The sequence below is a fragment of the Providencia sp. PROV061 genome (assembly GCF_011045655.1).
In the GTDB taxonomy this organism is placed as follows: Bacteria; Pseudomonadota; Gammaproteobacteria; order Enterobacterales; family Enterobacteriaceae; genus Providencia; species Providencia hangzhouensis.
The window spans coordinates 346,028-807,400 of sequence record NZ_CP042861.1; the positions used below are offsets into that span (position 1 = coordinate 346,028).

Consider the following 461,373-nt stretch of genomic DNA (forward strand, 5'->3'; position numbering starts at 1 on the left):
CGGTTGGTGATAACACTGGCGCGGTTGAGTTAACTCCTGTAGCGGTTGCGGCTGGTCGTCGTTTATCTGAACGTTTATTTAATAATAAACCGGATGAACACTTAGATTACAGTAATATCCCAACAGTGGTGTTCTCACACCCTCCAATTGGTACTGTCGGTTTAACTGAACCAGAAGCGATTGAAAAATATGGTGCTGATAAAGTGAAATGTTATAAATCATCTTTCACTGCAATGTATACCGCCGTCACTTCACACCGTCAACCTTGCCGTATGAAATTAGTTTGTGTTGGTGAAGATGAAAAAATCGTTGGCATCCATGGTATTGGTTTCGGAATGGATGAAATCCTACAAGGTTTTGCGGTTGCATTAAAAATGGGTGCAACCAAAAAAGACTTTGATAATACGGTGGCTATTCACCCAACAGCGGCAGAAGAATTTGTGACAATGCGTTAAGCATGGGTTATCTAAAATTAAAAGCTAAGTTCATCTGAACTTAGCTTTTTTTGTATTATTTTGCCAACAGCTCTGCAATCGCAGGAATGACTGCTAAGCTATCAAGGTATTTTTTCATCGCAGGAGTCGTTTCCATGATTTGGTATTTGACTAAAAACATGACAAACGCCCCGACATACACATCCACTGCGGTAAATTGCTCACCACAAATAAACGGTTTAGCGTTATTTAAGCCGATTTCTAAGCAAGCCATGGTGCGTTCGACAGAACCAAAACCAGAAGATTTTTGCTGCTCTTCATCTAATCGAATACCTAAGTTATTGATAGTGAATGCAGATTCAATTGGCCCTGCAGTAAATAGGAACCAGCGATAATAATCTGCACGTTTAGGGGCATTCAATGCAGGCGCTAAGCCTTTTTCAATAAATTTATCGGCTAGATAGAGACAAATCGCCGCCGTTTCCGTCACAATCGCATCACCATCAACAAGTGTGGGAACTTTCGCCATCGGATTAATTGCAAGATATTCAGCCGTATGCATATCTGCACCATAACCTAATTCAATACGCTTGTAAGGAACATCTAAAATTTTTAATAGTAGGTCGACCGTGTTGCCACGTGACATTGAATTAGTAAAAAGAACCAGTTCGCTCATGGTGATTTCCTTATATGAAGTTGAGTGCTTACTATAAGGGAGTGGAGTGTCAGAAATTGTCAGGAGAGACGCACAATACTTCTTTTTGCCAGCGCTCTAGTAGGTAATTTTTGGGGTAAGGTAGTTTATCTGAAAGTGCATGATAAGACTGAATGCGGTCTAAACGAAAATGGCGGTAACTTTCACGTAATTCACACCAAGCGGCTAATACTTGGGAATCTTTCATATAACCAATGGCAATTGGCCAAATAATTCGTTCACTAGGTTGATTTTGCCCATCAAGGTAAGTCATTTTGGCTTTGCATTCTTCTCGTAAACTTAAACGTAAGTCTTTAACAATGACGTCATTAATTTCATAGAAATGTGTGGTGGGGGCAAATAAGGTATTTTGATTTAGGATTTTCTGTGAATGACCTGCAACTACAGCATTAATTTTGCTTATCGCCCGTATTGCTGAGTTTTTTAGTTCAGTGTCTGCGTTACTTTTTACCCAACGTAAACCTAATATTAAGGCTTCAAGTTCATTTTCATCGAAAGCTAAAGGCGGTAGTAATAGTCCCGCTTTTAATTGGTAACCAATACCGGCTTCCCCGATAATTTCAGCACCTTGATCACGCAGGGATTCAATATCTCGATAGATAGAACGCACGCTGACTTGCAGTTGTGATGAAAGTGCTTCAGCCGTAATAGGATAGCGATTTTCTTTGAGTATCTGCAATAGGGTCAGTAAACGTTGAGTACGGGTCATGAGTGTTTTTAGGTTATTGTGAATGAATCTCTAAATTGCGTCTATTTTATCTAAACGATAGACGCAATATCAGACAGTTACTTGCTTTTTTGCCACCAAGACACAATGTAATCTGCGATTTGTTCTGGGTTATTGATATCTAATTGTGGCACGTTGGTATCAATGATTTCATTACTGGCAACAGCCACCACATAGTTATCTATCAAACCGTTGAGAGGTTTGCCCACTTCAGAGCGAAATAATGCGATTTTATCGATCGTTTCGTGCTTAAAGCCCTCAACTAAAATCAGATCTAATGAAGCGGGATCGAAACGGCTAGCTAGGTAACGTAGATCCATTTCATTAGCTTCGGGGGTTTCGGTCATCAGCGCCCAGCGCTTTTCACTGGCAACAAGCGTTTGGTTTGCGCCTGCTTTACGTAATTCAAAACTGTCTTTGCCCGGTTTATCCACTTCCATGTCATGGTGAGTGTGCTTAATTAAACCAACACGAACGTTACGCAGCTTAAGCAAAGGGATAACTTTTTTTAATAAAGTCGTTTTTCCTGTGCCGCTATAAGCGGTAATTCCAAGTAGGGGTAGAGTATTTTGCTTCATAATTCTTTTTGTTGTAACTCCCAGTTACGGCTATCTTCCAGTGTATTAAGATTCGCAAATGAACCTGATTCGGGTGAGAAAATAACACCTTTTGCATTAATTTCATGCATAAAGAGCATTAATTTACGGTCACCTCTTGCAAGGTAATCATCAAGTTGAGCTTTTAGTGAGCGATGCAATAAAGCAAACGTAGGGTGCTCTCGTTCTGTATCACAAGCGTAGCAGGCTAAATGTTTTTCTTTCTCATTGAACATTTTTTCCGCTAAATTGAGAGGGAAAGCAGGAACATCGCAAGGCACAAACAGTAACCAATCTGTTTTGGCATGGTGTAAAGCCGCTTGCATTCCTGCTAATGGGCCAGAAAAATGGTTATTTAAATCAGAGATAACCGTCAATTGGCTTTCGCTGTAACGTGCCTGATTACGGTTTGCATTGATGAGTACTTCGCCAACTTGGGGTTGCAAGCGTGCTAAAATATGTTGATAGAGCGGCTTTCCCGATAAAAGTACCAATCCCTTATCTTGACCACCCATTCGAGAGCCTCGGCCACCAGCAAGTATCACACCAGTTATTAACTGACGAAATGACATGTTCAATATCCTTGAATATCTTCAAGAAAATGTTTCAACATTCCTAGAAAACACTTTCGAGTATAGTAATTACTAAAATTTATTCTATTTTGCTATAAAATCAATGAATATTCGTGCGTATTGCAGTTAAACTTTACGTAGATTGACAACAGTTCGCTTTTTCTCTTGTATGATTATTGGTAACTTGTATCGAATATTCGTGATAAAGGAATAAACATGAAATGCCATCGCTTAAATGAAGTTATTGAGCTTCTGCATCCTGTCTGGAAAGATAATTCAGATTTAAACTTGGTAGAATTATTGCAAAAACTGGCTGATGAAGCAGGTTTTAAAGGCAGTTTATCTGAGTTAACAGATGATGTGCTAATTTATCATTTAAAAATGCGTGGTTCGGATAGCAATGAAGCGATCCCGGGTTTAAAAAAAGATTATGAAGATGACTTTAAAACCGCTATTTTGCGTGCCCGTGGCATTATTAAAGACTAAAACGCGATGGACGAAATAGAACATTCGAATTTCCATTTTAGTGGAATCTCCCCTGACTTAATTTTAGACGCCTTAATGGAAGTCGGGGTTTACCCCGAATCAGGTCTGCTTGAATTAAATAGCTACGAAAATCGGATTTATCAATTCCAAGACGAAAATCGGCAACGTTATGTGGTTAAATTTTATCGTCCTGAGCGTTGGAACCGTTCACAAATTCAAGAAGAGCACGATTTCACTTTAGAGCTTCGAGATGAAGGGCTGTCTGTCGCAGCGCCTCTTGAGTTTGCTGGGCAAACGGTATTGGAGTTTGGTGGGTTTATATTTGCAATTTTTCCGAGTATCGGTGGCAGACAATATGAAACAGATAACTTGTTTCAATTAGAAAGTGTAGGCCATTTGCTAGGACGTATACACCAAATTGGCCAGCGTAAAAACTTTGCATTTCGTCCGACAATGGGTCTTGATGAGTATTTGGCACAGCCTCGCCAAGTGATAGCTTCAAGCCCTTTGATTGCAGAACGCTATAAATCTCAATTTATAGAGTCTTTAGATGCATTGATTGCACAAGTAAAATTACACTGGACTGACTCAATTTCATCTATTCGCCTACAAGGTGATTGCCACCCAGGCAATATTCTGTGGCGCGATGAAGCTTGGCTGGTGGATTTTGATGACGCCCGAAATGGGCCAGCAGTCCAAGACCTCTGGATGCTACTTAATGGCTCTCGCCAAGAACAAGTCATTCAATTGGATACGTTATTAGAAACGTATAATGAGTTTTGTGATTTTGATGTAAAACAGCTGAAGCTTATTGAACCTCTTAGAGCAATGCGTATGGTACATTATCTCGGGTGGATTATCCGCCGTTGGCAAGACCCTGCGTTTCCTCGAACATTTTCATGGCTACAAGCTGATGATTTTTGGCAAAAACAATCGCTCGAATTTAATCAACAGATTGAACGGTTGCAAGACGCCCCTTTGCAGTTAACCCCTCAGTTTTAACTTTTAAGTTTTTGTTTTTGGAGAATGTAGTCTATGAAAAAAATTATGTTGGCTTTGCTTGGTATTGCCATGTCTTTTAGTGCTGCAGCGGCAAACTACACGGAAGGTAAAGAGTATACTGATGTTAAAGCTGTACCAAATTTACCTCAAGTTCTGGAGTTCTTCTCATTTTATTGCCCACACTGCTATCAATTTGAGAGCGTGTATAAAGTGCCTCAAACGGTAGAGAAAAACTTACCAGAAGGCGTGAAAATGGAGCGTTATCACGTTGATTTTCTTGGTCCTTTAGGTGCCGATTTAACTCAAGCTTGGGCCGTTGCGATTGTCTTGAAAGCAGAAGATAAAGTCACACCTATCCTGTTTGAAGGTATCCAAAAAACGCAAACTATCAACAGTAAAGCAGATATCCGTAATGCCTTTATCAAAGCAGGTATTTCTGGTGAAGAGTATGATGCAGCTTTAAACAGCTTCGTTGTGAAATCTATCGTTGCGAAACAGCAAAATGCAGCGCAAGACTTAAAACTACGCGGTGTTCCTGCATTATTTGTTGATGGTAAATACCAAGTTCGTAATAACGGCATCTCAGTTGATAACGCAGCGGACTACGGCAAAGAGTTCTCTAATGTTGTGAACTTCTTAGTAAATAAAAAATAATCGTAAATAGACGGTGGTATACTCGCCATCGTCTCTTTTTTTCTATTAATATCCACAATTCAAAGACTTTCTCTCACCTGTATTAAACCCATTCAATTATGCGCTAACCCATTGATTTTACTTTTCTGTTTATATTGTTAATATTCATATTACCTGTTGAATTTACTGAGTAACACAAATTTACACACAAGCTTATCCACAGGATGTTAGCCAGATACTTAGTTAATCGGCGTGATTAATTTTAATTAACTGTAATTAATGGTGTACTTATAATAGTGGATGATTTGGTGTGTTTTTAATTATCTAACTAAGCGGAATATAAAACTTGGGATGTATCTGAGGCCACATTATGGCATCCTATTGGTATTCGTTCCTGACTAAAAAGATGATGACAGATTATGGCTCAGATTGCAGAAAACCCTCTTATTTTGGTTGATGGTTCCTCTTACCTATACCGTGCTTACCATGCATTCCCTCCACTGACCAATAGTGCTGGTGAGCCTACAGGGGCAATGTATGGCGTGCTTAATATGCTACGTAGTTTAATTATGCAGTATAAACCTAGCCATGTAGCGGTTGTCTTTGATGCGAAGGGAAAAACATTTCGTGATGAATTGTTTGAAAGCTATAAGTCACATCGCCCACCTATGCCTGATGATTTACGCGCTCAAATCGCCCCATTACATGAAATGGTGGAAGCGATGGGCTTGCCTTTACTGGTGGTTTCAGGAGTGGAAGCCGATGACGTCATCGGGACATTAGCCTGTGAAGCAAGCCGAAAAGGTATGCCAGTGTTAATTAGTACGGGCGATAAAGATATGGCGCAATTAGTTGAGCCTAACATTACGCTTATCAATACCATGAATAACACTATTCTAGGGCCTGATGAAGTCAAAGAAAAATACGGTGTTCCCCCTGAACTCATCATTGATTTTTTAGCATTAATGGGGGATTCGTCAGATAATATTCCTGGGGTGCCTGGCGTTGGTGAAAAAACAGCACTCGCTTTACTGCAAGGTATTGGTAGCTTAGAAGCAATTTATAATGACCTTGAAGCTATTGCCCCATTAGGTTTTAGAGGTTCTAAAACGTTAGCTCCTAAAATGGCGGAAAACCGTGATGTTGCCTTTTTATCATACCAATTAGCGACGATTAAAACGGATGTTGAGCTGGAAAAAACGTGTGAAGAGCTACAAGTTGCTCAGCCAGATGTGGATAAACTGCATAAATTATTCAGCCGTTATGAATTTAAACGTTGGCTAGCCGATGTTGAAAATGGGACTTGGATGGAGGGGAAAGGCTCAAGTGCGAAACCTAGCCCAACACCAGCAGCGTCACCTGTGAAGCCATCAAACCCAACTGTGCCAACATTGTGTGCCGAAAATTACCAAACGATTCTAGAAAAAGCCGATTTAGAGCGCTGGGTTGAAAAATTAAGCAAAGCATCATTATTTGCTTTTGATACTGAAACCGATAGTTTAGATACCCAAGAAGCTCGTTTAGTGGGGATGTCATTTGCAATTGAGCCGGGGCATGCCGCTTATTTACCATTAGGTCACGATTACCTTGATGCGCCAGTACAGCTTCCTCTGGAAGAGGTTTTGGAACTTATGAAGCCTATCCTTGAGAGTGAAAACATCCTCAAAATTGGCCAAAACTTGAAGTATGATGCAGAAGTTCTTGAAAATTATGACATCGAATTAAAAGGTATCGGTTATGACACCATGCTGGAATCGTATGTGTTAAACAGTGTTGCGGGGATGGGACGCCATGATATGGACAGCTTGGCCGATCGCCATTTGAACCATAAAACCGTGAGCTTTGAAGAAATCGCAGGTAAGGGCAAAAAACAGCTGACATTTAACCAAATTGCTTTAGAAGAAGCCGCTAATTATGCGGCGGAAGATGCAGATGTCACGCTATTACTGCATCAAGCGTTATATCCACAATTAGAGGCTGAACCTAAGCTTAATCACATTTTCCAGAATATTGAAATGCCACTTGTGCCTGTGTTAGTCCGAATGGAGCGTAAAGGTGTTCTAATTGATGCTAACGTGCTTGCTGCGCAGTCAAAAGTGATTACCGCTCGTTTAGCTGAACTGGAAAAGGAAGCTTTTGAGCTTGCGGGGGAGGAGTTTAACCTCGCTTCACCAAAACAATTACAAACAATTTTATTCGAAAAATTGCAGTTGCCAGTGATCAAGAAAACGCCAAGTGGGGCAGCATCGACGAATGAGGAAGTGCTTGAAGAATTAGCGCTAAACCATGCATTGCCAAAATTGTTGCTTGAGCACCGTAGTTTAGCCAAATTAAAATCCACGTATACGGATAAACTGCCACTCATGATTAACCCGCGTACTCAGCGTGTTCATACTTCTTACCACCAAGCAGTTACAGCAACGGGGCGTTTATCTTCTCGAGATCCTAACCTACAAAATATTCCAGTTAGAACGGAAGAGGGTCGCCGGATCCGCCAAGCCTTTATCGCACGTGAAGGCTATAAAGTGATGGCAGCGGACTATTCACAAATTGAATTACGTATTATGGCGCATTTATCTCAAGATAAAGGCCTATTAACTGCGTTTGCGGAAGGGAAAGATATCCATAAAGCGACAGCCGCTGAAGTCTTTGGTGTACCACTGGAACAAGTCACCAGTGACCAACGCCGTAGTGCCAAGGCGATTAACTTCGGGCTTATCTATGGCATGAGTGCATTTGGTTTAGCACGTCAATTAGGGATCCCTCGTGGTGAAGCTCAGCGCTATATGGATCTCTACTTTGAACGCTACCCTGGTGTATTGCGTTATATGGAAAACACACGCTTACAAGCTTCTGAACAAGGCTATGTTGAAACACTTGAAGGCCGTCGCTTATATTTAGCGGATATTAAGTCGAGTAATGGGATGCGCCGTAAAGCGGCAGAACGCGAAGCGATCAACGCCCCAATGCAAGGAACCGCAGCGGACATCATTAAAAAAGCCATGATTGCCGTTGATAATTGGTTGCAAACTGAAAAGCCGCATGCAGATATGCTAATGCAAGTTCACGATGAATTGGTCTTTGAGGTCAAAGAGTCTGAATTAGAGCGTGTTCAAGCTCAGGTCCAGTCATTAATGGAACAAAGCATGAAACTGGACGTGCCATTAAAAGTGGATGTGGGAATTGGTGATAATTGGGATGAAGCCCACTAATTATTAATCATATTGAATATATAAAACCTCCATTATGAAGAGACCCCCAAGAGTTGGATAACCAATTACTGGGGGTTTTTTACGTTTAAGCGAAGGTATAACAGATAATTATGCATTTGAAATTATTAACTAGAAATTCAATATAACTCTGCAATAAATCAATTATTTTTGTGATGACAGTCAAGAAAATGATTAACATTTTTATGCGACATACATCTCATAAATATGTAATTAAAATCCGTTTTTTGGCTTATTTTATTCATATTTCCGTGCTGAATCGTAGAAAGCTTTGAAAAAAAATTACAAAAAGGCTTTTTTTCGAGCGAAAAATAAAGTACATTAATAGGCGTAGGGTACAGAGGTAAGATGTTCTATCTTTCAGACCTTTTACTTCACGTAATCGGATTTAGCTGAATATTAGCTGCTCCAGTCAATTTTTTTGACTGGAGCATTTTTTTATCTAAAATTCAGTGGATTAGAATACGTAAGGGTGTTATGAGCCATTTCTGACTCACAATAAAAGAAATCAAGCCGGTGTGTTATACCAACTATCTAGCTTAATGCGGAGTTTATCGATACCAATCTTTTTCAGTGCTGAAAAGTATTCGACTTCAATATCCCCTTCAAGTGGAGCCAATGCTTGGCGAACTTCCATCAGTTGTTTTTTTCTTGCTCCAGAGGCCAGTTTGTCTGCTTTTGTGAGTAAAACTAAAACGGGTACATTCATCGCAACAGACCATTCAATCATTTGCATATCGAGGTCTTTTAATGGATGACGGATATCCATTAAGACAACCAGCCCCTTAATGCATTCTCTTTTTTGGAGATATTCCCCGAGTGCTTGTTGCCATTTACGTTTCATTTCTTCAGGAACTTCGGCATAACCATAGCCCGGAAGGTCAACAAGGCGAACGCCTTCCTCAACTTCAAATAGGTTGATTAGCTGAGTTCTTCCTGGTGTTTTACTGGTACGTGCTAAGCTTTTTTGCTGTGTTAATGCGTTTAACGCACTGGATTTCCCCGCATTAGAGCGGCCAGCAAAAGCCACCTCAATTCCAGTATCTTTAGGTAGATGACGGATATCGGGTGCACTGATGACAAACTTTGCCATCTGGTAGTTATGATTTTTAATTGCCATTTGTCGTTCTCCCTGAGTTAGCCTCAAAAGGCTCGGGGATTATAGCTTTGCTTAGCGCTTCCCGACAACTCGAAATCTCCTCTCAACCGCTTTTCTCTTGGAATCAGGTAATATTTTTCCTGTGTTGTGAGCCGCGCAATTGTAATAATAGAAAAATAGCCATTATTCATGACGCCTTTTGCTGAAAGTGGTCTAGAATTTAACGCATTTGATGCACTTTTGTTTTTGGGCGTAAATATAGGTAAATCTTCAGCATTCTTGTTAGCTTCACTCTAGAATTGCTTGATTGCAGTTGTAATGAGCTATAACGAAAGGGACCTTACATGTTAAAACGAATTTTTGTGCCACTTTTGGCCGTCTGCGCAATGAGCGCATCTTCTCTTGCTTTATCTGCGGGTGAGACTTATGTCAAGTTAGTCACGTCGGCGGGTGATATCGAATTAGAACTGAATAGTAAAAAAGCCCCTGTTACGACAGAAAATTTCGTTCAGTATGTTAATGAAGGTTATTACAACGGAACTACTTTCCACCGTGTTATTCCAGGTTTTATGATCCAAGGCGGTGGCTTTAATAAAGATTTACAGCAAAAGCAAACCCGTGCCCCAATCAAAAATGAAGCAGATAATGGCTTACGTAATTTGCGCGGTACTATCTCTATGGCACGTACTGCAAATAAAGACAGCGCAACGAGCCAATTCTTTATTAATGTTGCTGATAACGCGTTCTTAGACCACGGACAACGTGACTTCGGTTACGCCGTATTTGGTAAAGTGGTGAAAGGGATGGATGTTGCAGATAAAATCTCTAAAGTAAAAACAGAGAACGTCGGCCCGTATCAAAATGTTCCTGTAGAGCCAATTACAATCATTTCTGCTGAAGTGATTAAAAAGCCTTAGTGATTAAAAAACAGTAGTAATTAAAAACTATCGTGTCGAATACAGTGGGTAGGTTGTTTTAACGTGCCCACTTTTTTTAAAATCCGCTTTTCCTTCCCCTTTGAGTTTCTCTTTATTCACTATGTTAGTTAAAATGTGTCAGTGCTTATTATGTTTTAATCGCCTTTTATTTCATTGTATTTAAAGTAATTCTCAATCAAAATGTGAGTTTGTTATAGGGATGTAAATATAATTCCATGATTTTTATATGGAAATTTTCTCTGAGAAAAAATAATCATTGACTTAAATAGGCTATTTTCCTGCTTTGGCTGTGCTATGATAGCCGCCCTTATTATTTTTATGGTGTTTTAATCACCGTTCTGATTGCCAACACAATAAAAATATGCATAAGAAATAATACATAATGATAAAAATCAGTCGGATAGGCTAATATGCTTCTACTTATTGATAATTACGATTCATTTACTTACAACTTATACCAATACTTTTGTGAGTTAGGGGCTGAAGTTGTTGTAAAACGTAATGATGAAATTACCATCGAAGAAATTGAACAGCTTTCGCCTACACATCTTGTGATTTCACCTGGGCCATGTACACCGGATGAGGCTGGCATCTCCCTTGAGGCGATAAAATATTTTGCAGGTAAGCTTCCCATTTTAGGTATTTGCTTAGGGCATCAAGCCATTGGGCAAGCTTTTGGTGCATCAGTTGTTAAAGCACGAGAAGTTATGCACGGTAAAACCTCTGCTATTCACCATAATCATCAAGGGGTATTCAAAGGCTTGAACCGGCCCTTGACGGTGACACGTTACCACTCTCTGGTAATTGCGGCAGAGACACTCCCTGTTTCTTTTGATGTATCAGCATGGTCACTGAATAATGGTGATGTTGATGAAATCATGGGAATACGGCACAAAACCTTGCCTATAGAAGGCGTTCAGTTCCATCCTGAAAGCATTCTGAGTGAGCAAGGCCATGAATTACTAAATAATTTTCTAAAATATTAATTTATAAATCTGGTTCAGAATAAATTAATTATGCATATTATGCCCTTTGCTATTGCTCTTTTTTGATTTTTTATTCATATTTAATGATTATATTTTCATTATCGCATTAAATAAGAGCAGGTGAGGGGTATGTCAGAACAATACGCAGCAGCAGAACAACACGCAGTTAATCGGCAGACTTTCGATCAAGTTATGTTGCCTATTTTTTCGCCGGCGGAATTTATTCCAGTTAAAGGTGAAGGGAGTCGCGTTTGGGATCAGCAAGGTAAAGAATATATTGATTTTGCCGGTGGGATCGCGGTTCTTGCTTTAGGGCATTGTCACCCTAGTTTGGTGGCTGCTGTGCGTGAACAAAGCGAAAAGCTATGGCATGTCAGTAATATTTTCACCAACGAGCAGGCGCTAAAGTTAGCACAAAAACTTACGAATGCGACATTTGCTGACCGTGCGTTTTTTGTGAATTCAGGCTCAGAAGCTAACGAAGCCGCGTTTAAATTAGCGCGTCGCTACGCTATCACTAAATATAACCCATATAAAACGAAGATTATTGCTTTCAAACAAGCCTTCCATGGGCGCACATTATTTACCGTTTCGGTGGGCGGGCAAGCGAAATATGCAGATGGCTTTGGGCCAAAACCCGCGGATATTATTCATGTGCCTTTTAATGACCTTGATGCAGTCAAAGCGGTGATTGATGAAAATACTTGTGCAGTTGTCCTCGAACCGGTGCAAGGCGAAGGTGGCGTAACCGCAGCAACAGCAGAATTTCTGCAAGGAGTTCGTAAGCTGTGTGATGATAATAATGCATTACTCATCTTTGACGAAGTGCAAAGCGGTATGGGGCGTACAGGTAAATTATTTTCTTATATGCATTACAACGTTGTGCCTGATATTTTAACCACGGCAAAAGCATTGGGTGGCGGTTTCCCTATCAGTGCAATGATTACTACTGAAGAAATTGCGAAAACGATGGAAGTGGGTTCGCATGGTACCACTTATGGCGGTAATCCATTAGCTTGTGCAGTAGGTAATGCAGCGTTTGATATTATTAATACTGAAGAAGTGTTAAAAGGTGTCGAAAAGCGTCGTGAGCTGTTTGTTGCCCATTTAAATAAATTGAACGATAAATACGGCATTTTTTCTGAGATCAGAGGAATGGGGCTCTTAATTGGTGCTGAGCTTGACGGCAAACTATTGAACCGCTCGAAAGATATCCTGCAAGCCAGCGCAGTAGAAGGGCTGATGATGCTCAATGCAGGCACTAATGTTTTACGTTTTACGCCTTCGCTGATTATTTCGGAAGAAGAAATTAATAACGGTATGGCGAAATTAGCAACGGCGATTGGTAAGTTATTGGGTTAAATTGTAGAGTAAAGTTGCAGAGGCATTTTGCCTCTGCAATAAACGTTTTATTGATTAAATGTTTTTATTTTCTACGATATCTTGTTTAGCCTCTAATACTAATTGTTTAATTTTTTTTTCATGTGTTGAAGTGATATTAGCCATTTCTTGGTATTCTTTTTTCTGAGCTTCCAACTCAGCAATTTTTCTATCAAGCTGATTTATTTTTTCAATTTGATTTGAGTTATTTATTTTATTTCGACGAGAGGGATGTATATAACCTGTTGAGCTTTTCCCTTCCGTTAATAGTTTCATTTTTTCGGTTTGTGTTTGCTTTTCAGGTCTTTTATTTATATCACTAAAATTTTCTTTATTATATTTTTTTTGATGCAATGATTCGCTTGAAGAATACTTTAAGATTTCATTATTTGAATTAAAATTAGTTAGATTATAATATTTCGTAGGGTTATTTATTATCAAGTCGATATTGGGATTTAAATTATCATTTTCTTGATGTAACGATTCGGTAGAGGAATATTCTGAACTGCGTAAGGGTAAGCTAGTATCTGAATGATAACCAGATGAATTCAAACTTTCGTCACTTGAATAAAGAACAGTTATTAAATCGTTAAATTCATCAGTATTATTAGATTCAAAATTTAAGCTTTCATTCTTTTGATGAGGGAACACTGCTGATCTATTATCTAAGTATGTAGGCTCCTGCTCGAAGTAATCCCATTCTAAGTCTATAGCTGAATTTTCTTTTTCGGTATGGTTAATTTCTTTATGTTGTTTCATTAATTCTTGTCTAGCGATAGTAGCCTTATCTGTAATCTTAGCCTCGCCATTTTCAAATTTAACACATAGTTCTTCATTGTTATTTTTTTTAAGTATATTTTTTAAATAACGAATGCCTTTTTCATGTGTTGATTTTATTTCTAATATTAAATTTGAAAATCGACCAGCTGAGCGATTTAAACGGAAATCTTTAAAAACTTTGGTTTCTGTAGTGCTTATTTTATTAAGTGGCATTAGCTCGGTATCCTTTTTTTCACTGATAAGTGAATCATTTTTTATTTCAATGCTATTTTTGAAGATATCTAATGAGGAAACTAAATCATCCTCATGATAGGTATAAGGTAATAAGAGCTTTTCAACAGGTGGTGAATAGGGTAGTTGATTTAGTACGGGCTGTGCACTTTCGTGAAATTCACTATTCTGAATTGCAAAGTTTATTTTATTATAACTCTCTGAGCTCAATGGCTTAATAATATTTAGATTATCAATGACTGAGGTTTTTTTGTATGGAATTACTTTGTTGTTAATGTTAATAAATATACTGGCTTGATTATTTACTTTAGTATCTAACGTCACGACTAATAATCTCCTAATAATGGTTAACTCCCATTATATTAGTTCGATAATTAGCTAGAAGAATATAAAGAAACGATACTCATTAATGAAAGTATATAAATAGGCTATGGATAAGCAAAAATAGCGTTATACCGGAGGTATAACGCTATTCTAAAGTGGGCGCCTCGCCAAGAGAGCGAGGCTGAAAGGTTAATTAGCGAGTACCATAAACAACGATTGTTTTACCGTGTGCGGAGATCAGGTTTTGGTCTTCTAACATTTTTAGAATGCGGCCGACTGTTTCACGGGAACAACCCACGATTTGGCCTATTTCCTGACGAGTAATTTTGATTTGCATACCGTCTGGGTGTGTCATTGCATCAGGTTGTTTAGCTAAGTTTAATAGCGTTTGAGCAATACGGCCTGTAACGTCTAAGAATGCGAGGTTACCGACTTTCTCAGATGTTGTTTGTAGGCGACTAGCCATTTGCGCAGAAAGGCGCATTAAAATATCAGGGTTAACCTGAATCAATTGACGGAATTTTTTATATGAAATTTCAGCAACTTCGCAGGCGATTTTTGCTCTAACCCACGCAGTACGTTCTTGCCCTTCTTCAAATAACCCAAGCTCACCAATGAAATCCCCCTGATTCAGGTAAGAGAGGATCATTTCTTTGCCTTCTTCATCTTTAATTAAAACAGCCACCGAACCTTTAACGATATAGTAAAGGGTTTCTGCTTTCTCACCCTGATGGATAAGAGTGCTCTTGGATGGATATTTATGAATATGGCAGTGTGACAAAAACCATTCAAGAGTAGGGTCTGTTTGTGGCTTGCCGAGAACCATTAGCGTTATCCTCTGTATGTTATTGCAGCCATTCAGAAAAACGTACTAGAAAGGCTGGCTTTAAAGTCACTAGCTTAGCATATTAATTTGCCTTATATACCTTTAAATAATCAAGGGGCTGATTACTTCAGCGCTTTTGATTGCTTTTGGTAACGCAAATTGATATCAACACTATAATATAATCAATTAAACCGTTGAGTTTTGATCTTAATCCTATCAACTAAGTATTGTTTGTAGCATATTCAATAAAGAAAGTCTTCCCTGTATCGCTTCAGCCAAATAAAGTTGATATAACATTCCTTATATCTATGGAACAATGTAGCCTTTAAACCGATTTCATTTCAAGGGGAAATACAATGGAAGCAAGAGTAAAGTGGGTTGAAGGGCTTTCTTTCTTAGGAGAGTCTGCGTCTGGGCACCAGGTGATGATGGATGGCAATGCGGGTGATAAAGCCCCAAGCCCAATGGAAATGGTGTTAATGGCAGCGGGGGGTTGTAGCGCGATTGATGTCGTTTCGATTTTGCAAAAGGGCCGCTACGATATTACGGATTGTGAAGTTAAATTAACCTCACAACGTCGTGAAGAAGCTCCTCGTTATTTTGTGAAAATCCATTTGCATTTTATTGTGACAGGGAATGAATTAACGGAAAAAGCAGTCGAACGTGCCGTTCAACTTTCTGCTGAGAAATATTGCTCAGTCGCATTGATGTTAGAGAAAACCGTTGAAATCACACACAGCTTTGAAATAAAAAACTAAAAATAAATTTAATTTTTATTAATATATTTGAATTGAAAGATGCTTACCTTAATTAATGATAAGCATCTTATTTTTTAATCAAAAAATAATTTAACTGTTGTTCTTTTGATTAATTAGTTTTTCGACTATTGGTGCCATAATTAATTCCATTGCTAAACTGAGTTTCCCTCCTGGGACGACAATTGTATTCATTGCTGAAATAAAAGAGCCGGATATCATTGACAGCAAATAGGGGAAATCAATTTGCTCTAGCCCACGAAAGCGGATCACAATAAAGCTTTCGTCTTGTGATGGGATAGCTTTAGCCGAAAATGGGTTAGAGGTGTCTACCGTAGGAACGCGTTGAAAATTGATATGGGTGCGAGAAAATTGTGGCGTGATGTAATTAATATAGTCTCCCATTGAACGTACAACAGAGTCCATAACCGCTTCGCGGGAGTGCCCTCTCTCTGTGGTATCGCGGATCAATTTTTGGATCCATTCGAGGTTGACAATAGGGACAACACCTACAAGCAAATCAACATGTTGTGCAACATTATGTTCTGGAGTGACAACGCCACCATGCAGCCCCTCATAAAATAAAATATCTGTTTTGTCTGGTAGTGGCTCCCAAGGGGTAAATGTCCCAGGTTGCAAGCCATACGGTACCGCTTCATCATAAGTATGTAGATATTTACGGGACTGTCCACAACCTGTTTTTGCATAGTCGATTAAGGTTTGTTCAAGCAACGCAAAATCATTCGCTTCGGGGCCAAAGTAACTGATGTGCCGGCCTTGTTCTCTGGCTTTACGGATAGCCATATCCATTTCAGGGCGTGTATAGCGATGAAAGCTATCCCCTTCTAATGTTGCTGGTTGGATATTTAATTGGTGAAAAACTTTACGAAATGCTTGGCTAGTTGAGGTTGTGCCAGCTCCGCTCGAACCAGTGATAGCAATGATTGGGTGCTTTTTGGACATCGTGGACTCCCTGTGTTGCGCTTATAAGCACTATTTTAATCAATAGTGCATGAAGCGGATTAACGGGTGTTAGGGTTTTGAGTTTTATTTGATGGTTTTACGACATGATTGTGTGGAAAACCTGTAACTTAATTCATGATAGATGATGACGTAAAAATGAACCATAGAATAAAAACATCAGACAGAAAAACTCCCCTTAGGCATGAAATTAACCGATTCATGCAATTCAGACCAGACTAGCACAATTTCACCAGAAACTAACTGCCGTTTCACATCGTTGACCTTATCTTGTAAGCTTTTTTCATGGGAGCCGTAGTCGGTTCCTTCCCGTAAGACATAGCTTTCAATTAGGTTTTCCAATGTTTCAGGTTCAAGTTCTTGCCAAGGAATAATCACATTATTTCCTTATCTAAATAAGGCGTTAACCATTGAGGGATGCGTGTTTCTAACCACATTTGCGGTTTTCTCAAGGTACCGCTCACAAAGCCTACGTGCCCACCATGTTCTGTCATTTGGTATTCCACATTGTGGGGTAAAAATGATAAATCAGGAACAACCTCAGGCGCCATAAATGGGTCATCTTTAGCGTGGATAATCAATGTTGGCTTCGTGATGTAAGCTAATTTAGGTAATGCGCTGCATTTTTGATAATAATCTGTCGCATCATCAAAACCATGAATACGAGCAGTGATCACATCATCAAATTCACGGATGCGTTTTAGTTGTTTAAGCTGCAGCAAGTTTAAAGGTAGTGAGCCAGGGTAGCGTACCAATTTACGCGTTGCATTACGTTTTAAGCCATTTAGTAAATAGCGTTGATAGAATTGAGATATTCCTTTTTCCATCCGCAAAGAACAGGCTTCTAGCATTAATGGGGCCGAAACCACGACGCCCGCATCTAAATCTGCATTTTGCCCACTTTCTGCGAGATAGCACGCTAACATATTACCACCAAGAGAATAGCCGACTGCGGCCGTCGGCGTATCACCATAGGTTTGTTTTAACCAACGGAGAAAATAGCGAGCATCACTGGTTTCACCTGAATGGTAAATTCGCTGTTGGCGATTGGGTTCACCGCTACAACCGCGAAAATGCATAATTACACCCAACCAACCATGCTTTTGGGCCGTTTCTAGCATCCCGTGGGCATAAGGGCTCTTAAAATTACCTTCGAGACCATGGAAGATCACTAAACGTGGCTTATGTGCCGCTAGCTCAGGTTTTTCACTCCAAGCGAGATCGATAAAATCGCCATCAGGCAATTCAAGCCGCTGCCATATAGGTTTGATTTTCGGTGTTCTACGGAAAATCCTTGGCAGTAATGTTTGGAGGTGTGGATTTTTAGCCCAACTTATTGGACGAAAGTTTTCTGACATAGCCTTATTTTTATTTAATGGAGACTCTTGTGAGTCACATAACATACTGTTATTTTTTTGTGATGCAAGTAAACAAATTTGAGTTTGAGGCTAAATTATAAATGACATTGGGGCTGGTTTTTTCTCTTTTTACGTTTTTATTCATTGCTGCAGTCACTCCCGGCCCTAACAATATGTTGCTAACGTCAAGTGCAGCAAACTACGGTTTTCGCCATACAATAATATTATGCCTTGGTATTATGTTAGGGATGCAGTCAATACTCTATCTCTCCGCATTCGGGGTTGCTGCACTTTTATTGCTCTATCCTGCGCTTCATGTCGCCTTAAAATTCGCCGGAAGTCTATATTTGCTATGGCTAGCATGGAAAACAGCGACGGCAAATTATGCACCACTGAAGACGAATAGCGAAGTTGCGAAAAGCATTACTTGGTATCAAGGCGGCTTATTACAGTTTTTAAACCCCAAAGCATGGATGATGGGGCTAGGCGCTGTCGGGGGATTTAGCCTCCCCGATGAATTATTTACCCAATCTATTTTAATGATGAGTATCGCATTTGTGATAGTTAACTTAGTGGCGGGTTTAATCTGGATGGGGTTTGGTTCATTAATCAGCCTATTTTTGCGTAGCCGCCGTGCTTGGTTTATTTTTAACTGGGTAATGGGGATTTTAACGGCTTTGTGCGTTCCCCTGATTTGGTTGGAATGATTTTCTGATAAAAGTGCAGTTTATATGACCCATCAAAAAGCAGCCCATGGGCTGCTTTTTACATGTAAGGGAGGCGATTAATCTAAATCGACGTTTTTAGTGCCGAAAAAGTAGGTAAAAATAAAACCGAATAAGTAGGAAACGAATAACCCGCCAACATAAACTAACATCCCTGGGAACACGCCATCAGCAGAGGTCATCATTGGGATAGCGACTAAGCCAGACGGGCCAAAGACAGTATTTAAACCAACTGGTAAACCCATCCAAGCCACGAGTCCAACAAAGAACCCCCCAGCAGCACCGCCTAAACATGCGGTGACAAACGGCTTCATTCGAGGAAGGGTTACACCGTAGATAAGTGGTTCACCGACACCTAAGAAACCTGGAATGATGGCCCCGCGAATCTGATTACGTAACACTGAATCTTTTGCGGCTTTAACATACAACGCCATTGCGGCACCAACTTGCCCACCACCAGCCATTGCTAGGATAGGGAAAAGTGAGTTAAAGCCTTGGGTTTCAACGAGTGCCATATATACCGGAACAAAACCTTGGTGCACGCCAAACATTACTGCAATTAAGAATAGCCCAGCAAGTATAGCGGTTCCGAATGGGTTGCTGCTTAAATGAACAAAAAGCCACGACATACCAGAGAATAACCAACTGCCAATTGGCATGATGAAGATAAACACTGCAGCACCAACAATTAACAAGGTAATTGTTGAAGTTAAAATCATATCAAGGTTGGCTGGAATAATTTTACGGACTTGTTTTTCGACCCATGCCCCAAAAATACACGCAATTAATACCCCAATAATGTTACCTCTTGGGTCGATAGCCAACCCGAAGAAGCTATTCATATCAGAATAGAACCCCTTAGCTATTTCAGGGTTGTACCCAAGAACAAACAGTGAAGCAATGATGGCGCCATTTACTGCGCTACCGCCAAAGGCTTTTTGAGTGTTATAACCGATAAGAATACTTAGGAAGCTAAACAGCCCTTTGCTAAATACCGACATATACAGAATCGTATGTACGAGTAGGGTCTGCTCTTCAGGTTTTGTCGGGAGCCCTGCTGGAAAATAGGTTTGTTTCGCCAGAGTTGCAAAACCTAATAGTAAGCCCGCAGCAATAAAACCTGGAATTAGCGGAGTAAAAATGGTGGCAAATTTGGATAAAAATCGGTGAACGGCACTGGTTTGTTTCTTTTTCAGTTGCTGCTTATTTGCGGATGCAATATCGTTCAGATCCTGAGGCTGGGCTGCTGCTTCGTGGTTATCCTCTTCATCACTATCTAAAAGTTGGTTCATCAAGTCCGCGGCAGTTTGCGCTTTACCTGGGCCAAGGATCACTTGCAGTTGTTCATCACTTTCAATAACGCCAAGCACTCCTGCAATTTGTTTGAGTGCAGCTTTATCGACTAGCTGGTCATTGTTGAGTGTGAGCCGCAAACGGGTCATACAATTACCCGCTAATTTAATATTACGGCGTCCTCCAACGTGTTGCAGGATCTGCTGTATCATTTCTATTGTTATTTTAGCCATACTATTTATCCCATTGAAGTCCGCAAGTTAGGCGGATGAGGCCATATTGAGAGCCGTACGAATAAAACCGTTGTTATCTAAGAGTAGTTGACGTGCGTCATCGGCATTTAAACCCGATAACACCATTAAAATGGCAGTTTTGCAGTGCCGGTTACATTGTTGAAGGGCGGTCTCTGCGGTAGTTCGGTCGCAGTCGGTTGCTTCCATCACAATTTTAGTTTGTCTTTCAATGAGTTTGGCATTTGTTGCTTCGACATCGACCATTAAATTACCAAACACTTTTCCAATACGGATCATCGCCCCAGTGGTGATCATATTCAGCACTAATTTTTGTGCTGTTCCTGCTTTCATGCGTGAAGAACCGGTGACAACCTCTGCACCTACAATGGGAGTAATAGCAATATCTGCGGCATTGGCAATTGGGCTATTTGGGTTACAGCTAATGGCCGCTGTTGTTGCACCAACAGCCTTCGCGTAAGCTAAAGCGCCTAATACATAAGGCGTTCGCCCACTGGCTGCGATACCAACTAACACATCATTATCATTAAATTGAATATCTTTGAGGTCTTGTTCACCCAGTTCAGGCTTATCTTCAGCATTTTCTACGGCACGGAAAATAGCTTGATGGCCACCGGCGATTAAACCCACAACTTGTTCATGTGGCGTCCCATAAGTTGGCGGGCACTCACTGGCATCAAGGATCCCTAAACGGCCAGAGGTTCCTGCACCTGAATAAATCAGACGACCGCCTTTTAAGAAAGCCTCTGAGACTTTATCAACCAGTTGAGCAATTTCAGGGAGCACTTTTTCAACCGCTAACGGAACGAGCTTGTCCTCATCATTAATGACCTTCAGCATTTCAGCCGTTGATAGTTGGTCGATATTAGTACTGGCTGCATTGCGGCTTTCAGTTACCATTTTGCTTAAGTCGATAGTCATAAAAATTGCTCCTAAATCAGTTATTGGGCTAATATAAGGAATTATTTATTCCTTATATGTGATTAACATCACGGTGCTATCTATTCTAACTTGTGAATATACAAGAATATTTTGTGATTAATTTTATAAGCTAAAGTCACGACTCTTTGAATTATAAGTATTATTCATCAGGTATCAGTGACTTGATTGAGGAATAATTTATTATTATTTTTTTATCTATAGGTCTGGCTATTACAATTATTATTAGAGGTCACCATGACATTATTGGACATCATTACCTACTCACTACCGCGATTAGCGGAAAACCAACGCAAAATTGCCCAATTTATCCTTGAAAATCCCGAAAATGTACTAAATTTGTCGTCTCAGCAATTAGCGGAAATTTTAGATGTTAGCCAATCAGCCATTGTTAAGTTTAGTCAGAAAGTTGGTGTAAAGGGGTATCCTGCCTTGAAACTTGCACTTAGCGAGATTATTGGGCGCCAACAACTTAAAGATGGAGCGCCTCATTCTGCTCTACATAACCGTATTGCGCCTGATGATAACTTGATGGTTGTTGCTCAGAAACTCGCAATGGAAAAAAATCACTCCATTACAGAAACAACAAAATTAATTGATTTCAAGCAGTTTGAACGCATTGTTGAGCGAATAGACCAATCACAACGAGTACAGATTGTCGGGATTGGTGGGTCAGGTTTAACCGCAAAAGACCTCAGTTACAAATTACAAAAAATTGGTATCACAACACTTGTGGAGTCAGACCACCATGTGCAAATTGCTGCGGCGCTGACTCTCAATACTCATGATGTACAAATCGTTATTTCTTTTACAGGAAGACGTAAAGACATGCTAACAGCAGCGAATATTGCGCGTAAGCAAGGGGCATGCGTCATCGCGATTACTCGTGATTGTGATTCCCCCTTGGGGCAACTTGCTGATTATGTTCTTGAAAGTATCGCGGAGGAAGATGAATGGCGTAGTTCATCAATTTCTTCAAGAACCGCACAAAATACGCTAACAGACTTGATCTTTATGGCGTTATTACAACGAAGAGAAGCGAAAGCGAAGTCGTTGGTTATGAATGCAAGAGTAGTAATTAATAAATTAGATGAATAGCTGGCGGCTTGAATTCTCATCGATAACTTTGCAATAAAACCTTATTTACGTTAAGACTAATATTATAAGTATTTTGATTTTAAAAAGTTAAAAGGGAGTTATTGATGAGAGCACTCATAGTTTATACGGAATTAACTGATGACGACTCCGTTATTAGCCATGCCGTAGCAAGACTCGCCAGTGAACTTAACGATGAGCACGTAGAAACCGTGATCATTCGTAATTTTGAAGATGGAATGGCATACATTCGGTCAAATACCAGCATTGACTGCTTGTTATATGGCCGTGATATGTCAGACAAGCAAGAACAAACTCAGGCACATCAGTTAATTACCCAACTTCACCGTAGGCAAGAAGATGTCCCCGTATTTTTATTAAGTGATCGTGAAGAAGCTTTGACGGCATTCGACCGCAAAATGATGGAACAAGTCGATGAATTTGCATGGATTTTAGAAGACTCCGCAGATTTTATTGCAGGTCGTGTCCTTGCCGCGATCATCCGCTACCGCGCCAATTTACTGCCCCCTTTGATGAAAAGTTTGATTAAATACAGTGATGTACATGAATATTCATGGGCAGCACCGGGGCATCAAGGTGGTGTTGGGTTCACCAAAACTCCCGCAGGTCGCATTTATCATGATTTCTTTGGTGAAAACTTATTTCGGACGGATATCGGTATTGAGCGGGTTGCTGTGGGTTCACTGTTAGACCATACCGGCGCATTTGGTGAGTGTGAAAGGAATGCTGCGCGTATATTTGGTGCTGACCAATCTTACTCCGTGGTTGTGGGAACATCGGGTTCGAACCGAACGATTATGCAAGCTTGTATGACAGATAATGATGTTGTTGTGATTGACCGTAACTGCCACAAATCTATTGAGCAAGGTTTGATCTTAACAGGGGCAAAACCGGTTTATATGACACCAAGCCGTAATCGTTATGGCATCATTGGCCCGATTTATCCTCAAGAAATGACACCCGAAGCGATTACTGAAAAAATCGCTAAAAATCCATTAACTTCGGATAAAATAGGCAAACGTCCTGCATATAGCGTCGTAACCAACTGTACTTACGATGGCGTGTGCTATCACGCACGTAAAGTACAGGATTTGCTGGATGAATCATTGGATAGAATCCATTTTGATGAGGCATGGTACGGCTACGCACGCTTTAACCCTATCTATCGCGACCACTTTGCGATGCGTGATGACCCTAGAAAAGACGATGAGCCCACCGTTTTTGCAACTCACTCTACGCACAAATTATTGAATGCACTTTCACAAGCTTCATTTATCCACATTCGAAATGGCCGTAATGCGATTGATTTTAATCGTTTTAACCAAGCCTATCATATGCATGCGACTACTTCGCCGCTATATGCAATTTGTGCCTCAAATGATATTGCCGCAGACATGATGGACGGTAATAGTGGGCGTTCACTCACTGATGAAGTCATCCGTGAAGCTATCGACTTCCGTCAATCACTGGGCTACCTATACAAAGAATTTATCAATGACGATGAGTGGTTTTTCAAACCATGGAATCAAGAAATGGTGAAAGACCCAGCAACAGGCAAACGCTATGCTTTTGAAGATGCGCCTGTTGAGCTGTTGATGAAAGAGCAAAGCTGCTGGGTGATGAACCCTGAAGATAAATGGCATGGTTTTAAAGATATCCCTGAAAATTGGGCGATGCTTGACCCGATTAAGGTGAGTATTTTGTCGCCGGGAATGGGAGATGACGGTAAATTACTGGATAGCGGCGTCCCAGCCGCGTTAGTCACGGCATGGTTAAACCACTATGGTATTGTACCAACCCGCACGACTGATTTCCAAATTATGTTCTTGTTTTCTATGGGGATCACAAAAGGAAAATGGGGAACCCTGGTCAATGCGTTGCTGTCGTTTAAGCGCCATTATGACAACAATACGGCACTGAAAAAAGTATTACCTGAAGTGGTTGAAGCGTCTCCTGAGATCTATGGCGAGATGGGGCTACGTGATTTAGGCAATAAAATGTTTGTGTATCTACAAAAAAATAACCCAGGTGGCCAGTTAAATCAGGCTTATGAGCAACTCCCCGCCGTGATGATGAGCCCACGCGATGCCTATCAAGAAATTGTTGCTAACCGCGTTGAGGCGATTCCTTTAGATAAACTTGCCGGACGTATTGCTGCTAACTCGATTATTCCCTATCCGCCGGGTATTCCTATGTTGTTATCAGGTGAAAGTTTTGGCGATAAAAACAGCCCGCATATCGGCTATTTGCATAGTCTTCAAGCATGGGATAGCGAATTTCCGGGTTTTGAACATGAAACCGAAGGTACTGAAATTATTGATGGCCAGTATTATGTGATGTGTGTGAAAGAATAAGATTCAGTAATGATAAAAACGAAAAGCTATCAAAAGATAGCTTTTCGTGATTTTAATGGATTGTGATGTTTTATAACGAATTAATTTAATTCAAACTCACTAGTCATGGTTTCTAGCTGCTCTTGCAGTTCCATCCACTCCATTTCCACATCTTCAAGAGCCGCTTTGTGTTCAGTTTGTTTTTTCAAACATTCCGTCAATTCGGCTTTTTTATCTTGTTCGTAAATGGTGGCATCAGAAAGTTTTGCTTCTAGCTCATTTAGGGCATTCGAGTGCTTATCCATTTGCTTTTCCAATTCCGTGATTTTTTTGCGGATCGGTTGAGTCAGTTGGCGGAACTCCGCTTCACGACGTTTTTGGTCTTTTCTATCTTGTGCCGTCACCGTTGCAGCGGCTGCTGGCTTGTCTTTTTCTTGTTGATCACGCGCTTGCTGTAATTCGAGCTTATTTTGCTCTGCTAGCCATTGTTGGTAATCTTCTAAATCACCATCAAACTGCTCTACAGAACCGCCGTGGACCAAATACAGTTCATCGGTAGTGGTGCGCAGTAAATGCCTATCATGGGAAACGACAACTAAAGCACCTTCGAAGGCCATTAAGGCTTCAGTAAGTGCTTGCCGCATATCTAAGTCCAAGTGGTTGGTTGGTTCATCGAGCAACAGTAAATTAGGGCGTTGCCAAACAATTAACGCGAGTACTAAGCGCGCTTTTTCTCCACCAGAAAAACGGCCGCTTGGGTCAGTAACTTGGTCGCCTTTGAAGCCAAAACCACCTAAATAGTCACGTAACTGCTGCTCAGTTTGCTCTGGTGCAAGGCGGGCAAGATGCTGCAAAGGTGACTCTTCAGGGTGTAAATATTCTAATTGGTGCTGGGCGAAATAACCGAGTTTAATCCCTTTTGCGAGGGCGATTTCTCCCTGTAATGGTGGTAAATCACCTGCTAACATTTTGATTAAAGTTGATTTACCCGCACCATTTCGGCCTAATAATCCAATACGTGAGCCTGGTACTAAGTTCAGCTTGATGGATTGTAAGATGACTTTTTCGCCATAGCCTGCGCTGACTTTTTCCATTTTTAATAATGGATTCGGTAAGCTTTCTGGTTTACGGAATGAAAAATGGAATGGGTTATCCACATGAGCTGGGGCAACCATTTCCATTCTTTCAAGCATCTTAATGCGGCTTTGTGCTTGTTTAGCTTTGGTGGCTTGCACTCTAAAACGGTCAATATAACTTTGCAAATGTGCAGCTTTAGCCTGCTGGCTTTCATATAGTGCTTGCTGCTGAGCCAGTTTTGTTGCGCGCTGACGTTCAAATGAAGAGTAGTTGCCCGTGTATTCGAACATGGTTTCTTGTTCGATATGCAGCACTTTATCAATAATCGGGTCGAGGAAATCCCTATCATGGGAAATCAAAATCAGGGTGCCTTGGTAGCTTTTTAACCATTTTTCTAACCAAATCACTGCATCTAAATCAAGGTGGTTGGTTGGTTCATCAAGTAGCAATAAATCTGAACGACATAACAAGGCTTGTGCTAAGTTCAAACGCATCCGCCATCCACCAGAAAATGATTTTACTGGAGAGTTTAATTGCGCTTGGCTGAAACCTAAACCATGTAGCAAACTGGCTGCACGGGAGCGGATGGTCCATGCATCAATGGCATCAAGTTGCCCATGAACCACAGCGATGGCATGGCCGTCATTTTTTTCATTGGCTTGTTGAAGTTTCTGCTCTAAAGCTCGGAACTCGCGATCACCATCAATCACATATTCAAGAGCGGGCACATCAAGGGCAGGGGTTTCTTGGTTCACCCATGCCATGGACCAATTGCTTGGAAAGGTTGCAGAACCTGCTTCAGCTTGTAATTCGCCTTTTAATAACGCAAGAAGTGTCGATTTACCGCAGCCGTTTTTACCCACTAAACCAACTTTTTGGCCGGGGTTAATAGTCGCAGTGGCATTGTCTAGTAGGACACGAACACCTCGGCGAATTTGGAGTGAAGAGAAAACAATCATAGCAACCGTCTATTAAAAATATGTTAGATTATCAACGTATATACTCTAAATAATTTACGGTGCTGTTAGGCGACAAGCACATGAGTCGCTAGGAGCCTACTTAAGTAGGTGACTAGTGCGAATGCGCGTAGTCAACAACACAGCAACGTGAAGTATGACGAGTATAGCAGGCTGCATGGTAACGGAAAATGTTCCGTCTGACACGCCTTTGAGGAGGGAAAGATGTCAAATACACCGAAAGTGCTGGTGGTCTACGCTCACCCGGACCCCGACGAATCGATGGCTAATAAGGCGTTATTGGAGGCAGTGCGTGATTTTGACCATGTGACTGTACACGATTTATACGCAATTTATCCAGATTATTTTATTGATGTAACCGCGGAACAAAAATTACTGTGCCAGCACGATATCATTATTTTTCAACATCCTCTCTATACATATAGTTGCCCTGCGTTGTTGAAAGAGTGGTTTGACCGCGTGTTAACCCGCCGTTTTGCGACCGATGTAGGGTACCAAAAATTAAAAGGCAAATACTGGCGTTCTGTGATTACCACAGGCGAGCCTGTTCACGCTTACCAATATGATGGATATAACCATTATCCACTTACAGAAATACTTCGCCCATTTGAATTGACCGCATTAATGTGTGATATGCAGTGGCTAGAACCAACCATTATTTATGCAGCACGTCGGCAGCCTAAAGAACGATTTGAACAGATTATCGATGACTACCGCCAATGGATGCAACAGCCGCTAGGTGCGGGAGGGTTATCCTAATGTCAGAACTAGGGCTATTTGAATCCGTTATCATCTTCCTCTGCGCAGGGGTAGTCATGGTACCTATTGCACAAAAAATCCGCTTAGGTGCTGTACTGGGGTATTTGCTTGCCGGGATCATGATTGGGCCATTTGTTTTTGGCTTTATTCGTAATGTTGATGATATTTTGCACTTCTCCGAAATGGGAGTGGTGTTCCTGATGTTTCTCATCGGGTTAGAGCTAAAACCTTCTAAATTATGGGAGCTTAGGCGCTCGATTTTCGGTGTAGGTACGCTTCAAGTGGTTGTCACTGCGGCTATCATGGCGTCACTGTTGTTTTTAGCCAAATTTTCTTGGCAAGCCGCCATTGTTGGTGGATTAGGAATGGCGATGTCATCAACGGCAATGGCACTTCAGTTGATGAACGAAAAAGGGATGTCCAACAAAGAAAGCGGGCAACTCGGTTTTTCTGTTTTGTTATTCCAAGATATGGCAGTTATCCCGATTATGGCGCTGATCCCATTGCTAGCCGGGGACTCAGCAACCAGTGATTGGCAAAAAATTGGCTTGAAGATATTGGCGTTCGCAGGTTTATGGGTAGTTGGCCGCTATTTATTACGGCCGATGTTCAGGCTTGCCGCTAAATCTGGCGTTCATGAAATTTTTACGGCTGCAGCATTGTTGGTGGTATTAGGTTCCGCACTCATTATGGAAAGCCTTGGCTTTTCTATGGCTCTGGGAACCTTTATGGCAGGGGTCATGTTAGCGGAAACAGAGTTCCGCCATGAGCTGGAAATTAATATCGAACCGTTTAAAGGTCTGCTACTGGGGCTATTTTTTATCTCAGTAGGTATGTCATTGAATTTAGATGTGTTGTGGGCCTATTTACCACAAGTATTGATTGCTGTTGCAGTATTAGTCGCAGTTAAAGCGTTAGTGCTTTACGGACTGAGTTTAGCCGCTAGGCTTCGAAATGGAGCAAGAGCTCAATTTTCCGGGGTGCTTAGCCAAGGTGGTGAATTTGCTTTTGTGATCTATGCAACTGCTTTTGGTGCAAGTGTGATAAATGAACGGCAGATGGACTTATTACTGGTAGTTGTCACACTTTCGATGATGACTACTCCACTTGTGATGCAGTTGATAGATGCCTATTTAAACTACCGTTATAATCAACAACCAGCCTCGAGCGAAAAACCATTTGTAGAAGACAATGACCCACATGTTATTTTGGTCGGTTTTGGTCGCATGGGGCAGGTGGTTGGCCGCTTATTAATGGCGAATAAGGTTAAAATTACAGTACTAGAACAAGATGTTACGGCGATTAGTACCATGCGTCGCTACGGCTATACGGTCTATTACGGTGATGCACGTGAACTGCAATTATTACGCTCAGCAGGAGCCGATAAAGCAAAATCTATCGTCATCACCAGTGATGTGCCTGAAGAAGTGATGGAAATTGTGCAAATTTGCCAAGAAAACTTCCCTAACTTGCATATTATTGCACGTGCTAAAGGTCGCCTTGAGGCCCATGAGCTATTACAAAGTGGAGTGACTGATTTTAGCCGTGAAACATTCTCGAGCGCACTTGAATTAGGAAGCAAAGCGCTTGTTAGTACAGGGATGCATCCACATAAAGCTTATCGCGCGAAGCAGCATTTCCGCCGTTTAGACATGAAAATGCTTAGAGATATTTACCCAGAGAATGAAAATAGTGACAGCGGGCAAATTTCACGCATTAAAGAGGCTCGTCGTGAACTGAATGAACTCTTTGAGAAAGAAATGCAAAGAGAACATCGGCAGCCTCATAGCTGGAATAATGAACAATAAGGGTTAGAAATGGCTTCAACACGTAAACGCTTTATTGCCGGGGCGACGTGCCCTAAGTGCAAGTCACAAGACACATTAATGATGTGGCGTGAAGATAAAATTGATGTTGTCGAGTGTGTCAATTGTGGCGATCAGCAACGCCAAGCAGGGGATGAAGCAACGGGACATGTTAGGCAAAAAGAGCAGGTTATTGGAATTTTTACACCTGAATAATAGAAATTTGTCAATTCTCAATACATCACTATAGTTTTTCGGTACAATTGGCAAAAATTTTTCCCTTACGGGTAGTAGGAGATGTCATGAAAGTAGCAAAAGACTTGGTGGTCAGCTTGGCTTATCAAGTAAGAACAGAAGACGGTGTTTTAGTTGATGAGTCGCCAGCAAGCGCGCCAATGGACTATTTGCATGGTCGTGGGTCTTTAATTTCAGGTTTAGAAAAAGCATTAGAAGGTCGCTCTGTCGGCGAAAACTTCGATGTTGAAGTCGCTTCAGACGATGCATATGGCCAATACGATGACAACTTAGTTCAACGTGTTCCTAAAGATGTATTTATGGGCGTTGATGAGCTAGAAGTCGGCATGCGTTTCTTAGCTGACACTGACATGGGCCCAGTTCCTGTTGAAATTACAGGTATCGAAGGTGATGAAGTTATCGTTGACGGTAACCACATGTTAGCAGGTCAAAACCTGAAATTTAATGTTGAAATCATGGCTATCCGTGAAGCAACAGAAGAAGAAATCGCACATGGCCACGTCCATGGTGCAGGTGGTCACGACCATGACCACGACCACGAAGGTGGTTGCTGTGGCGGTGGCGGTCATAGCCACGGTTCAGAAGGCGGTTGCTGCGGTGGCGGTGAAGGTCACGGACACGGTCACAAACAAGGCGGCTGCGGCTGCCACTAATACTTCGTATTAGTGTTTATAAAAAAAAGGAAGCGAAAGCTTCCTTTTTTTAATTTAAAATCAATAGGTTCACATTTTAAATTAATAATGTGGTGGCGGCGTTTCTTCTTCAGGCCTTGCTAAGTGAGAATCTTGGGATGATTTCAGCCTTTCAGCTACAATGCGTAAATGTTCCTGCAGACGGCTCATTTGCATTTGTTGGTCAGTAATAACCTGGTTTAGTTGTTCAATCGCCAGTTCTTGAAAGGCAACTTTACTTTCTAAAAGTTCTAAGCGTTGTTCAAATGTATCAGATGAGTCCATATTCGACTCTCCTTAAGCGTTTATATCGTAATTAAACCATCATAATAACTGAACATTACAAATCAATAGATAAGTTTTAGTTAAAGATATAGGCGACGAAACGACTTTTTGTTAATGTGGTCTCAGTAGTTATTATATTTTTTTAATACTCAATGGGGTAACGGGGTCTAAACTTAAAGAGCCCTACCCATAAAACGAATAGTTCGCTATTCGAATATAATCGAATAAAAGTTATCGGAGACTAGGATGAAATCACTGTTTAAGGCAAGCCTTTTAGCAACTACGCTAGCATTTACTTTTGCTGCTCCGCAAGTGATGGCAGCGGAAGCCAAAGCACAAAGCAGCGCATTCAAAAACGCAGAAGAGCGTAATGCGTATGCACTGGGTGCGTCTTTAGGCCGCTACATGCAGAATTCTTTAGAAGAACAAAAAACAATTGGTATTAATTTGGATAAGGCTCAATTACTTGCTGGTGTCCAAGATGCATTTAACGGCAAAAGCAAAATGACCGATGCAGAAGTTGAAGAAACATTGCGTCAGTTTGAAGGTCAAGTCAAAGAAGCTGCCGACAAAAAAATGAAAGAAGAATCAGCTAATAATGAGAAAAAAGGCGCTGAGTACCGCGAAAAATACGCGAAAGAAAAAGGCGTTGTTAAAACTAAATCAGGCTTACTGTACAAAATTGAAAAAGACGGTACAGGGGCGAAACCTAAAGCAGATGAAACCGTTGTGGTTCACTACAAAGGTTCTTTGATTGACGGTACTGAATTCGACAGCTCATATTCACGTAATGAGCCACTGACAATTCCATTAAATTCAGTTATTAAAGGCTGGACTGAAGGTTTAGTTAACCTGAAAAAAGGCGGCAAAATGCAGTTGGTTATCCCAGCTGAATTAGCTTACGGCGAAAATGGCGTGCCGGGTATCCCAGCAAATTCAACATTAGTCTTTGATGTTGAATTATTAGATATCAAACCTGCTGCTAAATAAGTCCTCACTAAGCATTAGCTAAGTGTATTTTGATGCCCAATGCATTCATGCCTTGGGCTTTTTTATATTTCTCATCAAAAAAACTCTCAAATTGTTTAAAACTTGTGATAAAACAGACTGTCTTGCATTCATTCGCTTGACGGCAACGCCGTGGAGTTTTAACTTCAGAAGACTCTATTTTATTTTTTATCATCACAATTGTTGGCTACAAACAAAGTAATGATGGCCAAATAGTCGAATAATGAACGCCTTTTTAGTCAACAGGATGAGTTTTTACATTAGAAGGATGATGTTGAAATGTCTGATTCTATACAATCACACGACCTCAGCGATATTAACATATTGGATAACCAACCTTTTTCTGAGACAGACCATGAGATTTTAAAATCGTATGAAGCTGCTGTGGATGGTCTGGCAATGCTAATCGGTGGGCACTGTGAAATTGTTCTTCACTCTTTAGAAGACCTAAACTGCTCTGCAGTCAGAATCGCAAATGGCCAGCACACTGGGCGTAAAATCGGCTCACCGATTACAGACCTAGCGTTGAGAATGCTGCATGATATGGCAGACGAAGAATCGAATGTCTCGAAGGCTTATTTTACGAAAGCGAAAAGCGGTGATTTAATGAAATCCGTTACTATTGCTATTCGTAACCGCAAGCAACGTGTGATTGGCTTATTATGTATCAATATGAACTTAGATGTGCCGTTCTCTGAAATTATTCAATCGTTTGTTCCAGAAACTAAGCAAGAAGTTACTTCAGATGTAAACTTTGCCTCTTCAGTTGATGACCTTGTCGCACAAACATTGGAGTACACAATTGAAGAAGTTGGCGGTGATCGTAATGTCTCAAATAATGCGAAAAACAAGCAAGTGGTTCTTAACCTATATGAAAAAGGCATTTTCGATATTAAAGATGCCATTAACCAAGTTGCTGACCGTTTGAACATTTCTAAACACACCGTTTATTTATACATTCGTCAATTCAAGAGCGGTGAATGAGTAATACAAATTCGTTAACCTACTGCTTAGTTGTGACTGGCCCTGCTTATGGTACACAACAAGCAGCGAGTGCGTATCAATTTGCAAAAGCCCTTCTTCAAGAAGGGCATATATTGAAAACACTCTTTTTTTATCGTGAGGGTGTTTTTAATGCGAACCAGCTTACGTCACCAGCAACAGATGAATTCAATTTAGTTTCAGCTTGGCAGGAACTGGCAAAACAATCTGGGTGCGAAATGCATATCTGTGTTTCTGCCGCGTTGCGTCGGGGGGTTGTTGACCAAGAACAAGCGCAAAGTTTATCTCTTCCAACGGCTAACCTTGCTGAGGGCTTTATCATGAGTGGGTTAGGAAGCCTTGCGGAAGCGATGATAACCACAGACCGAACAATTCAATTCTAAGAACAGCTCAATACAAGGTACCGTGTGAAAAAAATAGCTTTTGTCTTTACAACCATGCCCCATGGAAATGCCAGTGGCCGAGAAGGGTTAGATGCATTATTAGCAACTTCAGCACTGACAGAAGACATTCAGGTGTTTTTTCTCTCTGATGGTGTTTATCAGCTTCTAGCAAACCAACATCCCGCTGAAGTGCTTGCTCGAGATTACATCGTAACATTTAAAATATTGCCGTTATATGACATTGAAAAAGTTTATCTCTGCGGCTCTTCGCTACAAGAACGGGGGCTGGGAGAGCATTGTGAATGGGTTTTAACACCAACAATTCTTAGCAAGAAAGAGGTAAGCGCTAAAATAGCGGAATGTGATGTGGTGCTTAATTTTTAATCCATTGTGTGAATTTTGAGCTTGGGTTGTTTTTTGATCTATAGTAGGATCTTTTCTATGCTGTATACATTAGCAACATCTCCGTTTAAATGTGATTTTTCTACAATGGTAGGCTTTATTACGGCTGAAGATGTCGTTTTACTGATGCAAGATGGCGTGGTTGCGGCAGTCGCACAGTCGCCTTATCTTGTTGCACTACAAAAAACAGGGGCGCAGTTGTACGCTTTGGATGTAGACATCAATGCTCGTGGGTTGCAAAATACCCTATCAACCGCAGTTTCTGTAATCACATATCAAGGTTTTGTGAAGCTAACAGAAGTCCAAAAACAACATTTTGCCATATAAAGGCACTAAAAGTTGTATATTTCTTGACACCTGAGCCAGTCAGCAATAAAATTTCGCGTCCTCGTGTATCGTCATGTTGGCGAACGGGGTCAAAATCCGTGTTTACGAAGCAATAAAACCAGGAGCTTTTTTAATAATGGCAACTATTAATCAGCTGGTACGCAAATCTCGTAGCTCGAAAGTTGTTAAAAGCAACGTTCCAGCACTGGAAGCTTGCCCGCAAAAACGTGGCGTATGTACTCGTGTATATACTACCACTCCTAAGAAACCAAACTCAGCATTACGTAAAGTATGCCGTGTTCGTTTAACTAACGGTTTCGAAGTTTCTTCCTACATCGGTGGTGAAGGCCACAACTTGCAGGAGCACTCCGTTATCCTTATCCGTGGTGGTCGTGTTAAAGACTTACCAGGTGTGCGTTATCACACCGTTCGCGGCGCACTGGACTGTTCTGGTGTTAAAGACCGTAAGCAAGCTCGTTCTAAATACGGCGCGAAAAAACCTAAGGCTTAATGGATTTCCGTTAAGTAAGGCCAAACATTTTAATCTTAATGTCAAAATACTCTCGTAGAGTTTTGGACAAACCTGAATTAACAACGGAGTCATATCCATGCCACGTCGTCGCGTAATAGGTCAACGTAAAATTCTTCCAGATCCTAAGTTCGGATCAGAATTACTGGCCAAATTTGTAAATATCCTGATGGTAGACGGGAAAAAATCTACTGCTGAAGCAATCGTATATAACGCACTTGAAACCCTTGCTCAGCGTTCTGGTAAAACTGAACTTGATGCATTCGAATTAGCACTAGATAACGTGCGTCCGACTGTGGAAGTTAAATCCCGCCGTGTTGGTGGTTCAACTTACCAAGTTCCAGTTGAAGTTCGCCCGGTTCGTCGTAATGCCCTGGCAATGCGTTGGATCGTTGATGCTGCTCGTAAACGCGGTGATAAATCTATGGCGCTTCGCCTGGCAAATGAATTATCAGACGCTGCTGAGAACAAAGGTTCCGCTGTTAAGAAACGTGAAGACGTTCACCGTATGGCAGAAGCTAACAAGGCGTTCGCACACTACCGTTGGTAAGTTCTTACCCACATTAGTGATGTATCTCAGGGTAGCCATTTGCTACCCTTTATATGAAGCATTGAACGCCCACGAGAGAGGAAAAAATGGCCCGTCAAACGCCCATAGCACGTTATCGTAATATCGGTATCAGTGCACACATCGACGCCGGTAAAACCACAACTTCTGAACGTATTCTGTTCTATACTGGTGTAAACCATAAAATTGGTGAAACTCACGAAGGTTCTGCAACAATGGACTGGATGGAGCAGGAGCAAGAGCGTGGTATTACTATCACATCTGCTGCGACTACTGCATTCTGGTCTGGTATGGCAAAACAGTATGAGCCACACCGTATCAACATCATCGACACCCCGGGACACGTTGACTTCACTATCGAAGTAGAACGTTCTATGCGTGTTCTTGATGGCGCAGTAATGGTTTACTGTGCAGTTGGTGGTGTTCAGCCACAGTCTGAAACTGTATGGCGTCAGGCTAACAAATATAAAGTTCCACGTATCGCGTTCGTTAACAAAATGGACCGTATGGGTGCGAACTTCTTACGTGTTGTTGAGCAATTAAAATCACGTTTAGCTGCTAACGCAGTTCCACTGCAATTACCAGTCGGCGCAGAAGAGTCGTTCACTGGTGTTGTTGACTTGCTGAAAATGAAAGCAATCAAGTGGAGTGATGAAGACCAGGGCGTTACCTTCGAATACGAAGATATCCCTGCGAACATGCAAGAAGCTGCTGAAGAGTGGCACAACAACCTGATCGAAACCGCAGCAGAAGCATCAGAAGAACTGATGGAAAAATATCTGGGCGGTGAAGAACTGACTGAAGCAGAAATTAAAGCTGCATTACGTCAACGTGTTCTTGCAAGCGAAATTATCCTGGTTACCTGTGGTTCTGCATTTAAGAACAAAGGTGTTCAGGCGATGCTGGATGCAGTTGTTGATTACTTACCTGCGCCAACAGATGTACCTGCAATTAATGGTATTCTGGACGATGGTAAAGACACTCCTGCAGAGCGTCACGCAAGTGATGATGAGCCATTCTCATCATTAGCATTTAAAATTGCAACCGACCCATTCGTTGGTAACTTGACGTTCTTCCGTGTTTACTCTGGTGTTGTTAACTCAGGTGACACAGTACTGAACGCAGTTAAAGCGAAGAAAGAGCGTTTTGGCCGTATCGTACAGATGCACGCTAACAAACGTGAAGAGATTAAAGAAGTTCGCGCTGGTGACATCGCGGCTGCTATCGGTCTGAAAGACGTAACTACAGGTGATACTTTATGTGCAGTTGATGCACCAATCATCCTGGAGCGTATGGAATTCCCAGAGCCAGTAATCTCTGTTGCAATCGAACCGAAAACTAAAGCTGACCAAGAAAAAATGGGTATCGCATTAGGCCGTTTGGCTCAAGAAGACCCATCTTTCCGCGTATCAAGTGATGAAGAGACTAATCAGACTATCATCGCTGGTATGGGTGAGCTGCACTTAGACGTTCTGGTTGACCGTATGCGTCGTGAATTTAAAGTTGAAGCGAACGTTGGTAAACCTCAAGTTGCTTACCGTGAAGCAATCACTATGAAAGTGACTGATATCGAAGGTAAACACGCGAAACAGTCTGGTGGTCGTGGTCAGTACGGTCATGTTGTTATCGATATGTTCCCTCTGGACAAAAACGATAAAGACGGTGTTCCAATGGATTACGAATTTGCCAACGACATCAAAGGTGGTGTAATTCCTACTGAATACATCCCTGCGGTTGACAAAGGTATCCAAGAACAGCTGAAATCTGGTCCATTAGCTGGTTACCCGGTTGTTAACATGGGTGTTCGTTTACATTTCGGTTCTTACCATGATGTTGACTCCTCTGAATTGGCGTTTAAACTTGCGGCTTCAATCGCGTTTAAAGATGGCTTCAAAAAAGCTAAACCAGTTCTGCTTGAGCCAATCATGAAAGTTGAAGTGGAAACACCAGAAGACTACATGGGTGATGTTATTGGTGACCTGAACCGTCGTCGTGGTATGATTGAAGGTATGGATGACCTGCCTACTGGTAAAGTCGTTCGTGCACAAGTACCATTGTCAGAAATGTTCGGTTATGCTACTGACCTGCGTTCTCAGACACAAGGTCGTGCTTCATACTCTATGGAGTTCCTGAAGTACAATGAAGCACCAAACAACGTTGCACAAGCTGTAATCGAAGCTCGTAACGCTAAATAATCGATTTTTATCGGTTAACTACTTTAATTTAAGTTCCTTCTTTATCGTGAAGAGGGAACTCCATAAGGAATAGAGTCGTGTCTAAAGAAAAATTTGAACGTTCAAAACCGCACGTTAACGTTGGTACTATCGGCCACGTTGACCACGGTAAAACTACTCTGACAGCAGCTATCACTACTGTTCTGGCTAAAACTTACGGCGGTTCTGCTCGCGCATTCGACCAAATCGATAACGCACCAGAAGAAAAAGCGCGTGGTATCACCATCTCTACTTCACACGTAGAATACGATACTCCAACTCGCCACTACGCACACGTAGACTGCCCAGGACACGCCGACTATGTTAAAAACATGATCACTGGTGCTGCTCAGATGGACGGTGCAATTCTGGTTGTTGCTGCGACAGATGGCCCAATGCCACAAACTCGTGAGCACATCCTGTTAGGTCGTCAGGTTGGTGTTCCTTACATCATCGTTTTCCTGAACAAATGTGACATGGTAGACGACGAAGAGCTGTTAGAATTAGTTGAAATGGAAGTTCGTGAACTTCTGTCTCAATACGATTTCCCAGGCGACGACACTCCAGTTGTCCGTGGTTCAGCACTGAAAGCGCTGGAAGGCAACCCAGAGTGGGAAGCGAAAATTGTTGAATTAGCAGGTCACCTGGATACTTACATTCCAGAACCAGAGCGTGCAATTGACAAGCCATTCCTGCTGCCAATCGAAGACGTATTCTCAATCTCAGGTCGTGGTACAGTAGTAACAGGCCGTGTTGAGCGTGGTATCATCAAAGTTGGTGAAGAAGTTGAAATCGTTGGTATTCAAGACACGGTTAAAACAACTTGTACTGGCGTTGAAATGTTCCGTAAACTGTTAGACGAAGGTCGTGCAGGTGAGAACGTTGGTGTTCTGCTGCGTGGTACTAAGCGTGAAGAAATTCAACGTGGTCAAGTACTGGCGAAACCAGGTTCAATCAAGCCACACACTAAATTTGAATCAGAAGTTTATATTCTGAGCAAAGATGAAGGTGGTCGTCATACTCCATTCTTCAAAGGTTACCGTCCACAGTTCTACTTCCGTACAACTGACGTAACAGGTACTATCGAACTGCCAGAAGGCGTAGAGATGGTAATGCCAGGTGATAACATCAACATGATCGTTACCCTGATCCACCCAATCGCGATGGACGACGGTTTACGTTTCGCAATCCGTGAAGGTGGCCGTACTGTAGGTGCGGGTGTTGTTGCAAAAATTATTGCATAATACCGCTCTTTCTGAATAAGAAAGAACCACTTAGTAAAAAAGGGCGTCTAATAGACGTCCTTTTTATACGTTGCAAAATTCAGACGTTGCAAAATTAAGAACCTATCTCATCAATCATTTGTATAATTATTGGTGAGATAGGCTCTGAAACAACGAATTGATAACTGTGCGGGCTACTTTGCGCAGTTATATGAGATTTATTAAGGTTTTGCTCGGAAGATATGGTATATTTTACTGCTGCCACAAAAAGAAAGTCACTTTCTTGATTGGTGTAGTTAAAAAATTTACTGGGCATGCTGAAATTCCTGCAAAATGGAATAGCACTTGTGAAATGGGTAGCACTTGTAAAGTGATAGTACTGACGTACACGTAGTACTTGCGAAATAAAATGTTACTGCAACTTGTTATTTTTGCAGAACGAATAACGCTAATTACCTCCATTAACAAGGCTAATTACTTTTTAGATCGCAGGTGATGCTATTGATATCCCTATCAAATTTTTGCAGGCTTAGTTTGTAGTAATTGAGGGATATGTTGGCATATTCTATTGGTTTGGCTTGGTTGTCTTACCTTTGTAAACAAGCAAGCTTTGTACATACTTCATGGTAACAGGTTGAATTATGAGTGCGAATAGCGAAGCTCAAGGAAGTGGACGCAGTGCAGACATCTTCAAGTGGATCATTGTCTGTGCCTTATTAATAATTGCTATTGTTGGTAATTATTACTTCCGTCAATATAATCTCGCGCTGCGTGCTTTTGCAGTTGTGGCTGTTGTCGCTATTGCAGGTGCTGTCGCTTTATGGACCACAAAAGGTAAAGCAACACTGGCGTTTGCACGCGAAGCTCGCGTCGAGATGAGAAAAGTCATTTGGCCTACTCGCCAGGAAACATTACAAACTACTTTAATTGTTGCTGCAGTAACGGCTGTAATGTCATTAATACTGTGGGGACTAGATGGTATCCTGGTGCGTTTAGTTTCATTTATTACAAGCCTGAGGTTATTCTAAATGTCCGATTCACCTAAAAAGCGCTGGTATGTCATTCAGGCATTCTCTGGTTTTGAAGGTCGCGTAGCACAATCTTTACGTGAACATATCAAATTACATGCTATGGAAGATTCTTTTGGCGAAGTTATGGTTCCAACAGAAGAAGTTGTTGAAATCCGTAGCGGTCAGCGCCGTAAGAGTGAACGTAAATTCTTCCCAGGCTATGTCTTAGTCCAAATGGTCATGAATGATGACTCTTGGCACTTAGTGCGTAGTGTACCGCGTGTAATGGGGTTCATTGGCGGGACGTCAGATCGTCCAGCGCCAATTAGCGATAAAGAAGTTGATGCTATCATGAACCGCTTACAACAAGTTGGTGATAAACCACGTCCGAAAACACTGTTTGAACCGGGTGAAATGGTTCGTGTTAGCGAAGGTCCGTTTGCTGACTTTAACGGTGTGGTTGAAGAAATTGATTATGAAAAGAGCCGCTTGAAAGTGTCTGTTTCTATCTTCGGTCGTGCAACTCCAGTCGAATTGGATTTTGGTCAGGTAGAAAAAGCCTAATCTAAACGACAAAACTGACTTGCAAAAGGCGTGAAATTTGACTACAATTTCGCGCCTTTTGTTTTTATGTTCGGCGCAAATTAATGTGCGGGGCATGTTTAATGTAACGGGGAGCCTTGCAAACCGTAAGGCGCTATCACCCATCTAGAGGAAATATCATGGCTAAGAAAGTTCAAGCCTACGTTAAGCTGCAAGTTGCAGCTGGTATGGCGAACCCAAGTCCACCGGTTGGTCCAGCACTGGGTCAACAAGGTGTTAACATCATGGAATTCTGTAAAGCGTTCAACGCAAAAACAGACAGCCTGGAAAAAGGTTTACCAATTCCTGTTGTTATTACTGTTTACGCAGACCGTTCTTTCACTTTCGTTACCAAAACTCCACCTGCAGCAGTTCTTCTGAAAAAAGCAGCTGGCGTTAAGTCTGGTTCAGGTAAGCCGAACAAAGACAAAGTTGGTAAAGTGACCTCTGCTCAGATTCGCGAAATCGCTGAAACTAAAGCTGCGGACATGACTGGTGCTGATGTTGACGCAATGATGCGTTCAATTGAAGGTACTGCTCGTTCCATGGGCCTGGTAGTGGAGGACTAAGACAATGGCTAAACTGACTAAGCGCATGCGCAATATCCGTGAAAAAGTTGATGCAACTAAACAGTATGACATCAATGAAGCCGTTGCACTGCTGAAAGAATTAGCAACTGCTAAATTCGTAGAAAGCGTTGACGTAGCTATCAACCTGGGCATCGATGCTCGTAAATCTGACCAAAACGTTCGCGGTGCAACTGTACTGCCACACGGTACTGGCCGTTCAGTTCGCGTTGCTGTGTTCGCACAAGGCGCAAACGCTGAAGCTGCTAAAGCTGCAGGTGCTGAACTGGTAGGTATGGAAGATCTGGCTGATAAAATCAAAGCTGGTGAAATGGACTTTGACGTTGTTATTGCTTCTCCAGATGCAATGCGCGTTGTTGGCCAATTAGGTCAAGTTTTAGGCCCACGTGGTCTGATGCCAAACCCGAAAGTTGGTACTGTAACTCCAAACGTTGCTGAAGCAGTTAACAATGCTAAAGCAGGTCAGGTTCGTTACCGTAATGACAAAAACGGAATCATCCACACCACTATTGGTAAAGTTGATTTCGACGCTAACAAACTGAAAGAAAACTTAGAAGCACTGCTGATCGCGCTGAAAAAAGCAAAACCAGCTTCTGCTAAAGGTGTTTTCATCAAGAAAGTTAGCCTGTCCACCACTATGGGTGCAGGTGTTGCTGTTGACCAAGCTGGTCTGTCAGCGACAGTTTAATTGCGATAGCTTCGGCTAATTGGTAATTAGGCTTTACCTTTGCGTCAAATTTGTATAAAATTTGACGCCTTGAGTTTGTTGGGTACACAAAATGTATCCAACAAACCACGAATTTCGGTATGGAGTCTGGCCTTTCCAGACCCCGTCCAAGACCGCAGGTGTGGTTTATTAGTTATAATAGCTACTTAATTTACCTGCGTAGACGGTGACAGAGATACCTAGAATTTAATTCTGGATTCTATTCTGCTCACCGTGTTTTAGCGCTCTTACATAATGTTGTGTTTGAGTGATGTGAGTCCCGGGTTTTCCCGGTTAATCCAGGAGCAAGAAGCTAATGGCACTAAATCTTCAAGACAAACAAGCGATTGTTGCTGAAGTCAGCGAAGTAGCCAAAGGCGCGCTTTCTGCAGTTGTTGCTGATTCACGCGGCGTAACTGTAGCAAAAATGACTGAACTGCGTAAAGCAGGTCGCGAAGCAGGCGTTTATATCCGTGTTGTTCGTAACACACTGATTCGTCGTGCTGTTGAAGGTACTTCTTACGATGTACTGAAAGACGTGTTTGTCGGTCCAACCTTAATTGCTTTCTCTAACGAACACCCGGGCGCTGGCGCTCGTCTGTTCAAAGAGTTCGCGAAAGCGAATCCAGCATTTGAGATTAAAGCTGCGGCCTTTGAAGGTGAGTTAATCCAAGCGAAAGATATCGATCGTCTGGCAACTCTCCCAACTTACGATGAAGCAATCGCACGCCTGATGTCAACCATGAAAGAAGCCGCTGCCGGCAAATTGGTTCGTACTCTGGCTGCTCTGCGCGATCAGAAAGAAGCTGCATAAGCCCTTTCCTTCGTTGCTTTTTAACGTATAAACTATTTCTGAATTTTAGGAACACTTGTTATGTCTATCACTAAAGACCAAATCCTTGATGCAGTTGCAGAAATGTCTGTAATGGACGTTGTTGAACTGATTACTATGATGGAAGAAAAATTCGGCGTTTCTGCTGCTGCAGCTGTTGCTGTTGCTGCGGGCCCAGCTGAAGCTGCTGAAGAAAAAACTGAATTTGACGTTGTACTGTCAGCTGTTGGCGGTAACAAAGTTGCAGTTATCAAAGCAGTTCGTGGCGCAACCGGTCTTGGCCTGAAAGAAGCTAAAGATATGGTAGAGTCTGCTCCAGCGACCATCAAAGAAGGCGCGAGCAAAGACGAAGCTGAAGCTCTGAAAAAATCTCTTGAAGAAGCAGGCGCTTCTGTTGAACTTAAATAAGTTCAATTACAAGAACGCAGCCTAATCTAATTAGGCTGACGGCTGGTGATTTTTTAATCACCAGCCTTTTTGCGCTGTAAAGCGTGATGGGTGTTAACAGCTTTTCACGCAGTTTTAATGTTAACAACAACCCTCCAATACTTCTTTCTATTGACGACTTAATATACTGTGTTCTTCGCTACGACCCGCTCGGGTAGCTCGGTAGCAATGGCAACGCAATGAAATGATTTAAGAGTAATAGCAATGAGTATTAAGGAAAGTATTCATTTTCCGTTTCTTATAAAAAAACGCGTTGCGGTTCAGTCTCTTATACTAAGAGCTAACCACTTGGGTCACTGATCAACGAGCTGAGGAAACCTATGGTTTACTCCTATACCGAGAAAAAACGTATCCGTAAGGACTTTGGTAAGCGTCCACAAGTTTTGGACATACCTTATCTCCTTTCTATCCAACTTGACTCGTTCCAGAAGTTTATCGAGCAAGATCCAGATGGCCAGAATGGGCTGGAAGCAGCTTTCCGTTCTGTGTTTCCAATTCAGAGCTACAGCGGTAATGCTGAATTACAATATGTCAGCTATCGTTTAGGCGAGCCTGTTTTTGATGTTAAAGAATGTCAAATTCGCGGTGTAACTTACTCTGCGCCTTTACGTGTGAAATTGCGTCTCATCGTTTATGAGCGTGAAGCACCGGAAGGAACTGTTAAAGACATCAAAGAACAAGAAGTCTACATGGGTGAAATTCCACTCATGACTGAAAACGGAACTTTCGTTATCAACGGTACTGAGCGTGTTATCGTTTCTCAGTTACACCGTAGTCCTGGTGTATTCTTCGACAGCGATAAAGGTAAAACACACTCTTCAGGTAAAGTGCTATATAACGCACGTATTATCCCTTACCGTGGTTCATGGCTTGATTTCGAATTTGACCCGAAAGATAACCTGTTTGTACGTATTGACCGTCGCCGTAAATTACCTGCGACCATTATTCTGCGTGCAATGGATTACAATACCGAAGAAATCTTAAATCTGTTCTTCGAAAAAACTGTATTCCAAATCCGTGATAATAAACTGATGATGACGCTGGTTCCTGAGCGTTTACGTGGTGAGACAGCTTCATTTGATATCGAAGCGAACGGTAAAGTCTATGTAGAAAAAGGCCGCCGTATCACTGCACGTCACATTCGTCAGTTAGAAAAAGAAGAAGTGAATAGCATCGAAGTTCCTGTTGAATATATCGCAGGTAAAGTCGTTGCTAGAGACTATATTGATGAAAGTACTGGTGAGCTGATTTGTGCAGCGAACATGGAACTTTCTTTAGATATGTTGGCACGTCTGAGCCAGTCTGGTCATAAAACAATCGAAACATTGTTTACCAATGACTTAGACCATGGTGCTTACATTTCTGAAACCGTTCGTGTCGACCCAACTAACGATCGTCTGAGTGCATTGGTAGAAATCTACCGCATGATGCGTCCTGGTGAGCCACCAACCCGTGAAGCCGCTGAAAACCTGTTTGATAACTTATTCTTCTCTGAAGATCGTTACGACTTGTCTGCAGTAGGTCGCATGAAGTTCAACCGTTCACTGAACCGTGAAGAAATCGAAGGTTCAGGTATCCTGAGTGAAGAAGACATCATTGATGTTATGCGTAAACTCATCGATATCCGTAACGGTAAAGGCGAAGTGGATGATATCGACCACTTAGGTAACCGTCGTATTCGTTCCGTTGGTGAAATGGCAGAGAACCAATTCCGTGTCGGTCTGGTTCGTGTTGAGCGTGCAGTGAAAGAGCGTCTTTCTCTGGGCGACCTCGATGCATTAATGCCACAAGATATGATCAACGCGAAACCAATTTCAGCCGCAGTTAAAGAGTTCTTTGGTTCCAGCCAGCTGTCCCAATTTATGGACCAGAACAACCCGCTGTCTGAAATTACGCACAAGCGTCGTATCTCTGCGTTAGGCCCAGGTGGTCTGACTCGTGAGCGTGCGGGCTTCGAAGTACGTGACGTTCACCCAACTCACTACGGTCGCGTTTGTCCAATCGAAACGCCTGAAGGTCCAAACATCGGTCTGATCAACTCATTATCTGTTTATGCACAGACCAATGAGTACGGTTTCTTAGAAACCCCATACCGTTTAGTCCGCGATGGCTTAGTAACAGACGAAATCCATTATTTGTCTGCAATTGAAGAAGGTAACTTCATCATTGCTCAGGCGAATACCGTTTTAGGTGATGATGGTAGCTTTGTTGAAGAACTGATTACTTGCCGTAACAAAGGTGAATCAAGCTTATTCAGCCGTGAACAGGTTGAATATATGGACGTTTCGACTCAACAGGTTGTTTCTGTTGGTGCGTCACTGATCCCATTCCTTGAACACGATGACGCCAACCGTGCATTGATGGGTGCGAACATGCAACGTCAAGCGGTTCCTACTTTACGTGCCGACAAACCATTAGTTGGTACAGGTATGGAACGTGCAGTAGCGGTTGACTCTGGTGTTACTGCTGTTGCAAGACGTGGTGGTTCGGTTCAGTACGTTGATGCTTCTCGTATCGTTATCAAAGTTAACGAAGATGAGATGTACCCAGGCGAAGCTGGAATCGATATTTATAACCTGACTAAATATACCCGTTCTAACCAGAACACCTGTATTAGCCAGATGCCTTGTGTATCTTTAGGTGAACCTGTTGAACGTGGTGACGTGTTAGCGGATGGTCCTTCAACAGACCTCGGCGAATTAGCACTTGGTCAAAACATGCGCGTGGCATTCATGCCATGGAATGGTTATAACTTCGAAGACTCCATCTTAGTTTCTGAGCGTGTTGTTCAAGAAGACCGTTTCACAACTATTCATATTCAAGAGCTCTCTTGTGTGTCTCGTGACACTAAATTAGGGCCTGAAGAAATCACTGCAGATATTCCAAACGTCGGTGAAGCTGCTCTGTCTAAACTTGACGAATCCGGTATCGTGTATATTGGTGCGGAAGTGAAAGGCGGCGACATTCTGGTTGGTAAAGTAACACCTAAAGGTGAAACTCAACTGACTCCAGAAGAGAAACTGTTACGTGCTATCTTCGGTGAAAAAGCATCAGACGTTAAAGACTCTTCTTTACGTGTTCCTAACGGTGTATCTGGTACGGTTATTGACGTACAAGTATTTACCCGTGACGGTGTAGAGAAAGACAAACGTGCATTAGAGATCGAAGAAACTCAGTTACGTGATGCGAAGAAAGACTTAACAGAAGAGCTGCGTATTTTCGAAGCTGGCCTGTTTGCACGTATCCGTTCTGTACTGGTTAACGGCGGAATTGAAGCTGAAAAACTGGACAAACTGCCTCGCGACCGTTGGTTAGAGTTATCTTTAGCAGACGAAGAGAAGCAAAACCAGTTAGAGCAATTAGCTGAACAGTATGACGAACTGAAATCTGAGTTCGAGAAAAAACTCGATGCAAAACGTCGTAAAATTACTCAAGGTGATGACTTAGCACCGGGTGTACTGAAAATTGTTAAGGTTTATCTGGCTGTTAAACGTCAGATCCAACCGGGTGATAAAATGGCGGGTCGCCATGGTAACAAAGGTGTTATCTCAAAAATCAACCCAGTTGAAGACATGCCTTACGATGAAAACGGTAACCCAGTTGATATCGTTCTGAACCCGCTGGGCGTACCATCACGTATGAACATCGGTCAGATTTTGGAAACCCACTTAGGGATGGCAGCGAAAGGTATTGGTGAGAAAATCAATGCTATGCTTAAACAGCAAGAAGAAGTTGCCAAACTGCGTGAGTTTATCCAAAAAGCATACGATTTAGGTGATGATCCACGCCAGAAAGTTGATTTGAACACTTTCACTGACGAAGAAGTTATGCGTTTGGCTGAGAACCTGAAAAAAGGTATGCCAATTGCAACACCAGTATTTGATGGTGCGAAAGAGAAAGAAATCAAAGAACTGCTGAAACTGGGCGGTCTGCCGACTTCAGGTCAGATTACATTATTCGATGGTCGTACTGGCGAGCGTTTTGAGCGTCAAGTTACTGTCGGCTACATGTACATGCTGAAACTGAACCACTTGGTTGACGATAAGATGCATGCCCGTTCAACAGGTTCTTACAGCTTGGTTACTCAGCAACCGCTGGGTGGTAAAGCGCAGTTCGGTGGTCAGCGTTTCGGGGAGATGGAAGTGTGGGCACTGGAAGCATACGGTGCAGCCTATACTCTTCAAGAAATGCTTACAGTTAAATCGGATGACGTTAACGGCCGTACGAAGATGTATAAAAACATCGTCGATGGTAGCCATCAGATGGAACCTGGTATGCCGGAATCTTTCAACGTATTGCTGAAAGAAATCCGTTCACTGGGTATCAACATCGAGCTGGAAGACGAGTAATTCGTTTTATGCCGGAAAGCTTGCTTTCCGGCACATGTAAGCACTGGGATTTGGGGAGAGTGTCTTTGAATACTCACCTGACAGGTCTAACTCCGACAGGAGCATTTTGTGAAAGACTTAATAAAGTTTCTGAAAGCGCAAACCAAGACCGAAGAGTTTGATGCTATCAAGATTGCTCTGGCATCACCTGATATGATCCGTTCATGGTCATTCGGTGAAGTTAAAAAGCCAGAAACCATTAACTACCGTACGTTCAAACCTGAGCGTGACGGTCTTTTCTGTGCGCGTATTTTCGGGCCAGTAAAAGACTATGAATGTCTGTGCGGTAAGTACAAACGTTTAAAACACCGCGGTGTGATTTGTGAGAAGTGTGGCGTAGAAGTTACACAGACCAAAGTCCGTCGTGAGCGCATGGGTCACATTGAACTTGCATCTCCGACTGCACACATTTGGTTCTTAAAATCACTGCCATCCCGTATCGGTTTGCTGCTCGATATGCCACTGCGTGATATTGAACGCGTTCTGTACTTTGAATCATATGTAGTTGTTGAAGGCGGTATGACTAGCCTTGAGCGTGCACAGATTCTGACAGAAGAGCAATATTTAGATGCGCTGGAAGAGTTCGGTGACGAATTTGATGCGAAAATGGGTGCGGAAGCTATCCAAGGCCTGCTGAAAAACCTCGATCTTGAGAACGAGTGTGAAACGCTGCGCGAAGAGTTAAATGAAACTAACTCTGAAACTAAGCGTAAGAAGCTGACTAAGCGTATCAAACTGCTGGAAGCATTTATTCAATCTGGTAACAAACCAGAGTGGATGATCTTAAACGTATTACCAGTATTACCACCGGATCTGCGTCCATTAGTTCCACTGGATGGTGGTCGTTTCGCAACATCAGATCTGAACGATCTGTATCGTCGCGTAATCAACCGTAATAACCGTCTGAAACGTCTTCTGGATCTGGCTGCGCCAGACATCATCGTACGTAACGAAAAACGTATGCTGCAAGAAGCGGTTGACGCCCTGTTAGATAACGGTCGTCGTGGTCGCGCAATCACTGGTTCTAACAAACGTCCTCTGAAATCTTTGGCTGATATGATCAAAGGTAAACAAGGTCGTTTCCGTCAGAACTTACTTGGTAAGCGTGTTGACTACTCAGGTCGTTCTGTTATCACCGTAGGTCCATACCTGCGCCTGCATCAGTGCGGTCTGCCGAAGAAAATGGCTCTTGAGTTATTCAAACCATTTATCTATGGCAAATTAGAATTACGTGGTCTGGCAACAACCATTAAAGCTGCGAAGAAAATGGTTGAGCGCGAAGAAGCGGTTGTTTGGGATATCTTGGATGAAGTCATCCGTGAACACCCGGTCATGCTGAACCGTGCACCAACACTTCACCGTCTGGGTATCCAAGCTTTCGAACCTATTCTTATCGAAGGTAAAGCTATCCAATTGCACCCACTCGTTTGTGCGGCATATAACGCCGACTTCGATGGAGACCAAATGGCGGTACACGTTCCTCTGACTCTGGAAGCTCAGTTAGAAGCACGTGCGTTGATGATGTCAACCAACAACATCCTGTCACCTGCAAGTGGTGAGCCGATCATCGTTCCTTCTCAGGACGTTGTATTGGGTCTTTACTACATGACACGTGACTGCGTAAACGCGAAAGGCGAGGGCATGGTATTAGCCGGTCCTAAAGAAGCTGAGCGTGTTTACCGTTCAGGTCATGCGTCACTGCATGCCCGCGTTAAAGTCCGTATCACTGAAGAAGTAAAAGATTCGGAAGGTAACATTACAATCAACACTGGTTTAGTTGACACCACTGTTGGTCGTGCAATTTTATGGATGATCGTACCGAAAGGTCTGCCTTATGCTCTGGTAAACCAAGCGTTAGGTAAGAAAGCTATCTCCAAAATGCTGAACACCTGTTACCGTGTTCTGGGCCTGAAGCCTACTGTTATTTTTGCTGACCAAATCATGTATACCGGTTTTGCCTATGCGGCACGTTCTGGTGCATCAGTTGGTATCGACGATATGGTTATTCCAGAGAAAAAAGCTGGGATCATCGCCGAAGCAGAAGCCGAAGTTGCAGAAATTCAGGAACAGTTCCAGTCTGGTCTGGTTACAGCAGGCGAACGTTACAACAAAGTTATCGATATCTGGGCAGCAGCAAACGAACGTGTTGCTAAAGCGATGATGGAAAACTTGTCGACTGAAGCGGTTATTAACCGTGATGGCGTCGAAGAACAACAAGTTTCTTTCAACAGTATCTTTATGATGGCCGACTCCGGTGCTCGTGGTTCTGCAGCTCAGATTCGTCAGCTAGCAGGTATGCGTGGTCTGATGGCTAAGCCAGATGGCTCCATCATCGAAACACCAATCACGGCGAACTTCCGTGAAGGTCTGAACGTTCTCCAGTACTTTATTTCTACGCACGGTGCGCGTAAAGGTCTTGCCGATACCGCATTGAAAACAGCGAACTCCGGTTATCTGACTCGTCGTTTAGTTGACGTTGCACAGGACTTGGTTGTGACTGAAGACGACTGTGGAACTCACGAAGGTATCCTGATGACTCCGGTTATCGAGGGTGGCGACGTTAAAGAACCACTGCGTGAGCGTGTACTGGGTCGTGTGACAGCAGAAGATATCCTGATCCCAGGAACGGCAGACATTCTGGTTCCACGTAATACATTACTGCACGAAAAACTGTGTGACCTGTTAGAAGCTAACTCAGTCGACAGCGTTAAAGTTCGTTCAGTTGTAAGTTGTGAAACTGACTTCGGTGTGTGTGCTCACTGTTATGGTCGTGACCTTGCTCGTGGTCATATCATCAACAAAGGTGAAGCTATCGGTGTTATCGCGGCACAGTCAATCGGTGAGCCGGGTACACAGTTAACGATGCGTACGTTCCACATCGGGGGTGCGGCATCTCGTGCGGCGGCAGAATCTAGCATTCAAGTCCGTAACACAGGTACCCTGAAACTGGTTAACGCGAAATTCGTTACGAACTCAGAAGGCAAACTGGTTATTACTTCACGTAATACAGAACTGCGTCTGATTGATGAATTCGGTCGTACGAAAGAAAGCTATAAAGTCCCTTACGGTGCGCACTTGACGAAAGGCGATGGCGATGCAGTAACGGGCGGTGAAACTGTTGCGAACTGGGATCCACATACAATGCCAGTTGTCAGTGAAGTATCGGGTATTATCAGCTTCTCTGACATGCTTGATGGCCAAACAATGACGCGTCAGACTGACGAATTAACCGGTCTGTCTTCAATCGTTGTTCTGGATACTGCGGAACGTACCAGTGGTGGTAAAGACCTGCGTCCTGCACTACGTGTTATTGACGCAAATGGTAACGATGTTCTTATTCCTAACACGGACATGCCTGCTCAGTACTTCTTACCGGGTAAAGCAATTGTTCAGTTAGATGATGGCATCGCAATCAACGTCGGTGATACCTTAGCGCGTATTCCACAAGAATCTGTGGGTACTAAAGATATCACGGGTGGTCTACCACGCGTAGCTGACTTGTTCGAAGCACGTCGTCCGAAAGAGCCTGCAATCTTGGCTGAAATCAGCGGTATTATCTCGTTTGGTAAAGAAACCAAAGGGAAACGTCGTCTGGTTATCACACCATTAGATGGTAGCGATCCGTACGAAGAGATGATCCCTAAATGGCGTCAACTCAACGTGTTCGAAGGTGAGATCGTTGAACGTGGTGACGTGGTTTCCGATGGTCCAGAATCTCCACATGATATTCTGCGTCTGCGTGGTGTCCATGCTGTTACGCGTTATATCACTAATGAGGTTCAGGAAGTTTACCGCTTACAAGGCGTTAAGATTAACGATAAACACATTGAAGTTATCGTTCGTCAGATGCTGCGTAAAGTGACTATCGCGGATGCAGGAAGTTCTGAATTCCTCGAAGGTGAACAAGTCGAGTACTCACGTGTTAAAGTTTCTAACCGTAAACTGGAACAAGAAGGCAAAATTCCAGCGAACTTTGCTCGTGATCTGTTGGGTATTACTAAGGCATCTCTGGCAACAGAATCCTTTATCTCAGCAGCATCGTTCCAAGAAACGACACGCGTACTGACTGAAGCCGCAGTTGCGGGTAAACGTGACGAATTACGTGGTCTGAAAGAAAACGTAATTGTTGGACGCCTGATCCCAGCAGGTACTGGTTTTGCGTATCACCAAGACCGTATCCGCCGCCGTCATCTGAACGACGTTGTGGATGCACCACAAGTCAGTGCAGACGAAGCAACAGCAAACTTAGCTGAGCTGTTAAATGCAGGTTTTAGCAGTGACAACCAGAACTAATTTCTGATTTCACTGTAAAACGCCTGACAAAAGCCAGTGCCGAAAGGTACTGGCTTTTTTTATGTCTTAGGTTTATCTGAATATGTAACGCGTATTTCTATTTTTAAAATATATCCAGCAGTAAAAAAAATGAATAATAAATTGCTTGGCTAAAAATAAACGGTAATAAAAATTATTTTTAAATTATTTAATAGGAATATGCGATGGATAAAAAAAAGACAAATGAACAGGTTGATGTGAATCAAGCTAATCTCTCGGCTTATCATGGAATATTATCAGACTCATTAGGGGCCATAAATACATCTCAGATAGTGACGGGAAATGGGCAAATTGCATTAGATTTAGTTGTTGTTATTGATACTAGTGGCTCAATGTCTGATGAAGCAGGGGATTTAAGTAAACAGATTGATGCGACGATTGAGGCGGCATCAGCAAAGTGTCCATCTCACCTTCGGGCGACATTTTTAGGTATCGAAGGGACTTGGGCAAATACGAAGTTTGATCAATCTGCCAGTGAATATTTAATTAAGATCGGTGCGAACGAAAGGGATCTACAAGCAAGATTACCGTTTAAAGAATCCGATGGACGAGATCATGCTGGAAATAAAGAAGATTTATGTCGTGCGGTTATTGATATAAGTAAACACTTTGATTGGCGAGATGATGCGCGTAGGGCTATTTTTGTGCTGGGTGATGAAGGGATGGAAGGTGGCGGTGGAATTCTTACTCGTGCTGCGATTGCAAAAAATAATGAAGCCATATCTGTCGCTCAAGAAAGAGGAATTAAGGTGTATACCTACCAAGGTACACCGGATGATAGCCCAACAAATCTAGATCGTTTTCCGACTCTTGCTGATAGAGATAACGTGACGAGGGAGTATGAACGACTAGCCAAAGAAACCGACGGACGTGCGTACATTTACACCACAGGGATTGCAAATTTCTCGTTGGTTTTACAGGAAATATTATGTGATAGCTTAATACCACCAGCCAAACCAGATCGAAGGCTTTCAGAGTGTGATTCTGTCTGTGAAAACTTGCCACTCATTATAAATACTGTGAATACATTGTCTGATATTATAAAAAAGACCATAGATTCTTGCTGCCCTGATCCCAAGCATGATGACCCCTCAGATTGTCAGTGTAAACATTAGAATTGGTTAGCTAGAAAAAGTAAAAGCGGGAATATTTCCCGCTTTAATTATGTGAATGATAAATATAGTAATTAGTAAAAAATACCAATGATCGCACAGTGAGCCACAAAACCTACCATCAGCGGCACGGCGGTTCGTTTTACCACATCAAATGGCTGCAGTTTTGCACCACTGGATACGGCAATGATTACCCCCGCGACTGGGGACATACCTCGGCCCATGTGTGAGGCTTGTTGCATTGGTAAAATCATTGCAATAGGGTTAACGCCCATACTATGTGCAATTTGTGGAATTAACTCAACGAACGCGAGGAATGGCGCATTACCTGAACCCATAATAATAGCAGCGGCAAGTGTGACGAGTGCGAACACAATCGCCATGGCAAATGGTGGCAAGCCGACGGATTCAGCACCTAAAATCAGTTGGTCAATTGCTCCACTGACTTTAATACCATGAGCGAACACTCCAGCGGCAACCAATAAGCCAACTACATTACTGAATGCATGACCCATACCATTTAGAAATGTTTGGAAGCCATTACAAACCGCTTTAAAATTACGTACGCGAAGTGTTTCAATCACCATGCAAATGGCCATCGCAATCAGCACGATAGTCACAACATCTAAGTGAATACCGGAAAAGAACAAATTGGACGTTCCCACCGCCATAATAATGGGGAGCATAGGAAGAAGTGCATAATATCCAGGAACTGACTTAGTAATTTCTTCTTTTTCATGTGACTGAACGGCTTTACCAATTTCAGGTACGAAACCTTGTTTTCGGTCACAGTGACGTTGCCAGAAAATATGGGTAATACCGACGACCAATACAGTGGCTAATGCCGCTGGCCCTTGATAGTAAAGCACATACTCAACGACAGACATATCGACCGCTTTCGCACCACGAATGGCATCAATCGCGGTTGGTGTATAAGCCACCCCAAGAGAAGTTGCGATAACCCCAGCCGCAGAAGCAGGTGATAATCCCAAACCAATCATAATTGGGAACATGGTTCCCATTAATAATACGGCTAAGCCTGTTGCTGATGGGATAGCTAATTGCAAGATACTTGCCAGCAAGAAAGAGAAAAATAGCAGTACATAAGGTGAACGCATATTTTTCAGTGGTTTAGTTGCAACACGTACTACCGCTTCATTGGCACCGATATGGTCCATATAGTGCGCAAAGCCCATCAATGCCATGATCATTAAACCGAGATCCGCTGCGCGGCTACTGAATAAATCTCGCATGACTTCAAATGGGTCGAGCCAAGTGATACCAGTGGTGGCGACATTTTTAGGGAGGATTGGACCCCAGCCAAGGGCTAGGGTGAATATCATCAATACTAAGCCAGCGATTAATAGTACTGGCTCAGCTTTGTACCCCTTTAAAATAAATCGCGCAACCAAAACAACGATAATCAGAACCGTTAGAATTGGGATCATGCTTTAGCTCCTGGTTTGAAGCGTTCTGCGGTGATTTGTACCACTTGTTTTAATACATCGCTGGCGGCATGTAGGGATTTAACGGGTAAATATTCATAGATTGAATGGAAGTTATGTGCGCCTGTGAAGATATTAGGGCAAGGCAATCCATTTTGCGATAATGCAGCTCCATCATAACCCCCACGCATAGGAATGACTTTTGGTGTGATACCACAAGCTTGGTAGGCATCAACGGCAATATCAATAGGGTAACGGTTATCACCTTGTAGGCTATTGTAAACGTTAGAGTAGCGGTCTGATAGCTTACAAACAACACTTTCGCTTCCCCAAAGGCTTTCGCAGCTCTCTGCTAATTGTTTTAAGAAAGCCATACGTTTGCGATAGCCGTCTTCGGTAAAATCACGCACATCCATTTTTAAAACAGTACGGGCGCTGTTACCTGACATTTGTTTCACCCAATAATAGCCTTCGCGTCCATCGGTATACTCAGGAGCTTCACCACCCGGTAACATGGTAATAAATTTTTGTGCCATTAATAATGAGTTAACCAGTTTGCCTTTTGCGGACATTGGATGAGCCGATTTACCCGTAAAGATGATTTCGGCATCACCTGCGTTCCAGTTTTCATACACCAGTTCACCGATACCGCAGCAGTCCAAAGTATAGGCAAAATCAGCACCAAACTCTTTAACATCAAAGACTTTTGCGCCACGGAGGCCTTGCTCTTCATCTGGAACGAAACCAATTTTAATGGTGCCGTGCTTAATTTCTGGATTTTGCTTAAAGTATTGCAGCATATCCATGATAGAGGCAATTGCCGCTTTATCGTCAGCACCTAATAGGCTAGTTCCATCAGTGACAATTATGTCATCACCAATGTAATTCACTAATTCAGGGAACTCACTCTTACGTAGATAAATATTAAGCTCTTTATTCATGCATAAATCTTCACCGGTGTATGGCAAAATTTGTGCTTTAGTATCATTGGTTTGTTCTGCGCTAGTGTCTAAATGGCCGAAGAAAGCGACGGTTGGGACATCATAATCAAGATTGGAAGGCAAAGTTGCGGTGACAATAGCTGTGTCACGCAGCTTAATATCTTCAACGCCCAGAGCTTCTAACTCTTGGACCAGCTGTTTCGCAAGGACGCGTTGTCCTTCTGAGGAAGGCATAATTCCTGCCGCACCCTTTTCCCTATCAGTGGTGGTGTTAATTTTGGTATAAGAAATAAACCGCTCAACAATATTCATTCTTTTTATTCCCCAGCATCTTATAGAATGCATTTTACATTAGTTATATCTGTGGCTGTAATTTAATTTCACAGTATTATTCTTGTATCACAATTAAAGATATTCTGAATATCAGACCTGTTGAATTTTTCTAAGAAATGCTAGTGAGAATATAAAATTGATAATTAATAGTGGCATTATTCGAATAATGAATTAAAATGGACGACTTTACTCCTGCCTTATTTTTCATCTTAAATAATATTGTTAAATTATTGATATTAAATCGTAAGAATATTCTTTCGTGATGTGTTTTTTATTTAACACCTTATTTTAAGCTTATCCTATCTTAAATTTAATTAATATATATTGCTGTTAGATGTTCAAAAGATAATTTTTCCTAGAAATAAAAAATTTTAATTAGCAAAATTAATAGAAAATTAGATGGAATGAATGCTTAAAATCATATTTTGATATTTTATTTCTTTGCCTTTCATGTAGATAATTGAGTCAATTTTATAATGACTCTTATACTGACTGTTTTTTGCAGTATAGTGATAAAAATTTTCTTTTGTCTTGTTTCGTATCATCTCTACTTTTTTGCATTGAAAGCAAATGAAGATTTACTGGCAGGTATTTCTTCATCATTTGATATGTAATTTTCAAACAAAATTTTACTTCTGTGTTTAGCATCTCTGAATTATTTATTTTTATTAAAAATCAGTATGTTACTTTTGATTATCATAAGTTTGCATCATATCTTTATTGTGGGGCAATTGACTTATTTTCTACGAATTGATTACTTTTTGTGATCTCCACTTGAATTTTGATATTTTCGATCACTTACTTTTTGATATTATGCAAAAGTATAAATAATATGTTCTAATCAGAAACGAAAGAAAACGTAAACAAAAGAGGATGAAGCAATGACTGTTTCGCGCAGAACCTTTATAAAAGGATTAGCAGCCAGCGGTGCTGCAATGTCGGTTTCTAGTCCCATTTTAGCCAATGATGGAAAACCTTCAAATGTTAAGCCTTACCGACCCGATAACGCCCCTAACTTATTGATAGTATTCCCTGATGAGATGCGTGCCCACGCATTACAATTTATGGGAGAAGATCCGTCAATTACCCCTAATTTAAATAAATTTGCCAAACAAGCGAAAGTCATGACGCAGATGGCATCCAATTACCCATTATGTTCCCCATTCCGTGGCATGTTTATGACTGGGCAATATCCTGTTCGTAACGGTATTACAGGCAACGCACATGATTATGGTGGAAAGGTAGGGATTGATTTATCACCTTATGCCAATTGTTGGTCTGATGTTTTGAAATCATTGGATTACAGCACGGGGTATATTGGTAAATGGCATTTAGATGCGCCATATGCACCTTTTATTGAAAGCTATAATAACCCAATGGAAGGTCGTTATTGGAATGAATGGGCTGCTCCAAACCGCCGCCATGGCTTTGATTTTTGGTACTCCTACGGCACATATGATCTGCATATGAAACCGATGTATTGGGCCAATAATACACCACGGGAAAAACCGATTTATGTAGACCAATGGGGACCAGAGCACGAAGCGGATATGGCCATAAAATTCTTACAAAATAAAAATGGGCAGTACCGTGATAATACCAAGCCATTTGCGCTGGTTGTTTCTATGAACCCTCCGCATTCACCGTATGACCAAGTTCCACAAAAGTATCTCGATGCCTATAAAGGAAAAACCTCGCAAGAGTTAAATACTCGGCCAAATGTTAAATGGGATGTGGAATACCAAGAAGGCTATGGACCTCAATATTTCAAAGAATATCTGGCGATGGTAAACGGCGTTGATGAACAATTTGGTCGCATCGTTGATGAGCTTGAAAAACAAGGTCTTGCGGATAATACATTGGTTGTTTTTTTCTCTGATCATGGTAGTTGTCTTGGTGCAAATGGCCAGCCGACAAAAAATAACCCTTATGATGAGTCGATGCGTGTTCCGATGATGTTTCGGTTACCGGGTAAAATTCAACCAGGGCAAGATGATGCATTAATGTCAGCGCCGGATATCTACCCAACGATTCTAGGTTTGTTGGGGTTAGAGCAATGGATCCCTGGCTCAGTTGAAGGAAGTAATTTAGCTGAACGTGTAGTCACTGGTGAGGGGGAAGTCGCTAACTCTCAACTTTATTTATTTATTCCGTATGGTGAACCTTCGTTTGGTAAACGTGGCGTGAGAACGAAAACACATACATTGGTTATTGACCGTCAGGATGGGCAACCACTGAAATATACGCTTTATGATAATGTAAATGATCCTTATCAAATGAAAAATGTGGCAGATGAGAACAAACCCATTATTGATAAATTAATTAAAGAAGAGCTTATACCGTGGTTAGAAAAAACCGGTGATTCTTGGAGACCAACAGAGTTTATTACAGCAACAACAAATAAATTAAATAAAAAAGTTTCAGCTTGTGAAGTTAAATAAATCATTTTTTGCCACCTAATAAACTAGGTGGCATTAATTAAAAAAATGAAAATATTATTCTCTAATAAAACAGGGAATCACTATCCTCGTGCTTAAATAGTACACAGCTTTGGAATAAAGATAATGAAAAAATTAATTATTGCTAGTGCAGTATTATTTTCAATTTCATCACAATATGCTCTCGCAAATAACTATAAAACAACAATTGAATATCGTCATCAATATTTAGATGCATCAGGGAAAAGCGGAGATAGAATTAAAGCTTTTTTGGATACAGGGAAAAATATTGGATTTGAGTTAGATGCACGCTATGGAAATAAAGATGGTGCTTATGACGCAATGAAAATTGATGGTTCGGAATTTTCAGCTTTTTATTATACAAAATTGAATCCAAATTTAGTGGGGCTTGTCGGTGCTTCTCTTGATTTCGATAAATTAGGTTTAGTTTATGTTCCTTATGTCCGTTTAAATTATACATTCGATAATGGTATTCGTTTACAAGGCCGTTATAAATGGAAAGTGTGGGATTATGGTCAAGTAGGAGAAAATGGCAGTAATTATCACTCTAAAATCCAAGAGTTTGATAGCTGGATAGGTTACAAATGGGGTAACTTAGATTTACAGTATCAATTGGATTTAATGTGGGAAATGGCTGACAACGCTCAACCTCTTTACAATGATAAAAAATTCGATTATCAACACAACGTTCGCCTTCGTTATGATATTAAAGCAGATGATGGTGCGTTATGGCGCCCATTTGTTGAAGTGGGCAATGTGAAAGAAAATAGGTTTTCAAGTGACCGTCAAACACGATTCCGTGTGGGTATTCAATATACTTGGTAATATCATTTTCATATAAATATATATTTGCCCACGAGTGATCGTGGGTTTTTTATTGCCGGTTTGCAAAGAAGAGAAAAGAATAAATACTGAAAAATAAGAAAAATGGCCAATAAATTGGCCAAAAGAAAGTAATGAAATGACAACTTGAGCAATGGTAAATCGGGCTGTAATGAATTAAATTTTGAGTTTAATAACTTCACTTGCTGCTAATAAATAGGCTCCAGCTCCATAATCCATATTATGGTCATATTTGACATCTCGTGGGTTGAACGCCGGAAGCTGTACCCAACCTAGCATTCCATTGGGGTGAATACAGCTTTGTAGTGCACACCATGATTTTTCGAGCAGAGGCAGGTAGCGTGCTTCTTCCAGTAAACCTTGGTTTAAGCCCCACGCTAATCCATAGCAAAATAATGCAGTGGCACTACTTTCAGGGGCAGGGAAGCTTTGGGGATCAAGTAAACTAGTGCGCCAGAAACCATCTTCTTGTTGGTATTGAATGACAGTTTCCATTAGCTCGGTAAATAAATTTACATATTGCTGGCGGGCAGGGAACTCTTTAGGTAACGATTGTAAAATACGTGGGATAGACGCAATGACCCAACCAATACCTCGGCTCCAAAATACTTTTTCACCATTTTTTTCACGTAATTCACCACCCTTGCCATCAGGAATGTAGCGATAATCGCGATAAATTAAGCCAGTTTCAGGATCACGCAAATGTTCTATCGCATCCCAATAAGCGGTATGCATGTAGTCTAAGTAGCGATTGTCATTTGTTTTAGCTGATAACGCGGCAAAAGCAGGGGGAGCCATGAAGAGTGCATCACACCACCACCAGTCTTCTCGACCTGGTTTTGGCTCTACTAACATAAGGTTGAATGCATTAATAGTGGGTTCAAGGACTTCTGGATGATCAAATTGCGAACTTACAGCTAAATAGGCTTGAGTACAGACATGGTCATCGGCAAAACGTGGGTTAGGTCCTGTACGAAATCCAGTATGTAATGTGTAATCCAATACACCAGCGAGATATTCGTTATCCTGTGTTGCTTGCCATGCAGCAGCAACACAAGACCACAGAACACCACGTTCCCAGTCCGTATCTTTAATAAAACGGGTTTTGCCACTACGACGAAGTACACTGCGTACTTGGTTTTTTGATTGATAACGGTAAACCCGTTTCATACCATCTAAAACCGTATTACGTTGTAATGGTTTTGGTAATGATGATTGTTCCATTATTTTCTCCAGATGGGTTAGCGAGCTAACCAGCCACCATCAACAGCAATGGTATAACCATTAATATAGTCACTTGCTTTGGAGGCTAAAAAGATGGCTGGCCCTGCTAAATCCTCAGGAGTTCCCCAACGGCCCGCAGGAATGCGCTCTAAGATAGCTGCGTTGCGATCTGCATCAGCGCGCAGTGCTGCCGTGTTGTCTGTTGCCATGTAACCTGGGGCAATCGCATTCACATTAATGTTGTATTGGGAAAGCTCGGTAGCGAGAGCACGAGTGAGCCCCATGACGGCTGACTTACTTGCAGTGTAAGATGGAACCCGAATACCACCTTGGAACGAGAGCATTGAGGCAATATTAATAATTTTCCCACCATTACCTTGCTTCACGAATTGGCGTGCAACACGTTGAGATAAAAAGAATAAGGTTTTTTGATTAATATTAATCACATCGTCCCAATCTTTTTCACTAAACTCTAATAAGTCTTCACGGCGAATAATACCCGCATTATTGACAAGGATATCAATATGGCCCATGGCGGATACCGCATCATCAACCAAAGTTTGTAACCCGTCTTGTTCCATTAAATTCATAATAATGTAGTGAAACTTACGGCCTAAAGCTTCGACTTGAGCGCGTGTATCAGGAGCATCTTGGATGCCAACTCCAACAATATCTGCGCCTGCTTGGGCTAAACCAATTGCCATTCCTTGACCTAAACCGGTATTACATCCAGTGACAATCGCAACTTTTCCTGTTAAATCAAATAAGTTCATCTGTACCTCACTTACGATGTGACAGTACTGCCACATCGTTTTTTATTATGTTAAAAAAGATAAAAGGGTTATTTCAGATCTTTCATGGCGACATGATCCATATCGTGGAACACCTGATTTTCGCCAACCATTCCCCAAATAAATGTATAAGCAGCAGTTCCCACGCCTGAGTGAATAGACCAACTTGGGCTAATGACGGCTTGTTCATTACGAACAACAATGTGGCGTGTTTCCGAAGGCTCACCCATATAATGGAAAACAACGTTGTCTTCTTTCATATTGAAATACAGATACACTTCCATGCGACGTTCATGGGTATGGCATGGCATGGTATTCCATAAGCTACCGGGCTCGAGTACTGTCATGCCCATTGATAATTGGCAGGTTGGTAAAATAGATGGGTGTAAGAATTTATAGATGGTACGAACGTTACAATTCTCTACATTACCTAATTTTTCTGGTGAAGCTTGTTCGATAGTAATTTTGCGTGTTGGGTAGGTATGGTGTGCAGGTGCACAGTTCATATAAAAACGTGCAGGGGTAATCGCATCAGTACTGATAAACTCGACAGATTTGGCTCCCATACCAATATAAATAGCTTCTTTTGGTGCGATATCATAGGATTGGCCATCAACGATAACTTGACCTGCGCCCCCAATATTAATTGCACCCAGCTCACGACGCTCAAGAAAGAACTCAACGCCTAATGCTTTTCCTGCCATTAGAGCGAGTGGCTTTTGTGTTGGAACAATGCCACCCACAATAATGCGGTCGATATGGCTATAAGTGAGATTCATTTCCCCTTCACGGAACAAATTCTCGATCAGGAACTGTTTGCGTAAGCCTTCAGTATCAAGTGTTTTTGCATGCTCACTGTGAATTGGTTGACGAATTTCCATTATAAATACCTCATGATTTACTGATAGGTAACCGACTTTAATGGTCGGTATCCCCGAATACAGAGTGAACGTGTTCACCTCTGATGAATGTGTCTGTTAGATAAAAATTGTTATCAACAACGGCAAAATTAGCTTGAGCCCCAACTCGGATGTAACCAAATTGGTCATCGATTCCAAGGTATTGAGCGGGAACCGAAGTAGCCATTTGTACGGCTTCCCATTCAGGAACATGCGCGAGTTGCACCATGTTGCGCAATGCGTTATCAAGGCTACATGTACTACCCGCAAGAGAGCCATCAGCTGTGCGAGCTTGCCCTTGAGTGACCTTCACCGTCTGTGCCCCAAGGGCATAATCACCATCCGGTAGCCCACCAGCTCGCATACAATCCGTAATTAAAGCGAGCTGCTGATAACCTTTCATTCGATAAGCTAGCTGCATCATGACGGGGTGAACATGAATGCCATCGGCAATCAGCTCCGCAAGGACATCGTGGTACAACACTGAACCACAGCAACCGGGCTCTCTATGATGTAAACCCGTCATGCCGTTATAAAGATGTACGCCACAATCTGCACCATGTGAAAATGCGAGACTGGTTTGTATGAAATCAGCGGCAGTATGTGCAACACTGGTCTTAATATTGTGTTGTACTAACCAATCAATAGCCTCAATGGCACCTTCTGCTTCAGGTGCAACAGCAACTCGCAAAAGTGTGTGATTAGCACATTGCACAAGGTCTTCCAATTCATGAATGGTCGGCGATTTTAAGTACTTAACAGGATGTGAGCCTCGATGACGTTCAGTGAAGTAAGGGCCTTCTAAAAAACTGCCGACTAACTGGGCTCCTGATGTTTGCGGCTTGGCGATAAAGTCACTCACTTGGGTGAGTGCGCGTTTGATATCATCCATTGGTGCGGTGACGGTGGTTCCCACCCAAGCCACAACACCAGTTTTGACTAATGCATCAGCGATGGTTTGCAACCCTTGTTGGCTTGCATCCATGACGTCTGCGCCAGCACGACCATGAATATGGATATCAACAAACCCCGGTAGTAAGGAGCGCCCTTCAAGACGGATGACTGGGCAGTGTTCGGGGGCGGTATCCGTAATTTCCTGTATAACACCGTTGCACACTCGAACATACTGCTGATAGCGAATTCCCTCAGGTGTAAAGGTACGATCCGCTAAAATGGCATGTTGCTGTTTCATAGGCCATCTTCTTCACATTCAGGCTCTGACATCATAGCCAGTTGTTGGCGTAGATCTTGAATACTACTCGTGCCAATATCGTGTAAGATAGAAAGAAGTTCTTTTGCACCAACCCCTTCACGTTCCAATGCCGCATTGACAATCATCGGTAGATTAACGCCAGCTAAAACTTCAACGGATTTATCTTCCATCATAATTGCCATAGCGCGGTTACAAGGGGTTCCACCAGGAAGGTCGGTGAGAAAAAGTATTTGTTCACAATTCATGGCACTCATTGCTGCTCGCATTTGTTGTTCCAATTCGTCGGGAGAAAGGGTTTCAACAAAATCAATAAACACCATATTTTCCTGTTCACCTGCGATGGCTTTGACAGCGGAAGCCATACCGCTCGCAAAATTAATGTGCCCAGAAACAATCAAACCAATCATTGATAACTCCTTGCTGGTGGGTAACTTGGCTACCCACCTAAAAACAATTTAATACGATTCTGTTACATCACACCGAGTACATGGCCAATAACACCGAAGGCCAAGACAGAGAAGATAAGCACCGGCGGTTTTGCCCAGAAACCTGTCCCTTTCACCATTTTGAACATCAAAAAGACAAGGCACAGAGGGAGTAAGTTAGGCATGATTTTGTCGAACAAGGCGGTTTGTAGTTCGACCACCTTGCCACCTACCTCAACAGCAGCGGTGGTTTGTACTTTTATGAAAGTGGCGGAAAGTGCCCCAATCACAAAAATCCCCATGATGTTGGCGGCTTTCGCTAATTTTTCTGTTGCGTCGCTCATGTTAACCATCGCCGCAGTACCTGCGCGATATCCCATGAACATCAAGCCAAAATAGACAAAAAAGTGAACAATTTGGTACAAAAAGAAGAAAACAAATGGGCCGGCAATTGAGCCTTCCATTGCGATAGATGCACCTAATGCTAAAGTCAGTGGCATCAATGTCATATGGTCGATAGCATCGCCGATTCCACCTGTTGGCCCCATACCTGCTACTTTCATGACGTTGACAGTAGAAGGCTTCTCTTTGTTCTCTTCCATGGCAACGGCAGTACCAAGTAAGAAAGTAAATAATTTTGGACTCGCATTGAAAAACTGTAAGTGATTTTTCAGTGCAGTTGCATAATCGCGTTTGTTATTACCATGAATTTTGCGTAGGGCTGGTATGATGGAGAATGCAAAGCCTCCCCCCTGCATACGTTCAAAATTAAAGTTACCTTCCATAAATAGCCCGCGAAATGCACAACGCCATAGATCGCCTTTCGTGATGACTTTGCGGACAGTGGTATCTTGGTACTCATCAATGCCATCAACGTAGGATTCCACTGGTAAGTTTTTGGTTTCTACTGCTGTCTTGTTATCAGATACCATCTTCAAAATCCTCATTTTGTTGTGAGTTATTCTTGTTGTTACCGCTGAAGAAGTAATACAGGGCTGCCGCAGATGCGCCGAGTATTGCTACTGCCATAATTGGCAGTTTGAGATAAGTGGTCATAACGAAACCAACAAAGAACACACCAGCCACTTCTTTTGACCACATGATTTTCAACAACATCGCGAAGCCAATTGCTGGAACCATTTTGGCGCCAATACCTAAGCCTTCGAGGAGTACTTTTGGTGTATTTTCATCAATCCACTGTGCCGCGTGTTCACCGAAGTAAACCGTTACAAAGGCGACGATCGCGTAGAGTAAAGAACGAACGGTAATTGTGGCGATTAGTAACCGGGAGATCCCCGCCGCATCGGCTTTTTCAGCGTAGCGATCAGCTTTCCCCATAGTGAATGCGGTGATTGCAAAAAAGCCGATAATGATCATTTGCATGAGAACGGCAATTGGCATACCAATTCCCATTGCTACCGCTGGTGATTGATTGGTCATAATGGCGAATGCAACGGCGGCGATAGTGCCTAAGGTAACATCAGGTGGCTGAGCCCCTGCATTTGGAACAAGCCCCAGCCAAGCTAATTCTAATGTTGCACCCGCAATTAAACCGACTTGCATATCACCCATAATCAGGCCGACAACAGGCCCTGTGATCAGTGGACGATGGATATTGAGTGCAACGTCATACTTATCTATACCGCAAAAGAAGGCCCATAAAGCCACGAGAGAAGCTTCATAAATCATAATAGTTTTCCTTAAACGCCTTAGTGTTAAGTTGTTATCTCAATCTGCTTATGCTGTTGCGAGAGTAAGAACATTAACGGGGGTTTGGTCTGGAGTATTTTGAATTGTGCAAGCTACTCCTTTGTCGACAAGCCGACGAAATGCTTCTAAGTCGCGCTCATCCACAGACACTGTTTTGGCAATTTGGCGTTTTCCTTCATGGAAATGCATATTGCCAACGTTGCAGTGAGTGATAGGAACTCCACCTTCGACAAGGCGAGCAACATCTGTTGGGTTATTGCAAAGAATAAAGATTTTTTGACGAGGAGACGCTTTGTGAATGACATCGATGGTTTTTTCGATAGAGAAAAATCGGACGGCATATTCTCCACCTGCGGACGCTTTCATCCCTGCTTGCATAAAAGCAGAATTAGGACCTTCCGCAGCATCATCATTAGCGACAAGAATTAAATTTGCTTCAGTGTGTTTACCCCAAGTGATTCGAATTTGCCCATGTAATAAACGCTCATCGATTCGGGTCCAGACAATATTTGGTGCGTGCATATAATTGCTCTCTTATTATTAGCTATATTTATCATTAAGAAGGCATGAAGCCATCTTCTTGATATGAGAACGGGTAAATAGTGACACCTTGAACAACCCGATTAATTTCTCCAGTTGGAGATGGGTTATCTGGTGTATTCCCCAGTGCAATAGAACTATGGAATGCAAAGGCCTGCGCTAACATTAAATAAGGAAAAAATAGGGCTGAGTCTGAGCACTGCTCCATTTTTTTAATATAAACGAAACTTTCCTCTATTTGTGTGTCATCAGAAGAGGAGGTGACCGCGATCACTTTTGCTGAAGCATTATCGTGAATTACCTCTCTTAATAAGTCAGTCTCATACTGTCTGGTGTATTTATCGTTTGACAGAAACAGCACGACTAACGTTTCTTTATTGACGATAGATTTCGGTCCATGGCGAAACCCTAAAGGCGTGTCAAAGTTAGCAACGACCTTACCAGCCGTTAATTCCAACATTTTTAGGGCAGCTTCTTGTGCAAGACCCTGTAGGCCACCACTACCTAAATAAATGACTCGTTTAAATTTACCTGCATAATCTTCCCGGATACGGCGGTTAAATTGAGTGTAACTGTCGTGATAATCTTGGAAATAGGGTTTAATTTCATTCAAATAGAAGGATTCGGTTAAGAAAATACACAGCGCAGCCATCATCATGGATGAAAAGCTTGACGTCATTGCTAATGAACGGTCATTTGATTCTTCTGGCATTAAAATGGCTAATGCATTGGTATTATTTTGGCAATAACGATATAGCTGCCCTTGCTCGTTGCAGGTTAAAACTAAGTGGTAACACTGGGTTAGGCATTTTTCTGCCACATTAAGAGCAGCAACACTCTCGGGACTATTGCCAGAGCGAGCAAAAGAAATTAGTAACGTTGGTACGTTTTCCGCTAAATATTCTTTTGGGTCGGCGACTAGATCCGTGGTGGCAATGGCATCAATACGGCGTTTTAAATGGCCTGTTAGAACGGGGGCAAGGGCGCGGCCTGCGAAAGCCGATGTTCCAGCTCCCGTCATGATAATGCGTGCGTCTGGTGCCTGAAGCACTTTAGCTAAAAATGTATCAATTTCAGCACGTTGTTCTTGTATTAGCTGGTTTGTTTTTTCCCAGCATTCAGGTTGTTGCTCAATTTCTTTTGCTGTCCAGAATGCGTTTAGCTTTTCGAGTTCAGGTGTTTGATAGCTTAAATATTCCATGTCAAACCTCAGTGACTAAATTTACATGCATCGGCATATACCGAAAGTACGTCGCGAATTTTTGCAAAAATAAAGGATTTCGCTGAGCCATCGATCATGCCTTCTCTTAATTGTTGGAATTGATGTGGCATGTATTGGCTTAAAAGTGGTAACGGGATCGGTTTTGAAGATAAGTTAGCCATCAGCGTTTCTATGGCTTGGTTAATTTCTTTATCAGGCCAGTAATAACGAATACGGTCACTAAAACTATAAACGCGTGCAAAAGCTTGCTGCTGGGCATCACCATGGTAGTATTTTTGCCAAAATTCGGGCTCACGGCACATCAACTGTTCCATTTTCTCTTTTAAGTGAGAACACTGTTCTGCTGGGAACATTTCATTCTCAATTTCACACAGAGAATAGAGGGCTTCTCGCATAGCAAATGTTAAAGCCGGGCCCACTTTTAAAATAGCAAAGTGGTCTTGAACGAGTTGCTTATAAGCATCTGGTGTTTGGTAATCGGTTGAGTGTGCTTCAAAAACAAGATGAGGGTAGTCATCAACAACTTTACTTAATGCTTGTGCTTTTTCGGGTTGATAATCAATAACACCGGTATGGTCAAATTCCACGCCAGGTTGGACGACGAGGCCAATAACACGTGTCCAGCAGTCACCGACACCTGCTTTTTCGAACGCTTTCGCATGGCAGTCTAAGGTTTTTCTCGCGGCTTGTGGGTCTGTGACTTCAACACCTTCAAGCGCTTCAGTTGCTCCACCTGGTACGGGGACTTCCGTACCAATAACATAAACGATATCGCTGTAGCCAAATTTTTCTTTGGCGGTTTTTTCTGCAATAACTGCGAGTCGGGCGGCACGTTGTGCAACGATTTCATCCGTGAGTGGAACAGGGTCATCTGCACAGGACATACTGCAATCAAGGTGGATTTTTTTGAACCCTGCGGCAACGTAATGTTCAATTAGGATATCGGCATTATCCATGGCGTCAGCGGCATTAAGCCCTTGCCAACGGTTAGGACCTAAATGGTCACCACCAAGAATTAGCTTATTTAGAGGAAAATTGATTTTTTCTGCTTTCTCAACCACATAATTGAAAAAGTCAGCCGGAGTCATACCCGTATAGCCACCAAATTGGTCAACTTGATTGGATGTGGCTTCAATTAAAAGAAAGGAATCATTATCCAGCGCTTGGTGCAATGAAGCTTCAATAACAAATGGGTGGGCTGAGCAAACAGAATAAATGCCATTCTGTTTACCAAGTTTATTTTGCTGAACAATCTTTTCTAAAGGATGCATTAATACTAACTCCACAATCAACACGGTTGTATTGTTAATGGAGTTAGCGAGTTATTGCTCTTTATCGACGATGATCACTTCAATTTTATGGTTTTTCAACTCTTGGACATATTCATCAGGGATCCCAGAGTCTGTCACCAAAACATCAATATCAGCGAATTCACGGATCATATGACAGCTGCGCTTACCAAATTTCGTAGAATCAGCAACCGCAATAACAGTTTCCGAGATTTCACACATTAACCGGTTAAGGCTAGCTTCCTGTTCATTGTGTGTCGTGATACCAACGCGTAAATCGAACCCATCAACCCCAAGAAAAACCTTGTCAAAACGATAATTTCTGAGGCTATTTTCTGCTTGTGAGCCAGAAAACGATAAAGCATTTTTGCGCAATGCGCCGCCAGTCATTAGTACATCAACGCCAGCGGCTGTTGCTAACTCCATTGCGACATCTAAACCGTTAGTCATGACAACGACGCTATCCCGCGACTTTAAGTGTGTCGCAATTTCTCGTGTCGTTGTCCCCGAGTCTAAAATGATCGTATCGCCATCATTAATGAGCGCGGCGGCTGCTTTCCCTATTAATGTTTTTGTGCCCGCATTCTGCCCACGTTTTTCATGGATGCTAAGTTCAGCAATAAACCCAGTATTTGGAATTGCTGCCCCATGGGAGCGGACCACATAACCATTCTTTTCAAGAAAGCTTAAATCGCTACGGATGGTGACACTTGAAACTTTAAATATTTCGGCTAAATCTTCGACTCGTGCTTTACCTTGTTGGTTAATCATGTCGAGGATTTCCATGCGCCGTTCAACTGCCGCTTTCACTTTCATCTCCTTACGAAACCAAATGATTTTCTTTCATTTGATTTCGAATTAAGTTTACTACGCTAAAAAATACCGACAACGAAAAAAAACAAAACTTTTGATCTCTTTCACAAAGTTTCGATTTGTGTGTTGTTTGCTTACGGATATTTTCAAATTTTAAATATCATATCTTCGAATAAGAAAGTATCCAATCAATAAAGTAGCAATAATTGTACTTTTACTAAGCAACCCCTGTGTTTTGCATAAATATTAGCAATATTTGCAAAAAATTCGCTAAATATAAGCTCAAAAATTGGCATAAAGTGCGATGGTGGTAATTGAAGTTCGAAAGGAATAGAAGTTTCTTTAAAGCAAAAACAAAAGTTACTGGGCTACTGTGTGTTATTTATATGCTTTTCAACGTTTCTGACTCAAATTAAACGCTTTCAAATTCTTTCATTTTTTGATTTTGTGATTTCAATCTCTTTTGGTTTTTCGTGTTTTGCGTAATGCTATAAAAATAACCTGACTGTTTCGGATTAATTTAAATGCCTGCAAACCAACCCACTTATTTTCATATGATGGCGAAACCCACCAGTTATCGCTGCAATATTAAATGCGAATACTGTTTTTATCTTGAAAAAGAAAATGTGTTTCACGAGCAACCAAAGGAAGACCAGCATGACGTTATGCCTGATAACGTACTACGTCGTTATATCAAAGACTATATCCAGTCCCATGCTGGTGAACAGGTAGACTTTTCATGGCAAGGTGGGGAGCCAACCCTTGCAGGGCTCGAATTTTTTGAGCGTGTTGTTAAGTACCAAAAGCAATATGCCCAAGGAAAAATCATCACGAATAGTGTGCAAACTAACGCTATTGCGATTAACCGACAATGGGCGCAGTTTTTTGCAGACCACGGTTTTTTAATCGGTGTATCTATTGATGGCTTAGAAGCTGTTCATGATAAATATCGAATTTCCGTTAATGGTAACCCAACTTTTGAGCGTGTGAAGAAAGCGATTCAGCTCCTGATTGAATATGGTGTTGAATTTAATACCTTAACCGTTGTTAATGACCAAAATTGGCGAAAAGGAAAAGAAACGTATCGAGCTTTGAAAGCATTGGGTTCCACTTTCTTTCAGTTCATCCCCATTGTTGAGGTGGATAGGCGCTTTTCACATACTCAAGGTGGCCATTATGCCCCTGGGCCAAATGCCGCGATGGCACCATTTTCAGTACCCGCTGAGGGATATGGGCAGTTTATGGCTGATGTTTTTGATGAATGGATCTACCAAGGAGACATTGGCAAAATTTATATTCGTCTATTTGATAGCTTATTAGGCACTTGGATGGGCTATCCGGCATCAACCTGTGTGCAATCTAAAACGTGTGGGCAAGCGCTGATTATTGAATCTAATGGGGATGTCTACTCCTGTGATCACTATGTGTACCCTGCCAATCGGTTAGGTAACGTACAACAACACTCCCTTTCTCGTATTGTCTCCTCTAAACAGCAAGTCCGTTTTGGACAAAATAAATATGACAAGCTAACGAGTCTTTGCCAGCGCTGTGAGGTTCAAAGCCTTTGTTATGGCGGCTGCCCTAAGCACCGGATCACGGCGATAGAAGGTGAAAAATATCGCCATAACTATTTATGTCGTTCATATAAAAAGATTTTTCATCATACCGCTTTAGGTATGCAGTTAATGCGTCAAGCGATATCTGGTGGTGCTTTAGCTAGTGATGCACTTGGCGTAATACAGCGTGCTTACAAGCAATAATAATATTATCTGGAGATATTTTTGTGAGATTACCTTCTATGAAGAAAAGCCTATTGGCAGGGCTGATAGCAGCAAGTAGCTTAGTACCTCCCATTGTAGCGAATGCAGGTGGTACACCGGAAAAGCCGAATGTTTTACTGATTATTATGGATGACTTAGGAACAGGGCAGCTCGATTTTGTGCTTGATAGCCTTGATGTCAAAGAGCTTGCGCAGCGCCCATCACCACAGCGTTATCAAGGTGATATTAATAAGATGGTGGAAGCGGCCAGAACGGCGATGCCAAATGTTGCGGACATGGCTGCAGGCGGAATTAAGATGACCAATGCATTTGTGGCTCATCCTGTTTGTGGCCCATCACGAGCGGGTATTTTTACTGGGCGCTCTCCTGCAAGTTTTGGCACTTACAGTAACGATGATGCGATGTTAGGTATTCCTCAAGATATCAAACTATTACCCGCATTATTCCAAGAAAATGGCTATGCCACAGCCAGTATTGGAAAATGGCATAATGCGAAGGTATTGAAAAAACCTAAAATTGCACCAGAAAAGCAAACTCGCGATTATCACGATAATATGATTTCGACACCGGAGCCAGGTTTCGCACCTCATGAAAGAGGTTTCGATTATGCATATAGTTTCTATGCATCAGGGGCGGCACTTTGGAATTCCCCCGCAATGTGGCGAAATGGTGAAAATGTGCCTGCTCCTGGCTATACCACGCATTTGTTAACGGATGAAGCCATTAATTTCATTGATGGGCACAAAGACAAACCTTTCTTTATCAATCTTTCATACAGCGTACCACACATCCCATTAGAAGAAGCTTCACCAGCGAAATACATGGATAAATTCAATACTGGTAATGTTGAAGCCGATAAATATTTTGCTGCGCTAAATGCGGCCGATGAGGGAATTGGTAAAATTATCAATACACTAAAGGAAAATGGTGAACTAGATAATACGCTAATTTTCTTTATTTCTGACAATGGTGCGGTGCATGAGTCGCCAATGCCAATGAATGCGATGGATAAAGGCTTTAAAGGGCAAATGTTTAATGGTGGCGTACGCGTTCCATTTGTTGCTTATTGGCCGGGGCATATTCCCGCAGGTAAACACAGTGATGCGATGGTTTCTGCGATTGATATCTTACCAACTGCATTACAAAGTGCAGGGATCACCATACCCGATAGCATGAAAGTAGAAGGCAAAAATATTATGCCACTATTAACGGGTAAAACAGAAAAGTCACCACATGACTATCTGTATTGGACAGGTCCAGGGACGAAACATTACAGCGAAGAAAACCAAGATTTTTGGCATGGCTACCATGAATGGATCACTTATCAACGCAAAGAAATTCCAAACAACCCTAATTTAGAAAAACTATCGAAAGGCTCATGGGCTATCCGTGATGGGGAATGGGCGCTTTATTTTTATGATGATGGTTCTAACCAGCTCCAATTATTCAATGATAAACAAAATCCAGCCGAATCGAATAATTTAGCAGCTCAATACCCAGAAAAAGTAAAAGAGTTGAAATCTGCTTATTATCAATGGATTAAGGATAAACCAAAACCTGTCGTATGGGGACAAGACCGTTACCAAGTCCTGATTGAATCAGCAAAATAAATACAAACTTTTGTTCTAATCTGCGCGCAAGGATGCGCCAGCTTGCATCATAGAGAAACACGTATGACAATACCGACTGAACGCCCAAAGCTGCCTTATGAGCACCCAGATATAAAAATTTATCAGAAGTTATTCAAAGAGAATATCATTCGAAGATTAATTAGAAAGTCAGCCTATCAATGTAACGATAACCACATCATCAAAGCCTTTCAAGATGAAAATCAACCACTTTCAGTTCTTTGCGAATTATTAGTGCGCTATACCACGGAAGCTTTTGTTCATTATCAAACATGGGGTTACTCTCACGCATACTATCCTGGCAGCCCAGGCCAGCAAACGGTGCGGACAGATGCCCTTGAAGGGGTTAGTAGGGTACTGCCTTTACTTGCTTCATGGCTAGTTCATAGCCAAAAAGCAATATTGAATGGGTTAAATTTAGCATCAATTGACCTTTCTGAAATCATCAAAAATGCATTTTTACATGGTACAGACCCTGCTCATAAAGGCTATTGGGGAAGGCTTGAAAATTATGACCAAAAAATTTGTGAATCTGCAGATTTAGCGCTGACTCTCTGGTTGAGTCGTGAGTGGGTATGGGATAAATTGGATAACTCTGCGCAACAACGCATTATTGAGTGGTTCGAACAGGTTAATCATTGCGATATCGTTGATAACAACTGGCACCTTTTCCCTCTTACCGTGCAATTTGTGATCCGAGCTCTCACAGGTCGAGATACCATTGCAATGTGGCGGTATGAAAGAGTGAAACAATTTTACGTGGGTGATGGCTGGTTTCGGGATGGCGCGAAAGGTAACTTTGATTACTATAATGCATGGGGCTTTTACTATTCATTATATTGGCTGAACCAAATTTGCCCCCACTTCGATGATGAATTCATTCGTAGTTCATTAAATCAGTTTAACCATCATTATCGTTATTTTATGACACCGCAAGGCATTCCATTTTTTGGCCGCAGTGCATGTTATCGCCTCGCGGTGTCCGCGCCTTTATTAGCCGGTGTTGATTTAGGTGGGGATGCTGTGAGTGTGGGGGAGGCTAAAAACGCACTAGAAAGTACTTTGCGTTATTTTATTGGTCATGGTGCCTTAAAAGCGGGAGCGCCAACTCAAGGTTTATTTAGCTATGATGCCCGCCTAGTCGATAATTACAGTGGTCCTGCGAGTAGTTTTTGGTCATTACGTGCTGTAATTATTGCTTTGTATTGTGGTAATCGAATTCAACTTTGGGATAGCCCTTGTAGCCCACTGCCAGTTGAAAGCTCAGACTTTCATTTCGAAATACCATCAATTGCGGTAACGGTTATTGGTGTGAAAGAAACACAAGAGGTCACCGTGATATTTCGTGAAGATTACCTCAAACAGCAATCCCCATTGACGCGCCGTTTAGAGAAACAATTATGCTCTCAGAAAGTAATTGAAACGCTACTAGGCCAATCAAAACGACCTAAAAACAACTTGTTACGTAAAGGAGTGACAAGTTATAGCTCTAAAATGACTCACTACTTCTAATCTTCCTTTCATTTGCTTTCAGTGCGAAAGGAATAGAAATGTGATTTAGATCTTTTACCTTTCTGTTTCTTTCGTTTAATATTGTTCGAAATCAATCGAAAGGTGAGAGGCGATTATGTACTTGGTATCTACCCGTAATATGTTGAACAGAGCCCAACTGGGAGGCTATGCAGTTCCCGCATTTAATATTCATAATTTAGAAACCATTCAAGTTGTTATGGAAACTGCTGCAGAAATGGCATCTCCGGTTATTTTAGCAGGCACACCGAGTACGTTTTCTTATGCAGGAAGTGACTACTTGATAGCTATTTGCCAGCAAGCGGCTGAGCGCTATAAAGTCCCAGTGGCTTTGCATCTAGATCATCATGAAGATATTCCAGATATTTTCCAGAAAGTCTCCGCGGGTGTGCGTTCTGCGATGATTGACGCTTCTCATTTTCCGTTTGAAGAAAATATTCAAATAGTTAAACGGGTTGTTGATTTTTGCCATCAATGGGACTGCACAGTTGAGGCTGAGCTTGGGCGTCTAGGGGGGCAAGAAGATGACTTAGTTGTTGATGCCGCAGATGCACTTTTCACCGACCCTGACGCTGCGATTACTTTTATTCAAAGAACTGGTATTGATTCCTTAGCTGTTGCAATTGGAACCGCTCATGGCATGTATAAAAGTGAGCCACATTTGGATTTTGTTAGGCTGGACGCAATCCGTAAGAAAACGAATTTGCCTTTAGTTCTTCATGGTGCTTCGGGGATCCCTGATGCAGATGTCAGGCATTGTATTGAGCTTGGAATTTGTAAAGTCAATGTCGCGACAGAGCTAAAAATCGCGTTTTCTGATGCAATCAAGCAGTATTTCATTGAGAACCCAGAAGCTACTGACCCTCGCCATTATCTGGTTCCAGGAAAGGCAGCGATGAAAGCGGTGGTGATGGATAAAATTCGTGTTTGCAAAAGTGATGGAACACTTTAACAAGTAAAAATCATCTAGATTTGCTGGGGTATAACCCAAATTTATTGTTGATAGTCCGCAATAAATCGTTTTGAAAATAAAAGGAATATTATGAAACAAGTTGCTGTTTTGCTCGCAGATGGCTTCGAGGAAGGGGAAGCGGTCGTTTTCATTGATATCATGCGTCGGTTAGATATTCATGTCGATGTCTTATCTTGCATGGATTCGCTTATTTTAAATACGTATTTTGGTACTAAAATTAGTGCAGATTATCTGTTAGTCGAAAAGTTATCCCATACTTATGATGCAGTTATGATGCCTGGTGGGCCAAAAGGAACTGACCGTTTGTATGCGAATGAAAAAGTAGTTGATTTCCTTCGGCGGCATATAAATGAGGATAAGTATATTTGTGCGCTATGTTCTTCAGGTGCGAAAGTATTAGCAGCTCATGGGTTACTGGAAGGAAGGCATTATAGTACAGGGGACAAGTTGGCTGAGAAATTTGGTGATGGCATTTATGTTGACCAAGATGTTGTTATTGACGGAAAATTTATCAGTGCAAAAGGGCTTGGTGTAAGCTTTGAATTTGCATTTACCGTCGCAAAACATTTGCTGGCTGACAATGTTGATAAAGTGGATTGGCAAGCTAAGCATATATATTTTAAACATTGGCCACTTCCCTATCTATAACTTTTATCGGTGATCAAGATAAAAAATAAAGCGGGAATGATATTTTTTCCCGCTTTATTAATATTAGATAGCAGAATAATGATCAAAAATCAGAGTTAATAGTGTATGAAGCTAGTTCTCATCATGATAAGAATTAATTGTAATTTATCAGTATTATAACAGCTGGATTTAAATTAGAAATTTTCCGTTATAAACATTAAGCTGGTCAGATACATAATCGCCGGTAAGGAATGAATATGCGGAATATTGCTATTACAAAAAATAATATTATTTCTGGTTTTCAATGGTTCTTTTTTATCTTTTGTAATACGGTTGTTATTCCCCCGACTTTACAATCTGCGTTTCATTTATCACCACAAACCACGTTTGTTATAACCCAATATGCTTTTTTATTAACGGCTCTGGCTTGCTTGTTGCAAGCGTTTATAGGCCATAAACGCTCTGTGATGGAAGGGCCAACTGGGCTGTGGTGGGCAACAATTTTAACCGTAACCTTGTCAGAATCTATGCAAGGAACTTCTCTTGAGACGATAGGATGGAGCTTGGCTATAGGGATTTTTCTGTCTGGGATTATTACCATTTTTATTGGTTTAAGCGGTCTTGGTGGCTGGTTAGCTGGTTTGTTCAAGCCGGGAGTGCTTGTGGTGTTTATGTTTTTACTTGGTGCTCAACTGGTCACTATTTTTTTAAAAGGGATGTTAGGACTACCATTTGGTGTTGGCAGTGAAAATATTACAGTTAATTATCCTGTCTTCTTTTTAGCCCTCGCAGTACTGATATTCGTCATCGCGATGATCATTTATTTACCTATGAGTATCAGTAAATATGCATTATTGATTGGAACAATTACCGGATGGCTTGCTTATAGTGGGTTATTTGGCAGCACGGTATCACCTGTTTCATCAGGGCAATGGGTGTTATTTCCATTAGGTAGATCCGATGAAATCAATATAAGTATTGTGCTGACAGCGATTTTGGCTGGAATATTAAACACATCCAATACGTTTGGAGCGATGCGAGGAACTGATGTTTTTTATCCCAATTCATTACCCGTTAAATCCTTATATCGGCGTAGTTTTATGATGTCAGGGGTTGTAACAATATTAGCAGCGCCGATAGGCGTAGTGCCTTTTTCACCGTTTGTCTCATCTATTGGTCTAATTACTCAAACAAAAGACAGTTCACGTATCTCTTTTACTATTGGCAGCCTTATTTTCTTATGTGTGGGGGGCATTGCGGTATTGACTCAATTTTTCCGCTCTTTGCCGTTAGCCATTGGTAGCGCGGTTATGTTAGCGACTTATTTGCCGCTGCTATTTTCTTCATTTTCATTTCTTGCGGATATGAAACTGAATGCACGTAATATTTATCGCCTCGCATTACCTATTTTTATTGGCATCTTTTTGATGTCAGCACCTGCTGCGGTATTAAATTCTTTGCCAACAATGTTTAGTTCTTTACTAGGTAATGGGTTACTCATGGGCATTATATTGGCACTTATTTTAGAAAATACGATCAAGTGGGATAACATTGCTTAATGTTTTGATAAAAAAAGCAAAGATGAAGGAAAATCTTTGCTAGAAAAGAAATTAAAAGGGATGTGATTTCATTTGGGCGTTTATTTTTTAGTATAAACCCAATTTTTTATATCAATAGGCTTAGTGATAATTTTGTTATCAATCAAAAATTGTTGAGTTTGCTTTAACTTACGGATGTCATTATCAGTAATATTAACGGAATAGCGTTTAGAAAAACTATCTATACTATGAAAATCATGTATTTTTTTTATGATTTCAATATTAGTATCGCTTTCTTTAGCAAGTAAAATTTCTGCCTGATCGGGGTTATTTTGCGCATATTTACTTGCTTTTAATAAAGCAATATTCATTGCTTTAATCACCTTCTCATTTTGATTTATGAATGCTTCTCGCCCTACGATAACAGAAATACCTGAGAGTTCAGGTTCAGTACGGGTTGAATAAAGTGTTGTAATCGTCGGAGATTTATTTTCTAAACGGGCGGTACTTTGCTCAGTCCATACCATCGCATCAATTGCTCCGTTTAATAATGCGGATTCAGCATCATTTGTCATTTGAATAATATTGAAGTCAGATAATTTATATCCTTGTTGTTCAATAAATAGCGTGAAATACCGTTGCATATACGTTCCTCGTGGTAATGCAACTTTCTTGCCTTTAAGGTCAGCTAACAAGTGAATATTGCTCTCTTTTCTTACTGCGATATTAGCATTGATGGAAGAATCCTCTGACATGATTAATTTTAAGGGAACACCTCTCGATGTGGCTATAATTCCCGGAAAATCAGCATAAACAGCAATATCAATAGCATTTGTCGCTAGGCCTTCATTGACGGCTGGACCTGCTCCTGCAAAACCAGAAATGGAATATTGGTAATCAACTTTTTGTAGCTCTTCTTCAAGATATCCTAGCTGTTTTGCTAAACCGAGCAAACCACTTAAACGACCATTATTATCTGCTGTACCAATACGAACAATTTTTTCATTATTTTTACTGTCAGGTAGCCTTTCATCCCCACAACCAACTAAAATGAAGGAAATTAATACTATGATAGGAAATTTGATATAATTTAATAATGTCATGATATGTTCCTTCTAGATTTCATATTCACTTGAAAAAAGTTCTGCAGAATTATCAAAAAATTCTTGAAGAATAATTCTCTTATAATATGCGAAATCAGAACTACCTCGATTTCGTGGATAAGGAAGATTAATATCAATTATTTTTTTTATGTTTCCAGGGCGGGATGACATTATAATTACTCGATTTCCCAAATATATTGCCTCTTCAATATCATGGGTAACTAAAATCATCGTCAGTTGCTTTTCTTGTTTGATAGATAAAATCTCTCGTTGCATTTCAATTTTGGTTAAAGCATCAAGTGCGCCAAGCGGTTCATCCAATAACAATAGTTCAGGTTGGGTGATTATTGTACGGGCAATTGCTGCACGTTGTGCCATTCCTCCTGAGAGTTGTTTAGGATAAGCATTAGCAAACTCAGTCAAGTTTACGAGTTTTAAATAATTTTCAACTAAAATTTTCTTCGTTTTTTTATCTATATGGTCTAATCCGAAAGCGATATTATCAGCAATTGTTAACCAAGGTAGAAGCCTATTTTCTTGAAAAACCATTCCTCTTTCTATATTTGGTTCGGTTATCTCTTTATTTTTAAATAATACACTTCCACTATTGAATTGGTTTAAGCCTGCAATTATGCGTAGTAAAGTACTTTTCCCACAACCACTATGGCCAACGATAGCAATAAATTCACCTTGTTGAACTTGAAGGTTAATATCTTCTAAAACAGGAAGTAACTTATTATTGATAGTAAAGTTTTTAAATCCATTTTTGATTGACAGCATATTTATTTCCTTTCTGTTCTTAACCATGGCAGCAGGTAATAAGATATAATTAATAAAATCTTATCTAATAATAAACCGACTATACCGATAACAAGAATACCCACTATAACGACTGGAGAATCTAGCATAATTCGGGCATCATTGATGCGATAGCCAATACCTGAGTTAGCTGCGATCATTTCTGCTGCAACGACTGTTGCCCAAGATAACCCCATTGCAAGCCTTAAACCTGTAAATAGGTTGGGAAGTAGTGATGGAATATAAATTTTTCGTAATTTTTGCCAGATATTGAATTGATAAAGATTACCTAATTCAATATAAGTCATAGGTGTCGTTTGTATTCCATTGATGGTACTTAGTAATATAGGGAAAAAGGCACTTTTTATAATAAGAATAATTTTAGTTACTTCACCAATCCCAAACCATAAAGTTAATAATGGTATCCATGCTAGTGGAGGAATTTGACGTATAGCATTTAATGTCAGGTTGAAAATTTGGTTTGTTCGTAGCGACAATGCCATGATAATACCAAGAAAAAAAGCAAAAATAGCAGCGATAGCAAAGGCTATTAATACTCGGGATAAACTAATTGATAAATCTTGCCATAATTGCCCAGAATATAATTGGAAATTCAAAGAATGCCATGCTTGCGGAATAGATGGAAAAATAACAGGAGAAACACCTCCAATTGTTGTTGTAATATACCAAATTGTAAAAATAATGACTGGAAGTAGAAGTAAATAAAAACTGTTTTTCAACATGATATATAAACCTCAACTTATTTTATCGAAATATTGATTGAGGAAGCTCACATATGTTTTTGTATCCTGTAATCCAACGAGTTTATCCACTAATTTCCCATTATTTGAGACTGCAATAATAGGTATACTTCTAAGTGAATACTTTTGAAGAGTTTCAACAGAATTATCTACAGAGAGATAATTGATTTTATTTATTGAGTAAAGTTTCACTAATGAAGGTAATAACTCATTCAATACTTTACATTTATTGCACCAATTAGCACCGAAGAAAATCAAATTATTTTTATTTTCATTAATAATTGAATAGAATGTTTCACTATCTATTTCATATATTTTATCGGAAAAGAAAAATATGTCAGATTTTTTGGAGGAATGATTATCTCCAGTGCGAGCAATACATAAGATATCATCATCTGGAATTTTATGTTTTATTATCCCTTCGATATACACTCCTGTAATTGTATCTTTAGGGGCTGCATTTGGTAATCGAAATTGAGAGACATCCAGAGGTGCTATGCTATTTTCTTCAGGTATATCTAATTGAGGGATCCAATCATAAGGGATTCTATAGGCACGATAGATCATATTATTGCGTTTTTTTCCTTCTCGCCAGTAAGGTGAGACATATTCCCACACAATCTCATGTTCAGCTGTTATTTCAATCAATCGCCCATTTGAGCCTTCGGTAATTAAAGTATTACCATTTGGTAGACGCTGAGCGCTACTTACATATGGGCTATAGAATCGACTCGAATCCATGGGAGATGCAAAACCTAGTTTTTCTGCATCATGTTGCCAAATAATTTCGAGAGTAACTGGGTTTATTTCTAATACTCGAGAACTATCTCTCCATGCATTTTTTAAGCCATATACAGATGAAGGGTTTGGTGCTCCATAACCAGCCCAACCTCCATTATCAAAAATTAACAGATTTCCTGCACCTGGGAGGCCATGAGGTATAATATGAGCATGATGAGGTCCGATAATCCAACCAAGATGATGAACTTGTTTGTCGTTATAATCTGGTCCTAATTGCCAAACTATTTTTCCAGTTTTTCGACTAGTTATTCCGATTATATTTGCTTCTCTAGAATCCCAAATAATGTTATCAGGATGAAAACGTTCGTCTCCATTATCATAATGTAGATTTGGCCCTATACGAGACATGGTATTAATATGTAGATAATCTCCCATGCCTCCACCAGCATTACGCATATTTGGATCACGATATAAAACATTTCTAGCTTCTTCGCTGAAATTTAATTCTGAAAAGTGATCGCTAAATGCCCATTGCCAGATAATATTACCTTGCCAATCTACTTCGATAAAAATATCATCAAGTAGCCATTTATCTGATATTTCAGGTTTGTAAATATTTTGATGGCATAGTATTAGAGTATTTCCGCTATGGGTTTGTGATGTTAATGTAGGAGAATAATAACAAACAGGGTTTCCATCACGTTGAAAATCATGATGTTGTCTTGCCATCCATATTATTTCTTGATTAGGATCTTGTATTTTTTCTAATTTATTGAATGACCATATAATGTTACCATCCCAATCAAATTGAACTAAATCAACTTGATCTTGAACACCATATTTAGGTGATCGCAAACCATGACTACCAAATAAATATCCACCAGGTAAAATTTTATTAGGGAAACCATCAACTCCTTGCCATAAATGCACTTCTCGACCATTCATATCAATTAATAGCGCACCTTTTCCTGGTGCGTTAAAAAGGGTATAACCACTAAATGTTTTTTCTTTATTGAAAATAGTAGTTCCTGAAGGATAAATACTTGGATGCCCCATATTAAATATTCCTATAGTAAATTTTTTCTATGTGGAATAATGGTGTAAAGGTAATGGCTTTTGAAATATTTTTTATTATGGTGTTATAACTTAATAGAACAATACAGTAATGTTCTATTAAGTGCTTATATTTATAATATTAAGTGATAAGAATATAATACGTAATTAATACAAAAAGTTAAAAATATAATTGATTTTTTCCTAGTGATGGTATGAGTATTGTTCATATCTTATGATCAGTAACACAGTATGAATGATATTAAACTATACATTATGTTAATTCATTTACTGATCGTTATTTACGGGCTAACATTGCGTTAGCCCGTAAAATTTAACGGCCTAAATAACTATCCCAATCTTTCCAAACGGGCTGTAAACCGGCTTGCACAAGGGCATGTGCGACTTGAGCGGCACTGCGGTTATCATTTGGGGAAAACTGTTCTAGCTCTTCTTTGGTATCTGCATAGCCACCCGGTTGGGTTTTTGAGCCGGCACTGACGTTGTTAATTGCCAATGGCACCACGTGATCACGGAAATAAGGTGATTCACGGGTTGAGAGTGAAAGCTCGACATTCGGCGCCAGTAGGCGAAAAGCACAAATCAATTGCACTAATTCGGCTTCATTCATCAGTGATGCTGGTTCAACGCCACCTGCACAAGGGCGCAAGCGAGGAAAAGAGATAGAATAACGACTTTGCCAGTAGTATTGCTGTAAGTACAACAAGTGTTCTGCAACCATATAGCAATCGGTACGCCAACTGTTTGATAAACCAATTAACGCGCCAAGGCCGATTTTATCTATACCTGCTTCTCCTAAACGTTCTGGAGTGGCTAGGCGCCAGTGAAAATCCTGTTTTTTACCTTTGAGATGATGTAGTTGATACGTGAGCTCATGGTAGGTTTCTTGATAAACCATCACACCGTCTAACCCCAAAGTTTTCAACTCCTTATATTCATCTGTGCTTAGTGGCTGCACTTCCATCATTAACGAACTGAAATAAGGGCGAATGATGGGGAATGTGTGGCGGAAGTAGTCCATACCCACTTTACTTTGGTGCTCCCCTGTAACCAGTAATAAGCTATCAAAACCAATTTTGCGAATGGTTTCGCACTCATTGATGATTTCAGCGTCATTTAGCGTTTTTCGCTTAATTTTATTACTCATCGAGAAACCGCAATAAGTACAATCGTTTGCGCATAGGTTCGATAAATAAAGTGGCACGTAAAAGCCAACAGCATGGCCAAAGCGTTGGCGGGTGAGTTTCTGGGCTTTTTGTGCCATCAGCTCAATATAGGGACGGGCAGCAGGGGAAAGCAGAGCCATAAAATCATCGAGTGTGAGTATGTCTGTCGCCAAAGCGTGTTCCACATCGACAGGTGTTTTACTGTTTATCCGCAGTGTTGTATCGTCCCAATCCAGTGCTTGTAAGCGTTCTTGGAAACTTGGGATCATGATAAGGCTCCTAAAAAACGGGTCAATGGGCTGGACGCTTGCGCCTGTTGCTTCGGCGCAGCTAACCCGCTTTGATAAGCTAACTCAGCGGCTTCGACCGCGAGTTTAAACGCTTTTGCCATAAGTGCAGGTTGCTTCGCTACCGCGATTGCGGTATTGACTAAAACGGCATCGGCACCCATTTCGATGGCTTCTGCCGCATGGCTTGGCGCACCAATTCCGGCATCTACGACGACAGGCACAGAAGCTTGTTCAATAATGATACGGAGCATTTCTTTAGTTGCTAAGCCTTTGTTTGTGCCAATCGGTGAGCCTAATGGCATCACAGCGGCACAGCCTACTTCTTCCAAACGACGACAGAGTACTGGATCTGCGCTGCAATAAGGCAATACAACAAATCCCTCTTTAACGAGCTGCTCTGCGGCGAGTAATGTCTCGATGGGATCGGGTAGCAAATAACGCATATCTGGATGGATCTCAAGTTTGACCCAATTGGTACCGAGGGCTTCTCGAGCTAGGCGCGCTGCAAATACCGCCTCTTGGGCATTTTTCGCACCGGAGGTATTCGGTAATAGCTTCACACCCAATTCTTGCAGTGGCTGTAAAATACCATCATCTTGCCCACGTAAGTCAATACGTTTCATTGCCATTGTCACCAATTGACTGCCGGATGCCTCAATGGCGTCTTGCATTAGGTTGGCGCTGGCAAATTTACCTGTTCCAGTAAACAGGCGTGAGTGAAAAGTTAAATCTGCGATTTTTAACATTATTAGCCCCCAGCGATAGCTTGAAATAACAAGATATTGTCTTGGTCATTAATGAGATGTGAATCCCACTGACTCTTCGGAATGATCACTTGGTTGATAGCAAGTGCAGTTCCCACTATTGGCCGGTTGAGAGTGGAAAATAATTGATTAACCGTCAGTGGGGCGTCGAATTCCATAGGTTGGTCGTTAATTATGATATGCATGTTTCTTCCCGACAGATTGGACATTGCAATGACGGCGTTAATTGCAATGTATTCCATTGTTGCTGTTTCCCATCAAATAAACGCAATTTACCGCTCAGTGAAGAGGGAAGGCCGACAAGTAATTTAATGGCTTCTAGTGCTTGCAACGTGCCGATAATTCCAACTACAGGCCCTAATACCCCGGCAGTGCGGCAGTTGCGCTCGGGTTCATCTTTGTCTGGATATAAACAGGCATAGCAACCAGTACTAAATGGCGGCTCAAGTACCATTAATTGGCCGCCAAACCCAACCGCACTACCGCTAACTAAGGTTGTATTGGTCATGACACAAGCGGTATTGACCGCATGGCGAGTGGCCATGTTATCGCAGCAATCAAGCACTAAATCGACTTGTTCAGCTAAAGGAATTAAAGTCTCAACATCCAACTTCTGTGCGACAACATGGGTTCTTACCAATGGATTGAGCCGATGCAGCCTATCTGCGGCAAGCTGGGCTTTTGGCTGGCCGATATCATCGGTATCGTAAAGTACCTGCCGTTGTAAGTTAGAAACGTGCAAGTCATCGTGGTCAGCTAGCCACAATTCGCCGACACCAGCCCCCGTTAAATAAAGGGACGCGGGGGAGCCTAACCCCCCTAAGCCGACAATGAGGACTTTGCTATTTTTGAGTTTTTGTTGCCCCTCGGGACTAATGTCTTCGAGTAGTAGCTGACGGCTGTAACGCATGAATTCTTGGTCACTTAACATGATTGAATTCCTTAAATCATCACTCACCCTGTTTTATGATGACAAAGCAGGGCGAGTTATGTGATTAAAAATTTGCTAGTTGGCAGTATTTCGCTCAATTAAATCCAACAACGTTTCTGTTGCAGCGCGCCAATCATCGGCTTTGGTAATCGCACTGACCAGCGCAACACTACCTACCCCAGTTGCTAGCACTGCAGGGACTTTATCAATAGAAATTCCACCAATGGCGACAGTTGGGTAATCAGGCGTTGCTTCCACCATGGCTTTAAGCGTTTCTAAACCCTGAGGCGAAGAAGGCATTTCTTTCGTTTGTGTTGGAAAGATATGCCCCATAGCAATGTAAGAAGGACGCACGGATTTCGCGATAGCCAGTTCGTGCTCATCGTGCGTTGATATTCCTAACCGTAAGCCCGCTTGGTGGATTGCTAATAAATCGGTAGTTTCCAAATCTTCTTGGCCCAAATGTACGCCATAAGCACCCAACTCGACCGCTAAGCGCCAGTAATCATTAATAAATAAACGTGCGTTATGTTTTTTTCCTAGCGCAATCGCTTGTTGAATATCATCACGAACATCGGCATCAGGTTTGTCTTTGATGCGTAATTGGATGGTGGAAACACCTGCATTAAGCAAGCGTTCAATCCATTCAACGGAATCCACAACGGGGTAAAGCCCAAGGCGTTGTTCGGTCGCAGGAAAAGGACTATTTGGGATAGATATAGTATTTGGAATAGATATAGCACTAGGCAATTTTGGCATTTTCATCCACCTCTGCGTTCACAATTTCAGCACCATGGTAGAGCTCGCTGCCATGAGCACGGAAGGCTTCTGACATCTGTTCCATACCGGCTTCTTTTTGTGCTGCGTAGTCACGAACTTCTTGGGAAATCTTCATTGAACAGAATTTCGGTCCGCACATAGAACAGAAATGGGCAATTTTCCCAGAGGCTTGTGGTAAGGTTTCATCGTGATATTTGCGAGCAGTTTCAGGGTCTAATGCCAAGTTAAATTGGTCTTCCCAGCGAAATTCAAAACGGGCTTTGGACATGGCGTTATCACGGATCTGTGCACCAGGGTGCCCTTTAGCAAGGTCAGCGGCGTGAGCTGCAATCTTATAAGTGATTAGCCCTTGTTTAACATCGTCTTTATTCGGCAATCCCAAGTGTTCTTTCGGGGTGACATAGCATAACATTGCACAGCCAAACCAGCCGATCATGGCGGCACCAATACCAGAAGTAAAGTGGTCATAACCCGGAGCAATATCGGTTGTGAGTGGGCCTAAGGTATAGAATGGCGCTTCGTGGCAATGTTCCAATTCTTCCGTCATATTACGGCGGATCATTTGCATTGGTACGTGGCCAGGGCCTTCGATCATGACTTGGACATCATATTCCCACGCAATTTTGGTTAACTCACCAAGGGTATGTAATTCGGCAAATTGTGCTTCATCGTTGGCGTCTTGGATTGAGCCTGGGCGCAGGCCATCCCCTAATGACAAGGAAACGTCGTAAGCGGCACAAATTTCACAGATTTCACGGAAGTGCTCATACAGGAAGTTTTCTTGGTGATGAGACAAGCACCATTTGGCCATGATGGAGCCACCGCGAGAGACGATCCCTGTTAGGCGCTTGGCGGTCATCGGTACATAGCGTAGTAATACGCCGGCATGGATAGTGAAGTAATCGACGCCTTGCTCTGCTTGTTCTAATAATGTGTCACGGAACATTTCCCACGTGAGATTTTCGGCGATACCGTTTACTTTTTCGAGCGCTTGGTAAATCGGAACCGTACCAATAGGCACTGGGCTGTTACGTAAAATCCATTCGCGAGTTTCGTGAATATAACGGCCAGTGGATAAATCCATGACGGTATCCGCCCCCCAACGTGTTGACCAAATCAGTTTTTCGACTTCTTCTTCAATAGATGAGGTGACCGATGAATTACCAATATTAGCATTAACCTTAACCAAGAAATTACGGCCAATAATCATTGGTTCTGATTCGGGATGGTTGATATTGGCTGGGATAATGGCGCGACCTGCCGCCACTTCTTGGCGAACAAATTCAGGGGTAATATTCTCCGGTAAATTTGCGCCAAAGCCTTGGCCTGGGTGTTGTTGCAATAAAACTTCACCACGAATACGTTCACGCCCCATATTTTCGCGGATTGCAATAAACTCCATTTCAGGGGTTACGATGCCTTTACGTGCATAGTGTAATTGGGTAACACACTTGTTAGTTTGGGCTTTTAATGGGTGAGGGCGGTTGTTAAAGCGCAGATGATCAAGACCTGCATCAGCAAGGCGTTGTTGGGTAAAATCGGAACTTAAATTTTCGACAGGTACGGTATCAGCTCGTTCACTTATCCATGGCGCACGAATTTTTTTAAGACCTTTATGCACATTTAATTCAGAAACTGGGTCGCCGTAAGGGCCAGATGTATCATAGATAGGAACAGGTTCGTTATCTTCAAATTGAGGGTTATCTTTATCGCCACCAGTCAAGGTTTGAGAGAGCTGGATTTCTCGCATCGGGACTTGGATATCGTCTCTAGAACCTTGTAAATAAATACGCTGTGAATTAGGAAACGAAACGCCAGAAACGGTATTAATAAAATTTTCAGCGGCATCACGTTGAGCTTTACGGGTACGAGCGGGTGCTGCTTGTGGCGATAAATCAGCAGTAGGGATGATATTTTGTTCTGTATTATTGGACATAGCAATTTCCTGACATTGTCACGGCTATCACAGTTTTATGTGTAGCGGGTTTATCGAAAGAAAGTTGCTTGTCAGGAGTTCGGAGGAGTAATAAAAAGACGTTGCGGCTAATTTTTCACCAAATGTGAGGTGATAAACTAACGCTGAGTGATTACTCTTGTTCCCTTCGCGGGTATTAACCCGATCAGGTTCCGCGGATCCCGAATTAACGGTCTCAGCCTGATGCATTGCATACTAGGCACTCCGACAAGAGATTTCAGTATAAGCTTTCCTCGTTATTCTTCAAGCGATAAGTGCGTTGGCTGCTCTCGGCTACCCAAGTCACATACTTATGTATGCTCCTTGGGATATCCTCATTTGCCGCCTTCTTCTCACTTGAATAATTTAGAGGAAAGTAAAATGGAATAAGGTTATTTCCTTGTTATTTTTCAAGGAATAAGTGCTTCCTCGTCATTCTTCAAGCGATAAGTGCGTTGGCTGCTCTCGGCTACCCAAGTCACATACTTATGTATGCTCATCGGGATAATTCTATTTATCTCCTTCCTCTAGCACGAATAATTTAGAGGAACCTTTGAAAAGATTAGTTAGTTAAAACCAAAATTAAAACCAAGTTTGAAATTAAAATTGGGCTTACAAACCCCAAGTATATTGTGGCCAATTGTGTTCGAGTGCGGCTTGCGTTAGGCGTTCGTCACCGTTGATAATAAATACTTCATCGGCGAATTGGCACATCGGGAGATCGTTAGCGGAGTCGGTATAGAAATATACATATGCGTCAGTGATCGGCTGGTGGCGGACCCAAGCTAATAGGCGTTTGACTTTACCTTCCTTAAAGGTTGGAATGCCGTCGATCTCTGTGGTGTAGCAACCATCTTGTTGTTTGATATCGATCCCCATCGCGACATCCGCACCTAGTTTCGCAGCAATTTTTTTCACAATAAATGAAACGGTTGCGGAGATCACAATAATTGGCAGCCCCTTAGCTCGATAATTTGCGATCGTTCTAATGGCGTCAGGGTAGACTCGCGGTAAAATCACGTTTTGTACAAAATCATCCAACCAAATATCCACTTGCTCAGTTTTTACATTGGCGAGGGTTTGTAGGTTAAAATGCAGGTAAGTCGGCATATCCAAAGTGCCTGCATTATACTGCGCCATCATGGCTTTATCTGCCTCCACAAATTGTGGGTCGCTAATGATTTGCTTATCCCACAGATATTGTGTCCACAATACACTGCTATCACCTTGAATTAACGTATCATCTAAGTCAAAAATGGCCAGTCGGTTTTGCATTATATTCCTATCTACTTATTAACTAAGTGTGCGAATTTCATTTTTATTAAACATAAGTTCAAGGCGAGTTCCAGGTTCAAATAAACGCTCAGATGAGCGGTTAAGTAAATCCACCGTCATATCACCTGCAGGGGTATTCACACTATAACGAATAATATTGCCAAGCAACTGATGGTCCAATATCACGGCATCAACAGGGTGAGAAATATGGCTACCGTATTGGCGCCCCGCTTCTTTGACATATATAGACTCAGGGCGGATAGCAAGTGTACCTTGTAAATTAAGGCCTAACATCGTATTGGCCTTTTCGGAATCAACAAGGTTGTAATGGCCCATAAACCGAGCGACAAATTCTGTTGCTGGTTGGGTATAAATATTCTCTGCCGTATCACTTTGCACGATCTGCCCTTTATTCATCAAAAAGATCCTATCGGACATGATCATCGCTTCATCTTGATCATGAGTAACAAAAATGGTGGTTAAGCCTAATTCACGTTGAATTTGGCGAATTTGCTGGCGTAAGTGCTTGCGAATCCGTGCATCAAGAGCGGAAAGCGGCTCATCAAGTAACAAAATTTGCGGTTTCATCACTAATGCTCTTGCGAGTGCTACTCGTTGGCGTTGTCCCCCTGATAGTTGATGGGGAAATTGTTGTTCTTTTCCTTGTAATTCAACTAATTCAATCACTTCAGCGACTGCTTTAGATCTGGCTTGGCTATCAATTTTACGCATTTTTAAACCAAACGCGATATTGTCAACCACAGTCATATTGGGAAATAACGCATAACTTTGGAACACCATGCCAACGCCGCGTTGCTGTGCGGCTTGGTGGGTTACATTCTGGCGATTAATATAAAGTTCGCCATCATTAAGTTGTTCAAGCCCTGCGATACAGCGTAATAAAGTCGATTTTCCGCAACCACTTGGCCCAAGTAGGGTAATAAATTCGCCTTTTTCGATAGTAAATTGAATATCAGCAAATACCTGATTAGTGCCAAAAGACTTGGCTAAATTTTCCGCAATAACATAACTCATCATTCATCTCCTGAACGATTTAATCGCATTGCTAACCATGTCAGCAATAAGGTAAACAGAAAATATGACATCACCAGAGCAGAAGTGAAATGCCCGCTGGTTTGTCGCATATTGAAAAGATAGATTTGCAAGGTTTCATAACGTGTTCCCACAAGGATATTGGCAAACACAAATTCACCCATTAAAAATGAAAATGAAATTAATAATGAGACCAACATACCTTTGCGAATATTGGGTAACACAATCATCATAAAGGCTTGGAAGGTACTGGCACCGAGTAAATGCGCGGCATCCATTAAGTCATGTAAATTAATGCCTTGAAAGCTATTCGCAAGAGCACGATACATAAAAGGTAACGTGATGGTGAAATAAGTACCAATCAGGATCCAAGGTGTACCAACCAACATGAATGGTTCATCAGCAAATATTTGCAGCAAGCCAACCGATGAGACCACAGGCGGGATCGCAAAAGGCAAAATAATGAGTAAATCCATCATCCCTTTGAGTTTGGGGAACCGATAAAATACCGCAAACGTCATGGGTAAAATAATTAATGTGCTAACCAGTAACGTACCAAAGCAAATTATTAATGAACGACCAAATGCCATGAGAAAACGCGGGTCTTGCCACAATTGTAGATACCATTTAATCGACAAGGCATCAGGTAGCACAGTGGCTCCCCAAGAACTGGCGATGGAATACAAAAATGTGGCAATAATAGGTAGCGCTAATAGGCTAGCAACACTGATTAGTACTAACTTATGAAGCAATAATCCAGAGGGTTTATTGCTATTGGTTATAACTGGGCTAATCGCATTATTATTTTGCATGGTAGCTCCGCTTGATTAACCAATGATGGATAGCCGTGATAAAAGCTAAGATAGCGATAAGTAGCATTGATAAAGCCGCAGCCATATTCGGCTCCAGAAATAAATCACCGGAAACTAAACTGGCAATTCGGATAGTCACAAGGTTGTAATTACCACTTGTTAACGCATAGGTACTGGCGTATGCGCCCATTGCATTAGCAATTAGGATAATAAAGGTGCCAAGTAGAGCAGGGGAAAGCACCGGAATAGCAACTTTTAGCCAATAGGTTAGTTTGCTTGCTCCCATCGTTTTTGCTGCGTCTTCCCATTCAGGTTTTAGTGCGTCAAAGGCGGGATAAAGCAACAGAACACCTAATGGGATCTGAAAATATACATACAACAGCATTAACCCGCTGGCGCTGTATATATTGAAATCTTCGATAATCCCCCATGACTTGAGCTGCAAGGTAATCGCCCCATTGAAGCCCAAAATAATAATGAATGCGAAAGCAAGAGGAACACCGCTGAAATTACTGGCCATGGTGGTGAAGGAAATCATTATCCGGCGAATTTTCCCTTGCATTTTATAAATGGAAAATGCCGTGATACTGGAAATGAATAAGCCAATTACACTGCAAATAATGGAAAGCCATAAGGTATTTTCAAACGCTTGCAAGTAAAAATCATTATTGAATACTTCAAGATAGTTGCCTAATGACCATGCTTCTTCGTAGATAAAGCTATTAATGAGCACCCAAATCATTGGGGCGATTTGGAATAAACTAAATAGTACAAAGAATGGTAGCAGTAGCAGTGCAGCGCGCCAATGAAAACGAGCAAAGCGTTTTTTTAACATGGCAATTTTTCCCTGTGGTTGGAATGTCTGCTCACAGGAAGCAGGGATATCAGCCATTACAAACCTCCTCGTAATAGTGCATCACAAACAGGTTTATCCAGAGAGTTGGCACCAAGTAAACGACAGATGGTTCCACAAATCGCGGTTTGCTCAATATCGCAGGGTTGATGAGAAAATTGCGAACCGACGACAAACAATGGGACTAAACACTCTTCAGGAAGTGTCCCTCCGTGGCTACGATCATTATTCATCCCATGATCACTAGTGATCAGGATTTGATAACCTTGCTCAATCCATGTAGGAATATAATTCGACAGGATGATATCTGCATGGCGTGCTGCATTACGATATTGCGGCGAATCAAAACCGAACTTGTGCCCGGTGTCGTCTATATTCATAGGGTGAATCAATAAAAAATCAGGGTTAAATTGAGTGCGTAAATATTCCGCATCGACAAATAAGTGATCATCAGGGTAATGGTCTGCTTGATAAAAGCAGCCATGCTGGATAGCTAGCGATTCATCGTGAGTAAAACGGTCTCTTGTTGCGACGAAAGGCGCTCGGTTATACAGCTCACTCACCCAATAATAAGCGGCGGCGGCGGTCGTTTTGCCGGCAAGGCGCGCAAGAGAGAATATGCTGTCAAAATGGGATAAACGGATAATTTGGTTATTTACAATACCGCTTTTGACAGGAGGAACTCCCGTTAGTATGCACTCATATAAAGGGCGAGACATCGAAGGAAGCTCGCACTCTAATTGGTAAAGTGTTGCACTGTCGGCTTTAATTAAGCCGTTAAGATAGCCCATACAATGATGGGCTACTGAATAACTTAAACCGTCTAGGACAACAAGTATGACTTTCTCAGACATTAACTTTTCCTAAAATCAATACATTAAATTACTGCTGGTGGATCAAAACTTGCTGTTGCCACATTTTAGGGAGATTACGGGACGATTTTTCCCAACCTTCTGCATTCTTAATGGGTTGAACATTTTTATATTGTTCTTCTGGTAATAATTTGGCTTTAATATCGTCAGGTAATGTTAGATATTGTGCACGAATTGGCCGAGCGTAGCCTTCAGCAAGGTTTAATTGGCCTTTGTCACTGAAAATAAATTCACGAGCTAATTTTGCTGCATTTGGGTTTTTGGCAAATTTATTGATGATAGTGGTGTAACCTGAAATGACAGAACCGTCAGATGGGATCACAACCGTAAAGCGATCGCGGTTGATTTGATCACGGTAATTCAGTGCGTTAAAGTCCCATAAGATGCCAACTTCGACTTCACCTTTTTCGATATTTGCGACAGTTGGGTCATTAACGGATAGGCGTTTTTGTTTGGCGAGTTCAGCAAAAAATTCAATGGCAGGTTTTAGGTTATTTTCGTCACCACCACGGGCAAATGCGGCGGCCAGTACAGCATTATTGGCTTGTGCAGCGATTCCAACATCCCCAACGGTGACTTTATATTTTCCTTTTAATAGGTCATCCCAGCTTTTCGGCGCATCTTTCACTAGATCATTATTAATCATAAAAGCAATTGACCCTGTATAGGCTAAAGCCCAATGGCCGTCTTTGTCTTTTGCCCAATCAGGAATTTGTGCCCAAGTTGTTGGTTTATAAGGTTGAGTCACACCTTTTTGCACGGCAACAGGCCCAAAAGAGGCACCTACATCACCAATATCTGCGGTCGCATTATTTTTTTCTGCGGCAAATTTGGCAATTTCTTGGGCGGAGCTCATATCGGTATCTTGATGCTTCAACCCATATTGCGTCGCTAAGTCTTGCCAAGTTCCTTTCCAATTAGCCCAAGAGTCAGGCATTCCAACGCTGTAAACTTGCCCTTCTTTTTTCGCTGCATCGATTAACTCTGCTAAATTAGCATCAGCAGCTAATGTCACACTGGATGCAGTCAATGATAGTAAAATCGCAGGAACGATAGTTTTCATTATTTTCTCACTTTTGAAGAACGGTGAACCGTATTGGTTACTTAGCATCCTAATTTTAAGAGGTGACAGTTAGTTGACCCTTTTATGACAGTTTTTAGACATTTTATGGAATGGAACGTCTAAAAAGTGTCAAAATTGATAATGAAAAATAATGAAACAAACGTTTGAATGACATTGCGCCAAAGAAGTGTATTGTGTCATTAATAGATTTATTTTTTCGACAATAAAAACTAACAAAAGATATGAAAAATGAATAAGTTAAAATTATCAGGAACTGAAAGTGGTTGGTGGTTTATCTGTTTTTCCGGGCGTTTGTGGCTACCTCATGGAGATATTCCACGAGGCATGGCAAAGGACTATTTGTTAGAAGGAAAAATAGCGACACCAATTGGTGAGTGGCAAGGGGAAATTGTCTGGTTGATAGCCGAAAAAATGCCATCAGATATGGCATCTCCCCGTATTGTTGCTGCGCAAGATGAGGGTTTATTTCGTCTCGCTGGGCGAGGTGTGCAATTGGCGGAATTTTATCGTTCTCATCGTTATTGCGGCTATTGTGGTACTGCAATGCGCCATAGTGAAACAGAATGGGCGTGTTTGTGTGACCATTGCCATGAGCGCTATTACCCGCAGATTGCCCCTTGTATTATCGTGGGGATCCGACGTGATGACCATATTCTATTAGCTCAGCACCGGCGCCATTCGCAAAATCCATTATTTACCGTATTAGCGGGTTTTGTTGAAGTGGGTGAAACACTAGAAGAGGCTGTTATGCGCGAAGTCATGGAAGAGAGCAATATAAAAGTGAAGAATATTCGTTACGTATCTTCACAGCCATGGCCTTTTCCTCATTCTTTAATGATGGGCTTTCTCGCGGATTATGAGAGTGGTGATATTAAAGTAGACCCGAAGGAGTTGGTGAGCGCAAATTGGTATCATTACAATGAACTGCCTTTGATCCCACCCGCGGACACCATAGCTAGGCGTTTGATTGAAGATACGGTCGCATTGTGTCGTCAAAGTGATTATGAAACGGGAAAATAGCACAGCGCTGATATTGTTATCATTAACATGATACAATAATGAACTTCGCTCTTAGCCATTTGCGGCGGCCACTTATAATAATGGAGTAAATAATGACTGAGTTAAAAAATGACCGCTATCTACGTGCTTTGCTACGTCAGCCTGTAGATGTGACCCCTGTATGGATGATGCGTCAAGCAGGGCGTTACCTGCCTGAATATAAAGCAACTCGCGCTGAAGCTGGTGATTTCATTGCTCTGTGCAAAAACACCGAATTGGCTTGTGAAGTGACATTACAGCCATTACGTCGTTTTCCATTAGACGCTGCAATTTTATTTTCTGATATTCTCACTATCCCTGATGCAATGGGGCTTGGGTTATATTTCGAAACGGGTGAAGGCCCACGTTTTCATAAACCGATTATGAGCGCGGCAGATGTAAAAAACATCCCTATTCCTGATCCTGAAATGGAACTTGGTTATGTAATGGATGCCGTTCGTGCCATCCGTAAAGCCCTTGAAGGTAATGTGCCACTGATTGGTTTCTCTGGTAGCCCGTGGACACTAGCGACTTATATGGTGGAAGGCGGCAGTAGCAAAGCATTCACTAAAATCAAAAAGATGATGTACGAAGACCCGAACACATTACATTTGTTATTGGATAAACTGGCGGACAGTGTCATTTTATACTTGAATGCTCAAATTCGTGCAGGCGCACAGTCCGTGATGATTTTTGATACATGGGGTGGGGTGTTAACTAAGCGTGATTATTTACAGTTTTCACTGAATTATATGCATAAAATTATTGATGGCTTAATTCGTGAAAATGATGGTCGCCGTGTTCCTGTCACCTTATTTACTAAAGGTGGCGGTCAGTGGTTAGAGGAAATGGCGGCAACGGGTTGCGATGCATTAGGCCTTGATTGGACGACTGAAATTGCTGATGCTCGTCGTCGTGTTGGTGATAAAGTCGCTTTACAAGGTAATATGGATCCATCCATGTTATATGCACCACCTGCGCGTATAGAAGAAGAAGTGCAAAATATTCTATCTGGCTTCGGCCAAGGTGAAGGGCACGTATTCAATTTAGGCCATGGTATTCATCAGGATGTTCCACCTGAGCATGCAGGTGCATTTGTGGATGCAGTTCACCGTTTATCCCGCCAATATCATCAATAATTATCGTTTATTGATCTTCTAGGTTTGTGGTGTATTTATAGAATCTTGTAAGTACACCATTATCATCTATGATTAAGAATAATTTAATCTCATAAGCAATGGACGCATGATGGTTTTAGATACTCAATTGTTACGAAAAGAACAAACTAGGCAAGCTTCAAAAATCATTTTGCATGATGAACTTCCACCACTCAAACTGATTGGTGGAGCGGATGTGGGCTTTGAACAGCAAGGCGCTATTACGCGTGCAGTGGTAGCTGTATTATCTTGGCCACAGTTAGAACTTGTTGAGTATCAAATAGCACGAATACCGACTCAATTACCTTATATACCGGGGTTACTTTCTTTTCGTGAAGTCCCTGGGTTAATGGCGGCGTGGGAAAAAATACAAAATAAACCTGAATTAGTACTCGTAGATGGACAAGGGATTGCACACCCACGGCGCTTTGGTGTTGCCTGCCATTTTGGGTTACAAGCTAATATAGCCACAATTGGCGTTGCAAAAAGCCGTTTATGTGGTGATGCGGTTGAGTTAAGTGAAGAACCCGAAAGTGTTCAGCCATTAATGGCAGGTGAAAATCAACTCGGTTGGGTATTGCGGAGCAAAAAACGCTGCAAACCATTATATGTTTCACCTGGTCATAAAGTAGGTTTTTCCTCTTCCTTAGAGTGGGTAAAGCAGTGTCTAAAAGGTTATCGGTTGCCAGAACCGACGCGTTTTGCTGACGGAATTGCATCAAATCGAACGTTTTTTAAGCGAATGAATGAGAAAATCAGCTAATTATCAGCAAAATATGTGGCATTGACAGATTTTCAGGTAAACTGCGAAGTATTAAGATTGATGAGTCAGAAATTATGTTAAGAAATCCCATTCATTTGAGGTTGGAAAAATTAGAAAGCTGGCAACATACAACTTTCATGGCAAGCCTATGTGAAAGAATGTATCCGAACTTTCAAATGTTTTGTCAGCAAACTGAATTTGCCGATGCAAAAGTTTATCGTTCCATCCTTGATTTAGTTTGGGAAACTTTGGTCATTAAAGATAGCAAAGTCAATTTCGACAGTCAGTTAGAAAAATTAGAAGAAATTATCCCATCAGCAGATGATTTCGATATGTATGGTGTGTATCCAGCTATTGATGCCTGTATTGCGTTAGGTGAAATTATCCATTCGAAATTGAGTGGTGAAACCCTCGAACACGCAATATTGGTTAGCGAAGCATCCATTCGTACGGTTGCCATGCTCGAAATGACTCAAGCAGGGCGGGAAATGACAGAAGAAGAACTCAAAGAAATCCCGGCCGTTGAAGAGGAATGGGATATCCAGTGGGACATTTTCCGGTTACTGGCAGCTTGTGAAGAGCGCGACTTAGAGTTAATTAAAGGATTAAAATCTGACCTCCGCGAAGCGGGGGTGAGCAATATAGGTATTACTTTAAGCTGATTTTTGCATTTTCATTACCGAAAACGTGACTTGACGCAGTAATGCTGAGTACTAAGACTTCACATTTGCCCCTACTCTGGTCTACATTTAGGGGCGAGAAGAAGTGGCTATCGGGGGCGTGTATCAGGGGCTGTCAATTTGGCATATCCGACGCACTCGATGCTTTGCAAACGATAAACACACTGTGTAAGGATAATTTATGAATAAGACTGAATTAGTTGATGCTATCGCAGAATCAGCGGACCTGACCAAAGTTCAGGCAAAAGCAGCATTAGAATCTACTCTGAATGCTATTTCTGAAACGCTGAAAAAAGGCGAACAAGTCCAACTGGTCGGTTTCGGTACTTTTAAAGTTAGCCATCGTGCTGCGCGTACTGGTCGTAACCCACAAACTAAAGCAGAAATTCAGATTCCTGCTACAACTGTACCTGCTTTCTCTGCCGGTAAAGCACTGAAAGAAGCTGTAAAATAAGAACATTGTACAGCCGAATCACCAGAGGGGGTAAAAAACTACCCCTTTTGTTTATTCAAAAAGGGTTGCTGGTGTTGGGAACTATCTCAATGCTAAGCGCCTGTTCTTCTAATGCACCAAAGCTCCCTGAGTTTAGTGCAAGTGGTTTTATTGCCGATGATGGCGTCATTCGTATGTGGCGACTTAATAATGCAAAAAGCCAGCCTCTGGTCTTAATGGTGGTTTATAGCCCCTATAAAGGTACAGACACTTCCGTTAATTTCTTCGAATATCGTTCAGGCAATCTGTGGCAAATTCGCAGCCAAATCTTGAATCAAAAAAACGGTGATATCACCGAACAATTACGCTTCGATAAAAATAATGAGGTTATTTTTATGCAGCGTACTCAAGACGGCTATAAAACACCTCTTTCAACGGATGAAATTACGCGTTGGCGCTTTGAAGCTGAACGCATACTCGAGACAAACACCGCACTTATTGTTGGCGGCGTCAAACTCTATCAAGGTCGCTGGCAGCAAGGTAAAGTGACGACTTGTGAAGGTGATGTACGCGAAGTGACTTTTGAGCCCTATGCTGAAAATTGGTTACAGAGCCGTGCGAAAGTGTGGCATTCCCAGCTAAATTTAGCGTGGTTGGAATCTTCTGAGGGGAATCAGCTTTTGATGGTAGCGGATACAGATTTTTGCCGCTGGCAGCCTTCTAAAGATTCGTTGTAATATCTCCGCTCGTCGTCTTTCGACCCACCGCTCGTCGTCTTTCAATCCATAGCGTTGTTGGCTGCTCTCAGCTACTTAGGTCACATACTTATGTATGCTCCCTAAGATATCTTCGTTTGCCGCCTAGCTCTGAATTGAAATACTTAGAGCCGATATTTTTGCTCGTCAACTCGTAGCCTTTCGACCTTCAGCATTGTTGGCCGCGGTGACTTAGCCTAGTCACCTTGCCGTCTAGCTACGAACAGAAATCCTTAAAGTGCTTGTTTGATAGTACAAACAACAATAAAAAAGCTGATAAAAGTTTCCACTTATCAGCTTAGGGAATGGTTTAGTACTTTGTATTATTTTATACGAGCGATAGCGCGGTAACCGATATCGTTGCGGTAGAAGCTATCATTCCAGTGAATGGTTTTTGCCACTTCATAAGCTTTGGCTTGCGCTTTAGCGATATCATTACCTAATGCTGTTACGCATAGGACGCGACCACCGGCAGTCACGACTTCTCCATCTTTCATGCGAGTACCCGCATGGAAAACTTTGCTATCAGCCGCTTCGGTGGTTGGTAAACCCCAAATTACATCGCCATTGTGGTAGTCACCTGGGTAACCACCCGCAGCAATTACTACCCCTAAAGCAGGGCGCTCATCCCATAATGAATCTTTACCTGCCAGCTCACCTTTCGCCCCCGCTAAACATAAAGCGACTAAATCTGATTGCAAGCGCATCATGATAGGTTGAGTTTCAGGATCGCCAAAACGGCAGTTGAATTCGATAACTTTTGGGTTACCTGCTTTATCAATCATTAATCCAGCGTATAAGAAGCCTTGATAGCGGTTTCCTTCTTGGTCCATGCCTTTAACAGTTGGATAAATAACTTGTTCCATCACGCGCTGGTGTATTTCATCTGTCACAACAGGAGCTGGGGAGTAAGCGCCCATTCCACCTGTATTTAGACCTGTATCACCATCACCGACACGTTTATGATCTTGGCTAGTTGCCATTGGAATGACATTTTCACCATCTACCATAACGATGAAACTCGCTTCTTCGCCATCAAGAAACTCTTCGATCACGATACGATGTCCTGCATCACCAAAGGCATTCCCCGCTAACATGTCATGAACAGCTTCTTTTGCTTCTTGCAGAGTCATGGCTACGATAACGCCTTTCCCCGCTGCAAGGCCATCTGCTTTGATCACGATTGGCGCACCGACTTTATCTAAGTAAGCTAAAGCAGGTTCAATCTCAGTAAAATTTTCATAGGCCGCAGTAGGAATATGATGGCGAGCTAAAAAGTCCTTAGTAAATGCTTTAGAGCCTTCAAGCTGAGCAGCACCTTTGGTTGGGCCAAAAATAGTTAAGCCAGCAGCCTTAAATGCATCTACAACACCAATAACTAATGGTGCTTCAGGGCCGACAATCGTTAAACCAATTTGCTTTTCTTTAGCGAATTGTAGCAGCCCATCAATATCTGTCGCAGAAATATTAACGTTCTCAAGGGATGGTTCTAATGCTGTGCCTGCATTGCCCGGGGCAACATACACTTTATCTGCTAAAGGGGATTGAGCCGCTTTCCACGCTAAGGCATGTTCACGGCCACCGCCACCAATAATCAAAATATTCATTACTAGGCTCCTAATAATTAGTGACGGAAATGACGCATATTAGTGAAAAGCATTGCAATACCATGTTCATTTGCAGCTGCAATCACTTCTTCATCGCGGATAGAACCACCTGGTTGGATTACACAAGTTACTCCAACAGCAGCTGCGGCATCAATACCATCGCGGAATGGGAAAAAGGCATCTGAGGCCATTGCACAGCCAGCGACTTCTAAGCCTTCATCTGCGGCTTTAATACCTGCAATTTTTGCAGAGTACACACGGCTCATTTGCCCTGCGCCAATACCGATAGTCATATCATTTTTGGCATAAACGATAGCATTGGATTTCACAAATTTTGCGACTTTCCAACAGAATAACGCATCTTTTAGCTCGCGTTCAGTTGGTTGGCGCTTAGTCACAACGCGAAGTTCTTCTTTTTCAACCATTCCTAAGTCACGGTCTTGCACTAATAAACCGCCATTCACGCGTTTAAAGTCTAAACTTGCAACTGGTTTGCTCCATTCGCCACATTCAAGTACGCGAACGTTTTGTTTAGTCTCAAGAATAGGCAATGCATCTTTAGCAACAGAAGGCGCGATAATGACTTCTACAAATTGGCGGTCAATGATCGCTTGAGCGGTTTCTTTATCTAATTGACGGTTAAACGCGATAATGCCGCCAAAAGCAGACGTTGGGTCAGTTTTGAATGCGTTATCATAAGCTGTATGAATAGAATCACCGATAGCGACACCACAAGGGTTAGCATGTTTGACAATTACACAAGCAGGTTCTTCGAATGATTTAACACACTCAAGAGCCGCATCGGTATCAGCGATATTATTATAAGACAGGGCTTTACCTTGAATTTGTTGTGCAGTTGCAATAGAAGCTTCTTTTGGGTTTTCTTCTATATAAAAAGCAGCATCTTGGTGGCTGTTCTCTCCATAACGCATGTCTTGTTTTTTTATAAAATTTAAATTCAAGGTGCGAGGGAAACGGCCAGAAGGTTGGGTCGTATCACCATAATAAGGGGCAACTAATTCACCAAAGTAATTCGCAATCATGCTGTCATAAGCAGCTGTGTGTTCGAAAGCTTTTATTGCGAGGTCAAACCGAGTTGACCAATTTAGCGAGTTTTCGTGGTTATCCATTTCATCAATGATGGTTTGATAGTCATTACTATTCACCACAATTGCTACATCTTTATGATTTTTGGCCGCGGAGCGCACCATGGTTGGGCCGCCGATATCAATATTTTCTACAGCATCTTCAAGAGTGCAATTTGGTTTTGCCACTGTTTGGGCAAAAGGGTACAGATTAACAACAACCATATCGATAGGGGCAATATCATGCTGTTGCATAATGGCATCATCAGTACCGCGACGACCTAAAATTCCGCCATGCACTTTCGGGTGCAATGTTTTCACTCGACCATCCATCATTTCAGGAAACCCAGTGTAATCTGAAACTTCAGTTACGTTTAGTCCTGACTCAGCAAGTAACTTTGCAGTACCGCCAGTAGATAGAAGCTCAACACCACGTTGAGATAACGCCTTAGCGAATTCAACAACCCCTGTTTTATCAGACACACTAAGCAGGGCACGACGAATAGGACGAAGCAGTTGCATGAGATAGATCCCTTGGATTTGAATAAATAAGGCAATAACGAATATCAGTCAGTAAAAACTCAAAGAGCTTTTCTTATATACCTATTATATCTATTGATGAAAGCAAAGCGGAATTAGCCAGCTTCCCCTATAACAATATATAAGTCACTAACAATTTCAGAACATAAAAACAAAATCAATGCCGAAATTTCGAGCCAATTGTAACGCAAACGTTTGCGTAATGCGCGATAATTTTTAAATTATTTTCATGTTGTGGATAACTTCGTGTATAAGTCGGTATAAGTAGGGGTTTTGCTGTGTAATGCAGCAGTTGAATAAAAAAATGCAAAAAAGGGGTTGCCAGATTTTTCTGACTCCCTATAATGCGCATCCACTGACCGGGAACAAGACAACGCAAAGCGCGATGAACACTGAAACGGCAGCGAGAGATTCTGAAAAGAAAAAGCAAAAAATTGCTTGACTCTCACGGAGGAAAACGTAATATACGCCTCCTCGCAGCAACGACCGAAAGGTTGGTTTTTATAAAGAAAAGCTGCAATGCTCTTTAACAATTTATCAGACAATCTGTGTGGGCACTCACAGGACACTATCAAAAAAATATTTGATTTTAAGTCTTGAAGAGTGACTAACACGTTAATTCATATATATGAAATAAGGTAGTAACGCTTATTTTGGAAGGATAACGCGAAGGCAAGCAGAGATAACCCGAGACAGTACTTAGGTACGGCGAGGGGAAGCGATGCGAAGCCGACAAAGTTAGCCGAACAAAAGAACGTTACGGTCAGTAAGACATTCTTTGAGCATCAAGCTTTTTAATTGAAGAGTTTGATCATGGCTCAGATTGAACGCTGGCGGCAGGCCTAACACATGCAAGTCGAGCGGTAACAGGGGAAGCTTGCTTCCCGCTGACGAGCGGCGGACGGGTGAGTAATGTATGGGGATCTGCCCGATAGAGGGGGATAACTACTGGAAACGGTAGCTAATACCGCATAATCTCTCAGGAGCAAAGCAGGGGAACTTCGGTCCTTGCGCTATCGGATGAACCCATATGGGATTAGCTAGTAGGTGAGGTAATGGCTCACCTAGGCGACGATCCCTAGCTGGTCTGAGAGGATGATCAGCCACACTGGGACTGAGACACGGCCCAGACTCCTACGGGAGGCAGCAGTGGGGAATATTGCACAATGGGCGCAAGCCTGATGCAGCCATGCCGCGTGTATGAAGAAGGCCCTAGGGTTGTAAAGTACTTTCAGTCGGGAGGAAGGCGTTGTTGCTAATATCAACAACGATTGACGTTACCGACAGAAGAAGCACCGGCTAACTCCGTGCCAGCAGCCGCGGTAATACGGAGGGTGCAAGCGTTAATCGGAATTACTGGGCGTAAAGCGCACGCAGGCGGTTGATTAAGTTAGATGTGAAATCCCCGGGCTTAACCTGGGAATGGCATCTAAGACTGGTCAGCTAGAGTCTTGTAGAGGGGGGTAGAATTCCATGTGTAGCGGTGAAATGCGTAGAGATGTGGAGGAATACCGGTGGCGAAGGCGGCCCCCTGGACAAAGACTGACGCTCAGGTGCGAAAGCGTGGGGAGCAAACAGGATTAGATACCCTGGTAGTCCACGCTGTAAACGATGTCGATTTGAAGGTTGTTCCCTAGAGGAGTGGCTTTCGGAGCTAACGCGTTAAATCGACCGCCTGGGGAGTACGGCCGCAAGGTTAAAACTCAAATGAATTGACGGGGGCCCGCACAAGCGGTGGAGCATGTGGTTTAATTCGATGCAACGCGAAGAACCTTACCTACTCTTGACATCCAGAGAATTTAGCAGAGATGCTTTAGTGCCTTCGGGAACTCTGAGACAGGTGCTGCATGGCTGTCGTCAGCTCGTGTTGTGAAATGTTGGGTTAAGTCCCGCAACGAGCGCAACCCTTATCCTTTGTTGCCAGCGATTCGGTCGGGAACTCAAAGGAGACTGCCGGTGATAAACCGGAGGAAGGTGGGGATGACGTCAAGTCATCATGGCCCTTACGAGTAGGGCTACACACGTGCTACAATGGCGTATACAAAGAGAAGCGACCTCGCGAGAGCAAGCGGAACTCATAAAGTACGTCGTAGTCCGGATTGGAGTCTGCAACTCGACTCCATGAAGTCGGAATCGCTAGTAATCGTAGATCAGAATGCTACGGTGAATACGTTCCCGGGCCTTGTACACACCGCCCGTCACACCATGGGAGTGGGTTGCAAAAGAAGTAGGTAGCTTAACCTTCGGGAGGGCGCTTACCACTTTGTGATTCATGACTGGGGTGAAGTCGTAACAAGGTAACCGTAGGGGAACCTGCGGTTGGATCACCTCCTTACCATTGAAGTGTTTTGTGAAGTGCTCACACAGATTGTCTGATGAAATAGAGTAGCGGTATCGATAGGCTTGTAGCTCAGGTGGTTAGAGCGCACCCCTGATAAGGGTGAGGTCGGTGGTTCAAGTCCACTCAGGCCTACCAAAATCGAATTGATGCGTCGTTATAGATTAGCTCACTTACCTAAGTAAGCTTCGCCAATCTATGCCTTGCCTGAATTCGATTTGTCATTTAATGACTTATATTGATACCGAAAATACCTTTATGGGGCTATAGCTCAGCTGGGAGAGCGCCTGCCTTGCACGCAGGAGGTCAGCGGTTCGATCCCGCTTAGCTCCACCATAAATTTTTCTGATTATTCAGAATAGATTAGTAATAGTCTATTGCGAATAATTATGCTCTTTAACAATCTGGAACAAGCTGAAAATTGAAAACAACGCACATTGTTTATCGCTTAAACAATGTGAGAGTCTCTCAAAATTTCAGACCTGAAATTTTCGGTCACTTTAGCGAGTGGCATGAGCGAGCAGTCAGTCCTTCGCGGCGGCCAGCGCACAGCAAGCGCAGCATACATAAGTATGTGAGCATTGCGAGCACTGCCCAACAAAGAAGGAATGCACGCACAGCCATGACAGTAAGGTGAACGTTGAAACAATTTCGGGTTGTGAGGTTAAGCGACTAAGCGTACACGGTGGATGCCTAGGCAATCAGAGGCGATGAAGGACGTGCTAATCTGCGATAAGCGTCGGTAAGGTGATATGAACCGTTACAACCGACGATTTCCGAATGGGGAAACCCAGTGCAATCCGTTGCACTATCGTTTGATGAATACATAGTCAAACGAAGCGAACCGGGGGAACTGAAACATCTCAGTACCCCGAGGAAAAGAAATCAACCGAGATTCCCCTAGTAGCGGCGAGCGAACGGGGAGCAGCCCAGAGTCTTAATCAGCATTAGCATCAGGAGAACGGTCTGGAAAGTCCGGCAGTAAAGGGTGATAGCCCCGTATCCGAAGGTGTTAGTGTTGTGAACTCGACGAGTAGGGCGGGACACGTGTTATCCTGTCTGAATATGGGGGGACCATCCTCCAAGGCTAAATACTCCTGATTGACCGATAGTGAACCAGTACCGTGAGGGAAAGGCGAAAAGAACCCCGGCGAGGGGAGTGAAATAGAACCTGAAACCGTGTACGTACAAGCAGTGGGAGCCCCACCACCAAAGCATTTTCTGGTGTTGAGGACAACTTTGAAGTGGCATTCAACACGCGTTGGCGGAGCGCTTTTTGCGACGCCCAACACACAAAACAAGCAGTGAATGTGCTTTGGGGTGGGGTGACTGCGTACCTTTTGTATAATGGGTCAGCGACTTATATTCTGTAGCAAGGTTAACCGAATAGGGGAGCCGTAGGGAAACCGAGTCTTAACTGGGCGAATAAGTTGCAGGGTATAGACCCGAAACCCGGTGATCTAGCCATGGGCAGGTTGAAGGTTGGGTAACACTAACTGGAGGACCGAACCGACTAATGTTGAAAAATTAGCGGATGACTTGTGGCTGGGGGTGAAAGGCCAATCAAACCGGGAGATAGCTGGTTCTCCCCGAAAGCTATTTAGGTAGCGCCTCGTGAACTCATCTTCGGGGGTAGAGCACTGTTTCGACTAGGGGGTCATCCCGACTTACCAACTCGATGCAAACTACGAATACCGAAGAATGTTATCACGGGAGACACACGGCGGGTGCTAACGTTCGTCGTGAAGAGGGAAACAACCCAGACCGCCAGCTAAGGTCCCAAAGTCATAGTTAAGTGGGAAACGAAGTGGGAAGGCTCAGACAGCCAGGATGTTGGCTTAGAAGCAGCCATCATTTAAAGAAAGCGTAATAGCTCACTGGTCGAGTCGGCCTGCGCGGAAGATGTAACGGGGCTAAACTATGCACCGAAGCTGCGGCAGCGATATTTAGATATTGTTGGGTAGGGGAGCGTTCTGTAAGCCTGTGAAGGTGTGCTGTGAGGCATGCTGGAGGTATCAGAAGTGCGAATGCTGACATAAGTAACGATAATGCGGGTGAAAAACCCGCACGCCGGAAGACCAAGGGTTCCTGTCCAACGTTAATCGGGGCAGGGTGAGTCGACCCCTAAGGCGAGGCAGAAATGCGTAGTCGATGGGAAACGGGTTAATATTCCCGTACTGGTGATAATTGCGATGGGGGGACGGAGAAGGCTAGGCTATCCGGGCGACGGTTGTCCCGGTTTAAGAATGTAGGCAGGTGAATTAGGCAAATCCGGTTCACTACATGCTGAGGTTCGATGACGAGTCACTACGGTGATGAAGTAGCTCATGCCCCGCTTCCAGGAAAAGCCTCTAAGCTCTAGATTATCATTAATCGTACCCCAAACCGACACAGGTGGTCAGGTAGAGAATACTCAGGCGCTTGAGAGAACTCGGGTGAAGGAACTAGGCAAAATGGTGCCGTAACTTCGGGAGAAGGCACGCTGGCATTAGGTGAAGTGATTTACTCATGGAGCTGAAGCCAGTCGCAGATACCAGCTGGCTGCAACTGTTTATTAAAAACACAGCACTGTGCAAACACGAAAGTGGACGTATACGGTGTGACGCCTGCCCGGTGCTGGAAGGTTAATTGATGGGGTTATCCGTAAGGAGAAGCTCTTGATCGAAGCCCCAGTAAACGGCGGCCGTAACTATAACGGTCCTAAGGTAGCGAAATTCCTTGTCGGGTAAGTTCCGACCTGCACGAATGGCGTAATGATGGCCAGGCTGTCTCCACCCGAGACTCAGTGAAATTGAACTCGCTGTGAAGATGCAGTGTACCCGCGGCAAGACGGAAAGACCCCGTGAACCTTTACTATAGCTTGACACTGAACATTGAGCCTTGATGTGTAGGATAGGTGGGAGGCTTCGAAGCGTGGACGCCAGTCTGCGTGGAGCCAACCTTGAAATACCACCCTTTAATGTTTGATGTTCTAACGTTGCCCCATTATCTGGGGTGCGGACAGTGTCTGGTGGGTAGTTTGACTGGGGCGGTCTCCTCCCAAAGAGTAACGGAGGAGCACGAAGGTTGGCTAAGCATGGTCGGACATCATGCGGTTAGTGCAAAGGCATAAGCCAGCTTGACTGCGAGAGTGACGGCTCGAGCAGGTACGAAAGTAGGTCTTAGTGATCCGGTGGTTCTGAATGGAAGGGCCATCGCTCAACGGATAAAAGGTACTCCGGGGATAACAGGCTGATACCGCCCAAGAGTTCATATCGACGGCGGTGTTTGGCACCTCGATGTCGGCTCATCACATCCTGGGGCTGAAGTAGGTCCCAAGGGTACGGCTGTTCGCCGTTTAAAGTGGTACGCGAGCTGGGTTTAGAACGTCGTGAGACAGTTCGGTCCCTATCTGCCGTGGGCGTTGGAAGATTGAAAGGGGCTGCTCCTAGTACGAGAGGACCGGAGTGGACGCACCACTGGTGTTCGGGTTGTCATGCCAATGGCATTGCCCGGTAGCTAAGTGCGGAAGAGATAACCGCTGAAAGCATCTAAGCGGGAAACTTGCCTTGAGATGAGTCTTCCCTGACTCTTTAAGAGTCCTAAAGGAACGTTTAAGACTAAGACGTTGATAGGTTGGGTGTGTAAGCGTAGCGATACGTTGAGCTAACCAATACTAATGAACCGTGAGGCTTAACCTGACAACACCGAAGGTGTTTTAGAGAGATAGAGTTGTTTTCGAGAAGTGAGAAGCCGAAAGGTGAAGGACACACAGCTTGTTTGAGATTGAAGTTCTGGTTTGCGAAGAGTAATAAGCGCAAACGGGAACGAAACAGAATTTGTCTGGCGGCAATAGCGCGGTGGTCCCACCTGACCCCATGCCGAACTCAGCAGTGAAACGCCGTAGCGCCGATGGTAGTGTGGGGTCTCCCCATGTGAGAGTAGGGAACTGCCAGACATTAAATTAGTGAGAAAGCCACCCATTGGGTGGCTTTTTTGCGTTTGGAGAAAAAAGAAAAATAGTGGGTGTTGAGCTTAGGTGGGGTGCCTAAGCTTTAGTTCCTCAGTTCCTTAATGCTTTACTCCCTAATTTTAATCCCCTTTTTATCGCTTACTTTCTCATTAGACGATGTATTACACGTCTCTTCATCTTTTTTAACTACTCTTGGGGCTCCCCTCTATCTATCACCATCATTAATGAGCGTGCGTGATGCAAAGTAGTGAGTAACAGCTCACAGGTTGTTTAGGGTAGCGGAATTTTAATAAAATCAAATAAATATTGTGGATTGGGTGTTTCCCCATCACGGTGATGAATGACATCGCTTGAATCAAAGAAGTCAGTAACAACTCACCTCTTTTTTGACCGGGACGAGGTGGGTAGGAGGAAAAACTCAATTCCTTGTATTTAAATGATGGATGCGATTAATAAACATAAAGTAGTCAGTAACAACTCACTTGTTGAAGGAGACGGTGGCTGTTGGTGAAGGTGTGATAACAGGGGTAGGAGAAGTAATGGAGGGGGAGCGGTTATATTGGTGCGCTGAATGGATATTGTGGATGCAAAGAGTGAGTAACAACTCACAGATTGTTTAGGGTAGCGGAATTTTAAGAATATCACGAGAGTACTGTGGATAGGGTGTTTCCCCATCATGGTGATGAATGACATCGCTTGAGTCAAAGTAGTAAGTAACAACTCACTTGTTGAAGGGGACGGTGGCTGTTGGTGAGGGTGGGATAACAGGGGTTAGGAGAAGCAATGGGGGATAAGCGGTTGTATTGGTGTGACGAATAGATATTCTAAATGCAAAGTAGTGAGTAACAACTTCGGTTTAATATTTTAATTGAATTCAAATCGTCATCATAATTTGGAAGCCAGTATAGCAGCTAGAATAAGAGCCCAATCAAATAACAGTATCTTAGATATTATTCACAGAATAATTACTAATAGCTTATGGCAAATAAAAGTAGTAATCACTAATACAATATATTGAAGATAAGAAGGTTAATAGCTGTATATAATTATTAGAAATAAACTATAAGTTACAGTGCTTGAAATTATTTCATTTAACCTTGAAAGGCTCGACAAGACGGATAACATTAGTTAGATTATTTAGCATTCTAGAAGTCTAAACGTATAAACAGATAAAAGGGGGGATGAATGATGCCTATTCGTTTACCAGATGAACTACCGGCAGTTAATTTCTTGAGAGAAGAAAATGTTTTTGTTATGACAACAACAAGAGCAAGTCATCAAGAGATCCGTCCCTTGAAAGTATTAATACTCAATTTGATGCCGAAAAAGATAGAAACTGAAAACCAGTTTCTGCGTTTGCTGTCGAACACACCATTACAGGTTGATATTCAACTATTACGAATTGACCAGCGAGAATCAAAGAATACCCCAACGGAGCACTTAAATACCTTTTATTGTGATTTTGAAGATATACAGGATCAAAACTTTGATGGCTTAATTGTAACGGGAGCTCCGTTAGGTCTGGTTGAGTTTAATGACGTATTATACTGGCAACAAATAGAAAGGGTGATAGCTTGGGCGAAACAACATGTGACATCAACACTTTTCGTTTGTTGGGCTGTACAAGCGGCTTTAAAGGTATTGTATGACTTACCAAAATGGACTAGAGAAGAAAAACTATCTGGTATTTATCAGCATGATACGTTAGAGCCGTATGCTTTACTCACTAGAGGGTTTGATGGATCATTTTATGCACCTCACTCTCGCTACGCTGATTTTCCGGAAGACCTTATTCGCCAGCACACTGATCTAGAGATTTTAGCAAGTTCACAGGAGGCTGGTGCTTATTTATTTGGGTCAAAAGATAAACGCTTAGCATTTGTGACAGGCCATCCCGAATATGATGGGGACACTCTTGCACAAGAATATTGGCGTGATCTAGATGCTGGAATTTCTCCTCAGATCCCATGCAATTATTTTAAAAATGATGATCCCAACAACCCTCCGCTCGTGAGTTGGCGTAGTCATGGGCACTTGTTGTTCTCAAATTGGTTGAATTATTATGTGTATCAGATCACACCTTTTGATCTTACGAATATGGAACCAACGTTAGATTAAAAAAAGAAATATAAATTTAAAAATTATAATAAAATAAGTATTTTTACTGGTTATACCAGTTAAAGTTAGGCTTATATAGTAAAAGTGGTACCACAGTTAGTCTGAAAGCAGCTATTTATTAGCTGCTTTTTTTGTTTTCAAAGAAAAATTTTAAAAATACAGTTTTCTATAATTAGTTGATTTAACGACTATTTAACATTTTTGACTAGTTAAAGGAATGGTTAATCAATTTATAAATTTATTTAAAATTCATTATTATCAATAAGATATTTGATTTTTTAATTAAAATGGAAAACGTTTTTGATTTATATCTATTTTGATCTTATGCTTATTTCATAGTCAACGATGAATGAGGGTTTGGTCGATGGAGCAGCAATTATCTATATCGGAATTAACATTCACAAAGAATATTGAACAGTTTGAAAGACAAGTGTTACATATTGATTCTATTGCATTTCTTTCTAAACTAGTTGAAGAGTTTCTTCCTCGCCGGGAAAAATTATTAAAAGATAGAGAGGTCAGACAGCAAAAGATAGATGCTGGTTCTTTACCTAACTTTATTTCAGAATTTGATTCCATAAAAAAATCAGATTGGAAAATTCAAAGTATCCCTGAAGATTTACAAGATCGCCGTGTCGAAATTACGGGTCCGGTTGAGCGTAAAATGGTTATTAATGCTTTAAATGCCAATGTAAAAGTATTTATGGCAGATTTTGAAGATTCCCTTTCACCTTCATGGGAAAAATTGATCGATGGCCAAGTCAATTTAAGGGATGCGATCCGCGGTGATATTTCTTATACCAACGAAAATGGAAAGGTTTACCAATTAAAATCAAATCCAGCAATTTTGATTGCTCGTGTTCGTGGTCTTCATTTAGATGAAAAACATGTTTTATCAGGAAGTAAGCCTATTCCCGGAGGCCTGTTTGATTTCGCTATTTACTTTTTTAATAACTATCAAGCGTTATTAGAAAAAGGGAGTGGTCCTTACTTTTATATCCCTAAACTTGAGTCTTGGCAGGAAGCAAAATGGTGGAGCGATGTTTTTAGTCTGGCTGAAGACTCCGTGGGTATACCTCGGGGCACGATCAAAGCAACTGTACTGATCGAAACATTACCTGCTGTATTCCAAATGGATGAAATCTTATATCACATGCGTCACCACATTGTGGGGCTGAATTGTGGGCGTTGGGACTACATATTTAGTTATATCAAAACATTGAAAGAGCATGCTGACCGAGTATTGCCAGACCGCCAAGTTGTCACAATGACACAATCATTTTTAAGTGCCTATTCGCGCTTATTAATTAAAACGTGCCACCGCCGCGGAGCATTTGCGATGGGGGGAATGTCTGCTTTTATACCGAGCAAGGACCCCGAAGAAAATGAAACTATTCTAGCGAAAGTAAAAGCAGACAAAGAACTAGAAGCGAGAAATGGCCATGATGGCTCTTGGATTGCGCACCCAGGTTTAGCGGATACCGTTATGAACGTGTTTAATCAAGTACTTGGTGAGCGCCAAAACCAACTACATGTATCTCGTGATTTCGATGAAGAAATTACAGCTGACCAGTTATTAGAACCTTGTGCCGGTGAGCGAACTGAAGCGGGGATGCGGGCTAATATTCGCGTTGCTGTGCAATATATTGAAGCATGGATTTCAGGGAATGGCTGTGTACCTATCTATGGTTTGATGGAGGATGCTGCGACAGCAGAAATTTCACGCACTTCAATTTGGCAGTGGATCCGCCACGGTAAAACCTTGTCCACCGGTGAAAAAGTCACTAAGGCATTGTTTGAAGAAATGTTAGATGAAGAGTTACAGGTTATCCAAAAAGAACTTGGTGATAAGCGTTTTCAAAGTGGCCGTTTCCGTGAGGCTGCAGAACTGATGAGGCGGATTACTACACAGGATGAGCTTATAGAATTCTTAACTATCCCTGGATACCAATTATTAGATTAATCATTGTGAATAAAAAATTCGATAAACCCTACATATTCTTATAAAGGAAGTGGATCATGACAACATCGCGCTTAGAACAAATTGCCCAATTAGAAAATGAATGGAAACAACCACGTTGGAGAGGTATTACTCGCCCATATACAGCGGAAGAAGTGGTGAAATTGCGTGGTTCTGTGCATATCGAACACTCTTTAGCACGCAAAGGTGCAGAACGCTTTTGGGATCAACTACATGGCGGTTCAAAGAAAGGTTATGTAAATGCACTGGGAGCCTTAACGGGTGGGCAAGCGCTACAACAAGCGAAAGCCGGTATTGAAGCTATTTATTTATCAGGTTGGCAGGTAGCTGCGGACGCAAATACATCATCGAGTATGTACCCGGATCAATCACTTTACCCTGTCGATTCAGTACCATCGGTAGTTAAGAAAATTAATAATACATTCCGTCGGGCAGATCAAATTCAGTGGGCGAATGGTATTGGCCCTGACAATAAAGAGTATATTGATTATTTTTTACCTATTATCGCGGATGCGGAAGCGGGTTTTGGTGGCGTATTAAATGCCTTCGAGCTCATGAAAAATATGATAGAAGCTGGAGCAGCTGCGGTTCATTTTGAAGACCAATTAGCCGCGGTTAAAAAATGTGGCCATATGGGGGGGAAAGTTCTTGTGCCTACCCAAGAGGCGATTCAAAAACTGGTTGCTGCTCGTTTAGCGGCGGATGTTTCAGGTGTGCCAACTATTTTAGTTGCTAGAACCGATGCTGATGCAGCAGATCTTCTAACATCTGACTGTGATGCCTATGATGCGGCATTTGTTACTGGGGAACGCACTTCTGAAGGTTTTTTCCGAACCAAAGCAGGAATTGAGCAAGCAATTAGTCGTGGGTTAGCTTATGCACCTTACGCAGACCTTGTTTGGTGTGAAACGTCAAAACCTGACCTTGAAGCGGCAAGACAGTTTGCTGAAGCTATTCATGCTAAATTCCCTGGTAAATTATTAGCTTACAATTGCTCTCCTTCATTTAATTGGAAAAAGAATTTAGATGACAGCACGATCGCACGATTCCAAGATGAGCTTTCAGCAATGGGGTACCGCTTCCAATTCATTACGTTAGCAGGTATTCACAGTATGTGGTTCAACATGTTTGACTTAGCTCATTCCTATGCACAAGGTGAAGGCATGAAGCATTATGTTGAAAAAGTCCAAGAGTGTGAGTTTGCTGCAATTAATAAAGGTTATACCTTCTCTTCGCATCAACAGGAGGTAGGAACAGGCTATTTTGATAAAGTGACAACAGTTATTCAAGGTGGCACTTCATCAGTGACAGCATTAACTGGCTCGACTGAAGAAGAGCAATTCTAGTCAGATTATTTCCCTTTCAATCGGTGTTTCTATTGGTTAGCTGTATCTGTTAATTTTTCAGGCACGTTTAGTGCCTGTTTTTTATTCAAAATAAGTCTGTATTCTTATAGGAGTGGTTATGATATTGACGACAGAACAGATAATAGCTCAGACCATTTTACAGGGTTTTGATGCTCAATATGGTCGTTTCCTTGAGATAACCTCAGGTGCACAAGAAAGGTTTGAGCAGGCAGATTGGCATGCAATTCAGCATGCGATGAAAAGAAGAATTCAGCTGTATGATCACCATGTTGGTTTAGTTGTCGCTCAGCTACAGTTTATGGGGCTAGTTCAATCTTTAACACCCGATAAACTGGCTCAAATAAAAAATGTTTATAAAACCTTATTACCAGATTATCCAAGGTTTGAAATAGCAGAAAGCTTCTTTAATTCAGTTTACTGCCGGTTATTTCAGCATCGGGAGCTTACACAAGATAACTTATTTATTTTTACATCCCAGCCTGCAAGGCGTTTTTCTATTTCTCCTAGGCCACTAGCTCGAGAATACTTTGTTAATAATAATTTAGAGGGGGTATTGTTCACAATATTAAGTGGGTTACCACTAAGGCTAAAGTGGCGTAATTTGGATTTAGATATTCATTGTATTATCAATGTATTGAAAACAAAATTTCCTGATATTGAAACCCAAAAAGTCAGTTTTCATATTGCAAATGAGTTATTTTACCGTAATAAGGCAGCTTGGCTAGTTGGTAAAATTTATATTAATGATGAGGTTCACCCATTCTTACTTCCTATTCACCATGATGATTGTCAGCGCATTTATATTGATGCGTGTTTAACTGAGTTTGATGAAGCCAGTATTGTATTTGGTTTTGCTCGGTCCTATTTTATGGTGTATGCCCCTTTTCCAGCAGCACTGGTTTTTTGGTTGAGGGAGATCTTACCCAGTAAGTCAATTGCTGAATTATATATGGCAATTGGTTGTCAAAAGCATGGAAAAACAGAGTGTTACAGAGAATATCTCGCCTATATTAATTTTTCACGAGAGCAATTTACCGTTGCACCAGGTGTTAAAGGAATGGTGATGTTGGTCTTTACGTCCCCTTCTTTCGATCGTGTTTTTAAAATTATTAAGGATCAATTTGCGCCACAAAAGCAAGTAACACGAGAACGAGTTTTAGAATGCTATCGTTTGGTTAAAGAGCACGATAGAGTTGGCCGTATGGCTGACACCCAAGAGTTTGAAAATTTTGTGATTAGTAAGTCTTCCATCAGCGATGAGTTAATGGTGGAATTATTGAAAGAGGTTCCATCTCAAATTGAAGATTTAGGCGATAACATATTGATTCGTCATTTGTACATGGAAAGAAAGATGATCCCATTGAATATTTATATGGATAATGCCACTGACGCGCAATTACATAATGCATTAAATGAATATGGCTGGGCGATTAAACAGTTAGCGGCTGCGAATATTTTCCCCGGAGATATGTTGTTTAAAAATTTTGGAGTAACGCGGCATGGCCGTGTTGTTTTTTATGATTATGATGAAATCTGTTATATGACAGAGGTGAATTTTCGTAAAATTCCTGAGCCATTATACCCTGAGCAAGAATTATCTAGTGAGCCATGGTATAGCATTGGTGAGCAAGATGTTTTCCCTGAAGAGTTTGCTTCTTTTATTTGCCAAAATGAGAAAATTCGTCATTACTTGCAACAATATCATGCAGATTTATTTTCCGCAGATTATTGGCAAAAGTTACAAAATAGAATTTTGGCGGGGCACGTAGAAGATGTTTATGCCTATCGTGAGGAATTACGTTTTTGCCATAAATTCAGTGAGGTTGCATAACTATAATACGCAACTAATGGGAATAGTCGCGTATTAATTAAAGGCAATTAAAAACGACTCAGCAAGCATTGAGTCGTTTTTCGGGAATGCTATTTTTTTGCGCCTTGTACAGCTTCTTGAGCAAGTTGGGTAATTTTTTCATAATTGCCTGAATTCAAAGCCTCTTCAGGCACTAACCAAGAACCACCAATACACAGAACACTATCTAATTCTAAATAGTTAAGGTAATTATCTAGCGATATTCCACCGGTTGGGCAAAATTTGACTTGTGAGAAAGGGCCCGCAATGGCTTTTAGCGCCTTAACGCCACCATTGGCTTCCGCTGGGAAAAATTTGAACTCTTTCAGGCCATATTGCATACCAAGCATAAGTTCAGAAACAGTTGAAATTCCAGGGATTAAAGGAATATCTCCTTTGGTTGCTGCATTGAGTAATTCATCTGTTAAACCGGGACTAATTGCGAATTGTGCTCCAGCTTCAGTAACTTCAGCGAGTTGTTTTGCATTAATAACAGTACCTGCGCCAATAATAGCCTCAGGTACTTCTTTTGCAATGAGGCGAATAGCATCGATAGCACACTCCGTACGTAAAGTGACTTCTAACACTCTAATGCCACCTTTGACTAATGCTTTTGCAAGAGGAACCGCTTGTTCTAATTTTTTGATAACAATAACAGGGACGACAGGGCCTTGTTTTAATACGCTTTCAGCGGTCATTTTCCAATTATTCATTTTCTATTCCTATTCAATGAAAATAGATTAAAAATCAATACAACAAGCACCTTCTTCGGCACCTGATAAATGTCTTCTTAATGCACCGAAAAGCTCCCTTCCACAACCACTACGCTCAGCAGTTAAATCAGCCTCGAAGGGGTGGCGTTTATTGAGTTCTTCTTCATCAACTAGTAATTGTAATTCTCCAGTCAATGCATTTACCCTAATGATATCGCCATTTTTTACTTTTGCTAACAACCCACCATTATAAGCTTCAGGGGTGACATGAATTGCAGATGGTACTTTACCGGATGCTCCGGATAAGCGACCATCAGTAACTAACGCGACTTTGTAGCCTTTATCCATAAGTACACCCAGAGGAGGCATGAGTTTATGAAGTTCAGGCATGCCATTCGCGGATGGCCCTTGGAAGCGGACAACAATAATACAATCTTTATTAAGCTCACCTGCTTCAAAGTGTGATGCAATCTCATTTTGGTTGTTAAATACGACTGCTGGAGCTTCAATAACTTGATTTTCTTCAGGAACTGCTGATGTTTTCATCACGGCACGCCCTAAGTTACCAGAAAGTAATTTTGTGCCCCCATGAGGTGAGAATGGGTGTTCTATTTCAGCGATAACATCAGGATTAAACGAGGATTTAGGGCCTTCTCGCCATTCAAGTTGGCCATTATTTAGCCAAGGTTCCATGGTATAACGTTCCAGCCCGAATCCTGCTACGGTATGGACATCGTTATATAATAAACCTTTTTGTAATAGCTGGTGGATAAGCAAAGCTACGCCACCTGCGGCTTGGAATTGGTTGATATCCGCTTGGCCATTAGGATAGATACGGCAAATAAGTGGAACAATAGCTGAAATATCGGAAAAATCATCCCAATTGATAATGATCCCTGCGGCTCTTGCTATAGCAACAAGATGCATGGTTAAGTTAGTTGAGCCTCCCGTCGCGAGCAATGCGACGATACCGTTGACAATAACTTTTTCGTTAACCAGTTGACCGATAGGTAAGTACTGGCCCGATTGTTCAGTTAAACGCGTAATTTGTCGTGCGGCAGCCTCTGTTAATGCATCCCGTAGTGGAGAGTCAGGTGGTACAAATGACGCACCGGGTAGATGTAACCCCATGACCTCCATCATCATTTGATTCGAGTTGGCAGTACCGTAAAAAGTACAGGTGCCGATCCCATGGTAAGAGGCGGCTTCGGCTTCTAATAAAGCGAGTCGATCAACTTTGCCTTCAGCATACAGCTGGCGAATACGAACCTTTTCTTTATTTGGTAAGCCTGTTGCCATTGGACCTGCTGGGACAAATATTGCAGGAAGGTGACCAAATGAAAGTGCGCCAAGCATTAAGCCTGGAACAATTTTGTCGCAAATACCTAAATAGAGCGCACCATCAAACATATTATGGGATAGGCCAATGGCAGTTGACATGGCAATAACATCTCGACTTAGCATCGATAGCTCCATCCCATCTTGTCCTTGGGTTACGCCATCACACATTGCTGGGACACCCGCAGCGACTTGGCCAATTGAGCCAGCTTCTAATAATGCTTTTTTGAGTTGTTCAGGGTACTTGTCGTAGGGACGATGAGCAGAAAGCATATCATTGTAGGAATTGATGATTGCAATATCAGAGCGAGTCATGCTTTTAAGAATTTGTTTTTCTTCGCTTTGGCATGCTGCAAAGCCATGGGCAAGGTTACCGCAAGCGAGTGATGCTCGATGGACGGTCATACAACGAGCCTGCTCTATTTTTTTGAGATAAGCAGCTCGAGTTTTCAGTGAACGAGAAATGATACGTTGAGTGATGCGATCAAGTTCTTTATTGATCACTGAAGGATTTGTCTCTTTAGAGGTGGTCATGCTCATGATAATTGCTCCATAGTGCAGTAAAAAGATGAATCAAACTGCAAGTCAATTCGGGTTGTGCCTATCGTTATTTACTTGTGAACTATAGCATCAATGTTACCGGTAACATTGTTCAATGAAAGCGGAGGAGTTGCAATATAGAAAATGAACATTCGAAGCTATCTGTGATCTGAATCAAATTTATATTATGGTGTGGACAGGGTAGGAAATAGACAAATAAGCATGCTATAGTGGCTTAGTTGATGATTTTATCATCAAAATTCAATTAGATGATTGTCGAAGGTTAGGTTGTATTCATGAGAAGAGCGGCAGGATGTTAAGGCTAGTTATAGCTGCATTTATATTGTTATTGGCAAATTTTGTTAGGGCTGAGGTTATCTTAGCTTCGGGGTCATATAAAATTTTAACTGAAGTTTTTAATGAACAAACGGCAATGCAGTTACAGAATGTGTCACAAGCAGAAAAAATTGATGTATTGACCCGATATTTTTTAACTACACCTTACAATAAACAAACTTTGAATATGAGTCCGCTATCACCTGAAGAATTGGTGATTAATTTGAAAGAGATGGACTGTATGACATTCATAGAGTACATCGAGGCTTTTAAGCGTTCTAACAATTACGAGCAGTTTGTTTCAAATTTAATCAATATTCGTTATATCAACCAAAATATTACATTTAAACATCGGCGGCATTTTTTCTCTGATTGGGCGCAAGAACCTGAGGCGATTGTGGTAGATATTACTAGTGAAATAAGCCCACACGCTATTCAGGTAAAAAAACAACTTAATTTGAAAAATTATAACCAGCGATATATATCGGGCTTGCCTGTTAAAGGTAGGTTGATAAACTATATCCCAGTCAAATATGTGGATGATGATTTAGTATTGAGATTAAATGTAGGGGATTACATCGGCGTTTATTCAAAGGATAATGGGTTAGATGTAAGTCATGTGGGTGTTGTAATACGTAGAGGTAATAAAACAATATTTAGAAATGCCTCTTCACTACGTAGAAATCTTCAGGTTATTGATATCGAACTGAACGATTACTTAAAAGGGAAGGCCGGGATTGTTGTTTTTAGGCCGAAATCAGATTATTAGCCTGACTATAGAGAATATTATAATAATAAGATAAATTATTAATCTGTTTTTTGATATAAAAAAGGGAAAACACAATTTTTGCGTATGTAAAAATTTAACATATAGAGTGAAAATTATTTAATAATAAAAAACAGATAATTATTTTGATTGGTTACTAATTATTTCTAGTAACATTTAAAATGTAAAAGTATATTAAATTATCGATTTGATCAAAAAAAACATATAGAAATGTAATTTAATTATAAAAATAAAAAAACTTTTATAAAGCAATGGATTACTTTACATATATTATTTTTCTCATTTTTTTTGTATATAAAAATGATGTTTGTCTATCAATCTTGTTATCTTTGATTGCTCATAACTATTTTAAATAGTTATGATTAATTTTATAATGAATAATACTAGCTAAATTATTTTTCTTATTTACATTTAGGAGATGGTTATGCATATAGCTAAAAAGAAAAATATTTATGCATTACTAGGTAATCATTTACGTAAGGCTAGAGTGAGTAAAGGGTTATCAGGAAATGAGCTGGGTTCGATTATTCATTTGAGCCAACAGCAAGTATCACGATATGAGTTAGGTATTAATAAGTTGAGTTTAGATAAACTAATTGAAATTGTAATTTTTTTAGATATTGATATTAATGAGATTACTAAAATCATTGCTAAGCAGGTTGAGTATGAAAAAAATGAGTTAGCGATAACCTAAGCAAGATAATTTTTATTTTCTTTTTATAACATTTTATGAATAATTTATTCCCATTTAAAATGCCTAGTATAAAAAATAGGTTATAACTTATACGTTATAGAGAATTAGACGATTAATTTTGCATAGTACTCGAAAAAAAATATGTCTATGGTAACTACTTAAAATTAAAAATTAAATTCTAGAAATAAGAATAATCAATTCAATATGTCTCTATTTTAAGGAGGGGGAGCTTATTAGTGATCATAATTATAATTTTTTCTGGCGCTTCTCTCTCTACTTTTTCCAATGTTCCCTACCATTTAATAGAAGGGGATGTTTTTCGTTAATAAGAAAACCTTTTTTGTTTCTAATATGAGCTAAAAAGGTTTTAACATGATGTATTTAAACATTTATTTCATTTTCTGTTATCTATTTTTCTATAAAGAATAAGCATTGTGATATTGTTGGTGCATGAAAATTGATAGTATTGCAGACGACACAATGCTTAAATAAAGCTTAATGAATAATAGAGTAAGGCTATGGTTTGATGTTCAAATATATAGGGATATTGTTTGCTTTTTTACTATTAGGCTGTTCGGCCTCGAACAAAGGTTACTATCTCGATAACCGTTACCCATCAAAAAATAGTAGTCAACGCATTCAATATGTCATTATTCACTACACCGTTTCTGATGATGCGCGCTCCATAGCCACACTAACGCAAGGCAAAGTGAGCTCCCATTTCCTCATACCGAGTGTACCTGAAACTAAAAATGGCCAGCCTGTTGTATTACAACTCGTTCCTGAATCATTAAAAGCATGGCATGCAGGTGAAAGTTATTGGCTACAGCATAATGGTTTGAATGATATTTCTATTGGAATTGAAATCGTTAATGCAGGGGTACAAAAGGATGTTAAAGGAAAGCAACAGTGGGCTCCTTACAATGAAGCGCAAATTGTGGCATTGATACCTCTCATCCAAGATATTATGCAGCGCTATAGTATTCCCCCAGAAAATATTATTGGTCACAGTGATATCGCACCATTGCGCAAGCAAGACCCAGGCAAGGCATTTCCATGGCAACGTCTTGCTCAACATGGTATAGGGGCTTGGCCTGACCCAAAAACAGTCACTAAATTTCTGGCGGGGCGTAATGCCAATGAGCCCGCAAGCGTGTTACGCATTCAAAAAGCGCTTAATTTTTATGGATATTCAACAATCCCGCTATCAGGTAAGTTAGATCCACAGACGAAAAAAACATTGCGTGCTTTCCAATTGCATTTCCGACCGCGAGATATTGAAGGACAAGCGGACGCTGAAACAGAGGCTATCGCGTTGGCACTCATTGAAAAGTACCGTGATATGCAAAAATTTAAGTTATTTGAAAAGACTCTGAAGTTGCCTACTATTTCAACAAATCAGCAAGGTGATTAGAGGGCAGTAAAAAGCTTTGTAAGGTTAAGTGAAATACAGGTTGCTTTGTATTTCACTTTCACTGTTTAGCTAGCGGTTTGCACCATATTCATGGCTTATTTCTTTTGCGGCTTTGATAACCATAGCGCCTAATTCAGTAATACGGTCATCGGTGATACGTGATAATGGGCCTGAAATAGAAATGGCTGCGAAAGCTTCTTTGTGTTCATCATAAATACAAGCCCCAATACAGCGTAACCCTAATGCATGCTCTTCGTCATCATAAGAAAAACCTTGCTTTTTAGCCTGTTGTAAATTCTCTTTTAAAGCTGATGGGTTAGTTAATGTATAAGGCGTATAAGCATGTAAACCTTTACGGCTTAAAAGTGGAACCAGTTTGTCTTCTGGTAAGTTAGCAATGAATGCTTTGCCTGCCCCTGAGGCGTGTAATGGCAGTTTTCCACCGATTGGTGCTGACATTCTCATTAGCGCATTGCATTGTACTTGGTCAACAATGACGGCATCGTACTCTGTATGGTCTAGGATAGCTAAGTTGACAGTTTCCCCTGATTCATCCATTAAGCGGCGTAGTATTGGGTGGACGAGAGCTAACAAATTACGACTCTCTAAAAAGCTGCTACCAATGATAAAAGCATGAGAAGCAATAACCCATAGGCCTAAATCACCAGTTTGGCGAACAAAACCATGTTGTTCTAAAGTCATTAAAAGGCGATGTGTTGTTGAGTTGGGTAAGCCAGCTTGCATCGCAAGGTCAGTGAGGGCAATTCCCCCTGTCGATTCGGAAATATATTCCAATAGTGTTAATCCACGACTTAATGATTGAACTTGTCCTGCTGCAGCTGCGCCACTCGCCGGCCCTTTTGCTTTTTTAAGTTTCTTAGTAATTGGTGCCGTTGCCATTAAGTCTCTCCTGACTGTCATTTAGCTTCTATTATGAACTATTTCACTTGAAAATACTCATCGGATCAGTGAAAAGTGTGCTCTTGTGCAACCTTGAAAAACTCTCATCATAACAGCGAATTTTCACGCGAGAAGTTGTGATAGGATGTTAAAGGTAAAAATTTGACTTATTTCTCAGTGTTCCATTTTAGGAGGGCAGTGCAGTGTCCGCAAAAGTTAATCAATTAGAACAAGAATTAAAAAAACGTATATTGGTATTAGATGGTGCAATGGGAACAATGATCCAACAACATAAGTTGTCGGAAGCCCAGTTTCGCGGAGAACGATTTGCGGATTGGCCGAGTGATTTAAAGGGAAATAATGATCTATTAGTCTTAACTCAGCCAGATATTATTCGAGATATCCATTCTCAATACTTTGAAGCGGGCGCGGATATTGTTGAAACCAATACTTTTAACTCAACATCCATTGCGATGGCTGATTATAAAATGGAATCACTTTCCGCTGAAATTAACGAGGTTGCTGCACGCCTTGCCCGTGAATGTGCTGATGAGTGGACACGTAAAACCCCTGACCAGCCGCGTTATGTTGCCGGAGTTTTAGGCCCGACAAACCGTACTGCTTCTATTTCTCCTGATGTTAATGATCCTGCTTATCGCAATATCACCTTTGATCAACTCGTTGAAGCCTACCGTGAATCTACCCGATCTTTAGTAAAAGGTGGGGTGGATCTGATCATGATCGAAACCATTTTTGACACATTGAATGCGAAAGCCGCGATCTTTGCGGTAGAAACCGAACTGGAAGCTTTGGGAGTTTCTCTACCTATTATGATCTCGGGTACGATCACGGATGCTTCAGGCCGGACATTATCAGGGCAAACAACAGAAGCATTTTATAACTCATTGCGCCATGCGCAGCCGATATCATTTGGCTTGAACTGTGCATTAGGCCCGGATGAGCTGCGCCAGTATATTGCTGAATTATCAAGGATTGCGGAATGTTATGTCAGTGCGCACCCTAATGCAGGGCTACCGAATGCGTTTGGTGAATATGATCTTGATGCGCAAAATATGGCTGAACAAATTCATGAATGGGCAACCGCAGGGTTCTTAAATATTGTTGGTGGGTGCTGTGGAACGACGCCATTACATATCAAAAAAATGGCAGAAGCCGTAAAAGGTATCACACCACGTCAATTACCGTCACTACCTGTTGAATGCCGTTTATCGGGTTTAGAACCGTTAAATATTGGCGAAAAATCGTTATTTGTTAACGTTGGGGAAAGAACCAATGTGACGGGGTCGGCAAAATTTAAGCGGCTGATTAAAGAAGAAAATTACCAAGAAGCCTTAGATGTGGCACGCCAGCAAGTTGAAAATGGTGCGCAAATCATCGACATCAATATGGATGAAGGGATGTTGGACTCCCACGCGGCGATGGTGCGTTTCTTGAATCTGATTGCTGGTGAGCCAGATATTGCTCGCGTGCCAATTATGATTGACTCCTCAAAATGGGAGGTGATCGAGGCGGGGCTTAAGTGCATACAAGGTAAGGGAATCGTCAATTCAATCTCAATGAAAGAGGGGGTTGAGGCATTTATTGAGCATGCTAAATTATTGCGCAAATATGGTGCTGCGGTGGTCGTCATGGCATTTGATGAAGTTGGCCAAGCAGATACACGTGAGCGGAAAATTGAAATTTGTCGCCGTGCTTATCAGATCCTTACCGAAGAGGTGGGCTTCCCTCCTGAAGACATTATTTTTGACCCAAATATTTTTGCCGTAGCCACAGGAATCGAAGAGCATAATAACTATGCCGTTGATTTTATTGAAGTCTGCAAGGACATTAAGGCTCAGTTACCTCATGCGATGATTTCTGGCGGGGTTTCCAACGTCTCCTTCTCATTTAGAGGAAACGACCCTGTACGTGAAGCAATTCATGCTGTTTTCCTGTATTACGCCATTCGTAATGGAATGGATATGGGGATCGTTAATGCGGGGCAGCTCGCTATCTATGATGACCTGCCTGCTGAATTAAAAGATGCTGTTGAAGATGTGATTTTAAATCGCCGTGATGACAGTACAGAACGTTTGCTTGAACTGGCGGAAAAATACCGTGGAGCAGGGGCTGGAGAGCAGCAAGTTCAACAAGCGGAATGGCGTAGTTGGGAAGTTGAAAAGCGTCTTGAATACGCATTAGTGAAAGGCATTACCGAATTTATCATTGAAGATACTGAAGAAACACGCCAACGTGCTTCCAGCCCAATCGAAGTGATTGAAGGCCCCTTGATGAATGGTATGAATGTGGTTGGAGACCTATTTGGGGAAGGAAAAATGTTCTTACCTCAAGTGGTGAAATCTGCTCGGGTGATGAAACAGGCCGTAGCCTATTTAGAACCTTATATTCAAGAGCTTAAGCAGTCAGGTAGTAGTGCAGGAAAAATCTTACTCGCGACGGTAAAGGGCGATGTTCATGACATAGGCAAAAATATCGTTGGGGTTGTTCTGCAGTGTAATAACTATGAAATCATTGATTTAGGCGTGATGGTTCCGTGTGAAACTATTCTAAAAACAGCACGTGAAGAGAACGTCGATATTATTGGGTTATCCGGTTTGATCACGCCATCTCTTGATGAAATGGTGCACGTAGCTAAAGAGATGGAAAGACAAGGGTTTACCTTGCCATTACTGATTGGTGGGGCGACAACATCAAAAGCACACACTGCCGTGAAAATTGAGCCTAATTATAGTGGGCCAACGACTTACGTGCAAAATGCCTCTCGAACTGTGGGGGTTGTCGCAGCGCTATTGTCAGCAACACAAAAAGCAGATTTTGTTGCGCGCACTCGCCGTGAATATGAAACGGTTCGTCAGCAACATGGTCGTAGAAGGCCAAAAACACCGCCTGTGGCACTGGATGTGGCACGCGCTAATGCGGTTAATATTGATTGGCAACATTACCAACCACCTGTGCCAAAATTTCTTGGTATTCAAGAAGTCACCGCATCTATTTCAACGCTGAGAAACTATATTGATTGGACGCCATTTTTTATGACGTGGTCGCTGGCAGGTAAATACCCGCGGATCTTAGAGGATGAAGTGGTCGGTTCTGAAGCGCGTAAGTTATTGAAAGATGCTAATAATATGTTAGATAAGCTTGATAAAGAAAGCTTATTAACGCCAAAAGGTATTTTTGGCTTATTCCCTGCAAACCGGGTTGGCGATGATATTGAAATTTATACCGATGAGTCGCGAAATCATGTGCAAGTCATGGGGCTGAATTTACGCCAACAAACTTTAAAAACTGAGTTTCCAAACTATTGTTTATCTGACTTTGTCGCGCCAAAGGACAGTGGTAAAGCCGATTATATTGGGGCTTTCGCAGTGACAGGGGGCTTAGAAGAAGACGCGCTTGCTGATGCATATGAACAACAGCATGATGACTATAATAAAATTATGGTTAAAGCGCTGGCGGATAGGCTAGCGGAGGCATTTGCTGAATATTTACACCAACAAGTCCGCATGCAATATTGGGGTTATGCAGACGATGAAAACTTGAGTAATGAAGAACTTATTCGCGAAAATTACCAAGGGATCCGCCCTGCACCGGGGTATCCGGCTTGCCCTGAGCATACAGAAAAGGCAAAAATTTGGCAGTTACTGGACGTGGAAACGCAAATTGGTATGCAACTCACCAGTTCCTATGCGATGTGGCCAGGGGCCTCGGTATCAGGCTGGTATTTTAGCCATCCTGAAAGTAAATATTTTGCGGTAGCCCAGCTACAAAAAGACCAAATTGAGGATTATGCAAAGCGCAAAGGGATGTCGGTGACGGAGTTGGAGCGTTGGCTAGCGCCAAACTTAGCTTATGACCCTGAAGATTAAAACAAGATCAATACATTGATTTTTCATGCATTCGGCACCATCTTATAGGTAATACATTAGAGGGGGCCAATGATGAGCTATGAATTTATTATTGAAGAAGAACTGCCACGCTCGGTAGTTTTTCCTTATCAGATCCAAAACAGTGCGGCGCCTGAAACGTTCATGATGAGCGAAGACGCGGTGAGCGCTATGATGAGTGTTTTACAGATCATGGATAAGCTTGATACCGATGATTCACTGGATGAGCACTGTTTTAATCAGATTTGGTTAAGAAGCGAGCTAACACCTGCAAGAGCAGAAGAAATTTACCTATTTTTAGAAGAAAATTTAGCAGTAGAACCCGTGCCTTCAGAGGACGAAATCGCGGCTTTTCATCAAGCCCAAATCGATGAAAATAAGCTGTTATCTCAAGAAAGCCCGAAAGACGGTATGGTACCCGTGCATAAATTTTCGACCAATGACGGTTGGTTGGTGACCACGAAAGAGTGTGAATGGATTGCGGAAGTGTTTTCACCAGAACTGGTGAGTGAAAACCACTTTGTCGTTTCTCAGATCTCTGAACTGTGTAAGATTAGCCACCGCACATTGGAAGCTCTGTTAATTGAGTGGGGTAAATTTAATTTATTTGCCAGTAAACACGGTGGTTACCGCGTTAACTAAGTACTGCGACTTATTTCGGAGACAAAAGTTTCAGCAAGAAGCTGGCGTCTCCTCCGTTTTCTTAATAATTCCTTTGTTATTCTACTTTTTCAGCCAACATCCCTTATGAATTTTTTATTGGAGTGATATGTTAATGACATAACGCCAATAAATAGGTCATGGTGATGAAATTACGTTCTTTTCTGTTAGTTCTCTATGTTAGCGGTATTTCCCTTGCGCAAGCTGGCAATATCGTTGAAGCACCTTCTACGAAAGATAAACCGAATACGCTACAGGCGCAGCCTAAAAGCATGCCTATTCCTGATGAATTCAAAGCAAAATTGAAGCTAGCGAATGCCGGAGATGAAGAGGCAATGGTGGATGTTGGGCTTGCTTATATGGATGGGACTGAATTTTTAGCCGTCAATGAGCAAGAGGCTTATCGTTGGTTTAAAAAGGTAGCTGACCGAGATAATACAGATGGAGATTATTACCTTGGGATGTTATTGCAAAATCAGGAAAAATACCGACAAGCGGAACAATGGTATCGCCGAGGTGCTGAAAAAGGCGATGCTTATTGCCAATATGCGATGGGTTACTTATATGAACATGGCATTGGGGTTGAGCAAAATTTAAAGCAAGCGAAAGCATGGTATGCAGAGGCCGCGGAGCAAGAACATGCCAACGCACAGTTTGCGATGGGGTTGTTTTATCATGATGGGTTAGGTGGTGATATTGATTACCAGAAGGCTCGAGAGTGGTATGAAAGAAGTGCGGGAAATAATATTGCAGCCGCAGTGAATAACTTAGCGGTGATGTATGAAAATGGTGAGGGTGTAGAGCCGGACGCCGAAATGGCGATTTATTTATATCGTCAAGCCGCCAATATGGGCTCTGCGACAGCGCAAGTGAATATGGGTGATTTTTATCAAGAAGGTCATAGCGCAATAGAAAAGAATAGCTACCAAGCGATGTACTGGTATAAACGCGCTGCGCAACAGAACAATATTGCGGCCCAACTGGCGATTGCGAAAGCCTATGAACAAGGTAATGGCGTTGGTAAAGATCTCGCTGAAGCTTTTCTATGGTATGAACGAGCAGCACAAAATAAATCCCAAGAAGCTGGAATGAAGGTAGCTGAATTCTATGAAAAAGGGTTAGGGGGGATTAAAAAAGACCCCAAAAAGGCTATTGAGTGGTATATATCACTTGCCAACAGTGATGGTAAAACGGCTCAAATTAAGTTAGCGGAACTGTATGTGTCTGGTGAGCTGAAAAATGTTGATGTGAATGATATTTTGAGTTGGTTGCTGATTGCGCAAGAAAATAACATCGAAGCTCAAAACCAGTTAGCTATCTTTTATTTAACGGGAACGGGTGTGGCGAAAAACACACACAGAGCACGGCAATTGCTGGAAAAAGCGGCATTTAAGAAAAATAGCGATGCCCAAAACAACCTTGCGGTGATGTATGCACGAGGCGAGGGCGGTGAGAAAAATATTTTTCGTTCAGTAATGTGGTTTGAACGAGCGGTAGAACTCGGTAATGAAACCGCAAAAAGCAACTTGGCGCTTTTAAAACAGAATAAAGGCGTGACGGGAAAAATGTTGCAATACACTGGTAGTGTTGCGCAACCCAGCAAAGATGCTGGAGGGGATTAATTGTATAATCATAGAAGGCGATCGAAATGATCGCCTTCTAGTATTTTGATCAAACTTCCACACTATTCGAATAAGTTACTGTGCAAAGTACGAACGATCTCTTCAGCATCATTTCCAGGTACCAATAAACAAATATTGTGGCTACTTGCTCCATAGCTGATCATACGAATATTGAATGACTCAAGTGCCCCAAAAATTTGTCTTCCGAGGCCATTCACTTGCGACAGCTCATTACCAATGATTGCGACGAGCGCTAAATCTTCTTCCACTTCAACACGGCATAATGCGGATAGCTCTGTCATTAGCGCATTGGTGAGTAAACTGCCGTTAGTTCCCGTTGAACCTGTTGTGTCTAAGGTTAGGGCGACACTGACCTCTGAAGTCGTAATTAGATCCACTGAAATATTGTGGCGCAGTAAAATGGTGAAAATTTCCGCTAAGAAACCGCGTGCGTGCAGCATTTTTAGACTGTGCAAGGTGAGTAGCGTTTGTTTACGGCGCAGTGCTAATGCCCTAAATTGTGGTGGATTCGTGGTTTTATCACACACAATGGTGCCGCCGGCTTCGGGGGCTTTACTTGAACCGACAAAAACTGGGATCCCCGCACGTACTGCAGGAAGGAGTGTCGCAGGATGCAAAATTTTTGCGCCAAAGGTCGCCATTTCTGCCGCTTCATCGAAAGCAATTTCATCAATGCGTTGGGCACTCGGTACGACGCGAGGGTCAGTGGTGTAAATTCCAGGAACATCAGTCCAAATATCTACACGTGATAAATTAAGGACTTCAGCTAACAAAGCGGCGGTGTAGTCACTTCCACCGCGCCCAAGAGTGGTCGTGCGGCCTTTTTCATCACGACCAATAAACCCTTGAGTAATGACAACCGACTCAGTAAGGCGTGGCATGAGTTGTTGTTCTGACAATGCTTTTAGCTGAGCAAGTTCTGGTTCAGCACGGCCAAAGCTGTCATTCGTTCTCATCACTTTGCGTACGTCAAACCATTGGGAGTTAGCATTACGTTGGCGTAGTACTTCAACAAATAGTAAGGTTGACATTAATTCGCCGTGGCTCACCATTTCATCCGTTAATGCATCAGAAGTGGCTAAAGCAGCCGAATCAGCTAAATGAGCAATATTATCGAGTAATCGATTGATTTCCTCACGAATAACATCAGCAGTTTGTAAGTTATCAATAATTGCGTATTGAATATCCTTCACTTTTTTCAGCAGTTCATTACGTTTATCAGCATCGCAACCTTCGGCCAGTTCGATTAATAAATTGGTAATGCCAGCAGAGGCGGAAAGTACCACAACTCGCACATTTGGGTTGGAGAGAACAATATTGGCGCTGTTGTTCATCGCTTCAAAGTTAGCGACGCTAGTGCCGCCAAATTTGGCGATAACATACTGATGGTTGTCTGTTGAAGACGCTGCGATATTCATGGTGTCAATCCCTTTGGTTAAACCTAATCTTTATATAGATTTATCGGGTAAATAGGATTGCGTCAATCAAGAATCGAAGTAAATCAGTAATTCTAATGATAGGTAATTTATTATCGGTTTTCTCAATATACTCGTCATACTTCGAGCTGCATGGGTGTTGACTGCGCTCAGATAACCGAATCACATACTTTTGTATGCTCATCGGTCTATCTTCGCTTGTCGCCTACATGCAACTCGAATTATTTAGAGTATATACTCGTTATATTTCAAGCAGTTTGGGTGTTGACTGCGCTCAGATAACCGGATCATATACTTTTGTATACGTATCAGTCTAGAAAGTGTGTATTTTAATAAAATGGGTAATTAAGTCTGGAAAAGTGCGGCAGAATTGGGGAATATCAATATAACGCAGAAAACCGATAAGTCTCGTTTTCGTGACGGGGTACAATCTATTTCTATTTGAAATTATTTGGAGAGTGTTATCCATGAGAAGTATTAATCCAAGCCAGACGGCTGCATGGCGGGCGCTAGAGCAACATTTTGCGCAAATGAAAAATGTCCATATGCGCGATTTGTTTGCGCAGGATAAAGACCGCTTCACTCATTTTTCGGCAACGTTCGATGGTCAAATCTTAGTGGATTTCTCCAAAAATAGAATTACGCAAGAAACATTGGAACATTTATTGGCCTTAGCAAAAGAAACAGAGCTAGAAAGCGCCATTAACAGTATGTTCCAAGGTGAAAAAATTAACCGTACTGAAGACCGTGCGGTACTACATACTGCTTTGCGTAACCGCGATAACACCCCTATTTATGTTGATGGCAAAGATGTCATGCCAGAAGTGAATGCAGTATTGGAAAAAATGCAGCAATTTAGTCAGCGTATTATCAGCGGTGATTGGAAGGGTTACACCGGTAAAGCGATTACGGATGTGGTGAACATCGGTATTGGTGGTTCAGACCTTGGTCCATTTATGGTGACAGAAGCACTGCGTCCATACAAAAACCACCTAAACATGCATTTTGTATCGAATGTGGATGGTACGCAAATTGCGGAAACACTGAAAAAGCTGAACCCAGAAACAACACTGTTTTTAATTGCGTCAAAAACCTTTACAACGCAAGAAACCATGACAAATGCGCATTCTGCTCGTGATTGGTTCTTGGCTGCGGCAAAAGATGAAAGTCAAGTGGCTAAGCATTTTGTGGCACTTTCAACGAATGGTGAAGAAGTCGCGAAGTTTGGTATTGATACCAACAATATGTTTGAATTTTGGGATTGGGTTGGTGGCCGTTATTCATTATGGTCAGCGATTGGTTTATCCATTATTTTATCGGTCGGCTTTGATAATTTCGTTCAATTATTGAACGGTGCCCATGCGATGGATAAGCATTTTACCCAAACTCCGCTAGAAAAGAACATCCCCGTGTTGTTAGGTTTGATTGGTATTTGGTACAACAATTTTTTTGAAGCGGAAACTGAAGCGATTCTGCCATACGACCAATACATGCATCGTTTTGCCGCTTACTTCCAACAAGGTAATATGGAATCGAACGGTAAATATATTGGTCGTGATGGAAAACCTGTTACTTATCAAACAGGCCCGATTATTTGGGGTGAGCCGGGAACCAATGGCCAACATGCGTTTTATCAGTTGATCCACCAAGGAACTAAGATGATCCCATGTGATTTTATCGCACCTGCGGTAACCCATAACCCGTTAGGGGATCATCACGAAAAATTATTATCTAATTTCTTTGCGCAAACCGAAGCACTGGCGTTTGGTAAAACTCGTGAAGTGGTTGATGCCGAGTTTGCTGCGCAAGGTAAAAATGTCGCGGATATGGAATATGTTGCGCCTTATAAGGTGTTTGAAGGCAACCGCCCAACTAACTCTATCTTATTGAAATCAATCACGCCATATTCGTTAGGTGCATTGATTGCGATGTATGAGCACAAAATATTCACTCAAGGGGCGATTTTAAATATCTTTACTTTCGACCAATGGGGCGTGGAGTTAGGTAAACAACTCGCAAGCCGTATCCTGCCTGAATTAGAAAATAGTGATACCGTGAGTAGCCATGATAGCTCGACCAATGGTTTGATTAACAGCTACAAAGCTTGGCGATAAATTAATAACGTATTATTTAAATAGTTAAATGTAAGGTAGGAAGTTCCTACCTTACATTGTTTAACTGACATACTGTCCATCAGGCTATTTTTTAATTAAACAAATTCATTTTGTTACGATATTAATGAATTTTATTATTATCGATAACTTGCTAGTAATTAAAAAATTTTTCACTATATTTTTACATTTTGTGTTGAAAATGTGACTTTTTATATAAATTGTTAGCTAACTTTAACCTTGTCGTAAAACAACGTGATATCCTATTGCGTAAGAAATACAGTAAATCATAACCATAACCATGTTATTCATGGTGGAATTTTAAGTAATGGATGAAACGCTTTTTACTTCTCAGCCGATTCACTGGCTGGCGGAGAACGATAAAAACGATAAAATAGTGCCTGCCAATATACTAGATTGGCTACTAGAGCTTGGCTCCATGACAAAACGTTTTGAGCAGCATAGCCAGCAAGTTACCGTGATACCTTATTTAGAGCGCTATGTATCACAAGATAAGCTGAGCGCGGATGAAGTGCAGTCTCTACCTGAAAGCCCGCGTTATTGGGTCAGAGAAGTTGTCATGTATGGAGATGGAATCCCTTGGTTACTGGGCCGAACAATAATCCCTGAAGAAACACTGACTGATGATGACCAACAACTGGTGGATATTGGGAGAATGCCATTAGGGCGTTATTTATTTAGCCGCGAGAGTTTAACTCGAGATTATATCCATATTGGTTTTTGCGCAAACCGGTGGGTACGTAGTTCTCGGTTAAGACTATCGAATAAACCGTTGCTGTTAACAGAAATATTTTTACCTGAATCACCTGCATATCGCTAACTATCCTAAGTACTTTGAGTTTTCAGGTCTCTGCAATGACACTATGCCAATAAATATAAATCAGTAAGTTGCCGAGTTTGGTGGTATTAAAATATACCTAATTTGAAGTATGATGGAATTCGAAAAGGAGCACGATAAAGTGGAGGGAAGTATGACGCTAAGTAAATGGCATGCATACAGCCGTTTAATGCGTATAGATAGACCCATTGGCTCATTGTTGCTATTGTGGCCGACGTATTGGGCATTATGGATTGCGGCTCAAGGTACGCCAAGTTTACATCTTTTGATTGTATTTACTGCTGGCGTATTCTTTATGCGTGCTGCTGGTTGTGTCATTAATGATTTTGCTGACCGCCATTTTGATGGCCACGTAGAGCGGACTAAACACCGCCCACTCCCAAGTGGGGACGTAACAGAAAAAGAAGCAAAAATATTGTTTGCAAGCCTTGTTGGCCTCTCTTTTCTGCTAGTTTTGACACTCAATTCCATGACCATTTGGTTGTCGGTTGCAGGGTTGGCTTTGGCATGGGTTTATCCCTTTGTTAAGAGAGTCAGTAATTTACCCCAAGTGGTATTAGGTGCGGCTTTTGGTTGGTCAATTCCAATGTCTTTCTCTGCTGTTGGTGAAACTTTGCCAGTTGTTTGTTGGTTGCTGTTTTTAGTTAATATTATTTGGTCGGTGATCTACGATACTCAGTATGCAATGGTAGACCGCGATGATGATTTAAAAATTGGTGTGAAATCAACCGCTATTCTATTCGGGCAATATGACAAACTGATTATTGGTTTGCTGCAATTACTGATGGTTGGCTTATTATTGGTGATTGGCTCACTGGCGGGTTTAGGAACCCTTTATTATATTTCATTAGTCTTAGTTGCGGGTTTATTTATCTATCAGCAGCAATTGATGGTTAACCGTGAACGTGCGCCTTGCTTTAAAGCTTTTATGAACAATAACTTTGTTGGCTTAATATTGTTTATTGGTATTTTTATCAGTTATTTTTAAATTACAGTTATTGAGCCAAAGTGAAAAAGGTCATGTTATTTCTAACATGACCTTTTTTGTTTTATTGACTCGAGAAAAGGCGATTAGCTTTTCACTTGTTCCGGAGATTGCGTGCTTTCAGTTGGTTTTTTTTCAGAAAACTCATCATCTTGACTAACACTTTCAATAGTTAAGCGAATCTCAGGTGACATCAATCGAGCCAGAACGGCATACAGTTTTTGCGCATTGGTGACAAAGATATCATTTTCATTATTATCAATGTAGCCTTCTTCTCTTAGGGTATCGACCAATGTGGAGAATACCGCTTTATCAAAGAATTCAGGAGCGTTGATACCATGCAAAACAGAAAGGCGTTGTGCAAGGATACGGCTTTGTTTTTCCAGCGTATTACGGCTGATTTCAGGGCTCGCATTGAGTAATGATAATGTGATTGCATAACGTTGCAGAGTTTCACGTACGCCAGCAGCTAAGAGCTGTAATGGACGAATACGGCGAGGATTTAACACCACCATGTCGTCTTCTTTTAAGCAAATCAGCTTTTGGTTATTTAGCTCATCAATTAGCGTATCTACCGCCTCGTGTAGCTCATCACTGTTATAACGCATAAACAGTTCTGCTTTTAAGAACGGATAAATTTGGCCTACTTGATAGTGAATGTCTTGGCGACTAATGCGTTCATAGTGCAATACAATGCTAGCAATTAGTGATGGTAATACCAATAAATGATGGATATTGTTACGGTAATAGGTCATTAAGACAGCATTTTCGCGAGGAAGGATAATAATATCCCCCATGCTATCTTTTTCGACTTCGAATTTATCCATTTGCAAAGCATGTTCTAACAATTGCTCTGCTGTTTTATTTGGGGTCGTCGCATCTGCGGTGTATGGCACATTGCGCAATAATTGCAGGTAACAGTCGACTTGTTCAATCAGTTGCTCACGAGTGAGTGAGCGTTGACGAGAAGCCAGTAACGCAGTCGCACACAGGTTAATCGCATTGGCTGCGGCTGCATTATTAATATTGACCATAATGTTATCGGCTAACGAACTGACCGTTGGGTTTAGCCACGTTGGTCTTTGTGGTTCGATAGGGTCGATAGAGTCGCGCCAATCAGGCACGCGCTGGTTAAGGTAATGAGGTAATGAAATGGGTTGACCGAAGTTAACATACCCTTGGCCTAGGTTACGCAATTTACGTAAGCCGCGAACCATAGAGAAAAAGCCTTCTTTCTCTTTTTCTGCGCCGCGAAGTTCTTTGGCATAAGTTCCCACTTCCATCACATGCTCATATCCAATGTAGATAGGAACGATGGTGATAGGGCGTGAGTCACCGCGCAACATCGCTTGTAACGTCATTGAGAGGGTACCCGTCTTAGGCTGTAATAAACGACCGGTACGTGAGCGCCCACCTTCCACAAAGTATTCGATGGAGTAACCCCGAGCAAACAACTCACTTAAATATTCGCGAAAAACAGTCGAATACAGTTTATTTCCTTTGAACGTACGGCGAATAAAAAAGGCCCCTAAACGGCGGAAAATCGGCCCTGCTGGCCAGAAATTGAGGTTGATCCCCGCGGCAATATGAGGTGGAACTAGCCCTTGATGGTATAGCACATATGAGAGCAGTAAGTAGTCCATATGGCTGCGGTGAGAGGGGACATAAACGATTTCATGGCCGTCTTGTGCAAGCTGGCGGACCCGTTCAGCGTGCTGAACATTGATGCCTTGATAAAGACGGTTCCAAGTCCAACTAAGAACCCTATCCGTTAAACGTACGGCTTCATAAGAGAAATTGGCTGCAATTTCTTCCATCATCCCAACGGCATTTTGCTGGGCTTTTTTGAGTGGAATTTTTTTACTACGCGCTTCGTCTTCAACGGCTTTTTCAATCGCTTTAGACGTTAATAGCTTATTAAACAGCTCATAACGTGCAGGGAGTTTTGGCCCAACTGCTGCTAGACGTTGGCGCGAATAGTGAATACGCGCGACACGGGCGAGTTTGTTGGCAATAATGGAGTCTGTGCCGTGGTCTTGTGCCATTTTCCCAATTGAGACAATGGGTGATAAACGCACGAAGCTGTCACGCCCTAACCATAAAACTGCAAAGAATTTTTGAATCCCATTTAACAGTTTCAATGGTGGTGCTGGAGTATGGCCTTCACGACCCGGTGAGCGGCCAAACATCACGGATGCAGGTAGCATTTGAATATCTAGATTTGGATTGTTTTTATGCAAATCTAAATAAGCATGGAAAGTTTTTACTGAATCCTTACGTGGATTCGGTGAATAATAGCGAAAAACACGTGGGCCATCATCGATAAAAACGTACGCCGGAAGCTTCGTTCCATTGATATCATTGTCGACCAGAGGGTCTGGCAGACCAATAGCTAAGCATTGATGCCGTAGCGTGAGGAGGTCAGACTTCGAATGATAAGGTAATACGTATAGGGTTGGCCTGTTGACATCAAGCTGCAACTCAGTGACGGGATCCGAAGGAATTAGTTTACTTTTTACCAATAATTTAAGTGGTAAATTCAACGTGTTGTAATATATTTTACGCCATAGTGACATAAATGATTATAGCCTCTTGTTAACAATGCTGCGCAATCATACCAGAAATACATGGTTAGATCTGTTACTGACAATTCACTTTGACCGTAAAAATCGATTATTGTTTGCATTTTTTAAGGAATAAATATGGCGAGTCAAGTTAAGGGGTTCACGCGAGTGATCAAAGCGGCGGGATATTCCCTTAAAGGTTTGAAGGCAGCTTGGGTTAATGAAGCCGCATTTAGGCAGGAATCTGTTGCTGCGATTATCGCAATCTTTATCGCATTTTATTTAGATATCAGCTATATAGATAGAATTTTGTTAGTGAGTTCAGTTGTCCTCGTGGCAATAGTCGAATTATTGAATAGTGCGATAGAAGCCGTAGTTGACCGTATTGGTAGTGAGTATCATGAACTGTCAGGAAGAGCTAAAGATATTGGTTCCGCTGCGGTATTTGTGAGTATCGCCTTAGCGCTATTTATTTGGGCACTGGTATTATGGCAGCGTTATTTCTCTGGCTAAGGCGTTCGGGTGCTTAATAGGGTAAAAAGAAAGTAAATCGATAACAAATGCTTAAATTGAGCGATTTAACTGTTCCAAATCTTCATTTACCTGTATATACTCACAGCTTGACTGTATAAACAAACAGGGGAACGGAATGAAAGCACTGACGGCTCGACAACAGCAGGTTTACGATCTGGTGCGCGATCACATTTCGCAGACGGGTATGCCTCCTACACGTGCTGAGATAGCAGCAAGCCTTGGTTTTCGTTCGCCTAATGCGGCAGAAGAACATTTAAAGGCCTTAGCGCGCAAAGGGGTTATTGAAATCGTTTCAGGCGCATCCCGAGGTATTCGTCTGCTTCTTGAAGAAGAAACAGAAGACCTGGGGTTACCTCTGATTGGACGTGTTGCCGCTGGCGAACCATTATTAGCGCAGGAACATATTGAGAGTCACTATCAAGTTGACCCTGAGCTATTTAAACCACATGCAGATTTTTTGCTGCGTGTGAATGGGATGTCCATGAAAGATATTGGCATTATGGATGGTGATTTATTAGCTGTACATAAAACGCAGAATGTCCATAACGGGCAAGTGGTTGTTGCTCGTATCGAAGATGAGGTTACTGTTAAACGTTTTAAGCAACAGGGTAACCGTGTTGAATTAATAGCAGAAAACCCAGAATTCGAACCTATTATTGTTGACTTACGTCAGCAAAATTTCACTATTGAAGGCTTAGCCGTTGGGGTTATCCGTAATAGTGATTGGTATTAAGTTCCTTTAGTCGCTAGCCGTAATGGTAGGTTACAGGCGGGAAGGACTATTGCAGGCAGATTTCATAGTTTCATTCTGTGGTCTGCCTGTTTTGTTTCCTTTCTTTTATTTCTTTCTCTTCTCTATTTTTTTATTTCATCAAACTATTTATCAACGCAGCTACTTATTTCTTCTTCTGGGCGATTAGTTGTTCGTGGTTATGGTGACAATGTTCGTGATCTTGGCAGCTATTCACTTCGTCACAATTTTTACATAAGCCGTGGTTTTCTACCACTGTATGTCTTAAGCGGAATTGGTGTTCATCTGCTAAATTAATGATTGCAGCTTCTATTGTTGTGCAATCACTTTCCGTTACGCTTCCACACTGGTCACAAATTAACATAACAGAGATATGGCTCGGGTTATCAAAATGGTGACAGACGACATAACTGTTCGTTGATTCAATTTTATGGATAAAACCTTGCTCCATTAAAAACTCAAGGCCACGATAAACTGTAGGTGGTTTAGCTTGAGGTTCAATTTCACGTAGTAAGTCAAGTAAATCATAAGCACTGATTGCGCCATGCTGCTGTGCTATCAGGCGTAATACTGTTTCTCTTTGTGGTGTCAACCTGACGCCTCTTGATTGGCAAATATTCTCGGCCATTGCAAGGATTTTGTCTTCATTCATTCTTTTCATCTAATCGGCCTCAATATTCGAAAATGCAAACAATTACTGCTAATAAGCTTATCATATTTTTGAGATCAGGAATGCGCGGGGATACATTGTTTTATATTTATATTATTTCTATTTAAAGGGAAATATAAGCAAACGATTATCTGGAAAAACAGATAATTAGAATACTCAAAACAAGCCTATCCTCTTTGTTTTTCTTAAACAAAAAACTCGATGTTGTTTAACAAAAAACACACAAAACGTAAGGTTTTAGATTGCCATTTAGTGTAAATTTCAATTAAGACTTATCTTACGCTTATCTGTTGTAATGGTGTAATGAATCGTATATTAAGTTGTTTTTTCATTTCAATATTTTCAATGCATGTATTTATGGTTTTTAATATCATTTTTATCGGATTTTTAGAATTAAATAAAATGTGTGATTTTTACATAACTAAATACTACCTGAAATATTTATAAGTAAGTTGACTTTATAAATATAAATTAATCTAAATGGCGATCATTAGTTATAGTATTTCTTCATTTTCTGGTATTTATATCTATTTATATAATTATTTTAGACTAAAAAGCTAAATTTAGGTCTATTTTTGTGTTATTTTGACAATTAATATTGCTGTATTAATATTGGTATCAGAAAGAAACAAGGTATTTAAAAGTTCAGCATAATGTTTTTGTTTGTTTCGTTTTGTTTCAAACGGGAATAGCTAATGTGAATTTGAGATGAATTAAAAGTGTGGAATGCTTTTAAAGACAATTAGGTTTTATTCATACAGAATTCAAGTTGCAATAATAGCTGATTAAACTTTCATATATTTTATTTTTGTCCATTTTACTATTTCTATATTGATGTTGGTCTCTCATTTTCGGCGATACAGAAATAGTCTTTTTTTTAAAACCAGTTCAATAATTTGGTTTTAAAAAAGGGTATTGAACGGATTTTAATATCCCCCAATGTTGACTTAATTAAATAGGTTGACAGTTAGTTATCCAGGCTCATGAAAATGGCATAGGTATTTGTAAACAATTATTGTGAACTTGGTTTTTAATAAAAATTGTGTCTTTAACTACTTACATGACGACATAAATACAGAGGTATTTACATATGTTATTCAACAAAAAATTAGCGGTTTTAGCAGTATTAGCAGGTTCTATGGTAGCAGGTTCTGCATTAGCTGCAGATGGTAAGAAAGGTGCGGAAGTAACATTCAAAGCCCAATTACGTGCTCAATCTTGTGATGTGTCTTCAACTACTACAGGTTCTGTTGTTGACTGGGGAACTTTCACTAAAGATGTAACTGATGCTTTAGCACCAAATGCAGTTTTAGGTGATGAAAAATCTTTTGATTTAGTTCTGTCTAACTGTTCTGCTGACGCAGCTGATACTTCAATGAACGTATTCGCTCAAGGTCAAGCAGCAGCTGGTTTCCCAGCACTGTTTGCTAACCAAGAATCTAAAGCTTTAGCAGTTAAATTAGCTTCTGGTGCAGTTAATATTACTCCTAACGCAGATGCAGTAGTGGTTATCGACCCTAAAGTTGCTAAAGATGGTGGTGCTGTCATTCCTATGAAAGCTAATCTGATTCTTACCAAAACTGGTGTACCTACTGATAAATTATCCGTACCAGTAACATTTACTATATCTTATAACTAATAATATTAGTTAATACGAGTAAAGAGGCTTTTTAATTAAAAAGCCTCTTAATATTGTTTTTAATGATTGGACTAAGTAATGAAAGCAAAAGAATCGTTTTTAAGAAAAAAAGTAGTTAATGATTGTTATAGAGCTTTAATTCTACTGTTTTCATTAATTACTACTACTAACGTTTACGCTGCAGGTGGTGTTGGTTTAAATGCGACCCGAATAATATATGTCCAGGGTGAAAGTAGTGTATCGGTTGGTGCTCGAAATAATACAAATATTAATTATTTAGCAAAATTTTCGGTAAGCATGAATAATGATGGTTCAGCATCAAAAACGCCTTTTTCAGTTACACCTCCATTAATTAAAATCAACTCAGGGGCAACGCAAGATATTAGGATTTTTGCTCAACCGAATTCATTACCAACAGATAGAGAGAGTGTTTTTTATTTCTCTGCTACTATGATACCTGCTACTGATGGTCCTTTAGAAGGATCTGCAATGAATATTGGTTATAATAATATTATTAAGGTTTTTTACCGACCTTCAAAATTATCTATCTCACCATATGACGCATATAAAAACTTAGAGGTAAGCTCTAGTAGTACAGGTATTATTATTAATAATAATTCACCATACTATATTTCTTTAAATAAGCTCAGTGTTAATGGTGTTAAAATTGATTTAAATATGAAAAAGCGTAATACAATGATTTCTCCTTTTGACTCTTTCAGTTATATAACTCCGGCAAATGGCCGTAATGGTATAGTTAAATGGACAGTTATTAATGACTTAGGTGGCGAGGAGTCTTTTAGTGGAAAAATCAATTAGTAACAAAATAAAGGCATCTATTTTAAGTGCTATTTATATTGTAATAGGCATGTGTTTCTTTATTGGAAGAGCTTCAGCTTTAGATATTGAAGTTATCGGCAATGTATCTAAAGGAACGTGTGAAGTATCATATGAATCGATGACGGTTAAATTTGATAAACCATTATTAACACCTCAAATTAAACCGAATGTTGACGATGAAACCTATGTGAAACCCTTTTCTTTAAAATATAGTTGCACTGATTTTAATCTATCTGATGGTCCAGCACCATTTAAAATGAAAATAACGCCTGGGATAGGAACTTTAGTTGATAATAGTAATAAAATATATCCAACTAATAATATTACTGGAGCTGCGTTTGTTTTAAAAAACTGTGATGAGAATAAGCTCAATTGTAAAGTCGTAAACCTCAATGCTGGCGGTGAAATTAGTTTTGATGTTACAGCTAATAGCCAATTAGAGAATCATTTTGAAGTAAATGTTGTCCAGCTTGGAACTACTCAGCCAATACCTGGAGAACTAGTTGCCTCTGTTGATATAGTATTACTTCAACCATAAGAATTAATAGGTGGTATTAACTGTGAAGTCTCTAAATAAAATATGTTGTAGAGTTACATTGGCCTTTTACGTGATGTTTTTTTCTTATTCTTCAACAGCTTTAGTACCAGGTACACACGATTTTACGTTTGATTTAACTGTGCCTAAAAATACCTGTGATATTGCTGTCACTAGTGATAGTGGTAAAAAGAATATTGTTGATTTTGGAAATGTGCCTTTATCTAAGTTTGGGGTGGATGCATCTAGTGGAAAGATTAAGAAAGCTTTTGATGTTGTAATCAGTAACTGTAAAACTAATAGCTTTGATAATAACTATATTAAATTAACTGGCAACTACACAATAAATGATGGTTTTTTAGATAATCCAGGAAAAACGTTTGCTGTAAGAATCTCTGCAAATGATAATGCAAATCAATCATCTGCAGATTTTATTACAGAAACTAATAATGTTTTATGGTCGAATATTAAAACTCAAAATGTAACTAAAACATTTTATGCTTATGTCATGTGTAAGAACCAAGTTGCTGATTGCTCGATAGATCAAAATATTGGGGCATTTAAAGCAACACTAACATTGTCATATTATGCAGATTAAATAGGTAAATGTGATGATACGGTTGATATTAACAATAATACTAGCTTGGCACTTTACCCTTCATGCTGGAGGATTATCTTTAGGCCAAAGTAGAGTTATTTTCACAGATTCAGATAAGAATAAGGTTGTTAGTATCCGTAATGAGGGTGAAAGCCCTTTATTAATTCAAATGTTATTATTAGATATAAAGGATGAGAAGAATGCTGATAGTTTTATAATTAGCCCTCCTTTATTCAAAATTAAAAGTAAAACAGAACATGCAGTTAGGATATATCCTGATAATGTTTCTAAGCTACCTAAAGATAGAGAATCAGTATTCTATTTGAAAGTAAGGGGTATTCCACCGACTAGCAAAAAATTAGAGGAAGGGGATACGCCTGAAATAGTTTTTGTAACAGCTATAATTATTAAATTATATTATCGGCCTAATGGTATACCTGAGCCAAATAAGAATAATTTTGAACAGGTAAAGTTAAAAAATAAGGATGGAAGGTGGCAATTTCATAATCCAACCCCTTATTATATGACAATTGTTGATTTTAATATGAATGGTAAGAACTATAATGATTCCATTTTAGTTTCACCATTTAGTTATTATAAATTAGAAAATACTAATGAAAGTATAAATGTAGCAAGTTGGCGTTTTCTTGATGATAATGGTGCTGGAACTGAAGTGTTTAGAATTAATTGAAATTTCTTTTATATTTATTAAATAACATATAATGATTTTTCAGCGCTTGCATATTTTGAATGTAAAGATAATCTAAGGCTAGAGGAATGGAAAACAAAATATTAAAACTTGGTTTGCTATCTTCATTGATAAGCTTATCTCTGTATTCATATGGTGACGATTATTTTGATCCGAGCATGCTTGAAAGTCAGCTAGGAATTGATGCTAGCCAGTTAGATTTATCTCAATTTAATTCATCCAATACTATTCCGGCAGGTGTTTATCGCTTACAGATCGAAATAAATAGAAACATACTATCCGAACAAGATGTTAATTTTGTTGCAAACTCAAAAGGTCTTGTTGTACCTGAATTTGATAAGACAATCTTGGAAAATTGGGGGGTTAATGTAAAAGCACTGCCTGGGCTTAATAATTTATCTCCAGATGTTAAAATATTATCACTTAATGACTACATTAAAGACGCAACAGTAAGAGTTGATGTTAGTAAGTTAAAATTAATAGTCACTGTCCCTCAAATATACATGGACAATAAAGTTCAAGGATATATTGATCCATCAATGTTAGATACTGGTGTTTCTGCATTATTTTTGAATTACTTCATTAGTGGTAATAAAAATAAAACAGATTCATCGTCTGGAACAAATAAAAGTGATAGTTTATTTGGAACATTGAATAGTGGCTTAAATTTAGGTCCTTGGAGACTGAGATCCAATATGAGTTACTCTTATTCTAAGAGTAATGGCGATACTGAATCATCTACTGACTTTACTAATACATATATAATGAGAGCCCTTCACTCCATTAAATCTACAATGATGGTTGGTGAAATATCTACAGGTAGTGATGTTTTTGATTCTATTCCATTCAAAGGAGTTAAAATATCAAGTGATGAGGCAATGCTTCCTAATAGCCAACGAGGCTTTGCTCCTGAAGTTGCAGGTATTGCTCAGTCTAATGCGCAGGTTACTATTAGACAAAATGGCTATGTTGTTTATCAAACATATGTGTCACCTGGAGCCTTTAGAATTAAAGATATATATTCTTCAGGTAACGCGGGTAACTTAGATGTTACGGTCAAGGAAGAAGATGGAACTGAGAAAACCTTCACAGTTGCGTATTCCTCATTACCTGTGATGCTTAGACCTGGTGGCTATAAGTATGAGACCAGTGTTGGTCGCTATGATGGTGGGTATACCGTTGATTCTAAACGATCTGATTTCTTTTTAGGATCTTTAATTTATGGCCTGCCTACAAATAGTACATTATATGGTGGCCTATTATTTGCGGATAATTATTTTTCAGCAGTAGCTGGCTTAGGTGTATCACTAGGCACTTTTGGTGCTTTATCTATGGATATTACTCATGCTACGGCTAATATGGATGGCGATTTAGGAGACCGCGCTGGACAATCATACCGTGTTCGTTATTCGAAAAGTATGATGTCGACAGGGACTTCTATCGATTTAACTGCTTTACGCTATTCTACTCGATCTTATTTTAGTTTTGCTGATTTCAATAACTATGACTATAAGTTGAAGGATGGGGTTGCGCCTTGGATTAACCAACGTCAGAGAGCGAGTTTTACCACTTCTATAACGCAAAGATTGGGAGAATATGGTAGTGTTTTCTTATCAGGAAGCATCTCTGATTACTGGGAAATCAACCGTGAAGTTCGTCAGATGGTGATGGGATATAACGGAACTTATAACAAAATAAACTATGGTATTACATACAGCATAGATAGGATAAAAGATAATACATCTTGGCCTGAAAATAGAATGGTATCAGTAAATGTCAGCATACCGTTCAGCATATTTACCAACAATGTGTTAGCGAAGGATATATATAGTACTTATTCATTTAGCCAGAATAATGATGGCTATATTGATCAGCAAGCAGGAATTTCAGGTAACTTGTTAGATAATAAAATTTATTATGGTATTACGCAAGGGTATGGGAATAAAGGCGTCGGGAATAGTGGTTCTTTAAGTGCTGGTTATTCAGGTTCCTCGGGTAATATTTCCTCTGCATATAGCTATTCTAAGAATAGTCAATCAATGAACGCAAGTGTCAATGGCGGCCTATTATTACATTCGGGTGGTGTTCTATTCGGGCGTACTATGGGGGATAGTATGGCGATCATTGAAGCTGAAGGTGCAGCTGGTACTAAGGTAAGTAACCAAGATGTAGAGGTTAATAATCGAGGTTATGCATTGTATCCTTATATATCTCCTTATAACGCAAATGTTATAAATATGGATGTCAATACACTACCTAATGATGTTCTTCTTAGAGAAACCAGTAAAACGGTTTATCCCGCAGCAGGGGCAATTGTTAAAGTTAAATTTGATACTAAAGTTGGATATCAAGCTGTTATCAACTTAAAAATGTCGAATGGTACTGTGCTGCCGTTTGGGGCTGTAGCATCGTTAATTGAAGAAAATGCAACCGAAGAAAATACAGGTATTGTTGGCGATAATAATCAGTTATTTATGAGTGGGTTACCTGATTCTGGTAAATTGCAAATTCGTTGGGGTGCAAATAGCAACCAACAATGTTTAGCGTCATTCTCTAACTTAGGCAGCATTAATATAAGTAAAGGACAGGCAATCCGTACTATCTCTATTAATTGCCAATAATTTGTTATACCGGACTCTTACCTTATTAAAATTTTAAGAGGGGCTATGAAATTTTTTATTAAAAATAAGTCAATTAATTCACCGTTAATATTGTTGATATCACTGATTTCATTCTTTCCAATGAAATCGATGATAGCAGCTCAGAACGGCGGTACAATGACATTAACATTAGAAGGTATTATTGACTTAGAGCACCCGAAGGCAGCAACGGATCCCTACTTAGTCGAAGGTAGGCTGTCTGGTCGAACTTCTACAACCTATAACTATATTTATGGGTCCAAAACTCAAGCGTGGACATCACCGGATTTTGCGATTTTTTCTATTTCACCTCGCAGTACATCTTGTGTTGATGAGCCTATTGTGGAAGGGGGGCCGAATGCAACTGCAGCCCTGCAGAAAGTTCCTGGAGTCAATAAAGTTGGAATAAAACTTACTCATGCTAGCGGCGCTTATGCCTATATTGTTCCTAGTTTAGGTTTTTCTGTAAAACTTTCAGGAAATAACAATATAGGTTCATCAGGATTCGTTAAAGAAAGCTATAGTGGTGTAGTATTCGAAGATGTACCTAATTTGGTGGATAGAAGTACTAAAGGCAACCGTCAGTGGAAGCTTTGTTACACACCACCGGATGGGACAAGAGCTCCTGGTGGTTATAATTCAAAAAGGAATGTTAGTGTATATATAGCAGGTCCAATGCAAATGTATGCACCTGTGCCTATACAACCTGGCCGTTACTCATATAGTGGAATTCCATTATATGTTGGCTCTTATGGTCAAGATAATGATCAAGATGGTGTTAGTACATTACAAATTTCAACTAGCTTGAACGTTGTAAGGGTTTGTAGTATTTCTGATGTTAGCCAAGACAATTTTACTATTATTGCTGGTAGAGAAACTGAGTTTTTCAGACAATCCAGTTTTAAATATAAATGTACAGCAGATAATAAGCCAATTTACATTTCTGCGATCGCTCGTGAAGGAACTGTGGATTCAGCTAACCAACATAAGTTATGGTTCGACCGAACTGGTGGAAACATAACCTCTAATACGCCATATCTGTTAGCATTACCATATGCAGCTGGTAGTAGCGGAAGCTTAACTTGTAAGGACGAAGGAAAAGCGGGCTTATTGAATTTTGCTAACCAAGAAGAAACCTTATTAGGGTTAAACTCTGTTTCTAATGTAGTTCAAGATCTAAATATTAAGTGGGCTATTTGCTTAAATCCGAATACAGAGATAGGAAAGTATAGAGCACGTGTTGAAGTATCTATATATACTAAAGTTTAGCAATATCAGTGGAATTATTTTATTAAGAAAATTGGGTGATAAAATGTTTTTCCGTTCACTAGGGTTAGTTCCATTATTTTTATCTTTATTTTTTAGTTTTATAAGCGTCTCTTGGGGGGAGAATAGAACATTAGTTTTTTCCTACCAAAGAACAACATTTATTGAAGGTGAGAAAAGTGTGTCATTTAGAATTTTGAATGATACAGATAAAACACCTTATTTAATGCAATCATCTGTTGAATTATTAGATGAAGGTAGTGGTCTTGATATAAAAGAAAATAATATAAATATTCCTTTTATGGTCACTCCTCCACTTCATAAGCTGGAAGCTGGCAACTCTTATACTTGGCGAGTTATGTTTATTGGTGATAATGATAAATTAGCGAAAGATAGGGAAACGGTTTATATTGTAAAATATAGAGCTATCCCTCCATTAGACAAAAACATGCGAGAAAATAATAGTAGTATTGATGTCAATACTATTCAAGTCCTTCACTTTAAAGTTTATTATAGGCCTAAGCAATTTGCTAATTTAACCATAGAAAATGAGCAAAAAAAGATTTCCTTTAGGCGAGAAGGAAATAATATTATAGTTAAAAATAATTCACCAATTTATATGTCCTTTGAAAGTTTGGCTGTTAATGGAGTATCCGTTGGTTACAAAGAATTATTTAAGCCAATTAAGCCACTATCAGAGCAAATATTCATTTCAGATAGCAAAATCCGTGATGTAAATACGATTACATGGAGTGTGTTGGATGAATTAGTATTAGAATTGCCTAAAAATACATCCACACTGTAATTTACAGGTAATGTTATAGTATTTAGGGCTAGGAGTAACTTGATTTGTTTAATAATGTAATCCTATGTATTACTGAGAGATCCAAATGCAAGATATAATGTATAAACTGAAGGATTACGAGAAAGAAAAACTATCTACCTTTTTATTTTTTATTCTTTATTTTTTGTTTTTTTTCTCATCTCTAGCCTTTTCAAAATCCGATACTAACTTTCGTCTTGTCATCCATGGCGGAGCAGGGGATATTACAGAACGTTTACTCACTCTTGAATTACAAAAAGAGCATGAAGAGAAATTAAAGGAAGCATTACAGGCAGGATATTCCATTTTAGCTCAAGGTGGCGATAGTATAGATGCCGTTCAAGCGGCTGTGATCGTAATGGAAGACTCTCCGCTATATAACGCAGGTAAAGGGGCTTCTTTAACTACAAATAATAAAGTGGAATTAGATGCTTCTATCATGGATGGTCGCGATCTCAAAGCTGGCGCCGTAGCGGGTGTATCGAATGTAAAAAACCCTATCATGGCCGCCTATAAAGTGATGACTAAAACCCCTTATGTGATGATGGGAGGAACCGGAGCTGAACAATTTGCGAAATCAGAAGGGTTAGATATTGTTGATGAATCCTATTTTATTACTGAAAAACGCAGCGAACAATTAAAGAAAGTGAAAGAGATCAGCCGGAAACTCGATCAAGAAAAGGGAATTAACGCCTCGCTATTTATAGACCCGCTAATGTTTGATTATAAGTATGGCACTGTGGGTGCTGTTGCCGTTGATAGCCGCGGAAATGTTGCCGCAGCAACCTCTACAGGTGGCAGTACTAATAAACATTATGGCCGAATTGGTGATTCACCCATTATTGGAGCCGGAACATATGCGGATAACAATACAGTTGCAATTTCTACAACTGGTTTAGGTGAGGTCTTTATCCGAGGTGTTGCTGCTTATGATGTTGTTGCTCAAATGAAATACGGCAATACGCCATTGGCTGAAGCCACAATGAATACTTTGAATTCAGTGAAAGATATGGGAGGCACTGGAGGTATTATTGCAGTAGATAATAAGGGCAATTTTGTTATGCAATTTAATACTAAAGGTATGTTTCGCGGGATGATTGATCAAAATGGTGTTTCACAAGTTGCAATGTTTGGTCTTCAATAGATTATCTTTCTGATTTTACTTATTTTTTAAGAATCGAATTTGAAATTACTAGTTTCCCATGTTGACGGTTTTGCCTACTTAAGCGTAATTGTTGGTAGGCTTTTTTTTATTGGAGTTGGCATGTAAAAGCAGAAGATGATTCATCTTTGATAATATAAAGATTATCACTCATTTTAGTTATATTAATATAGTACTTAATTTTATCAATTTCTAATTGAATGAAATTAGAAAATAACTTCTCAGGTATATTATCTGAATTGGTTACTGATGAAGATTTAAAGGTAACAACATAGTTACCATTGTGGTCAATCGCTAAGTAATTAAAATAAATTGCTCTATTAAGCCGGTAGATTTTTTTATCATCTTTTAAGTAGCCATACATATTCATGCGACCATAATTTTTTGTTGAAATTTGTACATTAATCTTTGATTTTAAGCTCAACCCATTCTGTGTATTATTATCTTTAATCCATAATATTTCAGAATGGCAGATTTGAACATTGTGATTATTTTTATTGATAACAAAGGATGCGGTTGATGCGGTTGCGATTAAAAATAACGATACGGCAATATATTTTTTCATTCAAATTCTCTGATCATTAATCGATATGCAATCATGTTTAATGTTAATGCTGCTACAAATGCTGAGAGATATATTTTTATCAATAGAATAAGCTTGATTTAAGTCTGACAAAAGAATGATTCTTTTGGGTTCATCACATCGAATATTATATTTATCCAGCTTGCTATGTATTAGATTGATATTATCGCTAGAAACTTTAGCTAGCATATTAACCGGTGCTTGTATGATACATTTTTCACGTGAACTGACTGACAGGTAGTCACTCGTTGGATTTTCCTTAGCCATATAATACCAAAAAAATAAATTAATTAAATAGCATATCGCTATTGTTGAAATAGCTAATAGCAATATTTTTAAAGTTTTTTTGTTTAATATTTTTTTGTTTTTATTTTTAATCGCGAGTGTCGTATTGATATTGCTACTATCGTCTTCTCCAGTTAATAATTCCGAGTTATTGGTATTTTCATCAAGTGATAAGTTTTCTGATATTGTGTTATCAGGGAGTTTTTGAGATAACTCTGAATTTTCGATATAGTCATGCTTACTTATATGGAGGGGATTAATTTCATTATTTTGTTCGTCAGATTTTACGTGTATAACGATATGACTATCAAGACGAAATCCTTTTTTGGGTACTGTAACAATACACTTAGGATCAATACCGACCTGCTCTAATTTTTTTCTTATTTCACTAATGTAAGTATTTAAATTATTATTAGAACCGACAAGGCCATATTCTTCCCATACATTCGTTAAAAGTTCATCTCGTGTTGCGAGTCCTTTTTTTAAATTTAATGAGATAATCTCATCGAATAATCTAGCAGCAGGTTTAGATAATTCAATAAATTGATTTTTATCATCTTTTGAGTATATTAAGCTTGTGTTTTTTTCGAAAATATATTTTTCGTCAATAGTGTAGTCATGTGACTCGTTCATAGATGCCGTCTGCTCTCTAATTAAAATAGCGAATAGAAAATCTAAAAGTAATAACAGCCAATTCTAATAAATAGGCTGAATAAATATTATTATTTAACTTCTTGTTGTTATAGTTTAAATAGGGATTCAATTTACTGCAAGTTTTATGCGATGAGCTTTTTTGTAATTAATTAGCAAATTTATTGAATTGATACCTTGGTTGGGTTTAAAAACTGTATTAAAATAATTTTTAGGTGACTTAATTCATTTTGTCTACATATTTATTGTTAAAAAAATATATTAATCTAAATAAATCCATTCTTACCTATGGATGTTCTTTTGTGGGAATAATCCTAGGTATTTGCACTTAAATTAATGCCTTTGTTATTTTATGAGAGACAGAAGTTAATTTTGTAAAGTTTACACTTTATTAGGCGAAGAAATTAATCTTCGCCTAATATATTAAGGATTAATATTTATATTCAATACCTAACCAATAGTTACGGCCTTCTTCAATATAACCATTAGTGTATTCATAGGATTTATCAAATAGGTTGTTCACTGAGGTGTTAACAGAAATACCTTGGCCAAAATCATAATCTAAGCGCAGGTCAGTTTTAGCATAGCCTCGTACTTTGCTTTCTGCATCAACATAATTAAATGCCCAACTTCTTGCTTCTTCGGTAATGGTAATGCTAAATGGGTCGTATGGCGTGAATTTCACCCAAGCAAAGGCTTTGTGGGTAGGTAACTCGGCAACGTGTTTTACACTGTAGTGCTTAGGATCTGCGTGAATATATCCGTAGCTTAAACCAGCTTCCATCCAATCTGTGATTTGCCCGTTAGTCCCTAAATCAATCCCAAAGTAGTCAACTTTGCCACTATTGCGGTTTTCAAGCACGTATCCCCCATTTTTATTAGTGCCAACACGATGGGCCATAATCGCATCAGAGACATGGTTGTAATAAATACTTGATGTATATGACCAAACTGGGGAGATATGCCCTTTATAGGTCAAATCGTAAGTTAGGGCTCGTTCTGTATCAATATGAGGATTAATGATAAAGGTATCATCACTTTTCATTTTTTCTTTGGTATAGCGTTCTTTTTGTGTTGGGAAACGGCTTCTTTCTGATACCGAGAACTGTACGGTATCTTCATTTTCTAAATGGTAACGAGCCATCATTTCCCAGTTGAATGCATGTTGGCTATTGCCATCATATTTTTCAAAATCACCTGATTTGTAATCATAACGTTTGCCGTCGGCACTTTTGCGCCAATCGTAACCAATACCAGCGATAATATCGAGATTATCCATCGCAACCCATTGATATTCTGTAGCAATAGAATAGGTATTATCTTTATAGCGGTCGAATGGGACATCTCTCTTTGCACGTGCGCGGTGAACGTCTTCTTTCCAGTGTGCGGCAAATGACAGCATATCTAATTCACGCACGGTGAAGTCAACACGCATGTCAGCTCCATTACTGTAGTCATCATAGCGGCTGTAGTTATAGATACCGTCTTTATAGTCTTTAACAGACCTATATTGATGGAGTGTATTCTTAAATGTGTCGTGGTACAGACGGCTCTGTAACGCGATATCATTGGTTATTTGGGTTGTTCCATTGAAATAAATACTTTCTTTATCATAAGCTGGCCATTGCCAAATTTGAGGTTTGGTGTTTGTTACACTCGGCGGGCTGTTTTTATCACCATCTTGCTTTAGATAGGTAACCACATACTCGTCAGCTTCACGAGGTGTCCAGCCCACTTTCACCATCATACGTTTATCGTCTGTTGCAGAGTTAGGACGGCGTCCATTATTTCCCGCCAATGGGTTATCATTTTCTGAACTCGGGATCCCCATAAAACGTTGCTTATATTGGCTACCACTGACTTGAATAAAACCTAAGTCATTGCGGCCACCTAAGCGTGCACTAATATTGTGGGCATTATCTGCGCCACGAGCGAAACCTTGGTTTAAGCTGATATTGGCCTCAAAAGGTTTTTTAGGGGTAGCGGTGGTTAGGTTAATCGCTCCCCCCATCAAGTTTGGACCTTGTAATAGTGAAGTATATCCAGTTGATAGCTCAACGCTTGCGAGTTCGCTCGTCATAAAGCGCCCTAGGTCAAGGGTGCCATCATAAGGGACATAAGTTGGGATGCCATCAAAAAAGATAGGGACTTGGCGGCTATCAAATCCACGTACATTCACTTGGGTTTCGTTGCGATTACCTGATTTTTGAATGGATACACCTGGCATTGTACTCAGTGCTTGTGCAACGTTGGTTTTATTCAATTGTGTCATTTGCTCTTGCGTGATGACATTTGCATCCGCTGCTAATGGTGTACTCCAAACAGACATCACGTCAGTGTTTTTTTCTGCTTTAGGGTCAGACGCGGCGTGTCCCTGTGCTGCGAATAAAGCCATCCCAACCAAATAGGTAATTTGTTTTATTTTCATTATCTCTTTCCAGTTTTATGAATAACGATATATTATTTTTTATATAACGATATGCGTCATTAACCACAAGCGAATGCAGCCTACGAGGTAGGCTGTTTTTACAAATGATTTTTTTGACGCTAACTACTTAGGTTACTGCTTAAAAATATGTACTTTAATATCTCGCGGTGCTGCGTAGTAAGGGGCTGATGTAACCAATAATGGCACCCCTGTTTGTGCGAATGCTTCGATTGTTTTTAAATTAATTCCACCTGCAATGGACAGTCGACAAGGCCGACTTTGTTGCTTGGTGAGTTCTTGTAGCCGCTGAATTTGTTCAATGGGCAATTTATCTAGCTGAATAATATCGGCTTGCGCATTGATAGCGAGAATGGCTTGTTCATAGTCATCCGCCTCAACAATAATCATTTTTTCAGGGGCGGCTTGGCGTAGTGTTTTAATATGACTCACCCAATCATTTGGATTTTCAAGGCATTGGCGATGATTGGTGAACAGTAAAATACTTTCTGCACTACCTGCTCGGTGAATAATAGCGCCCCCAGCCAAAATCGCAGTTAAGGCAAGGGGTTTAGTATGAGGAATGGTTTTTCGCGTGCACGCAAGTTGCCCATCCGGTTGATATTGATGCAAAATATTTACCATTTGCTGGGTGTAGTGGCTGACACCTCCACACCATTCCAGTACGTTTTGTACCGCTTTCCAGCCCTGATGTAAGGCTTCAATCGGCCCAGTGGCGCGAATTAAAACGCTTTGTGGGGCAACTTGTTGGCCATCTTGAAAGTGACAATCACAAGTGATCCCAAGTTTCTCTAACATACGTCTGGCGATGGTGACCCCACTGATGCAGCCCCCAAATTTGGATGCAAAGGTCATCACCCCCATTTGAGCCTGCAAGCCGAGCGCACGGGTGGTAAGGTCGCCGTACTGGATATCATCTAGCAGTAGTTGGTCGATTAATGTATCAGGCACGTAAATCATAATGTCAGTTCCGATTCATCGACCACATCCCAAGAGACCATTGCCCAATCTCTGGATGGATAAGGGATTGTTTTGCCTAGTGCCGCTTGTTCATCATAATACTGACGTAAGATAGCGGTTTCTCCTGGTGTAATATTTTTAAGGGACCAATTGACACTGTCAGCGAAAGTGTCAAAGCTATCAAATCCACCTTTATTTGGACTTTTAATAAAATCAACGCGCGCATTGATGCCCATTTGATGCAATATATTCACTGCATAAATATAGGTGGGTAAACGAACCACTTCGCGGCCTATTTTGCGAATTATTTTTTCATCAATAAATGTTGGGTTGATGGTATGGGTCGTGTATACCCGCAATTTTGTTTGGCGATTAAGCTTCAGTAAGGCTGCTTTTAAATCATCAACGAGTGTTGAGCGTGACGCCACTGAAATATCGACTTTGGGTAATGAACTCCAGTCATCTTCCCATGCCAGTTGTTCAAAGCGTGCATGTGGAATAGCGAGTTCTTTTGCCCGCAGTTTAGCCATTTCGAGCATACCGCGGCTATAATCAATACCTATCGTTTCCTTGAATTCATTAGCAAGGCAAAGGCTAACTGAACCTGGGCCACAGCCCACATCAAGCAAGGTTTCAGCGCCTGCTAAATCCATTAATTCACGAAAGTGCACTAAGTATGGGTCATGGGGATTAGCGCAAGTTTGCGCCATTTGTTGTGCTTTTTTATCCCAATGCTCTGGCTCTTTGCGGCTTCGTTGAGCTTGTTGCATATGTTGCTGATACATTTTTGCAAAATTGATTTGATTAATTAACATGATCCCTGACCTTAACTAGAAAATGTTGATGGAAGCTGAAAGTGAGATTGAATGCTGTGTTTATCCACATTATAGAGGGCTGCTAAGTTAGTAAGTGTTAACATACATTTAGATGACCCTTGCCTCGCTTTGTGGTGCTTATCGAGCAAAATAACATTATCAGCGATAGCAGCGGCATGTTGTGGGTGATGGGTTGACATCAATATCGTCATACCATGGGATTTAAGCTTTTCAATTTGCTCAAGCAAGCGAATTTGGTTACCAAAATCAAGGCTAGCGGCAGGCTCATCCATAATTAGAAGTAATGGTTTTTGTATTAAAGCCCTTGCTATCAATACTAACTGTTTTTCTCCGCCACTAAGCGTGCTGTATAGCCGTGTTGCCAAATGTGAAATGCCAAGGTGCTTTAGTTGTTGATATGCTAAATTTTTTTCGGTCTCTTTAGGGACTGAAAATAATGAAATATGGGGAGTTAAGCCCATCATGACCATATCGACTACAGTGAAAGTAAAGGGGGTATCATGGGCTTGGGGAACATAGGCGACAGTTTTGGCTATTTCGCGTGGTTTAAAAGTTTGAATTCCTTGCCCATTGAGTAGGATCTCGCCTTTAATTGCAGGTAATAACCCCAGTAAAGTTTTCATTAAGGTGGTTTTACCGCAGCCATTTGCACCTAATAAGCAGCTAATCTCCCCCTTAGGTAATGAAAGATTAATGCCATCAATGATAGCTGTGCCATGATAACCAATTGCGACCTCTTGCAAAGATACAATGCTCATTTCACCCGCCTTGTCTGCAATAAAATAGCTAAAAAGAAGGGCGCACCGATTGCAGAGGTTAAAATGCCTATGGGTAATTCAATCGCGGCGATAGTACGTGCTAAGGTATCAGTAATGAGTAATAAAATAGCTCCAATTGCCAGTGATGCAGGGAGCTGATAGCGAAAGTTAGCACCCACTATCATTCGGGTAATATGTGGCACAATCAAGCCTATCCAACCAATAATTCCAGCAATAGAAACAGCGCTTGCCGTGAGCAGTGTTGCACAAATAATAAAGATAGCTCGAGTTAAACTGACATTGATCCCAAGGCTTTTAGCTTCTTCATCAGATAAGCTGAGTAAATTCATGCGCCAGCGCAATAATAATAGCGGAATAATACCGATAACCATCAGAGGTAATACTGACATTAAATCTGCTTGGGTAATTGATGATAACCCGCCTAAGAGCCAAAAAGTGATGGAAGGCAACTGGGTGTAAGGGTCTGCAAGAATTTTCATCAATGAAATTGCTGAACCACATAACGCACTGATAGCGACACCGACAAGAACCAAAGATAAAATGGGGTCATGTTGACGCGCTAGTCGGGCAATAAAGCACACTAAAGTAACGGTAATTAGGCCACCAATAAATGCACTTAGCTGAATGTAAAATAATGATTGCCCAAAAAAAATACCGATAACAGCCCCCACGCCAGCACCCGCTGAAACCCCTAAAATATCTGGTGAAACCAATGGGTTACGGAACATTCCCTGATAAGCAGCACCTGCAATAGCCAGTCCTCCACCAATAACAATAGCGGCTAATGTGCGCGGGAATCGTATTTGCCAGAAAACGGTTTCATGCCGCGGATTACTCAACTCGCTGTGAGAAGGTAACTGACTAGTGAGCAGGTGATAAAGCTCATTTAGCGTAAGTGAGTACTTACCACTTATCAAGGCGATAATAAAGCTTATTAATAAAATAACGATTAATAAAAGGGATTTTCCGCCTTGTTTCAATACACCATTCATGATTTTTCCATGAGCCAATCAATCTGCTCTAAAGTCAGTGGAGAATGGTAAAAATGGGTAAAAAATTCAGCAATATCATGCTTGATATTTTCGGCAATACTCTTATCGAAATGGCTCTGTAGCCGTCTCATGCCGAGTAAGCGGTTAACTCCCGGAGGCCCATCTAACCAGCCAAATGGCATACCGCTGAAAACCAGTAACTGGTTGTTAGTAATGGCATCTAGCCCTTTCCATAATGCAGAGTTTGTGATCAATTCAATGGCTTCGTCATATTGCGTTATAATGATGTCAGGGTTCCATTGATATAATTGCTCCATAGAAACCGTTGTCAGTCCATGGAAGTTAGGGATATCAACTACATTACGCAAACCAAGCATTTCAATGGCTTCAGTATGAATTGAGCCTTTAGCGCCGGTTTCTAAACCTTTTGCTCCTCTCGCGAGGTAAAAACTTAGTGATTTCTGTTGGTTTTGATGAGCAAATAAGGCAGCATCATCAATATAGCGTTGAGCAAGTTGGCCTAACTTTTGAGCTTGTGGGATAACGCCTAAAACCTCACCGAGTTGCATAAGCTGTTGTGGCGCATCTTTTAACCCTCCAGCCATTAATAAATAAGGTACATGGGTTTGTTGGGCAACCTTTTCTGCTTGTGAAAGATAGGTATCATTAATATTACCAGTATCAATAATTAAATCTGGGTTATAGGATAGAAGCTGTTCCAAGGAAAGCGTACTGCCTCGACCTGCTAAACGACCATATACGGGTAATTCGAGCCATTGCGCTGCAAAAAGGCCACTGTGTCCTTTTTTCAGTGAAATTGAGGAAAATCCCACCATTTTTTCGGGGGCTAATGCGAACATCAATAGATCAGAAGGGGGGCCAGAGCTGATGACGCGTTGAATATCCTTTGGCGTCGGAAGATGACCAAATAAAGCTTTTTCAACTGCTGGACGAGTTTGTGCGAAGCTCGGCAAACTGTAAAAAGCAGCAAGTACTGCACTTGATTTAAGGAACTGCCTACGATTGATCGCCATAGTCTAATTTCATCTATTCGTTATAATAATAATTATATAACGCGAAAATTAGCGGAGTCATGATAGAGAGTCAACTATAAAAATCGCATTGTTCGGAAAATTCGACATTTATGTGATGTAAATCAGTAACAAAGATTGCTATCCATTAACAGATAGCAGAACATGGTTATCGTTAACGAATTGGATATCGCTTTGAACTTATGAAGAAAAAAAGACCTTCTCTACAGGATGTTGCCGACCAAGTTGGCGTCACAAAAATGACGGTGAGCCGTTTTCTACGAAACCCAGATCAGGTTTCAGAAGCTTTACGTGAGAAAATCGCCCAAGCTGTGGAGGCTTCCGGATATATTCCAAATAAGGCGCCCGATATTTTATCGAATTCAACTAGCCATGCTATTGGGGTGTTGCTTCCTTCATTAACTAACCAAGTTTTTGCCGAAGTGATTCGTGGAATTGAAGCCGTGACAGACCGCCATGGCTACCAAACCATGCTCGCTCACTATGGTTATCAGCCCGAAAAAGAAGAAGAGCGGCTGACTTCACTACTTTCTTATAATATTGATGGCGTGATTTTAGCCGAACGAACACACACTGAACGAACGCTGCGCATGTTGAAAACCGCGGGGATCCCCGTTGTTGAGATTATGGATAGCGTTTCTCCTTGCCTAGATATTGCAGTTGGTATTGATAACTTTGAAGCGTCTCGCCAAATGACTCGGGCGATGATTGAGCGTGGCTGCCGTAAGGTTGTGTACTTAGGCGCAAGACATGATGAACGTACTTTTATCCGCTTGAAAGGTTATGAACAGGCAATGCTCGATGCTAATCTTGAACCACGTAATGTGATGACGCAGGCTAGCTCATCGTATTCGCTAGGTGCCCAACTACTGCACGACTGCCGTGATAAGTACCCAGATACCGACGGTTTATTCTGTACCAATGATGACTTAGCGATAGGGGCTATTTTTGAATGCCAACGTTTAGGGATTCAAATTCCGCAAGACCTTGCTATTTCAGGTTTCCATGGTCACGACGTAGGGCAAGTGATGACGCCAAAACTGGCGAGTATTTTGACGCCAAGAGACCAAATGGGGCGTAAGGCGGCAGAAGTCTTGTTGGCAAGAATGTCGGGTAAGAAGCTAACGGATACGCATTTTGATGTGGGGTTTTGTGTCCTTACTGGCGAAAGTATCTAATTATTCCTCGTCATACTTCGCGCTGTCGCGTTGTTGCCTGTACTCGCCAACCCTAGTCACATACTTATGTATGCTCCTAGGGCTTGACTCGCTTGGCGCCTAGCGACAACACGAACTATTTAGAGGAATGCTTTAAGGGGAGTAATAAAGTTTAAATATACTTTTTGTTTTTTGTTTCTATATTGATTGCGAGTTTTGCTTTGTCTTTCACCTGCCTCTTCTGAAGTCAGTTTGAGAGTATCATCACAGATCTGTTTTCTTCTTCACCAATTTGATTGCCAAATAAATCCGCACTGATGATAATGTTACCCGTAACTTGTTACCGGTAACAAAAGCCGGTTTTTAACTAAAGCCAGGACAATAGTGAATATCTGAGGAGTTTCCTATGAATGATACCCAAAAACAAAACTATACATTTGTACTAATGGGGGTATCGGGTAGTGGTAAGTCTGCTGTTGCTACCGGTGTTGCACAGCAACTACAAGCTGCTTTCCTTGATGGTGACTTTCTTCACCCTAAATCAAATATTTTAAAAATGGCATCTGGTCATGCATTAAATGATGACGACCGTAAACCTTGGTTAGTCGCACTAAATAATGCCATTTTTGCAATGCAAAGAACTAATAAGATATCGCTGGTAGTTAGCTCTGCACTGAAAAAAAGCTATCGTGATATCTTAAGAGAGGGGAACCACAACCTCTATTTTATTTACCTAAAAGGTGATGCGGTTGTTATTGAAGAAAGATTGAAAGCACGTAAAGGGCATTTCTTTAAGCCTGAAATGCTGAAATCGCAATTTGATGCCTTACAAGAACCTGGCGCGGATGAACCTGATGTGCAGGTTGTTGATATTCGCCCATCCTTAGAAAACGTGATTGAAAATACGTGTTCTACTATTCGTAAGATTGTCGCTGGAGATAACTAATGAATACCCCAGAAACATTAAGCACGTTAACGCTCGTGCTGACGGCAGTCGGCTCTGTCGTTTTACTACTTTTTTTAGTGATGTATGCTCGTTTACATGCTTTTGTTGCACTCATGATTGTTTCTATTGGTGCCGGTTTATTTTCAGGTATGCCAGTACAACAGATCACGGAAACCATGCAAAAAGGAATGGCGGGAACCTTAGGTTTTCTTGCTATCGTAGTCGCTCTTGGGGCAATGTTCGGTAAAATTTTACATGAAACAGGGGCATTAGATCAGATTGCGAATAAGCTACTTAACCTATTCGGTGAAAAGAATGCTCACTATGCAGTGGGTGTCGCAGGGCTGATTTGTGCGCTACCACTCTTCTTTGATGTGGCTATTGTCTTGTTAATTGGTGTGGTGTTTGCGGTAGCGAACCGCACAGGCCATAACGTTGTTCGCCTTGCTATTCCATTATTTGCTGGGGTAGCCGCTGCGGCAGCGTTTTTATTACCGGGGCCAACACCAATGCTAGTTGCATCACAAATGGGGGCAGACTATGGCTGGATGATTTTAATTGGTTTGTGTGCTGCTATCCCAGGTATGATTTTAGCAGGGCCATTATTTGGTAAGTTTATCAGTAACTTTGTTCATATTGATATTCCAGCAGATTATCAAGCGCCAAATACAGAACATGGCAAAATGCCAAGCTTTGGATTTAGCTTGTGTTTAGTGCTTTTCCCGTTGGTATTAGTGGGTTTAAAAACAATCGGAACGCATTTAGTTGAAAAAGGAACCCCCCTTGAGCATTGGTTAGAGTTTATCGGTCACCCTTTCACCGCATTACTGTTAGCGTGTTTACTGGCGATTTATGGCCTAGGTTTCCGTTATGGTATGGATAAAGAAAAAGTCATGGCGATTTGTTCCGCAGCGATTCAACCTGCTGGGATCATTTTACTTGTGACGGGTGCTGGTGGCGTATTCAAACAAATTTTAGTGGATTCAGGTGTAGGCCCTGCACTAGGTGACTCTTTAATTGGTGCTGGTTTACCAATTGCTGTTGCTTGCTTTGTATTAGCGGGTGCAGTGCGTGTCATTCAAGGTTCTGCAACGGTTGCATGTTTAACAGCGGTAGGTTTAGTGCTACCTGTTATCAGTGAGTTAGGTTACTCAGGAGCACAGCTGGCAGCATTAGCTATCTGTATTTCTGGCGGTTCATTGATCTTAAGCCACGTGAATGACTCTGGTTTCTGGTTATATGGAAAATTCACTGGTGCGACAGAAGCGCAAACGCTAAAAACATGGACGGTAATGGAAACTATCCTTGGTACGACAGGGGCAATTGTCGGTATGGTGTTCTTCATGTTCTTGTAATGTATTTTATGAAAATACATCAGAGCTAAATGTATTGAATTAAAACGCCCGCTATTAAGTGGGCGTTTTGCTTATTTAGCTTAGGCTAATTTTAGGGATGATAATTTTATTATGGTGTTGTGGCGAATTAATGTGTTTAGCATGACCCGGTGATAATGCAATATGCTTTGTAAAAAATGAGGTTAGTCCTAAGTCGTGAGTAGAAAAGAAAATAATTGATTTATCTAATTCAAACTCTTGCCTCATTAATTGTAAGAATGAGAGTGCATCAGAGGTCGCCATAAATGATGTCGATTCGTCTAAGAATATCATTTCAGGTTGTTTTATCAGAGTCAGAGCGAGCTGTAACTTTTGTTTTTCCCCTGTAGATGCGGCGATATCGGTGATGAGTGTATCGTCTAAGGTTTCCTTACTAATCAGTAAGGATGGGCAACATAATTTGGTAAGGTGAACAATTGTATTGTTATCGAATACACCGTAGAAATTAAAATTATCACGAATACTGCCATGAATAAATGTTGAAATACCATTATGGTAGGCAATTTTTTCTGTTAAAAAGCATTGGGAAATTTCATCGATACCAATACCATTGATTGTAATATCCCCTGATGAGTATTCTGAAATCCCACATAATGCTTTCATTAGTGATGTCTTTCCTACGCCTGAAATACCAGTAATACCAATAACATCGCCGGGTTTGGCTTCAACATCAAGCTGATTAATAATGGTTTTACCATTAATGCTAACGCTAAGATTTTTTGCACTAAAATGTTTTATTGAATCTGTTGTTATACCATCTGCTTTGAAATGGATAAGTGGGTTGTTTTTTAACTGATCAATACTGGATTTGATATGAAATAGATGTGTTTTCACCATAAATAAGCGATTAATGGCACTTGTAATTGCACCAGAAAGTCGACTATTAATGATCATCACGGCGATAACAGAAGCCAAGCTTAGACTGCCTTCACCAATAGCCAAATAGCTAGCTACGTACATTACTATCATAGATAAAAACGTATTTACTTTGATAATTTCCATCCAATGGTGATTGGCCTCATTTAGTTTTAATTTTATTTTTTCATCTTCATTAGTTTTTATACTGATGTACTGTTTAAAATGGTTATCTCTGGCAAAACAAAGCTCATGTTTTTTTTGTTCCAATGAGTAGTACATGGCTGATTTTTCATAGTTTAAGGTATTCGCTCGGAGCATATTTTTATAGGAAAGAAAGCGGATGTGTAGGCATAAAAAGATAAGCCCAGCGTAATAGCTCAATAGCAATAATGAATAAAAACCTAACATACCAAAAATGCAAAATGAAAATAAAATGGCTAACCCGACATCATAAATAATTTGAGGCTTAATTTCCCAAACTTGTAAGATTGATGCTTCTGCTGTTCTCACTTTAATTGAGGCACTTTTACAACTAGATTGTTTTAATAAATTAATAAAATAGCGATTAAAAGTACTGATGTTAAGCTTTATTTTTTTTGTGTTCTGTTCATGAATAATGTGTTTAATAAAAAACTCTAAGCCAATAACGACAATGAAAATAAAACTAATATATAAAAGTGAGCTTATAGATTCACTATAAACTAAGCGGGAGTTAAAAAGATTTGAATATAAAGGTAATAATAGTGCGAATACAATTAAAGGTAATGACAATAAGCTAGATTTTGGTGTTAACTTAATCAGTGATTTATATATGCTCTCTTCATTGAGTGTGTTTTCACTTGCAGGAAATGAAAACAAATGTTTATTTTCAATTAGTTGTTGTGTTATTGCTATGTCGGTTGTTAGATTAGTTAGCTGGCCTCTATGATTTTTGATGATAATATATTTCCCATCTGCTATCTCCATAATAAAGAGAGCTGGTAGCTTTTTTTCATTAAAATCTGAAATAGAAGTGTATTGATAAGTGAAAAAATCATTATTAATAAATTCATTTATATTATTTAAGATATATTTATTATCATAAGAGAGTGCTGGAGAGGAAAATGGTTCTCCTAATATCTTAAAGTATTGATTAATAACATCATGGAAACTACTTTCTTTCATTTTCTTCACTCTTTAGGAAGCAAGCGTTAACCCCTTGATTATCCTCAATAGGTTTTAAGGCTTTAATGTGTACATTAGGCGTGTTTTTTTTAATTAATACCGTGTTATAGATGGTATAGGTCATTGCTGCGTCAAAAGATATGTTATTTCCATAACTGCAATAAACATCAATAGATTTAACCTTTTTATGATCAATTAGTTTTAAGGTGTCATGGCTAAACATTAACGATGTCATGATGTTATTGCCATTGCCATTGCCATTGCCATTGCCATTTTTATTGTCATTATTACTATCGGTATTTATAGATGAAGACGCTTCGGTATTGTGGTTATCAATTCCTATCAATGCCGCCTTGCCTTTATTTTTTTCAGCAGCCATTGTGCTTGATAACACATTAGCTAAGAGCACAGCCATAAGTAATGTCATAGTTGCAACAGCAGCAGATAATGCAGAAATAAAACCTAGCATAAGTCACCAAACGTTAAATATAATGTTATCGCTAATTAATGCGGTTAAATAATGAAGTACTGAAATCTCTTTACTAGAGATATAGAGCATCACTGGCAAACCGTCATGTTCTGGAAGGAGCTCCGTATTTTGTTCTGGTGTAATTTGTACTGAATAATAGCGTTCTTGACTGTTCCGCTCCCTATCACTAAAGGAATCAGCGCTGATTTTTGTAACTTTCCCGTTAATGATTTTTTTAAACCCAGGGGAGTTCACCACAATTTTGGCTGGTAGCTGTGGCGCTATAAAAGGGCGATACTTCGCTAATATTTTACCTTCAATAACCCGCGTACTTTGCTGTTTTTTAATCACCATCACTAAATTTGAGGCTTCAACATACGAACCTTTCTCTAAATCTTTTTCGATACTTAATACAATCCCGTCTGCTGGTGATAACACACTATTCGCTCTTATTTTATTGCGCAGTAATTCCATCTGACCACTGTTTTCTAATTTCTCTTTTTTTAGTCGATTAAGTAAAGTTTCATTTTCTTGTATTTCCCCGATAAGTCGTGCGGTATACTTCTTTTCTTGCAGTGAGATTTCTCGCAATAACCCTTGAGCATTTAATTCACCTGATGCTATTAGCGCGGTGGTGCGGCTGATTTCAGCATTATTATTGAGTTTTTCAATTTCAGGAGCTCTTGCGTTTTTTAATAATAAGTCCTTCTTTTTCAGTATGTTAATTTGATTTTCTAGTTCGCTAGACTCTTTAATTTGTGAGATATATTTATCTCGTAAATTACTTATCTCCATGCGTAAGAGAATATGACCATAGAGTTCTCTATAGGCACTTAAAGTTTTACTTTGTAAGCCCTTTGCAAAGAAAAAATATTCAGATTCCGTATTTATGCTTCCATCAAGGATTTTATTTAACAGTTTTTTGTTTTCTTCTAATTCATTGATGCGTTCATTAGCAAAAGTAACGAGGCCGGATAAGGTTTTTTCTTGATGAAAGACATCTAAATTAGTATAGGAAAATAAAACTTGGTCTTTTTCTACCTTATCACCAGTTTTAATAGCGAACTGATTAATAAATCCAGAAGCCGGGCTCACTATTTCTAGTCGATTGGAGACTCCTGAGATAATCCCCTCTCCTGGAGAGGATATTTCTATTTTAGCTAATATAATATAACCGATAAATAATGACGTGATACCTAGAAATATTTTTAATTTTTTAGGTGCCCGGTTCAGTTTATTTAGATAACGTTTCAATTTCAGCTAACTTCCCTGTTAATTGGATATATTCCATTTTGTTTTTCATATCAGCAATCATTAATTCAGCAATGCGCCTTTCCATTGTTAACATATCAAATAGTGTGTTCACCATTTCATAGAAAGAAGATTGTGATATTTCATATTCCCTTTGTTGGCTTTTAATTATTGAGCGCATGGTCTTACGTTGTTCATGTAGCCCTGTAAGTTCAGTCGAATTTGAATTAGCGATTAATTTTAAATTTTTAATTTTAGCTGTGGATTCTTTATATTTATAATCAGCTTTTCCTTTTGTTGCTTCATACAGTTTCAGTTGAGATTTTTCATTCAGAACTTTATCAAGGTCAAAGATATTTAATTTAACCTCCATTCCCATATAAGACTCGTTACGACTTCTAACTTGATCAATAAATCGTTCTTCGGCGATAAGATTAACATTTAAGAAGGGATTTTGTTGATAAGCATTTTCTTTCATTGCATCAGCTTGCATACGTAGCAAGTTATATTCGCTATTCTGTTGTGCATTTTCACTATCAATAATAGTTTCTTGTAATTTTTTTAATAGATTTTTTGGAACCGTTACACCTTTAGAAGGAAAGGTAATGCCTGATAAAAGCTCAATATTAGACTTATATTGCTCAATCTCTTTTTCTATATTTTGTAGCTCTGTTTCAATCCTCTGCATCAATAAAGAAGCTTGTTCAACATCACTGTATTTTGCTATGCCACTTTTATAGCGATGAGTAATAAGTTTGAAAATACTTTTAGCATTGCTATTTAAATCAGCTGTTGTTTTTGTTAGCTCATTGAGATAATAAATACCAATTAAGTTGTTAGTTGTCGAGGTGTAAAGTTCTTCTTTTTCCTTGTTTAGTGAAAGTGCTGATATTTTTAATTTTAAATTTTTTTCATTAAACCGGTGACTTAACGTAGTGTCATAGATCAATGAACTGGCAGTAATATTACTGTTAGTGCTGCCATCATGGCTTTTTATTTTTCCTGAAGCGGATATTTTTGGTAGATAATAATAATCTGTTTGTTTTGCTCTGAGGTTTTCAGCTTCTAATTCTAACGCTTTTATTTGAACTGGATTGGAGTTTTTTAATACTCGGCCAATAAATGTTTGGAAGTTTTCTACATCTTGATTGGCTAAGCTACAAGTTGGTAGTGATAATGTTAATAATAAACCTAAGGTGATAGGACGCATGTGCTTACTCCATTGATAATAAAGTTAATAGTTTTTTTCTGCTCTCAATGGTATTTTCTTTTAGCCATTGTGTAGTTTGATCTATTTTTAATATTTCTTCTGAAATTTTTTCATTCTGATTGTTTTTGCTTATTTTTTCTTCTAATAAGTAGACGGCTAATTTTCTTTTCCAGTCATCGTCAGCTTCTTTTATTGATTGTAAAACCTCTAAGTGTTCTTGTGCTGTGGAGGATAAAGCCAGAAGATGTGAGGAAATATCAGTTGCTAGCTCATTGCTTTCGGTCACGGAAATCATTTTTTGCGCTATATTGATATTCACTTTCTGTAATGTGTTCAGGGTTTCTTGAATATGATTAAGTTCTTCTGAGTAGTTTGCAGATTGTTGTTGAGTTTTTTTATTTTCTTTTTGGTAAAAGAAATGAAAGAAATTCAAACTCACTAACAGTAAAACTGAAATAGAAACCCCAAGAATAGAGGTTAAGAATGCAAAGGACATTGAATTAAGTGCCATTGAGATAGATGAGATCATGGCGTTCATTTTTTCTGAGACATCACCTTCTCCTCCAAGTGATGCTGATATTGCGGTGATCATCCCTGTTAATCCAATAAATGTTCCTATTAATCCTAATGACACAGTAACGGATGCAGATAATTTCGTTTGGTTTGAGAGTAATGTATAATTGCTTTTTTTATTTTTATTAAATAATCGATGAAATAAAAATATAACTAAAGGATAAATATAAATCCCAATCATGGTGTAGCTGATTTCAGGGGCAAGTAATAGACATTGCTGAACCATTTCACGTACCGATTGTAATAAAAAACAAGCGAGAAACGTTGCGGCATAAAAAAATAATCCAAGATAATACATGTTATTTGTAATCCCAATAAATGCATGAGTTCCAACCTGGGCAATATTCACTTGTTCCTTGTTTTAGAACAATTTCTTTATTAATTCCCAGACTCTTAATTAGTGATGCCATATAAAGAAGGTTGTAGGTGTTTTTTTCTTTACTGTGGCTGATTTTATCATTGATGTAACCACTGATAATAATTTTATTACTTTTATTTTTAACTATTTCTTGTTTGATTAAAGAGGTTTCATTGCTTGATAAATGAATTCCACCTTTAAAATAAAGACGTTTATTTTGGATATCTATTTGTATTTTTTCAAATTTTAATTGTCCATAATTAATATGGGTTTCTGCAGTTTTCATTCCGCTGAAAATAAACACCATAGAAACTAAAATAATTATACATAGTGTTCCACTTAACCCATCAACCATTGGGGCTAGTTCTTCATCAGAGTTATCATCATTTTCTTCCATATCTAATTCTTTTATTTTAGAAACAATTTTATTAATTCAGGATTATATTATAATCGCTATTGAAATGAACTCACTGGAATTGGAGCTCAAAAAAAAAGATTGTCAGACCACATTATCTTAAATGACGTTTTATTTTTAATTAAATGGATATAATCGGTTTCATTAACGGCAGCTTATGGGTATATAGCTGATAACCCCATTTATTAATATAATGATATAGAACATGACAGATAAAACTATCACAGATAAATTAAAAAGCATAGAAATCCAAAAGTTTAAAGTTCAAGGGCTTGATTTAATTGTAACTAAGCCAGATGGTTCTATTGAGAACATTAAAAATGGGCTGTCTGAAGTTATTTTAGGAAATATGACATTATTGACTGAGCAGGGCGAGATTCTTTCACAAGATGAAATTCTATCATCAATAACATTAAATGTCGGTGCTGATGCTATTTATATCAAAGAGCAATTGACGAGTGACATCATTGAATATACTGATAGCCAAGCCTCAAAAAAGAATAATGAGCAAATTGAAGGTGAGGAACAGCAATATGATAACCGACAAGACGATAAACAAAGTTTCAGTGAAAAACTGGCGGAGTTAAATCAAAAAAACCAACAATTAGAAAAGGCGCTTCAGACCTTGTCTTCTGAGAAAGATGAAAAAGAGGTATTACTAAGTTCGTCATTAACAAAGCTCACAGAAGCGAAAAACCAGCTAAATCAAAAAAATAAAGCAGAGAAAGCACAAGTCGAAGACAGCAACTTAACTTTTCCTTCACCATCTGCACCCGTTGTTATGCCAATAAGTTCTTCATCACCCTCTCAGCCTGCAAATAAACCATTAGCACCTTCCCAGACAGCTAAACCTATAACACAGGTTTTTATTCAAGGAAAATTAAGCGAAGAATCCGACTCAGGGAAAAGGGGGGATAATATTACGAATATTAATACACCAATATTTACTGGGGTTATCTCTCCTGATAGTCAGGGTTATCTAACGATTAATGATAACAAATATTCGATCACAGCGGATAAAGATGGAAAGTGGTCATTAAAAATCACTGAACCGTTAGAAGATAAAGTATATGAATATTCATTAGTTGCTTTTTCCGGTGAAGGTAAGCCTGTGACGGTGAATGGCCAATTTGAAGTCGACACTCAGCTTGATAATCTCTCTGTTAGCCTTGATGGGCATTCGGATACCGAAACGTCGGCGGAGAGACTAACTAACAAGCAAGTTCCTACTTTTATAGGGAAAGCTGAAGCTGGTAGTACGGTAACGCTAACGATTGCAGGACAAACATTATCGGCAATTGCTGATGATAAAGGTACGTGGCGAATAACAGTCGAGAAACCATTGGCCGATGGAGTATCAAACTTCCAAGTCACTGCCGTGGATCCTGCTGGTAACCAAAAAATCATCACTGAGAGCGTTACTATCAAAACATCAAAACCAGATGCTAGTGTACTGCTTGATAACTCAACGGTTTTTTTGACCAGCAAAGTAAAGCCAACGCTTACGGGAAAAACAGATTCGAATTCCAATGTCATCGTTAAGGTAGCTGGAAAAGAGTACTTCACTAAGGCGAATGAACAGGGTGATTGGTCACTCACTATCAGTGATAACTTAGCTGATGGCTCACATATATTAAATGTTAAGGTAACAGATAGCGTAGGAAATCAGGGGGTTTTTATCCAAAGCTTGTTAGTCGACACGACGCTACCAGCTGCGACTGCGAAGCTCACCGAAAGCAGCGATTCCGGCGCCAAAGGGGACAATCTTACGCAGCACCAAGCGGTCACCCTGGAAGGGATAACCAAACCGCAATCGACGGTGGTGATCCAGTTTGCGGGGCAGGAGTACAGCACCCTTGTCGATAAAGACGGGCAGTGGCAAGTGGCATTACCCGCAGTCAATCAAGACGGTGAGTATGATTATCAAGTGAGTGTGACCGATACTGTCGGAAATATCGGGATGTCCAATGGACAATTCACTGTGGATACTCAGGTGGATAGCCTATCGGTCCACCTTGATACACTGTCTGATAGTGGCAAGGTTGGCGACCATATCACTCAAGAGTCGCGTCCGCATTTTTCAGGCAAGGCGGAAGCGGGAAGCCGTGTCGAGTTGACGATTGGCGGACAACCCGTGGTCACGACAGCGGATAGCCATGGGGCTTGGTCGGTGGTGACACAAAATGTACTCGCCGACGGCACCTATGATTATACGGTGAAAGCCACGGATGTGGCAGGTAATAGCACCGTGGTTACAGAGTCCGTGCAGATAAAAACCACATTGCAACCCACGACGTTACAACTCAATAACCAGTCTGATTTGATGACTAACCAACCGCTCCCGACATTATCCGGGCAATCCGAGCCCCACGCGACGATACAGGTTTCACTGAGTGGGGAAATTTACTCAACGGTGGCCGATGCACAGGGCGCTTGGTCGATTATGATCACCTCGCCGCTCGCGTCGGGAAGCCACTTGCTCAAGGTGCAGGTCACCGATATTGCGGGAAATAGCGAGAAAATCAGCGAGACGGTATGGGTCGACACGACGCTACCGGCTGCGACTGCGAAGCTCACCGAAAGCAGCGATTCCGGCGCCAAAGGGGACAATCTTACGCAGCACCAAGCGGTCACACTGGAAGGGATAACCAAACCGCAATCGGCGGTGGTGGTCCAGTTTGCGGGGCAGGAGTACAGCACCCTTGCCGATAAAGACGGGCAGTGGCAAGTGGCATTACCCGCAGTCAATCAAGACGGTGAGTATGATTATCAAGTGAGTGTGACCGATACTGTCGGAAATATCGGGATGTCCAGCGGGCAGTTTATTGTTGATACTCAGGTGGATAGCCTATCGGTCCACCTTGATACACTGTCTGATAGTGGCAAGGTTGGCGACCATATCACTCAAGAGTCGCGTCCGCATTTTTCAGGCAAGGCGGAAGCGGGAAGCCGTGTCGAGTTGACGATTGGCGGACAACCCGTGGTCACGACAGCGGATAGCGATGGGGATTGGACTATCGTCGTACAGCAAACACTCACGGATGGCACTTATGATTATACGGTGAAAGCCACGGATGTGGCAGGCAATAGCACGGTGGTTACAGAGTCCGTGCAGATAAAAACCACATTGCAACCCACGACGTTACAACTCAATAACCAGTCTGATTTGATGACTAACCAACCGCTCCCGACATTATCCGGACAATCCGAGCCCCACGCGACGATACAGGTTTCACTGAGTGGGGAAATTTACTCAACGGTGGCCGATGCACAGGGCGCTTGGTCGATTATGGTCACCTCGGCACTCGCGTCCGGAAGCCACTTGCTCAAGGTGCAGGTCACCGATATTGCGGGAAATAGCGAGAAAATCAGCGAGACGGTATGGGTCGACACGACGCTACCGGCTGCGACTGCGAAGCTCACCGAAAGCAGCGATTCCGGCGCCAAAGGGGACAATCTTACGCAGCACCAAGCGGTCACACTGGAAGGAATAACCAAACCGCAATCGGCGGTGGTGATCCAGTTTGCGGGGCAGGAGTACAGCACCCTTGCCGATAAAGACGGGCAGTGGCAAGTGGCATTACCCGCAGTCAATCAAGACGGTGAGTATGATTATCAAGTGAGTGTGACCGATACTGTCGGAAATATCGGGATGTCCAGCGGGCAGTTTACCGTGGATAGCAATATCACGCTGATTGCACACTTAGACCCTGCGAGCCAAGACAATTCGAATGCGTTGATAACCTACTTAAAACGACCACAAATTAGTGGAGAAGCTGACCCCGAAAGTAAAATTACCGCTGAGTTTAAAGGACAAATTAAAACGGCTTACGCCGATAGCCAAGGAAAATGGTCTCTGATTTTTGATGTTGATGCGAATGAAGGCAAGGATAATCACTACAAGGTCATCGCAGAGGACGCTGCTGGTAACAAAGAGACAATTAGTCAGAGTTTTACATACCTGCCCTCATCAGTAGGATCTGGAGACATTCACCCCCCGACTTTAACCGCCACATTAGATGCTGCGTATGATAGTGGAAAGCAAGGTGACTATATCACTAATATTAAAGCGCCTAAATTTACTGGGAACGCCACGGTGGGGGCTAAAGTTAGACTGACAATTGGGAATGAAAGTTTCTCTACATTGGCAGATAAAGTCACTGGAAATTGGGAAATCCAAGTTAAAGAGCTCGCGGAAGGGAATTGCCAGTATCTTGTGACGGCGGAACACCCAATAAATGGGCAAACAAAGGATATTTCTGGGAATATTTTTATAGATACTACTGCTCCTGTATCCACAATTGAACTAAGTACAGAAACGGATACTGGAACCAAAGGAAACTTTATTACTGCACATCGTAAACCTGTATTTACAGGAAAAAGTGAGCCGGGGAGTGAAATCACTCTGGAACTAAATAATGAGTCGGTTTCGACAGTTGTTGATAACAACGGCTTTTGGAGTTTATCTTTACCCAATGAATTACCAAAAGATTTTATTGGTGATTATAAAATCGTTGTTACGGATACAGCAAATAATCAATTTGAAAAAATAGATACACTGACGATTAATTCGAGTAAACCGGAGATTACCGATGCTGCTCTGGCTTCACCTTGGAATAAAGGTAAATTTTATGGTGAGAAATCGACTAATGATTTGATGGCGACTTTTCAAGGAAAAGTAACCCCTGGTTCAAGTTTACAATTTAAGTTTAGACTGAGTAAGAAGGATGAGCATATTTTCTCCATCTCAGACATTGATAAAAATGGAAATTGGTCTTTTAGCTTACCGCCAGGTTTTCTTAAAGTGGATCGCCGTTATGACCTTGATAATTTGGTATTAATTGCAACGTCTCCAGCTGGGTTGACGACAGAAAAGGTGATTGAAGAAAAAGGGATTCAAATAAAGGATTGCGTTTTAAATGTGGCATTTCAAGTTGCGGCAGAGTCGAGTAGTACTGGGGAAGTTGATAACTCACTAAGCTCAAGTCGTTCCCCAAAGTTACAGGGAAAGATTGTAGGTTCGTCGGATAGAGATGAGCTTGCAGGGACCATTTTTATTGGTGGAAAAACTTATTCAATAGCTTTTGGTAAAAGCAGAAGCTCATGGAATTTCAAAGTCCCCGACGATGTCCAGCTTCCTTTAGGAGAAGTCCCCTATACTCTCACATTTAAAGATGTTTATGGTTCGGTAAGGGAAGTATCTTCTTCTGTATTTATCAGTGATTTCAAGTTTTACCTTGACCCAGATACAGATTCTGGCCAAATCGGTAACCACTATACCAATCATAAAAAACCCGTTTATAAAGGCAAAATAACAGCCGGTGGCACGATCTCAGCCAAAGTAAATGGTAATAGTTATCCTATTCAAGCCAATGATCAGGGAGAGTGGCGCTTCGAAGTACCGATTAAAGGGGATGGCGCTTACCATATTAGTTTTATCCAAGACGATGGTACAGTTTCAGTTGGGCAAACAACACTTAATATCCTCACTAAGGCACCCATATTTAATCATTTTCAGGTTGCTGAGGAGCAACTTCATGCGGGTACACAAGTTGCGAATGTAACCAATCCTAAATTGGTTTTCACTTATAATGGAAATATGGATTATTACTTGATAAACGTGAATGGAAAAACGACTCGACATAATAAGCTAAAAACTAAATATAATGGCTCTAAAACAGTTTTTGCTAATGAGCTGGCATTACCTGACGGCGAGCATGTGGCAAAAATAACTGCATTTGATATCGCGGGTAATAAAACTGAGCATGAAGTAATTATTAAAGTGCTCAGTGATGAATCCGGTAAGACTGCCCCAAGTATTGAATTTGGTGTGAATGATAAACAATTAATTTCTGAGAAAGATGGCAAATTACTTTTCAACCAAAATGATTTAACACTCACGGGGACTACAAGCGTCGCAAGCCTAGTTACCATCAAAGACATAAATGGAAAAACACTTGGTACGACAAAGGCAAATAATCAGGGGAGTTGGCAGCTGAAATTACCTAGTGATGTTGTTCCTGTAGGTATTAAGGATGGTGAAAAAATTCAATTATCGGTTACGGCAAAGGATTTAGCTAATCGTGAAACGCAGTTTGAGTTTGATTTGGTATATGACATTACCCCGCCAGTATTGAATGCGGTATTAGACGAACAATCATCAAATGGCGGCACTATTCATGTTAACCAACCAACATTTAATGGAACAACCAAAGCTAATTCGGAAGTACGCTTGACGATCAATGGAAATATATATCGTACTACCGCTGATTATGATGGTAATTGGCAGATTAAATTGCCTGATAATGAAGCACTTGCTGATGGCGTGCATTTCTATGAAATAGAAGCAGTGGATGTGCTTGGACAAATAAACCAGAACAAAGTTTCTGGTAACTTTATTGTGAAAACAGTCGCCTCAGTGAGTGGGGAATTAGAAGAAGATTCAGACTCAGGTATTCAGGGCGATGACTGCACCAATGTAAATAAGCCTACATTTAGCGGAATTACCGAACCAAATGCGACAATTCGATTAGTGTTTGATAATAAAGTTACATCAATTTTTGAAACTACCGCCAATGAGAAAGGAGAGTGGACGATCCAGGTAGATACTGAATTGAGTGACGGTCTTCATGATTATGTCATTTTTGCGATTGATAATATTAAAGGTATTAAAGGACAAGTTTCTGGGCAATTGGTTATTGATACATTAGCACCTGACTACCTTATTGGTGGTGTGGTGGACCCTACAGACTCCAGCACTAAACAGAATATTTTAACCAGTATGACGAGGCCGACTTTTGCTGGGATTGCAGAGCCTAGCACTTATTTGGAAATCACAGTTGGTCAAGAGATCTACACGAATATCCTTGTTGATAAACAAGGGGAGTGGAGCTTTACGTTAACAGAACCACTAATCGATGGGACACATGATTATCATATAAGGGTAACTGACATTGCGGGGAACTTAGGGACAGACAATTTAACCGGAAAAATTACTGTTGATACTCAAGCGCCAGAAATTTTAGGGGGGCTAAATAACACCACTGACTCAAGCCACAAGGGCGATAATATAACGAATATCAATAAGCCAAAATTTAGTGGGGTGACAGAGGCTGAGGCAGTTATTGCGCTTGAAATTGACGGTAAAATCTATCAAGGGGTGGCGGATGAAAAAGGAAAATGGGCGATATCTGTTACTGATGCCTTGATTGATAAAACCTATGATTATCGTATTGAAGTTAAAGATGCCGTGGGAAATAGGCAGGCGCTTACAGGGCAAATGACGATTGATACTAAAGCCCCTGAGCTTGTTGGTCACTTAGATGTTATGACTGACTCTGGCGAAAAAGGCGATGATATAACTAATATTAATACGCCAAAATTCAGTGGGACAACGGAGCCAGACACTCAGGTATTTTTAACCATTGATAATCATACCTATGAACAAAAAGCGAATAAACTGGGTCAATGGGAAATATCGGTATTGAACCCATTAGCTGAAGGTGTGCATGACTATGAAATTAATGCATATGACAAAGCGGGTAATCAGGCACAGCAATCAGGAAAGGTGACTATTGATACCAAAGCCCCTGAGCTTGTTAGTGGCTTAGATGTTATGACTGACTCTGGTGAAAAAGGCGATGATATAACCAATGTAAATACGCCAAAATTCAGTGGGACAACGGAGCCAGACACTCATGTATTTTTAACCATTGATAATCATACCTATGAACAAAAAGCGAATAAACTGGGTCAATGGGAAATATCGGTATTGAACCCATTAGCTGAAGGTGTGCATGACTATGAAGTTAATGTATATGATCAGGCAGGAAATCAGGCACAGGTTAAAGGTAATCTTACTATTTATTCCGATTTGCCCGATGCAACTGTAAGGCCAATAGATAATACAGGCGGTACTCAGGTCGATATCCCGCCAATAGATACCTTAGCGCTTCCATCTGATATCGAGGAACACTATTTTTAATTGAATAATAGCCCTACCATGAAAATGGTAAGGCTAAAGTTTAAAGGTGAATAAAGTACTAAATCAAGGAATGGGGGAAGCTTGGCTGCGCATGAAAGCTTTTAAATGCCAGTAAAAAATAAGGGACATCATCATAGCCGACTTCTTGGGCGATACGTGTCATAGGCATATTTTCTGTTCTAGATAATATCATTGCTTTGTTCATTCGGGACATTAAGCTAATTTTGGAAAAACTTGTATGTTCACTGGCTAGTCGTCGTTTAAGGGTTGAAGGACTCATATGGAGTTTTTTTGCGATAGTATCTAGAGTAAGGCATTGTTTACCTGCGCTATGAAAAATTAAGTCATACACTTTATCTTTTATCGAGATATTCATTGAGGCATATAATGTAGAGGTAAATTCATTCACCAGTAAAAAAAATGATAGAATAAAGTTTAAATGAATATGAATAACATTATGGCTGGTCGGTGAGTTAGCTTCTTTAATTGCAGAATGAAATACATCTTCAATAATCGGGTTTTCTTGTAAGCTAGTACAACAAATTTGGCTTATTGAGTGTGTCTTTTTCTTATTAATAAATAATGCTGCATGCTGTTGGTAAAAGGATTTTAACATATCGGTGGTCATTGGAAGTACATCTACAGCCAGCAGATTGTGATTATCAAGATTGATTATCTCAATTGAAGATCCTTTGGGGAGAAAACAGATATCTGCAGCCGTTAGTATTTGCCATGGGCCTTCTTCTATCCGTATTTCAATTTCGCCAGACCTCACTTTAAATAGTAGAGAGTGAGTTAGATAAAAGCTATTTTTTATTTTATTTGATAGGGTTTCAATATAGGTATGAAACGATTTAACACAGAAATTAGTCGACATTTTTGAACCTAAATAAATATTACCTACGATTATTACCGTAAAATTATTCTGGTTGTGTCAAAGAATTGTTCACGGCTTCCATATTTTTAACAACAAACCTTGAGCTTGCATAAGCTGAAAGATCGATTTGTTATTACTTCCTGACTTAATAAACTTCAGTGTATAGCGATGTGGTTTATTAAAAGGAACGCAGGGATACTAATTTTATATAGGGTATATTGATTTAATTACTGGTCACGATTTTTTATGTTTTTGAGAGAGAACAATAAATTCTTAACGAGTCAGTAATATTCCGAGAGTCATTATTTTAACTTATTGTTTTTATTTAAAATAATTATTTTTATTTTAATATTGGAATTATGTTTTTAGAGTAAAAAAAAGATAAGTAAGAAAAAAACAAAGTGAAATGACAACTATTAGGTGCTTAACATTAAAAAATAGTAGGAGTAAATAAAAAGGCAGAGTACGTTGAATATACTTCTGCCTTATCGTGCGTTGGACCAGTAATCAATTCAATATTTGGTTTAACTGACTATATAGGCCTTGTGCGCTCTTCTTATAACCTTCGACGGAGAGGTGCACATTGTCAGGTCGTGCTAAATCTTGTGCTGCCCATGTGCGAATTGAACAAGGGCCACCCATGAAGGCTTGCCAGTCCCAAAATAGCGTATTTTCCTGAGCGGCAACCGCCTTTTGAATTTGAATCACACTCGTTAAATTCACTGGCATCTGAGCTTGGCAACTCGCCGCATCATTAAATTTAAGTGAATCATTCGGGCCGATAAGTAAAATAACGCTATTTGGCATTTGTTGGCGAATTAAGCGAATTTTGGCGCGTAAATTTTGCTCGTAAGCGGCTAAATCTAATGTATCGTTAAAAGCTTCATTGGTTCCATAGGCTAAAATCACCATATCAGGGGACATTTGAGCTAAGGTTTCGCTCCATTGTGGTTGCCATTTATCTGTCATACTCAGTGTTGCACCATTGAGCCCAAGAGCTGAAAACATTACTCCTGGTTTTTGCGAACGCACTAACCACCCACCAATTTTCAACCCATCACCTTTATTAACAGTAACTTGGGCTGGAAGCTGGGTATTTACAGGGGACGAAAATACCCACTGGTTGCCTGTGGCTGGCAATGCAACATTGGGGGAGACGGCAGGAGCGACACGCATTTGTGAGTCACTTGTGCTTTGGTATAGAGTTTGTAGCTGATAAGCACCTAGCGCAGGCTGTAAAGGCTTGAGCACTACTTTACTGTTGGCTGCTTGTGGCTCGGCAATTAGCCCACCAAGTGGGTAATCAAAGCGTTCATCTTTGCGGCTTGAAGCCAGTGACCACTCTTTCTTTTCGCTCATACGGTTAATGGTCGCTGTTCGTTGCCCAGGTACCGAAATCGGAGGAATGAAGCCTGGGCCCGCGTCACCATAACGTTGCTGAAATAATGTTCTTAAATTACCGCTGAAAAAGTCAGCGGCTGTATGTGAATCACCAATTTGGACAATGTGAACTTGTTGGTTGCCTTGGCGCAACTTATTTGCCAACTGCGGCAAATTAGGCTCTGCGTTATTGACCAACTGCCCTTGTGCAACGACTGGCTGGCCTTTAGGCAGGCTAGTCGTGCGAGTTTTGTCTGATGTGTTCTGGCAAGACAATAAGCCCAGCGACAAAAGCGCAATCACGCTACCCGCCAATATTTTGGACTTAGCTTGACACAGTTTGTTCAGTTTCATGAGGTTCCTTTTCTTCCTCTTCTTCGAAATGAATGAGTGAGAATACTTTTTCAGCGATCAATTGTTGACCTTTTCCGCTGAAATGGATCCCGTCACCACTTCGCAATTTAATGGTACTACTCGCATCACCGATATAGTCAGAATAGGTATCGCCTTTATATTTAAAGACATCATTGACCGAAAAGTAAATTTCACCGTTGTCTTCAACTTCAGATTGGTAGAGGCTACTTAAGAATTTCATGCCATCGGAGAGCGTATTTTTACGCATATTAGGAGGCCCAACCCAAATAACATCAACATTGTGCTGGCGAGCGGTCGATATTATATCACCAATTCGTTCACGGTACACTTTTTCCCAATCTTCACTTTTAAATTTGACGTATTTATAACCCGTCTGTGGTGGCATATCCCAAGGGTCGTTAGGTCCTAAAAAAATGACTAAAACCTTAATGTTGGGGTTATCATTCAATGCCTTAGCAATGGTTTGGGGCCAATTGAAAAAGCGTGGATACGCCAGTCCTGTACTTTGCTTGCTTAGATTAATGCTATCGATATTATATTTTTTCAAGAGCATGTTTTTAACATGTGGAGCGACGCCTTGCATCATGGAGTCCCCCGCGAACAGGACTTGTTGGCCCTTTTCGATATTGGCAATATGTTTTGCCACGATTGGCTGATCTTTTTTGATTGTAAAACCACCAAAGTTAATTTTCTGGTTTTTCTCTCTAACTTGTGGTCGTTTAAGCCGCTCAGGGAAAGTAATCGATAAGCTTTCAGCTGGATAAATATAGCCATTTACGAAATGAAGACCAATTTGAAACTCTTTGGGGAAACTGAGTTTTTTATCTTTATTGGCCAGTTCAAGCTCTGCGGCTTGTTTGTCTTCCTGCGCTTTTTGCCCTGATGCGTAATAAGTGAATAAGCTTCCTGCTTCAAGCGCACCATCATGTAAATAAGCACCATAATCCCAGATAGGATTCCCTGCCATTTTTGCCCATGGGGTATCTTGGTGATATTTTTGCTGCCAAAATCGTTCTAGTGAGCTTTGATTCAACCAAATTAATAATAGGCCAGCAATTAGGACAATAAATAAAATCTGCCCAACTTTGATTAGGGTATTTTTAAACTCAGAAGTTAGCATAAATAAACCCCGGCATACCTGAAGGAGAAAGCATAAACATAATAGTTAGAATAATCGCGAGCGGAATAGGATAATAATACCAAGGAATGGTTTGGTATTTTTTTGCCACATAATGGTAGCCTTGTACAAAATAAGGGTAGGTAATCAGTAGTAGCCAAAATGCGATTAGTAAGCCTAGGCTTGCATTAATTGAAGCAATAAAACCAGGTGCAATGATTTGATTGGCCATTAACAGGGCATCATCAAATGAGGGGCTACGGAAGAAAATCCATGCAAAGCAGACAAAATGGAAAGTAATAATTCGTGACACCCAAACGGATAATGTTTTATTAGGAATCACTTGGGTCCATCCTAATTTTTCCATGCATAAACTCTTAAGATTGAGTAGCACAATTCCTAATCCATGAATGGCTCCCCAAACTACAAATGTCATTGCTGCACCATGCCATAACCCTGAAATGACCATCGCAAGGAATACATTGGTATTCATACGGCTAAAACCTTTGCGGTTACCGCCTAGGGGGATATAAACATAGTCGCGAATAAATGTAGATAAGCTGATGTGCCAACGGGCCCAAAACTCTTTTAAATTTGCAGCTAAATAAGGCGCATTAAAGTTAACAGGGACTCTAAATCCTAATAATAACGCGATTCCCGTCACCAGATTGGTATAACCTGAGAAGTTAAAGTAAATATTCCAAGCATAGGCATAGGTTGCTACTAGGATCTCTCCCGCATTGTAACCCACGGGAGAATCAAAGACTGGATTTACAAAATTTTCAGACAAGTAAGAGCTAAATAAAAACAATTTCACTAGTGCTAATGAAATAAGCAATATCGCTTTTCGAGGATCTAAAATCTCACGGCTTTCCGCTTGTATTTGGGGAAGAAAGTTCTTCGCGCGGTTGATTGGCCCTGCGACGATGCTCGGAAAAAATGCAAGATACAATGTTACATCAAAGAAATCGGCTTTAGGAATTTCTTTGCGACAAACTGATACCGTATAGCTTACCGAATGGAATACATAAAATGAGAGTCCAAGTGGTGCGAGTATTTCCAATATAGGAAGACCAACACTAAAACCAAATTTATCGAGTGTTTGCTGAATAGTCTCTTGGAAGAATGAGTAATATTTAAAGGTGGTAAAGAAGCCAACAATGACAGCGGTAAGAATACCGTATATCCATCGACTAGAGAGCCAATTGGTTGCCACGTTGGTAAGCAAATAAATAATCAGTGTGTAGCTAAATAAGATATAAGCAAAGTCAGGACTAAATGAATAAACAAAAAAATAGCTAGCAGTGATTAATAAGCCATTTTGTAACTTTGCACTGGGCTGACAACCCCAATAAATAAGAAAAAAAATCAAGAAAGAGCCAAGAAACTCAAAAGAGAAGAAATTCATATTAGACTCAAAGATGTTAATTATTTTGTTAGAAGGTTAGGGTATATGATATTTGATCTCTTTTTCTATGCAATCAGAATATTGCTTGTCGTATTGCTCGTCATATTTCGAGCGGTGACTTTGTTGGCTACGTTCAGCTACCCTAGTCACATACTTATGTATGCTCCTAGGGATAGCTTCTCTTGCCGCCTCGCCACCACTCGAACTATTTAGAGCAATGTGGTGAAACTGAAATACCCAATAAAAGACAATTAAACCATCAGATTAAAAACGAGAGATAGCTTCTCTTGCCGCCTCGCCAACACTCGAACTATTTAAGGCAATAGAGTAAATCTAAAAAAACATAAAAAATGAATTAGTCGAATGAGTTAAGTAAGTTAAATACGGTTTGTGAGGGATAAAAAAATCCACTTAGTTAAGTGGATTTTTTATGTCTTGTACCTGGTGATACAAAATTAAATGCGAGTGGCTGCTCTTTGCTGAGCTTGTGTAATCAATTCTTCATTACTCGCGTACATCTCTTGTAAATAGCGGTTATAAGTAGAACCTAACTCTGAGTACCCTTTCATATCATTGATTAACTTTTTAGTATCTAGCTCATCTTTTGATAGACGCTGTTTTGCTCGTGAAGTACGTAATGACTCATAAGCATTATGGGTATTCATATTTTTCATATAAGCAGTCACGGTCTCTTCTACAGAAGAATATGTAGAATAGCCTTTAATCTTTCCTTGTTTGGTCTGGCAGCCACTACCGCAGCGCATACCAAATAAATTACCGTTTTGCAGAGCAAGTTGTGATGTACCCCAACCAGACTCTGTTGCTGCTTGTGTGGCAACTAAGTGTGTTGGCATGATGTCGACACGACTCAGTAGTTTGTTCCAATTTAAACGTTTTGGATTACTACATTTCATACCATAGCTATTACAGATTTGTTCAAGACGGCGCAACTCTTGTGCGCTCCACTTCTTATTAGCCCGTACTGATAGCAACCAAGTACGTTCAGCCATAATCTGCTTATTCACTTTTTCAATAACAGGGACAACCGTTTTCAAAAATGCTTTCTTTCGAGGCGTACCAGAAGGGTATTTACGCAAGTCAGGGAGTGAGGTTTTAGCCTGACTTACATTCTGTTGCACAGTTTTATTAGTATACTCTTTATTGAGCATTGTGCTGGTACTGGTGGAGCCCATACTCAGGCTCGAAAATAAAAGTAAAAATAAGAAAGCGAAGACGGCGTTTGTCCTCATCGTTCGAGAGGGCATTTGCTTCTCCTAAGTATCTCTGAACAAAATTCGAGCGAATATTAGCAGATTAATTTTTCACGAGCTACATTTATCCGGATGATATTAAGGAAACTTCTGTATTATTTTGTGGATTTTTTTATATTAATATGAATGTATTGATTTTAAATGACCTAATGGTTTCGTTTGGTATATTTTCATATGATGAATGATAAGTTAAACTGTTTATTCCCGTGGCGTTCGCGCTTTACTTAAGTTAAATTTGAGTAAAAAACACACAATTCATTTAGTTATTATAGGGTTATTTTGTCTGAAAAATAAGCAGTTGGTAGTCTATTTTTTGACCGAAATGAGTTCTCCATCGTTTTATTAAAGCCTATCGAGGCGACAAAAGTGAAATAAGATTATTATCTGCAAATGAGTAAAAAGTGACATTTACCTTAAATTTTAAGCGCAACAATGTCAGGATAAAGTCCTATAGGGTGAGTCATATGGATATCACAAATAGTCCCTTTAAGGTTTTAAAATTTGTTGCAGTAAATCTTGTTGCTTCGCATCTTCCGCCAGCTGTGGAAAATCTGCCACCGTCCAATAAGAGGTCGGTTTGGGGAGCTGTTTCATATTTCCAGTAGGGAGCAAACGCAGTTGTGCGAGTAATGACAAATCATATTTGAGATAGCGGTCAGGCAACGTTAAAAATAAGCCTTCAGATGGCATAATTTGTGGGGGCATCAGAGGATAACGTTGGTCACTTGTTTGGTAATCTCTTGTTAAAACAAGAAATTTCTCTGGTACTCTACGGTAACTGTTCCACCATAAACCATCAACGCTATCAAATATTTTTCGCGTGGTTTTTCTATCTTTGCTACCGAGTTGGTGAAGGGCCAGTGGAAGAATATTTTCCATTGATTGAGAGTAAGTGGCTAAAGAGCCTGCTCGGCCTTGTAGTATCAAAGTTAAGGCGAGACGGGAACCAAGTAAATTTGAGTACAGGTCTTCAGGGGAAAATGCGGAAACCCCTTCAGAAAACCCCGGTACAGATTGATAGCCATACCACTGTGCAATTTCATGCCATACCGCGAGTTGGAAAGCCAATTTTGCGGCTAAGTAGGCGCTTAGTGTATAGCGCTGTTTGGCGGATTTCGGCGGTTCAAATGCACTGAAATGTATTTGTCTATCCGCTAATTCTTCACTCAGTGACAACGACCATTGTTGGCCTAGACGTGGGTAAATTTGGCTAAATAAGTAAAAAGTATAATCTGCAGTATCTCTGACATGGGAAATATCAATAAACCCGCTTTTATCCGTATAGAGTAAGCCTATTTTTTCATTACTGAGCCCCATTAATGCCGCAGAGGCACCTAAAAAGCTGTCATTATAATGATGTTCTCCTAGGCTATCTGCTTCAACGATATTATCGATAGTGTAAAACGGGACAGGTAATCCCCATAGCTCAGCTTGCAAGTTGTAGCCAAAGGCGCAGCAAGCGCGCAAACCTTGTGGTGGGGCTAAGGAAGCAATAATAGGCCAATTTTGTGAGGCTTCTTCAAAAGTATAGGGGGTAATGACAGGCTCAATAACGGGCAAGTCCAGTTTGTCATGACTTTGGCAAGCGGCTAATAAAAGCCCAATCCCCATTGCCAGAACCCATTTGAACATTAAAACGCCTCCCCAACTTGAAAATATACCCCTGTACTGTTGCGGCCAACACCGAAATCCAAGCGAACATTCATTCTTGGTTTAAATTCAAAACGATAGCCTACGCCAACAGTGGGCAACCAATGCCCTTGGCCTAATTCAGATGCAGCATCACTCATGGTTCCTGTTCCTAGCCAACCCACAACGCCATGACGCCAATCGAGTTTATGGCGAAGTTCAATTTGGCTGGTGAATATATTGTTATCACGATAGCGGCCTTCGTAATACCCGCGCATACGGTTACCATTACCGAGTAATGATAGCTGGTTCCACGGTACATTTCCGGTTGAAAACCTCGCATAGTTGTCGAATGCAATAACAGTCTCTTCGGCTAAGGCATGGTAATAGGCATATTGTAATTGGGTGGTTTGGAAACGTGTATCGCTACCGAGGGTAGGCGCAAAATAAGTATAGATGGCCTCAAAAGCTTGCCCATGATAGGCATTGGGCAGAAAATCTCGTGTGTCATAACTGTAGTATGCACTGACGCCTGAATTTAACACCGAACGACCCCCAATTGAATTGGAGAAATACTGTTTGGCGCCATTATCAGGATCACTGGCATTGATTGATGAAAAGTTCCAACCAAGACCAATATAAGTCGAATTGGCTAATTGATATAAGACTCTTGGGGTTATTTGGAATTCTTGGGAATGGTACTTTTCTTTATTGTGATCGTTTTTCCCTGCAGAATATCCCTTACCCCAGTAATAAGTGGGAATATTGTTAATGGTGCCGGAAACAAATAACCGCCACTGGTCGTTATCAATAAAATTATAATTGGTAAAATTTAAGCCAAACGCGCCTGTAGACGACGCAAAACCGCTTAAGCCAATAGAAGACGGCTGGGTTTGTTTATCTTCTTTATCTATTCGATATAAACCAACCAGCGCAGTACCAATACCAACGCCCATTTCGGGGGTATAAAATGGCCCCGGTAATACGCCCCAATCGACAGTTTTACTTTCATCAAAGCTATTTTTTCCACCGAGATCGTTTAACCAGCCATCGATTTGCTGGCGATCAGGGAGTAAATCAGCTTTAGCGGGAAAAATAATAAAAAGGCTGAGCAAGGCCAGCCTTTGGATAATTGCCGAATGCCACATTAAAAACGGAATTCCCCAGAAATATAAAAACTATTTCGGTTATTAAAACCGACTTCTGTTAACACATTAAAGTTTCTAGTGAGTTCGACACGGGCACCGACAGTATTATTCCATTTATGGGCAAGATGCTGTTTAACATCGAATTTTGCATCGTCTGGCGCTAATGCCATCAACCCACTCAATTCAGGCGGTAAATCTAGTTTATTAATATCACCTTTGAATCGTTGGGTAATATCTTGATACATGGCTCCAGTCCAAATTTGTAGCTTTGTATTACCTTGACCAGGGATTAAAGGTTCAAAGATAAATTCATAACCAACCCGAGGAGTTACAACAAAAGCAGTAATGTCACCGTCTAAGATATCAAGGCTTGTTCTGGTATAGTTAAAATCTAATGTACTAAAGAATTGGTTATACCCACCAGCGAAGGTAACACCACCACCATACGTTTTTCCTTTATAGTCTAATTCAAAAGGTAGATTTTTACCGATATCAATTATATTTTCTTTGCCAAAAATTTTGACCCGAGCTTTTACACTATCAAGATTTGTGGTTGATGTTCCTTTGGTTTTTCCATAAACGCCATATACGTTCATAAATGGAAAGACCCAAGTATCGAGTTTTAACATATGTGATTCATTCTTACTGCGTGTATGTCCTGTTTTAATCATTAAGTCATCATTTAAATCGAATTTAACAAAAGGAATATTTACGCCCTTTTCTGATTTAAAGGCTATTTTGTCAACTTTTATATCTTGACGTAGGTTCATATATCCGTAGCCGATCCCAAAAGGTTCCGGTAAATCATACCCTCGAGCGCGGGCTTCATCGCCCCAAATCGGCAGTACTCGTGACTCTGTGGTAGAAGAACGAGTAATGCCGCCTTCGCTGTTACTTTGTGGGACTCCAGACTCACTTACAGAGACCGAAAATAACGGACGATCACTATCGGCAAAGCTCACAGACATGCTCATAATAGAAGAAAGAATCAGTGCAGTACTGAATTGAATGCGTTTCATAAAATTGGCTCAATCTTTAGATAATAGAGAGGTGTAGTTAGGTATATCTATAATAGTTGGAATTTTAACATTGATAATTTTTTTATCGATAGCGCTTAATGCTTTTTTATGAAGATCTAAAACTAGATACCTGTATGTTAATTATTTATTTAAGATTATCATTTTTCATACCTAAAATAGCTGCCGATGCAAGAAATAACATCGGCACGATAGGGCTGAAAATACTACTTTTTGTTTTGTTGATGAAACTTAACACGCTCATGAAAATAGGCTTTTAAATGGTCTTCCATTTGGTGAATCTTTTGTTCTAAGGCGTTGACCAGCACTTCATCGCTATTCATATCGAAAACGCGCTGCATCGCCAGTTCATCAACATATTCTTTTTGTGCCTTGGTTAAATCAGCCATATTTGAATTACCTTTATTGAAATAGAACTTTTGCTTTATCAATTTAAAGCAAATTAAAGAAAGTGCATTATTGTGCCTCAGTCAATACAGTATGAAAAGTAGAATAACTGATTGTCGAATAATGATTATTTATTAACTTAGTTGCAATACGAAGGATCAAATCACAATCTCTGTTTGTTAAGAATAATCACAATATTCTTAATGAATATAAGCTGATATCCTCGCCAGAGTCACTTATTAATAGGTCTGAAAATGAATAATAAACAACACTACCTTGATACCACAGCAGGTGAGGGTGAAAAAGAAGCATCAATGATGGTTGCTATCCCTGGTTCTGAGCTGACGTCTTTATTATTAGAGCAGCGTTTAGAAGAGCAAACTTATTTCACCGATGGTGAAATAGACTACATTCCTGAGGATGGCGGCTTTTTCTTTAGCTGTAAAAAAGATGAAGAAGAATTACGTTTTTATATCTCTTTAGTGGATAGCGACCCTGAATATACCATCAATCCTTATTTTGCCACTGATCCAATCAGCCCTGAGCTGTATGCAGAGGCCAGTGCTGCTCCTCAAGCAGTGATTGTTGAATGTTTATTTCAAGGGCAGCCATTAGCTAATTACCTTCAGCAGCTGAAAATTATTCAAATATTAGTGCCAGATTTATTACTAGGCTTGGATATTTCTGCCGCAGGGAAAGTGTTTACTCGTGAGTGGCTTAATTTCCAACTAATTGATGATTTGATGCCAAGCATTGATTCTTTGTATGTTGTTCATGCTATTTATGATCAAGAAGACAACGAAGACAAGCCGGAAGAAGAGCGTGCTCCGACCATGTATTGGTTCCATACTCACGGTTTGGCACGTTGTGGTTTATCGGAAGCAGAAATTATTATACCGCACCCGATTGCTTCTTATTATGGTATTCCCGAACTATTTTGGAGCTTCGTGAATAACAGTATTACTCACGGAAAAATCGTGTTTAATGAACCTATTTTTATTGGTCAAACCCAAGCAGGCTATGAGTATTTAGTTGCAGTACCGTTTGAAGAAGGGCTGTTGCATGTGGGTAAATCAACGCCAATTGATGATTTGAAGCCACTTGAAGAGATGAATTTCGAGTTTGGTGATGCGTCATCAGAGCGTTTCATGGGGGATTGGCATGATCGAGACGAATCTCATCAGCACCCATCCGCGATGTTGTTTCGTGTGACACAAGAAAACCCGGTATTAGAAAGTTTCTTTGAAGGCTTTGAAGATCAAAACGCGATGATGTTTATGCGTACCGATGAAGAAACCGCTGATATGTCCCGTAAAGCCAAATTACGTTGGGAATATTTTACCCATATGTTAGATAACTACGGGCCAAAGCCGGTCGCTCAGAAGAAAGGATTTTTTGCCAAATTCCTCGGTAAAAACGAAGAAGCTGAAGATTCGGAATGGCGCTTTTTAGTGAAATGCGGTATTGGTTACCATGATGCAGAAGAAGATTTCGATGGTCATGAACATATGTGGTTTGAACCTGTTTCTTGGAATGGAGACAAGTTTGAAGGGCGTTTAATTAACCATCCTTTTTATGTGAAAAATATGCAAGAAGGGGTAGTTTATCCATTAACGCGCGACGATATTACGGATTGGACAATTTATTTCCAAGACGGCAGTTATACCCCTGATACGATATATAAATTGTTAAGTGGCGCTCAAGTTCACTAACTTGTCATACTCGTCATACTTCAAGCTGTATGGGTGTTGACTGCGCTCAGCCAGCCGAATCACATACTTATGTATGCTCATCGGTCTGTCTTCGTTTGTCGCCTACATGCAACTTGAATTATTTAGAGTATATACGCGTCACGATTCAAACCGCATGGGTGTTGACTGAGCTCCGCCAGCCGAATCACATACTTATTCAAGCTAGAGTACAAAGGTTTATGTTAGACTGGGCGCGCAATGCGCCCAATTTAATGATGAAAATTTAACGCCATGAATGAATCCGAGCTTTACCAATATGCCTTGTTTATGCTTTCCCGCCGTGATTATGGGAAAGCAGAGCTATTTGCTCGTATGAAACGGCGTATGTATGAAAAAAATGAAGGTATTATTGATGAGCCTTTAATTGAATTGGTGCTTGAAAGGCTAAGTGAGCAACATTTTCTTGATGACGACCGTGTCGCGGGGTTATTAATGCAAGGTTATCTCCGTAAAGGGTATGGACCATTGCGGATAAAACAAGAAATGCGGCAGAAAGGTTTCACTGAAACGGTTGTGGAAAAGCATTTTGCTACTCTAGATGTAGATTGGTTTGAAAAGGCCGCATTGGTTCGTAGTAAAAAATTCGGTGATGACCTTCCTCATGATTTCAAGGAAAAAAGCAAACAAATTAGATACTTACAGTATCGTGGCTTTTTTGGCGATATGATTTATGAGTTATTCAATGGTTAGTTTCCATATTATTAATTTATAAAATCACTTACTTTTCAACTGGTTGAAATAAAATCTGAACATAGTTTTTGACGTTGTTTATTTTAGATTAATCAGTGAATTGTGAGTTCGATCTTTCTTTTATCAATTTCATGTTAACGTTAACATATCTTTAATTATATACTGTGTTCATGTTCTGGGCTGCTCACTTCACGATAAATCAAAAAAGAGAAGAAAGCGCTAGCAATGATGTTTATTGGTTTAATTCAAATAGGTATTAATATGAAGATGTTACCGTTATCTGCGATTGCAGCGGCTTTTGTCATCCTATTCCCTTTGGTGGGGGATGCTCAAACGGATTTAAGTCGTATTGAGGCAAGGCTGGAGGCGTTAGAGAAAAGAGCTGAGTTGGCAGAACGACGTGCCGAAGCTGCTGAACAGAAAGCAGAAAAGCTCGAACGAGTGATGAATATGCATGAAACTACCAAACAACACATATCAACCGTTGTTAAGGAGCCTATTTCCAATACAAATGTACCAAGGGAGAGTGAAGAAAAACCAACATCTGGGATCCAATACCACAATGATTACGGTGAACTTAAGCTTTATGGCGATGTTGAGTTCAATATGGATGGGGCGAGTCGTCAGGGACAAATTACATCTGTCAGAACGGCTCTTGGGAAAAACAACCAACCAAATAAGAGTGATAATTGGGATATTAATGGACGGATTTTGATTGGGGTAGATGGTAATCATTTGAAAGATAATGGAAATTATGCAGGGTTTTCTGTGCAGCCGCTTGCGGATATGACAGGAAAAATGAACCTTGATGATGCCGCTTTTTATTTCGGGCAAAAGGATCGCTGGCAAGTAAAGCTCGGCCGTTACGAAGCTTATGACATGTTCCCATTAGGACAAGATACGTTTGTACAGTATTCAGGCAATACGGCGAATGATTTGTACAGTGATGGGTTCGGTTATATTTATATGATGAAAGAAGGGCGGGGGCGTTCAGGTGATGGTGGTAGTGTTCAACTTTCCCATTCATTAGATGATTGGTATTTTGAAATTAACGCATTGGTTGAAGATGGTACCGCTTTATTCGATGATTCTAATTACCATGGTTATCAGCTAGATAATAAGAAAAATGTTATTTATTTAAGGCCTGTGGTGGCTTGGCAGCCGAATGATTTTAAAGTGGCTATTGCGATGGAATCCCAAGTTATCAACAATGCCTATGGGGATAACGTTGATGGTCATTGGAAGGATATGTCCAAACGTAATGGATATGGTATGACTTTAGGATGGAATAGCGTAGAAAAAGACTCAGATAATGGCGTGCAGCTAACATTCAGTACTGCATACCTAGATGCAATAGCAGAAACAGATTTATCGTTAGGTGGCTATGCTTTGTGGCGTCGCGCTCAACTAGGTTATATCTATGCGCATAATAATATTAAAGATTTTAATGCAGTAAATATTTCGACAGACCCTAATTCAGTGTTGAATAACATCCCAGGTAAATATGATGTTCATACTTTATATGCTTCTTATGAGTTACCTCAAATTTTAGCTATAGATAATTACAAAATTTATCTTGGTGCTTATTACTCTAAAATTAATGCAGATAACCCTAATTTGATTAGTCATCATGATGATGAACGCTATGGTGTTCGTGCTCGCTTCAAATATTTTTTCTAGTCTAAGTTAGGCCGTTCTTCCTATGTGTTGTTAATAAATAGGAAGATCGGCTGCAAAATAACTATCAAAAAGATTTTTTATTTATTTCTCTTGTGTTTTAACGCATTTCTATATTAAAAATCATCTGCTGACATGATCATTGTCAGTGAATTTTGCTTAATGATTAGGCAGAGTAATTTTTTTTATAATTACAAAATAAGACAGGCAGGAGAAATAAATGATTGAGCTCTTAATCGGCGTTATTGTCGCCATTGGAGTTGGGCGTTATATCATAAAAGGGTATTCCGCAACGGGTGTGTTAATGACAGGAGGGATTTTACTTCTAATCATTACCGCTATTATGGGCAAAAGTATTTTACCAGGTTCTGTTCCAGCGACGGGGTGGCGTGTAACAGATATTCTGGAATACATAAAATTCCTATTAATGAGCCGAGGTGGCGACCTTGGTATGATGATCATGGTGTTATGTGGGTTTGCATCTTATATGACTCACATTGGGGCGAATGATGTTGTGGTGAAAATCGCTTCTAAGCCATTAAAAATGATCAACTCACCTTATTTGTTGATGGTTGCTGCTTATATTGTGGCATGTTTGATGTCACTGGCGGTATCTTCTGCGACAGGCCTCGGTGTATTACTGATGGCGACATTATTCCCTGTAATGGTGAATGTCGGGATCAGCCGAGGTGCAGCAGCAGCAATCTGTGCATCGCCAGCGGCAATTATTTTAGCGCCGACATCTGGTGATGTTATCTTAGCGGCAAAAGCGGCCGAAATGCCATTAATCGACTTTGCATTTAAAACGACCTTACCGATTTCTATCGCGGCAATTGTGGCAATGTCAATCGCTCACTTCTTTTGGCAGCGTTACCTCGACAGAAAAGAAAATGTCACGACTGAAATGTTAGATGTGAATGAAATTAAAACCCATGCTCCTGCTTTCTACGCTATTTTACCTTTTACGCCAATTATCGGTGTTTTAGTGTTTGATGGTAAATGGGCGCCTGAATTGCATATTGTTACCATTATTGTTGGCTGTATTATTTTGGCTGCAATCATTGAATTCATCCGTAGCTTCAGCGCTAAACATGTCTATAGTGGCTTAGAAGTTTGCTACAAAGGTATGGCAGAAGCATTTGCAACGGTCGTTATGTTATTAGTGGCGGCTGGGGTATTTGCTCAAGGTTTAAGTACCATTGGCTTTATTAAAGGGCTCATTGACCTTGCACAGTCATTCGGTTCTGGCGCAATTGTGATGATGATTGCACTGGTGGTGATTACGATGTTAGCTGCGATGACCACAGGTTCAGGGAATGCACCGTTCTATGCATTTGTTGAACTAATTCCTCATTTAGCAAAACAAATGGGGGTCAATCCTGCTTACTTAGTGATACCAATGCTACAAGCCTCTAACTTAGGGCGGACTTTATCGCCGGTATCAGGGGTTGTCGTGGCCGTATCTGGTATGGCAAAAATCTCTCCGTTCGAAGTCGTGAAAAGAACGTCAATCCCAGTATTAGTTGGATTGGTTGTGGTTGTAATTGCGACAGAAATATTAGTGCCTATATATCTATAACATTTCAGTTTCTCAGGTAAAAAAAATGGCTGAGCGAATAACTCAGCCATTCCTCGAATTAAAAATTAAATACTTTATATCTAAAATTTACTCTTTTAATTGATTGCGAAATTATTTTTTTACAGAATAATTACGTGGTGTTTGTTCTTTTACGTTATTAACGAGATCTACCCCAAAAAGTTGAAAGAAATAGAGTAATTAAATTAGGTACTGTTGCCCATTTAATGCAAAATCTGCACATCTTATTTTAATAACGTTAATGATGAAGAACACAAGATGAGCACAATTGAAAAAGCAGTAGTTACAGAAGATAAACCTGTCAGTAAGTGGACTTATAAGGATTTTACTTGGGTACTTTCTTTATTTGGTACCGCCGTGGGGGCAGGCGTTTTATTCCTACCAATTAAAGCTGGTGCTGGGGGGTTTTGGCCATTAGTAGTATTAGCAATAATTGCAACGCCAATGATTTGGTTGGCTCATAAAGGGTTAGCTCGCTTTGTCTTATCCTCAAAAAATCCAAATGCCGATATTACCGATACGGTAGAAGAGCATTTTGGTAAAGTAGGCGCAAATATTATTACATTTGCCTATTTCTTTGCTATTTACCCTATCGTATTGATTTACGGTGTCGGTATCACGAATACTGTTGATTCGTTCTTAGTAAATCAATTAGGAATAGACCCACTACCACGATGGTTATTGTCTGGAGTATTGATTGCTGCAATGACTGCTGGTGTGGTATTTGGTCGCGACCTTATGTTAAAGCTCACCTCCCTAATGGTTTATCCTTTGGTATTCATTTTGTTAGCTTTATCATTGTATCTAATCCCTGAGTGGAATATGTCCATGCTAGAGGTGGCTCCTGATTGGAGTGCAATGCCTGTGATTGTTTGGATGGCGATCCCACTTATCGTATTCTCATTTAACCATAGCCCAATCATCAGCCAATTTACTAAAGACCAACGTCAGCAGTTTGGTGATAATGCAGTGGTAAAAACGGATATGATTACTGGTGGTGCAGCATTGATGCTGACTGGTTTCGTGATGTTTTTCGTTTTCTCTGTGGTGTTATCACTAAGCCCAGCAGAGCTTGCCGTTGCGAAAGAACAAAATATCAGTGTGTTATCACATATTGCGAATATCAACCCATCGCCAATCCTATCTTATTTAGGGCCTATTGTTGCTTTCGCTGCGATTGTATCAAGTTACTTTGGTCACTTCTTAGGCGCTCACGAAGGTTTGGTTGGGTTAATTAAATCTCGCTCTTCTTTCTCTGTGAAGAAAATTCAAACGGCATCCATGTTATTTATTGTGATAACAACCTGGATTGTGACTATTCGTAACCCAAGTATTTTAGGCATGATTGAAACGATGGGGGCACCAATGATTGCCGCTATCCTATTCATTCTACCTGTTGTTTCGATGAATATTGTTCCTGCAATGAAGAAATTTAGCACTTCAAAACTGGCACAAATCTTTACTTTTATCTGTGGATTAGCGTCTATTACTTCGGTTATTTATGGTGCATTTTTATAATGACTAAGTGATTCGTTAAGGGCTCTCACTCTATTTGTTGAGTGAGAGCCCCTTGTTGTTTAATTACTGTATATTTAATTAATCTTATTAAAGAATACTACTAACATGTTAAAGCCATCAATTTAGTAGTTATCAGGACGACCAAACCCAGGGTCGCTATAAGTTGGGTAGGTATCGAAAATATTGCCATTTCCTGTTGCTCTTGGATCGCCATGCTCTTTTAAAGTTGTCATCAATTGAGTATCTAGCTGTTCAAGAACGTCTGCATATTCTTTATTCTGAGCTAAATTATTGAGCTGATCTGGGTCCTTTAGAATATCATATAACTCAACATTAGGTCGTTTACCTGTCGCCAAGGTATAAAAAGGTTCTATTTCTTTCTTATCTTTTTCGGTAATGATGAATGCTTTTGTTGGGCTGGCATCAATATTAGCATAGCCGCTATAAACTTTATTGGCATATTCCTTAAATGTAACGTCGTCCTTGCCTGGTTTTCCTGCTGGCCAGCGGTTAGGTTCAAAGTTTTTGATATATAAATATTGATGAGTACGTAATGCACGAATAGGATAAGTTTCTAGTGGAACCTCTCCACCATCCATGTGCCTTTCCATAGCAGTAATAACCGATTCACGATGTGGCTGGTCATATTGCAAGGTTGGAAGCAGGCTTTTCCCAACCATTGATGATGGCGGATTAACTCCTGCTGCTTCTAAAAAGGTAGGAGCTAGATCGGTTAAGGATACAAGTGAGTCATTTGTACGTGATGGTTTGATGACATTATTCCACATAATGGCAAGTGGAACGTGTGTTCCTGCATCATATAGGGTTGCTTTCGCCCTTGGGAATGCCCAACCATTATCACCAGTAATAACAACAACGGTATTATCTAAAAGACCTTCTTTTTCAAGTTTATTAAGAATATCACCACAATTCTTATCAAATATCTGAGCTGCATCGATATAATCCGCGATGTCATCACGTACTATCTGGTTATCTGGTAAATAGTTAGGAACACCATCATCTTTAACTTTTATTCCTTTTTTAACTCCTTCTCCCGTTGTAAAAGGGCGATGAGGTTCAGGGCTACCGTACCAAAAACAGAATGGTGTATCTTTTGGTCGCTCAGCCATAAACGTATCAAAGTTTTTATATCGAGCGCCGGCTGGGTTTTGACTTCTTCCTCCTGGCTCAGTTTTACCAGGTGCCCAGCCTTTACCAGAGAAACCTACATAATAACCATTGTCCTTTAAGATATCGGTATATGTTAATAATTTTGAGGATAATGTACCTGCGAGATTAGCTCCTTGTTCTAGTTGGTAAATAGGTTTACCCGTTAAAATAGATCCCCGTGAGGCTGTGCATGTGGGGGCAGCGGTGAATGCATTAGGAAAATTAACTCCTGAGCGTTTAATTCGTTCAAAAGTTGGAAGGTTTAAACCAAGCTTATCAACGGCTTCGGAATTCTGCCAACTCCAATCATCTGCGATGAGAAAAAGAATATTTGGTCGAGGTCTAGCTGTAGCTGCAAAAACATTAGTGTTTGTTATTGCAAGTACAGATAAAGCCATCAACCCTTCACAAAGTGTTCTACGAGTGACATCTACCATTTTACAATCCTCATATACTTTACATTATCCCTTAAGGTAAATTAATACTGCTGATTTGATTTATATACTTATAAATAAAGAAAATATAATCTTTCTATTTGATATAGATTGGTATAGATTCATGAATATAATTACAAGTTAATTATGTATAGTAAAAATAATTAATTTGTAATTATAATATGTAATATAGTTCACATTTATTGTTCATGATCTATCAATAATAATATAAACTATCAAAATATGTTGGTGGGGGTAAAATGTTACCAAAGATTGATGTAAATGTATGTAAATCAGAGGATTGTAAGAATTTTGCACTAGTTGATTGCGCTGATTACGTTAAACCATCATTCAAACTTGGTTATAGAGCCATATATTGTCCTAAATGTGGCGGTAATAGTTATCTAATTAATAACGATGACTTAAAAAAAATATTTTATCCATATTGGTCTTTCTATATGAAAAATATAGAAAAAACTTGTCCAAGCTGCTATTCAACTGAAAATATAAAATATGGAACAACAGCAATTGGTACTGTTAGGTATCAATGTAAGAATTGTAATAATGTTTATTCATTAAAAAATCTAAACAAATTTGATGATGTTGATAACAAACTCATAGAAAGCTTATTAAAAAACACCAAGGTTAGTACTATTTTTAAAGAGTTAAAAATTACACCGGCATCTTTTTATCGAAGATTAGAAAATATAAATGAAATATTAGATATATTATGTAGGAAAGTTGAAAAATATAAAATAAAAAATAAACTTTCATCAATAGAGACAAGTTTATTTAATTTAAATTGTAGGGTTGAAAATAAAACGGGACTATCTAATAATTTACACTGTATAGTTAGTTGCTGTTCTAAAACAGGTTATGTATTGTCTATTACGACAAATTGGAATGATCAAGAGTTATCACTAGAAAGTATTTATAAATCACAAAATATCCCAGCGGAATCTATTAATTTATTAGAAGAAAATACAATAGAAAAAATATATAAGAAATATGAATCATTTCATAAGCGTCATAGCTTTGATCATATCCACTATACGAGTGATAATGTGTCAAAACATGTTATAGAGCCTGTTGTTGCTGGCCATAGTCATTTTAAAACATTAGAGATATTGTTAGCACCGAATGTAAAACATCACTTTATTCATCATGAGTTTTATATTCGAGGAGCAGTATTAACAGCTTATGGGAATGCAATTAGAAATGAGAAATGTGATGTTTTCTATGTTATTTCTAATGAAAATAGAGATGGCATTCAATATAAACATACTGGAAGCTATAAAGTTGGATGGTGGAAGAATATTTGGCATGAATATAAAGATATTAATGGGGAAGGGTATAAATATATTTGTAATTTGACTAGTTCTAAAAACAATCAACCCTATGAGTATCTAAAGTTAAACCCATCATTAAAATATTCTGAAGAATTTATAAAAACGTTCTTGTATTTCTTCCCAAGTAAAAGAATAAATTCACTATCACCAAAAATTTTAGTTAAAATTCTTTCTTTATTTAGTAAATATTATAATTACTGCTGTATTCCTCCAAATGAAACACTAACAGCTGCTCAGCGTATAGGAGTGGCAAAACAACAGTATGACTTAAGTATGATATTGAATGTAGACTTGTATTCTGATAGCGAAGAGTAAAATATAGAGATATACCAACATAAATTGATAGTATTTTTCTGTTGATGATGAAATCAGTGGTTAAACGTGACTAAAATCACATATGTTCCAGTACGATTATTATTAACTACAGTCATCAAAAATGATGGCAATATATTTATTCTGGAGCAATTGTTATGAATAAAAAGTTATTAGTTTTACCCATAATTATAGGTTCGCTATTAGGTAGTACTCTTTCATATGCAAAAGATATTACTATCTATCATACTAATGATTTACATGCTCATGTTTCACCATTTAAAGTTCCTTATATTAGTAAAGATAGACAAGTAGGCGGGTTTGCTAATATAGCTAGTGTAGTTAAAGATGCTAAAAATAAAGAACAAGGTGTTTTTTTCTTTGATGCAGGTGACTATTTTACAGGGCCATATATTAGTACGTTAACAAATGGTGAAGCTGTAGTTGATATTATGAATGAAATGTCATTCGACGCAGTTTCAATTGGTAACCATGAATTTGATCATGGTGTTCCTAATATGTTAACTCAATTAAATAAGGCTAAATTTCCTGTTTTATTAGGAAATGTTTTTTATGAGAATTCAGAGAAACCTGTCTGGGATAAACCGTGGACTATTATAGAAAAAGATGGTGTTAAACTAGGTGTTATTGGCTTACACGGAAAATTTGCTTTTTACGACACAGTGAATAAAGATAAAAGAGAAGGTGTAGAAGCTAGAGACGAAGTCGAGTATTTACAAAAATATATTAATGAGCTGAAAGATAAAGTTGATATTACAGTATTACTGGTACATGAAGGCGTCCCTGCTCGTCAATCAAGTTTCGGTGCGACTGATGTATCTAGAATGCTACAAAAAGATATTGACCTAGCTAAACAAGTCGATGGTATCGATGTTTTAATTACAGGCCATGCTCATGTAGGGACACCAGAGCCCATTAAAGTAAATGATACCTTAATTGTTTCAACAGATTCTTATGGCATTAACTTAGGTAAGTTAGTGTTAGACGTTGATGATAATACAAATAAGATCAAAGGATATAAAGGGCAACTAATTAATATGTTCGCAGATGAACATACGCCAGACCCTGCAACTCAAAAGAAAATTGATGATTGGACTAAAAAGCTAGAAACAATCACGCTAGAAAAAATTGGAAATGCGAACGTCGAATTAACACGTGCTTATGGTGAATCATCTTTATTGGGTAACTTAATTACAGATGCTTTCTTGCAAACAGATTCACGCGCGAAAATTGCTTTTGTTAATAGCGGTGGTATTCGAAGCGAAATAGAAAAAGGTAATATTACTCTTGGTGATGTAATCAGTATGTTCCCATTCCCTGATGAACTTACTTACATGGAAATCAGTGGAAAAGATCTTCGTTCATTAATGAACCATGCCGCAAACTTGACAAATGGCGTATTACAAGTCTCTTCAGGCTTAGAAATGAAATATGACAGTAAGAAAAATCCAGACAGTCGAGTCGTTTCATTAAAATTAAATGGTAAAGATATTAATGATAACGAATATTATCCAATTGTTGTTAATTCTTTCTTAGCAACAGGTGGCGATGGTTTTGAAGCATTTAATAACGGTAAAAATACTAAAACAATCCCAGGTATCAGTGCTGCTGATGCGGTAATTGAATTTATTAAAAAGCAACCAAATCAAAATCCAAAATTAGATTTACGTATTAGTGATGTAGCAAGTAAGTAATATATATAAAATAATGCCGATTAACTTCGGCATTATTATTAAATCTAACACTTAAATATATTTAAAATATAAATTCCTTCTGAGGGAAATATGAATAAATCAAATGTCCAGAGGCTATTTGCTATAAGCTGTCTGTCTTATTCATTCACTGGTGCATTAATTATAGTAACAGGAATGGTAATGGGTGATATTGCACAGTACTTTGGAGTGCCAATCACTAGTATGAGTAATACATTTACATTTCTAAATACAGGTATATTAGTTGCTATATTTCTTAATGTTTGGTTAATGGAAGTATTTGCAATTAAAAAACAACTAATATTTGGCTCTATTTTAATATTGTTATCTATAACGGGGCTTTTCTTTGGAAAATCCTTAATTATATTTTCTATTTGTATGTTTATTTTAGGTACCGTCAGTGGAATCACGATGTCTATTGGGACATTTTTGATCACTCAGTTATATGAAGGTAGACAGCGTGGTGCACGTTTATTATTCACCGATTCGTTTTTTAGTATGGCAGGAACGATATTCCCTGTTATTGCTGCTACGATATTGACTCGCCATTTAGGCTGGTACTGGGTATATGGGTGTATCGCATTAATTTATCTAGGAATAATGTCACTAACATTGCTCTCTGATTTTCCTGCCATTGGTAAAAAAGTTAATGCAGAAGAATCGTCTAAAAATGGAAGTAATGTATCAGTAAAGGTAACCTCTGAAAAATGGGGACTGAATGTTGTATTACTTTCCGCTGCTGCTGTTTGCTATATATTGGGACAGTTGGCTTTTATTCAATGGATACCTGAGTATACAACTAAAGACCTAGGAATGGATATCAGTGAAGCTGGCGTACTAGTGAGTTATTTTTGGACATCTTATATGATCGGTATGTGGGTGTTTAGTTTTGTTATCAAGTTTTTTGATTTACAAAGAGTCCTTGTATTTCTTGCGGCTTTAGCGACTATCGCAATGTATATATTTATTCACAGTGAACAAGTCAATCTATTACAATATATCATTTTTGGATTAGGTTTTGTTTCTAGTGCAATTTATCCAACTATTATTACTTTAGGTTCACAACAAACGAGTGTGTCATCGCCTAAATTAGTTAATTTTATTTTAACTTGTGGAACAGTTGGTACAATGTTAACTTTTGTCGTAACTGGTCCAGTGGTTGAGCACTTTGGTGTTCAGGCCGCATTAATTACAGCTAATATTTTATATTTTACTGTTTTTGCTTGTTGTTTCTTACTTGGTTTCTTTACTAAACATAGAGTATTAAATTTAAGTCAGTCACACTAATAATGATAATTTATTTAAGATATGGTTCATTGTTTATAATAAAACAGGGAGAGATGGAGTTATTTTAAAATAACTTTCTATCTACCGCGTAATTAATAAATACCTCTGATTTATCTATAATGTTTATTTTCAATAGTCTTTTTATATTTGTTTTGAAATAAGCAGGGGTATTTCAAATGAAATTAATAAAAGTTTTTATTCGGAGATTATAATGGCAACGCCTCATATCAATGCGGAACTCGGTGATTTTTCTGATGTAGTTATCATGCCAGGAGATCCATTGCGAGCTAAATATATAGCAACTAAATTTCTTGAAGAAGCTAAAGAAGTTAATAATGTAAGAGGAATGCTTGCTTATACAGGAAATTATCGCGGACGGAAAGTCTCTGTAATGGGGCATGGAATGGGTATTCCATCATGCTCTATTTATGCAAAAGAACTGATCACCGATTTCGGTGTTAAGAAAATTATACGTGTAGGTTCATGTGGTGCAGTGCGGCAAGATGTTAAGTTACGTGATGTAGTTATTGGGCTGGGTGCTTGTACTGATTCTAAAGTTAATAGAATGCGTTTCAAAGGGCATGATTATGCTGCAATTGCTGACTTCAATATGGTTTGTAGTGCTGTGCAAGCTGCAAGTGAGCATGGAATTTCTACTCAGGTTGGCAATTTATTTTCTGCAGATTTATTTTATACACCTGAACCGGATATGTTCGATATTATGGAAAAATACGGTATTTTAGGTGTCGAAATGGAGGCCGCGGGAATTTATGCTGTTGCTGCGGAATATGGAGCTAGAGCATTGACCATTTGTACGGTTTCTGACCATATACGAACTAATGAAAAATTATCAGCTGAAGAACGTCAAACTACGTTTGATGATATGATCAAAATTGCTATGGAGTCAGTACTGATTTGTGACGAGAAAACACCCTCATCCCGTAAAGGTTTTTCGTTAAATAGAGTTTTATTTCAAATTGAATAATGATAACTCAAACATGCTTAGGGCAGAAATTGCTCTAAGCATATTCGTTATTATAGGATCATTAAAGGTGTTATTTGTCTGATTTCTTGAATAGAGTGACCTTGTTGTAATAGCGCAGCTAAGGTCTTCATTGGGGGAATTGAATGCTTGAAAATACTTTTATATCCTTCACATAAATAATTATGCGCTTTTCCATTTATGGAATTAATTCTTAGTTTTGGGCATCCGCCTTGACAAACGAATCGGTAGTCACATTCTAAACATACTTTAGAAAAGTCACTTTTACTCATTCCAAAATTTTTTTGTTTTTTACTATAAACTAAGTCAGTGAGGTTATCAGTCAATATATTACCAAGTTTATATTCTGGATATACAAAGTGATCGCAACTATAGATATCACCATTTTGCTCGATAACTAAACTTAACCCACATGTTGCACGCATTACGCACATGCCAGGACTCTGTCCCATAACTGCTGCTAAGGTGTTCTCAAAAATCTGTACAAAAACACTGCCAATATCATTTTTGAACCAATAGTCAAAAATACTATTAATAAATGAAGCGTAAAGAGGGCCTGTTACAGACCATGGAGTGACATAAGCAAGAGTTTCAAGATTGGGACTAATTAGTTCACCTTGAAATACCCCCTGAGGTCGACGATCTACAGATGGGATAAACTGCAGATAATTCGCTTTCACTTCTTGTGTTAAATATTTATAGACTTCAAGCGGGTATTTGGCGGTATATTCATTTACTACGATCAATACATTAAATTCTACATTATATTTTTGTAAAATTCTCACTGCATTAACAACTTTATCATGAGTTGATTTCCCTGCATGAGTTTTTCTGTATCTGTCGTGGATGTGTTTAGTGCCATCAAGGGATATACCCACTAAAAAATTATTTTTTGAAAGAAATTCTCCCCAATTGTCATCAATCAAAATGCCATTAGTTTGTAGTGTATTGGTTATCTTTTTCCCGTTAGCATATTTTTTTTGTAGTGAAAGTGCTTTTTGATAAAAATCGATACCAGCCATTGTAGGTTCACCACCCTGCCATGCAAACTCAACTAATTGAGTTGGGTTTTGTATTATATATTTTTTTATGTAGTTCTCTAATACATCATCACTCATGAATCGAGAAGGCGTTTTTTGGCTTAATGTCCCACTATCTTTGCCTTGATAGAAACAGTAGACACAATCAATATTACAAGTATAGCTTGTTGGTTTGGCCATTAGGTGAAAAGCAGGTTTCATGCTCAAAATCTCAGTAAAAGAACAAAAGGTCATAGTCAAATTTTTCCAAAGAAAAATATGAGATCTTCGTCACATTGACAATGTATTTAGTATATAACATTTTGGGTGTTATCAGTTTATGTTGTTTCAATAAAATAAGTTTTACCCACACCAACATATAATGATAGTGGTTAATGAAATTTAAATTATGATTTTATTTTTTGTGATGCTCTTCAACTAATATTAAGAGACTGTAAATAAAATTATAGCGATGAGTTAGTTAATTTTTAGGCTTTATATGAAATATTTTAATAATAAAAAATACAGTTGGAGGTTTTAGTGAATAATAGAATTGGTTTTGCTATCCCTATTTTATCATTATTAATTTTGAGTCAGAATGCATTTTCTAGTAATGAGTCAAATGGATTTATTGACGGAGCTAAAGGTAATTTATTATTACGCAATTATTTCATTAATAAAAATTATGTTGGTGATTCAGCAGTTAAAAACTATTCTAGAGAATGGACTCAAAATTTCATATTAGAAATTAAGTCAGGTTATACACCAGGAGTCATTGGATTTGGGGTTGATGGGCTAGGGTTATTATCGGTAAAACTTGACGGAGGTAGAGGTACTACTGGTACAGGGCTTTTACCTGATGATTCACCGCATTCTTATGGTTATGTTGGAGCTACTGCGAAATCAAAATTTTCTAAATCAGAATTAAGATATGGAGACTTAAGACCTAGAAACCCGATGGTAATTGCGACAGATACTCGTTCTTTACCTCAGGTTTTTCGTGGACTAGATTTTTCTAGTAAAGAAATTGATGGCTTAGAATTACAATTTTCTGTACTCCAAAAAGGAAAGTCGAGAGTTTCAGAAGATATGGAAACACTAACATATAATAAAATCAAAGGTGGTGATTTTTATTATGGTGGTGGTAAGTATGTATACAGTAAAGATACATCATTTTCCCTTTGGAGTAGTAAATTCGAAGATATCTATCAGCAAAACTATGTAAATTTGACTCAGTTCTATAATATAGACAATGTAAGATTGGGGGCAGATTTAAATTATTGGTGGGGTAAGGATACAGGCAGTTCAAAAGCAGGGAAACTTGATAATAAAACATTCAGTTCTGCACTTACAGCTCAGTATGGCGGTAATAAATTAATTTTCGGTTATCAACACTTAGAGGGCAGTTCTAAATGGATGCGTTTAGATGGTGCTGGTGGTGGCTTTCTAAGCAATGACTCGTTGAGTAATAGTTTTGATTCGCCGAAGGAACGTTCTTACCAAATCAGACATGAATATGATTTCACTCATGTGGGTGTTCCAGGGTTGAAAATAATGAATCGATATACTAAAGGGACTAATATTCATAATAAGTTTACGGATAATGGTCGCGAGTGGGTCCGTGAAACAGAACTATACTATACTTTCCAGACAGGCGCTTTAAAAAAACTTTCTGTGAGTTATAAAAATATTACGTTAAGACAAACTCATGGCACAAGAAATGAAAATGAAAACAGAATAACATTTAATTATCCATTAGGATTATTTTGATGTTATACCGTTTCTGTTATAGGTAATGACTGATTGGTTTCGCATGATTAATTAGGAATAATATATTATTTAATGAGATTTTTAGTGTCAACTTTGAATTTTATTATTATAGAAACTATTCATTAGATTAAATATAGAAGGGCTCTAGTTTGATTTATGACTCATGATCCCTTCTTTATCTCTTTTCTGTATCACATGAAATAATTTCAAGTAGATCGGGTTGTCTGTAATACGATCTGGGGTAATATCTATTGTTATCATAGAAAAAATATAACGACGTAATAATTACGTCCTTTGGCCATATTTTTCTGATGTGCCATAACAAGGATAACTAATGAAATTAGAAACATTATCGATTCACGCCGGTTACTCTCCTGACCCTACCACTAAGTCCGTTGCCGTGCCAATCTACCAAACCACCTCTTATGCTTTTGACGATACTCAGCATGGTGCTGACCTCTTCGATTTAAAAGTCGCGGGTAATATTTACACTCGTATCATGAACCCGACTAACGATGTTTTAGAGCAACGAGTTGCAGCGCTTGAAGGCGGTGTCGCTGGCTTGGCCGTTGCTTCTGGTATGGCGGCAATTACTTATGCGATTCAAACTATCGCACAAGCTGGAGACAACATTGTTTCTGTAGCTAAATTATACGGTGGAACCTATAATTTATTTGCCCATGCTCTGCCGCGTTTAGGAATTGAAACACGTTTTGCGGAGCATGACGATCTCGCCGCATTTGATGCGCTTATTGATGATAAGACGCGGGCTATTTTTTGTGAGTCAATTTCAAATCCAGCGGGCTTTATTGTTGATATTGCGGCGCTCGCTGAAGTTGCACACCGCCATGGTATTCCTTTGATTGTCGATAATACGGTGGCGACACCTTATTTATGCCGTCCATTTGAACATGGGGCAGATATCGTCGTTCATTCATTGACAAAATATATTGGTGGTCACGGTACATCACTTGGCGGAATGGTTATTGATTCAGGTAAGTTTCCATGGACAAAATACCCGAATCGCTTTTCGTTATTGATAGAGCCGGATGTGGCATACCATGGTGTCAGTTATACCGAACATTTTGGTGCAGCGGCCTTTATTGCTCGTTGCCGTGTTGCGCCATTGCGCGGAACGGGGGCTGCATTATCACCGTTTAACGCATTCTTGATTTTACAAGGTTTAGAAACCCTCGCGCTAAGAATGGATAGACATACCGAAAATGCGCTAAAAGTTGCGAACTACCTGGAAAATCATCCACAAGTAGAGTGGGTGAAATATGCAGGGCTACCGAGTAACCCTGAACATGGCTTAGCGCAAAAGTATATGAACGGCAAGCCAGCAAGTATTATGTCGTTTGGTATTAAAGGTGGCCAAGAAGCAGGGGCACGCTTTATTGATGCCTTGAAACTGATTGTGCGGTTGGTAAATATTGGTGATGCTAAATCACTAGCCTGCCACCCTGCATCAACGACACATCGTCAACTTAATGATGCAGAGTTAGCGCAGGCAGGAGTTTCTCGGGATATGATCCGCTTATCAATTGGCATAGAACATATTGATGATATTTTAGCAGACCTTGAACAGGCGTTAGCTGCTGCCAAATAGTTTTACTTTGTATGAATAACAACCGGTTATGGTGAATACCCTGACCGGTTTTTGTTTATAAACTGCCGTACACTTTTTTGTATTAATGACTAATATTAAGAACGAATTAAATTTTCACCTTATTTTTAAATACTGAACTATTCTTTAAACACTCAGTCTTATTATTTGATTCTTATCTATTTTTGTACATGAATTGTAGTATTCATTTATTGATTGTTTATATACAGCGACCTTTCTACCAACTAACGTTCGATTTGTTTAAATGGGGTTTAATTGGCATAACGATAATAGCTAAATAAAAGAGCGTGTTTGCTCAAACGAAATAAATAAAATGATTAAATATCAATAAAAAAAATGGTTGAGATGAGATGATTATGGCAAACAATAGAATTGCCTACCTTAAATGGTGCCTGTTATTTGGTTTTGTCCTAGTGACCTATTTTTTACCCTTAAATGGTAGGTTACTGTGGCAACCGGATGAACTGCGGTATGCAGAAATTAGTCGGGAACTGATTATAAGTTATAACTGGAGTGTTCCTGAACTTTTAGATATTCGTTATTTTGAGAAACCTATTTTTGGTTATTGGGTAGGGGCTGTTTTCCAAATGTTATTTGGTGAAAATAACATTTCTGTTCGTCTTGGTGTGGTATTTAGTACATTAGCTAGTGGGCTATTTGTTTATCTTAGCGCTAAAATGGCTTGGAAAAACTCACGTCTCGCTTTCAACGCGGTGTTTATTTATCTTTCAATGTTGATGGTCTTTACCATCGGTACCTACAATATTCTTGACCCGATTGTGACAGCATTTATCACTATGGTGATTTTCTTTTTCCAATGGGGTTTAACGACAAAATACTTCTCTCATAAATTACTCGCTTTTATGATGATGGGAGTAGCCTGTGGGTTAGGGGTATTAACAAAAGGTTTTCTCGTTTTAGTGCTGCCAGTGCTTGTTTGCTCTGTTGCCGCTATTTACTTTAAGCAATTCAAAGAAGTATTTGTTTTCTCGTTTGTTTCGCTGTTCACTGCTTTTGTCGTGTGCTTACCTTGGGCCTTTGTTATTGCCAGCCGTGAGCCTGATTTCTGGAACTATTTCTTCTGGGTTGAGCATATTCAACGTTTTATGGCGAATAACGCGCAAAACAAATCCCCATTTTGGTTTTATATCCCTATCTTGCTCGCTGCGGTATTACCTTGGCTAGGGTACCTTTTTGGTGCGCTACGACACGCATGGCAGCAAAAAGGGTTACATATTTATTTTCTATTATGGTTTATCGTGCCATTTGTTTTTTTCAGTATTACTAAAGGAAAATTACTGACCTATATTTTGCCTTGTATTGCACCGATCGCGGTTCTTATGGCAGCCTACATTGAAAAAATACTGACTGAGAAAAACACACTCACTATTCGTTTGAATGCATTGATTAACACACTGATAGGTGGCGTTATTGCTGGTGGAATTATTGCTTCTGCTTATTACCCTAAACTGAATGTATATCAGGCCGATGAAAGTGGAAAGCTATGGTTAGCCGCTGGCGCATTTATTTTTTGGTTATTGGTTGCGTTGCTTTCTTTCAAACAACGGTTTTGGTATTTAGCCGCAGTGTGTACGGTGGCAATTAGCTTAACGGTAGGGCATGTGATCCCATCTCGTATTGCCAGTAATAATACGCCACAAGAGGTGATTGCGAAGTATCATCACCAGTTAGCTGATAAATCTGTATTGTTAACCAATAATGTCGGGCTAGGCACCACATTGGCATGGGTACTTAAACGCAGTGATATTACGATGCTTCACCAAACTGGGGAATTAGGCTACGGGCTAAAATACCCAGATGCCGCTAATCGGTTTTATAGCTTAAAGCAGTTACCTGATTTATTAAAAAATTATCATTATAAAGATGTGGCGGTGGTCGTAGAAAGTTCTCAGCGTGAATTGTTGGACGCATTACCCGGCAACCCAATTATTATTCGGGAAGGTAATCTTGTTTTAGCTTTTTATGAAGGCCAATAGAGACAGTACGTTGGGATGTTATTTGATAATAGCCGCCATACCATTTAGGTTTGGCGGCTATTTACATTAGCGTGTAGGCTTATTTAAAGTGCTCGAGTTTGACGCTGAATGAGATTTTTCCAGACCTGCGGGGAGACCATGATAAATTAATAGCATGGCCATGCTATTACTCATTGCATTCACTTCCACTTCGTTGACTGTACGGCTGTTACGTTGATGACGGCTAGTTAACGTATTTCTCATTGGGACGTCTCCTCAGTTTCTTTGATTAGGCGATTCGCTTCGGCAAGCTCATAGCGCCTTGGTGTTAGTGCGGTTGCACTGTGATTACGGGCTAGCAAGGTATAAATGGTTGGTAAAACAAACAGGGTAAATAATGTGCCAACTAACATACCAGTGACTATCACTAAGCCTAAGCCAAAGCGGCTATTTGCTCCTGCTCCAGTGGCGAATAGCAGAGGAACTAAGCCAATCACCATTGCTGCGGTTGTCATTAGTATTGGGCGTAAACGAATTTGTGCTGCTTTGAGAATGGCATGTCGTCTATCTAACCCTTCATTGGCTTGTAATTCATTGGCAAACTCAACCATCAATATTCCGTGTTTACTGATTAAGCCAATCAATGTGACTAAGCCGATTTGGGTGTAAATATTTAATGTTGCATAACCAAGTGCCAATGGAATTAATGCACCACAAATTGAAAGTGGAACAGTAATCAAGATAATCAATGGGTCGACTAAACTTTCATATTGTGCCGCTAAGACTAAGTAAATAATGATGAGCGCCGCCATAAAGGCAAAGGCGAGGGTGTTTCCTTCTTGTTTATATTGGCGCGAATCGGATTGCCAGTCATGGCTAAAACCTGCTGGTAGCTCATTGGCAATATTATCTAAATAAGCAACAGCTTGGCCTAATGTGACACCAGGAGCAGGTATTGCTTGGAAAATTGCCGCATTTTGCTGATTAAATTGCGTGAGTTTATTCGGTTCAACTTGGGTATTGATATCAACCACCGTTGACAGTGGGATCATAGTTCCCGCTTCCGATTTCACATAATGGCGTGAAAGGGCTTCCGGTGTTAAGCGTTGGCTACGAATACTTTGAGGGATCACATCATAAGAACGGCCATCCATCCCAAAGCGGTTAATATAGTTTTCCCCCACTAATAAGGTCAGTGATTCCCCGATATCTTGCATACGAATGCCTAAGCTATTCGCTTTTGAACGGTTAATACGGACTTCTACCACTGGGTTGTTGTAGTCGAGGTCACTATCTACCACCATAAACAGACCGCTTTCACGTGCTTGTTGCTTGATCTCTTCCATGGTTTTATAGAGTACCGAATAATCTTGCGGACTTCTGAGAACCATTTGGATTGGCAAGCCACCCGTTGAACCTGGCAAGGCGGGTAACTGGAAAACGAAAATACTGTTCCCTTCGACATCACCGACGCGCCCTTGTAAGTCACCTTGGATCTCAGATGCGGCGCGGTCACGCTGCTCCCATGATGTCAAGTTAGTTCCCCCAAAGCTGGCGGAGGGGCCATCGGTTCCGTTAATAATCCAAGTACTTTCTGTTTCTGGCAACTCCATGAAAACATCATGTAATTTACGCGAAAAACGTTCTACATACTCGAGGTTAGCGTGTTGCGGAGATTTGATCGCCGTTAATACACTAGACTGGTCTTCCACAGGGGCTAATTCACGAGGAGCTGATTGATAAAGCAGTGGTAAGCTAATGAATACACCAACGGCAATAACACCTGTTAACCAACGGTTTTTCAAAGAGAAATTCAATACAATGGTATAGTAATGGGCTAAGGTAGAAAAGAAGGTTTCTGCCATACGTGCCATACGCCCTTCATTCTGTTTTGAGTTCAACATAAACGAGCTCATTACAGGGGAAAGGGTTAATGCCACAATACCCGAAACAATCACCGCCCCGGCCAACGTGAGTGCGAATTCTTTAAACAAAGCTCCCGTTAAACCTGACATCAGCCCTATTGGAGCATATACCGCTGCCAAGGTGATCGTCATCGCGATAACTGGGCCTGCCACTTCACGAGCACCAATTAAAGCCGCTAAAACTGGTGATTTCCCTTCTTCAATATGGCGATGGACGTTTTCGACCACAACGATAGCATCATCGACGACGAGACCAATTGCTAATACCATGGCCAGTAGCGTCAGTAAGTTAATACTAAACCCAAATGCCATCATGAGTGCGGCTGCACCTAACATAGATAGCGGAATAGCTAAAATTGGGATGATGACGCTGCGAATTGACCCTAAACACAGGTAAATAACCGCAATAACAATCAGTAGCGCCTCAACTAATGTGCTAATCACTTGGTCAATAGACGCTTTAATAAAGCGCGAAGTTTCAAATGCCATTTCCACCTTAACACCGGGTGGTAAGGTTTTGGTGATGTCAGGCATTAATTGATTCATGCCGTCAACGATTACCAAAGGGTTACCCGTTGGTGTGGCAAATAAACCAAGGTAAATAGCAGGCTCACCATTCATTAAACCACTGGTTTCTGTGGAAGCGGCTCCTAATTCAATGGTTCCCACATCTTTTAACCGTACTAATCCATTGCCGTCGTTGCGGATCACTAGATCACGAAACTCATCGACATTAGTGAGGTCGGTATTAACATAGACATTAGAAATCACGAACTCGCCTTTGACTTTACCGGGTGCCGCTTGGTAGTTGTTTTGGCGAACTGCTTGTGCAACATCCGCAGCGGTTAGCCCTCGGCCAGCTAATTTATCGGCATCCAGCCATAAACGCATTGCTAATTGTTGGCCTCCAAAGACTTGAACTTTAGCAACACCATCAATTGAGGAATACATTGGCTCAATGACGCGAGAAATATAGTCTGTCAGGGCTGGAATGGATAAATTGGTGCTGGAAAAACCGATATAAGCAACCGCAGTGGATTCCCCAGAAGAAAGTTCAATCACAGGGTCATAAGCTTCTTTCGGTAATTTATAACGAACTTGGTTCACCTTCGCCATTACTTGCGCAAGGGCTTGAGTGGAGTCTCGGTTAAGTTCCATTCGTACGGTGACAAGGCTACTTCCTTGCACAGAAGAAGAAGACAGATAATCGACGCCTTCCACAGAGGAAACCGCTTGTGCGATGGGCTGTGTCACAAACCCTTGCATCAATTTAGCTGATGCGCCAGGGTATTGCGTAGTAATGGTGATCGTCGAGCTTTCAAGTTGTGGATATTGGCGAATAGGCAACTTACTCAACGCAAATAAACCAATTAACACAATCAGCGCACTGACCACGAGAGCCAGAACAGGTCGGCGAACAAAAATATCAGTAAATTTCATTACGCCTTCCTTATGAACCTTGAGCCGTATTAGTGACAGGTTCAGACAATGTATCTTGGGCAACAGGGGTGACAGCAGAGCCGTCGTTTAAGCGTAATTGCCCAGAAGTGACGACTTTATCGTTAGCACTTAAGCCGTGTTCTATTTCAATTTTGCCATCCCAACGTTGCCCCGTTTTTACGGACACCCGCTTGACGGTCATCGCATCCCCTTCACCTTGCGTAATAAATACGGTATCGCCATAGGCGGTATACGTAACAGCGGTTTCTGGGATTGTAATGACTTCATTACTGGCTTGGCGTACCACATTCACATTGGCGTACATCCCAGCTTTTAATGTGCCATCGCTATTTTCTAATGTGGCTTGCAGGGCGATAGTACGTGATTTACCAATGAGTGGGTCAATGGCCGTAATACGGGCTGGAAAAGTTTTATTGGGATAAGCATCAACTGTAATATCAACAATTTGGCCTTGATGCAGTTCCGGTGAGGCCTGTTCATCTAAGGAAAAGTTGAGCTTTAAGGTTTTGGTATCCACCAGGCTGGCAATGGCTTCCCCTGGGTTTAAATACTGTCCTTCATGGACTTGGCGAATACCTATCGTACCGTCGAATGGCGCTCGGATCGTCTTTTGCGCAATCAATGCTTGGGTTTGGCGGATCAGGCCTTGGGCAATATCACGTTCAGCACGTGTACTGTCCACTTGAGCCTCTGCCACTAAATGTTGCGCAGATAATGAACGTGTTCTTTCATATAAGCGAGCCGCATTGCGCAACTGTGTTTGGTAACGTGATAAATCAGCTTGTTCAACGGCATCATTGAGTTGCACTAATAATTGGCCTTTTTTGACTTGCTGGCCAGATTCAAATGCAATTTTTGTTATACGGCCATTGGTTTCTGCCGCGACTAAGACTTGGCTGCCAGCTTCTAACTCACCTACACCGTAAAAAGTACGAGGCGCGGTATCTAAGCTAACAGGTGCCAATGCCACTTTTACGGGTGGATATTGGTATGCTGCTTGTTCGTCTTCTTCATTTTGCGCATAGGTCGAATAAATCGCGCTACCCGCCCCAACAGCGATCAAAACGGAACAAAGTGTCATTATTGTTTTTTTATTCATTAAATTTTCCTTCTATTTCTGCGTCTTTAACGCGAAATAAAGACCTCGAAAATGCCCTGCAATGGCGATAGCGATTAAGCCCCCAATAACAGCGATATGTTCAATTGCCCAAAACATGGCGATTTGAGCTTGTTCTCCCGTGTAGCTCCAAAATGTGTGGACAACCACAATAGTGAGGAACAAAAACACGGCTAACGCGCCAGTTCCAAGCCATAAAAGACGGTTAAATAGCACAAGAACAGAGCCAATTAACATGACAGCAGCAGAAGCAATATTGAAAAACCAATCTGGGTGAAGACCTGCGGCACGCATTTCGGCCAGACTATTTTCATAATCAAAAACTTTGGCTAAACCAGATGAAATAAATAAAACCAAGACTAGTAAGCGAGCAATAACCCATAAGCTATTTCTTTCTAACATTTTGGTAATCACCGATGGCATAAACCTATCCCCTTTTAAAAAATAACCTCAATTGACAAACTAGCAGGGTGGCACTATAAAACCTTAAGTTAAGTTGAGGTCAAGCAAAGGTGAGCTAAAATGGCGGACAAAGACACAAAAACGATAAAACCTCAGAAGAACGAGGGGAAAAAAATTGATTTTACTCGAGCATTAACGGTGGGCGAAGTGGCAAAACGCTCGGGAGTGCCTGTTTCTACAGTCCATTTTTATGAATCAAAGGGGCTAATTCAAAGTACACGAACTCAAGGGAATCAGCGACGATTTCACTCTGTTGTACTTCGTTACATCGCCATTATTAAGGTTGCACAAAGTACGGGGATCCCACTACATGAAATTCAAGAGGCATTGGGGCGTTTTCCTGCAAATAGCGCGCTAACTTCGGAGCAATGGAAGGAGATGTCGACGCAATGGCGTAAATCTTTAGATAAGCGTATTCGGCAACTGACACGTTTACGTAATGAGTTGGATAACTGTATTGGTTGTGGTTGCTTATCACTCAGTGACTGTCCGCTGCGCAATCCTGATGATGTACTTGGTAGGAAAGGCCCTGGTGCCCGTATTTTAGAACGTCCATAAGTTATTTTATTAATTTCTGCGATTAATCATACTTTTCATTATTTGGATAGCCACTGCTGAAAGTGGCTATTTAACGATTTATATCATCACCTTACTATTTAAATTACCGCACATAATGGATATTTTTTGCGCCCATCGGCTACCCCTTTCCAGCATATTTGCGTAACTATTCGTTATGTTAATTTTTTGTGAACTCATTGTAACTAAATGAGAGAAAAAGAGGGTGACAAAGATGAAAGGCTTGAATAATAAGATTGCCATTGTGACTGGGGGAGCGACCAAAATTGGTGCAACCGTTGCGAAGGTATTAAGTGATTACGGCGTTAAAGTCACGATTTTTGACATTGATACCTTGAATGGTGAAAAGGTAGCTCAAAGTGAGCCCAATATTGATTTTCTTCCTGTCGATATCACTGACGACCAACAACTTAAACAAGGCATTGACCGTGTTGCGCAAAAATATGGGCAACTCGATTTTTTAGTTAATCTGGCTGCCACTTATCTTGATGAAGGCCAGTTATCTACAAGGCAGGATTGGCTCACTGCGTTGAATATTAATGTGGTGAGTGCAGTGATGGCTGCGCAGCTTGCAAAAGTACATTTCGCAAAATCGGGTAAAGGTGCCATCGTCAATTTTACCAGTATTTCTTCTTCTGTCGCCCAAACTGGTCGTTGGCTCTACCCTGCATCTAAAGCCACCATGTTAGAGGTAACTCGCAGCCAAGCAATGGATTATGCGGCTGAAGGAATTCGTGTAAATTCCGTTTCCCCTGGGTGGACTTGGTCCCGAGTTATGGATGAAATCACAGGGGGAGACCGTCAAAAAACAGACCGTGTTGCTGCTGATTACCACTTATTAAAACGCGTTGGTGACCCAGAAGAAGTCGCTCAAGTTGTCGCGTTCCTACTTTCTGATTTGGCCAGCTTTGTTACAGGTGCGGATTACGCTGTCGATGGCGGTTACTCCGCTATGGGGCCTGAACAGGCTAAACCGGCAATTCCCCGTCTTGCTGAATAAGACACCATTTTAACTATTTTGTAGAGGAAAATACTATGCGCCGTATTGCTATCGTCGGTGGTGGTCAAGCGGGTATGCCATTAGCTTTGGGTCTACTCAGTAAAGGTTATGAAGTCACTGTTGCAACAAACCGCACTCCAGATGACGTTAAAAATGGCCGAGTGATGTCGAGCCAGTGCATGTTCGATATTTCACTGCAATTTGAACGCGATTTAGGTATTAATTTTTGGGAAGAACAGTGTCCGCCGGTTGAAGGAATTGGTTTTACGGTTCCTCATCCCGAAAAAGCGGGGGAAAAAGTCATTTCTTGGCGTTCACGTCTCGATAATTATGCCCAAGCTGTCGACCAACGTATCAAAATGCCTTACTGGATGGAGTTATTTGCAGCGCGTGGCGGTAATTTACGCATTGAAGATGTTGGTATTGCAGAACTGGAACGCTTAGCGCAAACACACGATTTAGTCGTATTAGCGGGTGGAAAAGGGGAAATTGTTAAACTGCTTGAGCGCGATGCCTCCCGCTCACCTTATGACAAACCACAACGGGCCTTGGCACTGACTTATGTGCATGGCATGTTACCAACGCCAGAGTATTCACAAGTTTCTTTCAACTTAATACCCGGTGTTGGTGAGTATTTTGTGTTCCCATCACTGACGAATAGTGGTGATTGCCACATTATGGTGTTTGAAGGGATCCCCGGTGGGCCTATGGATCAGTGGAATGAAGCTCGTACTCCACAGGAACACTTGGCATACAGTAAAAAAATACTCAATACCTATTTACCTTGGGAAGCAGAACGTTGTCATAATGTTGAGTTAACTGATGATAATGGCATCTTAGCCGGAAGATTTGCACCAACAGTGAGAAAACCGGTGTTAACTTTACCATCAGGTAACATTGTGTTTGGTTTAGGAGATGCGTTAGTCACCAATGACCCACTAACGGGTCAAGGTTCGAATAACGCTACCAAGGCTTGTAAAGTCTATTATGACGCTATTTTAGCCCATGGTGACAAACCTTACACTGCAAAGTGGATGAATGACACATTTGAACAGTTCTGGAAGTATGGTCGCCATGTTGTGGAATGGACCAATTCCTTACTCGCCCCACCTGAGCCGCATATTTTACACCTATTGGGTGCAGCCCAGCAGTTGCCATCCCTCGCACATACCATCGCTAATGCCTTTAATTACCCGCCCGTATTATTCCCTTGGTGGAAAGATGAGGCTGCTTGTGAGGCGTATATTCAATCGCAAATGATGGAAGAAGCTCGAGCTTAATGGGAGATATCAGTATGTCTATGATTGCAGAGGATACACTCATGTGTGATAGGGAATGGGGCGATACCGAATTTGAATCAAAGATATTGCGTAATCTGTTGGGATGTTACCCAACAGGCGTGGCGATTGTTACCACCCGAACTGCAGATGGCCGTGATGTTGGGTTAACTATCAACTCATTTGCGTCGTTATCACTTGACCCACCATTAGTGCTATGGAGCTTAGTGAATCATTCACCAAACCTAGCGGTATTTCGTGATTGTACTCATTTTACTATCAATATATTAGGCCACGGACACCAAGAACTAGCGATGCGTTTTGCGAACCCACGTATCGAAAATAAATTTGCAGATGTGGCTACCCACCTAACACCAGAAGGCGTTCCTGCATTGCATGGTGCTATTGCTACATTGGTGTGCGAAAACCATAAGCAAGACACGATTGGTGACCACTTATTAATGGTGGGGCATGTTCGCCGTATCGGTAGTGAAGCGGGTAAACCGTTAGTGTTCCATGGCGGTAGTTTTACTGCATTACATGAAGCGCCTTAAGGAGGGAGTGACTATGAACCAGCAAATTTTAATGACATTCGCGACACAATTGCAGCAAGGGAACATCCAAGTTATCGACCTGACACAAACCTTATCGCCTTCATTTCCGGCACTGCAATTACCTGAACAATTTGGGCAAGTTTGGTCATTTAGCATGGAACAAATTTCTCGCTACGACGATAACGGCCCTGCATGGTATTGGAATAATTTTAGTTGCGGAGAACATACCGGCACGCATTTTGATGCACCAATTCACTGGATCAGTGGCAAAGACCAAATCAATAACACCGTTGATACTATTCCAGTGGAAAACTTTGTAGCGCCAGCCGTTGTGGTAGATGCCAGTGCGGAAGTGGCTCAAAACCCTGATTGGGTGTTAACTGTAGAGTTTTTGCAAAAATGGGAAGAAAAGCACGGCACAATTCCTAAAGCAGCTTGGGTACTTTTCAGAACGGATTGGTCGAAAAAGGCGAATGACCCGGTTGCCTATGTAAGTATGCGTGAAGATGGTGCACACACGCCCGGACCATCGCAAGAAGCGGTGGAATGGCTTATTCATCAGCGTGATGTCAAAGGGTTTGGTGTTGAAACCATCAATACAGATGCAGGGCAATCATACAGTTGGCCAGTACCTTACCCTTGCCATACTTTAATGCATGGTCACAATAAATATGGCCTGCAATGTTTGACGAACCTCGACAAACTGCCTGCGACAGGTGTCGTGATTGTTGCTGCGCCACTTAAAATTGAAGGTGGCTCTGGCAGCCCATTACGTGTACTCGCACTTGTGGGGTGAGGTATGACAGCAAGCTCAACTCCTCAAGTGATAGTCGTGGGCAGTGGAATGAATTCCTTGATGTGTGCAGCCTTGTTGGCAGTACGTGGAAAATCAGTCCTCGTTCTTGAGCGAAATGACCGCTTAGGGGGCTGTATCCGCACTGAGAATTTGTTTGAGGGCTATACCCACGATTTACTTTCTTGCTGGTACTCCTTATTTGTTGGTAGCCCTGGGTACCAAGAGCTCGAACCCTATTTAAAGCAGTATGGATTAGAATTTGCTCAATGTGATTATTCAACGGGGTTAGTGCAACCGGATGGTCAATCGATTGCGTTAAAACGGGATATTTCTGAAGCGGCTAAGCAACTCGACCAGTTGGCTCCGGGGGATGGCCTTGCATTTCGTAAGATGGCGGAACAGCTATTTACGCAAGATGCAGCGCTTACATTTGGCCTATTAGGGCAAAATCCATATAGCGCCAATATGCTGAAATTATTATTTTCAGAATGGCGAAAACGTGGAGTCGATGGCTTGCTTGATTTTGCAAAAGCAGGAATAGAAAGCTTTCGCCGTTGGTCAGAACGTGAATTACAGCACGACTTTAGCCGAGCTTTGATGGCGCCATGGGTATTACATACCGGACTTGGGCCGGATGAAGCCAGTTCTGCATTAATTGGGAAATTAACCTTTGCGGCGGTGGTGGCTGGTGGTATGCCAGTGGTGAAAGGTGGCAGTGCTCGTATCGTGGAGGCTTTTGCGAAGGTTATTGAAGCGCATGGTGGCCAGCTAAAAACGGGTATGAATGTTGAAAAAATCATCACTACAGGTGAGGGGAGAAACCAACGAGCAACAGGAGTGATGGCGAATGGGCAAATCATTGCTGCGTCTGAAAGCGTAGTTTGTAACGTTACCCCAACGCAGCTGTATGGGTCATTACTCGAAAATACTTCACTGCAAGTGAGGGAAAAAGCGAGAGGTTACCGTTATGGGCGTGCGGGTATGCAAATTCATTTTGCTTTAAGCGCCCCTCCCCCTTGGTGTAATCCTGAACTGTTAAATGTACCACTGGTTCATTTCACTGAAAGCATGGAGCAAGTGTGTTTATCGGTGACACAGGCAAATAATGGTTATTTACCAGATAAACCGACATTTGGTATTGGCCAACCTACCGCGCTCGATCCCAGTCGAGCCCCAGAAGGAGGGTGGATCTTATGGATCCAAATGCAAGAGTTGCCTCGAGTGTTAAAGGGGGATTCTGCTGGTGAAATTTCAGTACCGGATGACGGGGGTTGGGATGAGCAAGTGCGAGAGGCTGTTGCAGATCGAATTCAACAGCGTTTAGAGCTGGTAATGCCAGGCTTTTCTAATTTGATAGTGGGACGCAAGGCAATTTCTCCCGCCGACCTAGAAAATTATAATTGTAACCTTGTTGGTGGTGACCCTTATTCAGGAACTTGTTCACCTGATCAGTTCTTCTGGTTGCGGCCTTTTGCTGCGACTGGCCAGACGAAAACGCATCAAACCGCAGTCAAAAACCTTTTTCATATTGGCGCCTCAACCCACCCCGGTCCGGGTTTAGGTGGTGGTTCAGGTTACCTTGTTGCACAAAAATTAGCAGTCAAACGCAGGACATAATAAATCAGCAAAGGATTTGTGACTTAACAGGTAAAGCACACACAGTAAGCAACCCACTATGGCAGGAAACATGATGAAAAAAACAACAATCGGTAAGCTTGTAGCAGGTTCGTGTCTCAGCATATTTTCGTTTGGTGCGATTGCCACCGAAGGTGGCGGTTTAGGGGTATACCCCGATGGGCTAGAAAACTTTATGTCAGGTGCGCTGCCACCGCAAGGGGTACATGTACTGGTGTATGGTGGAAATGCACATTATGACAGTGTTCGCGATAACAAAGGCGATAAGATCCCTGTTCCGGGGTTTAGCGTCAATGTGAACGTACTCGCTCCTCGACTTATTTGGGTAACTGACCAAAAAGTCTTTGGTGGTGATCTGGCTTTTCATACGATTGTGCCACTATTGGATGTGACTGCAAAAGCGGCGGGGCAAAAAGATACCAGCCGCGGCCTCGGTGATATTACATTTGGCCCCGCATTAGGGTTTCATCCATCAGCCGATTTGCATTATGTGGTTGGGCTAGATGCGTATGCTCCAACAGGTAAATACAGCAAAACAGACCCATCAAGTTTAGGTAAGAATTATTGGGCGCTGCAACCAGTTTGGGCAATCAGTTATATTCCACCTGTTGGTGTAAATGCGGATTTGAAGATGATGTATGACTTTAACTTCCGCAATAACGATACGAAAACACGTTCAGGGCAAGCATTTCACGCTGATTATGCACTAGGTTGGGGGTTCGGCAATGGTTGGGTGGCAGGTATTGGGGGCTATGCATTTTGGCAAACGACAGATGATAGCGGACCAAATTCAGCTCAAGGAAAAGCTCGAGCCTATTCTATTGGGCCTTCAATTCGCTATGCTAACCCGCAAGGGTGGCTATTTACTGCTAAATGGGAAAAGGATTTTGAAGTCAGAAACCGTCCAGAAGGTTCCCAAATTTATTTGAAGGCATCGATACCTTTTTAAACACGTTTGTATATCAAAACCCCATATTGGTATTACATAACAATATGGGGGGTATTTCTAAGAAAGTGATGATTGGGAATTTAGGCTTTTTTCATACTCTGACTTGGAGTTTCACCATAGCGTTGTTTGTAATCTGCACTAAAGCGACCCATATGGGCAAATCCCCAACGTAAAGCTACCCCAGTGACGCTAGTTGCTTCCCCTGAAATGAGCTCTGCTCGAACTCGTTCCATCCGTAAATCACGTAAATACTGCATTGGGCTGATATCTAAGAACTCTTTAAAACCAGCATATAAACTGCGTAAGCTGACGCCTGCAATATGAGCTAGCTGCTCAACAGTGATAGGTTCATGGGCGTGAGCTTCTAAATATTCTTGCACTCTGCGTACGTGACGAGGACGAATTGTTGACCTTCGCATGCCTGAGTCTTCGATATAATTATGGCCTTGGGTAGAAAGTAAAGTGACAGAAACCAATTGTTCAACTTGAGTCGTGATCAATTTATGTTGTAAGAGATCGGGCGCGCGAGTTGCGCATTCAATCAGGTAATTCATTAAAGTGCGCCATGCAATGCAAGATTGCCAAGCAAAACCCAACTCAAAAACTAACGGTTTATCTAAAGTATGCCCTAGTTGGCCTACTAAGGATCTTTCGAGTAAAGAACGGGAAATACGTAACATAAATTGATCGTTATCGCTATTCCAACGCATTATTGTTGATTCTTCAGGGCTAAGAAGTGAGGCCATCTGAGGAGTTGATTCAATACATTTTCCACCACTTTCGATGACTGCTGTACCTGATAGAGGCATTTGAACCAAAAAAAAGTCCTGTAGTTGCCCTGGAATAATGGAGACATCGGCACCATAGCGTAAGCGGCTTAGAGAAATATCCCCCATAGGAATATAGTGCATACGAGCATCAAGGCGTTGATGTGGATTAAGTAAGTTAAATTGATGTGGCTTCATGACTCGGCCAACCATCGATTTAATCTCTTCAGGGTCAGCTGAGGTAAATAATAAACGCTCTGAAGAACAGAGCTGATTTTCAATCTGAGATGCAGATGAATGGGACCACGAGTTGCTCAACATCGGAGGTTCCTCCAAAATGATTTGCCAGCCCTGCTTTATAGAATAACCAAAATAGGGCCCGACTAATATTGCTTGTTATGTGTTTTTCTCAGTAAATTCAATTTATTATAATATTTTGCAATGACTTATTATATTAGGGAGGAATGCTTTCCATTTAAGTCAAATGAAGCCTTCCTTTTTGTTAACATTTTATTGACTATTTTTTAACTAGTCATGAGTTGAACATAACATAAACAAATTTTCTTACCTAGATAAAAACATGCAGAAACTATCCTAAAACTGCAAAAAAATAGAAACTATGCGGTTGTTGTGATAGCGATAACAATATAAAAAATAAAGTTATTTTTATTTCAATAACAGTAAAATATATATGATTTTTCATATTAAATTTTATGTTTACCTATCTTTTTCTTATTTAATTAATGTAATTCTCTAATTAATTATTTTATGGCGATGTTTTTTTCTGATTTGTTTGCTTTTGTGAGGCCTATTTTCTATTTAAACATGCTATTCAGTATTTTTTATTTATTTTATTGATCTTTTTTTTCTACGCTATTTGGCGGAAAAACTAATTTTCTAGTTGTTTTAACTCACTATTTGTCCCTTATCTGCAAGCCTTATCCACTCTCTGCATAAATCTAATTTACATGATTAATCATGGATTGACCCTTTATTAACAAAAGATATACAAATAATAAACACAAAAAAGATAAAAACGTTCTGATGTTGATTGGTGAGGTTAAAATGGCTGAGCGATCGTTTGTACAAGAAGTTCAAAAATTACGGCAAGGGCAAGGTGAAACCTTCAGTGGTGAAGGGATCCTTGCTGTTACAAAAGCGCTATTAGAGTCGGGTGTATCTTATGTTGCGGGATATCAAGGTGCTCCTATCTCCCATTTGATGGATGTCCTTGCTGACGCACAAGATATTTTATCTGAATATGGTATTCGCTTTGAAAATAGCGCAAGTGAAGCAACTGCAGCGGCAACCTTAGCAGCCTCAGTTAATTATCCACTACGTGGAGCTGTGACTTTTAAAGCAACAGTGGGGACGAATGTCGCATCTGATGCCTTAGCTAACTTAGCTTCGGGTGGTGTGTTAGGTGGTGCTTTAATTATTGTTGGTGAAGACTATGGTGAGGGCTCTTCTATTATGCAAGAGCGTAGCCATGCTTTTGCGATGAAATCGCAGATGTGGTTGCTTGACCCTCGGCCCAATTTACCGTCTATCGTTCAAGCCGTGAAAGATGGTTTTGAGCTCTCTGAAGCCAGTAATACACCCGTTATGTTACAAATGCGTATTCGTTCTTGTCACGTTCACGGGCAATTTGTTTGCGCAGATAATCAGCGCCCTAAATTTACCGTCAAAGATGCGCTTGAGAACCCAACTCGAGACGTCAGTCGCATAGTATTACCCCCTGCTAGTTTCTTACATGAAAAAGAAAAAATTGAAGCTCGCTGGCCCGCTGCAATTAAATTTATTCAACAACATGAGTTAAATGAATTTTTTTCAGAAGACTCGGATGATGTTGGAATTGCGCTACAAGGCGGTTGTTACAACACGCTGATCCGCGCATTAAATCAGCTAGGGCTAGCGGATGTTTTTGGTAATAGCCAGATTCCTTTATATGTGATGAATGTGGCTTATCCATTGATTGACGATGAATTTGAACGCTTTTGTCGTCATAAAAAAGCCATTCTAGTTTTGGAAGAAGGCCAGCCAAATTTTGTTGAGCAAAATGTGGCGAATATTTTGCGTCAACGCAAGATTGATATTGCCCTGCATGGTAAGGATATGCTGCCAATGGCGGGGGAATATAATACTGCAACAGTGCTTGCGGGTTTACGTTCGTTTTTTGAATGCTATGGAAAGATAGCTCCACAAGTCAAAGCGGCTGCAAAACAGATTCGTATTCCAACGATTAATATTGCCACTCAAAAATCTGAAGAATCTTTACCTGAATACGTGAATGCAGCAGAGCCAACATTAGATGAATCTGTCCATGCGCGCCCACCAGGGTTTTGCACAGGTTGCCCCGAAAGGCCTATTTTCACTGCGATGAAGTTGGTGGAGCGTGAATTAGGCGAACATCATGTGAGTGCGGATATCGGCTGTCATTTATTTTCTATTCTACCGCCCTTTAATTTGGGGAATACCACCATGGGCTATGGTCTAGGAGGCGCAGGGGCTGCGGCTTTGAATGCAAAGGCTGGGAAACGCGCGATTTCAGTGATGGGAGATGGGGGGTTCTGGCATAACGGTTTAACCAGTGGTATTGCCAATAGTGTTTTTAACCGTAGCGATAACTTAACTATTGTGGTTGATAACAGCTATACCTCTGCGACAGGAGGGCAAGATATTCTCTCTTCGACAGCGTTGAATCCAACCCGTAGTACTGGTCATGAAATTGAAAAAGCGGTGAAAGGGGTGGGTGTTAATTGGGTGAAAACCATTAAACACACCTATGACTTAAAAACCATGACAAATACGTTACGTGAAGCTTTAACAACCGATGAGCAAGGGCCCAAGGTTCTGATTGCGCAAAGCGAATGTATGTTGAACAAACAACGCCGCGAAAAGAAAAAAGTGCGTAGTGATGTTGCCGCAGGCAAACGAGTGGTACGTGAGCGTTTTGGTGTCGACCCTGATACCTGTACCGGGGATCACTCTTGTATTCGTTTATCTGGTTGCCCGTCTTTATCAATTAAACCAAGCCAAGACCCATTAAGAACAGACCCGGTTGCAACAGTGATGGATAGCTGTGTCGGTTGTGGGCTATGTGGTGAAGTCTCTCACGCTGCTGTCTTGTGCCCTTCTTTTTTTAAAGCTCAAATTATTACTAACCCTAATGGTTGGGACAAATTGCGCCATCGTGTACGCGGTTGGTTTATTGGCTATTTACAGCGTCGTGACGCACGTCGTCGTGAACAATTTAGTTTCTAAGGGGGATGCATGAATTCTTTATCAACTGCATTACCATCAACAAAAGTCGCATTACAGCCGATTAAAATTGCCATTTTAGCCATGGGCGGCGAAGGCGGTGGAGTACTTGCCGACTGGGTTGTCAACCTAAGTGAAGAAAACGGTTATTTTGCTCAAACGACTTCAGTGCCTGGCGTGGCACAGCGCACGGGGGCAACAATTTATTATGTGGAATTATTCCCAGGTGCTGATAACCCACAAACGCCTTCTCCTGTATTAGCGCTTATGCCGATGCCCGGTGATGTTGATGTTGTTTTGGCCTCTGAATTAATGGAAGCAGGCAGAGCAGTACAGCGCGGCTTTGTTACCCCAGAGCGCACAACATTGATCAGTTCAACACACCGTGTTTACTCTATCGCGGAAAAATCAGCCATGGGTGATGGGCGAGTCGATAGCCAAGCATTAATTCGCCACACTGCGGCATCTGCGCGTCAGTTTATTCACTTTGATATGGCACAAGCAGCACAAGAAAGTGGCAGTGTGATTAGTGCTGTTTTATTTGGTGCGCTGTTTGGTTCCGGTGTTTTACCATTTAGCCGCGCACAATTTGAAGAAACGATTGTACGTGGGGGCGTTGGCGTAAAACCAAGTTTGCGAGCTTTTACATTAGGGGCAGAAAAAGCGACTAAACCCGAAGATGCATATCGGCCGGAGTCCACAAAGAACACCGTATATTCACCAAAAAATAAGCAGGTATCGCAACTATTAGCTCGTATCCAACATGAATTCTCTCCTCATGTGCAGTATCTCGTGACTGAAGGGACTCGCCGACTTATAGACTACCAAGACCCTGCCTATGCCACTTTATATTTGGATCGCCTCAATAACCTCTTTGCGCAAGATGGCGGGCAAGATGAGCGTTTGCAACGTGCGCTTGCGCGCCACTTAGCCCTTTGGATGTCCTATGAAGACACCATCCGAGTGGCTGACCTTAAAATTCGTGATAGCCGCTTTTCTCGCGTTCGCAATGAAGTACAGGCAAAAGATAATCAATTATTGGAGATCAATGAATTTATGCATCCAAGAATTGAAGAAATTTGCGAAACGCTTCCCAAAAATTTAGGTCGTTGGTTAATGCGTCCACATTGGTTACACAAAGCGCTTCGCAAAATGACCGAAAAGGGGCGCACGATCACTACCAGTTCTTTATTAGGTTTTTTACAGTTGTATCTATTAGCCGCATGGCGAAAAGGCCGACGTTCGACGTTACGTTATCAACTAGAAACGCAGCGCATTGAAAAGTGGTTAGCTGCTGTAATTAAAGCAGCGAAAGCTAACCCTGCACTTGCAACCGAAATTACCGAATGTCAACGCGTGGTTAAGGGGTATAGCGACACTCATGCGAGAGGGTTGCGTAATTTTCAAATCTTAATGGACATCGTTGCGCAGCAAGGTAACAAACTCACCCCCATTAATTTACGTGAACTGCGTGAAGCCGCATTGGCTGATGAACATGGGAAAGAATTGGAAAAATGCCGTCAACGTTTAGCGATGAATTAAGGATAACATCATGAGTTTACTGACATTTACTAAGCCACATAAAATTCATTTTTCGGAGTGTGACCCCGCAGGGATTGTGTTTTACCCCCAGTATTTCGTGATGTTTAACAATTTACTTGAACGTTGGGTTGATGAATTAGTCCCTCAAGGCTTTGCGGGTTACATCATGGAACAACGCTTTGGCTTGCCGACAGTACACCTAGAAGCGGAGTTCAAGGCCATTAGCAAAATGGGGGATAACGTGATGTTAGAGCTACATGTACAGCGTATTGGTCGCAAGTCTCTGACGTTACATCAACGCTGTGTCGGTGTTGATGGAGTACTGCGCATGCAAGTGACGCAAACTTATGTCACGACGTCATTAGAAACGCATCAAGCCATCCCCATTCCAGACGCCTTGTATCAGGCATTAACCGCTCAGCAACCAGTGTAAGTAAAGGAGAAGTTCCATGAATATTGTGTGTATTGGCGGTGGTCCCGCAGGGCTTTATTTCGGGTTGCTGATGAAACTACAGAACCCAAAGAACCGTGTAGTGGTGGTGGAACGTAATCGTCCTTATGACACTTTTGGCTGGGGAGTGGTATTTTCTGATGCCACGCTCAGTAATTTGCGCCAAGCGGACCCAGTTTCTGCCAAAACGATTTCTGCAGAATTTAGTCACTGGGATGATATCGATGTGCACTTTAAAGGTGTATGTAACCGCAGCGGTGGTCATGGGTTTATCGGCATTGGGCGTAAAAAATTACTCAATATATTACAAGACCGTTGTGTGGAATTGGGGGTGGAGCTGGTATTCGAAACCCAAGTAACGGATGACCAAGCTATTGCTCGCGAGTACCAAGCTGATTTGCTTATCGCCTCTGATGGCATTAATAGTACGGTGCGTACGCGTTATGAAAACGTATTTAAACCAGATATTGACCCACGTCGTTGCCGTTTTGTTTGGCTAGGTACAAAGAAGATTTTTGACGCCTTTACCTTCTTATTCGCCAAAAATGAGCATGGATGGTTTCAAGTTCATGCCTACCAATTTCAAGAAGGGTTATCGACCTTTATTGTGGAGACGACGGAAGAAACTTGGCTTAAAGCCGGTATTGACCAAATGTCTCAAGAGGATGGCATCGCTTATTGTGAAAAACTATTTGCGCCGTGGCTTGATGGTGAAAAACTGATTGCTAACGCAGCGCATTTACGTGGTGCCGCAATTTGGATCCGCTTCCCTCGGGTCATTTGTGGAAATTGGGTGCATTGGACGCAGCCCACACAAGGTAAAGACGTTCCCGTAGTATTGATGGGAGATGCCGCTCATACCGCCCATTTCTCTATTGGCTCTGGAACTAAATTAGCACTAGAAGATGCTATCGAGCTGTGTGAAAGCTTGAAAACTTCAGGGGGTGATTTACGTAAAGGGCTTGAGCATTACCAGAAGGTTCGCAGTGTCGAAGTTCTGAAAATTCAGAATGCGGCACGCAATTCGACAGAATGGTTTGAAAATGTCTGTCGTTATGAAAATTTAGCTCCAGAGCAATTTGCCTACTCTCTCTTAACGCGTTCACAGCGTATATCTCATGAAAATTTGCGCGTGCGTGATGCTGTATGGTTGGAAAACTATGAGCAGTGGTTTGCGGAACAAACAGGTGTGACTTCAAAGGCAAAAGTGCCCCCTATGCTGACACCTTATCATGTACGAGGTATCACTCTTAATAACCGCGTGGTCGCGTCACCAACATTGTTGTATTGCGCTAATCAGGGTATACCCGATGATTTTCATTTGGTACATCTGGGAAGCCGCGCATTAGGTGGTGTGGGTCTAGTGATGACTGAAATGACGGCTATAGCCCCCGATGCCTGTGTGACAAAAGGCTGTGTCGGTATTTGGAATGACGAGCAAGTTACTGCTTGGCAACGTGTGACTGATTTTATTCATCAAAAAACGGATGCCAAAATTGGCATTCAATTAGGCCATGCAGGGCGCCGTGGTTCAACTCAGCGAGGGTGGGAGAAAGAAAATCACCCAATGGATGCAGATAACTGGCCGTTAGTTTCTGCTTCAGCGTTGCCTTATTTACCGAATATCTCACAAACTCCGGTAGAGCTATCCGAGGCACAAATGACTACGGTGATTGACCAATTTGTTGCTGCAGCAAAACGAGCAGAAACGGCTGGTTTTGACTGGCTTGAACTGCAAGCCGGGCACGGTTATTTGCTGTCGAGCTTTATTTCTCCATTAACTAATCAGCGTACAGATAACTACGGTGGAACGTTAGAAAATCGCTTACGTTTTCCGTTAGCCATCATTAGTGCTGTGCGTCAGGTGTGGTCAAAACCTTTGAGTGTACGTATTTCATCGACGGATTGGGTGGATGGCGGGACTACGGTTGATGACGCGGTGGAAATTGGCCGTGCAATGAAGCAAGCGGGCGCAGATATGATTGACTGCTCTTCAGGTGAAGTGTCACCGCAACAGCAACCGGTCTATGGTCGGATGTACCAAACACCAATGGCAGACCGTATTCGTAATGAAGCTGGAATACCGGTTATTGCCGTAGGTGTTATTACTGATGCTGACCAAGTCAACAGCATTATTGCCGCTGGGCGGGCGGATTTATGTGCTTTATCTCGGCCATTACTTTCTGACCCTGCATGGGTCTTACATGAATGTGCGCGTTATGGGTGGGAAACTCGTTGGCCGGCACCGTATGAATATGGGCGTCAGCAACTCGTTCAATCCTGGAAGTCGCGTTAAAGGCTTTGGCAAACAAAGAGGAAAATAGCATGAGTACACACTCCCATGACCAATACCGAGAAAATGTGGCAGGGCGTGCCGATGTGGCAGATACCCCTGAGCTAGTGGCGTATTACCAAGAACTAGATGCGTTGAAGACAGGTGCATTATGGACGGTCGCAAACAAGATTGAACCGTGGCAACCCAAATCAAGCTCAGTTCCTGTGTTGTGGCGCTACCGTGATTTACGCGAACATGTGTTGCGCTCAGTTGAACTGGTGACACCAGAAAAAGCGGGGCGTCGCGTAATCTATCTGAATAATCCCGGCCGCCAAGAAGTGGCTGCTGCAGTAGGTTGGCTGTACTCAGGTTTACAAGTCATGCACCCAGGAGAAGCCGCTTCGGCTCATGCCCACTCATCCTCAGCATTGCGTTTTATTATGGAAGGGCGTGGGGCATATACCATTGTCGAAGGGCAAAAAATGATGCTAGAAGCCAACGACTTTGTACTGACGCCGAATGGGACATGGCATGAACACGGCGTTGCGGAAGATGGTTTACCTTGTATCTGGCAAGATGGATTAGATATCCCGTTAGTCAATGCCATGGAAGCTGGGTTTTACAAAGTGCATCCTGACTTGCATCAAGCACAAACACGACCTATCGATTACCCCGTTGGTATGTGGGGAGGAACCGCATTACGTCCTCACGATATCGGCTGGGATAAACCTTATTCACCATTATTTAAATACCAATGGGGGCCAACCTACGAGGCGTTGTGCCGTGCAGCGAAGGCAGCGGATGGCTCAGTATTTGATGATGTTTTGATGCACTACACTAACCCGCTCACAGGAGGACCTGTGATGCCAACCATTGGAGCGAGTATGCAATTACTGCGTCCGGGCTTTGTTGGTAAAGCTCATCGCCATACGGGAAGTTTTATTTATCAAGTAGCGAAAGGGCAAGGGTATTCCGTGATCAATGGGCAACGCTTTGATTGGAAAGAGCGTGATATTTTCTGTGTACCATCGTGGATGTTCCATGAACATGTGAATACCTCACAAACCGAAGATGCTTGTCTGTTTTGCTTTAATGATTTACCCGTAATGCACTCTTTGGGGCTCTATTATGAAGAGGCTCTAGTAGAAAATGACGGTCACCAGAAAGTCGTTACCTAGGTGAGTATTATGTTTCTTATTGATTAATATAAATAATTTTATTATTCCAATTTACGTGAAGAAGTGAGTGAGGTAATCACCTCATTCAAGGAGAAAGAAAATGCGCTTAATAACTTATCGTTCTGATGTGACCTCGGCAGCCCGTTTAGGAGCAGTTGTTAATCAACAAGTAGTGGATTTAGCCCTTCTGGCACAAGAGCAAGGGCTATACTTGCCTGATAATATGTTGGACTTTATCGATTTAGGCCCACAAGGTGTGCGTGTTGGTACAGAACTTCTGAATACATATCAAGGGCAATTCCCAGCAGGGACTGCGTGGCCTGTACAAAATGTGAAAATTTTGGCGCCGATACCTCGCCCACGTAAAAATATTTTTGGTATTGGCTTAAACTATGTTGAACACGTGGCGGAATCCAGCCGTACATTGGACACCTCAAAAGACCTTCCAAAACAACCCGTTATCTTTTCTAAGCCCCCAACCACAGTGATTGGGCCGGGAGATGCCATTGAACATAACGCCAAAATTACCCAACAATTAGACTGGGAAGTGGAGTTGGCGGTGATTATTGGTACTCGTGCGAAAAGTGTCGCGGCAAAAGATGCTCTTAATTATGTGTTTGGCTACAGCTTGATGATTGATATGAGTGCGCGTGATTGCCGCCGTGCTGGGCAATGGATTTATTCTAAAGGGCAAGATACCTATGCACCATTTGGGCCATGCATTGTCACTGCTGATGAGATTCCAGATCCCCATACCTTAGATTTAAGCTTGAAGGTGAATGGTGTAACCAAACAATCCTCAAATACACGCCACATGCTATTTAATGTGAATATATTGATTGAAGATATTAGCCAAGGGATCACATTAGAACCAGGTGACATTATTGCAACAGGCACTCCTGAAGGGGTAGGGGCGGGAAGAACACCTCAAGAATGGGTCTGGCCGGGGGATGTGATTGAAGCATATGTTGAGAATATTGGTGAATTGCGCCATCCAGTTGTCGCCGTTTAAGGGGGAAGTATGCTTAATTTGCAGACGTTTAAAGCCGCTGCGGTACAAGCCGCTCCGGTGTTTCTCGATACCAATGCTACGGTAGATAAAGTTTGTCGTTTAATTGAAGAGGCGGCGGATAACGGAGCGAAATTGGTTGCATTTCCAGAGGTTTTTATTTCTGGTTACCCTTATTGGAGTTGGGTGATGAACCCGATAGATGGCAGTCCATGGTTTGAAAAACTGTGCAAATCTGCCATTGAAGTCCCAGGGCCTGAAATACAAAAAATTGCTCAAGCTGCCGCACGCCACCACATCAATGTTGTAATTGGTGTGAATGAGCGGAACCCTAATGGAATCGCTACGTTATATAATACATTAGTGACGATTTCTGATGAAGGAAGAATTCTGGGGCGCCATCGTAAATTAGTCCCAACATGGGCAGAAAAACTGACGTGGGCAAATGGAGATGCCTCTTCACTAAAAGTTCATCAAACCAGTATTGGGCCTCTTGGGGCATTGGCCTGTGGGGAAAACACCAATACATTGGCGCGTTTTGCTCTATTGGCGCAAGGCGAGTTAGTCCATATTGCGAGCTATATCGCCTTACCCGTTGCACCAAAAGACTATGACATGGCCGAAGCGATTCGTTTACGCGCATCTGCCCACTGTTTCGAAGGCAAAGTTTTTACGATTGTTTCCTGTTCGACAGTGTCAGAAGAGATTATGGATGCAATGTCTGCAACTCACCCAGAAGCACGTGAGTTACTGGCTCGGCCAAATAGCGCTTTCTCAGGAATTATCGGGCCTGATGGACGAGTTGTAGGCGAACCATTGGTTGACAAAGAAGGGATTGTTTACGGTGAAATTGATTTAAATCGCTGTATTCAACCACGACAAATGCATGATATTACAGGGCATTATAACCGTTTTGATATCTTTGATTTACAGGTGAACCGCCGGCCATTAACGGCAGCACGTTTTCACGGTAATGGGCAAGAAGATGAAGCTTTAAATGTATTTCCAGAATCAGGTGAGTCATTTGGGGAGAGGGAGATATGAGTTTAGCACGTACATATCGTATTGGGCAGATTGTCCCGTCATCAAATACCACGATGGAAACAGAAATTCCGGCTATATTACGGGCAAGAGAAGCTCTGTTTGCGGAGCGCTTTACCTTTCATTCAAGCCGTATGCGTATGCAAAAAGTTACCAAAGAGGAGCTGGCAAAAATGGACTCCGATAGTGACCGCTGCGCTATTGAATTGTCAGATGCTGCGGTTGATGTGCTGGGATATGCCTGTTTAGTTGCGATTATGAGCATGGGGAAAGGTTATCATCGCATTTCAGAAAAACGTTTGTTTCAACGTACGGTAGATAACGGCCATCCAGCACCTGTAGTGACTAGCGCTGGGGCATTAGTTGACGGCTTACATGTAATGGGCGCTAAAAAAGTGTCTATTTTAACGCCTTATATGAAGCCGTTGACGCAGTTAGTGATTGATTATATCGAAAGTGAAGGCATTGAAGTGGTAGATAGTATTTCATTGGAAATTCCAGATAATTTAGATGTGGGCCGGCAAAACCCATTAGCACCAGTGGAAATTACGAAAAAACTCAATACCCAAGTAGATGCAATTGTGGCTTCTGCATGTGTGCAAATGCCTTCGCTACCCTCAATACAATTAATTGAAGACCGAGTTGGTTTACCTGTACTGTCTTCTTCGGTGGCGACGACCTATATGATGTTAAAAAAGTTGGGTTTAGAAACTCGTGTTGATGGGTTTGGTTCATTGCTAAGTGGAAAGTTTTAGCTGAATTATCGCCGACTTCTGCTACTCTTGAGGGGTTGTAATCAAATGCAATAATTCAAGATGTTATCAAGGGGAGCGAATGGCAAACTCAAAGGTTTTTGTTGATAATTATTTGCCTGCCCTATTGGGGCAGGCTTGGATGTTGGTTTCATCTGAGTTTCATGCCATTGTTGAAGAAAAAGGTTTGTCAATATTAGAGTGGAGAGTGTTATCCACACTAGCAGGTAATGGCTCGATGGGGATTACAGAGCTCTCACAAAAAACAGTCAGTAAACAACCGACAATTACTCGCGTACTACAACGGCTAGAACAGCAAGGGCACGTGGTTCGCCACAGTAACCATAATGGTAGTGATAAGCGCATAACACTTGTCAGTGTGACATCAAGTGGAATGTCACTAGTTGATGGTTTACTTATTGCAGCTCAGCAACACGAAGAAGTTGTTTTAGCTCCCTTGGGGCTACGTAAAAGTAAGATTCTTAAGCAAGTGCTACAAGAATTAATTGAGCGGCATAGTATAGAAAACACCAATACTGCAGATAAAAGCAATTCCGATAAAAATAATGAAAAAAAGCTAAAAAGAAAAAAATCAGGTAGCCTAAATTTATCTAAAGAAACAACAAAATAGTCGATTAATGATGGTTTAGTTCTATTTTTGATGGCAATACATAACTTATTATTGATATTGCGTTTAAATATTTATTTATCAAATAGATAAATAAGTTTCTTATGGGGCATTTAAGTCAGTGGTAATTTTTGCAACCTGATGATAGATAGGCTATTTCTTAATTTTATTATTTTTGTATCGATTGATTAATTGCCACTTTACATTGATTCATTTTATCTATTTACTTCATAACTGATAATTAATGATTAGCTAAACATGGAGCAATCAATGTCAGTAGTGACACTTGTACTCGTTTTTTTATTAGCCGTTGTTGTGAGCGTTTTTGTTTCACGACTGCTCAAAGATATTATTCCATTACCCCTGATCCAGATAGCACTAGGGGCTGGCTTGTCTTTATACGGTTTTACAGTTGAATTTGAACCTCATCTATTTCTATTTTTATTTATTCCTCCTTTATTATTCCTTGATGGATGGCGTATTCCTAAAGAAGCCTTATTTCAAGAAATTAAACCGATCATGTCGCTAGCCATAGGTTTAGTGGTTGTAACAGTGATTGGTATGGGCTTCTTTATACATTGGTTAATCCCAGCCATTTCTTTAGCTGTTGCCTTTGCGTTAGCAGCCATTTTATCGCCAACGGATCCCGTTTCCGTGTCTGCCATGACTGTCAATTCCCCATTGCCATCTCGAATGGCGCATATTTTGGAAGGGGAGTCATTGTTGAATGATGCAACGGGTCTGGTGTGCTTTAGTTTTGCAGTGGTCGCTGCGTTAACAGGTACATTTTCCCTTGCTTCAGCGGCTGGGCAATTTGTATTAGTGGCATTTGGCGGAATTTTAATTGGTTTGCTGGTGGCTTGGGCAATTGGCTGGTTAAACCAACTGCTCGTTAAGCGTACTGGGGAAGAACCTGCAATTCAAATTATGATCAGCTTACTGATGCCATTTACGGCTTATTTATTAGCTGAACATTTGCATGTTTCCGGTATTTTAGCGGCAGTAGTTGCTGGTATTGCGATGCACTATGAAAAAATTGCAGGTCGCATGCAAGCAGCTACACGTATGCAAAGTAAAGCGGTGTGGGATACGGTACAAACTGCGTTGAACGGGATGATTTTCATTTTGTTAGGTGAACAGTTACCGGGTATGTGGACAAATATGCCTGCTGTAGCAGAGGCCGCGGGTGCGAGCCATCCTTGGATGCTGTTTGTTTATGTGGCGATTATTACCGTGGCATTGGCAGTTTTACGGTTTAGCTGGGTGTGGATCTCGATGACTTTAACCGTCTTCCATAAACGCCGTCGCGGTAAAGAAGCAGATGTTATGCATATTCGTATGATGGCAGTAATGGCGACAGCGGGTGTGCGCGGAGCGATTACGTTAGCGGGTATTTTAACGTTACCTTTATTGATGCCAGATGGTTCATTATTCCCGAATCGTGACGTGGCTATTTTCTTAGCGATGGGGGTGATTTTATGCTCATTATTGATTGCCAGTATCGCACTGCCTATTTTAACGAAAGGGTTAGTACAAGACTTACCTTATGATAATGACGAAATTCGAGCGCGTTTAGCTTTAAATGAAGCCGCGATGGCACATTTACGTGAATTAATGAACCACCCATCGGATGATATGGATGAAATTGCTATGCGTACTGAAGTTGGGGCGCAACTATTAGAAATTTATGGCAGACGACTCGATAATTCGGATGAAACTGAGTCAGATGTCTATGATTTACATAAGATGATTAATATGGAACGCGAAATGTCTAAGTCGGCGTTAAAAGCGAAACGCGACGCGTTATATCAAATGCGTAAAAGTAAAAATATCAATGAAAGGGTGTATCACCGTTTACGTGATGAACTTGATTTAAAAGAAGAGACTCTGAATCACCATAAAAATGGTAAACATTAATTAGCGAAAACAAACGACCTGAATTTATTCAGGTCTTTTGTTATTGTAATTCAACTGAATTTGACGGCTTGTATTGAGTTCTGATAGGTTGGTTACAATTCAATTTAGGAAATTTATATGTCACAGGTTGTAGCAAGCTTAAGCATTATTATTACCATCACATAGTGGTGGGGATAAGCTACATCCTAAACCCGCCAGATAAGGCGGGTTTTTTGTCCTTATCTGGTTAATTATTCAGTAAGGAACTATTTATGAATTTAACAGAAGCATCTCCATTATTAAAAAAACAACCTCGTTTGCATTTTCTTTGTGGGAAAATTGCCTCTGGGAAATCGACATTAGCGAAACAACTGGCTAACCTCCCTCGTACTATTTTGCTCTGTGAAGATGAATGGCTTGCCGCTCTTTATCCTAATGAAATTACTGAATTGGCTCACTATGTCGAAAAAAGTGCTTTAGTAAAACAGGTATTGGAAGGCCATATTAGGCAATTGATACAGGCTGGGAATAATATCGTGATGGATTTTCCCGCCAACACACCAATACAGCGTCAATGGTTAATGTCTTTGGCGCAATCATCTGATGTATCTTATGTATTTCATGTATTGCAGGTAAGTAATGATGAGTGTAAGGCAAGGCTTGCTGCTCGTAATTTAGCAGGGGAAAACCCATTTCAAACATCTGAAACGCAGTTTGATTTAATTACGGCACATTTTTCTTATCCAACAAGTAGCGAGCGGTTAATCTGTAAATTTTATCCATAAAGGTAACATACCTGAGTAATAAACTTATGGAGGAGACTTATTACTCAGATTTATGGTCACTTAGGTCGATACATTTTGAGGTTTTGCTGCTGTTCAATCCAATAGCAATCAGCTGGCCCTCCAGCACGCAATAGTGGTTTCTGGCTAGCACAATCATATAAGCCATTATTCAAGGCTGATTCATCAATATGCACCATGACGACTTCTCCCATCACCATCCAAGTATCCAATAGTTGCCCATCCGCCCGTTTAAGTTACTGATATTGTGTGACAACACATTCCATTGAAACGGGTGTTTGAGCGATACGAGGCGGTGAAACGAGTGTTGAAGGGAGGGGGGATAGCCCCGTTAATGCAAATTCGCTTTCACCATGTGCGAGTGTGGCACTACTCATATTTACGTGTTCACCGAGTGAAAGCGTGGCAAGGTTATAAACAAACTCCCCTGTTTCGATGGCATTAGTTACTGAATCTTTTTTACCAACACTCGAAAAGGCCAATATAGGTGGTGAATAATTGAAAATATTGAAAAAACTATAAGGAGCTAGATTGGCTCTACCTTTACTATCACAGGTTGATATCCAACCAATAGGTCTAGGACCAATGAGTGATGGGATAGGGTCATGGGGTAGCCCGTGACCCTGCTGTGGTTGGTAACTATAAAACTTTGCTATCATTTTGGAGTCCTTTTTAATATTACTTTAACGGATATTTGAACAAGGTGTTAGGTATTTAAATAATAAATGCTATTAATGCATAAAGAATGCAGTAAGTGGATATTTTATTTTTAATTTTTCTTATATTAACGTTTGAGGATGTAACTTAATATAATAATATTAAATTAAATAGTAATTGATGATTATCTTTATTTTATTTATGAGTTTTAGTATTGACTTTATTGCTTAACTCTATTTTTGTGTAAATCCAGTGGATTGATTTATTTTAATTAGAAGCTTTAATTTATTCTTTTAATTTCGTTATTTTCTGCATGTTAATATTTTTATATTTAATTAATCCGCCTTGCTATTATCTTGATTTATTTGTTTTTAACCTTTTGATTTTTAATATTTATTGTGTGTTCATCTAAGTTATATTACATGGGTTATATAATTTAATAGGAAATAGCTATCAAATTATATAAGTTCGATCGATACAAACGTATTTACAGAATTAATTAATAAACCTATATTTAAATTAAATCATTCTCTATTTTTATTAGATGTAAAAACAAACTGATTCTTAAGTTCGTAACGAGTCATTTAAAATTTCAAATGGGAGTTTTATTCATTGGAATTAATATGATAAAAACAAATGCGTTATTACGTCGGGATGTTGGGTTATTTTTAAGACAAGCCAGAATTGATAAATCATTAACAGGGTACCAACTAGCTAAAATACTAAAAATAAGTCAACAACAGGTTTCTCGTTATGAAAGAGGGGAAACCGGTATTAATGTTGAAGTATTGAATACTCTTTTGGGCGTATTAGAAAGAAATTGGCTAGAATTTTTTTTCAAAGTCCTAGTGAATCATTCGAATGAAATTGCAGATATAAGAATACAAAATGAATTTTTTAATCTCATCGAAAGATCACTTTTCTACTATTATGGGGAATCAAAAAAAAGATAATTTTCAATTGGGTATGTGGTTGGAGTAAAAAATCACTCATATGGTGATGCTTAGTTTTATGTCCTCTTTAATTGAATTAAATATCGAAATTAGATTTACGCTATTGAATATTTAATGGCGTATTTATTGTAGTTTAATTTTTTAATTGAAAGGAAAAATATATGCAATTTACCAAATTAAATATTGCACCCTATTTATCAAAATCATCTCGGTTATTTATTTTTACTGCATTAATAGCTGGTATTTTTTCAACAAATTCTGCTGCCGACAACACAGGTACAGTTGATTTCGAAGGTGTCGTTGTTAGTACTCCTTGTAATATAGCGCAATCCTCACTAAAGCAAATTATTGATTTTGGACAATTATCTCGTCGAGCATTGGAAAATGGTCGCGTGGCTGAGGTGAAATTTAATATTGAATTTACTGGGTGTGATTTCACTGACTTTGATATTGATACAGCTGGAAAACCTATTGCTGTTAAATCAATGGAATTAGTGTTTACAGGGCAAAGCTATGCGGATGCAGCAAATACTTTACTTTCTACTTCTGCGGGTAATACCAACAATGTAGGAATTGGTATTGATGGATTTGAGTTTGGAAAAGCTAAAGATGTGCTTTCACGTATCATCAATAAAAAAGGAGATAACGTATTATCTTTCAAAGCGTTAGCAAAAGCTGTTGATACAACGAAAAGTGTATCGGAAGGTAAGTTCAGCGCAGTAACAAACTTTCGTATTACCTATCAATAACTAAATGGTTTAACCGCCAGAATTGACTGGTGGTTAAATATTGATTCGCTAGAGGGGGGGGCATGGTTAGTTATCAAAGGGTTATGAATATAATAGTCTTGTCGATAATGCTTATTTTTAGTATTCACTCATATGCAGACCCCAAAATTATTAAGCCCTACAACGTCAATGCAAGAACATTACTTAAAGGCAGTGTTATCGATGCGCCGTGTTCAATAACGTTGAAAAATCGCTATCAAACTATTGATTTTTCTTCTTTGGCTCTCGCTTTTTTGTCAAATAGCTTGCAAAGAGAAATGCATGATCAGCCTTTTATTATCGAGCTACAAGATTGTGGTAGTGCTTATTCAACCATTGACCTAAAAACATGGAAAATACGCTTTGTCGGCCAACGTGCGCAATATATTGATGCTTTTACGCTACAAGGTGCTTCCGAAGGGCTAGGCGTATCGGTATTAGACAATTCAAAAATACGATTACAGCCTAATAAGGTTTATTCATTATCTGACAATGTGTTGTATCAAGATAAATCAGGATACAGCCTTTTCCTTCGCTATTTCTTACGTTTGGAATTAACCGGACAGCCGATTCAAGCGGGCCGTTATTACGGGCTGATCCGCTTTTTCATCGATTACCAATAACACGCATGAAGAATATGTTTTTATGAGCTTCATTTTGAAGATGAACTCTTATTGCATTTAATCTGGTATAGCTAGGATGGTATAGAGCATGGTGTTCAAAACTAACGAAAAATTGAAGCTAGCTTGGCTCATTGCTTTTCTGTTACCGAGTTTTATAGGATGGAAAGCATTTGCAACTGAATTTAATACAGATGTTTTAGATGCAGATGATATGCAAAATATTGATATGAGCCAGTTTTCGGTAGCAGGGTATACGCTACCGGGGGATTATGTTTTTACTCTCTTTGTTAATGGGCAACGTTTAGGGGCACCCCGCAATATCTCCGTTTATGAAAATAAGCCTATTGCAGGCGAATCAACCCAAGCGACACAAACTATTTGTATTCCTCCTGATATCTTTGAGTTAATTGGGTTAAAGCGTTCTGCGATGGAGAAAGTGACACTTTCTCATAGTGGAAAATGCCTCGATTTTTCTGCGCTATCAGGCGTTCAAACAGCCATAGAGCTCAGCACCTTATCGCTGAAAATGACTATTCCGCAAATATGGATGGAATATCGCGACCCTTACTGGGTTCCTGCTAATTTATGGGAAGAAGGAATAGGTGGCGCATTTATTGATTACAATGCGAATATTTCTGCAACCAAAGAAACGAATAGTAATCGGCAAATCTATTTATCAAGTAATGGAATCACTGGGGTAAATTGGGGGGCTTGGCGCCTACGTGGTGATTACAGTACATCTTATCAGAAGCAACGGGGTGATTATCCTCAAGAAAAACATAACTTTGATTTTACTCGTCTTTATGCATTTACTTCATTGAAAGATAGTGCCTCAATCTTTACGTTGGGAGAAAATTATTTTTATTCGGATATCTTTGAATCTTGGCAATATACTGGTTTTTCTTTAGAAAGTGATGACCGCATGCTACCGCCTAAATTAGTGGGGTATGCACCTGAAATTATTGGTGTTGCAAATACTAATGCGATTGTAATTGTTCGCAGCCAAGAACGCATTATTTCTGAAACGGCAGTGCCTCCTGGACCATTTCGTATTCAAACACTTGATAGTGGGATCCGTGGTGTATTAGATGTGACTGTGCGTGAAGAAAATGGGGAGGAGAGCAAGTTTAGTCTTAGTACAGCTTCGTTACCTTATTTAACACGTCCCGGACGCGTTATTTATAAAGTCGCAATGGGAAAGACGCGTTATGACAATCGGCATTTGACAGGTGAGCCTGTTGTAAGTGGTGAATTATCATATGGTGTTTCAAATGCATGGTCATTATATGGAGGAACTCAACTTAATGGTTATTACCAAAGTGCAGCATTAGGGATCGGACGGGATCTTTTTTCAATAGGCGCGGTTTCTTTTGATATCACACAATCTTTTGCCGATTTTTCAGATAAAAGACGCCAAGGCCGCTCTTATCGCGTTAATTACGCAAAATCTTTCGATGAGCTACGCACAGATATTACCTTTGCAGGCTACCGTTTTGCCGACAAAGAGTACCGAACACTAACGCAATTTATGGATGAAGAGAGAATAGGTTATGGTACTCAGGCAGCAAAAGAAAATTATCAATTATATTTAAATAAATATTTTGATGATTTTAATATTTCTCTTAATTATCAATATAGTACTTATTGGCAGCACGACTCACAAACGCAATACGGTTTATACATTAATGCGCCTTTAAATTTTCCTCTTCTGTCCCAGAATGCCGCAAATTTATCATTATCAGCAACTCGTACTGAACGGGACAATGGCAATGAAGAAGATGCAATTAATCTCTATCTCACAGTACCATTATTCCGCGGTCATAGCATCACATTTTCTGAACTCTACTCACGGTCAGCGGGTAATAATCAATTTAATCATCAGGTTGGCTATAGTGGTTATGGGGAACAAGATAATTACAATATCAATGTTGGTTATAACCACGGCCAACATATTGATAATCAAGTGAGTTTGAGTGGCTTTTATTCACGAGATATCTCTCAAGCAAGTACATCTATAAATGCGAGCTATGTGCCTGATCAATACCACAGCATTGGCGGGTCAATCAATGGTGGGCTCACATTAACCTCGAAAGGGGCGGCACTGCACCGCTCAGCGCATGGTGATACACGACTTATGGTTGAAACCCCCGACGTGAGCGGTATTCCTCTCGATAATGGGGTGATTAAAACCAATGCATTTGGGTTGGCTGTTATTCCCAATGTGAATAGTTATCGAAAATCAACTGCTTCAATTAATACCAGCCAGTTACCCGATGATATCGAAAGCCTCGATCCCTCGACAGATATTACGTTAACCAAAGGTGCCATAGGCTATCGCAGCTTATCGGTGATGAAGGGGCATAAATTATTTGTTGTTTTTGCTTTGTCAGATGGAAAGCACCCACCTTTTGGCGCCAGTGTACGTAATAAAAATAACCAAGAAGTAGGGCTAGTGGGTGAAGGCGGTGTGACGTGGCTAGTGGGGGTATCACCTCAAGAAAAGTTGTCGTTGTATTGGAATAACCAGCCACAGTGCGAGTTATCTCTACCTGAAAAATTAAATGAGCTTACGGATTTGTTGTTGCTGCCATGTTCTTCAGCCAAAGCGGTCCGTTCAGTTTATTCATCATCAAGTAAATGATTGTGAGGCTAATTATGTGGAAGTTAGATATTTGTTATCAATGGATTGTGAGAGTACTGCTTGTCATACCTATATTATCATTTAATACCTACGCAGCAGTGACCCTGGATCGAACTCGGATTATTTTTCCTGGGGATGTGAAATCGATTAATATCAAGATAACTAATGATAACCCAGAAGAGGCGTATCTCGCACAAAGTTGGATTGAAGACCAACAAGGTAAGAAGCTAACAAAAGGAGCGTTATTGGCTACGCCGCCACTACAACGCGTAGAGCCGAATAGCCAAAGCTTAGTTCGCTTGAGTCTGACGCCTTTATTTAGTCAGTTACCGCAAGATAGGGAATCCGTATTTTATTTTAATTTGCGAGAAGTCCCGCCTAAATCTCATGATGCGAATACCTTACAAATTGCTTTGCAATCGCGAGTGAAGCTTTTTTATCGACCTCCGTCCATTTTAGCCAAGTCAGAAACAAACTGGGCACATAAGGTCACATTAATGAAAACGAATAAAGGGTATCAGCTCAATAATTCAACGCCTTTCAATTTGACGGTTATTGGCTTGGGTAATAACCAAAAACAGTCGGAACAAAGCCAATTTGAAGTGGTGATGGTGCCGCCTAAATCGACTCAAGAGTTTATTTCCCAGCCACTAACAAGACCTCATTTAACCTATATCAATGATTATGGCGGAAAACCGACTTTGGCTTTTCATTGCCAACAAGACGTTTGCACAGTGGTGGATGAACATTAGTTAGCTGAGGGGGATATACGCCTAGCATCAATAATAGAAGGAGTAATGCATTGATAAAGCATATGCTTATTGGTCTATTTTTCATCAGTGGCATGATAGGAGTGATGGCTTCAGCGAACGGACTTTTAAATCATACTGCGGTGAATGAATCACATTATGAAGATTTAAATAGTGGATGGTTAGAAGTGAGCGCTCGATTATTCAATTCGCCTTGCCACTTAAAAATATCAACCTCAGCGGTGATGTTGACTCAATGTGGCGCAGGCGGTGCATTTTCTGCGGATAAAACGCAAACAACGCCCGCACAAATACGCTTCTATGATGTGCAGAATGGAAATGTTACGGCCATAGAGAAAATGAATTTATTAAACGGTAATAATTTTATTCACCCACCTGTTTCAATGCATAAATCGAATTTATTACGGTTGGAGGTGGTTTATGAGTAAGGCCATTTTACTTTTAAGCCTTGTGGTTCCTATTTTTGGTTGGAGTAAGGAAAGCCTAGATGTGGAATTTAGTGGTATTTTAGTCAATAAAACCTGTCAGTTAGCGGCTGATTCCATCAATAAGCGGGTAAAAATTGAAAATATACGTTTGAAGTCGATTAATGACAATATTCCTAGTGATATCACACCATTTTTTATCACGATTGAAAAATGCAGCCAAGCCGACCTTAATAAGATGATTAAGATTACCTGGAAAAGCCCAAAACAAGTCACTGTAGAGGGAGGGAATTACCTTGGAACGGATGGAAGTAGTGGTGTACTGCTTGGTGTAGTTGATAAGCAAGGCGAGTTTGTTACTTGGGATAAATCGATTGAGGTAACACCTGTTACGGTTACAGGTGGAAGTCAGCAATTGGAATTTGGTGTATTTGTGCGTAAAAATCCGTTGAATGAAGCAAAAAAAGGGGTTTTCTCAAGCTCAGCGACTTTTTCATTGGAGTATGAGTAATGAATACAATCAATTGGTTATCTAAATTTGTTTTGTGTTTTTTATTCCTCCCATTTATGTCTAAGTCGGATGTTTTAATCGATGTGAGCGCAACGTTAGTCGACCCAGCCTGCCATCTGCGTAGCGAAGATAACAGTACACCGTTAAAAATCAATTTTGGGGTGATTAATATACCGCATAACTCTGATGATATTTCCCAATCCCATACATTTCCATTGTATTTAACTGGCTGTAATTGGAATAAATCACTCGGTATTATGATTAACCCCAAAAATAGTAACACTATGGTTTATCAAGGAAAAAGTATTTTATCCACTAGTACTGATGGCCTTGGCATTAATATCAATAATATAACTGGTGGTGTGGCTCATCCACTTGAAGTTAATCAAATTCAACAAATATTTCCAGAACAAATAGATGCCACTTTACAGCGAATTATTTTACAAGCTGAGCTCGTCAATACCCTACCAGCGAGCCAACTCCGTGCTGGAAAATTTAGTGCTATTGCCATGATTTCGGTCACTTACTATTAAGGCGGTAATATCGGTTATGTCTAATTTTCAAATCCTGTTTCAGGCGGTTTCTAGCTCTATGGTGAAAATACCATTTCCCTTATTTTTTAAGGGAGAGTTTTTTAAACAACCATCTAGCTTATCAATGTATTTTCTGGTGGCCATTCTTAGTTTGTATGGAATGAATGCTCATGCAGATTATGCATCTCGAATACAAAATTCCAATTCAGGTTATTCAATTCGGATCGATAGTAATAGTGTTATTGAACCCGTTGCACGAGTTGGTTCTGATGGCAAAAATTATTATCGTGTAGGAAACCCTATTGTTATTGATGGTAATAGTGCTCAAGTGAGTGTGTCTGGCTTGGTTGATTGTGTTGGGAGACGATGGGGGAGCAGCAATACAAGAATTCATTCATCACAGGCATTTCATCGTTTGTTTATGTATGTAGCTTCTGCGGGAGTCACGATTGATGGAAAAACAGCCTACCGGATCAATAACAATTTAGTGATGACGGTGGAAACTCCGATAATGAATTGGATAAATATTGATGCAGGAATGTGCTCATATGCTTATGTGGGGCTTGTTAGGGCTGCCCAAGAGTTTACCAGTCAATTTCCAGTTACTATTACATTTTTTATTAATGAGCAAATTATTGATGGAAAACTGGTTATTCCTGCAATGGATTTAGCGGGCTATGTTCGCGCTTTTACTGAGCCTAAAGCAGTGCCACCCTTTGATAGCTGGCCTTTATCTGACTCAACAGTGCCAATGCGTCTTGCCGCTTCTCAGTTAAATGTGAAAGCAATGTGCTCCACGCAAACGAGCTCTGGGCAGGCTAGCACCGTCAATTTGCGACACGGTCAATTAAGTAGTATTCATTACGATAGCTTGGTGACGGAAAGTATCAGATACACGTGCAAATTTGCTGCCTTAACGAAGGTAAGGTTACGGTTAGACTATGTGACAGATGGCGACCCACAAAAGCGCTTGCCAATGAAAGATGCTTCAAATAGAACGATTTACAGTAAGTTAGACATTGTGGATGAACAAACCGGCGCGACAGGTACAGATATTCGTGTGGGAATTCATTCAAATCGCACTATTTATATTCGTAGTCGTATTCAAGGAAATAATGCAGACGCAGGAAGTTATCAAGGGTCTGCATGGTTAATTGCCACATTTGACTAAATTGAATTTTTGAATGGTTAGGTGTTATCCACTAATTCTCTGAATAAAACTGGATGGACTTTGCCCTAACCATTTTTTAAACATGGTCGAAAAAGACCCAACGCTGCTGTAGCCTAAATCAAATGCGACCTCAGTAATGGATTTACCTGCAGAAATATGGGTAATCGCACTTAATAAGCAAGCTTGCTGCCGCCAGTCAGAGAAAGATAACCCCGTTTGAGCACCAAAAAAACGGCTAAATGAGCGCTCACTTTTATGTAGTTTTGCCGCCCACTCCTGTGGTAATGAGGTGATTTGTGGCGCTTTTAGGAATTCCCGACACAACTGGGCTAAATGTTCATCTCGTGGGATGGGGGCGTAGAAAGGCAGGGGCTCTGCTTGTGCAATTTCATACAAAATCAATTGGTACATCACACCATCACGACCATTTAAATCATATTCAATTGGGGTATCAACTGCTTCAAGCAATAGCTGACGAAGTAAGGGGGAAACCCTGAGTACTTCGCATTTGTTTCCCCTACGTGGAGCGGCTTTGGGCTCAATGTATAAGCTACGCGTACTGACATTCAACATGCGCGTTTCATGAGGTGTATTACAGGGGATCCAAACACCACTATCAGGCGGTATGACCCACTCGCCATCTGCGGTACTCACTTCAATCAAGCCTGTCGCACCATATAGAAACTGGGCACGGCGGTGAACGTGAGAATCAAGCAGCACGTTTGGTAAATAGTCTGTTCCGATAGCTAAAACATCACGCGGAGTTGCATCGACAGTTTTCAGAGGAATATTTCGCATAGGAATTTTTCTTGGCTGAGATTCAAAAGTTATTATCTATTTTCTGAATATAGGCAATTTTTATTGATATAACCACATGTTTTCCGTGGTTGGCTGAAATTCCAATGTGTTTGGCAGGTTTTCGAAAGTTGATAAACAGGGAAATGTTTACCCTATCGCGGCAACTTAATGTATGCCAGAGGTAGAGTTATCATGGAAAATTATTACGATCAGGCGGATAGTGAGAGTCTGATTGAACCCCTAACCCGTCGTCGGTTTATTCAAGGCAGCTCTGCACTCATGGCTGTCCCATTTATTGCGACAAACACTGTTGCATCAACAGCAGAAAACCCGAATATCATCCCAACCACAACGCTGCAAAATGAAGGCGAGCGAGTGGTCTCCACCTGCAGTAGTTTTGACTGTGGTGGCAAATGTGATATTCGAGTACACGTTAAAGAAGGCGTGGTGACACGAATTAGTACCCGTCCAGATGCCGATTTAGACGAAGAGATGCCCATCATGCGTGCTTGCGTGCGTGGCCGCAGTTACCGGAAGTTCGTTTATCACCCAAATCGCCTGAAATACCCAATGAAAAGAGTGGGCAAACGAGGGGAAGGGCGCTTTGAGCGAATTAGCTGGGAAGAGGCGACAACCTTGATTGCTGACAACATGCAGCGCATCAACGCCCAATATGGCCCTGCATCGCGCTTTGTTAGCCTCAGCACTGGGGTGACTGGGGGAATTTTCTCCGGTGCCAATATGTTGCGTCGGTTGTTTAATATCACGGGTGGTTTTTTAGAAAATTACCACTCAGTGAGCAATGGCAATACCATGGCGGTTACGCCTTATACCTATGGCACGTCAGCAAGTGGTAGCACGCTAGACACATTAGAAAATACGCCATTGGTGATCTTGTGGGGACATAACCCGAACGAAACCATTTTTGGTCACACGAATCATTATTTCCAAAAAATGAAAAAAAATGGCACTAAATTTATTGTTGTCGACCCACGTTACTCGGATACCGCGTCGTCATTAGCGGATCAGTGGATCCCCATTTTGCCGACAACAGATAATGCGATGATGGATGCCATGATGTATGTGATCATCAGCGAAGGCCTGCATGATCAATCTTTTATCGACAAATTCACTATTGGTTTTGATGAGCACCAGATGCCCGACGGCATCCCTGAAAATGAGTCATTAGTGGCATATTTAATGGGGAAAAAAGATGGTGTGGTGAAAACTCCTGAATGGGCAGAACCTATCACCAAAGTCCCCGCTGATACCATTCGTCAACTGGCTCGCGAATATGCCAATACAAAACCGGCGGCCTTAATACAAGGTTGGGGGCCTCAACGTCACATCTGTGGTGAACGTTCCGCCAGAGGGGCCACTCTGTTAGCCACAATTACCGGAAATGTAGGCGTAAAAGGGGGCTGGGCTGCGGGCTATGGCATGGCAGTAACCCCTGATTTACGTAAAACGTTAGCGGGCCCGAGCCTATTTGAAAACCCAGTTAAAGCGAAAATCAATATCACCAATTGGGTGCAAGCTTGTGAAAACAAAGACCTTGTGACGCCAAATAATGGTTTGAAAAATGCGGAAAAACTCGATACGGAAATCAAAATGATTTTTTCGTTGGCGGGTAACTATATGACTAACCAGAACCCCGATATTTTGCATGCTGCTAAAGTTCTGGAAGATGAAAGTAAAGTTGAGTTTATCGTTTACAGTGACTTATACATGACACCCAGCGCCAAGTATGCCGATATTTTACTACCTGAAACCAGCTTCTTAGAACGCTGGAATGTGGGGGGAACATGGGGAACGGGCAACTACATTATTTTATCGGAAAAAGTCGTTGAGCCTGAATTTGAGCGGCGTAGTGACTATGAGTGGTTGCGAGAGGTCGCTGAAAAACTCGGCGTTGGCGAGAAATTCAGTGAAGGGCGTACAGAAAAACAGTGGATTGAGTATTTAGTCAATGACGCTCATCAAAAACGCCCAGAAGATGGCATTCCAACTTTTGATGAGCTACTGGTTAAGCGTCGCCATTTGTTAAAACACAAACCGCATGTGGGCCATGTCGCCTTCGAAAAAAATATTAACGATATCGAGAATAACCCGTTTGAAACACCATCTGGAAAAATTGAGATTTTCTCTCAGCGTCTTTATGAACGCAATGATGTGGATATCCCTGCGTTATCCCATTATGTGCCTGCCATTGAAGGACCAGAAGATGAACTAGCTTCCCGCTATCCATTGCAATTAATCACTTGGAAAGGTCGTAATCGTGCCAATTCAACGCAATTTGCTAACCCGTGGCTACAAGAAGTGCAGCGCCAAGAGTTGTGGATCAACCCAATTGATGCCAAACGGCGAAATATCACGGATGGAGAGCGCGTCAAAGTGAATAACGACCGCGGTATCACTATGGTGCCCGTCAAAATCACCCAGCGGATTATGCCCGGAGTGGTGGCTTTACAAGCAGGAGCATGGTGGCAACCTGATGAAAATGGCGTTGACCAAGGTGGTTGCGCTAACGTTTTAACATCAGCCCGTAGCACAGCAATGGCACATGGAAATGCCCATCAAACCTTATTGGTGGAGGTAAGCAAAGCATGAGTAAATTTCACGTTTATCCCGCGATAAGCAGCAAACAGCTTGGTTTTTATATTGATTCTGCACGTTGCTCAGGTTGTAAAGCCTGTCAAGTTGCCTGTAAAGACAAAAATAATCTTGATGTGGGGCGCAAATATCGTCGCGTATACGAAGTCGCTGGCGGTGAGTTTATTGAAAATGGTACGGGAGGACTGGTGAATAACGTCTTTGCTTATACGTTATCCATTTCCTGCAACCACTGCGCCGACCCAATGTGTGTGAAAAACTGCCCGACAACGGCGATGCACAAGCGTGAAGGGGATGGCATCGTGATGGTCAATACAGACAAATGCGTAGGTTGTGGAACTTGCGCTTGGTCTTGCCCATATGGCGCACCGCAAATGAACCCTGAAACCAAACAAATGTCGAAATGTGATTTTTGCATCGACCTGCAACTAAAAGGGGAGCAACCCGTCTGCGTCGCCACATGCCCATTAGGGGCCATTCAGTTCGGCCCAATAGATGAACTCAGACAACGTTATGGCGAGCTGGCGGATGTCCGTGGGTTACCGGACTCATCGATTACGCATCCCAATTTAGTGATCCACCCACATCTTGGGGCTGGCCGCACTCAAAACTCACAAGGAGAAGCCAAATGAATGAGTGGCCATTGTTATTATTCACATTTTTAATGCAAACATCCATCGGGTTGAGTGTGATGTTAGCGCTTTTCGCAAAAAAATTATCAGCGGCTTTACCTCATAAAACGAATACACAATTTTTGCAGCAATACGTGTTTGTTGCCTGTGTATTTGCGGGGGTAGGTTTATTGTCTTCAATCACCCACTTAGGGGTTCCTTTGAATGCGCCTAATTCTTTGTTGAATATCTTTTCATCGTGGCTAAGCCGTGAAGTGGTTTTGACTGCGACCTATTTTGCTTTTCTTGGGCTGACTTTTTTGTGGCTATGGTTCAAAAAGGAATTGTCATTTCTGCTGCTTGGTTTGGCTATCATTGCTGGGTTATGTGATGTGTATGCCATGGCTTCAATTTATCGTTATACATCAATGTTAACGTGGATGAATGATAATACTTATTTGATGTTCTACGGCACGATGTTAACTGCGGGAGCTGCTGGGTATTATTTATTAATCAATTTGTTATTGTGTTTTCATGCAGGATCGCCAGCGGCTCAAGTCTCAACGCGTGGGTTATGGGTGCTATGGACGGTTATTGGCATTAGCTTATTAGCCCGTTTAGCTTATCAACCTGCCTATGAAAATTACTTAGTTAGCACGAGTTATCATAATGAATCGATTACATTTCCTATCGACTCTATTCATGCCTACCAAAGGATTTGGTCGCTGCGTATCACTAGCTGGGTAGTTGGAATACTGGCGGTGATTTTATTGGGATATGGATTATTTCGCCATATGCGACAGACTGCGAGTGGGGTTATGACTTCGAGCAGCAAAGGGTATTTAGTGGTGGGTTTTGCGGCTGCCATAATTGCTGAATTTATGCTGCGTTACTGTTTCTATACTATTCATCTGTAAATAAATAACAGTTTATCGCTTAGGAAATTACCTTTTTTATGATCCATTTTTCACACTATGCAGCAGCGTTTAATATCTTAGGCACTTGCTATTTATTTTCTCCAAATGATGATGCAAGCCATTATGCGATAAGTTTCTTCAAGCTAAATGACTTTGCATCTCAGTGGCCTTGTAAAATCAGTACTCAGCTTAGCGAACGCATCTCGGCATCGCTAAGCATCGAAATAGCGACGCTGCATACTCAGTGGACAAATTTATTTATTGGGCCTGAAGCATTACCTGCTCCGCCATGGGGCTCGGTATACCTCGACCCTGAAGGCGTATTACAGGGCTCTTCGACACTGGCGCTGAGCGAGTTTTTACAACGAGAGCGTTTAAAAATTCAGACGCGTTATCCAGAGCCTTCTGACCATGTTGGTTTAATGTTATTTCAAGCGGCAGTTTTGGCTTCACAAGTCAGGGAGGCAGCATTAAAAGAATTGCTAAATGACCATTTGGGGAGTTGGTTACCCCAGTTTTCTCAGCAATTAAATCGAACAACATGTAGCCCATTTTATAACGCATTAACGGAATTAGCGCTGGTTACTGTAAGGTCATGTATATAATATTGTTCAGTATATTTGACCTTTTAATGGTTAATTAAACGTAATATTTGAATGGGTGAAAAGTTAACAAAATTTAATTAAATGAAAATTGATTTAGTTATAATAAATGCAAATTAAAATGATTCTTACTTTACCTTTCTAAGCCATAATGCATTTTTAAGTCATACTACTTAATGATGTTTTTGGATATCCATAGGGGGTATAAAGTGGTCAATTTATTAAATCGTTTGTTGTCCCATGAAGATGCTGGCAGGTTGTTATTACGTCTTTCCGTCGGTGGGCTCATGTTATTTCATGGTATGAGTAAATTAATGACAGGGGCGAGTGGTATTAAAGCGCTGCTAGCTTCTTATGGCTTACCTGAATTTATCGCTTATGGAACAATTTTAGGTGAAGTTGTTGCGCCTATTTTCATTATTTTAGGGATTTTAACTCGCCCATCTGCATTATTAGTTGCCTTCACTATGGTGATTGCATGGCTGATGATTGGGCTAGATAAAACATTCGTGCTTGATAAAACAGGTGCATGGGCGATTGAAAGTATTGTGTATTTCTTCTTGAGTGGTATCGCATTGGCATTTTTAGGTGCGGGTAAATATTCCATTATCAAAAACCCGAACTGGCGATAAATCCGTTTTTCTTTCGTGTTTGACATTGCCTTTGAAAAAAGACTATCAAAAATGTTCTGATGGTCTATTTTTTTGTCTAAAAAATGGTCGTTTCAAGATGAACGATATTTTTGAAATATTGCTAGTTTAAGCCATTTTGGCTATAATGGGCATTCAAGCTACTTTATATTGTAGGTGATGTATGGAAACTATCTCAGCACAAGTTGCTAAAAATCAATTTGGTGATTTATTGATGAAAGTTCAACGTGCACCTGTTGAAATAAGCAAGCACGGTAAACGTGTTGCTGTTGTTATCTCTCCGGACGAATATGACCAGCTTATGCAATTAAAATTACAGAGCCTAAAAACGGTTTTGGCGGAGTCTATTGCACAAGCAGAACGCGGTGAATTTCATAGCATTGATGATGTATTTGCCCCGCTAACCATGGACGAACTTGAAAATAAGGCTTAAGGATGAGCGTTAGGTTTACTCATAAAGCAAGAGAGCATATCCGCTCAATCAAGCTTTATTCTATGCGTCGTTGGGGAGTTAATGTTGCCGAAGCTTATGCCAACTCATTACGAGTAACAATGACAGACATACTTGCCCGACAGCCATCCCTTGGTCGTGATCGTAGTGAAGATTTGTATTTGGGCGTCTTTAGCTTCCCTGTTGAAAGCCATATTATTTATTATCGAAAAGCGCTTGAAGGCATTGAAGTGCTGGCGGTATTACATCATACACAGGATCCAAACTCTCATTTATAAAAATCTAGGTGGCAATAAGCTTTATTGTTAATTATTTAATATTATTAAAGAAAAAGACCATCAAAAATGTTCTGATGGTCTTTTTTTAATCATGATAGTCAATTAGTTGCTAGCACAATTGTACGCAAGAACTCGTCTAATAATCGGCTGTCACGGCAAGCGGGCTCAGGAAATTGCATGCGTTCTGCATTGGCTATGACTTCCAGAACGAGCTTATCAATAGCTGGGCGCCTCGCACCATAATCACTTTCAACCGCTTGGTGCTTAATAACCAGCAATTCATCTATCTCTGCAAGTACCTTGTTATCGGTAACTGTGGCCGCGACTAATTCAGAAAATGCCATTGGTGGCATACTCTTGCTTACTTCTATCCAACGCAGGGCTAATATCGCACGCAGCAGATAAAGGTATTTTTTCAGTTTAACGCACTCACTTTTAAAGTCAGTATGTAAATTACGCTTACTTATTGATAAATAGTGATAGCGTGATTTTAATGGTGAATAAAATTGCGCAGCCAGTTGCTCCAGTTGAGTAAAAAATGCCTCATCCTTAAAATAAACAATGGGTGAATGCAACCACTCTATTAATGCAGGGTTTGAGTTACGCATTAATTTCAATGCCTTGGACAGTTCCCAACCCGACACATCTAGCTCATCATCAATCGGTTTTTCTATCACATCGCGTTTTTTATCCAGTGTTAGGTACCAATCAAGTTTGTGAACATAGATAAATCGAACATCATAGTCGCTGTCGCGGGAGGCAAAGCCCCAACCGCGACTTCCAGACTCACACGCAAATAATATTTTAACGTGATGAGTTTCTTCTATTTCTTTGAGTGTTTTACCTATCCGTTCTTTCATCAGCACGGATACACTTTCATGGTCAGTTTCCATGCTTTCTCCTGTTACTTTTTATCTTTAACCCTTCACACACACCACTTGGCGTAGGGTATGAACAATTTCTACCAGTGATGATTGCGCAGCCATTACAGCATCGATGTCTTTGTACGCCATCGGTATTTCGTCAATCACATCACTATCTTTTCGGCACTCAACATGGGCGGTCGCCATTTTTTGGTCGCTGACTGAGAAACGTTTTTTGGCCTCTGTTCGGCTCATTACACGGCCTGCACCGTGGCTACAGGAGCAAAAACTTTCTTCGTCACCTAAACCGCGCACGATAAAACTTTTGGCTCCCATAGACCCTGGAATGATCCCCATTTGGCCTTTTCGAGCCGACACGGCACCTTTTCGGGTTACCAGTACTTCTTCACCAAAGTGCTGCTCTTTTTGCACATAGTTATGATGGCAATTTACGGCTTCTTGCTCTGTGATAAACGGTTTTGGAATTTCGCGTGATAGTGCTTCCAGAACGCGGTGCATCATCACTTCACGGTTATGGCGAGCAAAGTCCTGCGCCCAACCTACCGCTTCCATATAGTCATTAAAATGCACGCTTCCTTCTTCGAAATACGCGAGGTCTCTATCCGGCAAATTGGCGATATGCTGTTGCATATCTTTTTGCGCTAATGTGATAAACAGATTACCAATCGCGTTTCCTACACCACGTGACCCGCTATGTAGCATTACCCACACGCGGTCTTGTTCATCCAAACACAGTTCAATAAAGTGGTTTCCCGTTCCCAATGTTCCTAAGTGGTTGTAATGATTGGTTCCACGCAGTTTTGGGTACTTATCACAGATACGTTTGAACTCTTCATCCAAGTGTGCCCAGTGGGTATCGACAATATCTGGTGTACGATGCCAAGCCCCTTTATCACGTCCATGTCGATGTGTAGTTCGACCGTGCGGAACCGCCGACTCAATAGCAAAACGGATGTTTTGCAAGCTATCCGGCAAATCCGATGCGGTTAAGGACGTTCGCACGGCAATCATTCCACAACCAATATCCACGCCGACTGCAGCAGGAATAATGGCCCCTTTGGTTGGTATCACACTTCCAATCGTCGAACCTTTCCCAACGTGTACATCAGGCATTACCGCAAGGTGCTTAAAAATAAACGGCATTTTAGCGGTGTTTTGTAGTTGTGTTACCGCTTTCGGGTCTACAGGCACGCCGTTGGTCCACATTTTTACCGGCACGCCATTTTCTTGAATTAATTGATTAAATTTATTGTTATTCATTGTTATTCCTTAATTTTTACCAATCCGTTTAATACTTGATCTAATCCACCGTAAACGGAAATTTGGTCGATTCGATGTGCGATACTTTCTAAGGTCTCAAGTTCTTTTAAACGCAATGCAACCGGGTTGTTTTCCATTACTTTTGCGGTATTTAACAGTGAACGAGTCGCGGCAGTTTCTTCGCGGCGGCGGATCACGTTAGCTTGTGCCGATTTTTCGGCTTCAACGACTTGGGATAAAATAGTGCGCATATCTCCCGGCAAAATGATGTCTTTTACACCGATACTGTCAATTTCTAGGCCAAATTCAACCACGCATTGCGCGACTTGAGCTAACATCAGCTCATCGACTAATTGTTTGTTTTCTAATAGTTCATCTAAGGTTCGAGTCCCCACGATTTCTCGTATTGAAAACTGCAATTCACGATATAAATGCTCTACAGGCTGACTCAATTTTGAGAACGCCAGTAAAATATCGTGATAGCGCCAGTTGGCGCACAGGTTGATGCGTAATGTGACTTTGTCTTTGGTTAAAATCTCTTGTCCGCTAATTTCTAATGATTGTAAACGGGTGTCTATTATCTCAACTTCCGGTTTGTGGTTGATTTTCCAATAACCGTAAGTTCCCGGTTGTAATAAATCTTGTATCTCACCATCAATTTTTAACATACCGACATGCCATGCAGGTACTTGGCTAATCAAGGCCAACTCATTGCCTTTAATGCGTTTTTTACCCATCAGACGTGCAACGAATGCAGAGTCAATAACGCTATTTTCTAGCGACTGCGGCTCCACTTTTAAATTATTGCCATTTTTCCAATACAACCGACGGGTCGCTGGTGGCAATATTTCTGTCAAACTATTGTGCAAGTAAATAAAACCAATCTCGTCATCAGTCAAAGCGATGTCAATACAGTGGTCATCAACCCAATCAGGGTGAAATTGGCGTAAGTGGTCTGCTAGTTTTTCATCAATAGGTTCGTTATCAAGTGTGAACAATGACACAGTCAATCGATTGAACCAATCGTTTAAATGGTGCTCACCCGCAGTCAGTAATTGTTTAAAATCCCCATTTTTTGAGGTTAGTGCGATTTGTCCTTGAGCGATATTTATTTTTTTCATTATTTTTCCTTTTTCAATATTTATCCGGCACTGAAGAAAAAAGCGAAGTGGTGAGGGGAAAAGTAGAGTGCCAAAATTGGCTGTCTAAATTTCTGCTCATCACTCGGCAAAGCTCTCGAGTGGCGGTTTTAAGCTTAACTTCTGCTTAGTTTTATACAGTTGGATTTGTATTTTTTTCAGGAGTCGAACCTGATAGCTAGGCTATTACCAAGGTATCTTCCTGACGGCGGCATACAGACCATGTAGTGGCTAAGTCACCATGTCTGCACCGGTTGAACTTGCAGTTCATACAATTTCCGGCAGTGGATGAATATAGTATTGCCAGAAGCGTGCCAACTTTTTTAAAAATGAAATAAATAATTTTACTGCATTGAAAAATAAGTAAAAAATAATATTAAGAGAAAAGTGGGTAACATTGGCGTGGTAAATGGATTATGCTATTTATTATCTTTTTATATCGTAACTTATAAATTTATATAAATACTATGAGCAAGAAACGTAAGGTTGTGATTGGTGTATTGGGCACAGTACTCGATAGAAGAGGCAAAAAAGCCAATCGCTGGACAAAATGGCGGCCAACGGTTGGTCTTTGCCAACAGCCTGATTTGGATATTGGTCGTTTTGAATTACTGCATCAGGTGAATGACTATGGCATGGCGCACCGGGTGAAAGAGGATATTGAACAAGCTTCTCCCAATACGGAAGTGGTACTGCATGAGGTGGATATTGCTGACCCGTGGGATTTTGAAGAGGTTTATACCTCATTAATGGATTTTTCTTCGCATTATCAATTTGATACTGATAATGAAGAGTATCTTGTACATATCACTACGGGTACCCATGTGGTGCAAATCTGTTGGTTTTTATTAACGGAAGCTCATTATTTACCAGCCAAATTAATTCAAACTTCACCGAGCCAAAAAGGGCGAGAAAAAGACCCTATCGGCATTCATACCGTGATTGACCTTGATTTAAGCCGTTATACCCATATCACCAGCCGTTTCCAAACAGAGCAGCAACAGCAGGTTTCGTTTTTAAAATCGGGTATTGCCACCCGCAGCGCGGCATTTAATACCATGATTGAGCAAATCGAACGCGTCGCACTACGCTCTAAAGCCCCAATTTTACTCAATGGGCCAACGGGGGCGGGGAAGTCTTTCTTAGCTCGGCGAATTTATCAACTACGTGAAAGTCGCCACCAAGTTAAAGGGCGCTTTGTGGAAGTAAACTGCGCTACCTTGCGTGGTGATAACGCTATGTCAACGCTGTTTGGCCATGTAAAAGGGGCATTCACAGGGGCAATCAACCCAAGGCGTGGGTTACTGAAAGAAGCGGATGGCGGTATTTTATTTCTCGATGAAATTGCGGAACTTGGGCTAGATGAGCAAGCAATGCTATTGAAAGCCATCGAAGAAAAAAGCTTTTTCCCTTATGGTTCAGATGAAGAAATTCACAGTGACTTTCAATTAATTGCAGGGACTCACCGTAATTTGGCGCAGCAAGTGGAGGAGGGCAAATTTCGTGAAGACCTATTTGCCCGTATCAATATGTGGACGTTTGCGTTACCGGGCTTGCGTGACCGCCGTGAAGACATCGAACCGAATATTGATTATGAATTAGCCAAATTTTGCCAAGAGCAACAAAGCCAAATTCGTTTTGATAGCGAAGCTCGCAATGTGTATGTGAAGTTTGCCTGTTCCCCTCAGGCCCTGTGGCGTGGCAATTTTCGTGAGTTGGGTGCATCCATTAGCCGGATGGCAACGTTTGCCGAACGCGGGCGTATTACTAAAGCGGTGGCCGAAGAAGAAATTGGCCGTTTGCAAGCCCAATGGCAGTCAAAATCAACCAATACATTACCAAAGCAAATTGGTGAAATTGATTTATTCGACCAGCAACAGCTGGCAACAGTGCTGGAAGTTTGTCGCCGTTCATCTACCCTTTCCGAAGCGGGGCGTGAGCTGTTTGCCGTTTCGCGGCAACATAAAAAACAGCCCAATGATGCAGATAGGCTGCGAAAGTATCTCGCTAAATTTGGGTTGGATTGGGATGGGTTGAAGGGGAACGGTTGAAAAAATTTATAGTAGAAAGCCCCTATTAAGGGGCAAATTGTGACGCTGAAAGAGCAGTTAAATTAAGTCTATTTTATTGTTAGCAGTGTTATCCCATATTTTGATATAGCTCCCTTAGCAAACTTAACGGTGTGCGTGTAGGCCTATTTTGCTCATTTACTGTAGATTTAAAAAGAGTCCCAATACTTGGCTGAATATTTATCGCAGATCCATCTCTTAGAAAGTTAACTTGTATTGTTCGACTATCGCCATTCAGGGTGGCAATGATATTTATAGAACCTTCGACTAAGCTGCTGATTTCTAATTCTGTATTTCCATATTCATCAGTCAATTTAATTGGTGAGATAATGGCATTTGCTGCTTCAAAGTGAACGTGTGCTCCTGCGATGCTTTGTCGGCTATTATTCACAATATGCAGTTTAATTTTGTTTTTACTGATCCCATCTGCCACTGCATTGTTTTGAATGATATCGATGCTACCAATAAATGACTGGCTAATATCGGATTTAAAGTTATATATTTCATTAATTTCTGTACCATGCTCAATATTTGCTTTTATTGCATAACTTCCTGATACCAAACTAGTAAATTGAATGGAAGCTTCACCTTTACTGTTAGCGATGATGCTATGGGATTGGTCAGAAACTGATTTTTCTGCCTGAGCCTTCCACATAAAATGATTAAGTAATGAATAATATCCCGTATTTTTTTGATTAATAGAATTAAGATTTGCAGGCAATGTGAAATTGACTTTCGCATTGGGTACTGGGTGGCCAAGAGTACCTTTAATTACTACAGTGAATATATTTGTATTTTTACCATCAGCGACAGCATTATTTCTTTTTGCGGTATTCTTATGGGTGATAGTGAGAGCGCCTGTGTTGGTAACTTCAATTAACGTTTCTGCTTGTGGTGAGACATTTCCATTAGTGTCATAAGCCGTCACGGTTAAGCGATAAAGATTGAGTTGTGAGTTTTTAAATGAATGATTGGCAATTTTATAAGACGGTAGTTTTACTGAACTTTCTCTGCCATTAAGGTGTATTTCCCCCCCAGCGGCTATCAATTCAGGGGCTTCTATCACTATTTTTTCTAGCGGGTATTTCGTGGTTAAATTGCGGATAATAGAAAGTTCTTCTCCTGTCATACCCTGAATAACTTTCGGTAATGATAATGAAATTAAGCTTTTCTTTTGGTATTCCAACACAATGTTGTTATTACGGTTAATAAAATCATAACGATTGCTGGAAATATGGCGAGTGGCCGCTACCGCCGAAGTATCAAGATGTTGCGCTAAGCTCCTTCCTAGCAACCAATTAAACGCCACTTTTGCATTTGTCTCATTTGTTCCACTATTGCCTATTTTATGTTCTGCATTTATTGCGAGCAGGGGAAATGGAGACCAATTGACGCCGACGGTAGCCGCCATTGGGTCTTTCTGGCGCTCATTTTTGCCAAATAAAGCGACGTCATCTCCGTAATATTGTTCCAGTTTTAGGTTTGCACCTAAATTCGCATACGTGGATAGCCAACCTTCAAGTTGAATATCCCAGCCGTTGGCGGGGCGTGCGTTATAATCATCGGCTAATTCGGATGCACTGCGCCAAGTCGATAGTCCCAAATAGCTATTCGCACTCATTCGAACGTAATCTTGAGCATATTCCACACCAAGCCCTAAGCGCGAATGGTAATGGGATAAATCATGATCAAAGAAAGCATTTACCCCCATCATGCTATTTTGTTGGAAATGACGTAAACCAATACCGTTATTGGTCTGTAGCCGGCCATCAGTGCGGTGAATACTGTGCTGAGAAAATAACAACAAATCTTGTTGTTCATACCAAGGTACTAACCAATCTAATTGAGATGTCTTAATTGACAATTTTTTATCGAGATTAATATTTAGCCTGGCATTACCGGCTTTGGATAACCAATGTGTTATTTCATCCGTCGCCATATTTGCGGCTTTATGGCGAGCGTAATCTTGTGCCATATCTGCCAGATTTTTGGTGTTTTTTTCTTCAGAAGCAAAGTTTGCGGCATTTTGTCCATATTCCGCTAAAAAACGTTCAGTACTATCTTCAGGTTGGGTTCCTTCAAATTGAATGGCCTGACCACCGAGTGTAGGTAAATCGTCTAAATGGACGATTTGGGCATAACTTGGCACCATTGGCAAAATAGCCGTAGACCAAATTGCCGTAGAGAGGAGCAAACTGTTCGGTAGTTTAGGTTTCAATTTTGACGAAGGGGGATTCATCGAACATATTCCTGATATCAACATTAATATTGCTATTTTCAGGGCAGACAATGATCAGTGCTTGTGAATTGATCGGATGAATATGGAAATACGATTTGTATATTGGAAATATTTGGAATAACTGGCTTTGGTTGATAATCAAAAAATACGGAATACTATACAGATTAAAATAAATGATTTTTTTATTGGAAAAAATCTTACCATAATAAAAACAACAAATTAGATGAGGAAGTTATGGAGTTAACATTTTTAGGAACCAGTGCTGGGGTGCCGACAAAAGAGCGCAATGTCACCAGTATGATATTAAATTTAGTCGGTATCCGTAAAAGCTACTGGTTATTTGATTGTGGAGAAGGGACACAACATCGCATTTTAAATAGCCCATTTAAAACGCCAAAAATTGAGAAAATATTTATTACCCATTTACATGGCGACCATATTTTTGGTCTCCCCGGTTTGTTATGTAGCCGCTCAATGGGTGGGGCAACAGACCTACTGACTGTTTATGGTCCAAAAGGGTTAAAACACTATATTGAAACGGTATTAGCCGTGAGTGTGTCTTATATGACATACCCGTTGGAAATCGTTGAAATTGAAGCTGGGCAGTTATTTGATGATGGGGAGTTAATTGTGACGGCTTATGCTCTTGACCACCGTGTTGAGTGCTACGGCTATCGTATTGAAGAACATCCAAAAAGTGGTGCATTAGACGCAGTCAAATTAGCCAATGACAATATTCCTCGCGGCCCTTGGATGCAAGCGCTTAAAGCGGGTGAAACCATTGTTCTTGATGATGGGCGAGTCGTGAATGGGGCTGATTACCTTGGTGAGCCTATTCCCGGTAAAGTCGTTGCGATTTTTGGTGATACTCAACCGACAGAACAAGCACTGGAGCTTGCGAGAAATGCCGATGTGATGATCCATGAAACCACCTTAGAGGCTGAATTTGCTCAAAAAGCCAATGAGCGTGGCCACTCGACTACGGTACAAGCGGCTGAGCTAGCACGCGCGGCAGGGGTTAAGCGTTTTATCGCTACCCATATTAGTGGTCGCTACGTGAGCGAGGATATACCAAGATTGCTTGCAGAGTGCCAATCGGTGTTCCCTGCAACAGAAATCGCAGAAGACTATTTAACCGTGAAGATTTAATGTTAGCGGGCAAGATATTGTCCGCTAAATCTATTGGCGATTTTAATAAATTACTTTCACAAAGCCATTACGGCAATATGTTTCATATTCATCAGAAAGCTGCCTATTTGTGACTATCACATCAAATTGTGATAATTCCCCCATATTGGCGGTCGCGACTTCATCGAACAGGTTATAAGGGGCGAGTAAAATCTTACGGATAGATTTTTCCATCGCTTTTTTCTTCATTGGTAAATCATCGAGATTATAGCAAGTTACGCCAAAATTTCCGTGCACGCCAGCCGCTGAAATAAAGGCTTTTTTAGGGTTGATTGAATCAAGTAATGAAGGGAGTGAAGGGTTGTAAAAAGAATCACTTTTAGGGCGATACTCCCCACCACATAAAAGTGCGGTGGCATTTTTCTTTTGGCTAAGGGCGAGAAAAACGTTATGTGAGTAACAAATGCCAGTGAAATTAATCTCTTCGGGGATGAGTGAAATCAAGGTGGCCATTTCAATGCCATTATCAAAGAAAATCACATCATCTTCTGTCACCATACTAGCGGCAAGATTAGGGATATATAATTCTTCGGTTTGGTCAGGGGTAAAAACATCGGCTTGCGGCTCTTGGGTAGCTAAGTTGGCTGGTTGGGTAACAGAAACAATATAGCCGCCAAGGAGTGACATAGGAATGGGGCCTTCTGTGTCTGCGCTGAGATCTCGTCGGATAGTCATCTCTGAAACTTCGAGTATTCTAGCGGCTTCTTTTAAATGAATGCGTCCTGAACGTTTTAAACATTCACTTAAACGGCGAAGGCGTTCTTTTTGTTTAGTTTCTATCACCCTACAATCCTTTTTAAATGCACAAAATTGGCGCGGTTAGACCGCGCCCCATCACTTAGTAGTCACTCGGCTTGGTCGCCGTTCCTGTGACAATTGCTACACTCGCGCTGGCACCTACACGGTTTGCGCCAGCTTCAATCATTTTAATTGCGGTTTCACGGTCACGCACACCACCGGAGGCTTTTACACCGACTTCATCACCAACCACTTTACGCATCAGGGCGACATGGTGCTCTGTTGCACCCATTGTACTGAAACCTGTTGAAGTTTTCACAAAACCGACTTTAATTGTGCGGCAAATTTCACAAACTTGTGTAATTTCTTCATCAGTTAATAGGCAGTTTTCTAAAATAACTTTTAATGTTGCTTTGCCGCAAGCTGCAAATACCGCTTCGATATCACGACGGACAAAGTCTAAGTCGCCACTTTTTAGCATGCCAATGTTGATAACCATATCGACTTCATCAGCGCCACGGCGGACAGCTTCTGCGGCTTCAAATGCTTTGGCTTCAGTTAAGCATGCCCCTAGTGGAAAGCCTACCACACAGCAAACTTTAACGTCGCTGTTTTTTAAAAGTTCGCTGGCTAAAGGAACATAACCTGTGTTCACACATACAGAGGCAAAATGGTGTTCTGCAGCTTCCGTACACAGTTTAGTAATATCGCTGACAGTCGCATTCGCAGCAAGTAAAGTGTGATCAATATATTTTGCTAAGTCTTGCATTTTCAACTTTCCTATATAAATGTGGGAGAGACAACAAAGAATGAGGAAATGTGGTAGATATAACACTTGATCATTCGTTATTCGAGATCCTAATCACAAATGATATTTTTGCAACATGATAATGTTACTATCATATCATTATGTGATTTATTTAACACGAGGGACATTATGGATATAGCAGTTATTGGTTCAAACATGGTTGATTTGATCACTTATATCGATCAAATGCCAAAAGAAGGCGAAACGTTAGAAGCGCCAGCTTTCAAAATTGGTTGCGGTGGTAAAGGTGCGAACCAAGCGGTTGCTGCTGCTAAGTTAAATTCAAAAGTGATCATGTTAACCAAAGTCGGCGATGATATTTTTGCAGATAATACGATCCGCAATCTTGAGTCTTACGGTATTAACACTCGTTATGTGGAAAAAGTACCTTGTACCTCAAGTGGTGTCGCGCCTATTTTTGTTAATCAAAATTCATCAAATAGCATTTTGATCGTCAAAGGGGCGAATAAATTTTTATCACCTGAAGATATCGATCGCGCAGCGGAAGATCTGAAAAAATGTAAATTGATCGTCCTGCAATTAGAAGTCCAGCTTGAGACGGTTTATCACGCAATTTCATTCGGCAATAAACATGGGATCCCAGTGTTGCTTAACCCAGCTCCAGCGCAACGTACGCTCGATCTCGATTTTGCTTGCCGATGTGATTTCTTTGTACCTAATGAAACGGAATTAGAAATTTTAACCAATATGCCAGTAGACACGATGGATAACATTCGTCGCGCCGCACAGTCTTTGCTGGATAAAGGGTTAAAAAATGTCATTGTGACATTAGGCGATAAAGGGGCGCTATGGATGACTCGCGACAGTGAGTTACATATACCCGCAATTAAAGTGAATGCCATTGACACCAGTGGTGCAGGGGATGCCTTTATCGGCTGTTTCTCTCATTACTATGTCCATACGGGGAATATTGAAGAAGCACTGAAAAAAGCAGTGATGTTTTCGGCCTTCAGTGTGACAGGGAAAGGGACTCAATCTTCTTATCCAAGTGTTGAGCAATTTAATGAATTTGTGCAAATCAACACAGCTAATGAATAGCTAAATAATAATAGTCCAACGTAGCTATATACCCTTTGAATAATTAAGTGGTCATCAGAGCCGCATAGCCACTCATCGGGTATAAATTATAAAAATATAAGGGTTACTATGAACATTAAGAACATCACTCAGTTACCGGATGGCTACCTGAGTAAGACTCCTCTATTCCAATTTATCCTACTATCGTGCCTGTTCCCATTGTGGGGATGTGCAGCAGCATTAAATGATATTTTAATCACACAGTTTAAAAGTGTCTTTGAACTCAGTAACTTCGCCTCTGCTTTAGTGCAAAGTGCATTCTATGGTGGTTATTTCTTAATCGCTATTCCAGCGTCGTTAGTGATCAAAAAAACCAGTTATAAATATGCCATTATGGTGGGGCTGATCCTATACATCGCGGGTTGCAGTATGTTCTTCCCTGCGTCTCATATGGCGACTTACACCATGTTCTTGGCAGCTATTTTCGCCATTGCGATTGGTTTAAGCTTCCTTGAAACCGCAGCAAATACATATAGCTCAATGATAGGGCCTAAACAATACGCGACATTGCGTTTAAATATTAGCCAAACTTTCTACCCAATTGGCGCAGCGGGCGGGATCTTGCTAGGTAAGTATCTGGTATTTTCCGAGGGGGATAGCTTACAAAACCAAATGGCAGGAATGAATGCGGAACAAATTCATGAATTCCGTTTAGCCATGTTGGAAAATACCCTCGAACCTTACCGTTATATGATTATGGTATTGGTTGTGGTAATGATCTTATTCCTTATTACCAAGTTCCCTAAATGTAAAGTGGCAGAAACTCAAGATCATAAACGCCCAACCGCAGTAGAAACCTTAAAATATTTAGCGAAAAATAGTCGCTTTAGAAAAGGAATTATTGCCCAATTTTTATATGTCGGTATGCAAGTGGCTGTGTGGTCATTTACCATTCGTCTCGCATTAGAGATGGGGGATATTAACGAACGCGATGCCTCAAACTTTATGGTGTATAGCTTTGCCTGTTTCTTTATTGGGAAGTTTATCGCCAATATTCTAATGACTCGCTTTAATGCAGAAAAAGTCCTAATTATCTACTCGGTGATTGGGGCGTTGTTCCTGATTTATGTTGCGTTTATTCCGAGTTTCACTGCGGTGTATGCAGCGGTCATGGTGAGTATTTTGTTTGGACCTTGCTGGGCAACCATTTATGCAGGTACTTTGGATACCGTTGATAATGAGCATACCGAAATGGCTGGGGCGGTCATTGTGATGGCGATTGTCGGTGCTGCGGTTGTTCCTGCCGTTCAAGGCTATGTCGCAGATATGCTGCACTCATTACAACTTTCATTCCTCGTTTCCATGCTGTGCTTCGTGTATGTCGGTATTTACTTCGTTGGTGAACGCCGCTTTAAAGCCAAACAAGCTGCAAAATAGTGCTCAAATTGGGTAGTGTGAGCTACCCAATTCCATTTATCTTATTAAACCGTGAGTATGAAAATGAATACATTGATACCTCTTCACAAAAGCTTATTTACGGAAAACCCGACGCTTATTTTAAAAAATAACCAATTTACTGCCACTGCATTTCGTTACCAAACTGGCGTGGAAGGGCTACGAATTGAAAATCAGCAAGGGTATTTAACGATTTTACCTTTTTTAGGACAAATGATTTGGGATGCACAATTTTGTGGCCAAAATCTGAAAATGGAAAATATGTTTTCAGCGCCAAAACTGGTTCCAACGGTAGTTGAAACCTACGGTTGCTTTGCATTCCATTCAGGTTTAATCAGTAATGGTTGCCCTTCTCCAGAAGATTCACATCCATTACATGGGGAAATGCCTTGTGCAGCAATGGATAGCGCTTGGCTTGAACTGACTGGCGAAAGTTTAAAAGTCGTCGGCGAATATGAGTATGTGATGGGTTTTGGTCATCATTATCGTGCGACACCGTCAGTGCAATTAAACTCAGATAGTGCATTATTTGATATTCATATGTCAGTCACCAATTTAGCATCGGTGCCTATGCCTCTCCAATATATGTGCCATATGAATTATGCTTACGTGGAGAATGCAACATTGACACAAAATATCCCCGAAAATGCGATTAAATTGCGTGAATCAATACCGGGGCATGTACAGCCAACTGAAAAATGGCTCGCATTTAATGAAGCGTTGAAATCTGGCAAAGTCACATTAAATCAGCTTAATCAGCCACAAATGTGTGACCCTGAAATTGTGTTTTTTATGGATGATCTTAGCCAATATACCGCAACGCCTGAGTTTAGAATGGTTTCACCCGCAGGAGATACGTTTGTAACGCGTTTTAAATCTAATGAGCTAAATTATGCAACTCGTTGGATTTTGTATAATGGTGACCAAAAAGTTGGCGCATTTGTACTCCCTGCAACTTGTCGTCCAGAAGGTTTCCTTGCGGCGAAAAATAACCAAACACTGATTTGGTTAGAGGCAGGGCAAACTCGTGAATTTACTGTCACTACTGGTGTTGAAAAGTAGTTTTTTACTTTAAAAAGGCAGCACATTGCTGCCTTTTACTCATATTGCTGACATTCTTCTTCTAAATCGCGCAGAAGCGCCACTGCATCATAAACTAATGTTTTTTCCCCATCAGACTGCATCATCAATGCAACCTTAATATTTGCTTCATGCATATCAGGCAGAATTTCTGTCATCAGGTGTTTAAGGGTAAATAGTATTGGCGTAAAATTTGCCCATTCACCCGTTAAACACAACTCAACAAATGCTTTGGCAGGCCATAGGGGGAGAAAAAGACATTTTTCATCATTCCATGCGGTAACGAGATTTTTCCCATCACCGAGGCTCCATACCTGTTCCCAGTCAGCGATTTTACCGACAAAATAGTTATACTGTTGGTATGGTCTAAGCGCATGGACATTTTTTATTTCTTTATCATTTGGGGAAAATAGGTTGTTATTCATTATTGGATAATCTAAAAAGTACCTGATAATTATTGGGAAAATTATCTTTATAATTGTTATCTTAATAACAAGATAACGAAAAACAATACACAGTAAAACAAATAAAAATAAGATCTATCAGGTAAATTTTAGGGCGGTTAGAAATGATAGAAGCATTACTTGAAAAATATGCGATTGGTATGACCTTAATTGCGACTTTTCTCGCAATCTATTTAGCTTTTGAGATTGTACATAAACGCCGTAAGCATAAACATAAGCGTAAAAGTATTTTGATCAATGTGATTCAAACTGTTGTGCTGTGTGGCGTGGTTATTGTTATTGCTCAATATGTAGACATGGCCGCAAAAGATTTTGATTTAACCTTTATTTCCACTTCTCTGGTTAATTTTATTACCATCTCATTGATTGCATTGATTTTAATGCGAAAACTGTTCCAACTAGCGAACCGACTAGAAAAAGCACAGATTAAAAAAGGCAGTGACCCCACTTCGGCACGTATTGTTGCCCGCGTGTTTAAAACAGCGATATTTGTCATTATGGTACTGCTGTTTGGCGAGCATTTTGGGATGAGCCTTTCTGGTTTGATGGCGTTTGGCGGGATTGGCGGTATTGCTATCGGTATGGCCGGTAAAGATATCCTGAGTAATTTTTTCTCTGGGTTAATGCTCTACTTTGACCGGCCCTTCAATATTGGCGATTGGGTCAGCTCACCGGATAGAAACATTGAAGGCACGGTGGTTGAAATCGGCTGGCGGATCACTAAAATTATTACGTTTGACCACCGTCCGCTATACATTCCCAACTCGGTTTTTTCTTCTATTAGTGTGGAAAACCCGGGGCGCATGACTAACCGACGTATCAAAACTGAAATTGGTTTGCGTTACGAAGATTCAGACAAAATTGGAGCTATTGTCGATGATATCCGCACGATGTTACAACAAGATGTGAATATCGATACCAGCCAAACCTTATTAGTTTATTTCGATGCTTTTGCCGACTCTTCGTTAAATATTATGGTGTATTGCTTTACCAAAACAACGGTTTGGGCTGAATGGCTAGCCGCACAGCAAGCGGTGTATTTGAAGATCATTGAGATAGTTAAACGCCACGATGCTGACTTTGCATTCCCATCACAGACTTTGTATGTGGAAAAAAACAACTAACGTCCCATTACGGATAAATTGACCGATTAATTTGTGGTGTTCACAGGGTTAATTGGTTAATTTATCTTTTTATTATCTTTATGACGGCCTGAAGTATGGGGGAGTGGGGTGTGATGAGATAGAATTTTTATGCTATTAACCAGTGGCTTATAAAATATATTCGACTTTCCAAATCTTGCCCTCTTTTCTTACCATGCTAGTCATTTCAATTCCCTGATCTATCAAGTATATTGTCCGCCTCTTTTCCTCAGCTAACTAAGAGCCAGACTGCTATGAACAAAATCAATGTGGCATGTAGCCAGGGGGTCGCAATCTATTTCACTAATGAATTTCAGTGGGTAGATATTCGCGATGCACAGTTAAACAATATTGCCGCTGTCGTGCTATCTGAACAAGATGCCAACCAAGGGCTGTGGGAAAGAGTTGTTGAGAGTCAGCTGAGTATTCCGCTGTTTATCATTAGTGATAAACAGCTGCCAACCGATGAAAATTTACCACCTTATTTAACGGCGCTATTACCGCCAGCCCCGGCTGCTCGTGAAGAAAATAGTCGTCAATTGCTCGATGCTGCAAATCAGTACCTTGAGCAGTTATTACCGCCATTTTTTGCTCGAATGATGGATTATGCTGCGGGCCATAATGTGACTTTCGCCTGTCCGGGGCACCAAGGCGGCCAATTTTTCCGTCGCCACCCAACAGGGGAGCAGTTTTATCAATTTTATGGTGAAAACCTGTTTCGTACCGATTTATGCAATGCCGATGTGGCAATGGGCGATTTATTGATCCACGAGGGCGCAGCGAAAGAGGCACAAAAATTTGCCGCGAAAGTTTTCAATGCGGACAAAACTTATTTTGTCTTAAATGGCACCTCATCATCCAACAAAGTCGTGCTAAATGCGTTATTAACACCGGGTGATTTAGTTTTGTTCGATCGTAATAATCATAAATCAAACCACCATGGGGCGCTGATACAGGCGGGGGCAACACCGGTCTATTTAGAAACGGCACGTAATCCTTTTGGCTTTATTGGCGGTATTGATGCGCACTGCTTTGATGAAAGTTATTTACGTGGGCTTATCCAAGAAGTGATGCCTGAAAAAGCACAAGCCCAACGGCCATTTCGCTTAGCGGTGATCCAACTTGGAACTTATGACGGTACTGTGTATAACGCAAGGCAAGTGGTTGATAAAATTGGCCATTTGTGTGATTACATTTTATTTGATTCTGCGTGGGTGGGGTATGAACAATTTATTCCAATGATGCGCCAGTGCTCGCCATTACTATTGGAATTAAATGAAAATGACCCCGGTATTATGGTGACTCAGTCAGTTCATAAACAACTGGCTGGTTTCTCACAAGCGTCACAAATCCATAAAAAAGATAACCACATCAAGGGGCAAGAGCGCTTTGTTTCACACAAAAAACTCAACAATGCTTTTATGATGCACGCCTCGACGAGCCCATTTTATCCCTTGTTTGCCTCTTTAGATGTCAATGCACGTATTCACCAAGGTAATGCAGGCAAAATGATGTGGATGGACTGCGTGAAAGTGGGGATTGAGGTAAGAAAATCGATACTTCAGCACTGCCGTTATTTTAAGCCTTTTGTTCCTGAAATCGTTGATGGCAAGTTATGGCACGAATACCCAACAGAGCAAATCGCTGCTGAGCAACGCTTCTTTAACTTCATACCGCAAGAACGTTGGCATGCGTTTGATGGCTATGCACAGGACCAATACTTCGTTGACCCCTGCAAATTGATGCTAACGACGCCAGGTATTGATGTCGAAAGTGGAGAATATGACGCTTTTGGCGTGCCTGCGACGATTTTGGCGCATTTTTTACGTGAACACGGCGTGATCCCTGAAAAATGTGACTTAAATTCAATTTTATTTTTGTTAACACCCGCAGAAACCCGTGAAAAACTGGAACTGCTAGTATCCCATTTAGTCCGTTTCGAACAGTTACTGGATGAAGATGCGTTATTAGAAGATGTATTGCCTTCGGTTTATCAGCGTTATCAAGACCATTATCAGGGCTATACATTACGCCGTTTATGCCAAGAGATGCACCAACTCAGCGTTAATGACAATATTAAACAGCTGCAAAAAGAGATGTTCCGTAAAGCTCACTTCCCAGAAGTGAAAATGGCACCTCAACAGGCACATTTAGAGTTTATTCGTGGTAACTGTGAATTATTGCCATTAGATGAATTGGAAGGGCGTATTGCCGTTGAAGGGGCATTACCGTACCCACCGGGCGTATTGTGTGTCGTACCTGGGGAAGTGTGGTCGGGGCCAGTACTGCGTTATTTCAAAGCACTAGAAACGGGTATTAATGCATTACCGGGCTTTGCTCCTGAGTTACAAGGTGTGTATATTTCGAAAAATGAAGGTGAGAAAAAACGTGTCTATGCGCATGTTTTAAAATAAATTTCTAAGTATTCAGATATTAAGCATAGATTTTACCTTGCTAGCTGGTTAAATTGGGGTCAGTGCCATTTCTGACTCCAATTTTAATAAGGTAAGGTATGAGCAAAAAAATAATCCTCGATTGTGACCCCGGCCATGACGATGCTATCGCGTTATTACTGGCTTATGGTAACCCTGACATTGAGTTATTGGCGGTAACAACCGTTGCTGGTAATCAAACCCTCGAAAAAGTCACTCATAATGCACTAGCTATCGCTGAAATGGCGAAGATTAGCGGTATTCCATTTGCCGCAGGCTCGGTACGCCCTTTAGTTCGGGAAATTGAAGTTGCGCCTGATATTCATGGGGAATCAGGGCTTGATGGGCCTGTATTACCGACACCAACATTGAAGCTTGATGAAAGACATGCAGTTTCACTGATTATCGAAACCATTATGTCTCACCCGCCTAAAACGGTAACTTTAGTTCCTACTGGCGCATTAACGAATATTGCGCTTGCTGCTCGTCTTGAGCCTCGCATTGTCGAACGAGTTAAAGAAGTGGTGCTGATGGGAGGGGGCTATCATGTTGGGAATTGGAGTGCGGTAGCTGAATTTAACATCAAAATTGACCCAGAAGCGGCTCATATTGTTTTCAATGAAAAATGGCCGTTAACCATGGTGGGCTTAGACCTTACCCATCAAGCGCTAGCAACTCCTGATGTAGTGAAACAAATTGCTGCGATTGGCAGTGATTGTTCACAATTTGTCGTCGAACTACTGGATTTTTTTGGGAAAATGTACAAGCAAGCTCAAGGCTTTGATGCTCCGCCAGTACACGACCCTTGTGCGGTTGCTTATGTTATTGACCCTAACGTAATGACCACACAAAAAGTGCCTGTAAATATTGAACTGACTGGGACGCACACGTTAGGCATGACGGTGGCTGACTTCCGCCATCCTGCGCCTGAAAATTGCCATACTCAAGTTGCTGTTAAATTAGACCATCATAAATTTTGGCAGTTGATTATCAACGCATTAAAAAATATTGGGTAATAAATGGATAATGAAATAGAACAAATGCCTTATGAGGCATTAATTGAACGTAGCATGAATGCGTTACAGGCCAAAAACCAATTTCATTGTGATACATGGAAATTAGATGAAGCCGATTGGTCAGTGAACCAAGACGAAGGAACCATTATTTTTCATGCGCCTGACAATATAATGGTAACAGCGCCCGTTCAAATTGTTGGTACTTATGACCAAAGCCAAGGCAGTTGGATGTGGAGCTGGGCAAACAGTTCTATCGACAGCGCTTTAACACAAGATGCAATCGCGGTGAAAGCTTATGGCGAGCGGAAAGACAATGCATTATTAACCGCCCGCATTAGTCAAATCGAAGAGTATGACGCATGGCAATTAACGGCATTGGCTTGCGAACTCAATAATCAGCAAGGGGTGTACCGTGGAATTGCGGGGCACACTTTGGTATTTATGACATTTGGTGAAGTTTCTCTTAAACAAATTTAGGTTGTATTGGTGCTTTATCTCTGGTCGATAAGGCATTTTAGCGCCTTTATTCCATAACCTATCCGTTATACTCATTTTCTTTTTCAATGAGGAGCTTGGTCATGTTAAATATTGCACTCGAAGCCGCTAAATTAGTCAAAACCATGACAGTAGACGCTTTTGAAGGAGCGGGAAAGTTTGATTATAAACCCGATCGTTCCGTAGTTACGGAAACGGATACCCGAGTTGAAGAAGAAATTAGGGCATTCTTTGCACAAAAAACACCGAATATCGCTGTTTTAGGTGAGGAGTTTGGCTTTGTCGGTGAGCAGCAATTCAGTTCTGGTTGGGTAATTGACCCGATTGATGGTACGCGTGCATTTATTTATGGAGTGCCGTTATTTAGTACGTTAATTGCTTATGTGGAAAATGGGGAACCATTACTTAGTGTGATTAGTTTTCCCGCGATATCCACACTCTACTTTGCCTCACAAGGGGAAGGGTGCTGGGTGCAAACAGCTAGTCAGGCTCCAAGACAGCTTAAACTCGAAAGCCAATCGCCTAAATCATTATCAGAAGCAGTGGTAAGCGCATCAGGCATTCATAATAGTAATTATAATTCCCGAGAAGGGTCGCAAATTTATCATTTGGATGCGGTTGTGGGCCAAGCAAGGGACTTCATTTTTGCTAATGACGCTTATCAGCATGCCATGGTTGCCAGCGGTCGCATTCATGGTGCGATTGATACCATTATGAAACCTTGGGATAGTGCGGCACTTATTCCGTGTATCCGAGAGGCGGGCGGGGAAGTTTGTGCATTAAATGGACAGCGTAAGCAAGCCATGTTTGCGGGAAGCTTGCTATCAGCCGCAACGCCAGAATTAGCTGAGCAAATTATTGAGTTGATGAATAGTTGAAGATGAGAGCGTGAAGATAAGCCTCTTCACGCGATTTAGTTGATATAAATTAGCTAAAATCAAAATGCAAACGTAGTTTTTTGCAATGTAAACAACGGAATAAATAACCTTGAGCAGAGCTATCTTGATGGAGAATATTCGCGAGCTCTGAAATTGAAAAACCATAATCAGCGATATCATTTTCAAGGGAAACAAATTCATCGAGTCTATCTTTGATGTCATCCCAGTAAACATAGCCTATGAATTCACAAGGCTCTTGGCAGTGTGCGAGCCAAATTTCTTGTTGCCACCCTTGATAGCCCGGTGTTCGTTTAATTAGTTCATCAAACATTTCAGTAGGGTAGGGGTTTAGAGTATGTGAAAACTCGCCGTCCTCGTCATATTCGCAATCAATACCTTCAACACTGGCAGGGTCTTGAAACTCACCATCAAATTTTGCACTGGCAGAACCATCAGCAATACACCAAGGACACAAAGCATCAATATCCTCAGTAGAATAAAACGGGCTTTCATAATAAATATCAGTAGGTTGCTTACAACAATCACAGGTTACTGTTTTATCCGTCAGAAAAGCTTCTGTTTCAATAGGGTTCGGGTGGTACCTAAATGTAGGGAGTGTTCGGTTATTGAGTGGCATATACAGTTCCTATTAAAGGTTGCGCGAGAAGTAAACCAACTTTGGGAAAGCATACCATAAGGCTGCTTGATTATATCTTTCGGTTTTATTCCATGGTGAGTTTCAGATAATGTACTTCATTCAGTTAATTTGAATAAGTTGAGCTATATTATTAGCTTTAACCTAAATAACATTGTCGATATGATGCCTTCATCGCAGACAACAAGGGTTGTCTCATCGAATAAAAAATGAAGGAATTAGACTATGAACATGTTAAAAACTTTGATGGCAGCTTCTGTATTATCTTTCGTCGCATTTGGTGCATCAGCAGCAATAATCACCGCAACAGGTGATACGCTAGCTTCAACAGAAGCGAAAATTGCAGCTAAAGCTAAAGCAGCGGGCGCAGATAGCTATACAATTACCAGTGCTCGTATGGGGAATTTTGTCACAATGAGCGCAGAAACTAAATAACGAATTGTATGAATTCATCTTGTTGAAATATTTTTGATAAAAAGTGGTGTTTTAGGCGCGATAAGCAGATTAAATACCACTTTTGTTTTATCTGAACCCACATAGAGTACTTTTCTAATCATTGAGGAGTCGTTGATATGAGTTTCAAATATAACCGCCTAGATAAAGATAATGCAGCTGTATTACTTGTTGACCATCAAACGGGTTTGTTATCGCTAGTTCGTGATCAAGACCCAGATAAATTCAAGAACAGCGTGTTAGCACTGGCCGATTTGGCAAAGTATTTTAACTTACCAACTATTTTGACTACATCTTTTGAAGATGGTCCTAATGGCCCGTTAGTTCCTGAATTAAAAGAAACATTTCCTGATGCCCCTTTCATTGCTCGCCCTGGTCAAATCAACGCGTGGGATAACGAAGAGTTCGTTAAAGCTGTCAAAGCCACAGGTAAAAAACAGCTGATTATTGCCGGTGTTGTGACTGAAGTATGCGTGGCATTTCCTGCACTATCTGCACTGGAAGAAGGCTATGAAGTTTTTGTGATCACTGATGCCTCAGGTACATTTAACCCGATTACACGTGATGCCGCGTGGGATAGAATGTCAAAAGCAGGTGCTCAATTGATGAGCTGGTTTGGTGCTGCTTGTGAATTACACCGTGATTGGCGTAATGATGTGGAAGGGTTAGGCACTTTGTTTTCAAACCATATCCCTGATTACCGTAATTTAATGACCAGCTATGCACTGCTTTCTGCGAAAAAATAGTACGTAACTGGGTATTAAAATGACATAATTGGTTTAAAAATCCTCGATACGACCTTGCTCATATCGGGGGTTATTTCGTTAAATTAACTGAGTTCAGCCGCTCATTTTCGTCATCATCGCACTTAATTCGCTCTATGTTATAATAGCCTGCTGTTTTTGCTTGGCTCCTTACTTTTTGGGGCTATCCATTTGATTTCAATACACAAGACCACCATGCATCAAAATACCTCAAAACAAGGCTACACCAACCTAAACCGATTTTCCGTTGCGCCGATGCTCGATTGGACAGATCGCCATTGCCGTTATTTTCATCGCTTATTAAGCAAAAACACCTTGCTGTATACCGAAATGGTCACAACAGGGGCGATTATTTACGGAAAAGGGGACTATCTTGCTTTTAGTGAGGAAGAGCATCCTGTTGCATTACAGCTTGGTGGTAGCGATCCTGCCGCATTAGCGCAATGTGCCAAATTGGCACAAGAGCGTGGTTATGATGAAATTAACCTAAATGTAGGTTGCCCATCAGATCGTGTACAAAATGGGCGTTTTGGTGCTTGCTTAATGGGAGATGCGCAGCTTGTTGCTGATTGTGTGAAAGCCATGCAAGACGTGGTTTCTATTCCTGTAACCGTAAAAACTCGTATTGGTATTGATGAGCAAGACAGCTACGCGTTTTTATGTGATTTTATTGAAACTGTTTCTGATAAAGGCGGCTGTGAAATGTTTATTATCCATGCACGTAAAGCATGGTTGTCCGGCCTTAGCCCAAAAGAAAATCGCGAAATCCCACCACTTGATTACCCGCGAGTTTATCAATTAAAACGTGATTTTCCTCATTTGACCATGGCGATTAATGGTGGAGTCAAAACGCTGGAAGAAGCAAAAGAGCATCTTCAACACCTAGATGGCGTCATGGTGGGGCGCGAAGCCTATCAAAACCCGTCTATTTTAACGGCGGTTGATAACCAATTGTTTGGTGAGCACTTTCCTGTCACTAATGGTGTTGACGCTGTTAGAGCGATGTACCCTTACATCGAAAAAGAGTTATCGAAAGGCGCTTATTTAGGCCATATGACCCGCCATATGTTAGGGATTTTCCAAGGTATCCCCGGCGCACGTCAGTGGCGTCGTCATTTAAGTGAAAATGCGCATAAAAAAGGGGCTGACTTAGTCGTTGTTGAGCAAGCTCTCGAATTTGTGACGCGTGGTGAGTGAGTATAAATTACTCGTAAAGGCAAAACTCTAGCTCAATTACAGTTACTTTATGTAACTTTATGGATTGTATAATATTTGTTCAGTTTGAGTGCGATCTTAATTGAACAAGTATAGGAATGTTTAAATGCATACGGTTATGTAATTCATTGAAATACTAATATCTTATTGATTTCGCACGTTGCCAACACCTAAGCCAGCTTTCGCTGGCTTAGGTCTTTGAAAAGGGGTGACATATGCAGCGATCCTCTCTATTTTCTTTACTCATTTCATTCTTTATTTGATGGGCTTCCTTGGCGAAAATTCCATCGAGAGAATCGATTATGTAAAAGCCAATTATCGTCAATCGCAGACTGCAATGACATTTCTTGAATATAAAAGATCTAGTGAATGGTAAGTTCTATTTCTTGAATGGATATTTGTTACTATGTTTATTATATAATTTCATATTAAATATATGTGAATATTAATATCGAAATTTTGGTGTTTTTTGGATTAAAAAACTAATTGGTTATTGACAGAATAAAAATGTCGATGCTATAAGTGTTAATGAAATGTTTTTTTAATATTTCATTTCACCTTCATGACATAAACATACCTATATACTTTTTAATCTAAAGTAAGGAGCTCATATGAGCGAAATTCAAAATATAGCCCGCCTATACAAATCTCCAAAAAGTGTTGAAGTAATAAATGCAGAAGGAAATAGTTTTACTGACATGATCCTACAGACAAAATCTGTGGCAATTGTTGCTTTAGATAAGCTTGCTTATCTGGCTGGAATCTAAAATGCACCAGCAGATGATAAATATTATCAACTTAATACAAGTAGCCTAAGCGAACTAATAAAAAGTGCAGAAAGTGCAGGTTATGACATAGAAGTGGTCAATATTTAATTATCTTGGCGGCCTGTAGGTTAGGGCTGCCACCTTAAATGAGGTTTTATATGGATGAAATTAATGATCTCAACCAAAAAATAACTATTACAGGGTTACATTGGATCTCACGATGGAGAGTTAATAATGGAAAGTCAGACTCATATGTTATTCCTTTCGTTACTACCTACCCTATAAATATTATCTATCATGGTGAGCATGAATTTAAATACGGTCAGTATGGGATTCATTTAGGCCAGCAAGATACGCTGACTTTCATCGGAAATACAGAGCAAATCATAACTGCAAAATTCATCGATTGCCGTGCAAATTCCCCCACATTCAGAGTGTCATTGGAATTTAATATTACTCCATCTTCGGCAAAAACACTTGTAATTCCACCTGGCATTGCTCATACATTTCATAATCTGGAAAATATATTCACAATTAATTCCTATGCACTTTCTCTTCCTGATATTGAAACATTATCGCGACCTGACCTTACTTGGTTTCCTGACAATGATGTTATAAATATACCAGAAAATGTTCATCCTTTAGAGGTATCTGGCTACTTTCCAATGACAGAAGAAGCAGCTGATATTGTTTATCATCGTATTGCTGAATATCAGCATAAAAATTTAATGAAACACAAATTTCAACATTCTGAAACTCGAGAGCTTAACTTAGATGATGGAAGCAAAATAAATGTACGTATCAGAGAGAAAATTAATGATGATGAGGTTTTGGTTCTACCTAATTCAATAATTATTGGTGTTGAATTTAAAGAAATTCCATCAGTCAAAACAGGGAAATACAGTGGAATTGTCCCACTGACAAGAATGTCACCGATGTATATTGTAGAACATGGTTATGAACATTACGATTTTGATTCTTATGGATTACATTTGGGCCAAGAAGACCATTTAACTTTTCTGGGTAAAGCCGAACATCAAATTACACTAAAGCTAGTTGATATGAGGGAAGGTTCGGATACTATTTTCGTTGAAGATGAAATAACATTCACTCCTTTGCCTAATGTGGAATTAGTTATTCCATGTGGTGTAGCGCATGCCCTGATGAATATGGCTGGCGTGGTTACTGTTAATAGACCGATTATTTATATCAGTGAGGATAAAGAATATATTCCTGGTCATGATGTAATAGACTGGCCAATAAAAAATCTAAATTATATGAGTTATAAGACAAATAATATCAAAGCAGATAAAAAATACTATGAGTTTCTGATTGAGAAGCAGAAGGAAATAGTCAGAGAGGCACCCACGCACAACACACCTAAATCAGTAGTGGTATTTGATGATAAGTTAGGTCGATATGTTAAAGTGTTATTGAAGGAGAAGGTATAAAAATATAAGTTATGAGCAACCTATTCTTTTTAATGCTTTTTTGCGTACTTACTGCGGATGGCCTTATGGTCTTTCTCACGCCAGTTCTAGTTTACCAGTTAACAGGTAGTATTGAATATTCAGGTTTATCCTATGCTCTATGGTGGTTACCAAGAATATTAATTATTCCACTTATTGGTAAATACATTGATAGACTTGGAGTACGCCCACTTTCTATTTTATCTGATGTTATCAAATCAATAGGATGTCTATTTTTAGCTTTCAATGATTTTTCTTCAGACCTAATAATTGCAGTCGCATTTGGTATTGTGGGTAGCCTAATATCAATAGGAAACTCTCAAACTATTATTTCTTATGAGAAAATTATCTCATTAATAAGTTACAAAAAGGAATATCATGTTAATTTAATATCAAGAATGGACTTTTCTGGAATGATAGTAGGTCCATTGATTGGCATGATAATTATCGACTATGGGATTCGTACAGTACTTATCATTCCACTTTTACTTTATATTATTAATGCTCTTTTTTTTATTTTAAAGAAAAAAGAATTGAGCAATATGAAGCATGAAGATAATCAGAATGTTTCAGGTCAGGAAAATGGGCTGTTCAAACACCATTTTATCTATATTTTTTCTATACCAATATTGTTTTTAACCGTATTACTCGCCATTGGTAATAATATGTTTGATAGCATTATTGAATCGAGTGGTACAGCATTGATTGACAAAGAAATGGGGCTTCCTGCGAAGTATTTCGGTTTTATTGATGTTGCGGCTGGCCTTTGTGGTGTCACTGGAACCTATCTCTATAGTTCATTAACTCACTTTATTCAGCGGAAAAAACTTCTACTTAGCGCGGTTCTGATTATTACGGGGAGTTCGATTTTTTTAATATCATATCCTTCATCATTTATAATATTCGTTTGTTTCTACGCAATTTCTATTATTGGTAAAGTCTTTACAGGAAATATTTGTCGAATGGTACGTATAGAATGTATTCCGTCAAATTATTTTGCTGGAGTCTCATCTATTATTGTATTGCTTAATCAGTCTGTGCTCCCTTTTATTGGAATGGTTATATACTTTTTTGGCGATTCAACAACTGTTATTTATTATTTTATGTCAGTAGCAGTAATGATTTCTTTTATATCTGGCGTCTATGTTTATCGGCACATAGCTTCCTCTGTTTAAGCTCTAGAATTAAATCTTAAAAATAGATAAAGCCCCTTAACTAGCAAAAATGACTGGCTAATTAAGGGGGTTATTTATCACGGAATAAGCAAACTCGAACCTTGGGTTTTTCTTGATTCGATAGTGAGGTGAGCTTTCTGTGCATCTTTTAAAGCAAAAATTTGTGATTGCGGCACATCTACATTCACTTTTCCGCTTAAAATCATATCAAATAAGGCATTACTAGCTTGGTCTAGCTCAGCACGGTTAGTCACATAGACACCAAGTGATGGGCGAGTGACGTATAATCCGCCTTTTTGGTTTAAAATTCCTAAGTTTACACCGGTAACAGGACCAGAAGCGTTACCAAAACTCACCATTAAGCCGCGACGCTTGAGCGAGTCTAAAGAAGCAATCCATGTGGATTGGCCCACTGAGTCATACGCCACATTCACTTTCTCGCCATTAGTGATTTCTTTCACGCGAGCTGCAATGTCTTCTGTTTGGTAATTGATGACTTCCCATGCTCCGGCATCTTTTGCTCTTAATGCTTTATCTGCAGAACCCACCGTGCCTATCATCTTGGCGCCTAGCGCGTTTGCCCATTGGCAAGCTATCAACCCAACGCCACCTGCAGCGGCGTGGAACAGAAAGACTTCGTCACGTTTCAGTTGATATGTCTGATGGAATAAATAATAAACCGTCATGCCTTTTAATGAGCTGGCTGCGGCTTGTTCAAAGGTAATATCATCAGGAAGGTGTGCCACGGCACTTTCAGGGACATTATGGACTTCGCTATAAGCACCTAGAGGGCCTTGCGCATAAACGACACGGTCACCGGGCTTGAAACCTGTGACATGGGCACCAGTTTTCACAACAACACCTGCCGCCTCTGTACCAAGGCCACTTGGTAGCTTAGCAACAGGGTATAAACCGCTGCGAACATAGGTGTCGATAAAGTTAATCCCGATAGCACGGTTTTCTATTTGAATTTCATTATCTGCTGGGTTTGCTGGGGAATAATCTACTAAGTTAAGTACATCAGCGCCGCCATGTTGAGCGAATTCAATACGTTTTGCCATGACAATCTCCAATAAGGACTATTCATTTTAATTACAATAACAATCGTTTTATCATAACGCCATGTTTCAATCAGAAGAATTATAGGTTTGTGCTTTCAGTGATGTATTTTATCTTGTGATTACTTTGCGCAAAGACGCAAAGAAAACCACAAAAAAATAAGATTGGCGTATACTAAGCGCAGATCGTTAATTATAGACTTGGATATTAATGTATGGCTAAAAAACCCTCATCAAATTTCAAAACGGATACCCCACGAGACCACCAAATGGAAGGGTTAAAACTTCCACCACATTCTCTCGAAGCGGAGCAGTCTGTTTTAGGGGGGTTAATGTTAGATAACGAGCGTTGGGATACCGTTTCTGAACGTGTGACTCACGCTGATTTCTTTAGCCGCCCCCACCGTACCATTTTCTCACAGATGCAATTTTTGCTTGAGCAAGGCAAACCTATTGACCTTATCACTTTATCAGAATCACTAGAACAGCAGGGTGAGTTGGATAGCGTCGGTGGTTTTGCTTATTTGGCTGAGCTATCTAAAAATACGCCAAGTGCGGCGAATATTAATGCTTATGCAGACATCGTCCGCGAACGTGCGATTGTTCGCGATATGATTTCAGTCGCTAATGAAATTGCAGATGCAGGTTATGATCCACAAGGGCGAAGCAGTGAAGATCTCCTCGATTTAGCCGAAACCAAAGTATTCCAAATCGCCGAGTCAAGAGCGAATAAAGACGAAGGGCCAAAAGGTATTGAAGCCATTTTGTCTGAAACTGTTGAAAAAATTGAGCAACTTTACCAACAACCGCACGACGGTGTTACTGGGGTTTCAACAGGTTACCAAGACCTCGATAAAAAAACCGCAGGTTTACAAGGTTCTGATTTAATTATTGTGGCCGCGCGTCCATCGATGGGGAAAACCACTTTTGCAATGAACTTGTGCGAAAACGCGGCGATGACGGAAGAAAAACCTGTTTTAATCTTCAGTTTAGAGATGCCAGGAAACCAAATCATGATGCGTATGTTGGCATCATTATCCCGTGTTGACCAAACCCGTATTCGTACTGGGCAACTTGATGATGAGGATTGGGCGCGAATTTCAAGCACGATGGGTATTTTGATGGAAAAGCGCAATATGTACATCGATGACTCTTCGGGCCTGACTCCCACAGAGGTTCGTTCACGTGCGAGGCGTATTTATCGTGAACATGGTGGTTTAAGTTTGATCATGATTGACTACCTCCAATTGATGCGAGTTCCTGCTCTTTCTGACAACCGTACGTTAGAAATTGCCGAAATTTCACGTTCACTTAAGGCGCTAGCGAAAGAATTAAATGTACCTGTGGTGGCTCTGTCGCAGTTAAACCGTAGTCTTGAGCAACGTGCCGATAAGCGCCCTGTTAACTCGGATTTACGTGAATCAGGGTCTATCGAGCAGGATGCGGACTTAATCATGTTTATCTATCGTGATGAGGTTTATCACGATAATAGTGAGCTCAAAGGGGTTGCGGAAATCATTCTCGGTAAACAGCGTAATGGGCCGATTGGTACGGTGCGGTTGACGTTTAATGGGCAGTGGTCGCGCTTCGATAATTATGCAGGGCCAGCTTATAATGATGAGGACTAAATCCTCATCATAAATACTCGTCATATTTTGCGCTGTCACGGTGTTGGCTGCACTCGGCTACGCGAATCATATACTTATGTATGCTTCTTGGATTAGCTCAATCGCCGCCTAGCGACAATGCAAACTATTTAGAGTATTAAAGTTAAACTAGTTTGAATAATTTTTTCTTTATACAGAAACAAGATCGAATGGAAATTGATATTTTTTAGCGTATAACAAATAGAGAATATATTGGGCTGCCAAAGGGCAGCTTAATTTTTAGCGGGTTTAGAGAAAAAGAACGAGGAAACAATGAAAGCGGCAACCGCATTGATAAACCGCCGCGCTCTGCGACACAACTTGCAACGGGTGAAAGAAATTGCACCAAATAGCCAGATGATTGCAGTTGTCAAAGCAAACGCTTATGGTCATGGGTTAGTAGGGGTTGGTCAGGCAGTAGAAGAGCTGGTGGATGGCTTTGGTGTGGCAAGACTCAATGAGGCGCTACTATTACGGCAGCACGGTGTGATAAAACCGATTGTTTTACTGGAGGGTTTTTTTGAACAATCTGACTTGTTGTTAATGGCAGAACACCAGATTGACACCGTGATCCACTGTATAGAACAGCTTGAAATGCTAGAAGCTACCAAATTACCCTATCCTCTTAAAGTTTGGATGAAACTGGATACAGGTATGCACCGCCTTGGCATACTTCCTAAAGATGCCGAAGGCTTTTATCAACGTTTACAACGCTGCCAGCAAGTTCAGCTCCCTATCAATATTGTTAGTCATTTTTGCCAAGCGGATGCCCCCCATTTACCGACAACTGAAAAACAAATTGCCTGCTTTAAACAGTTTATTGACGGTAAAGAGGGTGAGAAATCCATTGCCGCCTCCGCAGGAATTTTACTTTGGCCAGAAGCTCACTATGACTGGGTTCGTCCAGGGATCATGATGTATGGCGCTTCGCCACAAGAAGGGAAAAGTGCAGAAGACTTCGGTTTGCTTCCTGTGATGACACTAAAATCAACATTAATTGCGGTTAGGGAACATGCGGCAGGACAATGTGTAGGTTATGGTGAAACATGGTGTAGTGACAAAGACACACTGCTTGGTGTTGTTGCAATCGGCTATGGTGATGGTTATCCACGTAACGTACCTTCAGGCACACCGGTGTTAATTAATGGGCGAAAAGTGCCTATTGTTGGGCGAATTTCCATGGATATGACAGTGGTGGATTTGGGACTAAATGCCGATGATAAAGTGGGGGATGACGTTATTTTGTGGGGAAATCAACTACCGGTTGAAGAAATTGCCACACAAACAGGCATTATCAACTATGAGTTACTGACGAAGTTAACCTCTAGAGTTGCAATGGAATATGTAGACGAATAGCCAGCAAAGGGTTATTTTCAGATAACAACGTAAAAATGGCGCTAAATATGGCAAATCATCGCTTGGTTTATTTAGCGTAAAATAATGATTAGGAGATGTCCTGTGTTCGAACATGTTGATGCTTATCCGGGCGACCCAATTCTGTCGTTAATGGATGAATTTAATAAAGACTCTCGTGAAAATAAAATTAATTTGAGTATCGGTCTTTACTATGATGGTGACGGGAAAACCCCTGAACTGGCGACAGTCGGTACGGCAAAAGCGGCGTTAAATAAACTGCCAGCAAGCGCATCACTGTATTTGCCTATGGAAGGTTTGAAAGATTACCGTACTGAATTACAAAAATTAGTATTTGGTGAGGATTGCCCGCTAATTGCACAGGAACGTATCGCTACCGTCCAAACGATTGGTGGTTCTGGTGCGTTAAAAATTGGTGCTGATTTTTTACATCAATATTATCCCGATTCCGAAGTGTGGTGCAGTGACCCAACTTGGGAAAACCATGCCTCTATTTTTTCAGGTGCGGGAACAAAAGTGCATTACTACCCGTACTTTGATGAAAAAACCAAAGGCGTTAAATTTGATGAGATGCTAGCGACATTCAAACAATTGCCTGCTAATAGCATCATCCTAATGCACCCGTGCTGTCATAACCCAACAGGCTCCGACCTGACTCCTGCACAATGGGATGAAGTCACTAAGGTAGCATTAGAACGCAAATTGATCCCATTTTTAGATATTGCTTATCAAGGTTTTGCAGAAGGCATTAATGAAGATGCTTATGCTATCCGAGCGATGGTTAAAGCTGGCTTACCCGTGTTTGTCAGTAACTCATTTTCTAAAATCTTTGGTATCTACGGTGAACGTGCAGGTGGCCTTTCTGTGATCTGTGAAAACCAAGATGAACGTGACCGTGTGTTAGGCCAGCTAAAAGCGGGTGTTCGCCGTTTATATTCTAGCCCGCCATCTAATGGTGCAAAAATTGTTGCTGCGGTATTAACCAATAGCGCTGAAAAAGCCAAATGGTTAGCGGAAGTGGAAGAGATGCGCTTACGTATTTTAGACATGCGTACGGTACTGGTCGATGAGCTAAAAAAATCATTACCAAACCAAAATTTCGATCACTTATTAAAGCAGCGTGGCATGTTCAGCTACACTGGTTTTTCTAAAGAGCAAGTGGCTCGCCTGAAAGACGAATTTGCGGTTTACTTGGTTGGAACTGGCCGTGTTTGTATGGCAGGTGTCAATCGCCATAATGTTAAACGCATTGTTGAAGCATTTGCTGCCGTTAGCCAATAATTCTTAGCTATCGTAATAATTATCAGGGAACAAAATGCTCCCTGATAATCTTCTTACTTATTTTTTAATGGCCTTTCTACTTAGTAGCCGCGTTCTAAAATCGTTTTTAAGAACCGTGCGGTGTGAGATTTTTCACACTCAGCCACTTCTTCTGGTGTGCCTGCAATTAAGATTTCACCGCCGCCACTACCCCCTTCAGGGCCTAAATCGACAATCCAGTCCGCTGTCTTGATGACATCAAGGTTGTGCTCAATCACCACAATGGTGTTTCCTTGGTCACGAAGCTGATGTAAAACGACTAAGAGCTGTTGAATATCAGCAAAGTGCAGGCCAGTTGTTGGTTCATCCAAAATATAGATAGTTTGCCCTGTACCGCGTTTAGATAACTCTTTAGCTAATTTCACACGCTGTGCTTCACCACCAGAGAGCGTCGTCGCTGATTGACCGAGGCGGATATAGGATAAACCAACGTCCATCAGCGTTTGTAACTTGCGGGCAAGGGCAGGTACGGCATCAAAAAATTCACGAGACTCTTCGATGGTCATATCCAGCACTTCATGGATATTTTTACCTTTATATTTAATTTCTAGCGTTTCGCGGTTATAGCGTTTGCCTTTACATTGGTCACAAGGGACATACACATCAGGCAAAAAGTGCATTTCAACCTTAATAACCCCATCACCTTGGCAAGCTTCACAACGACCGCCTTTAACGTTAAAGCTAAAACGCCCTGGGTTATAACCACGAGTCCGAGACTCAGGCACACCAGCAAATAGTTCACGTACAGGTGTAAACACACCAGTATAGGTGGCAGGGTTCGAACGTGGTGTACGGCCTATTGGGCTCTGGTCAATATCAATGACTTTGTCAAAGTGCTCTAAACCTTCTACATCTAAATAAGGGGCAGGGGTGATGGTAGTCGCCCCATTTAATTGGCGTTGAGCAATAGGGAATAGCGTATCGTTTATCAGTGTTGATTTGCCTGAACCAGACACGCCAGTGATGCAGGTAAATAACCCAACAGGGACTTTTAACGTCACATTTTTCAGGTTGTTGCCCTTTGCCCCAAACACCGTCAGCATTTTATCTTTATTTATTGGAACGCGTTTCTGTGGGATATCAATTCTGCGCTCACCACTTAAAAATTTACCAGTGAGTGAGTCAGGGTTTGCGACAATATCTTCCAGCGTTCCTTGGGCAACAATTTGCCCACCATGTACACCGGCACCCGGGCCGATATCAATCACATGGTCAGCAGTGCGGATCGCGTCTTCGTCATGTTCAACGACGATCACGGTATTCCCCAGATCACGCAGGTGGATCAAGGTTTCAAGTAAGCGGTCATTATCACGTTGGTGTAAGCCAATTGAAGGTTCATCAAGGACATACATCACTCCCACTAAACCAGCACCAATTTGGCTTGCTAAACGAATGCGTTGTGCTTCGCCACCAGACAAGGTGTCAGCAGAGCGTGAAAGTGTCAGATAATTAAGCCCAACATTGACGAGAAATTTCAGGCGATCGCCAATTTCTTTTAAAACTTTTTCTGCGATTTGAGCGCGCTGGCCTGTAAGTTTTAGGTTTTGGAAAAACTCCATTGCGTGGCCAATGCTGTAATCTGCAATTTCAGGCAATGTTGTATTTTCAACAAATACAAAGCGCGCCTCTTTACGTAAGCGCGTCCCATTGCAAGAGACACATGGACGGTTGCTGATATATTTCGCTAATTCTTCACGGACAGCCGTTGATTCTGTTTCTTTATAACGGCGTTCCATATTATTGAGCACGCCTTCAAAAGGGTGCCGGCGCACAGTGATGTCGCCACGGTCATTACGGTATTTAAACTCAATCGTTTCTTTGCCTGAACCATATAAAATAATTTTTTGAATGGCAGGGCTCAGAGTGTCATAAGGCGCTTCTACATCAAATTTATAATGCTCAGCTAATGACATCAGCATTTGGAAATAGTAAAAATTACGGCGATCCCAACCCCGAATTGCACCACCCGCGAGTGAGATTTCAGTATTTTGAATGACTCTTTCGGGATCAAAAAACTGCTGAACACCTAAGCCATCACAGCTTGGACAGGCCCCTGCAGGGTTGTTAAAAGAAAATAGGCGAGGTTCAAGTTCCACCATACTGTAGCCGCAAACAGAGCAGGCAAAATTGGCAGAAAAAACCAGTTCTTCTGCATTCGCATCATCCATATCCGCGACAATTGCGGTACCGCCAGAGAGTTCTAGTGCGGTTTCAAAGGATTCGGCTAAACGCTGAGCGATGTCATCACGAATTTTAAAACGATCGACAATGACTTCAATCGTATGTTTTTTCTGTAATTCGAGCTTTGGTGGATCGGATAGATCGCAAACTTCCCCATCAATTCGGGCACGGATATAGCCTTGGCTGGCTAAGTTATCGAGTAACTTAACGTGCTCCCCTTTACGTTCTTTAACGACAGGAGCAAGTAGCATCATTCGGCGATCGGTGGGTTGAGCCAGAACATTATCGACCATCTGGCTAACAGTTTGAGCCGCAAGCGGTATGTCGTGATCAGGGCAGCGAGGTTCACCAACACGTGCAAATAATAGCCGCAGATAGTCATGAATTTCTGTGATGGTTCCGACCGTCGAACGTGGGTTATGTGAAGTGGATTTTTGTTCAATCGAAATTGCAGGGGATAACCCTTCAATATGATCGACATCCGGTTTCTCCATTAAAGAAAGAAACTGGCGAGCATAAGCAGATAAAGATTCAACATAACGGCGCTGACCCTCTGCATACAGGGTATCAAAAGCTAAAGATGATTTCCCTGAACCAGATAACCCAGTAATAACAATGAGTTTGTCGCGAGGGATGATGAGATTGATGTTTTTCAGATTATGCGTGCGTGCGCCGCGGACTTCGATATTATCCATTTACCACTTCCCGGATGATTTGATATTGAACAATCGCAAGAGACTATTATCACATATTTATGGCTGAATGGATATACAGTATTTCCTATTCGTCATATTTCAAACCGTGGCGTTGTTGGCTGCTCTCAGCTACGCAGGTCACATACTTTTGTATGCTCCCCGCGATACCTTCGCTTGCCGCCTAGCCACAGCTTGAACTATTTAGAGTAAGATTTTAATGGTGAAACAGAAAAACAGAAAAACAGAAAAACAGAAAAACAGAAAAACAGCGATCTGCATTTATCGAAAAGATAGATGCTGTGCGAATTATTTTGTGTCTATACTGAAAATTGGCACGGTAGAATTTCACTAAAAGCTGGAAAGCGTTTCGCAAATTAACAAGCTTAATTTCAAATATTGGTGCAAATCAGCTCTGTCGTGGTAAACTTCACGGCTAATCCAGAGATTAAAATTCAATGCATCAGGAGTAATAAATGGCCAGCAGAGGCGTAAATAAAGTAATTCTTATCGGTAACCTAGGACAAGATCCAGAAATCCGTTATATGCCTAACGGCGGAGCTGTGGCAAACCTGACTCTGGCAACTTCTGAAAGTTGGCGTGACAAGCAAACCGGTGAGATGCGTGAAAAAACCGAATGGCACCGCGTGGTTATTTTCGGCAAATTAGCGGAAGTGGCGGGTGAATACCTGAAAAAAGGTTCACAAGTCTATATAGAAGGTTCTTTGCAAACACGTAAATGGCAAGATCAAAGTGGTCAAGACCGTTACACGACAGAAGTTGTTGTGAATATCGGCGGCTCAATGCAAATGCTAGGTGGCCGTGGCGGTGATGCAGCATCACAAGGTCAAGGCGGCCAAGGCGGTTGGGGCCAACCTCAACAGCCGCAAGCAGCACAGCAATTTAGTGGTGGCGGAGCTCCAGCCGCACGCTCATCAGCGCCTGCTCCACAGACTAATGAACCACCAATGGATTTCGATGACGATATTCCGTTCTAATTTATTTGCTGATTAGAATGCACAAAAAATAAAGGCTTCCTCGTGAAGCCTTTATTTTTTAATAAAGATAAATGTATAAAATTATATACCCCAAAAATTATTATTTTTTTATTAAGATAGTAAAGTAAATATAAAACTGAAACCTTAAGGTTTTATTAATTTTAAATTAAGGTTTTCTTAACTAAATGGGAAATAATAAAGCCCCAGTAGTTAACTTACATGGGGCTTTGTATTGGTAGTGTTATTAAAAAAGGAAATATAAATTTTATTTTCATATTAGCGTATCAAGCTACTTTAGGTTCCAGTAGTAATGGGTCATTTTGACTTTCACCCGATAGGCGATAGACTGACGGTGACGTACCTAAATAAGCTCTAAATCGCTTTGCAAAAGATTGTTGGGAGTCGAATTGGTATTTTAATGCAATATCAATAACTTGAAGCTCGGTGGAACATAGGTCTTTAGCGGCTTCACAAATTCTCCTTCGGCGAATATATTCACCTAAAGGCATACCTACGACTTTTCTAAATACTCTTTGTAAATGCCATTTTGTATATCCTGATCTGAGTGCGATATCATCGAGTAATAAACGACTGGTTAAGTTCATTTCAATCCAAACTAATATTTCATTAACAACTGTAGATTGAAATTCTGTGTATTTCCCATTACAGGGAACAGGGATTTCTTTATACATAATATCTTCCTATTAGTTACTTTTTAATCTTATCCGTCATTAAGTCAATAGCCAATAAATAAATGGTAAACAAAACCGAATACAGTTTGTTAATTTGTAAAATAGACAAAACACCGATTTTTAATTAGTTTATAGCCAGTAGAGTTTATCTTAAGGAGATATATTCATAATGATATCGATTAGCAACAGATGAAACTATTACGCCCTTTGAATATAAAAACACGGTACTATGGTAAAGTTCTTCATTGGTTGCTGGGGATATATTTCTTTAGCTTCCAGAAACTAATTAAAATTATGGCTGAGATGACGACAGATAGGGTATTCATCGTCTGCCAACCGAATGTGAAGAAAAGAACCCCTGCTCCTAAGCTACCTATTCCACCGAAGAAATAGATAAGAAAATCGGTCATTCCCTGCACTTTAGCGCGTTCATGAGCTTCATAGGTATGTGGTAATAGGTTAGTAGTGCTGATTAAAATTAAATTCCAGGCGACACCGATAAAAATACCCGCCAACAAGTAATTGTAAAAATGGTTACCTAGCAGGTTCATAGTCGCTGATAAAATTAACAATATGATACCGCAGAAAATAATGCGTTTTGTCCCTAAATGATGAATTAATGTTCCAGTGAAAAATGACGGTGCAAACATACCTAATACATGGAATTGAAATACAATTGCAATAGAGGAAAAGGCGAAATCATGTTGTTTCATAGATAACGGTATCGAGGCAAAGGTGAAAACCACAATGGCATATCCAACCGCGCTAACAATGGCGATTAATTTTAAAATAGGTTGTGAATACAATGCACTGTAGTCGCGTTTGACTAACACTTCATCCGATGGCGTTTTCACTATTTTCTTTAATGGCACAATTAATAATAGAATAAATGCGATTACATAAATGGCGGCTAACGTGATGAACGGCCCTGCAAACGGGTATTCTGTAAAAAATCGTTGGGTGGTAATAGCTAATGTTGGGCCGATTAAGGCTGCGGCAATGCCTCCACTCATAACTAGGCCAATGGCTTTTGCTCGTAAAGAAATGGGGGCTTCTTCAATTGCGGTAAAACGGAATTGTTGTGCAGTACCAATAGCAATCCCAGTAAAAAACAGTCCAATAGAAAAATAAATTAAATGGCTTTCTATCACGCCCAGAATAGAAAAGCCTGCGCCGATTAACCCACCGATGTTACCAATAATAAAGCCTACTCTTCTCGAATACTTTTGCATTAAAAACGCGATCGGAATAGTTGCTAGGATTAAGCCAACGTACTGGCTTACCAGTGGAATTGTTGCATAAGTTGGGTTGGTAGCCAGTTTTTCGCCAATAACCACTGCTACAGAAAGGACAATAGCATTTCCTGTGATAAATAATGCAAGTGTGATGGCTAACCACCAAACGGATTTTGGCATATATCCCTCTTTTTATTAATTAAAAATCAATTAGTTAATATTTCCATCAAGGGCGCAATCCCCTTGATTGGAGCAAAGGATACAACTTGAAGTTGACTTTAAGTCAAGGTTTTTTTGGTGATTTAAAATAGCGATTAATGCTGTATTTTTTTATTTTTGTAGATAATATCTCCATTAGAGTGGTGTGTGATGAATGTCGCAATTATCATTCCTTTGGAATAAAACAAGAAAAAATGATTGTCATCCTGAGAAATTTATGTTTTCTTAAGAAAAGAAATTGAAAAACAATAATCAATAAATTAGACAGACTAAACAGGAAAATCCCGTGAACATGATTACTAATCACTCAAACCTACTACTAACCGCGCCATGTGCCGCGGTGGTCGTGCGTGTGGTGGTGGTCGTGGGCTTAGCGCCGTAACGGGTACAAATCAACGCAGATTTAGAAACCCCGCCGGCGCAAACCGAGCGGGGTTTTTTATCACCTCTCGCTCGGATCCGCAGGCTAGCAAAGGATAATTATGATGAGCGAATCGGGCACCACAACACCACATAAAACCCGCTTTACGGGTGCGGAATTAATCGTACATTTACTGGAAAAGCACGGTATTACTATCGTTTCAGGCATTCCAGGTGGAGCGGCTTTACCTTTTTATGACGCATTAGGTCAAAGCCAGAAAATCCGCCACATACTGGCACGTCATGAGCAAGGTGCGGGTTTTATAGCTCAGGGAATTGCTCGTACCACGGGAAAAGCCGCGGTTTGTATCTCTTCAAGTGGCCCTGGTGCGACAAACTTAGTGACCGCTATCGCAGATGCAAAGCTGGACTCTATCCCGCTGGTTTGTATTACTGCTCAAGTTTCTTCATCAATGATTGGTACAGATGCTTTCCAAGAAGTTGATACCTATGGTATTTCGATTCCAGTAACGAAACATAACTATTTGGTTCGTAATATCAATGAATTGCCACAAGTGATATGTGATGCTTTTCGTATTGCAGAGTCAGGCCGCCCTGGACCTGTTTGGATTGATATTCCAAAAGATGTTCAAACAGCCACAATTGAACTAACTGAAATACCAGAAGTATTACCGAAAGATAAAGCCCCTGCATTTGACATGGAAAAAGTGCTACAAGCGGCTGAAATGATTAATAACGCGAAACGTCCAGTACTGTATTTTGGTGGTGGAGTAATTAGCTCCGATTCTACAGAAACGGCGATTGCATTTGCGGAAAAAGCATCATTACCGACAACCATGACACTAATGGCACTTGGTACTATCCCGATGCGAAACCCCTTATATTTAGGGATGTTAGGTATGCATGCTGCCGCAAGTACTAACATGATTATGGAAGAATCAGATTTATTAATTGTGATTGGCGCGCGTTTTGATGATAGGGCGATAGGGAAAGCTGAGAAATTTTGCCCTAACGCGAAAATCATCCATGTGGATATCGATAAAGCAGAAATCAGCAAAATTAAGCGCCCAGATATCGCAATTCATGCAGATGCGGGGCAAATATTGGAATTGTTATTGCCTTTAGTTGAACGTAATGAGCGCACAGAATGGATGGCGCAAGTTAATCAATTAAAAGAGAAATATCCATTGAATTTTAGCGAGGCTGATAACCCGTTAAACCATTATGGTTTAGTTCTGTCTACGGCACGTGCAGCAGGCGAAGATGCGATTGTGACAACGGATGTTGGTCAGCACCAAATGTGGGCAGCCCAAGCTTATCCTCTGTCTCGCCCACGTCAATGGCTGACATCAGGTGGGTTAGGTACCATGGGTTTTGGTCTGCCTGCCGCCATTGGTGCTGCACTGGCAAAGCCCGAAAAAACCATTGTGTGTTTTTCCGGTGATGGCAGTTTGATGATGAATATTCAAGAGTTGGCAACCGCAGCGGAGCATCAACTGAATATCAAAATCATCTTAATGAATAACCAAGCGTTAGGAATGGTACATCAACAGCAAGATTTATTTTTTGAAAACCGCATATTTGCTGCAGCTTATCCGTATCAAACGGATTTTATCAAGATTGCGGAAGGGTTTGGTCTGCAAACTTGCGATTTAAATAATGAAGCAGACCCAGAAATGGCATTAGAAGCGATAATGAATACCAAAGGTCCATGTTTGATCCATGCCTTGATTGATGTTAATCAAAAGGTATATCCAATGGTTCCGCCGGGTGCAGCTAACATTGATATGATTGGAGCGTAATTATGGTATTTGAACATCATCCGATTGCTTTAGAGCTAATTGTTCGTAACCACCCAGGTGTTATGTCACATATTTGTGGTTTATTTGCCCGTAGAGCATTTAACGTTGATGGCATTCTATGTATGCCGATTAAAGATAAAGATGAGAGCCGTATATGGCTATTAGTACAAAAAGATGAGCGCTTGTCGCAAATGATTAACCAAGTTGAAAAATTAGAAGATGTTCGGGAAGTACGCTTTAGTGATGATTTGCGTCTTTTCGAAACAATGGAAAATTATTTGCAGTAATTCTGATATTAAACTTTATGACTTAAATAGCCCATTCAATTGCATGGGCTATTTTCTTTTACATTTAATTATAGTGATAATTTAGGGTTTCCTAAAACGAACAAGGATGATATAAAATCAGCTACTGAATAATGATTCTCTGAATGTATTGCAGGTTTGTATTTCGCAATATGAATAATAAACAGGTATAAAATTATGCAAAATAATATCTATTTGTCGGACACCTATCAGTATGAAGTTGAAACATCCCTACTGGTACAAGGGCATGATGATGAAGGTCATTGGATAGCTTTAAAAGATAACATTTTTCACCCACAAGGCGGCGGACAACCCATGGATACAGCATGGGTGAATGATATACCTGTTCGTATTAAGAAACAATCGGGTGGGCTAATTGTAGGATACATACCTGAAGGTGTTACTTTTAGCCAAGAAAATAATGTGGTTGCAAGGGTGGACAAAGAAAAACGTCAGCGCTACGCTGCTCTTCATACCGCCGGTCATTTGTTGAATTGGGAATTGCGTCGTTTTGGCTGGCTTGCACAAAAAGGCCATCATTTTCCTGATGAATCTCGAGTGGAATTTAGCATGATGGAAGGGGATGTTACTCCTTTTGATGAACTCGATAGCCAATATATTGAAGATATTGTTAACCAAAGCATTCGTAGTGGACGCTCCGTTGCAATAAAGCAAAAGGATGATTTACGGATCAGTTATATCGACCAAACTGAAGAAATGCCTTGTGGTGGAACACATGTTTCTTCGCTAGATAATATTCAGCATTTTTCAATTAAGTCGATGAAATTTAAAAAGGGGACACTGCGCATTAGTTATGATGCACAACATGCCGTAATTTAAACGCTATCACTAAGATGGGAGTAGGTCATAACAACAGTTGCTTGAAGTTCTCCTTCCATACAGAGATAACTATGTGGGAAATCACCACTGAAAGCATAAAAGTCCCCCGCCTCTAAGACGATATTTTGGTCGTTATGCAGTCGTAACATGAGTGAGCCAGAATTCACCATAATGTGTTCATGGGTTCCACTCATATGGGCGGGGCTATTGATGATAGCGCCTCTCTTCATGGTCAATTGCCAAATTTCAGAGATATTTCCCATGCTAATGCGAAATTTAAACTGTTGTGAATACTCTTTTTCGCTGGGAGTGGCTTTGAGGAAATAGGGATAAGCCTCATGTTGCCGAGTAAACAGGTCGCTAAGTGGAAAGCGTAGGGCAATAGCAATCGACTCTAATGTATCAATACGTGGGTTTGAGTCACCGGACTCCAGCTTGGATAAAGCCGCTTTCGATATTCCTGATATACGCGATAGTTCGTTTAGCGAAAGGTCTCTTGCTTGCCTCAGTAAGCGAATTTTTTGCCCGATTTTTATATTGATTTTTTTATCCACAATGTGTCTTTACCTGAATTTTAATTTATTGTGCTAATTCTGTATTACTCAGAGAAGCAAATTATACACTCTTAATTGTATATTGTATTTAAAGCGGCTATTTTGTTTTTTGATATAGATTTGAAATTTAAAACCCTACAAAAATAAAACTATTTTCTGTATTTGAAAGAAACTATAGTGAGGATGTTAAAAAACGTCTGGAGTTTAGGTCATGCCGTTTGAATTATTATCACCAGAAATGGCGATTTGTTTCTCAACACTGCTTTTTGCTTATTTGGTTTTTGGCATGGCGGGCTTTGGTTCAGCCCTGATTGCAACACCAGTATTAGCCATGTATTTGCCGTTAAATATGATTGTTCCAATTTTGGCGTTAATTGATTTAGCCGCCGCGATTTTAAATTTATTTAAAGATGGTAAAAATGCGGATTATCAGGAAATTAAATGGATAATTCCACTAATGATAGTGGGGAGTTTAGTCGGTGCTGCGATTTTATTAAAAACCCGCCCCGATATACTCGTATTATTACTTGGGTTATTCGTTGTAGGTTATGTACTCCACGCTTTCTTTTCTAAAAAAGCAAAATCACCCTTTTCAAAAGCATTAGTTGTTCCATTTAGTTTAGTGGGTGGTGTTTTTAGTGCTTTATTTGGTAGTGGTGGCTTTATTTATGCCATGTATTTATCTAGCCGAATTGAAGATAAACAGCGTTTTCGTATCACTCAAATGACATTAATTGGGTTTAGCACACTAACTCGAGTAGTGATATTTTTAGTGATGGGGGTGTATCTCAATCTAGATATTTTATTGGTTGCTTTAGCATTTTCTCCCGCCATGTTAATTGGTACGTGGGCTGGACGGCATATAACATTAAGAATTTCACGTGAAAGCTTTTTAAAAGTTATTAATGTCATCATTTTATTATCAGGTGTTGTGCTGCTTTATCGGTATTTTTTCGTCCTTTAAGTATTTAGAACGTCAAAAATAGTTTCATAAAGATAAATAGCAGAATATATAAGTCGTGTTACAATCACCGCAAACATTATTAGTTTCACTAGTAATGATGTGGTTTTTTATTTTTCATAATAATCTATTTTATGGAGTTAAAATCTGTTCTTTTGTAAAAAAGAAACGGGTTAATTTCAACATGAGCTCTGATAATCAGCGTTTACAAAATTTTCGTCGTTCCCCATCTTTTGCTATTTTTACTATCACTATGAGTATTGCGGTCATTGGTATCGTTATTGGGCTAAGTATTCCAATGGTTGCGCTTAGGCTAAATAACTATGGTTTCAATGAGTTGTATATCGGCATTATTTCGGCGGCACCTGCATTAGGCATGTTTTTAATTGCACCAGTGGTTCAACGTATTGTGCGTTGGTCAGGTAAGCGAAAAGCAATGCTATTGGCAACGATTGTTTCTGCCATTAGCTTATTACCATTATTGAGTACGTTACCTCTTTGGTTATTATTTCCGTTACGGTTAGTAACGGGCTTAGCGAGTGGTGTGATGATTTGCTTGGGGGAAACGTGGATTAACGAATTATCGCCTGAAAATAAACGGGGCCGTATTTTGGCAATTTACACTACAGTCTTCACAGTAAGCCAGCTACTTGGGCCTTCATTTATTGCTTATTATGGTGTGGAAGATAAATCACCTTTATTGATTTGTACGTTGATCCATTTAATCTCTGTGGTGCTATTTATTTTAATGGATCAAAAAGTCGGTGACCGTTTAGCTGAAAATGCCGCGAAATCTAATTTTTCAATTATTCAATTTGTAAAAATCGCACCGGGTATTTGTGGTGGAATTTTATTTTTTGCCTTCTTTGATGGAACTATTTTATCGATGTTCCCGATTTATGGTATGGGAATGGGGCACACAGAGGCGGTTGCTGCATTAATGATTAGCGCCATTCTTGCTGGGGATGCCATTATGCAGTTACCTTTTGGCTGGCTAGCAGACCATATGAATAGAGAAAAACTATACCGAATTTGTGGCATTATCACACTTGCAGCCAGTCTATTATTGCCCTTCCTTATTACTCAACCTTATCTAATTTGGGTATTGCTGTTTGTTTTAGGGGCGACTGCGGGGGCAATTTATACCATTGCTTTGGTACAAATCGGCCAATATTTCAAAGGGAATGAGTTGATCATCGCTAATGCAGCTGCCGCTATGCTGTGGGGAATTGGCAATTTATCAGGGCCATTACTTGCTGGGGTTGCGACTTCAATCTCACCTGTAGGTTTACCGGTGTTATTGGTTCTGTCTGTAACAGTATTTTTATGGTTCACACGAGAAAAATACAGCGCCCAAACGGTTGAACAAGTTATCCAATAAGCTGATTTGCGGTGCTTTACTCAAATTAGCGAGCACCGCATATAAATTATTCAATAACTTTATACACAACTAGATTTTCTCGGAATTCATCTGGGCGGTGATTGTGCCAGAATAACTCCATGCCTTGTGGCGCAGGTTTAATCGTTTTTGAGAGTACAATTAGCCAGCGGCATTGTTCAGGTTTTTCAAACCGGTCTTGGCGTTGGTGTAATACGCCAGTGTAATAGTAGAGCATTGGCGCTTCAGATTCGCCAATATTATCAGAAGCCATACAATCATTTTCTGTAAATTGGCCAGATAAATGCTGGTTTAAATCGACAAAAATCCCTTCGAAACCTTTTGCGTAGTCTATCCACCCCAAAAACAAGGTTAAAATTACCCCCCAAACAGCACATAAGCCTAATAACCAGTTTTTCATCATATGAAAAGCAGGTGGTATAGGGTTTGGAATAATTTTATTGCGTAAAAACCATACCAATGTAATTAACAGAGCGCAGATAAATGCAATGGAAGAAAATGGCATTTGGTAGCTCATGGGGAGCCAGCGGCTAAATGGAGCTAGCCATTCTTGTTGATGACCAGTCAAGGCGATGAAATAGCAAGCCCATAAAAAAAGAATGAGTACAGACCATAAAATAGCCGCAAATCGGGCAATTCCATTAAGGATTTTTTCAGGGAAACTAAGTAGTGTTTGGGTTCCTAAAATGGCCATTGGGGCAATAAAAGGCAATAAATATAGTGAGCGACCAGAAGCTGATATCTGTAGGAAAACAACGCCTAATAAAGGAAATAGTGCTAACAGAAATTCGTTTGAATTAAATAAACGCTTAATTGGGTGCCTTAGAAAATAAGCGACAGCTAGTAAACCGGAAGGAAAGGCAAATAAGGAAACCGCTGCAGGGATCCGCGTTAGGTTAGCTTTTGCGCCTAATTTCTCAACAGAAAAACCAAAGAAACGGCCGATATTATTTTCCCAAAACCACACTATAAATAAATCAGGATGCTGAAGGTAGAGTTGGATAGGCCAAGGTAAAATAGTGATAAGGGCGATTAAGCCTGCGGTTAAGCTGTGCAACCAAAATTGCTTAGTCCGGCACTGAGCAAGAAAAATGGGAGATAAGAACAGGCAAATCCAGAGAACTCCGGGGATGAAAACGCCTTTTGACAACATGGTGACGATGGTTCCAAGAGATAACCAAAGTGCAGACATGCGCATTTTTTGTTGTTGTATCAGCCCCAATAACCCATACAGACCAATGGTTGCGCCTGCCATCAGTGCAACATCGGTAAACATATCATGACTATGCCTGATAATACCGGGGGCACAGGCATACAGTGCAAAAGCGACCCAAATGCGAGTATCAGTGAAGTCTGTGGCTTGGAAAAAACGACGTGCCAAAAGAATAAAAAATGAAAAATTGATCACCGAAAAAAATAAGCTTGCACTACGAGCTGCATCATAAAGTGGCATGAAGCTTGAAAATAAATGAGAGGTAATAGCTGCAACCCAATAATAAAGCGGGGGTTTTTCCATAAATGGCTCACCCGCATTTGTAGGTACTAACCATTTACCAGTCTCATACATAGTTTGAATAATACCAAAACTATAATTTTCATCTTGTTTCCAAGGGCTGTGGCTATATATTCCTGGTAATAAATACATAGCAAGAAAACTAATGAAAAGTAGTAAAATACTCCGCTGTAATATGATTAATGGTGCATTCTTATTTGACATTTTTAATATGTTTTATGTGTTTTTTACTTGATTAAATTGAAACTATAACTGCAGTTGATAATAATTCAGGTTATATACTTAAATATATATTTACTCAGCAAGTGATATTTATTTTTTAATAAAAAACAATAGGAACTGTTTTTTTAGCTCTATTTTTAGAAGACGCATATTACCACCAGTAAATAAGTTTTTAGCTATTGGTTTTGTAAGCAAATATTCTGGGATTGTATCAAAAAAATGATCCCCCTCTTTAAACAGACACTATATGAAAGGTATTTAGCTATTTTTACGTAAAGTAAATGTAACTAAAAAGAATCATTATTTGAAAATAATCTTTATTGCATAAGAATCTGCATATTTGGGTGCTAAAAACAGCAAATGGGTAAGAAATGCTAAAAATACTTGATCATTCCCCCTGTTTAGAATGATAATTACCCCCCTCACGATACGTTTTATTCTATTTTAAAAGCCAAACGATTGCGCAACTGTTTTTATTGGGTTTTTTTTCTCAGTTAGTTTATTTTTTCTTAAAAACGTAATCGTTTACGTCAACGTATAGGTTAGTTGTTAGCAGTATTTGAGAATCTTCGTTTTCCATTAACAGCAGAGGTATACCATGTCAGGCCAACAGGCTTCATCCAGTTGCAAATTGGATTCATTTTTCAAGATAACAGCGCGCGGCTCTTCAGTTCGCCGTGAAATCATTGCAGGATTAACCACATTCTTAGCGATGGTTTATTCTGTCATCGTTGTACCTGGCATGTTAGGGCAAGCAGGGTTCCCTCCAACTGCGGTCTTTATTGCAACCTGCTTAGTGGCTGGTTTTGGTTCTTTATTGATGGGGTTATGGGCCAATCTACCAATGGCGATTGGCTGTGCTATTTCACTGACTGCATTTACCGCATTTAGTTTGGTATTAGGGCAGCAAATTAGTATTCCTGTGGCATTAGGTGCCGTATTTTTAATGGGGTGTTTGTTCACCATCATTTCTGTTACAGGTATTCGTAGTTGGATATTACGCAATATGCCAATGGGTATTGCACATGGTACAGGTATTGGTATCGGTTTATTTTTACTGTTAATCGCTGCTAATGGAGTGGGTTTAGTGATCAAAAACCCAAATGCAGGCCTGCCTGTTGCTCTTGGTGAATTTACGTCTTTCCCTGTTTTGATGTCACTCATTGGTTTAGCGGTTATTTTTGGTTTAGAAAAACGTCGTGTTCCGGGTGGTGTACTCCTCGTTATTATTGCAATTTCAATTATTGGTTTAATTTTTGATCCCGCAGTGAAATATCAAGGTTTTTTCAAGTTGCCTTCATTGGGTGATGATGGGCTTTCATTGGTTTTCAATATGGATATCATGGGCGCATTACAGCCAATGGTATTGCCAAGCTTACTTGCATTAGTCATGACGGCGGTTTTTGATGCGACAGGCACTATTCGTGCGGTGGCGGGGCAAGCGAATTTATTGGATAAAGACGGTCAAATTATTGATGGCGGTAAAGCGTTAACCGCAGACTCTGTAAGCAGTATCTTTGCGGGTGCGATTGGTGCATCTCCTGCGGCGGTATATATTGAATCTGCAGCAGGTACCGCCGCTGGTGGTCGCACAGGTTTAACCGCCGTGGTTGTCGGCGTACTGTTCTTACTTATTCTCTTTTTATCGCCGCTATCTTATTTGGTGCCTGCCTATGCAACAGCTCCAGCATTGATGTATGTTGGGCTTTTAATGTTAAGTAATGTCTCTAAGCTTGATTTCGATGATTTTGTGGATTCAATGTCTGGCTTATTGTGTGCCGTATTCATTGTTCTGACTTGTAATATCGTCACGGGGATCATGTTAGGCTTTGCTGCTTTGGTTATCGGCCGCATTTGCGCAGGCGAATGGCGCAAATTGAATATTGGTACTGTGATTATTGCTGTACTTTTAGTGGTGTTTTACGCTTCAGGTCTGGCAATCTAAAGTGGATTATTTCAAAAAGGTGGCTAGTGTTGCCACCTTTTTAACTTATTGTATTAATTAATCGTAAAGTCTCAATTTTTTCCCCGAAAATGGATGGCTAGGGATAAAATAGAGAGAAGGCGGTTAATCAAGTGGATGTGCATGATTTCCACTGGTTACTGGCTTAGTCTTAATTATCATGGTCTGGACGGTGCTATCTCTTACTATGCGGCGGCAGGCAAAATTTTAGGTTCTAGTCGCTAGGTTAATTCAGTAAGGGCAACATGGAAATTTTCTTTACTATTCTTATTTTGATTTTAGCTGTCTCTGTTTCAGGGGTAGCCGCTAAAATTCTTCCTATTCGTATTCCTCTTCCTCTCATTCAAATTGCTATCGGTGCGCTGTTGGCTTGGCCTCAATTCGGCCTGCATGTCACCTTTGACCCAGAACTTTTTATGGTTCTGTTAATCCCACCTTTGTTGTTTGTTGATGGGTGGAAAACCCCAACACGCGAGTTCTTTCAAAATGGTCGAGAAATTTTTATTTTAGTGTTGGTTCTCGTGCTGGTTACAGTGATTGGGATTGGTTATTTAATTTACTGGTTGATGCCAGGTATTCCATTGATTGCTGCGTTTGCTCTAGCGGCTGTGCTATCTCCAACTGATGCCGTTGCGTTATCTTCAATTGTTGGAAAAGGGCGTATCCCTAAACGGATGATGAGTGTGCTAGAAGGGGAGGCATTGATGAATGATGCCTCTGGTCTGGTTGCATTAAAATTTGCGGTAGCAATTGCCATGGGAACCATGGTGTTTAGTGCTTCTGGCGTTACCATTGAATTTTTCAAAGTTGCGGTTGGCGGGCTACTCGCAGGTATTATCGTGACTTGGCTGTACAGCAAATCGTTACGTTTAATGAGCCGTTGGAGTGGTGATGACCCAGCAACCCAAATTGTATTTATGCTATTGCTGCCATTTGCATCATACATGATTGCGGAACATATTGGGTTTTCAGGTATTTTAGCCGCCGTAGCGGCGGGTATGACCATCACAAAATCGGGGGTTATCCGTAACGCTCCATTAGCGATGAGGCTACGTGCTGATAGCGTTTGGTCGATGCTTGAATTTGTCTTTAACGGGTTGGTTTTCATCATGTTAGGGCTTCAATTGCCCGGTATCTGGGAAACGTCTGTTATCCAAGCAGATCTCGACCCAAGCGTAGAAACGTGGATGCTATTTGCCGCGGTGGCAATTATCTATTTTGCTTTACTGTTATTGCGTTTTTGTTGGCTATGGCTGATGAAAAGGTTTAGCCGTTTATTCTTAAAGAAAAAGCCACTACAATTTGCGAACTATACCGTACGTGAGCTTTGGCTAGCCTCTTTTGCAGGGGTACGTGGGGCTATTACCTTAGCGGGTGTGCTCTCTATTCCGTTATTTTTAACGGATGGCTCGCCATTCCCTGCTCGTTACCAGCTCGTGTTTATTGCCGCGGGAGTTATCTTATTTTCCATTTTTGCAGGTGTGGTCGCTTTACCGCTTCTGCTGCGTAATTTTAAAGTGGGAGATAAAGAAGCGGATGCCAATGAAATTCGCATGGCAAAAGCCGCGATGGCGGAAGTGGCGATTGTCAGTTTAAATAAAATGCAGGAACGTTTATCTGCTGACGTTGATGAAAAACTCGATTCAGAAGATATCAGTGAAGTCGCTTCCCGCGTGACGGGTTATTTAAGGCGACGTACCGCAGGACAAGATGAAATTGACCATAATTTGCTGGTTGAAGACCTTGAACGGCGTTTCCGTTTAACGGCATTACGCGCAGAACGTGGTGAGCTTTATCACTTGCGCGCAACCAAGAAAATCAGTAATGAAACGCTACAAACGTTACTGGTTGACTTGGATTTATTAGAAGCCGTCTTGATCGAAAAAGAGCATTAAAACCAAAAAGCGAGTATTCTAGCCAACATTCTTAAGTTTGGGGCGAAATACAGCATTATGTGGTTACTTGTTATCACGACGCTGCTTTGGGCAGCGTCGTTTAGTCTTATCGGCGAATACCTTGCGGGTCAAGTAGATAGTTGGTTTTCAGTATTAGTGCGGGTTGCACTGGCTTCGCTGGTTTTTTTACCTTTCCTACGTTGGCGCCAATTTAGCGCTAAGGTGATTGCGCTCTATATGCTAGTGGGCGCTTGCCAACTAGGTATCATGTACCTGTTTGTCTTCCATGCTTATCAATACCTTACTGTTGCTGAATTTTTGCTTTTTACGGTATTAACGCCGCTATATGTCACGTTAATTTATGACTTATTAGAACGGCAAAAGCTGCGTAAAGGCTATTTGTTTAGCTCACTATTAGCGGTAATCGGCGCTGCAATTATTCGTTATGACCACTTGAGTGAATCTTTTTGGTTAGGTTTACTTTTTGTGCAGTTAGCAAATATCTTTTTTGCGATTGGGCAGGTGGGGTATAAACGTCTGATGGAGGTGCATCCAATCCCTCAACATCAGGCTTTCTCATGGTTTTACCTTGGTGCAACGCTAATTGCATTACTTGGATGGCTGCTATTTGGTAATAAATCGATGATGCCGACAACGACTCTCCAGTGGGGCGTCTTACTGTGGTTGGGTATTGCAGCTTCAGGCATTGGCTACTTTATGTGGAATTATGGCGCAACCAAAGTGGATGCTGGAACCCTTGCTATTATGAATAACATGATGGTCCCAGCGGGGTTATTAGTGAATTTTGCTATCTGGCAACAACATCCGGATTGGCTGAGTTTTACCATAGGATCGAGCCTGATAGTTGCTTCTCTTTGGGTGCATAAGCGTTGGATCCTTTCGCGGCCTTCACATAAGACAAGTTCTCCACGGCGTGGTCCGTCGTCGTCTCAGTAAACGCTTCAATAGCTGGCTGGCGCTGTTCTCCTTCACGGCAAGCTGCATACAGCCGGCTCCATAAACCGCTACCCAAGGTTTTGGTTTTTACTAGCCCTTGTTTTTCAAATGAATCAACCGCCCAGTGAGGTAGTGCGGCAATGCCCATTTTGGCTGCAACCATTTGGATTAAAATTAATGTGTTATCGACATTTTTCACATTAGGAGACACGCCCGCAGGTTGCAGAAAATGGCGCCAAACATCGAAGCGATCCCGTTGTACAGGGTAGATAAGCAACGTTTCATCTGCCAAATCATGGGGTTCAATATGCGGCCTTTTGGCTAACGGGTGGTCATTCGCTACAATCAATTTCACTTCATAATCAAACATTGGCGTATAGTGGATACCTTGATCTGGCAAAATGTCAGAGGTCATCACAATATCCAATTCCCTTGACAGCAATTCAGGTTGAGGGTCGAACGTCACCCCTGACTTAAAATCTACGCTGACTTGTGGCCAAGTTTGTCTGAATTGTTGTAATGCAGGGGTCAACCACTGAATGCAGCTATGGCATTCAATCGCGATGCGTAATGCACAAACCCCAGGCTCATTACATACCCGAATGGCATCTTTTACCAATGGCAGGACTTGTTGTGCTAATTGTAATAAGACTTCCCCTTGTGGCGTAAAGCGCAATGGCTGGCTTTTACGAACAAATAACCGGAAACCTAGCCGATGCTCTAAATCACTAAACTGATGTGATAAAGCAGATTGTGTCTGGTGCAAGTGAGTTGCTGTTGCCGCTAATGAACCGTATTGGCTGAGCGCTTGCAATGTTTTTAAATGTTTTAGTTCGATCATGAGAAACCTTCACGGTGACAATGAAAAATTTGCGCTTGTGCTTTATACAGTACCTGTTGATTATGGATGTGTAAACATCTAGACGGCTAAATATTTTAAGGGGTCAATATGTCTGTTATAAATCATACACTTGGTTTTCCACGTGTCGGTCTAAAAAGAGAGCTAAAACGTGCACAAGAAGATTATTGGGCAGGCAAGATTGACCAAGCCGCTCTATTAGAAACTGGTTATCAACTACGTGTACGCCATTGGCAGCAACAAAAAGAGGCAGGTGTTGAGCTATTACCCGTTGGTGATTTCGCTTGGTATGACCAAGTGCTGACAACCAGTTTGTTATTAGGCAATGTGCCGCCACGCCATCAAAATGATGATGGTTCGATTGATTTAGATACCTTATTTCGAGTAGCCCGCGGTCGCGCACCAACGGGCAAACCCGCTCCAGCAGGTGAGATGACGAAGTGGTTCAATACTAACTACCACTACATCGTGCCTGAATTTCAAAAAGGGCAACAATTTTCCCTGTCTTGGACACAGCTGCTTGATGAAGTCGATGAGGCATTAGCATTAGGCCATAATGTGAAACCGGTTATCATTGGCCCTATAACCTACCTTTGGTTAGGTAAAGTGAAAGGGGAACCATTTGACCGCTTATCATTATTGAATGAATTATTACCTGTTTATCAGGAGATCTTGTCGCGCTTAGCAGAAAAAGGTCTTGAGTGGGTGCAAATCGATGAGCCCGCATTAGTGTTAGATTTACCAGAGCAATGGCAGCAAGCTTATCAGCAGGCTTACCAAGCGCTATCAGGCCAAATAAAAATACTGCTAACCACCTATTTCGATGGTATTAGTCACCATGTAGACTTGATTAAGCAACTCCCTGTGCAAGGTCTACATGTTGATGTGGTTGCAGGTGCTGATAATATTGAAAAACTACACCAAATACTGCCAGCAGACTGGGTATTATCACTAGGAATTATTAATGGTCGTAACGTATGGAAGGCTGACTTAGGGGAAAAATTCTTACAGGTGAAGCCGCTCTTAGGTCAGCGTGATATATGGGTAGGAACGTCATGTTCATTACTGCACAGCCCAATTGACTTAAATGATGAGACACGTTTAGATGCTGAAGTGAAAAGCTGGTTTGCTTTCGCTATCCAAAAATGCGAAGAACTTGCTCTGTTAACAAAAGCGTTAAATCAGCCAACAGACAGCCATATTGCTGAATTAGATACATACAGCGCACCTATTCGAGCGCGTAAAACATCAGCTCGTGTAAATAATGCATCAGTGGCTCAGCGTTTGGCGGCAATCAGCGAAGGGGATACAGAACGTTATAGCCCCTATCCACAGCGAGCAGCGCGCCAACGTCAACGCTTTAACTTACCATTATGGCCAACAACCACGATTGGCTCATTTCCTCAAACAAGTGAAATCAGAACATTACGTTTAGACTTCAAAAAAGGGAATGTGGATAAAACCTACTATCGCACCAATATTAGTGAACATATTAAGCAAGCCATTAAAGAACAAGAAATTTTAGATATCGATGTCCTTGTGCATGGTGAAGCTGAACGTAATGACATGGTGGAATACTTTGGTGAGCACTTTGATGGCTATGTATTTACCCAAAATGGTTGGGTGCAAAGTTACGGTTCACGTTGCGTTAAACCGCCAGTGATTATTGGTGATATTAGTCGTCCAGAAGCCATTACGGTGGAGTGGGCAAAATATGCTCAATCCTTAACGAAGAAACCTGTCAAAGGGATGTTAACTGGCCCTGTCACTATTCTATGTTGGTCATTCCCACGTGAAGATGTTAGCCGTGAAACAATAGCGAAACAAATTGCGCTAGCGTTACGTGATGAAGTGGACGACTTACAAAAAGCGGGTATCGGTATTATTCAAATCGATGAGCCTGCACTGCGTGAAGGGTTACCATTGCGTCGAGACGAGTGGGCAGCTTACCTCAAATGGGCGGTTGATGCTTTCAAGCTCAGTGCTGCGATTGCGGATGACGACACGCAAATTCACACCCATATGTGCTATTGCGAATTCAATGACATCATGGATTCCATTGCGGCATTGGATGCCGACGTGATTACGATTGAAACATCACGTTCAGATATGGATTTGTTAGATGCATTCGAAGATTTTGATTATCCAAATGAAATTGGACCCGGTGTTTATGATATTCACTCACCAAATGTACCGAATGTGGAATGGATTGTTGCGCTATTAAGAAAGGCGGCGAAGCGTGTTCCGGTTGAGCGCTTATGGGTTAACCCAGATTGCGGCTTGAAAACTCGTGGCTGGCCAGAAACTCGCCAAGCATTAGCTAACATGGTTGAAGCAGCGAAACAGCTCAGAAATGATCAGTAAAATGGCGATTAGTTAGTGTGTCAAAAAGGCAGGTTTTCCCTGCCTTTTTAGAAAGTATTAACCAAATAATTTAGATTTCAGTAAGTTCATACCGATAGAAGCCAAATCGAGGTTTTCTGGGACTTCGCCATTTGGTGTGGCGCTATCAACCAACTGAGGAAGATATTTAGCAATCATTTCTGAGGTTGCTTGAGGCTCTAAGCCAACCTGTTGAGCTAATTCTTGGATATTTGCATTTCCAAAAACTTGCATTAATTGGCTGGCATCGATAGGTAAATTATTTCCTTCACTGATCCACGATGCAATAACACCGCCTAAGCCTTGCTCGTTAAATTTTTCGATAACACCTTGAAGGCCACCTTGCTCCTCAACCCAGTTTATTACTGATTGAAATTGTTGCATTTTATCGCCTGCAACCATACCCATCATTTGCTCAAATAACCCCATGTTATCTCCTAGGCAATCCGCCAATTTATGCTCTCATCCATAGTATGGAGCATTATTCAAAAAATTGTAGTCGGCTATTTTCAGCAATTTGAGTTTTAGGTCAATAGAAATGATGCATTGAATATAGCCCAGTAAAGAAACAAAGATTTTTCATTTGTGAATTAAACGTGAATAAACATAACGAGCGTCACATTTTCTATCACATTATTCTGTGAAAGCATGTTTAAGGTGAATTTTTATTTATTTTGTTTTAATTCAATTAGTTATGCTTTTATTGTTTGTTTTTTATATTATCTCAAATGTGATATTAGTCATGTGTTTGTGAATTTTATTGTGTGAAAATTCACAACAGTCACGAAGATTAACAACATCAGGGGTCATTATGGGAAATTTCGTTAATAAAATTGGCGTGATTGGCCTAGGTTCTATGGGGATGGGGATCGCACAATCTCTTATAAAAAATAACATTCCTACCTATGGATTTGATTTAAACCAAGGTGCATGCAAAAGCCTACTTAACGCAGGCGCAATTGCAGTGGGGCAAAATGCAGCGGAATTTGCCCATGAAATTGATGCTTTGTTGCTGGTGGTGGTTAATGGTCGTCAAGTTGAAGCCATTTTATTTTCGGGTGAACAGCCTTTAGTTGAACAACTACGCCCCGGTACGGTTATTGTGTTGCACAGTACCTTGGCTGCGGAACAAACTAAAAATATCGCTCGGCGCCTTGCCTCATATCAATTACCGCTTGTAGATGCGCCTATTTCAGGTGGCTCAATTAAAGCCGCTGAAGGGAAATTGACTGTAATGGCTTCAGGTGAACCAGCTCTATTTGAGCAGCTTTCACCTGTATTTAACGCTATTTCTGAGCGCTTATATCGCGTAGGGGATGAAGTCGGCTTAGGTTCAACCGTCAAAACGATTCACCAGTTATTAGCTGGGGTGCATATAGCTGTTGCCGCAGAAAGCATGGCTTTAGCCGCCAAGGCGGGTATTGACCTTGACGTAATGTACGACATTGTTACCCATGCAGCTGGAAATTCATGGATGTTTGAAAACCGTATGCAACATGTCTTAGACGGTGATTATACGCCAAAATCCTCAGTAGATATTTTTGTCAAAGATTTAGGGCTAGTGATGGAAACAGGGAAAGCATTAAATTTCCCGCTGCCACTTGCTTCAACAGCCCATCAAATGTTTATTTCAGCGAGCAATGAAGGCTTTGGTCAGCAGGATGACAGCGCGGTGATCAAAACATTTAAAGGTATTACTTTACCGGAGAAAAAAGCATGACAGTGAAGTTAGGCGTAATAGCGGATGATTTTACCGGTGCGACAGATATTGCAGGCTTTATGGTGCAAAACGGTTGGAAGGTTGTTCAGCTATTGAATGAACCTGATGAAAATACACCAGTACCAGAAGATGTTGATGCGATAGTGATCAGTTTGAAAAGCCGCTCTTGTCCTGTCGATGAAGCTGTTAGTGCATCGACCAATGCGTGCAAGTGGCTGAATCAGAAAGCAAATTGTCAGCAAATTTTCTTTAAATATTGCTCAACGTTTGATTCAACCGAAAAAGGCAATATTGGCCCCGTTACAGATGCATTAATGGCACAACTGGGAACAGATTTAGCATTAGTTTGCCCAGCGTTACCTGTGAACGGCAGAACGGTTATTCACGGTCATTTATTTGTGAATGGCCAGCTACTTAATGAAAGTGGCATGCAGCATCACCCTGTAACCCCAATGACCGACGCAAATTTATTGCGTGTGATGGAAAAACAATCAAAAGGTAAAGCAGGTTTAGTCAAACTTGAAGATATTCAAAAAGGCAGTGACGTTGTTAGCCAAAAGCTTGCCGAGTTAGCTCAACAAGGTGTGAGTTACGCGGTCGTTGATAGCTTAACGATGGATGATTTGCTTCCTATCGCACAAGCGGTTAAAGCCATGCCACTGTTAACTGGGGGCTCCGGCCTCGGCGCTGCATTAGCGAATGTGGATAGCCAATGCCCATGGGGCGGCACAACACAACGTGGCGAAAAACCAACAGGTAAAAACAGAAAAACGGTTGTTTTATCGGGGAGTTGCTCGGTAATGACCAACAAACAAGTGCAGGCTTATCAGCAAGTTGCTCCTGCAAAAATGTTGGATGTGGGTGAATGTTTAAATAACTCAGAGTATGCCAAAACATTAGCTGATTGGGTGCAAGCACAGCAACTAACCGGTTTAGCGCCAATGCTTTATGCCACTCAATCACCTGAATTATTGAAACAGACACAAGAAAAATATGGCGCAGCGGAATCAAGTTTCGCGGTCGAGAAGGTATTTGGTGAAGTTGTCGCACTGTTGCAAGCGAAAGGGTATGACACCTTTATTATTGCGGGTGGCGAAACCTCAGGAAAAGTGGTTCAAAGCCTTGGAACAGAACAATTAAGTATTGGTTCACCAATTGCCCCTGGTGTGCCATGGGTACAGGATTTAGCAAGCGGTAACTGGTTGGCGCTGAAATCAGGTAATTTCGGCCAAGAAAATTTCTTCCAGTTTGCACAGGAGATGTTTAATGAGTGATGAAAAGGCGCTGCGCCAAGAGTTAGTCGATTGGGCTAAATCAATGTTTAACCGCGGATACAGTAGTGGTGGTGCAGGAAATATTAGTGCTCGGTTACCTGATGGTTCGATTATTGTGACACCGACAAACTCCAGTTTTGGTGATTTAGACCCTAACAAACTGAGTAAACTCGATGCACAAGGCAATTGGATTGGGGGTGATAAGCCGACAAAAGAAGTTTCTATGCATATGGCGATGTATTTGCAACGCCCTGATTGCCAAGCAGTTGTTCACCTTCACTCACCTTGGTTAACGGCGTTGTCTTGCTTACCGGGGTTAGATACAACAAATTGTTTACCTCCCATCACACCTTATTATGTGATGCGAGTGGGGAAATTACCATTGATTGAATACTTGCCACCGGGGGATGACCGAATTGGTGAGGAAATTGCAAAATTAGCACCGACACATAATGCGGTATTGCTATCAAATCATGGTCCGGTCGTGGGTGGCAAAACGTTAAGACAAGCTTTCTTCAATGCAGAAGAGTTAGAAGATACAGCTCGCTTATATATCACATTACGCCCACATGGCTTTACAACATTAACGCAAGAGCAAGTTGAACAGCTCGAAAGTCGTTATCCACAAAAGTAGTGAGGCGAAAATGGCTAAATTTGCTGCAAATTTAAGCATGATGTTTACCGAAGTGCCTTTTATACAGCGCTTTGAACGTGCTGCAAATGCGGGGTTCAAAGGTGTCGAATACCTCTTCCCTTATGAAGAAGATGCCGATGTCATTGTGGGTGAGCTGAGTAAACACCATTTAACACAAGCTCTGTTTAATATGCCAGCGGGAAATTGGGCACAAGGGGAGCGTGGTATGGCTTCGATCCCAGGTCGTGAGAAAGAATTTGCCGAAGGCGTACAAACGGCCTTGAAATACGCAAAAGCCTTAGGCTGTAAACAAGTTCATGCGATGGCGGGGAAAGTGAGTGAAAACTATACACTTGAACAGCAAACTGCATGCTATATCAAAAATATTCAATATGCGGCGGATGTGATGGCTGAGCACGGTATTCGTGTGCTTATCGAACCCATCAATACCCGCGATATGCCTGGATACTTTTTGACGACACAAAAACAAGCTGAAGCATTACTACCTGAAATTGCTCGTGAAAATGTATTTATCCAGTTGGATTTATATCACTGCCAAATTATGGAAGGTGATTTATTGAAAACAATTGAACGTTTATGGGGTAAATTTAGTCACATTCAGATAGCGTCAGTTCCTTATCGTCATGAACCGGATAGCGGTGAAGTCAATTACCCATGGATTTTTAAGCAGTTGGATGAAATGGGGTATGAAGGCTGGTTAGGATGTGAATACCATCCTGCAGGCCGCACCGAAGATGGATTAGGCTGGCTTAAACAAGCAAATTCATAATTAGGAGAACCTATGCTCCCTTCTGAGCGTCGTGATTTTATTTACCGTTACGTGCATGAACATCAAACCGTATCGATCAGTGACTTGGTTGAGCTAATGAATGTCTCTCATATGACAGTGCGACGTGATATTCGGATGTTAGAAGAAGAAGGGAAGGTACTCAGTATTAGTGGTGGCGTTAAGTTAAATGATGTGCTGCGCCAAGAGTTACCTTGGAGTGAAAAAGCGCGGTTACATCATCGCCATAAGCGTGAAATTGGCCAGTTTGCCAGCTCACTAGTTGAAGATGGGCAAGTGGTTTATCTCGATGCGGGAACAACTACCTTTGAGATAGCACGCGTACTCGGCGAGCGTTTCAACTTAACGATTGTCACTAATGATTTTTCGATTATGCAGTACTTAATGAATAAGTCGCAGCTAAACCTATACCACACCGGGGGATTGGTGGATAAACGTAACCATTCTAGTGTAGGAAATACGGCTGCGATGATGCTGAAAACCCTCAATGTTGATATTGCTTTTATCAGCACCAGTTCATGGGATTTGCAGCACGGGGTTTCTACCCCGCATGAGGAAAAGGTTCAGATAAAACAAACGCTATTGGATGTTGCTCGCCGCTGTGTGCTGGTTTCAGACAGTAGTAAGTTCGGCAAATATGGCATGTTTCGTGTTTGCCCATTGAATCAATTGCACGACATCATTTGTGATGATCAGTTGCCAACTGATGTGGTGCAGCGGATAACAGAACAAAACATAAAACTTCATTTAATCAAGACATAAAACATAAATAATCTTACCTAAAACTGCATAGCCAGTTAAAAGGCTATAGCAAGGAGAATTACAATGAAAGTTATTATTACTGGTGGCGCAGGCTTTCTGGGCCAGCAGCTAGCCGCTGCTTTGCTTAAAAATAGCCAGGGCTTAAAATTTGACCACCTTGTTTTAGCCGATATTCAATGCCCTACATCACCGGTTGAAGATGCCAGAGTCAGTTGCGTCGCGTTAGATTTAACGCAAGCAGGCGCGGCTGATAAACTGATTGATGCACAAACCGACGTGGTTTTCCACCTTGCAGCTATCGTAAGTAGCCATGCTGAAAGTGATTTTGACTTGGGTATGAAGGTTAACTTCGAAGCCACTCGCCAATTATTGGAAGTCGCTCGTGCCAAGAACCCTGCAATCAAATTTATGTTCACCAGCTCCCTCGCTGTGTTTGGTGGTGAGCTACCTGATGTCATCACAGACTTGTGTGTCGTTAACCCACAATCGTCCTATGGTGCTCAAAAAGCTATGTGTGAATTGATGGTGAATGACTATTCACGTAAAGGCTTTGTTGATGGTCGAGTGATGCGTTTACCGACTATTAGCATTCGCCCTGGTGTACCCAATAAAGCAGCCTCTTCATTCGCAAGTGGCATTATTCGCGAGCCATTAAATGGGGTTGAAAGTGTTTGTCCTGTCTCCCCTGACCTCGCGTTATGGTTATCTAGCCCTGAAACTGTGATTAACAACTTTATTCATGCGGTCAGTATCCCTGCTGAAAAATTTGGTAAATCACGCACTGTGAACCTGCCAGGTATCACTGTTACCGTCCAAGGTATGATCGATGCTCTGCGTGATGTTGCAGGCCAAGAAGCTGTGGATCTTATTCGCTTTGAGCCTGATGAAGCCATTAACCGTATTGTGGCGAGCTGGCCGGGCAAATTTGATATCAGCCGAGCATTGGATCTCGGTTTTCGTGCAGATGGTTCGTTTGGTGATGCGATCCGTTCGTTTATCACCCACCACGGTTCGTCTAAGTAGGAGATAGCCTATGTCCTATATTCCTATTATTGGCCTCGCAGTGGCCATATTTGTCCTGATCTTCTTAGTATTACGAACGCGTGTTCATGCGTTATTAGCAATGCTAATTGCCGCAGCAATCGCGGGTATATCCGGTGGTTTGACCGCAGCAGAGACAGTGACAGTCATTACAAAAGGCTTTGGGTCAACACTCGGTAGCATCGGTATTGTTATCGGACTCGGGGTAATGATGGGAAGGGTGCTGGAAGTTTCAGGTGCTGCTGAACAGATCGCTTATAGCTTTATCAAATGGTTAGGAAAAAAGCGTGAAGAATGGGCGTTGGCAATTACCGGCTATATTGTCAGTATTCCTATCTTCGTTGATTCCGCTTTTGTGATTTTATACCCATTGGCAAAAGCATTAGCCAAAAATGGTAAACGTAGCATACTAACTTTAGGCGTTGCACTCGCTGGTGGGTTAGTGGTGACACACCACACCGTTCCACCAACACCTGGGCCTTTAGGCGTGGCAGGGATCTTTGGTGTCGATGTTGGCGCAATGATCCTGGCAGGAATGAGCCTCGCTATTCCTTGTGTTATCGGTATTGTTCTTTACGCAAAATGGTTAGGGACTAAATACCCTGAATTTATGCCAGATGAAACGGGTAGTGAAGACCTGAAAGAAGTTCACGCTCGTTATATGGAAGAAAAAGCGAATAAACCATTACCAAGCCTGTTCTTATCGCTTTTACCGATTATTACGCCTATTTTGTTAATTTTCATAAATGCAATTAATGGATTAATTCTTAAAACAGAATCTTTCCAAGGTATGGAAAGCAATTGGTATTTCCAAACATTTGAATTTTTAGGCGCACCCATTATTGCATTATCAATTAGTGTGTTGATCTCTGTTTACACATTAATGCCAAAAGCAACGAAAGAAGAAGTCATCGACCGTATGGAAGAAGGCTTACAAGCAGCCGGTATTATTCTGCTTGTTACGGGGGCTGGTGGTGCATTAGGCGCGGTACTTCGCGATAGTGGCACAGGAAACATTCTTGCTGAGCATGTAGCAAATCTGCCAATTACACCTGTATTGATTCCGTTTATCATCGCGACGTTGGTTCGTTTGATTCAAGGTTCGGGTACAGTAGCAATGATTACCGCAGCATCTATTTCTGCACCAATCATTAGCCAAATACCTGATATTAACTTATTGGTCGCAGCGCAAGCGGCAACCATGGGGTCTCTGTTCTTCGGTTACTTTAACGACAGCCTGTATTGGGTTGTGAACAGAATGATGGGAATTAAGGACGTTAAACAGCAAATCATTGTTTGGTCTATTCCGACCACCATTGCGTGGGCAATAGGTCTAGTTGGTGTCCTCGTTCTTGATGTAATTCTCTAATATAGCGTTACTACTTTTAGTTCTGCCAAATAATCAAAGCGCCCAGCAATCAGGGGCGCTTTTGTCGTTATGTCAAACTTTCATCTATACTGATGACAATGGATTTTAAAGAGAAATAAAACCAATGAATAAATGTGATGTAAATCACTTAATGATGAAATCAAACTTTTATTGTTTTCATTAAAAGTGACATTCATCACTAAAAAATTATGGCTTTATCGCTATATTATAAATAACGATTAATCAGTATTGACTGATTTAATGATGCCATTGTGTAAAGGAGTTTGAAATGTCTGACGTTTTCCACTTAGGTTTAAAGAAAAGTGACTTACAGGGTGCGACCGTAGCGATTGTTCCTGGGGATCCTAACCGTGTTGAAAAAATTGCACGTCTGATGGATAACCCTGTACACCTTGCGTCATTGCGTGAATACACCTCTTGGCGTGGTGAGGTTGACGGAAAAGCCGTCATTGTTTGTTCAACCGGTATCGGTGGCCCATCAACGTCTATTGCAGTCGAAGAACTTGCGCAGCTTGGTATTCGCACTTTCTTACGTATTGGTACAACAGGTGCAATCCAAGAAGATATCAATGTCGGTGATGTTTTAGTGACAACTGGAGCAGTACGCTTAGACGGTGCTAGCCAACACTTCGCGCCATTAGAATACCCAGCAGTTGCCGATTTTGATTGTACCAATGCGCTTTATGCCGCAGCGAAAGATGCAGGTGCAACCGTTCATGTTGGTGTAACTGCATCATCTGATACCTTCTACCCAGGTCAAGAGCGTTATGATACCTATACTGGCCGTGTGATGCGTCATTTCAGAGGTTCGATGAAAGAGTGGCAAGACATGGGCGTGATGAACTACGAAATGGAATCAGCCACATTGCTGACTATGTGTTCTAGTAGTAAAGGGTTACGTGCTGGTATGGTTGCGGGTGTTATCGTAAATCGTACCCAACAAGAAATTCCAAATGAAGCGTTACTGAAGAAAACTGAAGGTAACGTATTAAGTATTGTGGTTGAAGCTGCACGCCGCTTACTGTAGTCCGTGATTTACTGGCCCGTTTACTTGACTTTCACTCGGTTGTGGACAAAAAGTAAGCGGGCTTAGTCCTTTTACATACCTCTTATTTCTCTTCATTTCCTTTATAAATGTTACAATTGTTAATCAATTTACAGGAAATATTCTGATCCTCTTATTCGCTAGATCTGTTATTGTCATAAAAACAATTATCAATATTATGTGCCCTTAAATTGTTCAGGTTACATTTGTTTTATTGCTAACTGGAATGAAAGCTGTAGGGCGAAAAGGAATTATTATGTCAACAACACCTTATCTTCATCCTTCTGTTTTGCCTTTAAAAGGCGGTATTAACTTCCGCGATCTTGGTGGTAAAAAACTCGCTAATGGTGGGAAGATCAAGCCTGGAGTCCTGTTTCGTTCCGGTGCGTTAGACCGATTAACTCAAGAGGACGAAGCTGTTCTACGTTCACAAAATCTTTTCCAAATCATTGATTATCGTGATGAAGCTGAAATCTTAGATAAGCCTGATGTCATTTGGCAAGGCGCGCATTATGTGCATGCACCAGCAAATCCGTTAGCAAAAGAGGTCACAGCAAATTTAGATAAACTTACGCCAGAAATATTGGAACAATTTGACCCGCAAGCTTTTATGTTCCGTTTATATGAATTATTACCACTGAACAATCCTGCTTATCACCAATTGGTCAATTTACTCAAACAGCCAGAAAAAGGTGGTATCGTACAACACTGTGCGGTAGGAAAAGACCGTACAGGAGTCGGGTCCGCATTAGTATTATTTGCTTTAGGTGCAGATTTAGACACTGTAATGGAAGATTACTTACTGACTAATGAAACACTTGCACCATACCGCAAGCATTTACTCGAAGAACATGCAAAAACGATGGACGAAAGCATTGTGAAAAAATTTGAGTATGTCTATTCGGTACGTGAAGACTTTTTAAGAACGGCTCTAAACAGTATTGAAAGCCATTATGGCAATGTTGACCAATGGCTAGAAAAAGATTTTGGCTTAGGAAGGCAACAACGAGAAGCACTGCAGAGTCAGTTTTTGGACTAAGTTTCACTTACAGTAAGATGAGTTGTGGATAATCCATTTTTCCGTATCCACAACTTAGTTTTTCTAAAAATGTTTCTGCTTTGTTTAATCTTGATTTACCACTTTTTCGCTACAGTATTCTGATTATTCCCTAATGAAAGGAACTGACCGTGACACTCAATGAAATTGTCACCATAGTGACGGATTTTACACGCGAACATGAAGTATGGGCGCTTCCTATTATTTTCTTTTTGGCGTTTGGGGAATCTTTGGCATTTTTGTCACTCCTGTTACCAGCAACGGTTATTTTACTCGCGCTTGGCGCTTTGATTGGTGAAAGTAATATTACTTTCTGGCCAATATGGTTAGCAGCAGCTCTCGGTGCTTTCTTTGGGGACTGGCTCTCTTATTGGATTGGTTATCATTACAAAGAAAATGTACGCCATATGTGGCCGATTTCTCGTAACCCACAAATGATTGATAAAGGGCAGCGTTTCTTTGACCGATGGGGTATTTGGGGAATTTTCTTTGGGCGCTTCTTCGGGCCGTTACGAGCCATTGTTCCCTTGGTTGCAGGGATTTGCGCCATGCCACAACGGCATTTCCAACTTGCGAATATTGCTTCTGCGATGATTTGGGCATTTGGTATTTTAGCGCCGGGAGCGCTCGGCCTGAAATGGTTCGCAAGTTGGATAGGCTAAGCTTGCGAAGTGCTTCGCAAAATTTTCTTCGATGGCTAAATTACCTCTGGACACTTATACAGTATCCCATTACCTTACACTAGACTTTGTAAAGTAAGGATTTAACCGTGGATACCTCTCTTTTATATGCTGTTATTGGTGCGTTGAGTGGCGTTTTAGTTGGTGGTTTAGCCTCTTGGTTCTCTATTGCCCAAAAAATTGCGCAAAAAGATCAGGAACTACAACAACTCAACCGCCAACTTGCTGCAAGTGACGAAAAAAACATCCACCTTGCGCAATGGAAAGAAGAGTATGACAGGCTAGATCAAGAATTGCGCACTCAAAGGGATATTAACCGAGAACAAGAAGCTGAGCTTCGTGAGGTAATAACCCGTTTTGAACAGAACCAGCTAGCCAACGAAGAAAAACAGCGAATTTTACAAAATAGCGAACAACGGCTGACAGCACAATTCGAAAACTTAGCAAATCGTATTTTTGAACAAAATGAGCGTCGTGCATCAGAGCAACAACAAAAAAGCCTATTGGCGATGCTGTCACCTTTTCGTGAGCAATTAGAAGGTTTTCGTCAGCAAGTTCAGCAAAGTTTTGGTGAAGAAGCGAAAGAACGCCATACTTTAGCCTATGAAATTCGGCAATTACAGCAGCTCAATAATCAAATGACCAAAGAAGCGGTTAACCTGACACGAGCCTTGAAAGGGGATAACAAAATTCAAGGAAACTGGGGGGAAACTATTCTTACCAGGATCCTCGAAGTCTCAGGTTTACGTGAAGGAAGTGAGTTTGAAACCCAAGTTAGCATCAATACAAGTTATAATAACCGTTATCAACCGGATGTGATTATCCATCTTCCTGAAGGGAAAGATGTGGTTGTTGATGCCAAAATGTCGTTGGTTTCCTATGAACAGTACTTCAATAGCGAAGAGCCACATGAACAGCAACAGGCGTTAAAAAACCATGTGGCATCTATCCGCAATCACATGCGTATGCTAAGCCGCAAGGATTACCATCAGTTACCGGGAATTCGTTCATTAGATTACGTTTTAATGTTTATCCCTATTGAACCTGCGTATTTACTGGCTTTGAAAGAAGCTCCCGAGTTACTTGATGAAGGAATTAAACAGAATATTATGTTAGTTTGTCCTTCGACATTGTTAGTGGCGGTGAGGACAATTAATAATATTTGGCGGTATGAACGCCAAGGGCAAAATGCCCAGGAGATAGCAAATAGAGCAGCGAAAATGTATGACAAGCTGCGCTTGTTTGTGGATGATATGCAGGTTTTAGGCACCAGTCTTGATAAAGCAAATAATACTTACCTATCGGCAATGAAACGCCTTGCCGAAGGGCGTGGAAATTTAATTAGCCAGGCGGAAAGTTTTAAAGAGCTTGGGGTCGAAATTAAACAACCTATCCAGCCCCAATTGGTTGAGCGATCAGATACGTCTAATTGTGCGGAATCTTAGACTTCTGATAGGGTTTTGGCCCAAAGACTGTTACACTTCCTACAAAAGTTTGAATGATAAGCAGGCATAAGAGAAATGACTGAACCAACTAAAGAAACCATTGATTTCGGTTTCCGTACTGTCGGCAAAGAAGATAAAGCTGGCCTAGTAGCGAATGTTTTTCACTCAGTAGCATCAAAATATGACTTAATGAATGATTTGATGTCATTCGGTATCCATCGTATTTGGAAGCGTTTTACCATTGAAGCGAGTGGGGTACGTCGTAATCAACGAGTACTTGACCTTGCAGGTGGAACGGGTGACTTAACCGCTAAATTTTCACGTTTAGTCGGTGAAAAAGGTGAGGTCATACTCGCAGATATTAATGATTCAATGCTAAAAATGGGGCGTGAGAAATTACGTGACCTAGGCATTGTTGGTAATGTTAATTATGTACAAGCCAATGCAGAAGAACTGCCATTCCCTGATAACTATTTTGATTGCATTACTATCTCTTTTGGTTTGCGTAATGTCACCGATAAAGACAAAGCGCTACGCTCTATGTTCCGAGTGTTAAAGCCGGGTGGGCGCTTATTGGTGTTAGAGTTCTCTAAGCCAATTATTGAGCCACTGAATAAAGCTTATGATGCCTATTCATTCCATATACTCCCTCGTATTGGTCAGGCGATCGTTAATGATCCCGATAGCTATCGCTATTTAGCCGAGTCAATCCGTATGCATCCAAACCAAGAAACACTAAAAGGTATGATGGAAAATGCAGGGTTTGAACAGGTGACGTACACTAATATGACAGGTGGAATTGTCGCATTGCATAAAGGGTTTAAATTCTAAGATGGAAGCACCATCAACACATACCGAAAATCAAAATACAGTTTTGTATTCTTTGATAACAGCATTGATGGAAACCACTCTTAACCACATGTTGTTTAAAGAAAAAGTTCTACAGCCAGCTAGAATGCGCTTGGCCGGCAAGGTTATGGCTATTGAACTTAAAGAACTGAATAAAACGTTAACACTCGTTTTTGCTGAAAATCATGTTGATGTGTTAAGCCAGTGGGTTGAGCCTGCGGACTGTACCATTAAAACATCCATCTTTACGCTAGTTAAATTGAAAGACAAACAGCAATTATCTCAACTTATCAATCGTGGTGATATCGTGATTGAAGGGGATATGCAAATTGTACAGCACTGGTCTTCTTTACTTGACTTAGCAATTTGGAATCCTGCTCATTATCTATCACCTTACATTGGTGATGTTGCAGCCGAAGGTCTTAGCAAGTTCTTGAATAAAGGTGCTTGTCTTGCATCTCATTTAGTAAAACGGCAAAAAACGTATATCAAAGACGCAATAATTGAAGAATGGAAGATGGCGCCTAGCCAGCTTGAACTTGCTCATTTTAGTGATGAAGTTGAGCAAGTAGAAAATTCAATGAGTGCACTTGAGCTACGTTTAAGCCAGTTGGAGGAGAAGAATGACACCCGGTGAAATAAAACGACTTTACTTCATTATTCGGGTTTTTCTCTCTTACGGATTAGATGAGTTAATCCCCAAAACTAAACTAACGTTACCATTAAGAATAGGTCGCTTAGGTTTCTTTTGGATTAAAAATAAGCATAAAGACAAAACATTGGGCGAAAGGCTTCGTCTCGCCCTTCAAGAACTCGGGCCAGTTTGGATCAAATTTGGCCAAATGCTATCGACTCGCCGAGATCTTTTCCCACCTGCAATCGCAGATCAATTGTCATTATTACAAGACAAAGTGGCAAGTTTTGATGGCAAACTGGCACGAGGCTATATTGAGGAATCTCTCGAAGGGCCTTTAGAACAGTGGTTTGATGACTTCGATGAACAAGCTTTAGCTTCTGCGTCTATTGCTCAGGTGCATACCGCAACGTTAAAAGAAAATGGTAAAGATGTTGTCATCAAGGTTATTCGCCCTGATATTCTGCCAATTATTAAAGCTGATATTAAGTTAATGTATCGTATTGCAAATTGGGTTCCTTTGCTGCCAGATGGGCGGCGATTAAGACCCAAAGAAGTCGTGCGTGAATACGAAAAAACCTTGATCGATGAGCTGAATTTGCTCCGTGAATCGGCAAATGCCATTCAGCTTCGTCGTAACTTTGAAAATAGCGCCATGCTGTATATACCAGAGGTATATCCAGATTATTGCCGTGAAAACGTGATGGTGATGGAGCGTATCTACGGGATCCCAGTTTCCGATATTACTGCGCTTAAAGCGCAGGGAACGAATATGAAACTGCTGGCAGAGCGTGGTGTTAAAGTCTTCTTTACACAGGTTTTCCGCGACAGCTTTTTCCATGCTGACATGCATCCAGGAAATATCTTTGTTAGTTACGATCATCCAGAGGACCCTAAATACATAGGGATAGACTGTGGGATAGTCGGCTCATTAAACAAAGAAGATAAGCGTTATTTGGCAGAAAACTTCATTGCTTTTTTTAATCGTGATTATCGTAAGGTAGCAGAACTGCACGTTGACTCCGGCTGGGTTCCTTCAGACACAAATGTGGAAGACTTTGAGTTTGCTATCCGTACCGTATGTGAGCCTATTTTTGAAAAACCATTAGCTGAAATTTCGTTTGGGCAAGTATTATTGAATTTATTTAATACAGCACGTCGTTTCAACATGGAAGTTCAACCACAGTTGGTATTATTACAAAAAACATTATTGTATGTAGAAGGCCTAGGACGGCAGCTTTACCCACAGCTTGATCTCTGGAAAACCGCAAAACCATTTCTAGAGGACTGGGTTCATAGCCAAGTAGGGATACCTGCAATTACTCAAGCATTAAAAGAAAAAGCACCTTATTGGGCAGAAAAAATGCCTGAAATACCGGATTTAATTTATGGTGCATTACGGCAGCATAAGTACTTACAATCAAATATCGATCAACTAACTCAGCAACTGAAAAGTCAGCGTAATAAGCAGCGTAAATCTCAGTACCTTTTAGGTATCGGTGCTACATTTATTCTCTGTGGGACTCTATTCCTCATTTCTAATCTCACACCGTTTGGAATTGTATTTATGGTGGCAGGTGCACTGTCTTGGTTGTTTGGTTGGTGTAAAACCGGCGGAAATTAAGTAAACTTTGTTTTGCGACAAGTTTATAAGGCTGTGAACATTTCCGTATTTTGTGTTGGTTGTATATAATAGATCTAATAACAATTGATCCCAAAACTATATAGAGGTATTAACAATGGAATCAACTATTGCAATGGCTGCTTTCGGTAGTCCTTGGCAGCTCATTATCATTGCCTTACTTATTATTTTAATTTTCGGCACCAAAAAATTGCGTTCTTTAGGCTCAGATTTGGGTGAGTCACTCAAAGGCTTTAAAAAAGCAATGAACGATGACGAAAAAGCAAAAGCAGAACAAGAAAAGCAAGATGCTGACTTCGCACCTAAAAATATTACTGAACAACAGGCTGCTGAAAAGAAAGAAAGCCCAGTTGAGAGCAAAAACAAAGAGCAGGGTTAAACCGTGTTTGACATAGGTTTTAGTGAACTGTTGCTTATTGCAGTTATTGGTCTCGTTGTATTAGGCCCTGAGCGGTTACCAGTGGCAGTGAGAACTGTCGCTGGGTGGATCCGTGCGATGCGCTCTATGGCTGCAAATGTACAAAACGAGTTATCGCAAGAGTTAAAGCTGCAGGAGCTGCAAGAAACGCTGAAAAAGGTGGAAGAAAAAGCTAATTTAGAAGCGCTTTCTCCTGAACTTAAGCAGTCAATGGAAGAACTGCGTACAGCGGCACAATCGCTTAAAAGCGATTACCAAGCGACAACCAATGATATTGAAACAGAGTTAAACAAAGCAAAAGAGATCACTGACAGTTACGATAGTGCTGTAAAGGAAGCGAAAGATAATACTCAGCAGCCACCTGAAGAGTCTGATCCAAACCCTGAGCATGCTGCTAAAATGGCGGCTGTTGTTGAGGATGAAAAGCCAGAAGATTCAGTCGCCGTGAAAACAGTAGAATCACTCGATGCTAAAGTAAAAAACTCTAATCAAACTGAAAGTGAAAAATAACACATGGCTGTAAATGATACACAACCACTTATTAGCCACCTCATTGAACTTCGCAAACGGCTGTTAAACTGTTTAATTACAGTTTTAATTGTTTTTGCTGCGCTTGCTTATTTTTCAAATGATATCTATCGGCTGGTAGCAGCCCCTTTGATTGATAAGCTACCAGTAGGTTCGCAAATGAGTGCGACAGATGTGGCGTCAACATTCTTTACCCCAATTAAATTGACAATGATGGTTTCGGTTTTTGTATCGATACCGGTTATTCTCTATCAAATTTGGGCTTTTATTGCACCTGCCTTATACAAGCATGAACGCAAACTCATGTTGCCTTTGCTTGTTTCAAGTAGTTTCTTGTTTTATTTGGGAATGGCATTTGCCTACTTCGTTGTTTTTCCGCTCGCATTTGGTTTCTTTGTTAAAACGACCCCAGATAGCGTTAACTTTATTCCCGATATCAGTAAATATCTTAGTTTCGTCATGACATTATTCATGGCTTTTGGTGCGGCATTTGAAGTACCTATTGCAATTATTTTACTGTGTTGGACAGGCGTGACTACACCCGAATCTCTGAAACGTAAACGTCCTTATATTTTAGTTGGGGCATTTATCGTTGGGATGTTTTTAACGCCGCCAGATGTACTCTCTCAAACTTTGCTTGCTGTTCCAATGTATTTGCTTTTCGAGCTCGGAGTTTTACTATCCAATTTCTATGTTGGTAAAGGTAGAAACCGGCAAGAAGAGGCAGAGGAAGAAGAAAAAGAAGAGTCTTGATTTGCATTAAATTATCTTTAATTTGCAATGCAAAAAGGTGAAAAGCCCTTTAAGAAGGGCTTTTGATTGCTTAAAGCGTTCAATCTGTATTTTTTTTAAATTGCGTATTATCAACCACTTTAGGTACACTTTTATTTAAAATATTCAGTAAAAGAATAGAACGATACTCTCCATTAGGCTCATCAAAAATAGCTTGTACTCCCGCGAAAATACCTTCGGTAATTGTCACTTGGTCGCCATGTTTTGGTATATCTGGTGCGACGGAATAACTAACGGGGGTTTGTTGTAATAGCTCAATAATTTCTTCGGGGACTTCCGTCGGAAACTGGCCAAAACGAATAAAATGGCTAACCCCTCTTGTTGATTGGATGGTTGTCGTATGAATTTCATTATGATCAAATTTCACAAATAAGTAGTTTGGAAACAGGGCTTCTTGCACTGTCACCCTTTTCCCTCTAACCACCTTTTCCATTTCAGTCATGGGCGTCATACAAACAACATTCTGTCGGTTTAAATGCTCCATAGCCCGTTCAATTTGGCCGCGTTTGCAATAAAGCAAATACCATTTTTCCATTTTTTTGAATTCCATCTGACAAAACTATGTTTATGATAACAAATTACGACATAACAATGTGACTAATGAAGAGCAGCACCATATTATTGATATTCTTAGGTCTATATTAACCGAATATAGTCTTATGATAACTGTAATGCAAAAAACAAATCAGTAGGAGACATAATGGATATCTTTTTGTTGAGTAACGGTAAGCTACCAGGCAACCCGGTATGGCTCAGCTACGCCTTACCTCGAATCAAAGAAATGATTGTTCGTAAGAACATAAAGTCAGCAGTTTTGGTTCCGTATGCAGTTCTTCGCGGTTCACATGACGAAAGAGCAGAACAGCTTTCAGATGCGTTGGGAATAAAAGTTACGTCTATTGAGCACTTTTCTAGTCCTGTGGAAGCGATTGAGCAGGCAGAATGTATTCTTGTGAGTGGTGGTAACACTTGGTGGTTGAATAAATGCCTACACGAGAACGGGTTGATAGTTGCGATTCAACGTGCGGTTCGTGAGCGTGGTGTGCCATATATCGGCTGGAGTGCAGGATGCAATGTAGCAACTCCAAGTATCCGTACTACGAATGATATGCCTGTTAGTAATGCTGCAATTATGCCATCTCTGGGGCTATTTCCATTACAAATTAACCCTCATTATATTGATGCTCATATTTCTGGTCATATGGGCGAAACTCGTGATGAACGATTACAAGAATTTTGTGTGATTAATCCTCATGAAGTTGTTGTTGCGCTCAGGGAAGGAAGTGGGTTACAAATTAAAGGTAATGAACTTCATTATTTCAGCGGAAAAGATGAAGGTTTTAAACTATTTCAGCATAATAAAACATTCTCAGAACAATTTGATACTTTACTATTAGAAAAATTAGTCCCTTTTGATTGCCAGTAAAATGGTATACTAAACCAGAAAAAGATTGATTTTTAAGTGCTTTAGACAGCAACTTGTAACCTTGGCCGGACGTCTTATAATGGGACTCCCCCTGTAACAGTAAAAGAAGATAATGAAATACCGTGACCTTAGAGATTTCATCTCGCAACTTGAGAAACAAGGCGAGCTAAAACGCATTACAATGGAAGTCGACCCCTATTTGGAAATGACTGAAATTGCAGATCGCACACTAAGAGCAGGGGGACCGGCCCTATTATTTGAAAATCCCAAAGGCTATAACATGCCAGTCTTGTGTAATCTTTTCGGAACAACTAAACGTGTTGCAATGGGGATGGGGCAAGAAGACATAAAAGCATTACATGATGTAGGCAAATTACTCGCTTTTCTGAAAGAGCCCGATCCTCCGAAAGGCTTTCGTGACCTTTTCGATAAACTACCAAAATTCAAGCAAGTGCTAAATATGCCTGCAAAACGGCTAAGCTCTGCGCCTTGCCAGGAACAAATTTGGGCCGGTGAAGACGTTGACCTTACAAAAATCCCAGTTATGCATTGTTGGCCTGAAGATGCCGCTCCTTTAATTACATGGGGGCTGACAGTGACTAAAGGCCCACATAAAGAAAGGCAAAACTTAGGTATTTATCGTCAGCAAGTTCTTGGAAAAAACAAAGTTATTATGCGTTGGTTGTCTCATCGCGGTGGCGCTCTGGATTTTCAAGAATGGTGCCAAGCGCATCCCGGTGAAAAATTTCCTGTTGCAGTCGCCCTGGGTGCAGACCCAGCAACCATTTTAGGCGCGGTAACACCAGTCCCTGACACATTGTCAGAATATGCTTTTGCGGGGTTATTACGTGGTAATAAAACCGAGGTTGTTAAATGCATATCGAATGACCTTGAAGTTCCCGCTGGCGCTGAAATTATTTTAGAAGGGTATATTGAGCCAGGTGAAATGGCTCCCGAAGGTCCTTATGGTGACCATACCGGTTATTATAATGAAATAGACAGTTTCCCGGTATTTACTGTGACTCATGTGACTCAGCGTCGTGATGCAATTTATCATTCAACTTATACGGGAAGGCCACCAGATGAGCCCGCAGTATTAGGGGAGGCGTTAAACGAAGTCCTTGTTCCCATTCTTCAAAAACAATTTCCTGAAATTGTTGACTTTTATCTTCCTCCTGAAGGGTGCTCGTATCGTCTTGCCGTCGTAACAATGAAAAAACAATATGCAGGACATGCTAAAAGAGTCATGATGGGAGTCTGGTCATACCTGCGCCAATTCATGTACACTAAGTTTGTTATTGTTTGTGATGACGATATTAATGCACGGGACTGGAAAGATGTTATCTGGGCAATTACAACTCGGATGGACCCTGCCCGTGACACCGTGATGATGGAAAACACACCAATAGATTATCTCGACTTCGCTTCCCCTGTGTCTGGGCTGGGTTCAAAAATGGGGCTTGATGCCACCAATAAATGGCCGGGTGAGACAGATCGTGAATGGGGGCGTCCTATCGTAATGACAGAGAGCGTTAAATCTCGCATTGATGATATTTGGGAACAATTAAATATTTTTGACAAAAAATAAGAGGGAAACCATGGCAACTTTAAGCTGTAAAGTAACATCTGTTGAATCTATCACGGATACGGTTTATCGGGTGATTTTGTTGCCAGATGGTCCTTTTCATTTTAAAGCAGGCCAATATTTAATGGTCGTGATGGATGAGCGTGACAAACGACCATTTTCAATGGCTTCAACTCCTCACAATAAAGAAACTATTGAGTTACATATCGGTGCTTCTGAAATCAATCTATATGCAATGGCAGTAATGGATAGAATTTTGGATCAAAAACGTATTGATATCGACATCCCACATGGTAAAGCTTGGTTTCGAGAAAATAGCAGTAATGCCATGATCTTAATTGCTGGTGGGACAGGTTTTTCCTATACCCACTCAGTATTGCTTGCGGCTTTAGCTGAAAACCCGAATCGTGATATCACTTTCTATTGGGGTGGTCGTCAATTGAAACACTTATACGATCTTGGCGAATTACAGGCCCTTAGTGAAAACTATCCTAATTTAAAGATCACACCAGTTGTAGAGCAACCAGATGAACTATGGCGAGGCAGAACAGGAACGGTTCTGAGTGCAGTGCTAGAAGATTTCGGTGACTTATCAGGCCATGATATCTATATTGCAGGTCGTTTTGAAATGGCGAAAATAGCTAGAGAACGGTTTTGTAATGAGCGCGGAGGTAAACCGGAGCAGTTATTCGGTGATGCTTATGAATTCATTTAACCCGTCCTAGTTTGAATTGTAGGGGTGTTGGCTTCATTCATTCGCCCTAGTCACATACTTTTGTATGCTCCTAGGGGCTCATTCACTTGCCGCCTACCTACAATTCGAACTATGAGGGTTAAACTTGTTGTGGATATTTGGCTAGAAAGAGGCAAAAAAACCCCGCCCCTGACTAGGCGGGAACATCGACAAAATACAATGTTTGCGAAAACTAAAAATAAATTGTTAAACTCGTTCGATAATGGTGGCTATACCTTGGCCGAACCCGATACACATAGTGGCTAAACCAAACTGTTTATCGTTTTGTTCTAAATGATTAAGTAAAGCTGTTGAAATTCTTGCTCCTGAGCATCCCAAAGGGTGGCCAAGTGCAATAGCCCCTCCGCTGAGATTTACTTTATCATCTAATTGGTTTTCTGATAGCTTCAAGCCTTTTAGACATGCAATAGATTGTGCCGCAAAAGCTTCATTTAATTCAATAATATCAATATCATTTAAAGTTAGTCCTGCTCGCTTTAAAGCGAGCTCACTTGCTGGCACAGGCCCAAATCCCATGATTGATGGGTCACAGCCAACAACGGCCATTGCGCGTATTTTAGCTCGTGGTTTAATTCCTTGCTGAGTGGCATAACTTTCGCTGGTCAGTAACATCGCAGACGCACCGTCAGATAGAGCAGATGAATTACCTGCGGTCACCGTCCCACTAACAGGGTCGAAGGCAGGGCGAAGAACCGCTAAACCTTGCAAGCTTGCATCAAAGCGAATCACTTCATCATAATTTACTGAAATGAGGTTACCTGTGGCATCATGGCCATTAATTGGAACGATCTCGTTATTGAACTTCCCTTTTTCCGTTGCTAGGGCTGCAAGCTGGTGAGACCTTAATGCAAATGCATCTTGCTCTTCTCGGCTAATTTTATACATTTTGGCCAGCATTTCAGCGGTCAGTCCCATAGCGCCTGCGGCTTTAGCAACTCGTAAAGTCAGTTTAGGGTTGAAATCTATACCATGAGTCATTGGTACGTGACCCATATGCTCCACTCCACCAATGAGTACTGATTTTGCATCACCCGTCATAATTAACCGGCTCGCATCATGTATTGCTTGCATTGATGAACCACAAAGGCGATTTACTGTAACGGCAGGAACCGTATGAGGTATATCCGTGAGTAATGCTGCGTTTTTAGCAATATTAAACCCTTGCTCCAGTGTTTGCTGAACACAACCCCAGATGATGTCATCCAATTCTTTGTTACTTGCGTTTGGATTACGTTCAAAAATCGCATTCATGAGGTGTGCAGAAAGGTCTTCAGCTCTAACATGGCGAAATACCCCACCTTTTGAACGGCCCATTGGTGTACGTATTCCATCAATAATGACGACATTTTCCATAAAATTAACCTCTCGCAACTTTTTTGACATCAATCGCCACTACAGGTGGCTGTGGGTAATATCTTGCATTGGTAGCCGCTTTTTCTTTTAAGCCATTAGGCGCATGATATAGAGGACTTAAATGCTGTAAAGATTCCGTCGTTTTTAAGTAAGACTGGCTGCCTAAGGTATCTAAATAGCAGAACACCCCTCCTCTGAATGGTGGAAAGCCTAAACCATAAACTAAAGCAATATCTGCATCTGAAGGGCTCTGAATAATACCTTCTTCTAAGCAACGAACAACTTCGTTAATCATAGGAGCCATCATTCGAGCAATAATTTCTTCTTTGGTGAAAGTGCGCTTTGTTGGGCAAATAGTAGCAAGTAATTCATCAGCCCTAGGGTCATTAATTTTTTTCGGTTTCCCTTTTTTATCTTTTTCATATTGATAAAACCCTTGGCCATTCTTTTGACCAAATCGTTGTTGTTCATACATCACATCGATGGCATTTTTGCCTTTTTTCCCCATTCGTTCAGGAAAACCTTGAGCCATAACTTGCTCTGCATGAAAAGCAGTATCAATACCAACAACATCAAGAAGATAAGCAGGCCCCATTGGCCAGCCAAACTCTTTTTCCATGACTTTGTCTATTTCTCTAAAGTCAGCCCCATCCTGTAACAGTAAGTTAAAGCCCGCAAAATAAGGAAAAAGTACCCGGTTAACAAAGAAGCCAGGGCAGTCATTGACAACAATAGGGGTTTTCCCCATTTTATTGGCGTAGGCAACAACCTTGGCAACAGTGTTATCAGAAGTTTGTTCTCCTCGGATAATTTCAACTAATGGCATCCGATGCACTGGGTTAAAAAAGTGCATACCGCAGAAATTTTCTGGGCGTTTTAGTGATTTTGCGAGGGTTGAAATTGGAATAGTTGATGTATTTGAAGCCAGTATAGTTTCACTTGTTACTAAGGACTCAACTTCAGATAATACAGCGGCTTTGACTTTCGGGTTCTCAACAACGGCTTCAACGACGATTTGGCTATTTTCCACCCCGTTGTAAGATAATGAGGGATGAATAGATGATAAGGTTGCCGCCATTTTCGCTGCGGTGATTTTTCCACGCTCAAATTGATTATTTAATAGCTTTTGTGCTTCTTCAATTCCTAAGTCTAATGACTTAACATTAATATCCTTCATTAAGACAGGTACGCCTTTACTGGCAGATTGATATGCAATGCCTCCGCCCATAATCCCTGCACCTAATACGGTAGCATGCGTTGGAATATCAACATGTTGTGCGATTTTTTTACTGTTTGACTTAACTTGTTGGTCATTTAGAAAAATATTCACTAACGCACGTGCAACATCACTATGCGCTAGAGGAACAAATGCAGCTGTTTCATGCTTCAAGGCTTCATCACGAGTGCAATTTGCTGCCTTTTCAATCGTATTTACAGCAGTCATAGGCGCTGGATAGTGTTTGCCTGCAACCTTGTACACCATCCCCTTAGCGACATTGAAACTCATCGTTTGCTCAATAGGTTTCAATTGTAGAGGGCTAAGCTTAGGTTGACGTTTTTTATGCCAATTGAAGGCCCCAGCAATTGCAGATTCAATGACTTGCAGCGCTGACTGTGCGAGAGCTTCTGTATTAACAACCGCGTCAACAAGGCCTAGTTTTAAAGCTTGCGAGGCATCGACATCTTTACCCGCAGTAATAATTTCTAATGCGCTATCCAAACCAATTAATCGAGGAAGCCGAACGGACCCACCAAAGCCAGGCATGATCCCAAGTTTTGTTTCAGGAAGCCCAATTCGAGCATCAGGTGAAGCGATGCGAAAATCAGTGGATAAAATGCATTCACAGCCACCACCTAATGCATAGCCATTAATGGCACAAATCGTTGGAACAGGTAGGTCTTCAATGCGATTAAAAATACTATTAGCGTAGTGCAACCAATCGCTTAGTGTTTCTTTTGACGCTTCAAAGAGTGAAAGAAATTCTTTGATATCAGCGCCAACAATAAAAGCGGGTTTATCAGAACGGAAAATTACACCTTGCAGCTCGGTTTGTTGCTCAAGAACAGACACGGCTTCATCAAGTGAAGCAACGGTGTGGGTATCCAATTTATTAATTGGCCCTGGTGAGTTAAAAACCAGTTCTGCAATCCCTTGTTTCAACCATTGAATATAGATAGTGTCACTTTGATAAAGCATTCTGCTCTCCTCTACGTGGTAGTGTTATCTGGTACGACCAGATGAGGTGAGTGTGACTAGAATGTTAATTAATTGCAAACTTTTAATAACAAAAATGGAAGGTTGGTCACAGCAATTAAGCGAAATAATTAATGATTTAAATGATAAAGATATTATATATCAATTGATTAATGATGGTTTGCAACAGAGTGCATATCCGTTAATAACAGAACGTGGTAAGCTTGATTTTTCTAATTAATGCTGAAAGGTTGAAAGAAATGGAAAAACTGACTGCACTCTACGCTGAACACATTAAAACGTTACAAAACAGAACTCAGCAAGTTTTACAGCGCAGCAAATTAGATGCCATATTGATTCATTCGGGTGAACCCCTACGCATCTTTCTTGACGATAGCGACTATCCTTTTAAAGTTAATCCTCATTTCAAAGCGTGGGTGCCTGTTACTGATGTTCCACATTCATGGTTATTAGTTGATGGCGTAAATAAGCCTAAGCTATGGTTTTATTCACCTGTTGATTATTGGCATAGTGTTGAACCACTGCCGAACAGTTTTTGGACCAAAGATATTGAGTTAATCCATTTAAAAAATGCAGATGACATTAAAACCTTCCTAGCAAGTCTACCGAAAGAAAATGTGGCTTATATTGGTTCTGCAACTGCAAGGGCTGAGTCATTAGGGATTTCGCTACATAATATCAATCCCAAACCTGTTTTAGATTACTATCATTATCATCGTTCTTATAAAACAGATTATGAACTTTACTGCATGCGTGAAGCGCAAAAAATGGCTGTAAATGGGCACCTCGCTGCTCTTGAAGCATTTCTCGCAGGAATGAGTGAGTTTGATATTAATATCAGTTATTTACAATCAACCGGGCATCGAGATACCAATGTCCCTTATGGTAACATTGTTGCACTGAATGAAAATGCAGCTGTATTGCATTACACTAAACTACAGCAAACGGTACCGAACGAATTACGCAGCTTTCTTATTGATGCAGGTGCTGAATATAACGGTTATGCTGCTGATATTACGAGAACTTATGCTGCAAAAGGGAAAGATGAATTTGCTGAATTAGTTGCGGATGTCAATACGGAACAGCTCGCTTTAATTGATACAATCAAGGCGGGAGTACGCTACACAGACTATCATGTAGATATGCATCATAGAATTGCTAAGATACTGACTAAACATGATATTATTAAAGGTATTAGTGAAGAGTCAATGGTGGAAAGTGGTTTAACAACGCCATTTTTGCCTCACGGTTTAGGACATCCGCTTGGTTTACAAGTCCATGATGCTGCTGGTTTTATGCAAGATGACAGTGGTACATATCTCGCGGCTCCTAAAATGTATCCATTCTTGCGTTGTACTCGTGTTTTAGAACCTAAAATGGTGTTAACTATCGAGCCTGGGCTCTACTTCATTGAATCTCTATTATCTGAATGGAGAAATGGGGAGTTTAGCCAGCACTTTAATTGGGATAAAATCGAGTTCTTCAAACCTTACGGTGGTATTCGTATTGAAGATAATATTGTGATCCACGCAAATCGTATTGAAAATATGACTCGAGACTTACATTTACGTTAATGAAACCTTATTTAATACCGGCTGAAACTATTTCTTTTACAGAAGAGATCAAAAAAAGCCAATTTATTACGTATTTAGCTCATACAGATGGTATTGAAGCGGCAAAAGATTATATTCAATCAATTAAAACTCAATACCCAGATGCCCGGCACCATTGCTGGGCATTTGTTGCTGGCCGGCCTGATGATTCACAAAAGTTAGGGTTCTCTGATGACGGGGAACCGACAGGAACAGCAGGAAAGCCCATTATGGCGCAACTATTAGGTAGCAACCTAGGGGAGGTTACCTGTGTCGTCGTGCGTTATTTTGGTGGAATAAAGCTAGGGACGGGGGGGCTCGTTAAAGCCTATGGAAATGGTGCCCAGCAAGCATTAAAAATATTACCCACAAAGACAAAAGTACCACAAAAAATCTTTAACTTAGAGTGTGACTATTCATTGATTAATGCAATTGAACAACTGCTTGTTCAAGTGAATGGCACGGTTTTGCACAGTGATTATAATGAAACTGTCTCTTTACAAATTGCAATTCCTGCTACTCTTGAGCAGGAGGTCAATGATAAATTACGCGATGTAAGTCGTGGAGCCTTAACGCTCACGCCAGAATCGGAATAGTAAACAGTTTTATCAAGGAACCTGCCGAATGCATTTTCGTGCAATAACCCGTATAGTCGGGCTGCTTGTCATCATCTTTTCTTTTACCATGGTTATTCCTGGTATTGTTGCGCTAATTTATCGAGATGGTGCAGGGCGAGCTTTTAGCCAGACTTTTGTCACTGCTTTGCTAATTGGCCTTTTTTTGTGGCTACCAACCCGTAATAGCCGGCACGAACTTAAAGCAAAAGAAGGTTTTCTTATTGTTGTTTTATTTTGGACTGTGCTGGGAAGCGTTGGGGCATTGCCGTTTATTTTTTCGGAAAGACCCAATCTTTCGGTAACTGATGCTTTTTTTGAATCGTTTTCAGGCTTGACTACAACTGGTGCGACAACGCTAACAGGGCTTGATTCCTTGCCCAAAGCTATTTTGTTTTATCGGCAAATGCTTCAATGGCTTGGGGGGATGGGGATAATTGTACTCGCTGTTGCAATCTTACCGCTTTTGGGCGTTGGGGGAATGCAGCTATACCGCGCAGAAATGCCGGGTCCTTTGAAAGACAATAAAATGCGCCCTCGTATTGCAGAGACGGCAAAAACATTATGGCTTATATATGTACTACTCACAATTGCTTGTGCGGTGGCTTTATGGATAGCCGGAATGGATGTTTTTGATGCCATTTCTCACAGCTTTTCAACCATTGCTATCGGTGGGTTTTCAACTCATGATGCCAGTATTGGTTATTTCAACAGCCCTGCGATTAACACTATTATTGGTATTTTCCTGATTATCTCTGGTTGTAACTTCGGTTTGCACTTTGCTGTATTAACCGGACGTAGTTTGGGAATTTATTGGCGCGATCCCGAATTTAGAATGTTCATAAGTTTCCAATTTGTCTTAGTGGTCATTTGTACTTTAGTGCTTATGTTTCATTCTGTTTATAGTAGTTTTGGTCAAACGCTTGACCAAGCCTTCTTCCAAGTTGTTTCAATGGCAACGACGGCTGGTTTTACAACGGATAGCTTTTCGGGATGGCCTCTTTTCTTACCAATGCTTCTATTATGTGCTGCATTTGTTGGGGGGTGTGCAGGCTCGACAGGTGGTGGGTTAAAAGTTATTCGTATCTTGTTACTTTTCTTACAAGGTTCGCGTGAGTTAAAACGCTTAGTTCATCCTAATGCAGTCTACACAATCAAACTGGGGCAAAGAGCATTACCAGAAAGAATAATTGAAGCCGTTTGGGGGTTCTTTTCTGCCTATGCACTTGTTTTTGTTGTTAGCTTATTATTGCTGATCGCAACAGGTGTTGATGAGTTTTCTGCGTTCTCAGCAATAGCGACCACACTCAATAACTTGGGACCAGGTCTTGGGACTGTCGCAGATAACTTCACATCAATGAATCCAGCTGGGAAATGGATTCTAGTGGTGACTATGTTATTTGGGCGCTTAGAGGTTTTCACTTTATTAGTGTTACTGACTCCCACTTTTTGGCGTGAATAGTCGAGCGCAACTAATAAATAATATTACCTATATAGAAATGATAATAATCTAGGAACAATAATGAGCTATTTACTTTTACATTCCAGTACGGATGGGCAAACTAAAAAAATTATTTTAAAAATAGCAGAACAACTGAGGAATTCAGGTCGTGAATGCGATATTCGTGATTTAAATACTGACCAACAGCTTAATTTATCAGGTTACGATAAAGTATTGGTAGGAGCATCCATTCGTTATGGGCATTTCAATAAAAAACTACAACGTTTTGTGACCTCCCATCAAAATCAATTGAACTCAATGAAAACAGGTTTTTTTGCTGTAAATTTGACGGCAAGAAAAGAAGGTAAGAATACAGTAGAAACTAACGCATATACGCGGAAGTTTTTAGAAGCGTGCCCTTGGAAGCCAACATTGAAATCTGTTTTTGCCGGAGCACTGTTTTACCCTCGTTATACATGGTTTGATAGAATGATGATCCGCCTAATTATGAAAATGACAGATGGCCCAACCGACCCAAAAACAGAAGTTGAATATACTAATTGGGAAAAGGTAGCCGAATTCGCAACTGAATTTGATAGTTTGTAGGTCGTAATTTCAACAAAATGTAGTTATTTTATGTTTTTTGTTTAATAAATCATCGCTTGGTAAAATAAATCAAAAAAACACTTGCGAGAATTTTTCGACTCCCTATAATGCGCATCCGTTGTCACGACAAACCGGTTAGAAGAAAACTTCGTAACCCAGTGATAACAGAGGTGAGAAAGAAAAAAGTTGAAAATAAACGCTTGACTTTCTAAATAAAAAACGTATTATACGACACCTCGCGACAACGACCTGATTCACGGAATCCGGTTCAAAAATCGAAAGATTCAGTCGCAACGCTCTTTAACAATTTATCAGACAATCTGTGTGGGCACTCACAGGACACTATCAAAAAAATATTTGATTTTAAGTCTTGAAGAGTGACTAACACGTTAATTCATATATATGAACTAATAGGTAATATGTTTTCGCAAGAAGACATACGACAGTAAACATTCTTTGAGCATCAAGCTTTTTAATTGAAGAGTTTGATCATGGCTCAGATTGAACGCTGGCGGCAGGCCTAACACATGCAAGTCGAGCGGTAACAGGGGAAGCTTGCTTCCCGCTGACGAGCGGCGGACGGGTGAGTAATGTATGGGGATCTGCCCGATAGAGGGGGATAACTACTGGAAACGGTAGCTAATACCGCATAATCTCTCAGGAGCAAAGCAGGGGAACTTCGGTCCTTGCGCTATCGGATGAACCCATATGGGATTAGCTAGTAGGTGAGGTAATGGCTCACCTAGGCGACGATCCCTAGCTGGTCTGAGAGGATGATCAGCCACACTGGGACTGAGACACGGCCCAGACTCCTACGGGAGGCAGCAGTGGGGAATATTGCACAATGGGCGCAAGCCTGATGCAGCCATGCCGCGTGTATGAAGAAGGCCCTAGGGTTGTAAAGTACTTTCAGTCGGGAGGAAGGCGTTGATGCTAATATCATCAACGATTGACGTTACCGACAGAAGAAGCACCGGCTAACTCCGTGCCAGCAGCCGCGGTAATACGGAGGGTGCAAGCGTTAATCGGAATTACTGGGCGTAAAGCGCACGCAGGCGGTTGATTAAGTTAGATGTGAAATCCCCGGGCTTAACCTGGGAATGGCATCTAAGACTGGTCAGCTAGAGTCTTGTAGAGGGGGGTAGAATTCCATGTGTAGCGGTGAAATGCGTAGAGATGTGGAGGAATACCGGTGGCGAAGGCGGCCCCCTGGACAAAGACTGACGCTCAGGTGCGAAAGCGTGGGGAGCAAACAGGATTAGATACCCTGGTAGTCCACGCTGTAAACGATGTCGATTTGAAGGTTGTTCCCTAGAGGAGTGGCTTTCGGAGCTAACGCGTTAAATCGACCGCCTGGGGAGTACGGCCGCAAGGTTAAAACTCAAATGAATTGACGGGGGCCCGCACAAGCGGTGGAGCATGTGGTTTAATTCGATGCAACGCGAAGAACCTTACCTACTCTTGACATCCAGAGAATTTAGCAGAGATGCTTTAGTGCCTTCGGGAACTCTGAGACAGGTGCTGCATGGCTGTCGTCAGCTCGTGTTGTGAAATGTTGGGTTAAGTCCCGCAACGAGCGCAACCCTTATCCTTTGTTGCCAGCGATTCGGTCGGGAACTCAAAGGAGACTGCCGGTGATAAACCGGAGGAAGGTGGGGATGACGTCAAGTCATCATGGCCCTTACGAGTAGGGCTACACACGTGCTACAATGGCGTATACAAAGAGAAGCGACCTCGCGAGAGCAAGCGGAACTCATAAAGTACGTCGTAGTCCGGATTGGAGTCTGCAACTCGACTCCATGAAGTCGGAATCGCTAGTAATCGTAGATCAGAATGCTACGGTGAATACGTTCCCGGGCCTTGTACACACCGCCCGTCACACCATGGGAGTGGGTTGCAAAAGAAGTAGGTAGCTTAACCTTCGGGAGGGCGCTTACCACTTTGTGATTCATGACTGGGGTGAAGTCGTAACAAGGTAACCGTAGGGGAACCTGCGGTTGGATCACCTCCTTACCATTGAAGTGTTTTTGTGAAGTGCTCACACAGATTGTCTGATAGAAAGTAGAGCAATAGGCTATACGTGGGAGACTTATTCGAGAGAATAGGACTTACATGAGATACCGCAGCAGTATGTGCAATATCTTGTGTCCCCTTCGTCTAGAGGCCTAGGACACCGCCCTTTCACGGCGGTAACAGGGGTTCGAATCCCCTAGGGGACGCCAATTGCGCCGATATCGAGTGAAAGACGATGTCCCCAATAATGATTAAGCCAATTATATTGTAGTTGGTTTAACAATTATGCTCTTTAACAATCTGGAACAAGCTGAAAATTGAAAACAACGCACATTGTTTATCGCTTAAACAATGTGAGAGTCTCTCAAAATTTCAGACCTGAAATTTTCGGTCACTTTAGCGAGTGGCATGAGCGAGCAGTCAGTCCTTCGCGGCGGCCAGCGCACAGCAAGCGCAGCATACATAAGTATGTGAGCATTGCGAGCACTGCCCAACAAAGAAGGAATGCACGCACAGCCATGACAGTAAGGTGAACGTTGAAACAATTTCGGGTTGTGAGGTTAAGCGACTAAGCGTACACGGTGGATGCCTAGGCAATCAGAGGCGATGAAGGACGTGCTAATCTGCGATAAGCGTCGGTAAGGTGATATGAACCGTTACAACCGACGATTTCCGAATGGGGAAACCCAGTGCAATTCGTTGCACTATCGTTTGATGAATACATAGTCAAACGAAGCGAACCGGGGGAACTGAAACATCTCAGTACCCCGAGGAAAAGAAATCAACCGAGATTCCCCTAGTAGCGGCGAGCGAACGGGGAGCAGCCCAGAGTCTTAATCAGCATTAGCATCAGGAGAACGGTCTGGAAAGTCCGGCAGTAAAGGGTGATAGCCCCGTATCCGAAGGTGTTAGTGTTGTGAACTCGACGAGTAGGGCGGGACACGTGTTATCCTGTCTGAATATGGGGGGACCATCCTCCAAGGCTAAATACTCCTGATTGACCGATAGTGAACCAGTACCGTGAGGGAAAGGCGAAAAGAACCCCGGCGAGGGGAGTGAAATAGAACCTGAAACCGTGTACGTACAAGCAGTGGGAGCCTTGATTTATCAGGGTGACTGCGTACCTTTTGTATAATGGGTCAGCGACTTATATTCTGTAGCAAGGTTAACCGTATAGGGGAGCCGTAGGGAAACCGAGTCTTAACTGGGCGAATAAGTTGCAGGGTATAGACCCGAAACCCGGTGATCTAGCCATGGGCAGGTTGAAGGTTGGGTAACACTAACTGGAGGACCGAACCGACTAATGTTGAAAAATTAGCGGATGACTTGTGGCTGGGGGTGAAAGGCCAATCAAACCGGGAGATAGCTGGTTCTCCCCGAAAGCTATTTAGGTAGCGCCTCGTGAACTCATCTTCGGGGGTAGAGCACTGTTTCGACTAGGGGGTCATCCCGACTTACCAACTCGATGCAAACTACGAATACCGAAGAATGTTATCACGGGAGACACACGGCGGGTGCTAACGTTCGTCGTGAAGAGGGAAACAACCCAGACCGCCAGCTAAGGTCCCAAAGTCATAGTTAAGTGGGAAACGAAGTGGGAAGGCTCAGACAGCCAGGATGTTGGCTTAGAAGCAGCCATCATTTAAAGAAAGCGTAATAGCTCACTGGTCGAGTCGGCCTGCGCGGAAGATGTAACGGGGCTAAACTATGCACCGAAGCTGCGGCAGCGATATGTAAATATTGTTGGGTAGGGGAGCGTTCTGTAAGCCTGTGAAGGTGTGCTGTGAGGCATGCTGGAGGTATCAGAAGTGCGAATGCTGACATAAGTAACGATAATGCGGGTGAAAAACCCGCACGCCGGAAGACCAAGGGTTCCTGTCCAACGTTAATCGGGGCAGGGTGAGTCGACCCCTAAGGCGAGGCAGAAATGCGTAGTCGATGGGAAACGGGTTAATATTCCCGTACTGGTGATAATTGCGATGGGGGGACGGAGAAGGCTAGGCTATCCGGGCGACGGTTGTCCCGGTTTAAGGATGTAGGCAGGTGAATTAGGCAAATCCGGTTCACTATATGCTGAGGTCCGATGACGAGTCACTACGGTGATGAAGTAGCTCATGCCCCGCTTCCAGGAAAAGCCTCTAAGCTCTAGATTATCATTAATCGTACCCCAAACCGACACAGGTGGTCAGGTAGAGAATACTCAGGCGCTTGAGAGAACTCGGGTGAAGGAACTAGGCAAAATGGTGCCGTAACTTCGGGAGAAGGCACGCTGGCATTAGGTGAAGTCCCTTGCGGATGGAGCTGAAGCCAGTCGCAGATACCAGCTGGCTGCAACTGTTTATTAAAAACACAGCACTGTGCAAACACGAAAGTGGACGTATACGGTGTGACGCCTGCCCGGTGCTGGAAGGTTAATTGATGGGGTTATCCGTAAGGAGAAGCTCTTGATCGAAGCCCCAGTAAACGGCGGCCGTAACTATAACGGTCCTAAGGTAGCGAAATTCCTTGTCGGGTAAGTTCCGACCTGCACGAATGGCGTAATGATGGCCAGGCTGTCTCCACCCGAGACTCAGTGAAATTGAACTCGCTGTGAAGATGCAGTGTACCCGCGGCAAGACGGAAAGACCCCGTGAACCTTTACTATAGCTTGACACTGAACATTGAGCCTTGATGTGTAGGATAGGTGGGAGGCTTTGAAGTGTGGACGCCAGTCTGCATGGAGCCAACCTTGAAATACCACCCTTTAATGTTTGATGTTCTAACGTTGCCCCGTTATCCGGGGTGCGGACAGTGTCTGGTGGGTAGTTTGACTGGGGCGGTCTCCTCCCAAAGAGTAACGGAGGAGCACGAAGGTTGGCTAAGCATGGTCGGACATCATGCGGTTAGTGCAAAGGCATAAGCCAGCTTGACTGCGAGAGTGACGGCTCGAGCAGGTACGAAAGTAGGTCTTAGTGATCCGGTGGTTCTGAATGGAAGGGCCATCGCTCAACGGATAAAAGGTACTCCGGGGATAACAGGCTGATACCGCCCAAGAGTTCATATCGACGGCGGTGTTTGGCACCTCGATGTCGGCTCATCACATCCTGGGGCTGAAGTAGGTCCCAAGGGTACGGCTGTTCGCCGTTTAAAGTGGTACGCGAGCTGGGTTTAGAACGTCGTGAGACAGTTCGGTCCCTATCTGCCGTGGGCGTTGGAAGATTGAAAGGGGCTGCTCCTAGTACGAGAGGACCGGAGTGGACGCACCACTGGTGTTCGGGTTGTCATGCCAATGGCATTGCCCGGTAGCTAAGTGCGGAAGAGATAACCGCTGAAAGCATCTAAGCGGGAAACTTGCCTTGAGATGAGTCTTCCCTGACTCTTTAAGAGTCCTAAAGGAACGTTTAAGACTAAGACGTTGATAGGTTGGGTGTGTAAGCGTAGCGATACGTTGAGCTAACCAATACTAATGAACCGTGAGGCTTAACCTGACAACACCGAAGGTGTTTTAGAGAGATAGAGTTGTTTTCGAGAAGTGAGAAGCCGAAAGGTGAAGGACACACAGCTTGTTTGAGATTGAAGTTCTGGTTTGCGAAGAGTAATAAGCGCAAACGGGAACGAAACAGAATTTGTCTGGCGGCAATAGCGCGGTGGTCCCACCTGACCCCATGCCGAACTCAGCAGTGAAACGCCGTAGCGCCGATGGTAGTGTGGGGTCTCCCCATGTGAGAGTAGGGAACTGCCAGACATTAAATTAGTGAGAAAGCCACCCATTGGGTGGCTTTTTTGCGTTTGGAGAAAAAAAGAAAAACAGTGGGTGTTGAGATTAGGAGGGGGGCCTAAGCTTTAGTTCCTCAGTTCCTTAATGCTTTACTCCCTAATTTTAATTCCCTTTTTATCGCTTACTTTCTCATTAGACGATGTATTACACATCTCTTCATCTTTTTTAGCTACTCTTGGGGCTCCCCTCTATCTATCACCATCATTAATGAGCGTGTGTGATGCAAAGTAGTGAGTAACAGCTCACAGGTTGTTTAGGGTAGCGGAATTTTAATAAAATCAAATAAATATTGTGGATTGGGAGTTTCCCCATCACGGTGATGAATGATACCGCTTGAGTCAAAGTAGTCAGTAACAACTCACTTGTTGAAAGGGATGTTGGCTGCTAGTGATGGTGAGATGGCAGGAGTTAGGAGAAGTAATGGAGGGGGAGCGGTTGTATTGGTGCGCTGAATGGATATTGTGGATGCAAAGAGTGAGTAACAACTCACAGATTGTTTAGGGTAGCGGAATTTTAAGAATATCACGAGAGTACTGTGGATAGGGTGTTTCCCCATCATGGTGATGAATGACATCGCTTGAGTCAAAGTAGTAAGTAACAACTCACTTGTTGAAAGGGCGGTGGCTGTTGGCGATGGTGGGATGACAGGGGTAGGAGAAGCAATGGTGGAGAAGCGGTTGTATTGGTGTAATGAACGGATATATTAAATGCAAAGTTAGTGAGTAACAGCTCACTAGTGATGGGGAGTTGGACGTTTAAATACATAGCATTGTATACCATAGAATAGGTAATTTATTGTTAATGTATTGAAATGGGGAATGTCTCTAGCAGATATAAAGTAGTGAGTAACAGCTCACTAGTGATGGGGAGTTGGACGTTTAAATACATAGCATTGTATACCATAGAATAGGTAATTTATTGTTAATGTATTGAAATGAGGAATGTCTCTAGCAGATATAAAGTAGTGAGTAACAGCTCACTAGTGACGGGGAGTTGGACGTTTAAATACATAGCATTGTATACCATAGAATAGGTAATTTATTGCTAATGTATAGAGATGGGGAATGTTTTTAGTAGATATAAAGTAGTGAGTAACAACTCACTTGTTATGGTAATTAAAAACATATTTGGTAATTTAGATATATCTGGTAAAAGAATCAAAAAATATAGTTAGCAAGGTTGTAGTGAATTTTATATGATTACTTATTATATAAATAGGATAATATAATGGAATTTTACTGATAAATAGAATGTATTTGATAAGTTAAAGTTAAGAATAATATTTATTATTGAAGGTGGTGAAATATTAAATATTAACAAATTTATCATGCTTCTATCCTGAAATTAAACTAGTGCTATTATTAATTAATGATTTAAGAATAATTAATTAAATTATTTTTCATCTATAATGTGTTTTTTATAATATTTTTAGGTTTAGATAAATATTTTTATAATTAAAATGCAAGATTAGAAAATTAAGTTATAAATAAAAATATGATAAAACATATTTATTTGAAATCTAATAAAGGAAATTCTTCCAATATTTTTTTAAACCACGGTGTGAAAGCTTCAGGATTAAGAAGGATCTCTTGTTTTAATTGAGTAATATTTACCCACCTTATAGATGAGACTTCTTCTCTATTTGGTTGGATATTCTTGTTATAATGTCCAATAAAGATATGGTCATACTCATGTTCAATTAATCCTCCCTGAACATCAGCTTTATAAATTAAGGAACCTATATGCGTTAATGGAGTGGCAAAGCCTAGCTCCTCTTGAAGTCTACGTTCAGCGGCTTTCTGAGTATCTTCATTAGGTTTAGGATGGCTACAGCAAGAATTTGCCCATTGCCCAGCTGAATGATATTTATGAAGAGCTCTCTGTTGAATCAGTAGCTCGTTTTGCTCATTAAAAATAAATACTGAAAATGCTCGGTGCAGATGACCGAGTTGATGCGCCAATAATTTAGGCATAACACCAATAGGTTCATCATGTTCATTTACTAAAATTAATTCATCTTCCATTTATATTATTTTCCTTCATAAAAATGATTTCAGTAGTTTAGTATAATTAAAAATATAAGTTTGCATATTAGAGCTATTTACTAATAAACATAATTATTTTTTACTCGCAGCTATCATAAGGTTATATAGCTGCGAGTATAAAATTATTTTTGTTGTAAAACCCAAACTGCAGCTTCGACCCTTGATTTTAAATTGAGTTTTTTAAGTAAATGTTTAACATGTACTTTTACTGTGCTTTCTGCAATATCTAGTTTACGAGCTATCATTTTATTTGATAAACCCTGAGAGATCAGTTCTAAAATATCGGCTTCTCTTGGTGTCAATGAAGCAATATTATTGTCATCCTGTGTGGTGTTATCTCTTAGTGATTCAGCAAGTACAGATGCTAATGTTGGGCTAACAACTAACTTACCGCTTGCTGCTTCTTTAAGGGCTACGATAAGCTCTTCAGGTTCCATATCTTTTAGTAAATAACCATCTGCACCTCTTTTTAGTGCATTGACTAAATCATCACTATAGTTAGAAACGGTAAAAAGAATAATTCTACCTGACAACTCTCGCTTCCTAAGTTCATCAAGAGTTTCAAAACCATTCATGCCTGGCATGTTGAGATCCAGTAAGATAAGGTCAGGATCTTGCTCTTCAGCGATTTGGATACCTGTTTTACCATCTCCCGCTTCACCGATAACTTGTAATGAAGGTTCCAAACTAATCAATTGTTTGACTCCATTTCTTAGCATCGGATGATCATCAATAAGTAGAATGGTTGATTTTTCGTTCACTATATTTGTATTTTCCATAGATGATTTTTCCGGTATGTTAAGCGTCAGATAAAGGGAAGGTAACTTTTACCTCTGTTCCACCTTGAGGCCTAGGTGTAATACAACAGTTGCCATTAAGGCTTAATGCTCTTTCTCTCATAATAATAAGCCCATAATGATTAAGTTTATCAGTATTTGACGTGATCCCTGTACCATCGTCAGTAATTATAATAGTCACAATACCATCATACTGGTTTAATGAAACCTCAGCCCATTTTGCATTAGCATGTTTTAAAATATTGGTTAATGCCTCTCGGACTATTTGTATAATATGAATAGATTGATGCGGTGAAATACTTTTTGCGGGTAGGTCGTAATTTAAGTCTATTTTATACCCCATACGTTCGCTAAATTCATTAATGGTACTTTCTAATGAGGGGAGCAGACCTGGCTCCGTTAATTTAAGCCTAAATGTGGTTAATAGCTCTCTCAATTGACTATATGCGGTATTAATCTCGCTGCGCATTTCCGTTAACAACTGTTGTGGCTTTTCTGGTAATGGTTCAGGTTGTAATTGCAGGTAACTAATTTGCATCTTCAAGCAAGATAGAGACTGGGCGATAGAGTCATGGAGTTCTCTGGCAATAGCAGAACGTTCATCCATGATAAGCAACTGTTGCTGTTGTTCTATTTGGTGTTCCATTGCTAACATGCCAGAAATTTGTTTTGCTAAAACAGAAACGAGATTGTTTTGTTCATCTGAAAGTATTTGATTATCTTCAATCTCACCAATAATAATGCCATAACGATGCATATTGTCTGATAAATCCCATTGCAAGCTAAGAGGTTTCTCGGTTGTGACTTGTTGTTTTAGTTGCTTTGTATTCGCTTCAGATAACCCGGTTGAATGGCAGCATATTTCATGAAAATATGCTTCATTGCTTTCTTCATACAACCGTAAACTCAGATTTTTGAGTATGGTAATGTTTTCTAGTTCAATAAGAACTTTTTGTAATCGCAAGTAGAGGGGATCCGAGGAATGAAGGATTTGGTTTGATTGATATAAATAAGATAACACCTTATTTTTTGTGATTAAGTCTGCAGTTTTTTCTGCGACTCTTTCTTCAAGCTGATGATAACTTAGCGCTAATTCATCTGACATCTGGTTCAGAGTTTCTCCTAGCGCATTTAATTCATCTTGCCTATTATTTTTAGGGTAGCGTTGGCTAAAATCTTTTCGTCCAATCGCATTGACCATTGATAATAATTTAACCCATGGGTAATAAATTTTTCTTCTCAGGTGCCAGATAGTTCCCATAAGTAATAAGAATACTAAACTGATGAAAATCAGTTGTGTCATGGCAACATAAGCAATCTTTCTTTCCGTTTTCTCATCAATGTTATGAACTAATTCATCTAGTTTACTTACAAATGATATAACTTCGTATCTTGCATCGTTAGGTGTATTTGCTTCCATTAATGAGGGTTTTAAGATATGTAACCAATAATTGTAGAGTTCATCAAATTGAGGCGTTAAATTTTCGATCTTTACAACTTGAGTCAGCTCTGGGCTGATGAGGTCAGATTCTAATGCATCGAGATAACGCTGATTCTGGGTATTTAAAGGGACTAGAGAAAGCAATCTGTAGCTCTGCATTCGTAGTGAACCAGATTTATTTATTGCATGAGCGTTACCCTGCACACTTAAAATCATTCGATTGGAAATCGTCATCCCAATAATTCCTAAGATCGCAATAAGTAGCATAAGGCCGATCACTTGGTTAATAATTGAAAATCGACGATACAGTGTGGGCATGTGTCACTTCCTTAAAGAGTAGCGCTAGCGAACTTAAAATGCATATTTCTCGTATTGTTCATAAAGGGTCGAATATTAAATATACTACTTTGGTAGTAATTTTCTGGATCTATAACGATATAGATAATAAAAAATAAAATTTTTCTTTAAGTTTTATGCTTTTATTTATTGATATATAAGATTAAATTTGGTTTGACTGGAAATAGGTTTACGTATTATAGCGTAAATTAAAGATGAGTTTCTTTTGATTTAGATCAGTTTAAATATCGAAGTAAATCAATATGTAAAATAATATACATCGAAAGTGTCTTTGATAATCATATCAATGATAGAAAGAAAGGCAGCCCTAATCGATAGAGCTACCTTTTTGTTTTAAGCTTTTTTAAATTTTTTGAATAGTGAGATTATCGCAACAAGGATTAGGCCTGTTACTAGCCCAAAAAATAAATTAATTATAGTTGGTAAGATAAACTGCATAGTACTGCCAATGATAGGCGTTAAGGTTGCTGTAAAGGATATTTCGGTGATCCATTCTGAAATATAGCTGATACCGTGGGTTAGAATACCACCACCGACCATAAACATCGCGGCAGTCCCTACAACAGATAATGTTTTCATCAGATAAGGAGTGGCATAAATTAATGAATTACCACATTTTTTTAATAAAGAAGAGGTTTTTTTCTGTAAATAAAAGCCTAAGTCATCTAATTTGACAATCCCTGCAACTAAGCCATATACACCGATAGTCATTACGATAGCAATGATAGAGAGTACGGCCACTTGGTTGATAAAAGTGGTAGTGGAAACAATACCTAGTGTGATGGCAATAATTTCGGCTGATAAAACAAAATCAGTACGAATAGCCCCTTTAATTTTTTTACTTTCAAATTCCTTAAGTTGTTCTTCTGATAACTGTAATTGATTTTGGGAAACAGTATCTTTTACGTTAGAATGCAAGAGCTTATGAGTGATTTTTTCTGCGCCTTCAAAACAAAGGTAGGCTCCACCAATCATAAGTAGTGGTGTGATAGCCCAAGGAAGAAAGGCACTGATTAATAATGCTAAAGGAACAAGTATTAATTTATTAATAAATGACCCTTTAGCAACGGACCAAACAACAGGAATCTCTCTATCTGCACGAACACCTGTGACTTGCTGGGCGTTTAGCGCGAGGTCATCACCTAAAACCCCAGAGGTTTTTTTGGCAGCCATTTTCGTCATGACGGAAACATCGTCTAGTACAGCGGCAATATCATCAAGTAATGTGAGTAAGCTACTTCCAGCCACAGGGTTATCCTCAATATTTTTTAAGGTGTCATTAATGTTTATTAGGTCAGTTAATGGATAATTAGTTCACTACAACATAAACCATATGTACAAATAAGATAATTCCACTGCAACTGATAAGTCTGAATTTTGAATTATTAAATTTTTATGACAGTGGAACCAATATGGTTTTTTCTTTTCTAACTTATTAATTTTAGTAAAGTAACATATTGCTATCTGCTATTTTACTTTATATTCGGTTTAATTATTTAGTTTATAAATAAATTTTAATAGATAGGTATAGGGTTAATACATGTCTTCTCAGCCAGTTTTGAGTATTGTCGTTGCTGTATATAATGGTGAAAAATTTTTACCTCAGTTTTTTGATAGCTTAATTGCGCAAAAGTTAGAAAATTGGGAGCTGATCGTTGTAAATGACGGCTCTAAAGATAAAAGTGAAGATATCATTAAGTCTTATGCAGATAAATTTGTACATTTGAAAGTGCTTTATCAAGAAAACCAAGGTGTCTCAGTTGCTCGTAATACGGGGATGGCTGAGGCTACGGGAAAATACATTACATTTCCTGATATTGATGATGAAATTAGCCCACAAATGTATGGGCGTTTATTAGAAATCGCATTATCAAATGACCTCGATGTTGCAACTTGTAATGGGACTTATGTTTATACTAATGGCGATGCTCCAAAGGCAATTTTCCCACCGAATAAAGTCCCGTCAACTGGGGTGATTTCAGGCCCTGAGTGGCTTGAAATTGGCTTAAGTTCACGCAAGTTTTTGCATGTAACTTGGCTGAATTTATATCGTTTAGACATGTTGCGCCAACACAAATTTTTCTTTGAGCCCAAATTACATCACCAAGACATTCCTTGGACAACAGAAGTGTTGCTCGTAGCAAAGCGCGTGCAATTTATTAATGAACAATACTATCGATATTTAATCCATAACCAATCTGTTTCACACTCATTGAGTGGTGATGAGCGCTCAGTCCGTAAGATAAAAACCTATTTGAAGATTATTGATATGCTGTTAAATATTTACCAGCGTTATCCTGAACAAGTTAAACAAGCCCCTGCTTGTTTATGGCAGGTAGGAAAGGAAGGCTTAGGGGTGATTCAAGCGCTATTAGCCATCAAATCACCAGATGTACAGAAGGAAATGGTACAACTATTTTTTGATAAAGGTTATTGGCAAATTGTGTGGGCGCATGCAACTACAGTAAAATTAAAATGGCGATTAATTAGACGTTACACAAAACTAAAAGAAATTATCAAATCATAATTTACTGAAAAGGTAGCTATTTTTATAGGCTACCTTTTTTGTTTCTATTTTGCTAATTGCTTTAGAGAAGCAATAAACATATCCCATAACTTTGGGTTATCTAACTTTGTAGCGACTTGCGTGTGGCAATCTGCTTTAGCGGGGTGGCGAAAGTCAGTCACCGTCATACCCGTTGTTAAAGCACCTTGCAGTTCGATATCAATCGGAGCTTTAATCGTTTCCATTATGGATGGGTCGATAACATAAGCAACAGCACATAGGTCGTGGACAGGGGCATGGTTAGTATAGCCATTACGTCTGCGGTAACCTGCAGTGTAGTAATTTAGGGATTCAACAACAAAATCACTTACAGGTGTATTTAACGCTGCAATTGTTTCCATTATTTGGTCGTCTGGCCTTGCTTGATGTGTAAGATCTAACCCAATCATAGTGATAGGCCAAGTTTCATTAAACACGATATGAGCAGCCTCAGGGTCTATAAGGATATTGAATTCAGCGACTGCAGTTCGATTGCCTGTATGGTAGCCTCCTCCCATTAAAACAACTTCTTTTACTAATTCTACAATTTCAGGTGCTTTTCTCACTGCCAAAGCAATATTTGTTAGCCCACCAATAGGAACGAGAGTAATTGTTTTAGGCGGATGTGATTTGAGTGTATCAATAATTAGGTCAACAGCATGGCGCTGATCAATAGGGAGCTTGGGATCGGGGAGATGAGTACCGTCAAGGCCTGTTGTACCATGAACTTCTGGCGCAGTCTGTATTGTTCTCACTAGTGGCCTAGAGCAACCTGCGGCGATAGGGATATCATTTGCACTAACGAATTCCATAATTGCGCGTGCGTTATGAGTAACTTTATCTAATGTTTGGTTTCCGACGACTGTAGTTACCGCAAGTAACTCTATATTTGAATTGCCTAATGCTAAGAAAATTGCCATTGCATCATCGTGGCCGGGGTCACAATCGATAATAATTTTATTGTTAGACATTATTTCTCCATTTATTAGGTTATTTACGTTTAATTGACATAATATATGGATATATTTATTTTTATGTGATGTAAGTTCTATTTTTATGAATACTAATGTAATGAAATTATTCATTAGGGTTACTAATGGAGAGTGATGTGATTAACATATTAATAACAATCGTGTTGAGTTTATAAAGATAATGTGTTCTTTATGTAGTTTTAAGCAATATAAATGAAACCGCCCAGATGGTTTTATTAACGACTTAATGATTGAGGAGGCAGAATGGAGAACTATCTAGAAAGATTACCTGATGTTATTGATTCTGTTGCAACTAATCAGTTTTATCCTAATTTATTATCATGGTTGTCTTCACTTATTGCATTCGATAATGCGATTGTTTACTCCTTTGAAAAAGGAGCTCCACCTCGATTTCTTTCCAAAGTAGAGCGCCGTAATAGCGATAGTATTAACAGAATCTATCAACGAGGTGCTTATTTAATGGACCCATTCTACCAAGAAATCCAAAAAGGCGGGGCTTCTAAAGTATTAACACTAAAAGAACTCGCACCTAAAGGATTTTATCATACGGACTATTATCTCAATTTTTATCGTAAAACAGGGTGGTGCGATGAGGCAGGGTTGCTGTTAGATATTTCAACTAATAGGCAGTTAGGTATTTTTTTTGGTAATGAAGATAGGCCTTTTTTCTCGGAAAAATATACGCAAGCGCCACTTAAAGACGCCTTCGATATCATTCGTAGCATGGTCAAACTTCATAAAGATGTTTCTCCTTCTTCGGTGTCGAATCACTACCAAAATACAGACATGCAAACACGATTTGGGTTAACACCGAGAGAGTGTGAAGTTGTCGAATTAATCTTAGCGGGTAAAGGTTCACCACAAATTGCACAGGCACTTTTCATCAGTTTAGGGACAGTGAAAAATCACCGTAAGAATATCTATCAAAAATTAAGTATTAATTCACAGGTTGAATTGTTTAACTTATTAATTAATAGGTTAAGCTAAGTATAATATGCTTTTATATTTATTTTAACCTAATGATTTAAAAGTGTTTTATGGCTGTTATCTTTTTTATTGCTGCGTTATTTTTTTGTTTTTGTCTAGATGACCTTAATAAACTTAAATTCAATTAATAATCATCATTATTAATATGGTAATATTTGTATAACTAATTGTTTATAATCTTATATTTTTTGATTTTGTAAATTTTATTATTATTTAAATATTCTACTTGCATCACAATTGTTAACTTTATGTTTCGAATGTCCCTAAAGGGATATGTAATTGTTAATGTAAGGTTAAGATAATCAGGTTATCGAAAGATACTAAACAGGGTATCCATAATGAATAACCAAGTAGAATCATTGACTTACTATGCTGCGACTAAGAAATATGACTTACGTTTTCCTACATTAAAGGAAGATCTTGATGTTGACGTCGTGATTATTGGTGGCGGCTTTTCTGGGATCCATACCGCACTTGAGTTGTGTGAGAAAGGGATTACCAATATCGCTATTTTGGAAGGACGGCATCTTGGCTACGGTGGCTCAGGGCGTAATGGCGGCCAAGTGATGGCGGGTATTGGTCATGATATCGATGCAATTAAAAAATATGTCGGGCCAGAGGGTTTAGAAACAATTTTTAAACTCAGTAATATGGGCGCAGGGATCATGCGTGATCGCATCGCTAAATATGATATTGATGCAGACTTTTGCCGTGGTTATGCATACTTAGGAAGCAATAAGCGCCAAGAAAAGACTTTGCGTAGTTGGCTAAAAGATTTCAAGTCTGTCGATCCTGAGGAAGAAATTGAGTTTTACAGTGGCTCAGAACTAAAACAGATTATTGGTTCTGATGCTTATACCTGTGGTATCAAACACATGGGCGGTGGGCATGTACATTCATTGAACTTATTGTTAGGTGAAGCGAAAGCGGTTAGTGAAATATATGGCGCTAAAATATTTGAGAATAGTCAAGTATTAAATGTTGAGTATGGTAATACCATCAAGGTTAGAACTGCGATGGGAACGGTCAAAGCACAAAAAATGCTGTGGGCTTGTGATTCATTTTTAAATGGCCTTGAGCCGACGATTTACCCTAAGACCATTAATACTTATGCATATCAATTAATGACGGAAGAGCTGCCTGATGAATTGATCGAGCAAATTAGCCCAATCCGTGGTGCTTATAGTGATATTCGTCCAGTTATTGATTACTACCGAGTGACGAATGAAAATCGCCTCTTATTCGGCAGTTCAACGCATTTTCTTGAATACATTCCATCTGACCTTAAAGCATGGAATCGTAACCTAATGCTAAAAGTCTTTCCCTATCTCAAAGATGTCAAAATTGAATTAGCTTGGGGTGGACCAATGGCATGTAGTGCAAATTTATTTCCACAAATTGGTTCATTACCACAACATAAAAATGTGTTTTATGCGCAGGGCTATTCAGGTTTTGGTGTTACGCCTAGCCAGATTGTGTGCAAAGTCCTGGCTGAAGGGATGGTAGAAGGTTCTCATCGTTATGACTTAATGAGTTCTATCCCGCACGCCAATATTATTGGTAAAGATAGCATGCGTAATGTGATTGTTTCACTGGCAAAAATAATGCATCAAACATCCGGTTATTGGCAAGGTCGCCGTTAATTCGTTATCCGCCTAACTAGTTTATTTAAATCGATTAAAGGTAAAAAAATTATGATTAGTCCATTACTGTTAAACAAACCACTGCCAGAACTATTAAATATTGGTAGCGTGACAAATTTAGGTTCTGTGGTTGTTGAAGGCGACCCTCAAGCGAGTGTTGCGATGATCCACGGTGAACCAACGGATAATCTAACCTGTGGTATTTTTGCTTGCACTAAAGGTAAGTTCAAGATGGTGTATCCATTTGATGAAATGGCGACAGTCCATGAAGGTTCGGTGAAGTTAACGGATGTGAAAACAGGTGTGACGGTTGAATACCATAAAGGTGATACATGGTTTGCTGCGAAAGGTACCGAAGTTTTATGGGAAATTGATGCACCACGCTTCGTAAAACATTACCTAGCTTGTGTAAATGCCTAATTAGTTTCTATTGAGTGGAGTGATAACAATGAGTGAGTTAACCCTATTACCAGAAGTCAGCGAGTTCTTGAAGCGTCAACACGGCCATTTTATCAACGGGTTACCGGTTTCTGGCAAGGGCGATACTTTTTTTGATGTTGTTAACCCTGCCACTGAACAGGTTATTGCTAAAGTAAAAGAAGGGACTTTAGCCGAAGTTGATGCCGCAATGGATGCGGCTCATACTGCATTTAAAGGGGTTTGGGCAAATACCACACCAATGGAAAGAGGGAATTGCTTAAACCGCCTTGCTGACCTACTTGAAAAACACCTTGAAGAATTAGCCCAGCTAGAGACGTTATGTTCAGGTAAAACCATTCAATTATCTCGTTTTCTTGAAGTGGGCTCATCTGCCCAGTTCTTGCGTTATTTTGCCGGTTGGGCGACAAAAATCAGTGGAGAGACATTGAATGTCTCATTGCCTTCTTTTAATGGTGAGAAATATTCTGCATTTACTCAGCGTGAACCCGTTGGCGTTGTCGCCGGTATCATTCCTTGGAATTTTTCGATCATGATTTCCATTTGGAAATTAGCTGCCGCTTTAACATGCGGTTGCACGATTGTGTTGAAACCAAGTGAATTTACCCCGCTAACTATGCTAAGGGTGGTGGAATTAGCAAAAGAGGCAGGGGTACCTGACGGTGTAATTAATATCGTGAATGGTGGTGGTCGTGAAGTTGGGCCTGCACTGATTCATCATCCACTTTGTTCTAAAGTGACATTTACGGGTTCAGTACCAACAGGTCTGGCGGTAGGGCGCTCAGCGATGGAAGGTAAATTAACCCGAGTCACACTTGAACTTGGTGGGAAAAACGGCGCTGCATTCTTAGCTGACCTACCGGTTGAAAAAATTGTTAATGGGATTATTGAAGCGGGATATCTAAATCAAGGACAAATTTGTGCGGCTGCTGAGCGGTTCTATATTCCCTCTAAATTGATGGATGAAGTATTAGCGGAACTAAAAACACGTTTGTCTGCGATGAAAGTGGGTTCTCCATTAGATGAAACAACCGAAATGGGGCCGCTGGCAAATAAAGCGCACTATGAAAAAATCTTAGGTCTGTTTGAAAAAGCTCGCCAAGATGGCAGTGAAATTATTTATGGTGGTCAGCCCATTGCAGGTGCTGGGTATTTTGTGCCTCCAACCATTATTCGTGCTAATAGCCCAAATGATGTATTGATGAAAGAGGAAACATTTGGGCCAATAGGGACTTTCTTAAGCTACGATGATGAAGAAGAACTTATTGAGATGATGAATAGCACTCCATTTGGTTTAGCTGCGAGTTTATGGACAAATGATCTCAGTAAAGCGATGCGTATGATTTCACGCATTGAAGCGGGAACCGTATGGGTGAATATGCATACCTTCCTTGACCCAGCAGTCCCATTTGGTGGTGTTAAGTCATCGGGTATTGGCCGTGAATTTGGTAGTACCTTTATTGAGTATTACACAGAGTTAAAATCTGTCATGGTGCGTTATTAGTGTTCGATTTATATTTAATTAATCAACATTTCCCGGCCATCGTGCCGGTTTTTTTTGTATTTCAATACAGGAAAAGTAAAAGCGTGAGTTATGAAGAAGGTTGATAATGATTAATTGTCGAAAAAGCGATGAAAATAGATGCCGTAGGTGGTCGTTAAACAAATTAGAGCTTTTCTTGGCGAATGATAAACCCTGATGATACAAGCTCGGTTCGGTTCGTCACATTCGCTTTAGTGAAGATATTGCGTAAGTGAGTCTTCACTGTTGATAGTGAAACTCCCAATAATAATGCAATTCGCTTATTACTTGCGCCTTCCCGTACTAAATGGATGATTTCTTGTTCTTTAGGGGTATAAGACACTAGCGAGTCGGGTAACACATCGAATGTCATTAGTTCAGCGACAGGCAAGATAGCATTTAATCGCATGATTTCTTGCTGGCTAAATGGGCTGTCTCGCAGCACCGAAATCCCCGCAATAATTTTATTTTTACGGCGAATAAATATTTCTGCCATATCAGCCATGTTATTTGGCTGCATAAAATCATGGAAAAAAGCCTGATTTTGCTGGCGTATTTCAGAATCCATTCTCACTAAGCGTAAGTCATCACTGCGAAAATGGTCAGGGTGCAAAGGGTCTAATTGGTGAAAATAAGTGAGATATTCTTCGTGCATTTTTGCTGAGATCCCATGAAGAACGTAGTTATCTGGCTGGCAATGATCATTCACGAGGTAATACACCAATGCGGAAACCGGAATAATATGAGCAATGGTATTTAGGCAGCAATCAATTAATGTTTGTTGATGAGGCTCGAATAATGGTGAAGTCATCATATTCCCTTGCGTATTAATCGAATTATTATCATGCCTCTTAATGCGGTTAACATAAAATAAACATATTAATAACGTGAAGTTGATAACAGTATTTAAAACTGATGAAAACCCCATAAATATTGATTTGGTGCTTTTTGGTATCTTTAGGGAGTTGTTTATTAATATATTAATGAGTAATTTATTTGCTACATATTGATATTACTTTGATTATTTTTTTTGCCCTTCAGAATATGGGTACTTTTCGCGAGTTGCATTTTATTTCCCCTCTCTCTAGGTATCGTTCTTTAGGACGATAGCAGCCTGTTTAGGCTTATTTCTATAGTGGATATGTAGTTACTTTGTTTTTACAAAAAATTCACATTCATGACTGGGTAGAGAGTGAGAGGGATGTAAAATGAATTTATCCTCAAAATTGTCGACACATTTAGAAAAAGGGAAAGTTGGCTTTCCGACCACATTGGCGAGTTCTGCCGGCTTGATTATGGCTAGCCCCGTTATTTTAACCGTTACGAGTGGATTCGGTATTGGTGGTGATACATTCGCCCTAGCGGTGTTATTCAGCTTCATTATGATGCAAGCTCAGCTAACCACATTTTCGGAGGCTGCGGCTATTCTACCAACTTCAGGGTCGGTATATGACTATATATCGTGTGGAATGGGGCGTTTTTGGGCGATAACTGGCGCACTTTCGGCTTATTTGATTGTGCATGTGTTTGCAGGAACTGCCGAAACGATCCTTTCAGGAATTATGGCGCTCGTTAACTTTGAGCATCTCAATACTGTCCTAGAGACCAGAAATTCATCTTGGATGGTTGGCGTGGGATTAGTTGTCACGTTTGGGATTTTAAATGCATTTGGTATTGAAGCCTTTGGTAAGGTCGAGGTTGTACTAACATTCGCCATGTGGTCTACGTTAGTGATTTTTAGTGTGAGCGGTTTGATGTTGCCGTTTCATGTCGATATGGACGGCTGGTTTGGTCAGCCACTCAATACGGATCCAACGCTCATCCTTAGTTTTGTGGGGATGGCAATGTTCATGTTTGTTGGTTGTGAACTCGTTACTCCAATGGCGCCTGAAATTAAAAATTCTGCCAAAGTGATCCCTCGCGCGATGACCACGGGTTTATTCTGCGTCGCACTCTGTATGGTGTTATTCGGTGCAGCTCTAGCGAACCAAGTGGAAAATGTGGTCGTTGACCCGCAAACAGGCACACGCTTACTTGAAACACCGATGGCAATCCCTGCATTCGCTGAAATTGTCATGGGCGAGTTTGGGAAGTATTGGATAGGTGTCGCATTATTATTGGCTGGTGGAGCAACCATTAATACGTTAATGGCAGCGGTTCCGCGTATTCTTTATGGAATGGCGCTTGATGGGGCATTACCACGCATTTTTGCTTATTTACACCCGCGTTTCAAAACCCCGGTATTCGGTATTTTAGTCGCCGTGATGATCCCATGTTTGCATGCTTTTGCTATTCAAGGTGACCTTGACCGTATTATTCCATTGGTACTGGCGGCGGTGTGTTCTTGGGGGACGGCTTACTTGTTAGTAACGATTTCAGTGGTGTTATTGCGCATTCGTCGACCTGACTTACATCGTGCCTATCGTTCGCCTTTTTTCCCTATACCGCAAATTATTTCGAGTGTCGGAATTATTTTAGCTATTGTGTATATCACTCCTCCTGGCATGAATAAGTCGGATGTCTATATTCCCTTTGCCATTATGTTAGGTTTAACAGCAGGATATGCATTAATTTGGACTGTTTTCGTACAGAAAGTTAACCCATTTAAACCTGTAGATGTTGAATCCGTTTTATCGAATTCCTTTGCTGATGAAGAAATGGAAGGAGGCCAACTTGAGCCATTACGTAACCTCGCCTAAACCATCTTTGTGGGAAAGAATCGGTAAGCTCACTCAGCAACGTTTGCCTGCCGGATATCAAACAGGATTGACACTTAACCGTGTTGAAAAGGACATGGCACCTTATCCATGTGAATGGGGAGCACCCGGAGTGCTCCTTGTACAGCCTGAGCCTGAGTTAACCATTGAAGTGACTGAGCGACCAAGAAAATTGTTTCTCGCTTTTATCGTATATAGCCGCTTTGCGGTATCTGGCAAGTGCGCTGATAATATCAATGCAACAATTGAAGTAAAAACCCGTGGGAGTATAAAGAAAAAACATATCCATTTTGTATCGAAACAAATGGATGGTCATAAAGTTATCGAGTGGTTGAATGAATACCCCGTTATTCGGCAAACATTAGAAGAGCTGGAATTTAATCATTGCAAGATAGAGTTTAGCGGTGGCCGTTGGCGTTGTGAAATTGAGCCTTATACGGCATCAGAAATGGTGAGCCGCATCCCAGCGACTCGTCGTTATTTGAGATTAATACAAAAACAACGTTATTATTTATTGAGTGCGCTGCAGTTAATTAACCAACTGGTGGAAAAACGTGCTGTGAGCCATTGAGTTTAAAAGAGTTTTTTGATAGTAATAATTATTATCAATTGACTCGCTGGAATTTGATGTGAAATCTTTGCCTCTTTTAGGTTGTATGTTGTTGTCATCTGCTGCAATGGCAACGCATTCTGACTGCATACGTTTATCTGAGCTTTCCTTTGCTGAAGGGGTGCATGATAGCGAAGGTCATAGTTGCTTATCTTTTGAAGTATCACAGCAAGATTTTATAAAACAACGTGGTGAAGGTCTTTCCAAGGTCCTGTTATTGGATTCCAATAAGCAGCCAGTGCGTGCATTGCAAGAGTATGGTTCAGTACAAGAGCCCCATAGCGCGGATTATGTAGTATCAGAAAATGGGGTTTATTATTTAGCGTTGAATGGTGAGCCGGGTAAACCTTGGCAATTAAAGTTTGATATCAGCCAGTACCAGCCTTTAGCCATTAAAAAAGATGATGAACCTATTAGCCCGATGCTACAAAGTTTGCTTGATGAACATTACCAAAATGGTGATACAAGCGCATTTTGGCAAGCTGTCACCGCCCAAGGAACACCACTGGTTGAGGCGTTTTCAAATCGACAAAAACGCGTGACATTTCTTTGGCGTGGCGCGAAAGCAAATGCCTATATTCTAGGGGCGCCGTCAGGTAATCACGAAAGAATGGCCCACTTGGCGGGAACGGATATTTGGTATCGTTCTTTTATCATTCCTAATGATACGTTATCACAATATAAAATTGCACCGGATATACCTTCTGTGCCTGAGGGCGGCTTTGCTCAACGTAAAGCGATTTTAGTCACAGCGCAGTCTGATCCTTATAATTCTCATGTTATTCCTTCGCAACGCGTAGATAAATATAACCGTTTTTCGTTGTTATCATTGGTACCGAACATACGCCAATGTCACTTCCCTGATGTAGAAAACAGGCAGATTAAAGGCCGTTTAGAGACATTTACGTTGACGAGCCAGGTATTAAAAAACGAAAGAAAAATAACGGTTTATCAGCCTAATATACCAATGGAAGCTCCGGCGCTATTGGTGTTATTAGATGGGCAAATTTACCTGAAAGACTATCAGATGGAGAAATTTTTTGATAAGTGGATAAATCAGGGGAATTTTCCTGCTATGAATATTGTATTTGTGGATAGCATCAATTCAGCGCGTCGTGGTGATGAGCTTCCTCCTAATGATGCCTTTCCTAAGTTGCTGGCGGATGAACTTATGCCCCAACTCGCGGAAATGGGAATTCAAGCACCTGCAAGCCATACGATTATTGCGGGTTCCAGTTATGGAGGGCTTGGGGCGGCATGGAATGCGTTACAGCATCCTGAAGTTTTCGGTAATGTCATTAGCATGTCAGGATCTTATTGGTGGGCTCCGAAGGATAAAGACCCTGAATGGTTGATTCGTGAAATCGAAATGATGCCAACACAACCGATCCGTTTTTTCCTTGAGGCTGGCCTTTTTGAACAACGTGGTAGTTGGGGGGGAATTATTCAAAACCACTATCGGTTATTCGATGTTCTAAAACATAAAGGTTATCAAGTTGATGCCATTGAACTCCCTAGCGGGCACGACTACGTTTCTTGGTGTGAAACGCTTTATGAGGGAACAAACCAACTTGCGTCACAATGGTAAATAGCCCTAATGCTCATTTACAAAAAGCAGCTTATATTTAGCTGCTTTTTTACATTTATGACTAACGTCTTCATTTCGCCATAAAAGCGTCATTCAACTGTCATCTGGCTCCTTTAGCATGCCTTTCATTATTTGAAATATACATCTTCTCTTTTCATTATTGATTGGCAAGGAAACAGTTATGACTGGTAATTTTATGAAATCCCTTTTAGCTGTCACGGTAAGTGCTTTAATTTTAGGGAGTACAGTCCCTGCCTACGCGGCTGATAAAAATGATGCGGTGTCAGAAAACCGTGCGGCTCAAGGTGATATTACCAAATTTGGTGGTGCGCGTCGTTTAGCGACAGAGCAAACTGATATCATGAAAGCCGCACTTCACAATGGCCAAGCCAAAAATGTGATTTTATTTATTGGTGATGGTATGGGTGACTCTGAGATTACTGTTGCTCGTAACTATGCAGAAGGCGCTTCAGGGTTCTTTAAAGGTATCGATGCCTTGCCAATCACAGGCCAATATACCCATTATGCGTTAGATAAAAAAACACAAAAACCCGACTATGTAACTGACTCTGCGGCGTCTGCCACCGCGTGGTCTTCCGGTGTGAAAACCTACAATGGTGCATTAGGGATTGATGTATTTGGTAATGATCATGAAACATTAATTGAGATAGCTAAACGTAATGGTAAAGCGACGGGTAACGTCACAACTTCCGAGATTCAAGATGCAACGCCTGCCGCGCAATTTTCGCATGTGAGTGCGCGTAAATGTTATGGCCCTGAGGAAACAACAGAAAAATGTGCGGCTAACGCGCTAGAAAATGGCGGTCGTGGTTCAATTTCAGAACAACTGTTGGTAACTCGTCCTGATGTCACGCTTGGTGGTGGCGCTAAGAGCTTCAAACAAGAAGCAAAGGCGGGTGACTACAAAGGCAAAACTCTGGAACAACAGGCTATTGAGCGTGGGTACAATATTGTGCGTGATGCTAAAACATTAGATAGCATCAAAGTCGCAAATCAAGATAAACCCGTTCTGGGATTATTCCATGATGGTAACATGACCGTTGCATGGGAAGGCCCGAAAGCGGTTCACTACGGTAATATCAACAATGCGCCATTGGAATGTAAACCGAATGCGAAGTTAGACCCTAATGCACCAACATTGGCTCAAATGACGAAAAAAGCGATTGAGCTGTTAGAAGTCAATCCAAATGGTTTCTTTTTGCAGGTTGAAAGTGCCTCTATCGATAAGCAAGACCATAAAGCAAACCCATGTGGCCAAATTGGTGAAACTGTTGCTCTCGACCAAGCTGTACAAGTCGGCTTAGATTTCGCTAAAAAACATGGTGATACATTAGTTATCGTGACTGCTGACCATTCACATTCAAGCCAAATTATTCCAGAAGGAACAAAATCAACGGGCTTAACGCAAGCGTTGATTACTAAAGACGGCTCTGTGATGGTGGTAAATTACGGTAACTCTGAAGAAGATGATTCTCAAGAGCACACCGGTGCTCAGTTACGTGTGGCGGCTTATGGCCCACATGCGGCAAATGTAATGGGTCTAACTGACCAAACTGATTTGTTCTTTACCATGCGCGATGCAATGGGATTGAAGCAATAAACCAACCCTGTAGTGAAAATTCTCCGCAATAGGATGTTGCGGGGGATTTTTTTATTTTCTAGTATATTTTCTTCTTATTTTTCAACCGTTCCTCAATAAACTTACTAAATATTTGCACTTCTTTTTTTATCCGTTATCTTGAGAAATTGAATCATCTGATAACAATAAATGTGCTTCTTCATAGGCACAAATAATGAGAATGGCATAATGAGAGAAGTTCGCGAACTACAACGAGATGAAATCCCATCTGTTTGGTCTATCGACCGCACTGAATTAATTGAAAACCTTTATCTGTATCAAAATGGCGAATTGGTGCTATCCAAACAACGGTTTGATATGAAAGGTTGGCCAGAAGGTGAACCTGAAGCCTATACCCCTCACTTGTTGGAAAGTTATGACCAAGGGGCGATATTTCTTGGGGTTTTTGAGCAGGGCAAGCTAATTGCTGCCGCAAGTTTAGATAATGTGTGGCGCGGTGAGCAAAAAAATTTACTGCAATTATCTTTCCTGCATGTGAGCCACTCGTACCGTGGCCAAGGTTTAGCAGGGATGTTATTCCAACAATGCGCTGAAATGGCGATGCAAAAAGGGGCAAAGGGCTTATATATTTCTGCGACGCCTTCAGAAAATACAGTGCATTTTTATCAACACCTAGGCTGCACCTTAATTGCACAACCTGATCCTGAATTATTTGCATTAGAGCCCGAAGATATTCATTTTATTTATCTATTTTCGTAAGTTTTTATTTTGTAAAATAAGTGTTAATTTATAGGGGGTGGAATAAAAAAGCATTGAAATTTACTAAAAACTAGATATGATTGATAATCATTATCATTTAAGAGTGTTGAGGTCACTATGCCAACTAGCATATCAAAAACCACAGGTTTAAAGCGTATAGGCGCTGGCCTTTGGGGAGTCTTTGCTGTGATATTGTTGAGCATTGCTTATGTACTCAATAATATGGGCTTAGATAATCTAAAAATCATTATGATTATCATGATGGTAGCAACTGCAGGGATGTTATTTAATCGCGGTTCTCGTCGTTTATTGATTATCCCAGCTGTGATTTCACTTGCATGCTTTATGATGGCCTTTGTACTACAAAGGTAGCTCTATAATCTAATTAATAATTAAATAGAACAGAAGAAAGTGGTATCGAAAGATATTGATAATTGAATGGTATTCAATATAACGGTTTATTCAAATGATTTACTATTGTCTTATAGTAAATAGTCAGATAAGGCAGCGTTAGCATTACAGAGAAGGTCAAAAGGGCAAGACGTTATAAAAAAATGACTGACCAGTGGTGCGAAAGGGGGGACTTGAACCCCCACGTCCGAAGGACACTAACACCTGAAGCTAGCGCGTCTACCAATTCCGCCACCCTCGCAATACTGTCACATCAATACTACTGTCACATCAATACTACATTAATGTGATTTATCCAAAGTTAGTGGTGCGAAAGGGGGGACTTGAACCCCCACGTCCATAGGACACTAACACCTGAAGCTAGCGCGTCTACCAATTCCGCCACCCTCGCAATACCTAACTAAACTTTGATTCATCAATGCTTTTAACCAGCAATAATGTGGTGCGGATTTTAGGCTAATTTCGACGAACGTCAATAATTTTTTTATGTAGTATTTTTGATTGATGAAAAAATGGCCGGTGAGGGTTCACCCGCCATTAAGTCGTATGAAAAATTGTGCTTTAGTTTAATTCATTCGCGAATAAATTAACGCTTAACAGCTTGGTAAACTTTGAATTTTCCCGTTTTGGCAAGTACTTCATGGCTACCAAATGCTTTATCGAGTAAATCAGGGTACGGTAAGAAAGCATTCGCGACGATTCGCAAACGGCCACCTTTTTTCAGGTATTTAGGGGCTTGGTAAATCATATTTTCAACCGCACGATAACTGGTGTTTAGGCCATCATGGAATGGAGGGTTAGAAATAATCCAATCAAATTTATCGTTAATATCTGAGTAAGCATCACTCGCGATGACTTCGCCAGCCAGTTTGTTTGCCTCAAGAGTGGATGCAGCGGAATCTAGCGCAGACGCACTCACATCACTTAAGGTGAGTTTTAGCTCTGGGTTTTGCGAGCCGAGAACGGCGGCGATCACCCCATTACCACAAGCTAGATCAAGCAGATCGCCGCTCATTGGATCAGTTAGCGTTGATAACAGTAGATCACTACCGATATCAAGCTCATTATGGCTAAATACCCCTGGCAGTGCGTTAATTTTAACATTATCAATCTGATAATGACGCCACCAGCGAGCAATATCAAAGGTTGTCGGTTGTTCTAATTCACCATAGTACAAGCCACAGCGGCGTGCTGAGTCAATTTTTTGTAAGCTAGCGATCCCTTCCATAATGGATTCGGCGCTTTTAACACCACTACGGTTTTCGCCAACGATAAAAATTTGGCTACCCGCAGCGAGGTGAGTACAGAGGTCATCGAGTTGGAAACAGGCTTCTTGCTTGTTTTTTTGCCAAAAATAAATGAGAGTATCGCAAGGCTGGATAAATTCCGCGGGTGTTGTGGCAGCGAATAACGCCATATCGCCCATTAACGGTTGTAAGCGTTGCCAGTGATGATACTGGTTGGTGATGACACGAACACTAGCTGCTTCTAAGGTTGCAGCGAGTTCATCCTGAATGTCACCAGCCAAAATGACATGACGATCTGTAAAATGTTCGAGATGGCGTTGAATAACTTCGCTGGCAGGTGTCAGTAATGACATATTCTGTCAATCTCCTAAAAGAATAAAAAAACCGATGACCATCTTACCAAAGATAAGAGAAATAGCATTGCTCTGTTGGCGCTATTAATCCCCTTTGATAAGATGTGGTTGTAAAATTGCGACTGGAAAATCAAATGACACGACGTGACAGGCTTTTAGAACAAATGGGGATCACTCAATGGATGGTGAGAAATCCTGCCGTGTTACGTGGTGAACGTGGTGTAAGGATCCCAGCGTCGACTAAGCTTATTATTATTACTGATGAGAACCTTGATTTAAATAGCCAATTGCTAAAAGATATTTTTCTTTCCATGAATATTGCACAGGACGATGTGGTTTGTGTCAATTCAGAGCAATTAGGTTTAATCCCAACACCAATAATAACACCATGTTGGGTATTAGGTGATGAAATCCAGCCTGAAGGTTCAAAAGTCATGTTTACTTCACCTGTTTTGTCTGAGCTAAGTACAAGCTATAGCGCTAAACGGGCACTATGGAAACAAATTTATCAATATGATGAAAATTTCAACACTAAAGCAATCTGATCTCGCAACTGCTTACTTAATTGAAAAGTTAAGCCATGATTTTCCATGGACTGAGCGAGTTTTTTATGGTAACCAAGGGGAAAAATACCATAACATAAAAATATCCGTTAATAATCAGATTGTTGGTTATGCAATAACACAGTGTGTTCTTGATGAAGCGACCTTGTTTAATATTGCCATACATCCTGATTACCAAGGGAAAGGGTATGGCCGCTTGTTGTTAGAACAGCTTATCGAAGAACTTGTAAAGAAAGGCATTCTTACGTTATGGCTAGAAGTGAGGGAATCAAATGCATCTGCTTTGCATCTATACGATAAGCTAGGTTTTCACCAAGTTACGGTACGTAAAGATTACTACCCTGCTAAAAAAGGTCGAGAAGATGCTTTAGTACTTGCTTTGACTCTATTTTCTGATGAATAAATTTAAGTAACGAATAATTTATTATTAATATAATTAAAACCCCAATATGTGTCATAACATATCGGGGTTTTGTGCTGTTATAGACGACTATTTTTCAATTTCAGGAAGAATAGGTTTATTAATTAGTTGGATATTATCTTTTAACTCTTTTTTTGCCGCAGCTTGTGCGTTAACTTCTTCATTGAGGCCTTTGTATGTGGAATAACACATAATTAGCATCATGATGGATAACGGTACAGCCATGGCGACCAGTGCAGATTGCAAACCGGATAATCCGCCGGTCATAATTAGTACTATCGCGATTGCTGCAATAATGACCCCCCAAATGGTTTTAGTGACATGAGACGGATTTGGGTTGCCATTTTCACTGACCATTCCCAGTACAAATACCGCCGAGTTAGCTGATGTGATAAAGAAAATCAGTACCAAGGCAATAGCTAAGACACTAATAAATGTCGATGCAGGGAAATAATCTAAGAACTTAAACAGTGCAGATGTGACATCGGTTTTTACAGCATCTGCTAGTGCGGTTTGCCCTAAGTTTTGAATTAAATGGATGGCAGAACCGCCCATAACTGCAAACCATGCAAAAGCACTTAATACAGGAATAAATACTGCGCCAATCATAAATTCTTTGATTGTTCTTCCTTTCGAAATACGAGCCACAAAGCTGCCCACTAACGGTGCCCATGCTATCCACCAACCAAAGTAAAACAGTGTCCAGTTAGCAATCCAAGTACCGTCATTATAGGGTTCAGTACGAAATGACATACTGACAAAATTTTGGACGTAATCACCAATACCTTGGAATAAAACTTTTAAGATAGTTTGGGTTGGGCCAGATAGAAAGATAAATGCCATTAATCCGAGAGCAAGTATGATATTTAAGTTTGATAGATGTTTTATTGCCCCTTGTAATCCGGAAATCGTCGAAGCAATATAAACAACAGTAATAATAGCAATCAAACCAATTTGTACATAAATACTAATGGGCAATCCCCATAAGTAATTCATACCACTGTTAACTTGTAGTGTACCAAAGCCTAATGATGTGGCGATACCAATGACGACGGATAACATCACCAATATATTGATCCATTTCCCGACAGAGCCGTAGATCCGATCCCCAATCAATGGATAGAAAACAGAGCTGAGTGAAGATGGTAGTTTTTTTCTAAATTGGAAATAGCCTAAAGCTACACCGACAAGCGCATAACAGGCCCATGCAGAAACACCCCAATGCAGATAGACATATTGCATGGCTGCTTTAGCAGACTGTTCTGTTGAACCTTGGCCAATCGGCGGGCTGATATAATAGGAAACAGGCTCTGCTACCCCCCAGAACATCAAACTTATACCAATTGAGGCACTGAATAACATCGCAATCCAAGTGACTGTACGGTATTCCGGTTTGTCATTATCATCGCCAAGGCGTATGTGACCAAATTTGGAAAAACCAAGAAACATACAGAAGCTGAAAAAGATAAAAACGGAACCTAGAATAAACCAACCTAGATTGTTATAGATAAAACTTAAGGCGGAATTTGAAAAAGCTTCCAGCTTATCAGGAATAAATGCACCAAAACTGATTAACGCTAGGCTAAAAGCTAGCGACACGTAAAATACGGATTTTTTATGATTCATCATACCTCTTCTCCAGTTGCTCACTTATTTTTCTTTTATGAGAGTTGGCTTGCAGGGAATACTCGTTGTGTTTTAAGGATACTTTTTTATTAGATGCTACTTTTGGTTTACAAAGAATAGCCATGCAAAGATTGTGCAGTCAACAAGAAATTAACCAATTATTAACAGGTGAGTTAAGGGTGATTTATTTAACTGATTGTTATTATTAATTTAATCGTTTTTGGTTAAAAAATTATCAATATTTCATTTGATCATTAATGCGATCTGCATTAACATTCCTAAAAAAGATGTTAACTATAAGTTTACATAAGTGAGGGCAATTATGAGCAATGCAGCTAAAGTCATTTCGATTAATGATCACCTTGATATTGATAACGCATGGACAATCCCTGCGCGTTATTACACGTCTAATGATGTTTTTGAGTATGAAAAAGAAAAAATATTTGCTAATTCATGGGTTTGTGTCGCTCATGTTAGTGAAGTAAAAGAAAAAAATTCCTATATCACTCGTGAGCTCATTGGCGAAAGCCTTGTGATTGTTCGTGGTCGTGATGATGTATTACGTGGTTTTTATAATGTATGTCCACACCGTGGACACCAGTTGATCAGCGGTGAAAGTGGCAAAGTCAAAAATGTGATTACTTGCCCTTACCACGCGTGGGCATTCAAGCTAGATGGCCAATTAGCACATGCGACTAATTGTGAAAATGTGAATAATTTTGAAGCCGATGCAATGTCATTAAGTAGCTTCCATGTTATTGAACATGCAGGGTTTATCTATGTAAATATGACTGTAGGTGATCCTCAGCCTATTGAAGAGCAACTTCCTGGCTTAGCCGAAAAAATGCAAGAAGCTTGTGGAGTCATTAGCGATTTAAAATTGGCAGCGCGTTTTGTTAGCCACACTCCTGCTAATTGGAAAACTATCGTTGATAACTATATTGAATGTTATCACTGCCCAACCAATCATGTGAGTTTCGCCAGTTCCGTGGATGTCAACGTATACGAACACCAATTATTGGATAATTGGACTGTTCAAATTGGCAAGGCAAAACCCTCTGAATCCTCCTATCAGTTTGATGAATCTGTTTTAGACCCACGTTTCTTTGGTTTTTGGATTTGGCCAAGTACCATGTTCAATATGCCTCCAGGCGGGGATTTCATGACGGTAATTTATGAGTTTCCAGTGAACGCAGGGGAAACCTTGCAGCACTATGATATTTATTTCCTCAATGAAGAACTGACCGAATATCAGAAAAACTTAGTGGAATGGTATCGCACCGTATTCCGCCCAGAAGATCTGCGCTTGGTAGAAAGTGTACAAAAAGGATTACGCTCACGGGGTTATCGTGGCCAAGGCCGCATTATGGCAGATAGGCAACGTAGCGGGATCAGCGAGCACGGCGTTGCCCATTTCCATAAAATCGTCGCTGGTGCGCACACTGAGTAATCACGTTATTTATTATAAAAATAAAAGGAGAAGTCACAAATGCATCATTTAACTCACCCTGCACTATTTCGTCAGTCATGTTACATCAATGGGCAATGGGTTGATTCAGATAAAAAAATCCCTGTGACTAATCCTTTTGACCAATCTGTGCTGGGAACGATCCCCAGCCTGTCTGCAACACAAGTGGATGAGGCGATTGAATATGCCCATTCTGCAATGGAAGGTTGGAGTAAGCTGACTGCTAAAGCGCGTTCTATCATTCTACGCCGCTGGTTTGAGCTGATTGAAGCCCATGTTGATGATCTTGGGCGTTTAATGACGCTCGAGCAAGGTAAGCCACTGAATGAGGCAAAAGGTGAAATTCGCTATGCCGCTTCCTTTATTGAATGGTTTGCGGAAGAGGGGAAACGTGTTTATGGGGAAACCATCCCGCAAACAGTGGGAAGTAACCGCATTTCAACGATTAAACAACCGATCGGTGTGTGTAGTGCGATTACTCCGTGGAATTTCCCCGCAGCGATGATCACCCGTAAAGCAGCTCCAGCACTGGCCGCAGGTTGTAGTATCATCATTAAGCCTGCAACAGAAACGCCTTTTACGGCGCTTGCCTTAGCACAGTTAGCAGATGAAGCGGGCATTCCTGCTGGAATATTTAACGTCATTACTGGGGACTCTCGTGTTCTAGGCGAACGTCTAACTAAACATGAGCTTATCAGTAAATTTTCGTTCACCGGTTCAACGCAAGTTGGCCGAGTTCTATCTGAGCAGTGCGCATCGACGATTAAGAAAACATCACTCGAACTGGGAGGAAATGCGCCTTTTATTGTTTTTGATGATGCTGATATCGATAAAGCGGTAAAAAGTGCGGTTCAAGCCAAATTTCGCAATGGTGGGCAAACCTGTGTTTGTGTGAACCGTTTTTATATTCAAGATACGATTTTCGATGAATTTCAGGTCAAGTTCGTTGCAGAAGTCGCCAAATTGCAAGTCGGTAATGGCCTTAAAGCGGGAATTGATATTGGGCCTATGATAACGACACGTGCTATTGATGGTATGAATGAGTTGTTGCAGGATGCATTAGCGAGAGGTGCACGCCAATTAACCTTAGGTAATGAAGTAGCGGAGTATGGCAATTTCTTTAATCCAAAAGTCCTTGTTGATGTTGATGACTCAATGAAGATTGTTCATGAGGAAATTTTTGGTCCCATTGCAACATTGATTCGTTTTAGCGATGAAAATGAAGTGATTACTCGCGCCAATAATACGATTTATGGCTTAGCGGCTTATTTCTTTTCTCGTGATGTGAGTCGTGTATATCGTGTAGCTGAAAAACTACAAAGTGGCATGGTCGGTATCAATACAGGCTTAATTTCTAATGAAGTTGCTCCCTTTGGTGGAGTGAAACAATCAGGTTTAGGAAAAGAAGGCTCTCGATATGGTATTGAGGATTATTTAAGTACTAAGTATCTGTGTTTAGATATTGAATGATGAGAGGGGCACTGTGATGAACCAACAAAAAATTGCAGTCAATGTCAGTCGAATTGAGCAAATTAGCCCAAATATTAAAATGTTCGAGTTTGTTGCACAAGAGGGCGCGCTAATGCCTTTTAGCGCAGGCAGTCACATTACCGTTCATATGGGCGAGCAGGCTGGTTTGCAACGTGCATATTCGTTAATCAGCGACCCGCAGCAGTGTGGCAGTTATTGTATTTCTGTCTTGCGTGATGAAAACTCGAAAGGCGGTTCTGCATTTATGCATGAGCAGCTATCGCCAGGGGATAGCTTGTATTTGTCCCCAGCACAGAATTTTTTCTCGTTAGCACCGGATAACCAATGTAAGCATATTTTGATCGCCGGTGGGATTGGGATCACGCCTTTTCTCTCTTATCTCTATGAATTAGAAGAAAATGGAATGGATTTTGAACTTCATTACTGTTTTCGTGATAGTACAACGGCGGCATTTCTTGAACATTTACAACAGCGTATTGGCTCGCGTTTATTTCTTTATGACGGTAGCCAAGGGCAGCGAATGTCTGTCGAACAGTTAGTTAAAGCACAAGGAAGTAATAGCCACCTGTATGTATGTGGCCCTCAATCATTAATTAATGAGGTGATTGAAAAGGGTCATCAGCACTTGGGTGAATCACAGGTTCATTTTGAAAATTTTGGCGAAGTTGCCAGCGAAGGGGACTCATTTGAAGTCTATTTCCAACGCTCAGGCTTTAGTTTGGAAGTCGGTAAAGATGAGTCTATTTTGCAGGTAATCGAAGCAGATAAGCGCATTAATGTGGAATGTTTATGCCGTAATGGGGTTTGTGGAACCTGCGAAACGGCAATACTTGAGGGAGAAGCTGATCATCGTGACCACTACCTCGATGATGATGAAAAAGCTGAGCAGAAAACGATGATGTTGTGCGTTTCTCGAGCTAAATCTAAACGATTAGTCCTTGATTTATAATCAAAGTTGCCCCGCTTAGGCCATAAGTGGGGCAAAATACCTGTTTTAAATATCTTTTAATTCAAACATTAAAAAAGACTGTTTTTCATCATTAAAGTGTTGATAAGCCGTAATTTGCTTGTCTTGAAATACGATTTGACCACGCCCTGTACGAAATACTTCATCTAACCATGGCTTATGGTTGATCACTAATTGATATAATAAACGTTGTAGTTCAAGGTAATCTATTTCAGTCGATTGATTGTGTAAGTTGCTGGCTAATATTTCGCCTGCTTTATCTGTAAATACGACTAAATGATTGAAATGAGATAATAATACATCAAAATAGCATTTGATTTTACGTAGGCGTAGTTCGGTATTTTTACGTTCGGTGTTGTCTAAACTGATCCCAACCAGCTTTGTCACTTTGCCATTAGGGCCTCTGACTCCTGTTGCTCGGGATGTGATCCAACGGTAATCGCCTTCCCAGTTAATTTTAAAATCCATTTCATGGGCACCGCCTTCACGAATAATTTTGGAATAGCCATTAACCAATTTTTCTTTGGAGTCATGGCTCATTAAAGCCCAGAAATCTTCATTACTGGTGATTTTGATACCATAAACGGCTTCAACGTTGTCCGAGTAGTTCAATTCCCCAGTTAATAAGTCCCACTCCCAGGTCACGATATCTGCGGATTCTTGAAGATGGACTTCGTTGATGTTGCGCATGACGCCTGAATTGCTAACAGTGACTTGGTTATTGGTATACTCACCGTATTTCAACCATATCTTGTCGACATCCAATAACGTGGCGAGCTTTTCAAGATTATCTTCATCAATCATGCCGCCTTTCGTCCATTTGTTAACCGCCGTTCGGGAAACACCAAGGGCTTCAGCGGCTTTTAATTGACTCATTTTTTTCTGTTTTAGCAATTTCAACAAACGTTCTTTGAATGTCTCTGTTTCTGTCATCAATTCATGTTTACCTTATAACTTATGGAGTTAACTAAAAACCATGTGATAAGTGAGTAGCAAGGTATTGCTCTAGATTTTCGATAAAGACTCTAAGATTAGCACTCGTTCGGAGACTTCTCGAATATACAGCATAAACATCTGCAGTTTGATGCCATTGCGGTAACACTCGTACTAATTGGCCTGACTGTAACTCAGGCTGCACACTCCATTGGGAGCGCAATAGGATCCCTTCACCACTTAAGCACCATTGCTTGGCGACTTCACCATTATTGACGGTTAATTTGCTATTGGGAGTGACCGTCATACTTTCTTGCTGGTATTCAAGCTTCCATACCGCGGGGGCTTGGTTACGTTCTTTAATCGCAATACAAAAGTGCTTTTGTTCCAGTTCTTGTGGGTATTTTGGGTAGCCGTGTGTTGCTAAGTAGGTTGGAGAAGCGCACAGAATACGCTGGTTCCGAGCAATTCGCCTAGCAATAAATTGCTCAGCTATCGTACCGCCAATACAGATATCAACGTCAATGTTTTCACTAATAATATCGACAGACTTATCGGTCAAAGTGAGATCAATGCCTAATAAAGGATGACTCCCCCGGAGTGTGAGTATAAACGGGTTAATATAAGTACTGCCAAACCCTGTGCTACAACTGATACGTAGATTGCCGCGGATCTCTTCGCGACAGGCGTTCAGTTGTTGTTGCATCTGTTCCAGTTCAGCTAGCATCACTTCACTGCTACGTAAAATAATTTGCCCTTCGTGAGTCAGCTTAATTGAGCGAGCCGTTCTAAAAAATAAAGTTTGTCCTAAATTTTCTTCTAGCAACTTAATGCGTTTAGAAACATAAGCTGGGGATACCAACAGCTGTGATGCGGCTTGAGAGAAACTCATCAAACGGGCAACTGTGACAAAAACGCGGATATCCTCTAACGAAGGAAGCTTGTTCATAGTTTGTAAACCTAAGGATTACACTTCATATCTATACTTTATCACAGCAACCCCTAAACTGGAGAACAAACAGACATAATTCATTTATCAGAGGTTTTCACAATGTCACAATTTAACATAGCGGTTATTCCTGGTGATGGTATTGGTACCGAAGTGATCCCTGAAGGATTAAAAGTATTAGCAGCGGCAGCCAATAAACACAATGTAAAACTTAACTTTACCCATTTTGATTGGTCGTGTGAAACCTATCACCGTACAGGGCGTATGATGCCTGAAGATGGTTTAGAACAATTAAAGAAATTTGATGCGATTTTTCTCGGTGCGGTAGGGTTCTCTGGTGTTCCTGATCATATTTCGTTATGGGGGCTGTTATTACCTATCCGTCGTGCTTTCAACCAATATGTTAATTTGCGTCCTGTTCGTTTATTTGATGGCATTAAATGCCCATTAGCAGATAAAAAACCGGGAGATATTGATTTTTATGTCGTGCGTGAAAATGTTGAGGGGGAATACTCTGCGATTGGCGGTATTCAGTACGAAGGTACGGATGAAGAAATGGTACTGCAACAAAGCGTTTTTACCCGTAAAGGTACCGACCGTATCTTAAAATATGCTTTTGATTTGGCGCAGTCACGTGAGAAAAAACATTTAAGTTCAGCGACGAAATCCAATGGGCTATTTCATTCAATGCCTTATTGGGATAGCCGTGTAGCCGAAATGGCGAAGCAATACCCAGATATCAAAGTTGACCAATTTCATATTGATATCTTTGCTGCAAACTTAGTGAGAATGCCAGAGTTCTACGATGTGATTGTAGGGTCAAATCTATTTGGCGATATTTTGTCTGATTTAGGGCCTGCTTGTACGGGAACTATTGCGATTGCACCCTCGGCCAATATTAACCCAGAAAAACAATTCCCATCGATGTTTGAGCCGGTTCATGGGTCAGCACCTGATATCGCAGGGCAAAATATTGCTAATCCGATTGGTACGATTTGGGCAGCCGCCATGATGATGCAGCATTTGGGATGTCCTGAAATGCATGATTCGATTATGTCCGCAGTAGAAACAGCGATTAAACAACGCCAACATTTGACTCGTGATATGGGCGGCGATGCCAGTACGCAGGCGTTAGGGGATGAAATAGCCCGTTTGGTCAGTGCTTAGTTGATGCATAAAGACGGTGTTTATTGAGTCAATTTAGTGAGCCATCGAGGGACTGTTTTGCCTGTTCCTCGATGCTTTGATTGTTAATACCCCCAAGATCTGCGAAAATATCCGCCAATTTTGATTAACAAGACGGATTTGCGACGCCAAGAGCCACATTGAGCCTCTTCGAATGCTTATACAAATCTGTATATAAACGAAAAGAACGGTTAAATGACAGATCAGAACTTTCTCCATGAAGTTAGCACACGCAGAACGTTTGCTATCATATCCCACCCCGATGCGGGTAAAACCACAATAACCGAAAAAGTGTTATTGTTTGGGCACGCTATTCAACGTGCTGGTACGGTAAAAGGCCGTGGCTCTAACCAACACGCTAAATCTGACTGGATGGAAATGGAAAAGCAGCGTGGTATTTCGATTACCACCTCTGTTATGCAGTTTCCTTATAATGATTGTCTTGTTAACTTATTGGATACCCCAGGTCACGAAGACTTCTCTGAAGATACTTATCGTACATTAACGGCAGTTGACTGCTGCTTGATGGTCATTGACTCGGGTAAAGGGGTTGAAGACCGGACACGTAAACTGATGGAAGTCACTCGTCTACGTGACACTCCAATCTTAACTTTCATGAATAAGTTGGACCGTGATATTCGTGACCCAATGGAATTAATGGATGAAGTGGAAAATGAGCTGAAAATTGCTTGTTGTCCAATCACATGGCCTATTGGTTGTGGTAAATTATTCAAGGGTGTTTATCATTTATTACGTGATGAAACAATCCTATACCAAACAGGCCAAGGTCACACTATTCAAGAAGTCCGTATAATTAAAGGGCTGAATAACCCAGATCTTGATGCTGCCGTAGGTGATGAATTAGCGGCACAGTTACGTGATGAGCTGGAATTGGTTCAAGGGGCATCTCATGAATTTGACCATGACGCATTCTTGCAGGGTGAATTAACCCCTGTCTTTTTCGGAACAGCGTTAGGTAACTTTGGTGTTGACCATATGCTAGATGGCCTAGTGGAATGGGCTCCCCAGCCACAACCGCGCCAAACAGATTTACGCCAAGTTAATGCGACAGAAGAAAAGTTCACTGGTTTCGTATTTAAAATCCAAGCAAATATGGACCCGAAACACCGTGACCGTGTTGCGTTTATGCGTATAGTTTCAGGTACTTATGAAAAAGGCATGAAACTACGCCAAGTGCGCATCAAAAAAGACGTGGTCATTTCTGATGCTTTAACCTTTATGGCGGGGGATCGCTCTCAGGTCGAAAACGCCTATGCAGGGGACATCATTGGGTTACATAACCATGGTACGATTCAAATCGGTGATACCTTCACACAAGGTGAAGAGCTCAAATTTACGGGTATTCCTAACTTTGCCCCTGAATTATTCCGCCGTATTCGCTTACGTGATCCGCTAAAACAAAAACAACTGTTAAAAGGCCTCGTTCAGTTATCTGAAGAGGGCGCAGTACAGGTGTTCCGCCCGTTAACTAACAATGATTTAATTGTTGGTGCGGTAGGTGTGCTGCAGTTTGACGTGGTGGTTTCACGTTTAAAAAGCGAATATAACGTTGAAGCTATTTATGAAGCCGTTAACGTTTCTACTGCGCGTTGGGTTGAGTGTGATGATGCGAAGAAATTCGAAGAGTTTAAACGCAAAAATGAGCAAAACTTAGCCCTTGATGGTGGCGACAACTTGTCTTATATCGCACCGACTATGGTGAATTTGAACCTGACTAGTGAACGTTACCCTGACGTTAAATTCCGCAAAACACGCGAACACTAATTGTGTTTATGACCCACGACTAACATAGTTAGTGGGTCATCTTATTTCGAACTTCATTTAAAGCAACTTTCCCTGTTTTTTTATGCTTATCATCAAGAATATTCTGTCTTTATCACCTTTCTCTTTATTTTTTATGTTTTTTTACTTAGGCTATATTATTCGTTGTCCATTGCAGTGAAAGGAAGGTTTTTATGAAAAAAGCAAAACTATTGAGTTTGTTAGGAGTTATTGGGTTGAGCTGGGCGCTCGCGGCTTGTAGCTCATCATCAGATAGCGCTTTGAAAAAACAAGCCTCAGAAACCTGGGACAGTGCATCTAAGACCGTTGAAATGGCAGGTAAAGATACTGGGAATGCCATTTCGAGTGGCGCTAAAAACACCGGTGACTACATTGATGACTCCGCGATTACGGCGGATGTAAAAGGAAAATTACTGGGTACGAAAGGTATTTCGAGTAACAGCGTATCAGTAAAAACAGTCAATGGTGTTGTTTACTTATCAGGCTTTGTTAAATCAGCCGATCAAATTGATAAAATTACCCAAGTGGCATCGCAAGTCAATGGGGTAAAATCAGTACAAAATGGTTTAGTCATCGCTAACTAATCAGTAAATAAATGTCTCAATAGCTCATATTGCTGAATATTTATTGTACAATGCGGATAGAATGGGCTTTCAAAGGGAAGCTCATTCTGTTTTTGAGCTATTTAATGTGAACTTCTGTCATTCAGAGGCATTATGGGAAAACACGTTTCAGTTACACTCGGCACGATTGAGCCGCTTGCATTCTTTGATAATATCAACTCGGGAAAAACTGCCCTGATTTGTGAAGGTGGCGGTCAACGAGGAATTTTTACTGCGGGTGTACTGGATGAGTTTCTTATCTCTGATTTCAACCCTTTTGACCTGATGATAGGCACTTCAGCTGGGGCTCAAAATCTTTCTGCGTATATTTGTGGGCAAGCAGGTTATGCACGCCGTGTGATCACGCGTTATACGACTAATTCGGCATTTTTCAATCCACTGCGCTTTATCCGCGGCGGTCATCTGATTGATTTAGATTGGCTCGTCGACACCACAGCAAAAGAATTCCCATTACGTATACAAGCAGGGCTCGATTTATTAAATTCAGGCCGTGAATTCTATATGGGAGCAAGCCGCAGTGATGATTTTTCCGCTGCTTTTCTAAAGCCTGACGCAGACAACTGGCTCGATATTATTCGTGCATCCAGCGCTATTCCGGGCTTTTATCGTGAAGGTGTCGAATTTGATGGCACGCTTTACCAAGATGGTGGCATTAGTGCTGCTATCCCAGTTGAAGAGGCATACCGCCGCGGTGCAGAGACTATTGTGGTGATCCGTACCGTTCCTTCCCAAATGTATTTTACCCCTGAATGGGTGAAAAGAATGACTCGGTGGCTGGAAGGGGATAAAAATGGCCTACAACGTATGGCCGCGATGCTAAAAGTTCATCTGAAAAGCTACCGTAGAACACAAGAATTTATTGAAAACCCACCAAAAGATGTACAGGTCTTTGAGATTTATCCACCTGTTCCACTGAAAAGTAGTGCGCTGGGTAGTAAGGTATCTTCGCTTAATCAAGATTACCATACGGGGCGCCGGTGTGGTCGCTATTTTATTGCAGCACTGGGTGATGCCTTTGACCACAACACAAATCGCTTTAGCCATACTTTGGCACAGAAAATTGAGTCTAACCCATTAGATATTCAGCTTGAGCCACAAGTACCGAATGAGCTCATTCCTGAATTGGCGGCGGAGCCTGTTACCTCAATGCCTTTGGCCGCAATATCCGCAAATGAAAATCGTGATGGCTAAACGTCAATTTATTGATACTCATTGCCATTTTGATTTCCCACCTTTTAGTGATTCCTTCACTGAAAGTTTGCAGCTTGCTCAACAAAGTGGGGTGAGTGATATTATCATTCCTACAGTGAGTATGGATAATTTTGCACGAGTTTGGCAACTGGCACAGCAGTACCCGCAGTTGCATGCCGCTATGGGGTTTCATCCGTTATATTTGAGTCAGTTTCAAGAGCAACATATTGATATATTGACTGATTATCTAGCTAAAAAGAATAAAAAGTGTGTGGCGATAGGGGAGATTGGGCTTGACCTCTATATGCAAAACCCGCAATTTGAGCACCAGCAAGTGGTGTTGTCCGCACAATTAAAGTTAGCGAAACAGTTTGATTTACCAGTTATTTTACATTCACGTAAAAGCCATGACCCATTAGCTGCGATGCTACGTCGTTTTGATGTCCCAGCTCGTGGCGTTGTGCATGGTTTTGCCGGCAGTCTATCTCAAGCCCAAGCCTTTGTTAAACTTGGCTATTATATTGGTGTTGGTGGCACAATTACTTATGACAGGGCGAATAAAACTCGCCATGTGATGTCGCAACTCCCTTTGACTTCATTATTATTCGAAACGGATGCCCCTGATATGCCAGTTTCAGGTTTTCAAGGCGAACCAAATCGTCCTGAACGTATTGAGTGGGTTTTTCGTTCATTATGTGAGCTTCGCCACGAATCCCCTGCAGAAATAGCCCAACAACTTTACAACAATAGTTTGTCGTTATTTAATCTCACCAAGTAAAATCGCATACAGAATCATAAATAATATTTATATAATTTCACTAATTGGCTATTAAAATCTATTTAGTTTTTATTGTGCTTAATTGGGACTTTAGTGCCTTTACAGATTAAACTGAATAGTTTTTGTGACTTTTGTCACATTATGTGAATTTTTGTTGTTTATTGCAGTATGTATTTGTGATGAGTATTGCGGGTTATTGGTGATGACTAGGTATAATCATCAAATTAAGAGTCAAGGTGACTTACACGTTTCCTTATATATCAACCTAAAATAAAGTGAACAGGGATCCTTCCATGCAGCTCATTATGAGTATTATCGGAATGGCGGTACTTATCGCGATAGCTATTCTATTTTCCAGCAATCGCCGAGCAATTAGACTACGCACAGTTGGCGGCGCATTTTTAATTCAATTAGCCATTGGTGCATTTGTTCTTTATGTTCCAGCGGGGCGTAGTGTGCTCCAAGGGATGTCTGACGCGGTTTCTAAAGTTATTGGATATGGTCAAGATGGGATGAGCTTCATCTTTGGCGGCCTTGTTTCCGATAAAATGTTTGAACTGTTTGGTGGCGGTGGCTTTATTTTCGCTTTCCGCGTTTTACCAATTATTGTTTTCTTCTCATCGTTAATTGCTGTCCTTTATTATTTAGGGATCATGCAGTTAGTGATTAAAGTTCTTGGTGGTGGTCTGCAAAAAATATTGGGAACCTCAAGAACAGAATCGTTATCTGCAACAGCAAATATTTTTGTTGGGCAAACGGAAGCACCATTGGTTGTTCGCCCTTATATTGCAACAATGACGACATCAGAGCTGTTTGCCATTATGTGTGGTGGTTTAGCTTCTGTAGCGGGTTCAGTTTTGGCCGGCTACGCCCAAATGGGTGTACCAATGGAATACCTGATTGCTGCCTCCTTTATGGCCGCTCCAGGTGGTTTATTATTCGCCAAACTGATGGTTCCAGAAACAGAAGATGTAAAAGATAGGGTTGATGCGACAGATTTAGTCGCTGAAGATGAACGCCCTGCCAATATCATTGATGCGGCCGCTTCTGGGGCATCATCAGGGATGCAACTGGCGCTGAACGTAGGGGCAATGTTATTGGCCTTTATCGCTTTGATTGCATTGATCAATGGCATCTTAGGTGGTATTGGTGGCTGGTTTGATTACCCACAATTATCACTGGAATTATTATTAGGTTGGTTATTCGCTCCGATTGCCTTCTTAATTGGTGTGCCGTGGAGTGAAGCGACAATTGCCGGTTCTTTTATCGGCCAAAAAGTTGTTGTGAATGAGTTTGTCGCATTCATGAACTTCGGTGAATACATGAAAGCGGATGCTGAAGTGCTGGCGGCAGGCAAACAAGTGCTTTCCGACCATACTAAAGCAATTATTTCGTTTGCATTATGTGGTTTTGCTAACCTTTCATCCGTCGCTATCTTACTCGGTGGTTTAGGCGGAATGGCGCCAAATCGCCGTGGTGATGTCGCTCGTTTAGGTATGAAAGCGGTTATGGCTGGTACCCTGTCTAACTTAATGAGTGCAACCATTGCTGGCTTTTTCTTGACGTTAGGCGCAGCAGCCGTAATTTAATTTATATTTGCTATCAGCTAATCCAATTAAACGGAAGGGGATTAATCCTTCCGTTTTCATTTTGATTCGTTATATTCTTTTATGACTTTTTATATTAATCGTAAATTTTCAACTATTCTTAACTTAGTCAATTAATGATAAAGAAAATATTGAAAAAGCCATTTGAGAGAAGAATTGATGGCGATAGATGGTATAATTTGATCTATATCACATTTATTATTTTAATAATGTAACATTCAGTCGATTAATGTGATTTGTAGCACATAAAATGGCATCATTCCATGGTCAAATAGGCATTAGTAAGCTGCTATGGAACTGCTAGTTCTCAGAGTCTAGGACTCTAGGGCATGATGCGGTGAGAAGGATCTCAGCTGCTCAGTTCGGAAAGAATCCGACTAGCATCTTTAAGGAACCAAGCCCGCTCGCCAACAAAGAACGTGTCGTTCTGAAGAATTAACAACGTTGGAGAGTTATATGACTGATTTAAAAGCGGCCGCACAACGCGCGCTGTCACTTATGGATTTAACCACTTTAAATGATGACGATACTGATGCGAAAGTCATCGCACTGTGTCATCAGGCGAAAAGCCCAGCAGGCAATACCGCTGCAATCTGTATTTACCCTCGTTTTATTCCCATTGCACGTAAAACATTACGTGAGCAAGGTACTCCAGATGTGCGTATTGCAACGGTTACGAATTTCCCACACGGTAACGATGATATTGATATCGCATTAGCTGAAACCAAAGCAGCGATTGCTTACGGTGCGGATGAAGTTGATGTTGTTTTCCCTTATCGTGCGCTGATTGCGGGTAATGAACAAATTGGTTTTGATTTAGTGAAAGCCTGTAAAGACGCTTGTGCGGCTGCGAATGTGTTGCTGAAAGTAATCATTGAGACAGGTGAGTTAAAAGATGCAGCACTAATCCGTAAGGCTTCTGAAATTTCAATTAAAGCGGGCGCTGATTTTATTAAAACCTCGACAGGTAAAGTACCTGTTAATGCAACATTAGAAAGTGCGGAAATCATGATGCAAGTCATCCGTGATATGGGCGTTGAAAAAACAGTCGGCTTTAAACCTGCTGGTGGTGTACGTACCGCAGAAGAAGCAGCAGAATACTTAGCGTTAGCGGGACGAATTTTAGGTGACAATTGGGCAGATAGCCGCCACTTCCGTTTTGGTGCTTCTAGCCTATTAGCAAATTTATTAAATACGCTAGGTTTTGACGTTAAAAAATCAAGCAGCAGTTATTAATTTTCGCAATATTGTTAGCCGATAAATTCGACTTTAAAGGAGAATATTGTGTTTCTGGCACAAGAAATTATCCGTAAAAAACGTGATGGTAAGCCATTAAGCGAAGAAGAAATTCGTTTCTTTATCAATGGTGTTCGCGATAACTCAGTTTCAGAAGGTCAAATTGCTGCATTGGCAATGACTATCTATTTTAATGATATGACCATGCCTGAGCGCGTTGCATTAACGTTAGCAATGCGTGATTCAGGAACCGTTCTGAACTGGAAATCACTCAATCTCAATGGCCCATTAGTTGATAAACACTCAACTGGCGGCGTGGGTGATGTGACTTCACTGATGCTTGGCCCTATGGTCGCTGCTTGTGGCGGTTATGTACCGATGATCTCAGGCCGTGGTTTAGGCCACACTGGTGGAACACTAGACAAGCTTGAAGCGATCCCTAATTTCGATATCTTCCCGGATGACGTTCGTTTCCGCGACATTATCAAAGATGTCGGGGTGGCAATTATTGGGCAAACTAATTCATTAGCACCTGCCGATAAACGTTTCTATGCGACCCGTGATATTACAGCGACAGTGGATTCAATTCCGCTAATTACGGCTTCAATCTTAGGTAAAAAATTGGCTGAAGGCCTTGATGCTCTGGTGATGGACGTTAAGGTCGGCTCAGGCGCATTTATGCCAACTTATGAGAAGTCAGAAGAGTTGGCTGAGTCAATTGTGAAGGTCGCTAATGGGGCGGGTTGTAAAACTACGGCATTATTGACTGACATGAATGAAGTGCTAGCTTCCAGCGCAGGTAACGCAGTTGAAGTTCGTGAAGCGGTTCAATTCTTAACGGGTGAATACCGTAACCCACGTCTTTATGAAGTCACCATGGCGTTATGTGTAGAAATGCTGGTATCTGGTTCATTAGCAGCAAACCGCGAAGAAGCACGCCAAAAATTACAGGCAGTATTAGACAATGGTAAAGCGGCAGAAGTGTTTGGCCGTATGGTAGCAGCTCAAAAAGGGCCTGCTGATTTTGTTGAAAATTACAACAAATACTTGCCGACTGCGGTACTGAGCAAAGCTGTTTATGCACCAAAAGACGGCATTATCACGCAAATGGATACACGTGCGCTGGGAATGTCTGTCGTGACGTTAGGCGGTGGTCGCCGTAAAGCGACAGACCCAATTGATTATAGCGTTGGTTTGAGTGATATCGCTGCGTTAGGCGCCAAAGTGGATACCCAAACGCCACTGGCAATTATCCATGCAAACAGTGAAAAAGCGTGGGAAGAGGCGGCGAAAGAAGTGCGTGAAGCGATGGTGATTGGAGACAAATCTCCTGAAACAACACCAATGGTTTATCGCCAAATCAGCGAGTAATACAAATAGATTTTAGTGGTATATCGTTTTAAAAATACCGCAGGAGAAAAATATGAAACGCACATTTATTATGGTTTTGGATTCCTTTGGGATCGGTGCAGCACATGATGCACATAAATTTGGTGATGAAGGTTCCAATACATTGGGTCACATCGCAGATGCTTGCGCCCGTGGCGAAGCGGATATTGGTCGTAAAGGGCCTCTGCATTTACCTAATTTAACAAAATTAGGTTTAGGTAAAGCAGGAGAAGAATCAAGCGGTTCATTCCCTGCAGGTCTTGACCCTAATGCAGAAATTATTGGCGCATACGGCTATGCGAGCGAAATTTCTTCGGGTAAAGATACGCCTTCAGGCCACTGGGAAATTGCGGGAGTACCTGTGCTATTCGATTGGGGCTATTTCTCTGATGAAGAAAACAGCTTCCCGCAAGAACTGCTGGATACTTTAGTCGAAAAAGCAAACTTGCCGGGCTATTTAGGTAACTGCCATTCATCCGGTACAGTTATCCTCGATCAACTGGGTGAAGAGCACATGAAAACAGGGAAACCTATTTTCTATACCTCTGCTGACTCAGTATTCCAAATTGCGTGTCACGAAGAAACTTACGGCTTAGATAAACTGTATGAGCTGTGTGAAATTGCGCGTGAAGAGTTAACCAAAGGTGGTTATAACATTGGCCGTGTTATCGCGCGTCCATTTGTTGGCGACAAAGCGGGTAACTTCACACGTACAGGTAACCGTCATGACTTAGCGGTAGAGCCACCAGCACCAACCGTATTGAAAAAATTAGTTGATGAAAAACAAGGTGAAGTTGTTTCTATCGGTAAAATTGCGGATATTTACGCTCATGTCGGTATCACCAAGAAAATTAAAGCCACTGGTATCGATGCGTTATTCGATGCAACGGTAGAAGAAATGAAACTAGCGGGTGACAACACCATCGTTTTCACTAACTTTGTGGACTTTGACTCCGCATACGGCCACCGCCGTGATGTGGCAGGTTATGCTGCGGCATTAGAATTATTTGACCGCCGTTTACCTGAACTAATGAAATTAGTTAAAGAAGACGACATCCTAATTTTAACGGCAGACCACGGTTGTGACCCAACCTGGCCAGGTACTGACCATACCCGTGAGCACATCCCAGTGTTGATTTATGGTCCAAAAGTGAAACCAGGTTCATTAGGTCACCGTGAAACTTTCGCTGATATTGGCCAGACAGTCGCGAAATACTTTGATCTGTCGCCGATGGATTACGGTAAACCAATGCTCTAACACCCATTACCCGTCATACTTTGAGCTGTAGCGGTGTTGGCTGCATAAAATCCCCCTAATCACATACTAATGTATGCTCATAGGGATGATTTTCTTTGCCGCCTAGCTACAACTCAAATTATTTAGGGTAATGGCGGGGAATAAAAGGTAATGGGCAAGGCTTTGTCGTCATACTTTGGGCTGTAGCGGTGTTGGCTGCACAAAATCACCCTAATCACATACTGATGTATGCTCATAGGGATGATTTTCTTTGCCGCCTAGCTACAACTCAAATTATTTAGGGTAATGGCGGGGAATTAAAAGTAATGGGCAAGGCTTTGTCGTCATACTTTAAGTTGTAGAGTGGTGTTGGCTGCATAAAATCCCCCTAATCACATACTGATGTATGCTCATAGGGATGATTTTCTTTGCCGCCTAGCTACAACTCAAATTATTTAGGGTAATAGGTAAGTATGAAAGGTAGTGAGCGAGCTATTGAAGGGTAATAAGCTAGCTGTAGTTCGTTGGCTGCGATTCAAATTGCTTAGGCCAGTAAGATACAGATTATTAATAATAAGGTGGGAAGCCACCTTATTCATTTGAAAATATTTAATAGTTTAAAGGGAAATAATCATGGCAACTCCACATATTAATGCAGAAATGGGTGATTTCGCTGATGTCGTTCTGATGCCAGGCGACCCATTACGTGCAAAATACATCGCTGAAACTTTCCTTCAGGATGTTCGTCAAGTCAATAATGTGCGTGGCATGTTAGGTTTTACAGGGACTTATAAAGGCCGTAAAATTTCTGTAATGGGCCACGGTATGGGGATCCCTTCATGCTCCATTTACGCGAAAGAACTGATCACTGATTTTGGTGTGAAAGTGATTATTCGTGTTGGTTCATGTGGCGCAGTAATGGATGACGTAAAATTACGTGATGTCGTTATCGGTATGGGTGCCTGTACTGATTCGCGCGTTAACCGTCAACGTTTCAAAGAAAATGATTTTGCAGCGATCGCAGACTATGACTTAGTTCATAATGCAGTTGAAGCGGCAAAAGCAAGAAACGTGAATGTGCGTGTTGGTAACCTGTTCTCAGCAGACCTATTCTACTCACCAGACCCTGATATGTTTAAAGTGATGGAAAAGTACGGCATTTTGGGTGTTGAGATGGAAGCTGCGGGCATCTATGGTGTTGCCGCGGAGTTTGGCGCACGTGCGTTAACGATTTGTACCGTTTCTGACCATATCAAAACTGGCGAACAAACAACGTCAGAAGAACGTCAAACCACGTTCAATGAAATGATTGAGATTGCACTGGATTCAGTGCTGTTAGGCGACAAATAGTTCTTAGACGTTTTCATGATGCGCTAAATGCCACCTATTGTGTGGCATTTTTAATGGCTATTTTTTTATCCGACTCATCATGACGGCATCGACATATTGCCCATCACGAAATGCATAATCTCTCATGCGGCCTTCTAGTTCAAATCCAAACTTTTCATATAGTCCAACACCATTGCCATTTGCTGCAAACACTTCCAATTCAATGCGATGGACATTCAACCAGTTATCGCAGTAATCCACCATCACTTGCATCAGTTGTGAGCCAATACCTTTGCCTTGGTGAGCTTCACTGACGGTAATGCCGAAAGTCGCAACATGGCGACGGCGCACTTGGCTCGGTTGGTTGATCACTAGCAAACCCACAACTTCCTCACCAATGGTGGCAACAAATTGAGTGACGAGTGGGTCATTAGTACCAAGACGGGCTTCCCATGTTTTTTCTGTTGGGTATGGCAGTTGTAAGGTGTTGGCATACGCAGAATAGTCAGCGTGCATTTGGATGATTGCAGGCACATCGTCCAGCGTTGCTCTGCGGATGGTTACGTTGTTCATATCGAATCTCTTTGTCGTTATTTATTATAAGAATATTAATCACATTAAAACGATAACCTGTCAATCGATAGTCATAAACGTCATGAAAGGCATTACAAATTGAGTGACTGAAATTAGACAAAATCGCTATCTGATATCACAACATAATAAATAGATATACGATTTTGGCTATATAGCGTTCAGTAATTTATTCAGAGGAATTATTATGATTGTATCAATGAGCAAAAAAAAATTCACTAGTTTTATAATGACCAAAGTTCAAATAAAGAGTGCTCCAAAAAAAATTAAAAAATATGTTACTAAACAAATAAAAAATATTAAGCAGACTCCAAAATCATCACCTATAAATCTAAGAGGGAAGAATAATATTGATGATATTAAACATGCAGATATTCCTCTTCACAATGTATTTAAAGATAGTAATCGAATCGAAGCTGGACTTGAAAGAAATGAATATAGAATAAGAGTCATTGAGAAGCCGGAATGGCCACCATTAATGGAAGCGATTGCCATTCCCTATGAAATGGAAGAAAGCTTCTATAGCTTATTGAAAAATAATAAAGTAGATGAGAGAGATGTTGATTTAATTAAAGAAATAATTAGCAAAATGAAATCATCGGATGACATTGTTATTAAACTTTATGATTTTTATGAGCTTTTTTTAGATAAAGAATATGTTACAAATAAATTTATAATTAGCTATTTAGAAGAACCAATGGAGATAGCTAAAGATACACAGCGTAGTAATTTAGAATCTTTTCTTCCTCTACCACCACAAGAAACTATAACAATACCAGAACCAATTGATGTTGCTGATAAGTTATATGAAGAATTAGCTAAAACCATTTCTAAAATGAGTAGGTTAAAGAATGTTCCCGATGAACTATTTATCCACTTTAAAAATAATATTTTAAAATTAAAGGAAAATGAGAAACCAGATGTATTTATTGAGAAACTAAATGCGCTATTCGAATATGCATTTGATATCTTATCACAGACAACGCTGGATAGAATTAAGAGTAATCTTGGTGATTGCATAAAAATAGAGACTGAAATGGTCAATCCTGTCCATATATACGATGATGCCAAGATTAAACCTAAAAGCTTACGGGAGCGATTATTAAATGCTATTGAATGGAAATTATTTTTCTTTATAAAAAAAACAAGAGAGGTTTATTTAGAGATAAAAAAATTCTTTCGTTTTTGAATAGCAATAATGATAGTGCAGGATAGAAACAGCCAACAATATAGTGTTGGCTTTCTAGCCTTAATTTAGTAATCAAGGCGTCATCATAAACACTTTTGAATTCTGCCCTAAATATTGATGCGCTAAACGGTTAATATCCTCAACGGTGAGCTGGCGAATAATATCTTGTTCTTGGTTTAAACGCTGGTATTGCCCATCATCGCTGGCAATCTGCGCCAGCGCTTCAGTCCAGTAGCTTGAGCTATCAGTGACTTGTGAATTTTCAGTGAGCCAAATATTTTTTGCTTCGGTTAGCTCTTTTTCACTTACACCCGTTTGACGAATTTGACCTATTGTTTTTTGGGCGATTTGCGTCATTTCTTCAGCACGTTCAGGTGAGGTGGTGAAATTCAAGCGAGCGAGGTAGTACGGCTGGGTTTTTTTTGCGAGCATCTGAGAAAAGCCCAGTGCATAAATACCACTGGCTTTCTCACGTAGTTCACCACGTAAGCGTTGGCTAACAATGGTATCAATTAATTGAATCGCTAAGCTGTCTTGTTGGTTCCACACAGCGGGTGATGCGAATTGAATACTCACCATGCTTTTATCACTGCTGCTGATAGGATAGGTTTTATTAAAACTCGCCATTTTTGGCATGATCCCTTGGTCGCGAGATACCAGTTTTTGGTTACTTTGTGGTAATGATGCAACCCATTGCTCTAACAATGGTTTTAGCTCACGGCTATTCATTGCACCTGTAATGACCAGTGTCATATCTGCTGTTGAGGTGAGTAATTGGCGGTTAGCTTGCTGCAACTGCTGAGCCGTAAATTGCTGCCAGCTACCCTGTGGGTTAATCACCAAAAATTCACCATGGGTATAGCTTTCCCGATTAATATTATCAAGGAAAGTGCGTTCTACGGGGGTTTTGGCTAAATTTAAAGCAAAGGATTGTTTTTGTTGCTCTAATTTTTCACCACTAAATTGCGGAGCGGTGAGTTTTAAATTGAGTAACTGTAGCGCCGTTTCGAGGTTATCGACAGGGGCTTTTCCGCGAAAACCATGTGTGAGCAATTCGCTGTATGGGCGAACGCTAATTTGGTTTTGCTTTGCCAGCAGAGCCAGATCGCGCGCGCTGTAATTTCCATAACCGCTGCTTTCAGGAAGTTTCAACGCCCAATCCGTTAAACCTGCCGTTTGTTGTGTTTCTAACGAACGGCCACCCGGTAATTGCAAGTTAAATTGAATATCATCTTTCAGGTTTTTATCTGTTTTAACAATTACCTGAATGCCATTACTCAAAGTCCAATGTTCCGTTTTTTCAACGGGCAGCTTAGATTGATCAACAATACTGCCTTTTATGGATTGGGGTAATTGCAGTTGAATGGCTTTGGAGCGCAGCGTAAATGGCCCTGGTGTGCTTTGGCGTATTTTAAGCCATTGCTGATTAAATGCCGATTTATCAATAGTAGGGGCATCAGTATCAGGCCCAATTAATGCTAAACGCGGGGAAGCGGTTTGTAGGAATTTAGCGACATGCTGTTGTAAGTCCTGCGGCTTAACGGATTTCATTAACTGGTAGCTGTTATCTAACTGTTGGCGCTTATTCCACATTGGCATGTCGTATTCAAGCGCCGTCGTCAGTTGCCCTGCTAAATATTCATTACTATAACGTTGCTCTGAAGCGGCTTGCAGGCTGAATTTTTTCAACATCGCTTGCTTTGCAGAATCAAGTTCTTCTTGGGTAACTGGCTCAGTAGCAAGGCGTTGTAATTCTGTAAATAAAATCTCAGTTGCACCTTGGTAATCATTACCTTTCGGGTGGATGATCATCAACTGTTGTAAGCGCTGGTTATCTAACATTGCCCCTTGTCCATTGATGCTAATCGACGGCAAAATGCCGTTATCCACCATAACGGAGAAACGTTGGTTTAAAATGGCCAACCAGAGGTTATCCAGTAAATCTTCCGACTGCCCTAAACGGGTATTTAGCGGTGCGCTAACATCCTTTTGTAAGGCAAATTGCACATAACGCGCCCCTTGCTCTTTATCAAATACACCTTGCACTAACATATTGGTTGAATGGGCAAATTGTTTCCATTGCGGGTTATCTTCTGCCACTTTTTTGGGTTTAGGGAGCGCAAATAAATTATCAACCTGATTGCGTACTGATGAACTATTGAAATCACCAATAATTAATAGTGACATTCGCTGAGGCTGATACCATGTTTGATAATAGTCTTTCGCTTGCTCAATCGGAGCATTGCGTACCACATCTAATGAGCCAATTGGGTTGCGATCGACGTAACGGCTACCGTGGTAGCGTAATTTTTCTAAGCTGTCATTGATGCGATAGCCCATCCCTTGGCGTAAGCGCCACTCTTCGACAATTACAGGGCGCTCTTTTTCAAAGGCTTCTTGGTCAAAGGTCATATTTGACGCCCAATCGGCCATCACTTGTAAGCCTGTGGCGACTTGTGCTGTCGTGGCTTCGGGGAGTGATAATTTATATAGCGTGGAATTTAAACTCGTAATGGCATTCACATGGCTACCGAGTTTAAGCCCTTGGTGTTCCAGCTGTTTGAACCCCGTGGTTCCCGGAAAATGCTTGGTGCCTTTAAACGCCATATGTTCAGTAAAGTGTGCGAGGCCAAGCTGCTGTTCATTTTCTTGTAATGAGCCGCTACTGACCAATAAACGCAGTTCAACTCCGGGTTGATTACGTTGCAGAAGGTAAACTTGTAGCCCATTGTCGAGTTGATAGTGTTGAAGGTCACCGCGCACAGGTAACAGTGAGGTTGAATTTTGGCTCACCGATGTACTGCCTGCGCAGCCACCGAGCAGAATGCTTATCAATGTGGCGAAGGTAATTTTATGAAGCATATTCAGGCGTTCCTGTATTTAAAGATTTTTCACTCGTAGGCTCCACGAGCAATATGTGTTGTTCCGCAAATTGAGCAACGAAGCTCTGATGGCTAACCAAAACAATGGCGCTGTCATGTAACTCAGCTTTCAATAGAGCGAGGAGTTCTAATGCACTGTTTTCATCGAGGGCGGAGGTGGTTTCATCCAATAAAAGCAGTTTGGGTCTATTGAGCAATAAACGCGCAAACATAATGCGCTGCTGTTCTCCACCAGATAAGCGGTTGTTCCAATCGGTTTCGAGTGCTAATTGATGATGCAGTTTTTCTAAACCGACTAACATCAATGCATATTGAAAATCTTGCTGGCTAAATTGGGATGCCGCTTTGGGATAAGCCAATAAGCTATCAAGCCGACTGATTGGTAAATAGAGGCGCTGTGGGATCCACATAACTTTTTCTGTTCGGCTGATAGTACCGTTAAAGAAAGGCCAATGCCCACTTAGCGTGCGTAATAAGGTGGACTTACCAACACCAGAACGGCCACGAATCAAGGTTAATTCGCCTTGTTTGGCGGTTATATTCACGGAATTAATTAAGCAGCGGTTGTCTGCGGTAGAAACGGATAATTTAGCGATCAGAGGTGGCGATTTTTCGTCGATAGTAACCACCGCTTTGTTATCGTTTTCCAATAAAACCACAAAGTTGTATAAACGGGAGACTGTGGCTTGCCATGCGGCGATTTCTTTATAGGCAAAAATAAACCAACCAAGAGAAGTCGCAACACTGGTAAAGGCTTGGCGCAATTGCATTAAGCCACCCAACATGATTTCACCCGCAAGGAATTTAGGTAATGCGAGTAATACAGGCGCTAAGGCGGTAACTTGTTGGTAACCCACTGTGTAGAAAGAGAGGTTCCGCTCACAACGGATCAAGCGGTTCCAGTTGCTAATAATTTCACCAAAGCGCCCCATCAGTTCTTTTCTATCTTGAGTTTCACCACGCTGCCCTGCGATGGCATCACCGTGTTGGCGGCAATTAATTAATGAGCTACGGTAATCCGCTTCGCGGCGCTGTTTATCCATATGCAAGCGACGTAGTGGAAAACCTATCCATTGGGTGAGGGCGATACCAATCAAGGTGTAAATGATACAGGCCCAGAACATATAGCCGGGTATGGTCCAGTCGCTATCGGCAAAATTAAACAACAGGCTACCGGAAAGCGTCCAAAGAATGGCTGCAAATGAAATCAGCGTTAGCATTGAGTGAAGGAATGTCACCACTAAATTTAATGTTGATTCAATCAGTAAACGGATATCTTCAGCGATACGTTGGTCTGGGTTATCGGGTTCTTGTGATGTCAGCCTTAACAGGTAATGTTTACTGTTGGGGGATAACCAACGGCTAAGTACTTGCTCAGTCATGCCTTTGCGCCAGCGGATAATCAGCATTTGTTTTAGGTAATTACCCATAACGACGACAAAAATCAGCCCACTAACTAAGATCACAAAGTACTGCAACAGTCCATATAGGGCTTGGCCGTCGAGTTTTTGTAGGGCGTTATAAAAGTCGCCGTTCCACATGTTCATTTTGACGTTGAACCACACCGAGGACAAGGTGAGCCCGAGTGAGGCAAACAGCAGTATCCAGCACAAAAGGGCAGCACGCTGCCCCCAAAAAGGTTTTACTAAATAGAAAAATTGTTTCAGTGTCTTCATGACGTTTTATTCATTTGTTGTTTTAATTGTTTAACGAGTTTTATTGCTCACATTGCTGGGAATTACAGGTCGTAATTGACTTGTAACCAGAACTGACGGCCCGGATCGTAAGATTTCAATACGCGATCTTCAAATACGAAGCGGTCAGCAATATTTTTATTATTCAAGATATTATTCACTTCAACCGAGAAACCAAATCCATGAGCGAATTCAGGCTTCCAACCTAAGCGGGTATCCCACGTATATTTGCTGGCGAAGTTTTGTTTGGTGTACTTACGTAATTGACCAACTTCAGGGTCGCTATAGTAAGAGTTGTCATAACGGACGGCTTGACTACGTGCACCCCACCATTGCAATCGGTTATATAAAGTGAGGTCATATTCGTCCCAGACACTGGTCAGCTCAAAATTGAATTTTATTGGTGAGTTAAAACTGGTTGAAGGCAGTTTTGACGCATCGATGACCTTACCGTCATACCAGACTTTGTTAAGATTCACTTTATTGGCAGGATCGTAAGCGCTGTAGCCTGAGTCTTTTGGCGTATTACTTTCACTTTGTTGCCAAGTGAATGAGGCATTCATGACATGAGAAGCTTCTGCCCATTCCCACGGTTGACTATTTTTCACCGATAATGTAACGGTATCGTGGGAGCTGCGCCCACCGTTATCAAAGGTGCGAATACTACGAGTACTTGGGTCACGAGGGTTATCGTACTTAGTGCGATTTCTGACTTCGTCGTAGCCTTCACGGTGCACATATTGTAAACGCCATGTGGTAGAAAGAACTTCTTGTTGTAGCGCTAAAGTCAGCTCATCGTTATAGGGGGTTTTGAGTGAATCTAACCCTTCATAGTCTTTTTGATTATCCCAATTGTTATTGTCAGGGTTAAGTGAACACGCGAAATTTTTGTCCCAGCCCATGCAATTTTGCATACCGTCATTTTGTGCACCGTATAATGCATAAGTGAGCATTGAGCGGCCATAATAACGGTTAGCTCCCGCTATTAATTGGGTTGCGCCATCACCAAAGACATCGTAGGTTCCGCTTAAACGTGGGGCGATATTGGTACGATTGACAAAATCATCGCGATCCAAACGCACTCCAGGGCGCAGACTCAATTTGCCATATTGAATACTGTCATCAAGGAAGATGGCGTAATTGGTATAATCCGCAGAGTACGAGCCTTTTTTAAACCGAGTAACATTACTTAAGTAACCATCGTATAAATCATCATCAATGATATTGCCAGTGTAGGTGTAACGGAAATAGTCTTGATCACGAATATAGGTGCCTTTGGTGTAATTTACCTCAGCTCCGAGTGTTGGTTGGTGTGTTAATCCAAGCGCATCCTCTTGGGAATTAAAACGCATCACGGTTTTTAGTCCGTGAGTTTTTTGCTTAGACTCTAAGTCGCCAAGACCTCCGCTATTGCGTTCAATCATATTCCAATTGTCGTCGAATGCCCTGATCGTTAGGGAGTATTTCTGGTCGTTATTACGGTTATCTTTTAAGTCTTGTGTATTAGCAGTGATTTCAAATTGGCCTAAATCCAACTGATGTTTAAATACAGCGGTAAAACCTAATCCATCATGGGTTGAATCATAGCCAGAATTGCTGACAGACGAAGAAAATAAGCGGCTATCGTAAGAGGCGTAATTAGCAGATAAATCTAATGAACTTTTATCGGATAAATCCAGTGAATACTTTAAAAAGTAATTATCTGAAGTACGACGCTGATTTTTTTTACCTGAATCAGAAAAAATAGGCTCGACTTGGTTATTTTCCAGCACAAAGGCTTCACCCCCCGTGACTGTCATCGGAATAGTCGAACTACGACGTGAAGCGGAGAAAACTAATCCTGAATTTTCACTCACCCCTAATTCAAACCAGCCACCAAAGTCATTTTTATCGTAGCGGTTTTGAAAGCGAGCAGGGTTGGCGGTATCATTTTTAGTAGTATCAATACCTTGTGTGGAGTCATGAAACAAGTTGTTCCAACCGGAGCGAGTTAAGCGGTAATAGGCATGGGCGCTATTTTCCCCTTGCCAGCGACGGCTATTGACTTCAACGGTTCCCCCTGTAAACCCACCAAATTCGACAGGAATGTTATTGTCATACACTGTCATGCTGTCGATCAGACGGCTATCGATGTAGATCCCTTGGTCGCTACTGCTCAGACGGGTCGCTGTTTCACCGAGACCACTGTCTGCGGGGTCAAAATCATTATTAAAACTAACACCATCAAGGCGATAAGCATTTTGATAGCTGCTTGAGCCGTGGATTGAGATGCGGGAAGGCTTGATTTCTCCTTGGTTCATCGAGTTGCTGTCATTGTTAGCAAATTGGACAGCAGGGTTAGTTTTCATTAAATCGGTGATATTGCCATCACCGGTATTTTTCTGGCTAATCTCTTCAGACGTCACATATTGCGGTGCTGACATAACATCTGTTGCGGGGTGGTTCTGAACAACGCCAGAGACTTGAGTTTCCGGTAATACCAATGTGCCTTGGCTTAAATTTTGCTGACGAATAACGAAAACACCATTTTCATTGATTAACTCTAAGCCGCTACCGATGAGTATTTTTTGTAATGCGGTTTGTGCGGAGTAGTTACCAGACAAGGCAGGTGCTCGTAAGCCATTTAACTGACCTTTATCATAAATCAATTGAATTTGGCCTTGGCGGCTAATTTCAGCCACTGAGGTAGCAAGTGATTGTTCTGGTAATGAAAAATTCATTTCTTGCGCGAAGGCATTTTGACAAATAATGGCACTACTGGCCGCCACAGCAAGGGCGAGCGGCCTTAATCGGCTTTGAGTAAACTGAATAGACATGGTTATCCCTTATTCTTAAGCTGCACAAAAAGTGTGCGACAATAGGTCAGCAAAGTGATGACTAGTTAAGAAGAGGGTGAAATGAGAATTATCCTCACCTGCAAATGAAAATATTTTTTATTTATTTTTTTTATTTTGAATAATCAATACGTTATTTTTATCTCGATAGACGACTTGTACCGGAAGTAATGAAGGAAGGGCTTGAAAAAACTGTTCTGGCTGATGGGTATTGATGCGACCTGAGATTTTACTCTTCGCTAATTGAGCGGGAGAAAGCTCGATATTTATCGATGAATAGTTTTTAAGTTCATCGAGGACTTCTGAAAGTGGTTTATCGACAAAAATTAATTCACCAAAACGCCAACGAGCCACATCTAGCGGGTTGATGTGTTGGCGAGCGATTGGGCTGTTCGGCGATTGACTGACTGCACTGTCACCAGCAAGTAGGAAAACGGGTTGTTTGCTTGCTGCATCTTCAAAACTGACAATGCCTTGGCTGACATTAACGGCAACTTGCTGAGCGACTTTGTTCACTTCAAATTCTGTTCCCACCACTTGAATACGCCGGTTATCAGCTTGAATTATAAAAGGCCGATAGGGGTTGGATTTGACTTTAAAATAAACATTTCCCTGTTCCAGATACAGGTTACGTACTGGAGTTTCATAGGCAACATGAATCCGGGTATTGCGGTTAAGAAACAGCTGGGAACCATCAGGTAAAGTAACTTCTTTAGGCGTATCCGTTGCCACTAAGGTCATATTATTGAGCAACATCGAAGGTAAGTGGCTGTATGGCAAAAACAAAATAGCCGCAATAAAAAATGCTGCTAAGGTATTGCCCAAAGGGCGCCATAAGCGAAAAAAAGGGCGTTTTTCCTTGGGAAGTATTGTGCTAGCAGGGCGCGGCATGTGATCAAAATCGCGCCATAGTCCAGCAATGGCATCATACGCTTTTGCATGTTCAGGTGATGCAGCAATCCATTGTTTGAATTGCTCTGTTTCAAGGGCGCTGATACGTTGGCTGTGCATGCGGGTAAACCACAGCGCGGCTTCTTCATCAATGCGGCTTTCATCATCTGATGTTTGCAAAGAGTCGTGTGTCATTACGAATTATTGCCCTGATTATCAAGGTGTTTTTTACAGTGAACAAGCGCCGCCGCAATATGTTTTTCCACCATACTGATTGAAATTTCCATTCGCTCAGCAATCTCGCTTTGAGATAAGCCATCAAAACGATACAGCAAAAATGCTTCTCGTCGACGGGGGGGTAACGTTTCAAGTGCTTCGCTCAGCCGTTGGATGCGTTGCTGATGTTCCAAGATTTCACTGGGGTCAGCTTGGCTCTGTTCAAAATGTGGCTCATGAGTAACATCATCAATGGATGTTTCTGATTTAGTTTGGCGCTGGTTACGTCGCCAATGGTCAATCAAAACATGATTCGCAATTTTAAACAGATAAGCGCGGCTCTCTTTTACAGGCGTTTGTTCTTTACGGTTTAGCCATAGTGTAAACACATCCTGTGATAAATCATCAGCATCGTTGCTGTTATCTAGCCGATTGCGGAAAAAGCGCACAAGTTGGCTATATGTTGACTGATACGCACCGCTAATTTTACGGGCAAGAGATTTATCAATAGTCATTTTACTGGTGTTAATGTCTTAAAAGAGCACAATTGTGCTGATTAATAATCTGCTCAGATTACTTTATTATTTAAATCAATAAGTTGTTTTAATAATTATGTTTTTACTAATAATAATGAATATCATTTTTGTTTGTATTATGCCTATAATCTGCAAAAAATAAAGTCGTGAGGCAGAATATGAGCAGTATGACGGGCCAGTTAGAGCGCCCGATTTTCCGTCCACTAGGCGGTTTGGTTTTAAGTTGTCTTTTCCATGGAACACTGGCAATCATTTTTATTGGATGGTTTACCTCTTCAATTCCTAAGACCGGGGTATTACCACCAGCAATCTCGTTGCAGCTGGGTGTTTATCAGCTTGAACAGCAGGCTGAGCCTGAAATCAATCATGCCCCTAAACAACACATGACGACGCGTGAGGAATCATTACCTGAAGTGGTTGAAAAGGTGGATAAATTACCTGAAACTGCGATCGTAGATAATGGCACATTGACGAAAGTCAGTGAGAAAAAACGACCACCAAAAAAGACAATTCCACAAGAGAAAAAAGTGATCGACGAAGCACCTGTAACTACGCAGGAGTCGATGGTGACTTCCGCCCCTGCATCAGGGAGTGAATCCAGTAGCAGTGCGAATTTCTCCAGTAATGCGTCTGCGGCAGTGAGTGGGCACCAAGGCTGGCAAAGTGAGGTTCATCAGCGGATAGCCAAGACCAAACGCTATCCACGTGCAGCGTTGCGTTACCGCTCAACTGGGGTCTCTCATATAAAAGTGGTTTTGGATAGTCGGGGTGAAGTGATTGCCGCCAGTTTATTGAATTCATCCGGTACGAAAATACTGGATAAAGAAGCGTTGGCGACAATTTCACGTGCTGCGCCTTTTCCTACCCCGCCAGAGACATTGCTAGTCGATGGCCGGGTCGAGTTTATTGCGCCAATCGTATTCGATACAACGTCTATTTAAATTCAACTCAATAGCCCTTTTTAGGGCTATTTATCAGGTGAATTTGGTCTGTTTTTTGGGGTCGGTCGCTTAGGGCGATAAGGACGAGGTTCTTTTTTTCGTTTTAAACGCGCTGGCTTAGCGGCTGGCGTTCCTTTGCTCTCTTGCTTGCCATCTTCATTACTGTCGTCATCTCCATTATCATCTTGATTTTCCTCTGTATTAACGACGAGCGGAGGGGCTTGCTTGTGGCCTTTCTTTTTCTTTAAACGCAGTAATGTATTTGCTAAAACGAAGCCAATACATAAGGCAAGTAGAATAAAAATTCGTAATACATTGGTGCTGTTATCCGCTTGTTGAATTTCAGCGGCTAGGAGCTCCGTATCAATGGTTAAACGCAAATAGCCTTTTGGCTCTTTTGTGCCTTGGATGGGAACGACAAGCTGGTATTGAAAGTTTTGTAGTGAGGAGTTGTCATCGATGGCCAGCCGTTCTTTCACCGTTGTCGGCTCACCGACTTGAGTGACCAGTGTGCCACTGGCAGTATAGATACTGGCATCTAAAATATACCTATCTTTCACCACGTTATTTAAATTGGCATTAATTCGCTCTAAATTAAAATCTTTACTGCCGGGAACAATATAATCAGATAAGCTGAAAGCAACTTGCTCAGCAAGAACATAAGTCAATTGTTTAAATTGCTCAATTCTGCCTTGGTTTTGGCTATTTCCTAAATAAGAAATACCATGCATAAGTAAAGTTACCAACGCAACGCAGATAACGATAATGACTGTTTTGTGGAGCCTAAAGGTAAGTTTCATTGCTTTATTGGTGCTCTCGACTTATTTTGAGTATAAAGATGCCGTTATACTTTAGCGAATATGGGGTTATCTTCAGTTTTAACAGTAAATACATAAGGTCACAAAGCCTTAAAATTTAGTATAGTGGCTTCGTTCGGCTGCTCGCAACTTATCATTATAAAAAAGTTACACTCTAAATAATTCGAGTTGTATGTAGGCGACAAACGAAGATAGTCCGATGAGCATACATAAGTATGTGATTCGGCTAGCTGAGCGTAGTCAACAACCAGACAACTTGAAGTATGACGAGTATATCGATTACAGGAGCTAATTTTCATGTCAACGAGCTTGACCTATTGTTATCTACCCGACGAAATCCAAAAATGGCCAGGGTTGCCATTGTCATTAAGTGGTGAAGAAGTGATGCCATTGGATTATCGTGCTGGGGACAGTGGGTGGTTATTATATGGCCGCGGCTTAGATAAAGCGCGTATCAGTAATTTCCAACAGCGATTAGGGATCGCTATCGTAATTGTCTCTTCGTGGCGTATTGATGACTACCAAGTGGTCAGAATCGCTGGGAGTATTACACCTCGAATTAAAAAACTCGCTGACGAATGTTTATTAGATGTCGTGCCATTAGGGCAAATTCCACGTTTGCGTTCACCGGGCCTATTACTGATGGATATGGACTCGACAGCGATTCAAATTGAATGTATCGATGAAATTGCTCGCTTAGCAGGGGTAGGGGAGCAGGTTGCTGAAGTGACCGAGCGAGCCATGCTAGGGGAACTCGATTTTACGGAAAGTTTACGAGCACGCGTTAGCTTACTTGAAGGTGCCGACGCCGCTATTCTTGACCAAGTGATGGAAACATTGCCTTTAATGCCGGGCTTAACGAACCTTGTGCGTAAGCTACAAGCGATGAATTGGCACATTGCGATAGCCTCCGGCGGTTTTACTTTCTTTGCGGATAATTTACGTCAACGGCTAAAATTGGTGGCTGCAGTTGCTAACCAGCTAGAAGTGAAAAACGGTAAGTTAACAGGCAAAGTCAAAGGCCCAATTGTAGATGCTAAATATAAAGCGCAAACCTTGATCAAACTGGCGGAAAAACTGGAAATTCCCATTGAGCAAACTGTTGCCATCGGTGACGGGGCAAATGACCTGAAAATGATCCGTAAAGCAGGGCTGGGTATTGCGTATCATGCGAAACCAAAGGTGTATGCAAGGGCGAAGGTTGCGATTCGTCATGCAGATCTGATGGGGGTGATGTGTGTGTTGAGCGGGGGCCTCAAACACGAAGAACGCTAAATATTCTTCATATTTCGTGCTGTGGCGGTGTTGGCTGCACTCGGCTGCTTGGGTCACATACTTGTGTATGCTCCCCAAGACATCCTCTTTTGCCGCCTAGCCACAACCCGAACTATTTTGAATATTGATATCGATATTTTATGGTTTGTGCTGTGGCGGTGTTGGCTGCACTCGGCTGCTTGGGTCACATACTTGTGTATGCTCCCCAAGACATCCTCTTTTGCCGCCTAGCCACAACCCGAACTATTTTGAATATTGATATCGATATTTTATGGTTCGTGCTGTGGCGGTGTTGGCTGCACTCGGCTGCTTGGGTCACATACTGGTGTATGCTCCCCAAGACATCCTCTTTTGCCGCCTAGCCACAACCCGAACTATTTTGAATATTGATATCGATATTTTATGGTTTGTGCTGTGGCGGTGTTGGCTGCACTCGGCTGCTTGGGTCACATACTGGTGTATGCTCCCCAAGACATCCTCCTTTGCCGCCTTGCCACAACGTGAACTATCTAGAGTATTACGGCTAAAGTGTTATGGATAATAAGAACTAAGAACTAAGAACTAAGAACAAAATTGAATTTTATGAGGAGTTTGCTGTGGCGAAAGGGGTTAAAAGGGCATTTGTCTGTAATGATTGCGGGGCGGATTATCCGCGTTGGCAAGGGCAGTGTAGTGCTTGTCATGCATGGAATACCATTACAGAAGTGCGTCTGGCCTCCACAAATTCTTCATCACGTACTGACCGTTTAACGGGGTATGCAGGTAATGCGGCTGGGGTAAGTAAGGTTCAGAAGCTGTCTGAAATTAGCCTTGAAGAACTTCCTCGTTTTACTACGGGTTTTAAAGAGTTTGACCGCGTACTTGGCGGGGGAGTCGTACCGGGTAGTGCCATCCTAATTGGAGGTAACCCGGGAGCGGGTAAGAGTACCTTATTGCTGCAAACCATGTGTTTGTTGTCCCGTGAAATGAAAACCTTATATGTGACAGGGGAAGAGTCACTTCAACAAGTTGCGATGCGAGCGCACCGTTTAGGGCTACCGACTGACTCACTCAATATGCTGTCAGAAACCAGTATTGAGCAAATTTGTTTAACAGCGGAGCAAGAACAGCCCAAACTGATGGTGATTGACTCCATCCAAGTGATGCATATGGCAGATATTCAATCCTCTCCGGGCAGTGTGGCTCAAGTCAGGGAAACCGCGGCTTATCTTACCCGTTTTGCGAAAACCCGTGGCGTTGCCATTATTATGGTTGGCCACGTCACTAAAGATGGCTCATTAGCAGGACCTAAAGTCCTCGAACACTGTATTGACTGTTCTATCATGCTAGATGGTGATGCGGATAACCGCTTTCGTACCTTACGTAGCCATAAAAACCGCTTTGGGGCAGTCAATGAGTTAGGCGTATTTGCCATGACAGAACAAGGGCTTAAAGAGGTCAGTAATCCTTCTGCAATTTTCCTAAGTCGTGGTGACGAAATTACCTCAGGTAGCTCCGTGATGGTAGTATGGGAAGGGACAAGGCCGCTGCTGGTAGAGATCCAAGCGCTAGTAGACCATTCGATGATGTCTAACCCACGGCGTGTTGCGGTCGGGCTTGAACAAAACCGTTTGGCCATTTTATTGGCAGTATTACACCGTCATGGTGGCTTGCAAATGTCAGATCAAGACGTTTTTGTCAACGTCGTGGGTGGGGTAAAAGTAACTGAAACCAGTGCGGATTTAGCACTATTACTTTCTTTGGTTTCGAGTTTTCGCGACCGCCCATTACCTAGAGATCTGGTGGTCTTTGGTGAGGTGGGGCTTGCAGGGGAAATTCGCCCAGTTCCAAGTGGTCAGGAACGTATCTCTGAAGCAGCAAAACATGGTTTTAAGCGTGCTATTGTGCCCCATGCGAATATGCCAAAGAAATCACCGCCAGATATGAAAGTGTATGGCGTGAAAAAGTTAGCGGACGCATTAAGTATTTTGGATGAACTATAAGCTTTTAATCTAGGGTAAAAGGAAAATACATGGCTGAATTTGACTATCTTAAAAACGCAATCAAACGAGCGGGTTACACGCTCCAGCAAGTTGCGGATGCGACAGATATGACCAAAGGCTATCTCAGCCAGTTGATTAACGACAAAATTAAAAGCCCCAGCGCACAAAAAATCGCGGCATTGCATCGTTTTCTAGGCCTTGAGTACCCTATTCAGCAAAAAACGATTGGCGTGGTGTTTGGCAAATTTTATCCATTACATACTGGGCATATTTATTTGATTCAACGGGCATGTAGCCAAGTCGATGAGCTCCACGTCATTCTCTGCCATGATGAACCCCGTGATAAAGACTTGTTTGTTAACAGTTCTATGTCTCAACAACCCACAGTAAGCGACCGTTTACGCTGGTTATTACAAACTTTTAAATATCAAAAGAATATTCATATTCACTCATTTGATGAAAATGGCATAGAGCCATATCCACACGGTTGGGAAGTGTGGAGTGATGGAATGAAAGGCTTTTTGAAAAAGCATAATATTAATCCAAGTTTTATCTATTCAGGGGAAGTGAATGACGTGCCGCGGTATAAAAAATACTTAGGTATCGAAACCATCTTGATTGACCCTGAGCGCACGTTTATGAATATCAGTGGTAACCAAATTCGCCAAGCGCCATTTCGTTATTGGGAATATATTCCAACTGAAGTGAAACCCTTTTTTGTACGTAAAGTCGCTATTCTTGGGGGCGAGTCAAGTGGTAAATCCACATTAGTCAATAAGTTAGCGAATATTTTCAATACATCCAGTGCATGGGAATATGGCCGTGACTATGTGTTTAGCCACTTAGGTGGTGATGAGATGGCATTGCAATATTCTGACTACGACAAAATCGCCTTGGGACACGCTCAATATATTGATTTTGCAGTAAAATATGCTAATAAAGTCGCTTTTATTGATACCGACTTTGTCACGACTCAAGCTTTTTGTTTGCGCTATGAAGGCAAAGAGCACCCATTTGTTCAGGCATTGATAGACGAATACCGATTCGATTTAGTCATAGTTTTAGAGAATAACACTCCTTGGGTAGCTGATGGTTTAAGAAGCTTGGGGAGTGATAAAGACCGGAAAGCGTTCCAAGGCTTACTCATTGAAATGCTTAAGAAAAACAATATTGAATTTGTGCGTGTAGAATCTTCAGATTATGACACACGCTTCTTAGAGTGTGTCACCCTTGTTCAGCAGTTACTGATGTTGGATGACTTATAAAGCCTCACAATAAAAAACGGCATCTAATGACGATGCCGTTTTGATTCTATCTATATGATATCGATCCCTTAAATAATTTGAATTATAGGTAGGCGGCAAGAGAGTGAGTCCCTAGGAGCATACACCAGTATGTGACTAGGGCTCACGAAAGCAGCCAACACCGCTATAATTCTAAATTATGACAGGGATTATTTGGTCATACGCTTATACTTCATACGATGTGGCTGCAACGCTTCCGCGCCTAACGTCCGTTTTTTGTAATCTTCATATTCAGAGAAGTTACCTTCGAAGAACGTAATATTACCTTCGTCTTGGTAATCAATAATATGGGTTGCAATACGGTCAAGGAACCAACGGTCATGGGAAATAACCATAGCACAGCCAGGGAACTCTAACAGGGCGTTTTCCAGCGCACGTAAAGTTTCAACGTCGAGGTCGTTGGTTGGTTCATCGAGTAACAGGACGTTACCGCCCACTTGCAGTAATTTGGCTAAGTGTAAACGGCCACGTTCACCACCAGATAACTCACCAACACGTTTACCTTGGTCAACGCCTTTAAAGTTAAAGCGACCCACATAAGCGCGACTTGGAATTTCAAAGTTACCAATACGCATGATGTCTTGGCCGTTAGAAATTTCTTCCCAGACAGTTTTGCTGTCGTCCATCGCATCTCGGAACTGGTCAACAGAGGCAATTTTCACGGTATCACCTAACGTGATTGAGCCAGAGTCCGGTTGCTCTTGGCCCGATATCATACGGAACAGAGTGGATTTACCCGCACCGTTAGGGCCGATAATTCCCACAATTGCCCCTTTCGGGATTGAGAAATTCAGGTTATCAATCAGAACGCGATCACCATAAGATTTACTTAGGTTTTCAACCTCGATAACTTTATCCCCTAAACGCGGCCCAGGTGGAATAAATAGCTCGCTGGTTTCATTACGTTTTTGATATTCAACGCTATTGAGCTCTTCAAAGCGAGCCAAACGCGCCTTACCTTTAGCCTGACGGCCTTTTGGATTTTGGCGGATCCACTCAAGTTCTTTCTCGATAGATTTACGACGAGCGGCTTCTGTGGAGGCTTCTTGCGCCAAACGTTCATCTTTTTGCTCAAGCCAAGAAGAGTAGTTACCTTCCCAAGGAATACCTTCACCACGGTCAAGTTCGAGGATCCAACCCGCGACGTTATCTAAGAAGTAACGGTCATGCGTGATAGCCACAACAGTACCTTCGTAGTCGTGTAAGAAACGCTCTAACCAGGCAACAGACTCGGCATCCAAGTGGTTGGTTGGCTCATCGAGCAGCAACATATCGGGTTTTTCGAGTAGTAAGCGGCAAATGGCGACACGACGACGTTCACCCCCAGAAAGGTTTTCAATTTTAGCATCCCAAGCTGGCAGGCGCAGTGCATCCGCCGCTCGCTCTAATTGGTTGTCTAAATTATGACCATCTTGTGCGGAAATAATGGCTTCTAACTCGCCTTGCTCTTTCGCGAGTTTATCGAAATCTGCCCCTTCTTCCGCGTAAGCTGCATAAACTTCGTCTAAGCGTGTTAATGCATTTTTCACTTCGCTAACCGCTTCTTCAACAGCTTCGCGTACGGTGTGCTCAAGGTTTAGCTTCGGTTCTTGCGGAAGATAGCCGATTTTCAGACCCGGTTGTGGACGTGCTTCACCTTCGATATCGGTATCAATACCCGCCATAATACGCAGTAACGTTGATTTACCGGCACCGTTAAGACCTAAAACACCGATCTTAGCCCCCGGAAAGAAGCTCAGAGAGATATTTTTTAAAATATGACGTTTCGGTGGAACAATTTTTCCAACCCGATACATACTGTAGACGTATTGAGCCAATTTATTTACCTTTTGATTTGTAAAGGGAATTTTAGTTTTTTAGTCTATTTTTGCTTTAACAAGCTTAGGCTGAAAAGCATTTAATAAACAGCTATATAATTTTCTAGAACTATACCTGAACATCAGAAGATCATCCATCCCTCTCAGTGATACAAGCTTGATGACTTTCTATTATCAATTTGTGGGTGTATAGTGTGTCTATACGCTATACAAGGAGTTGGCCATGATAAAAAGTTTTAAACATAAAGGAATTGAACACTTTTTTAAAATGGGCATTACGTCTGGTATTCAATCGAAGCACATAACAAAGTTACGGGTACAACTGACTGCGCTCAATGTTGCTAAAAAACCACAAGATATGTCTGCACCAAGTTGGAATCTCCATCAATTAAAACGGGGAGATTTGCAGCATCATTGGGCAATATCAGTGAATGGAAACTGGCGACTCACATTTAAATTTGAGGGTGAAGATGCCATTCTCGTTGATTATCAAGATTATCATTAAGTAAGGTGAACATAATGAGCAAAATGCATAATCCAGTACATCCGGGTATCGTTTTACGTGAATATTTAGAGGGTATTTCAGTCACTGAAGCTGCAAAAGCATTGGAGGTAACACGTACAACTCTCTCGCGTATTCTCAACGGTAATAGCGGTATTTCGGCAGGTATGGCGATACGATTAGAAATGGCACTCGGAACCAGTGCTGAAATGTGGGTTGAGATGCAAGCCCAGTATGAACTTTGGCAAGCTTCTTTGGAAAAACGCCCCGCCATTAAACCTTTATTTCCGCGGAGGGAAGGTTGTAAGTCATTCATGGACTGAATGGTACGTAAAAGACTGTAAAGTCGAAAAATTCAAGAACTCTCTGCTGTTACTAAATAAAAACTTTCGGTAGCATTAACATTATTGATATATGTTTAATATACCTATAATCCTTCAAGTCGCAGCGCTTTTCGTTGAGGTATAAGTGACTACGCTCAGCTAGCCGAGTCGCATAGTTTATCTATGCCCCTGTCTATCTTCGCTTGTCGCTTGCCTGCAACTCGAATTATTTGGGGTATATATAGGTTAAGGTCTTTCCTGTATTTTGACTTTAGTTTAGCGATGGAGCGAGTGAATATGAAAGGTTGGTTAGCGGCAGTACCTGTGACAATGTTGCTGGTTTCCAGCGCAGTATGGGCGGATTCCTTACAGGCACAACGGGAGCGTTATCAGGCAATTAAGGTTGCATGGGATGCCAATAAAATGGATGAAGTCGAGCGCTTGCTGCCGACCTTGCATGATTATCCACTTTACCCTTATCTCGCTTATCGTGAGTTAACTCAAGACTTGGATATTATCTCGCCACGACAAGTTCAGGAGTTTATTAATACCTACCCAACCTTGCCTGTCGCTAAAAATCTCAAAACACGCTTTGTCAACGAACTAGCTCGCCGCCAAGAGTGGAAATCGCTGCTTGAATTTAGCCCTGAGGCGCCAAAACCTGCCGAAGCCCAATGTAATTTTTATTTTGCTAATTGGGCTGTGGGAAATAAACAAGTTGCTTGGCAAGGGGCAGAAAAAGCTTGGTTAAATGGCCGTTCAATGCCGAGTGCTTGTGATAAATTATTTAACGAATGGGAAAAAGCGGGTTATTTAACCCCTGAGATGACCCTTGAACGTATTAATTTAGCCATAAAAGAGGGCAATACATCGATTGCTAGTTATTTAGCAAAACGCTTACCAACCAGTTATAAAACGATTGGTGATGCGCTAGTGAAATTACAAAATGACCCAGCCTCAGTCGTGACATTCGCTAAAACGATGACGCCAACGGATTTTACTCGCCAAGCCACCATCGCGGCCTTTAGCCGTTATGCGCGCCAATCTCCTGATGCGGCTCGTACAGTACTTAATAGCATAAGTTCTGCACAAAAAATGAATATGGCAGAAAAGCAGTTACTTAAAGACAGTATTGCTTGGCAATATATGGGTGATGTGACCCCTGAACAGGCCCAATGGCGTGATGAGACCATTCAAGAAAGCAATTCATCGTCATTGAAAGAGCGTCGTGTTCGTTTAGCGTTGGGAGCTGGTGATAAAACCGGTGTCGCGTCATGGTTAAAACGCTTGCCAGCGGAAGTGAAAAATAAAGAAGAGTGGCAATATTGGCAGGCCATCACGTTAATTGATGCAGGTAAAAAAGCAGAAGGTGAGACGTTACTTCGCCAATTAACTGAAAAACGCGGTTTCTACCCAATGGTTGCAGCACAAGTCTTAGAAGTAGATTACCCTGTATACGTTAAAACGGCCGTTAAGCCAGACTCAAGCATTAATAAACTCCCAGAAGTTCAGCGGGTTAGAGAGTTAATGTATTGGGAGCTAGACAACCTCGCTCGTTCTGAATGGGTGAGTTTAGTGGCATCGCTGCCAGCAAACCAGCAAGAGCAATTGGCTCGTTATGCGTTTGATAATAAATGGGCGGACCTCAGTGTTCAAGCGACTATCACAGCTAAACTTTGGGATCACCTAGAAGAACGTTTCCCATTAGCATGGGATAAAGAATTCAATTTATATACCAAGTCGAAAGATATTCAAAAAAGCTATGCAATGGCCATTGCTCGCCAAGAAAGTGCATGGAACCCACAAGCTCGCTCGCCCGTTGGTGCGACAGGTTTGATGCAGTTGATGCCAGCGACAGCAAAACATACCGCACAAAAGCAAGGTATTAATTATGTGAATGCGAGCCAGTTGACCAATCCTACGACCAATATTGAACTAGGGACGGCGTATCTGGAAGATGTTTATCAGCAATTTGGTAATAACCGTATTTTAGCCAGTGCGGCTTATAATGCAGGCCCATCCCGTGTGACTCGTTGGTTAGGTAACAGTGGTGGGCGTATTGATGCAGTCGCATTTGTTGAAAGCATCCCGTTCTCAGAAACCCGCGGTTATGTGAAAAATGTTCTATCGTATGATTTATTTTATCGACATTTTATGGGGCAGAAGAATAGTAAGGTGTTGCTTTCGAATGAATGGAATATGAAATACTAAAAATACTCTTCATATTTCGAATTGTAGGGGTGTTGGCTACGTTTGCTAACCCTAGTCACATACTTGTGTATGCTCCTAGGGCTTAGCATCACTTGCCGCCTACCTACAATCCGAACTATTTTGAGTATTCATATTTTTATATTTCGATTTATAGGGGCTTCGTATGTTAGCTTTAGTTGCATACAGGTGTATGCTCCCCGAGCTATCCTCGCTGGTCGCCTAGTCACAACTCAAACTATTTAGCGTATTAACGCAGTAACTAAATGAAATTTGGTTATTTTTTGTATTGTTGAAGCTTGAAAAGCGTTTGGTTGATGATTTCTAATAAGAGTGTGTTATTATTTGTACTAGTTAAATAGTATGGGTGGATAAACGATGACAGCAAATCAACAACATGACCCGGCGCTGACTGCCGATGAGAACGCTGACTGGCTGCGCTTTGTGAATTTATTACAATTGGCATTTGAACAAGATATTCATCTGCCAGTTCTTCAGTTATTACTCACGCCAGATGAGCGTACAGCGTTAGCGACTCGCGTTAAAATTGTACAAGAACTGATGCGCGGTGAAATGAGCCAAAGAGAACTGAAAAATGAGCTAGGAGTGGGAATAGCAACTATTACTCGGGGTTCGAATAGCTTAAAGTCAGCTCCTATTCCTGTGAAGGAGTGGTTAGAGCAGCAACTTCTCTAAAATATGCGTCATATTTCAAATTGTAGGGGTGTTGGCTTCACTCATTTGCCCTAGTCACATACTTGTGTATGCTCCTAGGGTCTTATTCGCTTGCCGCCTACCTACAATCCGAACTATTTAGCATATAAATATGCGTCATATTTTGCGCTGTGGCGTTGTTGGCTGCATTCGGTTACCCGAATCACATACTTGTGTATGCTGCTGCTCTCTTGCCGCTTTTTTCCCACAATCCGAGCTATTTAGAATATAAAGGGTATTTATATTTTAGATAAATAGGCATAAAAAAAAGTATGGTTTCCCATACTTTAGTGTGAAAAGAGTGGTGTTTAATCGCACATGCAATTTTAATTATTTTAAGTATAATTAATCTTCTACTTGGTTTAGCTCTTTATAAATTTCATGCTTAATGGGAACTAAAGCCAATATCAAGGCTTGTTGGTAAACACTAGTGCGAGTTAATACCCCATCAGTGAAAAAACCAATGGCACCACCTTGTTGTTTGATATTATCGATGCCTGTTAAAAAGGCCATTTCATCACCGAGTTCGCGGCCTTCACGAATACCCGCCAGAATTTTTTCTGGGATCATAATACTGGCAGAGCGAGATTCGCCGCGTATTTGCTTATGCTCAATCACTATCCAAGCAAATGTCATATCGTCTTCGATACCTGCTTCAATACCAACCCAAAAATCCGCTTCGGGGCGAACTTGCCTAGAGGCCATAACGCGCTGTCTAGCCCCAGTACGGGTTTCATTATTACCGATAGGTTGCTGTGGAACACTGCTATCGACATTAATATCTTCAATTTGATAACTGCCAGCCCCAAAAACAGCATCGAAAGCAAGATGAATCGCTTTAATTTTGGCAGGATTAGTCGTTGCAGCTATAACTTGGTACATTAATTATTTTCCTTTGAACACATACTTCGAAAAGTAATAACGGAACACATCTATGTTACAGGTTTATCTTGTTCGCCATGGCGAAACTGAATGGAATTTAGCTCGTCGCATCCAGGGACAATCCGATAGCCCTCTGACCGCCACTGGACGACTGCAAGCAAGGCAGGTGGCTGAGAGGATAAAGTCAGAAGGCATTACCCATATTATCACTAGTGATATGGGACGCACACTGGAAACTGCACAAATAATTGCAAGTGTATGCGAATGTGAAATTACCACAGAACCGCGTCTACGTGAACTAAATATGGGCGTTCTTGAACAAAGAGCAATAGAGTCGTTAACGCCAGAGGAAGAACAGTGGCGCAAAAGCTTAATTGATGGGACTCGTGGAGGACGAATTCCAGAGGGTGAATCAATGGAGGAGCTGTATACACGTATGTTTGCAGCACTAAATAGCTGTTTAGATTTGCCTGAAGGTAGCCGCCCACTGATTGTTAGCCATGGTATTGCGCTAAGTACGTTAATTAGCCGTATTATGGGGGTTCCTGCCTATTCAGAACGCCGTCTACGTTTACGTAACTGTTCGTTATCTCGTGTTGATTACCAAAATAGCCCATGGCTTGCGAATGGTTGGATAGTTGAAACAGCCGGTGAGGTTACACACTTATCGCAGCCAGCTCTCGATGAGCAACAAGGTTAACTATTTAGAAAAAGGAGTTTCAACAAACTGAAACTCCTCTGCTTTAAGGGGTTATGGTCGAACCTGTTTTGATTGGTACATAATAATCAAAGGTATCGATGTGTGTCTTGGGGTCATCATTTTCTGGGGTGATATGACGTAAATCGATGTTTTTTAATCGATAATGTTCGATATCATAACCTGGTCGACGCGTTAAATTCAGCTTAGGCAAATATACGCCATAAATTTGGTACAAAAACTCTTGTAATGCATCTCGAGTTGGCGTCCCATTGAACGAAAATTTAACATAATGGCCACTTGGTAGCGTTAAACTCGTGTACTGGTCAGTGTTAAAACTCGCATCCTCAGGTTTTACCGCAGTGGTATAGAATACCGTTTGTTCATCTTCTTTTTCTGGATTATGAATGGCATGGTGCAAGCCAAAAACTTCAGACGCAATAGTCGTCGTATTATCCAAATAGTAGTGCCAAAATGTTTGGCGCATTTGGGAACAAGCGGTCGACCACTCTTCTAGCGCATAAGAGCAACTTTGTTCCAAGCCAACCAGCTCTTGTGCTGGCATTTGTAGGAATTCATGTTCAATATTGGTGTGATTATCTAAAATAATCGGTGGACAAATACCTGCAGCGCACCATTCTTCACTCCGACGATAAAACGCTGGAGTTAGGTTAAATTGCTTTTTAAAGGCTCGAGTAAAAGTTTGTTGCGAATCAAATCGATACTGCAGAGCAATATCAAGAATTGGTCGGCTTGTTAGCCGCAATGCAACCGCTGCACGAGAAAGCCTTCTAGCTCGAATATAAGCCCCAATCGCTTGGTCTGTCACCTCTTTGAACATTCTTTGTAAATGCCACTTAGAGTAGCCCGCTTTTGCGGCAACATTATCTAGCGAGAGTGGTTTATCCAGATTGTCATCTATCCAGCGAAGCAAGTCGCGAATAATATTAGTTTGATCCATGTATATCCCCAGCCAATGCGACTTATAGAACAGATATAATCTATCAATGAATTGCTATTCTATATCAAGTTATCTTTTTCGTTTATAGTAAATGAGTTGTATTTGATAATTAGTTAAGAAAGTGAATAATAAATCTTGTGCCACTACGAGGTTTTATCGATTTTTAGTTGAATAGGAAATTCAGTATGCGTCGTTCCAGATTAAAAAATATCGTACTTGCAGCATTATTATCAGCGTTGCCGAGCATCACATTTGCTGAAGAAATCGGTTCAGTCGATACTGTTTTTAAAATTTTCGGCCCTGATCATAAAATTGTTGTTGAAGCATTTGATGACCCTGATGTTGACAATGTGACTTGTTATTTAAGTCGTTCAAAAACAGGGGGGATCAAAGGGGGTTTAGGTTTAGCAGAAGACACCTCTGATGCTGCCATTTCATGTCAGCAAGTTGGGCCAATTGAGCTAAATGACCGTGTCAAACGCAAACCGACGAAAGGGCAAGTTGTCTTTCAAAAACGAACGTCTTTAGTCTTCAAAAAATTACAGGTTGTACGCTTTTACGATCCAAAACGTAATGCATTAATTTATTTGACTTATTCAGATAAGATGATCGACGGCTCACCAAAAAATGCGTTAAGTGCAGTACCGATTATGCCTTGGTGATTAATTAAGATGATAAAAAACCGGCTATTTAGCCGGTTTTTTGAATATCAATTCAAAATTGATTATTCGTCTAAATCACCGCAAAAGCGATAGCCTTCACCGTGGATGGTTGCAATGATTTCTGGCGTATCAGGTGTTGATTCAAAATGTTTACGAATACGACGGATCGTTACGTCAACAGTTCTATCATGTGGTTTCAATTCACGGCCTGTCATTTTCTTCAGCAGGTCTGCGCGAGTCTGAATTTTTCCTGGGTTTTCACAGAAATGTAGCATCGCACGGAATTCACTACGTGGTAATTTGTAGTGTTCACCAGCAGGGCTGACTAATGAACGGCTGTTGATGTCTAATTCCCAACCATTAAACTTATAGCTTTCCACTAAACGACGTTCTTCCGTACCACCCGCTAAATTCATAGTACGAGACAGTAGGTTGCGCGCACGAATAGTCAGTTCACGTGGGTTAAATGGTTTAGTGATATAGTCATCAGCACCAATTTCAAGGCCAAGGATTTTATCGACTTCGTTATCACGTCCTGTTAAGAACATTAACGCAATGCTTTCTTGTTCACGAAGTTCGCGAGCAAGTAGTAAACCGTTTTTACCTGGTAAATTAATATCCATGATGACTAAATTGATGTCATGCTCAGAGAGAACATTATTCATCTCTTCGCCATCAGTTGCCTCATGAACCACATAGCCTTCCGCTTCAAATATGCTTTTAAGCGTATTGCGTGTGACAATTTCATCTTCAACAATCAAAATGTGTGGGGTCTGCATAGTTGCTACCTAAAGTATTAAAATAAAAATACTGAACTCACAAGCCGTTTCCAGTTAGGTGGTTATTGATATTTTTCTCTGGAAAAACACGTTTATGAGTATAAATTTGTTTTGAAATTCAATAGTGCCATTATGTTGCCATCTTGGGCAAAAGACTTTAACAACAAGCCAAAATATAAGCACTTTCCCAATATTGTACTGTTAACAGCAATATAACAGCTAATACTGCATTTACCACCTAAAAAACTAACTTTTGTTGATACATATCAAAATCAATTGTAGCACGTTAACAAAAATTGTTAGGTAGATAATTATATAAATTAATGCAGTGTTTAGGAATCAGATAGCGTCTAAAAAAGGGGAATAGTTGATACCCAAGGGGGCTTCGGCTGGGTATTAATGAATATAGTCTTCAATGGGTTAAATATACCATCATAAATAATGTTTAATTTGTGACTTACCTCCAATTTTGAAATGTTATTTTGCTACAAAAAAAGGTGAAAAATTTATCTTGTTAGAGATAACGGGATGTAAATATTTAGTCTGTAATTTTTTGTTTCATTTAATTAGGAAAAATGCTTATTTTGTTTTGATGCGACTAATTTTTAACAACTCCATAACATTTGTTTGTAATTTAAACGAATGAAAAAATCATGAGGCTAAGTATCAATACGTACCTGTGTAATCTGTTGCTATTGGCGCTCATGTATTGATGAGCATGGGGGTAAATGATAAGAAATATAGCTGCTAAATGCATCAATTAACCTGGTCGTTGTTGCTCATCTTCTCATCTTGATTCTCTTCACAGGAAATTACTGAAGGCTATCTCTATTGCCTATTTAATAGTCATTTTGGTTTTTTATTGAGTAAAAAATTATTAATCTTTAAATATTTGTTATCTTGGTTTTTAACACTGCATTTGATGTAATGAGTGTCTTTTTGTGGATGAGTTTTTCGTGCTGGTAGATAATTTATCGAATAAAAAAAGGGAGATAAAAGGGATGTTTTGCAAATAAATTTGACAAAATATACCAATTGCTTTAACCGTATAGAGAGAAACTTAAAGAATCTAAGAGACAGACAGAATCTATGCGTAATATCAGCCTGACTATTATTACCACCACCACCGTAACCACAGGAAACGGGGCGGGCTGACGCATCCAAAAAATAAAAATGAAAAAGCCCGCATACTTAACCGATGCGGGCTTTTTTTTGGTGTTAATTCAGGAGAGAAATACCATGCGTGTGCTTAAATTTGGCGGTACTTCGGTTGCAAATGACGAACGAGTACTGAATGTTGCTGACATCGCTGAAAGTAAACTAGCAGATGGACAAGTGGCTTTGGTGCTATCTGCACCAGCAAAAATCACAAACCATCTGGTTGCTATGATTGAAAAAACGGTTGCAGGACAAGATGTCATCACGCATGTTAATGATGCTGAAATGATTTTTGCTAACCTTTTAAAAGGATTAAAAGAAAAACAACCTGGTTTTGAATATGATCGGTTAAAAAAACTGACAGAACAAGAATTCGCACAAATCAAACAAGTACTGCATGGTATTACTCTTCTCGGGCAATGTCCGGACAGCATTAACGCATCAATTATCTGCCGTGGTGAAAAGCTCTCTATCGCCATGATGGAATCAGTGCTAAAAGCACGCGGCCATAATGTGACGGTTATTAACCCAGTTGAGAGCTTACTCGCGAAAGGTCATTATCTTGAATCTACGGTTGATATAAATGAGTCAACTAAACGCATTGCCGATTTAAATATACCGAAAGATCATTTTGTTTTAATGGCAGGTTTCACAGCGGGTAATGAAAAAGGTGAATTAGTAGTATTAGGCCGTAATGGGTCTGATTATTCTGCTGCGGTTTTAGCGGCCTGCTTACGTGCTGATTGTTGTGAAATTTGGACTGATGTTGATGGGGTCTATACTTGTGACCCGCGTTTGGTGCCTGATGCGCGTTTGTTAAAAGGTATGTCATACCAAGAGGCCATGGAGTTATCCTACTTCGGAGCCAAAGTCCTTCACCCTCGTACCATCGCCCCAATTGCTCAATTCCAAATCCCTTGCCTGATAAAAAACACCACTAATTTAAGCGCTCCAGGTACTTTAATTGGTGATGGGCAAACCGATGAGAGCACGCCAGTGAAAGGGATCACCAACCTGAATAACATGGCGATGATCAACGTATCCGGCCCCGGAATGAAGGGGATGGTGGGGATGGCTGCTCGCATTTTCTCCGTCATGTCTCGCAAAGGGATCTCTGTCGTTCTGATCACACAGTCTTCATCGGAATACAGTATTAGTTTTTGTGTTCCGCAAAATGAGTTAGTGAGAGCTCGCGCTGCACTGGAAGAAGAATTTTACTTAGAGCTGAAAGATGGCGTACTTGATCCACTGGATGTGATGGAGCAGTTAGCGATTATTTCAGTTGTGGGGGATGGAATGCGCACTTTGAAGGGCATTTCGGCGCGTTTCTTCTCGGCTTTAACTCGCGGTAACATCAACATTGTCGCTATCGCACAGGGGTCTTCTGAACGTTCTATTTCTGCCGTTATTGCCAATGAGTCTGCCACAACAGCGGTACGCTTATGTCACCAAATGCTATTTAATGCAGAGCAAGTTATCGAAGCCTTTATCATCGGTGTGGGTGGTGTTGGTAATGCATTAATTGAACAAATTCACCGCCAGCAACAATGGTTAAAACAAAAGCATATTGATCTGCGTGTATGTGGTATTGCAAATTCACGTGCAATGTTAACGGATATGCAAGGGATTGATTTAGATAACTGGAAAGCGGAGCTAGCGGAAGCGAAAGAGCCATTTAGTTTAAGCCGTTTAATTCGCTTAGAACGTGAATACCATTTCTTGAACCCTGTCATTATTGATTGCACATCAAATCAGGAAATCGCAGAGCAGTATGTCAATTTCTTGAAAGACGGCTTTAATGTGGTTACACCGAATAAAAAAGCCAATACATTATCGATGGATTACTACCATCAATTACGTGCGGCAAGTGAAACCTCGAAACGTAAATTCCTCTATGACACTAACGTAGGTGCAGGGTTACCAGTTATTGAAAACCTACAAAACTTACTGAATGCAGGGGATGAATTGGTTCACTTTAGCGGAATTTTATCAGGCTCTTTATCATTCATTTTTGGTAAATTAGACGAAGGTATGTCTTTATCAGAAGCCACAACACTTGCGAAAGAAAAAGGTTTCACAGAACCAGATCCTCGTGATGATTTATCAGGTATGGATGTTGCGCGTAAATTATTAATTTTAGCGCGTGAAGCGGGTTATCATTTAGAATTGCAAGATATTGAAATTGAACCTGTTTTACCTTCGGACTTTGATAGCAGTGGCCCTGTTTCTGAGTTTATGGCACGTTTGCCACAACTGGACGAGCAATTTGCACAGCGTATAAAAGCCGCAGAAGCGGAAGAAAAAGTGTTACGCTATGTTGGGCTGATTGAAGAAGGGCGCTGCCAAGTGAAAATTGTCGCTGTTGATGGCAATGACCCACTCTTCAAGGTTAAAAATGGTGAAAATGCACTGGCTTTCTATACACGCTATTACCAACCAATTCCTTTAGTATTAAGAGGTTATGGCGCAGGTAATGATGTTACTGCTGCTGGTGTATTTGCGGATATGCTGCGTACCCTTTCATGGAAATTGGGAGTTTAATAAGTGATTAAAGTTTATGCACCGGCTTCAATTGGTAATGTGAGCGTCGGGTTTGATGTCCTTGGGGCGGCTGTTTCGCCTGCTGACGGTTCACTATTAGGTGATTGTGTAACAATTGAAGCTGCGGATACTTTTTCCCTGACGAATCAAGGAAAATTCGTTGCTAAGCTGCCGAAAAAAAATGAACACAATATTGTTTACCAGTGCTGGCAGTTGTTTTGTGAGCGCCTTGGTAGGCCATTAAATGTCGCGATGACGCTTGAAAAAAATATGCCAATTGGTTCAGGGCTCGGTTCTAGCGCCTGTTCTGTTGTCGCTGCACTGATGGCGCTTAACGAATTTGCAGAGAAACCATTCGATGATACTCAACTGCTTGGCATGATGGGGGTGCTCGAAGGGCGTATTTCAGGAAGTGTGCACTATGATAACGTCGCACCGTGTTTTTTAGGTGGTTTGCAGCTGATTATCGAACAAAATGGCATTATTTCTCAGCCTGTACCTGCATTTGAAAATTGGTATTGGGTTATGGCTTACCCTGGAATTAAGGTATCGACAGCAGAAGCGCGTGCGATCCTGCCTGATAGCTATCCACGCCACGATATAGTAAACCATGGCCGATACTTATCAGGGTTTATTCATGCATGCCATACAAACCAGCCGTTACTTGCCGCAACGATGATCCAAGATGTTGTCGCAGAACCTTATCGTACACAATTATTACCCGGTTTTGCGGCAGCACGTCAAAATGCAAAAGAAATCGGTGCATTGGCTTGTGGTATCTCTGGCTCAGGGCCAACATTGTTTGCTATTTGCGATGAGAAACATATCGCTGAAAAAATGGCGAGCTACTTGCAACAACATTATATTCAGAATGATGAAGGCTTTGTGCATATCTGCCGTTTGGATCTGGCCGGGGCAAGGACAATAGGGTAAATAATGAAACTGTATAATTTAAAAGATAACAATGAACAAGTAAGTTTTGCACAAGCGGTTAAGCAGGGGTTAGGTAAGCAACAAGGTTTATTTTTTCCTCAAGACTTACCTGAGTTTACAGCGGCTGAAATCGACGAATTATTAAAATTAGATTTCGTCACACGTAGCAGCCGAATTTTAAGTGCCTTTATTGGTGATGAAATTCCACAAGAAGAATTAGCTGCACGTGTTAAAACCGCGTTTGCTTTTCCTGCGCCAGTTTCTAAGGTTGAAGATGATGTAGCAACGTTGGAGTTATATCATGGGCCAACACTCGCATTTAAAGACTTCGGTGGCAGATTTATGGCTCAGGCATTGGGCCAAGTAGCTGGTGAGCAGCCGGTGACCATTTTGACTGCTACTTCTGGGGATACAGGAGCCGCGGTTGCACACGCATTCTATCGTCTTAAAAACGTGCAAGTTGTTATTCTCTATCCAGAAGGAAAAATTAGCCCGCTGCAAGAGAAACTCTTCTGCACGCTGGGTGAAAATATTCATACGGTTGCGATTAAAGATGACTTCGATGCATGCCAGGCATTAGTAAAACAATCATTTGATGATGAAGAGCTGAAAAAGGCGTTGTATTTAAACTCGGCGAACTCGATCAATATCAGCCGTTTATTAGCACAAATTTGTTATTACTTCGAAGTCGTCGCGCAGATCCCAGCAGAAAAACGTGATCAATTAGTGATCTCGGTTCCGAGTGGTAATTTTGGTGACCTTACGGCAGGTTTATTAGCTAAATCAATGGGCCTACCTGTTAAACGCTTTATTGCAGCAACTAACGTAAATGACACTGTGCCGCGTTACCTTGTTGATGGGCAATGGAAACCAAAGCAAACTGTGGCAACATTATCGAACGCCATGGATGTCAGCCAGCCAAACAACTGGCCTCGTATTGAAGAGTTATTCCGCCGTAAAGGTTGGTCCCTTGATGAATTAGGCCATGGAGCGGTGAGTGACGACGTGACTAAAGAGACAGTACGTGAATTAGATAAAAAAGGGTATTTATCTGAGCCACATGCTGCGGTTGCTTATCGTGTGCTTCGTGACCAGTTGCAAGAAGGTGAATACGGGCTGTTTTTAGGCACGGCACACCCAGCTAAGTTTAAAGAAAGTGTTGAAGAAATTCTTAATAAGGCAATACCTTTACCGAAAGAGTTAGCAGAGCGTGCGGAACTACCACTACTCTCACACTTTTTACCATCTGACTTTGCACAATTACGCGCATTTTTAATGAAATTAGCACCTAAGCAATAAAAATTGCAAGTGTACGAAAAACGGAAGCGAAAGCTTCCGTTTTTATTGGTAATACCATCTTTTATAAAGATAATTATATGGTTTCATATTGCCACATCACTTATTCACTTCTAACGGATTTATTTATCACATTGAGCTAATGCTAATACCATCGTGCCCATCTCTACCGCCATCAGGTCCACCGCGTCCTCCTTTTCCTCCTTGGCTACCATTGCCCCCATTGCCACCATTACCACTACCAGAGCCGTTGCCCCCATTACCTCCGTTACCGCCATTAGTTCCCCCGTGTCCTCCATTTCCCCCATTGCCATTTACAGTTCCATTCCCGCCGTTCCCACCACTACCACCACCATCTCCATCACCGCCATTTCCGCCATCACCTCCAGTTACACTGCCATTACCGCCATTTCCTCCATTGCCATTACTGCCTTTTTCTGCGTTTCCGCCATTGCTACCATTACCGTTATTTGATCCTGTTCCGCCATTCCCTCCATTTTGGCCATCACCACCGTGTCCACCATGACCACCGTTACCACCATGGCCACCTTGACTATCATTTCCAGCGTGACCCGAATTTCCGTTTTGTCCATAACTTACAAAGCTAAAAATTTTAGAATAGTAATATTGGCCATGGAGTATGGAACATACTTTATTATTAATTTCATTAATATTGAGTTCATTTTTTAATAAACAATTAGATGGGGTATTAAATAAGGAGTGAGAGTATGCTGAAAATGAAATAGAACTAATTAATAAGACGCCAAGTGAAATGTAATTTTTATACATGATAAATTCCTCTGTTCCCCCCTCATCGAGTGAGGAGGGAAATATTTAGTGACGAGATATATTATCTACCGTTGCCGCCATTACCGCCGTTACCACCATGGCCGCCATTCCCTCCATTACCACCATTTCCTCCATTACCACCGTGACCGCCATTCCCTCCATTTCCTCCATGGTTTTGTTCATAAATAGTAGAATAAGTCGAAGTATTGTCAGAATGTTTTTCTTGGAAAGAAGTTGCAGATGCTAGAATTGGGAATAATAAAGATACTATGACAATAGATGCTTTATACATATAAAATCCTCGATTAAAAGTTTAAATTGAAGTGAACTGCAAGGAAATTGTAATTCATGATTTTGAATAAGTAATTAATATTTTCATCTAAGAGTGAAATTAAATTTAGTTCACTGTTAATATAAAATAACATTATTTATTTTTTTTGTGCGTATTTTAAATGATTTATTAATAATGAATCATTTGAGATAATTAATTAATAATTTTCCAGGTAATGTTTTGTTTTAAAATTAATTATCATAAGATTAGGGTTTTATGGGGTAGGATAGTAAAGTGGAATATATTAAAATACAATTCCACTTTACCATTGATTTTAACAGCATATAGGCCTATGTTTCCTAATGTAGTATATTAAAAGGATATAAGGCTATATATTATGAAGGGAATTACCTTAAGCTTTGTTTGATGTCTTCTGAATTTTATTTGATGTTCAGCCAAACATCATCATCATCTCCTTTTACGTTAAACCAAACATCATCATCATCCCCGTTATAGGCTACGTTTACGTCTATATCTAGGATAGGTGGCTCTGGTGGGAAAGGAAGAATAGGAGTAGCGAAAGAGAGAGTTGGAAATAATAAAAATGCAAATATGATTGATTTTTTAAACATATAATCACCTTTTAAAGTTAGTATTGAAATGAACTGCTTAGAAATAATAACTTATTTTTCTTGATGTTCAATAAATATTCAATCAATTTAGTAATAAAAAATGAAATTGGTCAAATAAAATCTATTCGTTGTGTCTATATCTAAATTTTATTTTTTTAATTTAAAACCATATTAATATTTATTTAATAATATGGTTTTAAAGTTATAATTAATTATTTTTTGAATGTCCTATTATTTTACTTTGTATAGAAGCAGATGAACTATTTTTATGAAAGTTTAACATGGTGACGGCTTTTTCATTTTCATTCATATCGGAAAATGGTTTTGCAACTTTTACCATCGATTTTTTATAGTTAGGTGATTGGTTTTGGTGGCTACTGATCATATTCTGCATTGCTGGGGAGGTACTATTTTGAGTAAAATTCAATGCGGTAGCAGCTTGAGTATGTCTATCTAATTGAAGAAATGATTGGGTTGAGTTGATATTATCGTTGACTGAAATACCCGCCTTACTCAAGTGGTTATTAATCGATTTTTGATTAGAATACGATGTATTATTCTCAGTGAAATTTAATGCATTCGCTGCATTATAATGTATTTCTTTTTCTGTTTGAGCGGTTGCTACATGTGTTGTTACAGTTACAAGTGTTAAAGCAAAAATAATTTTTTTCATTACAAATCCTTATTAAGTTAGATAATTTATCTTGTAACTATAATAAGGTTTTATTTCTGTCTGAATACTGACAACAAGATGACAAAATTGCCATTTATGGTAGATATTTAATTTGGTTCCTTAGGTAAAAATACAGTAAAACGTGTTGAAAAATCATCTGATGTTACAGTGATTCTTCCCTTATGCGCTAATATGATTGATTTGACGATAGCCAACCCAATTCCGCTCCCTTCATTTTTTCTTTGTCTTGATTTATCTACTCGATAAAATCTGTCAAAGAGTTTTGCTAAATGTTCTTCTGGTATTTTCATGCCGGGATTGCTGATAATTAATTCAATACCATTTTTTACATTCGAAATATTAATACTGACAGAATCCCCCTTTGGGGTATAGCGGATAGCATTTGATATTAAGTTAGTAATTGCTCTTCTTAACATATCTTTATCGGCCATAATAGGGTCTGTATCACCAATTAGCTTAAGATTTATTTCATTCTCTTCCGCGAGATATTCAAAATAATCAAATATGAGCTCTATTTCAGTTTTAATATTAATAACTTTTTTCTCAGGGATAAGCCTATTATCATCTGCTTGAGCAAGAAAAAGCATATCAGAGATCATTCGTGATAGACGGTTATATTCTTCTAAATTAGAATATAACACTTCAACGAGTTCTTCTTTACTGCGATTTTTACTCAAAGATATTTGGGTTTCAGTCATTAAATTAGTGATAGGTGTACGCATTTCATGAGCTATATCTGCTGAGAAATTCGTTTGTCTTACGAAAACATCTTCAATTTTGACTAACATCTGATTAAATGATTTTGTTAATTGTTTTAATTCATTAGGTACAGAATCAGGGTCTAAACGCACACTTAAGTTTTCGGAAGTGACATTTTTGATTTCATCGCTCACATCTTTAAGGGGTTTTAATCCTTTAATTACAAGGAAATAAACGACAAGAATAGTAAATAAGCACAATATAATAGCGCTGACAATTAAATTATTTATTAATGAACTCAGATAATCATGATGAAAATTTAATGATAATGCAGTAACCAACCGATATTGTTTAGACTCTGAAGGGGAATCTACCTGAATAATAATTTCAGATAGGCGATAATTTTTAAGCTCTTCTTGGTTATTTTTATGAGGATCATAATTTTTTAAGTACGTAATGAGCTTATCTGTTGCATTGGGAGATATTAATTCATTTCCTTTTTTATCAATGAGATAAATAGTAATGTCTTGGTGCTCATTAATAATGGTTTTAATACGTGCATATTGTTCACTTTGTGAGTCTGTATTGTTATTTAACAAGCTACGGATCGTTAGGTTCAACTGGTTAAGTGTGTATTCATCTTGCTGTTTAAAATGCAACATAACCGAATTGATCATGATCGAGCTAAATAGTAACAAGGAGAGGGAGAGAGTAATACTGATCAAAACAATAAGACGAATTGAAATAGAGACAGGAGATCGAAAAAATTTAATCATTTTCAGGGATCTCAAGTAAATAGCCCATTCCCCTAATGGTATGGATCAATTTAGGTTCATAGCCTTGATCTATCTTAGCTCTTAATCTTTTCACTGCCACATCAATCACATTGGTATCACTATCAAAATTCATATCCCACACTTTTGAAGCGATAAGAGAACGAGAAAGCACTTCACCTTGATGAAGAATAAAAAATTCCAATAAAGAAAACTCTTTACTGGTGAGTATAATTTTATCATTTTCACGGGTAACGCGTCGCTTAATCAGGTCAACATGCAAGTTAGCAATGGTAAACTGTGTTTTTTGGATGCTGCTGTTGCCTCTGCGTAATAAAGTTCTTACTCGAGCGAGTAACTCCGAAAAATCAAATGGTTTAACGAGATAATCATCAGCACCTAACTCTAGTCCTTTGACTCGATGCTCAACATTACCTAATGCAGTGAGCATCAGTATTGGTGTATTTTTTCCTGAATTGCGTAAGTTCTTTGCAATTTCCCAGCCGTTAATATCAGGTAACATCACATCAAGAATAATTAAATCATAGTCTTCAGTTGTGGCCATATGCAGGCCAGTAATACCATTTTCGATTGCATCAACAATAAACCCGGACTCACTTAAGCCTTTAGACAAGTATTCTCTCGTTTTATGTTCATCTTCAACAATAAGTAATTTCATCTCAGACCTATCAGCCAGGTAAATAATGCAGCCATTCTAAGCACTACAGCAACGAAATGTAAAATGACAAATTTGTCATTTTCATGTCATCAATCTAACAGGAGGTCTTTTTTACTATAGCTCCAATTTTAATTACTAGAGGCATGGCTATACCATGTATTCCCCAAAAATATTAATAATAGCTTATGCCTTAACTTTGACGGGCTGTGTTTCGCTCGCTCCTGAATATCAACGCCCTAACCTTAATTTACCTCATCAATTCAATAGTCATGTTTCTGATGCAGCAAAGCAGGCTCAAACTGAATTATTGTTCCCTAGTTGGGAACAATTTATTCAAGACCCTCAAATGAAAAACGTGATAGAAATTGCACTAGAGAAAAACAGCGATTTATACCTTGCTGCGTTAGATGTAGAGGAAGCTCGTGTACGTTTTGGGCTCGCGGGGGCAGAAAAATATCCTCAAGTTAATTCATCGATGAGTGGTGATTATAGTCAGTCGTTAGAGAGCGGGTCATCCTTTAATAAGAAATACAGCGTAGGCATTGATATCAGCTATGAGCTGGATTTTTTTGGGCGTATCAAAAATTTATCTGATGCAGACAAAGCAAAGTTTATTGCTTCTCAAGAGATGAGCCGTGCGACACAAATTATCACGATTAAAACGGTAGCAGAAGCGTACTTAGATGTGGTGTATAACCAAAAGCTATTATTAATTGCACAAGAGACGAAACAAAGTTATCTCAATAGTCAATCAATTGTAATGCAAAAAGTGGCGGCAGGAAAAGCCGCACTATCAGACCTAGAACAAGCTAAAGGGCAAGTACAGTCTATTTCTATTAATATCGAAAAAATTGAAAGTGAAATTGCAAAAAATGAAAATTTACTGAATTTTTTGACAAATGACTATGCAACAAAAATAAACTTAGATCTAGGACGCTACGAGCCAAACTATCCTTTAATTACGACACCTCCAGATATTCCTTCTGAAATATTGCTAAAGCGCCCGGATATTATGGCTGCGGAGCAAAACATTATTTCTGAGAATGCCAACATCGGTGTAGCGAGAGCGGCTTTCTTTCCTTCTATTTCCTTTAATACGGGAGTTGCAAACAGTAATGATTCTTTAACGGGGTTATTTGACTCTTCAAATGGTATTTGGAATTTTATTCCTAAAATTACGTTACCTATCTTTACTGGGGGGACTAATAGCCGAAATTTAGAGTTGGCAAATATTAGAAAAAATAAAGCGATTGCTAATTACGAAAAAAGTATTCAAGTAGCGTTTCGAGAAGTGAAAGATGCCTTAGTGATCAAATTGAGTTTAGAAAAACAACTTATCTCCCAAGAGCAATATGTCAACACGCTGCAAAACGTCTTAACACAGAAACAAGCAAGTTATCGATATGGTGGTTTAAGTTATCTCGATGTTCTCGAAGCGCAGCGTAGCTTATTTACAGAACAGCAAAACTTATTGATGTTGAAAATAGAACAGCAGAAGAATGAAATAAATTTATTCTCTGCATTAGGTGGCGGATTAATCAAATCATGAGGGTAAAAATGAAAAAACTAAATACGGTATTTTTTGTAATTTCAATGGCGATATTAACAGCAACCAGCTATGCAAATACAGCTGAACATAATCACTCTATTTATCCAGAAAAAGCGGCGGAACCAACAATTAACACTGAAGGAAAGCTAATCTCGATTGACAAAGATAATAAAAAATTAACGATAAATCATAAAGAAATAGAAAGCATTGGTTGGCCACCAATGACGATGCGTTTTACATATGAAGATGAAAATATGATCAACGGTTTACAAGAAAATGATGAATTGAAATTTTCATTTGTACAACAAGGTAATCTTTCAATGTTGAAATCCGTCGAAAAAATAAACTAAATAGGTAGAGAGATGTTATGTCATTAGTTAACCTGACCAAATTGCTATTGGTAATTATTTTATCGAGCGTTATTTCAATTTTATTTTACCGTTATTTTTTCGTTATAGAAAATAATAGCCAATCAGTTGAAAAACAAGAACGCACCGTATTGTATTGGTATGATCCCATGTATCCCAATACCAAGTTTGATCAACCAGGGAAATCCCCTTTTATGGACATGGATCTTGTTCCTAAATATGCGGATGAAAACTTGGCTTCAGCGAATAGCAAAGGGGTAACAATTAACCCAACACAGACACAAAATTTAGGGCTTAAAACGGTGGATGTGAAGTGGGGGAAATTAAACTATGACTTAACATTTCCAGCCGAAATTGCGTTTAATGACCATCAATTTGCTATTGTACAAGCACGCGAAAATGGTTTTGTTGAAAAAGTTTATCCATTCACAGTAGGTGAGAGGATCCAAAAAGGTGTTCCTATTGCTGAGCTAACGATCCCTGCATGGGTTGAAGCACAAAGCGAATATCTTGCGCTTAAGCAAATGAATGCGAGCCAACAAGATCTTAATAGTGTCATTGAGCGTTTACGTTTAAATGGCATGCCAGAAGGCGCACTTTCTCAGTTTATTAAAACAGGAAAAGTGCAAACACGTTTTACTATTCAAGCTCCTATTTCTGGGGTAATTACTGCACTTAATCTACGTTTAGGGATGAACGTATCCAAAGAAGTCGTTATCGCACAAATACAAGGAACAGATCCATTATGGATTAATGCATCTGTTCCTCAATCAGTTGCTGAATTACTTAATCAACAAACACAATTTACAGTTTCTATTCCTGCCTATCCTTCGCAGTTATTTGCTGTAAAAAACTGGTTGATATTACCCAGTGCAGAGCAAGCAAGTCGTACAATTAACATTCGTACAGAAATTGCTGATCCTAACCATTTATTAAAACCGGGTATGACAGCATATTTAAATTTAGTTGCAGAAGGTAATGAAAGTTTATTGATCCCTTCACAAGCCATTGTGGACTCAGGGAAAGAACAGCACGTTATTGCTGTTGGTGAGAATGGTGAATTTATTCCCAAAAGGGTGCGAGTGCTGAGCGAATCTCAACAAATGACAGCAATATCTGAAGGCTTACAAGTGGGTGAGCATATAGTGACTCAGGGTATTTTCCTGATTGATTCTGAAGCGAATATTGCCGGGGCATTAGCCAAGATGGAAGCGCTTCCTGAAGCATCAGCGTCATCTAATCATTCATCACATAAATCTCAGGAGTAGAGTATGTTGGAATGGATTATAAGACGCTCGGTTGCTAACCGATTTCTAGTGTTAATGGGAGTCGTGTTTTTAGTCATTGCGGGTATTTGGAGCATTCGCAGTACACCAGTTGATGCATTACCTGACTTATCTGATGTACAAGTGATCATCAAAACCACTTATCCAGGGCAAGCGCCGCAACTGGTCGAAAACCAAGTTACCTACCCGATAACGACGACGATGCTATCTGTGCCGGGAGCAAAAACGGTGCGGGGGTTTTCTGCATTTGGTGACTCATATGTTTATGTTATTTTTGAAGATAATACAGATTTATACTGGGCTCGTTCACGAGTTTTAGAATATTTAAATCAAGTCCAAAACCAATTACCCAAAGGTGCAGTAGCCTCCATTGGCCCTGATGCGACAGGTGTTGGTTGGATTTTTGAATATGCTTTAGTGGATAAAACTGGAAAACATAATCTAGCAGAACTACGTTCATTACAAGATTGGTTTTTGAAATATGAATTGAAGGCTTTGCCTAATGTTTCAGAAGTGGCAACCGTTGGCGGTGTGGTTAAATCTTACCAAATCTTAGTTGACCCACTCAAGCTCAGCCAATTTTCAGTGACATTACCTGAAATAAAACAGGCCGTTGAAATGGCTAACCAAGAAGCTGGTGGTTCATCGATTGAAATTGCTGAAGCTGAATATATGGTTAGAGCAAGTGGTTATCTTCAATCTATTGATGACTTCAATAAAATCTACCTAAAAACGCCAGAAAATGGTGTACCTATTTACCTACAAGATGTTGCTCGAATACAGGAAGGCCCCGAAATGCGTCGTGGGGTTGCTGAGCTAAATGGAGAAGGAGAGGTCGTTGGGGGAATTATTCTGCTTCGCTCTGGTGAAAATGCACGTAATGTGATTCAGGATGTAAAACAGAAACTTGAAGATTTAAGTGCTAGCTTGCCGGAAGGCATCGAAATTATCACGACTTATGATAGAAGCATTCTTATTGATAACGCGATTGATAATTTAAGTTATAAGTTACTAGAAGAATTTATTGTTGTCGCATTAGTGTGTGCCGTTTTTTTATGGCATTTCCGTTCTGCTCTCGTGGCAATTATTTCTTTGCCCCTTGGATTATTTATTGCCTTTATCGTCATGCGCTACCAAGGAATAAATGCAAATATTATGTCGTTAGGGGGCATTGCAATTGCGATCGGAGCAATGGTGGATGCCGCCATTGTTATGATCGAAAATGCACATAAAAAATTAGAAAAATGGCAACATGAAAATGAAGATAAAGTCATTGATAATGCCCAGCGTTGGAAAGTTATTACGGATTCCGCTGTTGAAGTTGGGCCTGCATTATTTATCAGTTTATTAATTATCACATTGTCTTTTATTCCTATCTTTACGTTGGAAGGGCAAGAAGGCCGTTTATTTGGTCCACTTGCATTCACAAAAACCTATGCCATGGCGGGTGCTGCGGCTTTAGCGCTGATTGTTATTCCAATTCTAATGGGATATTGGATCCGCGGTAATATTCCAAATGAAAATAAAAACCCACTGAATCGTTGGTTGATCTCACTCTATAGCCCTATTTTAATTAAGGTATTAGCGTGGCCGAAAACCACCTTATTAATTGGTTTCTTATCTTTATTTACGGTGATATGGCCATTAAAACATTTAGGTGGTGAATTTCTTCCTGCAATTAATGAAGGTGACTTACTTTATATGCCTTCAACATTACCGGGTGTTTCGCCTGCACAAGCGGCATTTTTACTACAAAATACGGATAAATTAATCAAAACTATTCCAGAGGTGGATACGGTATTTGGAAAAGTTGGTAAAGCTGAAACAGCAACGGATTCAGCACCTATGGAAATGATTGAAACAACGATACGTTTGAAGCCGCAAGCACAGTGGCGAGAAGGAATGACACTCGAAAAAATTATTGATGAGCTCGATGAAACGGTGCGTTTGCCAGGGGTTGCAAACTTATGGGTTCCACCTATTCGTAACCGTATTGATATGCTATCTACGGGAGTCAAAAGCCCTATAGGTATTAAAGTATCAGGCAGAGATCTTGAAGAAATCGATGCATTAGCCCAACAAATTGAAAAAGTCACAAAATCGGTACCGGGGGTGGTTTCAGTTTTGGCTGAGAGGTTGGTAGGCGGACGCTATATTGATGTCAAAATTGATAGAGAAAAAGCAGCTCGTTTTGGTATGAGTATTAGCGACGTACAAGTGTATATCTCAATGGCCACTGGTGGGGAAATGATTGGAGAAACAGTTGAAGGGATTGAGCGTTACCCAATTAGCATAAGATATCCTCAAGATTACCGAAATAGTGTATCTGCGATGAAGTTATTACCAATTTTAACGCCAAGCAAACAGCAAATTGTGCTTAGTGATGTTGCTGATGTCTCCGTGAATATGGGCGCTCCCATGTTGAAAACAGAGAACGCCAGACCGACTAGTTGGATTTATATTGATGCACGTGATCGTGATATGGTTTCTGTTATTAAAGATATTGATGCAGCAATAAAAGATAATATTCAAATGAAACCGGGTCTTAGCTATTCCTTTACGGGGCAATTTGAATTACTCGAAAGGGCTAACCAAAAATTAATGTTAATGGTCCCCGCGACTATCATGATTATTTTTGTACTACTTTATTTAGCCTTTAGACGATTTAGTGAAGCTTTACTGATTTTATTAAGTTTACCTTTTGCTTTAGTGGGCGCTATTTGGTTCCTTTATTGGATGAACTTTAATTTATCAGTTGCAACAGGAACTGGATTTATTGCATTGGCAGGTGTCGCGGCTGAATTTGGTGTAGTTATGTTGATTTATTTACGCCATGCAATCGAAGATAAAGAAAAACAGAAAGGAATAAGCAAGCTATCAAACCAAGATTTAGACCGTGCATTATATGAAGGCGCAGTTTTACGTGTTCGCCCTAAAGCCATGACGGTTGCCGTAATTTTAGCTGGTTTATTGCCAATATTACTTGGAACAGGAGTCGGTTCAGAAGTGATGAGCCGTATTGCTGCGCCGATGATTGGTGGAATGATAACTGCACCATTATTATCCCTATTTATCATTCCTGCGGCTTATAAATTAATCTGTCAGTTACGCCATAAAAAATAGACACTTTTTAAGTACTAGTCATTATTATTGATAAGGTAAATAGCAATGAAGAAGATAATTTTAGGTGGAATGTTTTTACTGTCATTTTCTGCATTTTCTCAAAACCAGAGCGTGCAATTGTATAAAGATGCAAACTGTGGTTGCTGCCAATTATGGGGAGAAGGAGTTAAAAAAGCAGGGTATGACGTTGTGGTCAATGAAATCAGTTATGATGAGTTGAACAAACTGAATGATGAGCTGAATGTGCCTTATAACTTACGCAGCTGTCATATCGCTAAATACAAAGGTAAAGTGATTGTTGGCCATGTTCCTGTCAGCAGTCTTGATGCGATTGATGCCTTACCAGCGGATGTGGTAGGGATTTCTGTTCCGGGTATGCCAATTGGTAGCCTAGGGATGGAGCAGCCAGATGGCCGTACTCAGCCTTATTCTGTGGTGCAGTTTAAAGCAAATGGGGAATATCGTTAATTGAGATAAAATTTATTAAGTTGCAGGATATCCTGCAACTTGTGTGTTTTATTCGCCTTCTAATATTAATTCGATGGCTTTGAGCTCTTCTTGCGTAAAATTACGATTTTTTAGTATCCCCATTGCATCATCAATTTGGCTGATACGGCTTGCGCCAATGAGAACGGAAGTGATCCTGTCGTGTCTCAGTAGCCATGCTAATGCCATTTGGTTTAGCTTTTGTCCTCTTTTTGTTGCCAGTTCATTCAGTTGTTTAACCTTTGATAAAATGTTTGACGTGAGTCTTTCTGGGGGCAAAGAAGGATTACCTGCAGCACGTGAATCAGCAGGGATGCCATTAAGGTAGCGATCGGTTAATATCCCACCAGCCAATGGAGAGTATGCGATAGAGCCAACGCCTTCTTCTTCCAGTAAATCGAGTAAATCTTCTTCGGGAGTACGTTCTAGCATGGAATATCTAGGTTGGTGAATCAGGCAAGGGGTTCCTAATTCATTGAGAATATTAATGGCTTCTTTGGCTAAATTGGTTGGGTAATTAGAAATCCCCACATACAGGGCTTTTCCTTGGCGAACAATGAGATCTAGCGCTCCCATGGTTTCTTCTAGTGGGGTATTGGGATCAGGTCGATGATGATAAAATATATCTACATAATCTAATCCCATTCGCTTCAAACTTTGGTTTAGGCTTGCAACTAAGTATTTTTTACTTCCCCAGTCACCATAAGGGCCGTCCCACATAGTGAAACCCGCTTTTGATGAAATAACCATTTCATCGCGATAAGGCAGAAAATCCCGCTGCATAATTTTGCCAAATGTACTTTCGGCAGAGCCTGGTGGTGGCCCATAATTATTAGCAAGATCAAAATGGGTGATCCCAAGGTTAAAAGCATGGCGAAGCATGGCTTGGCAATTATCAAAGGGTTTGTTATCGCCAAAGTTGTGCCATAATCCTAATGAAATCAGTGGCAAGCGTAATCCGCTACGGCCACATAAACGATATTCCATTTCAGTATAGCGCTTTGATGATGCAACATAAGGCATACTTCACCTCCAAAATAGTGGGTAAAACTCAATTTATACTGTCATAAAGCTAAAAAGTAGGCTGAGGAATCAATGCTAATTTGTTCTTGACTAGAAGGTTTATGAGTAAATTGTGATAGAGCCCGAAAAAAGCGTGAAGTATTTTGGCATTCGTGGGTATCGGCTGCGTGCCAATCCCCACGTTTTATATATTAGGCTTGCTCTGAGCGGGTAAATACCAGCTCGTTACCTTTAGATTGGCTTTCATCAAATTGATAGCCTTCTAAATTAAAATCAGCCAGTTGGTCTGTTTTCGTTAATTTATTTTGGATGATAAAGCGGCTCATTAAACCCCGCGCTTTTTTTGCATAAAAACTGATAACTTTATATTTACCATTTTTTTCATCAAGGAAAATAGGCTTGATAATTTGCCCGTCCAGTTTTTTTGTATTCACTGATTTAAAATATTCATCTGAGGCAAGGTTGACTAATATTTGATCTTTTTGCTCCGCTAATGCGTGATTTAATTGCTTGGTAATGATGTCTCCCCAAAACTCATATAAATCTTTTCCACGGGTATTTTTTAATCGAATTCCCATTTCTAAGCGATAAGGTTGCATTAAATCTAGCGGTCTTAAGATACCGTAAAGACCTGATAATATGCGTAAATGAGATTGAGCAAACGCAAAATCGTCTTGAGAAAAGGTTTCTGCTTGCATACCCGTATACACATCCCCTTTGAAGGCAAGGATCGCTTGGCGTGCATTTTCTGGGGTAAAGTCCGCATGCCATTCTGCAAAACGGGCAGCATTGAGCCCCGCAAGCTTGTCACTAATTTTCATTAAACTGGCAATATCTGCAGGGGTTAATTTACGACAGACATTAATTAATTTTTGTGACTCAGTAAGTAATTCAGGCTGAGTAAACTGCTGTGTCGCAAGTGGGCTTTCGTAGTCTAATGTTTTTGCAGGTGAAATTGTAATAAGCATGACTTGACCCTTTATAAAGAATGATACTGCTTACTTTAGCAAAAATTCTTCCTAATTGGCTAATTGATACGATAAGCCAAACCAATATTATTCTTTAATTACAATGATAGCACAATATAACTAGCTAAAAGGATTCAGTTTCTAATTGGCTAGCGAAATCGATTGCCAATCAAATAGTTGCTTTTGACTAGATTTACTTGCTTGCAGCAATATGGATGCATGATATTATCTGTAGACGGTGCGGCGATAGCCACAATTCCTTTATAATACGCAAAGTAATTCAAGTTGCAGTTTGTTAGCCTACACCACAAGAGTCGCAAGAATTGTAGGTAGCTAACCACTGCTACAACTTGGAATATGACGGGTATAACAACGAGATTAAAGAAATGACCGATAAACTAACCTCATTACGTAGTCTGACAACTGTTGTTGCTGATACTGGCGACATCGAAGCGATGAAGCTTTACAAACCACAAGACGCGACCACAAATCCCTCGCTGATCTTAAATGCTGCACAAATTCCTGAGTACCGTAAATTAATTGATGAAGCGGTAGAATGGGCTCGTAAGCAAAGCAATAATCGCGAGCAACAAATTGTTGATGCTTGTGACAAGCTGGCTGTTAATATCGGTCTGGAAATTCTGAAATTAGTTCCGGGTCGTATTTCTACTGAAGTTGATGCGCGCCTGTCTTATGATGAAGAAGCTTGTATTGCTAAAGCGCGTCACTTAATCAAAATGTATAACGATGCAGGCATCAGCAATGACCGTATTCTGATCAAACTGGCTTCAACTTGGCAGGGTATCCGTGCTGCAGAGAAACTGGAAAAAGAAGGCATTAACTGTAACCTGACTTTATTATTCTCTTTTGCTCAAGCTCGTGCTTGTGCGGAAGCGGGTGTATACCTGATTTCTCCATTTGTGGGCCGTATTCTTGACTGGTACAAAGCGAATACAGATAAGAAAGAATTCGCACCACATGAAGACCCAGGTGTGGTTTCTGTTACTGAAATCTACAACTACTACAAAGCTCACGGTTATAAAACTGTGGTTATGGGCGCAAGCTTCCGTAACGTGGGCGAAATCATTGAACTAGCAGGTTGTGACCGTTTAACTATCTCTCCAGGCTTATTAAAAGAGCTGTCTGAATCACAAGGTGAATTAGTACGTAAACTGACTGATACAGGTAAAACTAAAGAGCCAGGCGCTAAGTTGACTGAAGCAGAGTTCTATTGGCAGCACAACCAAGACCCAATGGCGGTTGATAAACTGTCTGACGGTATCCGTAAGTTTGCAGTAGACCAAGAAAAACTGGAAAAAATGATTGCAGATTTACTGTAATTTGTTTCGTTTTTTCTTTCAAACCCAGCCAGTTGGTTGGGTTTTTTTATACCTATTTTTCATTGAGTTAGTTCTCAATTTCAAGATATAAAATCAAGGGCGCTTTATGCAATCGTTCATCATGGTATGATATTGCCCCTGTTTATTATTAAGTGAACAGTTTTTGATTGAATAATTTCTTTGAGGTTTGTATGGATGAATTGCGCATAGGTCTGGTTTCCGTTTCTGATCGTGCTTCGAGTGGTATTTATGAAGACAAAGGCATTCCCGCATTAGAAGAGTGGTTAGCGAAAACGTTGACAACCCCTTTTCGTATCGAAACTCGCCTGATCCCTGATGAGCAAATCATGATAGAGCAAACATTATGTGAGCTGGTGGATGAGTTTGCTTGCCATTTAGTCCTAACCACAGGCGGCACAGGACCTGCTCGCCGTGATGTCACGCCTGATGCAACCCTTGCGATTGCAGACCGTGAAATGCCAGGTTTTGGCGAACAAATGCGCCAAATTAGCCTAAAGTTCGTCCCTACTGCGATACTGTCACGCCAAGTAGGGGTAATACGCAACCAGGCTTTGATTTTAAATTTACCTGGGCAGCCTAAAGCGATCGCGGAAACTCTGGAAGGTTTAAAAGACAAAGAAGGGAATGTGGTAGTTTCTGGTATTTTTGCCAGTGTTCCTTATTGTATTCAATTGCTTGATGGCCCATATGTAGAAACAGACCCTTCGGTTGTGAAGGCATTTAGGCCTAAATCCGCAATTCGTCCTGAATAGTTTGCGATGTAATCAGGTGAGGCTTAGCTCACCTGATTAATAATATTTAATGCATAAAATCACATACGTTAGTTAAATTTAACCACGTTGGCCAATCGGTAATACCGTTTTGCCATATTGCTCATTTAATATTTCTGCGACCGCTAAATAAAATGCGCTAGCGCCACAGATAATTCCTTCAAAACCAGCAAATTTTAGTAATGCTGCATTTCCCGTAATATTGCCAATCGCTAATAAAGCGAATAATACAGTTAAGCTACCAAAGACAAATTGCAAAACAAAATTAGCTTTGAAGGTTCCTAAAAACATGAAAAAGGTAAAAATTCCCCAAATAGCGAGGAAAACACCTAAAAACTCAGGTGAAGTTGCTTCGGCTAATCCCATTGAAGGCAAAAATAATAACCCCACTAATGCAATCCAAAACATACCGTAAGAGGTAAATGCAGTTGCACCGAATGTATTGCCTTTTTTGTATTCAATCAGACCTGCAATAAATTGAGCAATACCACCATAAAAAATGCCCATACTTAAAATAACGGATGAAAGAGGGAAAAAACCTGCATTATGAATATTCAGCAGGATGGTTGTCATACCAAAGCCTAGTAAACCAAGTGGGCCTGGATTTGCAAGAGAGCTAGACTGCATATAACCTCTGGTAAAATATAAAAAATTCAAATAGATAAAAAACAAAAAGGTTTTGCCAAAGTGACAGCGGCGGCGCATCATACGCAGTTTTAATTGTTTAAACCATGATCACAAGACAGGTTTTTTTGCAATAAATGCAAATTTTTTTGATTCTCCCCCTTGATGAATGAATTTGTGACCCCATCTTAAAAGCATCAACTGATATCAATCCAAATTATTGCGTATTGAAAAATAATTTAGGCTCAGAGTGAAAACTCCCTTGAAAATGAAATATTGAGCCTCATATAGATTGATATCGAAATCATAGTGAAAAGAATTCCTTTGGAGGCGTTTTAGATGGGTAAAATCATTGGTATCGACTTGGGTACAACTAACTCATGCGTTGCAATTATGGATGGTACTACAGCTCGTGTTCTGGAGAACAGCGAAGGTGATAGAACTACTCCTTCCATCATTGCGTACACTCAAGATGGTGAAATTTTAGTTGGTCAGCCAGCGAAACGTCAGGCTGTGACTAACCCAGAAAATACTTTATTTGCAATTAAACGTTTGATTGGTCGTCGTTTCCAAGACGAAGAAGTTCAGCGCGACGTTTCTATCATGCCATATAAAATCATTGCGGCTGATAACGGCGATGCTTGGTTAGATGTGAAAGGCCAAAAAATGGCTCCACCACAAGTTTCAGCTGAAGTTCTGAAAAAAATGAAGAAAACAGCAGAAGACTATTTAGGTGAGCCAGTAACAGAAGCAGTTATTACTGTGCCTGCTTACTTTAACGATGCTCAGCGTCAAGCGACTAAAGATGCTGGCCGTATTGCTGGTTTAGAAGTAAAACGTATCATTAACGAACCAACAGCAGCTGCATTAGCATACGGCTTAGACAGAGAAGTTGGTAACCGTACTATCGCGGTTTATGACTTAGGTGGCGGTACATTCGACTTATCAATCATCGAAATCGATGAAGTTGATGGCGAAAAAACGTATGAAGTTCTGGCTACCAATGGTGACACACACTTAGGTGGTGAAGACTTTGATACACGTTTAATCAACTACTTAGTTGAAGAATTTAAGAAAGAACAAGGTGTTGACCTGCGTAACGACCCGTTAGCAATGCAACGTCTGAAAGAAGCTGCAGAAAAAGCGAAAATTGAGCTGTCTTCTGCACAACAAACAGATGTTAACCTGCCGTATATTACAGCAGATGCAACAGGTCCTAAACACATGAATATCAAAGTGACTCGTGCGAAATTAGAGTCACTGGTAGAAGATTTAGTTAAGCGTTCTATGGAGCCAGTTAAAGTTGCTCTGCAAGACGCAGGCTTAAGCGTGAGCGAAATCAACGATGTTATCTTAGTTGGTGGTCAAACACGTATGCCAATGGTTCAAAAAGTTGTTGCTGATTTCTTTGGTAAAGAACCACGTAAAGACGTTAACCCAGATGAAGCAGTTGCAATGGGTGCGGCAGTTCAAGGTGGTGTTTTAGCGGGTGATGTTAAAGACGTTCTGTTACTTGACGTAACTCCTCTGTCTTTAGGTATCGAAACCATGGGTGGCGTGATGACTTCGTTAATTGCGAAGAATACCACTATCCCAACTAAACATAGCCAAGTGTTCTCAACAGCTGAAGATAACCAAGCAGCGGTAACTATTCATGTTCTGCAAGGTGAGCGTAAACGCGCAAGTGACAACAAATCACTGGGGCAGTTTAACTTAGATGGTATTCAACCTGCACCACGTGGTATGCCACAAATCGAAGTGACTTTTGATATCGATGCGGATGGTATCTTGCATGTTTCTGCTAAAGACAAAAATAGTGGACGTGAGCAAAACATCACCATTAAGGCTTCTTCAGGTCTGAATGATGAGGAAATCGAAAAAATGGTACGTGATGCAGAAGCAAACGCTGAAGCTGACCGTAAATTTGAAGAGCTAGTTCAGGTTCGTAACCAAGCTGACCAATTAGTTCACGGTACTCGTAAACAAATCGAAGAAGCCGGTGATAAATTACCAGCTGAAGATAAAGCGAATATCGAAAAAGCAACTTCTGAATTAGAAGCAGCAGCAAAAGGTGAAGACAAAGCGGATATTGAAGCGAAAATCCAAGCTTTAGTCACGGCATCTGCAAAACTTCTGGAAATCGCACAGCAACAAGCTCAAGCGGGCGGTGCAGCTGGCGCAGGCGCAGAAGCGAAAAAAGATGATGATGTTGTTGATGCTGAATTTGAAGAAGTTAACGACAAAGACAAAAAATAATGCCCTTAGCGGGCGCAGTAGCTATAGCAAATGATAGTTAATGGTTACTGATACCGGATACGGGCGTCGAGGCAACTCTACGCCCGTTCCGCATGTTAAGGGTAAAATTAAATGGCAAAAAGAGATTTTTATGAGGTATTAGGCCTCGAAAGAAATGCATCGGATAAAGATATTAAGCGTGCTTATAAGCGCTTAGCGATGAAGCATCACCCTGACCGTAATCAGGGTGATAAAGATTCAGAAGATAAATTTAAAGAGATCAAAGAAGCTTACGAAGTTCTTTCTGACGAGCAAAAACGTGCGGCTTATGACCAGTATGGTCATGCTGCGTTTGAGCAAGGTGGAATGGGCGGAGGCGGTGGCTTCGGTGGTGCGGACTTTAGTGATATCTTTGGTGACGTCTTCGGTGATATTTTTGGAGGCGGCCGCAGACAGCAGCGCCCAAGCCGTGGTTCTGATCTACAGTACAACATGGAACTGACTCTCGAAGAGGCTGTCCGTGGAGTGACCAAAGAAATCCGTATTCCAACCTTGGAAACCTGTGACGTTTGTCATGGTAATGGTGCGAAACCAGGAACTAGTGCGGATACGTGCTCAACCTGTCACGGTATGGGCCAAGTCCATATGCGCCAAGGCTTTTTCTCTGTACAACAGCCTTGTCCAACGTGTCATGGTCGCGGTAAAGTTATCAAAGATCCATGCAACAAATGTCATGGCCATGGCCGTGTTGAAAGATATAAAACACTGTCAGTTAAAATTCCAGCAGGTGTAGATACAGGTGACCGTGTTCGCTTGTCAGGAGAAGGTGAGGCCGGAGAAAACGGGGCACCAGCAGGAGATTTATTCGTTCAGGTTCATGTATTGCCTCATAATATTTTTGAGCGTGATGGTAATAACCTGCACTGTGAGGTTCCAATTAACTTTGCTGATGCAGCACTGGGGGGCGAAATTGAAGTACCAACCCTTGATGGCCGTGTAAAACTGAAAATCCCAGCAGAAACCCAAACCGGTAAAATTTTCCGTATGAAAGGAAAAGGTGTGAAATCGGTACGTGGTGGTCTGCAAGGTGATTTAATGTGCCACATTGTTGTTGAAACCCCCGTTAAACTCAATGAGAAACAAAAAGAGTTGCTCAAAGAGTTTGGTGAATCACTAGGTGGAAAGAGTGGTGAGAAGAACAGCCCGCGCTCTAAAAGCTTTTTAGATGGCGTTAAGAAATTCTTTGATGATTTAACTAATAAATAATTAGTTAATAATTGGAAAAGTTAGAATGGCTGACTGAGCATATTGCCAAGTCAGCCATTTTTTTATCTTATTTTACGACTTCACCACTAGCAACCACAGTTTCGCGGACTTTACTGGCAAAATCTTGAGCTTCTTTGATAATTGTATTTTCATCAGCAGTCAGTATTTTACGGTCTTGCATTAATACTTTGCCATCAACAATAGTATGGCGAACATTGGCTCCATTTGCGCCATAGACTAATGCGGCATAGGGGCTATACATAGGAACCATATTTGGTGATTTGGTATCAATAACAATGATATCAGCTAATTTCCCTGCTTCGAGAGAGCCGAGTTTGTCTTCCATATGTAATACCTGCGCAGAGCCCATGGTCGCCATCTCAACAACAGTGATTGGTGGCATCGCTGCTCTATCTTTATTGGCTAGTTTGTGAATTTTACCGACTAAATTTAGCTCATTTAACGTCGTTAGCGTATTACTCGACATTGGTCCATCCGTTCCCAAACCAACGCGGATCCCTTTTTCCAGCATGGTTGTCACAGGGGCAACACCTTTAGCAGACTTAGTATTCGCACTGATATTATGCGCAACGCCGACATCATACTGCTTGAGTAGATCCATATCCTTTTCATCAACCATAATGGCGTGTGCTGCAATAACTTTATTATTCAGTGCACCAATGTCAGCCATATATTGTACAGGGCTTTTCCCTCCTGTACGTTTGGCTATCTCTTCTTGTTCACGGTCAGTTTCCGCCAGATGGATCATTACTGGAACATTAAGTTCTTGAGATAATTTTGCTATTTTCTGTAAATGCTCTGTTGTATTGGTATAAGGCGCATGAGGCGCAAAAGCAGGGGTGATACGTGGGTGATCTTTGTATTGATTGATAAAGTTGACTGCATAATCGATACCTTCATCTGCATTTTTTGCATCAGCGACGGGAAATTGAATCACTGATTCCCCAAGAATCGCTCTTAGTCCAATTTTATCAACGGTTTTAGCCACTTCATCTTCAAAGTAATACATATCAACGTAAGTTGTGACTCCACCTTTAATCATTTCAATATTCGCAAGGTTGGCCCCAACTCGTACCATTTCACGGGAAACCATTTTATTTTCTAATGGGAAAATATAACGGTGTAAACGGTCTGGCACATCATCAGCTAAGGAACGAAACACGGTCATAGATGCATGTGTGTGAGTGTTAATTAGCCCTGGCATGACAATATCGCCATTAACATTCAGGACATTAGGTGCTTGATAATTTTGAGCAAGTTCAGGGCCACCAACCGCAATAATTTTATTGCCTTTGATGACAACCGTGCCATGGTCAATAACCTGTTTTTTAGCATCCATTGTTAAGATGGTTCCATCTACGATTATGGTGTCCGCGGGGATAGCTGAAAAACTAGGAAAAGAAGCACTAATAATGGAAATAGCCAGTAAAGATTTTAAAAGCGACATTTTGGCCTCATATCTGGTGAGAAAATATAACAATTATGGGTAAATAAAAAGCAATAATACGATTTTGAATAAAGCTAAATTAGTTGCTTGATAACCAAACATTCAAATAATAACAATTTTATTAATGACTTAATTTTGCTAATAAAACACCAAAAACAATAACAACACAGGCAATGACTCGCATGACGTTGAATTTTTCTTTAAGAAAAGCAATGGATAAAAACATGGCAAAGAGTACGCTAGTTTCTCTAACTGCGGCGACCATGACAATCGGTGCTTGGCTCATCGCCCATATGGCAATGCCATAGCTAATGAGTTGCATTAACCCACCTAGCAACCCTGAACGCCAGTATTGTTGAATTCCAACAAGTAGGGTACCACGATATTTGATAAGGCCAGGTACAGCTAACACAATTCCATTTAAAAGAAACAGCCAAAGCGTGTACACGACAGGGTCTTCACTTGCTCTGGCGCCATAGCCATCGGATAGGGTATAGCAAGCCGTAAAGAAGGCGGTTGATAAGGCAAAAACTAGTGCTTTTCCCTTAATATTCAATGTGAATTTTTTACCTGCAAAAGCAATGAGCACTACGCCACTAATAATGCACAAAACACCAATAAGACCCATTAGTGGAATTAGCTCATTAAATAGCAAAGCACCTAGTACTGCTGTCATTAATGGCGCAGAACCACGTGATATTGGGTAAATTTGGCTTAAATCGCCATGTGTATAAGCCTGACTTAAAAAATAGGTATAGCCAATATGAAACAGTACCGATAACGCTAACCAATGGATAGCTTCTGGTGATGGTAGGCCTAACCAAAGTATTGCTGGTATCGCTAAGGCACCAGAAAAAACAGAAATCATGACTAGGCCGAAAAAACGGTCATTACCAAATTTAACTATAGCGTTCCAGCTTGCATGGCAAAAAGCTGCAAACAGCACAGAAAGTAATACGTAAGTTGTCATCGTTAAATTGTAATCATTAGTATTTTATTAGCAATCTAAACACATTGTTTTGCGAAACGTTTGGCAAATATTTTGTAAATAGTCTTCCATATTTATCGTTTTTACAAAAGGTATCGAAAAAAGAAACAGGCAAGTTTTTCTTGTGTAAATAAAAGGGATAAATTTTGATGTACTAGAAAAGTTGAATTTATAAAGTCTGTTTATCACAAAATTTATTATTTGTTTTTATAAAAGTTGTCTATAGTAAAATTAACGTTTTTTTCTCATTTGCCGTGATCTCTAACCCAAATAAATCGGTAATTCCGAGTGTTAAGCGATAAATAAACGATTTTTTACGAATTAATAATTAGCATAGTATTAACATTCAAAAAAACATTGGGGTTAACTATATGACAGCAATTATTCGTAAATTTTTAAGGTTAGAAGCAGCAGGGGGCTTACTTCTGATTATTGCTGCCATAGTCGCTTTAATAATGGCTAACTCACCATTACAAGGGGCTTATCAGCAATTTTTAGATATTCCTGTATCCATTAAAATATCAGAGTTTGGTTTAGATAAACCGCTGATATTATGGATTAATGACTTCCTAATGGCGATTTTCTTTTTGGTGGTCGGCCTTGAAGTAAAGCGCGAATTATTAGAAGGATCCCTTGCAGGACGTGATAAAGCGATATTTCCAGCAATCGCAGCCTTAGGAGGGATGATTGCTCCAGCATTAATTTACCTATTATTTAATGGTGGAGATGCAGTTACCCAGCAAGGTTGGGCAATACCTGCCGCTACAGACATTGCTTTCGCGCTAGGTGTGATGGCCTTATTAGGTAAGCGAGTACCAACAGAACTTAAGGTGTTCTTATTAGCATTAGCTATTATTGATGACCTTGGTGTTATTGTGATTATTGCCTTTTTCTATACAAGTTCTGTTTCCTTGGTTGCATTGGGGCTGTCAGCACTGTGTATTGCCATTCTCTGTATGATGAATTGGCGTAGAGTAGAGAATACAGCGGCTTACTTAGTTATTGGGTTAATATTATGGGTGTGCATTTTGAAATCTGGAGTGCATGCCACATTAGCAGGGGTCATTGTTGGCTTCTTGATCCCTTTACATGGTACTAACCAGACCAAGCCTTCAGAAGAATTGGAACACGTTTTACATCCATGGGTTGTTTACTTAATTCTACCTATTTTTGCGTTTGCTAATTCGGGTGTGCAACTTCAAGGTGTGACTTTTGAAGGTTTGTTGAGCCCACTGCCATTAGGAGTCGCTGCGGGGCTAATTTTGGGTAAGCCAATTGGGATTTTTCTGTTTAGTTGGATTTCGGTAAAACTTGGGTTTGCAAAATTGCCAGAGTCGATTAATTTAAAACAAGTTTTTGCCGTTTCTGTACTGTGTGGGATCGGTTTTACTATGTCTATTTTTATAACCGGCCTCGCATTTGATGGGTTGGATGAGGTGTATAGTACCTATTCACGCCTAGGAATCTTGATTGGTTCTACGTTAGCTGCATTTTTAGGTTACTTTATGTTAAGAGTAGTGTTACCGAAACAAAAAGAACTAACCTAGTACAAGCTTATTGTGTAATTTTGCAAATTATTAGTAAGAATTTCCGAACTAATAATCTATGATATACCGTAGTGTGTTTTTTAATACACTACGGTATTCATTTTAAAGGCTCTGAAAAGTATGAGCTGCGGGTAAATGTGTATGGTCAATAGCGGTTACATAGCTAGTGACGGTACCGAAGGAATCGATATGCGGGTTTCACATCTTAATTTTAACCATCTTTACTACTTCTGGCATGTATGTAAAGAAGGCTCTGTCGTCGGAGCAGCAGAAGCGCTTTACCTGACTCCTCAGACAATTACAGGGCAAATAAAAGCATTGGAAGAGCGATTAGGTGGAAAGTTATTCAAAAGGCAGGGGCGAGGTTTGGTGCCATCTGAGCTTGGGCAATTAATTTTTCGCTATGCAGATAAAATGTTCATGCTTAGCCAAGAAATGCTAGATATCGTCAATTACAGCCGTGAATCTAATTTATTGTTTGATGTTGGGGTTGCAGACACGCTCTCAAAACAGCTAGTTAGTAAAATATTAGAGACTACGGTTGTTGAGCATGAACAAATTCATTTACGTTGTTTTGAATCAACGCATGAATTGCTATTAGAACAGCTTAGCCAACATAAATTAGATATGATTTTGTCTGACTGCCCTGTGGACTCATCACAGCAAGAAGGTTTGTTCTCGGTGAAGTTGGGCGAGTGTAATATGAGTTTCTTTTGTCGTCAGCCGATCCCTAAAAAGCCATTTCCTGAATGTTTAGAGGAACGTCGCTTATTGATTCCAGGGCGGCGATATTTGTTAGGTAGGCATATCTTAGCTTGGATACGAAATAAAAACCTGCAAGTAGAAGTGTTAGGTGAGTTTGATGACGCAGCGCTTATGAAAGCATTTGGCATGCATTATAACGCGATTTTTGTTGCTCCATCGCAGTATACACCTGACCTTTTAGGTGGCGAAGATATTGTAGAGTTAGGCCGTTTAGAAAGCGTAAAAGAAGAGTACTACGTTATTTTTGCAGAAAGAATGATCCAGCACCCAGCCGTGCAGCGAGTGTGTAATAAAGATTTCTCAGATTTATTTTCAGTTCCGCTTGATAGCTTAGATAAAAAATAGTAACAAATAAAAAACCGGCATAAGCCGGTTTTTTTAAGCTAATCAAGAAGCAAAATTACATTGCTTTGATTTGAGCAACTAAGTTAGCTTTATGACGTGCTGCTTTATTTTTGTGGATCAGGCCTTTAGTAGCATGGCGATCAACAATAGGTTGCATGTCATTGAATGCTTTCTGAGCAGCTTCTTTATCGCCTGCAGCGATAGCAAGGTAAACTTTCTTGATAAAAGTACGTACCATAGAGCGACGGCTAGCGTTATGCTGGCGACGTTTCTCTGACTGAACGGCACGTTTCTTAGCTGATTTGATATTAGCCAAGGTCCAACTCCCAAATGTATTCTATTGAGGACAATTCAAAGGTCGAGGAATATGCCCTTTCGCCCTTCATTTGTCAATGGATTTGTGCAAATAAACATCGTGTACTTCGATGCTCATGCGTTGTGAATGGTGCAAGATTCTATCAGCAAATATAAGAAGAATACAGATCTTAGCGTGAAAAAATGCATAATTGATGGCAGAAATTTAAAAAGAACTAAGGGTAAAAATACTTTTTAGTCTGTCAATCAGTGGGTAGTATGAAAATTAAACATGTTGTGGTTGCTTTTTGTTCTTTTTAATCGTTTGGTTATAACCATTGAAGTGTAAAACATAAAAATATAATATTTTTAGAGACCTTGGAACAAATTTGTTGTATTGATAATCCATTGGTTACCCCAAAGTTTTTGATATTCGAATCCAATAGCTCTGCTTGGGAGCGTAATAACCCACTAATTGCATAAAAATAGTGCGGAAAAAATCGTGTAGAGATCAAAAAAATAGGGTTTAATGAAACCTTTTGCGAACTAAGGTTAACCTTATGCGTCGTACAAGGTATAATCCTGCAATTTCCTCGGTATTGAGCCTGTTATGGAGCTAATTCGCGGTATACAGAATATCCGGGCGTGCCACCATGGTTGCGTGCTGACTATCGGTAATTTTGATGGTGTTCATCGTGGGCATCAGGTTTTACTTCAAAATTTGAAACTTAAGGGTGCGCAGTTAGGGTTGCCAACTGTCGTGATGATATTTGAGCCACAGCCCCTTGAATTTTTTATTGGTGACAAAGCGCCAGCGCGTTTGACGCGTTTGCGAGACAAAGTTAAATACCTTGCAGATAGTGGTATTGATTACCTCTTATGTGTTGAATTTAACCAGCACTTTGCGTCATTAACACCTGCTGAGTTTGTTTCTGACTTACTTGTCAGTAAGCTTGGTGTAAAGTACCTCGCTATAGGTGATGATTTCCGCTTTGGGAAAAATCGCATGGGGGACTTTGCTTTTTTACAACAAGCGGGTAGTGAATTTGGTTTTGAAGTTGCAGATACAGAAAGCTTTTGTGATTCAGGGCTCCGTATCAGCAGTACAGCGATACGAAAAGCTATTCAAGAAAATAATCTCGAATTAGCAGAAAGCCTGTTAGGGCACTCTTATCGTATTAGCGGGCGAGTGGTTCATGGTAACCAACTTGGTAGAACAATAGGTTTTCCAACGGCAAACCTACCGTTAAAACGTTTAGTCACACCAGTAACTGGTGTATATGCTGTAGAAGTTTACGGTTTAGGTGATAAGCCTTTACCGGGTGTGGCAAATATTGGCACACGTCCGACTGTATCTGGAAAAGGAACACAGTTAGAAGTTCATCTGATTGATGCAAATATGGATTTATATGGGCGTCATATCGATGTAGTGTTACGTAAGAAATTACGTGATGAGCAGCGGTTTGCTTCGTTGGAAGCGCTTAAGGAGCAAATTGCTAATGATGTAATTGCAGCGAGAGAGTATCTTACTGCAATAGGAATCAGATAATTTAGCGGAAAATTGGAACTGAGAATCGATGAGTGACTATAAAAATACCCTGAATCTACCGGAAACAGGGTTCCCAATGCGTGGCGATCTCGCTAAACGCGAACCACAGATGTTAGAGCGCTGGTACAAAGAAGGTTTGTATCAGGCAATCCGTAAAGCAAAATCGGGCAAGAAAACCTTTATTCTGCACGATGGTCCTCCGTATGCTAACGGCAGTATTCATATTGGTCACTCAGTTAACAAAATTCTCAAAGATATTATTATTAAGTCCAAAGGGTTGGCGGGCTATGATTCTCCATACATCCCAGGTTGGGACTGCCATGGATTACCGATTGAACATAAAGTTGAACAAATCGTCGGTAAGCCAGGGGAAAAAGTTTCCGCTGCTGAATTTCGTGCACAATGCCGTCAATACGCTAAAGAGCAAATTGAAGGCCAAAAAGCTGATTTCATGCGTCTTGGTGTTTTAGGTGAGTGGGATAAACCTTATCTAACAATGGATTTTAAAACCGAAGCTCATATTATCCGAGCATTGGCTAAAACCATTGCAAATGGCCATTTAGTGAAGGGGGCAAAACCTGTTCACTGGTGTACTGCTTGCGGTTCTTCATTAGCGGAAGCTGAAGTTGAATATTATGATAAAACCTCGCCATCTATCTACGTTCGCTTCCCAGCCGTAGATGGCAAAGCGGTGTGCGAAAAATTTGGCATTGTTAGCGAAAAAACACCTTCGTTAGTCATCTGGACAACAACGCCTTGGACTTTGCCAGCTAACCGTGCGATTTCTTTAAACCCTGAGTTTAAATATGATTTAATCGAAGCAAATGGTGAGTTACTCATTTTAGCTGCTGACCTTGTCGAAGAGGTAATGAAAACGATAGGGGTTGAAGCGTGGGCAGTTCTAGGGGAGTGTGAGGGTTCTGCACTTGAACTTTTACGTTTCAATCATCCATTTATGGGCTTTGATGTGCCTGCAATTTTGGGTGACCATGTGACATTAGACGCGGGTACTGGTGCTGTTCATACTGCACCAGGCCACGGTCCCGAAGACTATGTGGTTGGTCAGAAATATGGCTTAGAAACAGCGAACCCTGTAGGGCCAGATGGTTGCTTCTTACCAAATACTTACCCAACATTAGATGGCGTGTTTATTTTTAAAGCTAATGACCTTATCGTTGAATTATTGAACGAAAAAGGCGCATTACTATACAAACAAGCGATTCAACACAGCTATCCATGCTGCTGGCGCCATAAGACTCCAGTTATCTTCCGTGCTACGCCACAGTGGTTTATCGGTATGGATAAAAACGGTTTACGTGAACAATCGCTGAAAGAAATTGATATTGTTCAATGGATCCCGGGTTGGGGGCGCGCACGTATTGAATCAATGGTTGAAAACCGCCCAGACTGGTGTATTTCTCGTCAACGTACTTGGGGTACCCCAATGTCGTTGTTTGTTCATAAAGACACTGAAGAGTTACACCCTCGTACATTAGAATTAATGGAAGAAGTGGCTAAGCGTGTTGAAGTGGATGGCATCCAAGCATGGTGGGATCTTGACCCAGCAGAGCTGTTGGGTGATGAAGCCGAAACATATCGTAAAGTACCTGATACCTTAGACGTATGGTTTGACTCAGGTTCAACGCACTTTGCGGTTGTGGACGCACGTCCTGAATTCCATGGTAATTCAGCGGATATGTACCTTGAAGGGTCAGATCAACACCGCGGCTGGTTTATGTCATCATTGATGTTATCAACTGCAATGAAAGGCAAAGCACCTTATCGCCAAGTATTGACACATGGCTTCACTGTTGATGGCCAAGGCCGCAAAATGTCTAAATCTTTAGGCAACACAGTGAGCCCTCAAGATGTCATGAATAAACTGGGTGCAGATATCTTACGTTTATGGGTTGCATCAACGGATTACACTGGCGAAATCGCGGTTTCAGATGAAATTTTAAAACGCGCGGCTGACTCATACCGCCGTATTCGTAATACTGCACGTTTCTTACTGGCTAACTTAAATGGTTTTAATCCTGAAACCGACATGGTGAAACCAGAAGATATGGTGGTTTTAGACCGCTGGGCGGTGAGCCGTGCTTTAGAAGCTCAGCAAGAGATAGCCAAAGCTTATGATGAGTACGATTTCTTATCTGTTATCCAAAGATTAATGCATTTCTGCTCCATTGAAATGGGGTCATTCTATCTGGATATCATCAAAGACCGTCAATACACCGCGAAAAGTGATAGCTTAGCGCGCCGTAGCTGCCAGACTGCGTTATTCCACATTGTTGAAGCATTAGTGCGTTGGATGGCTCCGGTTCTGTCGTTTACTTCTGATGAAATTTGGAATGAGTTACCAGGAAAACGCGCTCAATTTGTTCTTACCGAAGAGTGGTATGACGGCTTATTTGGTTTAGATGAATCAAATGAAATGAACAACAGCTTCTGGGCTGAGTTGTTAGCGGTTCGTGGTGAAGTGAATAAGGTGTTAGAACAAGCGCGTACTGATAAGCTTATCGGGGGCTCATTAGAAGCCGCTGTGACTTTGTATGCCGATAAAGCTCTGGCTGAAAAACTACAAAGCCTTGGTGATGAATTACGCTTTGTTTTACTGACATCACAAGCCCATGTCGCTGATATTGCAACGGCTCCAGCAGATGCGCAAGAAAGCGAATTGAAAGGCCTAAAAATTGCTTTCAGTAAAGCGGCGGGTGAAAAATGCCCTCGTTGCTGGCATTATGCAAGTGATATCGGTTCTTCGAGCGAGCAACCAGAAATTTGTGGTCGCTGTGTCACTAACGTAGCCGGTAACGGCGAAACGCGTAAGTTTGCTTAATGAAGACGCCAATTTGTTCTACCGGTTTGCGTTGGTTATGGTTGACCATTGTGATCATCGTTGCGGATTTAGGCATTAAGCAATTAGTGCTTAGTGATCTAAATCTGTACGAGCCACACCCGATAATGCCATTTTTCAACATAATGTACGCACAAAATTTCGGAGCGGCATTTAGTTTCTTGGCTGATGAAGGTGGTTGGCAACGTTGGTTCTTTGCAGGTATTGCAATTGGGATATCTGTAATCTTGATGGTTATGATGTATCGCCAAAGTGCACAAAAACGCCTATCAAATATTGCTTATGCATTGATTATTGGCGGTGCTATCGGTAATTTAAGTGACCGTTTAGTCCATGGCTTCGTTATCGATTACCTTGATTTTTACGTTGGTAATTGGCATTGGCCGACATTTAACCTAGCGGATATGGCGATATGTATTGGTGCGGCACTTGTCATTTTTGAAGGTTTTTTACCTGATAAATCAAAGCAAGAAAAAGCCAAATAAGATGGCAGCGTACTAGGTTAGAATGTAATAACTCACAGCCCAGATTTTCTGGGCTGAATTTTATGATAAATAGGTTTGGTTTATGTCTACTCAAATACAGGCACAGAGCTCTGTTTTACTGCATTTCACATTGAAATTGGAAGATGGCTCTACGGCTGACTCCTCGCACGCACAAGGAAAGCCTGCGTTATTTGTTTTAGGGAATGACTCCTTATCGCCAGAACTTGAAGCCCAACTGATTGGCCTTAATGAAGGTGAAAAGAAAAGTTTTTCACTGCCCGGAGATACTGTTTTCGGGAAACATAACCCTGACTTAGTTCAATATTTTTCATTGCGTGATTTTATAGAAACAGGCATTCCTGAAATTGGTACGATAATGCTATTTACGGCGATGAATGGCAGTGAAATGCCAGGTGTAGTAAAATCAATTGAAGGTGAGTCGATTACTATTGATTTTAATCACCCTCTCGCAGAGCAGCAGATTAGTTTTGATATCGAAGTGCTTGAAGTAGACCCGCAATTGGAGAATCACAATGCAAATATTAATGGCTAACCCTCGTGGGTTTTGTGCAGGCGTAGACCGCGCAATTAGCATCGTAGAAAGGGCGTTAGAAATATATGGTGCTCCGATTTACGTTCGTCACGAAGTGGTTCATAACCGTTATGTTGTTGATGATTTACGTCAACGTGGTGCTATCTTTATTGAGGAAATCTCAGAAGTACCAGATGGGTCTATTTTGATTTTTTCTGCGCATGGCGTTTCCCAAGCTATTCGTCAAGAAGCTCGCTCTCGCGATCTCACCATGTTATTTGATGCGACTTGTCCTTTGGTTACGAAAGTTCATATGGAAGTTGCACGAGCTAGCCGTAAAGGCAAAGAGGCTATTTTAATTGGCCACGCTGGGCACCCAGAAGTCGAAGGTACGATGGGGCAATATAGCAACCCTGAAGGTGGGATGTATCTTGTTGAAAGCCCAGAAGATGTTTGGAAACTGAAAGTGAAAGATGAAAATAATCTCTCTTTCATGACACAAACAACGCTTTCTGTTGATGATACTTCTGATGTCATTGATGCGCTGACATCTCGCTTTCCAAGTATCGTTGGACCCCGTAAAGACGATATTTGTTATGCAACGACTAACCGCCAAGAAGCAGCGAGAGAGCTTGCAGAACGCGCTGACGTTGTTTTAGTCGTCGGTTCTAAAAACTCATCAAACTCAAATCGTCTTGCAGAGTTAGCTTCGCGTATGCAAAAGCCTGCCTATTTAATTGATGGTGCGGAAGATATTAAAACGGAATGGTTAGCGGATAAAAATATTATCGGCTTAACAGCAGGGGCATCTGCTCCTGATATTCTAGTTAGGCAAGTTATTGATAGACTTAAAGAATTAGGGGCTGATTCTGTTGTTGAATTGCAAGGGCGTGAAGAAAATATCGTCTTTGAGGTCCCTAAAGAATTAAGAGTTGAGGTTAAAGAGATTAATTAATCATTTGATTTCAATTATAGGAACAGCCGCTTTATGATCCCGATTTCGCGGCTGTTTTAACCTTTCCATTCAAATAGTTCCTTTCGAATATCCTCTGAATTAAAACTTTTACTGATAATCCTTTCTCTCTCTACGCTTTTGTTAATAACGATACATTTTTGCTAGCGGAATATGGTCAGGATAGTTAATCTGTATCACAATCATTTCTAAACTATGGGTAAAAATAGTTTTTTTATCCTAAACAACAGTTCAAATTTATCGATTTGCATTAATTAAAAAAAGGATAAGCCATGGCAAATTCAATGGTACGAGTCGCAATAGTTGGTGCCGGTGGGCGTATGGGGCGCCAGCTAATTCAAGCCGCGCAACAACAAGATGGAATTCAATTAGGTGCCGCGATTGAGCGCGAGGGCTCATCACTTATCGGGACTGATGCAGGGGAGCTCGCAGGTATCGGTAAGCTAGGTATTGCCATTGTTGATTCACTTAATCAGGTTGTTAATGATTTTGATGTTGTCATTGATTTCACGCGCCCAGAAGGGACTTTACACTATCTTGCATTTTGTAAAGCAAACCAAAAAGCCATGGTAATTGGAACGACAGGGTTTGATGAGCAAGGTAAGCAAGCCATTGCCGAAGCGGCGAAATCTATTCCTATTGTCTTTGCGGCAAATTTCAGTGTTGGTGTCAATGTGGTGCTGAAATTACTGGAAAAAGCAGCAAAAGTGATGGGAAATTACACTGATATTGAAATTGTTGAAGCACATCACCGCCATAAAGTGGATGCGCCATCAGGTACGGCTTTGGCTATGGGAGAGTCTATTGCTAGTGCACTTGGGAAAGACTTAAAAGAGTGTGCGGTATATACCCGTGAAGGTTACACCGGGGAACGAGAACCTGGAACTATTGGCTTTGCAACTATCCGTGCTGGGGATATTGTGGGTGAACATACCGCAATGTTTGCAGATATTGGGGAGCGAGTTGAAATTAGCCATAAAGCCTCTAGCCGTATGACCTTTGCAAATGGCGCAATAAAAGCTTCAGGGTGGGTTTGTGCTAAAAATAATGGGTTATATGATATGAAAGATGTGCTTAGTTTGGATGATTTGTAGTTTTTTATTTTTTATTTTGTCTTTTAAATTATGGCCTTGTAATCTATATTTATTATTATAATATCGATTTGAATTATTTTTATTCAAATCGATATTAATTGGTGTTTTCATGGTTTTTATCTTCAATTTTGCTCGTTAATTATCCTTTCTTCCTTCTTTTAGCTGGGTTATTATCAATAAACTAGTTATCTTGCTTTGCAACCGTTTACTTATTCATATTTACTGCTATTTATACTACTCATCCAACTAAAAGTGAGGTAGTTAAGTAAAAAAGTAAGATAAAAGTGAAAAAAATGCATTTTTTTCTAGACAAGACCCTATCTCATCATTAGAATGCGCGCAATTTGCCAAAAATTTGCTTAAAAACTCATTTTGGCATTGATTTAGATCGCAAAATCTGAATTAATATGCAAAAAACGTGATTTATTATTCTCCGGAGGGTGTTTTGATTAAGTCAGCTATATTGGTTCTGGAAGACGGAACCCAATTCCACGGGCGTGCTATCGGTGCAGAAGGCGCTGCAGTTGGAGAAGTCGTTTTCAACACGTCGATGACCGGATATCAAGAAATAATTACAGACCCTTCCTATTCCCGCCAAATTGTTACTCTCACTTATCCCCATATTGGTAATGTCGGCACTAATGCTGATGACGAAGAATCCCCAAATGTTCATGCACAAGGCTTAATCATTCGTGACTTACCATTGGTTTACAGTAACTTCCGCGGGCAAGAAGGGTTATCCGAATATCTAAAACGCCATAATGTCGTGGCGATTGCGGATATCGATACACGTAAATTGACACGTTTACTGAGAGAAAAAGGCGCTCAAAACGGTTGTATCATTGCGGGTGATAACCCTGATGTTGCACTCGCATTGGAAAAAGCGCGTAGTTTTTCAGGTTTGAATGGGTTGGACTTGGCAAAAGAAGTCTGCACTAAAGAGATTTATAACTGGTCCCAAGGTTCATGGACGCTGGAAAATGGCCAGCAAGGCGCGAAAACTGCGGAAGAACTCCCTCTACATGTTGTTGCTTATGACTTCGGTGCAAAGCGTAATATCTTACGTATGTTAGTTGACCGTGGTTGCCGTTTAACGGTGGTGCCAGCAACTACACCAGCAGAAACCGTATTGGCGATGAACCCCGATGGTATTTTCTTATCGAATGGCCCTGGTGACCCGGCTCCTTGTGATTATGCAATCAAGGCAATTGAAACATTCTTAACCACAGAAATCCCAGTATTTGGTATTTGTTTAGGGCACCAATTACTCGCTTTGGCCAGCGGTGCTAATACCATGAAAATGAAGTTTGGTCATCATGGTGCTAACCATCCAGTTAAAGATTTAGACAAAGATGTGGTGATGATTACGGCGCAAAACCATGGTTTTGCGGTTGATGAATCGACACTTCCCGACACACTGCGCGTGACTCACAAGTCACTGTTTGATGGAACATTGCAAGGTATTCACCGTACGGATAAACCAGCATTTAGTTTTCAAGGCCACCCAGAAGCAAGCTCAGGGCCACATGATGCGGCAAATTTATTCGACCATTTCATTGAATTAATTAATGAATACCGTCAAAACGCACAATAATCGGGAGCAAAAAAATGGCAAAACGTACAGATATAAAAAGTATTCTGATTTTAGGTGCCGGCCCAATTGTGATTGGCCAAGCATGTGAATTTGACTATTCAGGTGCTCAAGCGTGTAAAGCACTGCGTGAAGAAGGTTACCGCGTAATCTTAGTCAACTCGAACCCTGCGACTATTATGACAGACCCAGAAATGGCGGATGCAACTTACATCGAGCCGATTCACTGGGAAGTTGTGCGTAAAATTATTGAAAAAGAGCGCCCAGATGCAGTATTACCGACCATGGGAGGCCAAACCGCATTGAACTGTGCGCTTGAATTAGAGCGTAAAGGCGTTTTAGCCGAGTTCGGTGTCACCATGATTGGGGCGACTGCTGATGCAATAGATAAAGCAGAAGATCGTCAACGCTTTGATAAAGCAATGAAAAAAATCGGCTTGGGCACTGCACGCTCAGGTATCGCACATAATATGGAAGAAGCATTTGCTGTTGCCGATGCGGTAGGCTTTCCCTGTATTATTCGCCCATCATTTACGATGGGAGGTACCGGTGGCGGTATCGCCTATAATCGCGAAGAGTTTGAAGAAATTTGTACTCGCGGTTTAGATTTATCCCCGACTAACGAATTATTGATAGATGAATCGCTGATTGGTTGGAAAGAATACGAAATGGAAGTTGTCCGCGATAAAAAAGACAACTGTATTATCGTTTGTTCCATTGAAAACTTCGATGCCATGGGGATCCACACAGGTGACTCTATCACCGTAGCACCAGCTCAAACACTGACTGATAAAGAATACCAAATCATGCGTGACGCATCGATGGCAGTATTGCGTGAAATCGGCGTTGAAACAGGTGGCTCTAACGTTCAATTTGCGGTAAACCCTAAAGATGGGCGCTTAATTGTTATTGAAATGAACCCGCGGGTTTCGCGTTCATCAGCGCTTGCCTCTAAAGCAACAGGCTTCCCAATTGCAAAGATTGCTGCAAAATTAGCCGTGGGCTATACCCTTGATGAGTTAATGAATGATATCACTGGTGGCCGTACCCCTGCATCATTTGAACCTTCCATTGACTACGTTGTGACAAAAATTCCGCGCTTTAACTTTGAAAAATTTGCGGGCACGAATGACCGACTCACAACGCAAATGAAATCGGTTGGCGAAGTGATGGCTATCGGTCGCACATTCCAAGAATCAATGCAAAAAGCGTTACGTGGGTTAGAAGTGGGCGCAACAGGCTTTGACCCGAAAGTGGCTCAAGAGGACCCTGAAGCTCTGACTCGTATCCGTCGTGAATTAAAAGATGCTGGTGGAGAGCGTATTTGGTTTATTGCGGATGCATTCCGTGCGGGGCTTTCTGTTGATGGTGTTTTCAATTTAACCAATATTGACCGCTGGTTCTTAGTGCAAATCGAAGAACTGGTACGTTTAGAAGAAGAAGTGGCTGAATTAGGTATCAATGGCCTGACCAAAGACTTCTTACGTGTACTCAAACGGAAAGGTTTTGCAGATGCCCGTTTAGCTTGTCTAGTCGGGGTTTCTGAAGCAGAACTGCGTAAATTACGTCAAGGCTATGATTTACATCCTGTATATAAACGTGTTGATACCTGTGCGGCAGAATTTGCAACAGATACGGCTTATATGTATTCCACTTATGAAGATGAGTGCGAGTCAAACCCAAATAATGCTAAACCGAAGGTGATGGTATTAGGCGGTGGGCCAAACCGGATTGGGCAAGGGATTGAATTTGACTATTGCTGCGTGCATGCATCTTTAGCGTTACGTGAAGACGGCTATGAAACCATTATGGTCAACTGTAATCCTGAAACCGTTTCAACTGACTATGACACGTCAGATCGTCTCTATTTCGAACCTGTCACCCTTGAAGATGTGCTGGAAATTGTGCGTATCGAGCAGCCAAAAGGCGTGATTGTGCAATATGGTGGTCAAACACCATTGAAATTAGCGAGAGCGTTGGAAGCTGCCGGTGTTCCTGTTATTGGTACGAGCCCAGATGCCATCGACCGCGCAGAAGATCGTGAACGTTTCCAGCAGGCCGTTAATCGCTTGAACTTGAAGCAACCACAGAACGCAACTGTCACAGCGATTGAGCAAGCCGTTGAAAAAGCAGCTGTTATTGGCTACCCACTGGTTGTTCGTCCATCCTATGTACTAGGTGGCCGAGCAATGGAAATTGTATATGACGAAATCGATTTACGTCGCTATTTCCAAACCGCGGTAAGTGTCTCTAACGATGCGCCAGTGCTACTTGACCGTTTCCTAGACGATGCGGTTGAAGTTGACGTAGATGCGATTTGTGACGGTGAGATGGTACTGATCGGCGGTATCATGGAACACATTGAGCAAGCAGGTGTGCACTCTGGTGACTCCGCATGTTCTCTACCTGCTTATACGCTTAGCCAAGAAATCCAAGATGTAATGCGTGAACAAGTTCGTAACCTTGCCTTTGAGTTACGTGTGCGTGGCTTGATGAACGTGCAGTTTGCAGTCAAAAATAATGAAGTTTACTTAATTGAAGTCAATCCACGTGCGGCAAGGACTGTGCCTTTTGTCTCTAAAGCAACGGGTGTGCCATTAGCGAAAGTTGCAGCGCGTGTGATGGTAGGGCAAACCTTGGCACAGCAAGGGGTGACGGAAGAGGTTATTCCACCATATTACTCTGTGAAAGAGGTGGTATTGCCATTCAATAAATTCCCTGGTGTTGACCCAATTCTTGGGCCTGAAATGCGTTCAACAGGCGAAGTAATGGGCGTCGGCCGGACATTTGCTGAAGCCTTTGCTAAAGCGATGTTAGGCAGTAGCTCGACGATGAAAAAATCAGGCCGTGCACTGTTATCTGTTCGTGAGGGAGATAAAACTCGCGTGGTTGATTTAGCTGCTAAGCTGTTAAAACACGGCTTTGAGCTGGATGCTACTCACGGCACTGCGATTGTGTTAGGAGAGGCTGGTATTAACCCACGCCTCGTCAATAAAGTTCATGAAGGTCGTCCACACATTCAAGATAGAATTAAGAATGGTGAATATGATTACATTGTGAATACCACCGCAGGGCGTCAAGCCATTGAAGACTCAAAATTAATTCGTCGCAGTGCATTGCGTTATAAAGTCCACTATGACACGACGTTGAATGGTGGGTTTGCCACTACGATGTCGCTCAGTGCAGACCCAACCGATACGGTAATCTCTGTACAAGAAATGCATGCATTAATTAAGTAATAATTTAACGTTATCTATATAAGCCTCAGTATTCAATCTACTGGGGCTTTTTTATTGCTATTCTATAAAGCCATCTCCTGACGAGAGGGAAATTGTCTGCTGATATAATGGATAAGATGGAATTTTAATAAAAAGTGCAAAGTGGTGATTGACTCTCACGTAACGTGAGGCACTAACCTTAGTCGCAATTACAGGAGGAACATATGCTATTTCAAGTTGGTGAGATCGCGGAAAAAACAGGATTAACCATCCGTACACTTCATCATTATGAAGAAATTGGCTTATTGGTACCAACTGCAAGAACCGATGCAGGTTATCGGCTTTACAACATGCAATGCATAGAGCGTTTAACGCAAATTCAATTGTTACGGCAAGTTGGAGTCAAACTGAAAAACATCGGTGAATTACTGGATGGCCAGAGTGGAGATATGACGAGTTTGCTGCAAGAGCGAATTGCATTATTAACGGAACAAATGGAGCAAATGGCGACATTACGTAATCGATTAGAGCAATTACACAGGCAAATGCAAACGGGAAATACTTTAACTCAGGCTGATTGGTTTTCTGTATTGGAGATGATGTCGATGTTTGATAAATATTTTACCCCTCAAGAATTGGAACAATTGCCATTATATACGGCGCATACGCTGAAAAACCAAGAGTGGCAACAGCGAGTAGCAACGGTAAGCAAGCTGATGGAACAAGGTGCAACACCTCAATCTACAGAGGTGCAACAAATTGCACATGAATGGATGACAGCGTTAGAAAGAGATACCGGAGGAAACCCTGATTTCTTTGCACGACTGAATCAAATTCATTTATCGGATAACACGTTAGCTTATTCATCAGGCATTTCTGTCGCAATGATCCAATTTGTTGCAGAGGGTTTTAGTGAATACCAATTATCACTGTTTAAACCCCATTTAACCGCGGAGCAATTTGCTTTTGTTCAGCAACATTATTTTGCTTCAGGGCAGGTGTGGCCTGAGTTAATTGCGGGTCTCTATAATGCATTAAAAGCCCAAAAATCCCCAGATTCACCTGAAGTACAACAATTAGCACAAACATGGTTAACGATGTTCAACCAGTTTACGGGGGGAGATCCTGAGCTACAAGAGAGAATTCGGGCTATTTATCGTGAAGATCCCAAAATTTCTCAAGGGACATGGATGACAGCAGAAATTGGTCAGTATTTATTTTCTGCTATTAGCAGTTTGATGACTGAATAAACCAAATGGCCGCTGACTAGCGGCCATTGAGGTTGTTGACAAAGCGGGATAAAAGCGTGGTTTTTCCCGCTTTGTGTTATCAGCCGAAAATCAATAAATTGATTTTTCTAGTTTATTTTCAAAACCTATTCGACTTGCCGCCAAACATAATATGTTTGTCAGCAGTCTGAATGGCTGCTGACTAGCGGCCATTGTTCAGTCATATTATGATTTCTCTTTGCTACTCGAGAGTGCTTTGCGGTGTTTCCAGTACATTACAATTGAGCCAATTAGGCCACTAATCAGTAGGATAACTGGGATAATCATCAACGCACTAATCACAATTTGCTCGTGTTCTTTCACAAAAGGAATTTGGTTTAGGGCATACCCTAAGGTGACAATCAAGCCAACCCATAACAAACCACTTAACCAGTTAAAAAACTGGAAACGGCGGTGGCTTAATTCAGATAACCCAGCAAGCAAAGGTAATATCGTTCTGACAAATGCAAGAAAGCGCCCTATAAGTAGCGCGTATAAACCTTGCTTATTAAACATATTGTTTGCTTTGGTGTGATATTCCTCAGGGATTTGTGCTAACCAGCGCTTCACAACCTTAGTTTCACTTAACCATCGGCCTTGCAGAAAGCCCAGCCAGCAACCTAAACTGGCTGCGGTTGTTAGCAATAATATCGTGGGTATAAAGTGCAAAACCCCTTTGGCAATTAATGCACCAGAAAGGATCAACAAGGTATCACCGGGTAAGAAAGCGGCGGGAAGGACGCCATTTTCTAAAACAATGACAACAAAAAGTACGGTATAAATAACCCAAAGCACTTCAGGGTTGGAGAGTTTAAGGAAATCGTGGTGCCAAAGTGCCAGTACGATTTCGCGTAGGACTTCCATAATTATTCCTGTATCTGCGTAAAAGCGAATTTCTTTATCATCTATATTACAGGAAAAAAAGGGCTCAAGTTTGATTTGTTTGAAGAATTAATCATTTAGTGAAAAAATTGCAGGAAACATTTAACGCAGCTCCTGCAATTAATATATTGATTTTTAATTTAAATTCTTTCGAAAGCTAATTGTAAGTCGTGAATTAAATCATCGGTGTGCTCTAGGCCTATATGCACTCGGAAGAAGGTTCCTTCTTTTGGTGAAAAATCATACTGCCGCATATTGAGTAAATCTTCTTTTTGGTATCCCAAAATTAGCGACTCAAAACCACCCCATGAATAACCCATTTTAAAATGATTAAAATTATCAAGAAAAGCGGTAAATTGCTCAGTGGTTAAGCGTGATTTTAGTTGGAAAGAGAAAAGGCCATTAGCACCTGTAAAATCACGGATAAAGAATTCATGGCCCGGTGAATTCTCAAGTGCAGGGTGAAATACCTGTTCAACTTCAGGACGTTGTTGTAACCAGTTAGCGACTTGTAAGCTATTAATTTGATGCTGTTTTAAGCGAGTCGGTAATGTATGCAGTCCTCGATTAGCCATATAAACGGTGTCTGGATCAGCCGTTTGGCCTAAGAGATATGAATTTTCGCGCAATGTTTCAATACAGCGTTGGTTTGCCACAGCAAGGCCGAGCATACCGTCGGAATGGCCATTGATATATTTAGTTGCTGATTGGATTGATACGTCAACATCAAATAATAAAGGTTTAAGTAAAACACCAGCAGCCCAAGTGTTATCAATCATAATCACAATTTCAGGGGATTTCGCACGTATTGTCTTTACGATTGTCGGTAAATCATGAACTTCCATGGTGATAGAACCGGGGGATTCTAAGAATACAATACGCGTATTAGGCTGAATTAAATCAGCGATACCCGTTCCGATGAGTGGATCAAAATACGTGGTTTGGATATTTAACTTAGTGAGAATATTGTCGCAAAAATTTTGAGTTGGGTCATAAGCTGAGCCTGTAACAAGGATATGTTCACCAGCAGAAATAAACGACAAAATGGCATTTGTGATAGCTGCTGCGCCTGATGGGTAAAGGACGCATCCAGCACCTGATTCTAATTCTGTCATGGCCTCTTGAAAAGCGAAATGAGTTTGCGTACCACGACGCCCATAAAATAATACGCTATTTGCACGATGGCGAGTTGCATGACGTTTCTCTTCGAGCGTATCAAAAATAATAGATGATGCTCTCTGAATTACGGGATTTACCCCTTTTTGCGTGTACTTAGGGTTCCGACCAATATGGACTAATTGTGTTTCAGGTTTTATTTCTGCCATGATTTTTCCCTACACAGAGTGTGAACTTGCTAAATTCAAAGGTGATTTATACTAAGACGTTAAATGATCCTGATAGAAATGTAACTTGAGTATTCTTCAACTTTCAAATCGTAGGTAAGTTTTATTTTGTAAAGTTAAATACGAACACTTAATTGAGCTGTGAATTATTAAGGAAAATAACCGCATAATAGAAAAGGGCATGTTTGTCTAAACGCAAAAAAATACAAAAAAAATCGCGAATACTAATGATAATTACTATCAATTCGCGCTGTGTTTGATATCATCAGCACCGTCTTTTTGAAAAGAGACGGACAGCGCGAGTCAAATTTCGCTTTTAAAGGTTAGTCGATGAATGGCACAATCATCGATATGAATTTTATTATACAACACTAAAAAGAGAGTAAAGGCCAACTGATGCGTAAACTAACAGCTTCTATTCTATTGGCGTTCGGCTTGATGGGTACGGCAGTCGCTGAAACCACACCTGCAACAACACCAGCTGCGTCTCAAAACACACCATCAACACAACCGGCAGTAAATTCAGCCGCACCAACAACAACGACACCAAGTGCTGAAGTTGCATCAGTACCTGCTGAGCCTGCGCAAGGCGAAGCCGTGAACACAACAGTTGTTAATGAAAACATTGAAATTGCAACAGAAGCACCAACAGGGGGTTTTGATCAAGACTTATCTGTTTGGGGAATGTACCAAAATGCAGATAACGTGGTTAAAACCGTTATGATTGGTTTGGTGATTGCTTCTGTCATTACATGGGCTCTATTTTTCTCAAAAGGTTTGGAAATATTAGTCGCTCGTCGCCGCTTAAAAGCAGAAGCAAAAGCGATTGCTGAGGTGAAGTCACTTGATGAGGCGGTCAGTATCGCAGAAGGCTTCAAAGCAAATAGCATTACACGTATGTTATTAAATGAAGCTGTTACTGAGCGGGCTTTATCCGCCAATAGCTCTGATTTATCAGGCACAAAAGAGCGCACATCATTCCGTTTAGAAAGAGCTGTTGCTGCGATTAGCCGTTATATGTGGCGTGGTAATGGCTATTTGGCGACTATTGGTGCGATTTCTCCATTTGTCGGTCTATTTGGGACTGTCTGGGGGATCATGAACAGCTTTATCGGGATTGCCCACTCGCAAACGACTAACCTCGCTGTTGTTGCCCCTGGTATTGCAGAAGCATTATTAGCGACAGCAATTGGTCTTATTGCCGCTATCCCTGCGGTTGTGATTTATAATATTTTTGCCCGTATGATCAACAACTATCGTGGTCAAGTAGGGGATGTCGCTGCTCAGTCCGCATTGTTACTGGGGCGTGATCTTGATCTGGCAAATAGCAAAGCAAGGTAATTATTATGGCAATGCGTTTAGGTGACGAACAAGACGATAGCGGTGAAATGCATGAAATTAACGTAACACCTTTTATTGATGTTATGTTGGTTTTATTGATTATCTTTATGGTTGCGGCACCATTGGCAACAGTTGATATTAAAGTCGACTTACCCGCCTCGACAGCGAAGCCGCAGCCGCGTCCTGAAAAACCTGTTTTTCTAACGGTTAAATCGGATAGCCAGCTTTTTATTGGTGACCAAGCTGTGACAAAGGAACAGCTTGCTTCTACACTTGACCAAGCAACGAGTTCCAATAAGGAAACAACAATCTTTTTCCAAGCGGACAAGAGTGTTGATTATGAAACTATGATGGATGTAATGAATGCATTGCGTCAATCAGGGTACTTGAAGATTGGTTTAGTGGGAATGGAAGCGACATCATCCTCAAAATAAGCTGATTAAGCCATATAAACGCGTTTTATCATTAAGGGTAAAACGCGTTTTTTTATGATCTAACCATACCATTAAGATAAGTTCGTGTCTTACTAACCTCCCTTAGGTACTATTTGTGAAAATCCAAGCGCATTTATTTATCTAATTAATTTTTTTTTAAAGAATTTTATTCTTATTTGACGCTTTTTATTCGCAATTTGATAAGGTAGCTTGACCATTGTGCCCATTTTTTTACTCTATTTTGGATGTTTTCGCTTGTATTCCCGATAAGTAATAAATATTTTCATTAATTTTTATAATGAATTATTGTGTGTTTTTCCTTTCTTATCATAGTAATTTCTATTGATATTACCTTTTTTTCTACCTACTCATTAGTCATATTGATTCATTTTCTTAGTTTTTTAATTTATAAATACGAGTTAAATAACCTATTAATTCTGGTTATTTTATCAATGACAATGCAATAATGATGTAAAACTTTATTAAAAATAAACCATGTTACCAATAAGGATTTATATAAGTATTATTTTTAATCTATTTTTGTATATTCCCTTATTAATAGGGCGGTTATTTAATAAAAGAGAGATTGGTCAAAAAATGATTGTTTATCATAGGTCTGGTTGTTTTTATTTTTAATTTTTAGGTTGATAAATCTTAATTACGTAAATACTACTAATAAATTATAATGAAAAATATGTTAATTTTATTAATGTTCAAAAAGTTTTATTATTCCAGGGAATATATTTTTAAAGCTAATTTATATATTTAATTAATATTAAATTTATTTTTAAATTTGAAATGAATTCTTTTTTATAAAAAATGTAAATTGTTTGTAATATCTTAACTATAGGTTAAATATTTTGCCTCATTCTTATGTTTTTTCTGTATCTTTTTGATTTGAATTGATTTTATGTTTTATTCTGTATCTTGTCATGAAAATGAAAAAACACTTGCGCAACAAAAGTGTTGCGCTATAATGCAATCAATAACATTTAGAAACACTTTTAAATACTTTATTATACTGAGTTATCTATTTTTATAATTTACTTATGCTAGGGAATTAATAAGGCCAACACTAATTTGGGAATCATACAAAGTTAGTGAATATTTAGGTCTTAACATTAAAAATAGATATAATTACTTAACAGTTAGCTCAGCTAAGTAAATGTATTTAGACCGTGATATAAGTGTTATTACTGGAGTGAAATGGGCTGACTACAGACTACGCATAGCAAGCGTCGCCGTAATACGGCAATTTCATATTATACTCTTCTATAGATAAAATAAGACTACACTTCCAGCGTTATCATTGAGATAGCGCTTTTTTTTTATTCCTAACTATCTCTTTAAATCTGGCTGTGCTCGAGATCAATTTGCCTCTCGTTTTATGGTGAAATAACTTCACGAAAAAATTTATCGGAGTATGATGTTGCCACTTCGCTGTGGGGATCGATATAAATACTTATAACGATAATTATACAACGGCGAGTTTCTCTGCCAAGGTCTGGCGTGAATGAATTGGAAGTAACAATGACTTGGTCTGATTTTAAATCTCGCTATCTCATCGGTTTTTGGAAACCATTACCTGCAGTTATTGCCGCAGGTATCTTATCAACCTATTATTTTGGCTTGACTGGCACGTTTTGGGCAGTTACGGGTGAGTTTACGCGTTGGGGCGGGCACATCATGCAATTATTTGGCGCTGAACCAGAGACATGGGGCTATTTCAAAGTTATTGGTTTTGAAGGTACACCATTGGATCGCATTGATGGTGTGATGATTATTGGTATGTTTGCTGGGTGTTTTGCCGCTGCGTTATGGGCAAATAATATTAAATTACGAATGCCTCAGCACCGTATCCGTATTTTTCAAGCTATTTTGGGTGGTATTATCGCTGGATTTGGTGCTCGTTTGGCAATGGGGTGTAATTTAGCCGCATTCTTTACTGGGATCCCTCAATTCTCATTACACGCGTGGTACTTTGCTGTTGCTACTGCGGCAGGGTCATACTTTGGTGCGAAATTCACACTAATGCCAATGTTTCGCATTCCTGTGAAACTGAAAAAAGTCAGCACCGCATCGCCGTTAACACAAAATCATAATGTGGCGAAAAGACGCTTTAAACTAGGAATGGTGATTTTCACATTAGCACTAGCTTGGGGTTTTTATACTTTATTAGACTCCCCTGTGATGGGTTTTGCTATCTTATGTGGTATTGGCTTCGGGCTACTGATTGAAAGAGCGCAAATTTGTTTTACCTCTGCATTTCGTGACCTGTGGATCACCGGACGCACACATATGGCTAAAGCTATCATTATTGGTATGGCAGTCAGTGCAATTGGTATCTTCAGCTATGTACAGTTAGGCGCAACGCCAAAAATTTTATGGGCTGGGCCGAATGCAGTGATTGGTGGATTACTGTTTGGCTTCGGTATTGTGCTTGCTGGTGGTTGTGAAACGGGCTGGATGTACCGCGCGGTCGAGGGCCAAGTCCATTATTGGTGGGTAGGTTTTGGTAATATCATTGGTGCTACGGTGCTGGCTTATTACTGGGATGATTTAGGTCCTTGGTTGGCGACTGATTTTGACAAAGTTAATTTACTTGAAACCTTTGGACCAGAAGGTGGATTGCTAGTCACTTATGGATTATTAGCGGTAGCATTTGTGTTGATGTTGGTCTGGGAAAAACATTTTTTCCGTAAACGTTCTCAAAAAGCATCTAATGTATCCGTGGAGGTAATATGAGTAATAAAGACATTATCCCTGATTATCGTTTAGATATGGTCGGAGAACCTTGCCCATATCCAGCAGTAGCAACACTAGAAGCAATGCCATCGTTGAAAAAAGGCGAAATATTAGAAGTGGTAAGTGATTGCCCGCAGTCGATTAATAATATTCCTCTAGATGCGAAAAACTACGGTTATACGGTGTTGGATATTCAGCAAGATGGGCCGACTATTCGTTATCTTATCCAAAAATAACGAATACGCGTCATATTTTGCACTGTCGCGGTGTTGGCTTCATGCGTTAGCCCTAGTCACATACTTGTGTATGCTCCTAGGTTCTAACTCATTTGCCGCCTTGCGACAGCACAAACTATTTAGCGTATTGGTATTGGTCATACTTCGCACTGTCGCGGTGTTGGCTTCATGCGTTAGCCCTAGTCACATACTTGTGTATGCTCCTAGGTTCTAACTCATTTGCCGCCTTGCGACAGCACAAACTATTTAGCGTATTGGTATTGGTCATACTTCGCACTGTCGCGGTGTTGGCTTCATGCGTTAGCCCTAGTCACATACTTGTGTATGCTCCTAGGTTCTAACGCATTTGCCGCCTTGCGACAGCACAAACTATTTAGCGTATTGGTATTGGTCATACTTCGCACTGTCGCGGTGTTGGCTTCATGCGTTAGCCCTAGTCACATACTTGTGTATGCTCCTAGGTTCTAACGCATTTGCCGCCTTGCGACAGCACAAACTATTTAGCGTATTGGTATTGGTCATACTTCGCACTGTCGCGGTGTTGGCTTCATGCGTTAGCCCTAGTCACATACTTGTGTATGCTCCTAGGTTCTAACGCATTTGCCGCCTTGCGACAGCACAAACTATTTAGCGTATTGGTATTGGTCATACTTCGCACTGTCGCGGTGTTGGCTTCATGCGTTAGCCCTAGTCACATACTTGTGTATGCTCCTAGGTTCTAACGCATTTGCCGCTTTGCGACAGCACAAACTATTTAGCGTATTGGTATTGGTCATACTTCGTGCTGTAGCGTTGTTGACTGCACTTATAGGCTTACTCTTCTTGTTCTTGCCAATTAGTAATATCTAGGACCAGCTCGCATTCATCATCCATATAAGCGCCTGTTGGTACAAAACCAAGTTTTTTGTAGAACTCAAATGGGCTTTCTTCCCCTTCACCACAGCTATTATAAAGGCGTGGGTATCCTTTTCTTTTTAAATAATGGATGACTTGAACTAGGGCTTCACGGCCGAATCCCAGCTTTTGGTAGGGTTCAGCAATCATAAAACGCCAAAGCATAATACCGTTATATTCTAATTCATCATCATCTAACCCAGAATGCAGCATGATGAAACCGACAGGGACATCATCGGCGTAAATGCCTCGATACCATGCGCAATCAGAAAACTGGGCTTCCACCATGGAATAGGCATTGTCAGCCACCATATTACGTTGTGCTTCACTAAGCGTATGACTTAGTAAGCAAATTTCAGAAAAATTATCGGCGGTGACTTTTTGTAGGGTAACCAGTGAATTTTCATCTAATTCAGGTTCGATGAGCTCTTTCATAACATTTCCTTCGACAGAATATTGACCATAATCATCAGTGATGGGCTATTTTTATTATTGTTGTTGAACATAATTAAATATTAGAAATTTGCGATATGGATATAAATCAATCAACCAGAGATTTCACTACCAGTCAATGACTTAATTGTGGCTATGTAAGCGGGATCTAAAAAGTGATGGCAACTTACTTAAGTGTGAGTTGCCATTGTGAGAGCGATAGAGGGGATAGAAACAAATTAGTGCTCGGCTTCGCCACCTAATACATCAATCAAGCGAGCGATTAATGCACTAAGTTCACCTGTCATTAATACGTAATCAGCATCAAATTTTTGCGCGTAGTCTTCTTTAGCGATGTCGTCATTTTGGTCTTTTAATGTATCGCTAAATTTGAGGCGCTTCAGGGAACCATCATCAGATAACATGAACTGGATACGCTCTTCCCAATCCAAGGCCAGTTTGGTAACGAGTTTACCGGCTTCAATGTGGGTGGCGATTTCATCAGAAATGAGTTCTTGCTTCTTACAGCGGATAATACCACCTTCTTCTAAGATAGCTTTTAGCTCCGCTTCATCCATGACGGCAAAACCTTGTGGTAATGAGCCCGAACGGATCCATTCAGTGAGTGTTAGCTCTATTGGGTCTTTAAAAGTCAGAGGGACGACAGGTAAGGAACCTAAGCTTTTGCGGAGTAAGGCTAAATTGTCTTCAGCGCGTTTTGCGCTTGCGGCATCAACAATAATTAATTGATTTACTGTATCAATCCAAATGTAGGTTTTACTGAATTTACTGAATGCACGAGGAAGGAGTGAGTGAACAACTTCATCTTTTAGTGAATCTTTTTCTGTTTTCTTTAGCTTACGGCCTTGGTCAGCTTCCAATTTTTCGATTTTATCCTGCAATTCTTGCTTAATTACAGGAGATGGCAGCATTTTTTCTTCTTTTTTAGCACAAATAAGGATTTGATTACCCGCAGCATGCGTCAATGCATCACCACCATTCATAGGGGAAACCCAGCCAGTTTGCATCATATCTTGGCTACCACAAGGGTGATAGGCGAGGGCGGCAAGCTGTTTCTCTAAATCATCTGCGGAGAGTGCCAAATCCCGATTCAGGCGATAGACCAATATATTCTTGAACCACATGAAAAACCTACCTTTGTTGATAAATAGCCAGTTAGAGCAGGGAGCTATGATAGCGAATTGTCTGTTATTAAGCGAAAAAAAATGCGCTATCGTTGAGGGCTGCTATCATTTCATTAGTTAGCTATTGATAATCCCCCTCAAAGCAAGCCATGATAGCTATAGAAGCCCTGACATAAAAACTTTAAATAGTAGAGAACATCATAATGAGAATAGGTATTGACCTTGGTGGAACCAAAATTGAAGTTATTGCATTAGATGACAGTGGCAATACTTTGTTTCGTAAACGTATTCCAACACCTCGTGGTGATTATGATGCGACACTTAAAGCGATAGCAAGTTTAGTGGCAGATGCAGAAACGGCGACTGGGTTGTCAGGTAGTGTTGGTGTGGGGATCCCTGGAACATTGTCTCCTGTGACTGGTAAAGTTAAAAATGCCAATTCCACATGGCTTAATGGTAAACCGTTTGATGCCGATTTAAGTCATCTATTAAACCGTGAAGTAAAAATGGCGAATGACGCTAATTGCCTAGCTGTTTCAGAATCGGTTGATGGTGCAGGTGCGGGTGAGAAGGTCGTGTTTGCTGTTATTATCGGAACCGGTTGTGGCGCAGGGATTGCGATAAATGGTCAAGTGCATTCAGGGGGAAATGGCGTTGCAGGGGAATGGGGGCATAACCCTTTACCATGGCAAGATGAGCAAGATAGGCAATTTCTAGCATCAGAAAGCTGTTATTGTGGGCTGACGGGGTGTACTGAATTATTTGTCTCAGGCACAGGGTTTATGGCGGACTACACGAAACTGTCAGGTTGCAAAAAAACGGGAATGGAAATCGTTGAATTAGCACAAATAGGGGATGAAC

General features: G+C 40.8%; 383 protein-coding genes, 5 tRNA genes, 6 rRNA genes, 1 pseudogene, 1 riboswitch and 1 other annotated feature (2 of these 397 only partly in view). Of the genes and pseudogenes, 253 read left to right on the forward strand and 142 right to left on the reverse strand.

What is annotated here, in order from left to right; translation table 11 throughout:
• Positions 1 to 455, forward strand: the final stretch of a protein-coding gene (gene gorA, locus FVA72_RS01595) for a glutathione-disulfide reductase (RefSeq protein ID WP_004266020.1). The gene continues 898 nt to the left of window position 1, outside the view; 455 of the gene's 1,353 nt are visible here — the last part of the coding sequence; the start codon falls outside the window, past its left edge; it ends in the stop codon at positions 453 to 455.
• 55 nt (positions 456 to 510) lie between these two features.
• Here the strand turns inward: gorA and FVA72_RS01600 are convergent, their stop codons facing one another.
• The 4 genes from FVA72_RS01600 to mobA form a co-directional block, all read right to left on the reverse strand.
• Positions 511 to 1,110, reverse strand: a complete 600-nt coding sequence (locus tag FVA72_RS01600) for a glutathione S-transferase family protein (RefSeq protein WP_110592667.1) — start codon at positions 1,108 to 1,110, stop codon at positions 511 to 513.
• A 49-nt stretch (positions 1,111 to 1,159) separates the two neighbouring features.
• Positions 1,160 to 1,858: a helix-turn-helix transcriptional regulator gene (locus FVA72_RS01605; RefSeq protein ID WP_096863561.1), complete on the reverse strand. Its 699-nt coding sequence runs from the start codon at positions 1,856 to 1,858 to the stop codon at positions 1,160 to 1,162.
• 77 nt (positions 1,859 to 1,935) lie between these two features.
• Positions 1,936 to 2,454 (reverse strand): molybdopterin-guanine dinucleotide biosynthesis protein MobB, encoded by a 519-nt coding sequence (gene mobB, locus FVA72_RS01610; protein ID WP_004262583.1) that lies wholly within the window; start codon positions 2,452 to 2,454, stop codon positions 1,936 to 1,938.
• Positions 2,451 to 3,044: a molybdenum cofactor guanylyltransferase MobA gene (gene mobA, locus FVA72_RS01615; protein WP_094960789.1), complete on the reverse strand. Its 594-nt coding sequence runs from the start codon at positions 3,042 to 3,044 to the stop codon at positions 2,451 to 2,453. The genes mobB and mobA overlap by 4 nt, the downstream gene beginning before the upstream one ends.
• A gap of 216 nt (positions 3,045 to 3,260) precedes the next feature.
• Between mobA and FVA72_RS01620 the strand changes: the two genes are divergently transcribed.
• The 4 genes from FVA72_RS01620 (at position 3,261) to polA (ending at position 8,377) form a co-directional block, all read left to right on the forward strand.
• Positions 3,261 to 3,530: a YihD family protein gene (locus FVA72_RS01620; protein WP_004262581.1), complete on the forward strand. Its 270-nt coding sequence runs from the start codon at positions 3,261 to 3,263 to the stop codon at positions 3,528 to 3,530.
• A 6-nt stretch (positions 3,531 to 3,536) separates the two neighbouring features.
• Entirely contained in the window at positions 3,537 to 4,532 is a 996-nt protein-coding gene (locus FVA72_RS01625) for a serine/threonine protein kinase (RefSeq protein ID WP_110592666.1), read from the forward strand.
• Positions 4,533 to 4,565: 33 nt separating this feature from the next.
• Positions 4,566 to 5,186 carry a thiol:disulfide interchange protein DsbA gene (gene dsbA, locus FVA72_RS01630; RefSeq protein WP_004262579.1) on the forward strand — a complete coding sequence of 207 codons (621 nt, stop codon included), beginning with the start codon at positions 4,566 to 4,568 and terminating at the stop codon, positions 5,184 to 5,186.
• A gap of 398 nt (positions 5,187 to 5,584) precedes the next feature.
• Positions 5,585 to 8,377 (forward strand): DNA polymerase I, encoded by a 2,793-nt coding sequence (polA, locus tag FVA72_RS01635; protein ID WP_110592665.1) that lies wholly within the window; start codon positions 5,585 to 5,587, stop codon positions 8,375 to 8,377.
• 526 nt (positions 8,378 to 8,903) lie between these two features.
• Here polA and yihA read toward each other — a convergent pair.
• The gene (yihA, locus tag FVA72_RS01640; RefSeq protein WP_036958591.1) at positions 8,904 to 9,515 is read right to left on the reverse strand and encodes a ribosome biogenesis GTP-binding protein YihA/YsxC; all 612 of its coding nucleotides are present in this window, start codon (positions 9,513 to 9,515) and stop codon (positions 8,904 to 8,906) included.
• A 323-nt stretch (positions 9,516 to 9,838) separates the two neighbouring features.
• Between yihA and ppiA the strand changes: the two genes are divergently transcribed.
• From ppiA to FVA72_RS01655, 3 genes are all read left to right on the forward strand, one after another.
• The gene (ppiA, locus tag FVA72_RS01645; protein WP_004262568.1) at positions 9,839 to 10,411 is read left to right on the forward strand and encodes a peptidylprolyl isomerase A; all 573 of its coding nucleotides are present in this window, start codon (positions 9,839 to 9,841) and stop codon (positions 10,409 to 10,411) included.
• Between the two features lie 431 nt (positions 10,412 to 10,842).
• Complete coding sequence (locus FVA72_RS01650; RefSeq protein WP_004265957.1) at positions 10,843 to 11,418, forward strand: aminodeoxychorismate synthase component II; 576 nt, start codon at positions 10,843 to 10,845, stop codon at positions 11,416 to 11,418.
• Between the two features lie 129 nt (positions 11,419 to 11,547).
• Positions 11,548 to 12,780, forward strand: a complete 1,233-nt coding sequence (locus FVA72_RS01655; RefSeq protein ID WP_110592664.1) for an aspartate aminotransferase family protein — start codon at positions 11,548 to 11,550, stop codon at positions 12,778 to 12,780.
• 54 nt (positions 12,781 to 12,834) lie between these two features.
• Here the strand turns inward: FVA72_RS01655 and FVA72_RS01660 are convergent, their stop codons facing one another.
• Together FVA72_RS01660 and crp are read right to left on the reverse strand one after the other, a co-directional pair.
• Positions 12,835 to 14,133: a hypothetical protein gene (locus tag FVA72_RS01660; protein WP_110592663.1), complete on the reverse strand. Its 1,299-nt coding sequence runs from the start codon at positions 14,131 to 14,133 to the stop codon at positions 12,835 to 12,837.
• A gap of 193 nt (positions 14,134 to 14,326) precedes the next feature.
• On the reverse strand, positions 14,327 to 14,959 hold the full coding sequence (crp, locus tag FVA72_RS01665; RefSeq protein WP_004262556.1) for a cAMP-activated global transcriptional regulator CRP: 633 nt from the start codon (positions 14,957 to 14,959) through the stop codon (positions 14,327 to 14,329).
• 356 nt (positions 14,960 to 15,315) lie between these two features.
• On the opposite strand from crp, the gene FVA72_RS01670 reads away from it, so the two are divergent.
• Positions 15,316 to 15,717, forward strand: a complete 402-nt coding sequence (locus FVA72_RS01670) for an OsmC family protein (RefSeq protein ID WP_110592662.1) — start codon at positions 15,316 to 15,318, stop codon at positions 15,715 to 15,717.
• Positions 15,718 to 15,807: 90 nt separating this feature from the next.
• Here the strand turns inward: FVA72_RS01670 and FVA72_RS01675 are convergent, their stop codons facing one another.
• The 3 genes from FVA72_RS01675 to FVA72_RS01685 all read right to left on the reverse strand — a co-directional run bounded on the left by FVA72_RS01675 (position 15,808) and on the right by FVA72_RS01685 (position 18,053).
• On the reverse strand, positions 15,808 to 16,677 hold the full coding sequence (locus tag FVA72_RS01675; protein WP_096863570.1) for a phosphoribulokinase: 870 nt from the start codon (positions 16,675 to 16,677) through the stop codon (positions 15,808 to 15,810).
• Between the two features lie 177 nt (positions 16,678 to 16,854).
• The gene (locus FVA72_RS01680; RefSeq protein ID WP_004262551.1) at positions 16,855 to 17,073 is read right to left on the reverse strand and encodes a YheU family protein; all 219 of its coding nucleotides are present in this window, start codon (positions 17,071 to 17,073) and stop codon (positions 16,855 to 16,857) included.
• Entirely contained in the window at positions 17,070 to 18,053 is a 984-nt protein-coding gene (locus FVA72_RS01685; protein ID WP_036958590.1) for a hydrolase, read from the reverse strand. The genes FVA72_RS01680 and FVA72_RS01685 overlap by 4 nt, the downstream gene beginning before the upstream one ends.
• Before the next feature lie 101 nt (positions 18,054 to 18,154).
• Between FVA72_RS01685 and FVA72_RS01690 the strand changes: the two genes are divergently transcribed.
• Positions 18,155 to 18,760, forward strand: coding sequence for a LysE family translocator (locus FVA72_RS01690; RefSeq protein WP_110592661.1), 606 nt, complete (start codon positions 18,155 to 18,157; stop codon positions 18,758 to 18,760).
• Positions 18,761 to 18,837: 77 nt separating this feature from the next.
• Here the strand turns inward: FVA72_RS01690 and murP are convergent, their stop codons facing one another.
• Complete coding sequence (gene murP, locus FVA72_RS01695; RefSeq protein WP_004262534.1) at positions 18,838 to 20,304, reverse strand: PTS N-acetylmuramic acid transporter subunit IIBC; 1,467 nt, start codon at positions 20,302 to 20,304, stop codon at positions 18,838 to 18,840.
• A 27-nt stretch (positions 20,305 to 20,331) separates the two neighbouring features.
• Positions 20,332 to 21,243 carry an N-acetylmuramic acid 6-phosphate etherase gene (gene murQ, locus FVA72_RS01700; RefSeq protein WP_110592660.1) on the reverse strand — a complete coding sequence of 304 codons (912 nt, stop codon included), beginning with the start codon at positions 21,241 to 21,243 and terminating at the stop codon, positions 20,332 to 20,334.
• A 255-nt stretch (positions 21,244 to 21,498) separates the two neighbouring features.
• Between murQ and FVA72_RS01705 the strand changes: the two genes are divergently transcribed.
• Positions 21,499 to 22,359: a MurR/RpiR family transcriptional regulator gene (locus FVA72_RS01705; protein WP_004262528.1), complete on the forward strand. Its 861-nt coding sequence runs from the start codon at positions 21,499 to 21,501 to the stop codon at positions 22,357 to 22,359.
• Positions 22,360 to 22,463: 104 nt separating this feature from the next.
• The gene (gene adiA / locus FVA72_RS01710; protein ID WP_094960779.1) at positions 22,464 to 24,731 is read left to right on the forward strand and encodes an arginine decarboxylase; all 2,268 of its coding nucleotides are present in this window, start codon (positions 22,464 to 22,466) and stop codon (positions 24,729 to 24,731) included.
• 80 nt (positions 24,732 to 24,811) lie between these two features.
• Here adiA and FVA72_RS01715 read toward each other — a convergent pair whose 3' ends face one another.
• Complete coding sequence (locus FVA72_RS01715; protein ID WP_110592659.1) at positions 24,812 to 26,746, reverse strand: ABC transporter ATP-binding protein; 1,935 nt, start codon at positions 26,744 to 26,746, stop codon at positions 24,812 to 24,814.
• Positions 26,747 to 26,968: 222 nt separating this feature from the next.
• Here FVA72_RS01715 and kefG point away from each other — a divergent pair, with 222 nt between their 5' ends.
• From kefG to slyD, 4 genes are all read left to right on the forward strand, one after another.
• Entirely contained in the window at positions 26,969 to 27,523 is a 555-nt protein-coding gene (gene kefG / locus FVA72_RS01720; protein WP_004262516.1) for a glutathione-regulated potassium-efflux system ancillary protein KefG, read from the forward strand.
• Entirely contained in the window at positions 27,523 to 29,331 is a 1,809-nt protein-coding gene (gene kefB / locus FVA72_RS01725; protein ID WP_137018867.1) for a glutathione-regulated potassium-efflux system protein KefB, read from the forward strand. Before kefG ends, kefB begins: the two co-directional genes overlap by 1 nt.
• Positions 29,332 to 29,340: 9 nt before the next feature.
• Entirely contained in the window at positions 29,341 to 29,544 is a 204-nt protein-coding gene (locus FVA72_RS01730; RefSeq protein WP_004262510.1) for a YheV family putative zinc ribbon protein, read from the forward strand.
• Positions 29,545 to 29,630: 86 nt separating this feature from the next.
• Positions 29,631 to 30,236, forward strand: coding sequence for a peptidylprolyl isomerase (gene slyD, locus FVA72_RS01735; protein WP_004262508.1), 606 nt, complete (start codon positions 29,631 to 29,633; stop codon positions 30,234 to 30,236).
• A gap of 81 nt (positions 30,237 to 30,317) precedes the next feature.
• Here slyD and FVA72_RS01740 read toward each other — a convergent pair whose 3' ends face one another.
• A complete protein-coding gene (locus FVA72_RS01740; RefSeq protein WP_004262507.1) occupies positions 30,318 to 30,539 on the reverse strand; it encodes a SlyX family protein in 222 nt (73 codons plus the stop codon).
• A 246-nt stretch (positions 30,540 to 30,785) separates the two neighbouring features.
• On the opposite strand from FVA72_RS01740, the gene fkpA reads away from it, so the two are divergent.
• The 9 genes from fkpA to tuf all read left to right on the forward strand — a co-directional run bounded on the left by fkpA (position 30,786) and on the right by tuf (position 38,215).
• Positions 30,786 to 31,529: an FKBP-type peptidyl-prolyl cis-trans isomerase gene (fkpA, locus tag FVA72_RS01745; RefSeq protein ID WP_004262506.1), complete on the forward strand. Its 744-nt coding sequence runs from the start codon at positions 30,786 to 30,788 to the stop codon at positions 31,527 to 31,529.
• A gap of 297 nt (positions 31,530 to 31,826) precedes the next feature.
• Positions 31,827 to 32,531 carry a helix-turn-helix transcriptional regulator gene (locus tag FVA72_RS01750; RefSeq protein ID WP_004262503.1) on the forward strand — a complete coding sequence of 235 codons (705 nt, stop codon included), beginning with the start codon at positions 31,827 to 31,829 and terminating at the stop codon, positions 32,529 to 32,531.
• A complete protein-coding gene (gene tusD / locus FVA72_RS01755) occupies positions 32,528 to 32,932 on the forward strand; it encodes a sulfurtransferase complex subunit TusD (RefSeq protein WP_110592658.1) in 405 nt (134 codons plus the stop codon). Before FVA72_RS01750 ends, tusD begins: the two co-directional genes overlap by 4 nt.
• A 24-nt stretch (positions 32,933 to 32,956) precedes the next feature.
• Positions 32,957 to 33,316 (forward strand): sulfurtransferase complex subunit TusC, encoded by a 360-nt coding sequence (tusC, locus tag FVA72_RS01760; RefSeq protein WP_004262499.1) that lies wholly within the window; start codon positions 32,957 to 32,959, stop codon positions 33,314 to 33,316.
• Between the two features lie 57 nt (positions 33,317 to 33,373).
• Positions 33,374 to 33,661, forward strand: a complete 288-nt coding sequence (tusB, locus tag FVA72_RS01765; protein WP_036958589.1) for a sulfurtransferase complex subunit TusB — start codon at positions 33,374 to 33,376, stop codon at positions 33,659 to 33,661.
• A 136-nt stretch (positions 33,662 to 33,797) separates the two neighbouring features.
• Positions 33,798 to 34,172: a 30S ribosomal protein S12 gene (gene rpsL / locus FVA72_RS01770; RefSeq protein WP_004265905.1), complete on the forward strand. Its 375-nt coding sequence runs from the start codon at positions 33,798 to 33,800 to the stop codon at positions 34,170 to 34,172.
• 97 nt (positions 34,173 to 34,269) lie between these two features.
• Entirely contained in the window at positions 34,270 to 34,740 is a 471-nt protein-coding gene (gene rpsG / locus FVA72_RS01775) for a 30S ribosomal protein S7 (protein WP_004262486.1), read from the forward strand.
• Between the two features lie 86 nt (positions 34,741 to 34,826).
• Positions 34,827 to 36,953: an elongation factor G gene (gene fusA / locus FVA72_RS01780; protein WP_004262483.1), complete on the forward strand. Its 2,127-nt coding sequence runs from the start codon at positions 34,827 to 34,829 to the stop codon at positions 36,951 to 36,953.
• Positions 36,954 to 37,030: 77 nt separating this feature from the next.
• Positions 37,031 to 38,215, forward strand: coding sequence for an elongation factor Tu (gene tuf, locus FVA72_RS01785; RefSeq protein WP_004264373.1), 1,185 nt, complete (start codon positions 37,031 to 37,033; stop codon positions 38,213 to 38,215).
• Between the two features lie 94 nt (positions 38,216 to 38,309).
• Here tuf and FVA72_RS01790 read toward each other — a convergent pair whose 3' ends face one another.
• Positions 38,310 to 38,510, reverse strand: coding sequence for a hypothetical protein (locus tag FVA72_RS01790; RefSeq protein ID WP_036958857.1), 201 nt, complete (start codon positions 38,508 to 38,510; stop codon positions 38,310 to 38,312).
• 325 nt (positions 38,511 to 38,835) lie between these two features.
• Here FVA72_RS01790 and secE point away from each other — a divergent pair, with 325 nt between their 5' ends.
• The 9 genes from secE (at position 38,836) to FVA72_RS01835 (ending at position 52,193) form a co-directional block, all read left to right on the forward strand.
• A complete protein-coding gene (gene secE, locus FVA72_RS01795; RefSeq protein WP_004264377.1) occupies positions 38,836 to 39,222 on the forward strand; it encodes a preprotein translocase subunit SecE in 387 nt (128 codons plus the stop codon).
• A complete protein-coding gene (nusG, locus tag FVA72_RS01800; protein ID WP_004264378.1) occupies positions 39,223 to 39,768 on the forward strand; it encodes a transcription termination/antitermination protein NusG in 546 nt (181 codons plus the stop codon).
• Between the two features lie 158 nt (positions 39,769 to 39,926).
• Positions 39,927 to 40,355 (forward strand): 50S ribosomal protein L11, encoded by a 429-nt coding sequence (rplK, locus tag FVA72_RS01805; protein ID WP_004264379.1) that lies wholly within the window; start codon positions 39,927 to 39,929, stop codon positions 40,353 to 40,355.
• Between the two features lie 4 nt (positions 40,356 to 40,359).
• Positions 40,360 to 41,061 (forward strand): 50S ribosomal protein L1, encoded by a 702-nt coding sequence (gene rplA, locus FVA72_RS01810; protein ID WP_004264380.1) that lies wholly within the window; start codon positions 40,360 to 40,362, stop codon positions 41,059 to 41,061.
• 334 nt (positions 41,062 to 41,395) lie between these two features.
• Positions 41,396 to 41,893: a 50S ribosomal protein L10 gene (rplJ, locus tag FVA72_RS01815; RefSeq protein ID WP_004264381.1), complete on the forward strand. Its 498-nt coding sequence runs from the start codon at positions 41,396 to 41,398 to the stop codon at positions 41,891 to 41,893.
• A 60-nt stretch (positions 41,894 to 41,953) separates the two neighbouring features.
• The gene (gene rplL / locus FVA72_RS01820) at positions 41,954 to 42,319 is read left to right on the forward strand and encodes a 50S ribosomal protein L7/L12 (protein ID WP_004264384.1); all 366 of its coding nucleotides are present in this window, start codon (positions 41,954 to 41,956) and stop codon (positions 42,317 to 42,319) included.
• Positions 42,320 to 42,678: 359 nt separating this feature from the next.
• Positions 42,679 to 46,707, forward strand: coding sequence for a DNA-directed RNA polymerase subunit beta (gene rpoB, locus FVA72_RS01825; protein ID WP_004264386.1), 4,029 nt, complete (start codon positions 42,679 to 42,681; stop codon positions 46,705 to 46,707).
• A 108-nt stretch (positions 46,708 to 46,815) separates the two neighbouring features.
• The gene (rpoC, locus tag FVA72_RS01830) at positions 46,816 to 51,039 is read left to right on the forward strand and encodes a DNA-directed RNA polymerase subunit beta' (protein ID WP_004264390.1); all 4,224 of its coding nucleotides are present in this window, start codon (positions 46,816 to 46,818) and stop codon (positions 51,037 to 51,039) included.
• A gap of 203 nt (positions 51,040 to 51,242) precedes the next feature.
• Positions 51,243 to 52,193 (forward strand): VWA domain-containing protein, encoded by a 951-nt coding sequence (locus FVA72_RS01835; RefSeq protein WP_110592657.1) that lies wholly within the window; start codon positions 51,243 to 51,245, stop codon positions 52,191 to 52,193.
• Positions 52,194 to 52,264: 71 nt separating this feature from the next.
• Here the strand turns inward: FVA72_RS01835 and dcuC (FVA72_RS01840) are convergent, their stop codons facing one another.
• Both dcuC (FVA72_RS01840) and pepT read right to left on the reverse strand, forming a co-directional pair.
• Positions 52,265 to 53,638 carry a C4-dicarboxylate transporter DcuC gene (gene dcuC / locus FVA72_RS01840; protein ID WP_004264398.1) on the reverse strand — a complete coding sequence of 458 codons (1,374 nt, stop codon included), beginning with the start codon at positions 53,636 to 53,638 and terminating at the stop codon, positions 52,265 to 52,267.
• Entirely contained in the window at positions 53,635 to 54,888 is a 1,254-nt protein-coding gene (pepT, locus tag FVA72_RS01845; protein ID WP_110592656.1) for a peptidase T, read from the reverse strand. Before pepT ends, dcuC (FVA72_RS01840) begins: the two co-directional genes overlap by 4 nt.
• A gap of 902 nt (positions 54,889 to 55,790) precedes the next feature.
• Here pepT and FVA72_RS01850 point away from each other — a divergent pair.
• Together FVA72_RS01850 and FVA72_RS01855 are read left to right on the forward strand one after the other, a co-directional pair.
• Entirely contained in the window at positions 55,791 to 57,350 is a 1,560-nt protein-coding gene (locus FVA72_RS01850; RefSeq protein WP_094962838.1) for a sulfatase-like hydrolase/transferase, read from the forward strand.
• Between the two features lie 123 nt (positions 57,351 to 57,473).
• Positions 57,474 to 58,193, forward strand: a complete 720-nt coding sequence (locus FVA72_RS01855) for an oligogalacturonate-specific porin KdgM family protein (RefSeq protein ID WP_004264412.1) — start codon at positions 57,474 to 57,476, stop codon at positions 58,191 to 58,193.
• Positions 58,194 to 58,367: 174 nt separating this feature from the next.
• Here the strand turns inward: FVA72_RS01855 and FVA72_RS01860 are convergent, their stop codons facing one another.
• The 11 genes from FVA72_RS01860 to agaR all read right to left on the reverse strand — a co-directional run bounded on the left by FVA72_RS01860 (position 58,368) and on the right by agaR (position 68,334).
• Positions 58,368 to 59,435, reverse strand: coding sequence for a glycoside hydrolase family 88/105 protein (locus FVA72_RS01860; RefSeq protein WP_110592655.1), 1,068 nt, complete (start codon positions 59,433 to 59,435; stop codon positions 58,368 to 58,370).
• A gap of 17 nt (positions 59,436 to 59,452) precedes the next feature.
• Positions 59,453 to 60,208 carry a 2-dehydro-3-deoxy-D-gluconate 5-dehydrogenase KduD gene (gene kduD, locus FVA72_RS01865; protein WP_036958862.1) on the reverse strand — a complete coding sequence of 252 codons (756 nt, stop codon included), beginning with the start codon at positions 60,206 to 60,208 and terminating at the stop codon, positions 59,453 to 59,455.
• 68 nt (positions 60,209 to 60,276) lie between these two features.
• Positions 60,277 to 61,107: a 5-dehydro-4-deoxy-D-glucuronate isomerase gene (gene kduI, locus FVA72_RS01870; RefSeq protein WP_096865042.1), complete on the reverse strand. Its 831-nt coding sequence runs from the start codon at positions 61,105 to 61,107 to the stop codon at positions 60,277 to 60,279.
• 37 nt (positions 61,108 to 61,144) lie between these two features.
• Positions 61,145 to 62,317, reverse strand: coding sequence for an N-acetylglucosamine-6-phosphate deacetylase (nagA, locus tag FVA72_RS01875; protein WP_110592654.1), 1,173 nt, complete (start codon positions 62,315 to 62,317; stop codon positions 61,145 to 61,147).
• Positions 62,314 to 62,745 carry a PTS galactosamine/N-acetylgalactosamine transporter subunit IIA gene (agaF, locus tag FVA72_RS01880; protein ID WP_096865040.1) on the reverse strand — a complete coding sequence of 144 codons (432 nt, stop codon included), beginning with the start codon at positions 62,743 to 62,745 and terminating at the stop codon, positions 62,314 to 62,316. Before agaF ends, nagA begins: the two co-directional genes overlap by 4 nt.
• A 62-nt stretch (positions 62,746 to 62,807) precedes the next feature.
• Positions 62,808 to 63,695 (reverse strand): PTS system mannose/fructose/sorbose family transporter subunit IID, encoded by an 888-nt coding sequence (locus FVA72_RS01885; RefSeq protein ID WP_036958865.1) that lies wholly within the window; start codon positions 63,693 to 63,695, stop codon positions 62,808 to 62,810.
• The gene (agaW, locus tag FVA72_RS01890) at positions 63,685 to 64,452 is read right to left on the reverse strand and encodes a PTS N-acetylgalactosamine transporter subunit IIC (RefSeq protein ID WP_110592653.1); all 768 of its coding nucleotides are present in this window, start codon (positions 64,450 to 64,452) and stop codon (positions 63,685 to 63,687) included. Before agaW ends, FVA72_RS01885 begins: the two co-directional genes overlap by 11 nt.
• Before the next feature lie 48 nt (positions 64,453 to 64,500).
• Positions 64,501 to 64,995: a PTS N-acetylgalactosamine transporter subunit IIB gene (gene agaV, locus FVA72_RS01895; RefSeq protein WP_110592652.1), complete on the reverse strand. Its 495-nt coding sequence runs from the start codon at positions 64,993 to 64,995 to the stop codon at positions 64,501 to 64,503.
• A gap of 34 nt (positions 64,996 to 65,029) precedes the next feature.
• Complete coding sequence (locus FVA72_RS01900; protein WP_004264442.1) at positions 65,030 to 66,214, reverse strand: SIS domain-containing protein; 1,185 nt, start codon at positions 66,212 to 66,214, stop codon at positions 65,030 to 65,032.
• Positions 66,215 to 66,222: 8 nt separating this feature from the next.
• Complete coding sequence (kbaZ, locus tag FVA72_RS01905) at positions 66,223 to 67,506, reverse strand: tagatose-bisphosphate aldolase subunit KbaZ (protein WP_004264449.1); 1,284 nt, start codon at positions 67,504 to 67,506, stop codon at positions 66,223 to 66,225.
• Between the two features lie 51 nt (positions 67,507 to 67,557).
• Positions 67,558 to 68,334 carry a transcriptional repressor AgaR gene (gene agaR / locus FVA72_RS01910; RefSeq protein WP_036958927.1) on the reverse strand — a complete coding sequence of 259 codons (777 nt, stop codon included), beginning with the start codon at positions 68,332 to 68,334 and terminating at the stop codon, positions 67,558 to 67,560.
• A 527-nt stretch (positions 68,335 to 68,861) separates the two neighbouring features.
• Between agaR and FVA72_RS01915 the strand changes: the two genes are divergently transcribed.
• From FVA72_RS01915 to FVA72_RS01940, 6 genes are all read left to right on the forward strand, one after another.
• Positions 68,862 to 70,097 (forward strand): anaerobic sulfatase maturase, encoded by a 1,236-nt coding sequence (locus FVA72_RS01915; RefSeq protein WP_110592651.1) that lies wholly within the window; start codon positions 68,862 to 68,864, stop codon positions 70,095 to 70,097.
• A 23-nt stretch (positions 70,098 to 70,120) separates the two neighbouring features.
• Positions 70,121 to 71,728: a sulfatase family protein gene (locus FVA72_RS01920; RefSeq protein ID WP_110592650.1), complete on the forward strand. Its 1,608-nt coding sequence runs from the start codon at positions 70,121 to 70,123 to the stop codon at positions 71,726 to 71,728.
• 63 nt (positions 71,729 to 71,791) lie between these two features.
• Positions 71,792 to 73,258, forward strand: coding sequence for a DUF2264 domain-containing protein (locus FVA72_RS01925; protein WP_004264467.1), 1,467 nt, complete (start codon positions 71,792 to 71,794; stop codon positions 73,256 to 73,258).
• A gap of 115 nt (positions 73,259 to 73,373) precedes the next feature.
• Positions 73,374 to 74,228 carry a tagatose bisphosphate family class II aldolase gene (locus FVA72_RS01930; protein WP_110592649.1) on the forward strand — a complete coding sequence of 285 codons (855 nt, stop codon included), beginning with the start codon at positions 73,374 to 73,376 and terminating at the stop codon, positions 74,226 to 74,228.
• 87 nt (positions 74,229 to 74,315) lie between these two features.
• Positions 74,316 to 74,897 (forward strand): DJ-1/PfpI family protein, encoded by a 582-nt coding sequence (locus FVA72_RS01935; RefSeq protein ID WP_110592648.1) that lies wholly within the window; start codon positions 74,316 to 74,318, stop codon positions 74,895 to 74,897.
• Positions 74,898 to 75,133: 236 nt separating this feature from the next.
• The gene (locus FVA72_RS01940; RefSeq protein WP_175427107.1) at positions 75,134 to 76,435 is read left to right on the forward strand and encodes a uracil/xanthine transporter; all 1,302 of its coding nucleotides are present in this window, start codon (positions 75,134 to 75,136) and stop codon (positions 76,433 to 76,435) included.
• 80 nt (positions 76,436 to 76,515) lie between these two features.
• Here FVA72_RS01940 and FVA72_RS01945 read toward each other — a convergent pair whose 3' ends face one another.
• The 16 genes from FVA72_RS01945 to FVA72_RS02020 form a co-directional block, all read right to left on the reverse strand.
• Positions 76,516 to 77,517, reverse strand: coding sequence for an ABC transporter substrate-binding protein (locus FVA72_RS01945; RefSeq protein ID WP_110592646.1), 1,002 nt, complete (start codon positions 77,515 to 77,517; stop codon positions 76,516 to 76,518).
• Between the two features lie 12 nt (positions 77,518 to 77,529).
• Complete coding sequence (locus FVA72_RS01950) at positions 77,530 to 78,297, reverse strand: ABC transporter ATP-binding protein (protein WP_228677527.1); 768 nt, start codon at positions 78,295 to 78,297, stop codon at positions 77,530 to 77,532.
• A gap of 2 nt (positions 78,298 to 78,299) precedes the next feature.
• Positions 78,300 to 79,058, reverse strand: coding sequence for an ABC transporter permease (locus FVA72_RS01955; RefSeq protein ID WP_110592645.1), 759 nt, complete (start codon positions 79,056 to 79,058; stop codon positions 78,300 to 78,302).
• Positions 79,059 to 79,070: 12 nt separating this feature from the next.
• Complete coding sequence (locus FVA72_RS01960) at positions 79,071 to 80,873, reverse strand: arylsulfotransferase family protein (protein WP_165119634.1); 1,803 nt, start codon at positions 80,871 to 80,873, stop codon at positions 79,071 to 79,073.
• Between the two features lie 331 nt (positions 80,874 to 81,204).
• The gene (gene thiH, locus FVA72_RS01965) at positions 81,205 to 82,326 is read right to left on the reverse strand and encodes a 2-iminoacetate synthase ThiH (protein WP_165119636.1); all 1,122 of its coding nucleotides are present in this window, start codon (positions 82,324 to 82,326) and stop codon (positions 81,205 to 81,207) included.
• Positions 82,323 to 83,093, reverse strand: coding sequence for a thiazole synthase (locus tag FVA72_RS01970; protein WP_004264496.1), 771 nt, complete (start codon positions 83,091 to 83,093; stop codon positions 82,323 to 82,325). The genes thiH and FVA72_RS01970 overlap by 4 nt, the downstream gene beginning before the upstream one ends.
• A gap of 2 nt (positions 83,094 to 83,095) precedes the next feature.
• Entirely contained in the window at positions 83,096 to 83,296 is a 201-nt protein-coding gene (thiS, locus tag FVA72_RS01975) for a sulfur carrier protein ThiS (RefSeq protein ID WP_004264499.1), read from the reverse strand.
• Entirely contained in the window at positions 83,284 to 84,042 is a 759-nt protein-coding gene (locus FVA72_RS01980) for a HesA/MoeB/ThiF family protein (RefSeq protein WP_096865030.1), read from the reverse strand. The genes thiS and FVA72_RS01980 overlap by 13 nt, the downstream gene beginning before the upstream one ends.
• A gap of 75 nt (positions 84,043 to 84,117) precedes the next feature.
• Positions 84,118 to 84,801 (reverse strand): thiamine phosphate synthase, encoded by a 684-nt coding sequence (gene thiE, locus FVA72_RS01985; RefSeq protein WP_153674192.1) that lies wholly within the window; start codon positions 84,799 to 84,801, stop codon positions 84,118 to 84,120.
• The gene (thiC, locus tag FVA72_RS01990) at positions 84,785 to 86,758 is read right to left on the reverse strand and encodes a phosphomethylpyrimidine synthase ThiC (protein ID WP_110592642.1); all 1,974 of its coding nucleotides are present in this window, start codon (positions 86,756 to 86,758) and stop codon (positions 84,785 to 84,787) included. The genes thiE and thiC overlap by 17 nt, the downstream gene beginning before the upstream one ends.
• Before the next feature lie 144 nt (positions 86,759 to 86,902).
• Positions 86,903 to 87,014, reverse strand: a riboswitch (TPP riboswitch).
• Between the two features lie 374 nt (positions 87,015 to 87,388).
• Positions 87,389 to 88,051 (reverse strand): HAD family hydrolase, encoded by a 663-nt coding sequence (locus FVA72_RS01995; protein WP_110592641.1) that lies wholly within the window; start codon positions 88,049 to 88,051, stop codon positions 87,389 to 87,391.
• A gap of 18 nt (positions 88,052 to 88,069) precedes the next feature.
• Positions 88,070 to 89,086, reverse strand: coding sequence for an ABC transporter ATP-binding protein (locus FVA72_RS02000; RefSeq protein ID WP_036958879.1), 1,017 nt, complete (start codon positions 89,084 to 89,086; stop codon positions 88,070 to 88,072).
• On the reverse strand, positions 89,086 to 89,916 hold the full coding sequence (locus FVA72_RS02005) for an ABC transporter permease (protein WP_004264512.1): 831 nt from the start codon (positions 89,914 to 89,916) through the stop codon (positions 89,086 to 89,088). Before FVA72_RS02005 ends, FVA72_RS02000 begins: the two co-directional genes overlap by 1 nt.
• Positions 89,906 to 90,808 (reverse strand): ABC transporter permease, encoded by a 903-nt coding sequence (locus FVA72_RS02010; protein ID WP_004264514.1) that lies wholly within the window; start codon positions 90,806 to 90,808, stop codon positions 89,906 to 89,908. The genes FVA72_RS02005 and FVA72_RS02010 overlap by 11 nt, the downstream gene beginning before the upstream one ends.
• A complete protein-coding gene (locus FVA72_RS02015; RefSeq protein ID WP_110592640.1) occupies positions 90,808 to 91,623 on the reverse strand; it encodes an alkaline phosphatase family protein in 816 nt (271 codons plus the stop codon). Before FVA72_RS02015 ends, FVA72_RS02010 begins: the two co-directional genes overlap by 1 nt.
• A 28-nt stretch (positions 91,624 to 91,651) precedes the next feature.
• Positions 91,652 to 92,704 carry an ABC transporter substrate-binding protein gene (locus FVA72_RS02020; protein ID WP_110592639.1) on the reverse strand — a complete coding sequence of 351 codons (1,053 nt, stop codon included), beginning with the start codon at positions 92,702 to 92,704 and terminating at the stop codon, positions 91,652 to 91,654.
• Positions 92,705 to 92,953: 249 nt separating this feature from the next.
• On the opposite strand from FVA72_RS02020, the gene nudC reads away from it, so the two are divergent.
• The 6 genes from nudC to FVA72_RS02050 all read left to right on the forward strand — a co-directional run bounded on the left by nudC (position 92,954) and on the right by FVA72_RS02050 (position 97,533).
• Entirely contained in the window at positions 92,954 to 93,745 is a 792-nt protein-coding gene (nudC, locus tag FVA72_RS02025) for an NAD(+) diphosphatase (RefSeq protein ID WP_004264517.1), read from the forward strand.
• Positions 93,746 to 93,837: 92 nt separating this feature from the next.
• Complete coding sequence (gene hemE / locus FVA72_RS02030; protein WP_004264519.1) at positions 93,838 to 94,902, forward strand: uroporphyrinogen decarboxylase; 1,065 nt, start codon at positions 93,838 to 93,840, stop codon at positions 94,900 to 94,902.
• A 109-nt stretch (positions 94,903 to 95,011) separates the two neighbouring features.
• Positions 95,012 to 95,683: a deoxyribonuclease V gene (gene nfi / locus FVA72_RS02035; protein WP_050763795.1), complete on the forward strand. Its 672-nt coding sequence runs from the start codon at positions 95,012 to 95,014 to the stop codon at positions 95,681 to 95,683.
• Between the two features lie 74 nt (positions 95,684 to 95,757).
• A complete protein-coding gene (locus FVA72_RS02040; protein WP_004264521.1) occupies positions 95,758 to 96,345 on the forward strand; it encodes a YjaG family protein in 588 nt (195 codons plus the stop codon).
• Between the two features lie 199 nt (positions 96,346 to 96,544).
• Positions 96,545 to 96,817, forward strand: coding sequence for an HU family DNA-binding protein (locus FVA72_RS02045; protein ID WP_004264522.1), 273 nt, complete (start codon positions 96,545 to 96,547; stop codon positions 96,815 to 96,817).
• 71 nt (positions 96,818 to 96,888) lie between these two features.
• Positions 96,889 to 97,533: a DUF1481 domain-containing protein gene (locus tag FVA72_RS02050; protein ID WP_310889357.1), complete on the forward strand. Its 645-nt coding sequence runs from the start codon at positions 96,889 to 96,891 to the stop codon at positions 97,531 to 97,533.
• Between the two features lie 341 nt (positions 97,534 to 97,874).
• Here FVA72_RS02050 and purD read toward each other — a convergent pair whose 3' ends face one another.
• On the reverse strand, positions 97,875 to 99,158 hold the full coding sequence (purD, locus tag FVA72_RS02055; protein ID WP_110592637.1) for a phosphoribosylamine--glycine ligase: 1,284 nt from the start codon (positions 99,156 to 99,158) through the stop codon (positions 97,875 to 97,877).
• A gap of 17 nt (positions 99,159 to 99,175) precedes the next feature.
• Positions 99,176 to 100,765: a bifunctional phosphoribosylaminoimidazolecarboxamide formyltransferase/IMP cyclohydrolase gene (gene purH / locus FVA72_RS02060; protein ID WP_004264527.1), complete on the reverse strand. Its 1,590-nt coding sequence runs from the start codon at positions 100,763 to 100,765 to the stop codon at positions 99,176 to 99,178.
• A 301-nt stretch (positions 100,766 to 101,066) separates the two neighbouring features.
• Here purH and FVA72_RS21910 point away from each other — a divergent pair, with 301 nt between their 5' ends.
• From FVA72_RS21910 to aceK, 10 genes are all read left to right on the forward strand, one after another.
• Entirely contained in the window at positions 101,067 to 101,225 is a 159-nt protein-coding gene (locus tag FVA72_RS21910) for a hypothetical protein (protein ID WP_164454916.1), read from the forward strand.
• Between the two features lie 353 nt (positions 101,226 to 101,578).
• Positions 101,579 to 103,118 (forward strand): 16S ribosomal RNA (locus tag FVA72_RS02070).
• A gap of 64 nt (positions 103,119 to 103,182) precedes the next feature.
• Positions 103,183 to 103,259, forward strand: a tRNA-Ile gene (locus tag FVA72_RS02075).
• A 122-nt stretch (positions 103,260 to 103,381) separates the two neighbouring features.
• A tRNA-Ala gene (locus tag FVA72_RS02080) sits at positions 103,382 to 103,457 on the forward strand.
• A gap of 326 nt (positions 103,458 to 103,783) precedes the next feature.
• Positions 103,784 to 106,801: ribosomal RNA gene (locus FVA72_RS02085) — 23S ribosomal RNA — on the forward strand.
• 141 nt (positions 106,802 to 106,942) lie between these two features.
• Positions 106,943 to 107,058, forward strand: a 5S ribosomal RNA gene (rrf, locus tag FVA72_RS02090).
• The 16S, 23S and 5S rRNA genes sit together here with 2 tRNA genes alongside, the layout of an rRNA operon.
• A 1,203-nt stretch (positions 107,059 to 108,261) precedes the next feature.
• Positions 108,262 to 109,191, forward strand: a complete 930-nt coding sequence (gene metA / locus FVA72_RS02095) for a homoserine O-acetyltransferase MetA (RefSeq protein ID WP_110592635.1) — start codon at positions 108,262 to 108,264, stop codon at positions 109,189 to 109,191.
• Between the two features lie 364 nt (positions 109,192 to 109,555).
• Positions 109,556 to 111,154, forward strand: coding sequence for a malate synthase A (gene aceB / locus FVA72_RS02100; protein ID WP_110592548.1), 1,599 nt, complete (start codon positions 109,556 to 109,558; stop codon positions 111,152 to 111,154).
• 56 nt (positions 111,155 to 111,210) lie between these two features.
• Positions 111,211 to 112,518, forward strand: coding sequence for an isocitrate lyase (gene aceA, locus FVA72_RS02105; protein ID WP_110592547.1), 1,308 nt, complete (start codon positions 111,211 to 111,213; stop codon positions 112,516 to 112,518).
• A gap of 118 nt (positions 112,519 to 112,636) precedes the next feature.
• Positions 112,637 to 114,370, forward strand: a complete 1,734-nt coding sequence (gene aceK / locus FVA72_RS02110; RefSeq protein ID WP_110592546.1) for a bifunctional isocitrate dehydrogenase kinase/phosphatase — start codon at positions 112,637 to 112,639, stop codon at positions 114,368 to 114,370.
• Positions 114,371 to 114,459: 89 nt separating this feature from the next.
• Here aceK and FVA72_RS02115 read toward each other — a convergent pair whose 3' ends face one another.
• On the reverse strand, positions 114,460 to 115,101 hold the full coding sequence (locus FVA72_RS02115) for a bifunctional 4-hydroxy-2-oxoglutarate aldolase/2-dehydro-3-deoxy-phosphogluconate aldolase (RefSeq protein ID WP_004261341.1): 642 nt from the start codon (positions 115,099 to 115,101) through the stop codon (positions 114,460 to 114,462).
• Positions 115,102 to 115,128: 27 nt separating this feature from the next.
• Positions 115,129 to 116,973: a phosphogluconate dehydratase gene (edd, locus tag FVA72_RS02120; RefSeq protein WP_405030031.1), complete on the reverse strand. Its 1,845-nt coding sequence runs from the start codon at positions 116,971 to 116,973 to the stop codon at positions 115,129 to 115,131.
• A 319-nt stretch (positions 116,974 to 117,292) separates the two neighbouring features.
• Here edd and FVA72_RS02125 point away from each other — a divergent pair, with 319 nt between their 5' ends.
• The 3 genes from FVA72_RS02125 to FVA72_RS02135 all read left to right on the forward strand — a co-directional run bounded on the left by FVA72_RS02125 (position 117,293) and on the right by FVA72_RS02135 (position 120,210).
• Positions 117,293 to 118,084 (forward strand): N-acetylmuramoyl-L-alanine amidase-like domain-containing protein, encoded by a 792-nt coding sequence (locus FVA72_RS02125; RefSeq protein WP_110592545.1) that lies wholly within the window; start codon positions 117,293 to 117,295, stop codon positions 118,082 to 118,084.
• 442 nt (positions 118,085 to 118,526) lie between these two features.
• The gene (locus FVA72_RS02130; RefSeq protein WP_231136087.1) at positions 118,527 to 118,796 is read left to right on the forward strand and encodes a helix-turn-helix domain-containing protein; all 270 of its coding nucleotides are present in this window, start codon (positions 118,527 to 118,529) and stop codon (positions 118,794 to 118,796) included.
• A gap of 526 nt (positions 118,797 to 119,322) precedes the next feature.
• Positions 119,323 to 120,210: an N-acetylmuramoyl-L-alanine amidase gene (locus FVA72_RS02135; RefSeq protein WP_110592544.1), complete on the forward strand. Its 888-nt coding sequence runs from the start codon at positions 119,323 to 119,325 to the stop codon at positions 120,208 to 120,210.
• 69 nt (positions 120,211 to 120,279) lie between these two features.
• Here FVA72_RS02135 and iclR read toward each other — a convergent pair whose 3' ends face one another.
• Positions 120,280 to 121,110 carry a glyoxylate bypass operon transcriptional repressor IclR gene (iclR, locus tag FVA72_RS02140; protein ID WP_036958355.1) on the reverse strand — a complete coding sequence of 277 codons (831 nt, stop codon included), beginning with the start codon at positions 121,108 to 121,110 and terminating at the stop codon, positions 120,280 to 120,282.
• A 203-nt stretch (positions 121,111 to 121,313) separates the two neighbouring features.
• Here iclR and metH point away from each other — a divergent pair, with 203 nt between their 5' ends.
• From metH to FVA72_RS02155, 3 genes are all read left to right on the forward strand, one after another.
• On the forward strand, positions 121,314 to 124,997 hold the full coding sequence (gene metH / locus FVA72_RS02145) for a methionine synthase (RefSeq protein ID WP_110592543.1): 3,684 nt from the start codon (positions 121,314 to 121,316) through the stop codon (positions 124,995 to 124,997).
• 69 nt (positions 124,998 to 125,066) lie between these two features.
• The gene (locus FVA72_RS02150; RefSeq protein ID WP_172974358.1) at positions 125,067 to 125,657 is read left to right on the forward strand and encodes a hypothetical protein; all 591 of its coding nucleotides are present in this window, start codon (positions 125,067 to 125,069) and stop codon (positions 125,655 to 125,657) included.
• Positions 125,658 to 125,821: 164 nt separating this feature from the next.
• Positions 125,822 to 127,297, forward strand: a complete 1,476-nt coding sequence (locus tag FVA72_RS02155; RefSeq protein ID WP_110592541.1) for an SEL1-like repeat protein — start codon at positions 125,822 to 125,824, stop codon at positions 127,295 to 127,297.
• Positions 127,298 to 127,359: 62 nt separating this feature from the next.
• Here the strand turns inward: FVA72_RS02155 and lysC are convergent, their stop codons facing one another.
• A complete protein-coding gene (gene lysC / locus FVA72_RS02160; protein WP_004261326.1) occupies positions 127,360 to 128,736 on the reverse strand; it encodes a lysine-sensitive aspartokinase 3 in 1,377 nt (458 codons plus the stop codon).
• Positions 128,737 to 129,221: 485 nt separating this feature from the next.
• On the opposite strand from lysC, the gene pgi reads away from it, so the two are divergent.
• The 3 genes from pgi (at position 129,222) to ubiA (ending at position 132,712) form a co-directional block, all read left to right on the forward strand.
• Entirely contained in the window at positions 129,222 to 130,868 is a 1,647-nt protein-coding gene (gene pgi / locus FVA72_RS02165) for a glucose-6-phosphate isomerase (RefSeq protein ID WP_110592540.1), read from the forward strand.
• Positions 130,869 to 131,193: 325 nt separating this feature from the next.
• Positions 131,194 to 131,706, forward strand: coding sequence for a chorismate lyase (gene ubiC / locus FVA72_RS02170; protein ID WP_110592539.1), 513 nt, complete (start codon positions 131,194 to 131,196; stop codon positions 131,704 to 131,706).
• Between the two features lie 151 nt (positions 131,707 to 131,857).
• Positions 131,858 to 132,712 (forward strand): 4-hydroxybenzoate octaprenyltransferase, encoded by an 855-nt coding sequence (ubiA, locus tag FVA72_RS02175; protein WP_036958350.1) that lies wholly within the window; start codon positions 131,858 to 131,860, stop codon positions 132,710 to 132,712.
• Positions 132,713 to 132,795: 83 nt separating this feature from the next.
• Here the strand turns inward: ubiA and plsB are convergent, their stop codons facing one another.
• The gene (gene plsB, locus FVA72_RS02180) at positions 132,796 to 135,285 is read right to left on the reverse strand and encodes a glycerol-3-phosphate 1-O-acyltransferase PlsB (RefSeq protein WP_096865064.1); all 2,490 of its coding nucleotides are present in this window, start codon (positions 135,283 to 135,285) and stop codon (positions 132,796 to 132,798) included.
• A gap of 126 nt (positions 135,286 to 135,411) precedes the next feature.
• Here plsB and FVA72_RS02185 point away from each other — a divergent pair, with 126 nt between their 5' ends.
• Together FVA72_RS02185 and lexA are read left to right on the forward strand one after the other, a co-directional pair.
• Positions 135,412 to 135,786 carry a diacylglycerol kinase gene (locus FVA72_RS02185; RefSeq protein ID WP_110592538.1) on the forward strand — a complete coding sequence of 125 codons (375 nt, stop codon included), beginning with the start codon at positions 135,412 to 135,414 and terminating at the stop codon, positions 135,784 to 135,786.
• A gap of 136 nt (positions 135,787 to 135,922) precedes the next feature.
• On the forward strand, positions 135,923 to 136,540 hold the full coding sequence (gene lexA / locus FVA72_RS02190) for a transcriptional repressor LexA (RefSeq protein ID WP_110592537.1): 618 nt from the start codon (positions 135,923 to 135,925) through the stop codon (positions 136,538 to 136,540).
• A 163-nt stretch (positions 136,541 to 136,703) separates the two neighbouring features.
• Here lexA and zur read toward each other — a convergent pair whose 3' ends face one another.
• Complete coding sequence (gene zur / locus FVA72_RS02195) at positions 136,704 to 137,219, reverse strand: zinc uptake transcriptional repressor Zur (RefSeq protein ID WP_110592536.1); 516 nt, start codon at positions 137,217 to 137,219, stop codon at positions 136,704 to 136,706.
• A gap of 1,099 nt (positions 137,220 to 138,318) precedes the next feature.
• On the opposite strand from zur, the gene FVA72_RS02200 reads away from it, so the two are divergent.
• The 9 genes from FVA72_RS02200 to FVA72_RS02240 all read left to right on the forward strand — a co-directional run bounded on the left by FVA72_RS02200 (position 138,319) and on the right by FVA72_RS02240 (position 147,421).
• Complete coding sequence (locus FVA72_RS02200; protein WP_110592535.1) at positions 138,319 to 138,867, forward strand: fimbrial protein; 549 nt, start codon at positions 138,319 to 138,321, stop codon at positions 138,865 to 138,867.
• Positions 138,868 to 138,945: 78 nt separating this feature from the next.
• A complete protein-coding gene (locus tag FVA72_RS02205; RefSeq protein ID WP_096865062.1) occupies positions 138,946 to 139,686 on the forward strand; it encodes a fimbrial biogenesis chaperone in 741 nt (246 codons plus the stop codon).
• Entirely contained in the window at positions 139,670 to 140,245 is a 576-nt protein-coding gene (locus FVA72_RS02210; protein WP_110592534.1) for a fimbrial protein, read from the forward strand. The genes FVA72_RS02205 and FVA72_RS02210 overlap by 17 nt, the downstream gene beginning before the upstream one ends.
• Positions 140,246 to 140,267: 22 nt before the next feature.
• Entirely contained in the window at positions 140,268 to 140,840 is a 573-nt protein-coding gene (locus FVA72_RS02215; RefSeq protein ID WP_232368713.1) for a fimbrial protein, read from the forward strand.
• A 13-nt stretch (positions 140,841 to 140,853) separates the two neighbouring features.
• On the forward strand, positions 140,854 to 141,531 hold the full coding sequence (locus FVA72_RS02220) for a fimbrial biogenesis chaperone (protein WP_110592533.1): 678 nt from the start codon (positions 140,854 to 140,856) through the stop codon (positions 141,529 to 141,531).
• An 86-nt stretch (positions 141,532 to 141,617) separates the two neighbouring features.
• A complete protein-coding gene (locus FVA72_RS02225) occupies positions 141,618 to 144,170 on the forward strand; it encodes a fimbria/pilus outer membrane usher protein (RefSeq protein WP_110592532.1) in 2,553 nt (850 codons plus the stop codon).
• 45 nt (positions 144,171 to 144,215) lie between these two features.
• On the forward strand, positions 144,216 to 145,457 hold the full coding sequence (locus FVA72_RS02230) for a hypothetical protein (RefSeq protein ID WP_094962855.1): 1,242 nt from the start codon (positions 144,216 to 144,218) through the stop codon (positions 145,455 to 145,457).
• 43 nt (positions 145,458 to 145,500) lie between these two features.
• Positions 145,501 to 146,259, forward strand: a complete 759-nt coding sequence (locus FVA72_RS02235) for a fimbrial biogenesis chaperone (protein WP_110592531.1) — start codon at positions 145,501 to 145,503, stop codon at positions 146,257 to 146,259.
• Between the two features lie 85 nt (positions 146,260 to 146,344).
• Positions 146,345 to 147,421, forward strand: coding sequence for an isoaspartyl peptidase/L-asparaginase family protein (locus FVA72_RS02240; RefSeq protein ID WP_175427109.1), 1,077 nt, complete (start codon positions 146,345 to 146,347; stop codon positions 147,419 to 147,421).
• 106 nt (positions 147,422 to 147,527) lie between these two features.
• On the opposite strand, the gene FVA72_RS21915 is transcribed toward FVA72_RS02240, so the two are convergent.
• From FVA72_RS21915 to FVA72_RS02280, 8 genes are all read right to left on the reverse strand, one after another.
• The gene (locus FVA72_RS21915) at positions 147,528 to 148,004 is read right to left on the reverse strand and encodes a FidL-like protein (RefSeq protein ID WP_110592530.1); all 477 of its coding nucleotides are present in this window, start codon (positions 148,002 to 148,004) and stop codon (positions 147,528 to 147,530) included.
• Positions 148,005 to 148,940, reverse strand: coding sequence for a winged helix-turn-helix domain-containing protein (locus tag FVA72_RS02250; RefSeq protein WP_110592529.1), 936 nt, complete (start codon positions 148,938 to 148,940; stop codon positions 148,005 to 148,007). It lies immediately after the preceding gene.
• 448 nt (positions 148,941 to 149,388) lie between these two features.
• The gene (locus FVA72_RS02255; RefSeq protein ID WP_110592528.1) at positions 149,389 to 151,386 is read right to left on the reverse strand and encodes a TonB-dependent receptor plug domain-containing protein; all 1,998 of its coding nucleotides are present in this window, start codon (positions 151,384 to 151,386) and stop codon (positions 149,389 to 149,391) included.
• 132 nt (positions 151,387 to 151,518) lie between these two features.
• A complete protein-coding gene (modD, locus tag FVA72_RS02260; RefSeq protein ID WP_096865054.1) occupies positions 151,519 to 152,364 on the reverse strand; it encodes a ModD protein in 846 nt (281 codons plus the stop codon).
• Positions 152,361 to 153,179 (reverse strand): class I SAM-dependent methyltransferase, encoded by an 819-nt coding sequence (locus FVA72_RS02265; protein WP_110592527.1) that lies wholly within the window; start codon positions 153,177 to 153,179, stop codon positions 152,361 to 152,363. Before FVA72_RS02265 ends, modD begins: the two co-directional genes overlap by 4 nt.
• An 11-nt stretch (positions 153,180 to 153,190) precedes the next feature.
• Positions 153,191 to 153,958, reverse strand: a complete 768-nt coding sequence (locus FVA72_RS02270) for an ABC transporter ATP-binding protein (RefSeq protein WP_110592526.1) — start codon at positions 153,956 to 153,958, stop codon at positions 153,191 to 153,193.
• Positions 153,955 to 154,971 carry a FecCD family ABC transporter permease gene (locus FVA72_RS02275; protein WP_165119638.1) on the reverse strand — a complete coding sequence of 339 codons (1,017 nt, stop codon included), beginning with the start codon at positions 154,969 to 154,971 and terminating at the stop codon, positions 153,955 to 153,957. The genes FVA72_RS02270 and FVA72_RS02275 overlap by 4 nt, the downstream gene beginning before the upstream one ends.
• On the reverse strand, positions 154,968 to 156,005 hold the full coding sequence (locus FVA72_RS02280; RefSeq protein WP_110592525.1) for an ABC transporter substrate-binding protein: 1,038 nt from the start codon (positions 156,003 to 156,005) through the stop codon (positions 154,968 to 154,970). The genes FVA72_RS02275 and FVA72_RS02280 overlap by 4 nt, the downstream gene beginning before the upstream one ends.
• Positions 156,006 to 156,205: 200 nt before the next feature.
• On the opposite strand from FVA72_RS02280, the gene gntR reads away from it, so the two are divergent.
• From gntR to gntU, 3 genes are all read left to right on the forward strand, one after another.
• Entirely contained in the window at positions 156,206 to 157,201 is a 996-nt protein-coding gene (gntR, locus tag FVA72_RS02285; protein ID WP_110592524.1) for a gluconate operon transcriptional repressor GntR, read from the forward strand.
• A 385-nt stretch (positions 157,202 to 157,586) separates the two neighbouring features.
• Positions 157,587 to 158,126: a gluconokinase gene (gntK, locus tag FVA72_RS02290; RefSeq protein ID WP_094962846.1), complete on the forward strand. Its 540-nt coding sequence runs from the start codon at positions 157,587 to 157,589 to the stop codon at positions 158,124 to 158,126.
• Complete coding sequence (gene gntU, locus FVA72_RS02295) at positions 158,126 to 159,481, forward strand: gluconate transporter (protein ID WP_004261235.1); 1,356 nt, start codon at positions 158,126 to 158,128, stop codon at positions 159,479 to 159,481. Before gntK ends, gntU begins: the two co-directional genes overlap by 1 nt.
• 75 nt (positions 159,482 to 159,556) lie before the next feature.
• Here the strand turns inward: gntU and FVA72_RS02300 are convergent, their stop codons facing one another.
• From FVA72_RS02300 to FVA72_RS02325, 6 genes are read right to left on the reverse strand one after another with little or no spacing between them, the layout of a single operon-like run.
• The gene (locus FVA72_RS02300) at positions 159,557 to 161,542 is read right to left on the reverse strand and encodes an ATP-binding cassette domain-containing protein (RefSeq protein WP_110592523.1); all 1,986 of its coding nucleotides are present in this window, start codon (positions 161,540 to 161,542) and stop codon (positions 159,557 to 159,559) included.
• Complete coding sequence (locus FVA72_RS21920) at positions 161,529 to 162,011, reverse strand: hypothetical protein (protein WP_110592522.1); 483 nt, start codon at positions 162,009 to 162,011, stop codon at positions 161,529 to 161,531. Before FVA72_RS21920 ends, FVA72_RS02300 begins: the two co-directional genes overlap by 14 nt.
• Before the next feature lie 3 nt (positions 162,012 to 162,014).
• Positions 162,015 to 163,265 carry an HlyD family efflux transporter periplasmic adaptor subunit gene (locus FVA72_RS21925; protein WP_110592521.1) on the reverse strand — a complete coding sequence of 417 codons (1,251 nt, stop codon included), beginning with the start codon at positions 163,263 to 163,265 and terminating at the stop codon, positions 162,015 to 162,017.
• Entirely contained in the window at positions 163,246 to 164,472 is a 1,227-nt protein-coding gene (locus FVA72_RS02315; protein ID WP_004261227.1) for a TolC family protein, read from the reverse strand. Before FVA72_RS02315 ends, FVA72_RS21925 begins: the two co-directional genes overlap by 20 nt.
• A 4-nt stretch (positions 164,473 to 164,476) precedes the next feature.
• The gene (locus tag FVA72_RS02320; protein ID WP_243154730.1) at positions 164,477 to 165,394 is read right to left on the reverse strand and encodes a hypothetical protein; all 918 of its coding nucleotides are present in this window, start codon (positions 165,392 to 165,394) and stop codon (positions 164,477 to 164,479) included.
• Positions 165,345 to 165,800: a hypothetical protein gene (locus FVA72_RS02325; protein WP_110592519.1), complete on the reverse strand. Its 456-nt coding sequence runs from the start codon at positions 165,798 to 165,800 to the stop codon at positions 165,345 to 165,347. Before FVA72_RS02325 ends, FVA72_RS02320 begins: the two co-directional genes overlap by 50 nt.
• 223 nt (positions 165,801 to 166,023) lie before the next feature.
• On the opposite strand from FVA72_RS02325, the gene FVA72_RS02330 reads away from it, so the two are divergent.
• Positions 166,024 to 173,802: an Ig-like domain-containing protein gene (locus FVA72_RS02330; protein WP_137018869.1), complete on the forward strand. Its 7,779-nt coding sequence runs from the start codon at positions 166,024 to 166,026 to the stop codon at positions 173,800 to 173,802.
• A 58-nt stretch (positions 173,803 to 173,860) separates the two neighbouring features.
• On the opposite strand, the gene FVA72_RS02335 is transcribed toward FVA72_RS02330, so the two are convergent.
• From FVA72_RS02335 to FVA72_RS02375, 9 genes are all read right to left on the reverse strand, one after another.
• Entirely contained in the window at positions 173,861 to 174,679 is an 819-nt protein-coding gene (locus tag FVA72_RS02335) for a helix-turn-helix domain-containing protein (protein WP_110592517.1), read from the reverse strand.
• A 507-nt stretch (positions 174,680 to 175,186) separates the two neighbouring features.
• Positions 175,187 to 176,413, reverse strand: a complete 1,227-nt coding sequence (locus FVA72_RS02340; protein ID WP_004261200.1) for an SGNH/GDSL hydrolase family protein — start codon at positions 176,411 to 176,413, stop codon at positions 175,187 to 175,189.
• Complete coding sequence (locus FVA72_RS02345) at positions 176,385 to 177,554, reverse strand: SGNH/GDSL hydrolase family protein (protein WP_094961456.1); 1,170 nt, start codon at positions 177,552 to 177,554, stop codon at positions 176,385 to 176,387. The genes FVA72_RS02340 and FVA72_RS02345 overlap by 29 nt, the downstream gene beginning before the upstream one ends.
• Positions 177,541 to 178,959 carry an MBOAT family O-acyltransferase gene (locus FVA72_RS02350; RefSeq protein WP_110592630.1) on the reverse strand — a complete coding sequence of 473 codons (1,419 nt, stop codon included), beginning with the start codon at positions 178,957 to 178,959 and terminating at the stop codon, positions 177,541 to 177,543. The genes FVA72_RS02345 and FVA72_RS02350 overlap by 14 nt, the downstream gene beginning before the upstream one ends.
• A gap of 455 nt (positions 178,960 to 179,414) precedes the next feature.
• Positions 179,415 to 180,224 (reverse strand): protein bax, encoded by an 810-nt coding sequence (locus FVA72_RS02355; protein ID WP_036958345.1) that lies wholly within the window; start codon positions 180,222 to 180,224, stop codon positions 179,415 to 179,417.
• 492 nt (positions 180,225 to 180,716) lie between these two features.
• Complete coding sequence (locus tag FVA72_RS02360) at positions 180,717 to 181,862, reverse strand: DUF4056 domain-containing protein (RefSeq protein WP_110592516.1); 1,146 nt, start codon at positions 181,860 to 181,862, stop codon at positions 180,717 to 180,719.
• Positions 181,862 to 183,007, reverse strand: a complete 1,146-nt coding sequence (locus tag FVA72_RS02365) for a BamA/TamA family outer membrane protein (RefSeq protein WP_137018871.1) — start codon at positions 183,005 to 183,007, stop codon at positions 181,862 to 181,864. The genes FVA72_RS02360 and FVA72_RS02365 overlap by 1 nt, the downstream gene beginning before the upstream one ends.
• Positions 183,007 to 184,026, reverse strand: a complete 1,020-nt coding sequence (locus FVA72_RS02370; RefSeq protein ID WP_110592514.1) for a hypothetical protein — start codon at positions 184,024 to 184,026, stop codon at positions 183,007 to 183,009. The genes FVA72_RS02365 and FVA72_RS02370 overlap by 1 nt, the downstream gene beginning before the upstream one ends.
• Positions 184,027 to 184,250: 224 nt before the next feature.
• A complete protein-coding gene (locus FVA72_RS02375) occupies positions 184,251 to 184,433 on the reverse strand; it encodes a hypothetical protein (RefSeq protein ID WP_004261179.1) in 183 nt (60 codons plus the stop codon).
• A 252-nt stretch (positions 184,434 to 184,685) separates the two neighbouring features.
• Between FVA72_RS02375 and FVA72_RS02380 the strand changes: the two genes are divergently transcribed.
• From FVA72_RS02380 to FVA72_RS02400, 5 genes are all read left to right on the forward strand, one after another.
• Entirely contained in the window at positions 184,686 to 186,143 is a 1,458-nt protein-coding gene (locus FVA72_RS02380; RefSeq protein ID WP_137018874.1) for a DUF4026 domain-containing protein, read from the forward strand.
• 270 nt (positions 186,144 to 186,413) lie between these two features.
• Positions 186,414 to 186,872 (forward strand): regulatory protein RecX, encoded by a 459-nt coding sequence (locus FVA72_RS02385; RefSeq protein WP_004261175.1) that lies wholly within the window; start codon positions 186,414 to 186,416, stop codon positions 186,870 to 186,872.
• A gap of 261 nt (positions 186,873 to 187,133) precedes the next feature.
• Positions 187,134 to 188,552 (forward strand): carbohydrate porin, encoded by a 1,419-nt coding sequence (locus FVA72_RS02390; RefSeq protein ID WP_110592629.1) that lies wholly within the window; start codon positions 187,134 to 187,136, stop codon positions 188,550 to 188,552.
• A 217-nt stretch (positions 188,553 to 188,769) separates the two neighbouring features.
• Positions 188,770 to 190,128 carry an anaerobic C4-dicarboxylate transporter DcuC gene (gene dcuC, locus FVA72_RS02395; protein WP_110592512.1) on the forward strand — a complete coding sequence of 453 codons (1,359 nt, stop codon included), beginning with the start codon at positions 188,770 to 188,772 and terminating at the stop codon, positions 190,126 to 190,128.
• A 276-nt stretch (positions 190,129 to 190,404) separates the two neighbouring features.
• Positions 190,405 to 191,664, forward strand: a complete 1,260-nt coding sequence (locus FVA72_RS02400) for an aromatic amino acid transport family protein (RefSeq protein ID WP_004261167.1) — start codon at positions 190,405 to 190,407, stop codon at positions 191,662 to 191,664.
• 122 nt (positions 191,665 to 191,786) lie between these two features.
• Here FVA72_RS02400 and FVA72_RS02405 read toward each other — a convergent pair whose 3' ends face one another.
• Positions 191,787 to 193,271 carry a sulfatase family protein gene (locus FVA72_RS02405; RefSeq protein WP_004261164.1) on the reverse strand — a complete coding sequence of 495 codons (1,485 nt, stop codon included), beginning with the start codon at positions 193,269 to 193,271 and terminating at the stop codon, positions 191,787 to 191,789.
• A 257-nt stretch (positions 193,272 to 193,528) separates the two neighbouring features.
• Here FVA72_RS02405 and FVA72_RS02410 point away from each other — a divergent pair, with 257 nt between their 5' ends.
• From FVA72_RS02410 to deoD (FVA72_RS02425), 4 genes are all read left to right on the forward strand, one after another.
• Positions 193,529 to 194,932, forward strand: a complete 1,404-nt coding sequence (locus tag FVA72_RS02410; RefSeq protein ID WP_110592511.1) for an IS1/IS1595 family N-terminal zinc-binding domain-containing protein — start codon at positions 193,529 to 193,531, stop codon at positions 194,930 to 194,932.
• A 155-nt stretch (positions 194,933 to 195,087) separates the two neighbouring features.
• Complete coding sequence (locus FVA72_RS02415; RefSeq protein WP_110592510.1) at positions 195,088 to 196,644, forward strand: bifunctional metallophosphatase/5'-nucleotidase; 1,557 nt, start codon at positions 195,088 to 195,090, stop codon at positions 196,642 to 196,644.
• Positions 196,645 to 196,734: 90 nt separating this feature from the next.
• Positions 196,735 to 197,949: an MFS transporter TsgA gene (gene tsgA, locus FVA72_RS02420; RefSeq protein ID WP_110592509.1), complete on the forward strand. Its 1,215-nt coding sequence runs from the start codon at positions 196,735 to 196,737 to the stop codon at positions 197,947 to 197,949.
• Positions 197,950 to 198,160: 211 nt separating this feature from the next.
• Positions 198,161 to 198,934, forward strand: a complete 774-nt coding sequence (deoD, locus tag FVA72_RS02425; protein WP_110592508.1) for a purine-nucleoside phosphorylase — start codon at positions 198,161 to 198,163, stop codon at positions 198,932 to 198,934.
• 50 nt (positions 198,935 to 198,984) lie between these two features.
• Here deoD (FVA72_RS02425) and FVA72_RS02430 read toward each other — a convergent pair whose 3' ends face one another.
• Positions 198,985 to 200,193 carry an anaerobic sulfatase maturase gene (locus FVA72_RS02430; RefSeq protein WP_110592628.1) on the reverse strand — a complete coding sequence of 403 codons (1,209 nt, stop codon included), beginning with the start codon at positions 200,191 to 200,193 and terminating at the stop codon, positions 198,985 to 198,987.
• Positions 200,194 to 200,511: 318 nt separating this feature from the next.
• Between FVA72_RS02430 and FVA72_RS02435 the strand changes: the two genes are divergently transcribed.
• The 3 genes from FVA72_RS02435 (at position 200,512) to arnT (ending at position 205,365) form a co-directional block, all read left to right on the forward strand.
• Positions 200,512 to 201,741 carry an OprD family outer membrane porin gene (locus tag FVA72_RS02435; RefSeq protein ID WP_004261143.1) on the forward strand — a complete coding sequence of 410 codons (1,230 nt, stop codon included), beginning with the start codon at positions 200,512 to 200,514 and terminating at the stop codon, positions 201,739 to 201,741.
• Positions 201,742 to 202,075: 334 nt separating this feature from the next.
• Complete coding sequence (locus FVA72_RS02440; protein WP_096864568.1) at positions 202,076 to 203,350, forward strand: bifunctional O-acetylhomoserine aminocarboxypropyltransferase/cysteine synthase; 1,275 nt, start codon at positions 202,076 to 202,078, stop codon at positions 203,348 to 203,350.
• Between the two features lie 368 nt (positions 203,351 to 203,718).
• Complete coding sequence (gene arnT, locus FVA72_RS02445; protein ID WP_110592507.1) at positions 203,719 to 205,365, forward strand: lipid IV(A) 4-amino-4-deoxy-L-arabinosyltransferase; 1,647 nt, start codon at positions 203,719 to 203,721, stop codon at positions 205,363 to 205,365.
• A gap of 66 nt (positions 205,366 to 205,431) precedes the next feature.
• On the opposite strand, the gene FVA72_RS02450 is transcribed toward arnT, so the two are convergent.
• From FVA72_RS02450 to FVA72_RS02465, 4 genes are read right to left on the reverse strand one after another with little or no spacing between them, the layout of a single operon-like run.
• A complete protein-coding gene (locus FVA72_RS02450; RefSeq protein WP_004261134.1) occupies positions 205,432 to 205,608 on the reverse strand; it encodes a hypothetical protein in 177 nt (58 codons plus the stop codon).
• Positions 205,605 to 208,709 (reverse strand): MexW/MexI family multidrug efflux RND transporter permease subunit, encoded by a 3,105-nt coding sequence (locus tag FVA72_RS02455; RefSeq protein WP_004261131.1) that lies wholly within the window; start codon positions 208,707 to 208,709, stop codon positions 205,605 to 205,607. The genes FVA72_RS02450 and FVA72_RS02455 overlap by 4 nt, the downstream gene beginning before the upstream one ends.
• Before the next feature lie 10 nt (positions 208,710 to 208,719).
• On the reverse strand, positions 208,720 to 209,829 hold the full coding sequence (locus FVA72_RS02460; protein ID WP_137018876.1) for an efflux RND transporter periplasmic adaptor subunit: 1,110 nt from the start codon (positions 209,827 to 209,829) through the stop codon (positions 208,720 to 208,722).
• 12 nt (positions 209,830 to 209,841) lie between these two features.
• Positions 209,842 to 210,270, reverse strand: coding sequence for a DoxX family protein (locus FVA72_RS02465; RefSeq protein ID WP_110592506.1), 429 nt, complete (start codon positions 210,268 to 210,270; stop codon positions 209,842 to 209,844).
• Positions 210,271 to 210,369: 99 nt separating this feature from the next.
• On the opposite strand from FVA72_RS02465, the gene soxR reads away from it, so the two are divergent.
• The 7 genes from soxR (at position 210,370) to FVA72_RS02500 (ending at position 217,096) form a co-directional block, all read left to right on the forward strand.
• Positions 210,370 to 210,867 carry a redox-sensitive transcriptional activator SoxR gene (gene soxR / locus FVA72_RS02470; protein WP_004261125.1) on the forward strand — a complete coding sequence of 166 codons (498 nt, stop codon included), beginning with the start codon at positions 210,370 to 210,372 and terminating at the stop codon, positions 210,865 to 210,867.
• A 232-nt stretch (positions 210,868 to 211,099) separates the two neighbouring features.
• Positions 211,100 to 211,885 carry an SDR family oxidoreductase gene (locus FVA72_RS02475; protein ID WP_004261123.1) on the forward strand — a complete coding sequence of 262 codons (786 nt, stop codon included), beginning with the start codon at positions 211,100 to 211,102 and terminating at the stop codon, positions 211,883 to 211,885.
• A 35-nt stretch (positions 211,886 to 211,920) separates the two neighbouring features.
• The gene (locus tag FVA72_RS02480; protein WP_110592505.1) at positions 211,921 to 213,165 is read left to right on the forward strand and encodes a styrene monooxygenase/indole monooxygenase family protein; all 1,245 of its coding nucleotides are present in this window, start codon (positions 211,921 to 211,923) and stop codon (positions 213,163 to 213,165) included.
• Between the two features lie 14 nt (positions 213,166 to 213,179).
• Positions 213,180 to 213,716, forward strand: a complete 537-nt coding sequence (locus FVA72_RS02485; RefSeq protein WP_226617123.1) for a flavin reductase family protein — start codon at positions 213,180 to 213,182, stop codon at positions 213,714 to 213,716.
• 13 nt (positions 213,717 to 213,729) lie between these two features.
• A complete protein-coding gene (locus FVA72_RS02490) occupies positions 213,730 to 214,512 on the forward strand; it encodes a cyclase family protein (RefSeq protein WP_036958343.1) in 783 nt (260 codons plus the stop codon).
• Between the two features lie 3 nt (positions 214,513 to 214,515).
• Positions 214,516 to 216,129, forward strand: a complete 1,614-nt coding sequence (locus FVA72_RS02495; RefSeq protein WP_096864573.1) for a phytoene desaturase family protein — start codon at positions 214,516 to 214,518, stop codon at positions 216,127 to 216,129.
• Positions 216,130 to 216,202: 73 nt separating this feature from the next.
• On the forward strand, positions 216,203 to 217,096 hold the full coding sequence (locus tag FVA72_RS02500) for a SphA family protein (protein WP_243154731.1): 894 nt from the start codon (positions 216,203 to 216,205) through the stop codon (positions 217,094 to 217,096).
• An 80-nt stretch (positions 217,097 to 217,176) separates the two neighbouring features.
• Here FVA72_RS02500 and FVA72_RS02505 read toward each other — a convergent pair whose 3' ends face one another.
• On the reverse strand, positions 217,177 to 218,184 hold the full coding sequence (locus tag FVA72_RS02505; RefSeq protein ID WP_110592503.1) for an AraC family transcriptional regulator: 1,008 nt from the start codon (positions 218,182 to 218,184) through the stop codon (positions 217,177 to 217,179).
• 744 nt (positions 218,185 to 218,928) lie between these two features.
• On the opposite strand from FVA72_RS02505, the gene FVA72_RS02510 reads away from it, so the two are divergent.
• The 11 genes from FVA72_RS02510 to FVA72_RS02560 all read left to right on the forward strand — a co-directional run bounded on the left by FVA72_RS02510 (position 218,929) and on the right by FVA72_RS02560 (position 232,681).
• Positions 218,929 to 221,127 (forward strand): indolepyruvate ferredoxin oxidoreductase subunit alpha, encoded by a 2,199-nt coding sequence (locus FVA72_RS02510; protein WP_094961459.1) that lies wholly within the window; start codon positions 218,929 to 218,931, stop codon positions 221,125 to 221,127.
• A gap of 9 nt (positions 221,128 to 221,136) precedes the next feature.
• Positions 221,137 to 222,666, forward strand: coding sequence for an indolepyruvate oxidoreductase subunit beta family protein (locus FVA72_RS02515; protein ID WP_110592502.1), 1,530 nt, complete (start codon positions 221,137 to 221,139; stop codon positions 222,664 to 222,666).
• Between the two features lie 10 nt (positions 222,667 to 222,676).
• Positions 222,677 to 223,099 carry an acyl-CoA thioesterase gene (locus tag FVA72_RS02520; protein WP_102139150.1) on the forward strand — a complete coding sequence of 141 codons (423 nt, stop codon included), beginning with the start codon at positions 222,677 to 222,679 and terminating at the stop codon, positions 223,097 to 223,099.
• Positions 223,100 to 223,115: 16 nt separating this feature from the next.
• The gene (locus tag FVA72_RS02525; protein ID WP_110592501.1) at positions 223,116 to 225,413 is read left to right on the forward strand and encodes a bifunctional salicylyl-CoA 5-hydroxylase/oxidoreductase; all 2,298 of its coding nucleotides are present in this window, start codon (positions 223,116 to 223,118) and stop codon (positions 225,411 to 225,413) included.
• A 29-nt stretch (positions 225,414 to 225,442) separates the two neighbouring features.
• The gene (locus FVA72_RS02530) at positions 225,443 to 226,570 is read left to right on the forward strand and encodes a cupin domain-containing protein (protein WP_110592500.1); all 1,128 of its coding nucleotides are present in this window, start codon (positions 225,443 to 225,445) and stop codon (positions 226,568 to 226,570) included.
• Positions 226,571 to 226,670: 100 nt separating this feature from the next.
• Complete coding sequence (locus FVA72_RS02535; RefSeq protein ID WP_110592499.1) at positions 226,671 to 227,582, forward strand: fumarylacetoacetate hydrolase family protein; 912 nt, start codon at positions 226,671 to 226,673, stop codon at positions 227,580 to 227,582.
• A gap of 9 nt (positions 227,583 to 227,591) precedes the next feature.
• Positions 227,592 to 228,623, forward strand: coding sequence for a carbon-nitrogen hydrolase family protein (locus FVA72_RS02540; RefSeq protein WP_110592498.1), 1,032 nt, complete (start codon positions 227,592 to 227,594; stop codon positions 228,621 to 228,623).
• Complete coding sequence (locus FVA72_RS02545) at positions 228,620 to 229,375, forward strand: maleate cis-trans isomerase family protein (RefSeq protein WP_004261087.1); 756 nt, start codon at positions 228,620 to 228,622, stop codon at positions 229,373 to 229,375. Before FVA72_RS02540 ends, FVA72_RS02545 begins: the two co-directional genes overlap by 4 nt.
• Positions 229,376 to 229,454: 79 nt before the next feature.
• The gene (locus tag FVA72_RS02550; protein ID WP_110592497.1) at positions 229,455 to 230,003 is read left to right on the forward strand and encodes a MarR family winged helix-turn-helix transcriptional regulator; all 549 of its coding nucleotides are present in this window, start codon (positions 229,455 to 229,457) and stop codon (positions 230,001 to 230,003) included.
• Positions 230,004 to 230,270: 267 nt separating this feature from the next.
• Complete coding sequence (locus FVA72_RS02555; protein WP_036958339.1) at positions 230,271 to 231,917, forward strand: Na+/H+ antiporter; 1,647 nt, start codon at positions 230,271 to 230,273, stop codon at positions 231,915 to 231,917.
• Between the two features lie 251 nt (positions 231,918 to 232,168).
• Positions 232,169 to 232,681, forward strand: coding sequence for an AAA family ATPase (locus FVA72_RS02560; protein WP_096864579.1), 513 nt, complete (start codon positions 232,169 to 232,171; stop codon positions 232,679 to 232,681).
• Positions 232,682 to 232,737: 56 nt separating this feature from the next.
• On the opposite strand, the pseudogene FVA72_RS02565 reads toward FVA72_RS02560, so the two are convergent.
• Positions 232,738 to 233,358: pseudogene (locus FVA72_RS02565) on the reverse strand (flavin reductase family protein).
• A 621-nt stretch (positions 233,359 to 233,979) separates the two neighbouring features.
• Here FVA72_RS02565 and FVA72_RS02570 point away from each other — a divergent pair.
• The 9 genes from FVA72_RS02570 to FVA72_RS02610 all read left to right on the forward strand — a co-directional run bounded on the left by FVA72_RS02570 (position 233,980) and on the right by FVA72_RS02610 (position 241,750).
• Positions 233,980 to 234,309 carry a helix-turn-helix domain-containing protein gene (locus FVA72_RS02570; RefSeq protein ID WP_036958338.1) on the forward strand — a complete coding sequence of 110 codons (330 nt, stop codon included), beginning with the start codon at positions 233,980 to 233,982 and terminating at the stop codon, positions 234,307 to 234,309.
• Positions 234,310 to 234,470: 161 nt separating this feature from the next.
• Positions 234,471 to 235,058, forward strand: coding sequence for a fimbrial protein (locus tag FVA72_RS02575; RefSeq protein WP_153673210.1), 588 nt, complete (start codon positions 234,471 to 234,473; stop codon positions 235,056 to 235,058).
• A gap of 62 nt (positions 235,059 to 235,120) precedes the next feature.
• Positions 235,121 to 235,699 carry a fimbrial protein gene (locus FVA72_RS02580; protein WP_096864581.1) on the forward strand — a complete coding sequence of 193 codons (579 nt, stop codon included), beginning with the start codon at positions 235,121 to 235,123 and terminating at the stop codon, positions 235,697 to 235,699.
• Positions 235,700 to 235,787: 88 nt separating this feature from the next.
• The gene (locus FVA72_RS02585) at positions 235,788 to 238,340 is read left to right on the forward strand and encodes a fimbria/pilus outer membrane usher protein (protein WP_110592496.1); all 2,553 of its coding nucleotides are present in this window, start codon (positions 235,788 to 235,790) and stop codon (positions 238,338 to 238,340) included.
• A 14-nt stretch (positions 238,341 to 238,354) separates the two neighbouring features.
• Positions 238,355 to 239,092 (forward strand): fimbrial biogenesis chaperone, encoded by a 738-nt coding sequence (locus tag FVA72_RS02590; protein ID WP_226617120.1) that lies wholly within the window; start codon positions 238,355 to 238,357, stop codon positions 239,090 to 239,092.
• Positions 239,093 to 239,142: 50 nt separating this feature from the next.
• The gene (locus FVA72_RS02595) at positions 239,143 to 239,538 is read left to right on the forward strand and encodes a fimbrial protein (RefSeq protein WP_136134395.1); all 396 of its coding nucleotides are present in this window, start codon (positions 239,143 to 239,145) and stop codon (positions 239,536 to 239,538) included.
• Positions 239,531 to 240,046 carry a fimbrial protein gene (locus tag FVA72_RS02600; protein WP_004261028.1) on the forward strand — a complete coding sequence of 172 codons (516 nt, stop codon included), beginning with the start codon at positions 239,531 to 239,533 and terminating at the stop codon, positions 240,044 to 240,046. The genes FVA72_RS02595 and FVA72_RS02600 overlap by 8 nt, the downstream gene beginning before the upstream one ends.
• Entirely contained in the window at positions 240,046 to 240,579 is a 534-nt protein-coding gene (locus FVA72_RS02605) for a fimbrial protein (protein ID WP_004261024.1), read from the forward strand. The genes FVA72_RS02600 and FVA72_RS02605 overlap by 1 nt, the downstream gene beginning before the upstream one ends.
• A gap of 16 nt (positions 240,580 to 240,595) precedes the next feature.
• On the forward strand, positions 240,596 to 241,750 hold the full coding sequence (locus FVA72_RS02610; RefSeq protein ID WP_004261020.1) for a hypothetical protein: 1,155 nt from the start codon (positions 240,596 to 240,598) through the stop codon (positions 241,748 to 241,750).
• A gap of 24 nt (positions 241,751 to 241,774) precedes the next feature.
• Here FVA72_RS02610 and FVA72_RS02615 read toward each other — a convergent pair whose 3' ends face one another.
• The gene (locus FVA72_RS02615; RefSeq protein WP_094961426.1) at positions 241,775 to 242,548 is read right to left on the reverse strand and encodes an AraC family transcriptional regulator; all 774 of its coding nucleotides are present in this window, start codon (positions 242,546 to 242,548) and stop codon (positions 241,775 to 241,777) included.
• Positions 242,549 to 242,740: 192 nt separating this feature from the next.
• Between FVA72_RS02615 and FVA72_RS02620 the strand changes: the two genes are divergently transcribed.
• From FVA72_RS02620 to FVA72_RS02650, 7 genes are all read left to right on the forward strand, one after another.
• A complete protein-coding gene (locus tag FVA72_RS02620; protein ID WP_110592494.1) occupies positions 242,741 to 245,158 on the forward strand; it encodes a DMSO/selenate family reductase complex A subunit in 2,418 nt (805 codons plus the stop codon).
• Positions 245,155 to 245,793, forward strand: coding sequence for a DMSO/selenate family reductase complex B subunit (locus tag FVA72_RS02625; protein ID WP_110592493.1), 639 nt, complete (start codon positions 245,155 to 245,157; stop codon positions 245,791 to 245,793). The genes FVA72_RS02620 and FVA72_RS02625 overlap by 4 nt, the downstream gene beginning before the upstream one ends.
• Positions 245,790 to 246,689, forward strand: coding sequence for a dimethyl sulfoxide reductase anchor subunit family protein (locus FVA72_RS02630; protein WP_110592492.1), 900 nt, complete (start codon positions 245,790 to 245,792; stop codon positions 246,687 to 246,689). Before FVA72_RS02625 ends, FVA72_RS02630 begins: the two co-directional genes overlap by 4 nt.
• 38 nt (positions 246,690 to 246,727) lie before the next feature.
• Positions 246,728 to 247,294, forward strand: a complete 567-nt coding sequence (locus tag FVA72_RS02635; protein WP_094961423.1) for a molecular chaperone TorD family protein — start codon at positions 246,728 to 246,730, stop codon at positions 247,292 to 247,294.
• A 173-nt stretch (positions 247,295 to 247,467) separates the two neighbouring features.
• Positions 247,468 to 247,923: a DoxX family protein gene (locus FVA72_RS02640; RefSeq protein ID WP_004260983.1), complete on the forward strand. Its 456-nt coding sequence runs from the start codon at positions 247,468 to 247,470 to the stop codon at positions 247,921 to 247,923.
• 181 nt (positions 247,924 to 248,104) lie between these two features.
• Positions 248,105 to 248,374 carry a type II toxin-antitoxin system Phd/YefM family antitoxin gene (locus tag FVA72_RS02645; protein ID WP_110592491.1) on the forward strand — a complete coding sequence of 90 codons (270 nt, stop codon included), beginning with the start codon at positions 248,105 to 248,107 and terminating at the stop codon, positions 248,372 to 248,374.
• 2 nt (positions 248,375 to 248,376) lie between these two features.
• Positions 248,377 to 248,670 (forward strand): type II toxin-antitoxin system RelE/ParE family toxin, encoded by a 294-nt coding sequence (locus tag FVA72_RS02650; RefSeq protein ID WP_110592490.1) that lies wholly within the window; start codon positions 248,377 to 248,379, stop codon positions 248,668 to 248,670.
• Between the two features lie 98 nt (positions 248,671 to 248,768).
• Here the strand turns inward: FVA72_RS02650 and FVA72_RS02655 are convergent, their stop codons facing one another.
• The 3 genes from FVA72_RS02655 to FVA72_RS02665 are packed head-to-tail and all read right to left on the reverse strand — an operon-like array spanning position 248,769 to position 251,935.
• On the reverse strand, positions 248,769 to 249,563 hold the full coding sequence (locus FVA72_RS02655) for a nucleotidyltransferase domain-containing protein (RefSeq protein WP_110592489.1): 795 nt from the start codon (positions 249,561 to 249,563) through the stop codon (positions 248,769 to 248,771).
• A 24-nt stretch (positions 249,564 to 249,587) separates the two neighbouring features.
• Positions 249,588 to 250,814: an RtcB family protein gene (locus FVA72_RS02660; protein WP_110592488.1), complete on the reverse strand. Its 1,227-nt coding sequence runs from the start codon at positions 250,812 to 250,814 to the stop codon at positions 249,588 to 249,590.
• 2 nt (positions 250,815 to 250,816) lie between these two features.
• Complete coding sequence (locus FVA72_RS02665) at positions 250,817 to 251,935, reverse strand: slipin family protein (RefSeq protein WP_110592487.1); 1,119 nt, start codon at positions 251,933 to 251,935, stop codon at positions 250,817 to 250,819.
• Between the two features lie 485 nt (positions 251,936 to 252,420).
• Between FVA72_RS02665 and rtcR the strand changes: the two genes are divergently transcribed.
• Positions 252,421 to 254,004 (forward strand): RNA repair transcriptional activator RtcR, encoded by a 1,584-nt coding sequence (gene rtcR / locus FVA72_RS02670; protein ID WP_110592486.1) that lies wholly within the window; start codon positions 252,421 to 252,423, stop codon positions 254,002 to 254,004.
• A gap of 88 nt (positions 254,005 to 254,092) precedes the next feature.
• Here the strand turns inward: rtcR and FVA72_RS02675 are convergent, their stop codons facing one another.
• Entirely contained in the window at positions 254,093 to 256,261 is a 2,169-nt protein-coding gene (locus FVA72_RS02675) for an inverse autotransporter beta domain-containing protein (protein WP_165119640.1), read from the reverse strand.
• Between the two features lie 234 nt (positions 256,262 to 256,495).
• Here FVA72_RS02675 and rnz point away from each other — a divergent pair, with 234 nt between their 5' ends.
• Entirely contained in the window at positions 256,496 to 257,410 is a 915-nt protein-coding gene (gene rnz / locus FVA72_RS02680; protein WP_110592484.1) for a ribonuclease Z, read from the forward strand.
• Positions 257,411 to 257,452: 42 nt separating this feature from the next.
• Here the strand turns inward: rnz and deoR are convergent, their stop codons facing one another.
• Both deoR and deoC (FVA72_RS02690) read right to left on the reverse strand, forming a co-directional pair.
• Entirely contained in the window at positions 257,453 to 258,232 is a 780-nt protein-coding gene (deoR, locus tag FVA72_RS02685; RefSeq protein WP_004260957.1) for a DNA-binding transcriptional repressor DeoR, read from the reverse strand.
• A gap of 55 nt (positions 258,233 to 258,287) precedes the next feature.
• Positions 258,288 to 258,956, reverse strand: coding sequence for a deoxyribose-phosphate aldolase (gene deoC / locus FVA72_RS02690; RefSeq protein ID WP_096864595.1), 669 nt, complete (start codon positions 258,954 to 258,956; stop codon positions 258,288 to 258,290).
• A 168-nt stretch (positions 258,957 to 259,124) separates the two neighbouring features.
• Here deoC (FVA72_RS02690) and rbsK point away from each other — a divergent pair, with 168 nt between their 5' ends.
• The 3 genes from rbsK (at position 259,125) to FVA72_RS02705 (ending at position 262,550) form a co-directional block, all read left to right on the forward strand.
• A complete protein-coding gene (rbsK, locus tag FVA72_RS02695) occupies positions 259,125 to 260,054 on the forward strand; it encodes a ribokinase (RefSeq protein ID WP_094961414.1) in 930 nt (309 codons plus the stop codon).
• 108 nt (positions 260,055 to 260,162) lie between these two features.
• The gene (fucP, locus tag FVA72_RS02700; protein WP_004260949.1) at positions 260,163 to 261,470 is read left to right on the forward strand and encodes an L-fucose:H+ symporter permease; all 1,308 of its coding nucleotides are present in this window, start codon (positions 260,163 to 260,165) and stop codon (positions 261,468 to 261,470) included.
• 63 nt (positions 261,471 to 261,533) lie between these two features.
• On the forward strand, positions 261,534 to 262,550 hold the full coding sequence (locus FVA72_RS02705; RefSeq protein WP_165119642.1) for an aldose 1-epimerase family protein: 1,017 nt from the start codon (positions 261,534 to 261,536) through the stop codon (positions 262,548 to 262,550).
• 35 nt (positions 262,551 to 262,585) lie between these two features.
• Here FVA72_RS02705 and FVA72_RS02710 read toward each other — a convergent pair whose 3' ends face one another.
• Positions 262,586 to 262,993: a DUF2750 domain-containing protein gene (locus FVA72_RS02710; protein WP_110592482.1), complete on the reverse strand. Its 408-nt coding sequence runs from the start codon at positions 262,991 to 262,993 to the stop codon at positions 262,586 to 262,588.
• Between the two features lie 143 nt (positions 262,994 to 263,136).
• Between FVA72_RS02710 and FVA72_RS02715 the strand changes: the two genes are divergently transcribed.
• The 5 genes from FVA72_RS02715 to FVA72_RS02735 all read left to right on the forward strand — a co-directional run bounded on the left by FVA72_RS02715 (position 263,137) and on the right by FVA72_RS02735 (position 268,995).
• Positions 263,137 to 264,156 (forward strand): mechanosensitive ion channel family protein, encoded by a 1,020-nt coding sequence (locus FVA72_RS02715; protein WP_004260937.1) that lies wholly within the window; start codon positions 263,137 to 263,139, stop codon positions 264,154 to 264,156.
• Positions 264,157 to 264,428: 272 nt separating this feature from the next.
• A complete protein-coding gene (locus tag FVA72_RS02720; protein ID WP_110592481.1) occupies positions 264,429 to 266,588 on the forward strand; it encodes an ornithine decarboxylase in 2,160 nt (719 codons plus the stop codon).
• A 98-nt stretch (positions 266,589 to 266,686) separates the two neighbouring features.
• Entirely contained in the window at positions 266,687 to 267,622 is a 936-nt protein-coding gene (locus tag FVA72_RS02725) for a nucleoside hydrolase (protein ID WP_096864600.1), read from the forward strand.
• A 3-nt stretch (positions 267,623 to 267,625) separates the two neighbouring features.
• Positions 267,626 to 268,099 (forward strand): DUF6882 domain-containing protein, encoded by a 474-nt coding sequence (locus tag FVA72_RS02730; protein ID WP_110592480.1) that lies wholly within the window; start codon positions 267,626 to 267,628, stop codon positions 268,097 to 268,099.
• 101 nt (positions 268,100 to 268,200) lie between these two features.
• Positions 268,201 to 268,995, forward strand: a complete 795-nt coding sequence (locus tag FVA72_RS02735) for an inositol monophosphatase family protein (protein ID WP_094961407.1) — start codon at positions 268,201 to 268,203, stop codon at positions 268,993 to 268,995.
• A 49-nt stretch (positions 268,996 to 269,044) separates the two neighbouring features.
• On the opposite strand, the gene cbrC is transcribed toward FVA72_RS02735, so the two are convergent.
• Complete coding sequence (gene cbrC, locus FVA72_RS02740; RefSeq protein WP_096864603.1) at positions 269,045 to 269,632, reverse strand: PF03691 family colicin E2 tolerance protein CbrC; 588 nt, start codon at positions 269,630 to 269,632, stop codon at positions 269,045 to 269,047.
• Positions 269,633 to 269,875: 243 nt separating this feature from the next.
• Here cbrC and FVA72_RS02745 point away from each other — a divergent pair, with 243 nt between their 5' ends.
• From FVA72_RS02745 to FVA72_RS02770, 6 genes are all read left to right on the forward strand, one after another.
• Positions 269,876 to 270,085 carry a YdgH/BhsA/McbA-like domain containing protein gene (locus FVA72_RS02745; RefSeq protein ID WP_096864604.1) on the forward strand — a complete coding sequence of 70 codons (210 nt, stop codon included), beginning with the start codon at positions 269,876 to 269,878 and terminating at the stop codon, positions 270,083 to 270,085.
• A 137-nt stretch (positions 270,086 to 270,222) separates the two neighbouring features.
• Positions 270,223 to 270,849, forward strand: coding sequence for an isochorismate family cysteine hydrolase YcaC (ycaC, locus tag FVA72_RS02750; RefSeq protein WP_004260919.1), 627 nt, complete (start codon positions 270,223 to 270,225; stop codon positions 270,847 to 270,849).
• 213 nt (positions 270,850 to 271,062) lie between these two features.
• Positions 271,063 to 272,064, forward strand: a complete 1,002-nt coding sequence (dusA, locus tag FVA72_RS02755; RefSeq protein ID WP_109912593.1) for a tRNA dihydrouridine(20/20a) synthase DusA — start codon at positions 271,063 to 271,065, stop codon at positions 272,062 to 272,064.
• Between the two features lie 629 nt (positions 272,065 to 272,693).
• Positions 272,694 to 272,849 (forward strand): hypothetical protein, encoded by a 156-nt coding sequence (locus FVA72_RS21620; RefSeq protein ID WP_231136011.1) that lies wholly within the window; start codon positions 272,694 to 272,696, stop codon positions 272,847 to 272,849.
• 158 nt (positions 272,850 to 273,007) lie between these two features.
• Positions 273,008 to 274,300: a dTDP-4-dehydrorhamnose 3,5-epimerase family protein gene (locus tag FVA72_RS02765; RefSeq protein WP_243154732.1), complete on the forward strand. Its 1,293-nt coding sequence runs from the start codon at positions 273,008 to 273,010 to the stop codon at positions 274,298 to 274,300.
• An 11-nt stretch (positions 274,301 to 274,311) separates the two neighbouring features.
• Positions 274,312 to 275,493 (forward strand): MFS transporter, encoded by a 1,182-nt coding sequence (locus FVA72_RS02770; protein WP_036958321.1) that lies wholly within the window; start codon positions 274,312 to 274,314, stop codon positions 275,491 to 275,493.
• A 77-nt stretch (positions 275,494 to 275,570) separates the two neighbouring features.
• On the opposite strand, the gene FVA72_RS02775 is transcribed toward FVA72_RS02770, so the two are convergent.
• A complete protein-coding gene (locus tag FVA72_RS02775) occupies positions 275,571 to 276,554 on the reverse strand; it encodes a quinone oxidoreductase (protein WP_110592478.1) in 984 nt (327 codons plus the stop codon).
• A gap of 212 nt (positions 276,555 to 276,766) precedes the next feature.
• On the opposite strand from FVA72_RS02775, the gene dnaB reads away from it, so the two are divergent.
• From dnaB to FVA72_RS02790, 3 genes are all read left to right on the forward strand, one after another.
• Positions 276,767 to 278,179 (forward strand): replicative DNA helicase, encoded by a 1,413-nt coding sequence (dnaB, locus tag FVA72_RS02780; protein WP_110592477.1) that lies wholly within the window; start codon positions 276,767 to 276,769, stop codon positions 278,177 to 278,179.
• A gap of 291 nt (positions 278,180 to 278,470) precedes the next feature.
• Positions 278,471 to 279,553 carry an alanine racemase gene (gene alr / locus FVA72_RS02785; protein WP_004260901.1) on the forward strand — a complete coding sequence of 361 codons (1,083 nt, stop codon included), beginning with the start codon at positions 278,471 to 278,473 and terminating at the stop codon, positions 279,551 to 279,553.
• A 102-nt stretch (positions 279,554 to 279,655) separates the two neighbouring features.
• Positions 279,656 to 280,852, forward strand: a complete 1,197-nt coding sequence (locus FVA72_RS02790) for an aromatic amino acid transaminase (protein WP_110592476.1) — start codon at positions 279,656 to 279,658, stop codon at positions 280,850 to 280,852.
• Positions 280,853 to 280,932: 80 nt separating this feature from the next.
• Here the strand turns inward: FVA72_RS02790 and uvrA are convergent, their stop codons facing one another.
• Positions 280,933 to 283,767, reverse strand: coding sequence for an excinuclease ABC subunit UvrA (gene uvrA / locus FVA72_RS02795; protein WP_110592475.1), 2,835 nt, complete (start codon positions 283,765 to 283,767; stop codon positions 280,933 to 280,935).
• A gap of 473 nt (positions 283,768 to 284,240) precedes the next feature.
• On the opposite strand from uvrA, the gene FVA72_RS02800 reads away from it, so the two are divergent.
• Positions 284,241 to 284,762, forward strand: coding sequence for a single-stranded DNA-binding protein (locus tag FVA72_RS02800; protein ID WP_094961402.1), 522 nt, complete (start codon positions 284,241 to 284,243; stop codon positions 284,760 to 284,762).
• 284 nt (positions 284,763 to 285,046) lie between these two features.
• Here the strand turns inward: FVA72_RS02800 and FVA72_RS02805 are convergent, their stop codons facing one another.
• Complete coding sequence (locus tag FVA72_RS02805; protein ID WP_110592474.1) at positions 285,047 to 285,454, reverse strand: helix-turn-helix domain-containing protein; 408 nt, start codon at positions 285,452 to 285,454, stop codon at positions 285,047 to 285,049.
• 242 nt (positions 285,455 to 285,696) lie between these two features.
• Positions 285,697 to 286,869: an MFS transporter gene (locus tag FVA72_RS02810; RefSeq protein WP_110592473.1), complete on the reverse strand. Its 1,173-nt coding sequence runs from the start codon at positions 286,867 to 286,869 to the stop codon at positions 285,697 to 285,699.
• 331 nt (positions 286,870 to 287,200) lie between these two features.
• On the opposite strand from FVA72_RS02810, the gene ivbL reads away from it, so the two are divergent.
• The 4 genes from ivbL to FVA72_RS02830 all read left to right on the forward strand — a co-directional run bounded on the left by ivbL (position 287,201) and on the right by FVA72_RS02830 (position 290,236).
• On the forward strand, positions 287,201 to 287,290 hold the full coding sequence (gene ivbL, locus FVA72_RS02815; protein ID WP_099975407.1) for an ilvB operon leader peptide IvbL: 90 nt from the start codon (positions 287,201 to 287,203) through the stop codon (positions 287,288 to 287,290).
• Positions 287,291 to 287,393: 103 nt separating this feature from the next.
• Complete coding sequence (gene ilvB / locus FVA72_RS02820; protein ID WP_110592472.1) at positions 287,394 to 289,091, forward strand: acetolactate synthase large subunit; 1,698 nt, start codon at positions 287,394 to 287,396, stop codon at positions 289,089 to 289,091.
• Between the two features lie 2 nt (positions 289,092 to 289,093).
• Positions 289,094 to 289,378, forward strand: coding sequence for an acetolactate synthase small subunit (gene ilvN, locus FVA72_RS02825; protein ID WP_004260877.1), 285 nt, complete (start codon positions 289,094 to 289,096; stop codon positions 289,376 to 289,378).
• Between the two features lie 195 nt (positions 289,379 to 289,573).
• Entirely contained in the window at positions 289,574 to 290,236 is a 663-nt protein-coding gene (locus FVA72_RS02830; RefSeq protein ID WP_004260874.1) for a hypothetical protein, read from the forward strand.
• Here FVA72_RS02830 and FVA72_RS02835 read toward each other — a convergent pair.
• Positions 290,233 to 290,790: a helix-turn-helix domain-containing protein gene (locus FVA72_RS02835; protein WP_004260872.1), complete on the reverse strand. Its 558-nt coding sequence runs from the start codon at positions 290,788 to 290,790 to the stop codon at positions 290,233 to 290,235. The genes FVA72_RS02830 and FVA72_RS02835 overlap by 4 nt on opposite strands.
• A 211-nt stretch (positions 290,791 to 291,001) precedes the next feature.
• Between FVA72_RS02835 and FVA72_RS02840 the strand changes: the two genes are divergently transcribed.
• Both FVA72_RS02840 and FVA72_RS02845 read left to right on the forward strand, forming a co-directional pair.
• Complete coding sequence (locus FVA72_RS02840) at positions 291,002 to 291,754, forward strand: sulfite exporter TauE/SafE family protein (RefSeq protein ID WP_110592471.1); 753 nt, start codon at positions 291,002 to 291,004, stop codon at positions 291,752 to 291,754.
• 94 nt (positions 291,755 to 291,848) lie between these two features.
• Entirely contained in the window at positions 291,849 to 293,132 is a 1,284-nt protein-coding gene (locus FVA72_RS02845; RefSeq protein WP_110592626.1) for an MFS transporter, read from the forward strand.
• Between the two features lie 46 nt (positions 293,133 to 293,178).
• On the opposite strand, the gene FVA72_RS02850 is transcribed toward FVA72_RS02845, so the two are convergent.
• The gene (locus tag FVA72_RS02850; RefSeq protein ID WP_137018883.1) at positions 293,179 to 294,867 is read right to left on the reverse strand and encodes an ArnT family glycosyltransferase; all 1,689 of its coding nucleotides are present in this window, start codon (positions 294,865 to 294,867) and stop codon (positions 293,179 to 293,181) included.
• Positions 294,868 to 295,483: 616 nt separating this feature from the next.
• On the opposite strand from FVA72_RS02850, the gene FVA72_RS02855 reads away from it, so the two are divergent.
• The 3 genes from FVA72_RS02855 (at position 295,484) to FVA72_RS02865 (ending at position 299,700) form a co-directional block, all read left to right on the forward strand.
• The gene (locus tag FVA72_RS02855; protein ID WP_004260863.1) at positions 295,484 to 296,830 is read left to right on the forward strand and encodes an NCS2 family permease; all 1,347 of its coding nucleotides are present in this window, start codon (positions 295,484 to 295,486) and stop codon (positions 296,828 to 296,830) included.
• A 263-nt stretch (positions 296,831 to 297,093) separates the two neighbouring features.
• On the forward strand, positions 297,094 to 298,743 hold the full coding sequence (locus FVA72_RS02860; protein WP_110592469.1) for a Na+/H+ antiporter: 1,650 nt from the start codon (positions 297,094 to 297,096) through the stop codon (positions 298,741 to 298,743).
• Between the two features lie 57 nt (positions 298,744 to 298,800).
• Positions 298,801 to 299,700 (forward strand): carboxylate/amino acid/amine transporter, encoded by a 900-nt coding sequence (locus FVA72_RS02865; protein WP_004260860.1) that lies wholly within the window; start codon positions 298,801 to 298,803, stop codon positions 299,698 to 299,700.
• On the opposite strand, the gene metR is transcribed toward FVA72_RS02865, so the two are convergent.
• Positions 299,585 to 300,541, reverse strand: a complete 957-nt coding sequence (gene metR, locus FVA72_RS02870) for an HTH-type transcriptional regulator MetR (RefSeq protein ID WP_004260859.1) — start codon at positions 300,539 to 300,541, stop codon at positions 299,585 to 299,587. The genes FVA72_RS02865 and metR overlap by 116 nt on opposite strands.
• A gap of 108 nt (positions 300,542 to 300,649) precedes the next feature.
• Between metR and metE the strand changes: the two genes are divergently transcribed.
• Positions 300,650 to 302,923, forward strand: coding sequence for a 5-methyltetrahydropteroyltriglutamate--homocysteine S-methyltransferase (metE, locus tag FVA72_RS02875; RefSeq protein WP_110592468.1), 2,274 nt, complete (start codon positions 300,650 to 300,652; stop codon positions 302,921 to 302,923).
• A gap of 57 nt (positions 302,924 to 302,980) precedes the next feature.
• On the opposite strand, the gene FVA72_RS02880 is transcribed toward metE, so the two are convergent.
• The gene (locus tag FVA72_RS02880) at positions 302,981 to 303,370 is read right to left on the reverse strand and encodes a YidB family protein (protein ID WP_004260854.1); all 390 of its coding nucleotides are present in this window, start codon (positions 303,368 to 303,370) and stop codon (positions 302,981 to 302,983) included.
• A 382-nt stretch (positions 303,371 to 303,752) separates the two neighbouring features.
• Between FVA72_RS02880 and ltnD the strand changes: the two genes are divergently transcribed.
• The 17 genes from ltnD to tatC all read left to right on the forward strand — a co-directional run bounded on the left by ltnD (position 303,753) and on the right by tatC (position 319,621).
• The gene (gene ltnD / locus FVA72_RS02885) at positions 303,753 to 304,661 is read left to right on the forward strand and encodes an L-threonate dehydrogenase (protein ID WP_110592467.1); all 909 of its coding nucleotides are present in this window, start codon (positions 303,753 to 303,755) and stop codon (positions 304,659 to 304,661) included.
• Positions 304,658 to 305,935, forward strand: a complete 1,278-nt coding sequence (otnK, locus tag FVA72_RS02890; protein ID WP_110592466.1) for a 3-oxo-tetronate kinase — start codon at positions 304,658 to 304,660, stop codon at positions 305,933 to 305,935. The genes ltnD and otnK overlap by 4 nt, the downstream gene beginning before the upstream one ends.
• Positions 305,928 to 306,569, forward strand: a complete 642-nt coding sequence (otnC, locus tag FVA72_RS02895; protein WP_110592465.1) for a 3-oxo-tetronate 4-phosphate decarboxylase — start codon at positions 305,928 to 305,930, stop codon at positions 306,567 to 306,569. The genes otnK and otnC overlap by 8 nt, the downstream gene beginning before the upstream one ends.
• 10 nt (positions 306,570 to 306,579) lie before the next feature.
• Complete coding sequence (gene otnI, locus FVA72_RS02900; RefSeq protein ID WP_110592464.1) at positions 306,580 to 307,359, forward strand: 2-oxo-tetronate isomerase; 780 nt, start codon at positions 306,580 to 306,582, stop codon at positions 307,357 to 307,359.
• A gap of 12 nt (positions 307,360 to 307,371) precedes the next feature.
• Positions 307,372 to 308,139 carry a DeoR/GlpR family DNA-binding transcription regulator gene (locus tag FVA72_RS02905; RefSeq protein ID WP_004260836.1) on the forward strand — a complete coding sequence of 256 codons (768 nt, stop codon included), beginning with the start codon at positions 307,372 to 307,374 and terminating at the stop codon, positions 308,137 to 308,139.
• A 63-nt stretch (positions 308,140 to 308,202) separates the two neighbouring features.
• Positions 308,203 to 309,162 carry a D-erythronate dehydrogenase gene (gene denD, locus FVA72_RS02910; protein WP_004260834.1) on the forward strand — a complete coding sequence of 320 codons (960 nt, stop codon included), beginning with the start codon at positions 308,203 to 308,205 and terminating at the stop codon, positions 309,160 to 309,162.
• Between the two features lie 10 nt (positions 309,163 to 309,172).
• Positions 309,173 to 310,549, forward strand: a complete 1,377-nt coding sequence (locus tag FVA72_RS02915) for a GntP family permease (protein ID WP_094961394.1) — start codon at positions 309,173 to 309,175, stop codon at positions 310,547 to 310,549.
• A 289-nt stretch (positions 310,550 to 310,838) separates the two neighbouring features.
• The gene (udp, locus tag FVA72_RS02920; RefSeq protein ID WP_004260826.1) at positions 310,839 to 311,597 is read left to right on the forward strand and encodes a uridine phosphorylase; all 759 of its coding nucleotides are present in this window, start codon (positions 310,839 to 310,841) and stop codon (positions 311,595 to 311,597) included.
• A gap of 274 nt (positions 311,598 to 311,871) precedes the next feature.
• On the forward strand, positions 311,872 to 312,654 hold the full coding sequence (locus tag FVA72_RS02925) for a tyrosine-protein phosphatase (protein ID WP_096865127.1): 783 nt from the start codon (positions 311,872 to 311,874) through the stop codon (positions 312,652 to 312,654).
• A gap of 149 nt (positions 312,655 to 312,803) precedes the next feature.
• On the forward strand, positions 312,804 to 313,334 hold the full coding sequence (locus FVA72_RS02930; RefSeq protein WP_004260821.1) for a DedA family protein: 531 nt from the start codon (positions 312,804 to 312,806) through the stop codon (positions 313,332 to 313,334).
• Between the two features lie 107 nt (positions 313,335 to 313,441).
• Entirely contained in the window at positions 313,442 to 314,797 is a 1,356-nt protein-coding gene (rmuC, locus tag FVA72_RS02935; RefSeq protein WP_110592463.1) for a DNA recombination protein RmuC, read from the forward strand.
• A gap of 75 nt (positions 314,798 to 314,872) precedes the next feature.
• Entirely contained in the window at positions 314,873 to 315,628 is a 756-nt protein-coding gene (gene ubiE, locus FVA72_RS02940) for a bifunctional demethylmenaquinone methyltransferase/2-methoxy-6-polyprenyl-1,4-benzoquinol methylase UbiE (RefSeq protein WP_004260818.1), read from the forward strand.
• 1 nt (position 315,629) lies between these two features.
• Entirely contained in the window at positions 315,630 to 316,283 is a 654-nt protein-coding gene (locus tag FVA72_RS02945; protein WP_110592462.1) for a ubiquinone biosynthesis accessory factor UbiJ, read from the forward strand.
• Positions 316,270 to 317,904, forward strand: coding sequence for a ubiquinone biosynthesis regulatory protein kinase UbiB (ubiB, locus tag FVA72_RS02950; RefSeq protein ID WP_004260814.1), 1,635 nt, complete (start codon positions 316,270 to 316,272; stop codon positions 317,902 to 317,904). The genes FVA72_RS02945 and ubiB overlap by 14 nt, the downstream gene beginning before the upstream one ends.
• A 115-nt stretch (positions 317,905 to 318,019) precedes the next feature.
• Positions 318,020 to 318,301: a twin-arginine translocase TatA/TatE family subunit gene (gene tatA, locus FVA72_RS02955; protein WP_004260812.1), complete on the forward strand. Its 282-nt coding sequence runs from the start codon at positions 318,020 to 318,022 to the stop codon at positions 318,299 to 318,301.
• A gap of 3 nt (positions 318,302 to 318,304) precedes the next feature.
• Complete coding sequence (gene tatB / locus FVA72_RS02960; RefSeq protein ID WP_004260808.1) at positions 318,305 to 318,850, forward strand: Sec-independent protein translocase protein TatB; 546 nt, start codon at positions 318,305 to 318,307, stop codon at positions 318,848 to 318,850.
• 3 nt (positions 318,851 to 318,853) lie between these two features.
• Positions 318,854 to 319,621, forward strand: coding sequence for a Sec-independent protein translocase subunit TatC (gene tatC, locus FVA72_RS02965; protein ID WP_110592461.1), 768 nt, complete (start codon positions 318,854 to 318,856; stop codon positions 319,619 to 319,621).
• Positions 319,622 to 319,700: 79 nt separating this feature from the next.
• Here tatC and rfaH read toward each other — a convergent pair whose 3' ends face one another.
• Positions 319,701 to 320,195, reverse strand: a complete 495-nt coding sequence (gene rfaH / locus FVA72_RS02970; protein ID WP_036958310.1) for a transcription/translation regulatory transformer protein RfaH — start codon at positions 320,193 to 320,195, stop codon at positions 319,701 to 319,703.
• 165 nt (positions 320,196 to 320,360) lie between these two features.
• Between rfaH and pepE the strand changes: the two genes are divergently transcribed.
• The 3 genes from pepE to fre all read left to right on the forward strand — a co-directional run bounded on the left by pepE (position 320,361) and on the right by fre (position 323,386).
• Positions 320,361 to 321,086, forward strand: coding sequence for a dipeptidase PepE (gene pepE, locus FVA72_RS02975; RefSeq protein WP_004260803.1), 726 nt, complete (start codon positions 320,361 to 320,363; stop codon positions 321,084 to 321,086).
• Between the two features lie 112 nt (positions 321,087 to 321,198).
• On the forward strand, positions 321,199 to 322,674 hold the full coding sequence (gene ubiD / locus FVA72_RS02980) for a 4-hydroxy-3-polyprenylbenzoate decarboxylase (protein WP_004260801.1): 1,476 nt from the start codon (positions 321,199 to 321,201) through the stop codon (positions 322,672 to 322,674).
• 10 nt (positions 322,675 to 322,684) lie between these two features.
• Positions 322,685 to 323,386 carry an NAD(P)H-flavin reductase gene (fre, locus tag FVA72_RS02985; RefSeq protein WP_110592460.1) on the forward strand — a complete coding sequence of 234 codons (702 nt, stop codon included), beginning with the start codon at positions 322,685 to 322,687 and terminating at the stop codon, positions 323,384 to 323,386.
• A 225-nt stretch (positions 323,387 to 323,611) separates the two neighbouring features.
• Here the strand turns inward: fre and fadA are convergent, their stop codons facing one another.
• Positions 323,612 to 324,778: an acetyl-CoA C-acyltransferase FadA gene (fadA, locus tag FVA72_RS02990; protein WP_110592459.1), complete on the reverse strand. Its 1,167-nt coding sequence runs from the start codon at positions 324,776 to 324,778 to the stop codon at positions 323,612 to 323,614.
• 4 nt (positions 324,779 to 324,782) lie between these two features.
• On the reverse strand, positions 324,783 to 326,975 hold the full coding sequence (fadB, locus tag FVA72_RS02995) for a fatty acid oxidation complex subunit alpha FadB (RefSeq protein WP_094961385.1): 2,193 nt from the start codon (positions 326,973 to 326,975) through the stop codon (positions 324,783 to 324,785).
• 52 nt (positions 326,976 to 327,027) lie between these two features.
• Between fadB and FVA72_RS03000 the strand changes: the two genes are divergently transcribed.
• The 9 genes from FVA72_RS03000 to rrf (FVA72_RS03040) all read left to right on the forward strand — a co-directional run bounded on the left by FVA72_RS03000 (position 327,028) and on the right by rrf (FVA72_RS03040) (position 336,983).
• Positions 327,028 to 327,213, forward strand: a complete 186-nt coding sequence (locus tag FVA72_RS03000) for a hypothetical protein (RefSeq protein ID WP_137018885.1) — start codon at positions 327,028 to 327,030, stop codon at positions 327,211 to 327,213.
• 19 nt (positions 327,214 to 327,232) lie between these two features.
• The gene (pepQ, locus tag FVA72_RS03005) at positions 327,233 to 328,567 is read left to right on the forward strand and encodes a Xaa-Pro dipeptidase (RefSeq protein ID WP_110592458.1); all 1,335 of its coding nucleotides are present in this window, start codon (positions 327,233 to 327,235) and stop codon (positions 328,565 to 328,567) included.
• Positions 328,567 to 329,181, forward strand: a complete 615-nt coding sequence (locus FVA72_RS03010; RefSeq protein ID WP_094961383.1) for an IMPACT family protein — start codon at positions 328,567 to 328,569, stop codon at positions 329,179 to 329,181. The genes pepQ and FVA72_RS03010 overlap by 1 nt, the downstream gene beginning before the upstream one ends.
• A 28-nt stretch (positions 329,182 to 329,209) precedes the next feature.
• Positions 329,210 to 330,661, forward strand: coding sequence for a Trk system potassium transporter TrkH (trkH, locus tag FVA72_RS03015; protein ID WP_096865118.1), 1,452 nt, complete (start codon positions 329,210 to 329,212; stop codon positions 330,659 to 330,661).
• A gap of 60 nt (positions 330,662 to 330,721) precedes the next feature.
• Entirely contained in the window at positions 330,722 to 331,246 is a 525-nt protein-coding gene (gene hemG, locus FVA72_RS03020) for a menaquinone-dependent protoporphyrinogen IX dehydrogenase (protein WP_004260786.1), read from the forward strand.
• Positions 331,247 to 331,719: 473 nt separating this feature from the next.
• Positions 331,720 to 333,259, forward strand: a 16S ribosomal RNA gene (locus FVA72_RS03025).
• Between the two features lie 133 nt (positions 333,260 to 333,392).
• Positions 333,393 to 333,468, forward strand: a tRNA-Glu gene (locus tag FVA72_RS03030).
• A gap of 349 nt (positions 333,469 to 333,817) precedes the next feature.
• Positions 333,818 to 336,726 (forward strand): 23S ribosomal RNA (locus FVA72_RS03035).
• A 141-nt stretch (positions 336,727 to 336,867) separates the two neighbouring features.
• Positions 336,868 to 336,983 (forward strand): 5S ribosomal RNA (gene rrf, locus FVA72_RS03040).
• Between the two features lie 1,541 nt (positions 336,984 to 338,524).
• Here the strand turns inward: rrf (FVA72_RS03040) and idi are convergent.
• The 4 genes from idi to FVA72_RS03060 form a co-directional block, all read right to left on the reverse strand.
• Entirely contained in the window at positions 338,525 to 339,040 is a 516-nt protein-coding gene (idi, locus tag FVA72_RS03045; protein ID WP_110592457.1) for an isopentenyl-diphosphate Delta-isomerase, read from the reverse strand.
• A 143-nt stretch (positions 339,041 to 339,183) separates the two neighbouring features.
• Entirely contained in the window at positions 339,184 to 339,840 is a 657-nt protein-coding gene (gene narL, locus FVA72_RS03050) for a two-component system response regulator NarL (protein WP_004905790.1), read from the reverse strand.
• 19 nt (positions 339,841 to 339,859) lie between these two features.
• Positions 339,860 to 341,617, reverse strand: coding sequence for a nitrate/nitrite two-component system sensor histidine kinase NarX (gene narX, locus FVA72_RS03055; protein ID WP_110592456.1), 1,758 nt, complete (start codon positions 341,615 to 341,617; stop codon positions 339,860 to 339,862).
• A 372-nt stretch (positions 341,618 to 341,989) separates the two neighbouring features.
• Positions 341,990 to 342,904, reverse strand: a complete 915-nt coding sequence (locus FVA72_RS03060; RefSeq protein WP_110592455.1) for a DUF808 domain-containing protein — start codon at positions 342,902 to 342,904, stop codon at positions 341,990 to 341,992.
• 292 nt (positions 342,905 to 343,196) lie between these two features.
• Here FVA72_RS03060 and FVA72_RS03065 point away from each other — a divergent pair, with 292 nt between their 5' ends.
• The gene (locus tag FVA72_RS03065; RefSeq protein ID WP_096865187.1) at positions 343,197 to 344,183 is read left to right on the forward strand and encodes a glycosyltransferase; all 987 of its coding nucleotides are present in this window, start codon (positions 343,197 to 343,199) and stop codon (positions 344,181 to 344,183) included.
• Positions 344,184 to 344,227: 44 nt separating this feature from the next.
• Here FVA72_RS03065 and FVA72_RS03070 read toward each other — a convergent pair whose 3' ends face one another.
• Complete coding sequence (locus FVA72_RS03070) at positions 344,228 to 345,172, reverse strand: nucleoside hydrolase (protein WP_094962712.1); 945 nt, start codon at positions 345,170 to 345,172, stop codon at positions 344,228 to 344,230.
• A 264-nt stretch (positions 345,173 to 345,436) separates the two neighbouring features.
• Between FVA72_RS03070 and FVA72_RS03075 the strand changes: the two genes are divergently transcribed.
• The 4 genes from FVA72_RS03075 (at position 345,437) to FVA72_RS03090 (ending at position 349,765) form a co-directional block, all read left to right on the forward strand.
• The gene (locus FVA72_RS03075) at positions 345,437 to 346,180 is read left to right on the forward strand and encodes a helix-turn-helix transcriptional regulator (RefSeq protein WP_110592454.1); all 744 of its coding nucleotides are present in this window, start codon (positions 345,437 to 345,439) and stop codon (positions 346,178 to 346,180) included.
• Between the two features lie 338 nt (positions 346,181 to 346,518).
• A complete protein-coding gene (locus FVA72_RS03080) occupies positions 346,519 to 347,823 on the forward strand; it encodes an NAD(P)/FAD-dependent oxidoreductase (RefSeq protein ID WP_004905784.1) in 1,305 nt (434 codons plus the stop codon).
• A gap of 51 nt (positions 347,824 to 347,874) precedes the next feature.
• Positions 347,875 to 348,243: a cupin domain-containing protein gene (locus FVA72_RS03085; protein WP_094962713.1), complete on the forward strand. Its 369-nt coding sequence runs from the start codon at positions 347,875 to 347,877 to the stop codon at positions 348,241 to 348,243.
• A gap of 28 nt (positions 348,244 to 348,271) precedes the next feature.
• The gene (locus tag FVA72_RS03090) at positions 348,272 to 349,765 is read left to right on the forward strand and encodes an aldehyde dehydrogenase family protein (RefSeq protein WP_110592453.1); all 1,494 of its coding nucleotides are present in this window, start codon (positions 348,272 to 348,274) and stop codon (positions 349,763 to 349,765) included.
• Positions 349,766 to 349,928: 163 nt separating this feature from the next.
• Here the strand turns inward: FVA72_RS03090 and FVA72_RS03095 are convergent, their stop codons facing one another.
• Positions 349,929 to 350,594 (reverse strand): helix-turn-helix transcriptional regulator, encoded by a 666-nt coding sequence (locus FVA72_RS03095; RefSeq protein ID WP_094962715.1) that lies wholly within the window; start codon positions 350,592 to 350,594, stop codon positions 349,929 to 349,931.
• A gap of 397 nt (positions 350,595 to 350,991) precedes the next feature.
• On the opposite strand from FVA72_RS03095, the gene FVA72_RS03100 reads away from it, so the two are divergent.
• From FVA72_RS03100 to FVA72_RS03125, 6 genes are all read left to right on the forward strand, one after another.
• Positions 350,992 to 352,482, forward strand: coding sequence for an APC family permease (locus FVA72_RS03100; protein ID WP_110592452.1), 1,491 nt, complete (start codon positions 350,992 to 350,994; stop codon positions 352,480 to 352,482).
• A complete protein-coding gene (locus FVA72_RS03105; protein WP_243154733.1) occupies positions 352,457 to 353,071 on the forward strand; it encodes a DUF3156 family protein in 615 nt (204 codons plus the stop codon). The genes FVA72_RS03100 and FVA72_RS03105 overlap by 26 nt, the downstream gene beginning before the upstream one ends.
• 58 nt (positions 353,072 to 353,129) lie before the next feature.
• Positions 353,130 to 354,698 carry an alpha/beta hydrolase-fold protein gene (locus FVA72_RS03110; protein WP_243154734.1) on the forward strand — a complete coding sequence of 523 codons (1,569 nt, stop codon included), beginning with the start codon at positions 353,130 to 353,132 and terminating at the stop codon, positions 354,696 to 354,698.
• Between the two features lie 181 nt (positions 354,699 to 354,879).
• Positions 354,880 to 356,319, forward strand: a complete 1,440-nt coding sequence (gene phoA, locus FVA72_RS03115) for an alkaline phosphatase (protein WP_110592450.1) — start codon at positions 354,880 to 354,882, stop codon at positions 356,317 to 356,319.
• A 207-nt stretch (positions 356,320 to 356,526) separates the two neighbouring features.
• The gene (locus FVA72_RS03120) at positions 356,527 to 357,057 is read left to right on the forward strand and encodes a GNAT family N-acetyltransferase (RefSeq protein WP_110592449.1); all 531 of its coding nucleotides are present in this window, start codon (positions 356,527 to 356,529) and stop codon (positions 357,055 to 357,057) included.
• A 117-nt stretch (positions 357,058 to 357,174) separates the two neighbouring features.
• Complete coding sequence (locus tag FVA72_RS03125; RefSeq protein WP_004905763.1) at positions 357,175 to 357,429, forward strand: DUF1435 family protein; 255 nt, start codon at positions 357,175 to 357,177, stop codon at positions 357,427 to 357,429.
• 194 nt (positions 357,430 to 357,623) lie between these two features.
• Here FVA72_RS03125 and FVA72_RS03130 read toward each other — a convergent pair.
• The 3 genes from FVA72_RS03130 to rsmC all read right to left on the reverse strand — a co-directional run bounded on the left by FVA72_RS03130 (position 357,624) and on the right by rsmC (position 359,068).
• A tRNA-Leu gene (locus FVA72_RS03130) sits at positions 357,624 to 357,709 on the reverse strand.
• 64 nt (positions 357,710 to 357,773) lie between these two features.
• Positions 357,774 to 357,859, reverse strand: a tRNA-Leu gene (locus tag FVA72_RS03135).
• Between the two features lie 195 nt (positions 357,860 to 358,054).
• On the reverse strand, positions 358,055 to 359,068 hold the full coding sequence (gene rsmC, locus FVA72_RS03140) for a 16S rRNA (guanine(1207)-N(2))-methyltransferase RsmC (protein WP_110592448.1): 1,014 nt from the start codon (positions 359,066 to 359,068) through the stop codon (positions 358,055 to 358,057).
• A gap of 134 nt (positions 359,069 to 359,202) precedes the next feature.
• Between rsmC and FVA72_RS03145 the strand changes: the two genes are divergently transcribed.
• Positions 359,203 to 359,613 carry a DNA polymerase III subunit psi gene (locus FVA72_RS03145; protein ID WP_036958569.1) on the forward strand — a complete coding sequence of 137 codons (411 nt, stop codon included), beginning with the start codon at positions 359,203 to 359,205 and terminating at the stop codon, positions 359,611 to 359,613.
• Entirely contained in the window at positions 359,582 to 360,034 is a 453-nt protein-coding gene (gene rimI, locus FVA72_RS03150; protein ID WP_102140296.1) for a ribosomal protein S18-alanine N-acetyltransferase, read from the forward strand. The genes FVA72_RS03145 and rimI overlap by 32 nt, the downstream gene beginning before the upstream one ends.
• A gap of 87 nt (positions 360,035 to 360,121) precedes the next feature.
• Here the strand turns inward: rimI and FVA72_RS03155 are convergent, their stop codons facing one another.
• Positions 360,122 to 361,681, reverse strand: coding sequence for a BCCT family transporter (locus FVA72_RS03155; RefSeq protein WP_197739766.1), 1,560 nt, complete (start codon positions 361,679 to 361,681; stop codon positions 360,122 to 360,124).
• Between the two features lie 319 nt (positions 361,682 to 362,000).
• On the opposite strand from FVA72_RS03155, the gene FVA72_RS03160 reads away from it, so the two are divergent.
• The 3 genes from FVA72_RS03160 to FVA72_RS03170 are packed head-to-tail and all read left to right on the forward strand — an operon-like array spanning position 362,001 to position 365,586.
• Positions 362,001 to 363,128 (forward strand): aromatic ring-hydroxylating oxygenase subunit alpha, encoded by a 1,128-nt coding sequence (locus tag FVA72_RS03160; protein WP_094962720.1) that lies wholly within the window; start codon positions 362,001 to 362,003, stop codon positions 363,126 to 363,128.
• A 39-nt stretch (positions 363,129 to 363,167) separates the two neighbouring features.
• Positions 363,168 to 364,616 carry an NAD-dependent succinate-semialdehyde dehydrogenase gene (locus FVA72_RS03165; protein ID WP_110592447.1) on the forward strand — a complete coding sequence of 483 codons (1,449 nt, stop codon included), beginning with the start codon at positions 363,168 to 363,170 and terminating at the stop codon, positions 364,614 to 364,616.
• Between the two features lie 16 nt (positions 364,617 to 364,632).
• Entirely contained in the window at positions 364,633 to 365,586 is a 954-nt protein-coding gene (locus tag FVA72_RS03170) for a PDR/VanB family oxidoreductase (RefSeq protein WP_036958568.1), read from the forward strand.
• Between the two features lie 45 nt (positions 365,587 to 365,631).
• On the opposite strand, the gene FVA72_RS03175 is transcribed toward FVA72_RS03170, so the two are convergent.
• Both FVA72_RS03175 and FVA72_RS03180 read right to left on the reverse strand, forming a co-directional pair.
• Positions 365,632 to 366,537, reverse strand: coding sequence for a helix-turn-helix domain-containing protein (locus tag FVA72_RS03175; protein WP_110592446.1), 906 nt, complete (start codon positions 366,535 to 366,537; stop codon positions 365,632 to 365,634).
• A gap of 34 nt (positions 366,538 to 366,571) precedes the next feature.
• Positions 366,572 to 367,486 carry a LysR family transcriptional regulator gene (locus FVA72_RS03180; protein ID WP_004905744.1) on the reverse strand — a complete coding sequence of 305 codons (915 nt, stop codon included), beginning with the start codon at positions 367,484 to 367,486 and terminating at the stop codon, positions 366,572 to 366,574.
• Positions 367,487 to 367,588: 102 nt separating this feature from the next.
• Between FVA72_RS03180 and FVA72_RS03185 the strand changes: the two genes are divergently transcribed.
• The 10 genes from FVA72_RS03185 (at position 367,589) to deoD (FVA72_RS03230) (ending at position 379,885) form a co-directional block, all read left to right on the forward strand.
• Entirely contained in the window at positions 367,589 to 368,653 is a 1,065-nt protein-coding gene (locus tag FVA72_RS03185) for a tartrate dehydrogenase (protein WP_110592445.1), read from the forward strand.
• Between the two features lie 213 nt (positions 368,654 to 368,866).
• Positions 368,867 to 370,456, forward strand: coding sequence for a peptide chain release factor 3 (gene prfC, locus FVA72_RS03190; protein ID WP_094962725.1), 1,590 nt, complete (start codon positions 368,867 to 368,869; stop codon positions 370,454 to 370,456).
• A gap of 191 nt (positions 370,457 to 370,647) precedes the next feature.
• Complete coding sequence (locus FVA72_RS03195) at positions 370,648 to 371,058, forward strand: BON domain-containing protein (RefSeq protein ID WP_004905738.1); 411 nt, start codon at positions 370,648 to 370,650, stop codon at positions 371,056 to 371,058.
• 132 nt (positions 371,059 to 371,190) lie between these two features.
• Positions 371,191 to 372,288: a patatin-like phospholipase family protein gene (locus tag FVA72_RS03200; protein ID WP_004905737.1), complete on the forward strand. Its 1,098-nt coding sequence runs from the start codon at positions 371,191 to 371,193 to the stop codon at positions 372,286 to 372,288.
• Positions 372,281 to 373,066, forward strand: coding sequence for a TatD family hydrolase (locus FVA72_RS03205; protein ID WP_243154735.1), 786 nt, complete (start codon positions 372,281 to 372,283; stop codon positions 373,064 to 373,066). The genes FVA72_RS03200 and FVA72_RS03205 overlap by 8 nt, the downstream gene beginning before the upstream one ends.
• 305 nt (positions 373,067 to 373,371) lie before the next feature.
• The gene (locus FVA72_RS03210) at positions 373,372 to 374,655 is read left to right on the forward strand and encodes a NupC/NupG family nucleoside CNT transporter (RefSeq protein ID WP_172767538.1); all 1,284 of its coding nucleotides are present in this window, start codon (positions 373,372 to 373,374) and stop codon (positions 374,653 to 374,655) included.
• A 474-nt stretch (positions 374,656 to 375,129) separates the two neighbouring features.
• A complete protein-coding gene (gene deoC, locus FVA72_RS03215) occupies positions 375,130 to 375,909 on the forward strand; it encodes a deoxyribose-phosphate aldolase (RefSeq protein WP_094962728.1) in 780 nt (259 codons plus the stop codon).
• Between the two features lie 48 nt (positions 375,910 to 375,957).
• The gene (gene deoA, locus FVA72_RS03220) at positions 375,958 to 377,280 is read left to right on the forward strand and encodes a thymidine phosphorylase (protein WP_004905729.1); all 1,323 of its coding nucleotides are present in this window, start codon (positions 375,958 to 375,960) and stop codon (positions 377,278 to 377,280) included.
• Positions 377,281 to 377,332: 52 nt separating this feature from the next.
• Positions 377,333 to 378,556 carry a phosphopentomutase gene (gene deoB / locus FVA72_RS03225; protein WP_004905728.1) on the forward strand — a complete coding sequence of 408 codons (1,224 nt, stop codon included), beginning with the start codon at positions 377,333 to 377,335 and terminating at the stop codon, positions 378,554 to 378,556.
• A 612-nt stretch (positions 378,557 to 379,168) separates the two neighbouring features.
• Entirely contained in the window at positions 379,169 to 379,885 is a 717-nt protein-coding gene (deoD, locus tag FVA72_RS03230) for a purine-nucleoside phosphorylase (RefSeq protein WP_004914779.1), read from the forward strand.
• 57 nt (positions 379,886 to 379,942) lie between these two features.
• Here the strand turns inward: deoD (FVA72_RS03230) and FVA72_RS03235 are convergent, their stop codons facing one another.
• Positions 379,943 to 380,437 (reverse strand): GNAT family N-acetyltransferase, encoded by a 495-nt coding sequence (locus FVA72_RS03235; protein WP_110592443.1) that lies wholly within the window; start codon positions 380,435 to 380,437, stop codon positions 379,943 to 379,945.
• Positions 380,438 to 380,642: 205 nt separating this feature from the next.
• Between FVA72_RS03235 and FVA72_RS03240 the strand changes: the two genes are divergently transcribed.
• Positions 380,643 to 381,644, forward strand: coding sequence for a hypothetical protein (locus FVA72_RS03240; protein WP_110592442.1), 1,002 nt, complete (start codon positions 380,643 to 380,645; stop codon positions 381,642 to 381,644).
• Between the two features lie 72 nt (positions 381,645 to 381,716).
• Here the strand turns inward: FVA72_RS03240 and FVA72_RS03245 are convergent, their stop codons facing one another.
• From FVA72_RS03245 to FVA72_RS03265, 5 genes are all read right to left on the reverse strand, one after another.
• Positions 381,717 to 384,506, reverse strand: a complete 2,790-nt coding sequence (locus FVA72_RS03245) for a M16 family metallopeptidase (RefSeq protein WP_110592441.1) — start codon at positions 384,504 to 384,506, stop codon at positions 381,717 to 381,719.
• The gene (locus FVA72_RS03250) at positions 384,496 to 386,202 is read right to left on the reverse strand and encodes an ABC transporter ATP-binding protein/permease (protein ID WP_110592440.1); all 1,707 of its coding nucleotides are present in this window, start codon (positions 386,200 to 386,202) and stop codon (positions 384,496 to 384,498) included. Before FVA72_RS03250 ends, FVA72_RS03245 begins: the two co-directional genes overlap by 11 nt.
• 62 nt (positions 386,203 to 386,264) lie before the next feature.
• Positions 386,265 to 389,036 (reverse strand): secretin and TonB N-terminal domain-containing protein, encoded by a 2,772-nt coding sequence (locus FVA72_RS03255; protein WP_110592439.1) that lies wholly within the window; start codon positions 389,034 to 389,036, stop codon positions 386,265 to 386,267.
• 117 nt (positions 389,037 to 389,153) lie between these two features.
• Entirely contained in the window at positions 389,154 to 390,140 is a 987-nt protein-coding gene (locus FVA72_RS03260; protein WP_110592438.1) for a FecR family protein, read from the reverse strand.
• Positions 390,140 to 390,676, reverse strand: a complete 537-nt coding sequence (locus FVA72_RS03265; RefSeq protein ID WP_096864546.1) for an RNA polymerase sigma factor — start codon at positions 390,674 to 390,676, stop codon at positions 390,140 to 390,142. The genes FVA72_RS03260 and FVA72_RS03265 overlap by 1 nt, the downstream gene beginning before the upstream one ends.
• A 179-nt stretch (positions 390,677 to 390,855) precedes the next feature.
• Here FVA72_RS03265 and FVA72_RS03270 point away from each other — a divergent pair, with 179 nt between their 5' ends.
• Positions 390,856 to 391,638, forward strand: coding sequence for an energy transducer TonB (locus tag FVA72_RS03270; RefSeq protein WP_036958564.1), 783 nt, complete (start codon positions 390,856 to 390,858; stop codon positions 391,636 to 391,638).
• 26 nt (positions 391,639 to 391,664) lie between these two features.
• On the opposite strand, the gene FVA72_RS03275 is transcribed toward FVA72_RS03270, so the two are convergent.
• Complete coding sequence (locus FVA72_RS03275; protein WP_110592437.1) at positions 391,665 to 392,438, reverse strand: AhpA/YtjB family protein; 774 nt, start codon at positions 392,436 to 392,438, stop codon at positions 391,665 to 391,667.
• A 315-nt stretch (positions 392,439 to 392,753) separates the two neighbouring features.
• Here FVA72_RS03275 and serB point away from each other — a divergent pair, with 315 nt between their 5' ends.
• From serB to nadR, 3 genes are all read left to right on the forward strand, one after another.
• Positions 392,754 to 393,731, forward strand: coding sequence for a phosphoserine phosphatase (gene serB / locus FVA72_RS03280; protein WP_094962739.1), 978 nt, complete (start codon positions 392,754 to 392,756; stop codon positions 393,729 to 393,731).
• Positions 393,732 to 394,327: 596 nt separating this feature from the next.
• A complete protein-coding gene (radA, locus tag FVA72_RS03285; RefSeq protein WP_110592434.1) occupies positions 394,328 to 395,713 on the forward strand; it encodes a DNA repair protein RadA in 1,386 nt (461 codons plus the stop codon).
• Between the two features lie 29 nt (positions 395,714 to 395,742).
• On the forward strand, positions 395,743 to 396,978 hold the full coding sequence (nadR, locus tag FVA72_RS03290) for a multifunctional transcriptional regulator/nicotinamide-nucleotide adenylyltransferase/ribosylnicotinamide kinase NadR (protein WP_094962742.1): 1,236 nt from the start codon (positions 395,743 to 395,745) through the stop codon (positions 396,976 to 396,978).
• Between the two features lie 188 nt (positions 396,979 to 397,166).
• Here nadR and ettA read toward each other — a convergent pair whose 3' ends face one another.
• Positions 397,167 to 398,834, reverse strand: coding sequence for an energy-dependent translational throttle protein EttA (gene ettA, locus FVA72_RS03295; protein WP_004914750.1), 1,668 nt, complete (start codon positions 398,832 to 398,834; stop codon positions 397,167 to 397,169).
• A 223-nt stretch (positions 398,835 to 399,057) separates the two neighbouring features.
• On the opposite strand from ettA, the gene FVA72_RS03300 reads away from it, so the two are divergent.
• The 4 genes from FVA72_RS03300 to trpR all read left to right on the forward strand — a co-directional run bounded on the left by FVA72_RS03300 (position 399,058) and on the right by trpR (position 402,563).
• Entirely contained in the window at positions 399,058 to 399,339 is a 282-nt protein-coding gene (locus FVA72_RS03300) for a type II toxin-antitoxin system RelE/ParE family toxin (protein ID WP_004905698.1), read from the forward strand.
• Between the two features lie 14 nt (positions 399,340 to 399,353).
• Positions 399,354 to 399,659: a HigA family addiction module antitoxin gene (locus FVA72_RS03305; protein ID WP_110592433.1), complete on the forward strand. Its 306-nt coding sequence runs from the start codon at positions 399,354 to 399,356 to the stop codon at positions 399,657 to 399,659.
• A 297-nt stretch (positions 399,660 to 399,956) separates the two neighbouring features.
• Positions 399,957 to 401,870 (forward strand): murein transglycosylase, encoded by a 1,914-nt coding sequence (gene sltY / locus FVA72_RS03310; RefSeq protein ID WP_164454971.1) that lies wholly within the window; start codon positions 399,957 to 399,959, stop codon positions 401,868 to 401,870.
• Positions 401,871 to 402,245: 375 nt separating this feature from the next.
• Entirely contained in the window at positions 402,246 to 402,563 is a 318-nt protein-coding gene (trpR, locus tag FVA72_RS03315) for a trp operon repressor (RefSeq protein ID WP_094961916.1), read from the forward strand.
• Between the two features lie 363 nt (positions 402,564 to 402,926).
• On the opposite strand, the gene yjjX is transcribed toward trpR, so the two are convergent.
• On the reverse strand, positions 402,927 to 403,463 hold the full coding sequence (gene yjjX, locus FVA72_RS03320) for an inosine/xanthosine triphosphatase (RefSeq protein ID WP_004914743.1): 537 nt from the start codon (positions 403,461 to 403,463) through the stop codon (positions 402,927 to 402,929).
• Between the two features lie 52 nt (positions 403,464 to 403,515).
• Between yjjX and gpmB the strand changes: the two genes are divergently transcribed.
• Positions 403,516 to 404,163, forward strand: a complete 648-nt coding sequence (gene gpmB, locus FVA72_RS03325; protein WP_004905690.1) for a 2,3-diphosphoglycerate-dependent phosphoglycerate mutase GpmB — start codon at positions 403,516 to 403,518, stop codon at positions 404,161 to 404,163.
• A 43-nt stretch (positions 404,164 to 404,206) separates the two neighbouring features.
• Here the strand turns inward: gpmB and robA are convergent, their stop codons facing one another.
• Positions 404,207 to 405,121 carry an MDR efflux pump AcrAB transcriptional activator RobA gene (gene robA / locus FVA72_RS03330; protein ID WP_004905689.1) on the reverse strand — a complete coding sequence of 305 codons (915 nt, stop codon included), beginning with the start codon at positions 405,119 to 405,121 and terminating at the stop codon, positions 404,207 to 404,209.
• Between the two features lie 185 nt (positions 405,122 to 405,306).
• On the opposite strand from robA, the gene creA reads away from it, so the two are divergent.
• Positions 405,307 to 405,783 carry a protein CreA gene (gene creA / locus FVA72_RS03335; RefSeq protein ID WP_004905686.1) on the forward strand — a complete coding sequence of 159 codons (477 nt, stop codon included), beginning with the start codon at positions 405,307 to 405,309 and terminating at the stop codon, positions 405,781 to 405,783.
• A 62-nt stretch (positions 405,784 to 405,845) separates the two neighbouring features.
• Here the strand turns inward: creA and arcA are convergent, their stop codons facing one another.
• Entirely contained in the window at positions 405,846 to 406,562 is a 717-nt protein-coding gene (gene arcA, locus FVA72_RS03340) for a two-component system response regulator ArcA (protein ID WP_004905684.1), read from the reverse strand.
• A 1,089-nt stretch (positions 406,563 to 407,651) separates the two neighbouring features.
• Between arcA and thrL the strand changes: the two genes are divergently transcribed.
• The 4 genes from thrL (at position 407,652) to thrC (ending at position 412,493) form a co-directional block, all read left to right on the forward strand.
• Positions 407,652 to 407,717 carry a thr operon leader peptide gene (thrL, locus tag FVA72_RS21930; RefSeq protein ID WP_110592623.1) on the forward strand — a complete coding sequence of 22 codons (66 nt, stop codon included), beginning with the start codon at positions 407,652 to 407,654 and terminating at the stop codon, positions 407,715 to 407,717.
• Positions 407,659 to 407,777 (forward strand) — a sequence feature (Thr leader region). Its footprint overlaps the gene before it by 59 nt.
• Before the next feature lie 24 nt (positions 407,778 to 407,801).
• Positions 407,802 to 410,261 (forward strand): bifunctional aspartate kinase/homoserine dehydrogenase I, encoded by a 2,460-nt coding sequence (gene thrA / locus FVA72_RS03350; RefSeq protein WP_110592622.1) that lies wholly within the window; start codon positions 407,802 to 407,804, stop codon positions 410,259 to 410,261.
• A 3-nt stretch (positions 410,262 to 410,264) separates the two neighbouring features.
• The gene (gene thrB / locus FVA72_RS03355; protein ID WP_110592431.1) at positions 410,265 to 411,194 is read left to right on the forward strand and encodes a homoserine kinase; all 930 of its coding nucleotides are present in this window, start codon (positions 410,265 to 410,267) and stop codon (positions 411,192 to 411,194) included.
• 3 nt (positions 411,195 to 411,197) lie between these two features.
• Positions 411,198 to 412,493 (forward strand): threonine synthase, encoded by a 1,296-nt coding sequence (gene thrC / locus FVA72_RS03360; RefSeq protein ID WP_110592430.1) that lies wholly within the window; start codon positions 411,198 to 411,200, stop codon positions 412,491 to 412,493.
• Between the two features lie 126 nt (positions 412,494 to 412,619).
• Here the strand turns inward: thrC and FVA72_RS03365 are convergent, their stop codons facing one another.
• From FVA72_RS03365 to FVA72_RS03390, 6 genes are all read right to left on the reverse strand, one after another.
• Entirely contained in the window at positions 412,620 to 413,279 is a 660-nt protein-coding gene (locus tag FVA72_RS03365; protein ID WP_004905676.1) for a hypothetical protein, read from the reverse strand.
• A gap of 61 nt (positions 413,280 to 413,340) precedes the next feature.
• A complete protein-coding gene (locus tag FVA72_RS03370) occupies positions 413,341 to 413,571 on the reverse strand; it encodes a hypothetical protein (RefSeq protein WP_036958562.1) in 231 nt (76 codons plus the stop codon).
• A 419-nt stretch (positions 413,572 to 413,990) separates the two neighbouring features.
• The gene (locus tag FVA72_RS03375) at positions 413,991 to 414,182 is read right to left on the reverse strand and encodes a hypothetical protein (protein WP_004905671.1); all 192 of its coding nucleotides are present in this window, start codon (positions 414,180 to 414,182) and stop codon (positions 413,991 to 413,993) included.
• A gap of 208 nt (positions 414,183 to 414,390) precedes the next feature.
• Entirely contained in the window at positions 414,391 to 414,855 is a 465-nt protein-coding gene (locus tag FVA72_RS03380; protein WP_110592429.1) for a hypothetical protein, read from the reverse strand.
• A gap of 107 nt (positions 414,856 to 414,962) precedes the next feature.
• Entirely contained in the window at positions 414,963 to 416,351 is a 1,389-nt protein-coding gene (locus tag FVA72_RS03385) for a Cu(+)/Ag(+) sensor histidine kinase (RefSeq protein ID WP_110592428.1), read from the reverse strand.
• Entirely contained in the window at positions 416,344 to 417,027 is a 684-nt protein-coding gene (locus FVA72_RS03390; protein ID WP_110592427.1) for a heavy metal response regulator transcription factor, read from the reverse strand. The genes FVA72_RS03385 and FVA72_RS03390 overlap by 8 nt, the downstream gene beginning before the upstream one ends.
• Before the next feature lie 154 nt (positions 417,028 to 417,181).
• Between FVA72_RS03390 and FVA72_RS03395 the strand changes: the two genes are divergently transcribed.
• The 5 genes from FVA72_RS03395 to FVA72_RS03415 are packed head-to-tail and all read left to right on the forward strand — an operon-like array spanning position 417,182 to position 423,821.
• Positions 417,182 to 418,576 carry an efflux transporter outer membrane subunit gene (locus FVA72_RS03395; protein ID WP_110592426.1) on the forward strand — a complete coding sequence of 465 codons (1,395 nt, stop codon included), beginning with the start codon at positions 417,182 to 417,184 and terminating at the stop codon, positions 418,574 to 418,576.
• Positions 418,577 to 418,584: 8 nt separating this feature from the next.
• Positions 418,585 to 418,926 (forward strand): copper-binding protein, encoded by a 342-nt coding sequence (locus FVA72_RS03400; RefSeq protein WP_243154736.1) that lies wholly within the window; start codon positions 418,585 to 418,587, stop codon positions 418,924 to 418,926.
• 17 nt (positions 418,927 to 418,943) lie between these two features.
• The gene (locus FVA72_RS03405) at positions 418,944 to 420,212 is read left to right on the forward strand and encodes an efflux RND transporter periplasmic adaptor subunit (protein ID WP_110592424.1); all 1,269 of its coding nucleotides are present in this window, start codon (positions 418,944 to 418,946) and stop codon (positions 420,210 to 420,212) included.
• Between the two features lie 3 nt (positions 420,213 to 420,215).
• Positions 420,216 to 423,353, forward strand: coding sequence for an efflux RND transporter permease subunit (locus FVA72_RS03410; RefSeq protein ID WP_110592423.1), 3,138 nt, complete (start codon positions 420,216 to 420,218; stop codon positions 423,351 to 423,353).
• A gap of 45 nt (positions 423,354 to 423,398) precedes the next feature.
• On the forward strand, positions 423,399 to 423,821 hold the full coding sequence (locus FVA72_RS03415) for a DUF411 domain-containing protein (RefSeq protein WP_004905661.1): 423 nt from the start codon (positions 423,399 to 423,401) through the stop codon (positions 423,819 to 423,821).
• A gap of 48 nt (positions 423,822 to 423,869) precedes the next feature.
• Here FVA72_RS03415 and FVA72_RS03420 read toward each other — a convergent pair whose 3' ends face one another.
• Both FVA72_RS03420 and yaaA read right to left on the reverse strand, forming a co-directional pair.
• Positions 423,870 to 424,862 carry an aldo/keto reductase gene (locus tag FVA72_RS03420; RefSeq protein WP_110592422.1) on the reverse strand — a complete coding sequence of 331 codons (993 nt, stop codon included), beginning with the start codon at positions 424,860 to 424,862 and terminating at the stop codon, positions 423,870 to 423,872.
• A 191-nt stretch (positions 424,863 to 425,053) separates the two neighbouring features.
• Positions 425,054 to 425,830, reverse strand: a complete 777-nt coding sequence (gene yaaA, locus FVA72_RS03425) for a peroxide stress protein YaaA (protein WP_004905658.1) — start codon at positions 425,828 to 425,830, stop codon at positions 425,054 to 425,056.
• A gap of 386 nt (positions 425,831 to 426,216) precedes the next feature.
• Here yaaA and tal point away from each other — a divergent pair, with 386 nt between their 5' ends.
• Together tal and mog are read left to right on the forward strand one after the other, a co-directional pair.
• Entirely contained in the window at positions 426,217 to 427,170 is a 954-nt protein-coding gene (gene tal / locus FVA72_RS03430; RefSeq protein ID WP_036958561.1) for a transaldolase, read from the forward strand.
• 191 nt (positions 427,171 to 427,361) lie between these two features.
• Positions 427,362 to 427,943 carry a molybdopterin adenylyltransferase gene (gene mog, locus FVA72_RS03435; protein ID WP_110592421.1) on the forward strand — a complete coding sequence of 194 codons (582 nt, stop codon included), beginning with the start codon at positions 427,362 to 427,364 and terminating at the stop codon, positions 427,941 to 427,943.
• 78 nt (positions 427,944 to 428,021) lie between these two features.
• Here mog and satP read toward each other — a convergent pair whose 3' ends face one another.
• Positions 428,022 to 428,588: an acetate uptake transporter gene (gene satP, locus FVA72_RS03440; protein WP_004905651.1), complete on the reverse strand. Its 567-nt coding sequence runs from the start codon at positions 428,586 to 428,588 to the stop codon at positions 428,022 to 428,024.
• A gap of 336 nt (positions 428,589 to 428,924) precedes the next feature.
• On the opposite strand from satP, the gene dnaK reads away from it, so the two are divergent.
• Together dnaK and dnaJ are read left to right on the forward strand one after the other, a co-directional pair.
• Positions 428,925 to 430,841 (forward strand): molecular chaperone DnaK, encoded by a 1,917-nt coding sequence (dnaK, locus tag FVA72_RS03445; protein ID WP_004905650.1) that lies wholly within the window; start codon positions 428,925 to 428,927, stop codon positions 430,839 to 430,841.
• Positions 430,842 to 430,952: 111 nt separating this feature from the next.
• Entirely contained in the window at positions 430,953 to 432,086 is a 1,134-nt protein-coding gene (gene dnaJ, locus FVA72_RS03450; RefSeq protein WP_110592420.1) for a molecular chaperone DnaJ, read from the forward strand.
• A gap of 67 nt (positions 432,087 to 432,153) precedes the next feature.
• Here the strand turns inward: dnaJ and FVA72_RS03455 are convergent, their stop codons facing one another.
• Both FVA72_RS03455 and FVA72_RS03460 read right to left on the reverse strand, forming a co-directional pair.
• Positions 432,154 to 433,554 carry an amidohydrolase gene (locus FVA72_RS03455; protein ID WP_110592419.1) on the reverse strand — a complete coding sequence of 467 codons (1,401 nt, stop codon included), beginning with the start codon at positions 433,552 to 433,554 and terminating at the stop codon, positions 432,154 to 432,156.
• Positions 433,555 to 433,675: 121 nt separating this feature from the next.
• Positions 433,676 to 434,524, reverse strand: a complete 849-nt coding sequence (locus FVA72_RS03460) for an EamA family transporter (protein ID WP_094961932.1) — start codon at positions 434,522 to 434,524, stop codon at positions 433,676 to 433,678.
• Positions 434,525 to 434,913: 389 nt separating this feature from the next.
• On the opposite strand from FVA72_RS03460, the gene nhaA reads away from it, so the two are divergent.
• Both nhaA and nhaR read left to right on the forward strand, forming a co-directional pair.
• On the forward strand, positions 434,914 to 436,089 hold the full coding sequence (gene nhaA / locus FVA72_RS03465; protein WP_004905642.1) for a Na+/H+ antiporter NhaA: 1,176 nt from the start codon (positions 434,914 to 434,916) through the stop codon (positions 436,087 to 436,089).
• A gap of 189 nt (positions 436,090 to 436,278) precedes the next feature.
• Complete coding sequence (gene nhaR, locus FVA72_RS03470; protein ID WP_004914690.1) at positions 436,279 to 437,199, forward strand: transcriptional activator NhaR; 921 nt, start codon at positions 436,279 to 436,281, stop codon at positions 437,197 to 437,199.
• A 55-nt stretch (positions 437,200 to 437,254) separates the two neighbouring features.
• On the opposite strand, the gene rpsT is transcribed toward nhaR, so the two are convergent.
• On the reverse strand, positions 437,255 to 437,515 hold the full coding sequence (rpsT, locus tag FVA72_RS03475; protein ID WP_004914688.1) for a 30S ribosomal protein S20: 261 nt from the start codon (positions 437,513 to 437,515) through the stop codon (positions 437,255 to 437,257).
• 588 nt (positions 437,516 to 438,103) lie between these two features.
• Here rpsT and ribF point away from each other — a divergent pair.
• The 9 genes from ribF to FVA72_RS03520 all read left to right on the forward strand — a co-directional run bounded on the left by ribF (position 438,104) and on the right by FVA72_RS03520 (position 451,042).
• Positions 438,104 to 439,042 (forward strand): bifunctional riboflavin kinase/FAD synthetase, encoded by a 939-nt coding sequence (gene ribF / locus FVA72_RS03480; protein WP_096864532.1) that lies wholly within the window; start codon positions 438,104 to 438,106, stop codon positions 439,040 to 439,042.
• A 28-nt stretch (positions 439,043 to 439,070) separates the two neighbouring features.
• Positions 439,071 to 441,881: an isoleucine--tRNA ligase gene (gene ileS, locus FVA72_RS03485; RefSeq protein ID WP_110592418.1), complete on the forward strand. Its 2,811-nt coding sequence runs from the start codon at positions 439,071 to 439,073 to the stop codon at positions 441,879 to 441,881.
• Positions 441,881 to 442,384, forward strand: a complete 504-nt coding sequence (gene lspA, locus FVA72_RS03490) for a signal peptidase II (RefSeq protein ID WP_110592417.1) — start codon at positions 441,881 to 441,883, stop codon at positions 442,382 to 442,384. The genes ileS and lspA overlap by 1 nt, the downstream gene beginning before the upstream one ends.
• Positions 442,385 to 442,466: 82 nt before the next feature.
• The gene (fkpB, locus tag FVA72_RS03495) at positions 442,467 to 442,937 is read left to right on the forward strand and encodes an FKBP-type peptidyl-prolyl cis-trans isomerase (RefSeq protein WP_004905629.1); all 471 of its coding nucleotides are present in this window, start codon (positions 442,467 to 442,469) and stop codon (positions 442,935 to 442,937) included.
• Entirely contained in the window at positions 442,918 to 443,871 is a 954-nt protein-coding gene (gene ispH / locus FVA72_RS03500; RefSeq protein ID WP_004905626.1) for a 4-hydroxy-3-methylbut-2-enyl diphosphate reductase, read from the forward strand. Before fkpB ends, ispH begins: the two co-directional genes overlap by 20 nt.
• A gap of 290 nt (positions 443,872 to 444,161) precedes the next feature.
• Positions 444,162 to 444,983 carry a 4-hydroxy-tetrahydrodipicolinate reductase gene (dapB, locus tag FVA72_RS03505; protein WP_110592416.1) on the forward strand — a complete coding sequence of 274 codons (822 nt, stop codon included), beginning with the start codon at positions 444,162 to 444,164 and terminating at the stop codon, positions 444,981 to 444,983.
• Between the two features lie 445 nt (positions 444,984 to 445,428).
• Complete coding sequence (gene carA, locus FVA72_RS03510; protein ID WP_165119646.1) at positions 445,429 to 446,577, forward strand: glutamine-hydrolyzing carbamoyl-phosphate synthase small subunit; 1,149 nt, start codon at positions 445,429 to 445,431, stop codon at positions 446,575 to 446,577.
• Positions 446,578 to 446,591: 14 nt separating this feature from the next.
• Positions 446,592 to 449,813, forward strand: a complete 3,222-nt coding sequence (gene carB / locus FVA72_RS03515) for a carbamoyl-phosphate synthase large subunit (RefSeq protein WP_110592414.1) — start codon at positions 446,592 to 446,594, stop codon at positions 449,811 to 449,813.
• A gap of 203 nt (positions 449,814 to 450,016) precedes the next feature.
• The gene (locus FVA72_RS03520; protein WP_004905612.1) at positions 450,017 to 451,042 is read left to right on the forward strand and encodes a MerR family transcriptional regulator; all 1,026 of its coding nucleotides are present in this window, start codon (positions 450,017 to 450,019) and stop codon (positions 451,040 to 451,042) included.
• A 204-nt stretch (positions 451,043 to 451,246) separates the two neighbouring features.
• On the opposite strand, the gene FVA72_RS03525 is transcribed toward FVA72_RS03520, so the two are convergent.
• Positions 451,247 to 451,924 carry a DedA family protein gene (locus tag FVA72_RS03525; protein WP_004905610.1) on the reverse strand — a complete coding sequence of 226 codons (678 nt, stop codon included), beginning with the start codon at positions 451,922 to 451,924 and terminating at the stop codon, positions 451,247 to 451,249.
• 158 nt (positions 451,925 to 452,082) lie between these two features.
• On the reverse strand, positions 452,083 to 453,267 hold the full coding sequence (metC, locus tag FVA72_RS03530) for a cystathionine beta-lyase (protein ID WP_110592413.1): 1,185 nt from the start codon (positions 453,265 to 453,267) through the stop codon (positions 452,083 to 452,085).
• A gap of 414 nt (positions 453,268 to 453,681) precedes the next feature.
• On the opposite strand from metC, the gene exbB reads away from it, so the two are divergent.
• The 4 genes from exbB (at position 453,682) to yedF (ending at position 458,041) form a co-directional block, all read left to right on the forward strand.
• Positions 453,682 to 454,626 (forward strand): tonB-system energizer ExbB, encoded by a 945-nt coding sequence (gene exbB / locus FVA72_RS03535; RefSeq protein WP_110592412.1) that lies wholly within the window; start codon positions 453,682 to 453,684, stop codon positions 454,624 to 454,626.
• A 5-nt stretch (positions 454,627 to 454,631) separates the two neighbouring features.
• On the forward strand, positions 454,632 to 455,060 hold the full coding sequence (gene exbD, locus FVA72_RS03540; RefSeq protein WP_094961939.1) for a TonB system transport protein ExbD: 429 nt from the start codon (positions 454,632 to 454,634) through the stop codon (positions 455,058 to 455,060).
• 1,530 nt (positions 455,061 to 456,590) lie between these two features.
• Positions 456,591 to 457,805 (forward strand): selenium metabolism membrane protein YedE/FdhT, encoded by a 1,215-nt coding sequence (gene yedE / locus FVA72_RS03545; protein ID WP_004905600.1) that lies wholly within the window; start codon positions 456,591 to 456,593, stop codon positions 457,803 to 457,805.
• On the forward strand, positions 457,802 to 458,041 hold the full coding sequence (gene yedF, locus FVA72_RS03550) for a sulfurtransferase-like selenium metabolism protein YedF (protein WP_004905598.1): 240 nt from the start codon (positions 457,802 to 457,804) through the stop codon (positions 458,039 to 458,041). Before yedE ends, yedF begins: the two co-directional genes overlap by 4 nt.
• 813 nt (positions 458,042 to 458,854) lie before the next feature.
• Here yedF and FVA72_RS03555 read toward each other — a convergent pair.
• Both FVA72_RS03555 and rdgC read right to left on the reverse strand, forming a co-directional pair.
• Positions 458,855 to 459,370 carry a GNAT family N-acetyltransferase gene (locus FVA72_RS03555; RefSeq protein ID WP_004905596.1) on the reverse strand — a complete coding sequence of 172 codons (516 nt, stop codon included), beginning with the start codon at positions 459,368 to 459,370 and terminating at the stop codon, positions 458,855 to 458,857.
• Between the two features lie 236 nt (positions 459,371 to 459,606).
• The gene (gene rdgC / locus FVA72_RS03560; protein WP_004905595.1) at positions 459,607 to 460,512 is read right to left on the reverse strand and encodes a recombination-associated protein RdgC; all 906 of its coding nucleotides are present in this window, start codon (positions 460,510 to 460,512) and stop codon (positions 459,607 to 459,609) included.
• Positions 460,513 to 460,715: 203 nt separating this feature from the next.
• Here rdgC and mak point away from each other — a divergent pair, with 203 nt between their 5' ends.
• Positions 460,716 to 461,373 carry the 5' portion of a fructokinase gene (gene mak / locus FVA72_RS03565; protein WP_110592410.1) on the forward strand. It continues 248 nt past the right edge of the window, so 658 of the gene's 906 nt are visible here — the first part of the coding sequence; it begins with the start codon at positions 460,716 to 460,718; its stop codon lies beyond the right edge, outside the window.

Bases quoted from the DNA above. Each gene is read 5' to 3' on its own strand.
- FVA72_RS01600 (WP_110592667.1), bottom strand. From the start codon at position 1,110: ATGAGCGAACTGGTTCTTTTTACTAATTCAATGTCACGTGGCAACACG.
- FVA72_RS01605 (WP_096863561.1), bottom strand. From the start codon at position 1,858: ATGACCCGTACTCAACGTTTACTGACCCTATTGCAGATACTCAAAGAA.
- mobB (WP_004262583.1), bottom strand. From the start codon at position 2,454: ATGAAGCAAAATACTCTACCCCTACTTGGAATTACCGCTTATAGCGGC.
- mobA (WP_094960789.1), bottom strand. From the start codon at position 3,044: ATGTCATTTCGTCAGTTAATAACTGGTGTGATACTTGCTGGTGGCCGA.
- FVA72_RS01620 (WP_004262581.1), top strand. From the start codon at position 3,261: ATGAAATGCCATCGCTTAAATGAAGTTATTGAGCTTCTGCATCCTGTC.
- FVA72_RS01625 (WP_110592666.1), top strand. From the start codon at position 3,537: ATGGACGAAATAGAACATTCGAATTTCCATTTTAGTGGAATCTCCCCT.
- dsbA (WP_004262579.1), top strand. From the start codon at position 4,566: ATGAAAAAAATTATGTTGGCTTTGCTTGGTATTGCCATGTCTTTTAGT.
- polA (WP_110592665.1), top strand. From the start codon at position 5,585: ATGGCTCAGATTGCAGAAAACCCTCTTATTTTGGTTGATGGTTCCTCT.
- yihA (WP_036958591.1), bottom strand. From the start codon at position 9,515: ATGGCAATTAAAAATCATAACTACCAGATGGCAAAGTTTGTCATCAGT.
- ppiA (WP_004262568.1), top strand. From the start codon at position 9,839: ATGTTAAAACGAATTTTTGTGCCACTTTTGGCCGTCTGCGCAATGAGC.
- FVA72_RS01650 (WP_004265957.1), top strand. From the start codon at position 10,843: ATGCTTCTACTTATTGATAATTACGATTCATTTACTTACAACTTATAC.
- FVA72_RS01655 (WP_110592664.1), top strand. From the start codon at position 11,548: ATGTCAGAACAATACGCAGCAGCAGAACAACACGCAGTTAATCGGCAG.
- crp (WP_004262556.1), bottom strand. From the start codon at position 14,959: ATGGTTCTCGGCAAGCCACAAACAGACCCTACTCTTGAATGGTTTTTG.
- FVA72_RS01670 (WP_110592662.1), top strand. From the start codon at position 15,316: ATGGAAGCAAGAGTAAAGTGGGTTGAAGGGCTTTCTTTCTTAGGAGAG.
- FVA72_RS01675 (WP_096863570.1), bottom strand. From the start codon at position 16,677: ATGTCCAAAAAGCACCCAATCATTGCTATCACTGGTTCGAGCGGAGCT.
- FVA72_RS01685 (WP_036958590.1), bottom strand. From the start codon at position 18,053: ATGTCAGAAAACTTTCGTCCAATAAGTTGGGCTAAAAATCCACACCTC.
- FVA72_RS01690 (WP_110592661.1), top strand. From the start codon at position 18,155: ATGACATTGGGGCTGGTTTTTTCTCTTTTTACGTTTTTATTCATTGCT.
- murP (WP_004262534.1), bottom strand. From the start codon at position 20,304: ATGGCTAAAATAACAATAGAAATGATACAGCAGATCCTGCAACACGTT.
- murQ (WP_110592660.1), bottom strand. From the start codon at position 21,243: ATGACTATCGACTTAAGCAAAATGGTAACTGAAAGCCGCAATGCAGCC.
- FVA72_RS01705 (WP_004262528.1), top strand. From the start codon at position 21,499: ATGACATTATTGGACATCATTACCTACTCACTACCGCGATTAGCGGAA.
- adiA (WP_094960779.1), top strand. From the start codon at position 22,464: ATGAGAGCACTCATAGTTTATACGGAATTAACTGATGACGACTCCGTT.
- FVA72_RS01715 (WP_110592659.1), bottom strand. From the start codon at position 26,746: ATGATTGTTTTCTCTTCACTCCAAATTCGCCGAGGTGTTCGTGTCCTA.
- kefG (WP_004262516.1), top strand. From the start codon at position 26,969: ATGTCAAATACACCGAAAGTGCTGGTGGTCTACGCTCACCCGGACCCC.
- kefB (WP_137018867.1), top strand. From the start codon at position 27,523: ATGTCAGAACTAGGGCTATTTGAATCCGTTATCATCTTCCTCTGCGCA.
- FVA72_RS01730 (WP_004262510.1), top strand. From the start codon at position 29,341: ATGGCTTCAACACGTAAACGCTTTATTGCCGGGGCGACGTGCCCTAAG.
- slyD (WP_004262508.1), top strand. From the start codon at position 29,631: ATGAAAGTAGCAAAAGACTTGGTGGTCAGCTTGGCTTATCAAGTAAGA.
- FVA72_RS01740 (WP_004262507.1), bottom strand. From the start codon at position 30,539: ATGGACTCATCTGATACATTTGAACAACGCTTAGAACTTTTAGAAAGT.
- fkpA (WP_004262506.1), top strand. From the start codon at position 30,786: ATGAAATCACTGTTTAAGGCAAGCCTTTTAGCAACTACGCTAGCATTT.
- FVA72_RS01750 (WP_004262503.1), top strand. From the start codon at position 31,827: ATGTCTGATTCTATACAATCACACGACCTCAGCGATATTAACATATTG.
- tusD (WP_110592658.1), top strand. From the start codon at position 32,528: ATGAGTAATACAAATTCGTTAACCTACTGCTTAGTTGTGACTGGCCCT.
- tusB (WP_036958589.1), top strand. From the start codon at position 33,374: ATGCTGTATACATTAGCAACATCTCCGTTTAAATGTGATTTTTCTACA.
- rpsL (WP_004265905.1), top strand. From the start codon at position 33,798: ATGGCAACTATTAATCAGCTGGTACGCAAATCTCGTAGCTCGAAAGTT.
- rpsG (WP_004262486.1), top strand. From the start codon at position 34,270: ATGCCACGTCGTCGCGTAATAGGTCAACGTAAAATTCTTCCAGATCCT.
- fusA (WP_004262483.1), top strand. From the start codon at position 34,827: ATGGCCCGTCAAACGCCCATAGCACGTTATCGTAATATCGGTATCAGT.
- FVA72_RS01790 (WP_036958857.1), bottom strand. From the start codon at position 38,510: ATGCCCAGTAAATTTTTTAACTACACCAATCAAGAAAGTGACTTTCTT.
- secE (WP_004264377.1), top strand. From the start codon at position 38,836: ATGAGTGCGAATAGCGAAGCTCAAGGAAGTGGACGCAGTGCAGACATC.
- nusG (WP_004264378.1), top strand. From the start codon at position 39,223: ATGTCCGATTCACCTAAAAAGCGCTGGTATGTCATTCAGGCATTCTCT.
- rplK (WP_004264379.1), top strand. From the start codon at position 39,927: ATGGCTAAGAAAGTTCAAGCCTACGTTAAGCTGCAAGTTGCAGCTGGT.
- rplA (WP_004264380.1), top strand. From the start codon at position 40,360: ATGGCTAAACTGACTAAGCGCATGCGCAATATCCGTGAAAAAGTTGAT.
- rplJ (WP_004264381.1), top strand. From the start codon at position 41,396: ATGGCACTAAATCTTCAAGACAAACAAGCGATTGTTGCTGAAGTCAGC.
- rplL (WP_004264384.1), top strand. From the start codon at position 41,954: ATGTCTATCACTAAAGACCAAATCCTTGATGCAGTTGCAGAAATGTCT.
- rpoB (WP_004264386.1), top strand. From the start codon at position 42,679: ATGGTTTACTCCTATACCGAGAAAAAACGTATCCGTAAGGACTTTGGT.
- FVA72_RS01835 (WP_110592657.1), top strand. From the start codon at position 51,243: ATGGATAAAAAAAAGACAAATGAACAGGTTGATGTGAATCAAGCTAAT.
- dcuC (WP_004264398.1), bottom strand. From the start codon at position 53,638: ATGATCCCAATTCTAACGGTTCTGATTATCGTTGTTTTGGTTGCGCGA.
- pepT (WP_110592656.1), bottom strand. From the start codon at position 54,888: ATGAATATTGTTGAGCGGTTTATTTCTTATACCAAAATTAACACCACC.
- FVA72_RS01850 (WP_094962838.1), top strand. From the start codon at position 55,791: ATGACTGTTTCGCGCAGAACCTTTATAAAAGGATTAGCAGCCAGCGGT.
- FVA72_RS01855 (WP_004264412.1), top strand. From the start codon at position 57,474: ATGAAAAAATTAATTATTGCTAGTGCAGTATTATTTTCAATTTCATCA.
- FVA72_RS01860 (WP_110592655.1), bottom strand. From the start codon at position 59,435: ATGGAACAATCATCATTACCAAAACCATTACAACGTAATACGGTTTTA.
- kduD (WP_036958862.1), bottom strand. From the start codon at position 60,208: ATGAACTTATTTGATTTAACAGGAAAAGTTGCGATTGTCACTGGATGT.
- kduI (WP_096865042.1), bottom strand. From the start codon at position 61,107: ATGGAAATTCGTCAACCAATTCACAGTGAGCATGCAAAAACACTTGAT.
- nagA (WP_110592654.1), bottom strand. From the start codon at position 62,317: ATGAAACAGCAACATGCCATTTTAGCGGATCGTACCTTTACACCTGAG.
- agaF (WP_096865040.1), bottom strand. From the start codon at position 62,745: ATGATTGGTTTGATTGTTTCTGGGCACATTAATTTTGCGAGCGGTATG.
- FVA72_RS01885 (WP_036958865.1), bottom strand. From the start codon at position 63,695: ATGGTATCTGATAACAAGACAGCAGTAGAAACCAAAAACTTACCAGTG.
- agaW (WP_110592653.1), bottom strand. From the start codon at position 64,452: ATGATTTATGAAGCTTCTCTCGTGGCTTTATGGGCCTTCTTTTGCGGT.
- agaV (WP_110592652.1), bottom strand. From the start codon at position 64,995: ATGCACGCACCAAATATTGTCTGGACCCGAATCGATGAGCGTTTATTA.
- FVA72_RS01900 (WP_004264442.1), bottom strand. From the start codon at position 66,214: ATGGAATATTTAAGCTATCAAACACCTGAACTCGAAAAGCTAAACGCA.
- kbaZ (WP_004264449.1), bottom strand. From the start codon at position 67,506: ATGCATCCTTTAGAAAAGATTGTTCAGCAAAATAAACTTGGTAAACAG.
- FVA72_RS01915 (WP_110592651.1), top strand. From the start codon at position 68,862: ATGCCTGCAAACCAACCCACTTATTTTCATATGATGGCGAAACCCACC.
- FVA72_RS01925 (WP_004264467.1), top strand. From the start codon at position 71,792: ATGACAATACCGACTGAACGCCCAAAGCTGCCTTATGAGCACCCAGAT.
- FVA72_RS01930 (WP_110592649.1), top strand. From the start codon at position 73,374: ATGTACTTGGTATCTACCCGTAATATGTTGAACAGAGCCCAACTGGGA.
- FVA72_RS01940 (WP_175427107.1), top strand. From the start codon at position 75,134: ATGCGGAATATTGCTATTACAAAAAATAATATTATTTCTGGTTTTCAA.
- FVA72_RS01945 (WP_110592646.1), bottom strand. From the start codon at position 77,517: ATGACATTATTAAATTATATCAAATTTCCTATCATAGTATTAATTTCC.
- FVA72_RS01950 (WP_228677527.1), bottom strand. From the start codon at position 78,297: ATGCTGTCAATCAAAAATGGATTTAAAAACTTTACTATCAATAATAAG.
- FVA72_RS01955 (WP_110592645.1), bottom strand. From the start codon at position 79,058: ATGTTGAAAAACAGTTTTTATTTACTTCTACTTCCAGTCATTATTTTT.
- FVA72_RS01960 (WP_165119634.1), bottom strand. From the start codon at position 80,873: ATGGGGCATCCAAGTATTTATCCTTCAGGAACTACTATTTTCAATAAA.
- thiH (WP_165119636.1), bottom strand. From the start codon at position 82,326: ATGATCCCAAGTTTCCAAGAACGCTTACAAGCACTGGATTGGGACGAT.
- FVA72_RS01970 (WP_004264496.1), bottom strand. From the start codon at position 83,093: ATGTTAAAAATCGCAGATTTAACTTTTCACTCACGCCTGTTTACTGGA.
- thiS (WP_004264499.1), bottom strand. From the start codon at position 83,296: ATGCATATCATAATTAACGACCAACCTATGGAATTCGACGCCCCACTG.
- FVA72_RS01980 (WP_096865030.1), bottom strand. From the start codon at position 84,042: ATGTTAAGTGACCAAGAATTCATGCGTTACAGCCGTCAGCTACTACTC.
- thiE (WP_153674192.1), bottom strand. From the start codon at position 84,801: ATGCCAAAATTGCCTAGTGCTATATCTATTCCAAATACTATATCTATC.
- thiC (WP_110592642.1), bottom strand. From the start codon at position 86,758: ATGTCCAATAATACAGAACAAAATATCATCCCTACTGCTGATTTATCG.
- FVA72_RS01995 (WP_110592641.1), bottom strand. From the start codon at position 88,051: ATGCAAAACCGACTGGCCATTTTTGACTTAGATGATACGTTAATTCAA.
- FVA72_RS02000 (WP_036958879.1), bottom strand. From the start codon at position 89,086: ATGAGTTATGTTATTGCGGAAAATTTAGCCAAGTCTTTTGGCACTAAT.
- FVA72_RS02005 (WP_004264512.1), bottom strand. From the start codon at position 89,916: ATGCAAAATAATAATGCGATTAGCCCAGTTATAACCAATAGCAATAAA.
- FVA72_RS02010 (WP_004264514.1), bottom strand. From the start codon at position 90,808: ATGGCTGATATCCCTGCTTCCTGTGAGCAGACATTCCAACCACAGGGA.
- FVA72_RS02015 (WP_110592640.1), bottom strand. From the start codon at position 91,623: ATGTCTGAGAAAGTCATACTTGTTGTCCTAGACGGTTTAAGTTATTCA.
- FVA72_RS02020 (WP_110592639.1), bottom strand. From the start codon at position 92,704: ATGAAAACTATCGTTCCTGCGATTTTACTATCATTGACTGCATCCAGT.
- nudC (WP_004264517.1), top strand. From the start codon at position 92,954: ATGAATAAGTTAAAATTATCAGGAACTGAAAGTGGTTGGTGGTTTATC.
- hemE (WP_004264519.1), top strand. From the start codon at position 93,838: ATGACTGAGTTAAAAAATGACCGCTATCTACGTGCTTTGCTACGTCAG.
- nfi (WP_050763795.1), top strand. From the start codon at position 95,012: ATGGTTTTAGATACTCAATTGTTACGAAAAGAACAAACTAGGCAAGCT.
- FVA72_RS02040 (WP_004264521.1), top strand. From the start codon at position 95,758: ATGTTAAGAAATCCCATTCATTTGAGGTTGGAAAAATTAGAAAGCTGG.
- FVA72_RS02045 (WP_004264522.1), top strand. From the start codon at position 96,545: ATGAATAAGACTGAATTAGTTGATGCTATCGCAGAATCAGCGGACCTG.
- purD (WP_110592637.1), bottom strand. From the start codon at position 99,158: ATGAATATTTTGATTATTGGTGGCGGTGGCCGTGAACATGCCTTAGCG.
- purH (WP_004264527.1), bottom strand. From the start codon at position 100,765: ATGCAACTGCTTCGTCCTATTCGTCGTGCCCTGCTTAGTGTGTCTGAT.
- FVA72_RS21910 (WP_164454916.1), top strand. From the start codon at position 101,067: ATGCAGCAGTTGAATAAAAAAATGCAAAAAAGGGGTTGCCAGATTTTT.
- metA (WP_110592635.1), top strand. From the start codon at position 108,262: ATGCCTATTCGTTTACCAGATGAACTACCGGCAGTTAATTTCTTGAGA.
- aceB (WP_110592548.1), top strand. From the start codon at position 109,556: ATGGAGCAGCAATTATCTATATCGGAATTAACATTCACAAAGAATATT.
- aceA (WP_110592547.1), top strand. From the start codon at position 111,211: ATGACAACATCGCGCTTAGAACAAATTGCCCAATTAGAAAATGAATGG.
- aceK (WP_110592546.1), top strand. From the start codon at position 112,637: ATGATATTGACGACAGAACAGATAATAGCTCAGACCATTTTACAGGGT.
- FVA72_RS02115 (WP_004261341.1), bottom strand. From the start codon at position 115,101: ATGAATAATTGGAAAATGACCGCTGAAAGCGTATTAAAACAAGGCCCT.
- edd (WP_405030031.1), bottom strand. From the start codon at position 116,973: ATGACCACCTCTAAAGAGACAAATCCTTCAGTGATCAATAAAGAACTT.
- FVA72_RS02125 (WP_110592545.1), top strand. From the start codon at position 117,293: ATGTTAAGGCTAGTTATAGCTGCATTTATATTGTTATTGGCAAATTTT.
- FVA72_RS02130 (WP_231136087.1), top strand. From the start codon at position 118,527: ATGCATATAGCTAAAAAGAAAAATATTTATGCATTACTAGGTAATCAT.
- FVA72_RS02135 (WP_110592544.1), top strand. From the start codon at position 119,323: ATGTTCAAATATATAGGGATATTGTTTGCTTTTTTACTATTAGGCTGT.
- iclR (WP_036958355.1), bottom strand. From the start codon at position 121,110: ATGGCAACGGCACCAATTACTAAGAAACTTAAAAAAGCAAAAGGGCCG.
- FVA72_RS02150 (WP_172974358.1), top strand. From the start codon at position 125,067: ATGATGAGCTATGAATTTATTATTGAAGAAGAACTGCCACGCTCGGTA.
- FVA72_RS02155 (WP_110592541.1), top strand. From the start codon at position 125,822: ATGAAATTACGTTCTTTTCTGTTAGTTCTCTATGTTAGCGGTATTTCC.
- lysC (WP_004261326.1), bottom strand. From the start codon at position 128,736: ATGAATATCGCAGCGTCTTCAACAGACAACCATCAGTATGTTATCGCC.
- pgi (WP_110592540.1), top strand. From the start codon at position 129,222: ATGAGAAGTATTAATCCAAGCCAGACGGCTGCATGGCGGGCGCTAGAG.
- ubiC (WP_110592539.1), top strand. From the start codon at position 131,194: ATGGATGAAACGCTTTTTACTTCTCAGCCGATTCACTGGCTGGCGGAG.
- ubiA (WP_036958350.1), top strand. From the start codon at position 131,858: ATGACGCTAAGTAAATGGCATGCATACAGCCGTTTAATGCGTATAGAT.
- plsB (WP_096865064.1), bottom strand. From the start codon at position 135,285: ATGTCACTATGGCGTAAAATATATTACAACACGTTGAATTTACCACTT.
- FVA72_RS02185 (WP_110592538.1), top strand. From the start codon at position 135,412: ATGGCGAGTCAAGTTAAGGGGTTCACGCGAGTGATCAAAGCGGCGGGA.
- lexA (WP_110592537.1), top strand. From the start codon at position 135,923: ATGAAAGCACTGACGGCTCGACAACAGCAGGTTTACGATCTGGTGCGC.
- zur (WP_110592536.1), bottom strand. From the start codon at position 137,219: ATGAAAAGAATGAATGAAGACAAAATCCTTGCAATGGCCGAGAATATT.
- FVA72_RS02200 (WP_110592535.1), top strand. From the start codon at position 138,319: ATGTTATTCAACAAAAAATTAGCGGTTTTAGCAGTATTAGCAGGTTCT.
- FVA72_RS02205 (WP_096865062.1), top strand. From the start codon at position 138,946: ATGAAAGCAAAAGAATCGTTTTTAAGAAAAAAAGTAGTTAATGATTGT.
- FVA72_RS02220 (WP_110592533.1), top strand. From the start codon at position 140,854: ATGATACGGTTGATATTAACAATAATACTAGCTTGGCACTTTACCCTT.
- FVA72_RS02225 (WP_110592532.1), top strand. From the start codon at position 141,618: ATGGAAAACAAAATATTAAAACTTGGTTTGCTATCTTCATTGATAAGC.
- FVA72_RS02230 (WP_094962855.1), top strand. From the start codon at position 144,216: ATGAAATTTTTTATTAAAAATAAGTCAATTAATTCACCGTTAATATTG.
- FVA72_RS02235 (WP_110592531.1), top strand. From the start codon at position 145,501: ATGTTTTTCCGTTCACTAGGGTTAGTTCCATTATTTTTATCTTTATTT.
- FVA72_RS02240 (WP_175427109.1), top strand. From the start codon at position 146,345: ATGCAAGATATAATGTATAAACTGAAGGATTACGAGAAAGAAAAACTA.
- FVA72_RS21915 (WP_110592530.1), bottom strand. From the start codon at position 148,004: ATGAAAAAATATATTGCCGTATCGTTATTTTTAATCGCAACCGCATCA.
- FVA72_RS02250 (WP_110592529.1), bottom strand. From the start codon at position 148,940: ATGAACGAGTCACATGACTACACTATTGACGAAAAATATATTTTCGAA.
- FVA72_RS02255 (WP_110592528.1), bottom strand. From the start codon at position 151,386: ATGAAAATAAAACAAATTACCTATTTGGTTGGGATGGCTTTATTCGCA.
- modD (WP_096865054.1), bottom strand. From the start codon at position 152,364: ATGATTTACGTGCCTGATACATTAATCGACCAACTACTGCTAGATGAT.
- FVA72_RS02265 (WP_110592527.1), bottom strand. From the start codon at position 153,179: ATGTTAATTAATCAAATCAATTTTGCAAAAATGTATCAGCAACATATG.
- FVA72_RS02270 (WP_110592526.1), bottom strand. From the start codon at position 153,958: ATGAGCATTGTATCTTTGCAAGAGGTCGCAATTGGTTATCATGGCACA.
- FVA72_RS02275 (WP_165119638.1), bottom strand. From the start codon at position 154,971: ATGAATGGTGTATTGAAACAAGGCGGAAAATCCCTTTTATTAATCGTT.
- FVA72_RS02280 (WP_110592525.1), bottom strand. From the start codon at position 156,005: ATGGCGATCAATCGTAGGCAGTTCCTTAAATCAAGTGCAGTACTTGCT.
- gntR (WP_110592524.1), top strand. From the start codon at position 156,206: ATGAAGAAAAAAAGACCTTCTCTACAGGATGTTGCCGACCAAGTTGGC.
- gntK (WP_094962846.1), top strand. From the start codon at position 157,587: ATGAATGATACCCAAAAACAAAACTATACATTTGTACTAATGGGGGTA.
- gntU (WP_004261235.1), top strand. From the start codon at position 158,126: ATGAATACCCCAGAAACATTAAGCACGTTAACGCTCGTGCTGACGGCA.
- FVA72_RS02300 (WP_110592523.1), bottom strand. From the start codon at position 161,542: ATGAAAGAAAGTAGTTTCCATGATGTTATTAATCAATACTTTAAGATA.
- FVA72_RS21920 (WP_110592522.1), bottom strand. From the start codon at position 162,011: ATGCTAGGTTTTATTTCTGCATTATCTGCTGCTGTTGCAACTATGACA.
- FVA72_RS02315 (WP_004261227.1), bottom strand. From the start codon at position 164,472: ATGCGTCCTATCACCTTAGGTTTATTATTAACATTATCACTACCAACT.
- FVA72_RS02325 (WP_110592519.1), bottom strand. From the start codon at position 165,800: ATGGAAGAAAATGATGATAACTCTGATGAAGAACTAGCCCCAATGGTT.
- FVA72_RS02330 (WP_137018869.1), top strand. From the start codon at position 166,024: ATGACAGATAAAACTATCACAGATAAATTAAAAAGCATAGAAATCCAA.
- FVA72_RS02335 (WP_110592517.1), bottom strand. From the start codon at position 174,679: ATGTCGACTAATTTCTGTGTTAAATCGTTTCATACCTATATTGAAACC.
- FVA72_RS02340 (WP_004261200.1), bottom strand. From the start codon at position 176,413: ATGAAACTGAACAAACTGTGTCAAGCTAAGTCCAAAATATTGGCGGGT.
- FVA72_RS02345 (WP_094961456.1), bottom strand. From the start codon at position 177,554: ATGCTAACTTCTGAGTTTAAAAATACCCTAATCAAAGTTGGGCAGATT.
- FVA72_RS02350 (WP_110592630.1), bottom strand. From the start codon at position 178,959: ATGAATTTCTTCTCTTTTGAGTTTCTTGGCTCTTTCTTGATTTTTTTT.
- FVA72_RS02355 (WP_036958345.1), bottom strand. From the start codon at position 180,224: ATGCCCTCTCGAACGATGAGGACAAACGCCGTCTTCGCTTTCTTATTT.
- FVA72_RS02360 (WP_110592516.1), bottom strand. From the start codon at position 181,862: ATGTTCAAATGGGTTCTGGCAATGGGGATTGGGCTTTTATTAGCCGCT.
- FVA72_RS02365 (WP_137018871.1), bottom strand. From the start codon at position 183,007: ATGTGGCATTCGGCAATTATCCAAAGGCTGGCCTTGCTCAGCCTTTTT.
- FVA72_RS02370 (WP_110592514.1), bottom strand. From the start codon at position 184,026: ATGAAACGCATTCAATTCAGTACTGCACTGATTCTTTCTTCTATTATG.
- FVA72_RS02375 (WP_004261179.1), bottom strand. From the start codon at position 184,433: ATGGCTGATTTAACCAAGGCACAAAAAGAATATGTTGATGAACTGGCG.
- FVA72_RS02380 (WP_137018874.1), top strand. From the start codon at position 184,686: ATGAATAATAAACAACACTACCTTGATACCACAGCAGGTGAGGGTGAA.
- FVA72_RS02385 (WP_004261175.1), top strand. From the start codon at position 186,414: ATGAATGAATCCGAGCTTTACCAATATGCCTTGTTTATGCTTTCCCGC.
- FVA72_RS02390 (WP_110592629.1), top strand. From the start codon at position 187,134: ATGAAGATGTTACCGTTATCTGCGATTGCAGCGGCTTTTGTCATCCTA.
- dcuC (WP_110592512.1), top strand. From the start codon at position 188,770: ATGATTGAGCTCTTAATCGGCGTTATTGTCGCCATTGGAGTTGGGCGT.
- FVA72_RS02400 (WP_004261167.1), top strand. From the start codon at position 190,405: ATGAGCACAATTGAAAAAGCAGTAGTTACAGAAGATAAACCTGTCAGT.
- FVA72_RS02405 (WP_004261164.1), bottom strand. From the start codon at position 193,271: ATGGTAGATGTCACTCGTAGAACACTTTGTGAAGGGTTGATGGCTTTA.
- FVA72_RS02410 (WP_110592511.1), top strand. From the start codon at position 193,529: ATGTTACCAAAGATTGATGTAAATGTATGTAAATCAGAGGATTGTAAG.
- FVA72_RS02415 (WP_110592510.1), top strand. From the start codon at position 195,088: ATGAATAAAAAGTTATTAGTTTTACCCATAATTATAGGTTCGCTATTA.
- tsgA (WP_110592509.1), top strand. From the start codon at position 196,735: ATGAATAAATCAAATGTCCAGAGGCTATTTGCTATAAGCTGTCTGTCT.
- deoD (WP_110592508.1), top strand. From the start codon at position 198,161: ATGGCAACGCCTCATATCAATGCGGAACTCGGTGATTTTTCTGATGTA.
- FVA72_RS02430 (WP_110592628.1), bottom strand. From the start codon at position 200,193: ATGAAACCTGCTTTTCACCTAATGGCCAAACCAACAAGCTATACTTGT.
- FVA72_RS02440 (WP_096864568.1), top strand. From the start codon at position 202,076: ATGAAATTAGAAACATTATCGATTCACGCCGGTTACTCTCCTGACCCT.
- arnT (WP_110592507.1), top strand. From the start codon at position 203,719: ATGATTATGGCAAACAATAGAATTGCCTACCTTAAATGGTGCCTGTTA.
- FVA72_RS02450 (WP_004261134.1), bottom strand. From the start codon at position 205,608: ATGAGAAATACGTTAACTAGCCGTCATCAACGTAACAGCCGTACAGTC.
- FVA72_RS02455 (WP_004261131.1), bottom strand. From the start codon at position 208,709: ATGAAATTTACTGATATTTTTGTTCGCCGACCTGTTCTGGCTCTCGTG.
- FVA72_RS02460 (WP_137018876.1), bottom strand. From the start codon at position 209,829: ATGAATAAAAAAACAATAATGACACTTTGTTCCGTTTTGATCGCTGTT.
- FVA72_RS02465 (WP_110592506.1), bottom strand. From the start codon at position 210,270: ATGCCATCGGTGATTACCAAAATGTTAGAAAGAAATAGCTTATGGGTT.
- soxR (WP_004261125.1), top strand. From the start codon at position 210,370: ATGGCGGACAAAGACACAAAAACGATAAAACCTCAGAAGAACGAGGGG.
- FVA72_RS02475 (WP_004261123.1), top strand. From the start codon at position 211,100: ATGAAAGGCTTGAATAATAAGATTGCCATTGTGACTGGGGGAGCGACC.
- FVA72_RS02480 (WP_110592505.1), top strand. From the start codon at position 211,921: ATGCGCCGTATTGCTATCGTCGGTGGTGGTCAAGCGGGTATGCCATTA.
- FVA72_RS02485 (WP_226617123.1), top strand. From the start codon at position 213,180: ATGTCTATGATTGCAGAGGATACACTCATGTGTGATAGGGAATGGGGC.
- FVA72_RS02490 (WP_036958343.1), top strand. From the start codon at position 213,730: ATGAACCAGCAAATTTTAATGACATTCGCGACACAATTGCAGCAAGGG.
- FVA72_RS02495 (WP_096864573.1), top strand. From the start codon at position 214,516: ATGACAGCAAGCTCAACTCCTCAAGTGATAGTCGTGGGCAGTGGAATG.
- FVA72_RS02500 (WP_243154731.1), top strand. From the start codon at position 216,203: ATGAAAAAAACAACAATCGGTAAGCTTGTAGCAGGTTCGTGTCTCAGC.
- FVA72_RS02505 (WP_110592503.1), bottom strand. From the start codon at position 218,184: ATGTTGAGCAACTCGTGGTCCCATTCATCTGCATCTCAGATTGAAAAT.
- FVA72_RS02510 (WP_094961459.1), top strand. From the start codon at position 218,929: ATGGCTGAGCGATCGTTTGTACAAGAAGTTCAAAAATTACGGCAAGGG.
- FVA72_RS02515 (WP_110592502.1), top strand. From the start codon at position 221,137: ATGAATTCTTTATCAACTGCATTACCATCAACAAAAGTCGCATTACAG.
- FVA72_RS02520 (WP_102139150.1), top strand. From the start codon at position 222,677: ATGAGTTTACTGACATTTACTAAGCCACATAAAATTCATTTTTCGGAG.
- FVA72_RS02525 (WP_110592501.1), top strand. From the start codon at position 223,116: ATGAATATTGTGTGTATTGGCGGTGGTCCCGCAGGGCTTTATTTCGGG.
- FVA72_RS02530 (WP_110592500.1), top strand. From the start codon at position 225,443: ATGAGTACACACTCCCATGACCAATACCGAGAAAATGTGGCAGGGCGT.
- FVA72_RS02535 (WP_110592499.1), top strand. From the start codon at position 226,671: ATGCGCTTAATAACTTATCGTTCTGATGTGACCTCGGCAGCCCGTTTA.
- FVA72_RS02540 (WP_110592498.1), top strand. From the start codon at position 227,592: ATGCTTAATTTGCAGACGTTTAAAGCCGCTGCGGTACAAGCCGCTCCG.
- FVA72_RS02545 (WP_004261087.1), top strand. From the start codon at position 228,620: ATGAGTTTAGCACGTACATATCGTATTGGGCAGATTGTCCCGTCATCA.
- FVA72_RS02550 (WP_110592497.1), top strand. From the start codon at position 229,455: ATGGCAAACTCAAAGGTTTTTGTTGATAATTATTTGCCTGCCCTATTG.
- FVA72_RS02555 (WP_036958339.1), top strand. From the start codon at position 230,271: ATGTCAGTAGTGACACTTGTACTCGTTTTTTTATTAGCCGTTGTTGTG.
- FVA72_RS02560 (WP_096864579.1), top strand. From the start codon at position 232,169: ATGAATTTAACAGAAGCATCTCCATTATTAAAAAAACAACCTCGTTTG.
- FVA72_RS02570 (WP_036958338.1), top strand. From the start codon at position 233,980: ATGATAAAAACAAATGCGTTATTACGTCGGGATGTTGGGTTATTTTTA.
- FVA72_RS02575 (WP_153673210.1), top strand. From the start codon at position 234,471: ATGCAATTTACCAAATTAAATATTGCACCCTATTTATCAAAATCATCT.
- FVA72_RS02580 (WP_096864581.1), top strand. From the start codon at position 235,121: ATGGTTAGTTATCAAAGGGTTATGAATATAATAGTCTTGTCGATAATG.
- FVA72_RS02585 (WP_110592496.1), top strand. From the start codon at position 235,788: ATGGTGTTCAAAACTAACGAAAAATTGAAGCTAGCTTGGCTCATTGCT.
- FVA72_RS02590 (WP_226617120.1), top strand. From the start codon at position 238,355: ATGTGGAAGTTAGATATTTGTTATCAATGGATTGTGAGAGTACTGCTT.
- FVA72_RS02600 (WP_004261028.1), top strand. From the start codon at position 239,531: ATGAGTAAGGCCATTTTACTTTTAAGCCTTGTGGTTCCTATTTTTGGT.
- FVA72_RS02605 (WP_004261024.1), top strand. From the start codon at position 240,046: ATGAATACAATCAATTGGTTATCTAAATTTGTTTTGTGTTTTTTATTC.
- FVA72_RS02610 (WP_004261020.1), top strand. From the start codon at position 240,596: ATGTCTAATTTTCAAATCCTGTTTCAGGCGGTTTCTAGCTCTATGGTG.
- FVA72_RS02615 (WP_094961426.1), bottom strand. From the start codon at position 242,548: ATGCGAAATATTCCTCTGAAAACTGTCGATGCAACTCCGCGTGATGTT.
- FVA72_RS02620 (WP_110592494.1), top strand. From the start codon at position 242,741: ATGGAAAATTATTACGATCAGGCGGATAGTGAGAGTCTGATTGAACCC.
- FVA72_RS02625 (WP_110592493.1), top strand. From the start codon at position 245,155: ATGAGTAAATTTCACGTTTATCCCGCGATAAGCAGCAAACAGCTTGGT.
- FVA72_RS02630 (WP_110592492.1), top strand. From the start codon at position 245,790: ATGAATGAGTGGCCATTGTTATTATTCACATTTTTAATGCAAACATCC.
- FVA72_RS02635 (WP_094961423.1), top strand. From the start codon at position 246,728: ATGATCCATTTTTCACACTATGCAGCAGCGTTTAATATCTTAGGCACT.
- FVA72_RS02640 (WP_004260983.1), top strand. From the start codon at position 247,468: ATGATGTTTTTGGATATCCATAGGGGGTATAAAGTGGTCAATTTATTA.
- FVA72_RS02645 (WP_110592491.1), top strand. From the start codon at position 248,105: ATGGAAACTATCTCAGCACAAGTTGCTAAAAATCAATTTGGTGATTTA.
- FVA72_RS02650 (WP_110592490.1), top strand. From the start codon at position 248,377: ATGAGCGTTAGGTTTACTCATAAAGCAAGAGAGCATATCCGCTCAATC.
- FVA72_RS02655 (WP_110592489.1), bottom strand. From the start codon at position 249,563: ATGGAAACTGACCATGAAAGTGTATCCGTGCTGATGAAAGAACGGATA.
- FVA72_RS02660 (WP_110592488.1), bottom strand. From the start codon at position 250,814: ATGAATAACAATAAATTTAATCAATTAATTCAAGAAAATGGCGTGCCG.
- FVA72_RS02665 (WP_110592487.1), bottom strand. From the start codon at position 251,935: ATGAAAAAAATAAATATCGCTCAAGGACAAATCGCACTAACCTCAAAA.
- rtcR (WP_110592486.1), top strand. From the start codon at position 252,421: ATGAGCAAGAAACGTAAGGTTGTGATTGGTGTATTGGGCACAGTACTC.
- FVA72_RS02675 (WP_165119640.1), bottom strand. From the start codon at position 256,261: ATGAATCCCCCTTCGTCAAAATTGAAACCTAAACTACCGAACAGTTTG.
- rnz (WP_110592484.1), top strand. From the start codon at position 256,496: ATGGAGTTAACATTTTTAGGAACCAGTGCTGGGGTGCCGACAAAAGAG.
- deoC (WP_096864595.1), bottom strand. From the start codon at position 258,956: ATGCAAGACTTAGCAAAATATATTGATCACACTTTACTTGCTGCGAAT.
- rbsK (WP_094961414.1), top strand. From the start codon at position 259,125: ATGGATATAGCAGTTATTGGTTCAAACATGGTTGATTTGATCACTTAT.
- fucP (WP_004260949.1), top strand. From the start codon at position 260,163: ATGAACATTAAGAACATCACTCAGTTACCGGATGGCTACCTGAGTAAG.
- FVA72_RS02705 (WP_165119642.1), top strand. From the start codon at position 261,534: ATGAATACATTGATACCTCTTCACAAAAGCTTATTTACGGAAAACCCG.
- FVA72_RS02710 (WP_110592482.1), bottom strand. From the start codon at position 262,993: ATGAATAACAACCTATTTTCCCCAAATGATAAAGAAATAAAAAATGTC.
- FVA72_RS02715 (WP_004260937.1), top strand. From the start codon at position 263,137: ATGATAGAAGCATTACTTGAAAAATATGCGATTGGTATGACCTTAATT.
- FVA72_RS02720 (WP_110592481.1), top strand. From the start codon at position 264,429: ATGAACAAAATCAATGTGGCATGTAGCCAGGGGGTCGCAATCTATTTC.
- FVA72_RS02725 (WP_096864600.1), top strand. From the start codon at position 266,687: ATGAGCAAAAAAATAATCCTCGATTGTGACCCCGGCCATGACGATGCT.
- FVA72_RS02730 (WP_110592480.1), top strand. From the start codon at position 267,626: ATGGATAATGAAATAGAACAAATGCCTTATGAGGCATTAATTGAACGT.
- FVA72_RS02735 (WP_094961407.1), top strand. From the start codon at position 268,201: ATGTTAAATATTGCACTCGAAGCCGCTAAATTAGTCAAAACCATGACA.
- cbrC (WP_096864603.1), bottom strand. From the start codon at position 269,632: ATGCCACTCAATAACCGAACACTCCCTACATTTAGGTACCACCCGAAC.
- FVA72_RS02745 (WP_096864604.1), top strand. From the start codon at position 269,876: ATGAACATGTTAAAAACTTTGATGGCAGCTTCTGTATTATCTTTCGTC.
- ycaC (WP_004260919.1), top strand. From the start codon at position 270,223: ATGAGTTTCAAATATAACCGCCTAGATAAAGATAATGCAGCTGTATTA.
- dusA (WP_109912593.1), top strand. From the start codon at position 271,063: ATGCATCAAAATACCTCAAAACAAGGCTACACCAACCTAAACCGATTT.
- FVA72_RS21620 (WP_231136011.1), top strand. From the start codon at position 272,694: ATGAGCGAAATTCAAAATATAGCCCGCCTATACAAATCTCCAAAAAGT.
- FVA72_RS02765 (WP_243154732.1), top strand. From the start codon at position 273,008: ATGGATGAAATTAATGATCTCAACCAAAAAATAACTATTACAGGGTTA.
- FVA72_RS02770 (WP_036958321.1), top strand. From the start codon at position 274,312: ATGAGCAACCTATTCTTTTTAATGCTTTTTTGCGTACTTACTGCGGAT.
- FVA72_RS02775 (WP_110592478.1), bottom strand. From the start codon at position 276,554: ATGGCAAAACGTATTGAATTCGCTCAACATGGCGGCGCTGATGTACTT.
- dnaB (WP_110592477.1), top strand. From the start codon at position 276,767: ATGGCTAAAAAACCCTCATCAAATTTCAAAACGGATACCCCACGAGAC.
- alr (WP_004260901.1), top strand. From the start codon at position 278,471: ATGAAAGCGGCAACCGCATTGATAAACCGCCGCGCTCTGCGACACAAC.
- uvrA (WP_110592475.1), bottom strand. From the start codon at position 283,767: ATGGATAATATCGAAGTCCGCGGCGCACGCACGCATAATCTGAAAAAC.
- FVA72_RS02800 (WP_094961402.1), top strand. From the start codon at position 284,241: ATGGCCAGCAGAGGCGTAAATAAAGTAATTCTTATCGGTAACCTAGGA.
- FVA72_RS02805 (WP_110592474.1), bottom strand. From the start codon at position 285,454: ATGTATAAAGAAATCCCTGTTCCCTGTAATGGGAAATACACAGAATTT.
- FVA72_RS02810 (WP_110592473.1), bottom strand. From the start codon at position 286,869: ATGCCAAAATCCGTTTGGTGGTTAGCCATCACACTTGCATTATTTATC.
- ivbL (WP_099975407.1), top strand. From the start codon at position 287,201: ATGATTACTAATCACTCAAACCTACTACTAACCGCGCCATGTGCCGCG.
- ilvB (WP_110592472.1), top strand. From the start codon at position 287,394: ATGAGCGAATCGGGCACCACAACACCACATAAAACCCGCTTTACGGGT.
- ilvN (WP_004260877.1), top strand. From the start codon at position 289,094: ATGGTATTTGAACATCATCCGATTGCTTTAGAGCTAATTGTTCGTAAC.
- FVA72_RS02830 (WP_004260874.1), top strand. From the start codon at position 289,574: ATGCAAAATAATATCTATTTGTCGGACACCTATCAGTATGAAGTTGAA.
- FVA72_RS02840 (WP_110592471.1), top strand. From the start codon at position 291,002: ATGCCGTTTGAATTATTATCACCAGAAATGGCGATTTGTTTCTCAACA.
- FVA72_RS02845 (WP_110592626.1), top strand. From the start codon at position 291,849: ATGATGTGGTTTTTTATTTTTCATAATAATCTATTTTATGGAGTTAAA.
- FVA72_RS02850 (WP_137018883.1), bottom strand. From the start codon at position 294,867: ATGTCAAATAAGAATGCACCATTAATCATATTACAGCGGAGTATTTTA.
- FVA72_RS02855 (WP_004260863.1), top strand. From the start codon at position 295,484: ATGTCAGGCCAACAGGCTTCATCCAGTTGCAAATTGGATTCATTTTTC.
- FVA72_RS02860 (WP_110592469.1), top strand. From the start codon at position 297,094: ATGGAAATTTTCTTTACTATTCTTATTTTGATTTTAGCTGTCTCTGTT.
- FVA72_RS02865 (WP_004260860.1), top strand. From the start codon at position 298,801: ATGTGGTTACTTGTTATCACGACGCTGCTTTGGGCAGCGTCGTTTAGT.
- metR (WP_004260859.1), bottom strand. From the start codon at position 300,541: ATGATCGAACTAAAACATTTAAAAACATTGCAAGCGCTCAGCCAATAC.
- metE (WP_110592468.1), top strand. From the start codon at position 300,650: ATGTCTGTTATAAATCATACACTTGGTTTTCCACGTGTCGGTCTAAAA.
- FVA72_RS02880 (WP_004260854.1), bottom strand. From the start codon at position 303,370: ATGGGGTTATTTGAGCAAATGATGGGTATGGTTGCAGGCGATAAAATG.
- ltnD (WP_110592467.1), top strand. From the start codon at position 303,753: ATGGGAAATTTCGTTAATAAAATTGGCGTGATTGGCCTAGGTTCTATG.
- otnK (WP_110592466.1), top strand. From the start codon at position 304,658: ATGACAGTGAAGTTAGGCGTAATAGCGGATGATTTTACCGGTGCGACA.
- otnC (WP_110592465.1), top strand. From the start codon at position 305,928: ATGAGTGATGAAAAGGCGCTGCGCCAAGAGTTAGTCGATTGGGCTAAA.
- otnI (WP_110592464.1), top strand. From the start codon at position 306,580: ATGGCTAAATTTGCTGCAAATTTAAGCATGATGTTTACCGAAGTGCCT.
- FVA72_RS02905 (WP_004260836.1), top strand. From the start codon at position 307,372: ATGCTCCCTTCTGAGCGTCGTGATTTTATTTACCGTTACGTGCATGAA.
- denD (WP_004260834.1), top strand. From the start codon at position 308,203: ATGAAAGTTATTATTACTGGTGGCGCAGGCTTTCTGGGCCAGCAGCTA.
- FVA72_RS02915 (WP_094961394.1), top strand. From the start codon at position 309,173: ATGTCCTATATTCCTATTATTGGCCTCGCAGTGGCCATATTTGTCCTG.
- udp (WP_004260826.1), top strand. From the start codon at position 310,839: ATGTCTGACGTTTTCCACTTAGGTTTAAAGAAAAGTGACTTACAGGGT.
- FVA72_RS02925 (WP_096865127.1), top strand. From the start codon at position 311,872: ATGTCAACAACACCTTATCTTCATCCTTCTGTTTTGCCTTTAAAAGGC.
- ubiE (WP_004260818.1), top strand. From the start codon at position 314,873: ATGACTGAACCAACTAAAGAAACCATTGATTTCGGTTTCCGTACTGTC.
- FVA72_RS02945 (WP_110592462.1), top strand. From the start codon at position 315,630: ATGGAAGCACCATCAACACATACCGAAAATCAAAATACAGTTTTGTAT.
- ubiB (WP_004260814.1), top strand. From the start codon at position 316,270: ATGACACCCGGTGAAATAAAACGACTTTACTTCATTATTCGGGTTTTT.
- tatA (WP_004260812.1), top strand. From the start codon at position 318,020: ATGGAATCAACTATTGCAATGGCTGCTTTCGGTAGTCCTTGGCAGCTC.
- tatC (WP_110592461.1), top strand. From the start codon at position 318,854: ATGGCTGTAAATGATACACAACCACTTATTAGCCACCTCATTGAACTT.
- rfaH (WP_036958310.1), bottom strand. From the start codon at position 320,195: ATGGAAAAATGGTATTTGCTTTATTGCAAACGCGGCCAAATTGAACGG.
- pepE (WP_004260803.1), top strand. From the start codon at position 320,361: ATGGATATCTTTTTGTTGAGTAACGGTAAGCTACCAGGCAACCCGGTA.
- ubiD (WP_004260801.1), top strand. From the start codon at position 321,199: ATGAAATACCGTGACCTTAGAGATTTCATCTCGCAACTTGAGAAACAA.
- fre (WP_110592460.1), top strand. From the start codon at position 322,685: ATGGCAACTTTAAGCTGTAAAGTAACATCTGTTGAATCTATCACGGAT.
- fadA (WP_110592459.1), bottom strand. From the start codon at position 324,778: ATGGAAAATGTCGTCATTATTGATGGAATACGTACACCAATGGGCCGT.
- fadB (WP_094961385.1), bottom strand. From the start codon at position 326,975: ATGCTTTATCAAAGTGACACTATCTATATTCAATGGTTGAAACAAGGG.
- pepQ (WP_110592458.1), top strand. From the start codon at position 327,233: ATGGAAAAACTGACTGCACTCTACGCTGAACACATTAAAACGTTACAA.
- FVA72_RS03010 (WP_094961383.1), top strand. From the start codon at position 328,567: ATGAAACCTTATTTAATACCGGCTGAAACTATTTCTTTTACAGAAGAG.
- trkH (WP_096865118.1), top strand. From the start codon at position 329,210: ATGCATTTTCGTGCAATAACCCGTATAGTCGGGCTGCTTGTCATCATC.
- hemG (WP_004260786.1), top strand. From the start codon at position 330,722: ATGAGCTATTTACTTTTACATTCCAGTACGGATGGGCAAACTAAAAAA.
- idi (WP_110592457.1), bottom strand. From the start codon at position 339,040: ATGGAAGATGAATTAATTTTAGTAAATGAACATGATGAACCTATTGGT.
- narL (WP_004905790.1), bottom strand. From the start codon at position 339,840: ATGGAAAATACAAATATAGTGAACGAAAAATCAACCATTCTACTTATT.
- narX (WP_110592456.1), bottom strand. From the start codon at position 341,617: ATGCCCACACTGTATCGTCGATTTTCAATTATTAACCAAGTGATCGGC.
- FVA72_RS03065 (WP_096865187.1), top strand. From the start codon at position 343,197: ATGTCTTCTCAGCCAGTTTTGAGTATTGTCGTTGCTGTATATAATGGT.
- FVA72_RS03070 (WP_094962712.1), bottom strand. From the start codon at position 345,172: ATGTCTAACAATAAAATTATTATCGATTGTGACCCCGGCCACGATGAT.
- FVA72_RS03075 (WP_110592454.1), top strand. From the start codon at position 345,437: ATGGAGAACTATCTAGAAAGATTACCTGATGTTATTGATTCTGTTGCA.
- FVA72_RS03080 (WP_004905784.1), top strand. From the start codon at position 346,519: ATGAATAACCAAGTAGAATCATTGACTTACTATGCTGCGACTAAGAAA.
- FVA72_RS03085 (WP_094962713.1), top strand. From the start codon at position 347,875: ATGATTAGTCCATTACTGTTAAACAAACCACTGCCAGAACTATTAAAT.
- FVA72_RS03090 (WP_110592453.1), top strand. From the start codon at position 348,272: ATGAGTGAGTTAACCCTATTACCAGAAGTCAGCGAGTTCTTGAAGCGT.
- FVA72_RS03095 (WP_094962715.1), bottom strand. From the start codon at position 350,594: ATGACTTCACCATTATTCGAGCCTCATCAACAAACATTAATTGATTGC.
- FVA72_RS03100 (WP_110592452.1), top strand. From the start codon at position 350,992: ATGAATTTATCCTCAAAATTGTCGACACATTTAGAAAAAGGGAAAGTT.
- phoA (WP_110592450.1), top strand. From the start codon at position 354,880: ATGACTGGTAATTTTATGAAATCCCTTTTAGCTGTCACGGTAAGTGCT.
- FVA72_RS03120 (WP_110592449.1), top strand. From the start codon at position 356,527: ATGAGAGAAGTTCGCGAACTACAACGAGATGAAATCCCATCTGTTTGG.
- FVA72_RS03125 (WP_004905763.1), top strand. From the start codon at position 357,175: ATGCCAACTAGCATATCAAAAACCACAGGTTTAAAGCGTATAGGCGCT.
- rsmC (WP_110592448.1), bottom strand. From the start codon at position 359,068: ATGTCATTACTGACACCTGCCAGCGAAGTTATTCAACGCCATCTCGAA.
- FVA72_RS03145 (WP_036958569.1), top strand. From the start codon at position 359,203: ATGACACGACGTGACAGGCTTTTAGAACAAATGGGGATCACTCAATGG.
- rimI (WP_102140296.1), top strand. From the start codon at position 359,582: ATGATGAAAATTTCAACACTAAAGCAATCTGATCTCGCAACTGCTTAC.
- FVA72_RS03155 (WP_197739766.1), bottom strand. From the start codon at position 361,681: ATGATGAATCATAAAAAATCCGTATTTTACGTGTCGCTAGCTTTTAGC.
- FVA72_RS03160 (WP_094962720.1), top strand. From the start codon at position 362,001: ATGAGCAATGCAGCTAAAGTCATTTCGATTAATGATCACCTTGATATT.
- FVA72_RS03165 (WP_110592447.1), top strand. From the start codon at position 363,168: ATGCATCATTTAACTCACCCTGCACTATTTCGTCAGTCATGTTACATC.
- FVA72_RS03170 (WP_036958568.1), top strand. From the start codon at position 364,633: ATGAACCAACAAAAAATTGCAGTCAATGTCAGTCGAATTGAGCAAATT.
- FVA72_RS03175 (WP_110592446.1), bottom strand. From the start codon at position 366,537: ATGACAGAAACAGAGACATTCAAAGAACGTTTGTTGAAATTGCTAAAA.
- FVA72_RS03180 (WP_004905744.1), bottom strand. From the start codon at position 367,486: ATGAACAAGCTTCCTTCGTTAGAGGATATCCGCGTTTTTGTCACAGTT.
- FVA72_RS03185 (WP_110592445.1), top strand. From the start codon at position 367,589: ATGTCACAATTTAACATAGCGGTTATTCCTGGTGATGGTATTGGTACC.
- prfC (WP_094962725.1), top strand. From the start codon at position 368,867: ATGACAGATCAGAACTTTCTCCATGAAGTTAGCACACGCAGAACGTTT.
- FVA72_RS03195 (WP_004905738.1), top strand. From the start codon at position 370,648: ATGAAAAAAGCAAAACTATTGAGTTTGTTAGGAGTTATTGGGTTGAGC.
- FVA72_RS03200 (WP_004905737.1), top strand. From the start codon at position 371,191: ATGGGAAAACACGTTTCAGTTACACTCGGCACGATTGAGCCGCTTGCA.
- FVA72_RS03205 (WP_243154735.1), top strand. From the start codon at position 372,281: ATGGCTAAACGTCAATTTATTGATACTCATTGCCATTTTGATTTCCCA.
- FVA72_RS03210 (WP_172767538.1), top strand. From the start codon at position 373,372: ATGAGTATTATCGGAATGGCGGTACTTATCGCGATAGCTATTCTATTT.
- deoC (WP_094962728.1), top strand. From the start codon at position 375,130: ATGACTGATTTAAAAGCGGCCGCACAACGCGCGCTGTCACTTATGGAT.
- deoB (WP_004905728.1), top strand. From the start codon at position 377,333: ATGAAACGCACATTTATTATGGTTTTGGATTCCTTTGGGATCGGTGCA.
- deoD (WP_004914779.1), top strand. From the start codon at position 379,169: ATGGCAACTCCACATATTAATGCAGAAATGGGTGATTTCGCTGATGTC.
- FVA72_RS03235 (WP_110592443.1), bottom strand. From the start codon at position 380,437: ATGAACAACGTAACCATCCGCAGAGCAACGCTGGACGATGTGCCTGCA.
- FVA72_RS03240 (WP_110592442.1), top strand. From the start codon at position 380,643: ATGATTGTATCAATGAGCAAAAAAAAATTCACTAGTTTTATAATGACC.
- FVA72_RS03245 (WP_110592441.1), bottom strand. From the start codon at position 384,506: ATGCTTCATAAAATTACCTTCGCCACATTGATAAGCATTCTGCTCGGT.
- FVA72_RS03250 (WP_110592440.1), bottom strand. From the start codon at position 386,202: ATGAAGACACTGAAACAATTTTTCTATTTAGTAAAACCTTTTTGGGGG.
- FVA72_RS03255 (WP_110592439.1), bottom strand. From the start codon at position 389,036: ATGTCTATTCAGTTTACTCAAAGCCGATTAAGGCCGCTCGCCCTTGCT.
- FVA72_RS03260 (WP_110592438.1), bottom strand. From the start codon at position 390,140: ATGACACACGACTCTTTGCAAACATCAGATGATGAAAGCCGCATTGAT.
- FVA72_RS03265 (WP_096864546.1), bottom strand. From the start codon at position 390,676: ATGACTATTGATAAATCTCTTGCCCGTAAAATTAGCGGTGCGTATCAG.
- FVA72_RS03270 (WP_036958564.1), top strand. From the start codon at position 390,856: ATGAGCAGTATGACGGGCCAGTTAGAGCGCCCGATTTTCCGTCCACTA.
- FVA72_RS03275 (WP_110592437.1), bottom strand. From the start codon at position 392,438: ATGAAACTTACCTTTAGGCTCCACAAAACAGTCATTATCGTTATCTGC.
- serB (WP_094962739.1), top strand. From the start codon at position 392,754: ATGTCAACGAGCTTGACCTATTGTTATCTACCCGACGAAATCCAAAAA.
- nadR (WP_094962742.1), top strand. From the start codon at position 395,743: ATGGCTGAATTTGACTATCTTAAAAACGCAATCAAACGAGCGGGTTAC.
- FVA72_RS03300 (WP_004905698.1), top strand. From the start codon at position 399,058: ATGATAAAAAGTTTTAAACATAAAGGAATTGAACACTTTTTTAAAATG.
- FVA72_RS03305 (WP_110592433.1), top strand. From the start codon at position 399,354: ATGAGCAAAATGCATAATCCAGTACATCCGGGTATCGTTTTACGTGAA.
- sltY (WP_164454971.1), top strand. From the start codon at position 399,957: ATGAAAGGTTGGTTAGCGGCAGTACCTGTGACAATGTTGCTGGTTTCC.
- trpR (WP_094961916.1), top strand. From the start codon at position 402,246: ATGACAGCAAATCAACAACATGACCCGGCGCTGACTGCCGATGAGAAC.
- yjjX (WP_004914743.1), bottom strand. From the start codon at position 403,463: ATGTACCAAGTTATAGCTGCAACGACTAATCCTGCCAAAATTAAAGCG.
- gpmB (WP_004905690.1), top strand. From the start codon at position 403,516: ATGTTACAGGTTTATCTTGTTCGCCATGGCGAAACTGAATGGAATTTA.
- robA (WP_004905689.1), bottom strand. From the start codon at position 405,121: ATGGATCAAACTAATATTATTCGCGACTTGCTTCGCTGGATAGATGAC.
- creA (WP_004905686.1), top strand. From the start codon at position 405,307: ATGCGTCGTTCCAGATTAAAAAATATCGTACTTGCAGCATTATTATCA.
- arcA (WP_004905684.1), bottom strand. From the start codon at position 406,562: ATGCAGACCCCACACATTTTGATTGTTGAAGATGAAATTGTCACACGC.
- thrA (WP_110592622.1), top strand. From the start codon at position 407,802: ATGCGTGTGCTTAAATTTGGCGGTACTTCGGTTGCAAATGACGAACGA.
- thrC (WP_110592430.1), top strand. From the start codon at position 411,198: ATGAAACTGTATAATTTAAAAGATAACAATGAACAAGTAAGTTTTGCA.
- FVA72_RS03365 (WP_004905676.1), bottom strand. From the start codon at position 413,279: ATGTATAAAAATTACATTTCACTTGGCGTCTTATTAATTAGTTCTATT.
- FVA72_RS03370 (WP_036958562.1), bottom strand. From the start codon at position 413,571: ATGTATAAAGCATCTATTGTCATAGTATCTTTATTATTCCCAATTCTA.
- FVA72_RS03375 (WP_004905671.1), bottom strand. From the start codon at position 414,182: ATGTTTAAAAAATCAATCATATTTGCATTTTTATTATTTCCAACTCTC.
- FVA72_RS03380 (WP_110592429.1), bottom strand. From the start codon at position 414,855: ATGAAAAAAATTATTTTTGCTTTAACACTTGTAACTGTAACAACACAT.
- FVA72_RS03385 (WP_110592428.1), bottom strand. From the start codon at position 416,351: ATGATTAAATTTTTTCGATCTCCTGTCTCTATTTCAATTCGTCTTATT.
- FVA72_RS03390 (WP_110592427.1), bottom strand. From the start codon at position 417,027: ATGAAATTACTTATTGTTGAAGATGAACATAAAACGAGAGAATACTTG.
- FVA72_RS03395 (WP_110592426.1), top strand. From the start codon at position 417,182: ATGTATTCCCCAAAAATATTAATAATAGCTTATGCCTTAACTTTGACG.
- FVA72_RS03400 (WP_243154736.1), top strand. From the start codon at position 418,585: ATGAAAAAACTAAATACGGTATTTTTTGTAATTTCAATGGCGATATTA.
- FVA72_RS03405 (WP_110592424.1), top strand. From the start codon at position 418,944: ATGTCATTAGTTAACCTGACCAAATTGCTATTGGTAATTATTTTATCG.
- FVA72_RS03410 (WP_110592423.1), top strand. From the start codon at position 420,216: ATGTTGGAATGGATTATAAGACGCTCGGTTGCTAACCGATTTCTAGTG.
- FVA72_RS03415 (WP_004905661.1), top strand. From the start codon at position 423,399: ATGAAGAAGATAATTTTAGGTGGAATGTTTTTACTGTCATTTTCTGCA.
- FVA72_RS03420 (WP_110592422.1), bottom strand. From the start codon at position 424,862: ATGCCTTATGTTGCATCATCAAAGCGCTATACTGAAATGGAATATCGT.
- yaaA (WP_004905658.1), bottom strand. From the start codon at position 425,830: ATGCTTATTACAATTTCACCTGCAAAAACATTAGACTACGAAAGCCCA.
- tal (WP_036958561.1), top strand. From the start codon at position 426,217: ATGACCGATAAACTAACCTCATTACGTAGTCTGACAACTGTTGTTGCT.
- mog (WP_110592421.1), top strand. From the start codon at position 427,362: ATGGATGAATTGCGCATAGGTCTGGTTTCCGTTTCTGATCGTGCTTCG.
- satP (WP_004905651.1), bottom strand. From the start codon at position 428,588: ATGCAGTCTAGCTCTCTTGCAAATCCAGGCCCACTTGGTTTACTAGGC.
- dnaK (WP_004905650.1), top strand. From the start codon at position 428,925: ATGGGTAAAATCATTGGTATCGACTTGGGTACAACTAACTCATGCGTT.
- dnaJ (WP_110592420.1), top strand. From the start codon at position 430,953: ATGGCAAAAAGAGATTTTTATGAGGTATTAGGCCTCGAAAGAAATGCA.
- FVA72_RS03455 (WP_110592419.1), bottom strand. From the start codon at position 433,554: ATGTCGCTTTTAAAATCTTTACTGGCTATTTCCATTATTAGTGCTTCT.
- FVA72_RS03460 (WP_094961932.1), bottom strand. From the start codon at position 434,524: ATGACAACTTACGTATTACTTTCTGTGCTGTTTGCAGCTTTTTGCCAT.
- nhaA (WP_004905642.1), top strand. From the start codon at position 434,914: ATGACAGCAATTATTCGTAAATTTTTAAGGTTAGAAGCAGCAGGGGGC.
- nhaR (WP_004914690.1), top strand. From the start codon at position 436,279: ATGCGGGTTTCACATCTTAATTTTAACCATCTTTACTACTTCTGGCAT.
- ribF (WP_096864532.1), top strand. From the start codon at position 438,104: ATGGAGCTAATTCGCGGTATACAGAATATCCGGGCGTGCCACCATGGT.
- ileS (WP_110592418.1), top strand. From the start codon at position 439,071: ATGAGTGACTATAAAAATACCCTGAATCTACCGGAAACAGGGTTCCCA.
- lspA (WP_110592417.1), top strand. From the start codon at position 441,881: ATGAAGACGCCAATTTGTTCTACCGGTTTGCGTTGGTTATGGTTGACC.
- fkpB (WP_004905629.1), top strand. From the start codon at position 442,467: ATGTCTACTCAAATACAGGCACAGAGCTCTGTTTTACTGCATTTCACA.
- ispH (WP_004905626.1), top strand. From the start codon at position 442,918: ATGCAAATATTAATGGCTAACCCTCGTGGGTTTTGTGCAGGCGTAGAC.
- dapB (WP_110592416.1), top strand. From the start codon at position 444,162: ATGGCAAATTCAATGGTACGAGTCGCAATAGTTGGTGCCGGTGGGCGT.
- carB (WP_110592414.1), top strand. From the start codon at position 446,592: ATGGCAAAACGTACAGATATAAAAAGTATTCTGATTTTAGGTGCCGGC.
- FVA72_RS03520 (WP_004905612.1), top strand. From the start codon at position 450,017: ATGCTATTTCAAGTTGGTGAGATCGCGGAAAAAACAGGATTAACCATC.
- FVA72_RS03525 (WP_004905610.1), bottom strand. From the start codon at position 451,924: ATGGAAGTCCTACGCGAAATCGTACTGGCACTTTGGCACCACGATTTC.
- metC (WP_110592413.1), bottom strand. From the start codon at position 453,267: ATGGCAGAAATAAAACCTGAAACACAATTAGTCCATATTGGTCGGAAC.
- exbB (WP_110592412.1), top strand. From the start codon at position 453,682: ATGCGTAAACTAACAGCTTCTATTCTATTGGCGTTCGGCTTGATGGGT.
- exbD (WP_094961939.1), top strand. From the start codon at position 454,632: ATGGCAATGCGTTTAGGTGACGAACAAGACGATAGCGGTGAAATGCAT.
- yedE (WP_004905600.1), top strand. From the start codon at position 456,591: ATGACTTGGTCTGATTTTAAATCTCGCTATCTCATCGGTTTTTGGAAA.
- yedF (WP_004905598.1), top strand. From the start codon at position 457,802: ATGAGTAATAAAGACATTATCCCTGATTATCGTTTAGATATGGTCGGA.
- FVA72_RS03555 (WP_004905596.1), bottom strand. From the start codon at position 459,370: ATGAAAGAGCTCATCGAACCTGAATTAGATGAAAATTCACTGGTTACC.
- rdgC (WP_004905595.1), bottom strand. From the start codon at position 460,512: ATGTGGTTCAAGAATATATTGGTCTATCGCCTGAATCGGGATTTGGCA.